Source organism: Roseovarius nitratireducens, from assembly GCF_002925845.1.
In the GTDB taxonomy this organism is placed as follows: Bacteria; Pseudomonadota; Alphaproteobacteria; order Rhodobacterales; family Rhodobacteraceae; genus Roseovarius; species Roseovarius nitratireducens.
The window spans coordinates 55,197-476,439 of record NZ_PDNI01000058.1 but is presented as its reverse complement, the minus strand read 5'-3'; the positions used below and the strand labels follow the sequence as shown (position 1 = coordinate 476,439).

Annotated in this window: 408 protein-coding genes, 7 tRNA genes, 5 pseudogenes and 2 riboswitches (1 of these 422 running past the window's edge); of the genes and pseudogenes, 209 read left to right on the top strand and 211 right to left on the bottom strand. The window is 66.6% G+C overall.

From position 1 onward, the window contains the following. From CRJ03_RS12405 to metZ, 3 genes and pseudogenes are all read right to left on the bottom strand, one after another. Window positions 1-335: pseudogene (locus tag CRJ03_RS12405) on the bottom strand (hypothetical protein); the annotation flags it as partial. 177 nt (window positions 336-512) lie between these two features. Beyond that, entirely contained in the window at window positions 513-1,613 is a 1,101-nt protein-coding gene (gene folE2, locus CRJ03_RS12400) for a GTP cyclohydrolase FolE2 (RefSeq protein WP_104019166.1), read from the bottom strand. Between the two features lie 99 nt (window positions 1,614-1,712). Continuing rightward, window positions 1,713-2,879 carry an O-succinylhomoserine sulfhydrylase gene (gene metZ, locus CRJ03_RS12395; protein WP_104019165.1) on the bottom strand — a complete coding sequence of 389 codons (1,167 nt, stop codon included), beginning with the start codon at window positions 2,877-2,879 and terminating at the stop codon, window positions 1,713-1,715. Window positions 2,880-2,935: 56 nt separating this feature from the next. Next, window positions 2,936-3,013, bottom strand: a riboswitch (SAM riboswitch). Window positions 3,014-3,129: 116 nt separating this feature from the next. Between metZ and CRJ03_RS12390 the strand changes: the two genes are divergently transcribed. From CRJ03_RS12390 to phnE (CRJ03_RS12365), 6 genes are all read left to right on the top strand, one after another. Continuing rightward, window positions 3,130-4,029, top strand: coding sequence for a DUF726 domain-containing protein (locus CRJ03_RS12390; protein ID WP_104019164.1), 900 nt, complete (start codon window positions 3,130-3,132; stop codon window positions 4,027-4,029). Between the two features lie 25 nt (window positions 4,030-4,054). Next, the gene (locus CRJ03_RS12385) at window positions 4,055-4,717 is read left to right on the top strand and encodes a glutathione S-transferase N-terminal domain-containing protein (protein WP_104019163.1); all 663 of its coding nucleotides are present in this window, start codon (window positions 4,055-4,057) and stop codon (window positions 4,715-4,717) included. Window positions 4,718-4,849: 132 nt separating this feature from the next. Further along, window positions 4,850-5,800, top strand: coding sequence for a phosphate/phosphite/phosphonate ABC transporter substrate-binding protein (phnD, locus tag CRJ03_RS12380; protein ID WP_104019162.1), 951 nt, complete (start codon window positions 4,850-4,852; stop codon window positions 5,798-5,800). Window positions 5,801-5,872: 72 nt separating this feature from the next. Then, the gene (gene phnC, locus CRJ03_RS12375) at window positions 5,873-6,691 is read left to right on the top strand and encodes a phosphonate ABC transporter ATP-binding protein (protein WP_104019161.1); all 819 of its coding nucleotides are present in this window, start codon (window positions 5,873-5,875) and stop codon (window positions 6,689-6,691) included. Beyond that, window positions 6,691-7,494 carry a phosphonate ABC transporter, permease protein PhnE gene (gene phnE / locus CRJ03_RS12370; RefSeq protein WP_104019160.1) on the top strand — a complete coding sequence of 268 codons (804 nt, stop codon included), beginning with the start codon at window positions 6,691-6,693 and terminating at the stop codon, window positions 7,492-7,494. Before phnC ends, phnE (CRJ03_RS12370) begins: the two co-directional genes overlap by 1 nt. Further along, on the top strand, window positions 7,491-8,303 hold the full coding sequence (phnE, locus tag CRJ03_RS12365; protein WP_104019159.1) for a phosphonate ABC transporter, permease protein PhnE: 813 nt from the start codon (window positions 7,491-7,493) through the stop codon (window positions 8,301-8,303). Before phnE (CRJ03_RS12370) ends, phnE (CRJ03_RS12365) begins: the two co-directional genes overlap by 4 nt. A gap of 24 nt (window positions 8,304-8,327) precedes the next feature. Here the strand turns inward: phnE (CRJ03_RS12365) and CRJ03_RS12360 are convergent, their stop codons facing one another. The 5 genes from CRJ03_RS12360 to betI all read right to left on the bottom strand — a co-directional run bounded on the left by CRJ03_RS12360 (window position 8,328) and on the right by betI (window position 13,242). Continuing rightward, window positions 8,328-8,564, bottom strand: a complete 237-nt coding sequence (locus tag CRJ03_RS12360; protein WP_104019158.1) for an HP1242/YdcH family protein — start codon at window positions 8,562-8,564, stop codon at window positions 8,328-8,330. Window positions 8,565-8,685: 121 nt separating this feature from the next. Continuing rightward, a complete protein-coding gene (locus CRJ03_RS12355) occupies window positions 8,686-9,354 on the bottom strand; it encodes a thermonuclease family protein (RefSeq protein WP_104019157.1) in 669 nt (222 codons plus the stop codon). Between the two features lie 66 nt (window positions 9,355-9,420). Beyond that, complete coding sequence (betA, locus tag CRJ03_RS12350; RefSeq protein WP_104019156.1) at window positions 9,421-11,076, bottom strand: choline dehydrogenase; 1,656 nt, start codon at window positions 11,074-11,076, stop codon at window positions 9,421-9,423. Window positions 11,077-11,146: 70 nt separating this feature from the next. Beyond that, window positions 11,147-12,655 carry a choline-sulfatase gene (gene betC / locus CRJ03_RS12345; RefSeq protein ID WP_104019155.1) on the bottom strand — a complete coding sequence of 503 codons (1,509 nt, stop codon included), beginning with the start codon at window positions 12,653-12,655 and terminating at the stop codon, window positions 11,147-11,149. Further along, a complete protein-coding gene (gene betI / locus CRJ03_RS12340; RefSeq protein WP_240611656.1) occupies window positions 12,655-13,242 on the bottom strand; it encodes a transcriptional regulator BetI in 588 nt (195 codons plus the stop codon). Before betI ends, betC begins: the two co-directional genes overlap by 1 nt. A 244-nt stretch (window positions 13,243-13,486) precedes the next feature. Between betI and CRJ03_RS12335 the strand changes: the two genes are divergently transcribed. The 5 genes from CRJ03_RS12335 (at window position 13,487) to CRJ03_RS12315 (ending at window position 19,089) form a co-directional block, all read left to right on the top strand. Next, a complete protein-coding gene (locus CRJ03_RS12335) occupies window positions 13,487-15,040 on the top strand; it encodes an ABC transporter substrate-binding protein (RefSeq protein ID WP_104019153.1) in 1,554 nt (517 codons plus the stop codon). A gap of 101 nt (window positions 15,041-15,141) precedes the next feature. Then, the gene (locus tag CRJ03_RS12330) at window positions 15,142-16,068 is read left to right on the top strand and encodes a choline ABC transporter substrate-binding protein (protein WP_104019152.1); all 927 of its coding nucleotides are present in this window, start codon (window positions 15,142-15,144) and stop codon (window positions 16,066-16,068) included. An 82-nt stretch (window positions 16,069-16,150) separates the two neighbouring features. After that, a complete protein-coding gene (gene choW, locus CRJ03_RS12325; protein ID WP_104019151.1) occupies window positions 16,151-16,987 on the top strand; it encodes a choline ABC transporter permease subunit in 837 nt (278 codons plus the stop codon). Continuing rightward, window positions 16,984-18,012, top strand: a complete 1,029-nt coding sequence (gene choV / locus CRJ03_RS12320; protein WP_104019150.1) for a choline ABC transporter ATP-binding protein — start codon at window positions 16,984-16,986, stop codon at window positions 18,010-18,012. The genes choW and choV overlap by 4 nt, the downstream gene beginning before the upstream one ends. Window positions 18,013-18,039: 27 nt before the next feature. Then, window positions 18,040-19,089 carry a zinc-dependent alcohol dehydrogenase family protein gene (locus CRJ03_RS12315; RefSeq protein ID WP_104019149.1) on the top strand — a complete coding sequence of 350 codons (1,050 nt, stop codon included), beginning with the start codon at window positions 18,040-18,042 and terminating at the stop codon, window positions 19,087-19,089. 459 nt (window positions 19,090-19,548) lie between these two features. On the opposite strand, the gene ndk is transcribed toward CRJ03_RS12315, so the two are convergent. Next, window positions 19,549-19,971: a nucleoside-diphosphate kinase gene (gene ndk, locus CRJ03_RS12310; RefSeq protein ID WP_104019148.1), complete on the bottom strand. Its 423-nt coding sequence runs from the start codon at window positions 19,969-19,971 to the stop codon at window positions 19,549-19,551. 133 nt (window positions 19,972-20,104) lie between these two features. On the opposite strand from ndk, the gene CRJ03_RS12305 reads away from it, so the two are divergent. Continuing rightward, the gene (locus tag CRJ03_RS12305) at window positions 20,105-21,952 is read left to right on the top strand and encodes an ABC-F family ATP-binding cassette domain-containing protein (RefSeq protein WP_104019200.1); all 1,848 of its coding nucleotides are present in this window, start codon (window positions 20,105-20,107) and stop codon (window positions 21,950-21,952) included. Between the two features lie 37 nt (window positions 21,953-21,989). Here CRJ03_RS12305 and CRJ03_RS12300 read toward each other — a convergent pair whose 3' ends face one another. Then, a complete protein-coding gene (locus CRJ03_RS12300) occupies window positions 21,990-22,385 on the bottom strand; it encodes a hypothetical protein (protein WP_104019147.1) in 396 nt (131 codons plus the stop codon). Between the two features lie 77 nt (window positions 22,386-22,462). Here CRJ03_RS12300 and CRJ03_RS12295 point away from each other — a divergent pair, with 77 nt between their 5' ends. The 3 genes from CRJ03_RS12295 (at window position 22,463) to CRJ03_RS12285 (ending at window position 24,457) form a co-directional block, all read left to right on the top strand. Then, on the top strand, window positions 22,463-22,897 hold the full coding sequence (locus CRJ03_RS12295; RefSeq protein ID WP_165375307.1) for a MarR family transcriptional regulator: 435 nt from the start codon (window positions 22,463-22,465) through the stop codon (window positions 22,895-22,897). A 337-nt stretch (window positions 22,898-23,234) separates the two neighbouring features. Continuing rightward, complete coding sequence (locus tag CRJ03_RS12290) at window positions 23,235-23,861, top strand: MarC family protein (RefSeq protein WP_104019145.1); 627 nt, start codon at window positions 23,235-23,237, stop codon at window positions 23,859-23,861. A gap of 17 nt (window positions 23,862-23,878) precedes the next feature. Continuing rightward, complete coding sequence (locus CRJ03_RS12285; protein WP_104019144.1) at window positions 23,879-24,457, top strand: retropepsin-like aspartic protease family protein; 579 nt, start codon at window positions 23,879-23,881, stop codon at window positions 24,455-24,457. 11 nt (window positions 24,458-24,468) lie between these two features. Here the strand turns inward: CRJ03_RS12285 and CRJ03_RS12280 are convergent, their stop codons facing one another. Next, on the bottom strand, window positions 24,469-24,657 hold the full coding sequence (locus CRJ03_RS12280; protein ID WP_104019143.1) for a hypothetical protein: 189 nt from the start codon (window positions 24,655-24,657) through the stop codon (window positions 24,469-24,471). 162 nt (window positions 24,658-24,819) lie between these two features. On the opposite strand from CRJ03_RS12280, the gene CRJ03_RS12275 reads away from it, so the two are divergent. Both CRJ03_RS12275 and CRJ03_RS12270 read left to right on the top strand, forming a co-directional pair. After that, window positions 24,820-25,848, top strand: a complete 1,029-nt coding sequence (locus tag CRJ03_RS12275; protein ID WP_104019142.1) for a fatty acid desaturase — start codon at window positions 24,820-24,822, stop codon at window positions 25,846-25,848. A gap of 207 nt (window positions 25,849-26,055) precedes the next feature. Further along, window positions 26,056-27,321 carry a tyrosine-type recombinase/integrase gene (locus tag CRJ03_RS12270; RefSeq protein WP_240611655.1) on the top strand — a complete coding sequence of 422 codons (1,266 nt, stop codon included), beginning with the start codon at window positions 26,056-26,058 and terminating at the stop codon, window positions 27,319-27,321. Window positions 27,322-27,346: 25 nt separating this feature from the next. Here the strand turns inward: CRJ03_RS12270 and CRJ03_RS20475 are convergent, their stop codons facing one another. The 32 genes from CRJ03_RS20475 to CRJ03_RS12115 form a co-directional block, all read right to left on the bottom strand. Beyond that, window positions 27,347-27,478, bottom strand: a complete 132-nt coding sequence (locus tag CRJ03_RS20475) for a hypothetical protein (protein WP_276308232.1) — start codon at window positions 27,476-27,478, stop codon at window positions 27,347-27,349. A gap of 22 nt (window positions 27,479-27,500) precedes the next feature. Continuing rightward, on the bottom strand, window positions 27,501-27,800 hold the full coding sequence (locus CRJ03_RS12265) for a hypothetical protein (RefSeq protein WP_104019141.1): 300 nt from the start codon (window positions 27,798-27,800) through the stop codon (window positions 27,501-27,503). Continuing rightward, on the bottom strand, window positions 27,797-28,855 hold the full coding sequence (locus CRJ03_RS12260; RefSeq protein WP_104019140.1) for a peptidoglycan-binding domain-containing protein: 1,059 nt from the start codon (window positions 28,853-28,855) through the stop codon (window positions 27,797-27,799). The genes CRJ03_RS12265 and CRJ03_RS12260 overlap by 4 nt, the downstream gene beginning before the upstream one ends. Window positions 28,856-28,964: 109 nt before the next feature. Continuing rightward, window positions 28,965-29,336, bottom strand: coding sequence for a hypothetical protein (locus CRJ03_RS12255; RefSeq protein ID WP_104019139.1), 372 nt, complete (start codon window positions 29,334-29,336; stop codon window positions 28,965-28,967). Between the two features lie 57 nt (window positions 29,337-29,393). Beyond that, window positions 29,394-29,933, bottom strand: coding sequence for a DUF4376 domain-containing protein (locus CRJ03_RS12250; RefSeq protein WP_129590279.1), 540 nt, complete (start codon window positions 29,931-29,933; stop codon window positions 29,394-29,396). Next, on the bottom strand, window positions 29,930-30,928 hold the full coding sequence (locus CRJ03_RS12245; protein WP_165375305.1) for a reverse transcriptase domain-containing protein: 999 nt from the start codon (window positions 30,926-30,928) through the stop codon (window positions 29,930-29,932). The genes CRJ03_RS12250 and CRJ03_RS12245 overlap by 4 nt, the downstream gene beginning before the upstream one ends. Before the next feature lie 239 nt (window positions 30,929-31,167). Beyond that, window positions 31,168-31,581 carry a four helix bundle protein gene (locus tag CRJ03_RS12240; RefSeq protein WP_104019137.1) on the bottom strand — a complete coding sequence of 138 codons (414 nt, stop codon included), beginning with the start codon at window positions 31,579-31,581 and terminating at the stop codon, window positions 31,168-31,170. A gap of 41 nt (window positions 31,582-31,622) precedes the next feature. Continuing rightward, window positions 31,623-35,417, bottom strand: coding sequence for a glycoside hydrolase family 78 protein (locus CRJ03_RS12235; protein WP_104019136.1), 3,795 nt, complete (start codon window positions 35,415-35,417; stop codon window positions 31,623-31,625). 98 nt (window positions 35,418-35,515) lie between these two features. After that, the gene (locus CRJ03_RS12230) at window positions 35,516-48,481 is read right to left on the bottom strand and encodes a PLxRFG domain-containing protein (RefSeq protein WP_104019135.1); all 12,966 of its coding nucleotides are present in this window, start codon (window positions 48,479-48,481) and stop codon (window positions 35,516-35,518) included. A 228-nt stretch (window positions 48,482-48,709) separates the two neighbouring features. Continuing rightward, entirely contained in the window at window positions 48,710-50,572 is a 1,863-nt protein-coding gene (locus tag CRJ03_RS12225) for a hypothetical protein (protein ID WP_104019134.1), read from the bottom strand. A gap of 11 nt (window positions 50,573-50,583) precedes the next feature. Next, a complete protein-coding gene (locus tag CRJ03_RS12220) occupies window positions 50,584-51,315 on the bottom strand; it encodes a cell wall hydrolase (RefSeq protein WP_104019133.1) in 732 nt (243 codons plus the stop codon). Continuing rightward, window positions 51,315-52,367: a tail fiber domain-containing protein gene (locus tag CRJ03_RS12215; protein WP_104019132.1), complete on the bottom strand. Its 1,053-nt coding sequence runs from the start codon at window positions 52,365-52,367 to the stop codon at window positions 51,315-51,317. The genes CRJ03_RS12220 and CRJ03_RS12215 overlap by 1 nt, the downstream gene beginning before the upstream one ends. Further along, complete coding sequence (locus CRJ03_RS12210) at window positions 52,367-52,828, bottom strand: hypothetical protein (RefSeq protein WP_104019131.1); 462 nt, start codon at window positions 52,826-52,828, stop codon at window positions 52,367-52,369. Before CRJ03_RS12210 ends, CRJ03_RS12215 begins: the two co-directional genes overlap by 1 nt. Before the next feature lie 105 nt (window positions 52,829-52,933). Beyond that, the gene (locus CRJ03_RS12205) at window positions 52,934-53,524 is read right to left on the bottom strand and encodes a hypothetical protein (protein ID WP_104019130.1); all 591 of its coding nucleotides are present in this window, start codon (window positions 53,522-53,524) and stop codon (window positions 52,934-52,936) included. A gap of 2 nt (window positions 53,525-53,526) precedes the next feature. After that, the gene (locus CRJ03_RS12200; protein WP_104019129.1) at window positions 53,527-54,735 is read right to left on the bottom strand and encodes a hypothetical protein; all 1,209 of its coding nucleotides are present in this window, start codon (window positions 54,733-54,735) and stop codon (window positions 53,527-53,529) included. A 3-nt stretch (window positions 54,736-54,738) separates the two neighbouring features. After that, window positions 54,739-56,532, bottom strand: a complete 1,794-nt coding sequence (locus CRJ03_RS12195; RefSeq protein WP_104019128.1) for a DUF4214 domain-containing protein — start codon at window positions 56,530-56,532, stop codon at window positions 54,739-54,741. 12 nt (window positions 56,533-56,544) lie between these two features. Further along, a complete protein-coding gene (locus CRJ03_RS12190; protein WP_104019127.1) occupies window positions 56,545-57,204 on the bottom strand; it encodes a hypothetical protein in 660 nt (219 codons plus the stop codon). A gap of 25 nt (window positions 57,205-57,229) precedes the next feature. After that, on the bottom strand, window positions 57,230-57,928 hold the full coding sequence (locus CRJ03_RS12185) for a phage adaptor protein (protein WP_104019126.1): 699 nt from the start codon (window positions 57,926-57,928) through the stop codon (window positions 57,230-57,232). Between the two features lie 8 nt (window positions 57,929-57,936). Next, entirely contained in the window at window positions 57,937-58,410 is a 474-nt protein-coding gene (locus CRJ03_RS12180) for a hypothetical protein (RefSeq protein WP_104019125.1), read from the bottom strand. Between the two features lie 35 nt (window positions 58,411-58,445). Continuing rightward, window positions 58,446-58,886 carry a hypothetical protein gene (locus tag CRJ03_RS12175; RefSeq protein ID WP_104019124.1) on the bottom strand — a complete coding sequence of 147 codons (441 nt, stop codon included), beginning with the start codon at window positions 58,884-58,886 and terminating at the stop codon, window positions 58,446-58,448. A 68-nt stretch (window positions 58,887-58,954) separates the two neighbouring features. After that, window positions 58,955-60,049 (bottom strand): N4-gp56 family major capsid protein, encoded by a 1,095-nt coding sequence (locus CRJ03_RS12170; protein WP_104019123.1) that lies wholly within the window; start codon window positions 60,047-60,049, stop codon window positions 58,955-58,957. Between the two features lie 144 nt (window positions 60,050-60,193). Then, on the bottom strand, window positions 60,194-60,397 hold the full coding sequence (locus tag CRJ03_RS12165; RefSeq protein WP_104019122.1) for a carbon storage regulator: 204 nt from the start codon (window positions 60,395-60,397) through the stop codon (window positions 60,194-60,196). Window positions 60,398-60,428: 31 nt separating this feature from the next. Continuing rightward, window positions 60,429-61,400, bottom strand: coding sequence for a hypothetical protein (locus CRJ03_RS12160; protein ID WP_104019121.1), 972 nt, complete (start codon window positions 61,398-61,400; stop codon window positions 60,429-60,431). A 34-nt stretch (window positions 61,401-61,434) separates the two neighbouring features. Beyond that, window positions 61,435-61,707 (bottom strand): hypothetical protein, encoded by a 273-nt coding sequence (locus tag CRJ03_RS12155; protein ID WP_104019120.1) that lies wholly within the window; start codon window positions 61,705-61,707, stop codon window positions 61,435-61,437. 10 nt (window positions 61,708-61,717) lie between these two features. Further along, entirely contained in the window at window positions 61,718-61,978 is a 261-nt protein-coding gene (locus tag CRJ03_RS12150; protein WP_104019119.1) for an Acb2/Tad1 domain-containing protein, read from the bottom strand. Between the two features lie 30 nt (window positions 61,979-62,008). Next, entirely contained in the window at window positions 62,009-62,386 is a 378-nt protein-coding gene (locus CRJ03_RS12145) for a RyR domain-containing protein (RefSeq protein ID WP_206018360.1), read from the bottom strand. A gap of 4 nt (window positions 62,387-62,390) precedes the next feature. Continuing rightward, window positions 62,391-62,636: a hypothetical protein gene (locus CRJ03_RS12140; protein ID WP_104019118.1), complete on the bottom strand. Its 246-nt coding sequence runs from the start codon at window positions 62,634-62,636 to the stop codon at window positions 62,391-62,393. Beyond that, on the bottom strand, window positions 62,633-63,106 hold the full coding sequence (locus tag CRJ03_RS12135) for a hypothetical protein (RefSeq protein WP_104019117.1): 474 nt from the start codon (window positions 63,104-63,106) through the stop codon (window positions 62,633-62,635). The genes CRJ03_RS12140 and CRJ03_RS12135 overlap by 4 nt, the downstream gene beginning before the upstream one ends. Window positions 63,107-63,153: 47 nt before the next feature. After that, window positions 63,154-65,505, bottom strand: a complete 2,352-nt coding sequence (locus tag CRJ03_RS12130; protein WP_104019116.1) for a portal protein — start codon at window positions 65,503-65,505, stop codon at window positions 63,154-63,156. Next, window positions 65,498-65,941, bottom strand: a complete 444-nt coding sequence (locus tag CRJ03_RS12125; RefSeq protein WP_104019115.1) for a hypothetical protein — start codon at window positions 65,939-65,941, stop codon at window positions 65,498-65,500. Before CRJ03_RS12125 ends, CRJ03_RS12130 begins: the two co-directional genes overlap by 8 nt. Further along, entirely contained in the window at window positions 65,938-67,596 is a 1,659-nt protein-coding gene (locus tag CRJ03_RS12120; protein ID WP_129590276.1) for a terminase large subunit, read from the bottom strand. The genes CRJ03_RS12125 and CRJ03_RS12120 overlap by 4 nt, the downstream gene beginning before the upstream one ends. After that, window positions 67,596-68,471, bottom strand: coding sequence for a terminase small subunit (locus tag CRJ03_RS12115; RefSeq protein ID WP_104019113.1), 876 nt, complete (start codon window positions 68,469-68,471; stop codon window positions 67,596-67,598). Before CRJ03_RS12115 ends, CRJ03_RS12120 begins: the two co-directional genes overlap by 1 nt. Window positions 68,472-68,926: 455 nt before the next feature. Between CRJ03_RS12115 and CRJ03_RS12110 the strand changes: the two genes are divergently transcribed. From CRJ03_RS12110 to CRJ03_RS12055, 12 genes are all read left to right on the top strand, one after another. Then, window positions 68,927-69,157, top strand: a complete 231-nt coding sequence (locus CRJ03_RS12110; protein WP_104019112.1) for a hypothetical protein — start codon at window positions 68,927-68,929, stop codon at window positions 69,155-69,157. Window positions 69,158-69,185: 28 nt separating this feature from the next. After that, window positions 69,186-69,764, top strand: coding sequence for a hypothetical protein (locus tag CRJ03_RS12105; protein ID WP_104019111.1), 579 nt, complete (start codon window positions 69,186-69,188; stop codon window positions 69,762-69,764). A 3-nt stretch (window positions 69,765-69,767) separates the two neighbouring features. Next, window positions 69,768-70,157, top strand: coding sequence for a hypothetical protein (locus CRJ03_RS12100; protein ID WP_104019110.1), 390 nt, complete (start codon window positions 69,768-69,770; stop codon window positions 70,155-70,157). Window positions 70,158-70,350: 193 nt separating this feature from the next. Next, on the top strand, window positions 70,351-72,006 hold the full coding sequence (locus CRJ03_RS12095) for a DNA cytosine methyltransferase (protein ID WP_104019109.1): 1,656 nt from the start codon (window positions 70,351-70,353) through the stop codon (window positions 72,004-72,006). Window positions 72,007-72,029: 23 nt separating this feature from the next. Then, entirely contained in the window at window positions 72,030-72,437 is a 408-nt protein-coding gene (locus tag CRJ03_RS12090; RefSeq protein WP_104019108.1) for a hypothetical protein, read from the top strand. A 76-nt stretch (window positions 72,438-72,513) separates the two neighbouring features. Then, window positions 72,514-73,230 carry a hypothetical protein gene (locus tag CRJ03_RS12085; protein WP_104019107.1) on the top strand — a complete coding sequence of 239 codons (717 nt, stop codon included), beginning with the start codon at window positions 72,514-72,516 and terminating at the stop codon, window positions 73,228-73,230. Between the two features lie 29 nt (window positions 73,231-73,259). Further along, window positions 73,260-73,811 (top strand): hypothetical protein, encoded by a 552-nt coding sequence (locus CRJ03_RS12080; protein WP_206018359.1) that lies wholly within the window; start codon window positions 73,260-73,262, stop codon window positions 73,809-73,811. Continuing rightward, window positions 73,808-74,440: a ribonuclease HI gene (locus CRJ03_RS12075; protein ID WP_165375304.1), complete on the top strand. Its 633-nt coding sequence runs from the start codon at window positions 73,808-73,810 to the stop codon at window positions 74,438-74,440. Before CRJ03_RS12080 ends, CRJ03_RS12075 begins: the two co-directional genes overlap by 4 nt. Continuing rightward, window positions 74,437-74,622, top strand: coding sequence for a hypothetical protein (locus tag CRJ03_RS12070; RefSeq protein WP_104019104.1), 186 nt, complete (start codon window positions 74,437-74,439; stop codon window positions 74,620-74,622). Before CRJ03_RS12075 ends, CRJ03_RS12070 begins: the two co-directional genes overlap by 4 nt. After that, window positions 74,619-74,816 carry a hypothetical protein gene (locus CRJ03_RS12065; protein ID WP_104019103.1) on the top strand — a complete coding sequence of 66 codons (198 nt, stop codon included), beginning with the start codon at window positions 74,619-74,621 and terminating at the stop codon, window positions 74,814-74,816. The genes CRJ03_RS12070 and CRJ03_RS12065 overlap by 4 nt, the downstream gene beginning before the upstream one ends. After that, window positions 74,800-75,132 (top strand): hypothetical protein, encoded by a 333-nt coding sequence (locus CRJ03_RS12060; RefSeq protein ID WP_104019102.1) that lies wholly within the window; start codon window positions 74,800-74,802, stop codon window positions 75,130-75,132. Before CRJ03_RS12065 ends, CRJ03_RS12060 begins: the two co-directional genes overlap by 17 nt. Continuing rightward, window positions 75,119-75,340 (top strand): hypothetical protein, encoded by a 222-nt coding sequence (locus CRJ03_RS12055; protein ID WP_104019101.1) that lies wholly within the window; start codon window positions 75,119-75,121, stop codon window positions 75,338-75,340. Before CRJ03_RS12060 ends, CRJ03_RS12055 begins: the two co-directional genes overlap by 14 nt. Here CRJ03_RS12055 and CRJ03_RS12050 read toward each other — a convergent pair. From CRJ03_RS12050 to CRJ03_RS12005, 10 genes are all read right to left on the bottom strand, one after another. Continuing rightward, window positions 75,337-75,993, bottom strand: coding sequence for a hypothetical protein (locus tag CRJ03_RS12050; RefSeq protein ID WP_129590275.1), 657 nt, complete (start codon window positions 75,991-75,993; stop codon window positions 75,337-75,339). The genes CRJ03_RS12055 and CRJ03_RS12050 overlap by 4 nt on opposite strands. A gap of 74 nt (window positions 75,994-76,067) precedes the next feature. Next, window positions 76,068-76,472: a hypothetical protein gene (locus CRJ03_RS12045; RefSeq protein ID WP_104019099.1), complete on the bottom strand. Its 405-nt coding sequence runs from the start codon at window positions 76,470-76,472 to the stop codon at window positions 76,068-76,070. A 13-nt stretch (window positions 76,473-76,485) separates the two neighbouring features. Further along, window positions 76,486-77,316, bottom strand: coding sequence for a YdaU family protein (locus CRJ03_RS12040; protein ID WP_104019098.1), 831 nt, complete (start codon window positions 77,314-77,316; stop codon window positions 76,486-76,488). Next, the gene (locus CRJ03_RS12035) at window positions 77,313-77,732 is read right to left on the bottom strand and encodes a DUF1064 domain-containing protein (RefSeq protein ID WP_104019097.1); all 420 of its coding nucleotides are present in this window, start codon (window positions 77,730-77,732) and stop codon (window positions 77,313-77,315) included. Before CRJ03_RS12035 ends, CRJ03_RS12040 begins: the two co-directional genes overlap by 4 nt. An 11-nt stretch (window positions 77,733-77,743) precedes the next feature. Further along, a complete protein-coding gene (locus CRJ03_RS12030) occupies window positions 77,744-78,208 on the bottom strand; it encodes a single-stranded DNA-binding protein (protein ID WP_104019096.1) in 465 nt (154 codons plus the stop codon). Further along, window positions 78,201-78,854 carry an HNH endonuclease signature motif containing protein gene (locus CRJ03_RS20140; RefSeq protein ID WP_206018358.1) on the bottom strand — a complete coding sequence of 218 codons (654 nt, stop codon included), beginning with the start codon at window positions 78,852-78,854 and terminating at the stop codon, window positions 78,201-78,203. The genes CRJ03_RS12030 and CRJ03_RS20140 overlap by 8 nt, the downstream gene beginning before the upstream one ends. Beyond that, window positions 78,854-79,054: a hypothetical protein gene (locus CRJ03_RS12020; protein ID WP_104019094.1), complete on the bottom strand. Its 201-nt coding sequence runs from the start codon at window positions 79,052-79,054 to the stop codon at window positions 78,854-78,856. Before CRJ03_RS12020 ends, CRJ03_RS20140 begins: the two co-directional genes overlap by 1 nt. Before the next feature lies 1 nt (window position 79,055). Then, window positions 79,056-79,397, bottom strand: coding sequence for a ubiquitination-like system serine protease family protein (locus CRJ03_RS12015; RefSeq protein ID WP_104019093.1), 342 nt, complete (start codon window positions 79,395-79,397; stop codon window positions 79,056-79,058). A gap of 4 nt (window positions 79,398-79,401) precedes the next feature. Further along, the gene (locus CRJ03_RS12010) at window positions 79,402-79,656 is read right to left on the bottom strand and encodes a DUF2312 domain-containing protein (protein ID WP_104019092.1); all 255 of its coding nucleotides are present in this window, start codon (window positions 79,654-79,656) and stop codon (window positions 79,402-79,404) included. 556 nt (window positions 79,657-80,212) lie between these two features. After that, the gene (locus CRJ03_RS12005; RefSeq protein WP_104019091.1) at window positions 80,213-80,455 is read right to left on the bottom strand and encodes a helix-turn-helix domain-containing protein; all 243 of its coding nucleotides are present in this window, start codon (window positions 80,453-80,455) and stop codon (window positions 80,213-80,215) included. A 143-nt stretch (window positions 80,456-80,598) separates the two neighbouring features. Between CRJ03_RS12005 and CRJ03_RS12000 the strand changes: the two genes are divergently transcribed. The 16 genes from CRJ03_RS12000 (at window position 80,599) to CRJ03_RS11935 (ending at window position 90,352) form a co-directional block, all read left to right on the top strand. After that, on the top strand, window positions 80,599-80,919 hold the full coding sequence (locus tag CRJ03_RS12000) for a helix-turn-helix domain-containing protein (RefSeq protein ID WP_104019090.1): 321 nt from the start codon (window positions 80,599-80,601) through the stop codon (window positions 80,917-80,919). Between the two features lie 266 nt (window positions 80,920-81,185). Beyond that, window positions 81,186-81,341, top strand: a complete 156-nt coding sequence (locus CRJ03_RS19910) for a hypothetical protein (protein WP_165375302.1) — start codon at window positions 81,186-81,188, stop codon at window positions 81,339-81,341. Continuing rightward, window positions 81,338-81,544: a hypothetical protein gene (locus CRJ03_RS11995; RefSeq protein WP_104019089.1), complete on the top strand. Its 207-nt coding sequence runs from the start codon at window positions 81,338-81,340 to the stop codon at window positions 81,542-81,544. Before CRJ03_RS19910 ends, CRJ03_RS11995 begins: the two co-directional genes overlap by 4 nt. Window positions 81,545-81,559: 15 nt before the next feature. After that, complete coding sequence (locus CRJ03_RS11990; protein WP_104019088.1) at window positions 81,560-82,546, top strand: YqaJ viral recombinase family nuclease; 987 nt, start codon at window positions 81,560-81,562, stop codon at window positions 82,544-82,546. Next, window positions 82,543-83,622, top strand: coding sequence for a recombinase family protein (locus tag CRJ03_RS11985; protein WP_104019087.1), 1,080 nt, complete (start codon window positions 82,543-82,545; stop codon window positions 83,620-83,622). The genes CRJ03_RS11990 and CRJ03_RS11985 overlap by 4 nt, the downstream gene beginning before the upstream one ends. 115 nt (window positions 83,623-83,737) lie before the next feature. Further along, window positions 83,738-83,971 (top strand): hypothetical protein, encoded by a 234-nt coding sequence (locus CRJ03_RS19695; RefSeq protein ID WP_129590274.1) that lies wholly within the window; start codon window positions 83,738-83,740, stop codon window positions 83,969-83,971. Between the two features lie 23 nt (window positions 83,972-83,994). Next, window positions 83,995-84,393, top strand: coding sequence for a helix-turn-helix domain-containing protein (locus CRJ03_RS11975; RefSeq protein WP_240611654.1), 399 nt, complete (start codon window positions 83,995-83,997; stop codon window positions 84,391-84,393). Then, complete coding sequence (locus CRJ03_RS11970; RefSeq protein WP_104019085.1) at window positions 84,390-84,599, top strand: hypothetical protein; 210 nt, start codon at window positions 84,390-84,392, stop codon at window positions 84,597-84,599. Before CRJ03_RS11975 ends, CRJ03_RS11970 begins: the two co-directional genes overlap by 4 nt. Next, window positions 84,599-85,663, top strand: coding sequence for a hypothetical protein (locus CRJ03_RS11965; RefSeq protein WP_104019084.1), 1,065 nt, complete (start codon window positions 84,599-84,601; stop codon window positions 85,661-85,663). Before CRJ03_RS11970 ends, CRJ03_RS11965 begins: the two co-directional genes overlap by 1 nt. Before the next feature lie 11 nt (window positions 85,664-85,674). Then, complete coding sequence (locus tag CRJ03_RS11960) at window positions 85,675-86,595, top strand: hypothetical protein (RefSeq protein ID WP_104019083.1); 921 nt, start codon at window positions 85,675-85,677, stop codon at window positions 86,593-86,595. Beyond that, the gene (locus CRJ03_RS19905; RefSeq protein ID WP_165375301.1) at window positions 86,595-86,975 is read left to right on the top strand and encodes a hypothetical protein; all 381 of its coding nucleotides are present in this window, start codon (window positions 86,595-86,597) and stop codon (window positions 86,973-86,975) included. Before CRJ03_RS11960 ends, CRJ03_RS19905 begins: the two co-directional genes overlap by 1 nt. A gap of 194 nt (window positions 86,976-87,169) precedes the next feature. Then, a complete protein-coding gene (locus CRJ03_RS11955; RefSeq protein WP_206018357.1) occupies window positions 87,170-88,663 on the top strand; it encodes an SNF2-related protein in 1,494 nt (497 codons plus the stop codon). Beyond that, complete coding sequence (locus CRJ03_RS11950; protein WP_104019081.1) at window positions 88,660-89,064, top strand: hypothetical protein; 405 nt, start codon at window positions 88,660-88,662, stop codon at window positions 89,062-89,064. Before CRJ03_RS11955 ends, CRJ03_RS11950 begins: the two co-directional genes overlap by 4 nt. Window positions 89,065-89,072: 8 nt before the next feature. Then, window positions 89,073-89,531, top strand: a complete 459-nt coding sequence (locus tag CRJ03_RS11945) for a hypothetical protein (protein ID WP_104019080.1) — start codon at window positions 89,073-89,075, stop codon at window positions 89,529-89,531. Continuing rightward, window positions 89,531-90,109: a sulfotransferase family protein gene (locus tag CRJ03_RS11940; RefSeq protein ID WP_104019079.1), complete on the top strand. Its 579-nt coding sequence runs from the start codon at window positions 89,531-89,533 to the stop codon at window positions 90,107-90,109. Before CRJ03_RS11945 ends, CRJ03_RS11940 begins: the two co-directional genes overlap by 1 nt. Window positions 90,110-90,112: 3 nt before the next feature. Beyond that, on the top strand, window positions 90,113-90,352 hold the full coding sequence (locus tag CRJ03_RS11935) for a helix-turn-helix transcriptional regulator (protein WP_104019078.1): 240 nt from the start codon (window positions 90,113-90,115) through the stop codon (window positions 90,350-90,352). A gap of 3 nt (window positions 90,353-90,355) precedes the next feature. Here CRJ03_RS11935 and CRJ03_RS11930 read toward each other — a convergent pair. Then, window positions 90,356-90,431 (bottom strand) — tRNA-Thr (locus CRJ03_RS11930). A 129-nt stretch (window positions 90,432-90,560) separates the two neighbouring features. Here CRJ03_RS11930 and CRJ03_RS11925 point away from each other — a divergent pair. Next, window positions 90,561-91,436 carry a hypothetical protein gene (locus CRJ03_RS11925; protein ID WP_104019077.1) on the top strand — a complete coding sequence of 292 codons (876 nt, stop codon included), beginning with the start codon at window positions 90,561-90,563 and terminating at the stop codon, window positions 91,434-91,436. 77 nt (window positions 91,437-91,513) lie between these two features. Here the strand turns inward: CRJ03_RS11925 and CRJ03_RS11920 are convergent, their stop codons facing one another. Then, on the bottom strand, window positions 91,514-91,966 hold the full coding sequence (locus CRJ03_RS11920) for a GNAT family N-acetyltransferase (RefSeq protein WP_240611653.1): 453 nt from the start codon (window positions 91,964-91,966) through the stop codon (window positions 91,514-91,516). Between the two features lie 349 nt (window positions 91,967-92,315). Between CRJ03_RS11920 and ihfB the strand changes: the two genes are divergently transcribed. The 5 genes from ihfB to ilvN all read left to right on the top strand — a co-directional run bounded on the left by ihfB (window position 92,316) and on the right by ilvN (window position 96,280). Then, window positions 92,316-92,597, top strand: a complete 282-nt coding sequence (ihfB, locus tag CRJ03_RS11910; RefSeq protein ID WP_104019075.1) for an integration host factor subunit beta — start codon at window positions 92,316-92,318, stop codon at window positions 92,595-92,597. 3 nt (window positions 92,598-92,600) lie between these two features. Then, a complete protein-coding gene (locus CRJ03_RS11905; RefSeq protein WP_104019074.1) occupies window positions 92,601-92,951 on the top strand; it encodes a lipopolysaccharide assembly protein LapA domain-containing protein in 351 nt (116 codons plus the stop codon). 6 nt (window positions 92,952-92,957) lie between these two features. Next, the gene (locus CRJ03_RS11900) at window positions 92,958-93,611 is read left to right on the top strand and encodes a phosphoribosylanthranilate isomerase (RefSeq protein WP_104019073.1); all 654 of its coding nucleotides are present in this window, start codon (window positions 92,958-92,960) and stop codon (window positions 93,609-93,611) included. 274 nt (window positions 93,612-93,885) lie between these two features. After that, window positions 93,886-95,640, top strand: a complete 1,755-nt coding sequence (locus CRJ03_RS11895) for an acetolactate synthase 3 large subunit (protein ID WP_104019072.1) — start codon at window positions 93,886-93,888, stop codon at window positions 95,638-95,640. Between the two features lie 79 nt (window positions 95,641-95,719). Continuing rightward, window positions 95,720-96,280 (top strand): acetolactate synthase small subunit, encoded by a 561-nt coding sequence (ilvN, locus tag CRJ03_RS11890; RefSeq protein ID WP_104019071.1) that lies wholly within the window; start codon window positions 95,720-95,722, stop codon window positions 96,278-96,280. A 10-nt stretch (window positions 96,281-96,290) separates the two neighbouring features. Here the strand turns inward: ilvN and CRJ03_RS11885 are convergent, their stop codons facing one another. Beyond that, window positions 96,291-96,542: a hypothetical protein gene (locus CRJ03_RS11885; RefSeq protein ID WP_104019070.1), complete on the bottom strand. Its 252-nt coding sequence runs from the start codon at window positions 96,540-96,542 to the stop codon at window positions 96,291-96,293. Between the two features lie 197 nt (window positions 96,543-96,739). Here CRJ03_RS11885 and CRJ03_RS11880 point away from each other — a divergent pair, with 197 nt between their 5' ends. Both CRJ03_RS11880 and CRJ03_RS11875 read left to right on the top strand, forming a co-directional pair. Continuing rightward, window positions 96,740-97,900, top strand: coding sequence for an aromatic ring-hydroxylating oxygenase subunit alpha (locus tag CRJ03_RS11880; protein ID WP_104019069.1), 1,161 nt, complete (start codon window positions 96,740-96,742; stop codon window positions 97,898-97,900). After that, complete coding sequence (locus CRJ03_RS11875) at window positions 97,897-98,109, top strand: hypothetical protein (protein ID WP_104019068.1); 213 nt, start codon at window positions 97,897-97,899, stop codon at window positions 98,107-98,109. The genes CRJ03_RS11880 and CRJ03_RS11875 overlap by 4 nt, the downstream gene beginning before the upstream one ends. 24 nt (window positions 98,110-98,133) lie before the next feature. Here CRJ03_RS11875 and miaA read toward each other — a convergent pair whose 3' ends face one another. Then, window positions 98,134-99,012 (bottom strand): tRNA (adenosine(37)-N6)-dimethylallyltransferase MiaA, encoded by an 879-nt coding sequence (gene miaA / locus CRJ03_RS11870; protein WP_104019067.1) that lies wholly within the window; start codon window positions 99,010-99,012, stop codon window positions 98,134-98,136. A gap of 314 nt (window positions 99,013-99,326) precedes the next feature. Here miaA and pyrH point away from each other — a divergent pair, with 314 nt between their 5' ends. The 8 genes from pyrH to CRJ03_RS11830 all read left to right on the top strand — a co-directional run bounded on the left by pyrH (window position 99,327) and on the right by CRJ03_RS11830 (window position 108,688). Further along, entirely contained in the window at window positions 99,327-100,058 is a 732-nt protein-coding gene (pyrH, locus tag CRJ03_RS11865) for a UMP kinase (protein ID WP_104019066.1), read from the top strand. A 48-nt stretch (window positions 100,059-100,106) separates the two neighbouring features. Beyond that, on the top strand, window positions 100,107-100,670 hold the full coding sequence (gene frr, locus CRJ03_RS11860) for a ribosome recycling factor (protein ID WP_104019065.1): 564 nt from the start codon (window positions 100,107-100,109) through the stop codon (window positions 100,668-100,670). A 17-nt stretch (window positions 100,671-100,687) separates the two neighbouring features. Beyond that, entirely contained in the window at window positions 100,688-101,419 is a 732-nt protein-coding gene (uppS, locus tag CRJ03_RS11855) for a polyprenyl diphosphate synthase (RefSeq protein ID WP_104019064.1), read from the top strand. After that, window positions 101,416-102,186, top strand: a complete 771-nt coding sequence (locus tag CRJ03_RS11850; RefSeq protein ID WP_104019063.1) for a phosphatidate cytidylyltransferase — start codon at window positions 101,416-101,418, stop codon at window positions 102,184-102,186. The genes uppS and CRJ03_RS11850 overlap by 4 nt, the downstream gene beginning before the upstream one ends. A gap of 6 nt (window positions 102,187-102,192) precedes the next feature. Continuing rightward, window positions 102,193-103,383, top strand: a complete 1,191-nt coding sequence (gene dxr / locus CRJ03_RS11845; protein ID WP_104019062.1) for a 1-deoxy-D-xylulose-5-phosphate reductoisomerase — start codon at window positions 102,193-102,195, stop codon at window positions 103,381-103,383. 3 nt (window positions 103,384-103,386) lie between these two features. Then, window positions 103,387-104,733: an RIP metalloprotease RseP gene (gene rseP, locus CRJ03_RS11840; protein ID WP_104019061.1), complete on the top strand. Its 1,347-nt coding sequence runs from the start codon at window positions 103,387-103,389 to the stop codon at window positions 104,731-104,733. Between the two features lie 117 nt (window positions 104,734-104,850). Next, window positions 104,851-106,083, top strand: a complete 1,233-nt coding sequence (locus CRJ03_RS11835; RefSeq protein ID WP_104019060.1) for an N-acetylmuramoyl-L-alanine amidase — start codon at window positions 104,851-104,853, stop codon at window positions 106,081-106,083. A 97-nt stretch (window positions 106,084-106,180) separates the two neighbouring features. Further along, window positions 106,181-108,688, top strand: coding sequence for a penicillin-binding protein 1A (locus CRJ03_RS11830; protein WP_104019194.1), 2,508 nt, complete (start codon window positions 106,181-106,183; stop codon window positions 108,686-108,688). 269 nt (window positions 108,689-108,957) lie between these two features. Here CRJ03_RS11830 and CRJ03_RS11825 read toward each other — a convergent pair whose 3' ends face one another. Both CRJ03_RS11825 and CRJ03_RS11820 read right to left on the bottom strand, forming a co-directional pair. Then, window positions 108,958-109,932, bottom strand: coding sequence for a KpsF/GutQ family sugar-phosphate isomerase (locus CRJ03_RS11825; RefSeq protein WP_104019193.1), 975 nt, complete (start codon window positions 109,930-109,932; stop codon window positions 108,958-108,960). A gap of 115 nt (window positions 109,933-110,047) precedes the next feature. Beyond that, window positions 110,048-110,617 (bottom strand): sugar transferase, encoded by a 570-nt coding sequence (locus CRJ03_RS11820; protein ID WP_104019059.1) that lies wholly within the window; start codon window positions 110,615-110,617, stop codon window positions 110,048-110,050. A gap of 379 nt (window positions 110,618-110,996) precedes the next feature. On the opposite strand from CRJ03_RS11820, the gene CRJ03_RS11815 reads away from it, so the two are divergent. From CRJ03_RS11815 to CRJ03_RS11790, 6 genes are all read left to right on the top strand, one after another. Further along, window positions 110,997-112,541, top strand: coding sequence for a class I adenylate-forming enzyme family protein (locus CRJ03_RS11815; protein ID WP_104019058.1), 1,545 nt, complete (start codon window positions 110,997-110,999; stop codon window positions 112,539-112,541). After that, the gene (locus CRJ03_RS11810) at window positions 112,528-113,175 is read left to right on the top strand and encodes a DsbA family oxidoreductase (protein ID WP_104019057.1); all 648 of its coding nucleotides are present in this window, start codon (window positions 112,528-112,530) and stop codon (window positions 113,173-113,175) included. The genes CRJ03_RS11815 and CRJ03_RS11810 overlap by 14 nt, the downstream gene beginning before the upstream one ends. Window positions 113,176-113,180: 5 nt before the next feature. Beyond that, window positions 113,181-113,498: a potassium channel family protein gene (locus tag CRJ03_RS11805; RefSeq protein ID WP_104019056.1), complete on the top strand. Its 318-nt coding sequence runs from the start codon at window positions 113,181-113,183 to the stop codon at window positions 113,496-113,498. After that, complete coding sequence (locus tag CRJ03_RS11800; protein WP_104019055.1) at window positions 113,495-114,721, top strand: MFS transporter; 1,227 nt, start codon at window positions 113,495-113,497, stop codon at window positions 114,719-114,721. The genes CRJ03_RS11805 and CRJ03_RS11800 overlap by 4 nt, the downstream gene beginning before the upstream one ends. 442 nt (window positions 114,722-115,163) lie before the next feature. Further along, window positions 115,164-117,368, top strand: coding sequence for an NADP-dependent isocitrate dehydrogenase (locus tag CRJ03_RS11795; RefSeq protein ID WP_104019054.1), 2,205 nt, complete (start codon window positions 115,164-115,166; stop codon window positions 117,366-117,368). Between the two features lie 345 nt (window positions 117,369-117,713). Next, the gene (locus CRJ03_RS11790) at window positions 117,714-118,928 is read left to right on the top strand and encodes an NADP-dependent isocitrate dehydrogenase (RefSeq protein ID WP_104019053.1); all 1,215 of its coding nucleotides are present in this window, start codon (window positions 117,714-117,716) and stop codon (window positions 118,926-118,928) included. Between the two features lie 6 nt (window positions 118,929-118,934). Here CRJ03_RS11790 and CRJ03_RS11785 read toward each other — a convergent pair whose 3' ends face one another. Next, window positions 118,935-119,141 carry a DUF6356 family protein gene (locus CRJ03_RS11785; RefSeq protein WP_104019052.1) on the bottom strand — a complete coding sequence of 69 codons (207 nt, stop codon included), beginning with the start codon at window positions 119,139-119,141 and terminating at the stop codon, window positions 118,935-118,937. A 120-nt stretch (window positions 119,142-119,261) separates the two neighbouring features. Between CRJ03_RS11785 and CRJ03_RS11780 the strand changes: the two genes are divergently transcribed. The 6 genes from CRJ03_RS11780 to CRJ03_RS11755 all read left to right on the top strand — a co-directional run bounded on the left by CRJ03_RS11780 (window position 119,262) and on the right by CRJ03_RS11755 (window position 125,611). Beyond that, complete coding sequence (locus CRJ03_RS11780; protein WP_104019192.1) at window positions 119,262-119,729, top strand: Lrp/AsnC family transcriptional regulator; 468 nt, start codon at window positions 119,262-119,264, stop codon at window positions 119,727-119,729. 71 nt (window positions 119,730-119,800) lie between these two features. Beyond that, on the top strand, window positions 119,801-121,255 hold the full coding sequence (zwf, locus tag CRJ03_RS11775; RefSeq protein ID WP_104019051.1) for a glucose-6-phosphate dehydrogenase: 1,455 nt from the start codon (window positions 119,801-119,803) through the stop codon (window positions 121,253-121,255). Then, window positions 121,252-121,932 carry a 6-phosphogluconolactonase gene (gene pgl / locus CRJ03_RS11770; RefSeq protein WP_104019050.1) on the top strand — a complete coding sequence of 227 codons (681 nt, stop codon included), beginning with the start codon at window positions 121,252-121,254 and terminating at the stop codon, window positions 121,930-121,932. The genes zwf and pgl overlap by 4 nt, the downstream gene beginning before the upstream one ends. A gap of 5 nt (window positions 121,933-121,937) precedes the next feature. Then, complete coding sequence (gene pgi, locus CRJ03_RS11765; RefSeq protein WP_104019049.1) at window positions 121,938-123,521, top strand: glucose-6-phosphate isomerase; 1,584 nt, start codon at window positions 121,938-121,940, stop codon at window positions 123,519-123,521. 209 nt (window positions 123,522-123,730) lie between these two features. Then, entirely contained in the window at window positions 123,731-124,051 is a 321-nt protein-coding gene (locus tag CRJ03_RS11760) for an H-NS histone family protein (protein WP_104019048.1), read from the top strand. A gap of 78 nt (window positions 124,052-124,129) precedes the next feature. Further along, on the top strand, window positions 124,130-125,611 hold the full coding sequence (locus tag CRJ03_RS11755; RefSeq protein ID WP_104019047.1) for an ABC transporter substrate-binding protein: 1,482 nt from the start codon (window positions 124,130-124,132) through the stop codon (window positions 125,609-125,611). 6 nt (window positions 125,612-125,617) lie between these two features. Here CRJ03_RS11755 and CRJ03_RS11750 read toward each other — a convergent pair whose 3' ends face one another. The 4 genes from CRJ03_RS11750 to CRJ03_RS11735 form a co-directional block, all read right to left on the bottom strand. Further along, window positions 125,618-127,378: an AAA family ATPase gene (locus CRJ03_RS11750; RefSeq protein ID WP_104019046.1), complete on the bottom strand. Its 1,761-nt coding sequence runs from the start codon at window positions 127,376-127,378 to the stop codon at window positions 125,618-125,620. Window positions 127,379-127,502: 124 nt separating this feature from the next. Beyond that, window positions 127,503-128,642, bottom strand: a complete 1,140-nt coding sequence (locus tag CRJ03_RS11745; RefSeq protein ID WP_104019045.1) for a trans-sulfuration enzyme family protein — start codon at window positions 128,640-128,642, stop codon at window positions 127,503-127,505. Between the two features lie 235 nt (window positions 128,643-128,877). After that, window positions 128,878-129,615, bottom strand: a complete 738-nt coding sequence (locus tag CRJ03_RS11740) for a maleate cis-trans isomerase family protein (RefSeq protein ID WP_104019044.1) — start codon at window positions 129,613-129,615, stop codon at window positions 128,878-128,880. Beyond that, window positions 129,599-130,717, bottom strand: coding sequence for an anhydro-N-acetylmuramic acid kinase (locus CRJ03_RS11735; RefSeq protein ID WP_104019043.1), 1,119 nt, complete (start codon window positions 130,715-130,717; stop codon window positions 129,599-129,601). Before CRJ03_RS11735 ends, CRJ03_RS11740 begins: the two co-directional genes overlap by 17 nt. Window positions 130,718-130,780: 63 nt before the next feature. Here CRJ03_RS11735 and tyrS point away from each other — a divergent pair, with 63 nt between their 5' ends. Next, window positions 130,781-132,100 carry a tyrosine--tRNA ligase gene (tyrS, locus tag CRJ03_RS11730; protein ID WP_104019042.1) on the top strand — a complete coding sequence of 440 codons (1,320 nt, stop codon included), beginning with the start codon at window positions 130,781-130,783 and terminating at the stop codon, window positions 132,098-132,100. A 129-nt stretch (window positions 132,101-132,229) separates the two neighbouring features. Continuing rightward, complete coding sequence (gene arsB / locus CRJ03_RS11725) at window positions 132,230-133,285, top strand: ACR3 family arsenite efflux transporter (RefSeq protein ID WP_104019041.1); 1,056 nt, start codon at window positions 132,230-132,232, stop codon at window positions 133,283-133,285. A gap of 47 nt (window positions 133,286-133,332) precedes the next feature. On the opposite strand, the gene aroB is transcribed toward arsB, so the two are convergent. Both aroB and CRJ03_RS11715 read right to left on the bottom strand, forming a co-directional pair. Further along, window positions 133,333-134,457, bottom strand: a complete 1,125-nt coding sequence (gene aroB / locus CRJ03_RS11720) for a 3-dehydroquinate synthase (protein WP_104019040.1) — start codon at window positions 134,455-134,457, stop codon at window positions 133,333-133,335. Further along, window positions 134,454-134,963, bottom strand: a complete 510-nt coding sequence (locus tag CRJ03_RS11715) for a shikimate kinase (RefSeq protein ID WP_104019191.1) — start codon at window positions 134,961-134,963, stop codon at window positions 134,454-134,456. The genes aroB and CRJ03_RS11715 overlap by 4 nt, the downstream gene beginning before the upstream one ends. 161 nt (window positions 134,964-135,124) lie before the next feature. On the opposite strand from CRJ03_RS11715, the gene CRJ03_RS19900 reads away from it, so the two are divergent. The 4 genes from CRJ03_RS19900 to CRJ03_RS11700 all read left to right on the top strand — a co-directional run bounded on the left by CRJ03_RS19900 (window position 135,125) and on the right by CRJ03_RS11700 (window position 139,108). After that, window positions 135,125-135,274 carry a hypothetical protein gene (locus tag CRJ03_RS19900; RefSeq protein WP_164989213.1) on the top strand — a complete coding sequence of 50 codons (150 nt, stop codon included), beginning with the start codon at window positions 135,125-135,127 and terminating at the stop codon, window positions 135,272-135,274. Continuing rightward, entirely contained in the window at window positions 135,261-136,790 is a 1,530-nt protein-coding gene (locus CRJ03_RS11710; RefSeq protein WP_104019039.1) for a hypothetical protein, read from the top strand. Before CRJ03_RS19900 ends, CRJ03_RS11710 begins: the two co-directional genes overlap by 14 nt. Further along, the gene (locus CRJ03_RS11705) at window positions 136,787-137,725 is read left to right on the top strand and encodes a site-specific tyrosine recombinase XerD (RefSeq protein WP_104019038.1); all 939 of its coding nucleotides are present in this window, start codon (window positions 136,787-136,789) and stop codon (window positions 137,723-137,725) included. The genes CRJ03_RS11710 and CRJ03_RS11705 overlap by 4 nt, the downstream gene beginning before the upstream one ends. A gap of 75 nt (window positions 137,726-137,800) precedes the next feature. Continuing rightward, a complete protein-coding gene (locus tag CRJ03_RS11700) occupies window positions 137,801-139,108 on the top strand; it encodes an HlyC/CorC family transporter (protein ID WP_104019037.1) in 1,308 nt (435 codons plus the stop codon). Between the two features lie 317 nt (window positions 139,109-139,425). Here CRJ03_RS11700 and CRJ03_RS11695 read toward each other — a convergent pair whose 3' ends face one another. Then, window positions 139,426-140,511, bottom strand: a complete 1,086-nt coding sequence (locus CRJ03_RS11695; RefSeq protein WP_240611652.1) for an ABC transporter ATP-binding protein — start codon at window positions 140,509-140,511, stop codon at window positions 139,426-139,428. A 160-nt stretch (window positions 140,512-140,671) separates the two neighbouring features. On the opposite strand from CRJ03_RS11695, the gene CRJ03_RS11690 reads away from it, so the two are divergent. After that, window positions 140,672-141,157, top strand: a complete 486-nt coding sequence (locus CRJ03_RS11690) for a DUF2059 domain-containing protein (protein WP_104019035.1) — start codon at window positions 140,672-140,674, stop codon at window positions 141,155-141,157. Here the strand turns inward: CRJ03_RS11690 and lpxB are convergent. The 8 genes from lpxB to CRJ03_RS11655 form a co-directional block, all read right to left on the bottom strand. Next, window positions 141,154-142,296, bottom strand: coding sequence for a lipid-A-disaccharide synthase (gene lpxB, locus CRJ03_RS11685; RefSeq protein ID WP_104019034.1), 1,143 nt, complete (start codon window positions 142,294-142,296; stop codon window positions 141,154-141,156). The two genes, CRJ03_RS11690 and lpxB, sit on opposite strands and share 4 nt — an antisense overlap. Further along, window positions 142,293-143,177, bottom strand: a complete 885-nt coding sequence (locus CRJ03_RS11680; RefSeq protein WP_104019033.1) for an LpxI family protein — start codon at window positions 143,175-143,177, stop codon at window positions 142,293-142,295. Before CRJ03_RS11680 ends, lpxB begins: the two co-directional genes overlap by 4 nt. A gap of 4 nt (window positions 143,178-143,181) precedes the next feature. Further along, entirely contained in the window at window positions 143,182-143,976 is a 795-nt protein-coding gene (lpxA, locus tag CRJ03_RS11675) for an acyl-ACP--UDP-N-acetylglucosamine O-acyltransferase (RefSeq protein WP_104019032.1), read from the bottom strand. A 4-nt stretch (window positions 143,977-143,980) separates the two neighbouring features. Next, on the bottom strand, window positions 143,981-144,445 hold the full coding sequence (gene fabZ, locus CRJ03_RS11670; protein ID WP_104019031.1) for a 3-hydroxyacyl-ACP dehydratase FabZ: 465 nt from the start codon (window positions 144,443-144,445) through the stop codon (window positions 143,981-143,983). A gap of 72 nt (window positions 144,446-144,517) precedes the next feature. Further along, on the bottom strand, window positions 144,518-145,084 hold the full coding sequence (locus CRJ03_RS11665; RefSeq protein ID WP_104019030.1) for an OmpH/Skp family outer membrane protein: 567 nt from the start codon (window positions 145,082-145,084) through the stop codon (window positions 144,518-144,520). A 2-nt stretch (window positions 145,085-145,086) separates the two neighbouring features. Further along, on the bottom strand, window positions 145,087-147,402 hold the full coding sequence (gene bamA / locus CRJ03_RS11660) for an outer membrane protein assembly factor BamA (protein ID WP_104019029.1): 2,316 nt from the start codon (window positions 147,400-147,402) through the stop codon (window positions 145,087-145,089). An 80-nt stretch (window positions 147,403-147,482) separates the two neighbouring features. Next, a complete protein-coding gene (locus tag CRJ03_RS20470; protein WP_276308229.1) occupies window positions 147,483-147,608 on the bottom strand; it encodes a hypothetical protein in 126 nt (41 codons plus the stop codon). A 102-nt stretch (window positions 147,609-147,710) separates the two neighbouring features. Then, a complete protein-coding gene (locus CRJ03_RS11655; protein WP_104019028.1) occupies window positions 147,711-148,853 on the bottom strand; it encodes a pyridoxal phosphate-dependent aminotransferase in 1,143 nt (380 codons plus the stop codon). 62 nt (window positions 148,854-148,915) lie between these two features. On the opposite strand from CRJ03_RS11655, the gene CRJ03_RS11650 reads away from it, so the two are divergent. From CRJ03_RS11650 to CRJ03_RS11640, 3 genes are read left to right on the top strand one after another with little or no spacing between them, the layout of a single operon-like run. Next, window positions 148,916-150,244 carry a M48 family metalloprotease gene (locus tag CRJ03_RS11650; RefSeq protein WP_104019027.1) on the top strand — a complete coding sequence of 443 codons (1,329 nt, stop codon included), beginning with the start codon at window positions 148,916-148,918 and terminating at the stop codon, window positions 150,242-150,244. A gap of 4 nt (window positions 150,245-150,248) precedes the next feature. After that, window positions 150,249-151,004 carry a DsbA family protein gene (locus tag CRJ03_RS11645; RefSeq protein WP_439126639.1) on the top strand — a complete coding sequence of 252 codons (756 nt, stop codon included), beginning with the start codon at window positions 150,249-150,251 and terminating at the stop codon, window positions 151,002-151,004. A gap of 3 nt (window positions 151,005-151,007) precedes the next feature. Further along, window positions 151,008-151,520 (top strand): hypothetical protein, encoded by a 513-nt coding sequence (locus tag CRJ03_RS11640; protein ID WP_104019026.1) that lies wholly within the window; start codon window positions 151,008-151,010, stop codon window positions 151,518-151,520. A gap of 7 nt (window positions 151,521-151,527) precedes the next feature. Here the strand turns inward: CRJ03_RS11640 and CRJ03_RS11635 are convergent, their stop codons facing one another. Continuing rightward, window positions 151,528-152,649, bottom strand: coding sequence for a M24 family metallopeptidase (locus CRJ03_RS11635; protein WP_104019025.1), 1,122 nt, complete (start codon window positions 152,647-152,649; stop codon window positions 151,528-151,530). Continuing rightward, window positions 152,646-153,677: a pyridoxal-phosphate dependent enzyme gene (locus tag CRJ03_RS11630; protein ID WP_104019189.1), complete on the bottom strand. Its 1,032-nt coding sequence runs from the start codon at window positions 153,675-153,677 to the stop codon at window positions 152,646-152,648. The genes CRJ03_RS11635 and CRJ03_RS11630 overlap by 4 nt, the downstream gene beginning before the upstream one ends. A 191-nt stretch (window positions 153,678-153,868) precedes the next feature. Here CRJ03_RS11630 and purL point away from each other — a divergent pair, with 191 nt between their 5' ends. Both purL and CRJ03_RS11620 read left to right on the top strand, forming a co-directional pair. After that, window positions 153,869-156,034, top strand: a complete 2,166-nt coding sequence (purL, locus tag CRJ03_RS11625) for a phosphoribosylformylglycinamidine synthase subunit PurL (protein ID WP_104019024.1) — start codon at window positions 153,869-153,871, stop codon at window positions 156,032-156,034. 96 nt (window positions 156,035-156,130) lie between these two features. Further along, window positions 156,131-156,207 (top strand) — tRNA-Asp (locus tag CRJ03_RS11620). 45 nt (window positions 156,208-156,252) lie between these two features. Here the strand turns inward: CRJ03_RS11620 and CRJ03_RS11615 are convergent. From CRJ03_RS11615 to CRJ03_RS11590, 6 genes are all read right to left on the bottom strand, one after another. Continuing rightward, a complete protein-coding gene (locus CRJ03_RS11615; RefSeq protein WP_104019023.1) occupies window positions 156,253-156,690 on the bottom strand; it encodes a universal stress protein in 438 nt (145 codons plus the stop codon). Between the two features lie 16 nt (window positions 156,691-156,706). Continuing rightward, window positions 156,707-157,993, bottom strand: a complete 1,287-nt coding sequence (locus tag CRJ03_RS11610) for a TRAP transporter large permease (protein WP_104019022.1) — start codon at window positions 157,991-157,993, stop codon at window positions 156,707-156,709. Between the two features lie 3 nt (window positions 157,994-157,996). Further along, window positions 157,997-158,536, bottom strand: coding sequence for a TRAP transporter small permease (locus CRJ03_RS11605; RefSeq protein ID WP_240611658.1), 540 nt, complete (start codon window positions 158,534-158,536; stop codon window positions 157,997-157,999). A gap of 171 nt (window positions 158,537-158,707) precedes the next feature. Continuing rightward, window positions 158,708-159,727: a TRAP transporter substrate-binding protein gene (locus tag CRJ03_RS11600; RefSeq protein WP_104019020.1), complete on the bottom strand. Its 1,020-nt coding sequence runs from the start codon at window positions 159,725-159,727 to the stop codon at window positions 158,708-158,710. Between the two features lie 140 nt (window positions 159,728-159,867). Then, window positions 159,868-160,731 (bottom strand): alpha/beta fold hydrolase, encoded by an 864-nt coding sequence (locus tag CRJ03_RS11595; RefSeq protein WP_104019019.1) that lies wholly within the window; start codon window positions 160,729-160,731, stop codon window positions 159,868-159,870. Beyond that, window positions 160,728-162,104, bottom strand: coding sequence for a M20/M25/M40 family metallo-hydrolase (locus CRJ03_RS11590; RefSeq protein WP_104019018.1), 1,377 nt, complete (start codon window positions 162,102-162,104; stop codon window positions 160,728-160,730). Before CRJ03_RS11590 ends, CRJ03_RS11595 begins: the two co-directional genes overlap by 4 nt. A 217-nt stretch (window positions 162,105-162,321) precedes the next feature. On the opposite strand from CRJ03_RS11590, the gene hemA reads away from it, so the two are divergent. The 3 genes from hemA to ispG all read left to right on the top strand — a co-directional run bounded on the left by hemA (window position 162,322) and on the right by ispG (window position 166,076). Continuing rightward, window positions 162,322-163,551: a 5-aminolevulinate synthase gene (gene hemA / locus CRJ03_RS11585; protein ID WP_104019017.1), complete on the top strand. Its 1,230-nt coding sequence runs from the start codon at window positions 162,322-162,324 to the stop codon at window positions 163,549-163,551. Window positions 163,552-163,666: 115 nt separating this feature from the next. Continuing rightward, entirely contained in the window at window positions 163,667-164,881 is a 1,215-nt protein-coding gene (locus CRJ03_RS11580) for a helix-turn-helix domain-containing protein (protein ID WP_104019016.1), read from the top strand. A 70-nt stretch (window positions 164,882-164,951) separates the two neighbouring features. Beyond that, window positions 164,952-166,076 carry a flavodoxin-dependent (E)-4-hydroxy-3-methylbut-2-enyl-diphosphate synthase gene (ispG, locus tag CRJ03_RS11575; RefSeq protein ID WP_104019015.1) on the top strand — a complete coding sequence of 375 codons (1,125 nt, stop codon included), beginning with the start codon at window positions 164,952-164,954 and terminating at the stop codon, window positions 166,074-166,076. Between the two features lie 120 nt (window positions 166,077-166,196). Here the strand turns inward: ispG and CRJ03_RS11570 are convergent, their stop codons facing one another. The 11 genes from CRJ03_RS11570 to CRJ03_RS11520 form a co-directional block, all read right to left on the bottom strand. Then, window positions 166,197-166,439 (bottom strand): hypothetical protein, encoded by a 243-nt coding sequence (locus CRJ03_RS11570; RefSeq protein WP_104019014.1) that lies wholly within the window; start codon window positions 166,437-166,439, stop codon window positions 166,197-166,199. Window positions 166,440-166,488: 49 nt separating this feature from the next. Next, the gene (grxD, locus tag CRJ03_RS11565; protein ID WP_104019013.1) at window positions 166,489-166,851 is read right to left on the bottom strand and encodes a Grx4 family monothiol glutaredoxin; all 363 of its coding nucleotides are present in this window, start codon (window positions 166,849-166,851) and stop codon (window positions 166,489-166,491) included. Further along, window positions 166,848-167,105 (bottom strand): hypothetical protein, encoded by a 258-nt coding sequence (locus CRJ03_RS11560; protein ID WP_104019012.1) that lies wholly within the window; start codon window positions 167,103-167,105, stop codon window positions 166,848-166,850. The genes grxD and CRJ03_RS11560 overlap by 4 nt, the downstream gene beginning before the upstream one ends. Continuing rightward, window positions 167,105-167,341 carry a BolA family protein gene (locus CRJ03_RS11555; protein WP_104019011.1) on the bottom strand — a complete coding sequence of 79 codons (237 nt, stop codon included), beginning with the start codon at window positions 167,339-167,341 and terminating at the stop codon, window positions 167,105-167,107. The genes CRJ03_RS11560 and CRJ03_RS11555 overlap by 1 nt, the downstream gene beginning before the upstream one ends. Before the next feature lie 66 nt (window positions 167,342-167,407). Then, complete coding sequence (locus CRJ03_RS11550; RefSeq protein WP_104019010.1) at window positions 167,408-167,977, bottom strand: type III secretion system chaperone; 570 nt, start codon at window positions 167,975-167,977, stop codon at window positions 167,408-167,410. 160 nt (window positions 167,978-168,137) lie between these two features. Continuing rightward, window positions 168,138-168,214 (bottom strand) — tRNA-Asp (locus CRJ03_RS11545). Between the two features lie 118 nt (window positions 168,215-168,332). Then, window positions 168,333-168,408, bottom strand: a tRNA-Val gene (locus CRJ03_RS11540). Between the two features lie 71 nt (window positions 168,409-168,479). Then, entirely contained in the window at window positions 168,480-170,354 is a 1,875-nt protein-coding gene (locus CRJ03_RS11535) for an SLC13 family permease (RefSeq protein WP_104019009.1), read from the bottom strand. A 30-nt stretch (window positions 170,355-170,384) separates the two neighbouring features. Next, window positions 170,385-170,699 carry a hypothetical protein gene (locus CRJ03_RS11530; protein WP_104019008.1) on the bottom strand — a complete coding sequence of 105 codons (315 nt, stop codon included), beginning with the start codon at window positions 170,697-170,699 and terminating at the stop codon, window positions 170,385-170,387. A 127-nt stretch (window positions 170,700-170,826) separates the two neighbouring features. Then, window positions 170,827-170,901, bottom strand: a tRNA-Val gene (locus tag CRJ03_RS11525). An 18-nt stretch (window positions 170,902-170,919) separates the two neighbouring features. After that, window positions 170,920-171,354, bottom strand: a complete 435-nt coding sequence (locus CRJ03_RS11520) for an HU family DNA-binding protein (protein WP_104019007.1) — start codon at window positions 171,352-171,354, stop codon at window positions 170,920-170,922. Between the two features lie 147 nt (window positions 171,355-171,501). Here CRJ03_RS11520 and CRJ03_RS11515 point away from each other — a divergent pair, with 147 nt between their 5' ends. Beyond that, a complete protein-coding gene (locus tag CRJ03_RS11515; protein WP_104019006.1) occupies window positions 171,502-171,699 on the top strand; it encodes a hypothetical protein in 198 nt (65 codons plus the stop codon). 217 nt (window positions 171,700-171,916) lie between these two features. Here the strand turns inward: CRJ03_RS11515 and lon are convergent, their stop codons facing one another. Both lon and tgt read right to left on the bottom strand, forming a co-directional pair. Then, window positions 171,917-174,331, bottom strand: coding sequence for an endopeptidase La (gene lon / locus CRJ03_RS11510; protein ID WP_104019005.1), 2,415 nt, complete (start codon window positions 174,329-174,331; stop codon window positions 171,917-171,919). Window positions 174,332-174,534: 203 nt separating this feature from the next. Then, window positions 174,535-175,665 (bottom strand): tRNA guanosine(34) transglycosylase Tgt, encoded by a 1,131-nt coding sequence (gene tgt, locus CRJ03_RS11505; RefSeq protein ID WP_104019004.1) that lies wholly within the window; start codon window positions 175,663-175,665, stop codon window positions 174,535-174,537. A 67-nt stretch (window positions 175,666-175,732) separates the two neighbouring features. Between tgt and rimK the strand changes: the two genes are divergently transcribed. From rimK to tpiA, 4 genes are all read left to right on the top strand, one after another. Further along, the gene (rimK, locus tag CRJ03_RS11500; protein WP_104019003.1) at window positions 175,733-177,142 is read left to right on the top strand and encodes a 30S ribosomal protein S6--L-glutamate ligase; all 1,410 of its coding nucleotides are present in this window, start codon (window positions 175,733-175,735) and stop codon (window positions 177,140-177,142) included. A 110-nt stretch (window positions 177,143-177,252) separates the two neighbouring features. Further along, window positions 177,253-177,612: an SUF system Fe-S cluster assembly protein gene (locus tag CRJ03_RS11495; RefSeq protein ID WP_104019002.1), complete on the top strand. Its 360-nt coding sequence runs from the start codon at window positions 177,253-177,255 to the stop codon at window positions 177,610-177,612. A 29-nt stretch (window positions 177,613-177,641) separates the two neighbouring features. After that, window positions 177,642-177,992, top strand: coding sequence for a HesB/IscA family protein (locus CRJ03_RS11490; RefSeq protein WP_104019001.1), 351 nt, complete (start codon window positions 177,642-177,644; stop codon window positions 177,990-177,992). Window positions 177,993-178,030: 38 nt separating this feature from the next. Then, entirely contained in the window at window positions 178,031-178,783 is a 753-nt protein-coding gene (tpiA, locus tag CRJ03_RS11485) for a triose-phosphate isomerase (RefSeq protein ID WP_104019000.1), read from the top strand. An 81-nt stretch (window positions 178,784-178,864) separates the two neighbouring features. Here the strand turns inward: tpiA and CRJ03_RS11480 are convergent, their stop codons facing one another. Continuing rightward, a complete protein-coding gene (locus CRJ03_RS11480; protein WP_104018999.1) occupies window positions 178,865-179,326 on the bottom strand; it encodes an Lrp/AsnC family transcriptional regulator in 462 nt (153 codons plus the stop codon). Between the two features lie 146 nt (window positions 179,327-179,472). Here CRJ03_RS11480 and cobA point away from each other — a divergent pair, with 146 nt between their 5' ends. From cobA to CRJ03_RS11450, 6 genes are all read left to right on the top strand, one after another. Next, entirely contained in the window at window positions 179,473-180,261 is a 789-nt protein-coding gene (cobA, locus tag CRJ03_RS11475; RefSeq protein ID WP_104018998.1) for a uroporphyrinogen-III C-methyltransferase, read from the top strand. A 1-nt stretch (window position 180,262) separates the two neighbouring features. After that, window positions 180,263-180,574 carry a DUF2849 domain-containing protein gene (locus CRJ03_RS11470; protein ID WP_104018997.1) on the top strand — a complete coding sequence of 104 codons (312 nt, stop codon included), beginning with the start codon at window positions 180,263-180,265 and terminating at the stop codon, window positions 180,572-180,574. 28 nt (window positions 180,575-180,602) lie between these two features. Then, on the top strand, window positions 180,603-182,273 hold the full coding sequence (locus CRJ03_RS11465) for a nitrite/sulfite reductase (protein ID WP_104018996.1): 1,671 nt from the start codon (window positions 180,603-180,605) through the stop codon (window positions 182,271-182,273). After that, a complete protein-coding gene (locus tag CRJ03_RS11460; RefSeq protein WP_104018995.1) occupies window positions 182,260-182,994 on the top strand; it encodes a phosphoadenylyl-sulfate reductase in 735 nt (244 codons plus the stop codon). The genes CRJ03_RS11465 and CRJ03_RS11460 overlap by 14 nt, the downstream gene beginning before the upstream one ends. After that, window positions 182,991-183,395 (top strand): DUF934 domain-containing protein, encoded by a 405-nt coding sequence (locus CRJ03_RS11455; RefSeq protein ID WP_104018994.1) that lies wholly within the window; start codon window positions 182,991-182,993, stop codon window positions 183,393-183,395. The genes CRJ03_RS11460 and CRJ03_RS11455 overlap by 4 nt, the downstream gene beginning before the upstream one ends. 72 nt (window positions 183,396-183,467) lie before the next feature. Continuing rightward, on the top strand, window positions 183,468-184,322 hold the full coding sequence (locus CRJ03_RS11450; RefSeq protein ID WP_104018993.1) for a ferredoxin--NADP reductase: 855 nt from the start codon (window positions 183,468-183,470) through the stop codon (window positions 184,320-184,322). Between the two features lie 74 nt (window positions 184,323-184,396). Here the strand turns inward: CRJ03_RS11450 and CRJ03_RS11445 are convergent, their stop codons facing one another. Continuing rightward, window positions 184,397-184,978, bottom strand: coding sequence for a translation initiation factor 3 (locus CRJ03_RS11445; RefSeq protein WP_165375299.1), 582 nt, complete (start codon window positions 184,976-184,978; stop codon window positions 184,397-184,399). A 106-nt stretch (window positions 184,979-185,084) separates the two neighbouring features. Here CRJ03_RS11445 and infC point away from each other — a divergent pair, with 106 nt between their 5' ends. From infC to CRJ03_RS11425, 4 genes are all read left to right on the top strand, one after another. After that, on the top strand, window positions 185,085-185,741 hold the full coding sequence (gene infC, locus CRJ03_RS11440) for a translation initiation factor IF-3 (protein ID WP_240611650.1): 657 nt from the start codon (window positions 185,085-185,087) through the stop codon (window positions 185,739-185,741). A 22-nt stretch (window positions 185,742-185,763) separates the two neighbouring features. After that, window positions 185,764-186,099 (top strand): DUF4177 domain-containing protein, encoded by a 336-nt coding sequence (locus CRJ03_RS11435; RefSeq protein WP_104018992.1) that lies wholly within the window; start codon window positions 185,764-185,766, stop codon window positions 186,097-186,099. A 161-nt stretch (window positions 186,100-186,260) separates the two neighbouring features. Next, window positions 186,261-186,884: a J domain-containing protein gene (locus CRJ03_RS11430; protein ID WP_104018991.1), complete on the top strand. Its 624-nt coding sequence runs from the start codon at window positions 186,261-186,263 to the stop codon at window positions 186,882-186,884. A gap of 117 nt (window positions 186,885-187,001) precedes the next feature. Continuing rightward, window positions 187,002-187,208 carry a YgaP family membrane protein gene (locus CRJ03_RS11425; protein WP_104018990.1) on the top strand — a complete coding sequence of 69 codons (207 nt, stop codon included), beginning with the start codon at window positions 187,002-187,004 and terminating at the stop codon, window positions 187,206-187,208. Between the two features lie 120 nt (window positions 187,209-187,328). Here the strand turns inward: CRJ03_RS11425 and cysE are convergent, their stop codons facing one another. Further along, on the bottom strand, window positions 187,329-188,162 hold the full coding sequence (gene cysE / locus CRJ03_RS11420; protein WP_104018989.1) for a serine O-acetyltransferase: 834 nt from the start codon (window positions 188,160-188,162) through the stop codon (window positions 187,329-187,331). Window positions 188,163-188,247: 85 nt separating this feature from the next. Here cysE and CRJ03_RS11415 point away from each other — a divergent pair, with 85 nt between their 5' ends. The 5 genes from CRJ03_RS11415 (at window position 188,248) to gap (CRJ03_RS11400) (ending at window position 191,782) form a co-directional block, all read left to right on the top strand. Then, a complete protein-coding gene (locus CRJ03_RS11415) occupies window positions 188,248-188,586 on the top strand; it encodes a TraR/DksA family transcriptional regulator (protein WP_104018988.1) in 339 nt (112 codons plus the stop codon). A 28-nt stretch (window positions 188,587-188,614) separates the two neighbouring features. Then, window positions 188,615-189,316, top strand: coding sequence for a sirohydrochlorin chelatase (locus CRJ03_RS11410; protein WP_104018987.1), 702 nt, complete (start codon window positions 188,615-188,617; stop codon window positions 189,314-189,316). 153 nt (window positions 189,317-189,469) lie between these two features. After that, window positions 189,470-190,471 (top strand): type I glyceraldehyde-3-phosphate dehydrogenase, encoded by a 1,002-nt coding sequence (gene gap / locus CRJ03_RS11405; protein WP_104018986.1) that lies wholly within the window; start codon window positions 189,470-189,472, stop codon window positions 190,469-190,471. A gap of 70 nt (window positions 190,472-190,541) precedes the next feature. Next, the gene (locus CRJ03_RS19895) at window positions 190,542-190,685 is read left to right on the top strand and encodes a hypothetical protein (RefSeq protein ID WP_165375298.1); all 144 of its coding nucleotides are present in this window, start codon (window positions 190,542-190,544) and stop codon (window positions 190,683-190,685) included. A gap of 92 nt (window positions 190,686-190,777) precedes the next feature. Further along, on the top strand, window positions 190,778-191,782 hold the full coding sequence (gap, locus tag CRJ03_RS11400) for a type I glyceraldehyde-3-phosphate dehydrogenase (protein WP_104018985.1): 1,005 nt from the start codon (window positions 190,778-190,780) through the stop codon (window positions 191,780-191,782). Window positions 191,783-191,798: 16 nt separating this feature from the next. Here gap (CRJ03_RS11400) and coaD read toward each other — a convergent pair whose 3' ends face one another. The 3 genes from coaD to CRJ03_RS11385 all read right to left on the bottom strand — a co-directional run bounded on the left by coaD (window position 191,799) and on the right by CRJ03_RS11385 (window position 193,746). Next, window positions 191,799-192,290: a pantetheine-phosphate adenylyltransferase gene (gene coaD, locus CRJ03_RS11395; protein ID WP_104018984.1), complete on the bottom strand. Its 492-nt coding sequence runs from the start codon at window positions 192,288-192,290 to the stop codon at window positions 191,799-191,801. Window positions 192,291-192,354: 64 nt separating this feature from the next. Continuing rightward, on the bottom strand, window positions 192,355-192,789 hold the full coding sequence (locus CRJ03_RS11390) for a CBS domain-containing protein (RefSeq protein WP_104018983.1): 435 nt from the start codon (window positions 192,787-192,789) through the stop codon (window positions 192,355-192,357). A 60-nt stretch (window positions 192,790-192,849) separates the two neighbouring features. Beyond that, entirely contained in the window at window positions 192,850-193,746 is an 897-nt protein-coding gene (locus CRJ03_RS11385; protein ID WP_104018982.1) for a LysR family transcriptional regulator, read from the bottom strand. Window positions 193,747-193,856: 110 nt separating this feature from the next. Here CRJ03_RS11385 and CRJ03_RS11380 point away from each other — a divergent pair, with 110 nt between their 5' ends. The 7 genes from CRJ03_RS11380 (at window position 193,857) to CRJ03_RS11350 (ending at window position 201,250) form a co-directional block, all read left to right on the top strand. Next, window positions 193,857-195,356 (top strand): CoA-acylating methylmalonate-semialdehyde dehydrogenase, encoded by a 1,500-nt coding sequence (locus tag CRJ03_RS11380; protein WP_104018981.1) that lies wholly within the window; start codon window positions 193,857-193,859, stop codon window positions 195,354-195,356. Between the two features lie 214 nt (window positions 195,357-195,570). Further along, a complete protein-coding gene (locus tag CRJ03_RS11375) occupies window positions 195,571-196,704 on the top strand; it encodes a carboxylate-amine ligase (protein ID WP_104018980.1) in 1,134 nt (377 codons plus the stop codon). Window positions 196,705-196,831: 127 nt separating this feature from the next. Continuing rightward, window positions 196,832-197,386, top strand: a complete 555-nt coding sequence (locus CRJ03_RS11370; RefSeq protein WP_104018979.1) for a L,D-transpeptidase — start codon at window positions 196,832-196,834, stop codon at window positions 197,384-197,386. Between the two features lie 150 nt (window positions 197,387-197,536). Next, window positions 197,537-198,679, top strand: a complete 1,143-nt coding sequence (locus CRJ03_RS11365; protein ID WP_104018978.1) for an acyl-CoA dehydrogenase family protein — start codon at window positions 197,537-197,539, stop codon at window positions 198,677-198,679. Continuing rightward, window positions 198,676-199,728, top strand: a complete 1,053-nt coding sequence (locus tag CRJ03_RS11360) for an enoyl-CoA hydratase/isomerase family protein (RefSeq protein ID WP_104018977.1) — start codon at window positions 198,676-198,678, stop codon at window positions 199,726-199,728. The genes CRJ03_RS11365 and CRJ03_RS11360 overlap by 4 nt, the downstream gene beginning before the upstream one ends. After that, a complete protein-coding gene (gene mmsB / locus CRJ03_RS11355; protein WP_104018976.1) occupies window positions 199,725-200,597 on the top strand; it encodes a 3-hydroxyisobutyrate dehydrogenase in 873 nt (290 codons plus the stop codon). The genes CRJ03_RS11360 and mmsB overlap by 4 nt, the downstream gene beginning before the upstream one ends. Next, a complete protein-coding gene (locus CRJ03_RS11350; RefSeq protein WP_104018975.1) occupies window positions 200,597-201,250 on the top strand; it encodes a Crp/Fnr family transcriptional regulator in 654 nt (217 codons plus the stop codon). The genes mmsB and CRJ03_RS11350 overlap by 1 nt, the downstream gene beginning before the upstream one ends. A 60-nt stretch (window positions 201,251-201,310) precedes the next feature. On the opposite strand, the gene CRJ03_RS11345 is transcribed toward CRJ03_RS11350, so the two are convergent. The 3 genes from CRJ03_RS11345 to CRJ03_RS11335 all read right to left on the bottom strand — a co-directional run bounded on the left by CRJ03_RS11345 (window position 201,311) and on the right by CRJ03_RS11335 (window position 204,671). Further along, a complete protein-coding gene (locus CRJ03_RS11345) occupies window positions 201,311-201,871 on the bottom strand; it encodes a fasciclin domain-containing protein (protein WP_104018974.1) in 561 nt (186 codons plus the stop codon). A 245-nt stretch (window positions 201,872-202,116) separates the two neighbouring features. Then, window positions 202,117-203,481 (bottom strand): cytochrome P450, encoded by a 1,365-nt coding sequence (locus tag CRJ03_RS11340; RefSeq protein ID WP_104018973.1) that lies wholly within the window; start codon window positions 203,479-203,481, stop codon window positions 202,117-202,119. Next, entirely contained in the window at window positions 203,478-204,671 is a 1,194-nt protein-coding gene (locus CRJ03_RS11335; protein WP_104018972.1) for a hypothetical protein, read from the bottom strand. Before CRJ03_RS11335 ends, CRJ03_RS11340 begins: the two co-directional genes overlap by 4 nt. Before the next feature lie 238 nt (window positions 204,672-204,909). On the opposite strand from CRJ03_RS11335, the gene argE reads away from it, so the two are divergent. Next, on the top strand, window positions 204,910-206,073 hold the full coding sequence (gene argE, locus CRJ03_RS11330; RefSeq protein ID WP_104019186.1) for an acetylornithine deacetylase: 1,164 nt from the start codon (window positions 204,910-204,912) through the stop codon (window positions 206,071-206,073). Window positions 206,074-206,138: 65 nt separating this feature from the next. On the opposite strand, the gene ileS is transcribed toward argE, so the two are convergent. Further along, entirely contained in the window at window positions 206,139-209,204 is a 3,066-nt protein-coding gene (gene ileS / locus CRJ03_RS11325; RefSeq protein WP_104018971.1) for an isoleucine--tRNA ligase, read from the bottom strand. Window positions 209,205-209,493: 289 nt separating this feature from the next. On the opposite strand from ileS, the gene CRJ03_RS11320 reads away from it, so the two are divergent. Both CRJ03_RS11320 and CRJ03_RS11315 read left to right on the top strand, forming a co-directional pair. Next, on the top strand, window positions 209,494-209,904 hold the full coding sequence (locus tag CRJ03_RS11320; protein ID WP_104018970.1) for a group III truncated hemoglobin: 411 nt from the start codon (window positions 209,494-209,496) through the stop codon (window positions 209,902-209,904). Between the two features lie 180 nt (window positions 209,905-210,084). Then, complete coding sequence (locus CRJ03_RS11315) at window positions 210,085-210,330, top strand: hypothetical protein (RefSeq protein ID WP_104018969.1); 246 nt, start codon at window positions 210,085-210,087, stop codon at window positions 210,328-210,330. Window positions 210,331-210,378: 48 nt separating this feature from the next. Here the strand turns inward: CRJ03_RS11315 and CRJ03_RS11310 are convergent, their stop codons facing one another. The 4 genes from CRJ03_RS11310 to CRJ03_RS11295 are packed head-to-tail and all read right to left on the bottom strand — an operon-like array spanning window position 210,379 to window position 215,866. Then, window positions 210,379-213,012 carry a DUF2339 domain-containing protein gene (locus tag CRJ03_RS11310; protein WP_104018968.1) on the bottom strand — a complete coding sequence of 878 codons (2,634 nt, stop codon included), beginning with the start codon at window positions 213,010-213,012 and terminating at the stop codon, window positions 210,379-210,381. A 3-nt stretch (window positions 213,013-213,015) separates the two neighbouring features. Then, the gene (locus CRJ03_RS11305) at window positions 213,016-214,011 is read right to left on the bottom strand and encodes a YcjF family protein (protein ID WP_104018967.1); all 996 of its coding nucleotides are present in this window, start codon (window positions 214,009-214,011) and stop codon (window positions 213,016-213,018) included. Continuing rightward, window positions 214,008-214,457: a GNAT family N-acetyltransferase gene (locus tag CRJ03_RS11300; protein ID WP_104018966.1), complete on the bottom strand. Its 450-nt coding sequence runs from the start codon at window positions 214,455-214,457 to the stop codon at window positions 214,008-214,010. Before CRJ03_RS11300 ends, CRJ03_RS11305 begins: the two co-directional genes overlap by 4 nt. Then, window positions 214,454-215,866 (bottom strand): YcjX family GTP-binding protein, encoded by a 1,413-nt coding sequence (locus CRJ03_RS11295; RefSeq protein WP_104018965.1) that lies wholly within the window; start codon window positions 215,864-215,866, stop codon window positions 214,454-214,456. The genes CRJ03_RS11300 and CRJ03_RS11295 overlap by 4 nt, the downstream gene beginning before the upstream one ends. Window positions 215,867-215,997: 131 nt before the next feature. On the opposite strand from CRJ03_RS11295, the gene CRJ03_RS11290 reads away from it, so the two are divergent. Then, on the top strand, window positions 215,998-216,618 hold the full coding sequence (locus CRJ03_RS11290) for a thiamine phosphate synthase (RefSeq protein WP_104018964.1): 621 nt from the start codon (window positions 215,998-216,000) through the stop codon (window positions 216,616-216,618). Window positions 216,619-216,708: 90 nt separating this feature from the next. Here the strand turns inward: CRJ03_RS11290 and CRJ03_RS11285 are convergent, their stop codons facing one another. The 5 genes from CRJ03_RS11285 to CRJ03_RS11265 all read right to left on the bottom strand — a co-directional run bounded on the left by CRJ03_RS11285 (window position 216,709) and on the right by CRJ03_RS11265 (window position 223,294). Beyond that, on the bottom strand, window positions 216,709-217,257 hold the full coding sequence (locus CRJ03_RS11285) for a sarcosine oxidase subunit gamma (protein ID WP_104018963.1): 549 nt from the start codon (window positions 217,255-217,257) through the stop codon (window positions 216,709-216,711). Continuing rightward, a complete protein-coding gene (locus CRJ03_RS11280; RefSeq protein ID WP_104018962.1) occupies window positions 217,250-220,180 on the bottom strand; it encodes a sarcosine oxidase subunit alpha family protein in 2,931 nt (976 codons plus the stop codon). Before CRJ03_RS11280 ends, CRJ03_RS11285 begins: the two co-directional genes overlap by 8 nt. Continuing rightward, a complete protein-coding gene (locus CRJ03_RS11275; RefSeq protein WP_104018961.1) occupies window positions 220,177-220,437 on the bottom strand; it encodes a sarcosine oxidase subunit delta in 261 nt (86 codons plus the stop codon). Before CRJ03_RS11275 ends, CRJ03_RS11280 begins: the two co-directional genes overlap by 4 nt. Window positions 220,438-220,495: 58 nt before the next feature. Continuing rightward, the gene (locus CRJ03_RS11270) at window positions 220,496-221,749 is read right to left on the bottom strand and encodes a sarcosine oxidase subunit beta family protein (RefSeq protein WP_104018960.1); all 1,254 of its coding nucleotides are present in this window, start codon (window positions 221,747-221,749) and stop codon (window positions 220,496-220,498) included. A gap of 114 nt (window positions 221,750-221,863) precedes the next feature. Further along, window positions 221,864-223,294, bottom strand: a complete 1,431-nt coding sequence (locus tag CRJ03_RS11265) for a Glu/Leu/Phe/Val family dehydrogenase (RefSeq protein ID WP_104018959.1) — start codon at window positions 223,292-223,294, stop codon at window positions 221,864-221,866. Window positions 223,295-223,608: 314 nt separating this feature from the next. On the opposite strand from CRJ03_RS11265, the gene CRJ03_RS11260 reads away from it, so the two are divergent. From CRJ03_RS11260 to CRJ03_RS11250, 3 genes are read left to right on the top strand one after another with little or no spacing between them, the layout of a single operon-like run. Beyond that, window positions 223,609-225,324, top strand: a complete 1,716-nt coding sequence (locus tag CRJ03_RS11260; protein WP_104018958.1) for a TadE/TadG family type IV pilus assembly protein — start codon at window positions 223,609-223,611, stop codon at window positions 225,322-225,324. After that, a complete protein-coding gene (locus tag CRJ03_RS11255; protein ID WP_104018957.1) occupies window positions 225,321-225,857 on the top strand; it encodes a TadE/TadG family type IV pilus assembly protein in 537 nt (178 codons plus the stop codon). The genes CRJ03_RS11260 and CRJ03_RS11255 overlap by 4 nt, the downstream gene beginning before the upstream one ends. Continuing rightward, on the top strand, window positions 225,857-226,441 hold the full coding sequence (locus tag CRJ03_RS11250) for a TadE/TadG family type IV pilus assembly protein (RefSeq protein WP_104018956.1): 585 nt from the start codon (window positions 225,857-225,859) through the stop codon (window positions 226,439-226,441). The genes CRJ03_RS11255 and CRJ03_RS11250 overlap by 1 nt, the downstream gene beginning before the upstream one ends. Window positions 226,442-226,444: 3 nt before the next feature. Here the strand turns inward: CRJ03_RS11250 and CRJ03_RS11245 are convergent, their stop codons facing one another. The 14 genes and pseudogenes from CRJ03_RS11245 to CRJ03_RS11185 all read right to left on the bottom strand — a co-directional run bounded on the left by CRJ03_RS11245 (window position 226,445) and on the right by CRJ03_RS11185 (window position 239,473). Beyond that, entirely contained in the window at window positions 226,445-226,933 is a 489-nt protein-coding gene (locus CRJ03_RS11245; RefSeq protein ID WP_104018955.1) for a hypothetical protein, read from the bottom strand. A 126-nt stretch (window positions 226,934-227,059) separates the two neighbouring features. Beyond that, window positions 227,060-227,908 carry an ABC transporter permease gene (locus CRJ03_RS11240; protein ID WP_104018954.1) on the bottom strand — a complete coding sequence of 283 codons (849 nt, stop codon included), beginning with the start codon at window positions 227,906-227,908 and terminating at the stop codon, window positions 227,060-227,062. Between the two features lie 3 nt (window positions 227,909-227,911). Further along, a complete protein-coding gene (locus CRJ03_RS11235; RefSeq protein WP_104018953.1) occupies window positions 227,912-228,769 on the bottom strand; it encodes an ABC transporter permease in 858 nt (285 codons plus the stop codon). Continuing rightward, window positions 228,769-229,860, bottom strand: coding sequence for an ABC transporter ATP-binding protein (locus tag CRJ03_RS11230; protein ID WP_104018952.1), 1,092 nt, complete (start codon window positions 229,858-229,860; stop codon window positions 228,769-228,771). Before CRJ03_RS11230 ends, CRJ03_RS11235 begins: the two co-directional genes overlap by 1 nt. A gap of 58 nt (window positions 229,861-229,918) precedes the next feature. After that, window positions 229,919-230,983 (bottom strand): extracellular solute-binding protein, encoded by a 1,065-nt coding sequence (locus CRJ03_RS11225; RefSeq protein WP_104018951.1) that lies wholly within the window; start codon window positions 230,981-230,983, stop codon window positions 229,919-229,921. 218 nt (window positions 230,984-231,201) lie between these two features. After that, window positions 231,202-231,504, bottom strand: a pseudogene (locus tag CRJ03_RS11220) (DDE-type integrase/transposase/recombinase); the annotation flags it as partial. Continuing rightward, a pseudogene (locus CRJ03_RS19690) lies at window positions 231,505-231,612 on the bottom strand (VIT1/CCC1 transporter family protein); the annotation flags it as partial. 18 nt (window positions 231,613-231,630) lie between these two features. Then, window positions 231,631-233,544 carry a heavy metal translocating P-type ATPase gene (locus CRJ03_RS11215; RefSeq protein ID WP_104018950.1) on the bottom strand — a complete coding sequence of 638 codons (1,914 nt, stop codon included), beginning with the start codon at window positions 233,542-233,544 and terminating at the stop codon, window positions 231,631-231,633. Further along, window positions 233,541-234,536 carry an FAD:protein FMN transferase gene (locus tag CRJ03_RS11210; protein WP_104018949.1) on the bottom strand — a complete coding sequence of 332 codons (996 nt, stop codon included), beginning with the start codon at window positions 234,534-234,536 and terminating at the stop codon, window positions 233,541-233,543. The genes CRJ03_RS11215 and CRJ03_RS11210 overlap by 4 nt, the downstream gene beginning before the upstream one ends. Then, on the bottom strand, window positions 234,517-236,724 hold the full coding sequence (locus CRJ03_RS11205; RefSeq protein WP_104018948.1) for a PepSY domain-containing protein: 2,208 nt from the start codon (window positions 236,722-236,724) through the stop codon (window positions 234,517-234,519). The genes CRJ03_RS11210 and CRJ03_RS11205 overlap by 20 nt, the downstream gene beginning before the upstream one ends. Window positions 236,725-236,735: 11 nt before the next feature. Next, complete coding sequence (locus CRJ03_RS11200; RefSeq protein WP_104018947.1) at window positions 236,736-237,206, bottom strand: DUF2271 domain-containing protein; 471 nt, start codon at window positions 237,204-237,206, stop codon at window positions 236,736-236,738. Window positions 237,207-237,243: 37 nt separating this feature from the next. Continuing rightward, window positions 237,244-237,621 carry a hypothetical protein gene (locus CRJ03_RS11195; protein WP_104018946.1) on the bottom strand — a complete coding sequence of 126 codons (378 nt, stop codon included), beginning with the start codon at window positions 237,619-237,621 and terminating at the stop codon, window positions 237,244-237,246. Between the two features lie 180 nt (window positions 237,622-237,801). Beyond that, window positions 237,802-239,157: a ferredoxin reductase family protein gene (locus CRJ03_RS11190; protein ID WP_240611649.1), complete on the bottom strand. Its 1,356-nt coding sequence runs from the start codon at window positions 239,155-239,157 to the stop codon at window positions 237,802-237,804. Continuing rightward, window positions 239,150-239,473, bottom strand: a complete 324-nt coding sequence (locus tag CRJ03_RS11185) for a PepSY domain-containing protein (RefSeq protein WP_104018944.1) — start codon at window positions 239,471-239,473, stop codon at window positions 239,150-239,152. The genes CRJ03_RS11190 and CRJ03_RS11185 overlap by 8 nt, the downstream gene beginning before the upstream one ends. Before the next feature lie 145 nt (window positions 239,474-239,618). Between CRJ03_RS11185 and CRJ03_RS11180 the strand changes: the two genes are divergently transcribed. Further along, on the top strand, window positions 239,619-240,278 hold the full coding sequence (locus CRJ03_RS11180; protein ID WP_104018943.1) for a response regulator transcription factor: 660 nt from the start codon (window positions 239,619-239,621) through the stop codon (window positions 240,276-240,278). After that, the gene (locus tag CRJ03_RS11175) at window positions 240,275-241,624 is read left to right on the top strand and encodes an ATP-binding protein (RefSeq protein ID WP_104018942.1); all 1,350 of its coding nucleotides are present in this window, start codon (window positions 240,275-240,277) and stop codon (window positions 241,622-241,624) included. The genes CRJ03_RS11180 and CRJ03_RS11175 overlap by 4 nt, the downstream gene beginning before the upstream one ends. A gap of 38 nt (window positions 241,625-241,662) precedes the next feature. Here CRJ03_RS11175 and CRJ03_RS11170 read toward each other — a convergent pair whose 3' ends face one another. Beyond that, window positions 241,663-242,346: an IS6 family transposase gene (locus tag CRJ03_RS11170; protein WP_104018941.1), complete on the bottom strand. Its 684-nt coding sequence runs from the start codon at window positions 242,344-242,346 to the stop codon at window positions 241,663-241,665. Window positions 242,347-242,534: 188 nt separating this feature from the next. Between CRJ03_RS11170 and CRJ03_RS11165 the strand changes: the two genes are divergently transcribed. The 8 genes from CRJ03_RS11165 to CRJ03_RS11130 all read left to right on the top strand — a co-directional run bounded on the left by CRJ03_RS11165 (window position 242,535) and on the right by CRJ03_RS11130 (window position 251,083). Next, window positions 242,535-243,680, top strand: coding sequence for an MHYT domain-containing protein (locus CRJ03_RS11165; RefSeq protein ID WP_240611648.1), 1,146 nt, complete (start codon window positions 242,535-242,537; stop codon window positions 243,678-243,680). A gap of 164 nt (window positions 243,681-243,844) precedes the next feature. Then, window positions 243,845-244,699, top strand: a complete 855-nt coding sequence (locus tag CRJ03_RS11160; RefSeq protein ID WP_104018940.1) for an FAD binding domain-containing protein — start codon at window positions 243,845-243,847, stop codon at window positions 244,697-244,699. 11 nt (window positions 244,700-244,710) lie between these two features. Next, complete coding sequence (locus CRJ03_RS11155; RefSeq protein WP_104018939.1) at window positions 244,711-245,205, top strand: (2Fe-2S)-binding protein; 495 nt, start codon at window positions 244,711-244,713, stop codon at window positions 245,203-245,205. Next, window positions 245,202-247,622, top strand: coding sequence for an aerobic carbon-monoxide dehydrogenase large subunit (locus tag CRJ03_RS11150; RefSeq protein WP_104018938.1), 2,421 nt, complete (start codon window positions 245,202-245,204; stop codon window positions 247,620-247,622). The genes CRJ03_RS11155 and CRJ03_RS11150 overlap by 4 nt, the downstream gene beginning before the upstream one ends. A gap of 46 nt (window positions 247,623-247,668) precedes the next feature. Then, the gene (locus CRJ03_RS11145; protein WP_104018937.1) at window positions 247,669-248,547 is read left to right on the top strand and encodes an AAA family ATPase; all 879 of its coding nucleotides are present in this window, start codon (window positions 247,669-247,671) and stop codon (window positions 248,545-248,547) included. Next, on the top strand, window positions 248,544-249,731 hold the full coding sequence (locus CRJ03_RS11140; RefSeq protein ID WP_104018936.1) for a vWA domain-containing protein: 1,188 nt from the start codon (window positions 248,544-248,546) through the stop codon (window positions 249,729-249,731). The genes CRJ03_RS11145 and CRJ03_RS11140 overlap by 4 nt, the downstream gene beginning before the upstream one ends. Further along, on the top strand, window positions 249,728-250,555 hold the full coding sequence (locus CRJ03_RS11135) for an XdhC family protein (RefSeq protein WP_104018935.1): 828 nt from the start codon (window positions 249,728-249,730) through the stop codon (window positions 250,553-250,555). The genes CRJ03_RS11140 and CRJ03_RS11135 overlap by 4 nt, the downstream gene beginning before the upstream one ends. A gap of 39 nt (window positions 250,556-250,594) precedes the next feature. Then, window positions 250,595-251,083: an SRPBCC family protein gene (locus tag CRJ03_RS11130; RefSeq protein ID WP_104018934.1), complete on the top strand. Its 489-nt coding sequence runs from the start codon at window positions 250,595-250,597 to the stop codon at window positions 251,081-251,083. 790 nt (window positions 251,084-251,873) lie between these two features. Here the strand turns inward: CRJ03_RS11130 and CRJ03_RS11125 are convergent. The 5 genes from CRJ03_RS11125 to CRJ03_RS11105 are packed head-to-tail and all read right to left on the bottom strand — an operon-like array spanning window position 251,874 to window position 256,668. After that, the gene (locus tag CRJ03_RS11125) at window positions 251,874-253,352 is read right to left on the bottom strand and encodes an aldehyde dehydrogenase (protein WP_104018933.1); all 1,479 of its coding nucleotides are present in this window, start codon (window positions 253,350-253,352) and stop codon (window positions 251,874-251,876) included. An 8-nt stretch (window positions 253,353-253,360) separates the two neighbouring features. Continuing rightward, window positions 253,361-254,395 carry an LLM class flavin-dependent oxidoreductase gene (locus CRJ03_RS11120; RefSeq protein ID WP_104018932.1) on the bottom strand — a complete coding sequence of 345 codons (1,035 nt, stop codon included), beginning with the start codon at window positions 254,393-254,395 and terminating at the stop codon, window positions 253,361-253,363. Between the two features lie 2 nt (window positions 254,396-254,397). Then, window positions 254,398-255,312 carry a flavin reductase family protein gene (locus tag CRJ03_RS11115; RefSeq protein ID WP_104018931.1) on the bottom strand — a complete coding sequence of 305 codons (915 nt, stop codon included), beginning with the start codon at window positions 255,310-255,312 and terminating at the stop codon, window positions 254,398-254,400. Continuing rightward, complete coding sequence (locus CRJ03_RS11110) at window positions 255,309-256,025, bottom strand: alpha/beta fold hydrolase (RefSeq protein ID WP_240611647.1); 717 nt, start codon at window positions 256,023-256,025, stop codon at window positions 255,309-255,311. The genes CRJ03_RS11115 and CRJ03_RS11110 overlap by 4 nt, the downstream gene beginning before the upstream one ends. Window positions 256,026-256,068: 43 nt before the next feature. Further along, the gene (locus tag CRJ03_RS11105; RefSeq protein WP_104018929.1) at window positions 256,069-256,668 is read right to left on the bottom strand and encodes an amino acid synthesis family protein; all 600 of its coding nucleotides are present in this window, start codon (window positions 256,666-256,668) and stop codon (window positions 256,069-256,071) included. 106 nt (window positions 256,669-256,774) lie between these two features. On the opposite strand from CRJ03_RS11105, the gene CRJ03_RS11100 reads away from it, so the two are divergent. Continuing rightward, window positions 256,775-257,611: a LysR family transcriptional regulator gene (locus tag CRJ03_RS11100; protein WP_104018928.1), complete on the top strand. Its 837-nt coding sequence runs from the start codon at window positions 256,775-256,777 to the stop codon at window positions 257,609-257,611. Between the two features lie 90 nt (window positions 257,612-257,701). On the opposite strand, the pseudogene CRJ03_RS20330 reads toward CRJ03_RS11100, so the two are convergent. From CRJ03_RS20330 to pdxH, 8 genes and pseudogenes are all read right to left on the bottom strand, one after another. After that, window positions 257,702-258,001: pseudogene (locus CRJ03_RS20330) on the bottom strand (helix-turn-helix domain-containing protein); the annotation flags it as partial. 211 nt (window positions 258,002-258,212) lie between these two features. Further along, window positions 258,213-258,302 (bottom strand) — tRNA-Ser (locus CRJ03_RS11085). 269 nt (window positions 258,303-258,571) lie between these two features. Further along, window positions 258,572-262,222 carry a vitamin B12-dependent ribonucleotide reductase gene (locus tag CRJ03_RS11080; RefSeq protein WP_104018925.1) on the bottom strand — a complete coding sequence of 1,217 codons (3,651 nt, stop codon included), beginning with the start codon at window positions 262,220-262,222 and terminating at the stop codon, window positions 258,572-258,574. Between the two features lie 455 nt (window positions 262,223-262,677). Continuing rightward, on the bottom strand, window positions 262,678-263,430 hold the full coding sequence (locus CRJ03_RS11075; RefSeq protein WP_104018924.1) for a hypothetical protein: 753 nt from the start codon (window positions 263,428-263,430) through the stop codon (window positions 262,678-262,680). A 17-nt stretch (window positions 263,431-263,447) separates the two neighbouring features. Further along, window positions 263,448-263,524, bottom strand: a tRNA-Pro gene (locus CRJ03_RS11070). A 64-nt stretch (window positions 263,525-263,588) separates the two neighbouring features. Next, complete coding sequence (locus tag CRJ03_RS11065; RefSeq protein WP_104018923.1) at window positions 263,589-264,083, bottom strand: DUF192 domain-containing protein; 495 nt, start codon at window positions 264,081-264,083, stop codon at window positions 263,589-263,591. Then, window positions 264,053-264,586, bottom strand: a complete 534-nt coding sequence (locus CRJ03_RS11060) for a cold-shock protein (protein ID WP_104018922.1) — start codon at window positions 264,584-264,586, stop codon at window positions 264,053-264,055. Before CRJ03_RS11060 ends, CRJ03_RS11065 begins: the two co-directional genes overlap by 31 nt. Before the next feature lie 122 nt (window positions 264,587-264,708). Beyond that, window positions 264,709-265,311, bottom strand: a complete 603-nt coding sequence (gene pdxH, locus CRJ03_RS11055; RefSeq protein WP_104018921.1) for a pyridoxamine 5'-phosphate oxidase — start codon at window positions 265,309-265,311, stop codon at window positions 264,709-264,711. Between the two features lie 160 nt (window positions 265,312-265,471). On the opposite strand from pdxH, the gene fabI reads away from it, so the two are divergent. From fabI to CRJ03_RS11020, 7 genes are all read left to right on the top strand, one after another. After that, complete coding sequence (fabI, locus tag CRJ03_RS11050; RefSeq protein ID WP_104019184.1) at window positions 265,472-266,278, top strand: enoyl-ACP reductase FabI; 807 nt, start codon at window positions 265,472-265,474, stop codon at window positions 266,276-266,278. Between the two features lie 11 nt (window positions 266,279-266,289). Then, complete coding sequence (locus tag CRJ03_RS11045; RefSeq protein WP_104018920.1) at window positions 266,290-266,895, top strand: LysE family translocator; 606 nt, start codon at window positions 266,290-266,292, stop codon at window positions 266,893-266,895. A gap of 5 nt (window positions 266,896-266,900) precedes the next feature. Next, entirely contained in the window at window positions 266,901-267,401 is a 501-nt protein-coding gene (gene gpt / locus CRJ03_RS11040; protein ID WP_104018919.1) for a xanthine phosphoribosyltransferase, read from the top strand. 81 nt (window positions 267,402-267,482) lie between these two features. Next, on the top strand, window positions 267,483-269,321 hold the full coding sequence (locus tag CRJ03_RS11035; RefSeq protein ID WP_104018918.1) for a peptidyl-prolyl cis-trans isomerase: 1,839 nt from the start codon (window positions 267,483-267,485) through the stop codon (window positions 269,319-269,321). A gap of 12 nt (window positions 269,322-269,333) precedes the next feature. Further along, window positions 269,334-270,845, top strand: a complete 1,512-nt coding sequence (gene trpE, locus CRJ03_RS11030) for an anthranilate synthase component I (RefSeq protein WP_104018917.1) — start codon at window positions 269,334-269,336, stop codon at window positions 270,843-270,845. Window positions 270,846-271,198: 353 nt separating this feature from the next. Then, a complete protein-coding gene (locus tag CRJ03_RS11025) occupies window positions 271,199-271,819 on the top strand; it encodes a rhodanese-like domain-containing protein (RefSeq protein ID WP_104018916.1) in 621 nt (206 codons plus the stop codon). A 39-nt stretch (window positions 271,820-271,858) separates the two neighbouring features. Next, window positions 271,859-272,410 (top strand): pseudouridine synthase, encoded by a 552-nt coding sequence (locus tag CRJ03_RS11020; protein WP_104018915.1) that lies wholly within the window; start codon window positions 271,859-271,861, stop codon window positions 272,408-272,410. Between the two features lie 3 nt (window positions 272,411-272,413). Here CRJ03_RS11020 and CRJ03_RS11015 read toward each other — a convergent pair whose 3' ends face one another. Continuing rightward, window positions 272,414-273,868: a divergent polysaccharide deacteylase family protein gene (locus CRJ03_RS11015; protein ID WP_240611646.1), complete on the bottom strand. Its 1,455-nt coding sequence runs from the start codon at window positions 273,866-273,868 to the stop codon at window positions 272,414-272,416. A gap of 164 nt (window positions 273,869-274,032) precedes the next feature. Between CRJ03_RS11015 and CRJ03_RS11010 the strand changes: the two genes are divergently transcribed. The 6 genes from CRJ03_RS11010 (at window position 274,033) to CRJ03_RS10985 (ending at window position 279,878) form a co-directional block, all read left to right on the top strand. Continuing rightward, entirely contained in the window at window positions 274,033-274,614 is a 582-nt protein-coding gene (locus CRJ03_RS11010; protein WP_104018914.1) for an anthranilate synthase component II, read from the top strand. Continuing rightward, window positions 274,611-275,630, top strand: a complete 1,020-nt coding sequence (gene trpD / locus CRJ03_RS11005) for an anthranilate phosphoribosyltransferase (protein WP_104018913.1) — start codon at window positions 274,611-274,613, stop codon at window positions 275,628-275,630. Before CRJ03_RS11010 ends, trpD begins: the two co-directional genes overlap by 4 nt. After that, window positions 275,627-276,442, top strand: coding sequence for an indole-3-glycerol phosphate synthase TrpC (gene trpC / locus CRJ03_RS11000; protein WP_104018912.1), 816 nt, complete (start codon window positions 275,627-275,629; stop codon window positions 276,440-276,442). The genes trpD and trpC overlap by 4 nt, the downstream gene beginning before the upstream one ends. Further along, window positions 276,442-276,918 carry a cyclic pyranopterin monophosphate synthase MoaC gene (moaC, locus tag CRJ03_RS10995; protein WP_104018911.1) on the top strand — a complete coding sequence of 159 codons (477 nt, stop codon included), beginning with the start codon at window positions 276,442-276,444 and terminating at the stop codon, window positions 276,916-276,918. The genes trpC and moaC overlap by 1 nt, the downstream gene beginning before the upstream one ends. Further along, window positions 276,915-278,084, top strand: a complete 1,170-nt coding sequence (locus CRJ03_RS10990; protein WP_104018910.1) for a molybdopterin molybdotransferase MoeA — start codon at window positions 276,915-276,917, stop codon at window positions 278,082-278,084. Before moaC ends, CRJ03_RS10990 begins: the two co-directional genes overlap by 4 nt. Window positions 278,085-278,453: 369 nt before the next feature. Further along, window positions 278,454-279,878 (top strand): protein adenylyltransferase SelO, encoded by a 1,425-nt coding sequence (locus CRJ03_RS10985; RefSeq protein ID WP_104018909.1) that lies wholly within the window; start codon window positions 278,454-278,456, stop codon window positions 279,876-279,878. 292 nt (window positions 279,879-280,170) lie between these two features. Here CRJ03_RS10985 and CRJ03_RS10980 read toward each other — a convergent pair whose 3' ends face one another. Continuing rightward, window positions 280,171-280,851 (bottom strand): FkbM family methyltransferase, encoded by a 681-nt coding sequence (locus CRJ03_RS10980; RefSeq protein ID WP_104018908.1) that lies wholly within the window; start codon window positions 280,849-280,851, stop codon window positions 280,171-280,173. A gap of 74 nt (window positions 280,852-280,925) precedes the next feature. On the opposite strand from CRJ03_RS10980, the gene pth reads away from it, so the two are divergent. Further along, complete coding sequence (gene pth / locus CRJ03_RS10975; RefSeq protein WP_104018907.1) at window positions 280,926-281,600, top strand: aminoacyl-tRNA hydrolase; 675 nt, start codon at window positions 280,926-280,928, stop codon at window positions 281,598-281,600. Window positions 281,601-281,653: 53 nt separating this feature from the next. Here the strand turns inward: pth and CRJ03_RS10970 are convergent, their stop codons facing one another. Then, the gene (locus CRJ03_RS10970; RefSeq protein ID WP_104018906.1) at window positions 281,654-282,070 is read right to left on the bottom strand and encodes an Hsp20/alpha crystallin family protein; all 417 of its coding nucleotides are present in this window, start codon (window positions 282,068-282,070) and stop codon (window positions 281,654-281,656) included. 88 nt (window positions 282,071-282,158) lie between these two features. Between CRJ03_RS10970 and dtd the strand changes: the two genes are divergently transcribed. Beyond that, window positions 282,159-282,596, top strand: a complete 438-nt coding sequence (gene dtd / locus CRJ03_RS10965; protein WP_104018905.1) for a D-aminoacyl-tRNA deacylase — start codon at window positions 282,159-282,161, stop codon at window positions 282,594-282,596. 6 nt (window positions 282,597-282,602) lie between these two features. Here the strand turns inward: dtd and CRJ03_RS10960 are convergent, their stop codons facing one another. After that, window positions 282,603-283,355 carry a cytochrome c biogenesis CcdA family protein gene (locus CRJ03_RS10960; RefSeq protein WP_104018904.1) on the bottom strand — a complete coding sequence of 251 codons (753 nt, stop codon included), beginning with the start codon at window positions 283,353-283,355 and terminating at the stop codon, window positions 282,603-282,605. Window positions 283,356-283,447: 92 nt separating this feature from the next. On the opposite strand from CRJ03_RS10960, the gene CRJ03_RS10955 reads away from it, so the two are divergent. Continuing rightward, the gene (locus CRJ03_RS10955) at window positions 283,448-283,678 is read left to right on the top strand and encodes a sulfurtransferase TusA family protein (RefSeq protein ID WP_104018903.1); all 231 of its coding nucleotides are present in this window, start codon (window positions 283,448-283,450) and stop codon (window positions 283,676-283,678) included. A gap of 44 nt (window positions 283,679-283,722) precedes the next feature. On the opposite strand, the gene CRJ03_RS10950 is transcribed toward CRJ03_RS10955, so the two are convergent. From CRJ03_RS10950 to CRJ03_RS10925, 6 genes are all read right to left on the bottom strand, one after another. Beyond that, a complete protein-coding gene (locus CRJ03_RS10950; RefSeq protein ID WP_104018902.1) occupies window positions 283,723-286,392 on the bottom strand; it encodes an Rne/Rng family ribonuclease in 2,670 nt (889 codons plus the stop codon). 399 nt (window positions 286,393-286,791) lie between these two features. Beyond that, window positions 286,792-288,129, bottom strand: a complete 1,338-nt coding sequence (locus CRJ03_RS10945) for a sigma-54-dependent transcriptional regulator (protein WP_104018901.1) — start codon at window positions 288,127-288,129, stop codon at window positions 286,792-286,794. A gap of 7 nt (window positions 288,130-288,136) precedes the next feature. After that, the gene (locus CRJ03_RS10940) at window positions 288,137-289,897 is read right to left on the bottom strand and encodes a sensor histidine kinase (RefSeq protein WP_104018900.1); all 1,761 of its coding nucleotides are present in this window, start codon (window positions 289,895-289,897) and stop codon (window positions 288,137-288,139) included. Between the two features lie 38 nt (window positions 289,898-289,935). Then, the gene (gene purQ / locus CRJ03_RS10935; protein ID WP_104018899.1) at window positions 289,936-290,604 is read right to left on the bottom strand and encodes a phosphoribosylformylglycinamidine synthase subunit PurQ; all 669 of its coding nucleotides are present in this window, start codon (window positions 290,602-290,604) and stop codon (window positions 289,936-289,938) included. Between the two features lie 82 nt (window positions 290,605-290,686). Next, window positions 290,687-292,012 carry a glutamate--tRNA ligase gene (gene gltX, locus CRJ03_RS10930; protein WP_104018898.1) on the bottom strand — a complete coding sequence of 442 codons (1,326 nt, stop codon included), beginning with the start codon at window positions 292,010-292,012 and terminating at the stop codon, window positions 290,687-290,689. A gap of 67 nt (window positions 292,013-292,079) precedes the next feature. Continuing rightward, a complete protein-coding gene (locus tag CRJ03_RS10925; RefSeq protein WP_104018897.1) occupies window positions 292,080-293,411 on the bottom strand; it encodes an MFS transporter in 1,332 nt (443 codons plus the stop codon). Between the two features lie 144 nt (window positions 293,412-293,555). Here CRJ03_RS10925 and CRJ03_RS10920 point away from each other — a divergent pair, with 144 nt between their 5' ends. Together CRJ03_RS10920 and CRJ03_RS10915 are read left to right on the top strand one after the other, a co-directional pair. Then, window positions 293,556-294,482, top strand: coding sequence for an MBL fold metallo-hydrolase (locus tag CRJ03_RS10920; RefSeq protein WP_104018896.1), 927 nt, complete (start codon window positions 293,556-293,558; stop codon window positions 294,480-294,482). A 66-nt stretch (window positions 294,483-294,548) separates the two neighbouring features. Then, the gene (locus CRJ03_RS10915) at window positions 294,549-294,944 is read left to right on the top strand and encodes a metallopeptidase family protein (RefSeq protein WP_104018895.1); all 396 of its coding nucleotides are present in this window, start codon (window positions 294,549-294,551) and stop codon (window positions 294,942-294,944) included. Window positions 294,945-294,966: 22 nt separating this feature from the next. Here the strand turns inward: CRJ03_RS10915 and CRJ03_RS10910 are convergent, their stop codons facing one another. Then, complete coding sequence (locus CRJ03_RS10910; protein ID WP_104018894.1) at window positions 294,967-295,773, bottom strand: CE1 family esterase; 807 nt, start codon at window positions 295,771-295,773, stop codon at window positions 294,967-294,969. Window positions 295,774-295,954: 181 nt separating this feature from the next. Between CRJ03_RS10910 and CRJ03_RS10905 the strand changes: the two genes are divergently transcribed. Together CRJ03_RS10905 and CRJ03_RS10900 are read left to right on the top strand one after the other, a co-directional pair. Beyond that, window positions 295,955-296,350, top strand: coding sequence for a hypothetical protein (locus tag CRJ03_RS10905; RefSeq protein ID WP_129590273.1), 396 nt, complete (start codon window positions 295,955-295,957; stop codon window positions 296,348-296,350). After that, entirely contained in the window at window positions 296,347-298,521 is a 2,175-nt protein-coding gene (locus tag CRJ03_RS10900) for an ATP-binding protein (RefSeq protein ID WP_104018892.1), read from the top strand. Before CRJ03_RS10905 ends, CRJ03_RS10900 begins: the two co-directional genes overlap by 4 nt. A gap of 6 nt (window positions 298,522-298,527) precedes the next feature. On the opposite strand, the gene CRJ03_RS10895 is transcribed toward CRJ03_RS10900, so the two are convergent. Continuing rightward, the gene (locus CRJ03_RS10895; RefSeq protein ID WP_104018891.1) at window positions 298,528-300,207 is read right to left on the bottom strand and encodes an NAD+ synthase; all 1,680 of its coding nucleotides are present in this window, start codon (window positions 300,205-300,207) and stop codon (window positions 298,528-298,530) included. 168 nt (window positions 300,208-300,375) lie between these two features. Here CRJ03_RS10895 and CRJ03_RS10890 point away from each other — a divergent pair, with 168 nt between their 5' ends. After that, a complete protein-coding gene (locus tag CRJ03_RS10890; RefSeq protein ID WP_240611645.1) occupies window positions 300,376-301,797 on the top strand; it encodes an MORN repeat-containing protein in 1,422 nt (473 codons plus the stop codon). Between the two features lie 141 nt (window positions 301,798-301,938). On the opposite strand, the pseudogene CRJ03_RS20325 reads toward CRJ03_RS10890, so the two are convergent. Both CRJ03_RS20325 and CRJ03_RS10880 read right to left on the bottom strand, forming a co-directional pair. After that, window positions 301,939-302,107 (bottom strand): annotated as a pseudogene (locus CRJ03_RS20325) (cryptochrome/photolyase family protein); the annotation flags it as partial. After that, complete coding sequence (locus tag CRJ03_RS10880; protein WP_104019182.1) at window positions 302,104-302,769, bottom strand: SDR family NAD(P)-dependent oxidoreductase; 666 nt, start codon at window positions 302,767-302,769, stop codon at window positions 302,104-302,106. The gene CRJ03_RS10880 and the pseudogene CRJ03_RS20325, both read right to left, overlap by 4 nt. Window positions 302,770-303,048: 279 nt before the next feature. On the opposite strand from CRJ03_RS10880, the gene CRJ03_RS10875 reads away from it, so the two are divergent. Continuing rightward, window positions 303,049-304,641: a 2-isopropylmalate synthase gene (locus CRJ03_RS10875; RefSeq protein ID WP_104018889.1), complete on the top strand. Its 1,593-nt coding sequence runs from the start codon at window positions 303,049-303,051 to the stop codon at window positions 304,639-304,641. Between the two features lie 51 nt (window positions 304,642-304,692). Beyond that, window positions 304,693-304,893, top strand: a complete 201-nt coding sequence (locus CRJ03_RS10870) for a hypothetical protein (RefSeq protein ID WP_104018888.1) — start codon at window positions 304,693-304,695, stop codon at window positions 304,891-304,893. A gap of 7 nt (window positions 304,894-304,900) precedes the next feature. Here the strand turns inward: CRJ03_RS10870 and CRJ03_RS10865 are convergent, their stop codons facing one another. Together CRJ03_RS10865 and CRJ03_RS10860 are read right to left on the bottom strand one after the other, a co-directional pair. Beyond that, a complete protein-coding gene (locus CRJ03_RS10865) occupies window positions 304,901-306,784 on the bottom strand; it encodes an acyl-CoA synthetase (RefSeq protein WP_104018887.1) in 1,884 nt (627 codons plus the stop codon). Between the two features lie 111 nt (window positions 306,785-306,895). Then, window positions 306,896-307,894, bottom strand: coding sequence for a zinc ABC transporter substrate-binding protein (locus tag CRJ03_RS10860; protein WP_240611644.1), 999 nt, complete (start codon window positions 307,892-307,894; stop codon window positions 306,896-306,898). A 95-nt stretch (window positions 307,895-307,989) separates the two neighbouring features. Between CRJ03_RS10860 and CRJ03_RS10855 the strand changes: the two genes are divergently transcribed. From CRJ03_RS10855 to CRJ03_RS10835, 5 genes are all read left to right on the top strand, one after another. Further along, on the top strand, window positions 307,990-308,478 hold the full coding sequence (locus tag CRJ03_RS10855) for a Fur family transcriptional regulator (protein ID WP_104018885.1): 489 nt from the start codon (window positions 307,990-307,992) through the stop codon (window positions 308,476-308,478). Then, a complete protein-coding gene (locus tag CRJ03_RS10850; protein WP_104018884.1) occupies window positions 308,469-309,236 on the top strand; it encodes a metal ABC transporter ATP-binding protein in 768 nt (255 codons plus the stop codon). The genes CRJ03_RS10855 and CRJ03_RS10850 overlap by 10 nt, the downstream gene beginning before the upstream one ends. Continuing rightward, window positions 309,233-310,042 carry a metal ABC transporter permease gene (locus tag CRJ03_RS10845; protein WP_104018883.1) on the top strand — a complete coding sequence of 270 codons (810 nt, stop codon included), beginning with the start codon at window positions 309,233-309,235 and terminating at the stop codon, window positions 310,040-310,042. The genes CRJ03_RS10850 and CRJ03_RS10845 overlap by 4 nt, the downstream gene beginning before the upstream one ends. Window positions 310,043-310,108: 66 nt before the next feature. Beyond that, the gene (locus CRJ03_RS10840) at window positions 310,109-311,125 is read left to right on the top strand and encodes an extracellular solute-binding protein (RefSeq protein ID WP_104018882.1); all 1,017 of its coding nucleotides are present in this window, start codon (window positions 310,109-310,111) and stop codon (window positions 311,123-311,125) included. A 126-nt stretch (window positions 311,126-311,251) separates the two neighbouring features. Next, a complete protein-coding gene (locus CRJ03_RS10835; protein ID WP_104018881.1) occupies window positions 311,252-313,213 on the top strand; it encodes a sensor histidine kinase in 1,962 nt (653 codons plus the stop codon). A 44-nt stretch (window positions 313,214-313,257) separates the two neighbouring features. Here CRJ03_RS10835 and CRJ03_RS10830 read toward each other — a convergent pair whose 3' ends face one another. The 6 genes from CRJ03_RS10830 to prfA all read right to left on the bottom strand — a co-directional run bounded on the left by CRJ03_RS10830 (window position 313,258) and on the right by prfA (window position 319,517). After that, the gene (locus tag CRJ03_RS10830) at window positions 313,258-314,724 is read right to left on the bottom strand and encodes a carboxypeptidase M32 (protein WP_104018880.1); all 1,467 of its coding nucleotides are present in this window, start codon (window positions 314,722-314,724) and stop codon (window positions 313,258-313,260) included. A 1-nt stretch (window position 314,725) separates the two neighbouring features. Then, window positions 314,726-315,865 (bottom strand): heme A synthase, encoded by a 1,140-nt coding sequence (gene ctaA, locus CRJ03_RS10825; RefSeq protein ID WP_104018879.1) that lies wholly within the window; start codon window positions 315,863-315,865, stop codon window positions 314,726-314,728. Window positions 315,866-315,920: 55 nt separating this feature from the next. Continuing rightward, window positions 315,921-316,682: an RNA methyltransferase gene (locus CRJ03_RS10820; protein ID WP_104018878.1), complete on the bottom strand. Its 762-nt coding sequence runs from the start codon at window positions 316,680-316,682 to the stop codon at window positions 315,921-315,923. 26 nt (window positions 316,683-316,708) lie between these two features. Then, window positions 316,709-317,413 (bottom strand): DUF4167 domain-containing protein, encoded by a 705-nt coding sequence (locus tag CRJ03_RS10815; RefSeq protein ID WP_104018877.1) that lies wholly within the window; start codon window positions 317,411-317,413, stop codon window positions 316,709-316,711. 215 nt (window positions 317,414-317,628) lie between these two features. After that, complete coding sequence (prmC, locus tag CRJ03_RS10810; protein WP_104018876.1) at window positions 317,629-318,474, bottom strand: peptide chain release factor N(5)-glutamine methyltransferase; 846 nt, start codon at window positions 318,472-318,474, stop codon at window positions 317,629-317,631. Beyond that, complete coding sequence (gene prfA / locus CRJ03_RS10805; RefSeq protein WP_104018875.1) at window positions 318,471-319,517, bottom strand: peptide chain release factor 1; 1,047 nt, start codon at window positions 319,515-319,517, stop codon at window positions 318,471-318,473. The genes prmC and prfA overlap by 4 nt, the downstream gene beginning before the upstream one ends. A gap of 189 nt (window positions 319,518-319,706) precedes the next feature. Between prfA and CRJ03_RS10800 the strand changes: the two genes are divergently transcribed. Continuing rightward, window positions 319,707-319,991 carry a hypothetical protein gene (locus CRJ03_RS10800; protein WP_104018874.1) on the top strand — a complete coding sequence of 95 codons (285 nt, stop codon included), beginning with the start codon at window positions 319,707-319,709 and terminating at the stop codon, window positions 319,989-319,991. Here the strand turns inward: CRJ03_RS10800 and CRJ03_RS10795 are convergent. The 3 genes from CRJ03_RS10795 to CRJ03_RS10785 are packed head-to-tail and all read right to left on the bottom strand — an operon-like array spanning window position 319,926 to window position 321,263. Continuing rightward, window positions 319,926-320,282 (bottom strand): DUF1499 domain-containing protein, encoded by a 357-nt coding sequence (locus CRJ03_RS10795; protein WP_165375309.1) that lies wholly within the window; start codon window positions 320,280-320,282, stop codon window positions 319,926-319,928. The two genes, CRJ03_RS10800 and CRJ03_RS10795, sit on opposite strands and share 66 nt — an antisense overlap. A gap of 52 nt (window positions 320,283-320,334) precedes the next feature. Continuing rightward, window positions 320,335-320,712, bottom strand: coding sequence for a cell division protein ZapA (locus CRJ03_RS10790; RefSeq protein WP_104018873.1), 378 nt, complete (start codon window positions 320,710-320,712; stop codon window positions 320,335-320,337). After that, on the bottom strand, window positions 320,712-321,263 hold the full coding sequence (locus tag CRJ03_RS10785; RefSeq protein ID WP_104018872.1) for a hypothetical protein: 552 nt from the start codon (window positions 321,261-321,263) through the stop codon (window positions 320,712-320,714). The genes CRJ03_RS10790 and CRJ03_RS10785 overlap by 1 nt, the downstream gene beginning before the upstream one ends. A gap of 202 nt (window positions 321,264-321,465) precedes the next feature. Between CRJ03_RS10785 and tkt the strand changes: the two genes are divergently transcribed. Both tkt and CRJ03_RS10775 read left to right on the top strand, forming a co-directional pair. Then, window positions 321,466-323,481 (top strand): transketolase, encoded by a 2,016-nt coding sequence (tkt, locus tag CRJ03_RS10780; RefSeq protein WP_104018871.1) that lies wholly within the window; start codon window positions 321,466-321,468, stop codon window positions 323,479-323,481. A 389-nt stretch (window positions 323,482-323,870) separates the two neighbouring features. Continuing rightward, a complete protein-coding gene (locus tag CRJ03_RS10775) occupies window positions 323,871-325,907 on the top strand; it encodes an NADH:flavin oxidoreductase (protein ID WP_104018870.1) in 2,037 nt (678 codons plus the stop codon). 150 nt (window positions 325,908-326,057) lie between these two features. Here CRJ03_RS10775 and CRJ03_RS10770 read toward each other — a convergent pair whose 3' ends face one another. The 5 genes from CRJ03_RS10770 to CRJ03_RS10750 form a co-directional block, all read right to left on the bottom strand. Continuing rightward, complete coding sequence (locus CRJ03_RS10770; protein WP_104018869.1) at window positions 326,058-326,564, bottom strand: hypothetical protein; 507 nt, start codon at window positions 326,562-326,564, stop codon at window positions 326,058-326,060. Window positions 326,565-326,635: 71 nt separating this feature from the next. Beyond that, window positions 326,636-327,505 (bottom strand): sulfotransferase domain-containing protein, encoded by an 870-nt coding sequence (locus CRJ03_RS10765; RefSeq protein WP_104018868.1) that lies wholly within the window; start codon window positions 327,503-327,505, stop codon window positions 326,636-326,638. After that, window positions 327,502-328,332: a sulfotransferase domain-containing protein gene (locus tag CRJ03_RS10760; RefSeq protein ID WP_104018867.1), complete on the bottom strand. Its 831-nt coding sequence runs from the start codon at window positions 328,330-328,332 to the stop codon at window positions 327,502-327,504. Before CRJ03_RS10760 ends, CRJ03_RS10765 begins: the two co-directional genes overlap by 4 nt. Before the next feature lie 104 nt (window positions 328,333-328,436). Continuing rightward, on the bottom strand, window positions 328,437-329,552 hold the full coding sequence (locus CRJ03_RS10755; RefSeq protein WP_240611643.1) for a porin: 1,116 nt from the start codon (window positions 329,550-329,552) through the stop codon (window positions 328,437-328,439). Window positions 329,553-329,766: 214 nt separating this feature from the next. Further along, window positions 329,767-330,849, bottom strand: coding sequence for a pyridoxal phosphate-dependent aminotransferase (locus tag CRJ03_RS10750; protein ID WP_338066349.1), 1,083 nt, complete (start codon window positions 330,847-330,849; stop codon window positions 329,767-329,769). Between the two features lie 311 nt (window positions 330,850-331,160). On the opposite strand from CRJ03_RS10750, the gene CRJ03_RS10745 reads away from it, so the two are divergent. Beyond that, window positions 331,161-332,024, top strand: coding sequence for a DUF2189 domain-containing protein (locus CRJ03_RS10745; RefSeq protein ID WP_104018866.1), 864 nt, complete (start codon window positions 331,161-331,163; stop codon window positions 332,022-332,024). 13 nt (window positions 332,025-332,037) lie between these two features. On the opposite strand, the gene CRJ03_RS10740 is transcribed toward CRJ03_RS10745, so the two are convergent. Next, a complete protein-coding gene (locus CRJ03_RS10740; protein ID WP_104018865.1) occupies window positions 332,038-332,625 on the bottom strand; it encodes a riboflavin synthase in 588 nt (195 codons plus the stop codon). A 146-nt stretch (window positions 332,626-332,771) separates the two neighbouring features. On the opposite strand from CRJ03_RS10740, the gene CRJ03_RS10735 reads away from it, so the two are divergent. From CRJ03_RS10735 to CRJ03_RS10725, 3 genes are all read left to right on the top strand, one after another. Beyond that, window positions 332,772-334,064 carry a capsule polysaccharide biogenesis protein gene (locus CRJ03_RS10735; protein WP_104018864.1) on the top strand — a complete coding sequence of 431 codons (1,293 nt, stop codon included), beginning with the start codon at window positions 332,772-332,774 and terminating at the stop codon, window positions 334,062-334,064. 98 nt (window positions 334,065-334,162) lie between these two features. Next, window positions 334,163-335,311 (top strand): polysaccharide biosynthesis/export family protein, encoded by a 1,149-nt coding sequence (locus tag CRJ03_RS10730; protein ID WP_240611642.1) that lies wholly within the window; start codon window positions 334,163-334,165, stop codon window positions 335,309-335,311. Then, on the top strand, window positions 335,308-337,323 hold the full coding sequence (locus CRJ03_RS10725) for a capsule polysaccharide biogenesis protein (RefSeq protein ID WP_104018863.1): 2,016 nt from the start codon (window positions 335,308-335,310) through the stop codon (window positions 337,321-337,323). Before CRJ03_RS10730 ends, CRJ03_RS10725 begins: the two co-directional genes overlap by 4 nt. A gap of 43 nt (window positions 337,324-337,366) precedes the next feature. Here the strand turns inward: CRJ03_RS10725 and CRJ03_RS10720 are convergent, their stop codons facing one another. Then, window positions 337,367-337,702: a cupin domain-containing protein gene (locus CRJ03_RS10720; protein WP_104018862.1), complete on the bottom strand. Its 336-nt coding sequence runs from the start codon at window positions 337,700-337,702 to the stop codon at window positions 337,367-337,369. Between the two features lie 76 nt (window positions 337,703-337,778). Beyond that, entirely contained in the window at window positions 337,779-339,059 is a 1,281-nt protein-coding gene (locus tag CRJ03_RS10715; protein ID WP_104018861.1) for a DUF3422 family protein, read from the bottom strand. A gap of 295 nt (window positions 339,060-339,354) precedes the next feature. On the opposite strand from CRJ03_RS10715, the gene CRJ03_RS10710 reads away from it, so the two are divergent. Next, entirely contained in the window at window positions 339,355-340,257 is a 903-nt protein-coding gene (locus CRJ03_RS10710) for a DMT family transporter (RefSeq protein WP_104018860.1), read from the top strand. A 71-nt stretch (window positions 340,258-340,328) separates the two neighbouring features. Here the strand turns inward: CRJ03_RS10710 and CRJ03_RS10705 are convergent, their stop codons facing one another. The 3 genes from CRJ03_RS10705 to CRJ03_RS10695 all read right to left on the bottom strand — a co-directional run bounded on the left by CRJ03_RS10705 (window position 340,329) and on the right by CRJ03_RS10695 (window position 343,982). Continuing rightward, on the bottom strand, window positions 340,329-341,813 hold the full coding sequence (locus CRJ03_RS10705; protein ID WP_104018859.1) for an NAD(P)(+) transhydrogenase (Re/Si-specific) subunit beta: 1,485 nt from the start codon (window positions 341,811-341,813) through the stop codon (window positions 340,329-340,331). A 13-nt stretch (window positions 341,814-341,826) separates the two neighbouring features. Then, window positions 341,827-343,401, bottom strand: coding sequence for a Re/Si-specific NAD(P)(+) transhydrogenase subunit alpha (locus tag CRJ03_RS10700; RefSeq protein ID WP_104018858.1), 1,575 nt, complete (start codon window positions 343,399-343,401; stop codon window positions 341,827-341,829). A 128-nt stretch (window positions 343,402-343,529) separates the two neighbouring features. Further along, window positions 343,530-343,982, bottom strand: coding sequence for a methyltransferase family protein (locus CRJ03_RS10695; protein ID WP_240611641.1), 453 nt, complete (start codon window positions 343,980-343,982; stop codon window positions 343,530-343,532). A 406-nt stretch (window positions 343,983-344,388) separates the two neighbouring features. Between CRJ03_RS10695 and CRJ03_RS10690 the strand changes: the two genes are divergently transcribed. The 4 genes from CRJ03_RS10690 (at window position 344,389) to CRJ03_RS10675 (ending at window position 351,304) form a co-directional block, all read left to right on the top strand. Then, window positions 344,389-345,141, top strand: coding sequence for an SDR family NAD(P)-dependent oxidoreductase (locus CRJ03_RS10690; protein WP_104018857.1), 753 nt, complete (start codon window positions 344,389-344,391; stop codon window positions 345,139-345,141). A 12-nt stretch (window positions 345,142-345,153) separates the two neighbouring features. Continuing rightward, window positions 345,154-346,347 (top strand): kynureninase, encoded by a 1,194-nt coding sequence (gene kynU, locus CRJ03_RS10685; protein WP_104018856.1) that lies wholly within the window; start codon window positions 345,154-345,156, stop codon window positions 346,345-346,347. 177 nt (window positions 346,348-346,524) lie between these two features. Next, window positions 346,525-348,966: a Hint domain-containing protein gene (locus tag CRJ03_RS10680; RefSeq protein ID WP_104018855.1), complete on the top strand. Its 2,442-nt coding sequence runs from the start codon at window positions 346,525-346,527 to the stop codon at window positions 348,964-348,966. A gap of 187 nt (window positions 348,967-349,153) precedes the next feature. Further along, entirely contained in the window at window positions 349,154-351,304 is a 2,151-nt protein-coding gene (locus tag CRJ03_RS10675) for a Hint domain-containing protein (RefSeq protein ID WP_104018854.1), read from the top strand. A 15-nt stretch (window positions 351,305-351,319) separates the two neighbouring features. Here the strand turns inward: CRJ03_RS10675 and CRJ03_RS10670 are convergent, their stop codons facing one another. After that, window positions 351,320-352,096, bottom strand: coding sequence for a gamma-glutamyl-gamma-aminobutyrate hydrolase family protein (locus tag CRJ03_RS10670; protein ID WP_104018853.1), 777 nt, complete (start codon window positions 352,094-352,096; stop codon window positions 351,320-351,322). A gap of 328 nt (window positions 352,097-352,424) precedes the next feature. Between CRJ03_RS10670 and pepN the strand changes: the two genes are divergently transcribed. The 3 genes from pepN to CRJ03_RS10655 all read left to right on the top strand — a co-directional run bounded on the left by pepN (window position 352,425) and on the right by CRJ03_RS10655 (window position 356,973). Beyond that, the gene (gene pepN / locus CRJ03_RS10665) at window positions 352,425-354,977 is read left to right on the top strand and encodes an aminopeptidase N (RefSeq protein ID WP_104018852.1); all 2,553 of its coding nucleotides are present in this window, start codon (window positions 352,425-352,427) and stop codon (window positions 354,975-354,977) included. A gap of 111 nt (window positions 354,978-355,088) precedes the next feature. After that, window positions 355,089-356,375 carry a hypothetical protein gene (locus CRJ03_RS10660; protein ID WP_104018851.1) on the top strand — a complete coding sequence of 429 codons (1,287 nt, stop codon included), beginning with the start codon at window positions 355,089-355,091 and terminating at the stop codon, window positions 356,373-356,375. Window positions 356,376-356,568: 193 nt separating this feature from the next. Beyond that, window positions 356,569-356,973: a c-type cytochrome gene (locus CRJ03_RS10655; RefSeq protein ID WP_240611640.1), complete on the top strand. Its 405-nt coding sequence runs from the start codon at window positions 356,569-356,571 to the stop codon at window positions 356,971-356,973. On the opposite strand, the gene CRJ03_RS10650 is transcribed toward CRJ03_RS10655, so the two are convergent. Together CRJ03_RS10650 and CRJ03_RS10645 are read right to left on the bottom strand one after the other, a co-directional pair. Beyond that, window positions 356,946-358,202, bottom strand: a complete 1,257-nt coding sequence (locus tag CRJ03_RS10650) for a GGDEF domain-containing protein (protein ID WP_206018356.1) — start codon at window positions 358,200-358,202, stop codon at window positions 356,946-356,948. The two genes, CRJ03_RS10655 and CRJ03_RS10650, sit on opposite strands and share 28 nt — an antisense overlap. Continuing rightward, on the bottom strand, window positions 358,199-358,801 hold the full coding sequence (locus CRJ03_RS10645) for a heme NO-binding domain-containing protein (protein WP_104018849.1): 603 nt from the start codon (window positions 358,799-358,801) through the stop codon (window positions 358,199-358,201). The genes CRJ03_RS10650 and CRJ03_RS10645 overlap by 4 nt, the downstream gene beginning before the upstream one ends. 98 nt (window positions 358,802-358,899) lie before the next feature. After that, a riboswitch (TPP riboswitch) is annotated at window positions 358,900-358,999 on the top strand. A 38-nt stretch (window positions 359,000-359,037) separates the two neighbouring features. On the opposite strand from CRJ03_RS10645, the gene CRJ03_RS10640 reads away from it, so the two are divergent. From CRJ03_RS10640 to CRJ03_RS10625, 4 genes are all read left to right on the top strand, one after another. Further along, window positions 359,038-359,778, top strand: coding sequence for an ABC transporter ATP-binding protein (locus CRJ03_RS10640; RefSeq protein WP_104018848.1), 741 nt, complete (start codon window positions 359,038-359,040; stop codon window positions 359,776-359,778). Further along, window positions 359,775-360,518, top strand: a complete 744-nt coding sequence (locus CRJ03_RS10635) for an ABC transporter permease (RefSeq protein WP_104018847.1) — start codon at window positions 359,775-359,777, stop codon at window positions 360,516-360,518. The genes CRJ03_RS10640 and CRJ03_RS10635 overlap by 4 nt, the downstream gene beginning before the upstream one ends. A 330-nt stretch (window positions 360,519-360,848) precedes the next feature. Then, window positions 360,849-361,415, top strand: coding sequence for a c-type cytochrome (locus tag CRJ03_RS10630; protein WP_240611639.1), 567 nt, complete (start codon window positions 360,849-360,851; stop codon window positions 361,413-361,415). 406 nt (window positions 361,416-361,821) lie between these two features. Further along, window positions 361,822-362,565, top strand: coding sequence for an NYN domain-containing protein (locus tag CRJ03_RS10625; RefSeq protein WP_240611638.1), 744 nt, complete (start codon window positions 361,822-361,824; stop codon window positions 362,563-362,565). Between the two features lie 126 nt (window positions 362,566-362,691). Here the strand turns inward: CRJ03_RS10625 and CRJ03_RS10620 are convergent, their stop codons facing one another. The 4 genes from CRJ03_RS10620 to CRJ03_RS10605 all read right to left on the bottom strand — a co-directional run bounded on the left by CRJ03_RS10620 (window position 362,692) and on the right by CRJ03_RS10605 (window position 366,201). Beyond that, the gene (locus CRJ03_RS10620; RefSeq protein ID WP_104019176.1) at window positions 362,692-364,254 is read right to left on the bottom strand and encodes a trimethylamine methyltransferase family protein; all 1,563 of its coding nucleotides are present in this window, start codon (window positions 364,252-364,254) and stop codon (window positions 362,692-362,694) included. A 95-nt stretch (window positions 364,255-364,349) separates the two neighbouring features. After that, a complete protein-coding gene (locus CRJ03_RS10615; protein WP_104018845.1) occupies window positions 364,350-365,231 on the bottom strand; it encodes a DMT family transporter in 882 nt (293 codons plus the stop codon). Beyond that, window positions 365,228-365,920: an HAD family hydrolase gene (locus CRJ03_RS10610; protein WP_104018844.1), complete on the bottom strand. Its 693-nt coding sequence runs from the start codon at window positions 365,918-365,920 to the stop codon at window positions 365,228-365,230. Before CRJ03_RS10610 ends, CRJ03_RS10615 begins: the two co-directional genes overlap by 4 nt. Next, complete coding sequence (locus CRJ03_RS10605) at window positions 365,917-366,201, bottom strand: DUF3572 domain-containing protein (RefSeq protein ID WP_104018843.1); 285 nt, start codon at window positions 366,199-366,201, stop codon at window positions 365,917-365,919. Before CRJ03_RS10605 ends, CRJ03_RS10610 begins: the two co-directional genes overlap by 4 nt. A gap of 86 nt (window positions 366,202-366,287) precedes the next feature. On the opposite strand from CRJ03_RS10605, the gene CRJ03_RS10600 reads away from it, so the two are divergent. Further along, on the top strand, window positions 366,288-367,661 hold the full coding sequence (locus CRJ03_RS10600) for a diguanylate cyclase (protein ID WP_104018842.1): 1,374 nt from the start codon (window positions 366,288-366,290) through the stop codon (window positions 367,659-367,661). Here the strand turns inward: CRJ03_RS10600 and CRJ03_RS10595 are convergent. Next, window positions 367,628-368,566, bottom strand: a complete 939-nt coding sequence (locus CRJ03_RS10595) for an AraC family transcriptional regulator (RefSeq protein WP_104018841.1) — start codon at window positions 368,564-368,566, stop codon at window positions 367,628-367,630. The genes CRJ03_RS10600 and CRJ03_RS10595 overlap by 34 nt on opposite strands. Before the next feature lie 125 nt (window positions 368,567-368,691). On the opposite strand from CRJ03_RS10595, the gene CRJ03_RS10590 reads away from it, so the two are divergent. The 4 genes from CRJ03_RS10590 to CRJ03_RS10575 all read left to right on the top strand — a co-directional run bounded on the left by CRJ03_RS10590 (window position 368,692) and on the right by CRJ03_RS10575 (window position 371,565). Next, window positions 368,692-369,507, top strand: a complete 816-nt coding sequence (locus tag CRJ03_RS10590; protein WP_104018840.1) for a cysteine hydrolase family protein — start codon at window positions 368,692-368,694, stop codon at window positions 369,505-369,507. A gap of 126 nt (window positions 369,508-369,633) precedes the next feature. After that, window positions 369,634-370,509, top strand: coding sequence for an S-methyl-5'-thioadenosine phosphorylase (locus CRJ03_RS10585; RefSeq protein WP_104018839.1), 876 nt, complete (start codon window positions 369,634-369,636; stop codon window positions 370,507-370,509). Between the two features lie 77 nt (window positions 370,510-370,586). Next, the gene (locus CRJ03_RS10580; RefSeq protein WP_104018838.1) at window positions 370,587-370,967 is read left to right on the top strand and encodes a hypothetical protein; all 381 of its coding nucleotides are present in this window, start codon (window positions 370,587-370,589) and stop codon (window positions 370,965-370,967) included. A 58-nt stretch (window positions 370,968-371,025) separates the two neighbouring features. Then, window positions 371,026-371,565, top strand: a complete 540-nt coding sequence (locus CRJ03_RS10575; protein ID WP_104018837.1) for an adenine phosphoribosyltransferase — start codon at window positions 371,026-371,028, stop codon at window positions 371,563-371,565. A gap of 11 nt (window positions 371,566-371,576) precedes the next feature. On the opposite strand, the gene CRJ03_RS10570 is transcribed toward CRJ03_RS10575, so the two are convergent. From CRJ03_RS10570 to ruvC, 4 genes are all read right to left on the bottom strand, one after another. Beyond that, window positions 371,577-372,218 (bottom strand): hypothetical protein, encoded by a 642-nt coding sequence (locus tag CRJ03_RS10570; RefSeq protein ID WP_439126638.1) that lies wholly within the window; start codon window positions 372,216-372,218, stop codon window positions 371,577-371,579. A 111-nt stretch (window positions 372,219-372,329) separates the two neighbouring features. After that, window positions 372,330-373,358 carry a Holliday junction branch migration DNA helicase RuvB gene (gene ruvB / locus CRJ03_RS10565; protein ID WP_104018836.1) on the bottom strand — a complete coding sequence of 343 codons (1,029 nt, stop codon included), beginning with the start codon at window positions 373,356-373,358 and terminating at the stop codon, window positions 372,330-372,332. A 3-nt stretch (window positions 373,359-373,361) separates the two neighbouring features. Next, entirely contained in the window at window positions 373,362-374,033 is a 672-nt protein-coding gene (gene ruvA, locus CRJ03_RS10560) for a Holliday junction branch migration protein RuvA (RefSeq protein ID WP_104018835.1), read from the bottom strand. Next, entirely contained in the window at window positions 374,030-374,515 is a 486-nt protein-coding gene (gene ruvC, locus CRJ03_RS10555) for a crossover junction endodeoxyribonuclease RuvC (protein WP_104018834.1), read from the bottom strand. The genes ruvA and ruvC overlap by 4 nt, the downstream gene beginning before the upstream one ends. A 211-nt stretch (window positions 374,516-374,726) precedes the next feature. Between ruvC and CRJ03_RS10550 the strand changes: the two genes are divergently transcribed. After that, window positions 374,727-374,924 (top strand): DUF1127 domain-containing protein, encoded by a 198-nt coding sequence (locus CRJ03_RS10550; protein WP_104018833.1) that lies wholly within the window; start codon window positions 374,727-374,729, stop codon window positions 374,922-374,924. An 80-nt stretch (window positions 374,925-375,004) separates the two neighbouring features. On the opposite strand, the gene CRJ03_RS10545 is transcribed toward CRJ03_RS10550, so the two are convergent. After that, window positions 375,005-375,349, bottom strand: coding sequence for a hypothetical protein (locus CRJ03_RS10545; protein ID WP_104018832.1), 345 nt, complete (start codon window positions 375,347-375,349; stop codon window positions 375,005-375,007). A gap of 107 nt (window positions 375,350-375,456) precedes the next feature. Further along, on the bottom strand, window positions 375,457-376,332 hold the full coding sequence (locus CRJ03_RS10540; RefSeq protein WP_104018831.1) for a 50S ribosomal protein L11 methyltransferase: 876 nt from the start codon (window positions 376,330-376,332) through the stop codon (window positions 375,457-375,459). 146 nt (window positions 376,333-376,478) lie between these two features. Between CRJ03_RS10540 and CRJ03_RS10535 the strand changes: the two genes are divergently transcribed. After that, window positions 376,479-377,798 carry a ferredoxin reductase family protein gene (locus CRJ03_RS10535; protein ID WP_104018830.1) on the top strand — a complete coding sequence of 440 codons (1,320 nt, stop codon included), beginning with the start codon at window positions 376,479-376,481 and terminating at the stop codon, window positions 377,796-377,798. Window positions 377,799-377,900: 102 nt separating this feature from the next. On the opposite strand, the gene CRJ03_RS10530 is transcribed toward CRJ03_RS10535, so the two are convergent. From CRJ03_RS10530 to CRJ03_RS10520, 3 genes are all read right to left on the bottom strand, one after another. Then, the gene (locus CRJ03_RS10530) at window positions 377,901-379,133 is read right to left on the bottom strand and encodes an MFS transporter (RefSeq protein WP_104018829.1); all 1,233 of its coding nucleotides are present in this window, start codon (window positions 379,131-379,133) and stop codon (window positions 377,901-377,903) included. A gap of 189 nt (window positions 379,134-379,322) precedes the next feature. Then, window positions 379,323-379,817, bottom strand: coding sequence for a bacterioferritin (locus tag CRJ03_RS10525; RefSeq protein WP_104018828.1), 495 nt, complete (start codon window positions 379,815-379,817; stop codon window positions 379,323-379,325). A gap of 125 nt (window positions 379,818-379,942) precedes the next feature. Then, window positions 379,943-382,138, bottom strand: a complete 2,196-nt coding sequence (locus CRJ03_RS10520) for a primosomal protein N' (protein WP_240611637.1) — start codon at window positions 382,136-382,138, stop codon at window positions 379,943-379,945. 103 nt (window positions 382,139-382,241) lie between these two features. Here CRJ03_RS10520 and fsa point away from each other — a divergent pair, with 103 nt between their 5' ends. From fsa to CRJ03_RS10495, 5 genes are all read left to right on the top strand, one after another. Continuing rightward, window positions 382,242-382,895, top strand: a complete 654-nt coding sequence (gene fsa, locus CRJ03_RS10515; RefSeq protein WP_104018826.1) for a fructose-6-phosphate aldolase — start codon at window positions 382,242-382,244, stop codon at window positions 382,893-382,895. A gap of 113 nt (window positions 382,896-383,008) precedes the next feature. Further along, complete coding sequence (locus tag CRJ03_RS10510) at window positions 383,009-383,716, top strand: DUF484 family protein (RefSeq protein WP_104018825.1); 708 nt, start codon at window positions 383,009-383,011, stop codon at window positions 383,714-383,716. Continuing rightward, a complete protein-coding gene (locus CRJ03_RS10505; RefSeq protein ID WP_104018824.1) occupies window positions 383,713-384,633 on the top strand; it encodes a tyrosine recombinase XerC in 921 nt (306 codons plus the stop codon). Before CRJ03_RS10510 ends, CRJ03_RS10505 begins: the two co-directional genes overlap by 4 nt. Before the next feature lie 106 nt (window positions 384,634-384,739). Further along, window positions 384,740-385,327 (top strand): cytochrome P460 family protein, encoded by a 588-nt coding sequence (locus CRJ03_RS10500; RefSeq protein WP_104018823.1) that lies wholly within the window; start codon window positions 384,740-384,742, stop codon window positions 385,325-385,327. 113 nt (window positions 385,328-385,440) lie between these two features. Further along, window positions 385,441-386,139, top strand: a complete 699-nt coding sequence (locus CRJ03_RS10495; RefSeq protein ID WP_104018822.1) for a CDP-alcohol phosphatidyltransferase family protein — start codon at window positions 385,441-385,443, stop codon at window positions 386,137-386,139. A 340-nt stretch (window positions 386,140-386,479) separates the two neighbouring features. On the opposite strand, the gene CRJ03_RS10490 is transcribed toward CRJ03_RS10495, so the two are convergent. Next, entirely contained in the window at window positions 386,480-388,312 is a 1,833-nt protein-coding gene (locus tag CRJ03_RS10490) for a PHA/PHB synthase family protein (protein ID WP_104018821.1), read from the bottom strand. Window positions 388,313-388,432: 120 nt separating this feature from the next. Here CRJ03_RS10490 and CRJ03_RS10485 point away from each other — a divergent pair, with 120 nt between their 5' ends. Then, window positions 388,433-391,165, top strand: coding sequence for a cation-transporting P-type ATPase (locus CRJ03_RS10485; RefSeq protein ID WP_439126637.1), 2,733 nt, complete (start codon window positions 388,433-388,435; stop codon window positions 391,163-391,165). A gap of 19 nt (window positions 391,166-391,184) precedes the next feature. On the opposite strand, the gene CRJ03_RS10480 is transcribed toward CRJ03_RS10485, so the two are convergent. Next, the gene (locus CRJ03_RS10480) at window positions 391,185-391,445 is read right to left on the bottom strand and encodes a DUF2312 domain-containing protein (protein WP_104018820.1); all 261 of its coding nucleotides are present in this window, start codon (window positions 391,443-391,445) and stop codon (window positions 391,185-391,187) included. Window positions 391,446-391,589: 144 nt separating this feature from the next. Between CRJ03_RS10480 and CRJ03_RS10475 the strand changes: the two genes are divergently transcribed. Next, window positions 391,590-391,805 carry a hypothetical protein gene (locus CRJ03_RS10475; RefSeq protein ID WP_104018819.1) on the top strand — a complete coding sequence of 72 codons (216 nt, stop codon included), beginning with the start codon at window positions 391,590-391,592 and terminating at the stop codon, window positions 391,803-391,805. On the opposite strand, the gene CRJ03_RS10470 is transcribed toward CRJ03_RS10475, so the two are convergent. From CRJ03_RS10470 to CRJ03_RS10435, 8 genes are all read right to left on the bottom strand, one after another. Continuing rightward, window positions 391,792-393,654, bottom strand: a complete 1,863-nt coding sequence (locus CRJ03_RS10470; RefSeq protein ID WP_104018818.1) for an enoyl-CoA hydratase/isomerase family protein — start codon at window positions 393,652-393,654, stop codon at window positions 391,792-391,794. The two genes, CRJ03_RS10475 and CRJ03_RS10470, sit on opposite strands and share 14 nt — an antisense overlap. Window positions 393,655-393,742: 88 nt before the next feature. Continuing rightward, window positions 393,743-393,952: a hypothetical protein gene (locus CRJ03_RS10465; protein WP_104018817.1), complete on the bottom strand. Its 210-nt coding sequence runs from the start codon at window positions 393,950-393,952 to the stop codon at window positions 393,743-393,745. A gap of 89 nt (window positions 393,953-394,041) precedes the next feature. After that, the gene (locus CRJ03_RS10460) at window positions 394,042-394,368 is read right to left on the bottom strand and encodes a TraR/DksA family transcriptional regulator (protein WP_104018816.1); all 327 of its coding nucleotides are present in this window, start codon (window positions 394,366-394,368) and stop codon (window positions 394,042-394,044) included. Window positions 394,369-394,444: 76 nt separating this feature from the next. Further along, the gene (locus CRJ03_RS10455) at window positions 394,445-395,572 is read right to left on the bottom strand and encodes a FliM/FliN family flagellar motor C-terminal domain-containing protein (protein ID WP_104018815.1); all 1,128 of its coding nucleotides are present in this window, start codon (window positions 395,570-395,572) and stop codon (window positions 394,445-394,447) included. Between the two features lie 80 nt (window positions 395,573-395,652). After that, window positions 395,653-398,346, bottom strand: coding sequence for an ATP-binding protein (locus CRJ03_RS10450; protein WP_104018814.1), 2,694 nt, complete (start codon window positions 398,344-398,346; stop codon window positions 395,653-395,655). After that, window positions 398,343-398,639: a hypothetical protein gene (locus CRJ03_RS10445; protein ID WP_104018813.1), complete on the bottom strand. Its 297-nt coding sequence runs from the start codon at window positions 398,637-398,639 to the stop codon at window positions 398,343-398,345. The genes CRJ03_RS10450 and CRJ03_RS10445 overlap by 4 nt, the downstream gene beginning before the upstream one ends. Next, entirely contained in the window at window positions 398,636-399,004 is a 369-nt protein-coding gene (locus CRJ03_RS10440; protein WP_104019173.1) for a response regulator transcription factor, read from the bottom strand. Before CRJ03_RS10440 ends, CRJ03_RS10445 begins: the two co-directional genes overlap by 4 nt. A 72-nt stretch (window positions 399,005-399,076) precedes the next feature. Then, window positions 399,077-400,372 (bottom strand): helix-turn-helix domain-containing protein, encoded by a 1,296-nt coding sequence (locus CRJ03_RS10435; protein ID WP_338066348.1) that lies wholly within the window; start codon window positions 400,370-400,372, stop codon window positions 399,077-399,079. 237 nt (window positions 400,373-400,609) lie between these two features. On the opposite strand from CRJ03_RS10435, the gene CRJ03_RS10430 reads away from it, so the two are divergent. The 9 genes from CRJ03_RS10430 (at window position 400,610) to CRJ03_RS10390 (ending at window position 409,849) form a co-directional block, all read left to right on the top strand. Next, a complete protein-coding gene (locus CRJ03_RS10430) occupies window positions 400,610-401,962 on the top strand; it encodes a substrate-binding protein (RefSeq protein WP_104018811.1) in 1,353 nt (450 codons plus the stop codon). Window positions 401,963-402,065: 103 nt separating this feature from the next. Then, window positions 402,066-403,097 carry a branched-chain amino acid ABC transporter permease gene (locus CRJ03_RS10425; protein WP_104018810.1) on the top strand — a complete coding sequence of 344 codons (1,032 nt, stop codon included), beginning with the start codon at window positions 402,066-402,068 and terminating at the stop codon, window positions 403,095-403,097. Between the two features lie 4 nt (window positions 403,098-403,101). Then, a complete protein-coding gene (locus CRJ03_RS10420; RefSeq protein ID WP_104018809.1) occupies window positions 403,102-404,304 on the top strand; it encodes a branched-chain amino acid ABC transporter permease in 1,203 nt (400 codons plus the stop codon). Window positions 404,305-404,316: 12 nt separating this feature from the next. Next, window positions 404,317-405,072 carry an ABC transporter ATP-binding protein gene (locus CRJ03_RS10415; RefSeq protein ID WP_104018808.1) on the top strand — a complete coding sequence of 252 codons (756 nt, stop codon included), beginning with the start codon at window positions 404,317-404,319 and terminating at the stop codon, window positions 405,070-405,072. A gap of 15 nt (window positions 405,073-405,087) precedes the next feature. Then, window positions 405,088-405,843, top strand: a complete 756-nt coding sequence (locus tag CRJ03_RS10410; protein WP_104018807.1) for an ABC transporter ATP-binding protein — start codon at window positions 405,088-405,090, stop codon at window positions 405,841-405,843. Window positions 405,844-405,934: 91 nt separating this feature from the next. Continuing rightward, entirely contained in the window at window positions 405,935-407,884 is a 1,950-nt protein-coding gene (gene acs / locus CRJ03_RS10405) for an acetate--CoA ligase (protein ID WP_104018806.1), read from the top strand. Window positions 407,885-408,052: 168 nt separating this feature from the next. Then, the gene (locus tag CRJ03_RS10400; RefSeq protein WP_104018805.1) at window positions 408,053-408,634 is read left to right on the top strand and encodes an ImuA family protein; all 582 of its coding nucleotides are present in this window, start codon (window positions 408,053-408,055) and stop codon (window positions 408,632-408,634) included. Window positions 408,635-408,668: 34 nt separating this feature from the next. After that, window positions 408,669-409,223: a YceI family protein gene (locus tag CRJ03_RS10395; RefSeq protein ID WP_104018804.1), complete on the top strand. Its 555-nt coding sequence runs from the start codon at window positions 408,669-408,671 to the stop codon at window positions 409,221-409,223. 269 nt (window positions 409,224-409,492) lie between these two features. Next, complete coding sequence (locus tag CRJ03_RS10390; protein WP_104018803.1) at window positions 409,493-409,849, top strand: BrnA antitoxin family protein; 357 nt, start codon at window positions 409,493-409,495, stop codon at window positions 409,847-409,849. Window positions 409,850-409,881: 32 nt separating this feature from the next. Here CRJ03_RS10390 and CRJ03_RS19685 read toward each other — a convergent pair whose 3' ends face one another. The 4 genes from CRJ03_RS19685 to CRJ03_RS10375 form a co-directional block, all read right to left on the bottom strand. Then, complete coding sequence (locus CRJ03_RS19685) at window positions 409,882-410,886, bottom strand: nucleotidyltransferase domain-containing protein (RefSeq protein ID WP_206018355.1); 1,005 nt, start codon at window positions 410,884-410,886, stop codon at window positions 409,882-409,884. After that, the gene (locus CRJ03_RS20135) at window positions 410,792-411,478 is read right to left on the bottom strand and encodes a 3'-5' exonuclease (protein WP_206018354.1); all 687 of its coding nucleotides are present in this window, start codon (window positions 411,476-411,478) and stop codon (window positions 410,792-410,794) included. Before CRJ03_RS20135 ends, CRJ03_RS19685 begins: the two co-directional genes overlap by 95 nt. Then, window positions 411,475-413,130: an energy-dependent translational throttle protein EttA gene (gene ettA / locus CRJ03_RS10380; RefSeq protein WP_104018802.1), complete on the bottom strand. Its 1,656-nt coding sequence runs from the start codon at window positions 413,128-413,130 to the stop codon at window positions 411,475-411,477. The genes CRJ03_RS20135 and ettA overlap by 4 nt, the downstream gene beginning before the upstream one ends. A gap of 70 nt (window positions 413,131-413,200) precedes the next feature. Then, window positions 413,201-415,030 (bottom strand): putative bifunctional diguanylate cyclase/phosphodiesterase, encoded by a 1,830-nt coding sequence (locus CRJ03_RS10375; protein WP_104018801.1) that lies wholly within the window; start codon window positions 415,028-415,030, stop codon window positions 413,201-413,203. Between the two features lie 234 nt (window positions 415,031-415,264). On the opposite strand from CRJ03_RS10375, the gene CRJ03_RS10370 reads away from it, so the two are divergent. The 5 genes from CRJ03_RS10370 to CRJ03_RS10350 all read left to right on the top strand — a co-directional run bounded on the left by CRJ03_RS10370 (window position 415,265) and on the right by CRJ03_RS10350 (window position 420,247). After that, the gene (locus CRJ03_RS10370; protein WP_104018800.1) at window positions 415,265-416,440 is read left to right on the top strand and encodes an alpha/beta hydrolase; all 1,176 of its coding nucleotides are present in this window, start codon (window positions 415,265-415,267) and stop codon (window positions 416,438-416,440) included. 49 nt (window positions 416,441-416,489) lie between these two features. Further along, a complete protein-coding gene (locus CRJ03_RS10365; protein WP_104018799.1) occupies window positions 416,490-417,089 on the top strand; it encodes a nicotinate-nucleotide adenylyltransferase in 600 nt (199 codons plus the stop codon). 58 nt (window positions 417,090-417,147) lie between these two features. Beyond that, window positions 417,148-418,644, top strand: a complete 1,497-nt coding sequence (gene dacB / locus CRJ03_RS10360) for a D-alanyl-D-alanine carboxypeptidase/D-alanyl-D-alanine endopeptidase (RefSeq protein ID WP_104018798.1) — start codon at window positions 417,148-417,150, stop codon at window positions 418,642-418,644. An 80-nt stretch (window positions 418,645-418,724) separates the two neighbouring features. Next, window positions 418,725-419,366: a DUF1007 family protein gene (locus CRJ03_RS10355; protein WP_104018797.1), complete on the top strand. Its 642-nt coding sequence runs from the start codon at window positions 418,725-418,727 to the stop codon at window positions 419,364-419,366. Then, the gene (locus CRJ03_RS10350; protein ID WP_104018796.1) at window positions 419,348-420,247 is read left to right on the top strand and encodes a nickel/cobalt transporter; all 900 of its coding nucleotides are present in this window, start codon (window positions 419,348-419,350) and stop codon (window positions 420,245-420,247) included. Before CRJ03_RS10355 ends, CRJ03_RS10350 begins: the two co-directional genes overlap by 19 nt. A gap of 323 nt (window positions 420,248-420,570) precedes the next feature. On the opposite strand, the gene CRJ03_RS10345 is transcribed toward CRJ03_RS10350, so the two are convergent. Further along, window positions 420,571-421,107: a hypothetical protein gene (locus CRJ03_RS10345; protein ID WP_104018795.1), complete on the bottom strand. Its 537-nt coding sequence runs from the start codon at window positions 421,105-421,107 to the stop codon at window positions 420,571-420,573. 125 nt (window positions 421,108-421,232) lie between these two features. On the opposite strand from CRJ03_RS10345, the gene CRJ03_RS10340 reads away from it, so the two are divergent. Further along, window positions 421,233-421,243, top strand: partial view of a SufE family protein gene (locus CRJ03_RS10340; RefSeq protein WP_104018794.1) — the beginning only. The gene runs 400 nt beyond the window's last position; only the first 11 of its 411 coding nucleotides appear in the window; it begins with the start codon at window positions 421,233-421,235; its stop codon lies off the right edge, out of view.

Genomic DNA, 421,243 nt, shown 5'->3' with positions numbered 1-421,243 from the left:
GCGGGCTTGGCCGACGCAGGCTCGACCGGCTTTGCATTGGGCTCGGTCGACTTGGGCGTGGGGGCCTGGGTTGCGGTCGGTTTTGCGGCTGGAGTCGCCTTGGCCTTGGGTTCGTTTTTCGTGGCCGTGGGGGCGGCTTTTGCCGCTGCCGGTTTCTTCGCGGGCGCGGGCTTTGCCGCGGGAGCCGCCTCTGCCACCGACCGCTTGGCGAAGGGCGTGGCGTTGAGCCCCGCCTCGGTCATGATCCGAGCGACGCGCAATTGGCTCTCGACCATGTATCCGGTCAGGCGGATGCCCGCCGCGGAGAGCTTGAGCGGGAGATCAGGTACAAACATTGTGATCGTTCCTTCTCGTCAGGTCGTGCCGCTGATACAGCGCACAGGTGACAGGCGCGTAACGCGCATATGTTTCTGCAATGCAGCATCAGCGGTGCAAGGTCAAATCACATCGTGCGGATGCGGCGAAATCTCGCTGCACCGCGCACAGATTGCCTAGAAAATGGACAGGTCCGCTCAGCCGCCGTGCACGAGGGTCTGGAACAGGCGCGGGTCGAGGCTTGTCGCGGCGAAGGTATCGCCTTCGGTCAGCACGCTGACCGCGTCATGGCTGTGCAGGCTTTCCTGATGGCTTGCCACCACGCGGAAATCGCCGACCCGGGGTTCGGCCAGCAATTGCTCGCAGAACAGCCGCGCGGCGTCCTCGACGAAAACCGGGTTGGCCGCGTTCAGCTCGGCAAAGGCCTGCTCGTCCTCGCGCTTGACCATCACCTGCGTCTCGGTGGGTACGGCGCGGCGGGCAAGCTCGATCAGGTCCTCGAACCACAGGCAGTCGCCTTCGACCACCTCGACCGAGATGCGCGCCACCGAGCGCTGTGAATGCGGTGTGGCGAGCTGCCCGCGCGTGCGCCGCGCGTGTTCGCTGAGCTCGAGCGAGCAGGGACAGGTCGAGGAATAGACATAATCCACGTGCATGAACTTGCGCCGCACGCCGTCCGTCTCCACCACTTCCAGCGCGATGTCGTAATACTGGTAGCCCACCAACCCCGAGCGCAGCGCCTCGACCTTCATCGGGTAGGAGAGCCGCATCTGGAGGCGCGCATCAATGCTGTCGAGATCGGCGAGGTAGTCGTCGAGCGCCGCTGTCATCACCTCAAAGCTGAAGGTCTTTTCCGCATGGCGGTAGAAGCTGCGCATGATGCGCGACATGTTGATCCCCTTCTTGCCCGCCTCGAGGCTCACCGTGCCAGTGACCGAGGTCTCGAGCGTGAGATCGCCGTTGTCACGGGTGTGGTAGCGGATCGGCAGGCGGAAATTGGAAATCCCCACATGCTGCAATTGTTGCCGCGTTCCCCGGATAAGCGAGGACGGCCCGTTCTGAAGATCGGGCAGCGAGGCGCGGTAAGCGGCATCGGCGGCGAAACCCTCTGGATAGTCGCGCGACAGCGTCGGGTAATTCATCACCGCGTCGCCGGGCAGAAGCCGGGCGATCGCCGGGTCGAGGTCGGCCACCTCTTCGGGGGTGGCCGACTGCGCCCATTGGCGCAGCCGCGCGAGAGCGGCCTTCGCTTCGTCCCGGTCCGGGGTCGGCGCCATGTCAGACGGATGCACGTTCATAGATAGGATTCCCTGTCCGCTGTGCCGGAATTGACCATATAAGGTTTCCCTCCGGATTTCCAATCGCGTAACTTCATACGCGAAAACCGGCAGGACGGATCAAACCGCGTCGAGCGCCGCGCGCAGATCGGCCACGAGGTCGCCCGCATCCTCCAGCCCCACGCTGAACCGCACCAGCCCCGGCGTGATACCCAGCACGGCGCGCCGCTCCTCGGAAAGGCGCTGGTGGGTTGTGGTCGCCGGGTGGGTGACGATGGATTTGGCGTCGCCGAGGTTGTTGGAAATGAGCACGATTTCGAGCGCGTTGAGAAAGCGGAAAGCCGCCTCCTGCCCGCCCGTGATATCGAGCGCCAGCACGGTGCCGCCCTGCCCCATCTGCCGCATGGCCAGCGCGTGCTGTGGATGCTCCGGCAGGCCCGGATAGATCACCCGTACCCGCGCGTCGCCTGCAAGCGCCTCGGCGATGACCTGCGCGCTCGCGGCCTGCGCGCGCACGCGCAGGTCAATGGTCTCCAGCCCCTTGAGCATGACCCAGGCGTTGAACGGCGACAGCGCGCCCCCGGTATGCTTGAGATAAGGCTCCAGAACCTTGCGGATGAAGTCGCGCCGCCCCAGCACGACGCCGCCAAGGCACCGGCCCTGCCCGTCGATATGCTTGGTCGCCGAATAGACCACCACGTCGGCACCCTGCGCGATGGCGTCGGAATAGACCGGCGTGGCAAAGACGTTGTCCACCACCACCGTCGCGCCCACGTCATGGGCGATCCCGGCCACCGCCGCGATATCGACCACCTCGAGCGTCGGGTTGGCCACGGTCTCGAAGAACACCGCCTTGGTGCCGGGGCGCACCGCCGCGCGCCATTGGTCGAGGTCCGTGCCATCGACGAAGGTGACCTCGACACCGAAGCGCGTCAGCACCTCCTCCAGCACGTAGAGACAGGAACCGAAAAGCGCTTGTGCCGCGACCACATGATCGCCCGCCCTCAGCAACGCGGTGAGTGCGCCCGACACCGCCGCCATTCCGCTCGCTGTGGCAAAGGCGTCCTCGGCCCCCTCGAGGGCGGCGATGCGTTCCTCGAACATGGCAACGGTCGGGTTGCCGTAGCGGGCATAGATGAACTCGTCCTCGCCCGCCTCGATGAACCGCGCCTGCGCCGCCTCGGCGGTCTCGTATACGAATCCCTGCGTGAGAAAGAGCGCCTCGCTCACCTCGCCATACTGGCTGCGCCGCGTGCCACCATGCACCAGTTTCGTGCGTGTCTTCATGTATCACCTCCGGGCGTGCCGCCCATGAAAAAAGCCCCGTTCGCGGTCAAGCGAAAGGGGCCTTTCTCCTGACCTCTTTAGCGGGATGTTTAACGTGGCCCGCAATCCGGTAACAAATCGCCACGTCGCACCGATTATCCGCAGTCCGCGCGCGCGTCAACACTGTCACGCAGGCTTAACCAAAACGTCACCGCTTCGAAATATCCCCGGCCTACACCGCAGCCACAAGATGTAGTGGGATGTGCACGCCATGCCGATCATTCACGTCAATGCCGGTGACAGGCTGCCTTGCACGCTCTCTCTCGACGAGTGTGGACCGGTGATCATCATGGTGCACGGGTTCAAATACGCCCCCGGCCACGTCACCGAATGCCCGCACCGCCATATCTTCGCGCTCGACCCCGCGCGCGACTGCTTCAAGGTGGTGAGTTGGCCGCGGGGCCTCGGCTTCGACGGGCGTGCCCCGGGAGAGGGGTTGGCAATCGGCTTTGGCTGGAACGCGCGCGGCTCGCCGTGGCGTGCCTACGGCGAGGCCGCGCGTGCAGGGCAAGCGCTGGCAGACCTCGTCTCGGCTGTCCGGCGGCGGACCCCGCACCGTCCCGTCCACGCCATCGCCCACTCCTTTGGTGCGCGGGTCGTGCTCGCGGCTCTGGCGCATCTCGCACCCGGTGCGCTGGGGCGAATCATCCTGCTGGCGGGGGCCGAGTTCGGCCATCTCGCGGGGGCCGCGCTCGACACGCCCGCAGGCCGCGCCGCCGAGATCGTCAACGTCACCACGCGCGAGAACGATCTCTACGATGCGCTGCTCGAATGGCTGATGCCGGCGCCCGCGCGCGGCGACCGCAGCCTCGGGCTGGCGCTGCGCCCGGGTGCCAACGTGCTAACGCTGCAACTCGACGATGGCGACACGCTTGCGGCTCTCGGGCGCGCGGGGTTTGATATCGCGCCGCCCACCGCGCGCGTCTGCCACTGGTCGCCCTATACCCGCGCGGGCGCCCTGCCCTTCTACGCGCGGCTCCTGCGCGAGCCCGAGCGCCTCACCCTCGCACAGCTTCGCGCCGCGCTACCCGCGCGCGCCACGCCGCGCTGGTCGCGGATCGTGCCCGATCTGCGCCTGCCCTTGCCAATCGGGCGCAAGCCGTCATTCTGACCGGGCCACAGCCCCGGAGGATGCCATGACCAACCCGATCGACCTGTATTACTGGCCCACACCCAACGGCTGGAAGATATCCATCGCGCTGGAGGAGATGGGCCTGCCCTATCGCTGCCACCTCGTCGATATCGGCGCGGGCGATCAGCACAAGCCCGAGTTCCTGGCCATCTCGCCCAACAACCGCATCCCGGCGATCACCGATCCGGATGGGCCGGGGGGCGCGCCGATCAACATCTTCGAATCGGGGGCGATCCTGCAATATCTGGCGCGAAAGACCGGGCGCTTTTACGGCGAGACGGAGCGCGAGCGTATCGCCGTGGAGGAATGGCTCATGTGGCAGATGGGCGGCGTCGGACCGATGGCGGGACAGGCACATCATTTCCTGAAATTTGCCAAGGAGGATATCCCCTACGCCAAGGACCGCTATCGCGGCGAGGTGGCCCGGCTCTACGGCGTGCTCGACTGCAGGTTGGCGGAAAACCGCTACGTCGCGGGCGATTTCTACTCCATCGCCGACATGGCGCTATGGGGGTGGTGCTCGCTGTGGGAGGGCCAGCAGCAGACGCTGGACGACAAGCCGCATTTTGCCCGCTGGCTGGAGGAGGTGAGCGCGCGGGAGGGCGTGCGCCGGGGCCGCGCGCTTCATGCCGACAAACGCCGCGACCCGACGGCAAAGCCCGCCTGATCCGCGCAGTCGCGAACCTGATACGAACCGTCACGAAAGGGTAGACAGCCCAAGAGCGGACGGCTTAGGGTCAACACACTGTTACACCCGTCCCTAAACAAGCCGGGCAAACATCACCACAGGGGGACTACGATGAAACTGACCGCACTTCTTTCCACCGTCGCGGCGCTGGCTTTGGCCGCACCCGCGCATGCCGAGTTCAAGCTGGGCGACCGCTATACCGACAATGACGGCGATCTCGTCGCCGACATCCCCGAGGACGAATCGAAATGGCTCGATCCGGACACGATCATCTTTGCCTATACCCCGGTCGAGGACCCGGCTGTCTATGCCGAGGTCTGGCAGGGTTTTCTCGATCACATGGCCGAGGTGACCGGCAAGAAGGTGCAATTCTTCCCGGTGCAATCGAACGCCGCGCAGATCGAGGCGATGCGCGCCGGACGCCTGCACGTCGCGGGCTTCAATACCGGGTCGAATCCCCTGGCCGTGGCCTGCGCGGGCTTTCGTCCGTTCACCATGATGGCCGCCGCTGACGGCTCCTTCGGCTACGAGATGGAGATCCTCACCTATCCCGGCTCCGGGATCGAGAGCGTCGAGGACCTCAAGGGCAAGGAGCTGGCCTTTACCTCCGAGACCTCGAATTCGGGCTTCAAGGCGCCATCGGCCATCCTCAAGGCCGAGTTCGGCCTGGAGGCGGGCCGCGATTTCGAGGCGGTCTTCTCGGGCAAGCATGACAACTCGATCCTCGGTGTCGCCAACCAGGATTACATGGCCGCCTCGATTGCCAACTCGGTCAAGGCGCGGATGATCGACCGCGAGGTGGTTACCGAGGATCAGCTCGAGGTGCTCTACAAGTCGCAGACCTTCCCCACCACCGGCTATGGCGTGGTCCACAACCTGCGCCCCGACCTTCAGGAGAACATCAAGGAGGCGTTTGCCACCTTCGAGTGGGAAGGCTCCAAGCTGGAGGAAGAGTTCAAGAAATCCGGAGAGGCGCAGTTCGTTCCGATCACGTTCAAGGAGCACTGGTCGGTCATCCGCACCATCGATGCGGCCAACGACGTCGAATATAACTGCAACTGAGCCTTCTTCCCCGTCAGGATCGGCGCGGGCGGTATCGTGCTGCCCGTGCCCGTTTTCGGAAAGTAACCGGACATGCTGCATCTCAAGGGTCTCGGCAAGACCTACAAGACCGGCGACACGGCGCTCAGCGACGTGACGCTTTCGGTGCCCAAGGGCCAGATCATGGGGCTGATCGGGCCGTCAGGCGCGGGCAAATCGACGCTCATCCGTTGCATTAACAGGCTGGTAGAACCCACCGCCGGCGCGGTTCTGCTGGGCGATATCGACCTGGCAAAGCTGGGCAAGCGCGAGCTGCGCCGCCAGCGGCGGCGGATCGGCATGATCTTTCAGGAATACGCGCTGGTCGAGCGGCTTACGGTGATGGAGAACGTGCTCTCGGGTCGCCTCGGCTATGTGCCGTTCTGGCGTAGTTTCCTGCGCCGCTACCCGCCTGCCGATATCCGCAACGCTTACCGCCTGCTCGACCGGGTCGGGTTGATGGACCACGCTGACAAGCGCGCCGACGCGCTGTCGGGCGGGCAGCGGCAACGGGTGGGCATCGCGCGCGCCCTGGCACAGGAACCCGAACTCCTGCTCGTGGACGAACCCACCGCCAGCCTCGACCCCAAGACCAGCCGCCAGATCATGCGCCTGCTTACGGAAATCTGTGCCGAGCGTGACCTGCCCGCCATCGTCAACATCCACGACGTGCCGCTGGCGCAGCAATTCATGCAACGCATCGTGGGGCTGCGTGCGGGCCGCGTGGTCTTTGACGGCGCGCCCGAGACGCTGACCGAGGCGGCGCTGACCGAAATCTACGGTGCCGAAGACTGGCACGCCATGCGCGCGGGCGATGCCGAGCAGGCCGAGGCCGAAGCCGAGGCGAAGGCACGGATGGAGGCGCTCGCCTGATGGCCGACGCCTACCCCACCACATGGAAGCGCCCGCCGCAGATCGTGACCGACCGCCGCTGGCGTCTTGCGCTGCAAATCGGCGTCGTGCTCTACCTCGTGCTGGCCATCGGCACGCTCGAAGTGGACTGGGCGCGCGTCGCCGCCGGGCTGGAACGCGGGCAACGCTTCGTCATGGGATTTCTCACGCCGGATTTCACCAGCCGCTGGATCGATATCCGCCAGGGACTGATCGAAAGCCTGACCATGACGCTCACCTCCACCGTGATCGGCGTCATCATCTCGGTGCCCATCGGCGTCGGCGCGGCGCGCAACCTCGCGCCGCGCGCGATCTACTATGTCTGCCGCGGCATCATCGCGGTCAGCCGCGCGCTGCAGGAAATCATCATCGCCATCTTCCTCGTGGCGATGTTCGGCTTCGGGCCATTCGCGGGCTTCCTCACGCTCAGCTTCGCGACCATCGGCTTCATCGCCAAACTGCTCGCCGACGATATAGAGGAGATCGACGAGGCGCAGGCCGAGGCGATCCGCGCCACCGGGGCCTCGTGGTGGCAACTCGTGAATTACGCGATCCAGCCGCAGGTGATGCCCCGCCTGATCGGGTTGTCGCTCTACCGGCTCGACATCAATTTCCGCGAGAGCGCGGTGATCGGCATCGTCGGCGCGGGTGGGATCGGCGCGACGCTCAACACCGCCATCGACCGCTATGAATATGACAGCGCGGGCGCGATCCTGCTAATCATCATCGGCATCGTGATGGTGGCGGAATACGGCTCCAGCTACCTGAGAAAGTTCCTGCAATGAGCGAGATCACGCATCATTCCGAGGTTTGGGCGCATCGCACGCCGCGCAAGCGGCTGGTGATGTGGCTCGGCTGGCTGGCGCTGGTGGCGCTGTTCGTGTGGTGCTGGCAGGTAATGACGGAAAACACCATCTGGGCGTTCGTCGCCGACGCACCGCGACAGGCGGCCGATATCGGAGGCCGGATGGTACCGCCGCGCCTCAGCTACCTGCCAGAGCTGATGGTGCCGCTCTGGGACACGATCAACATCGCCACGCTGGGCACGCTGGGCGGCGTCATCATGGCGGTACCGGTGGCGTTCATCGCGGCGCGCAACACCACGCCTTCGCAGCACATCCTGCGGCCCATCGCCCTTTTCATCATCGTCGCCTCGCGCTCGATCAACTCGCTGATCTGGGCACTGCTCTTGGTGGCGATCATCGGGCCGGGCATCCTCGCGGGGATCGTCGCCATTGCGCTGCGCTCCATCGGTTTTGTCGGCAAGCTGCTCTACGAGGCGATCGAGGAGACCGACGCGCGCCAGATCGAGGCGGTGCAGGCCACGGGTGCGAGCCCTGCGCAGGTGGTCAGCTACGGCATCGTGCCGCAGATCATGCCCGCCTTCTGGGGAATCTCGGTGTTTCGCTGGGACATCAATATCCGCGAGAGCACCATCCTGGGGCTGGTCGGCGCGGGCGGCATCGGGCTCAAGCTGCAGGCCTCGCTCAACGTGCTGGCCTGGCCGCAAGTGACGGTGATCCTGCTGTTGATCCTCGCCACCGTGGTGCTGAGCGAATGGGTCTCGGCGCGGGTGCGCCACGCGATCATCTGACCGCGCGGCGCGTCTGGGCCGCGCTCAGGCGCTCAGCAGGCGGTAGATCTCGTCCTTCAGCCGCGCGCGTTCCTTGCGCAGGTCCATCTCGGCCAGGTCGTCCATCGGCTCGACAAGTGTCTCGGCGCGGTGCACCTTGCGGTTCACCTCGTGATACTCCTCCGCCAACCGCGCGAAGTGCGGATCGGCCTGTTTCATCTCGCCGATTCTCTCGGCGAATTGCGGAAATTCCTCGTGAAGCTCGTGGGGGGTGTTGGACATCGCGCGCCTCCTGTTGTTTGCCTGCCAACCCACCCTAATGGGGGCGGGCGCGACGCACCTTGACCCGGATCAAACCGGGCGGGCGCGCAGGGGGCGACTTGCGGCGGCGCGGGGCCGCGCGTCAGCGCCGGGCACGTCGCCAGCCTGCGGCGCGCGCTTCGGCCTCCGAGCAGAACCAGCGTTCGCCCTGCCCAGGCCGGATCACCGTGCGCGCGTAATCCGCCTGCCCCGGCAGGTGGTGGATACGCTTGCCCGAGCGGCTGATATTGCCCTTGATCGCGCAATCCGGGTCGGGTGCGGCGGTCTGCGTCGCGCGATCCTCGCGCACGGCGCGGCGATGGTCCGCTGGCCGGTCGAAGCGGTGCGCGTGCAGCCCGATCCCGGCGATGACGGCGCGTTTCTCGTCGAGGTCATAAGCCATCGAGTACTTGCGATAGGCCAGCGCCAGCCCCTCGGTCACCAGCATCCGGCCCACGTCCTGCCCAGCCACCGCGCAGGTGGCGACGGTACGCCCGTAACGATCGGTATCGACCGTGTCACAGCGCGCCATGCGGCCCCCGATCCGCCTACGCACCTGATCGGCGGCCCATGTGCCGCAATCCCATGCCACGCCATCCGCGTTGGTGCAGCGCTGCCCCAGTTCGGGCGCGTCGATGCCGTGCAGGCGCACCCGCGTGGCCCCCACGTCGAGCGTATCGCCATCGACCACGCGCACCGGCCCGCCGAACCCCTGCGCAATGACCGCGGCGGGGAACATTGTAAGAACGATCAGTAAAGAAATCCTTAACATGCCCCCTTATTGCGGGAGGGGATGCCGCTTTTCAATACAGAACGTGAACAAAGAGTTAATGCGCGATCACCGCTGCGCGTGTTCCCAATCGGGGTGCAGCCACGGGGCCGCGTTGTCCGGCGGCAGGCGGCGGCCCAGCACCGCGTCGGCAATTTTCTCGCCCGCCATGATCGACGGGGCGTTGAGATTGCCGTTCGTGATGCGCGGGAAGATGCTCGAATCGGCCACGCGCAAGCCGTCGACCCCGATCACCCGCCCATCGGGATCGACCACGGCATCGCTGTCATCCGCACGGCCCATCCGGCAGGTGCCGCAGGGGTGATAGGCGCTCTCGGCGTGTTCGCGGATGAAATCGTCAAGTTCATCGTCGCTCTGAACCGCCGCCCCCGGTTGGATTTCATGGCGCACATAGGGCGCAAAGGCCTCCTGCGCGAAAATCTCCCGCGTCAGCCGGATGCAGCGCCGGAAATCTATCCAATCGCTCTCCGCGCTCATGTAGTTGAAGCGGATCACCGGGTCGTCGGCGGGATCGCTGCTGCGCAAGGTGATCGTGCCGCGAGATTCGCTGCGCATCGGGCCGACATGGGCCTGAAAGCCGTGCCCCTCGGCCGCCGCCTTGCCGTCATAGCGCACGGCAATGGGCAGGAAATGAAACTGGATATCGGGGTAATCGACACCCGCGCGGGAACGGATGAAACCGCAGCTCTCGAACTGGTTCGAGGCTCCCGGCCCCTGCCGACCCAAAAGCCATCGCAGCCCGACCCAGCCCTTGCCGAAAAGGTTCCAGTACTTGAAGAGGCTCACCGGCTGGCTGGCGGCCATCTGGACGTACAGCTCCATGTGATCCTGCAGGTTCGCACCAACGCCGGGCCGGTCGGCCACAACCGCGATGCCGTGCTCGGAGAGATGCGCCGCCGGACCGATTCCCGACAGCATCAGCAGCTTCGGCGAGTTGATCGAAGAGGCCGTGAGAATCACCTCGGCGCGCGCGCGCACCACCTCGCGCCGTCCGCCGCGCAGCACCTCTACGCCGGTTGCGCGGCCCTCATGGGTCACCACGCGCTGCACCAGCCCGCGCAGAAGGTCGCAATTCTCGCGCTTCAGGGCCGGTCTCAGGTAGGCATTCGCCGCTGACCAGCGCTGGCCCTTGTGGACCGTCATCTCGAAGGGGCCGAACCCCTCCTGCTTTTCGCCGTTATAGTCGTCGGTCCGCTGGTATCCCGCCTGCACCCCCGCCTCGACGAAGGCACGCACCAGCGGGTTGTCGCGCTTGCCGCGGCTTACATGCAGCGGACCATCGGTGCCGCGCCACGCCGGGTCGCCGCCATGCCCGCCGGCGTCCCAGGCCTCCATCCGCTTGAAATACGGCAGCACGTCCGCGTAGCCCCAGCCGTCGCAGCCCTGATCGCGCCAATGGTCGTAGTCGTGCGCGTGGCCGCGCACATAGACCATGCCGTTGATCGAGCTTGAGCCGCCGATCACCTTGCCGCGCGGACAGGCCAGCCGCCGCCCGCCGAGGTGCGGCTCGGGCTCGGTCTGGTAGCCCCAGTCGTAGCGGCGCATGTTCATCGGATAGCTGAGCGCCCCGGGCATCTGGATGAAGGGGCCGGCATCGGTGCCGCCATGCTCGATCACCAGCACGGACTTGCCGGCCTCGCTGAGCCGGTAAGCCATGGCGCAGCCCGCGCTGCCCGCGCCCACGATGACGTAGTCGGCCTCCATCAGCACCTCCTCCGGTTGCCCGCGTGGGAGCGTGGATATCCCTGGCAAGATGACGCCATCATACGCCCCCCTATTCGCCCCGCGGAAAACGCTGGTTTTCCTCGACCACGTTGAGGTCCATGTGGTTGCGCATGTAGCGCTCCGATGCCTTTTGCAGCGGTTGGTAATCCCACGGGTAATAGCCGCCCTGACGCAGTGCCTCGTAGACCACCCAGCGGCGCGCCTGGCTCTCACGCACCTGCGCATCGAAGGCGTCGAGATCCCAGCGCGCCGCGGCCTTGGCCTGCAACTGCGCCAGCGTGCCGGCATGGGCGGGGTCATCCGCGAGATTGGTCAGCTCGTGCGGGTCGGCCTCCAGGTCAAAAAGTTGATCGGGGTCGAGCGCGCAGCGATTGTATTTCCACTTGCCATACCGCAGCGAGACGAGCGGCGCGTAGCTTGCCTCGGCCGCGTATTCCATCGCCACCGGGGCGTCGCGTTTGCCGCCCTGTCCGAGATGGACCAGCGATTGCCCCTCGGTCCAGGGCATCACCTCGGACATGTCGGCACCACCCAGGTCACAGAGCGTCGGGCAGACGTCGATATTGCTCACCGGGTCGGTCACGAGGCCCGGCGCCATATCCGGGGCACAGATCATCAGCGGCACGCGGGACGAGCCCTCGTAGAACGACATCTTGAACCACAACCCACGCTCGCCCAGCATGTCGCCGTGATCCGACACGAAGAGGATCACAGCCTCTTGCCGCGTGGCCTCCAGCGCCGCCATCACCTCGCCGATCTTGTCATCGAGATAGGAGATATTGGCGAAATAGGCGCGGCGAGAGCGGCGGATGTCTTCCTCGGTGATGTCGAACGCCCGCCAGTCATTGGCATCGAAAATGCGCTGTGAATGCGCGTCGTGATCTTCGTAGGCCATGGCGGGCACCTCCGGCAGGAGATGCTCGCAATCCTCGTAAAGGTCCCAGTACTTGCGCCGCGCGACGTAGGGGTCATGCGGATGGGTAAAGCTCACCGTCAGGCACCACGGCCGCGCATCGTGGCCGCGGGCGAGATCATAGACCTTCTGCGCGCCGTGAAAGGCCACCTCGTCATCGTATTCCATCTGGTTGGAAATCTCGGCCACGCCGCTGCCGGTGACCGAGCCGAGGTTGTGGTACCACCAGTCGATCCGCTCGCCCGGCTTGCGGTAATCCGGCGTCCAGCCAAAATCTGCGGGGTAGATGTCGGTGGTGAGCCGCTGCTCGAAGCCGTGCAACTGATCCGGGCCGACGAAATGCATCTTGCCCGAGAGACAGGTCTGATAGCCCGCCCGGCGCAGGTGGTGGGCATAGGTGGGGATATCCGCCGAGAACTCGGCGGCGTTGTCGTAGACGCGGGAGCGCGAGGGCAGCAGCCCCGACATGAAACTCGCCCGCCCCGGCGCGCAGAGCGGGCTGGCCGTATAGGTATTGGCAAACCGCGTCGAGCGCGCCGCCAGCTTTGCGAGATTGGGCGCGTGCAGCCACTCTGCCGGGCCATCGGGAAACAGCGTGCCGTTGAGCTGGTCGACCATGAAAATCAGGATATTGGGGGCGGTCATCAAGGCTCCTTCGCATACATCAAAGAGGTGTCGAGGTAGCGCAGCAGCACGTCGATGGCGGGTCCGGGTGCAGTTTCACCCTCGCCCAGCGCCTGCCGGATATAGAGCCCGTCGATCATAGCCGCCAAGCCACGGGTCAGGGTTTGCGCCTCGGCCCGCGTGATCTGCCGGAAGGCGTGGTAGAGGTTCGAGCGCAACCGCCGCTGATAGACATGCAACAACCGCCGCGCCGCGTCAGAGCGTTGCGCCTGCACATAGAAATTGAGCCAGGCGGCAACCATCTCGGGTCGGAACTGCGCCGGGGTAAAGCTGGCGCGGATGATCGCCTCGACGCGTTGGCGCGGGGTTCGCGCCATGCTGAGCGCGCCGCGCACCTCGGCACCGTAGAGCGACAGCACGTGGCGCATGGCAGCGGCGAACAGCGCTTCCTTGGAACCGAAATAGTGATGCGCCAGCGCCGAGGACATGCCCGCGCGCCGCGCGATCTGTGCCACGGTGACATCAAGCGCGCCGCGCGCGCCGATCTCGTGAATCGTGGCCTCGACCAGCGCGCTGCGCCGTATCGGCTCCATTCCGACCTTGGGCATTCGGCCCTCCCACTGCGTGCTTGCCACATTGGCGTAATCATGTTTAATTGACTCGTCAATCAAGAAACGCGGAGGATCGCAGCTCAGCATCAACCGCCCTGCCGGGCATCAAGGACGTTGTAATTCACTGCACCGTCATATTAGCCTACTCTTATCGCAACTGACCGCCGCGGCACCTGGGGCACCCTGCCCGACAGCCCGCAGAGCAAGGTCAGGATCAATAACGCAAAGGGAGACCACCAACATGACCATACTGAATTCCGGCCGCATGAATCGTCGCGGCTTCATGGCCACGACCACCGGTGCGGCACTTGTCGCGGGCCTGCCGCTGAGCGCGCGCGCCCAGCCCAAGCGCGGCGGCAACCTGCGGGCCGGTATCGCCCATGGGGCCACCACCGACACGCTCAACCCTGCCACCTATGAAAACGTCTATTCCCAGTCCGTGGCCTTCGCTATCCACGGCCGGCTGACCGAGGTCGCCGCCGATGGCTCGCTCAAGCCGGAACTGGCCGAAAGCTGGGAAGCCTCGGACGACGCCTCGGTCTGGCGTCTCAAGATTCGCAAGGGCGTCACCTTCCATTCCGGCAAGGCGCTGGTGCTTCAGGACGTGATCAATTCGATCAACTTCCACCGGGGCGAGGATTCAACCTCGGCCGCCGGGCCTCTCGTGGCGTCGATTCAGGATATCGCGACAGAGGGTGACGACACGGTTATCTTTACACTCGACGGCGGCAATGCCGACTTCCCCTTCATCCTCAGCGACTATCACCTGGTGATCTGCCCCGCCGATGGCGACAGCATCGACTGGAAATCGGGAGATGGCTGCGGCAGCTACGTCCTGAAGGATTTCAAACCCGGCGTCTCCTACACCGTGGAACGCAACGAAAACCATTGGCGCGACGATGTCGGCTGGTTCGACAGTGTCGAGGTGTATACCCTGGCCGATCAGAACGCGCGCACCACGGCGCTGATCTCGGGCGATGTCGACGTGGTCGATCGGCTGGACCTGAAAACGGTGGGCATGGTCGCGCGCAACGACAATATCGAGATCAACTCTGTCGCGGGCACGCAGCACTATACCTTCGCGATGGACACCCGCGCGGAGCCCTACAGCAACAACCATGTGCGCCTTGCACTGAAATACGGCCTCGACCGTCAGGAACTGGTGGACAAGATCCTCTTTGGCTACGGATCGGTCGGCAACGACCACCCGATCGGTGAGGGTCAGCGCTTCTACAACACCGAGTTGGAGCAGAAAACCTACGATCCCGACAAGGCGAAATTCCATCTCAAGAAGGCCGGTCTCGACAGTGTGGACGTGCAACTCTCCGCTGCAGATGCGGCCTTTGCGGGCGCGGTGGATGCGGCCGTGCTTTATCAAAGCTCGGCCAAGGCGGCGGGCATCAATCTTACACCCGTGCGCGAGGCCAACGACGGCTACTGGTCGGATGTCTGGATGAAAAAGCCGTTCTGCGCCGTCTACTGGTCGGGTCGCCCGGTGGAGGACCAGATGTTCTCGACCGCCTATAAAAGCGGGGCCTCGTGGAACGACAGCTTCTGGAGCAATGACCGCTTTGACGAATTGCTGGTCAAGGCGCGCTCGGAACTCGACGAGGCCAAGCGCCGCGACATGTATTTCGAGATGCAGGCGCTTGTCAGCAACGAGGGCGGGGTCATCATCCCGATGTTCGCCAACTACGTCTACGCCAATTCCAAGAAAGTGGCCCATCCCGAGAAGCTTGGCTCCAACTGGGACATGGATGGCCTGCGCTTCATCGAGCGCTGGTGGATGGCCTGAACCTGACCGCTTGTACCGTCAGCCGGGGCCCGGGGGTATCATTCTCCGGGCCCTTGGCCAAGCGGGCCACACGCCCGAACAACCGATAACGGGAGAAACATATGACCCTCAAGACAACGCTTTCCGCCCTCGCGCTGGCCACCGCCGCAGGCCCCGCACTCGCCAATTGCGAGAGCGTCACCTTCTCCGATGTGGGCTGGACCGACATCACGGCCACCACCGCCGCGACCACGGTCGTGCTGGGGGCACTGGGCTATGAGACCGAGACCAAGGTGCTCTCGGTGCCGGTGACCTATACCTCGCTCGCCGCCGGTGACATCGACGTGTTCCTCGGCAACTGGATGCCCACGATGGAGGGCGACATCGCCCCCTACCGCGAGGCTGGCACCGTGGACACCGTGCGCGCCAACCTCGAAGGGGCGAAATACACGCTGGCCACCAATGCCGCCGGGGCAGAGCTCGGCATCACCTCTTTCGGCGCCATCGCCGAGCATGCCGACGCGCTCGACGAGACGATCTACGGCATCGAGCCGGGCAATGATGGCAACCGCCTGATCCTTGACATGATCGAGGCCGACGCCTTTGGCCTCAAGGGCTTCGAGGTCAAGGAAAGCTCGGAACAGGGCATGCTCGCGCAGGTCAGCCGCGCCGACCGCCGCGAAGAGCCGATCGTCTTCCTCGGCTGGGAGCCGCACCCGATGAACGCCAATCACGACATGACCTACCTGACCGGCGGGGATGACTGGTTCGGCCCCGATCTCGGTGGCGCCACGGTCTATACCAATATCCGCGCGGGCTATGTCGAGGAATGCCCGAACGTCGGCAAGCTGCTCACCAATCTCGAATTCACGCTGGCCATGGAAAACGAGATCATGGGCGCGATCCTCAATGACGGCACCGACCCCGAAGAGGCGGCGACCGCATGGCTCAAGGCCAATCCCGGCGTGCTGGGCGGCTGGCTCGACGGCGTGACCACGCAGGATGGTGGCGACGCGATGGCCGCGGTCAAGGCTGAACTGGGTCTCTGATGTCCTTCTCGTGCCGCCCCGGCCCTGACACGGGGCGGCACCTCTCTTCCTGCTTCCGAACATTCAAAGTCAAGGCATTCCCATGGACTGGCTGAGCGATTACAAGATTCCCGTCGGCAACTGGGCCGAGGATTTTTTTCTCTGGCTTCAGGACAACGCCGCCGGGTTCTTCGACGCGCTTGCCCTCCTCATGGAGGCGCTGATCGACGCCTTTCTCTGGGTGCTTCAGACGCCGCATCCACTGGTGATCATCGCCGTCTTCGTGGGCCTCACATGGGCGCTTCAGCGCAACTGGAAAACCTGCCTTTTCGTGGCCCTGGGCTTTCTCTTCATCCTCAACCAGGGCTATTGGGAGGAAACCACCGAGAGCCTCACGCTGGTGCTGTCGTCCTGCATCTTCTGCATGGCGATAGGCGTGCCCATCGGCATCGCCGCCGCGCACCGTCCGCGGCTCTATGACGGGATGCGGCCGGTGCTCGACCTGATGCAGACGCTGCCGCCCTTCGTCTACCTGATCCCGGCGATCGTGTTCTTCGGCATCGGCATGGTGCCCGGTCTCATCGCCACGGTGATCTTCGTGGTCCCTGCCCCCATCCGCCTGACGCATCTGGGCATTGCCAACACGCCGCAGCCGCTGCTGGAGGCGGCGCAGGCGTTCGGCGCCACCAATCACCAGACGCTGTGGAAGGTCGAGCTGCCCTACGCCCTGCCGCAGATCATGGCCGGCCTCAACCAGACCATCATGCTGTCGCTCTCGATGGTGGTGATCGGCGCGCTTGTCGGCGCGGACGGGCTCGGCGTGCCGGTGCTGCGGGCGATCAACACGGTCAACATCTCGCTCGGGTTTGAATCGGGGCTGATGATCGTCGTCGTCGCCATCGTGCTCGACCGGATGCTGCGCATGGAGGGCCAGAAATGAGCCAGACCGCCGTTCGCTTCGACCGCGTCTCTATCGTCTTTGGCGACGCGCCCGAGGCCGCGCTGCCGCTGATGGACGAGGGCCGCGAGCGCGGTGATATCCAGCAGGAAACCGGCCAGATCCTCGGTGTGCACGATTGCGACCTGTCGGTGGAAACGGGCGAAATCCTCGTGCTGATGGGGCTGTCTGGCTCGGGAAAATCCACGCTCCTTCGCGCGGTCAACGGGCTCAACCCGGTGGTGCGCGGCAAGGTCGAGGTGAACGACGGCGACACCATGGTGGACGTCACCAACGCCGATGCCGCCACCCTGCGCCGCCTGCGCCAGCACCATATCGCGATGGTGTTCCAGCAATTCGGCCTGTTGCCGTGGCGCAGCGTGGCGGAGAACGTGGGGCTGGGCCTCGAACTCGCGGGCATCCCGAAATCCGAGCGCGAGCGACGGGTGACCGATCAATTGGCACTGGTCAATCTCTCCGACTGGGCCGACCGACGCGTGGCCGAGTTGTCGGGCGGGATGCAGCAGCGCGTGGGCCTCGCCCGTGCCTTTGCCACCGATGCGCCGATCCTGTTGATGGACGAGCCCTTCTCGGCGCTCGATCCGCTCATTCGCACGCATCTTCAGGACGAACTCATCGACCTGCAAAAGACGCTGGGACGCACCATCATCTTTGTCAGCCACGATCTCGACGAGGCGTTCAAGCTGGGCGACCGCATCGCCATAATGGAGGGCGGGCGCATCGTGCAATGCGGCACGCCGCAGGACATCTTTACCAACCCCGCCACCGGCTACGTGGCCGATTTCGTGGCGCACATGAACCCACTGGGCGTGCTCTGCGCCCGCGACGTGATGGAGCCCGCGAAGGGCACGCCCGACGCCACCGTATCCGCCGACGCGACCATACAGGCGGTGATGGAGGCGGCCCAGGGCCATGACGCGCCGGTGGGCGTCGTCGAGGATGGCGCGTTGCTGGGCCAGATCACCCGCAACCGCATCCTCGCCAAGCTGCTCGACCCGCGCACCTGACGCGCCCCACCAGAAACAGGAACCCCGATGCGCGCCGCCCTGCTCTCCCGCTTCGCCGATCCGGTCGAGATCACCGACCTGCCAGACCCCGCCTGCCCACGCGATGGCGCGGTGATCGCGGTGCGCGCCTGCGGCGTGTGCCGCTCGGATCATCACGCCTGGAAAGGGGCTGACCCAGACGTGGTGCTGCCCCACGTCATGGGCCACGAATTCGCCGGAGAGGTGATCGAGACCGGGCCGGAATGCCGTGCTTTCCATGTGGGCGAGCGCGTCACCGCGCCGTTCATCCTCGGTTGCGGCACCTGCCCCGATTGCCGCGGTGGCGAGCCCACGATCTGCGACCATCAGCAGGTCGTCGGGTTCAGCCAATGGGGGGCGTTTGCCGAGCGCATCGCCATCCCGCGCGCTGATTTCAACCTCGTGCGCCTGCCCGACGCGATGGACTACGCCGCTGCCGCGGGCATGGGCTGCCGCGTCACCACCGCGTTCCGCGCGCTGGTGGACCGCGCAGGGCTCGCGCCCGGCGAATGGCTGGCAGTACATGGCTGCGGCGGGGTGGGCCTGTCGGCCATCCTGATCGCGGCGGCGCTCGGCGCGCGCATCCTCGCGGTGGACGTGAATCCAGCGGCGCTGGCGCTGGCGCGCGAACTTGGGGCCACGGCGGCGCTTGATGCGAGCACCACCGATGACGTGGGCGGGGCAGTGCGTGACCTGACGGGCGGCGGCGCGGATGTCTCGCTCGACGCTCTGGGAATCACCGCGACCTTTCACAACTCGTTGAACAGCCTGCGCAAGATGGGGCGGCACGTGCAGATCGGAATGCCGCTCGGCGACCACGCCACGCCCGACCTGCCGCTGCTGGACCTCGTCTATGCCCGCCAGATCACGCTGCACGGTACGCGCGGCATCGGCGCGCATCGCTACGCCGCGCTGATGGGGATGATCGCCGCCGGACGGCTCGACCCCGCCCGCCTCGTCACCCACCGGATCGGGCTCTCGGGGCTCCATGCCGCGCTCGCCGCGATGGACGGCTATAGCGGCGCCGGGGTGACGGTGGTCGATGACATGACCGCCTGAGCCGTCATCACAACGCCGCTTTTCCGGCATCGCCTTGCCGCGAAATCCTGCTCTCCTGTTGCCACTGCATACGGCACGGGCGGCTCCCGGTCGCCCTGCCCAACCACAAGGATGAGGCAGATGACCGAGCAAGAAACCACTCGCAGTGGCCCGCCGCGCCCCCCGCGCCCGCCCCGCGACGACAAGCGCACGCGTCCCACCCCCACTCCGATCTTTCGCGATTTCGCGAGTATCTGAGAGGCCGGGGCCCCTGATCCGGAGTTAATGGTCGAGAGCGGCCGCTCGCGTGGGTCGCGCAGCGTGCGGCCCTACCAGATATCCGCTCGATTGAGCCCCGCGGCACAGACCGGCCCTCCGCCGCGCGATCCCGTCGATGATCTCCATGACCAACCTTTCCAACGAAAAAGGGCCGCGCCCCTCGCCGGGGTGCGGCCCTCGCTCAACTCGCAGGCAGCGCGGTCAGCCGACCAGCTCAAGCCCCGAAAAGAAATAGGCAATCTCGACCGCCGCAGTCTCAGGCGCGTCCGATCCGTGGACCGAATTCTCGCCGACCGACTCGGCGAATTCCGCGCGGATCGTGCCCGGTGCGGCATCGGCGGGGTTCGTGGCTCCCATCACTTCGCGGTTCTTGGCGATGGCGCCCTCGCCTTCCAGCACCTGAACCACCACCGGCGCGCTCGCCATGAACTCGCACAGCTCACCATAAAACGGGCGCTCCTTGTGCACGGCATAGAAGGTGCCCGCCTGCGCCGGGGTCATCTGGATTCGCTTCTGCGCGATGATGCGCAGCCCGGCCTCCTCGAACTTGGCGTTGATCTTGCCGGTCAGGTTGCGCCGGGTGGCGTCGGGTTTGATGATGCTCAGGGTGCGTTCCACAGCCATGTCAGCCTCTTTTGTCAGGGTGATGCCGCCGGGAGACACCCCGCGCAGCTTGATCGCGGGTCCCGTAGCATGAGGCTTGCGCGTTGAAAAGCCGCGATTGACGCTGGCCGCGGCATGGGGCATCCCCCATCCCATGCTACGCATCGACGACATCACCTACGCCATTGCCGGACACCGCCTGTTCGAGAACGCCTCGGCCCTCATTCCCGAGGGGCACAAGGTCGGGCTCGTGGGGCGCAACGGCACCGGCAAGACCACGCTCTTTCACCTGATCCGGGGCGAGATGGCGCTGGAGGGCGGGGCGATCTCGCTGCCCCGGCGCGCCCGCATTGGCGGCGTGGCGCAGGAGGTGCCGGGCAGCGACGTGTCTCTCATCGACACGGTGTTAAGCTTCGACACGGAACGCTCTGATCTTCTTGAGAAATCCGAGAGCGAGACCGACGGCACCCGGATCGCCGAAATCCAGACAAGGCTCGCCGATATCGACGCCTGGTCCGCCGAGGCGCGGGCGAGCGCGATCCTCAAGGGGCTGGGCTTTACCGATGACGAACAACTCATGCCCTGCTCGGCCTTTTCGGGGGGCTGGCGGATGCGGGTGGCGCTGGCGGGGGTGCTGTTCGCCGCGCCCGACCTGCTGCTGCTCGACGAGCCGACGAACTACCTCGATCTCGAGGGCGCGCTGTGGCTCGAAAGCTACCTCGCGCGCTACCCGCATACCGTGCTCATCATCAGCCACGATCGCGGGCTCCTGAACCGCGCGGTCGGCTCGATCCTGCATCTGGAGGACCGAAAACTCACGCTTTATCAAGGGGGTTACGACAAGTTCGCCGAAACGCGCGCCGCCCGCATCGCCGCCGCGCAATCCGAGGCCAAGAAGCAGGAGGCGCGCCGCGCGCATCTGCAATCCTATGTCGACCGCTTCCGCTACAAGGCCGACAAGGCCAAGCAGGCGCAGGCGCGGATCAAGGCGCTGGCGCGGATGCAGCCCATCTCGGCCCCGCAGGAGGCGGCGTTGAGGCGGTTCACATTCCCGGAACCGGAGGGTCTGTCTCCGCCGATCCTGCGGTTGGAGGGGGCGGCCACGGGTTATGACGGCAGCGCGGTGCTGAGTCGGCTGGATTTGCGCATCGACCAGGATGACCGGATCGCGCTTCTGGGCCGCAACGGCGAAGGAAAATCCACGCTTTCCAAACTGTTGGCTGGCAAACTTGATCTGCTTGACGGGCGCGTTCACAAGGCCGCCCGCCTGCGCGCGGGGTACTTCGCACAGCACCAGGTGGACGAGCTGCATATCGACGAGACACCCCTCGATCATATCCGCCGCTTGCGCCCGGGCGAGACGCCCGCGCGGCTCCGCGCGCGGCTCGCGGGGTTTGGAATTGGCCCGCAACAGGCTGAAACTAAAGTGGAAAATCTATCCGGCGGGCAGAAGGCGCGGCTGTCGCTGATGCTCGCCACGGTGGATGCGCCGCATATGCTGATCCTCGACGAGCCGACCAACCACCTCGATATCGAGAGCCGCGAGGCGCTGGTCGAGGCGCTGACCGCCTATACCGGCGCGATCATCCTGGTGAGCCACGACATGCACCTGCTGAGCCTGGTGGCGGACCGGCTGTGGCTGGTCAAGGGCGGCACGGTGACACCCTACGAGGGCGATCTCGAAAGCTATCGCGCGATGCTGCTGGCTCCGCCAGATAACGTGAAGAAAGCCTCTCAAAGAACTGTAAAGAAGAAGGAAAAGCCATCGCGCGAGGCGATCCTGAAGCTGCGGCAGGAGGTGCGTTCCTGCGAATCGCGGGTCGAGAAGCTGATGGAGATGGAGGGCAAGGTCGCCAGCAAGCTGGCCGATCCCGACATCTACGAGGATCCCGGCACGCTCGCCACCTGGCAGCGCAAGTATGCCGAGATCGAGGACGGTATCGCCCGCGCCGAAACGCTGTGGGAGGCCGCCCTCGCCCGGCTGGAAAAGGCGGAAGGCTGAGGGCGAACCTCACGGTTCAAGGCGCGAACCGCACGGTTCAGAGCGCGGAGCGCGCGGTGCCGTCAGAATCCGGCAACCGCCGCCACTGGGCGAGCCCGAGGGCGCCGACCATGACCGCCACGGCGAGCGCCGCGATGCGGCCGCCGGGCGTGACGATCCAGACCCCGGCGAAGATCAGTGCGAGCGTCGCCACCACCCAGGCCGCGTCGCCCATGCAGAAGAACAGCACCTCGGCGCGGCGCGGCGCGCGGCCGCCCCGCACGCTCAGCCACAACAGCGCGGCATTTCCGATGAGTCCCGCCCCGAGCGCGGCGACGAGCCAGGCGGGCGGCGTGCCCAACCCGGTCGCCACCGGCCCCGGGGCAGCCAGGAACAGCACACCGAAGCCGAGACAGGACAGCGCGTTGAGGCGCAAGACGGTTGCAAGTGTCATGAGAGACCTCCATCATTGTCAACGTAATTGACAAGATATCGGAGCGATCCATTATGTCAACAACGTTGACAACCAACATGACGAACAGCCTGACCCTGACCCTCTACCACGCCGCGCGCGGTTTCCAGGACCGGGTGACGCGGCGGTTGTCGGAGGTGCTGGCGCAGGAACACGGTATCGCGCTCAGCCCGGCGCAGCTTGCCTTTCTCGCCGCGCTCATCTGTGGCGAGACCACCACCTCGGAGGTCGCCCGCCGCACCGGGGTGAGCCGGCAGGCGGCGCACCGGCAGGCGGCGGCGCTGGCCGATCTGGGGTACCTGGCGCTCGCCCCCGATCCGGCGCGGCGCAACCAGAGCCTCGTGCGGTTCACCGACGAGGGCACTCGGCTGATGGCGCTGTGCCGCGAGATCCTCGCGGGGTGGGATCGCGCGCTCGGGGAGGAGGCCGAAACGCTCGGCCGCGCCGCCGCGATCATGGAGGCGGCGCTAGCGGAGGGGGATGGCGCGGAGTAGCGGGAAGGGAGCGAAATGGCGTCTTACTGCCATTCAGCGCACCGGTTGAGGAGCCGCGCAGCGCCCGACCGCGGGGGGGCGCCCAACCGGTTGTGGTCGTCACTTTATGGTGCCAAATACTTCAACAATCGTGCGGAGCTAGACGTCGTAAAAGCGCCCGCCCGGGGGGCGGTCGGGCGCTGCGCGGCGGCGCGTGAACGCGCCTTGATTCCGCGCATGGGCACCAAGCTGTGAGGGTCCGTTCCAGACCAATGCCGTCGCCCTCTCGCCCAGAAACCCCTTGGCAAACTTGCCCCGGCGTGGTGCAAGACCCCACAGCCCCAAGGAACCCGCCAGTATGGACACCGCCTTTCTCGTCACCGCCTTTGTCGCGCTTTTCGTCATCATCGACCCGGTGGGCATGACGCCGCTCTTCGTGGCGCTGACGCAGGGCATGGACAGCGCGCGCCGCCGGGCAATCGCGATCCGCGCCTGCGTCGCGGGCGCGCTGCTGATCGCCACCTTCGCGGCGTTCGGGGAATCGGTGCTGGGCTTCATCGGCATTTCCATGCCCGCGTTTCGCATCGCGGGCGGCATCCTGCTGTTTCTCACCGCGCTCGACATGCTGTTCGAGCGGCGCTCGCGCCGCCGCAAGGGGCAGGCCGACGCCGCCGAAGAAGACGAGGGCGACGATCCGTCGATCTTTCCGCTGGCCATCCCGCTCATTGCCGGGCCCGGCTCTATCACCACGGTGATCCTGCTCGTGGGCGATAAGCCGGGCATCGAGGGATTGCTGCTGGTGATCGGGGTGATGCTGTCGGTGGTGGCACTGGCGCTGGTGTTGTTCCTGATGGGCGGCCTGCTGGAACGCGCGCTGGGCCATGTCGGCATCAACGTGGTGACGCGGCTGCTGGGCATGCTGCTGGCGGCGCTCGCGGTGCAATTTGTACTCGACGGGCTGCGCGGGTTTGGTTTGGCGGGCTGAGGACCCATATCCCACGCATGGAGAGCTTTGATTTCCCCCGCCTCGTCTATCTGTCGATCCTTGGATCGGTGCTGCTGCTGTGGTTCGTGGTGCAGGGCCGCGAGTCGCTCAGCAAGCTGATGCAGCACGCCGCCGCCTGGGGGCTGATCTTTCTCGGGGTGATCGCGGTGGTGGGGCTGTGGCAGGACATCCGCCAGACGGTGCGCCCCACCCAGAGCGTCATCAGCGACAACCGCATCGAGCTGCCGCGCGCGCCGGACGGGCATTACTATGTGACGGCAGAGCTCAACGGCGCGCCGATCCGCTTTGTCGTCGATACCGGGGCGAGCCAGATCGTTCTGAGCCGCGGCGACGCGCGCGAAGCGGGCATCGACACCGGCAGCCTGATCTACACGGGCCGCGCGCGCACTGCCAACGGCATGGTGCGCACCGCGCCGGTGCAACTCGACCGTCTCGCCATCGGCCCGATCACCGACAGCGACGTGCGCGCCGTGGTCAACGAGGGCGAGATGGCCGGCTCGCTCCTGGGCATGGACTACCTGCGCCGCTTCTCCAGCGTCGAGATCGCGGGCGACCGGCTGATCCTGACACGCTGAGCGAGGCGGGCTTAGCAGGGGCGGCGCGTCCAGCCATAGGCACCGTCCTCGGGCACCTTCCACGCGCAGGCATTCTCGGATGCGACATCACCGGAGCAACTGATCTGCTTCCAGTAGCCCCACGCATCCTGCTCGAAGGGGATAAAGGGTGCGTCGGCGAACTGTGCGGCGAGGGTGAGGTCGTGCAGAACGCAGACCACGCCTCCGCCCGGTGCCGTCGTGTCCTTCCGGCCAGGCCGAGATGCCCGCATTTCGCGAAAAACCGATCAGCGACAGGTACTTCGCACCTGCGTTGAAAAGGCACCTTTTCGAAGCCCCTCCGATCTTATAACAAGTCCGCGAAAAACATGAAAAAGTAGGCTATGCCCGATCAAACCGAAGCTGTTCGGCAGCGTGACGAGGCCCGTCCTGCGAAGGAATGGGCCAGAATCCTCGCAGAGTACCGAGAACCCGACCCGATACGCAGTTCATTCGAACTCGCGGTCACCCTGGGCCCATTTCTGATCCTGTGGTGCCTTGCGTGGTGGTCCATGTCGGTCAGCTATTGGCTGACCTTTACGCTCTCCGTGTGCAACGCGGCCTTCTTGCTGCGTCTTTTCGCCATCCAGCACGATTGCGGACATGGAGCATTCTTTCAAAGCCGCACCGTGAGCGACTGGCTCGGACGGGTGATCGGCGTGCTGACCTTGACACCCTACGACGTGTGGCGGCGCTCCCATTCCATTCACCACAGCTCGTCGGGCAATCTCGGACGACGTGGCATGGGGGACATCCAGACCATCACGGTCCTGGAATATCGTCAGTTGAATCCTCTTAACCGATTGATCTACAGGCTTTACCGCAACCCGGTTGTCTTGTTCTGCCTGGGACCCGGCTATCTGTTCTTCATTCAGAACAGGGTGCCATTGGGGCTCATGGGCAATGTCAGGTTCTGGGTCAGCGCAATGTGCACGAATGCGGCGATATTCGTGTGGGTGGCGCTTGTTCTGTACTTTGGCGGGCTGGTGCCCATCCTGCTGATTTTCCTGCCCTCGACACTGCTTGCGGCAACGGCGGGGGTGTGGCTGTTCTACGTGCAGCACCAGTTCGAGACCACGCATTGGGACGCTGAAGAGGACTGGCAGCTGCACGAATCCGCACTGAAGGGAAGCTCGCACTACGTGCTGCCACCGGTGCTGCAATGGCTGAGCGCCAACATCGGCGTACACCATGTGCACCACCTGTACAGCCGCATCCCGTTCTATCGGCTGCCCGAGGTTCTGCGGGATCATTCGGAGCTGGCCGAGAGCAATCGCATGACGATCCGGCAGAGCCTTCACAGTGTCCGACTGCATCTGTGGGACGAGGAGTCGAGGCGCCTGGTGTCCTTCGCTCAAGCGAAGGCGCTTTAGACGCCGGGCTGGGGCGCCGCCAATGGCGAGCTTGAAGCGGCGATGCGCACCACGGAAGGTGATGGTCCCGCGGGAACGGGCAATGCGGCAGGCTGCTTCGCTGTCTGAAAATGGTGCCGCGTGAGTGCCTGCGATGTGTGTCCGATACCGTCCAATGCTGTTGACCGCGCGCTTTAGGCGCGCCTACCTTTCGCCGGGGCCTGTCCGATGCCGTCCAGCAAGGACCGGCCCGGCGTGACGCAATCCGGCGTCACGGTGGCATACCAGATGGCGGACCAGATCATGGGGAACCTCACCGCGGTAGCGATCCGCAAGGCCGGGCCGGGCAGGCTCGGCGACGGCAAGGGATTGGAGCTGCACAAGGGCGACACCACCGGGAAGTGGGTGTGGCGCTATTCCTTTGCAGGCAAGCGGCGGCAGATGGGACTCGGCACCTGGCCGGACGTGAGCCTTGCCGACGCGCGCGCCCAGCGCGACAGATGGGCGTCTGTGCTCACCCAGGACCGCGACCCAATCACCGAGCGACGCGCGGCTATAGAAAGCGCCCGTGCAGAAATCGAGCGTGACGACCCCACCCTCGAGACACTGACGCGCGACGTCTTCGAGGCGCGTAAGGCAATACTCCGCGCCGAAGGCAAAGCGGGCCGCTGGCTCTCCCCCCTCGAGAACCATATCTTCCCGAAGATCGGTCGCAAGCCGATCAGCACGGTGCGGCAGCATGATATTAAGGCCGCGCTCGAACGGCTATGGCGGACCAAGCACCCAACGGCGACCAAGGCAATCCGGCGACTTCGCATCATATTCCAACAGGGGAAACTCATGGGCTACGACTGCGATCCCTTCACCGTCGATGCGGCGAAGCACATGCTTGGCGCAGTGATCCACACGCCGGAGCCCATCCCGGCTACACCGTGGCAGGACATCCCTGACCTCTTCGCTCGTCTCGAGGGACGCGGCACCACCGCCGCCTGTCTGCGCTTCATGATCCTGACGCTGGTGCGCGCGTCGGGATGTCGCGGTGCACGCTTCGACGAGATCGAGGGCGACTTATGGACCGTGCCCGCCGCGCGCATGAAGGGTCAGGTGGGCAAGGTGCGGGATTTCCGGGTTCCGCTATCAGACGCCGCGATGGAGATCGTCGAGGCGCGTAGGGCGCTCGGCGGGGAATATCTCTTCGCGATCTCTAACGGCAATCCCGTGAGCGATGCCGGCCTCTCGAAATTCATGCGCGACATGGGCGAACCTGGCCGACCGCACGGATTCCGCACCAGCTTCCGAACGTGGGTGCAGGACACCGATGCGACGGGCTGGGAAGTTTCAGAAACGGTGCTCGCCCACACCATCGGCGGACGGGTGGAGCGGTCCTACGCCCGCTCTGACATGCTCGAGCGCCGCCGCCCTGTCATGCAGGCTTGGGCGGATTACGTCACCGGCGCCGAGGCGGATTCGACGGTCGTCAGGCTGGGGAAGTAGGCAGGCCAGAGGGCCAGCGTCCACATCATGGCCCCGGCTCCTCGCACTCGCGATCCCACGACAGGTTGATCGCGTATTGCCACGCGAGGTTGCGGGTCCAGCCCGCAGCCGTGCGGTCGTCAATCTCTTCCTGCGTGAACCACGCGGGATCAGTCACCGTGTCACAGAACAACGCGTCCTCAATCGGCGGGGGTGTCGGCTCTACCTCCCGGAGACAGCCAGTGCTCGGGGACAACAAAGCTAGGATCAGCAGCGGTTTCAGCATCTTGCTGTGCCTCCTTGATATTACGCAAACGGTTGGTGCAGGTTTCGGCGCGGCCGAGCGCGCGGGACAGTTCTGCCTCGCGCTGCTTGATCGTCGTCTCGGCATTCTCCAGCCAGCGCGCTTGCAGCATTATCCAGCCACCCGATCCAACAAGAGCGGCGAGCAGCACCCCGAGGAGCGGCATGGCGACGGGGGCGAGAAGTCGGGCGATCATCGCGAAAGGTTCCTTCCTTCACGCGCGTCTTTGACGCGGTATTCCTTGATCTCGCGCAGGATGCGCTTGCCGTAGCGCGCCAGCACGAACGCGGCGACGCAGACCAGCAGGAGAAGCCAATACTCTTGCAGCAACCTCTGGCCGGTCTCGAGCAGCCCTTCGGCATCCTTCGCCACCCGCGCAGCCTCCATGACACCGCCGAGGGACGCGCCGCCGGCGACCGTCGATTCCACGATTGTCATGGCCTTCTCGCCCCGGTCGGCGCGCTTGATCGTCTGCGATCCACGCTCCCGCAGGTCCGCCTCCGTCACCTCGCGCTCGGGCCGGGCCGTGGCACGTTCCAGCGCCGTCCAGACGCGGGGCCCGGCCTCGCCATCGGTGGCAAGCCCCTGCTCGGCCTGAAACGACAGCACGGCGTCACGGGTGCGCGCGCCGTAGATGCCATCCACCTTGCCGAGCGGGTAGCCCAGGTCGCGAAGCTGGCCTTGCAGGTCGCGGACAAACTCACCGCGCGCGCCCGCCCGCAAGGTCGGGCGATTGGCCACGACATCGGGGATGCCGGTCATGTCCTCCATGTAGGCCCGCACGCGCCCGCGCATGTAATCGCCCACGGCAAAGGCACCTCGCAGCTCGGGCCGGTGCGGCACGCGCGTCAGATCCCACTTGCCGCGCTGCTTGACGCCCAGCCGCGGCTCGACCTCGGCGTGGGTCAGGCATGTCTCGGGCGTGACCGGCACCGCATATTCGATGTGCAGGGCCGCGAGCAGAGCGCAGTGGCGCTCGAACTGCTTTTCGGTGATGGGCGACGGCCCGGCATCGAACGGGCTTTCCTGCGCGCCCCTCATGCCGCACATGGCCAATCCCATGCTGCCGGTGTTGAGGTGCAACGTGTGGGCCGCGTAGTCGCCGTCCGAGGTCACGATGTTATCCTCGATCGCCTCGTTGCCCTTCACGTAGGTTCCGTCGAACTCGGTGAGCCTGTGGTAATGGCGCAGGTCCACTGCCGACGCGCGCCCACCCCCGGCGGTCCAGTGCGTGATGGTGCGCTTTATCATCACCTTCCCCCTACCCAAATGAGGGCCAGCGACCCCAGAATTGCGAGCCACGAGAGAACAGAGAAAACCTCCCTCGCGCGACGCCATAAATGCGATCTGACGATCCTCTTCATTTCCGCCCCCCCCGAAGCCAGCGAGACACGCGCGACGCGATGGCCATCTTCACGCCAGCAAGCGCATCGTGCGCGACATATGCGATGACCAGTGAAGCAAGGAGCAGGACGAACGGTGCCGTGACGCCCATTCTGTCGTGAACAGCAAACGCTACCGTCGCGCCCCCCATGACGCCGGTCAGGAAGTTGAAGACGAGCACCATGCAGCGCGTGAGCCAGTGCCGCGTTTCGGCTTCTACCGACGCAAGGAGAGCACCGAATGCGGCCAGCGCCACGGCGAACAGGCTTGAGCCGTATGTCTCTATAATCGCGACGGCCCAGGTGAAGAATGCCGTGCTTGACCAGGCAAATGCCTTTGTTGAGAGCATTTACGATCCCCCCGTGATCTCTTGAGACTTGGCTAGTGTCACTTGCCTGATCATGGGTTACGGCCATCCCGTTTCGATGTCGTAGGGCTCACCCGAAAACAGCGCGGATAACAGCTCGGCCTCGCGGTCAAAGCACGCCTGGACGTGGGCGCGAACCGCCTGCGCGATTCCGGTGATCTGTGCCGCATCCAGAACCGCGAACGTGCTGTCCGGCATCTTCCACTGAACCGTGGTCGTGCTGTCGATCTGTGCCGCGAGCGCAGCGCCCGTTATGCGCTGCTGGGACAGGTCGTCGGTGGCAATGGAAATGCCGTTGACGATCACTCCGCCAATCATTGCCTTGTCGCGGCGCTCCTTGATGCGTCGTGCCACAGGCGATGTCCGGGATAAGGTCGTGCGGTCTGCATCAGACAGCGTGACCTGCGCCCAGCCGATTTCGGCGGGCTGGGCGGGCATGGTGACGCCATCGGGCACATGCACAATGGTCGCGCCGCCGATCGCGCCCAGCACGGTCGCGTCCTGATCTTCGGTGTTGCGAAAGCGCAGTATCGCGCCGTTGGGGCCGGTGGTGATGTGCGTTGTGTAGCTGTAGATCATAGGGTCGCCTCTAGCTTGCGTGGCAATTTCAGGTCTGGCCGCTCAGCCGACAGGCGGCGCGCCATGTGGGCATAGCTCGATGTACGTTTCGCGTGGCCCATGATGCTTGTGAGGCTGTCCACCCGGCCCTCTCGAAGCGCCTTCGAGAAGTTGTAGAGCGCGCGCTTGCGCACAAAGCGGCGGGACCGCCACGTCCGAAAGCCAACGAAATTGGTGCCCTGGCGCGGGGTTGCGATGCGCCATTTGGATAGCTCAAGATTCAGCCGATCAGACAGGAATGCCTCGATTTGCCCCTTGATGCGCCGCGCAGTCTCTCGATCCTCGGCGATGATCACGAAGTCATCGACATAGCGGGCATAGCGCTTCACTTTCATGTCGCGCTTGATGAAGTGATCCATCGCATCGAGATAGATCAGCGCGTAAATCTGCGAGAGCAGGTTGCCGATCGGCAGGCCGATGGTGCCGGAGCCATCGCAGGCGAAGCGCATCATCAGGTCGACAAGGGCGCGGTCCTTGATCTTGCGCTCGATCAGGCTGCGCAGGATGGCGTGGTCGATGCGGTAGTAAAATTTGCGGATATCCATTTGCAGAAGCACAGCGTCCTCGGGCGCGGCGCGCATCGCCGATTGCAGGTAGTCACTGGCCCGGTGCGCGCCGCCGCCCGCCCTGCATCCATAGCTTTGGTCAATGAACGTCGCCTCGAAGATCGGGCTGATCATGGCGTAGATCGCGTGCTGCACGACAACGTCGCGGAACGTGGGTGCGGCGATCCGGCGGGGTTTCGGGCCGTAAACGGTAAAGTGACGATAGGGCTGCGGCCTGTAATCTCCGGACGTCAGATCATCATGTATTGCAGCAAGGTTGGCGCCAAGGTCGCGCTCAAAGCGCTTGACCGACAGCGTCTTTCGCTTGCCCCGCCGTGCGCGCAGATAGGCCGCGTGCAGCCGGTCCAGCGTGAAGGCGTGCTCATAGAGGTTTCCGTGGCGCTTAGGCATGGCTGACGGTCCCCGCAGGTACTGGAAAGCCATGCCTTGCAGATTTCGCCATCTGGCAGGACAGAGTGCTCCCTATGTCTCCAGTATTCCCATCTCGGGATTTCAGGGATGAAGTCATAGTCCGCGGCGCGGAACCCAACGTTGTTGTTGTCATTCGACCGGTTGTTGTTCCAGTTGCGCGCGCCAACGCCGGCGGCCGAGCCATTGGTCCAATTGCCGCCGACGATCGGGAAAACATTTTAAGCCCCCGCCCTATCCGCACCCCGAAGGCTGCGAATCCATCCGCCGATCATGGCCCCAACCTCGTTGATGAGGATGGAGGCCGCGGTATATCGGCGCAGCGCTTCGGACTCTGCCCGACCGCGCTTGTTGTCGTGAAATGCGTAATAGCCCATCTCGAACGCCAGATTGACCAGCATGCGCAGTTGCTCGTGCCGCACGTCCAAGCGCGTCAGGCTGGTCTTGTTGTGGTACCGCTTATGGCACTCCACAATCAGCGCATAGACGTCATACATCGCGCCGCGGATTTGCTGACACAGCCCGTAGCGCTCGTGGCGCGGGAAGTGATTGAGGTGCACGTTCAGCAGCTTGATCACCTCGCGGCACTTGTGCAGGATCGACGCTTCCGGGTGGTTGCATTTCTGTGTTTGCATTCTCTGTCCTTCAAGGGTGGCGCTCCCGCGCCACCCACCAGTTACGATCCATAGGCCGCGGCGCGGAACCCAACGACGGTGGAGTCATACGACCGGTAGGAGTACCAGAAGCGCGCGCCAACGCCGGCGGCCGAGCCATTGGCCCAAGTGCCGCCGACGAGCGGGAAAAGGTTCGACCGGTTGTAAGCGTATTGCCCATCAAGCCCCCACAGGTTTGTGCCCGTAGCGTCATAGCTGTTGGTGGCCATGGGCAGCCCGGTCGCGGTGCGCTGGTATCCCTGCCCGCTGGTCGCGCCATCCAGCACCTGGTTGGTGCCGCTGCCGAGATATTGCCACCCGGTGGTGGCACCCCACACCATCAGTCCGACCTCGGAGTCATAGAGCCCGCCGAGATGCGTGGCATCGCCCCAGGCGTCGTTGATGGTGTTGTATCCGCTGGTCAAATCGCCGAGGGCGGCGCTCTCCTTGAGCACATAGACGTCGCCGCTGGCGATTTGTGTGCTGTCGGTCGCATTGGCGCCCGGCGCAGTTATGCCCAGCATGACCTCCCACATCGCCCCGTTAAGGTCGGCAACGCCGCAAGCCTGACCGTTGTGCGCGGTTTTGGCGAGGTTGCTGGCCGAGCCGGTCAGGGGCTTGTCAGCACTGCCGCTGTCGCCCGCAGTCGTGAACGTCACCGTGCCGTCGTCCACGTCCGCGAGGGCGCTGTTGCAGCCCTTGGGGTAGTTCGTGGTGTCGGTGCCGTCATACCAGGCGCAGTTCGTCGCGGCCGTGGCCGCCTGCCCGTGCGCGACAGACAGCAGCCAGAGCGCCGAATAAATAAACGCCGAGGCCGCATTCATGCCCGCGGCGCGCGCGCGGGATAGAACCACCGCGTCGGCCAGAATGCCCGTGCAGCCCGTCATGCCGTCGGAGCGCGTGTAGCTGGTGGATGTGGTCAGCGAGATCGGCACGCCGTTCTGAACCGATTTGCCGGCGTCGTTACCTGCATTCTGCGAGCATAGATACTTGTCCACGAAGAACCCGTGCTTGACCGCGCCGCCATCCACGAACGCCCGGTGCATGGCGTAGCCTGCGGCGTTGGCCGACGCCTCGTCCGCAAAGGTATCCACCCCGGCAATGTCGATCGCGTTGGCGCCGTAGGTGCCGTAGTTGGGTGATCCCGCGTCGCCGATCCGGTAGTAGAAGCGCGGCACGAACACCATGATCGAGCCGTCGCTGTATTGGTAGTTGCCATAATTGGCATTGGCCGGATCGGTATTGCCAGCCATGTTGGAAAAGCCTGCTGGCAGCGTGTCCGGATACTCCCCGACGCCGAAACCCTGGTCGCCCGCGACACCGATCAGACCGCCGAAGCTGGCCGCTGTCGTGAAGCTGGTGGGGGTGGACCAGTCCGATGTGCCGTTGCTCGTGCCGGTGTGGCGGACGCGCCAGTAATAGGTCTGGCTCTCCGACAGCCCCGTGACCTCCCAGGTGGTGAGGTTCGTGGCATCCGCCGTGGTGCTGGTGACCAGGTTGGTGAACGCAGCATCCGTCGCTAGCTGCCAGTCCGAGGACGCGTGTGTGTCGGACAGGCCGATCCAGCTGAAAGCCGACGATTGAAGTGTCTGGGTGCCACCTATGTCAGTGGCGCCGTCCGCCGGAGATACATGTGTGGGTGCCTCGACCCCGGCAGGGGCGATGGTGACTGCGAAGTCAACCGCCACGCCGTCTTTCGTGACCGTCAGGGTTTCCGAGCCGTCCGTCGCGGGCGCGGTGTAGGTGATGGTGTCGCCGTTGATGGTCACTGTGCCGGACGCCGCGCCGACGGCATAGGTCGCGAAGGCCGAATAGTCCGTGATCGTATAGGTTTCCTGCTGGTCAACGTAGACCGTGGTCGCGCCGGTGATATTCACCGAGGACGCCGACCCGCCGATAGCGCCCCAGTCAGAGCCATCGTGGCCCTCGAACGCGCCGGCCTCTGAGTTAAAGCGTAGATACCCCGCCGCCGGGGTAGTGTCGCGCTGCGCTTGCGTGCCGACCGGCAGGGCCGCTGAGCCGGTTGCGGCTGTTTTCTCTACCGCTTCACCCGGCTGTAATGCGCTGTCGGCCTTCGCGCCCTGCGCTGCCGTTGCATAATCCGCATCGCTGAAATCCCCGATGTCGGCTTTGACCAGCGACACGGCTCCGGTCTTGCCTGCCACGGACAAGACAGCATCGGTATAATCGAGCTTGTGCCAATCGGCATAGAGCGTGGTGCTCGCGTTGTCCGAGGTCGCGACGATCCGATCATTCGCAACAAAGGTCTCGCCGCCAACTGTCCCGCCGACACTGACGATCCAGCTTTCGCCCCTCTGCGCAGCGCCGCCACCGGGAAATGTGCCTATGGAAGCGTCCCACGTTCCCGAGAGAACAACTGACGCATCAAGTTGGTTGACGCGGGTCTCCATCGCATCCAGATCAACCGCCTGGGTGACGGAGATATGATCCAACTTGGTCTTGTCGCCATCAACGAACGCACCCTCAATCGGGGGCTGTTGCGCGCTATCAGCCTTCGTGCCCTGGGTGGCGGTGGCGAATGCCGTGCTATCCTGCGAAGCCGCGGTGCCCGCATCGGTGATGTCGGATAGGTCGTGGGTGTGCGCAGTCGGGGCACGCGCATCGCTCAATCGCGTATCGTTGCCTTTGACAACCTGCGCAGCAGTGGCGTCGCCCGCCGCAGGGACATCTGCATCTGCCGCCGTGCCGAGGCTGAGGTTCGTTTTTGCCGTCGGCACGTCGCCCAGGTCGCCCAGGTTGTTGGACGCGGCCAGAAACCCGTTGGCGTCCAGAACGGCTTCAGTCCACGCGCCAGACGAGCGCAGGCGAAGGGAGTCGGTGGTGGAATTGTAATAGAACGCGCCGTCCGTCGCAGTTGGGTGCGCCGTATCCGCCGCCTGGTCGTCGACATAGGTGCCAAGGTGGCGGGAGAGGATCGACGTCAGGGAGGCGGCCGCATTGGTTTCGCTGGTTGCCGCGTTCGTCTCCGAAGAGGCGGCGGCGCTCGCGGAACCAGCCGCCGCGCTCGCGCTATTGGCCGCGTTGGTCTCCGATGTGACCGCCGCCGATGCACTGTTGGCCGCGTTGGTCTCCGAGGTAGACGCCGCCGATGCACTGTTGGCCGCGTTGGTCTCCGAGGTAGACGCCGCGCCCGCACTGGCGGTCGCCGCACTCTCGGATGCCCCCGCGTTGGTCTCGGACGTTGCAGCCGCCGCTGCACTGTTAGCCGCGTTCGTCTCCGAGATGGCTGCATTGCTCGCGCTGGTCGCCGACTGACCGGCATGATGCTTGGCCGAGCGGGTGCCGACGCCATCAACATCTTGGCCGTCGCCCTTTTCAGCCCAATCGGCGGCGAGTTGAGCAGATGCACCAGCATTCGTTTCAGAGGTCCCGGCATTCGCCTCGCTGGTCGCTGCATTGGTCTCGCTGGTCACAGCCGCCGTGGCGCTGGCGCTCGCGGCGTCCCGCGCCGCCTGTGCATCCACAACAGCCTGTTCGGCAGCGTTCAGCGACGCCGGGGGCGGCAGGTCCACGATCTGAGCCAAGATCGCCGTCTCGGCGTCAGGAACGGTGATGTTCAGGGGCGCGGAAGATCCGCCGCTCGGCGTGATGATCTCAACGATATAGCTGTTCGGGATCAGGCTCTCGGTGAAGTCGCCATTCGCGTCAGTGGTCGCCTCGACGAAATCCGGCACGACGAGCGAATTGGATTGGCGCACGGCCTTCGCGCCAAGAAGAGTGAAGCGAACGATCGCACCCTCTTCCGGCTGAAAACCGATATCCCTGATGGAGCCCGAAACGGCGCAAGAGTCTGGCATTGCAAAGCCTCGACCTGAGAAAGTCAGCTTGCAGCACACATCTTGCGCGTTGCTGGCCTATCCATACCACATGAAGTAGGCGCGCGAAACCCGCCACCTTACTCGTAGAGGCGAGGGGCCATGCCTTCCTCGATCTGCGAGCGCAGTCGGGGGTTGATATTGATACCACCCGCAACGCCTTCGCTCCACCGCTTGCGGGACTTCATGGAACGGCGCAGCGTGTCGCCCGTGATCGGGAAGGTGGGGTGCGCCTTGTTGAACGCCCTGATCTTCTTGAGGACGTGTCGCGGGAGCCCCTTCCCGTCCATGACGGCATCACCTGCCTCACGGTGCAGCGAGGACCGCTCCTGCTCGATCTGGCGCTCCATGTCACGCATCCGGCTCATGTCGTCATACCGCTCGGCCAGTTGAGCCGGGGTGAAACCCACGGCCTGCACGATGGCCTGGTATGGCGACACGTCCTCGAGGATCGGATCGCCATTGCTGTTCTGAACGCCATTGAGCCCGTAGCGGAAGCCCTGCGACAGGTCGTTCGCCATCTTCGGCACCATCGACTCGGCCCCGCGCCACACGTTGCCCTCCGAGACCTGCTGGATACCGCGCCCCATGCTGAACAAGATGCTGGCCGCGGGCCCCAGCGCCTCGTGGACATAGTGCTGCAACGTGTCGGCGGCCTCCATGTCGTAGAACGGCCCACGGAACCACAGGTTCGGCATACCGATGCGCTCGGACAGCGCCACGCCGGTCACATGGCCGGGAACGCCCTTGAGCGCCATGCCCATCGTGTAATTCCACGCCGCCGTGCCCATGCCGTTGCCCTCGAGCAGAAGCGCGTCGTGCAGCCATTCGTCGATATCGTCATCGTCACCGGGGAAGAACATGCTCAGGAGCATAGTGATGAGCCCGTAGCCCCATGTGCCGGTGATCCCGGCGTGCGCCATCATCGACAGGGTGATGCCGACAAGCTGCGCTTTCGCCTCGCGCCGGTCGGCCTCGGTCTTGCCCTCGAACGTCTGCTGCGTGTCGCGAAACAGGCGATACAGAAGGTTCACGCTGTGCTGTCGAAAGATCAGGAGCACCCTCGCAAAATCCGGTTGCATGAACCGGGCGCGGGAACTGCCCTGGTAGTCGAAATGGATTTTCCACGTCAGCGAGGCGGCGCGGTCGATGGCCTTCTCCTGCATGAGCCCCTTGTCGCGCGCGAGGCGATAGCTGGCGAGGAACGTGACCTCTCGGTTAAAGACCTCGGCCTTGTGGAACATATAGGAGAAGAACCGCATGATCTTCTCGCGCGTCCCGCTATACTCGATCCCGGTCTCGGCCACACTCGCGAGCTCGTGCGCCTGCGTCTTGTCGATCGTGCCCCGGCGGTAGGCTTCGTCGAGTGCGGCCTTTTCATCCTCGGTGAGGCGCGGCGAGTTGTCGGCGGACCCCCGGCCTTGCACAAAATCCATGCTGGCCTTGCCCAACTGCTTGCCGATCTCGCCAATGCTGGTGCCCTGGAAGGCGGCGCGCATCAGCGGCACGCCCATGACGGTCGTCTGCGTCATGTTGACCATCGCCGCTGCCGGGGTTGCCCCGAGATACCAAACGAACGCCAAAGACGTGATCCCGCTGGCCCACGGCGCGACGTTGGGTTGCATCGTGTACTGGTGGCGGCGGTTCATTTCGTCGACCACGAGCGTCGCGCGGTTCGCGTCGCGGCTCAGGGCGGCCTCGTCGTAGGCGTCGCTGACCGCGTCCTCCATCTGTAGCCCGTATTTCAGGCGGGCCAGTTGGTGTGCCCCGTGAAACATATGGTGGGTGAAGGCGCGCAGCGCATCCTTGCTGAAACCCGATTGGCCCTTGCGGTGAATGCGGCTGGTGCGGATCGACTGATCCGGCAGCGTTTCCAGCCATTTCTGCCAGACCGTGTCCATGACGGCCGGGTCCACATCCCACGTCCCCAGAAGGTTCTCGATATCGGCCACGAAGGACGGATCGACCATCTTCTTGAGATCTGCGTCGCTCTCGCCCAGCACGCCGCGCTCCACCTCGTAGCCCTCGGCTTCCATGCGCTTCGCCTCGTCGCGCTGCTGGCGCTGTTTCTCGAACCGCGAGAAGGAGACTACCCGGCCTTTCTCGTCGCGTGCGGCCACAAAATATTTGCCGAAACGCGCCAGCGGGAAATAAGGCCCCGAGAGACGGTTGGACTCGAACTGCGCGCGCAATTCCGCTACCCGCGCGTTCTGCGCCCAGCCCATGCGGGCTTTCGCCTGGCCGAGCATGTGCTTCGCCTCGTCGATGGCGTCCTGCTTCTCCTGCCCGGTCAGGCCCTCGTCGGTGATCCGACGCATTTCCTTGTCATGGGCCTTCTGGGCGCGCTTGAGGGCGACCTTCTGCGCGGTCTGGATGTTCTCTATCACGGCCTTCTCGAACTCGTCGGCCATGTTGCTGTATTCGTTGCGCACCTTGCGGAACATGCGCTGATAGTCTCGCGGCAGCGCCTCGAACTCGCGGCGCAGGTTCAGCCACGTCATGTAGCGCTGATCGGCGAAATCATCGTCATACTTGCCGCGATCAAAGTCCCTGGATGGGTCCACGCCAGCCAGCGTCGCGCGGTGCATGAGGTCCATGAGGCGACCATTGGCCTCGGTATTCTGGTTGCCCAGCTTGATCCACTCGCGCGCCACGGTGTCGGTCTTGGCGTGCCACTCCTGGCGCATTGCGTCCATCTTTTCCTTGAGACGCAGATAGGTCTGTGCGCCGGGCAGGTTGCGCCCGAGCTCTTCAAAGAGCGGTCGGCCCGGAACAAGCGCCAGGAGGTTGTATTTACCAAGCGGGCCGCCCCCCATCGCATCGGAGAGGAAATCGCGCCAGAGGTCACCACCCTTCTTGCGCCACTGGCGGGGCTTGGGGTGCGGCACACCGCGCGGCGATGACGGGTCGGAGCGACGGCGGCTGGCCTTGACGCCCCCAGCACCTGGCCCACCGGGGCCGTCCGGGCCGCGCCCGCCAACCTCGCCCGAACGGATACGCTCCATCACCTGAGCGGCCTCGTTCGCCCCGTTGCGGCGCAGAGCGTTCGCGATGGCCTCGATGATCCGGCGCAGCTTGTCGAGGGCCTTGCCCGCCTCGCTGCGCGTCTCGCGCTCCTGCATCCACTCGCGGAACATTTCGGCGATCATTTCCTCGGTCTGGCCCGCGGTGTTCAGATCGGCATACTCACGCTCGACACGCTCGCGGATATGCGGGATGCGCCGGGCAGCCTTGGCCAGCGTGCGCCATTCGTCCTTGGTGAACAGGCCGTAATCACGGCCCCAAAGCTCCTTGCTGCGGAGCGCGTGGATGATCTCGTGGCGCAGAATGCCCATCGGCCCCTCCGGGGCCTTGGCGCCAACACCGATCACGTTGTCGTAGAAGAACCCGTCGAGAGTGAAGCCGCCATATGTAAAGCCGCCGGCCAGGCGCAGCTTTATCCGACCGGACTTGACGAACCGCGAAAGCTCGGCCTCGAGGTCATTGCGCAACTGGCGCGCGCCTTCTTCCGTGAAGGTCGTGCTCCCCGCGCCTGCGCGCCGCCCGCGTGCGGCCTTTACCTCGCTGCCCGCCCCGGCCTCGAAATCAGGGGTTTCCTGCCCGGAAACCTCGCGCGCCGCATCCTTGAAATTGTCAGCGACATAGGACACCCCGAGATTATCGGCATAGATGTCGAGCACGGTTTTCAGATCACCGCGATTGATCCGGCCCACATAGCCCTTCCCGGTGTCACGGAAATCGCGGATGTAGGACTGCACCGCCTTGAGCAAGAAGAAGGCCCGGCCCCGCGCCTTGCCCACGCGGAGCTTGAAGTCGGCGCCGTCCTGCTGGAAACTCACGTTCTTGTCGGCGGTTTTCAGAACCGCATCATACTGTTGCAGGAACGCGGCCGCCGTCGCGGTGTCGGGGAAACGGACGTCCTCCTTGTCCAACTCCTGTGCTGGGTCGAATTTCTTGGGCATGAGAAGCCCGGTGCGCTGACGCCCATCAGCGGTCGTGTAGATCACGATCTGCCCGGTGCTGTTCTTGAAGCGGTCGACCCCGGCGATAAGGTTGCCTGTCGCCATCCACCGCTGCTCGCGCGACACGCTCTGCCCCGCCGTGAACGCCGGTTTCCAGTTGAGGTTGGGATCAGGCGTGATGTTCGCCTCGGCGCTCTGGTTCATGATCTGGTTGAGCGAGAAGGCGATCTCGCGCATGTTGTCGGCCACGGCAAAGCGCACGCGGATTGCGCCCGCCGCTGTCGGGTTTGCCCCCTGCTGGGACAGATCGGTCTCGATCACCACCGCCGGAGTGTCAAAGGACGGTGTCGTGATGCGGTATGTCGCCCCCGGGACAACGCCTTCCAGCGCCGTCTTGATGCTCGCGACCGCCTGCTCCTGCCGCTTCATGCGGTTTTCGACGTCCTCGATGAGCGCGGCCGCCTTCTCGACGTCCCGCTTGGTCTTGGTGACGTGACGCCGCGCCTGCGAGAGCGCCTTGTCGGCCTTCTTGACGGCATCCGCCGCCGCCTTTCTGGCGTCGTCGTCCGCCGCGTTCACCTCGTCGCGCGCAACCTTTGCCTTCTCGAGGGATTCTTCCAGCCGTGGGATCGCGGCCTCGGCCTGCCTCGCGGTGTCTTGCGCGGCGGCCAGCCTCTTCTCACGATCCGCCTTGTCCTCTTCGAGCTTGGTCTGGTAGGCGGGCATCTTCGCGTCGAGCGCGTCCTGTGCATCTTTCAACCACGCATCCGGGGTCTTGCCGTCGAGCCCTTCGTTGACGAGCTCATCGACACGCTGCGCGGTGTACGGCTTGCCCGGTTTCTTGGCGTCGATCTTCTCGAGCGTCAGATCGGCATCGAGAAGGCTATCAGTGCCATGACCCTCGGACAGCACAAAAGAACTGATGGTCTTCGCCTCGAGGTCGAGGGTTTTCGCCTCGAGGGGGTTGCTGCCCTCGACCTCGAGTTGCGCCATGTAGTCACGGAACGCCGAGCCGATGGCCTCGTAGTGCCGGTCCACCTCGTCGGGGTGCAGAAACGCGAACCGCCCGGTCAGCTTCTTGGCAATGCCCTCGATCTTGCCGTTCTGGTCACCGTCGGCATCGCCCTCGACAAGGCCCGTCCTGATGGCGAGATCATTGTTGTCGGCAAGGTAGCGGCGCACGACGTGATCGCCCACCTCGTTGATGAAATCCGCGCCATCGCCGAGCGACGTCGCCCCACGCTTCGCGGCTGTCGTGTTGGCGTTGAGCGACGCCATCTTCTTCGACAGGATCGCCGCCACGCGCCGCTCGAGCGACAGGTTGGAGACTGCGAGCGTGTATTCCGGCAACACGGTCTGGCCGGTGCGGTTGATGCGCCCGAGCATCTGCATGAACACGTTGATATCGGCATGGGGCTGGGCGATGATCATGTGCCGCTTTTTGCCGTCGTTGTTCGGTGCGTCGGTCGCGTGCATGGAAAAGCCCGTCGCCCCGGATGACGATATCACCAGCCCATCGAGCGCGCCGGAATTATACTCGTTCATTCGGCGCTTGTTCTCGCCCTGCCCCGGCGAGCGTGTGGCGCGGCGGCCGTCCTCGATCACGGTGCTGCGGCCCGTGATCTCATCGACCTTCATACCCGCCGCGCGCATCCGGTCGAGCATCGCATCGACAGGCGATCCAGGCATGTCCTCGATCGGCAGGCTGTAGATCAGATCGCGCACCCGCCGCATTTCCGCCGCGGCGGCGTCGCCCATGTCCGCGTCGGTCATGGTGTAGTAGAACTGCGTGTTGTCGGATTTCTCGATCTTGATGCGGCGCAGGCGCTCGAGGTAGCGGTCCACGATGGTCGTGAAATTCAGATCGACCTCCTGGCCGTCCTCATGAATGCCATTCACGGCCATGTACTCGTTTATCACCGACGAGTTGACGTTCATCACGCCGAGGATGGGCTTCTCGCCGGCCTTCCATTTGTTGATCGCCATGTCGGCGACCTCGTTCACCTTCACGCCGAGAAGGAACTGGCTGACGAGGTTGTGAAAGCTCGACGCAAACGGGTTGTCGCTGGTCTTGGAGATCGAATCCGGGCCGACGAATCCGTCATTGCCCGCCATCAGGCCCTCACCCTGGATTTGCGCGATGAAGCTCTCGCGCACGCCAGACATGACCTCGGAGTCGAACATCGCGATCTCGCCCATCACCTGCGAGACGTTGATGGCCATATCCCGATCCACCTTGATCGGGTTGTCGTCGCCGAGCTCGTGCGTGAAGTTGAAGTCGATCCCGGCAAAGGATTTCTCACGCCGCAGGTATTGGCCGTCGCCCGCGATGGCATTGGCAATCACCTGTTGCAGGGGCACGCCGCCGCGCTCGATGGCCGGGCCGAGATCGTCCATGCGGCTGCCCTCTGGCAGCGCAAGGCTCAGGTTGGTCGAGCGGTAGAGCGACATGACCGTGGGGTTCTTGGCGTAGGTCGCCGACGAGAACACCGATCCCGCGCTCATATCGACCAGGTCGCGGAAGAACTCGGCACGGTTCTCCGGCATCGCGCCGGGCTCTCGCACGTTGCGGGACGCGCCCGCGCTGCCGCCCGCGTTGTGGCTTTCATCCATGATGATGACGGCATTGGGGGCCGCAGCGCGGATCGCGTTGGCGCGCTCGGGCCACTTGCCCTGCGCGGTCTGCATCTGGTCGTAGGTGGTGAACACGAACCGCTTGCCTTCGGGCAGCTTTCCCGACATCAGCGCGTTGAAGAGAGCCTTTCGCTCCTTCGGTGCCGCCCTGGTAAAGGTGTCATCCGGCCCCGTGATCGGGATGGCGTCGAGCGTGTTGTTCGTCGCGATGATCCCGTCCTGCGCGTCGGCCATGCCTATATCGCGCAGATCGCGCACCATGTCGGCATAGAGACCGGGTTTCTCGGTCACGAAGATCGGGATCTTCCCCTGTTTCTCGGCATGACGCAGCATGGCCGCCACGAACCGGCCCTTGCCGATTCCGGTCTGATCGCCAATGATGAAGCCCTTGCCCTGACTGACGTTGTTGATCGCCAGAGCCAGCGCATCGACCTGCTCGGCGGCGAAATACCCCTTCTTTTCGGGCGTGCCCAGCATGTCGTCGAGATCATAGCCCAGCTCGCTCGCGACATACTTGTCAACGGGGCCGTGCTTGGCCTCGATCTTGTCCAGCGCCTCCTGGGCGGCCTGCTCCATCGCGCGCGGGACCAGGGAGCCGATCCGGAACTGTGCCGACGAGCGTGGCTGGTAGGCCACCTGAAAGTCTGTCTCGGCCTCGGTGTTCTCGCGCGCCGGGCCACGCTCGGACTTCGGCTTGCCCCATGCGGCTTTCGCGTCTTCCACGAATTTCGCGAGGTAGGGTTGCAGGTTGCGCAACTCGGCGGTGGTCAGGCCCATCTGCTCGCGCACGGCGCGCAGGAACAGCCCCACCGCCTCCTTGAAATCCTTGGCCGCGCCCGTGACGTTGTCCCAAGCGGATTTCAGGTGCGGCTCGATCTGCTCGTAGACGTCTTGCAGGAAGCCCGCACCCATCGCCCCGGTCTTGTTGGGGTCGATCTTTGCGTTGAGGATGGCCTTGATCGCGGCCCCGGCGTCCTTCACGGCATCGCCGGTCTTCTGGACGCCCTCCTGCGCCGCCTGACCGGCGGTGCGGGGCCCTACGCCCCCCGGCTCTCGATGGCGTTCAGAAACGCCGACAGGTTCGGACGCTCCATCCGTTCCAGTTTCAGGTCTTCCTTCTTCACCGGAAACGTCCGGGGCGGCGTCAGGCTCCACGGCAGGTTGGCCGTTTCCTCCAACTGGTTCACCATCCCCACCAGTGTCGCCGCGGGCTCCGCGCCCCGGTTCGACAGAAAGTCCGCCAGTGCCGCGCGATCCGCTGGGTCGGTCGCTTCGTCCCGCATCCGGTTGACCCGCTGCATCACCAGTTGGTGATACTGCTCCACCGTCAGGTCCATCGCCTTCGGCACCTCCACCGACTGCGTCACCGGGTCCGCGCCCGGTGGTGTCCACGTCAGGGGCATCGTTCAGCTTCCTTCCAATCTCGGCCCAGGTCGAAAGAACCTCGGGCGGCTCTGCCATCGGATAGGCGCGGGCAGAGGGCGCGCGCCCGTCGATCACGATCACATCGACCGGCCATGCCGCACCCTGCCGCTTGTAGAGGTCGCCATTGACCGTGAAGTGCTCGGTTACATTGTAATGGTCGAAAAGGGTCTTGTAAAAGGTGAGTTTCGACCGCTCCTGGTAATTCTTCTTGCGGTCCCCGGTTTTTTTCACGGAGCCCACGATCAGGACGGCGCGGCCATCGTCGGGCATCTGTTCGAGATAGCGATACGCCATCGCGTGATCAATTTCCTTGGTCTTGACGCCCGTGTCGCCGAAGGCCCACTCCTTCTTCTGGCGCGTGTCCTCGTTCATGACGCGCCCGAAAGGCGGGTTGGTGATCAGCACGTCGAACGGTGCGGCCGTCATGTCCATCGCATCGCCCTGGCTCACGGAACCGGGGAAGATGCGCTCCAACTGTGCAGCGCGGTGCGGCTGCAACTCGTTGGCCTGCACGTTCTCGGGCGCGGCCTCGATCAGGAGCATCCCGTTGCCCGCCGACGGCTCTACAACGCGCGTCCGGTCGCCGATCCCGACGAGCCGCGAGGCGACATAGGCCAGCGGGGCGGGCGTGGAATATGCCTGATTGCGCATCTTCTCGGGCGTGCGCTCCGACAGGATCGGCTGCGCGTCGTAGAGGTCGAGAAGGTCGGCATAGACGGTGACGGGATCGCTCTCGCCCGCGACGATCTCGCGCGCCCGCATGACGACGGCGGCCTCGATCGCTTCCTCGAGCATCGTGAAATCCGAGACCTCGATATCGCGTCCCAGCGCCTCGCCCGCGCGCTTGCGGGCCTGCGTGATGCGCGCGAACCGTTCCCCGGCGCGGAATGCCTCGAGGAAGCTGTCTGTGATGCGCTGCTCGTCGCTCGTGGACGCTTCGGATTCGGCGGCATCCTCGGCCTCCATCTGGTCAAGGTTCTCGCTGATGAGCGCATCGACGTCGATATCCTCGACGGTCTCTGCGGGGGCGTCGCCGGTCGAAGTGGAGCGATTTTCCGCGTCCTGTTCAATCGATACACTTGGACTTTCAGCCTCGACCTCGGCGGCCCACGCTTCCGGGGTCGCCAACTCTTCTAGGAATTGACGAATCTTCCTTCCATCCGACACATGCTTTTGGGTCGGGAACGGAGCGCGGGGCTCATCGGGGAATGTATTGCGGCCAACGCTCATTTTCAGCGCTGCCGCCGCCGCTTCGTGCTTGGTGGGATAGAACTGGCGGTAAGGCGTGGAAAGGGTGCCGCCAGCAAAGCCGGGAATATCGTATGACCCTGTTACGTCATAGCCCTCCGGCCACTTCCGCATGTTGATCTTCACAAGGTTGGTGTCCACCTTGCCGTGTTTGCCGGGAAGTGTCCGCACGTCAACGCTTTCCGCTTCGCGCGGCTGCGGCTCATCAGGCGGCGTGGCGTCCTCGGTCCACCCCGCCGCCTCGGCCTCGGCGGCTTCTGACCCGGTCTTCCGAACACCCAGGTAGCCGCCGTTGACCTCCTGAATATCGAAATCCTCGACCTTCTGCCCCCGCTTTCTGATCGCACGCTTTATCGCGGCTTCACTGGCAAGGGGTTTGTCTGCTGTGCGGCCACCGCCGATCACAGGGCTATCAGCAAAGGTGGCAGTGACCCCCGTCCCGTCTGTGTCGATATTATCGCGCGACAGGAGCGAGCCGTCGATTTCTTCGCCATTGGCATTGAAGCGGCGCAGCATGGGGCGATCCGAGTCGAGCGTGCGTTTACTGACCCGGTGAGTGTCGCCGTAGACGTCCGTGACCGTCACAAGGTCGAGCGGCGCTTTTCCTGCGGCGCGCTCGCTCTCTGTCAGCCCATCTGCCCCCACCTCGTTCACGACAACGCGCGGGCCCTTCGGGTTCGTGTCATCCCCTGCCTGCGCCGCGTCCTTGTCCTGCCGTTTCGCCATCGGTGTCACCGGCGCGGTCGTGTCGCCCTCGAGCCATTCATTGAACCCGGTCACGCTCATCTTGCGCATACCGCCCAGGCGATCCGGCCCCTTGCCGTCGCTGAACCCGTCCATGTAGGTCTCTGCCGCCGCATTGGCGTTGTCGAAGCCCAGCATCACCTTGTGCTCATCGTAGCGGCCCGTGTCCGCGTCCATCTGGTCGATCACCCAGACCGATTCCGAGGCGGGGTTGTCGCCCATGTAGAAATCGACGTGATCGCCATCCGCACCCTCGGTCTTGAGAATGCGGCCATAATGGGCGGGCATTTCGACCTCCCACGCGGTTTCGCCGTCGGGGCCGACCTTGCGGCGCATAGAGCCCTTGCGGTTCTCGATGGAGAGCGTGCGCCCCTGCCACTCGGCTTTTCCGGTCTTGTAATTCTCGGCCTCGGCCTGCGCGGGCGTGGGGTTTTCCTCGGTCTCCTGCGCGGCCTGTTCGATGTCGGCGGCAGGGTCGGCCTCGTCAGTTTGTGGTTCACCTTCCCCCTGTTCCTGTTCCACAACGCCGCTTGTGTTGCTTTCATCACCCACAAGCGCGGCATCCTCAGCGTCCATTTCATCAAGGTTCTGGCCGATCAGGGCGTCCACGTCGATGTCATCGACGTTCTCGGGCTCCTGTGCCGGATTTTGGGACAGGCCCGATTGCTGCGCGGTGTCGCCGAGGCGACCAAGCTCGGCGTCCACGGCGGCGGTGAGCGCGCCCTTGTCGGACCATTCGTCGGCCAGCGCCTCCTTGGTCATTCCGATATCTTTCGCCGCCTTGCGCAGACGGGGCAGGCTCTTCCACCACTCCGCTTGAAGCTCGGGGGATTGGGGGGTGTCGAGGTCAGGGTCGACACCCTCGACCGACGCGGGCGGCTGGGGCTCGACCGGGGCGACCTCCCCCTGTGCCTGCCCCTCATCGGGCGGCGTGACCTCGCCCTGTTCGGCCATGTCCTGCGCGCCGGGGATCGCCGCCTGCTCTTCGGCGGCGCGCTCTTCCTCCATGCGCTGCTGGATCGTCTGGATCGCCTGCGCCTCGGCGCTCGGGCGGTCCATGTCCTGTTCGTTGATCAGGTCCGACGCGATCTGCTCGACCTCGCCCGGGTCCACGCCCTCGGGGATTTCGATGGCTGCTCCCGCCTCGTCCGCGCCTTGATCCTGCGCCTCTGCCTCCTTCGGAGCGTCGGTTTCGTCGCGCTGCGCCGCGTCGCGGGCCTCGTCGAACTCCTGCGGCGACAGGGTAATCTCCTGCCCCGCGATCCGCACCGCAACGCCACCCTCATCCTCACGCAGGAACACGCCGGTATAGTCCCGCCCGTCCGCGTCGCGCAGCGCCACCTCGGCCCCGGGCTTCATGTCGGGGAACATGCCGGTGGGCGTGCGGCGCTCGGCCTGCCCGATCTGGACCGCGCCGCTCTCGATGTCCTGGCGCGGGATCAGGATGGGGCCGGTCTCGTCGCGCAGGCGCACGCCGTTGGGCGTTTCCTCCACGAACTCGGCCTCGAACGGGTTGCTCCCCTGTCCTTGCACCGTGATGCGCGTGCCTTCCTCGAAATCGCCGGTCAGCATACCCGGGGCCTTCTGCGCAGCCCGCCCGATGGGGCCGGTGGGCTCAGGTGACGGCAGGGGCGGTGTGTCAGGAGGTGGCAGTTGCGCGGGTGGCGGGGTCTCGTCGTCTTCGTCTCGCGTCGCGGGGCCCTCGGTGGCAATCCCGCCTACTGCGCCGACCGGGCCGCCGCCGAGTGCGCCCAGGATCGCGTCGCCGAAGGTGCCTTCGGTCACATCGACATCCATGCCGGCGGCCTGCCCTGCCCCGGCCTTGGCCGCCATGCCCTCGGCAACCTCTTGCGCCGATTCCTCGGCGGCCCCGAGCGCGGCACCACCGCCCACGCGCGTTGCGGCCGATCTCCCTGCCAGCCCGCGCATGCCGCCCGTGACAAGGGTCCCGGTGAATGCACCACCAAGCGCACCGATGGGCGCGGCGTAGAGCGCGGCGAGCCGTTCTGCCGCCTCGGTCGTCTTCTGAACCGCGACCTCGTGGCTCTCGCCCTGTTCGCGCAGATCTCGGTAATAGGAACTGTCGGCCTCGAGGCGCGAGATCATTTCGCCGTCCGGGCCTTCCACGCGCTCCTTCGCGGCGCTCTGGACGATCTCGCGCGCCATCTCCGCGCCCGCACCACCGGATTGCATCCCGCCGACCGCCGCACCCGCGCCCGGCGTGCCGATCACCGACGACACGACAACCGGGGCGAGCGAGCCCAGCACGTCCATCGTGAGCATCGCGTATCCGCGCAGCGACGGCTTCTCCCCAAGCGACCAGGTGGACGGCTTGAAGAGGTCGCCATCGGGCGTGCTCCCCTTGATGGCCTCAAGGCTTTGCGGGCTGACACCGGCCTGCGTTTCCTCGCCCCACTCCCGCATGGCATCGGCAACGGATCGGGTGGCTTCGCCGACGCGCTCCTTGCCCTCGTCGTTGATGAGGTTCAGCGGGTCGTAAAGGCGGCTGGTGCGCAGAAGGCCGAAGCCCTCGACCGACGCGCCAGAGCCCTTTGCGACGCCGCCTGCGAACTGCTTTCCGGCATCGCCGAGCGCCGATCCACTTTCCGTGGGATCGGCCTGCGCCGCCTCGTCCCCTTCGGTCCCGATCCGGTCGTATTCCGGCACGGCCTTGGCCGCCTTGATCAGGTCATCGACCGGCGCATCCTCGCCCAGAATGGACGCCAGCGCGGCGCGCGCATCCTTTCCCGCGGCCATTTCCTGCCCGATCCGGCTGGCGGCCTCGGTGGCGAATGCGCCTTTCTGTGCGCCATTCTTGAGACCGGCGGCGTCGGTGAGGGCAATGATGAGGTTGCGCGGGACCTGCGTGTCCGTGGCAATCCGCCCGTAATCCGGCGATCCGTCGGGCTTGAGCGCGGGCGCGGGCGCCTTCGGCTTCTTTTCCTCGAAAATGCCGCGGCCCTGGCGTTGGGCCTCCTGACGTTCAAGCTCATATTCGACGGGATCGAGCGCAAAGACGTTCTTGCGTGCCACAGCTTTCCCCTTACGGAGTTGGAGGGTGGCCACACATCATGCGCGGTATGTCTCGCGCACCTTAGCAAAGACGGGGCTGGCAGGGAAGCAGCGGCAAAAGAAAAGGTCCGGTGCGACGAGCGCACCGGACCCCATCTGGTCGGACAGGACACCCTCGCAAGGATGGATGAAAAGCAAGGTGATCCTGCGAGGATAGATAGCGCGGCGCGATTCGCCGGTCAAGCGAGATCACCTAAGTCTGGGGGGCTCCCCGGCCCCAACCGCTGCATCTTGTCCCGTGGACGCACCAGTGGTCGCGCCGAGGCGACGGTAGACATTCTGACGCGCGATCTCTTCGATCTGCTGCTCGGACATGCGCGTCTCGGCGGATGCGAACTCCTGCGAGCTGCGGATGCTGTCCGCCTCGCGCCGGATCTCCTTGGCAAGGTCAAGCGGCTCGATCCCGCCCTGTTTCTTGATCCGCAACTCTCGCGCCTGCTGGCTCAGGCCCCACAGGTACTCGAACGTCTGCTCGGGCGCGAGGGCGTAGACCGCCATCTCCACGATGTCCTGCTGGTTGTCGTACTCGGTGATCGAAGTTTCGCCCGTCTCGTCGTTGATGACGGCCAGTGTGCCGCCGATGATATTGCCGTCCTTGTCGTGCTTGAACTTGGTCTTTTTCGGGTCGATCGACAGGCCGTCGTCGATGGCGTTGTAGGTCGCGGAGAGGTGATCGACGAAGCGGTCCTCGTCGCCGTTTGTGATCGCCCAGATCGCCTTCGACCAGCTCGCCATCTGGCCTTTCACCTTCTGGCTGTCTGCCCATTCCTGGAAGGCGGTCGCCTTCTCGACGTCGCCTTGCGACAGGTAGTATTCCACGATCTTCGGGGCGGCATTCTCGGCATAATACTGCATGAAGGTCTGCGAGGCGCGCTCTTCGTCCTCCGGGTTCACCTTGCCAGTCCCCTGCCCCACAACGCCGCGCGAGGATTGCGCGGTCTCCTGCACCGCCGCCCCGGCGGCCTCGACCGATGGCGCCCCGCCCTGATCCGGCGGGTTTTGGGTGGCCTGCGCATCCAATTCCTCCGTGGACGCTTCGCGCACGTCGATATTGCCCACCTTCGGGGCAGCGCCGGGCGCACCGGGCCGCTCTGGCGGTCGCTGCGCGGCATCACGGGGCGCAGGTTGCTCGGGTCCGCTGATCGGGCCGGGGCCGTCCGTCTGGCGAGCAACGCCGCGCCCATCGGGGGCCGCTCGCTGCACAGCCCCGCCCTGCGGGAACTGCTGGGGGGCCTGCGGGCCGGGGCGTGCTTCGGGTGCCGCCGGTTGGCGTGCGCCCATCTGCGGACGACCGGACGGATCGCTCTGCGGGCGTGTCTGCGGCGGCGTGGGCGTGGGTTGTGGGCCCGCCGCCCCGCCGTCCATTTCGATGAAGGTGCGTTGCCCTTCGGGCCTCATGCGCGCCCAAAGGGCCTCGAGGCCGATCCCGGCTTGCTGTGCCGCCTGTTGCGCGCGCGGATGCTCTGCGAAGATGCGCGGCATGGGCGCTCCCTGCTCGCCAGCCACCCCGCGCACGGAGCGGCCCGGCTGCATGGTCTGCGTGGGCTGCTGCATCGCCGGAGCCGCGTCCTGTGGCGGTTGCGGCGCGACCGGTCCTTTCCCCTGCTGGCCGGGCACTGCGGGCTGTTGGGGGCCTTCGGAGCTTACGCTGGGCTGCGGCGCGATGGAGCGCGGGCGCATCTGCGGACGTGGCCTGTCGGACGGCGCATCCACGACACCGCGTGCCTGGGGGCGCGCATCAGTCGGGCCGCGCGAAGAGACCTCGCCGGGGCGTGGCTCGGGCGCAGCGGTCCCGGATTCGTAGCCTTCGCGCGTCTCGCGGTGGATGTCGGAGAGGGTGTCACGCTCATCGTCCGCGCGCTCCCATGCCTCGCGCTGGCGATCACGCTGGTCGGAGGCCCAATCGTTGTTCTCGCGCCGCCATTCCTGGTTCTCGCGCGCCCACTCGTGGCGCTCCTTGTCGCGCTTGCGCTGCGTCTTTCGGTCCTTGACCGACTCGCCATACTCGTAGCCCTGGAACGCGCCCTGAATGAATGATCCCAGCCCGGACATCTGCGTCCTCCTTACCTGTAATAGCGGGTGACGAGGCTTTCGCCCCGGCCCATCACGCCGCGCTCGGTCGGCTTCGGTGTGCTCGATGCGGCACCGCTGGACGGGCCAGCATACCTGTCGCGTCCCGCATCAGCGCGACCAAACACATGGTTGCCGATGCGGTGCCAGTTGCCGCCCGCGTCTTGCCCCCATTTCGGGCTGGCCGCCGCCGGGTTGTAATAGTGCGTCGCGCCACCTGTCGGGTCCCGGTAGTCGCCCGAGAGGATCGCGTCGGCCACCCTGTAGGCGTCCTGCGACGGCTTGCGGCTGGACATGTCGAGCCCGCCTTCGCCCCCGGCGTAGCCCGTGACGCTGTTCCACGCGCTGAACTGGCCCGGCTTCATGATGACCTGTTTCACGTCGCCGCCATAGCCGCCTTCCTTGGCCCGGTTGGCGATGACCGAGCCTGCGGCCAGCATCCCGTCATAGCCCTCGCCCCCGGCCTCTGCATCCAGCGTCAGGGCCAGAAGGTCGCGCTCGTTCTCGGGCACAGCGCCTCCACCAGCGCGCCCACCGGCGCCGCCATTATCCGGCACGAACGGGGGTGTCCCCTTGTAACCCTCTTCGCCCGGGCGCTTGTGATCGCCGTCACCGCCCTGCTTCGCCAGGCTCTCAAGGACACCGCGCTCCTTGCGCCGCTCCTTGAGGTTTTCGCCCGAAGAAATCCCGCCCGCGAGGCCGCTGAGGAACGATCCGAACGCCATCAGGCCGCCCCCGCGATGCTGCGCGGCTCGGGGCCGGAGCCCGACGCCTCACGCGGCGCGGTGTCCATCACGCCGCGCCCGCCGGGACGCTTGCGGCGCGTCTTGCCGCCCTCGAGCTTGTCCACCTTGTCGGCAAGCTCCTGCACCGCGCCCATCGTGACGCCCAGGGCATCCTGAAACGGGATGGATTTGCCGTCGCCCTTGCCGGTGGCGGAATGGAAGTCTTCGGCATACGGCCCGATATGGCGGCCCTCGTCCGCGATCCCCTTCTTGTAGGTCCATTCCTCCACGGGCATCCCCTTGAGGGTGTCGAGCACCCCGCGGGCCGGGCGCTTGTCCTCCTTGTAGTCCTTGGAGCTCATCATCGAGATGCCGAGCCCCGCGAGACTGCCGATGCCGCCCCACATCGAGTTGGACGATGCCTGGTCGGCCTGCCACGATTGAAGCTGCTGCTGATACTGTGTGTTGAGCAACTGCCCCTGCTGGCCGTAGCCCTGCATCGCACCGCGAAAGCCCGACGAATTGGCGCTGTTGGAAATGCCCAGCGACGTGGCCGGGTTCACGGCGAGACCTGAGCCCATGTTGATCGCGTTCGCGGTCTCGGCGTCGGCCCTGTCCTCGGCGCGAGCCCGTTCGGTGATCCGAGTGGTGTTGCGCGCCCCGGCGACGCCAAGAGCCTCGGTCAATTCCGAGCGGCGGGTGGCCTCGCGGGACCGGCCCGAGGCGGGATCGACACCCGAGGCGGCAAGGCGGCGCTCTTCCTGTCCCTGTGCAAGGCTGAACTGGCGGCGCGCATCAGCCCCGGCGCGGCGCACAGAACCCGCGACCTCGTCGTAGTCCGGCCCTTGCAGTGCTTCGTTGATGTATTGGTCCTGTAGTGGCTCGAACACGCTCTTGTAGCGAGAACGGTCATCCTCGGCCCACTTGTTCGAGATTTTTGCCTGCTCGCGCATGAAGCCGAGATAGTCTTCCCCGATCTCGGCCGATTTCATCGCGGCTTCGCCGATCTTGGGATCGGGGCTCGGTGCGCTGCCGCCGCCATAAATTCCCATTACTCTACCTCCCAATCCTCGAAGGTTTCGCCGCTCGCCTGATGGCTCAACTCGTGGATTTCCTGCGCTACCTCCTTCGCGTGCTGGTAGCCGCCCACGATGAAGGCAACGGTGTGCGCGACATGCTCGACCGTCTCTCGGGCCACGAAGGCAAACATGCGGGTCTTGCGGTTGTCGCTCTGCCGCCAGTCCTCGCTTTTCTCCCACATGAGAACCGCGTTCGCCATCGTAGCGCCAAGCGCGCCGCTGTGCCTCTGGAAGAAGGGGTTGCACGAATGCTCGAGCCAGGCCCGCACAAGCAGGTTGGCCATGTCCGGCACCGGCGCGGCGCTATCACCGTCGGCGATGTCGTCGGCCAGTCGCACCATGTGCATGAAATTGACCAGGAACCGCACCGCGTCCTCGTCGCCCAGAGCCCATTCCCGGGCGAGATCGTCAATCTGATCGTTGGGTAGCGGCATGGAATGGCTGGCCTTTCGCCTGATCGTAAGCGTTTTGGCCGCACATCCTGCGCGGGGATACCTGTTTCATACCATATGTAGGCCGGGCGGGAAAGGACGCGCTTTTCAAAGGTCGGGCGGCTGGACGGCGTCGAGCGCCACGCGCAGCGCCGTCATGGCCGCGTCCACTTCAGCGGTTGTGGTGGCGCCCGCAAGCGCAGCCTTCGCCTCCATGCGTGCGCGCTCCACGGTGCGATCCGCCGCATCCCATGCGTCGGCCATCGCCACCCAGAGCGTGGCCAAGTCCTGCGCGGTTGGGGCGGTAATGCCTATCTCGTCGGAGAGCCGGGGGTAATCGGCCAGATCGGGCGCGGGGTCGACGAGATAGGCACGAGCCTCGGCCTCCTTCTTTTTGTAGACCTCGACCTGCGCGGGCAAATCCGTGATGAACTCGAGGCGCTTCTGGCGAACCAGCAGGACAATCTCGCGCTTTGCGGATGGCAAAGCCTCTGCAAATTCGATGACCTCGATTTCAGCCGCTGTCTTGCGCACGATGACGCCCGCATTGACGCGGTCGCGCTTAGGGTCCGACTTGCCAAGCAGCCAGAACTCGCCTTCCTTGGCCTGTATCGACGCATCGCGCGGGTCGAACACCGCGACGCAGCGCAGGATTTCGCCTGCGGCATCATAGACTGTGACATGCGTTCCGAGTGTCATGGCTAAACCTTTGCCTGTAGGGCCATGAGGTTGCGTTTCTCCACGCTGCCGCCACTTATGAACAGGCTGACCGTATTTGAGCCACTTGTTACGGAGCCCGCTCCGGACGGATTGGAGAAAGCAAAGAACGAAACAACCGTGCTCGGCGGGACTGGAATTGTAACCAGTGTTGTGCCATTAAGCCGGATTTCAGCTTCCCCATTCGGGTCGCCGTTTATTTCTTGCGCCGCGGCCCAAATCATCGCTTTCGCTCCGGCGACGCCAGTGAAGTTGAAGTCCGATCCGTTCGCGGAAAACCCGCCGGTCGTCACCTCCTGGGGCTTGATGTTGAAGGTCTGGATGCCTTCGACCGCTACTTGCAGGTAGCCGGTCACGGGGTCCTTCGACAGCGATGTTCCGTCAAAGTCGATGAAATCAGTCCCCACCTTTCCGCTGGTGATCCGGTCGGCGGAAATGTCGATAGCCTGGATGTCCTGGATGAACGCGGTCTGCGCGGTCAGATCGCCGATGAACGCGGTGTTGGTCGTGAGCTCTCCGATAAAACCCACATCGGCAGCCAGAGACGCCACGTCGATGTGATGAGCAAGAACTGTGCCATCGAGAAGGATGTTGTCGGCCCTGATCCGCACGGCGCTGGCGGGACCGTTGATCGGATCGTCGGCGGCGACAAGCTCGAGGGAGCCTTCGGCATCTCCCGCGTCCACCCGTAGCGAATAGGTTGCCGCCTGAAATCCCTCGATGGTCGCGATCGCACTGGCGTTCTGCGTGACGTTCGCTTCGGCGGCGGCAAGGTTGGCCTCGACCGTCGTGATCTGCTGTCCGAGCGCGGTGTCCCCGTCGGTGCGCGCGGTGATCTCGTCCTGAACGGCAACCTCGGCGTCATCAAGCCGCACCTCGACCGCGGCAATGTTCGTGTCGATGATTGCCTGGTCGGACGCATCGAGCCGCGCCGCCTCGTTCGCGATGAACTCGTTGGTGCTGTCGATAAGCTGGTTGACCTCACGGATCGCGTTGGAGCGGTTGATCGCTGTTTCGCTGAGAGAGGTTCCGTCCAGTTGCTCCGCTATGACCTTGGCGGCCTTCTGCGTCCTGAGCATCCCCGAGAGCTTCTGTGCAAGGGTTTCGAGCTCGGACCACAGGATCGCCCGCTGTGCCGTGTCGCGGCGGCGGCCTGTCAGGCGCTCGACATCACGCTGCTGGCGGTTGTTCATGGCTCACCCCCAGATTTCCGTCATGTCTCCCGCGAGCGTGATCCGCGTGATCTCGACCTTCCCCTTCACGCGCACGGACCAGCGCCGCCCGAGGCCCGACGCAAGGCGGGCGGGCTCGCCCAGGGTCGTGATGGTGGTGTGCTCTACCCCATCGCGGTAGACAGTCGCCTCGAACCCTGATGGGTCGGCCAATTCCTCTCCCTCTACGAGGATCGCGGCAAAGCTGGTCAGTGTCGGCAGGTGCGCCTGCCTGGACTGCCAATCGACGGCCAGATACCCGGCCTGCGTGCTGGCGAACTCCTTGATGATGCTCGAGCCGTCGATGTAGTGCAGGTTGCCGGTGTAGACGTCGAACCTGAGCTTGTCCGCGCCGTTGGACGTGCGGACATAGCTGGGTTGCTGCGCATTGAGCGCGATCATGGCCGTCTGACGCCCGCCGCCGTCGCCGGGATCGAAGCTGAACACATAGGCCCCGTCCCGTGCGCCCGCGCTGAACGTTTCTGGTTTCAACTCCCGCCACTGGTCCCGCTCGAAGAGCCCGCGCGTGATGTTCTGTGCGCCGCTCGATTGCGATAGGGTGATGAGTCCGTCCGTGCTGGGATAGGCCGCAGCATAGCCGAGATCGACAATCCCGTCTGCCGACACGCACGGGGCGTTCTGCTCGATCCGCTCCATGATGAGGTTTTCCGGTGCTGTCCCCTGCACGATGTAGGGCTCACCGGTGGTCAGGACGGCCAACATGGACCCGAAAGCAACGAGACCCACGACATCGTTCTCGGTCAGAAGCTCGTACCTCTGGGGCCATGCGTGGGGCCGGTATGGCTCGCAAAAATACACCGACTTGCCCTTGAACGCCGCCATCATCCCCGACTGCATCCGCGTGACACCCTCGAGGCCCGTGACGGGAGGATCGTAGGATGCGCTCGGCAGAAGCTCTTGCAGCGGGTCCGTCTCGAAATCATGGACGTAGGCGGTCACACCGATGTCGAACTCCTTGATGAAGAAGAACTCCGTGGCCCCGAGCGCGGTGGTCTGGCTGACATAGACGCGCAGTCGGTTGATCCGGCTGCCACTGGGCGGCTGGTCGATGAAGGAGACGTTGACCGTGCTTCCCTCGATCACCGTGAGCGACGTGCTGGGCGGGCTTGGCAGGCTTTCTTCGTCGAAAGAGGACACCCAGGTATAGACGTAGATTCGGTCTTCCTGCGGCAGCGATGTTGAGGGCGGCACGCGACTCGCAAACTCGTCGATTATTTCCTCGCGCGTAAGCGATCCATCGTCCAGAAGCCCCACCCAGAAGGCCAGACCGGCGGCATCGGGGTCGCGGCCCAGCACGTCGTTGTAGAGCGCGGTGATGAACTCGGTATTGGTCAGACCCGGATCGTAAGGCGTTTGAGGGTCGCCATAGGTGGCGTCCTGCGACGCGGTCTCGATGCTCGTGATCGGCGCTGCGGACGGGGTCGGCAGAGCCAGCGGATACTCCGCGCCGCCGTCGCTCATGTCCTTCATGATCGGGGCAGAACCATCATCATAGGTGATGTAAAGACGATCATCGGCGACGGGCCCGGGCACGACATCGACGTTCTTGGAGAAGGTGAGCCAGGACGTGCCGTTGTGCAGGTAGAAATCCGCAGGCACGGACGGGCTCGCGTCGTGCAGAGCGAGATCGTCATGGAGCGATTTGAGTGTTCCGCGTTCGTGGTTGGTGTCGAGCGCCACCTGTGCCGCGCCATCGGGCAGGAGCGTCTTGTGCAGCCGGGGGAGCTCGCCCTGGAACGTGGTGAAGCGCAGTCTCATGGAGCGGCCACCTCAAAACCAGCTTGCGCGGACGCGCGGGCGGGCGCGGTGCTGTCCGCGTACGTTGGCCGCGTTGAACCGGCTCACGCCGTCCTCGAATTTCGCCTGATGCACGGCGGCCAGATCGAGGTTGGTGAACGGCTGCTGCGGGATGATGAGAAGGCGTGCGATCGCGCCCGATGCGATGGTCTCCCCGAAGCGCGAATACAAGACCTCGGGCACCAGATCGTAAAAATTCGACGGCAGGCCATCGGTGCCGGTGGTCATATTGTCCCCGTGCCGGGGCTTGAGGAACAGAGAAAGGGACAAAGAGCCCGTGGCAAACGGCACGATGGCGACCTGGTCATAGGTCATCTGGGTGATGAGGTGCGGCACGCCCGCCTCGGCCTGCGAAAGCTCCTGGAAGGTCAGATCATCGTATTCGACCGGGGTGAGGCGGTTGCCATCGAACTCGGCGCGCTCGATCTCGTGGATCTCCGCATAAGCGGGCGTCACCACGGGGTAATCCTGGCGCGTGACCTGCACGTTGACGCGGTAGCGCCAGCACCGGGTTTTCTCGCAGAACTCGATCGCTGCCTTGCGAAGCGCCTGCGTCATGTTGGGGATCGCCGCGCCGGGCGCGTGCGGCCGCACCAGCGGCAGGAACTCGATCAGGTTGATGGTGCTCGACATTGCGCCCCCTGCTTCGGTTTGCGCTTCATGCGGAATCCGGGGTGGCCACGGCCTCGACCTTGCGACGCACCCCGAGCTTCGACAGGAACGACTGGTAATGCGCCATCGCACGCTGCGATGCGCCGGCCATCTGCATGTCCTTGGCGTGAGACTGGTAGAGGATGTAGTCAATCAGCGCCGACTTGTAGATGGGCGAGATATCGACCTCGTCGGTGTAGTTGGTCAGCACGTCCGGCCCCACGCCGGGGATTGAGACAGACGTCGGCTCGACCGCCACCATCGCTTCGATCTGCCCATTGCCGTCGTTGGCCGGGTAGACGTAGAAATCGGTGGGGTTCATCGGGTCCGTCATGACATGCAGGACGGTCGCCGAGGCCGGGTGCCGTGTCGCGTCGTGCCAGTCGGGTATCTGGTTGTCGAGCGCGTCCCGCTCGATGGGCGTGATCGCCAGGTTGGAGGTGCGAACGGCGTCACCGGCCCCACTGGTGATGTTGCGCACGACGCGCAGGAGTTGGGTCTGCCCCGCATCGAGCGTCTGCCATGTGCCTTCCTGCAATGACAGGACGACCGTTTCGGCGCAGGCCGACGGCTTCGTGAGGCAGATTTCGAGAAGGGCGTCATTGAGCGCACTGGCCAACTCGGGGAGTGGCCAGTGCGTGCCGTTTGGGTCTTGCAGGAGCGTCTGCGCGCGCTCAAGGACGTCTTTGGCAATGAGCGCGGGCATGTGAAACCTCAGATTTCAGCGTCGGCGCGCGCCTTGCGGATGTGCCGGATAATGGTTTCGCGCTTCATGTTCTTGCGCGGCATGGCGTCGAACTCGTCCTTGTAGGCGTGCGACAGATCGAGGTCGGACATATCCTCGAGGCCGTCGTCCTGGTCGGGCTCGACGTTGTTCTCGAGGCTGTCTTCAGCGGTGTCGTCGTCGCCGTCATCGACGCCCTCATCGTTGCCATCGGGCTCGATCGCCGATTCAAGGCGTTCTTCGGGCGTTGGCTCCGGGTCCGGGTCCGGCATGATGTCCTTGGCCTCACCGGGGTCGTAGGGTTCGAACCCCTCGGGGACGGAAAGGAGGCGCTTGATGTGCGCCTCGTTTTCGACCTCGGCGACATGCTCTCCCTTCGGGCCGCGCGGCTCGAAATGGTAATCAGAGCCGCCCACTGTCACGCGGCTGCCACCGGTGCGCTGAATCTTGGAGACGATCAGCATCTTGCTTCTCCCTTTTGGTTTCGATCCGCGCGGGATCAGTAGATGTATTGGAGGACGACGGTGATCTTCTTGCCCGCCCCCGCAGCCACGTCGCCGCTCAGAGTGGCCCCGATCCCGCGATGGTCCGCGGCGCGCGCGATCCCGAGGCAGTTGAGCACGGTGGCGGCATTTTCGGCATCGTTCACGGAGACGGCATCGAAGAGCAGGTCGGTGGTGAGCGCGCGGGTGGCGTCGTTCTCGCCCGCCTTGCCGTCCATCGTGCCGATATCGGCGGTGATCACGCCGAGCCCTTCGCCGATGAGGGTCGCGCCGATGACCTGCGCACCGCCGGGCAGGAAGCCGAGCTCGAGGACGTCCGACGCGGCGGTGAAATCCTCGGTGAACTCGTGGGTGAGGATGGCGGCGCAGACGACGCCGAAGGCGTAGCCGACGGGCTGCTGGGCGCGGCCATATGCGAAATCGTTTTGCTGGAGCATGGGTCTGATCCTGTTTCAGTCCGGTTTACGTAGCGAAGCGGGCGCTCCACGCGCCCGCCTCAGTCACATCAGCCAGCCGGGGTGGCGTAGGTGTCGAGGGCCATGATCCCGAAGTCCTTGCCGTTGAAGCGGGTCTTCTTGCACCCAACGATGGTGCCCGCCACGACGGTCGGCTCGTTATCGTAGTCCTCCATTTCTTCCTTCCACATGAACCGCTGGCCCTTGGTGGTGCCGTAGGCGCAGACACCGGCCTGCCGGCCCATGAAGAGCGCCCGCGCGGCGGGGAGATCGGAGCCGGTTCCATAGTCGCTGAACCGGATGGCGCTCTCGTGGCTGTGCAGGATCACGTTGTTGATCATGCCCAGGCCGCCCTTGAAGATGCGGTTCTTCGATCCCTCGGCGGCAGCGGCGGCCTTCTGGACGTCGAGCCAGCCGTTGCCTTCATCCGTGCGAAGGTCCTGCTCCTGGTTGGGCGACATGACCGTGACGTAACGGTCCTCGCCCTCGATGGAGACCGGCATCATGTTCGCGGTGGTGGGGTCGAGGGCGCGCATCATGCGGGCCTTGGTGCAGGCACGCTCGATGACGTTGCGGGTCATCTTGTCCGCCGCCACGATGGTGGCCTTGGACACCGCATCGCCGCCGTAGAGGATGTGCTGGGTGTCGGGCGCCTGGATCGGGTTGCCCGCGTGCCCGGTGAAGTCCGTCGGCTCGATGTAATCCTCGTTGATCCCGCGCGAGCCGGAAAGGTAGATGAACATGAGCTCGTCGATGTACTTCGACCAGTAGTCGCCGAGGCGGTTCTTGGCGACGACGCGCATGTCGTGCGCGGTGCGCTTCCGAGTCATGCGGCCGCCAGCGGAGACCGATTTGCGCGTCTGGTCGATGATGACCTCGTCCGAGTAGAAGCGCAGGTTCTCTTCCTTGCCCTTCACGCGGGCATCGCCCTGCGTCGGGCCACCGCGAAGCTGGACGGACAGGTCGAAGCTGATCTTCTCGCCCTTGTCCGATTCAAGCTCGGTCTTCTGCTCGATGATGTTGTTGTCGCCCTTGCCGATGAACTTCTTGGAAAAGTAGCTCTTGTGGAGGACGTCGACGGCGAGGTTCGAGGACCACTTCTTCTGGGCCTTGACGTCGCCAAAGGGGATGATGGTCTGGGGCATAATGTTTCCTCATGCGGGTTTTGAACGACCTGCATAGGCACATCATGCGCTCTAGCTGTTAAACGCATACCATATGTTGTGTCACAAGAAAAGGGGGCGCAGATCACGCCCCCATCAGTCTCCGTCCATCGGGTGATACCTCGATCACTCGAGCGAATGCAGCGTGATGCCTCCTTCCGGCTCGTCGAGGTCGAACACGGGTGGGCCGCCGCTCGTATCGTTGTGGATCGGGATGGATTTTGGAGCGCCGAACGCGATACGGACACGCCCTGCCGCCGCTTCCTTGATCTCGAAGACCAGGTCGCCGACCTGCACGCGGTCCGACGCTTTCAGCCTGAGCACCAGCATTCGGCGCCTCCCTTTCTTTCGTTCGGCCCGATCAGACCATCATGGACGAGAAGATATCGCGCTCTTCGTCGGAAAGCTGGGCCATAGCCCTCTCGACCTCTTCTGGCTTGCCGGTGTCCACCACGCGCTGCAAGGCGGCGTATTTGCTGTCGCCCGTGTCGCTCATGTCGGAAGCGGGAACGCGGGCGAGCGTCTTGGGCGGCGTGCGCAGATCATCGCCGCGAGGGTCGGTGGCGCGCTGCTGCTGCGGCTGCGGCTGTGGCTGTGGCGCAGGCTCCTGCCCCTTGATCGGCGGGACGTCCTTGAGGCCGAGGTCGTCTGCGGTCGAGACAAGACGGCGGTGCGCGATGGCCAGTTGCTCCTTGAAGCTGCGGTTGGCGAGCGCGGGGTTGGACGTGACGGCGCGCACCTCGGCGTCGAACGCTGCGATCACGCCCTCGGATTTCAGGCCCTCGTAGTCGGTGAGGTATTTGGATACCGCGTCGTTCCACTGCTCGGTCTCGTCCGCCAGTTGCTTGCGGGCGATGGCGCGTCCCTCGACCGCGCTGTCGATCTTCTCTTGCAGCGCCGCCTGCTGCTCCCTGAGCTCATCGCGCGACAGGTCGCCATCGTCATACTTGTCCAGCAACGCCTGCTCCTGCTGGCGCAGACCGTCGATCTCGCTGTCATACTGCGAGGTATCCACGGGAGCCTGCTGGCGCGGCTTGTCCCCATCGCCCTGCTGCTGGGCCGAGGGCGCGGTATCGTCACCCTGCTGCGCCGCGACCGTGTCGTCGCCCTGGGCGGCCTGCGTGGTGTCGTCTCCCTGCGCAGACGGGGCGGTATCCTCCTCGGCGGGCGCGGGTTCGCCGCCCCATCCGGCATCACGCCAGCGCTGGGTGTCTTCGTCGGTCAGCGAGGCGCTGCCGTCGATCTCTTCGCCTTCTTCCGCGTCAAGCGCGGCGCGCTCTTCTTCGGTCAGAAGCTCGTTGTCGTCGGTGGTGGTCTTGTCGTCATCAGCCATTAGTCTGATCCTTTTCTGTGGTGTCGAGGGCTTGCTAAACGAGGTCGGAGCCGTCCTGGATGTTGGCGCAATGCGCGCCGAACACCTCTTTTCCCGTCAGTACGTTGATCGACGGGCGCACGACCACGTCGAGGCCGTCCGTGCCGAGAATTTCCGGCATGGCCTTGATGAGGTCGGTCGCGCTGGAATACGCACCGATGAGGTTCGACCTGACGCGAGGGTCGCCGGAGCCCTGCTCAACGACATACCCGCCGTTGCAGGCGGGGATGATGCGGGTTTCTGGTTGCTTGTCTCTGTCTTGCTTCATCGGACTGCCCTCACTCGCCCGGTTTGCGCTTGGTGGCGGCCTTGACCGCCCACATGGCCGCGCTTTCGATTTCCGTCTGCGCCAACGCCTTGAGGCGAGCGATTTCCGCGCTCTGGCGCGTTTCGTTGGGCGTTTCGTGCGGCGGCACGTCGATCTCATTTTCGATGAAGTCGATCAGATCGGCGGCGCGCGCCTTGATCTCGTCCACGACATCGTTGCCGCTAGGATTGAAGGTCGTGCCGACGCGGTATTTACCTTTGGTGGTGGTCATGGTGCTGTTTCCTCTCTCTCTGTCTGTCGGTCAGCCGTGATCCAGCGCCAGGTAGGTGCGGACCACGGCGAGAAAGAGCGCGTCCTTCACGCGCTCGGTGGGGCTGAGTTGGTCGTAGCGCACCATGCAGGGGTGTTCCTTGGCGCGCTCGTCCTTCACCAGCCCGAACCGCCACCCGTCGCGCGCCTTCTGCGCCATCCAGTTGTTGTGGCTGTCCTCGGGGCTGGCGTGCGGGTTTTCGAAGGCGTGGCGCACGCCCTGAATGGCGGATTCGCGCTGCCAGTCGGGCGCGTCATTCCAACGGGGCTGGCTGCCATCGCCCATGCTGGCACAGAAGGCGCGGTTGACCTCGTGCGCAAGCTGGGCGGCATCCTCGATCCGGGCCATGTTCATGTCTTGGGCGACCATCTGCTCATACCTCGTAATGCTTGTGGATGAAGTGCTGCGCCTGCCCCAGAAGCAGGGAGCAGGTCTCGGTGCTGTGGGTCGATCCGACGTAGAGCCTGCCGTCGGGCAGGCGTCCGATCACGATGGCCTGTTGCGCGTCGTTCTCGACCAGCCCGTCGACAACCTCTTTGAGGTCGAACAACTGCCCCGGCGTGCCGCAAAAGTGCAGCGGCGCACCGGTCAGGCTGACGATCTTGTCGTCGTCCGTCACCTCCGCGCCTCCCCGGCGTTGACCCTCTTCGCGTCTGCCGCGGCACGCTCGCGCTTCTTCGGGCTGGCCCAATCGGGCAGGAGCACGAGCGCGGTGATCTTGTCGCCCTCAATCTCGGCATCACCGAGCGGCTTCACGCTGCCCGCGGGGCGCTTGCCTTCCGGCAGAAGGTCCCAGCGCGCCATGCGGATCGACACCGACCCCTTCATGCTGTTGCGGATTTGGTGCGCGCCATTCGGGTTCAGCACGATCTTGGCATGGCCCTCATCGACGCCGCGCCCGATCAGCACGTCAACCTTGTCCGTCTCGGGGTTGAGCGCACGGTTGAACAGGCGCTTCTGGGCGTCCGCATTGAGCGTGATCCGCACGGTTGCACGCCGCCCCTTGGGCGACACGGACATGGACATGGAAATGCCGGTGCTGTTGCCTGCGGCGGTGGTTTCCAGTTTCGGTACTGCGGTAAATGCCATCGCTGTTTCCTTTCACATCTTGCGACAAGGCTGGTGATGCCGGGCGATCAAGCGCCGCTCGGCACCGGGAGTTGAGGCTGTTGTTGCGGCGGCGGCGCCATCTGTTGCGGTTGCGGCGCGCCCGGGGCGGGCATGTTAGGAGAGGTCTGGCCCTCACCCGCCGGGGCGGGCTGGTATCCGGCCTCGCTGAGAATGGAATCGGCAACCCCCGCGACGGACTGCGCCTTCATGATCGCGGCGGCGGCCTCGAGTGCCTTGACCTGCGTTTCCACGTTCGCGCCGGCCGTTTCGGCGAGGATGCGTCGGATCTCCGCAAGGACGCGGGCGCCCTCGGCGCCAACCTTCTCGGCCTTGGCGCGCTTCTCGGCGGCGCTGGCCTCCTTGTCGGCCAATTCCGCCTCTGCCGCACGTCTTTCCATCTGAGCCTGCTCTTCCTGAGCCTGCTGGCGTGCGATTGTCTCGGGGTCGGGATTGTTCGGATCGGCGTCCGGGTCGTCCTGACCGGTGTGCTTGCGGATGCGCTTCACGATCTCTTCGCGCTGGGGCAGGTCCATCGTCTCCACAAGGAGATCGAGCACCACCAGCACAAGCTCGGGGTTGGTCTGCCCGAGCTGCGTCATCATCTCGAACAACTCTTCGACCTGCGCCTGCCGCATGGTGGCTTTCCAGTCGTCCTCGCTGATGATGAAATCCGCCTTGGTGCTGACGATGTCGCTCTCCGGCAGGAGTTGGTCAGGCGCGTTGGGATCGGGCTCGTTGACCTTCAGGAACTCGGCGTTGCCGCGCATGTTGGTGATGCGGAACCGCTTTTCCTCGGTCATGAACTGCTCCATGAGCGAGAGCATCTTGGAGCCGTGTATCTGCCGGGCAAGGCGCAGGTTGTCGAAGATCGAGGCGGTGGCGAGCGCGCCCTGGTCCTGCCGGGCGATGATCGCCTTGCCCGACGTGGCGTTCGTGGTGCGGCCCAGGTTCTCGTCGGTGATCCCGCTCAACTGCTGGATCATTTCGATGGACCGGCTCATGAGATCGAGGTGCGCGGGAGCAAGCTCGCGATCGACGGCAATTTCGAGGTGGTGGTTGGGCTCCTTGACCAGAACGCCATCGGGGCGGGCAAGCTCTTCCTGGAAGGCGTCCATATCAGTCACGGCGCCGCGATCCATGATCACGCGGTTGGACGAGAGGATATGCAGGGCCTTGGAGGCGCGCTTGTTGATGTCCTCCTGCGGCCCGCGCATCGAGCGCACCACCCCGTAGGGCAGGTTATTTCGGCCTTTGCGGTAGCACCAGATCGGCGTGAACGGAAAGTGGTTGTGGCGATAGGGCGACTTGGACAGGTAGAGAAGCCCGTCCTCGGCCATGATCGCGACGTGCATCCGCATCCGCACCTTGTTCACGATGGTCGCGCGGCCCCGCTCCACGTCGGCCATGTGGCCGCGGCTGCGCGGGTCGAATATCTCGCCCGTGAACTGGCCGCCGCGCATGTAGCGATCTTCGACCGGCACGCGAAACCATGCCTCGATGAGGCGCACACGGGCACGCTCGGAAACAGCACCATCGGCGGCCCCGTAGATGCTGGTCTGGCTCCATTCTTCCTCGGCGGCGTCCATCTGCTCGTCGCCAGCCCCGTCGAGGCTGCGCATGAGATCGAAGCTGGTGGAGGCGGATTTCTCGATGACGTCTTCGCGCCCGCGAAACATGCTCTTGGCGGTATCGACGTCCGTCCATTTGGTGCGGAAGATGTAGCGCCCGTCGGACAGATCGGACTCGGTGGCCATGCTGTCGAAGAGGATGTTGCGCCAGGTCTCGAAGCGATCATAGATAGCCTCGCCCTCGTCATCCTCCTGCACGCCGCTTTCGATCCAGCCAAGACCGGAGACGACACAGTCCTTGAAGCTGCGGCTGACGTGGAAATCCGAGAGATTGACGTCCGAGAGGTACTTGAGAAGCTGGCTCTTGCGCTCGGCGGCCTTCCCGCCTTCCTCCTGACGTGGGAGTATCTTGTAGTCCGTGCGGCCCCGCTTCTCGGTGCCGAGCATCCAGTTTACCGTGGTCGAGATCACGTTGTAGACGAGCGGGGCCTGTCCGCGCGATTCCAGCACGGCCTTGTCTTCCTCCCGCCACTGGTCGCCGTCATAGAAGTCCTCGTCGAGCCCCATTTCGTTGCGGTTGTTGCCCTGGCGCTCGATCTCACGGCGATAGTGACCCATGAGGTTCTTGAAGAGCTCGTAGGGCCGTCCTTCGTCGAGGTTTCGGCTCTGTTGGAGCCGCTGCACCTGTTGCGCATCCGGCGCCTGGCCGAAATCGTAGCGATCCATCGGGTCGGTGGATTTGGGAGCGTGAAACGTGATCTGGTTGCGCTTGGCCGGATCGTCGTCGTTGTCGCGGTCGGTCTCAAACATTGTCCACGATCTCCGCTTCTGTGGTCTTGCCCGTGTTGGGATCGGTGATCAGCACATCGGCCACGGCCTGCTTCTCTCCCTCGGGGAATGGCGGCATGGCCAGGAGATCGCCGAGGCTGTCGCGCACGATGCTGGTGACCGCGATGACGTTGCGTGGCTCCATCGGGTTGAGCCCGAGAGCGGCGGCGAACTGGTAGCTCATCGCCGCGGTGTCGGCGGGATCGCCCGTGTGCTCGTCCCATGCGAAGGCCATGTCGAGCGGCACGAGGCATGGCGTGATCCGGTCGTGCGTGGGCAGCGCCCGGGATGGCACGAGCGCGAGGCAGGGGCGCCGGGTCGTGAGTATCCACGTCCCGATAACGGTGATTTCGCCTCGCGTGCGCTGCCAGAGGCGCAAGCTGAGGTCGATCACGGGTGTGTTGGGTTCATCGCTCATGCCGTCATCGCCCCCCTCGAGCGTCGTTTCGGTGCGGTTGGTGCGTTGAAGTGGGCCGGATCGTAGCCCTGCGCGTACTGGCGCAGCGAGTCGGCGGCTTCGGTGTGCCCGTCGAGCTTTTCGGGCTCGTCGGTGAAGACGCCCAGGCGGCTGTTCCATTTCTTCTTGTAGAGATCGAGGTGGCGAATACCGGCCTCGCAGTCCTCGCCCGAGCCGTCGATGTTGAACCAGCACTGGCCGAACGCCTCGCGGGTCATGTTGATGCCTTGTGTGAGATCGGGCACGCGCGGCACGATCCTGAAGCGCCAGTCAGGGGCAAGCTCTTGCAGCATGGAGAGCGGCGCAGCGACGGTGTTGGCCAACTGGCGCTCGTGCGTTGCATCATGCGGCAGGTAGTGGATGCCGAAGAGCCAGCCGGTGTCGCGCAGGAGCTTGACGTAGTGGCTGTAACCCTTGGCCCAATCCTCGAAATACCGGATGAAGCGATGGCGCGTGCCGACGTCCTGCATGGCCCAGATGCCGGTGCCGTCGCCCGACCCGATGTCCCAGAACGTGTGGACCGGCACGTTGCTTACATGCGGGATGGGGCACAGGCGGCCTTCGGCGCGGGCGCGGGCGAGCTGGGGCGCGAACCATATGCCCTCGGTGCCGCGCATCCAGCACTCGGCGGGTGTCGATGGGTATTCCCGCCACATGCCCTCGCTGTCGCCCGCCTGCTCGTTTTCGAGCGTCGTGACATACCATGCGCGCTGCGGCAGCTTGAGCCGCACGCCCATTTCCGCCTCGACCTTGTCGAAATACTCGTGCTGTTCGGGTCTGATGCGGACGTGGCGCGGATCGGTGGCGTATTCAGGGGTGATGAACCACGGGAAGAAGTGAAACTTGAACTCTTTGGGGCCAAGCGGTGTGGGATCGTGGCTGCGCTTCTCGGCCCGGTCGGCGATGTCGAAGAACTTGCCTTCCTGACCCTCAGCGGTGGATTCGATGATGGCGATGCCATCGACGGGAACGGCGGGCAGCGAGCCCTTGACGATTTCCTCGGCCTTCTGGGGGAACTTGGCCGCGATCTTGCCCATCTCGGAGATGTGAAGGCGCTGGATCGTGCCTGAGCGCATGGAGACGGCCACACGCATGGCGCTGTTGTTGTGGAACAGCATCTCGGATTCGTTGCTGTTCTTGAGCGGATAGAGATCCTTGACGATCTGCGGCAGGCGGTCGTAGGCGAATTTCGCCTTGTCGCGGAAGATCACGCCCGCGTCCTCGAGGCTGTGGGCGATGATCCCGCACCGCTGGTCGTCGTTGAAGATCGCGTGGTCGAGGAAATAGATGGCGATCAGGGTCGTGAAGCCCAATTGGCGGGCTTTCAAAATCACGTTTCGCGTATGAAGTTTGGCCAGGAACCTCCGTTGCGCCCTGTTTGGCCGGAACGGGACGACGGAGCCCTCCTGGTGCTCGTCGCTTTTGGTCATGATCTTGTAAAGCTGGCCCGAACAGATGCGCCAGAGCGGGTCTTTCAGGCAGGCCAGGAACTCGGTGGTGTCGCGGGGCTCGTAGTCGAGCGGCAGCGGGTTGGGAAGCTGCGCGATCTCGGCTGCGGCTTCGATTTCCGCCGGAAACGCGCCCTTGCGGGTGTGTTGTGCGTCCTGCACGGCCATCATGTACCGCCCTCGTCGTCCATCAGGCGGCTCGCGTTGTCGCGCATGTAGGCCGGATCGAGCGGCGGGGACGCGGCGTTGATCTTGCGCGCCGCTTCCAGGAGCTCGGCGGATGCGCCCAGCTTCACCTCATCCTTGAAGAACGACAGGTGCCGCGCGACCTGCTCGAGCGCCTTGGCCCGGTCGGCGATCTTGACCTCGATGCCGTCCTTGGTCTGCTTCACGCCCTCGTAGAGCGGGTGTGACATGGCCTCGCGGCTGTCCGATAGCTGGACGGTGGTAACGCCCTCGCCGAAGCACTCGGGGCAGTCGAGCGATGGCGCAGCGGTCGCGTCGTACCCATAACCACCCTCGTCGTCGGGCATACCCGGGACGGTGTTGCCCGCGTCGATCACCTCGCCCAGGGCGATGAGGGCCTTGTGATCATTGCCCGCGATACCATGCAGGAAGGCGTTGACCGCGTCGCGGTATTCGCGCTCGGTCTTCCATTGGTACTGGTGGTCGACACCGTGGCAGTAGCGGCATGAACGGCGCTCGACGCGGACGAGATCGTTGGGGTCTCCGGTGGCGGTGTCCCACATCCGTTTGAGGATGTCGGCGTGCTCGATCTTGAGCTCCTGGGCGATCTCTCGCTGCAATTCGGCGATGCGAGCCTTGATCTGAGGATTTCTGAGGAGATCATATCCCTGCTCGCTGGCGCTGTTCCGGGAGTATCCAGCGGCGATTGCGGATCGCGTGGCGTTGCCGTCCTTGACGTACTCGAGGCAGAAATGCTCGCGGCCCCACGGCAAGCCGGATGGCGCGACGTCAGCCTTCTTCGTGGCTTTCCCCGCTCCCTTCTTCGTCTTGGATGGAGCTTGCTTCCTGGTGGCCATGACCCCTGCCCGAGCCTGCGCGATGGTGCGATGTGCAATTTCATAGCACAGGGCCAGAGGGCCAGTCGAGAGGGTGTGTCGGGTGTTGGGTTATCGGGTCGAGAGTCGTCGCCAGACGACGAGAGACCGTAAGGTCTCGATATATACTATGGTTCTGGTTCTGGTATGGTTTTGATTGGGTTAGCCCAAAACGAACCGTTCGCTTTTGCTAAGTGTTTCATGTGAAACAATTATGGTGTGTAACTTTGAGACGAATTTGAACGTCACTAACGCAAAAATTCTTGCCGATTTTTTTCAGAATATTGCCTGTTTTGGCGCACGATGGCCCTCCGGCACCCCAAAAACGCAACCTGTTGGCGATTGTAAAAACTGCTTTTCGCGCTGGCCTCTTTACTTGACTGCGGTTGCATTATATTGCATCCTGCAATCGGATGAGAAGCAAGGAGGGCCTTCGGATGGAACAGACCACTGCTGATGCCTACGCAGCCGAACGCGCAGCCCAAGCGGCTCGCGATGCCGGTGATCTGCGGCAGGCAATCGCCGAGTATCGCCGCGCGGCGGTGATTTGGGGCGAGTTGTGCGACCGCCTCACGCGGTGCGGCGAGGTGCTTCTGTGCGGGCTCCTGCGCGCCAACCAGCACCGGGCAGAGCGCAAGGCCGACCTGCTCGTCTTTTACGCCGCCTGACCCACCCCCAACAGCAAGGATGGACCCTATGGATATCATTGGATTGAGCCGCGCGACGAACCTCGCGATGCAGTCGGCCACCAAGACCGAGCTTGGCTGGCGCCTCGCGTGCAGCGGAAGCTCGGCGCTGGGAAAGGTCGTCCAGGAGGACCTTGTTCGCACCTACGGCCCTAACGGCATTCAGCCTTCGCTCTACGGCGGCGCTGTCACCGTGACACACGAGAGCCCCGCCTATGCCGATATCGAGGAATTACAGGCGCAGCGGGCGGCACCAGAGATGGTCACCACCTGCGCACCAGCGCAGGCGATGGCCGGGGGCGTGATCTCGGTGAGCGCCATCGACAACGGCACCGTGACCATGACGAAGCACTACCTCGTCGCGGTATGCGAGCTTGATGCGCTCGGTGAGATCAAGGGCTCGCACCACCTGTCGAGCCACACGACAGGAACGCCCGAAGAAGCGAAGGACCTCGCCCTGAGCGAGACCGCCGCGGATTGGGGCTGGCACAGCTACGGCCCCGACGACCTGCACGTCCTGTTCGTGCTGGCCGTGCCATTCGGCACCGAGATCGAAGTGATCGAATACAACGAGAAATTGGAGGACTGAGCGATGGACGTGGTTCTGCACGAGCAATTCTGCGCGCCGCTGGCGATCTCTGCCGGTGACCTGCTGCGCGACAACAACTGGCTTCCTGACGATCTGGTTGGGCGTCTGCACGACGAGGACGCGATCAAATTCGACACCCCGCGCGGCTCGATGACAATCTGGCGAGCGGATGCGTGGGATCGCGCCGAGGCTGAGCGGTTTTTCTACGTCACCGCCACCGATGCGGGGCGCGAGCACATGATGGCAGGCCCCTACCAGACGCGCCGCGAGGCAGAGGATCGCGTCCGCGCGGTCTGCGCCTACGCCTGTGATCGCGACGGGCGCGCGCACTTCATGGGCTGGGGCACTGCGTCCAGCCTTGAGCCCATCACCACGCCGCTGGGGGAGTTTTGATAGTGCATAGCGCTGAATGCACAGCCTGCGGCAAGCCGAAATCTGATGACGGCTTGCGCGCCTGCCCCGAGTGCCGGGCGGAATGGCGGCGCTACAGCCGTAAGCCTGGTGGCCCAGCCGAGACGATTGAGGTGCTGCGCGCCGAGAACGCGCGGCTGCGGGAGAAAATCGAACGGTTGGAGAGGGAACGGACATGACTCTGCCACTGCGCAATCTCGACACCCCCCCTGCTGCGCCGCCGGTCGACCCTCGCCCGCCGATGATCATCGACAGCTTCGCGGGGGGCGGCGGGGCGAGCACCGGCATCGAGATGGCTCTTGGCCGCGGGCCGGACGTGGCGATCAACCACGACCCGGTCGCACTGGCTATGCACGAGGTAAACCACCCCGAAACCCGGCACCTGATCAACAGCATCTACGCCATCGACCCGCGCGACGTGGTGTCACCCGGGCGGCGCGTTGGCCTCGCCTGGTTCTCCCCCGACTGCAAACACCACTCCAAAGCCAAGGGCGGCAAGCCTGTAGAGAAGAACATCCGCGATCTGGCATGGATCGTGGTGCATTGGGCCGAGCTCGTGCGCCCCGATGTGATCATGCTGGAAAACGTCGAGGAATTTCAGGACTGGTGCCCGCTCACGCCCGACAACCGCCCCGACATCACGCGCCGGGGCGAGACGTTCCGCGAATGGGTGCGCCGCCTGCGCCGCCTCGGCTACAAGGTCGAGTGGCGCCAACTTCGCGCCTGCGACTACGGCGCCCCGACGATCCGCAAGCGCCTGTTCGTGATTGCCCGTCGCGACGGTCGACCGATCATCTGGCCGGAACCGACCCACGGCGCCCCCGACAGCGCCGAGGTGATCGCGGGTGCGCGACACCCGTGGCGCACGGCGGCAGAGATCATTGACTGGTCCCTGCCCTGCCCCTCGATTTTCGACACCAGCGCCGAGATCATGGCAAAGCACGGCCTGCGCGCGGTGCGGCCTTTGAAAGACGCAACCCTGCGCCGGATCGCGCGCGGCGTGATGCGTTATGTGGTCGAGGCCAAGCAGCCGTTTGTCGTGACCTGCAATCACTCAGGCGAGAACTTTCGTGGTCAGGGTCTGGATGAGCCGTTCAAGACGCTGACCGCTACGCGCGATGCTCACGGCTTGGTCGTGCCGACGCTTGTGCAAACTGGCTACGGCGAGCGTCCCGGCCAGCAACCGCGGGTGCCGGGCCTCGACAAGCCGCTCGGCACGCTCGTGGCAGGCGGGGGCAAGCACGCCCTCGTCGCGGCCTTCCTTGCCCAGCACAATGCCGGTGCAAGGATGGAGAAGAACGCCGGGCGCCCCGCCACGGAGCCGCTGAGCACACTCACCACGCGCGGGACGCAGCAGCAGGTGGTCGCGGCCAGCCTGATGAATATGCACGGAACGTCCCGTCGCAGCGCCTCGATCGACGCACCGCACCCGACACTGACCGCAGGCGGGCAGCATGGTGCGATCATCGCCGCGTTCTTGCAGAAATACTACGGTCAGGGCTTGGGCCAGGACGCGGACGGGCCGCTCCACACGCTCGGCACCCGTGACACCTTCGGCTTGGTCACGGTCGAGATCGACGGCCAGACTTACGCGATCACCGACATCGGCATGCGAATGCTCACCCCGCGCGAGCAGTTCCGCGCGCAGGGCTTTCCCGACAGCTACATCATCGACCGCGCCCCGGATGGTCGGCCAATGACCAAGACGGAACAGACCCGAATGTGCGGCAACTCCGTCTGCCCGCCCTTGGCGATGGCGCTGGTCAAGGCCAATTGCGAGCACCTGCGCGACCAAGCCGAAATCGAAGCCACGCTGGCTTCATCCACCTGACCACCACCAAGGAGATCAAGATCATGACCACACCTGCCGCCGCAAACTTGTACCTCGCGCAACACCTGCACGCATGGGAGGGAAAGGGTTACGCGGTCTACAATCCGCACAACAAGCCGGTCGAGGAGCTGCCGGTCATCTACGGCTTCAACAACGGTGGCGGGCCTTACTTCCTCGCCGCGGTCCTACTCGCCGAAGATGGCACCGGCCTTGGGAGCCACGGTTGCAGCGCCGAAGGCTACATGCCTCACGACCTTGGCATCCTCGAAGGCTCGCGCCCTGATCGGCACGAGACGTTCCGTGCTCATTACCCTGATGGCTACCGCATGGATTTCGTGCCCGGCTCGGATGTGAAGACGCACACCGGTCTCCAGGCCGCCTATCTGCGCAATCAGGAAAAGGCGGATCAGGCCCCACCTGACCTCGACTGACCGCAGCGCAGCGCGGCCCCGCGCGGGCCGCGTCACGATGCGATCAATCAAAACCCGATCAAGAAAGGATTGGCCCGTGAAAGATGAGGAAAAACAGACGCTTTACGATATCCGAATCGCCCGGATTGATGTGCCTGGATATTTCTGGATCAAAGGCTGCACCTCGATCCCCGATGCTATCAACGCCTACCTCGGAGAGTATAAGGCCAGCGGTCTTGCCGCCGCCGGGTTTGGCACGGGCTTGGTCTGCACCCGCCTGCCCCATGTCGTCGTCGGCTGGATTGATGCCAACGGCACCTTCTCGCCCGCGCGCAACGTGACGATGCGAGATCACAGCATCCACGCGACGCGCCTCCAACACTTCGACACCCCGCAGCAAGCCCTCGCATCCATGATCGACGACGTGATGGCCTGCATGGAGGCAACAGCCGAGCGGATGGTGGGGGAGCGCGAGCACTACACCGAGGAGGACTTTCTGAATTTCGCCGGCAAGCGGCGCGACTACGCTTTTATCAAGGATCACATCTCCATCGTCGGGGCTAATCTGTTTTCGCTCCCTGACCAGCACGTCGTGCAAAAGGCGGTCGCGGATCGCTTCTACCGACAGAAGACCACCGACATCACCGTGACGCTCACCAGGGACGAGGCCGAGCGCGAGGAAAGGCAGTCCACATTCGATGAAATGCTCGCGGCGCTGGAAAACCTCGAAAACGATGACGGCAATGCCATGCCGCCAAGCGCGTGGGACATGGTGCAGAAAGCCATCGCCCGGGCGAAGGGGGTGGCGGTATGACAGACAAGCCTATCATATTCAGCGGGCCGATGGTCCGGGCGCTGCTCGACGGGCGCAAGACACAGACGCGCAGGTGCGGTAAGCGGGATTTTTTGCGCAGCGGCATCATGGAATGGAATGGCCGCGAAATGCAGCCGCTTCCTAGCTACGCCCCCGGCGACCGGCTTTGGGTAAGGGAGGCTTGGGGCATGGGGGTGTCCGACCACGGCGACTGCCCGCGCTACAAGGCCACGCTCGATTACCAGTGCGGCGACAAGATCATTTCTCCGCACGAAGGACCGTTCAAGTGGAAATCCCCCATCCACATGCCGCGCAAGTTTTCCCGCCTGACCCTGACCGTGACCGATGTGCGGGTGCAGCGGTTGCAGGAGATCAGCGAGGCGGATGCGGTTGCGGAGGGCGTGGATGCTGTTTCGATGGCTGATGTGCCGCGCCAAGCCGCAATGTCTTCTCGCAGCGACTTTGCTGCCCTCTGGAACAGCCTGCACGGCCCCGACGCATGGGATCAGAACCCGTGGGTGGTCGCGCTGACTTTCGACGTCCACCGCTGCAACATCGACCGGGTGGGCGAAACGACATGAGCCTATCCCGTTCCGAAATTCGCGACACCGCCTCCTGCCCCAAGTGCCGGGCAGCGATCGGCAAGCCGTGCCGTCACAGCGGCAAAGGCGCCGCCGCAAAGATGGCGCGAGGGTCCAGTCACCATGCCCGGCAGGTGATCGCGCAGCGGCTCGTAAAGGAGCAGAAACTTCCGGGGATGAGAGCGACCGTCATAACCGACGCAAGCCACTGCCGCAAAACCGGGGCTGGTGGGTGGGCCGCGTGGATACGCATTGATGGCGATGACTCCCCGATCAAGATGAGCGGTCCGCTTCGCACTGTCACCACTCGCTCGGATGAAGCGGAAATTAGGGCTGCTTTGAACGGCATCCACATCGCTCGCGCGCACGGCGCGAGATCCGTGTTGGTGCAAACCGACTGCATGACGGTCGTCCACCTGATCTACGGCAAGATTCGCAGCCGGAGCCTTCTCAAGATATGGAACAGCGCCGTCGCCACGGCACGCGTCGATCTGGTCGGGGTGTCTGCACGGCACGTCAAGGGGCACACCGCGAAAGACGACGCCAGGTTCTTTGTTAACCGCTGGTGCGATCGGCAGGCACGCAAGGAAATGCGCGCAATGAGAGCGGAATTGGAGCGCGCAGAATGACCCCCGACAAACGCCCCCTCACCGTCGGCTGCGTCGCCTGCGGGCACGAATGGACCGGCCTCTACCTGCCCATGAACATCAGCTTGGCGGCGCGCGCCATGCAAACCATGCACTGCCCCATGTGCGGCGCGTCGAGCTCGGATATCCGCATCCGGGCCGAGAAGGGGGATGACGCAGCATGATGGGCCCCATAAAGGACTGGCGCGCATGGTTCACCGTCGCGATTCTGATCGGCTACGTCGCCGCCTTCGAGACCGCGCGCCAGAACCAGCACGCCCCCCTGACCGATGAGGAGATCGAACGAGTGCTCGACCGCCACGTCGCGCGCTGTGAACTCATGAAGAACGAAAGGACCGGATATGCCTGTGACACTTGATATCGAACCACTGGAAACCCGCGCCGACACCCCGGCCATGCGTCAGATGCTTGAAATCATCGGCAGCAACCAGATGGGGCTGCTCGAAATGCGCCTGCCGCGCCTGTCCCGCAAGATGGACCAAACCCACCAGGAGGTGTCAAAACTCGTCCAGACGGCCGAGAACTGCGGCTGGATCACGGTCTACGCCAACGCCGTAGGTTCGGTCCATGACCTCAAGCTGACACCCGCTGGCTGGGATTTGATCGGTGGCAAGCCGATCTGGATGAAGCGCGCAAGCTGGGTTGCAATCGAGGGTGGTAATGACCATCATTGAGCGCATGAACGAATGGATCATGCTCCTGGCCGTAGCCCCCGCCATCGCTGGCGTGCTCTTTGCGGGTGATAATGCGCGATCGTCCGATGATCCGCGCGAACCCGGCGGCCCGCTCGACCAGACGAAAGCATGGAAGCGCGCGGCAGCGATCTCGTTTACGCAGGCTATATGCGCCGCCCTGGCTCTCGCCCTCGTCGTCGGATTCTAGAGTAGCGCCACCTGCCGAGCTGTATCGCAGCGCGGCTTGTCCATGAAGCGGAACGACGGCTCTGGATATGGCCCGTTGCCCGGTGTCGAACGCGGATCATCCCGATCCCAGATAAACCACGCATTGCGCTGCGGCGGCGACCTTTCCCCGGTAAAATCGAGCTTCCAGCGTAGGACATAGGCGTAGGAAAACGGCTGTGCGTCAAGCAGGGCGGCGTGCCCATTCTTTTGGGCCGCGCACCAGTCCCACGACAGGAGAAGGGCCAGATAGCGCCACCCGGGCAGGGAGAGAGTGTGGCGCAACCAGCGTCCGTGCCCATCGCGCGCGCTGATCTCCGAGAAAGGTGGGTTCGTGATGATCACGGGCGCGGCCGCTTCGGTCGCCTCGTAGAACGAACCGAGACAGGTGATCCCCTCCCACTTCCGCTGTACCAGGTCACCGCCGCGCACTGTGAAGCCGTGGGCCTCGAACTCGCGCGCCAGGTGGCCGTCACCCACGGCGGGCTCCGAGATCACGCCGCCAAGCTCGGAGAGCCGCCATCCCTCCGCAAGGATCAGGCCGCGGGCCGCATCTGGCTGCGCGGTCGGGTAGAAATCATCCTCGCGCCGCACATCTGGCGGACGGGGCGCATGCTGGATCGGAAGATCTGGCATCAAGACCCCCTGCCCCGCGTCGATGCGCGGCTTGCGCTTGGTCGCGCGGAACAGGGATTTTGCCGATGGGGCTGTCACGACCGAGCGCCATCACCCGGCTTTGGCATCGACTTGATGCCCAAGCTGCGCAGCTTCTCCTGCACGTCCTCGGGCGGCACTCTCGGACCGTGCCGCTTCGGCGGTGCCTCGAAGGGCGACGGCGGGGGCGGCGGGCGACGCTTGACGATGATCCGGTAGAGCGCTCCCGCGTCGGGCTTGTAGAGCCGCCCCGCGCGGGTGCGTGGCCCGGTTTTCTGATACTCGGCCCATGCCTTGCGGATCTCGCTGTGCGAGCAGGTCTCAAGCACGTCGGCCCAGCCCTCGAGCTCGAGCGCGCGCTGCGCGTCAGACGTGTCGTCGTCCCGCCAGAACTGATCCAGGATCGCCTCGGCGCGCACCGCGATCTTCGAGCGGTGCCGCTCAAGCTGATCGGGCGTCATGGCCAGATAGGCTTCAACCCCAGTCTTGGCTGGTGGTTCCGCGGGCTGCGGCTGCAACGACCCTGCGGTGCCGTTCGGTTCGCTCCGGCTGCGTCCCTTTCGGGCTTCCGCCCTGGCTGGGTCTGTAGTCATAATTGCCCTCCATGAGTTTCGTGAAAGACGACTGCCGCACGAGAAAATCGAAATTCGCAGTCCAGCCCCGGTCATTCATGCCGCAACAATGCGGAGAGGCCCGGGCTTTCGCCAGCGCATGTCGCCAGCCCTCTATCCCCCCGCACTCCTTGAGCCGTTGGGAAAGCTCTGACCTCCGAGCCTTGCTTAGAACTCGCACCTCGGGCCACCCCGCTTCGCGGGCAATCTCGTTGTAGGCGGAAACGCACTCGGCGATCTCGTCGAACGGCTTTGTCGTGTCGTCGTCAGGCGACATTGCGCCTGGCGCTAGCTTGGTTTCTGTTGGGTTATCCGAAACAGAACCGTTCGCTTTTGCCTTGTTGTTGTTTTTATTGGATTTTGGCCTGCCGCCCTTGGCGCCATTTGTGCGGTTCTTTTCGATCTTTTCTTGAGTGTTTTCCCAAGTTTTTTGCAGCTTTTCTTGCGTGATCATGCCGTTTTCGACTTGAAAACCCGAAATGGTATCGCAGAACCGGGCCTTCACCTTGCGCCATTTCGAGGGCGTCAGGCCAAGGATTCGAGCGTTGTCTTTATCGTCGTCTGGGACGCGCCCGTTGCGCCGCCACATTGCCCCCAGCAGGAGAAGATACGCCCCGTGCTCCTCCGTGGTCAGGTGCGTTGTGTCCGCCAAATAGGCGTCCCAATACATCGGCATGGCGGGAGCTTTACTCATCGGACGCTCACCTCCGTGATCGGCTTGCCCATCTGGACCATGAGCGCCTTCTTGAGGCGGTAGGCTTGCGTTTTCATGCCCTTCACGTCCTCGATGACCTCTTGCCCATCGGTGACGTCGATGTAGACGAAATCCGCCTTGTAGATCAGCGGGCGGCCCGCCTCGGAGAACAGCGGGCCATCATGGCCTTGCAGATGGTATGCCTCTTGCAGCCTGAGATCGCGGATAAGGCCGGCACGCTCCATCTGGCGCAGGGTCGCGTAGCGCCGCGCCTCGGCCTTGCTGTCGAACTTGTGGCCGTCCAGCGTCGTGCGCTCGGCGCTATACTTGTTCGACCCGCGGGGCCGATCCTTGTTTCGGCCCTGCTTGCCCTGCTCGCGCGCGCGCACGATGGCCTGGAACTGTGATGCTTTCATTCGCTGCATGGCTAGAACGGGATCTCTCCGTCCAGATCGGGTTGACGGTCTCGATCATCTGGCGGGCCGCCGCGGGCCAGGCCATCATCATACGACCCGCCATAGCCGCCGCTCCCGTAGCTGCTGTTGCTGCTGTTGTTCGGACCGCCCAGCATAACCAGCTTGGCGTCAGGCCCCTGCAACACGACTTCTGTCGAATAGCGATCTTGGCCAGATTGGTCCCGCCATTTTCGGGTCCGCATTTTCCCAGAAACATAGGCTTTCGAACCTTTATGCAGATATTGATTGGCAACATCTGCCAGCGGGCCAAACACAGCGACCGATACCCATTCGGTGCGCTCCTGTTTGTTACCGTCGCGGTCTTTCCACTTCTCAGTTACAGCGATGCGAAGGTTGCACACCTTATCACCGCTCTGGAATGTCCGCGTTTCAGGGTCTCGCCCCAGATTTCCTATGAATTGGCATTGATTAAGCATAGCGTTTCTTACCTAATCCGTTTTCGATGGCATGATGCCGCGCGTGGTCAACCGCTTTCATCACTTCAAGATTTTCAGGAGAGTTGTTGAGCTTGTTGCCGTCACGATGATGAACGTGCTCATCCGGCTCAATGCTTCGACCGATAACCCATTCAGCGATTACTCGGTGCAAATACCGCCCAGCGTGTGCTCCGTTCGCCTCGCTTTTGGTAAATTCCAAATACCCGCCCGCTGATAGAGTAAGGCCGCCCCTCCAAAGCGCATGATCTGGCCCAATTACGGACCGTAATTTGCGCTTAGTTTCTTCGGTGTGCGTTCTGCCTTTTGCCGATCGGGACATTCTATTTTTTACTTCCTGGCGGCTGTGACTAAGCTGCATAGCCGACTTTAGATCACGAGCATCAAACCCAGCCGCACGAAGAACTCGACGCACTTGAACAGGGCAAATACCCACGATTTCGGCAATTTCAGGGGATGATTTTCCGCCCTCATAAAACGCGACAATTTCTGCGTCGGAGAAGGTTGTCTTTTTGGCCGCACATGACCGCGAGCAATATTGTCTCGCGCTCCATTGCGCTGACGACAGCCTTGATGGGCGGTCGAAAGTCTCGCCACAACTGCGGCAAACTTTTTTCACACTGCTCATCAGCCCGTAAATCCTCGTCGTTGCGCCAGAGACTCGAGGCGGCCCAGCGCCCCGGACAAGCTCTCGCGAATTTCCGTTGCTTCGTTCGATTTCGGCGCGCGGCACGGGCACTGCTCAAGAGAGACGCGCAGCCGATGGATGTCCGCCATCGGGATGCGGATTACGGCATACTCTCCGTCGCGCTTGACGCTGGCTTTCATGTCACGCGGTCCCTTTCACCTGGTCGCCGACCGCACCTGTCAGGTCCGGTAGATCGACGATCTGGCCCGCGAGAGCGTGCGTGCTGTCGTTCAGGAACCTGATGCGGCCGTCAGCCACATAGCTGTGGCAGGAGGGCACGGCGGGATTGTGCAGCCGCCCCGGTCGGTTGACGTAGATGCTCGGCGTGAATGTCGGCTCGTCCTCATTCCCGTCCCAGGTCCATAGCGGGCCTTGCCCTCGATCGCCGCCGATGCGGATGACGTGCATCATCCGGCAGGCCGGGCAGAAAAACCCGACATGGCTGTTTGCGATGCGACGGAGCTTCGGTCCGAGCGCGGCCATCTCCTCACCCCATCCCGAGTGCTTCTTTATACATCTCCAACACCGCCTCTTCCTCGGCGATGTCGTCCCGGTCGCGCTTGCGCAGTGCGATCACCTTGCGCATGACGGCGGTGTCGTAGCCGCGTGCCTTGGCCTCGGCCATCACCTCCTTCTGCTGGTCGGCGATGTCCTTCTTCTCGGCCTCGAGCCGCTCGAACCGTTCGATGAACTGGCGCAGCTCGTCGGCGGTGACGCGGTGGGCGGTGTCGGTATCGGTCATGATGTTCTCCTGCGTGGATGGGGCGCGGCGGCGGGTCTGCTACCCCCGCCGCCGCTGGTCCCGCTCGCAAATGCGTCCGGCTGAGTGTCACCTTCGGCATAGGTCGGGGACGTTCCGCTGCCTCTCGGCATTCGAGGGTCGAGCACGGGCCAGGTCAACGGAGCCGCGTGGGCGTGGCGCAGCCTTCCTGCACCCCTCATCCGTCTAGCCGCCTGATCCGACAGTCTGCATCGGCGGTTCTGCTTTACGGGCACTGCTAAGCCCGCCGCGCTCGGGACAGCGCCTGTGCGCTGACCGGAATGCGGCAGAAAGACCCCGGCGACCGAAGCCGCCGGGGAAGTTTCGCACCGAGGCAGGCAGGTGCGTTTACATGGATGCCCCGTCTGGTGGGGCTGACCCGCGTCCCAACCTTGGCGGATGAATGTAGGGCTCCTGAGACCCCCCCGAGCGCCGCCGCGCAGGTCGGAATTGGCTTGGCAAGGCCGAAGCCCCGAAAGGAGTAGGACAGTCTCGCGCTGGACCAGCCCCTTGTCCGCTCGGGCATTTCTTTCGCAGATCATGACGCTACCGCCTCCTGCGCCGTGTCTGCCGATCTCTCATCCAGACCTTGAAACCACACCGCCATCGGAACCGCCCCGCGCGTGCGCTCCTCGATACGGCGCATCACGCGCCAGTGCGGCGTGCGGGTACCGGAAAGGATTTGCGACAGGTACGGTTGGCTGACACCGAGAAACCGTGCCCACTCACGCTGGGTCGCGCGGATGGGGTGGTTCGATATGTATTGGCCAAGGGTCTGCATCAATATTGCTTTTTGCAATATATTCCAGACCTGTCAAGACGCTGCGATAAATTACTCTTTGTGGCGGAAACCGGCGGGCACTATGATAGCAGACCAAAGGTGCGCCGCTTGGGGTGGCGCGATGCAAACGCAAGGATGGAGCCATGCGTCTGAGAATCAAGGAGGCCCGGGTCGCAGCGGGCATGAAGCAGCGAGAGGTTGCGAAAATCCTCGGCATATCCCAGCCGTATTTCGCACAGATCGAGCGTGGGGAGCGCCGCCTGAACACAGAGTTGCAGCAGCAACTTGCCGACGTGCTGGGCGTCAAGCCACCCGAGCTTGTGGATTTCGACGCCCCCACGCCCGAGGATGAACAATTCCTGCTGGATGTGTTCAGGACTTTGTCGCCGGATCGTCGCGCTGGCTGGCTTGACATGGCTCGGGCGGCAACTCACCGGCCTCGCGGAGGCGGCGAGCGAAACTAGCACGCCCCTTCGGCCCCATCTCCCCCAAAAGCTCCACGAACTCTTCGAGCTGATCGGCCTCGGTGTGATCACCCGATTCGCTATCGCTCACCATATGTTCCCCCTTTCCGCTAGCTGGACCCAGATTTTGCACTCGTGACGGGCGACCTGGCCCGCCGCAGGAAACGCTATCGCTTTGCATTCTGATTGCAAAGAGGAATTTTATAGTTGCATCGGTTGTTCTATGTGCAATATATTCCAACTCGCAAGATGCGAGGATGGAACCCATGCAAGACCTTGTCGATACGTCCGATTTCTGCCGCGAATGCGGTGGAACCGGTCGCCTGACCGATTACGACGACCGCAACCGCGCGCGCCTTGTAGCTTGCGATATGTGCCGGGGCACCGGCCATCGCACGGTGCTCGTCGGGCCCAAGCCATGAGCGGGGGCACGCGGCAGCTTGCCGATGATCTACGCGCGATCCGGCGCAGGGAAGTCATGTTCGAGGCCCTGAACCGCCCCGCAATCCGCCGGGATCGCACCGCCGACGCCCTCAGCCTCGCGCACCGCGCCGTCGCCGTTCTGGCGTGCGTGGGCGCGCTCGCGGGTATCGCCCTGACCATCAGCGCCATCATCAACATTTGAACGAAGGAGATCACCATGACAGCACCGTCACGGCGTGAATTTCTCGAGGCCCGCCAGTCGGGCTTGGGCGGCAGCGATATTGCCGCGATCCTCGGTATGTCCCGCTGGGGTACGCCCTACAGCGTCTATCGCTCCAAGGTCGAGCCCATCCCGGACGAGGATACCGAAGAGAAGGAATATCAGTATTGGGGCCAAGTCCTCGAGGATGTGGTGGCCAGGGAATACGCCAAGCGCACCGGCAACAAGGTGCAGCGCGTCAACGTGCAGATGCAGCACCCGGATCACCCGTTCATGCAGGCGAATATCGACCGCGCTGTGATCAACCCCAAGATCGCGGGCAACGTACGCTGGAAGGACGGGCGCCTGACCACCGACCGGGTGTTGGAGTGCAAGACCGCCAACGCATTCGCCGCAGGCGATTGGGGGGACGCCGGCACCGATGATGTGCCGGATTACTACCTGATCCAGTGCCAGTGGTATCTCGGGATCACGCAGGCCGACGTCGCTGATCTTGCCGTCCTGATCGGCGGTTCGGACTTTCGCCAGTTCACCATCGCGCGCAACGACGAGCTCGTCGCAGACCTGCAAGAGGAAGCGGCGTTGTTTTGGAAGCGCGTCGAGGCCCGCGAGCCCCCTGATCCATCGACCGTTGACGACGCCCTGCACCGCTGGCCGCGCCACTTGAACGCGAAGACCGAGATTGTCGGGGTCGAGACCTATGACGCCGCCTGCAACCTGCACACCGTCAAGGAGCAGATGAAGGAGCTCAAGAAGCGCGAAGACGCGCTCAAGCTCGAGATCATGAAGGCTGCGGAAGACGCGGAGGTCCTGACGCACGGCGGGGAGAAGATCGCGACATGGAAGGCGCAGACCGCCGACCGCATCGACGCCAAGGCGCTGCGTGCCGACCACCCTGATCTTGCAGCGCTCTACACCAAAACCACCGAGAGCCGCGTCCTGCGGCTCACCAGCGCCGTCAGCAAGAAGGAGAGCGCACAATGACGCAAACGATGGAGAAGCCCGGCCCCCTCATGGCCATTCCGAAACAAGAGCAGGGTCAGGTGCCGACCGGCGGAATGGCCGACCTCACCCCCAAGACCCTCGACGAAGCGATGCGCTTTGCGGATATTCTCAGCGGGTCCAGCATCATCCCGAAGGACTACCAGGGCAAACCCGGCAACGTCCTCGTCGCGATCCAGTGGGGTTATGAGCTTGGCTTGCCGCCGATGCAGGCCATGCAGAACATCGCCGTGATCAATGGCCGACCCTCGATCTGGGGCGATGCCATGCTGGCACTCGTGCAGGCTTCGGGCAAGTTGGAATACATCAACGAGGACGTGGGCGACGACGGCGCGTCCTGCACGGTCAAGCGCAAGGGGCAGGCCAACAGCGTCACGCGAGAATTTACCCGCGACGACGCACAACAGGCCAGCCTGCTGAACAAGCAGGGGCCGTGGACGCAATATCCCAAACGCATGATGCAGATGCGCGCGCGCGGTTTCGCGCTGCGTGACACTTTCGCGGATGTGCTGCGTGGTGTGGCTATGGCCGAAGAGGCACGGGACATGCCTGACGACATGCGCGACGTCACCCCCGAGGAAGAGGCGCCCAAGGGTGGCAGCAAGGCGTCGTCGGTCGCCAGCAAGGTTGCGAAGAAGCGCGGGCGCGATTCCGGCGCGAAAGACGACGGTGCCCCCTCGCTCTCGATCATGATCAAAAACATGGATGCGGCCAAGACCGAGGCCGCGCTGACCGACGCGGCGAAGGACGCCGGGAAGCTCGCCGGCGGCGACATCGAGAAGGCGCGGAAGCACTACCGCAAGCGCCTCGATGAAATCCGGGCCGCCGCTGGGCACGAAAAGCCCGCTCCGGATATCGACCTGAACAAGGCCGCTGACCTCATCGAAAAGGATCTGGCCGCCACTATGGGCGATGGCGTGGACGAGGTGCTGGACGTCTACAAGGACCAGATGGCCGCGCTCGAGGGGGCCATGCCTGACGTCCACCAGCGGCTTCTCGATCTCGCCGAGAACATCCGCGGGATTGGCGGGGAGGACGATGGGGGCGGCGATGCCTGAACCGGGCACCGAAAAGGGGGCATGGGTTCCGCACGATGGGGGCCCATGCCCCACCCACCTGCTGCGTGAAGGGTTGGTGTATCAGGTCGAATTCGATGCCCGCTGCGGCATTCTGATGACTGACCCCCTCACCACTGATTGCCCCGGCTGGCTCTGGCGCTGGAAGAAGGTGCGTGTCGGCTGGTTCCGCAAGGAATGGAGGCGCGTCTGCGACACGCCCGGCTTCGCCGCCATCGTGCGCTTCCGCCCGATCTACCCCAAGAGCTTCCAGATGCTCGAGCGGATCGCAGAGGCCCCGGACACAGTCCGCATCCCGCGCGAAGTCCCTGCTGAAACCAGTCCCGCGTGATCGGGCGAGAAAGGATCGACACCATGAAGCCACAACTCAAGGCCATGCCTGATGCCGATATCGACACCCATGTCGGCGCGCGCATCCGTGACCGACGCAGGGCGGTCGGTATGACGCAGACCGAGCTTGGCGCGGCTATCGGCGTGAAATTCCAGCAGGTCCAGAAATACGAGACCGGCGCGAACCGCGTGAGCGCGTCGAAGCTCTTTCGGATCGCCGAGGTGCTGGCCTGCGACCTGCACTATTTCTGGAACGGCCTCCCGGCGAAGTATGCTCTCGACGGGGCGCGCGCCGATGATCTGGCCTCCCAAAGCAAGGTCGAGACCGCGATGCTCACCGCGTTCCGCGCCTGCCAGGATGACGTGAAGATCGGCCTCTTGGTGCTGGTGGAGGCGGCGGCAGACAAGGCGGGTGCTGCATGATGTGGCTCGCCATTATCCTCTACCTTCTCCCCATCGCCGCCGGGCTGCGCCATTTCGATCACGAGCGGGACATGGTGCGCGAGGTCATGATGGAGGATGGGCCGTGGCTGCCCGCACTCATTGAGGTTGTGGCCTTTGCCATGCTCCTGCTGTGGCCGATCATCTGCCTTGATGAAATTCTGTCGCGCTCGGAAGGGCACCGCTAATGGATGTGCTGTCACCAGATGAGCGCGCCGCCATTGACGAGGCGGTGAGCGCGGGCCGCGTAGAAGCGGTGCCAGAGAAGCCCACGAAGGAGCGGCGCGGGCGCGAGCCCTGCCCCAAGGTCGCACTCCGTCGCAAGATCGTCGCGCAGGACACGAAGCGCGGAAAGACGCCGCACCAGATCGCGGAGGCCATCGGCGTGAAGGTCCAGACGGTCTACAACGACATCTACGCGGTGGGCCTGAGCCGTGGCGGGCGGAAGCAATCCAAGGGGGACGTGGCCGCCCTTCGCAAAGCAGGAGCCGCCAAGGCCAAGAGCGCGCGCGCGCAGGACCGCCGTCGATTCAAGACCGTGCCGGTGCCGATGGGCGATCCCTCTACCACCGTGGCGGCCGATGCGCGGCGCACGCTGTTTCCGGGCCGCGTGTTCGAGCCCGACCCCGGCGAGCCGCTTCTGAAAGACGGCTGCAACGCTGCAAAGATCGGCGGCGACGTGCTTGTCGGCTGGCTCAAGGGGGCGCGCATCTACACGCTGACGCTCGAGGAACGCGCGACGTGCCCGAGGGCCTGTGCTCATTGGCAATCCTGCTATGGCAACTCCATGCCCCACGCTCGGCGCTGGCGGCACGGCCCCGCGCTGATCGCCCAGCTCGACCAGGAGATCGCGGCCCTCTGCAATCGGCATGAACGCATCCTGATCCGCCTGCATGTCCTGGGGGATTTCTGGTCGGTCGAATACGTCGAGTTCTGGTCCCGCGCGCTTGAGCGTCACCCCAACCTGTTCGTGTTCGGCTTCACCGCCCACAAGCAAGGCACCGAGATCGGGGATTACATCGCCGCGGTGCGCGGGCGGCACCCGGATCGCTTCTGGATGCGGCACAGCGACGTGACCGGCCCGTGGGGAACCTTCACCGTCGATTTCCCGACCGCGCAGAAGCGGATCGGCGATGCCGTGGTCTGCCCCGAGCAGCGCGACGGGATGGAAGGCAGCCCGCGCGGCACCCACTGCGGCAACTGCGGTGTGTGCTGGGCCTCGCCCGTGCCCATCGCATTCGTGACGCATTGAAGGAGGTTCCGATGACTGAGAACAGGAACACCGAAGAAATGAGCAATGATCTATACCTGATCGAGAAGCGCGGCCTCTACTATCGCCCCAATGCGGCGGGCTACACCGGCCTGAAATCACAGGCTGGCAGATACAGTTTCGAGGACGCCGCCGAGCGCGTGGGGCCGAACGGTCCAGACGGCCCGCAGGACGGCATGGGGATGTGGCGAGAGAGCGAAGCCCCAGAATATTCCAGTCGCTGCCCGTGGGACCTGCGCATGAAGGATCATGCCTATCGACAGGGCTACGCGGACGGGAAGGCACAGGGGGCTGGGAAAATCACCGTCACCGCTGAAATGCAGGAGCGTTTCGCGGATTGGTTCCGGCAGAACTATCCCGGCCCGGATACGATTATTCACAAGCCAGACTGGCACGCGCCCAAGATATTCCGCGCGGCCCTTCACTGCATCCCCCAATCCACTCTCGACCTCGCCCTGAGTGATACATGCAGAAACTGCGCCGGAGAGAAGTGGGTTTGCGAAAACCACAGAGACCGCCCGTGGAGCGTCGATGGCTGCGAGTGCGGCGCAGGAGCGCCATGTCCGATCTGTCAATGGGAATATGCGACAGCAGGAACAATAGGATCGGCTGTTTGGCCCGACGAGCTTAGGGCAGAGGCGAACAGAAGACAGGCACGTAACAATACCCGCGCGAGAGCGGATGCCCTCACCTCCGCCCCCGTGACGGTGGGAGAGGCGGCGCGGGTGCTGCTGGACCACACGCCCAATCCTGTTTTCGACAGGCTCAAACCCGTGATGATGGGAGAGCATTACGTCTCCCTCCCTTATTACGATGCTCAGGCAAGGGAGCGCTTTGAGAACATTGCCGTGCCTTGGACCGTGCAAAAGGACATCGTCCGCGCGGCCTTCCACGCGCTGGCAGGGGGTGAGTGATGGCGGGTGAATGCGCCATACACCCCAGCCTTCTCGCGCGCCGGATCGCCACCGAGATACAGGCGGCGCGGATCAACCTGACGTCTGAGGCGACGGCGCACCGGGATGTCCTTGCCGTGATCGAGGCAGCGGGGATCGAATGCCAGTCCGAGGCGCGCCTGAGCGCCAAGGATCGCATCGACATTCTCTGCGGACCGGTCGGGGTAGAGATCAAGGTCGGGCACCCCCGCCGCGCGATATGGAGGCAGTTGGTTCGCTACGCGGCCCTGCCGGAGATCGCGGCCCTCGTTTTGGCGACAGGAACGCCGTGGCCCACCAGCATCAAGGATGTCGAGGGCATACCGCTGTTCGTCGCGGATCTGTCGAGGGGGTGGCTGTGAACGGACGCCTGCACTACGCGAGCGAACGGATCGAGCCGGCATGGGTCGTATCGCGGCTCAAGCCTCATGTTTCCATGCGCTTCAAGGATGTATTCAAGGGGGTTCCCTTTGGCTCGGTTCCGCCATTCGTTCTACGCGATCGACCGTCCACCGCTGCCGATCTCGAGTGGTTCATGCAGCGATACCCGCTGAAAATGGATGGGACCACCAAAGGCCGCCTTTCGACGCAACTGAACGCCTACCGCGACAACCAAGCGCAGATCGAGGCCATCCATTCCGTTGAATACACCCCGCCGCTCCTGGGCGGGTTTCGCGACGGCGAGGCTCCAATGGGGTATCAGTGCCGCGCCGCCGACCTGTTCCGCAAGACCGGTCGCCTTCTGCTGCTCGATGATGTCGGTCTCGGCAAGACCGTCTCCGCGCTGGCGGCGATCTCGGACGGCTGGGGCCTGCCCGCCGCCGTGGTCGTGCAGCCTCACCTCTCCGCACAGTGGGTGGTGCAGTATATCGAGCGGTTCACGCACCTGCGAGCGGTTGAGATCAAGGATCGCAACCCGCGCCCGATGCAGGTCGCCGATATCTATGTCTTCCGCTACTCCAATATCGCCGCCTGGGTGGACATGATCGAGCCGATGGGCTTGCGCACCGTGATCTTCGACGAGATTCAGGAGCTACGCCACGGAGAGGCGACCGAGAAGGGGCGAGCGGCGGCGTCGATCTGCTCAATGGTGGAAAACCGCCTCGGGCTCAGTGCCACGCCGATCTATAATTACGGCTCCGAGATATTCAACGTGGTCGAGTATATCGCGCCCGGCGCTCTCGGCTCATGGCCGGAGTTCATCACCAACTGGTGCGTCTCGCACGGGACGCATTGGATCGTGAAAGACCCAGAGGCGCTTGGCGCATTCCTGCAAGAAGAAGGGATAACCCTTCGCCGCACCAACGATCACGCCGAGGTCGCCGCGACGCTCCCCGGTCTTTCCAAGACGGTAATCGAGGTCGATTGGGATGACGGTGCGGTGCAAACCGACCGTGAGTTGCAGGTGAAGCTGGCGCAGAGAGTCCTGGGCGGGTCGTTCCACGAGCGCGGCATTGCCGCGCGCGAGCTCAACATGCTGATGCGCCACGAGACGGGTGTCGCCAAGGCGCGGTCGGTCGCCGCTTATGTTCGGACCCTCGTCGAGAGCGGCGAGCCGGTTCTGGTCGGTGCGTGGCACCGCGAGGTCTACAACATCCTTCTTGAGCGGCTGGCCGATCTCAATCCGATGATGTTCACGGGTTCGGAGAGTACGGCGGCCAAGAAGAAGGCCAGTCAAGCGTTCATCGAAGGCGATACGAACGTCATGCTCATGTCGCTGCGCTCCGGCGCCGGGATCGACGGCCTGCAAACCCGTGCGGCGCATGTCGTCTACGCCGAACTGGACTGGTCGCCGCAGGTGCATGTGCAATTCACCGGTCGCCTGCACCGGCACGGGCAAACGCGCCCTGTTACGGCCCATTTCCTGCACGTCAACGGCGGCTCCGACCCGGCGATCATGGCGGCGCTCGGCCTCAAGGCGTCGCAAAGCCACGGAATCCTAAACCCCTTTGGTGGCGCCAGCGAAGCGACCCCTGTGAACGAAACCCGGATCAGGCAGTTGGCAAAGTCCATTTTGGGCGAGACCGCAGCAGAAGGAGAAAACTCATGACCAACGTCCCCGCAACCGAAGCAGACAACGACCCGATGCGCCAATTCCGTGACAGGATCACGGCCAAGATACGCGGTGATATCGGCAACCTCATGCCCGACGAAATGCTCCAGAAGCTCGTCTCGGACGCGATCAACGCGGAACTCTACCGTGACACCAACACCCGGCACTTCGGAGGCCCGAAACCGTGGCTGCAAGAGCATGTGCGGGAGGTCATGGGCGGCAAGGTCAAGGAGGCGATCCAGAAGGAACTGGACCGGCGCGAGAAAGAGATGAGGACCATGATCGCGGAGGAAATCCGCACGCGCATCCCCGAAATGATCTCGGAGGTGCTGGTGTCCATGCTTCGCGGCCACACTAGCGGTCTGGAAATAGCCATCCAGAACATGATCATGCGGTGACCACGTCCATGAAGCTCCCCTACGCCCAATCGACCGCCGGTCAGGCCCGCGAGAAGGAAATCCGCGACACCCTACGCGGTGTCGGTGCAACCGCCGTGGGTTTCATGGTGGATGACGATGACGACAAGATCATCGCGCAGTTTCGGCTGCATGGTCGCGAGATCACGATACCGGTGCGTGTCGGTGCCTATGCCGAGGCATGGCTGCGAGAGAACCCACATAGCAGCCGGATGCGCTCGACCGTGGCGCAGCACCGCGCCAAGGCCCGCCAGCAGGCCGAGCGGGCCGCGTGGGCGATATTGGCCGACTGGATCAAGGCGCAGGCCGCAATGATGATGGTCGGCTTCCTCGACACGGACAGCGCGTTCCTGCCGCATATCCATCTGCCAGACGGACGGCGCGTCGGGGACGCGATCACCACCACTGACGGGCCGCTGCGCCTGCCGCCGCCGAAGGGAGAGACGTGATGAGAACCCCCGTCCTTTTCGTGACCGGGCTTGGCCGCTGCGGCACGACGATGGTGATGCAGATGCTACAGGCTGCGGGTGTCCCGTGCGCCGGTACGCATCCGGCCTTCGAGGATATTCCGGTCACACCCTCGGGAGTGGATCACGAATGGCTCGCTCTACAGGCCGGGCGCGCGGTCAAGTGGATTGACCCGACCGTGACGCGCGTTCGCCATCCCAACGGTGCCGCGATCTTTCTGACCCGCGATCCGGTAGAACAGGCAAAGAGCCAGTTGAAGATGATCGGCACACGCAATGACCGCACCGCGCGCCGTGTCATGGCAAAGTCGATCCAGCGCGACACCCGACACGCCCGATCCATAGTTACAAACCTGTTCGGCGCGCATTTCGTGCTGCACCTGCACTACGACAAGATCCTGCGTGACCCGGCCTATGCCGCCGCTCAGACGGCGTATTTCTGCGACATGCTGGGCCTGCCGTTCGGACCATCGGGGGACGCAGCGGCGGTTGTCCATAAGCGAGGCGCAGACTGCGCGCCAGACCTGCGCGCCGAAATCGCCATGCTGCCGAAGGACTAACCCATGCCCGCCGCCCTGCTTGTCCGCGCCAATGATGCCGCCCGGATGCTGGGAATCAGCCGCAGCACGCTCTACGCTCGCGTGCAGGCGGGCCGGTGCCCTGAGCCGATCCGCTGGGAGGGATGCACCGTCTGGCGCGTTCGCGACCTGGAAAACTTTGTCGATCAGCTGGCGGACCAAGTGGCGGACCAGCCGGAAGGGGAAACTCAACAATCCAATAAAAACATGGTGGTTATGGGATAGAAATGGTGCCGCGTGAGGGAATCGAACCCCCGACCTTCGCTTTACAAGAGCGCTGCTCTACCAGCTGAGCTAACGCGGCCACGCACGGCCTCGTCCCTTAAACGCAATCGCCCCGGCGGGCAAGCGGCGCGGGGCCGACGATTGCGGTTTTCCTCGACCGCAAAGCGCCTATACTGCCACGAAATCCCGCGAGAGGCAGAGGAGAGCAATGCAGGTCGTCATCCACGCAGGCGCGCACATGACCGACGAGGACAGGCTGATCGCCTGCCTGCGCGACAATACCGCAACGCTGGCCCCGCGCCGCACCCATGTGCCCGACCCCGAGAGCTATCGCCGCCTGTTGCGCGACGTGATGCACACCGCGCAGAAAACCGCCCTGCCCGAGGATGCGCGCGACAGCGTGCTCGCGGCCACCGGCACGCCCGAGGGCACCGAGCGGCTGGTGCTGGACAATCAAGGCTTCTTTGGCACGCCCAAGATGTCGATCGGCGGCGCGCGGTTCTACCCGGCGGCGGATATGCGGCTCGGTCTTCTCGACCGCATCTTCGCGCCCGACGGGATCGAGCTGTTTTTCGGGTTGCGCAACCCGGCCACGCTCTTGCCCGCGTTGCTGCCCGACACGCCGTTCTCGACGGTGACAGAACTCTTGCGTGGTGACGATCCCACGCATCTGCGCTGGTCCGAGACCATCGCGCGCATCCGCGCCACGCTGCCCGATATTCCCGTCACGGTGTGGTGCAACGAGGACACGCCGCTGATCTGGGCACAGGTGCTGCGCGCGATGGCCGGAACGGACGAGAGCGTGCCGCTCGCGGGCGAGTTCGCGCTCTTGCCCGAGATCATGACAAGGGCCGGCCACCAGCGGTTCACCACCTATATCGACAGCCGCCCCGGTCTCACCGATGCGCAGAAATGCCGCGTGGTGACGGCCTTTCTCGACAAGTTCGCCGACGACGACGCCATCGAGGAAGAGCTCGACGTGCCGGAATGGGACTCGGGCATGATCGAGACGCTGAGCGCGCACTATGACGAGGACGTGGCCGAGATCGCGCGGATGGACGGCGTGCACATGATCATGCCGTGAGGTCGGGGGGGTGATGCCACGTCGCCCCCTCGCCGCCCCCGTCTGGCCCCCCCGGCACGGCGGGGTGCAGGGTGCAATCAGCGGTGCAGCGTCAGGCGCAGGGTGATCCGGTCCTCCAGCGGATGGAACCGCTGTCGGCCAAAGAGCGTCCGCGCCCGCGCATCCTCGCGCCCGGTTTCAACCTCGATCGCGCACAGCCCCGCCGCCGCGAGTGCGCGCGGCAGGCTGCCCAGCACCTCGGTGCCGATGCCGCGCCCGCGCACCGCGCGGCGGATGTGCATCTCGTCGATGCGGGCCGTGAGCCCGCCCGCCGCCAGCGACCAGCCGAACGACAGCGCGACGTAGCCGATGGGCGCGCGCGGCGGTCCGACGAGATAGACCGCGCCGTGGGGGCAGCCCTCGAGGAGCGGCAGGAGGGCGGCGCGCGTCGCCGCCTCGTCGCCCGTGCGGCCCGCCTCGTCATGGCGGGACGCAACCATCGGCAACAGCCGGTCGAGATCGCCGGGCCGGGCCAGCGTCAGCGCCGTCACGGCCGCCCCCGCCGCGCATCCGCGCCGGTGTGCCGGACGCGCGGACCGGTGCCCATGATGATGTCGCGCGCCATGCCTGCCACCCCCGAACCAATGCAGCGCGCACCATGCGGCGGGGGCCGGAAAATGTCCACCGCCCGCGCACCGAATCACGCGGCACGCCGCACCTGCCCGGCGGGTTCGCGCTGCCGCGCGCGGCCTCCGACCGGGCGCGGGCCGGGGTCGGGCAGGAATTTTTCCACCTTATCCGCCTGTTGACCGTGGCTTTCTGTTTGGGTTTCGCGGCAATCTGTCTATAGTCGGTCGAAACGCGAGGACCAACCACACACAAATCCCGGGGGGGACACCGATGATCCGATCGGAACTCATCCAGAAGATCGCCGACGACAACCCGCATCTCTATCACCGCGATGTCGAGAAGATCGTGAACACCATCTTCAACGAGATCACCGACGCGCTTGCCAACGGCAACCGGGTCGAGCTGCGCGGCTTCGGGGCCTTCTCGGTCAAGAAGCGCGACGCGCGAATCGGGCGCAACCCGCGCACCGGCGAGAGCGTCGAGGTCGAGGAGAAGCACGTTCCTTTCTTCAAGACCGGCAAGCTCTTGCGCGACCGGCTCAACGGCAAGTAACCCATGCGCTATATCCGCTACGCCTGCATCGCCCTATTCGCCCTTGCGCTGGTGCTGATCGCGCTGGCCAATCGCGGCATGGTCACGCTCCGGGTGCTGCCCGACGAGCTGTCGGGCTTTGCCGCGCTCAACCCGACCTATGATCTGCCGCTCTTCGTGGTGATCTTTGGCGGGATTCTCTCGGGGCTGATCCTCGGCTTCATCTGGGAATGGATCCGCGAGGCGGGCGAGCGGGCCGCCGCTGCCCGGCAGGCGCGCGAACTGGCCAGCCTGCGCGCCGAGGTGGCCCGGCTCAAGAAGAAGGACACGCGCGAGCACGACGAGGTTCTCGCCCTTCTCGACGAGGCAGGCTGAACGCCCATGTCCCGTGACGTCCGCGTGAAGATTTGCGGCCTCACCGAGGCGCGCGACGTGGCCGCCGCCGTCGAGGCGGGCGCGGCCTATGTGGGATTTGTCTTTTTCGAGAAATCGCCGCGCCATGTCAGCGTCGAGGCGGCGCGTGCGCTGGCCCTCGAAGTGCCGCCGGGCGTGGCCAAGGTGGCGCTGACGGTCGATGCCGACGACGCCGCGCTCGACGCGCTGTGCGCACGGGTGCCCCTGGACATGCTGCAACTGCACGGGGCCGAGAGCCCGGCGCGCGTGAGCGAGGTCAAGGCCCGCTACGGTCTGCCGGTGATGAAGGCCATCGGCATCGCCGAGGCCGCCGACCTCGACCAGATCGACCGATATGCCGGCGTGGCCGACCAGTTGCTGATCGACGCCAAGCCGCCGCCGGGCGCCAGCCGCCCGGGCGGCAACGCCCTGGCCTTTGACTGGGGGCTGATCGAGGGGCGCGACTGGCCCCTGCCGTGGCTGCTGGCGGGCGGGCTGACGCCCGAAACCGTCGCCGATGCCGTCGCGCGCACCGGCGCGCGGCAGATCGACGTGTCGTCGGGGGTCGAGGTCTCTCCGGGCCGCAAGGACCCGGCGCTCATCCGTGCCTTCATCGCGGCTGCACGGGGTTCGGACGCCTGAAAGCCGCAATTCACGCAACAAATGCAAAGAAACAGCCCCCTTTGGCGACATTTTATCCGCAGGATCGGGTTGACGCCCCCTGCCCCCGGACCTAATGTCGCCGCCACGCAGCAAAGGAGTCGCCGCAGCATGGCAGCGCTTGTGGACATCGTAGGCAAATGGCGCATGGGCCGGTAACGGAGACCATATCGGCACCCCATGCGCCCCCGCCATGCGACCGGGGGCTTTTTTATGCGAGAACGGAAATGACGTCAGATACGGAGCACGAGAGCAGATGACACGTCAGATGACCGGAGCGAAAATGGTGGTCCAGGCCCTCAGGGATCAGGGCGTGGATGTCGTATTCGGCTATCCCGGCGGGGCGGTGCTGCCGATCTATGACGAGATTTTCCAGCAGAACGACATCCGCCACATCCTCGTGCGGCACGAACAGGGCGCGGTGCACGCCGCCGAAGGGTACGCACGCTCTACCGGGCGGCCCGGTGTCGTGCTCGTCACCTCGGGCCCCGGCGCGACCAATGCCGTCACCGGCATCACCGACGCGCTGATGGATTCCATCCCGATCGTCGTGCTGACCGGACAGGTGCCCACCTTCATGATCGGCAACGACGCCTTCCAGGAGGCCGACACCGTGGGCATCACGCGCCCCTGCACCAAGCACAACTGGCTGGTGTCGGACACGGGGAAACTGTCGGACACCATCCACCAGGCGTTTCACGTCGCCACTTCGGGGCGGCCCGGGCCGGTGCTGGTCGACATACCCAAGGACGTGCAGTTCGCCTCTGCCGAGTATACCCCGCCGCAAAAGGCGCGCACGCATCACTACCAGCCGCAGGTCAAGGGTGACATCGAGGGCATCACCGACCTGGTCGCGGCCATCGAGAAGGCGAAGCGCCCGATCTTCTACACCGGTGGCGGCGTCATCAACTCTGGCCCCGCGGCCAGCCAGCTCTTGCGCGAGCTGGTCGAGGCCACCGGCATTCCCGTCACCTCCACGCTGATGGGGCTCGGGGCCTACCCGGCCAGCGGCAAGCACTGGCTGGGGATGCTGGGGATGCACGGGCTCTACGAGGCCAACATGGCGATGCATGGCTGCGACCTGATGATCAATATCGGTGCGCGGTTCGACGACCGGATCACCGGGCGGCTGGACGCGTTCAGCCCCGACAGCATCAAGGCGCATATCGACATCGACCCATCCTCGATCAACAAGGTGATCAAGACCGACATCCCCATCGTCGGCGACATCGCCCATGTGCTGGAGGACGTGCTCAAGGTCTGGAAGTCGCGCGGCCGCAAGGTCAACGCCGAGGCAATCGCCAAGTGGCGCGAGAAGATCGCCGAGTGGCGGCGCGTCGATTGCCTGAAATTTACCCAGAACGGCCCCACCATCAAGCCGCAATATGCGCTGGAACGGCTGGAGGCGCTGACCAAGGGGTATGACCGCTATATCTGCACCGAGGTGGGCCAGCACCAGATGTGGGCGGCGCAATACCTGGGCTTCGAGGATCCCAACCGCTGGATGACCTCCGGCGGGCTTGGCACGATGGGCTACGGTTTCCCGGCGTCCATCGGTGTGCAGATGGCGCATCCCGAGGCACTGGTGATCAACGTCGCGGGCGAGGCGTCGTGGCTGATGAACATGCAGGAGATGGGCACCGCGGTGCAATATCGCCTGCCGGTCAAGCAATTCATCCTCAACAACGAGCGGCTGGGCATGGTGCGGCAATGGCAGGAATTGCTGCATGGCGAGCGCTATTCGTCGTCGTGGTCCGAGGCGCTGCCGGATTTCGTGAAACTGGCCGAGGCGTTCGGGGCCAAGGGCATCATCTGCAAGGATCCCGCCGACCTGGACGACGCGATCATGGAGATGCTCGATTACGACGGGCCGGTGATCTTCGACTGCGTGGTCGAGAAGCACGAGAACTGCTTTCCGATGATCCCGAGCGGAGAGCCGCACAACAAGATGCTGCTGGGCGAGGCCAGCACGAAGGACGCAATCAAGGAAGGCGGCGCGGTGCTGGTGTGATCCCGTTTTCTTTAAAAGAAAACGGCCCGGAATTTTTTGAAAATTCCGGCACGGAACCGCCTCAACAAGGATTAGACCAATGTCAGCCCTGAAGATCAAGAAAGGCTCGTCCAAGCATTCCGCCTACAACCTGAGGCCGCAATTCTCGGACGTGCAGGAGACCCATACCCTCGCCGTGATCGTCGATAACGAGCCCGGCGTGCTGGCGCGCGTGATCGGCCTGTTCTCGGGGCGGGGCTACAACATCGACAGCCTGACCGTGGCCGAGGTGGACCATACCGGGCACACCAGCCGCATCACCATCGTCACCACCGGCACGCCGCAGGTGATCGAGCAGATCAAGGCGCAGCTTGGCCGCATCGTGCCGGTGCACGAGGTGCATGACCTCACCGTCGAGGGGCCGAGCGTCGAGCGCGAGCTGGCGCTGTTGAAGGTCGAGGGCGAGGGCGACAAGCGGGTCGAGGCGCTGCGGCTGGCGGATATCTTTCGCGCCAACGCGGTGGACAGCACGCTTACCAGCTTCGTCTTCGAGATCACCGGCGCGCCGGAGAAGATCGACGCTTTCGCCGATCTGATGCGGCCCCTCGGCCTTGTCGAGATGGCGCGGACCGGTGTGGCGGCGATGTCGCGGGGGCTCTGAGCGCGCGGGATCAGCCCGCCGCTTCGCGCGCAAGCTGTCGCGGCAGGTCCGCATGCGCCCCGCGCGCCACGATCCGCAACGCCCGCGCGCGGCGCAGACCCGGCTCCGCACTCACGCCCACGTGGACGAGATCGCCGGTGCAGACCGGGACCGGGGCCGCCTCTTCGCTGCCCGCCTCGTACCAGGCGAGATCGCCGTGATCCTCGCACCAGATCAACGCACGCCCCTCTGCCCCGTCACACCACAAGATCAGTCCCAGCATATCTTCCCTCTTCCGGCATAGCGCCACTATTCCCGGTATGGTTGCACAGGGCGCGGATCACGCGAAATGCAAGTCTTGGTGAACAGGCCTGGGTGCCCGCCATGTCGCCTTGAGGAAACTCAGGTCGCAAGCGGGTGCGCCGTGCGTGGCCTTTCCGGGCTATCGTGCCTCTCATGACGCATAACGGGAGAGACGACATGAGCCAGCCGCTGACCGATCTTGGCCAGGTGCGCGCGAGCGTGGAGGCCGCCCGCGGTCTGCCCAACGCCCATTACACCGACCCCGCAGTGTTTGCGGAAGAGCGGCAGGCGCTCTTGTTCTCGCAATGGGCGGGGCTTGCCGTGGCCGCGGACGTGCCCGAGCCGGGCGATGCGAAACCGCTGGAGTTTCTCGGGGTGCCGCTGCTGCTGATCCGCGACAAGGAGGGCACGGTGCGCGTGTTCGAGAACATCTGCCGCCATCGCGGCATGATCCTCGTCGAAGAACCGCGCCGCATCGAGGGCGCGATCCGCTGCCCCTACCATTCGTGGTGCTACTCGACCAAGGGCAACCTCGTCTCGACCCCGCATGTCGGCGGGCCGGGGCACAACACCCACGACGCCATCCGCCGCGACGAGCTTGGCCTCAACGAGGTGCGCAGCCATATCTGGCGCGACATCGTCTGGATCAACGTCTCGGGCGATGCCGCGCCGTTCGAAGAGGCGATGTCAGACCTCATTACCCGCTGGTCGGAGTTTGACCTGCCGCTCTACCACGGCGGCCATGACAGCCGCTTCACGCTGGAGGTGGCGACCAACTGGAAACTCGCGGTCGAGAATTACTGCGAGAGCTATCACCTGCCCTGGGTGCATCCCGGCCTCAACAGTTATTCGCGGCTGGAGGATCACTACCACATCGAGAAGCGCGGCGAGTATTCCGGGCAGGGCACGATGGTCTATCGCCAGATCACCAACGAAACGGGCGAGAAATTCCCCGATTTCGAGGATGTCGGCGCGAAGTGGAACGAGCAGGCCGAGTATATCGCGGCCTATCCCAACGTCCTGCTCGGTGTGCACCGCGACCATGCCTTCGCCATCATCCTCGAGCCCAAGGGGCCGGAGCGCACGGTCGAGCATATCCACCTCTACTACGCCACGCCCGCCGCCGAAGAGGGCCTAAAGATGCGCAACACCCAGCTTTGGAAGACGGTGTTCGAGGAGGACATCTTTGTCGTCGAGGGGATGCAGCGGGGCCGCCACGCGGCGCGGTTCGACGGCGGGCGGTTCTCGCCGGTGATGGACAGTCCCACCCATTGCTTTCACGACTGGGTGGCCGGCAAGATCGAGACCCACCGCGCGCTGTCGAGGGCGGCGGAGTGAAACGACTCGAAGCGGCGATCCTCGCGGCGCACGCGGCCGACGACCGGCGGGCGCTGGCGCGGCTATACGCGCGGGCCGCCGACCGGCTGAACGATCTCGACGCGGCGTGTTTCTTTCTCACCCACGCCTATGTCTTCGCGCTGGAGACCGGCGCGCCCGAGGCGGGAAAGCTGCACGCCCGGCTCAAGGCGCATGGCCGCGAGGCGTGACGGCGCGGCAACGCAGGCAGAACCTCAGAGCGTCTCGGCCTGCACGCGGTGCCAGCCGTGCATACGGGCGCGGAACCATGTGCGCTGGCGCTTGGCGTATTGGCGGGTGGCGGTGATCGCGGCCTCGCGGGCTGCATCGAGCGTCATCTCGCCGCGCAGGTGAGCGATGAGTTCCGGCGCCCCGATGGCCTGCGCGGCGGGGCGTGCGGCGTCCCACCCCGCCAGGTTGGCGCGCGCCTCGTCGAGCGCGCCCGCGTCGAGCATCGCGTCGAAGCGGCGGGTGATGCGCGGGCTGAGCCAGTCCTTCGGTGCCTCGACGAGGATCGGCGTGGCGCGCGCCAGCGGCAGGAGCGGCGGCGGCGTGGCGTCCTGCCAGGCCGCCAGCCCGCGCCCGGTGGCGGCCTGCACCTCCCATGCGCGCTGCACGCGGCGGGGATTGGCGGTGTCGATGCGCGCGCGGGTTTCCGGGTCGAGCGTGTCGACAAGCGCGGCCACGCCCGCCTCGCGCAGCAGCCGGTCACCCTCGGCGCGGATGTCCGGCGGGGTCGCGGAGATGTCCGCCAACCCCTCGGTCAGCGCCGAGAAATAGAGCCCGGTGCCGCCCGTGATGATCGGGCGCGCACCCGCCGTCAGCAGCGGGGCCACCTCGCGCAGCCAGTGGCCGGCGGAATAGTCCTGCTCCGGTGCGACATGGCCATAGAGCCGGTGGGGCGCCTGCGCCTCTTCCTCCGGCGAGGGACGCGCCGAGAGGATACGCCAGTTGGCATAGACCTGGAGCGCGTCGGCGTTGACGATCACGCCGCCCTGCGCGCGCGCGATCGCGAGCGCCAGCGCGGATTTTCCGCTGGCGGTGGGCCCGGCGATGAGCACCGGGCGCGATGGGTCTATCGTCTCGATCTGCATGACGTGACGGGCCTAGCGCGGATCGCCGGGTTTGGCGAGGGGTGGTGCGTCCGGGACAGGAGGGCAGCGCCTGCCTGGGCGGGCGCTTGGGGGTGACGGGGCCAGCGGCGATGCGGCCACGCAATGCGGACCGTTGCACCCGGTGGTAACGCTTGAAGCGCCTGCCGGGGGGCAGGCAGGCGCTGCCCGGCGGTGCCGCCGGGCGGTAGATACTGGCGAGGCCCCACATCGACCCCGCCGTTTCCGCGATTGCACCTTCCCGGTATTTGCGACATTTTGCGCGCAATTCAAAAGAGCAGCCGTGGAGAGCCCCGATGACCCCCCCTGACACGAGCAAAGCCAAGTTTAACCGCGTGATGCTCAAGATATCGGGCGAGGCGCTGATGGGGGACCAAGGCTACGGGCTGCACCCGCCGACGGTCGAGCGCATCGCGCAGGAGGTCAAGAGCGTCCACGACATGGGCGTGGAAATCTGCATGGTGATCGGCGGCGGCAATATCTTCCGCGGGCTGCAAGGGTCCGCGCAAGGGATGGAGCGGACCACCGCCGATTACATGGGGATGCTGGCCACGGTGATGAACGCGCTCGCCATGCAGAGCGCGCTGGAGAAACTGGGCGCGTATTGCCGGGTCATCAGCGCCATTCGCATGGACGAGGTGGCCGAGCCCTATATCCGCCGCCGCGCCGTGCGCCACCTGGAGAAAAAGCGCATCTGCATCTTTGCCGCCGGGACCGGAAATCCCTATTTCACCACCGACACCGCCGCCACCCTGCGCGCCAACGAGATGGCCTGCGAGGCGATTCTCAAGGGCACCAAGGTGGACGGCGTCTATGACAAGGATCCGGTCAAGCACGCCGATGCGCGCCGCTTCGAGCGGATCACCTATGACGAGGTGCTGGCACAGCACCTTGGCGTGATGGATGCCAGCGCGATTGCGCTCGCGCGCGACAACAACCTGCCGATCATCGTCTTCTCGCTCGACGAGCCCGGCGGATTTCGCGGCATCCTCTCGGGCGAGGGCACCTATACAACCGTGCACGCGTGAGGTTAAACAGGGGAGACGCGCATCCCCGACAAGGACATGGGAACGACTATGGCGGACGAAATCGAAATCGACCTGGATGATCTAGAGCGGCGGATGACCGGCGCGATGGCCTCTCTGCGGACCGAGTTTGCATCGCTCCGGACGGGGCGGGCCTCGGCCTCGATGCTGGAGCCTGTGCAGGTCGAGGCCTATGGCCAGATGACCCCGATCAACCAGGTGGGCACCGTGAACGTGCCCGAGCCGCGGATGGTCACGATCAATGTCTGGGACAAGAGCCTCGTGAACAAGGTGGAAAAGGCGATCCGCGAGAGCGGGCTGGGTATCAACCCGCAGACCAACGGCCCGATCATCATGCTGCCCATCCCCGAACTGAACGAGGAGCGCCGCAAGGAATTGACCAAGGTCGCCTCGCAATACGCCGAGCACGCCCGCGTCGCCGTGCGCAACGTGCGCCGCGACGGCATGGACCAGATCAAGAAGGCCAAGGCCGAAGGCATGTCCGAGGACGACCAGAAATTCTGGGAAAACGCGGTGCAGGAGCTGACGGACAGTTTCGTCAAGCAAGTGGACGACGCGCTCGAACACAAACAAGCCGAGATCATGCAGGTCTGATGCGGCAGGAGACGCGCATGGCAAAGAGCAAGCCCCGCGACACCGGGGCCGGGCCGCGCCATGTGGCGATCATCATGGACGGCAACGGCCGCTGGGCGCAGAGCCGTGGCCGCCCGCGGCTGTTCGGCCATCATGCGGGCGCGCGGCGGGTGCGCGAGATCGTCGCCGCCTGCCCCGATCTTGGCGTCGAGTACCTGACGATATTCGCCTTCTCCACCGAGAACTGGAAGCGCACGCAGACCGAGGTGGCCGGGCTGATGAGCCTGTTTCGCCGCTACATCATCAAGGAAATGCAGGAATTCGTGCGCGAGGATGTGCGCGTGCGCTTCATCGGCGACCGCTACCGGCTGGAGCCGGGGCTGCGCGCGCTGATGGAAGAGACCGAGGAGATGACCGCCCATTGCACGCGGCTCAACCTCACCATCGCGATCAATTACGGCGGCCGCGACGAGGTGGCGCGCGCCATGCGCCGGCTGGCGCGCGACGTGGCCGAGGGGCGGCTCGATCCCGATACGGTCGATGAACAGACGCTGCCGCGCTACCTCGACACCCGCGTGCTGCCCGATCCCGACCTCGTGATCCGCACCTCCGGCGAGGCGCGCATCTCGAATTTCCTGCTGTGGCAATCGGCCTATGCGGAGTACGAGTTCATCGACACGCTGTGGCCGGATTTCACCCGCGATATCTTTACCGGGGTGCTGGCGCAATACGGCGCGCGTTCTCGTCGCTTCGGCGCGGTGCGCGCATGAGCGCGGATGCGCGCTGGTCCGACCTGGCGCCGCGCGTGGCCTCTGGCGTGGCGATGGCCGCGGTGGGCCTCGGGGCGATCTGGGCGGGCGGCGTGGTGTTTGCCGCGCTGGCGGTCGCATTGGGCGGGTTGATGACATGGGAGGCGGCCCGGCTCTATGCCTCGACCGCGCCGACGCGCGCGGGCCTCACCGGCGCGGCGGCGCTGGCGCTGGCGCTGTGGCTGCCGGGGATATTCGTGCTGCCGCTCGTCGTGGCGGCGGTGCTGGTCAATGCCGAGACTGTGCCGCGCGCACGCGGCCCCTTTGCCGCGCTGGCGCTGGCGGCGTTGCTCGGGGCGTGGGTGCTGGGCGAGCTGCGCGCCGGGGAGGCAGGGCTCACCTGGGTGCTGTGGCTGGCGGTGGTGGTGATCGTGTCGGACGTGGCGGGCTATTTCGCGGGCAAGGCGCTGGGCGGGCCGAAATTCTGGCCGCGCATCAGCCCCAAGAAGACGTGGTCGGGCACGGCCGCCGGCTGGCTCGGGGCGGCAGCGGTTGGTGCCGTCTTTGCTGCCCCTACGGGCGCGGGCGTGGTGCTGATCCCGGTTTCGGTGCTGGTGGGCATGGCCGGGCAGCTGGGCGATGTCGCCGAAAGCGCGGTCAAGCGGATGCAGGGGGTCAAGGATTCCTCGAACCTCATCCCCGGGCATGGCGGGGTGCTCGACCGGTTCGACGCCATGCTGGGCGCGGCGCTGGCCCTCGGGCTCATGCGCGCCGCCGGGCTGGTGTGAGCGGCGATGCGACGGGTGAGCATCCTCGGGGCGACCGGCTCTGTCGGGCAGAGCACGCTCGACCTGATCCGGCGCGACCGCGACGCCTATCGGGTGGTGGCGCTGACCGCGGGTGCGAACGTGGCGCAACTGGCCGCCGACGCGCGCGAGCTGGGCGCGGAGGTGGCGGTCACGGCGGATGAGGGCCGGCTGGGTGAGTTGCGCGCGGCGCTGGCGGGATCGGGGGTCGAGGCGGCGGCGGGGCGCGCGGCGCTGATCGAGGCGGCGGCACGGCCCGCCGACTGGGTGATGTCGGCGATCGTTGGCGCGGCAGGGTTGGAGCCCGGGCTCAGGGCGCTGGAGACCGGCGCGACGCTGGCGCTGGCGAACAAGGAATCGCTGGTCACCGCAGGGCCGCTGGTTATGGCGGCGGCGCGGGCCTCGGGGGCGCGCATCCTGCCGGTGGACAGCGAGCATTCGGCGATTTTCCAGGCGCTTGTGGGCGAGGATATCGGCACGGTCAGCCGCGTCATCATCACCGCCTCGGGCGGCGCGTTGCGCGACTGGCCGGCGGAGCGGCTGGCGCGGGCGACGGTGGCCGAGGCCTCGACCCATCCCAACTGGGACATGGGGCAGCGCATCACCATCGATTCGGCGTCGATGTTCAACAAGGCGCTGGAGATGATCGAGGCGCGCGAATTCTTTGGCCTCGATCCGGCGCAGATCGAGGTGCTGATCCATCCGCAATCGCTGATGCACGCGCTGGTGGGGTTCAACGATGGCGCGCTGATGGCCCATGTCGGGCCGCCGGACATGCGCCACGCCATCGGCTACGCGCTCAACTGGCCCGAGCGGCGGGCGCTGCCGGTGGCCGCGCTGGACCTTGCCGCCGAGGGCGTGCTGGAATTTCGCGCCCCCGACGAGGCACGCGCCCCGGCGCTGCGACTGGCGCGGGCAGTGATGGCCGAAGGCGGCCTTGCCGGGGCCATCTTCAACGCCGCCAAGGAGCGCGCGCTCGACCATTTCATCGCCGGGCACATCGGATTCATGGCAATGGCGCCGCTGGTCGAGGAGGTGCTGGAACGGATGCTAGCCACCCCCGAGGCGCAGGGCGTGGCACGCGGCGACGATCTGACCCTTGATCGGGTGGCCGGGATGGACCATCTGGCAAGGCAGTGCGCCGACGCCGTGGCGACGGAAATCACAAGACGGGGATAGGCTTTGGACCTGAGTATACTTCTGCCGCAATTCGGCAGCCTTTTCATAACGATACTGGCCTTTGTCGTGGCGCTTTCGATCATCGTGGCGGTGCATGAATACGGCCATTACATCGTCGGACGCTGGTCGGGGATCAAGGCCGACGTGTTCTCGCTCGGCTTTGGCCCGGTACTTTTTTCACGGGTGGACCGGCACGGCACCCGCTGGCAGGTGGCGGCCCTGCCCTTTGGCGGCTACGTCAAATTCATGGGGGATTCGGATGCCGCGAGCGGCAAGGACGGCGCGGCGATAACGGACATGCCCCCCGAACGCCTGCGACAGACCATGCACGGTGCGCCACTCTGGGCGCGCACGGCGACCGTGGCGGCGGGGCCGGTGTTCAACTTCATCCTGTCGATCCTCGTCTTCACGGCGGTGATGATGGGCGGGGGCAAGACCGCCGATCCGCTGACCGTGGGCGAGATGAAGCCGCTGCCGGTGGCGGAGGTCGGGCTGCGCCCGGGTGACGAGATCCTGTCGGTCGCGGGGCAGGCCCTGCCCGACCCCGATGCCGACGCGGCCTATGACGATTTCCTTGACGCGCTGCCGCGCGAGGCACGGCTGGAATACGAGGTGCGGCGCGAGGGCGCGCGCCTGACCGTGACCGGCCCGCACCTGATGCCGCCGCTGGTGGGCGGCCTGTCGCCGCAATCGGCGGCGTTCGATGCAGGGCTCGAGGCGGGCGACGTGATCACCGCGGTGAATGGCGAACCGGTCGTGTCGTTTTCTGAACTCAAGGATATCGTCGAAGGCTCGGACGGGGCGGCGCTGGCGCTGGACGTCTGGCGCGGGGGCGAGACGCTACAGCTCACGCTGGTGCCGCGCCGCACGGACGAGCCACAGGCGGAGGGCGGTTTCCGCACCGAGTGGCGCATCGGCGTGGCGGGCTCGATGGCGTTTGAACCCGCGACAGAGGCGCTCGGACCCGTCGAGGCGCTGGGCGGGGCCGTCGGGCAGACCTGGATGATCGTGGAAAGCTCGGTCTCGGGGCTGTATCACATGATCACCGGCGCGATCAGTTCGTGCAACATGTCCGGCCCCATCGGTATTGCACAGGTTTCGGGCGCGATGGCGAGCCAGGGCGCGGAGAGCTTCATCTGGTTCGTCGCGGTGCTGTCGACGGCGGTGGGGCTGTTGAACCTGTTTCCCGTGCCGGTGCTCGATGGCGGGCACCTCGCGTTTTACGCCTACGAGGCCGTCGTCGGCCGCCCGCCGAGCGAGCGCGCATTGCGGATAATGATGAGCGTGGGGTTGACGCTGATCCTGTCGCTGATGCTGTTCGCGGTGTTCAACGATCTCTTCTGCCCTTGACCGGGCGCGCCGACGGGACCGGCGACGGCTGGAGTAATTTTGCCAGGAACAAGCGAGGGACTGTTGTCAGTGCCGCTTTGCCGGTATCCTTGTGACAACGAGACCGGGGACCGGCGGATGAGCAGTTTTTCAAGGTTTGGACTGGCCGTGCTGGTCGCGCTGTGCCTTGGCGGCACGGCGCAGGCTGAGGGCGCGGGATTCACCGGGCTTGCGCGGCTTGATGCGGCCGACAGCCGGATCGTGGCCGACGGCCCCGGCGTTTCGCTGCGGCTGGCGTTGTCGCAGGGGGTGCCGTGGCGGGTATTCACGCTCGACGGGCCGCCGCGCCTGGTGCTCGATTTCCGCGAGGTGGACTGGCGCGGCGCGGGCGCCACCGGGCTGGTGGCGACCGACCGGGTGCGCGGCCTGCGCATGGGGCAGATACGGCCGGGCTGGTCGCGGATGGTGGTTGACCTCGCTGGCCCCTACCCGCTCGACAAGGCGGGGCTCGATGTCGAGCCCGAGAGCGGGCGCGCGGAATTGCGCGTGCGGCTGGGGCGCGGCGCGCCCGAGCGTTTTGCCGCCGCGTCGGGCGTGCCCGACAGCCCCGGCTGGGATGTGGCCCCACCCGCCGACACCGCGCCGCCCCCGCCGCGTGATCCCAATGGGCCGCTGCGGGTGATGATCGACCCGGGACATGGCGGGATCGATCCGGGCGCCGAGGAGGGCGGGCTGACCGAGAAGGCGCTGATGCTGGTGCTGGCGCGCGAGTTGCGCGAGGCGCTGTTGCGCGCGGGCGGGTTCGAGGTGTTTCTCACCCGTGACACCGACATGTTCGTGAGCCTGGAGCGACGCGTGGCGCTGGCGCACGACGCGGCGGCGGACGTGTTCATCTCGTTGCATGCCGATGCGCTGACGGATGCGCGGGCGCGGGGCGCGTCGGTCTATACCCTGTCCGATTCCGCCTCGGACGAGGCGAGCGCGGCCTTGGCCGAGCGCCACGACCGGGCGGACCTGTTGGCGGGCGTCGACCTGAGCGACAGCGACGACGTGGTCGCGGGCGTGCTGCTGGATCTCGCGCGGCAGGAGACGCAGCCACGCGCCGAGGCGCTGGCCAACACGCTGCTGAAGGTGTTTCGCAGCGAGGGTATCCCGGTGCTGGGCCGACCGCTGCGCCATGCCGGGTTCTCGGTGCTCAAGGCCGCCGACATCCCCTCGGTGCTGGTCGAGACCGGGTTCCTGTCGGATGCGCGGGACCGGCGCAACCTGAGCGACCCGGACTGGCGCGCGGGGCTGGTGACGGCGTTGCGCACGGGGCTGGCGCGGTGGCATGCGCAAGACCGGGCGCGGGCCGGGCTGGTGCGGCAATGAGCGCGCGCGCGAAATCCCGCCCCCGCAGCCCGGCTTTGGTTTTGACCGGGGCGCCCATCATGCCTATATCGGGCGCAACCCTGAAAGGGAGCGATCCGTGCTGCGTCTTGTGATGAGCCTTCTGGGCACCGTTTTCAGCCTGATAACCCTCGTTGTGGTCGTCGGCGGCCTCACGCTCGGGGCGGTGCTGCACATCTATGGCAAGGATCTGCCAAGCCACGAGAGCCTGGCCAATTACACCCCCCCCACCATCAGCCGCATCTATTCCGCCGAGGGCCGGATCATCGACGAATTCGCCCGCGAGCGGCGGCTGTTCACCCCCGCCGAGGAGATACCCGACCAGGTGAAGCAGGCCTTCATCAGCGCCGAGGACAAGAATTTCTATACCCATGGCGGCTATGACGCGCTGGGAATTGCCTCGGCGCTTTACGACGCGATCAAGTCGCGCGGGCGCAACGTGCGCGGAGCCTCGACCATCACGCAGCAGGTGATGAAGAACTTCCTGCTCTCCGGCGACCGCCGGATCGAGCGCAAGATCAAGGAGATCATCCTTGCCACCCGCATCGAGGAGACGCTCAGCAAGGACGACATCCTCGAGCTTTATCTCAACGAGATTTTCCTCGGGCAGAACAGCTATGGCGTGACCGCCGCCGCGCAGACCTATTTCAACAAGAATCTTAGCGAGCTGGCGCCCCACGAGGCGGCGACACTGGCCGCGATGCCGAAGGCGCCGAGCGACTATCACCCCGTGCGCGAGATGGAGCGGTTGCGCGACCGGCGCAATTTCGTGCTCAAGGAGATGTGGGAGAATGGCTATCTGGACGAGGCGGCCTTCGACGCCGAGCGCGCCGAACCGGTACGTTCCGTGCAGAACGGCGATTTCGCGCCGTTCAGCGCCGAATTGCCGCCACGCGATTATTTCACCGACGAGATCCGGCGGCAATTGAGCGACGTCTTCGGCGAGGGCGAGTTCTTTTCCGGCGGGCTCACCGTGCGCGCCACCATCGACCCGCAGATGCAGAGCGCGGCCGCGCGCGCCCTGCGCCGTCAGCTCGAGGCGTATGACCGGCGTCGCGGGCGCTGGCGTGGCTCCGGGCAGAGCCTGCCCGAAGAGGCGCTGGACAGCGAGGCGGCGTGGCGCGCGGCGCTGTCGGATCTGCGCGTGGCGCGCGATGTAGAGCTGGACGGGACATGGTTTCCGGCGGTGGTGCTGGAGACCGGAGATGAGGCCATGCGCATCGGCATCGAGGGAATCGAGGGGGTGCAGGAGGTGCCGCGCAGCGACATCGCCTGGCTGCCCGATGATTTCCAGGAGACCTTTGAGCGCGGCGCGATCGTGCATGTCCGCCGGGTTCTCGACGACGAGGGCACCTTCGTCAACTGGAGCCTGCGGCAAGTGCCCGAGGTACAGGGCGCGTTCATGGCGATGGATGTCAACACCGGTCGCGTGATCGCCATGCAGGGGGGATTTTCCTACCAGGATTCGGTGTTCAACCGCGCGACGCAGGCGATGCGGCAGCCGGGCTCGTCGTTCAAGCCCTTCGTCTACGCCGCGGCGCTCGACAGCGGCTACAGCCCCGCGACCATCATCATCGACGCCCCCATCGAGATCGACACGCCGCAGGGCCTGTGGCGGCCGCGCAACTCGTCCAACAAGTTCTACGGCCCGACGCCCCTGCGCACCGGCATCGAGCGGTCGCGCAACCTGATGACCATCCGCCTCGCGCGGGAGGTGGGCATGGACATCGTCGCAAGCTATGCCGAGCGGTTCGGTGTCTACGAGAACATGGGCACGTATCTCGCCAATGCGCTGGGTTCGGACGAGACCACGCTCTACAACATGGTGGCGGCCTATTCGATGTTCGCCAATGGCGGCGAGCGGGTACGCCCCAGCCTCGTGGACCGGGTACAGGATCGTTATGGCCGCACGCTCTATGCCCAGGACACGCGGACCTGCGTGGATTGCGACGACGCATACCTGCCGCCGGGGCGGGGGCCGCGTATCGTGTCGGACCGCGAGCGGGTGATGGACCCGATCACCGCCTATCAGCTCACCTCGATGATGAAGGGCGTGGTGGATCGTGGCACCGCCTCTGGCGTGATCGACCTGCCGGTGCCGGTGGCGGGCAAGACCGGCACCACCAACGACGCGCGCGACGTGTGGTTCATCGGCTTCACCAGCAACATCGCGGCGGGCTGCTATATCGGCTATGACCAGCCGCGGGGTCTCGGACGGGGGGCCTATGGCGCGTCGATGTGCGGGCCGGTGTTCCAGGAGTTCATGACAGAGGCGGTGGAGAAATTCGGCGGCGGGCCGTTCGAGGTGCCGCCAGGCGGGCAGTTCATCAAGATCGACCGCTATACCGGCGCGCGCCTGTCCGATGACGCCACCGGGGCCACCGTTGTGGCCGAGTATTTCCGCGACGGCGAGGAGCCTGTCTTCGGCGTGAGCTTCGACGGCGGTTTCGCGATGGGCAACGATCTCGACCTCTACCAACCCGGCGAGCGCGAGGTGATTGAAGATATCACCACCTCAACCGGCGACAAGGCGCAGGTCGGCGGCAAGGCATCGTTCGGCTCGATGAGTTCCGGCGGGCTCTACTGACAGGGCGGCTTGTGGCCTTGGGCGGACGTTGATCATCCGACGATGAGCCGCGCAGCGCCCGACCGCCGGGTGGGCGCGGTTCGGTTTGTGCTATGCGATTTATGGCGCAAGATACTTCAATGATCACAGCTATTTGCTACGTCGAGGAGCGCCCGCCCGAGGGGGCGGTCGGGCGCTGCGCGGCGGTGCTTTCAGCACCTTGATTCCGCGCATTGGCACCAAGACCCCAGCGTCCGCACAAGGCCAATACCGCCTGCGGCAAACCCGCCTCAGGCCACCCCTGCCCGCAGGCAATCATGGATGTGCAAGAGACCGCGCAGCCGTCCCTCTTCTCCGACCACCAGAAGCGCGCCGATCTTGTGACGGTTCATCAGGCCGAGCGCCTCTGAGAGCAGCATCTCGGGTGTCGCGATGCGCGGATCGGGGGTCGCCACGGCGCCGGCTGTCCGCCCCATCAGCCCGTCGAGGTTGCGCCGCAGATCGCCATCGGTGATGACCCCGCGCAGGCGGCCCTCCTCGACCACCGCTGCCACGCCGAATCCCTTTGCGCTCATCTCCACCAGCGTCTCGCCCATGCCTGTGTCGGGGGCGACGACCGGCAGCGCATCGCCAACATGCATCACGTCCGACACCCGCAGGAACTGCGCCCCCAGCTTGCCGCCGGGGTGAAACACGTGGAACGCCTCCGCCGAGAAGCCGCGCGCCTCCATCAGCGCCACGGCGAGCGCGTCGCCCAGCGCCAGCGCGCAGGTGGTCGAGGTGGTGGGCGCCATGCCGATGGTGCAGGCCTCGGGCGCGTCGGGCAGGATCAGCGCCACCTCCGCCTGCCGCGCCAGCGTGCTGTCCGCCACCCGCGTGACCGCGATCACCGGGATGCCGAAGCGGCGGGTGTACTGCACGAGGTCCGACAATTCCCGTGTCTCGCCGGAATTCGACAAGAGGATGCAGACATCGCCGCCGGCCACCATGCCCAGGTCACCGTGGCTCGCCTCGGCGGGGTGCAGGAACAGCGCGGGCGTGCCGGTCGAGGCCAGCGTCGCCGCGATCTTGCGCGCCACGTGGCCGGATTTGCCCATGCCGGAAACCACCACCCGCCCCGGTGCATCCAGCACCAGCCGCACCGCGCGGGCAAAGCCCTCTGGCGGGTCTTCGGCCATCGCGGCAAGCGCTGCCGCCTCCATGCGCAATACCCGGGCGGCCACGGCACGCAGGCGATCGCGCTCCGTCGCCCGCTCTGGCGTCATGTCGGATCGGGGACCATCGGATGCGCCCATCTGCCTGCCCTCTTAGCCGGTGCACCTTTTGCCATAGCGGCAGGCCGCGCCGGGGACAAGCCCGCCTGCACCGGGCACCGGCGCCTCAGCAGCCCTTGCGGCAGACCACCGTGACCAGCGTGCGCCAGAAAAGATAGAGGTCGAGCCGCAGGCTCATCTCCGCGACATAGCGCAGATCGAGCGCCACCTTCTGCCGCGTTCCCTCGATGCAGTCGACATAGCCAAGGTCGGTCTGCGCCAGCCCGCTGATCCCGGGGCGCACGTCGTGGCGGCGGCGATAGCCCGGTATGCTGCGCACGTAGCGACGCGCGTGGTGGAAATAGTCGGGCCGTGGGCCGATCAGGCTCATCTCGCCGCGCAGCACGTTGACGACCTGCGGCAACTCGTCGATCCGGCTGCGCCTCAGGAACCGGCCCAGCGGCGTGATCCGCTCCTGCTCCAGCGGGTCGTCGGCGCGGCGCGTCACCCGCGCCACGGGCCGCATGGTGCGGAACTTGATGGCCCCGAACGCGCGGCAGGCGCGGCCCATGCGGGGCTGGATGTAAAAGACCGGACCACGGTTGAAGACCGGGTTGACCAGCACCAGCAGCACGGCCACGATCGCCACCACCGGCAAGAGCAGAAGACTGACCGCGACGTCCAGAACCGGCTTCATCCACCGTCGATATGCCCTGTCCCGAGGACGCGGTGACGGGACATGCTCTGCCAGATGCGAATCAAAAGCCTTGTACTTCAACCGAATACCCCCCGAAAGCCGCACCGGCACATCACTCTTAACGGGATTCTAGTTGACGTCAGACAACCTTTGATTGCTTCTAATTTTACAACTTTAACAAATCGTAAATTCTGCTGGTGTTCTTCTGCGTTGCATTCCGCAATACCTCGCCCATGCAGCCTCGCGCGCCCAATACATTCTGGTAGTGGATTGATCTCAGGCGTTTTTTCCGGTGCCGAATGCCTGCCCCACTGCCCGGCAAAAAAATGCCAGCCGCGCCCCCCTTGCATCCGCCGCGCGACCCGCCTAAGCCCCGCCCATGACCGCGATCTTCGACGAGGGGCCGCCGCCGCCCTGCCCCGCGCCCTTCAACCTTGCCGCGCTCGTGCTGGCCGCCGCCGCGCGGCGACCGGACAAGGTGGCGCTGGCCGTGATCGGGCTGTCGGGCGCCGAGAGGTGGAGCTATGCGCGGCTCGAAGGAGCGGTGCGCGGCACCGCGACGGGGCTTCTGGCGCAGGGGCTCGCCCCCGGCGACCGTGTGCTGATGCGGCTGGGCAATACCGTGGAATTCCCGCTCGCCTATCTCGGCGCGATCGCCGCCGGGCTGGTGCCGGTGCCCACCTCCAGCCAGCTCACCGAGTCAGAGGTTGCGGGCGTGATCGCCACGACCGAACCGCGCCTGATCCTGCGGGGCGGCGGCATCCCCTGCCCCGACGACACCGGCCTGCCGGTGCTGGACGAGGCGGCCCTGCATGCCATGCGCGAGCTGCCCCCCGCCGATTGGCACATGGGCGATCCCGACCGGCTCGCCTATGTCATCTACACCTCGGGCACCTCCGGCATCCCGCGCGCGGTGATGCACGCGCACCGCGCCATCGTCGCGCGCGAGATGATGCACGCGGGCTGGTATGGCCTGGCCGAGGGCGACCGGCTGTGCCACGCGGGTGCGTTCAACTGGACCTTTACCCTCGGTACCGGGCTGCTCGATCCGTGGCGCGCGGGCGCGACCGCGCTTATCCCCGCCGCCGGGGTGACACCCGCGCAATTGCCGCTGCTGCTCAAGCGCCACGACGCCACGCTTTTCGCCGCCGCACCCGGCGTCTATCGCAAGATGCTGGCCACCGACACGGGCCGGTCGTCGCTGCCGCCCCTGCCGCGCCTGCGCCACGGGCTCGCCGCGGGCGAGAAGCTGTCGGACGCGATCCGCACCCGTTGGCACGAGGCCACCGGCACCACGATCCACGAGGCCTACGGCATGTCGGAATGCTCCACCTTCATCTCTGCCAGCCCCGACCGCCCGGCGCCGCCCGGCACGCTGGGCCGCCCGCAGCGGGGCCGTCGCGTTGCCATCGTCGACGCGGACGGAACGCCGGTGGCGCATGGCGAGGAGGGCACCATCGCCATCCGCCGCGACGATCCCGGCCTGATGCTGGGCTACATGGGCGCGGCGCAGGCGACGGCAGAGAAATTCGCGGGCGAGTGGTTCCTCACCGGCGATCGCGGCACGATGGACGAGGACGGCGCCATCGCCTACATGGGCCGCGCCGACGACATGATGAACGCGGGCGGCTACCGCGTCTCGCCCATCGAGGTGGAGGCCGCACTCGGCCTCCATCCCGGCATCCATGAGGCCGCCGTCACCGATATCGAGGTGAAAGAGGATGCACGCCTCGTCATGGCCTTCTATACTGGCCCCGAACCGCTCGACCCTGCGGAGCTAGACGCCCATTGCCGCGCCCGGCTCGCGGCCTACAAATGCCCGCGCGGCTTCTTTCACGTCGAAAGCCTGCCCACGGGTGCCAACGGAAAACTCCTGCGCCGCGCATTGCGGCCGATATACGAGGCCCTCAATGGTCCGGCTTGACATCATCTCCGACCCGATCTGCCCCTGGTGCTACATCGGCAAGACCCTGCTCGACCAGGCGCTCGCGCAGCGCCCCGATCACCCGTTCGAGATCCACTGGCAACCGTTCCAGCTCAACCCCGACATGCCCCCCGAGGGCATGGACCGGCGCGAATACCTGGAGGCCAAGTTCGGCGGGCGCGAGGGCGCGGCGCGGGCCTACGCGCCGGTACTCGAACGCGCCGAGGCGGCGGGGCTCGACATCGATTTTGCGTCCATCCCGCGCACGCCCAACACGATCGACGCGCACCGCCTGCTGCACTGGTCCGAGGTCGAGAAATGCCAGACGCCGATGGCGATGGCGCTGTTCCGCGCCTATTTCCACGAGGGGCGCGACATTTCCGACCACGAGGTGCTGGCCGATCTGGCCGACGGGCTGGGGCTCGACGCGGCCCTTGTCGCGCGGCTTCTGGCCTCGGATGCCGACCGCGAGGAGGTCGCCACCCGCGATGCGCAGTTCCGCCAGATGGGTGTGACCGGCGTGCCCACCTTCATCGTGGCGGGCCAGCACGCGGTGCCCGGCTGCCAGCCGCCCGAGGTGTGGCTGCAGGTGATCGACGACATCGCCCGGCAGGCCGTGAACGGCGCGGGCTGAGAGCGATGCGCGCGCGCACGCTTCTCGCCCTGCTCGCCGCCGTGATCGTCGGCGGCACGGTGTTCTTCCGCCTCGTCGAGGGGTGGAGCTGGCTCGACAGCTATTTCTTCACCGTGGTCACGCTCTCGACCGTGGGCTATGGCAACCTCGTGCCGACCACGGTCGCGGGCAAGATCGGCACCACCGTGTTCATCATCGCCGGTCTCGGTATCTTCGCCGCGGCGATCCAGCGCTTCGGCTTTCACGCCATTGCCCGCCACCGCCGCGACAGCGAGGCCGAATCCCGCCACAGCCTCGCCGCCCAGCGCAGCAAGAAGAAATGACCGCGCCGCAGCCCCCCGCGCGCCCCATGCCGCCGCGCGCGGAATTCATCGCACTGATGGCGATGATGGCCGCCTCGGTGGCGTTCTCGATCGACGCGATGCTTCCCGGTCTGTCGGCCATCGCCACCGATCTCAGCCCCGCCGCACCAAACCGCGCGCAGCTTGTCGTCACCGCCTTTCTGGCCGGGCTGGGGCTGGGCACGCTGATCGCCGGGCCGCTCTCGGACAGCTATGGCCGCCGCCCGGTGATCCTCGGCGGGGCCGTGATCTACATCGGCGGCGCGGCGCTGGCGATCATGGCGCAATCGCTCGACACGTTGCTCGCGGCGCGGGCGGTTCAGGGCTTGGGCGCGGCGGCGTTCCGCATCGTGGCGCTGGCGATCATCCGCGATGTCGCCTCGGGGCGCGACATGGCGCGGCTCATGTCCTTCGTGATGATGGTGTTCGCGCTCACCCCGGCGATGGCCCCGCTCATCGGCGCGGGGCTGATCGCGCTGGCGGGGTGGCGGGCGGTGTTCGCGGCCTTCATCCTCTTCGCGCTCATCCTCTCGACATGGATGATGCTGCGCCTGCCAGAGCCGCTGCCCCCCGCACGCCGCAGCCCGTTCCGTCTGCGCCCGCTCGTGCGCGCCCTGCGCGCGGTGGTGGCCCACCCCGTCACCCGCCGCGCCATCGCGGTGCAGATGCTGGCGATGACCACGCTCTTCACCTCGCTCAGCGTGGTGCAGCCGACGTTTGATGCGACCTTCGGGCGCGGCGTGGAATTTCCCTTCTGGTTCTTCGGCATGGCGCTGGTGGCGGGCAGCAGCAGCCTGGTGAACGCGCGGCTGGTGGTCCGCTTCGGCATGGTGCGGATGGTGCGCGCGGCGCTCACGGTGCAGGTGGCGCTCACCTCTCTGGCGATCCTCGCATGGGTCACGGGGCTGCCGCCGGGACCGCAATTCGCCGTGTTCCTCGTCTGGCAGACGGGGGTTTTCATGCAGGCGGGCTTCACCCTGGGCAATCTCAATGCGCTGGCGATGGCACCGATGGGAAGTGTCGCGGGCATGGCGGCAAGCGTCACCGGCGCGGTCGCCACGCTGGGCAGCGTGGCGCTCGCCATCCCCATCGGCCAGCAATTCGACGGCACGCCGATGCCCGCGCATCTGGGCGTGCTGGCGGCGGTGCTGGCGGGGCTGGCGCTGCTGCACGGGCTGCGCGGCACGGCGGCGGAGACGGTTTGAGGGTGGGTTTGGCGGCCGGGCGGGCGTTGCGAATGGCCTATTCCTGCCATTTGGTTATTGGCCCCGGCGCGGAATCGAGGGCGAAGCCCGCCGCGCCATCTCCATGCCGCCCCCCGGACTGGCGATTTGTCTAAGCTCGCGCACCGATTACAGGTTTTTCGGATTCGGCAGGCATAAAGCGCCCTGAAAATCCGTCGGATCACCAGCCCGCGGCCTGTCGATGGCGCGGCTCACGGCAACGCCCACTCCAGGCCAAACCCCACCACCGCACCGCACCCGACAGCGCATATCGTGTGTCTCACGGCGGAGCCGGAACCCGTTTTGCTCATTTCTTTATGTATACCGTCGCATACTATCTTTCCCACGCCGCGCTTTTCCGCTATGAGGCGCCCAAGCGGACGAGTCGTCCGGACCGCACCGGATCGCAAGGAGGAGCCCAGAGATGGCCAACACCGACATTCCCGACATCATCTACACCAAGGTGGACGAAGCGCCCGAGCTCGCCTCGGCCTCGCTCCTGCCGATCATCCGCCACTTCGCGTCCGCCGCGGGCATCACGGTCGAGACCCGCGACATCTCGCTCGCCGGGCGCATCCTCGCCGCCTTTCCCGACCACCTGACCGAGGATCAGCGCCAGCCCGACCACCTCAAGGCCCTTGGCGAGATCGTCAAGACGCCGGGCGCCAACGTCATCAAGCTGCCCAACATCTCTGCCTCCGAGCCGCAGCTCGTGGCGGCGATCCGCGAATTGCAGGGCCAGGGCTACGCGCTGCCCGATTACCCCTACGACCCGGCCACCGAGGACGACAAAGCCGTCCGCGCGCGCTATGACGCGCTCAAGGGATCGGCGGTCAACCCGGTGCTGCGCGAGGGCAATTCCGACCGCCGCGCCGCCCCCGCGGTCAAGAAATACGCGCAGGCCAATCCCCACCGCATGGGCGAGTGGACACCCGACAGCAAGACCCGCGTCGCCACCATGTCGGCGGGCGATTTCTTCTCCAACGAGCGCTCTGCCACCCTGCCCAAGGCGACCGGCGCACGGATCGTGCTGGAGACGGCGACCGGCGAAACCGTGCTCAAGGACGCGCTGAGCTACCCCGAGGGCACCGTGGTCGATGCCACCTACATGAGTGCGCGCGCCCTCGACGCCTTCCTCGCCGAGGAGATCGACAAGACCAAATCCGAGGGCATCCTGTTTTCCCTGCACATGAAGGCCACGATGATGAAGGTCTCCGACCCGATCATCTTCGGCCACGCGGTGCGGCAGTTCCTCGCGCCCGTGTTCGAGCAGTATGGCGACGAGATGAAATCGCTCGGCGTCTCGCCCAACGCGGGCCTCGGCGACCTGTTGGAGCGGGTCAAGGACCGCAAGGATATCCTCCAGGCCATCGACGCCTGCATGGCCGACCGCCCGGCGATGTACATGGTCGATTCCGGCAAGGGCATCACCAACCTGCACGTCCCCTCGGATGTCATCATCGACGCCTCGATGCCCGCCCTCATCCGGGGCGGTGGCAAGGGCTGGGGCCCGGACAACAAGGAACATGACGCCGTCTGCGTCATCCCCGACAGCAGCTATGCCACCGTCTATGACGAGGCGATCAGCTTCTTCAAGGAGACCGGCAAGCTCAACCCCGCCACCGCCGGAACGGTGCAGAATATCGGCCTCATGGCGCAGAAGGCCGAGGAATACGGCTCGCATCCCACCACCTTCGAGATACCCGAGGGCGGCACCGTGAAAATGGTGCTCGACGATGGCACCGTGCTGCATCAGCACGAGGTCGAAGCGGGCGACATCTGGCGCTCGGCCTCGGCGCGCAAGGCCCCCATCGAGGATTGGGTGAACCTCGCCATCGCCCGGCAAAAGGAGACGGGCTATCGCGCGATCTTCTGGCTGGACGCGGCCCGCGCCCATGATGCCGAGTTGATCTCTTACGTGAAACCCATCCTCGAAGCCGCTGGCGTCGCTGACAAATTCGAGATCATGGCCCCGCGCGAAGCAACCCGCGCATCGCTGGACACGATCACCAAGGGCGAGAACACCATCGCCATCACCGGCAACGTGTTGCGCGACTACCTGACCGATCTCTTCCCGATCCTCGAGCTGGCCACCTCGGCCAAGATGCTGTCGATCGTCAAGCTGATGCAGGGCGGCGGGTTGTTCGAGACCGGCGCGGGCGGATCGGCCCCCAAGCATGTCCAGCAGCTTCAGGCCGAGAACCACCTGCGCTGGGATTCCTTGGGCGAATTCTGCGCGCTGGCCGAGAGCCTCAAGTTCCTCGCCCAGACCCATGACAACGCCCGCGCCCGCATCCTCGGAGAGGCGGTCGAGGCCGCGACGCAAGGCGTGCTCGACCACGACCGCTCGCCCTCGCGCAAGGTAGGCGAGCCCGACAACCGCGACAGCCACTACTGGTTCGCCCGCTACTGGGCCGAGGCGCTCGCCGCACAATCGGATGACGCAAGCCTCGCGCAGGAATTCGCCCCGGTGGCCCGCGCGCTGGCCGAGGCCGAGGCGCAGATCACCGGCGAGCTGGCGGCGGCACAGGGCGCACCGGCGGATATCGGCGGCTACTACCACCCCGACGCCGGGAAACTCGCCTCGGTGATGCGGCCCTCCGCCACGCTGAACGCGATCATCGGGTGAGGTGAGCGGTGGGGACAGGTGATCGGTTTTGGCCTTGTGCGGTCGTTGCGATCTTGCCCCCGCGCGGAATCAAGGCGTGCTTGCACGCCGCCGCGCGAGCGCCCGACCGCCCCCTCGGGCGGGCGCTTCTGCAATGGTTCAAGCAGCGGAAATATAAGAGGTATCTTTCACCATAAATTGCAGAGCGTAACCCGTTTTGCGCCCACCCGGCGATCGGGCGCTCGCGCAGCTCAGCGCTTGTTTCTCAACACCTGCTACAGGCCAATGCCGCCCCCCAACCCTTCCCGCACCACACCACCGCTGATATAGCCAGACCAACCCCACCCCAACCGCGGAGCGCGCCCAATGTCCAAGATCAAGGTCGAGAACCCCATCGTCGAGATGGACGGCGACGAGATGACCCGCATCATCTGGGATTTCATCAAGCAGAAACTCATCCTCCCCTATCTCGACGTGGACCTGCTCTACTACGATCTCGGCATCGAAGAGCGTGACCGCACCGAGGATCAGGTCACGATCGACGCGGCGGAAAAGACCAAGGAGGTCGGCGTCGCCGTCAAATGCGCCACCATCACCCCTGACGAGGGCCGGGTCGAAGAATTCGGCCTGAAAAAGATGTGGCGCAGCCCCAACGGCACCATCCGCAACATCTTGGGCGGCGTGGTGTTCCGCGCGCCGATCATCTGCCGCAACGTGCCCCGCCTCGTGCCCGGCTGGACGCGCCCCATCGTCATCGGGCGCCATGCCTTTGGCGATCAGTACAAGGCCACGGACATGAAATTCCCCGGCCCCGGCACGCTCAGCATGAAATTCGTGGGCGAGGACGGCACCGTGATCGAGGAAGAGGTGTTCCGCGCCCCCTCGTCGGGCGTCTACATGGGCATGTACAATCTCGACGCCTCGATCATCGACTTCGCCCGCGCCTCGATGAACTACGCGCTGGACTTGGGCTGGCCGCTCTATCTCAGCACCAAGAACACCATCCTAAAGCAGTATGACGGCCGCTTCATGGAGCTGTTCCAGAAGGTCTATGACGAGGAATTCGCCGAGAAATTCGAAGCCAAGGGCATCGAGTACCAGCACCGGCTGATCGACGACATGGTGGCCTGCGCGATGAAATGGAACGGCGGCTTCGTCTGGGCGTGCAAGAACTACGACGGCGACGTTCAGTCCGACACCGTCGCGCAAGGCTTCGGCTCGCTGGGGCTGATGACAAGCCAACTGCTCACCCCCGACGGCAAGATCATGGAGGCAGAGGCAGCGCACGGCACCGTCACCCGCCACTACCGCCAGCACCAGCGCGGCGAGCAGACCTCGACCAATTCCACCGCCTCGATCTTCGCGTGGTCCGGCGGGCTGCGCCACCGCGCCAAGCTCGACGACAACGCCGCGCTTGCCCATTTCGCCGAGACACTGGAACGGGTGGTGGTCGAGACCATCGAATCGGGCGACATGACCAAGGATCTCGCGCTCCTCGTCGGCCCCGACCAGGGTTGGCGCACCACGATGGGCTTTCTGGAGAAGATCGACGAGAACCTCGACGCAGCACTCGGGGGCTGAGCGCCCTCAGCGCCCCCGGTTTTGCGTTTTCGCGTGCATCTCCGCGATCATCCGGCTTGCCGTCCGCTCGAAAACGCAAGGGATGATCGCGTGGATCAACGCCGCGCCCCCGGCCGCGAACAGCCGCAGCGCGAACCACCCGGCAAAGGCGGCATGTTCGGTATAGCTCTCATCCACACTGCGCGGATGATCGAGAAAGAGCCTGCTCAGCATTACATCTGTCCTCCTGTTCGGGTTTTGCGGACAGGGTAACGCGACAGCAGGGTGACATTGTCCCATTTTTCCTTCCCTGATCACTTTCCTTGGGAATATTTCCACAGTATCATCCAGATCATGAGCATCATTGACGATATCGACCGACGGATACTCACCGAATTGCAGCGCGACGCGAGCCTCGCCCTCGACGCGCTGGGCGCAAGGGTCGGGCTGTCGCGCAATGCCTGCTGGCGGCGTGTCCGTGCGCTCGAATCCGCCGGCGTGATCCGCGCCCGCGTGGCGCTGCTCGATCCCGCACGCATCGGCCTGCCGCTCACCGTGTTCATGCAGTGCCGCGCCGGCGCCCATGACGCCGCCTGGCTCGACACCTTCGCCCGCACCATCGGCACGCTGCCGCAGGTGCAGGGCGTCTGGCGCATGAGCGGCGATCTCGATTACCTGATCCGCGCGCAGGTGGCCGACATGGCCGATTACGACCGGCTCTACCGCGCGCTCATCGCGCGGGTGCCGATGGGCGACGTCTCGGCCAGCTTCGTGATGGAGGAAATCCGCGCCACCACCGAGTTCCCGCTCAACCACGCCTGAACACCCGCCCGCCATTGTGACCGCGCAGAACCGTGCTAAGGTCACGCGCGGGCAATCAGGGGAATCGGAGCATGGCCTCTCGGGTGATCCCGGTCGATCCGTTCGACCTGGTGATTTTCGGCGGCACGGGCGATCTCGCGCGGCGCAAGATCCTGCCTGCGCTCTATCGCCGGTTCGTCGCCGGGCAGTTCGGGGCCGATACGCGGCTCACCGGCGCCGCCCGCAGCGAGATGGACAGCGACAGCTATCGCGCCCTGGTGCGCGACGCCCTCGACGAGTTTGCCCCCGAGGCCGCCGCCGACACGGCCTGCCGCGATGCCTTTCTCGACATGCTGGCCTACGTGAAACTCGACGCGCGCAGCACCGAGGGCTGGGAGACGCTCGCCGCGCGCCTGCGCGCGGGGCCCATCCGTGCCTTCTATTTCTCCGTGGCCCCCGGCCTGTTCGGCGATCTCGCCGAGCGGCTGCACCGCCACGGGCTCGCCGACGACAGCGCCCGCATCGTGGTGGAAAAACCCTTCGGCCACGATCTCGACAGCGCCCACACCCTCAACCGCACCCTCGCGCGGTATTTCGACGAGGGCCACATCTACCGGATCGACCATTATCTCGGCAAGGAGACGGTGCAGAACCTGATGGCGATCCGCTTCGGCAATGTCCTGTTCGAGCCGCTGTGGAACAGCCAGTATGTCGATCACATCCAGATCACCGTGGCCGAGAGCGTGGGCGTGGGCGGGCGCGGCGATTACTACGACCGCGTCGGCACCATGCGCGACATGGTCCAGAACCACCTGATGCAGCTCCTGTGCCTCATCGCGATGGAGCCGCCCGCCCGCTTTGCCCCCGATTCGGTGCGCGACGAAAAGCTCAAGGTCATCCGCGCCCTCGAGCCGGTGGCGCGCGCCGACGCGGTGCGCGGACAGTACGAGGGTGAGGGCGACCAGCCCGGCTACCGCGACCAGGTCGGCAATGCCGAGAGCACGACCGAAAGCTTCGTGGCGCTCAAGGTGCATGTCTCCAACTGGCGGTGGGCCGGCACCCCCTTCTACCTGCGCACCGGCAAGCGGCTGCGCGCGCGCACCAGCGAGATCGCGGTGGTGTTCAAGGACGCGCCGCACTCGATCTTCGGGGCCGAGGCCGGGCGCCACCGCAACATCCTGATAATCCGTCTCCAGCCCAACGAGGGGATCGAACTGGGCGTGACGATCAAGGAGCCGGGACCGGGCGGCATGCGCCTTGTCGACGTGCCCCTCGACATGACCTTCGCCGAGGCGCTGGGGCCGGAAGAGACCGATTTCCCCGACGCCTACGAGCGGCTAATCATGGACGTGATCCGCGGCAACCAGACGCTGTTCATGCGCGGCGACGAGGTCGAGGCGGCCTGGGCCTGGACCGACCCGATCATCGCCGGGTGGGACGCGGACGGCGAGGCCCCCCTGGCCTACGCCACCGGCTCGGCGGGACCCGAGGATGCCCTGATGCTCATGCACCGCGACGGGCGGCGCTGGCGGGAGATAAGACCATGAACCTGACCGAATACGCAGATGCCGAAATGATGGCGCTCGATCTCGCCAACCTGCTGGCCGGCGAATTGCGCACCGCGCTCGACCACAAGGACCGCGTGCTGTTCGTGGTGCCAGGCGGCACCACGCCAGGGCCCATATTCGACGCACTCTGCGATACCGACCTCGAATGGGATCGCGTGGACGTGCTCTTGTCGGACGAACGCTGGCGGCCCGAGCTTCATATCCGCTCCAACACGCGGCTCATTCGCGCGCGCCTGCTGACCGGGCGCGCGGCGGCGGCGCGCTACCTGCCGCTCTACGCCCGCGCCGACACGCCCGAGGCGGTGCTTGCGGAACTGGAATCCAACATCGCCCCGGCCCTGCCCATCGACATCTGCCTGCTGGGCATGGGCGCGGACATGCACACCGCCTCGCTCATCCCCGGCGCCGACGGGCTCGAGGCCGCGCTCGACCCGGATGACGCTCCGATCCTCGCCCCGATCCGCGTGCGCGGCGAGGAAGAGCCCCGCGTCACCCTCACCGCGCGGGTGCTGACGGGCGCGATCAACACCCATGTCGCCATTACCGGCGAGAAAAAGCACCGCGCGATCAAGCGCGCGCGCCACCTGCGCCCCATCGAGGCCCCCGTTGCCGCCGTGCTCGATGGCGCAACGGTCCATTGGGCGCCGGAGGACTGAGGCCCATGTGGGACGAGGTGAGAGCGGCGGCGCACGCCGCCCAATCCCGCCGGATCACCGATCTTTTCGCCACCGACCCGGATCGCGCCGCGACCTTCTCGGTGGCCGCCGACGGAATGCTTCTCGACTGTTCCAAGACCACGATGACATCGGCAGACCGCGACACGCTGCTCGGGCTCATCGACGCGCAGGGGCTGGCCGCGCGCCGCGCCGCGATGTTCGCGGGACAGCCCGTCAACGAGACCGAGCACCGCGCCGTGCTGCACACCGCGCTGCGCGATCTCACCTCCGAGGCACTTACCCTCGCGGGCACCGACATCCTGTCCGATATCCGCGCCACCCGCGCCCGCATGGCGGATTTTGCCGATCAGGTGCGCGCGGATGGCTGGCGGGACGTGGTCAATATCGGCATCGGCGGCTCGCATCTCGGCCCCGAGATGGCCACCCGCGCGCTCAGCCCCTACCATGACGGGCCGCGCTGCCATTTCGTTTCCAACGTCGACGGGGCCGACATCGCCGATACGCTTCACGCGCTCGACCCGGCGCGCACGCTGTTCATCGTCGCCTCCAAGACCTTCACCACCGTCGAGACGATGACCAACGCCGCCACCGCCCGCGACTGGCTCGTCTCCCGCGGGTGCGACGCGGGCGCGCAGATGGCCGCCGTCTCCTCGGCCACCGACAAGACCGCGAAATGGGGGATCGACCCGGCCCGCGTGTTCGGCTTCGGCGATTACGTGGGCGGGCGCTACTCGGTCTGGGGGCCGGTGGGCCTCGCGCTGATGATCGCCATCGGGCCGCACCGGTTCGAGGAATTCCTCGCCGGGGCGGCGGCGATGGACGCCCATTTCCGCACCGCGACGCCCGCGCGCAACATGCCGGTGATGCTGGCGCTCACCGGGCTCTGGCACCACCAGGGCTGCGGCCATGCCACCCGCGCGGTGCTGCCCTACGACCAGCGCCTCGCCCGGCTGCCCGCCTATCTCCAGCAACTCGAGATGGAATCCAACGGCAAGGGCGTCACCATGTCGGGCGCCCCGCCGCCCGCGCCCACCGGGCCGGTCGTCTGGGGCGAGCCGGGCACCGGCGGACAGCACGCCTTCTACCAGCTCATTCACCAGGGCACGCAGGTGGTCCCCTGCGAATTCATGGTGGCCGCCGAGGGGCACGAACCCGCCCTCGCCCATCACCACCGGCTTCTGGTGGCCAATTGCCTCGCGCAATCCGAGGCGCTGATGCGCGGGCGCAGTGAGGCCGAGGCGCGCGAAATGCTGCGCGCCGCCGGGCTCACCGGCGCGGAACTCGACCGGCAGGCCGCGCACCGCGCGTTTCCGGGCAACCGCCCCTCCACCACGCTGGTCTACGACCGGCTCACGCCGCACCGGCTGGGCCAGATCATCGCGCTCTACGAGCACCGGGTGTTCGTCGAGGGGGTGGCGCTCGGGATCAACTCTTTCGACCAATGGGGGGTGGAACTGGGCAAGGCGCTCGCCACCGAGATGGCCCCGCTCATCGACGGCGCGGATGCGTCGGCCAAGGACGGCTCGACGCGCGCGCTGCTTGCGTTCCTGCGCGCGAACCGGCGCTGATCTTCTTGCCACGACATGGGTGCGCCGCCCCGTCGCGCCATGCGCGACTCCCCCCGAGTATTTCAACCAGGAAGAAATGAAATGGCGTTTATTCTTGGGAAAAATGCTTAATTCCACCATTTCCTCCCCAAGGGGCTTGCGCTTTGGAATTGCCGTTCTGTAAAAGGCAATCTATCTTTGGGCACTTATTGGAAAAAAGAGGCACCTGAATGGGCAATCCCGATCTCAACACGCTTTCCCTCAAGGAACTGCGGCAATTGCAAAAAGACGTGGCGCGCGCCATCAACAGCTACGAGGAACGGCAAAAGGCCGAGGCCCGCGCCAAGCTCGAGGCGATGGCCCATGAATTGGGTTATTCGCTGGCCGAACTGGCGCCATCGTCCAAATCCGGCGCCAAGGTCCCGAAATACTGCCACCCCGAGGATCCGCGCCTCACCTGGTCGGGTCGCGGGCGCAAACCGCGCTGGTTCACCGAGGCGATCGCCGCGGGCCATAGCCCCGACGACATGCTGATCGCCAAGCGCGGGTGAGCCCGCGCGTCGAAACGTGATCGCGGGGCATGCGCGAAACATTTGCCTTGGCGGGCCCGGCTTGCCAAGACTTGTGACATGACGCGCCCCGCTTTCCTCGCCCTCGCCGCGCTCCTCTGCGCCACCGCTGCCCTCGCAGAGCCGCGCGGCACGTTCCGCCACGCCCACAACGTGGGCTTCGGCGCACAGTCGAGCCTCGACCCGGCCTCCAAGGGCCGCGTCCTCCAGATCATCGAGAAGATCCAGAGCCGCCTCGTCCGTCCCGGGCGCGACGGCACCCCGGCGCCCGATCTCGCCACCCGGTGGTATCCCAACGAGGACGGCACCGTCTGGACCTTTCATATCCGCGAGGGCGTGCGCTTTCACGACGGCAGCACGCTCGACGCGGATGACGTGGTCTACTCCCTCGCCCGCGTCATCGACCCCGATTACGGAAGCCCCGCCCGCGCCGCCGTCAAGATGATTCAAACGGTCGAGGCCACCGGCCCGCACACCGTGCGCATGGCGCTCAGCTCCACCTTCGCCGATTTCCCGCTGCAACTGATGGATCCCCGCCTGCGCATCATCCCGCAGGGATCGGGCGACACGGTCGACCAGACCGGCATCGGCACCGGGCCCTTCCGGGTGGAGAAATTCGACCCCGACGGCAACACCGTCCTCACCGCCTATGACGCGTATTGGGAAGGTCCCCCCGCGCTGGAGCGGATCGAGGTGATCGGCGTGCCGGATGCGCAGGCGCGGCTACAGGCGTTCCTCTCGGGCCAGCTCGACATGGAGCGTGGGATCGCCCCGGTGCTGCGCCGCGCGCTCGACAAATCCCTGCGCTACCAGCTTCTGGAAATTCCCACCGGCAACTGGATGGGCCTCGTCTTCCGCGCCGATTACCCGCCGTTCGATGACGCCCGCGTGCGCCGCGCCCTGCGCATGGTGGTGGACCGCGAGGAAATGCTCGCCCTCGCCCTCGACGGTGGCGGCGTGCCCTCCTGCGACACGCCCGTCGCCCCCAATGATCAGTACCGCCTGACCATGTCCTGCCCGCCCGACCCCGAGCGCGCCCGCGAATTGCTGGCCGAGGCCGGATACCCCGACGGCATTGACGTCAATATCCACGTCTCGTCGCTGGACCCGAGCTGGCCGGTGCTGGGCGTCGCGTTCCAGGAACAGGCCGCCGCCGCGGGCATCCGCGTCACGCTCGACAACGCCGCCGCCGATGGCTACTGGTCCAATGTCTGGATGAAGAAACCCGCCTTTGCCACCGCCTGGGGCGCCCGCCCCGCCGACCAGGTGCTCAACGAGGCGTTCCATTCCTCGGCCAAATGGAACGAGAGCCACTACAACGACCCCAAATTCGACCGTCTGTTGGAGGCCGCCCGCGCCGAGCTCGATTTCGACAAACGCCGCGCGCTTTATCACCGGGCGCAGCGCCGCCTGACAGAGAACTCCGGCACCCTCATCCCCTTCCACGTCACCCAACTGGTGGTGCTATCCAACCGCGTCACGCACTTTGACCCGGTGCAGAACGATGCGCTGAGGTGGCACCTGGTGTCGGTGGTGGATTGAGGGGGGCTATTGCTTTGATTCGAGACCATTAGCCTTGCGGATCATTGCGGTCAGATCCTCAACACGTTCGCGCAAGTCTAGGATATCTAAATCAGGCGGTTGCTCGCAAAGAAGCTTTGCCAAAGCCACTTTGTCTCCGTGTTTGTAAGTCTCCCGGCGCCCATTTTCTCTCTGTCTCATGAAATAGAATGCGTGGTCATAAGGACCAGTTTTGCAAGGCGAATCATATATGCGAGAATGTATAGCTTTCAAAGCTTCCTGCAACTTACGGCCATTTAAATAGTTTTCGATCTCGCGACCCGAAGTCACCCAGATTAAGCCACTCTTGTCCTGAAATTCATCAATGATCCTCTGAACGTGTGGCTTCAATTCTGAGTCATCGTTAGACTTATCACTATCCATTATAATCGCCATATGCCGATTTATGTCATGGAGCTTAATGAAGTCACTTACGGCCCCGTCTGACGTAGAAAGGTGTGCGAGCAACGCACCCCCATAGAACAGTATGGTGTAGTGGATACCCTCTACCAAATCGGCATCCACAAAGTTTATCCAATGATTGATATATATTCGATCGGAGGGCCCCTCGACCCAAACTACCGCGTTGGTCTGCAAAATATCTGATGCTTGATACCCAAGATCATCTAACATCTCACGTTGCGATTCTTTAGTTAACGCCGGCCGAACGTAGGTTTGAACTCCATCGTTATGAACATGGAATATGTTCGCATCGGGTGTATCAATAAATCCTGCAGAGTGCGTTGCTATAAAATACTGACTTCTTGTATTCGCTAGGAGATAGCGGACAAGCTTTCGTTGCAGTATAGGATGAAGGTGAATTTCAGGTTCCTCAATACACATTACACTTTCATCGTGTATAGTGCAGAATGCCGCAATAAGGACCACCTCGTGGATTCCTGTTCCCAATGCAGATAATGGAAGAACTTTGTTGTCCATGTGAACAAGTAAATGAGCGAGATTGCTTGGAACCTCCAATCGTGCATCTGGCTTATCAGTGACTGATTGTAAAAATTCGTTTATTCTCAAGAACTTTTGTTCATCATCACGTTTGTCAAAATCAGGATTTTGAAGTTGCTGAAGGTGGTTTAAAAGGCCTTTCCCGCTTAAATCGTCAAATTCTTCACCTGACTTCCCAAAAACACGTTTGGCGGGAATTAAATGAATATTTGGAATGCTTGGAAATATTTCATTGGCAATCACTTTTAGTGTGTCTGGAAACCAATGCTGCTTGAAGCTACCTCCGCTCGACCCTGGAAAAAATACGTTCCAAAATGCCTGCCAATCTGTCACCCAACGTTCCGCAGTTTCAGATTTTTCTGGCTGATTATATAAACTCGCGTGACTCCCATCCTTAACGACCCAAATCATATCATCAATTGAAAGTTCGCGACAAACAGCTCGCAACTCATCTTCAAAGGTTTGTCGTGATCTGCTTCTTGTTTGATAAACGTGAGTATTCGCCCTTTCAGTACATTTCCTTACAACGGCTTCGATTTCACGCCCAATTGCTAAGATAAATTTTCCGCTTTTTTCGCCTCGATAGTACTCTGTGCGTTCAAGTTTTCCCTTAGGTGTCTCGTGTTTCAAAGCAGCCACCCTGCTGGCGATCAGATTGAGTACGATAGACTTTCCTGCATTGTTCGCACCAATAAAGAAGTTCATACGTGAAAATGGCGCAATGTACTGCGTTTGATGTCCAATTCCACGATAAAACTGCGCCGCTATTCCTTCCAGGAAGATTGTCATTCGTACCTCTTCTGCGAACACCGCTTAAGAGAGGCTACTTATTTTCTGACAGGAAACCAAGGCTTTACTTCCCACCAATGCTTATCGAAAGATCAGGCTTTAGCATTTATAAGGCGCCCCCCCCTCACCCCAACGCCCCCTCCAAATCCCTGATCAAATCCCCCGCATCCTCGATCCCCACCGACAGCCGGATCAGCGTCTCCGGGATGCCCGAATGCGGCTCGATGCTGGCGCGGTGCTCGGCGAGGCTCTCGACGCCGCCCAGCGACGTCGCCCGGTGAAACAGCCGCAGCCGCCCCAGCACCTCCAGCGCGCGCGCGCGGTCGCCCTTCACCATGAATGACAGCAGGTACCCGTACCCCCCATTCATCTGCCGCGCGGCGACGTCGTGCCCCGTATGCTCCGCCAGCCCCGGATATAGCACCGCCGCCACCCCCTCATGCGCCGCCAGGTACTCTGCCACCGCCATCGCGTTGGCGCACATCCGCTCCACCCGCAGCGGCAATGTCCGCATCCCCCGCATCAACAGCCACGCCTCGAACGGCCCGATGATTGACCCTGCGTCATGCCGGTCGGTGGCGATCTCGGCCCACATCGCCAGCTTGGGGTCACGGCACGACAGCACGCCGCCCAAAACATCCGAATGCCCCCCCAGCGCCTTGGTCGCCGAATGCATCGACAGGTCGGCCCCGAGGTCCAGCGCGCGGGTCAGCACCGGCGTCGCCGCCGTGCCATCGACCACCAGCACCGCGCCCGCCTTGTGCGCCATCCCGGCGGCTGCGGCGATATCCACGGTCTTCAGCCACGGGTTCGACGGCGTCTCGATCCACACCATGTCCGCCGACGACCGGCACGCATTGGCCAGCGCGTGCGTGTCCGACGCGTCCACCTCGTCCAATATGATCGCCCGGCGCACGCAATACGCGCGCACCCATTTCAGCGTGCCCCAGTAGATGCCGTTCTGCATCACCACCCGCGCGCCCGAGGGCAGCGCCCGGAACACCGCCGCCACCGCCGCCATGCCGCTGGGAAACAGCAGGCTCGCCGCCGCCCCTTCCAGCGCGCGCACCACCTCCTCGGCCTGCCGCACGGTGTCGTTCTGGTCCCGGCCATAGGTGTTGTCGGGGCGCAACAGCGCGTTGTCGGCGCCGCGCAGGTAGGTGGTGGCAAGGCTGATCCCCGGCACCACGCCGCCGGTCTGCGCATCCACCGCGCCGCCTGCCTGCGCCGCGATGGTGGCGGGGCTCAATTTGCTATCCTTCATGGCCGTTTTCGTCCTTTTCTTGTTCGTTGTCTTTCAATGCGCACCAGCGCCGCTATCCCCCGCCCGGCGGCACCGCCGGGCAGCGCCTGCCTGCCCCCCGGCAGGCGCTCCAGACGTTACACCAGGTAGCAACGCCGCGCATTACTTGACCGCATCGCCGCTGGCACGGTTACGCCCACGCGCCCGCCCAGGCAGGCGCTGCCCTCGGCACAACAGCACATCATGCCGCACTCTTTCACACCGCAAACAGCCGCCCCGGCCCCCAGCCCCGCGCCCGCTCGCCCGCGCCCGCCAGCCGCAGCATATGCCAGAACATCGCCTGGTTCGAGGTCACCACCGGCTTGCCCAATGCCGCCTCCGCCTCGTCGATCACCGCCATGCTACGCAGGTTGGTGCACGAGGTGAACACCGCCTCTACCCCGGGTCGCGCGCCGACGTCCAGCATCCCGCGCAACGTGGCCGCCTCGGGGATACGCCCCACGATCCGGTCGTCGCTCTCGCCAAAGCTTTCCGAGGCCACCGCCTCGATCCCCGCCGCGCCCAGCGCCGCCTGCATGGGTGCCACCACCTCCGGCAGGTAGGGCGTGACCATGCCGATGCGGTCCACCCCCAGCACCCCCAGCGCCGCGATCACCGCGCTCAGCGGATCGGTCACCGGCGTTCCGGGATGCGCCTCGCCCACGCGCGCCGCCACCTCCGCAGGCCCGATCACCGTCGCGCCGGAGGTGCAGCCATACCCCACCGCCCCCAGCCCCGGCGGCAATAACGCCGCGCTGCGCGTCAGCTCCGGCGCCATATGCGCGAGGTCGTCGGGCGTGACATGGTCGCGCGCCGGGATACGGCTGTGCATCACATGCGCCGCGCGGCCCGCGAACACCGACCGCGCCTCCCATTCCAGCCCCGTATCCACGCTCAGCACGATCAGGCCCAGCCGCAGCCCGCCCCCCGGCCCCTCGTCAAGCGCGTAATCCATCTGCCCCTCCTTCCGCCCGGCTCAGCGTGCCGCCCGAAACGGCGGCGCGCACGCCCGTGGTCCCCGGGCAGGACGTGGGCAACCCCCGCGCCACCCGCACCGCCAGATGCGCGAATGCCTGCGCCTCCAGCATATCACCATCGAGCCCCGCCTCCTCGACCGGCACCACCGGGCAATCCAGCGAGGCGCGCAGCATCTCCATCATCACCGGGTTCTTGCGCCCGCCCCCGGTCACCAGAACACGCGCGGGTGGCACCGGGCAATGCTCCATCCCGCGCATCACCGCCGACACCGCCATCGCCGTCAGCGTCGCCGCCGCGTCGGCATCGGGCAATTCGCCCACCAGCGCCACCATCGCGGCAAACGCGTCGCGGTCAAGCGATTTGGGCGGCATCCGCAGGAACCAGGGCTCGTCGAGGAACATCTCCAGCGCCCCCTGCGCCACGCTGCCCCGCCGCGCCAGCGCGCCGTCGCGGTCGCACTCGGCCCCCAGCCGCGCCTGCACCAGGTCGTTGATCGGCGCGTTCGCCGGCCCGGTGTCAAAGGCCAGCAGCGCGCCCTCCTCCTCGGGCCGCGCACAGCGCGGATCGACCCAGGTCAGGTTGCCCACCCCCCCGAGGTTGAGAAACGCCAGCGGTGCCTCGGCCCCGATCCATTTCGCGCAGGCGAAATGGTAGAACGGTGCCAGCGGCGCGCCCTCGCCGCCGAACCGCACATCGGCACTGCGGAAATCCCACACCACCGGCAGGCCCAGAATCTCCGCCAGCCGCGCACCGTCCCCCGCCTGATGGGTGCCGCGCCCGCGCGGCTCGTGCGCCAGCGTCTGCCCGTGAAACCCCACCAGCGCGACCCCGTCAAAGCCGCGCAACAACTCCGCATGCGCGTCCTCCACCACGCGCGCGGCGGCCTCGACCTCCGGCCCCGCCCACTGCCCGAGTGCGCGGCGCAACACCGCGCGCTCAGTGTCCGAGTAGGGCCGGTAGCCCACCGGGCCAAAGCCGTGGATCAGCTCGCCATCGGTCTCGATCATGGCGGCGTCCACCCCGTCCAGAGAGGTGCCCGACATCGCCCCAAGCGCCCGGATGCGCCCCGCCTTCAACATGGCCTTTTCCTTCGCCCCACGACTGCCTATACATGCCGCGCAAATCAAAGCGGGACAAGCGCCATGACCTACCACCCGAAATCCGATTTCATGCGCGTGATGATCGAGCGCGGCTTTCTCGCGGATTGCACCGATTACCAGGGGCTGGACGAGGCGCTCAGCGCGGGCGTGGTGCCCGCCTATATCGGGTTTGATGCCACCGCGCGGTCGCTGCACGTGGGCTCGCTCATCCAGATCATGATGCTGCGCTGGCTGCAAAAGACCGGGCACAAGCCGCTCACGCTGATGGGCGGCGGCACCACCAAGGTGGGCGATCCCTCGTTCCGCGCGGATGAGCGCCCGCTCTTGGACGATGCCGCGATCCAGGCCAATATCGACGGCATCCAGCGGGTTTTCGCCGCCTACATCACCTATGGCGACGGCCCCACAGATGCGCTCATGCTCGACAATGCCGAATGGCTCGACGGGCTGAAATACATCGAGTTCCTGCGCGACATCGGGCGGCATTTCTCGGTCAACCGGATGCTGGCCTTTGAATCGGTGAAATCGCGCCTCGACCGAGAGCAATCGCTGTCCTTCCTCGAATTCAACTACATGATCCTGCAGGCGTATGACTTTCTCGAACTCAACCGCCGCTATGGCTGCGTGTTGCAGATGGGCGGCTCGGACCAGTGGGGCAACATCGTCAACGGGATCGACCTCACGCGCCGCGTCCTCGACCACGAGATCTACGGCCTCACCTCGCCGCTCTTGACCACCGCCGACGGGCGCAAGATGGGCAAATCCGCCGATGGCGCGATCTGGCTCGATTCCGAAATGTGCAGCCCGTACCAGTTCTGGCAATTCTGGCGCAACACGATGGACGCCGACGTGGGCCGCTTCCTGCGGCTCTACACCGAATTGTCCCTCGACGAGTGCAACCGCTTGGGCGCGCTCGCGGGGTCAGAGATCAACGAGGCCAAGATCATCCTGGCCAACGAGGTGACAACGCTGCTGCACGGGGCCGAGGCCGCGCAGGCCGCCGAGGCCACCGCCCGCGAGGTGTTCGAGAAGGGCGGCGTCGGCGATGACCTGCCCACGCTCGACCTGAGCCGCGCCGAGGTGGCGGATGGCATTTCGGTGGTGCAACTCATCGTGCGCGCCGGCCTCGCCAAATCCGGCAAGGAGGCCAAGCGCCTCATCGCCGAGAACGGCGCGCGGCTCGACGACGCGCTGCTCACCGACGCGGGTTCTCGATATGAAATATACCAGAAGAGCGATGGAGAACTGAGAGCGCGTCTCGTGGCAACAAATAATCTGGTAGTCTGGGATAGAACGCTCAATGAGGCGTTCAAGCTCTCGGCGGGCCGCAAGCGCCACGCCCTTGTGAAACTCACCGACTGATCCGCCCGCCCCACCCCGATTTCTTCAAAAGAAATCGGCCCGAAGTCTTTTCAAGACTTCGACCCCCGTCACGGTACCTTCACGAAACCCCGCTTGCACCCCCCGGGACAGCAGCCTATCCCTCCCGCCATGACCGATCACACCGCAGACGCCCCCGGCGGGATGGGCACGTTCGAGCGCTGGCTCTCGCTCTGGGTGGCGCTGGCCATGGGCGCGGGGCTGTTGCTGGGCAATCTCCTGCCGGGCGTCTTCCAGACCCTCGCCAGCGCCGAGATCGCCCGCGTCAACCTGCCCGTGGCGCTGCTCATCTGGGCGATGGTCTTTCCGATGATGGTGGGCGTCGATTTCGGCGCGCTGCGGCAGGTGGGCGAGCGGCCCAAGGGCCTCGTCATCACGCTGACGGTCAACTGGCTTATCAAGCCTTTCACCATGGCCGCGCTTGGCGTGCTGTTCTTCAACCACGTCTTCGCCGGGCTGATCCCGCCCGAGGACGCGCAGGGCTATCTCGCGGGGCTGATCCTGCTCGGGGCCGCACCCTGCACCGCGATGGTCTTCGTCTGGTCACAGCTCACCCGCGGCGACGCCACCTATACCCTCGTGCAGGTCAGCGTGAACGACGTCATCATGGTGTTCGCCTTCGCGCCCATCGTGGCGCTGCTGCTGGGCGTGACCGACATCGCCGTGCCGTGGGAGACGCTGCTGCTGTCGGTCCTGCTCTACATTCTCATCCCGCTCACCGCCGGAATCGCGACGCGCACCCGCCTGATGCGGCAGGGGGGCGCGGCCGCGGTCGACGCATTCCGCGCCCGCGTCAAGCCGATCACCATTCTCGGCTTGCTGGTCACGGTGGTGCTGCTCTTCGGCTTCCAGGGGCGGGTGATTATCGACACGCCGCTGGTGATCGCCCTCATCGCCGTGCCGCTGCTGTTGCAGAGCTACGGGATCTTCATCATAGCCTACGGCCTCGCCCGGGCGTGGCGCGTGCCCTTCAACGTCGCCGCGCCTTGCGCGCTCATCGGCACGTCGAATTTCTTCGAACTCGCGGTCGCCGTCGCGATCAGCCTGTTCGGCCTCGGCTCCGGCGCGGCGCTCGCCACCGTGGTGGGCGTTCTGGTCGAGGTGCCGGTGATGCTCTCGCTCGTGGCCTTCGCCAACCGCACGCGCCACTGGTTTCCAGCCGCCTGACGCACCGCGCGCCGCCCGCCGCGAACCTTGCGGTTCGCGTCCTGAACCTACAGGTTCGCGCGGCCCGCCAGCGCGTCGTCCAGCACCTTTCGCACCGCCTCGGGCGGCACGTCCCCCGTGATGAAGGCGTCGCCGATGCCGCGCGCGAGGATGAAACGCAGGGTGCCATCCACCACCTTCTTGTCCTGCGCCATCAGCGACAGCAGCCCCTCGGCATCCGGCAATTTTCCTGGAATATCAGACAGGTCCGCCTTCATCTTCATGTCGCGAAGATGGGCGCGCACGCGGCTCGGCTCCTCCTGCGCGCACAGCCCCAGCCGCGCAGACAACTCGAACGCCAGCGCGCAACCGATCGCCACGCCCTCACCATGCAGCAATCGTGCCCCATCATATTGTGTCGCTGCCTCCAATGCATGACAAAATGTATGGCCCAAGTTGAGCAAGGCCCGCTCACCCTGCTCGGTCTCGTCGCGGCTGACGATGCCTGCCTTCATCTCGACCGAGCGTTTCACAAGATGGATGCGCGCCGCCATATCGCCCTCGGCGGCGGATGAGCCGTGCCCTTCAAGCCATTGAAAGAATTCACTGTTTCCCAACAGACCGTATTTCACGACCTCGCCATATCCCGCCCGGTAATCGCGCGGCGTCAGCGTGCCCAGCACCTCCGTATCCGCCAGCACGAGGCTCGGCTGATGGAACGCCCCGATCAGGTTCTTGCCCCTCGGCGAGTTGATCCCTGTCTTCCCCCCAACCGAGCTATCCACCTGCGCCAGCAGGCTCGTCGGCACCTGCACGAACCGCACCCCCCGCCGCAGGATCGCGGCGGCAAAGCCGACAAGGTCGCCGATCACCCCGCCGCCGAACGCCACGACCACGTCGCCGCGTTCGATCCGCTGCTCCAGAAGCCACTCGACGACGCGCTCCAGGTGCGGCCAGGATTTCGTCGCCTCACCCGGTGGCAGGGTTAGATAGTCAGCGGTTATTTCGTTTTTTTCCAGTCCTTTACGGAGTGTTTCCCAATGCGCTCCCGCCACCGTCTCGTCGCTCACCACGGCCACGTGCGGGCGCTGCAACAGCGGCCCGATGCGTGCGCCCGCCGCGCCGAGCAGCCCCGGCCCGATTACCACGTCATAGGCCCGCTCACCCAGCGGCACATGCACGGTTTCGATCATTTCACCTCCTCCAGAATATCCGGTCGCGCGGCCAGCGCCGCCTCGACCTGCGCGGCCATGTCGTCGATCGCGTAGTCGCGATGTGCCTCTACTCGCACATCCGCCAGCGCGTAGAGCGGTACGCGCGCCTCGTAAAGCTCGCGCAGCGTCTCGCGTGGATGAGCTGTGCGCAGCAAGGGTCTGGTATTCTTGCCTTTTACCCGTGACCACAAGAGATCGAGCCCGGCATCCAGCCACACCGAAAGCCCCTTGCGCGCGATCGTTTCACGGTTGCGTTGCGCGAGAAATGCGCCGCCGCCGACCGACAGGATCGCCGGCGTCGCATCGAGCAACCGGTCGATCACCTCGCTCTCTCTCGCGCGGAAGAATTGCTCTCCATCTCTTTGAAATATCTCGGCAATTGTCATATTGGCTGCCTTCTCGATCTCGACATCGGAATCAAGAAACGGCACCCCCAACCGGGCCGCGAGCGCGCGCCCCACGGCGGTCTTGCCCGCGCCCATCATGCCGACGAGCACGATTGTTTTCTTCAGTTTCCAACGCTTGCCAGCCGCCACGCCCGGCGCTCCCTTGCCTCTTGGGGATATTTTGCACTCAATGGCGTGATCTTGCCGGAAATGCCAGCTATAAGTGGGAAAAATCACCCTCAGAGCACATGGACCGCCTCATGCTTCGCCTTATCAAATGGTTGTTCTACCTTGCAATTCTGGGGTTCATTGGGCTCGTGGCCTATGCCTATCTCGGCCCGTTCTTCGGTGCCGATTTCACCCCGACCCAAACCGAGACGCGGCAGGATATCATTCTTGAGATCGAGTAGCGCCTTTCTCGCCGCCCTTCTTTGGTCCGGCACCGCCGCGGCACAGGCCCCACTCTCGGCCATCGACTGGCTCGACGAGATGGGCACCGCCGCCGTCACGCCCCCCGGCCCCGACGCACCGGACACCGCCGACCGCATCGCGCGGCCCGACGTCACGGTGACGCCACTCGGCGCGCAACGCGCGGATTCGGTTGGGCTTTTGCCGAGCACCACGACCGGCCTGCCGCGCACGCTCTGGGAGGCAAGCAACACCGCCATCCTCACCCGCTATCTCGAGCGGCTGCCCGAGCGCCCGCTCCCCGCGATGCGGGCGCTCTACTACACGCTGCTGCTGGCCGAGGCCGACGCCCCCCCCGACAGTACCGGGGCCGCGTCGTTCCTGCGCGCGCGCCTTGCGGCGCTGCGCCGGTTTGGCGCTGTCGAGCCCGCGCTGGCACTGGTCGAGCGCGCAGGCGGGTCGCGGCCGGCACTGTTCGACACCTGGCTCGACCTCGCGCTGCTCGACGGTCGCGAGGACCGGGCCTGCGCAGCGCTCGCCGCCACGCCACACCTGAGCGATGATCCACGGTCGCGCATCTATTGCCTCGCCCGCGCGGGCGACTGGCAGACGGCAGCACTGATCCTGCACGGGGCCGAGGCAAGCGGCGCGATCACCGAGCCGGACGTGACGCTCCTCGCGCTCCATCTCGAGCCCGAACTCATCGACGAGATCGCCCCGCCCGAGCCCCCCACCGAGATGACACCACTTCGCTTTCGCCTCTACGAATCCATAGGCGCACCGCGCGGCACACATGGCCTGCCGCGCGCCTACGCGATGGCGGACCTGCGCGGTACGGCGGGCTGGAAGGCCGAGATCGTCGCCGCCGAGCGGCTTGCGCAGACCGGGGCGCTCGCTGCTACACGGCTCTTCGGGCTCTACACGGCGCGCAAGCCCGCCGCCTCGGGCGGTGTGTGGGACCGCGTCGCCGCGGTACAGGCGCTCGACAGTGCGCTCGCGCCCGGTGGCGGGGCTGAAGCGCTGGCCAAGGCGCTGCCCGCCGTGTGGGAGGGCGCGCGTGCGCTTGGGCTGGAAACGGTAATGTCCGAGATTTTCGCCGAGCGCCTGCTCGACGCCGCTCCCCTGCCCGACTCGCTCGCTGCGCGCGTTGCCGAGATGGTCCTTCTGTCGCCGCTCTACGAGCGCGCGCGAGAGATCGCGTCACCCTCCGTGCGCGACAGGTTCCTCGCCGGGATCGCCGCGGGCACCCCGGGAAACGCGGATGCCGCCACCCGGATGCAATCGGCGATCGCCGCAGGATTTGCCGCCACCACTGCCGCCCCCGAGCATCAGCAGATGATCGCCGAGGGTCGGCTGGGCGAGGCGATCCTCGCCGCCGCCGCGCTGCTCGACCACGGTGCCGAGAGGGTCGCGCCCTCGTCGGTGGAGGCCGCGCTCGCCACCCTGCGCGCCGCCGGGCTGGAGGACACCGCGCGGCGCGCGGCCTTGCAGATCGTGCTGCTCGGGCCGGACCAATGAATCTGGCCGAGAACCGCATCGACACCTTTCTCGAGGCGCAGGCCGCCGAACTGGGGGCCGCGCGCAATACGCTGATGGCTTATGGCCGCGACCTGCGCGCCTACGCAGGTTGGCTCATCACGCGGGGCGGGCGCGGATTGCTGACGGCCACGCAGGCGGATGTCGAGGCCTATCTCGTGGCCTGCGATGCAGAGGGGCTGGCGCAGGCCACCCGCGCGCGGCGCCTGTCGTCGATCCGGCAATTCTACCGGTTCGCCGTGGATGAGGGCTGGCGCAGCGACAATCCCGCGATCCGCCTTCAGGGTCCGGGGCGCAGCCGGGCATTGCCACGCACGCTTACCGAGGGGCAGGTCGAGCGCCTGCTCGACGCCGCGCCGCAGGTCGGGCGCGTCGAGGTCGAGCAGGTGCGCAACGGGGCTCTCCTGGCGCTGCTCTACGCCACGGGGATGCGGGTGAGCGAGCTCGTGGGCCTGCCGCTGGCCGCCGCGCAGGGCAACCCAGAGATGCTGCTGGTGCGCGGCAAGGGCGGCAAGGAGCGGCTGGTGCCGTTGTCGCCGCCGGCGCGCGCGGCGCTCGCCGCGTGGCTCGTGGTGCGCGCCCGCGACAAGCGGCGCGCGGCTTCGCCCTGGCTGTTTCCGTCGTCGGGTCGCGCCGGGCACCTGACGCGGCATCGGTTCTATGGCCTCATCAAGCAGATCGCCACCCACGCGGGCATCGACCCCGACGCGGTCACGCCGCACCGGCTGCGCCATGCCTTTGCCACGCATCTGCTGGCGAACGGGGCCGATCTGCGGGTAATCCAGACGCTTCTGGGCCATGCCGATCTCGCCACCACCGAGATTTACACCCACGTGCTCGACGCGCGGCTGCGCGCGCTGGTGGAGGCGCATCACCCGCTCGGCACCACCCGCCGCAAGACCGACCCCGAGGGCTGAGCGCGTGCCTGCCGCCTTGATTGAGCCGCCCCGAGACCGCATAACCCCGCCATATCATCTCAAGGACGCTGACCAATGGACTCGCTCGCCGCCTATCTCGACCCGACCTTCTGGATCACCGTCGTGGCGATTCTCGGGCTGCTGGTGCTCTCGGGTTTTTTCTCGGGCAGCGAGACCGCGCTCACGGCAGCCTCGCGCGGCAAGCTGCGCGCACAGGCGGAAAAGGGCTCGCGCGGGGCGGAGACCGCACTCGGGATCACCGAGGACAACGAGCGCCTGATCGGCTCGGTTCTTCTCGGCAACAACCTCGTCAACATTCTCGCAGCCTCGCTGGCCACCGCCCTATTCACACGGCTCTTCGGCGAGAGCGGCGTAGCGCTGGCGACGCTGGTGATGACGCTTCTTGTGCTGATCTTCGCCGAGGTGCTGCCCAAGACCTATGCCATCACCAATGCCGAGTTGGCGGCGGCGCGTACCGCGCCGGTGATCGTCTGGGTGATCCGCGTCTTCGACCCGGTCGTGTCCGCCGTGCGCTGGCTGGTGCGGCTGATCCTGCGCTGCGTCGGTGTGCAGACCGACCCCGACAGCCACATCCTCGCCGTGCGCGAGGAGATCGCCGGTGCGCTCTGGCTGGGGCAGTCCGAGGGCGTGGTCGAAAAGGAGGATCGCGACCGCATCCTGGGCGCACTCGATCTCAGCGATCGCGCGGTCGAGGAGGTGATGATCCACCGCTCGCGCATCCAGATGCTCGACGTAGAGGCACCCCCGCAGGATATCCTGTCGCAATGCCTTGCCAGCAACCACACGCGCCTGCCACTCTACGAGGGCGATCCCGACAATATCGTCGGCATCGTCCACGCAAAGGACCTGCTGCGCGCCATCCACAAACTCGCCGTGGAGGGCGATAACAGCACCGGCGAGCTCGACGAGTTCGACGTGCGTACCATTGCGCGCGAGCCCTATTTCATACCCGAGACGACCACGCTCGACGAGCAGATGCGCCAGTTCCTGCGGATGCGGAGCCATTTCGCGTTGGTGGTGGACGAGTACGGCGCGCTCCAGGGGCTGATCACGCTTGAAGACATTCTCGAGGAGATCGTCGGCGAGATCGTCGACGAATTCGACGCCGAGGCCGATCACCCGCTGCGCCGCGCCTCCGATGGCGACTATATCGTGGACGGGGCCATGACCATCCGCGACCTCAACCGCGCCACCGACTGGACCTTGCCCGACGACGCCGCCAACACCGTCGCGGGGCTGGTGATCCACGAGGCGCAGAGCATCCCCACGGTGGACCAGGTGTTCAGCTTCCACGGCTTCCGCTTCCAGGTCATGGCACGCAAGGACAACCGCATCACGCGGCTGAAGATCCGCAAGCTGTGAGGGGGGCTTTTGGCGTGGAGCGGTCGTTGGGCATTTGGCGATGAGCCGCGCGAGCGCCCGACCGCCGGGAGGGCGCAGTTCGGCCAATGCTGTGCGATTTATGGTGCAATATACTTATTATATTTCCGCTACTTGCAGCGTTGCAGTAGCGCCCGCCCGTCACGCCAGAGGCGTGCCGCCGATATCGGCGCACCTCCGGTGCGACGGGGCGGTCGGGCGCTCGCGCGGCGGCGTGCAAGCACGCCTTGTTCCGCGCGGGGGCAGGAGGGGAATGACGGCTCCAGGCCATCCAACGACTTTCTTCCCGTCCGCGCGCCTCACCCCGCCGCCGGGAACACGAAACACCGGTCGCGGCGGATCATCAGCCACAGCGGCTTGCCCGGCTTGGGCAGGAACACGTTGGGCACGCTCGCCTTGATGAGCGAGCCGTCGTGGTCCATGCGAAACTCCACCAGGCTTTCCGAGCCCATGAACCGCGCCCGTGTCACCACCCCGCGCGCAGGCGTGCCATCGAGCGGCGTGGGGTTGGGGCCGCGCCCGTTGCGGTCGAAATCGATCTTGATGTGCTGCGGACGGATCACGATCTCGACCACTTGCCCGTCGGGCACGCCAGGGGCGAGGAACTGGCCAAAGGGGGTCTCGGTCAGCGCGCCGCGCACGGTGCCCCGGATCACGTTGATTTCCGAGAAGAACGCCATCGCGCTGCGATCCAACGGCGCGTTGTAGACGTTGTAGGGCGCGCCCTGCTGCACGATCCGCCCGTCGCGCATCAGCGCGATCTGATCTGCCATGCGCATCGCCTCTTCCGGCTCGTGCGTGACCAGCAGGACGGCGGTATCCTCCTCGCGCAGGATGTCGAGCGTCTCGTCACGGATACCATCGCGCAAGCGGTTGTCGAGCCCCGAGAACGGCTCGTCCATCAGCATGATCCGCGGGCGCGGCGCCAGCGCACGCGCCAGCGCCACGCGCTGCTGCTCGCCCCCCGAAAGCTCGTGGGGGAAGGCGTCGATATGATGCGCCAGATGCACCCGCTCAAGCAGTTCGATCACCCGTGCGCGCCGCGCCCGTCTCGGCCCGTCGAGGCCAAATCCCACGTTATCGGCCACGCTCAGATGCGGAAACAGTGCGAAATCCTGGAACATGAGGCCGATCCGCCGCCGCTCGGGCGGCACGCGAAAGACCGTGTCGCACACCAGCTTGCCATCGACATGGATCTCGCCCGCGTCCTGCATCTCGACGCCCGCGATCATCCGCAGCGTCGTCGACTTGCCGCAGCCCGACGGTCCCAGCAGGCACATCACCTGCCCCGGCAAGACCTGCAGCGATACGTCGTCTACCACCAGCCGCCCGTCATAGCGGCGCGTGACGTTCCTGATTTCCAGCCGGGGGGTGGGGCTTTGCACCGGTGTCTCTCGCCATCTATCCGACCGATTTGATCGGCCTTTGACCGCAGCCAATAGCAACCCCACCCCGCCCATGCAAGCACCGCCGCCCCGGCGCCGTTGACAGCATGGAATCGAAGTGCTTGTGTGCCCTCGGATTTTTCATACCGGAGTTTGACTCATGCGATTTGTCACAGGTGCCGCTCTGGCGCTCTGCCTTGCGCTTCCCGCCCATGCCGAAACCGACCGCGAGGCACGGCTCGCCGTCGCGCGCGACTATGTCGAGGCCAGCATGGCCGACATGAACATCCAGGAGTTCATCCGCCAGATCTGGCAGCCGATGGTGCAGCAGATGGCCGCCACCCGACAGGCGCTCTCGCCCGCGCAGGTGGCCGATATCGAGGCGCTCTTTTCCGAGGAGTTGACCGCGCCCCTCACCGAAGTCATGCGCCGCCAGGACGAGATCCTCGCCGATTTACTGACGCTTGAAGAATTGACGGCACTGCGCGATTTCTACACCTCCGAGCACGGCGGCGCGGTAATGCGCAAGATGCCGCGGCTGGCACAGGCGCAACAGCCGATGATCTCCGCGGTGTTGCAGGACGCCATGCCGCGAATGATGCCCAGGATCGAGGAGATCACCACCCGCGCACCAGAGGCCGACTAGCACCCCGCCAACACGGCCCGCGCCGCGCGCAGTCCCGGGGCCTCGCCCCCCTCGCCGAGGCGCTGCATCGTGGCCTCCATCGCCGCTTCTTGCGCACCAGGCCGTGCCATCACTTCGAGGAGCGCCGGTGCGATCGCCTCGGGGCGGCAGGCCCGGCCGATGAATTCCGGCACCGCGCGGGTCTCGCTCACGAGGTTGACGAGGGTGAGCGTATCCACCCGGATGAGCCGTGACAGGATCGCGCGGCTCAGCGGCGCCATGTCGTAGGCGATCACCATCGGCGTGCGCGCATGCGCAAGCTCCAGCGACACGGTGCCCGAGGCCGCGAGCGCCAGGTCAGCGGCGTGAAAGGCGCGGGCCTTCTCGGCGGCATGGTCGGGGTCATCGGGCGACAGGATCAGGGGCTGCGCGGGCCAGCCGGCCACCGCCTCGCGCACCAGCGGCACCATCGCCGCGGTGGTGGGCAGCACCAGTCGCGCCTCTGGCCGCGCGTCCAGCACCCGCCTGATCGCCGCGCCGAAAATCGGGGCGAGCCGCGTCACCTCACCCCGCCGCGAGCCCGGCAGCACCAGCAGGAGCGGCGCGTCGCCGATCCCGTGGCGCGCGCGGAACGCTGCCACCTCCGCCGCGTCGGGATGCGGCTCGGCCACCACCGGGTGGCCCACGAAATCGCAGGCCATGCCCGCGGCCTCCATCAGCGGCGGCTCGAACGGCAGAAGCGCCAGCACCTGATCGACATACTGCGCCATCCTTGCCGCGCGCCCCGCCCGCCAGGCCCAGACCGAGGGTGCGACGTAGTGCACGGTACGGATGGCCGGATTCGCGGCGCGCACCTGCCGCGCCACGCGCAGACCGAAATCCGGGCTGTCGATGGTCACCAGGACGTCCGGCGCGGTCTCCAGAACGGCGGCGACGGTCTGCGCGAGACGGCGGCGCAGGTGCAGGTAGCGCGGCAGCACCTCCGCCAGCCCCATCACGCTCAGATCGTCCATCGCGAACAGGCTGTCGAGCCCCTGCGCCTGCATCATCGACCCGCCCACGCCGAAGAATCGCGGCGTGGCGAGCATCTTGAGACCGGACATCAGTGCGCCGCCCAGCCGATCGCCGGACGCCTCACCCGCGACGAGAAACACCTTCACCCCTGCCCCCCGGACGACCCGCCGTCGCGCACCCACAGGAACAGGCCCGCGCCCGCCAGCACCTCGATCACCCGCGCACGGTCGAGCACCATTACACCGCCCGCTGCAATCACGATACCGGCAAGCCCTGCCTGCGCCGCGCGCGCGGCGGTATCGGGGCCGATCACCGGCATATCCACGCGCATCTCCTGACGGGGCTTTGGCGCCTTGTATAGAAACGCGGGCGTGGCCTGCGCATCCGCCGCGCGCCGCCAGTCGACGGCTGCATCGAGCGCGAGGTCTAGCGGGTTAAACGCCCCCAGTGCGAGATCGGCCAGCATGGCGTCTGTGCCGCGCGCGTCCTCGCGTGCGACGACCGTGCCGCCGCGCACGACCACCGCCTGCCCGGTATCGCTGCGCCCCATCTCGGCCAGCGCGGCCTCGGCGGCGGGCAACGCAATCGCCACGCCCTCGGGCAACGTGCCGGTCAGCAGCCCCAACTCCGGCAACAGGTCCGGCGCGATATCCGCCGCGCCCACCACGGCGATCCCCGCCTCCTCGATGATCGCCACGATCTCGCGCAGGGTGCCGTCGTCGCCCTTGGCCATCGCTGCCGTGAGGCGTGGCACCAGCGGCGCGGTAGCCGCGTCGATGCGGCTCGGGTCCACCTCGGGCCGCCGCATGGCGCCCGCCATGCACAGCCGCGTCACCCCGCGCGCGCGCAGTTCCGCCAGCAAGCTGCCGAATGTCTCGAGCCGAAAGCCCAGCCGGGGCATATCGCCGGTGACCTGCGAGGGAAACTGCTCCACCTCGCACAGCACAGGCACCTCGCCCCGCGCCAGCAGCACCCGCACCAGGTGCGGCGGCACGCCGCCCTGCCCGGCGATGAGCGCAAGACCCACCGGCCTAGCCCTGCCCGGGAGTGAGGTAGGAGCGGTCGGAATGCGCGGTCACGAAATCGACGATCCGGCGCACGTAATCGCTCGTCGTTTCCTCGCCCAGCCTGCGCGCGCGATCCTGGAACGCGCCTTCGCCCTGTGCCAGCATCTGGAACGCGGCGCGCAGCGCGGTGATGTCGGCGCGCGGCACGCCGCGCCGCTTGAGCCCCACGAGGTTGAGCCCGTCGAGATAGCCGCGCGGCCCCTGCACCAGGCCATAGGGGATCACGTCGTTGGTCACCATCGTCACCGCCCCGATGATCGCACCACGGCCGATACGCACGAATTGATGGACCCCCGACAGCCCGCCGATGATGACATCGTCCTCCAGCACGCAATGCCCCGCGAGGGCCGCATTGTTGACCACGATCACCCGGTCTCCGATCTGCACGTCATGGGCCACGTGACAGCCCGCCATGAACAGGCCGTCGTCGCCCACGCGCGTGACGCCGCCGCCGCCCTCGGTGCCGGTGTTCATGGTGACGTGCTCGCGGATGCGGTTGCGCGCGCCGATCACCAGCCGCGTCTCCTCGCCACGGTATTTCAGATCCTGCGGAATCTCGCCGATGCAGGCGAAGGGAAAGATCAGCGTGCCCTCGCCGATCTCGGACGCGCCGGTCACCACCACGTGGGACTTGAGCGTGACACCGGGAGCGAGCCGCACCTGCGGGCCGACATGACAGAACGGCCCGATCTGGCAGCCCTCCCCGATCTCGGCCCCCGGCTCGACCACCGCCGCCGGGTGGATCATCGTCTCGCTCATCGCGTCAATCCTTCGGCATGTCCATCATGGCGGTGAATTCCGCCTCGGCGGCCACTTCGCCCGCGACCGAGGCCACGCCCGCGAATTTCCAGACCTTGCCGCCCGCCTTGCCCCGCCGCGTCTCGACCTTGAGCTCCAGCACGTCGCCCGGCACCACCATGCGGCGGAACTTGGCCGTCTCGATGGCCATGAAATAGACCAGCATGTTGCGGTCCTCCAGACCCAGCGCACAGCCCACCATCACGGCCGCGGTCTGCGCCATCGCCTCGATGATGGTCACCCCCGGCATGATCGGGTGACCCGGGAAATGGCCCTGGAAATGCGGCTCGTTCATCGAGACGTTCTTGAGACCGCGCGCCGAGTTGAAGCCGTCGATATCGACCACGCGATCCACCAGCAGGAACGGGTAGCGATGCGGGATAATCCGCTGGATCAGATGGATATCCGCGGATTTCAGCGGCTCGCTCATGGCACGTCCTCTCAAAGTTGCGACGCGCTGTCCCTAGCAAGTGCGCCCGCGCGGGGCAAGCGCGGCGCACGGCTACTCCTGCGGCGCGTCTGACGGCTCGGGGCCCTCGCCGATGCGGGCGTCGATGCGCGAAACGGCGATATCGGTCACGTCAGCCACCTCGGCGCGCAGGATCACGCTGCGCACATCCAGCAGCGCCACCGCATCCGCCTCGTTCAGGATCTCGCCCAGAACCGGCTGCACCACCCGCATGAACTGCACCGGCGCGAGATCACGCTGCCGCTCGAGCTCGCGCGAGAGCCGCTCGCTCTCGCGGCGCAGTTGCGTCACCTTGGTATCGAACGCGTCGGCCATCTCGCGGAACTCGTCCGGCGGGGTGGTGGCGCGCAACTCCGTGAGCTTCTGCTCTTCGGCCTCGAGCTCGGCGGCCACGCGATCGTTGCGCGCGATCAGCGCGTCACGCTCGGCCTCGATCCCGGCCTGGAGCTTCTGGCCATAGGCGGTCTCCTCCAGCAGCCGCTCGATGTCGATCACAAGCACGTCGCTCTGCACGACGCCCAGTTGCTGCGCCCGCGCGGGTGCGTCGGCGCCCCCCCAGAACAGGGCCAGGAACGTTGCGAGAAAGAGCCCCGCGCGCATGATCAAAAGTCGGTGCGAACCGTCAGGTTGAAGCTCTGCTCGAAATCGCCCGGCTCCTTCTTGAGTGCGTTGGAGAAGTTCATCCGCAGCGGCCCGAAGGGCGAGCTCCAGAACACCGACAGGCCGATGACGTGGCGCGGCTCGAACCCGGTGGCGCTGAGCGTGCCAACCGCCGCGCTCTTGTTGTCGACGCCCCAGATTGCGCCGACATCGTAGAACGCGCCACCAGTGATACCGTATTCCTCCGGCAGACCGAGGGGGAATTCAGCCTCAAGCTTCAGCGCCGCGTAGTAGTCGCCGCCAAGATGCTCGTTGCCCTCGACCGGTCCCATCCCGTTGGGCTCGAACCCACGGATCACCTGGTCGTTGAAGCGGTTGAGGAATCGGCTGCTCTGCCCGCTGTTGAACTGGATCGCACCACCCTCGACGATGGCACGCAGCGTCACTTCCTCGTTGAGCACCGCAGTCTGTCCGACCAGCCGCAGGGTGGTCTTGATATACTCATTGTCCCCGCCGAGCCCAGCCAGCTCCTGCCCAAAGGACAGCAGGATCCCCGAGTTGGGGTCGAGACCGGTGCGGCGTGTGTCAAAGCTGTAATCATAGCCCACGGCACTGGTCCAAAGGTCGCCCTGATTGATCTCGTTCTGGAGAATGCCGCTGGTGCCGTTGTAGTCCGACATCTCCTCGTAGCGACCGTTGTAGAACAGGCCCAGACGTCCATTCTCGCCGGTGGGAAAGGTCAGGCTGGGGCGGAACACGCCGATGGCGGTATCGAACAGGGCGTTGTCGCTGTCGGTTTCCTGGAACGCGAAATCGAGCCCGAACGCCACGTCCCGCCCGAGAAAGGCGGGCTCGACGAAACCGATGTTGTAGTTGAGCGTGTCGCCGGTGCCCAGGATGTTGAAGTTGAGTTCCTGCCCCCGCCCGAGGAAATTGCGCTCGGACAGGCCGAATTGCAAACCCAGACCCGAATTGGTCGAGAAGCTGGCCCCGACCGACACAGAGCCGGTCGTGGTTTCCTCGACATCGGTCTCGATCACGACCTGGTCGGGGCGCGATCCCTCGCGCGCGTTGACATCGACATTCTCGAAGAAACGCAGCGCACGGATGCGCTCGGCCGCCTGCCGGATCGCGCGCGGATTGAACGGATCGCCCTCGGCGGTGTCGAACTGGCGCCGGATCACCCGGTCAAGCGTGGTGGTGTTGCCCTCGATATCAATACGCTCGACGAACACGCGCGGTCCCCGCTGGAGCACGAATTCAACGTCGAGCGTCAGCTCGCGGTCGTTGCGCGTCACCCGTGGCTCGACGCGCAGGAAATCCACACCCTGCTTGACGCCCAGCCGTTCCATCCGGGCGATGGCATTTTCGACCACGTTAGGTGAATAGACCACGCCGGAGCGCAGCTTGAGCGTGTCGTGATAAGGCTCGGTCTCCACGCCGTCATACTCGCTCACCGTCGTCACCTCGCCAAAGCGGAACTGCTGCCCCTCTTCAACGTTAAAGGTAACGAAATAGCCGTCGCGTTCGCGCGCCAGCTCGGCATTGACGCCGGTCACGCGGAAATCGACATAGCCCCGCGAATTGTAGAAGTCCGTCAGCACCTGCCGGTCAAAGCTTATCCGATCCTCTACGAAGGTATCCTTGCTGATGATCGCACGCAAAAGCCCCGCCTGCTTGCTCTCGATCACGCGGCGCAGGCGACGGTCGGAATAGACCCGGTTGCCGGCAAAGCCGATACGCTTGATCTCGATGGCGCCGCCCTCGAAAATCTCGAAAACGACGTCCACCCGGTTGTCGCTACGGCGGATCACCTTGGGCGTGACCCGCGCCGAGATGCGCCCGTTCTGGGCATAGGCCTCGGCGATGGTGGCGGCGTCGCGCTCGGCCTGCGCGGGGCTGAACACCTGCCGCGACCGGCTCTGGATAAAGCCCGACAGTTCCTCGTTCTTGAGCTTCCTGTTGCCCTCGAAGGCGATGCGGTTGATGGTCGGGAACTCGGTCACGCGAATGACGAGGCGGTTGCCCTGCGGATCGAGCTCGACGGTCTCGAACAGGCCTGTATCGAGAATGCGCTGATAGGCAGCGTTGAGCTCGCCCGCGCTCACCGTCCCGCCCCGCGCGATCTCGGCATAGGACAGTATCGTATCGCCCTCGATCCGCTGATTGCCCTCGATCGCCACCTCGGTAAAGCGGTATTCCTGGGCCTGACCCTGCGAGGCAAGCCCGACCATGGCGAGCGACAGCACCGCAATTAGGTGGAAAAGACCCTGCTTCAAAAAGGCGGCAAGCGGCCGTGCCGCGTCACAATCGCTCATCGGTCAAACCCAGTCAGACATCCCATTAACCGAAGTCACTACCCGGTCTGTCAGGGCTTGTCAAAATGCGAATGGCCGGGTCACAGCGTGCCGAGATATCCCGCCGCCATCAGTGCTGCGGCCAGCGTCGCGGCAAACAGCAACAGATCGGCATTGACGGCGACCAGCACGCTTGCGCCGCGATATGCGTCCCTGAGACTTGGCATGATCCGCTCCTTCGCGCATGATTCCGGACATTGCCGAGCTTGCCTGCCCGCAATGACGAATTTTTGCTCGAATCGTGGCAAGAATCGGGCGCGCGCACCGTGTCAGCGCGCCGCCATGAAGGCCGCAAGCCGCGCCAGCCCCTCCTCGATATCCGCGGTGGCGCGTGCATAGGAAAAGCGCAGCGTTCCCGCCCCGCGGCCGGGGTCGAAATCAAGCCCCGGTGTCACCGCCACACCCGCGCGTTCCAGGATCTCGGCGGCCAGCGCGCGGCTGTCATCGGTCAGGTGGCGCACGTCGGCATAGACGTAGAATGCACCGTCGGGTGGCGCGATCCGGTCAAAGCCCGCCTTGGGCAGCCCCTCCAGCATCAGTGCACGGTTGCGGGCATAGATCGCTCGGTTGGCCTCCAGCTCCTCGTGGCAGTCCATCGCCGCCAGCGCCGCGATCTGGCTGGCATGTGGCGGGCAGATAAAGAGATTCTGCGCCAGCCGTTCGATAGTTCGCACGTGATCCTCGGGCACCACCATCCAGCCGATGCGCCAGCCGGTCATCGAGAAATACTTGGAGAAGGAATTGATGACGTAACAGTCATCGGTGATCTCCAGCGCGCTCACCGCGCGGGCCTCGTAATGCAGGCCATGATAGATTTCGTCGCTGATGAATTGCCCCCCGGCCTGTTGCGTGGCGCCAATCAGCGCCGCCAGCCGGTCGCGGTCCAGCATCGTGCCCGATGGATTGCCCGGGCTCGCCACCAGCAGCCCTGCCAGATCGCGGCCCGCGAGGTCTCCGGGCACTGGTTGCAGGCGGTTTTCCGCCGACGTTTCGATATCGACGGGCACGAGGTCCAGCGCGCGCAGGATCTGGCGATAGCTTGGATAACCCGGAGCGCCGATTCCCACCCTGTCGCCCGCGTCGAAGAGCGCGGTGAAGGCGAGGATGAACGCCCCCGACGATCCCGGCGTGATGACCACGCGTGCCGGGTCGAGATCAACGCCATACCATTCGCCGTAATGCCGCGCGATGCGGGCGCGCAGCTCCGGCAGCCCCAGCGCCACTGTATAGCCGAGCGCGCCCGCCTCCATCGCCGCGGCCAGCGCCGCGCGCGCGCCTGCGGGGGCCGGGGTGCCGGGTTGCCCCACCTCCATGTGGATGATCCGCCGCCCCGCCTCTTCGGCACGGCGCGCGGCCTCCATGACGTCCATCACGATGAACGCATCGACCTTGGATCGGCGGGCACGGCGCATTACATTCCTCCTCGAACGGGTGCGGCACGCCTCCGTTTCACTGACAAAGGCAGGCAAGGTCAATGCAGCCAATCCGATTTATCGCCGCACTGCTGGTGCTGGTCATGACGCTCGCAGCCCCGGCGCGCGCCGTCACGCTGTTGCGCGATCCCGATATCGAGCACGGGCTGAAGATGTTGGCCGAACCGGTGCTGCGTGCCGCCGGGCTCAGCCCCGAGCGGGTGGATATCCTCGTGCTCGACGCTCCCAGCCTCAATGCCTTCGTCGTCGATGCCAATTCCATCTTCCTGCATTCCGGGCTGATCCTGCGGATGGACAACCCGGCTATGCTGCAATCGGTGATCGCCCACGAGGCCGCGCATATCTCCAACGGCCACCTGATGCGCCGCCCCGTCAACCTGCGCAACGCCCGCAACGCCGCCGCACTCGGCACGATCCTCGCGGGCATCGCGGGCGCCGCCGCGGGCAGCGGGGAATTCGCCGCCGGTGCGGCGGCGGGGATACAGGGCGCGGCGATGCGCAGCTTCTTCTCGCATACCCGCGCCGAGGAAAACGCCGCCGATACCAGCGGGATGCGCTATCTGAACAGCGCCGGCGTGAACCTCTCGGGCGCGGTGCAGGTGATGGATCTTTTCCGCGGACAGGAATCGCTGTCGCTGACGCGGCAGGACGCCTATGCGCGCACCCACCCATTATCGCGCGACCGGTTCCGCCGGGTGCGCGCGCTGGCCGAGGCGCAATCGGGCGAGGCCAGGCCCGACCGCAAGGCCGAATACTGGTTTGCCCGCACCAAGGGCAAGCTCTCGGCCTTCCAGCGCTCGCCGAAATGGACGCTGACGCGCGCGGGCGAATCGGGCTTCGAGGATGTGCGCCTGATGCGGGAGGCGGTGGCGTATCACCGCCGCTCTGATCTCGGTCGTGCACTGCCGGCCATCGACGCAGCCGTCGCGCGGCGGCCCGATGATCCCTACCTGCACGAGTTGCGCGGCCAGATCCTGATGGAAAGCCGCCGGATCAAGCCCGCGGTCGCCGCCTATGCCCGCGCCGCGAACCTCGCGCCACGCGACGCGCTCATCCTCGGCGCCTACGGGCGCGCGCTGCTTGCCGACGGGCAGGTGCAGCAGGCCGCCCGCCGGCTCGAAGAGGCCCGCGCCCGCGACGGGCGCGACATCCGCGTGCTGCGCGACCTCGCTCAGGCCGAGGCGCAGATGGGCAATCGCGGCATGGCCTCTGTTCTCACCGCCGAGCGTTATGCGATGGCAGGCCGTCTCAAAGATGCTAGGATACACGCCGAACGCGCCAGCGGCCTGCTGCCTCGGGGCTCGCCAGGCTGGCGGCGCGCACAAGACATCCTTGCGGCCGCGGACGCCGCCGAGAAACGGAGAAAGTGACAAAGTGACCCTACCCTACCGACTCGTGACCGCCGCCCTGCTCTCGCTCGGCATGTCCCTGCCCGCCCAAGCGCTGGACCTCGACAATCTGAGCAACGCCGACCGCGCGCTCCTGCGCAAGGAAATCCGCGCCTACCTGCTCGAGAACCCCGAAGTCATCATGGAGGCGGTGGCCGTTCTCGAGGAACGTCAGGCCACCGGTCAGGCAGAGGCGGATGTTCAACTCGTGCGCGCCAATGCCGAAGCGCTCTTCGACGCGCCCCATGACTGGGTCGGTGGCAACCCGGACGGCGACATCACACTGGTCGAGTTCATGGATTACAAATGCGGCTATTGCCGCCGGGCTTTCGAGGACGTGAAAAACCTCGTGAAAGAGGATGGCAACATCCGCTTCATCCTCAAGGAATTCCCGATTCTCGGCGAGGAATCGGTTGCCGCGTCGCGCTTTGCCATCGCCACGAAACAGGTGGCTGGCGACGACGCCTACAAATCCGTGCACGACGCGCTGATGACCTATAACGGCGCGATGAATGAGGCCGGGTTCACCCGCCTCGCCGACGCGCTCGGGCTCGACGCAAACGCCATCATCGCCGAGATGCAGAGCGACGCCGTGACCGAGGTGATCGCCGCCAACCACGCGCTCGGACAGCGCCTGCGCGTCAGCGGTACGCCCTCCTTCGTGATGGATGACCGGATGCTGCGCGGCTACCTGCCGCAGGACGCGATGCAGCAGGTCGCCGACGAAATCCGCGCGCAATAGGCCATGCCACACGCCTGGACCGGGGCGGCGCTATTGACCGTCGCCGCCGCCACCACCGCGGGCGCGCAGGACGTGCCCGCGACCTCGCGCAGCCCGCTGGGCGAGGCGATTCGCGCAGCGCTCATCGCAACGCCGGACCTGCTCTCTGGGCTAACCGCCACGCCACGCCCGCCGCTCGATCTCTACGGGGCCGAGATAGCCCGCGATCTCGACCTGCTCGCCCGCGCGGCGCCTCGCCTCTTCGATCCCGACGGGCCCGGTCTCGGCCCGGCGGACGCGCCAACCCGCATCGCCTTCTTCACCCGCGCCGACTGCGCCGACTGCGCCACGGCACAAGCGGAGTTGCAGGCGCTCGCCGCGCGGATGGGCTTTCGCGCCACGCTGTTCGACATGGACCGCGAGGTGACGCTCGCCCACGATCTCGGACTCGACACCGCCCCCTCCTACGTTATGCCCGACAGGATGCTGCGCGGCGCGATGCCCGCCATCGTGCTCGAACGCTACCTCGCCGAGTAGGCGCGCCTCAGCCGCCGATCACCGGCAGGTCCGCCCCCGCTAGCGGCGACAGCGCGCGGGCGGGCCCGTCGGTGATCGCGATCACCTCCTCGTGGACCATGATCCGCCCCGGCGCGGTGGCGATGACCGGCTCCAGCGTGATGACCATGTCGGGCAACAGCACCGTCTCATCGCCAGCCCGCAGCGACAGCCCCTCGGTGAGCTGCATCCCCAGGCCGTGACCAAGCCGCCCGTCTTCGACGCCCACAACATCGGCCATCGCGCGCCATACATCGCTGGCCCGCGCCCCGGGCCGCGCCGCCGCCAGCCCCGCTTGCGTGGCCTCGATCAGCCGCGCATGGGCCGCACGCTGCACCGGGCGCGCATGAGCGATCGCGAAATTCCGGTCGAAATCGCAGAAATACCCGTCGCACACCGCGCCCGTATCGAGCATCAGCACGTCCCCCGCCGCAAGCGGCCGCGCATCGGCCGGCGAGATCACGTCCGCATAGCCCTCCGGTCCCGCACCCCCGGCGAGGTAGGGCACCCAGTCGGCCCCCTCCTCCAGCAACAGCCGCTGGAAATCGCAAAACACCCGGTCGAGCGGTACGCCCGGCCCGGCGATCTCGCCCACCCGGTCAAAGGCCCGCCCGGCAATGGCACAGATGCGCGCGATCCGGTCAATCTCCGCCGCCGACTTCACCGCCCGCAGCCCCGCCACGATCCCGTGATCATCGGTGAACTCCAGCTTGCTCACCGCCTTGAGCCGCGCGAAATCGCCCAAAGGCATCCGCAAATGGCTCTCCGGCCCCGAGGGCACCCCCACCGGCCCGCCGATCTCTCGCAAGGCATCGGCCAGAAGCGGCACGCCATCGCCCGCGGGCGATGGCCAGGTGCGGATATCGGCGATCCATGTGCGCGCCATCAGCGCCGCGCCGATTTCCGGGATCACCGCCACCGGATCGCCCGAGGCAGGGATCACGAGAAACCAGTCCCGGCTCGGGCTCTCCCAGAACCGGGTGAGAAACCCGCTGAAATAGCGGAATTCCGGCTCGGTTGTCAGCAGCAGCGCCCCCAGCCCCGCCTCTGCCATGTCCGCCTGCGCCCGTGCCAGCCGCGCGCGATACTCGGGCTCTCCAAAACCGCTCACGCCTCGGGCTCCTCGCTGATGATGGCCAGCGCCCGCGTCTCGGGCCCCAGCCCCATCGCCATCAGCGCGGCCACCCCCGCCGCCCCCGATTCCGTCGTCGCCATGCCCCTTTCGGCCAGCGCGGGCAGCACGCGCGCCGCCTCGTCCTCGGTCACGGTGACAAAGGCGTCGGCATCCCGCGCCAGCCCCTTCAGCGCGATGAACGACGGCGCCTTGCAATCGAGCCGCCCCATGGCCGAGACCGGGCCCTCCGTCTCCACCGGCCGCCCCGCGCGGATGCTCTCGATCAGCGCGGGCGCGACTTCCGGCTCCACCACCACGATCCGCGGGCCATCCCCCCAGACCGCCCGGACATGCGCAGCCACCGCCGCCGCCAGCCCGCCGACCCCGGCCTGCAACGCGATCACGTCGAAGGGCGCGGGCGATTGCGCGGTGATCTCGGCGGCCATCGCGAGGTATCCCTCCATCAGCCGGTGCGGCAGCGCCATGTATCCCGGCCACGAACTGTCGGACAAAAGCGTGCCGTCGCCCGCTGCGGCCGCCGCCTCCGCCGCCGCCATGCTGCCCGCATAATCCACCCCGGCGCGCACCACCTCCGCGCCCTTGCCCCGCAGCCGCGCGGCAAAGCTCTCGGGCACCGTCTCGGCCAGGTAGACCACCGCCCGCGCGCCAAAGACGCGCGCACCCGCGGCCACAGACAGCCCGTGATTGCCCGCGCTAGCGGTGACGTATGACCGCCCTTCCAGCGCGCGGCCCATATCCCCTGCCCCCGTGGCCGCGGCGTCGCAGGCGATCACGTAGGCCGCCCCCAGCGCCTTGAAGCTGCCCAGCCCCATGCGCCCGCGCTCGTCCTTGACCCACAGGTCCGGGCCCGATCCCGGCATCGCCACCAGCGGCGTCTCTGCCGCCGCCGGACAGCGCGCCAGCAACCCCTGCACCGCCGCCGCATCCGTGCTCGGCCACGGTGCGCCCGCCAGCACGTCCTCCGGCAGGCCCTGCCCCCGCCACGGATTTTCCAGCATCTCCATCCTGCCCTCCCGGCCCCGCATCCCGACAGGCAAGGCGATCCGCAGGGCAAGGTCAAGCGCCCTGTCTTCTTCTTGGGCCAAATACCCCATCCGCCGCGCACCGCTCGCACCCTCCGGCATGGCCCCTTTCCCCCGGCCCGCCGATCGCATAAACAGGCGCGCAAAGCGCCAGCCGAGGGGACACCACGCCGATGCAAGAGCCCGATATCACGCCCGAACTGATCGCCGCCCACGGCCTCAAGTCAGAGGAATACGACCGCATCCTCGAAATTCTCGGGCGCGACCCCTCCTTCACCGAAATGGGCATCTTCTCGGCCATGTGGAACGAACACTGTTCCTACAAATCCTCCAAGAAATGGCTGCGCACCCTGCCCACCTCCGGGCCACAGGTAATCTGCGGACCGGGCGAGAACGCGGGCGTGGTGGATATCGGCGACGGGCAGGCCGTGGTGTTCAAGATGGAGAGCCACAACCACCCCTCCTATATCGAACCCTACCAGGGTGCTGCGACCGGCGTGGGTGGCATCCTGCGCGACGTCTTCACCATGGGCGCGCGCCCCGTTGCGGCGATGAATTCATTGAGCTTCGGCTCCCCCGACCACCCGAAAACCCGCCAGCTCGTGCATGGCGTGGTCGAGGGGATCGGCGGCTACGGCAACTGCTTCGGCGTGCCCACGGTGGGCGGCGAAGTGCGCTTTGATCCCGCCTATGACGGCAACTGCCTCGTCAACGCCTTCGCCGCCGGATTGGCCGACGCGGACGCGATCTTCTACTCGGCGGCCTCCGGCGTTGGCATGCCGGTGGTCTATCTCGGGGCCAAGACCGGCCGCGACGGCGTCGGCGGCGCGACCATGGCCTCGGCAGAGTTCGACGAAAGCATCGAGGAAAAGCGCCCCACCGTGCAGGTGGGCGACCCCTTCACCGAAAAGCGCCTGATGGAGGCCTGCCTCGAGCTGATGGCCACCGGCGCGGTGATCTCGATCCAGGACATGGGGGCGGCAGGCCTCACCTGCTCGGCGGTGGAGATGGGCGACAAGGGGCGTCTCGGCATCCGCCTCGACCTCGACCGCGTGCCGCAGCGCGAGGACGCCATGACCGCCTACGAGATGATGCTGTCCGAGAGCCAGGAGCGCATGCTCATGGTGCTGCGACCCGAGAAAGAGACAGAGGCCCGCGCCGTGTTCGAGAAATGGGATCTCGATTTCGCGATCGTCGGCGAGACGATCGCCGAGGATCGCTTTCTCATCCTGCACGGCAACAGCATCAAGGCCGATCTGCCGCTCTCGACGCTCGCCTCCTCGGCGCCGGAATACGACCGCCCCTTCACCGAGGCAGAGCCCCCTGCCCCGCTCGACCCCGACAGCGTCCCGGCGCTCGATCCCATCGACGGGCTCAAGGCGCTGATCGGCTCGGTCAATTACTGCGCGCGGCAATGGGTCTACGAGCAATACGATACGATGGTGATGGCCGACACGGTGCGCACGCCCGGCCTCGGCGCGGGCGTGATCCGCGTCCACGGCACAGAAAAGCTGCTCGCCTTCACCTCCGACGTCACCCCCCGTTACGTCGCCGCCAACCCCGAAGAGGGCGGCAAACAGGCAGTGGCCGAGGCGTACCGCAACCTCACGGCCCTGGGCGCCGTGCCGCTCGCCAGCACCGACAACCTCAATTTCGGCAACCCCGAGAAACCCGCGATCATGGGTCAGTTCGTCGGCGCCATCCGCGGCATCGGTGCCGCCTGCGCAGCACTCGACATGCCCATCGTGTCGGGCAACGTCTCGCTCTACAACGAGACCGACGGCACCGCGATCCTGCCCACCCCCACCATCGGCGCGGTGGGCCTGATCCGCGATCCCGACACGGCCATCCTCGGCCAGGCGCGCGAGGGCCATGTGGCGCTCGTGCTGGGCGAGACGCATGGCCATCTCGGGCAATCGGCGATCCTCTCGGAAGTGTTCAACCGCACCGAGGGCGACGCGCCCCCCGTCGATCTTGAGGCCGAGCGCCGCCACGGCGATTTCATCCGCGACAACCACGCCCTCATCAAGGCCTGCACAGACCTCTCCGATGGCGGGCTCGCGCTCGCCGCCTTCGAGATGGCCGAGGCGGCAGGCGTGGGCGTCCTTCTCGACGCCGACGACATGGGCACGCTCTTCGGCGAGGACCAGGGCCGCTACCTGATCGCCTGCAATTTCGACCAGGCCGAGGGGCTGATGATCGCGGCCGGCAAGGCAAGCGTGCCACTCACGAGCGTGGGCCGGTTCACTGGCGACACCGTGCGCATGGGCCGGGTCGAGGCGCCGCTTACCGAGCTTTCAGCGCTCTACCGCGGCACCTTTGGCACGGTTTTCGGGTAGGGCCGGGACGCCCCTGAGCCCGGGTGACGGGAAATGCGCGCACCCCGAGATTTCGGGATTGACGGCGGCGCGCAGCTTGCCTATCCAGCCGCTCACGCGGTTGTAGCTCAGTTGGTTAGAGTGCCGGCCTGTCACGCCGGAGGTCGCGGGTTCGAGCCCCGTCAACCGCGCCACTCTTTATCCCGTTTGGATGATGTTCCGCACCCGTCCGATGCCTGTCAGACCACCAGAACGGGGATGTCAGACAGCCCTGTCACCTTGTGCGAAACACTGCCGAGCAGATAACCCTCGACCGAGCCCATGCCGCGGCTGCCGATCACGATCAGGTCGTTCTCGTGTTCCTTGGCGAATTTGACAATGGTGCGCGAGGTCGGGCCGGATGTGACGAAGGCACGAACCTCGCCAAAGCCAGCCTCGACGGCGTGTTTCTTGGCATACTCGGCGACCTCCGTGGCGTGGGCCGACATGATGTCGTCGAGATTGCCTGGATCACTGGGCCGCACCATCGACAGCGACGCCTCGAGCATCGAGTGGTGGCGGTAGACCGTCAGGATGGTCAAAGCCGCGTCGGTGAGGCGGGCCATTTCGATTGCCTTGTCGAGCGCTTTCTTCGCGTTGGGCGAGCCGTCGAAGGGCACGAGAATCGATTTGAACATGCTGTTCTCCTCGGGGTTATTTCGCGAAGGCCAGGTCGCGCAGGAAAAGCGCGATCTGCGGGAAGTAGATCAGCGCCACGGCGACCGAGAGCAGGATGAAGATGAAGGGCGGCGTGCCGCGGATCACCTCCCAATACGGCCGCTTGAATACCGCGATAGCGGTAAAGATGTCACAGCCAAAGGGCGGCGTGGCCGAGCCGATGGCGACCTGAAGCGTGATGATCGTGCCCACCAGCACCGGATCGAGGCCCACGGAGTCCACCACCGGCGCAAAAATCGGCACCATCACGAGGATCACCACGATCGGATCGACAAACATGCAGCCGATGAAAAAGGCGATGGAGATGACAAAGAGCACGCCGATCTGTCCCATCTGGTCGATGCCTATGGACCCGAGGATTTCCTGCGGAATCTGGGCAAAGGAAATCACCCATGAAAACGCCGCCCCGACACCCACGAGAATGAACACCACCGCCGTGATCAGCCCGGTGGATTTCGCCGTGTCGTAGACGCCCGAGAGGTCGAGCGAGCGAAACACCAGCACTTCGAGGATGAGCGCGTAGAGCACGCAGGCTGCCGCCGCCTCTGTCGGGCTGAAGATGCCGCCATAGATGCCGCCGATGATGATCAGCGGAAAGCCCAGCGGCCAGAGCGCGTGCTGAATGGCACGGGCGCGGTCCGGCCAGCTTGTCTTGTCCTCGGTGGGCACGTTGTGGCGCACCGCGTAGAGCCACGAATAGAACGAGAAGAGCACGAGGATCAGCAGCCCCGGCCCGATGCCCGCGATGAACAGCTCGGCAATCGAGGTGTTGGATACGACGCCGTAGATGATCATCCCGATGGAGGGCGGGATCAGGAACGCGATGTCCGACGAGTTGACGATCAGCGCGAGGATGAAACTGTCGTTATAGCCGGCCTTCTGCATCCGGGGCCGCAGCGGCGAGCCGATGGCGACCACCGTCGCCTGGGTCGAGCCCGAGACCGCGCCGAACATCGTGCAGGCCGCCGCCGTCGAGACCGCGAGCCCCCCCTTGAGGTGGCCCACGAAGGCCATCACGAGGTCGATCAGCCGCCCCGCCGATTGCCCGCGCGTCATGATGTCGGCGGCAAAGATGAACATCGGTACCGCGATCAGCGAGGCGGGGCGGATACCCGCCATGATCTGTTGAATCATCGTCTCAAGCTGACCAAAGCCGCCGAACAGCGTGTAGAAGCCCACGAAGGCCCCGACGATGAGCGGGATCATCATCGGAAAGCCGAGGAGAAGCAGGACGATCATGATCGAGAAAATCGTGACAGCCATGGCTCAGACCTCCATCTCGTTGTCGTCATATCCCTCAAGCACGGCGGTCGAGAGGTAGATATCCTTGGACAGGATGTTCTTGATGGCCGTGAGCAGGTATTGCAGCCCGGTCATGAAGAAGCCGACGGGCACCCAGACGAGGGTGATCCATACGGGGATTTGCAGCGAAGGCAGGACACGGCCGCGCCCCGCCTGCGTTAGGATGTAATTGAAGGAGTAATAACAAAGCCCCAGCATGAACACCGCCGTCACCAGCGCGATCACGATCATCATGAATTTGCGCGCCTTGGGCGGCAGCGCGTCGTAGATTGCCGACATGCGGATGTGCCGGCCCTGGCGTGCGGCATAACTGATACCCGCGAAGGTGATCAGGATGATCAGGATGCGGTTAAGTTCTTCGGAAAAGAAGATGCTGTTCTGAAAGACGAAACGCCCCACCACGTTGGCGACGGTATTGGCCGCCATGAGAAGAACGCCGACCGCAAGCATGATCGCCTCGACGCGCGCAATCAGGTTGTCGATGGTGCCGAGGAACCCGGGCAGCGTCGAGACATATGCCTCTGACGGCTGCGCACCTCGGCTATTGCGTTCCGGCGGTGACGCGCCGTCCGTTTCAGGCTTGTCGTTCACGGCTGACCCTCCCCGTGAATATCAATTGTAAAATATGGGTGCGGGGGCGGCGGGATGCGGGCCGCCCCCGATGTGGTGCCGGTGTTATTCGGTCACGGCCTCGAGGTCGGCCTTCATCTGGTCAAGGATCTTCTTGCCGCTCTCACCGGTCATTTCGATGAAGCGGTCTTCGACCTGTTTGCCAGCCTCGATGAACGGCTGACGCTGCTCTTTGCTGAGCACGTTGATTTCGATCTCGGGCTTGGCGTCCTTGATTTTCTTGATGCTCTCTTCGTGCAGCCCTTTCTGGTAGTCGATGATGTGATCGAACGCCACGTCGATCGCATCCTGCACGACCTGTTGCTCCCCGTCCGAGAGGCCGTCATAGAAGTTCTGATTGGCCATAACGGCGGTGGTAAAGTTGTTGTGGCCCAGACAGGTGATGACCTCGGACACCTCATACATGTTGGCGGACCAGTTCCAGAACATCGGGTTTTCCTGCCCCTGAATGATGCCGGTCTGGAGCGCGCCGTAAACCTCGCCCCACGGCAGCGGCGTGGGTGTCGCACCAAACGCCTGATAGCTTTCGACAAGCAGCGGGTTGGTCATCACGCGCACCTTGACCTCGTTTAGGTCTGCGGGTTCGGTCACCGGTTCCTGCGTGGTCACACAGACCTCGCCCTCTGGGAACATGGCCAGCAGCTCCAGCCCTTGCTCAGCATAAAGCTCGGGAAACATTTCGTTGACCGCCTTCGAGGTGCGGAAAAATTCACCGAGCGCCTGGGTGTCCTGCGGCAGCAGGTAGGGGACGAAAAAGACCTGCGCCTCGGGGATGAGCGAGCCGGTGAAACCCGGGCTCTGATCGACGAACTGCAGGATGCCGGCCTGCGCCTGTTCCATCGTATCGGCGGATTCACCGAGCGTGCCATAGGGGAAGAGTTGCACCTGGTGGTCGGAATTGGCCTCGACCTCTTCCTTGAATTTCTGGGCAAAGACGCCCTGCACGTCCTCAAGCGCCTCCTCAAAGGCGTATCGCCATGTATCGGCGGTCGCGGCGGTCGCGCCGAGGGCCAGAATACTGGTAGTGGCGAGCGCCGTGAATGTGCGTTTGACGAATGGTGTCATAATTTTCTCCCTGCAGTTAACCTACCCTTCGAGCCTGTCTCGAACTGATCCACATGTCAAATGAGTCCGGTAAGCCATTGTTAAAATTAACAATACACTGGTTATTGAGCGAGAGTCACGCACGCCGTTCTCGACCTGTTTCAACGCGCGCGCGCGTCGAGGAACGGCTGTAGGGCGGTGCAGGTGGCGGTGGGGTTGGTGTCGGGGAAAAAATGGCCGCCGGGGACCGCCTGTGCCTGCATATGGCGGCATTTCGGGGCCCACGCGGCGGGCACGTCGTAGTGCCGGGCCATCGCGCCCTGCGCACCGTAAAGGACCAGCGTGGGACAGGCGATGCAGGCGTCCGCATCGGCGCTGTCATCGGCCATGTCACGGGCGAGCGTGGCGCGATAATCGTTGCACATGCCCCGGATGGTGTCGGGGTCGCGCCACGCCGCGCGGTATTGCGCCAGTTGATCCGCATCGAAATCCGCGAGCTGCGCGCCGCCCCACCCCAGAAGACAGGCGTGAAAGAACGCGTCCGGGTCGGCCTCTATCATGCGGTCGGGGAACGGGTATGGCTGGGCAAGAAAGAACCAGTGGTAATAGGACTGCGCCACCGGCCAGCGCAGATCGGACAGCAGGGTGTGCGTTGGGATGATGTCCATCAGCACAAGGCTGAGCACGCGGTGGCCCGCATCGAGCGCGAGCCGGTGGGCTACCCGTGCACCCCGGTCATGGCCGATGAGGTCAAAGCGGTCATGACCGAGGCTGTCCATGAGACCCGCCATCTCGCGCGCCATCGCGCGGAAGCTGTAGGCGTCCAGACTGCCGGGCTTGGCCGAGGCGCCATATCCCGGCAGGTCAGGGCAGATCACGGTGTGGCTCCGCGCCAGTTCCGGTGCGATATGCGCCCACATGGCGCGAGTCTGCGGAAACCCGTGCAAAAGCAGCAGCGGCGGCCCCTCGCCGCCCATGCTGTAGCCAAGGTTATCGGTCTGGTGATCGGTGAAGCCCGGGATCATCTCGCCAGCGCGTCAAGCACACGTGCCCAGCTTCGGATACCCTTGTGAAAGCTCGTCACGTTGTACTTCTCGTTGGGCGAGTGGATCGCGTCATCCTCTTGCGCAAAGCCGATCAGCATGGCGTCGAGCCCGAGGATCTCCTTGAAGAACCCCGCGACCGGGATCGAGCCGCCCATGCCTGTGAGTACCGCCTCGCGATTCCATTCATCCGACAGCGCTTGCCGCGCGGCCTCGAATTCGGGGCGGTTGGTGTTCATCACCACCGCAGGAGAGCCTTCGAGGTCCTGGTCCCAGCTGATTTTCGCGTCCGGCGACAGCCGGTCCTCCACATGCTTGCGAATTTTCCGGCGCAGCGTGTCGGGGTCCATATCCCCCACGAGGCGACAGGTGAGCTTGCAGTGCGCCTTGCTTGGGATCACCGTCTTGGTGCCCGCGCCCTGGTAGCCGCCCCAGAGCCCGTTGATTTCCAGCGTCGGACGCGCCCATTGCTGCACCAGCGTGGAATAGCCCGCCTCGCCATGTGGCTGCGTCATGCCCACCGAGGAGAGGTATTCCTCCTCGTCGAAACCGCAGTCTTCCCATTGGCGCAGCAGCTCGCCCGGCACCTCGTGCACGCCCTCGTAAAAGCCCTCGACCGCGACGCGGCCCTGATCGTCGTGGAACGACGCGATGATGCGCGAGATTTCCCGCAACGGGTTGAGTGCGGGGCCGCCGTAATGGCCGGAATGCAGGTCGATGGTGGGGCCCTGGATGGTAAATTCGTCCTTCAACATACCCCGAAGCTGCGACGCGATCGACGGCACGCCGGGCGCCACCATAGAGGTATCGCAAATCAGCGCGAGATCGGCGGAAAGCTCGTCCGCGTTCTCGCGCAGGAAGGGGATGAGCGAGGGCGAGCCAGATTCTTCCTCGCCCTCGAAGAAAAAAGTGATCCGGCAGGGCAACGTGCCGTTGACCGCCTGCCAGGCACGGCACGCCTCGACAAAGGTCATGAGCTGCCCCTTGTCATCCGAGGCACCGCGCGCGCGGATCACGCGGCCCTGATCGGTGTCCTGGATTTCGGGGGCGAAGGGATCGCTGTGCCACAGATCGAGCGGGTCCACGGGCTGCACGTCGTAATGGCCGTAGAACAGCAGGTGCGGCCCGTCGCCCTCGACATGGCCTACCACCATCGGACGGCCCGGGGTGGCGCGCTTTTCCGCCTTTACGCCAAGGCTTTGCAGGTCGGCCACGAGCCAGTCGGCGGCGGCCTCGCAATCGCCCGCATGGGCCGGGTCGGTCGAGATCGAGGGGATGCGCAGAAGCCCCGTGAGCCGGTCGAGCGCCGCGTCGAGAGAGGTGTCGATATGCGCAAGCGTCGCGGGTAGGGTCATGGGCCGGGCCTTTCGGACTGTTTTATTCTGTGATCAGCGGCGAGGGTAACAGGCGCGGCGGCGCTGTCCAGACGCTTGACCCATGTCAATGTGAGGGGTCGCGGCGTTTTGTAGCCTGTTCTCATCCGGGTGATACGGTATACAAGCCCCCGGAAATTGACTAGATAATGGGCATAGGGGCGAAGCACCCACGGCTCTCGAAGGGAAGGACATGCCAGTGGATTACGTGGCCAAGCTGGATCAGGCAATCGCGCGTCTGCACGAGGAGGGGCGCTATCGCACCTTTATCGACATCGAACGCGAGAACGGCAATTTCCCGCATGCCACGTGGTGCAGGCCCGACGGGTCGGACCAACCGATCACCGTCTGGTGCGGCAATGACTATCTCGGCATGGGGCAGCATCCGGTGGTGCTCGAGGCGATGCACGAGGCGATCGACGCCACCGGTGCCGGGTCTGGCGGCACGCGCAATATCAGCGGCACCACCGTCTATCACAAGCGGCTGGAGGCGGAACTGGCCGATCTGCACGGCAAGGAGGCGGCGCTGCTGTTCACCTCGGCCTATATCGCCAATGACGCGACGCTGAGCACCCTGCCCAAGCTGTTTCCCGGCCTCATCATCTATTCCGACGCGCTCAACCATGCGAGCATGATCGAGGGCGTGCGCCGCAACGGGGGCGCCAAACGCATCTTCCGGCACAATGATGTGGCGCATCTGCGCGAGTTGATGTCCGCCGACGACCCCGCCGCGCCCAAGCTCATCGCCTTCGAATCGGTCTACTCGATGGATGGCGATTTCGGCCCCATCGAGGCGATCTGCGATCTGGCGGATGAATTCGGCGCGCTGACCTATATCGACGAGGTGCACGCGGTGGGCATGTATGGCCCGCGCGGCGCAGGGATTTGCGAGCGCGACCGCCTGATGCACCGGCTCGACATCATCAACGGCACGCTGGCCAAGGCCTATGGCGTGATGGGCGGCTATATCGCCGCGAGCGCCAAGATGTGCGACGCGGTGCGCTCCTACGCGCCGGGCTTTATCTTCTCGACCTCGCTCGCCCCGGCACTCGCGGCGGGGGCGCGGGCCTCGGTCGCCTTTCTCAAGACCGCCGAGGGGCAAAAGCTGCGCGAGCGTCACCAGACGCAGGCCAAGATCCTCAAGACCCGGCTCAAGGGGCTGGGCCTGCCGATCATCGACCACGGCAGCCATATCGTGCCGGTGATCGTGGGCGACCCGGTGCATACCAAGGCGCTCTCGGACATGCTGCTCGACGGCTACGGCATCTACGTGCAGCCGATCAATTTCCCCACCGTGCCGCGCGGCACCGAACGGCTGCGCTTTACACCATCGCCGGTGCATGGTCCCCGCGAGATGGATGCGCTGGTGCGCGGAATGGATGCACTATGGAGCCAATGTGCGCTGAATCGCGCCGAATGCGCCGGGTGAAGCACGCAGACGTGCAATGCCGCTTGCCTTGTGTTAACGTGTCCTAAACAAAAGGTTGTAAGCCGAATCGTAGATATCGGTTCCTAGGCAGGGACATGCAAGAGGCTCGTGGCACATGATAGGCCGCCGTCGGACGCTCGACACGAACACCGAAGAGGCCGATATCCGCGGTTTCGACGCCTATGACCTGCGTCTAGGCGACCTGATGCGCGGCGAACGCGCCACCCTTGGAAAATCGCTTCTGGATGTCGAGCGCGAGTTACGCATCCGCGCCAATTACGTGGCCGCCATCGAGAATGCCGACCCCTCCGTTTTCGACACACCCGGGTTCATCCCCGGTTACGTGCGCTCCTACGCGCGCTATCTCGGCATGAACCCTGACCGCGCCTTTGCCGCGTTCTGCACTGAATCGGGATTTTCCATCGCGCATGGCATGTCCGAACAGGCGTCGTCACGCTACCGGCCCGCCGCGCCCCGGAAGGAACCAAAGTCCAGACCTGCGGCGGGCGATTCCCTGTCGGGCATAGGCACACCCTTCGCCCCCGCGCGCGAAAGCGTGCTGTCGCGGATCGAGCCGGGCGCCATCGGCTCGGCCTTGGTCCTGGTGGCGCTCATCGGGGCCATCGGCTATGGCGGCTGGAGCGTGCTTCGGCAGGTGCAGCAGGTCCGGCTCTCGCCAGTAGAGAACACGCCGCTGGTGCTTGCCGAACTCGATCCACTGGACCAAGCGGTAGACACGGACGCGGCCCCGAGCGGATTCGAGGCCCCGCGCGAGGACCGGCTGACACGGCTCTATCGGCCCAGCCCGCTCGAGGTGCCGGTGATGGTCGCGCGCGACGCCCCGATCTCGATGCTCGACCCGAGCAAGGTGGGCACGCTGAGCCCCGCCCCGCCCGAGGCCGACCGCGACAGCGCCATCGAACGCGCCCTGCTCGCGGCACAGCAGACGACCGATGATGCCCCGGCGGTGGTGCCAAAGGTGGTGGAAGGCGCGCCCGACAAGGTTCAGGTCGTCGCCGTGCGCCCGGCCTGGGTGCGCGTGCGCGCCGCCGACGGCAGCGTGATCTACGAGGGAATCATGAACGCGGGCGACACCTACGAGGTGCCCGGCACCGAGGAGCCGCCGACCATCCGCGTGGGCGAATCCGGCGCAGTCTATTTCGCCGTGAACGGCGATCATTACGGCCCCGCAGGCCCGCGCGGTGCGGTAACCGCGAACTTGGCGCTGGCCCCCAATGCGCTGACCGAGCGCTACGCGCTCGCCGACCCGGACTCGGACAACGACCTGATGCGCGTCGTCGCAGAGCTGCCCCAAGAACCGCAGCAATAGCCCCGGTTGTCCCGACAGGCCCGGCAGGCTATCTGGACCGGGAGAGCATCCCAACCCAACGGGGCCAGCCATGACGCACAATCCCATCCGCCCGTGGCGCAACATCGAGCGTCGCCAATCCCGCCGGATCATGGTCGGTTCGGTCCCGGTGGGCGGCGGGGCACCGATCACCGTGCAGACCATGACCAACACGCCCACCACCGACGTGGCCGCCACCGTCGCGCAGGTGCAGGCCGCCGCCGAGGCGGGGGCCGACATCGTGCGCGTCTCGGTGCCTGACGCGCCATCGTCGCGGGCACTGCGCGAGATCGTGCGCGAAAGCCCGGTGCCAATCGTCGCGGACATCCATTTCCACTACAAGCGCGGCATCGAGGCGGCGGAGGCGGGCGCGGCCTGCCTGCGCATCAACCCCGGCAATATCGGCGACGAGCGGCGCGTGCGCGAGGTGATCGCTGCGGCACGCGATAACGGCTGTTCGATGCGGATCGGGGTCAACGCGGGATCGCTGGAAAAGCACCTTCTGGACAAGTATGGCGAGCCCTGCCCCGACGCGATGGTGGAATCCGGCCTCGACCATATCCGCATTCTCGAGGACAACGATTTCTTTGATTTCAAGATCAGCGTGAAGGCGTCCGACGTGTTCATGGCCGTCGCCGCCTACACGCAATTGGCCGACGCGACCGACGCGCCGCTGCATCTCGGCATCACCGAGGCGGGCGGGCTCATGTCCGGCACGATCAAGAGCGCGATCGGGTTGGGCAACCTGCTCTGGGCCGGAATCGGCGACACGATCCGCGTAAGCCTGTCGGCCGACCCGGTCGAAGAGGTGCGCGTCGGCTATGACATCCTCAAGTCGCTGGGACTGCGGCACCGGGGCGTCAATATCATCTCCTGCCCGTCCTGCGCGCGGCAGGGCTTCGACGTGATCGCCACGGTATCCGAACTGGAAGAGAGGCTGGCGCATGTCAAGACGCCGATGAGCCTCAGCATCATCGGCTGCGTGGTCAACGGCCCCGGCGAGGCGCTGATGACCGACGTTGGATTTACCGGCGGCGGCGCGGGGCACGGCATGGTCTATCTCGCGGGCAAGGCAAGCCACAAGATGTCGAACGACGCGATGATCGCGCATATCGTCGAAGAGGTCGAGAAACGCGCCGCCGAGATCGACGCGAGCGCAGCGCAGGCGGCGGAATAAGGCCGGAAAAACCGGGGCATCCTAGCCTGGCATGGATGGGACGCCCACGGTTTGACCGCGCGGGAGAATGCCTGCTCACACGCCCCCGCACCCCAACCCAACAGCCGGACCCGGCGGCGCTTACCGCGTCTCGTCCTGTCCGGTGTCGCCGTCGTCCCCCGCCGCGTTCTCGGTCTCCGGATCGTACCCGGCCTCACCGTCTTCGAGCAGGGTAACGTGGGTGCTGTCGGTCTCGGGATCGTAGGCGAGGCCGTAATTGCTGTGCCCATCCTCGCGCACACGATGCCATTCGTGCCACGCAGCATAGGCAAAGATCGCGATGAACGGCGCAAGCAGGACCAAGGCGAACGCGCTGGTGGGCATGGTTACCTCCCCGAGCGGCACGGGGCGAGCGGTATGGTGCGTGTTACCCTCACGCGTTGGCTTCGCGGATCTTCTCGGCGGCGGTCTTGTCGTAGGCCACGCCGCTCTTGTCGAGAAGCTGGTCGAGCTCCCCCGACAGCGTCATCTCGGTCACGATGTCGCAGCCGCCCACGAACTCTCCCTTGACGTAGAGTTGCGGGATCGTGGGCCACTCGGAGTAATCCTTGATCCCCTGGCGGATGCCCTCGTCGGCAAGCACGTTCACGTCGGCGAAATCGACGCCCATGAAATTGAGCACCCCCGCCACGCGGCTGGAAAAGCCGCATTGCGGCATGTCCTTGGTGCCCTTCATGAACAGCACCACGTCAGAGGTGCTCACGGTTTCCTGGATGCGGGTCTTGGCGTCGGTCATTTTTTGCGGTCCTTGGGTATGAAGAGTTTCGCGTAGGTCTGCGGATCGCGGGAGATGCGATAGGTCATGGATTGCCCGCCGCTCACCCCGGAGGAATAGTGCGATTCGATGATGCTGTCGCCGGATCCCGGCTCGGTGCCGCGCCCGGCTCTGCGCCCGCTCGCGCGCTCTTGGCGCAGGACCTGCGCGGCGCGCAGCACGGCAAGCAACAGGACGAGACCTGACAGCACCGTGATGATCGCCGCGCCCGACATCAGCCGGGGGCCTTGGTGGTCAGCGCGAGCGCATGGATCGCGCCATCGGGGCCATCCATCCTGCCCTTGAGAGCGGCATAAACGAGACGTTGCTGCTGCACGCGGTTCAACCCGCGAAAGCTCTCGTCGATGACCTCGGCGGCGAAATGCACGCCGTCATCGCCCTCGACGGTGATGCGGGCATCTGGCAGCGCCTCGCGGATAAGCGCCTCGAGATCGGAAGCGAGAAGGGCCATCGGCTTGTCTCCCTTGTGTCCTCTGCCGCAGATGTAGACCGCCGGGGGGCCGCGTGCAAGGGACCCTCAGATTTCCTCGCCCTTCTTCAGAAGCTCGTCGATCAACGCACGCTGCAACCCGCCACTGTCGCCACCGCCATATAGCAGCCCGCCCGAGGAATAGAGCGTGCCAAAGCTCTGCGCGAGGTTCACGACCTGCCCGATCCCCGAGATGAGCTGATCCTTCTTCAGGGCCGCCAGCGGGTGGATATAGGCCGACCACAGGATCTCCTTGGCGATGGCATAGCGGGCGTCGAGCGCGCTGTCGAAATTGGCCTGCATCATGCGCGTCATCTGCTCGGGCGTGACATCGGCGCTGCGCGCGACCGGGGTGATGGCGCGCATCCGGTCGGCGCTCTCATCCGTGACGACGAGCACCTGCACATCGTCGATGATCAATTGCCAGACCGCGCCGCCCCTCTGCGCCCCGGGGTCGAGCGCGCGGATGATCGCATCGAGCCGGTCGAGGGTCATGGCCGGCTCGGTTGCCGCGTCCGGCGGCGTGCCGGTCGCAGGCGGTTCCTCGGGCGCGGTCTCCTGCGCAAGGAGCGCGATCGGCAACATCAGCAGGGCGGCGAGCAGCGTCAGGCGGGGCATGGCGTGTCCTTCATCCGGGCTGGCCCCAGCCTGCCACAGGGGCCGGGACCGCGCCACGGCCCTCGCCGAAACGTGAAGGGGCCACCCGTCAACGTGACCGACCTGCCCGAACGCAAAAGCCCCCGCCGGGGCGAGGGCCTTTGAAAAATAATGGCAGCAGTGGCGCGGTTGACGGGGCTCGAACCCGCGACCTCCGGCGTGACAGGCCGGCACTCTAACCAACTGAGCTACAACCGCCCGCTGCCTGCCCGGTCGCCCGGGCGTGACGCGCTTCTAAGCGCCGCCCGGGCCCGCGTCAAGCAGCTTTGGCTCGCGAAATCGCAGTTTTCACGGCAGACGCCGACCGGGCATGGAATGGTGGGTGATGAGAGACTCGAACTCCCGACATCTTCGGTGTAAACGAAGCGCTCTACCAACTGAGCTAATCACCCTGCCCGCGCCTGATAGCCAAGCGCCCGCCCGCGCACAAGGGGCTTGTCGACACGAGGCCCACACCGGCGCCTTACAACGGCCAGAACACCAAAAGCAGCGGCATCGCGACGAGCACGACAAGCCCCTCGAGCGGCAGGCCCAGCCGCCAGTAATCCCCGAACCGAAACCCGCCCGGCCCCAGGATCATGGTGTTGTTCTGGTGCCCCACCGGCGTCAGGAATGCGCAGGAGGCCCCGATCGCCACCGCCATCAGAAAGCTGTCTGGATTGGCGCCCAGCGTCGCGGAAATGCCCAGCGCGACGGGGCACAGGACGGCGGCGGTGGCGGCGTTGTTCATCACGTCGGACAGGAACATCGTGGTCACCAGCACCACCGCCAGCGCGATCACCGGATTGCCCTGCGACACGGTCCCGACCAGGAACCGCGCCAGCAAATCGGCGGCGCCGGTGCTCTGCATCGCGCCCGCCACCGGGATCAGCGCAGCCAGCAGCACGATCACCGGCCAGTCGATCGCGGTATAAACCTGCCGAAGCGGCACCGTGCGCAGCACCATCGAGGCCAGCACCCCCAACGCAAATGCTGCCGCCGAAGGCAACAGCCCCAGCGTCACCAACGCGATCGCCGAAACCATGATCGCTCCGGCCATGATTGCCATGCGCTTGTCGGGAATGCGCAGGTCGCGCGCGCCCAGCGGCACGCAGCCGGTCTCCTTGACGAAGCCGGTCACGGCCTCCGCCGCGCCCTGCACGAGCAACAGATCGCCGGATTTGAGCTTCAGCGTCCGCAGCCGCGTGCGCGGCGGGTGGCCCTCGCGCGACACCGCCAGCAGGTTGAGCCCGTGGCGCGTGCGCAGCCGCAGATCGCGGGCAGATCGCCCGACGATGGTCGCACCCGGCAGCACCGCCAGTTCGCGCAGCACGATCTGACCATCACCGTCGCGCGCCCGATCCTCCTCCGCGTCCTCCTCCTCCTCGGTGTCCGCGCCCTCCGCGTCCTCCGCCGCCCCGTCAGGGCCTGCTTGTTCCTCTCCGTCCTCCACCACCTGCGCCGCCGCCGCCTCCGCATCTTCGAGCGAGATGCCAAACACCGACACCGCCTCGCCCAGAGCCTCGACATCGGCCTCCAGCACCAGCACATCGCCCGCGCGGATGCGCCGCCCGCCATGCGGCGCGGTCAGGCGCACGCCGTTGCGCACCAGCCCGACCACCTGCGCGTCGCTGTCCTCGATCTCGCGCTCAAAACCGCGCAGCGTGAGGCCCACGGCCTTGCTGTCGTCGGGCACCGTCAATTCGGTGAAATACGCCCCCGTATCGAACCCCTCCCCCGCCACGGATTGGCGCTCCGGCACCAGCCGCCAACCGAGCAAGGTGACAAAGACGACGCCCGCCCCCGCCACGGCCACCCCGACCGGTGCAAAATCGAACATGGCGAACTGTCCCAGCCCCGCCTCCTCGCGAAAGCCCGAGACGATCAGGTTGGGGGGCGTGCCGATCAGCGTGGTCATGCCCCCCAGGATCGTGCCAAAGGCCAGCGGCATCAGCACCTGCCCGGGCGTCAGGTCCAGTCGGTCCGACAATTGCATCGCCACCGGCATCAGGAGGGCCATCGCGCCCACATTGTTCATCACCCCCGACAGCGCCGCCCCCAGCCCGACCAGCGCGCCCATGCTGGCCAGCCGCCCGGCATCGCGCGGCAACAACCCGCGCGCCAGCCAGTCCACCGCGCCGGTGGTCTGCAACCCGTGGCTCAGGATCAGCACGCAGGCCACGGTGATCACCGCCGGATGCCCGAACCCGGCAAAGGCCGCGCCCGCGGGCACCAGCCCGGCGATCACACAGGCCATCAGCGCGGCCAGCGCCACCACGTCATGGCGCAGCCTGCCCCACATGAACAGCCCGAGCGTAGCCGCGAGGATCGACAGAATGAGCACCTGTTCGAGTGTCACGGCACCGGCCTTTCAGACGGGGGCGCGCGCTCAGCGCGCCGAACGCTTGCCGAACTCGCTCTCCAGAAGCGCCCGTATCTTACGGCCGCCGCCGCGCAGCGCGGCCTCCACATCCGCATCGGAATGCCTGATCGAGTGGGGCTGCATCCCCTCGGGGCGCGCCTCGATGGTGCACAGGATGTCATCGCCACCCCCCTTGGCCGCGTTCACGTCGGCCAGGTGGACCTCGACCCGCGTCAGGCGCTCTACCAGATGCCCCAGCGCCGCGGTGACGATGCCCTCGGCGATCTCCGCCAGCCTGTCATCGCCCTGAATATGCGAGTCGGTGTTGAGTTGGAATTGCATGCCGGACCTCCCTGGAGTGTGATGGATGTGCCGTGACCCGGGCCACGATACCTCTGGGTACCCGAAATCACCGCCCCGAACCACCGCAAACGCGCCAGCCGCCAGCCTGTCACCACTATAGGGAAAATGGTGGGTGATAAGAGATTCGAACTCCTGACATCTTCGATGTGAACGAAGCGCTCTACCACTGAGCTAATCACCCGTGCGCGGCTATTTAGCGTCACTTCCGGGGGTCTGCAACCACCTCTTTCGCATCTTTGTCATCCGCCGTTCCGGCCTCCGCGCTGCGGGCGGCATTCTGCCGGATGCGGGCGATGATGACACGACCATTGGCCATCTGCTTGGTGCGGTTGATCTTGACCTTGCCCATCGGCGCGAGGTTGAGCTCGCGCCCCTCGGCGAGCGCCTCGCCGATGAGCGCCAGCGCCGCCTCGAGCACCGGCTTGGCATATTTCTTCTTCACGTCCGAGCGCGCGACCACCTGCGCCAGCAATTCCTGCCGCTTGAGATCGGGCAGCACCGGCTCGGGCGCGGTCTCCGCCACCACCACCGGCTTCGGCGCGGCGGCCGCGGGCTTGGCCGGGGCCTCGCTGCTCTTGCGCGATGTGGTCGCTGCCTTTGGTGCGCCGCTTTGCGGGCCTGCCTTCGTTGCCATGAAACGCCTCGATCCTGTGCTCAAATTGGTGCTTTTGCAGCAACAGCCTAACGCCCCAACGACGACAATTCCACCCAACAGTTGACCTTGCGAGCGCTGAAACTCTATCGTTGACAGCGTCGCAAAATCATACTGGGGAACAAAGTCTTGAAGAATCTTGCTTGCGCCATCGCGTGTGCCACCACGTTCGCCGCCTCGCCCCTGCTTGCCGGGGCACTCAGCGACCCGGTGGTCGAACCCGAGGTCATCATCGCGGATACAACCGACAACTCGCAGGATGTCGGACAGCTCATCATCCCGCTGATGCTGCTGATGATCATCGTCGGGATGGGTTACGGCCACTGACACCGCGCGCATCGTCGAGACGGTGATCGGTTGGGGCGATGCCCTCCTTCACCGTTTCTCGACCAGCGCTCGGCAAGGTGTGCACACGCACCGCGCCTGAAGCGGCGGCGCGCGTTGCAACGTCCCACGTCGCCCGAACGCCTATTCCCTGATCGCAAATACAGAACGGCGCGGGGCTGCCCCCGCGCCGTTCCTGCTTTCGGCCAGGTGCACCGCGTCAGTGCGCCACCGAGCCCCGCGCCTCGTCATCGCCGGATTTGAGCGCGGCCTCGGCGACGGCGGCCTCGTGGGCATCCTGATCCCAGTCCACCGGCTCGGGCTGCCGTACCAGCGCCAGCTTGAGCACGTCGCGCACGTGATCGACGGGGATGATCTCCAGCCCCTCCTTCACGTTGTCGGGGATCTCGGTCAGGTCCTTCTCGTTGTCGCGCGGAATGAGCACCGTCTTGATCCCCCCCCGCAGCGCCGCGAGCAGTTTCTCCTTCAGCCCCCCGATGGGCAGCGCGTTGCCGCGCAGCGTGACCTCGCCGGTCATGGCGATGTCCTTGCGGATCGGGATGCCCGTGAGCACCGATACGATGGAGGTGACCATCGCAAGACCCGCCGAGGGCCCGTCCTTGGGCGTCGCCCCTTCGGGTACGTGGACGTGGATGTCCCATTTCTCGAACTTGGGCGGCTTGATGCCCAATTCCGGTGCCACGGAGCGCACATACGAAGAAGCCGCGTCGATCGATTCCTTCATCACGTCGCCCAGGGTGCCGGTGGTCTTCATCCGGCCCTTGCCCGGCAGGCGCAGCGCCTCGATGTTCAGAAGCTCACCGCCGACGGAGGTATAGGCGAGGCCCGTGACCACGCCGACCTGATCGCTCTCCTCTGCCAGACCGAACTTGAACTTCCGCACGCCCAGGAAATCGGCAAGGTTCTCGGACGTCACGCTGATCGTCTTGTACTCGCCCTTGATGATGCGCGTCACGGCCTTGCGAGCGATCTTGGCGATCTCGCGTTCGAGGTTCCGCACACCCGCCTCACGGGTGTAATAGCGGACAATATCGGTCAGCGCCGCGTCGGTCAGCTCGAACTCGCCCTTCTTCAGGCCGTTGTTCTTGATCTGCTTCTGCAACAGGTGCTGCTTGGCGATCTCGCGCTTTTCGTCCTCGGTATAGCCCGCCAGCGGAATGATCTCCATCCGGTCCAGAAGCGGCGACGGCATGTTGTAGCTGTTGGCCGTGGTCAGGAACATCACGTTCGAGAGGTCGTATTCCACCTCGAGATAGTGATCGACAAAGGTCGAGTTCTGCTCCGGGTCCAGAACCTCCAGCATCGCGCTCGCCGGGTCGCCCCGGAAATCCTGCCCCATCTTGTCAATCTCGTCGAGCAGGATGAGCGGGTTGGTGGTCTTGGCCTTCTTCAGCGACTGGATGATCTTGCCGGGCATCGAGCCGATATACGTCCGGCGGTGGCCGCGGATCTCGCTCTCGTCGCGCACCCCGCCCAGGCTGATGCGGATGAACTCGCGCCCCGTCGCGCGCGCCACCGACTTGCCCAGCGAGGTCTTGCCCACGCCCGGCGGGCCCACGAGGCACATGATCGGCCCCTTGAGCTTTTTCGAACGCTGCTGCACCGCGAGGTATTCGACGATCCGCTCCTTGACCTTGTCCAGCCCGTAGTGATCGGCGTCCAGCACCTCCTGCGCGCGGTTCAGGTCCTTCTTGACCCGGCTCTTGGTGCCCCACGGGATCGACAGCATCCAGTCGAGGTAATTGCGCACCACCGTCGCCTCGGCGCTCATCGGGCTCATGTTCTTGAGCTTCTTGAGCTCGGCCTCGGCCTTTTCGCGCGCTTCCTCGCTGAGCTTGGTCTCGTTGATGCGCGCTTCCAGCTCGGCGATCTCGCCCTCGCCGTCCTCACCGTCGCCCAGCTCCTTCTGAATGGCCTTCATCTGCTCATTCAGGTAATATTCGCGCTGCGTGCGCTCCATCTGGCTCTTGACGCGGGTCTTGATCTTCTTCTCGACCTGCAACACGCTCATCTCGCCCTGCATCAGGCCATAGACCTTCTCCAGCCGCTCGCTCACGCTCAGCGTCTCCAGAAGCTCCTGCTTGCGCTCGACATCAAGGCCCAGATGCCCCGACACCAGATCGGCGAGCCGCGCCGAATCCTCGGCCTCGCTCACCGCCGCCAGCGCCTCGTCGGGGATGTTCTTGCGGATCTTGGCGTAGCGCGCGAATTCCTCGGCCACCGTGTGCAACAATGCCTGCGTGGTCGTCGGATCGCCCGGCATCTCGTCGATAAGCTCGGCACGGGCGGCAAAGAATTCCTCCTGCCCGAGAAACTCGAGAATACGCACCCGCCGCACGCCCTCGACCAGCACCTTCACGGTGCCGTCGGGCAGCTTCAGCAGTTGCAGCACATTGGCCAGCACACCGACGCGAAAGATGCCGTCCTCGGCGGGGTCGTCGTCGGCGGGGTCGATCTGGCTCGACAGCAGGATCTGCTTGTCGTCAGACATTACCTCTTCCAGCGCGCGCACCGATTTCTCGCGCCCGACAAAGAGCGGCACGATCATGTGCGGGAACACCACGATATCTCGCAGCGGCAGCACCGGGTAAGAGGCGTTGAGTTGGTCTGTCATGCTCGGTTTCCTGTCTCTGGCAAGAGGGCCTGCCCCGACTCGGCGGCAGCGAGGGCCCTCTCCGTTGCGTTACCCCTCATTTGGGGCGTGCACCCGCGGGTTTCAACGAATTGGCGCGCAGAATGCCTCGACAGGCCCCGCCGCACAAGGCCGCATCGGTCGCGCCATGTCGAATTGCCGCGCCATCCGCCGGGCTGCCGCCGTCACAGCGGCGCAATATCGCCCTCCGCCCGCGCGGCGTGAAACTCCGTCTCCCACGCTGCAAATCGCCCCCCGGTGATCGCCGCGCGCATCCCTGCCATCAATTCCTGGTAATAATGCAGATTGTGCCAGGTCAGCAGCATCCCCGCGATCATCTCGCCCGAACGATAGACATGGTGCAGGTAGGCGCGCGAATAGCCGCGGCAGGCGGGGCAGGTGCAGTCCTCGTCCAGCGGGCGGGGATCGTCGGCGTGCCGCGCGTTCTTGAGGTTGACCTGCCCCCGGCGCGTCCACGCCTGCCCCGTCCGGCCCGAACGCGACGGCAGCACGCAATCCATCATGTCCACCCCGCGCTTTACCGCGCCGACGATATCGTCGGGCTTGCCCACCCCCATCAGGTAGCGCGGGCGGTCCTCCGGCAGCATGCCGGGCGCGTAATCGAGGCATTCGAACATCGCCTCCTGCCCCTCGCCCACCGCCAACCCGCCGATGGCATACCCGTCAAAGCCGATCGCACGCAGCGCCTCCGCGCTCTCCTCGCGCAGATCCCGCTCCAGCCCGCCCTGTTGAATCCCGAACAGCGCATGACCGGGCCGGTCGCCAAACGCCTCGCGCGACCGCGCCGCCCAGCGCATCGACAGCCGCATGCTCTCGGCCAGCCGCGCGCGGTCGGCGGGCAGTGCCGGGCACTCGTCGAACGCCATCACGATGTCCGAACCCAGGAGCGCCTGAATCTCCATCGACCGTTCCGGGCTCAATTCATGGCGCGACCCGTCCACATGGCTGCGAAATGTGACCCCCGCTTCGGTCAGCTTGCGCAGCCCCGACAGGCTCATCACCTGGAATCCACCCGAATCCGTCAGGATCGGCCCGTCCCAGTTCATGAACCGGTGAAGTCCCCCCAGCCGCGCCACCCGTTCCGCCCCGGGCCGCAGCATCAGGTGATACGTGTTGCCCAGCAGGATATCCGCACCGGTGGCGCGTACGCTTTCGGGCAGCATCCCCTTCACGGTGCCGGCGGTGCCCACCGGCATGAAGGCGGGCGTGGCAATGTCGCCACGCGTCGTGCGGATGACGCCCGCGCGCGCCAAACCGTCGGTTGCCATGAGTGAATAGTTGAATGATGCTGACATACCGCTTCCCGTAACAGAGCGGCACCATATCCGACGAATCCGCGACCATGACAAGGAGGCCGCGCCCATGAGCGACACGCCCACACCACCCCAGCCGCTGCAATTCGGCTGGGAGGAATGGATATCGCTGCCCGATCTTGGCGTGCCCGCACTGAAGGCCAAGGTCGATACCGGCGCGCGCACTTCGGCGCTCCATGCCTTCGATATCGAGACCTTCGGCCCCTCCTCGAAACCCAAGGTGCGCTTCACCGTCCACCCGATCCCGGGGCGCGACGATCTCGTGATCCCCTGCTCCGCACCGATCCTCGACCGGCGCGAGGTGGCCTCTTCCAACGGCGAGCGCGAATTGCGCTACGTGATCCAGAGCGTGCTCGCGGTGAACGGCGATAGCTGGCCCATAGAGATCACCCTCACCAACCGCTCCACCATGACCAGCCGGATGCTGCTCGGGCGGCAGGCGCTCAAGGATCACATCTCCATCGTCGCCACCGACCGCTTCCTGCAGCCCGAGCTCAGCTATGATGTTTACCACACGTCGAAAATGCGCGCCGTCCAGCCCAAGCGCGCCCTGCGCATCGCCGTGCTCAGCCGCGAGAACAATTATTCCACCCGCCGTCTGGTCGAGGAAGGCGAGGCGCGCGGCCACACCGTAGAGGTGATCGACACCACCCGCTGCTACATGGCGATCAACGCGCTCGCGCCCGAGGTGCATTACGACGGCAAGCGCCTGCCGCGCTACGACGCCGTGATCCCGCGTATCGGCGCCTCCGTCACCGCCTATGGCGCCGCCGTGATCCGACAGTTCGAGACGATCGGCACCTTCTGCGCCAACACCTCCGCGGGTATCATCGCCAGCCGCGACAAGCTCTACGCCCACCAGTTGATGGCGCGCGCGCAGGTCGGCATGCCCAACACCGCCTTCGCCGCCTCGCCCAAGGATACCGGCAACCTGATCGGCCTCGTCGGCACCGCGCCGCTGATCGTCAAGCTGCTGGAATCGACGCAAGGCAAGGGCGTGGTGTTGGCCGAGACGAAAAAGGCCGCCGAATCGGTGATCGACGCCTTCCGCGGCCTCAAGGCCAATTTCCTCGTGCAGGATTTCGTGCGCGAAGCGGCGGGCGAGGATATCCGCTGCCTCGTGATCGGCGGCAAGGTCGTGGCCTCGATGAAACGCACCGGGGCCGAGGGCGATTTCCGCTCCAACCTGCATCGCGGCGGATCGGCCAAATCGGTGCGAATCACCAAGGCCGAGCGCGAGACCGCGATCCGCGCCGCCCGCGTGTTCGATCTCAACATGGCGGGCGTGGACCTCCTGCGCTCAGAAACCGGGCCCAAGGTGCTCGAGGTCAACTCCTCTCCCGGCTTCGAGGGGATCGAGACCTCGACCGGCAAGAACATCACCGGCGCGCTCTATGAGATGATCGAGACGCGGGTGCGCCCCGCCCCGGTCCGGCGGCGCAAGACCACCGCACGGTGATCCCCCTCGAACCGTGCGGTTCGTGCGTCGAACCGTGCGGTTCGCCCTCTGGACGCGGGCGGGGTTAAACCTTATATGTTTTATCGGAAACACTGCAGGAGCCGTCCGTCATGACCGCAACAGAGCCCCTCGAAGGCGCGCCGCTGATCGCGCCCTCCAGCACCGATCACCCGCTCTACGACCAGGTGGTAGAGGCCTGTCGCTCCGTCTATGACCCTGAAATCCCTGTGAATATCTACGATCTCGGGCTGATCTACACGATCGACATCTCACCCGAAAACGCGGTCGGGGTTGTGATGACGCTGACCGCGCCGGGCTGCCCGGTCGCGGGCGAAATGCCCGGCTGGGTCGCCGACGCGATCGAGCCCCTGCCTGGAGTGAAACAGGTCGATGTCCAACTCACCTGGGAGCCACCCTGGGGGATGGACATGATGTCCGACGAGGCCCGGCTTGAGCTGGGCTTCATGTAACGAAATCAACGAACTGGAAGGATATCCTCATGTTCGGCATCCCGGGAAAGCAGGCTGTCTCGATGACACCGGCCGCCGCCACGCAGATCGCGAAACTGATGGACCGCGACGGCCATCAGGGCCTGCGCATCGGCGTCAAGAAGGGCGGCTGTGCAGGCATGGAATACACGATGGAGTATGTGACCGAGGCTGACCCCCACGATGAAGTGGTCGAACAGGACGGCGCGCGCGTGTTGATCGCCCCGATGGCACAGATGTTCCTGTTTGGCACCGAGCTCGACTACCAGACCTCGCTCTTGGAATCAGGCTTCGTCTTCAACAACCCCAACGTCACCGAATCTTGCGGCTGCGGAGAGTCGATCAAGTTCGCAGATATGTAAGCTTAGCCGCGTAACTCATTGCCAAAAGGCGATTTTTCATGAAACGCAAACTCGCCGCCGGCAATTGGAAGATGCACGGCACCAATGCCAGCCTGACCGAGATCGCCGCGCTCGTCACCGCCCATCCCGCGCCCGGCGCCGATATCCTTCTCTGCCCGCCCGCAACGCTCCTCGCGCGGGCCGCGGTCCTTGCCGCCGACAGCGCCGTGATGATCGGCGCGCAGGATTGCCACGCCGCCGCCTCGGGCGCACACACCGGCGATATCTCGGCCCCGATGCTGGCCGATGCGGGGGCAACGGCGGTCATCCTCGGCCATTCCGAACGTCGGGAAAATCATAGTGAAACCAATGAGTTGATCTCCGAAAAGGCACACTCGGCCCACGCTGCGGGGCTCACGACGGTGATCTGCCTCGGCGAGACGCTCGCCCAGCGCGAGGCCGCGCAAACCCTTGAAATCATCGCCACCGATCTGCACGCTTCCCTGCCCGACAGCGCCACCGCCGCCAACACCGTCCTCGCCTACGAGCCGGTCTGGGCCATCGGCACCGGCCTCACCCCGACCGAGGCGCAGATCGCCGAGATCCACGGCCTCATACGCAGCCTGCTCAGCGAGCGACTTGGCGAGACAGAGGCCGCCGCGCTGCGACTGCTCTACGGCGGGTCGGTCAAGCCCGGCAACGCCGCCGGGATATTTGGCATCGCCAATGTGGACGGCGCCCTGGTCGGCGGCGCGAGCCTCAAGGCCGCCGATTTCTCCCCCATTATCAACGCCCTGGAAGCCACCGCTTAACTCGCGCGGCTTCATCTTGCCAAAAATATTCCGAGGGAGTCGACCCGCAGGGTCGGCGGGGGCAGCGCCCCCATTCCCCGCTCACAGCGGCAGCATCGTGGTCGACTTGATCTCCTCCATCGACAGCAGCGCCGTGACCGTGTGTATCTTCACCTCCGCGATCAGCGCCTGGTAGAACACGTCATAGGCCCGGGCATTGGTGACACGGACCTTCAGGATGTAGTCGATATCGCCCGCAAGCCGGTGCGCCTCCATGACCTCGGGGCGTTTCTTCAACGTTTCCAAGAACTTCGCCTGCCACTCCGCGTCATGCTCCGACGTCCGTACCAGCACGAAGAAACACGCCTCCAGCCCCAACGCCTCGGGGTCGAGCAGCACCGTCTGCTGACGGATGACGCCCGCCTCGCGCATCTTGCGGACGCGGTTCCACACTGGTGTTTTCGAGGAGCCCACGGCGCGGGCAATATCGTCGAGCGACTGCGCCGCATCGCGCTGCAACTGCCCTAGGATTTTCCGGTCAAGCTCATCTATCCGGATCGTCATTCCACCTGCCCTCCAAAACTGGAACACCCCACCACGATCCCCGTCAAAATGGAACGTATGTCCTTATTGCTTGCGGCATCTGGCGTTCTAGAGGGAATATTTCCTATATTCATGGTGAAGTCAAACAGCCCCGGACCCATGTCGCCATGCCCAGCCAACTCGCCCACCGCCCTGTAACCCCCGTCGCCCTCGTCGGCGCGGGCCCCGGCGGCATCGACTTGCTCACCATCCGTGCGCTGCGGCTGATCGAGGCGGCGGACGTGGTGATCCATGACCGGCTGGTGAGCGGCGACATCCTCGCGCTCGCCCGCGCGGGCGCCCACGTGATCGCCGCAGGCAAGCAGGGGTTCGGCCCCACCACGCCGCAAGAGGCGATCAACGCGCTCATCACCGGCCACGCGCTCACCGGCGCGCGGGTCGTGCGGCTCAAGGGCGGCGACCCGGTGCTGTTTGGACGCCTCGACGAGGAGATTGCGGCGCTCGAGGCGGCCGGCCTGCCCTACGAGATCGTGCCCGGCGTCACCGCAGCCTCGGCCGCTGCCGCCGCCATCGGCCAGAGCCTGACGCAACGCGGGCGCAACTCCGGCCTGCGGCTGCTCACCGGCCATGACATGCAGGGCTTTGCCGATCACGACTGGCGCGCGCTGGCCCACCCGGGCGAGGTGGCGGCCCTCTACATGGCCAAGCGCGCCGCACGCTTCGTGCAGGGCCGGCTGATGATGCACGGCGCGGCCCCCGACACGCCTGTGACCCTGGTCGAGAACGCCGCCCGCGCCGACGAGCGCATCCTCGCCACCACGCTGGCCGACTGGCCCACCGACCTGGCCGATGCCGGGCTGGACGGCCCGGCGCTCACCTTCCTCGGGCTCGCCCCGCGCGAGGCCCGTGCCCGCATTCCGCAAACGACCCCGCTGACCAGACAGGAGCTTGCCTGACATGCCCCGCGCCTTCACCCCCAAGGTCGTCACCGCCAATGCCCTCGTCGAGGGCGATGTGGTCTATCTCACCACCGATGACCGCTGGACGCGTGACCTCGCCGAGGCCGAGCTGCTGACCGACGAGGCCGATGCCGATCTGCGCCTGTTGCAGGCGCAGGCCCGCACATCCGAGGTGGTCGGTGCCTATCTCGCCGACATGCGCCCCGGCGCGAGCGGCCCCGAGCCCGCCCATTTCCGAGAGGCGTTCCGCGCCACCGGCCCCTCCAACCGCTTTCACGGCAAGCAGTCCGAAGGGCTGCGCCGCGCCTGACCCACGCGACACGCGCAGGAGACCGAAGATGTATCGCTATACCGAGTTCGACACCGCCTTTCTCGCCGAGCGCAACCGCCAGTTCCGCGCGCAGGTCGAGCGGCGGATCGACGGCCACCTTACCGAGGACGAGTTCAGGCCGCTGCGCCTGATGAACGGGCTTTACCTGCAACTGCACGCCTACATGCTGCGGGTGGCGGTGCCCTACGGCTCGCTCGACGCCGCGAAGATGCGGCAACTGGCCTATCTCGCCGAACGGTGGGACAAGGGCTATGGCCATTTCACCACCCGAACCAACATCCAGTATAACTGGCCGAAACTGCGTGATGTTCCGGACATGCTCGACGCGCTGGCCGACGTCGGGATGCACGCCATCCAGACCAGCGGCAACACCATCCGCAACGTGACCTCGGACCATTTCGCGGGGGCCGCGCCGGACGAGATAACCGATCCCCGCCCGGTGGCGGAACTAATCCGGCAATGGTCCACCGACCATCCTGAGTTTCAATTTCTGCCGCGAAAGTTCAAGATCGCGGTCATCGCGTCCGAAACCGACCGCGCGGTGATGAAAAGCCACGATATCGGCGTGAAGATCGTCGAGCGGGACGGCGCGCGCGGCTACGAGATCTGGGTCGGCGGCGGCATGGGGCGCACGCCGATGGTGGCGCGGCTCCTGCGCGAGTTCCTGCCGGAGGCCGACCTGCTGCCCTATCTCGAGGCGACGGTCGCCACCTATAACCGCCTTGGTCGGCGCGACAACAAGTACAAGGCGCGGATCAAGATCACCGTGCACGAGAACGGGCTCGACGCTTTCCGCGACGAGGTCGAGGCAGAGTTTCCCGATCGCCGCGCGGCGTTCACGGGCGTCGATCAGGCGTGGCTCAGTGATATCCGCGCGCGCTTCGTCACGCCCACGCTCTCCGAGCGCGATGCCGCCCCCTATTACGCCGCGCGCGTCACAGACCCGGTGTTCCGCGCCTGGGCGGATACCAATGTGGTGCCGCACCGGCATCCCGATCACGGTATCGTCAGCATCAGCCTCAAGGCGCATGGCGCGACGCCCGGCGACGCCTCGGCCGATCAGATGCGGCTGGTGGCCGACCTGGCGGAGCAGTATGGGCACGACGACATCCGCGTGAGCCACGCGCAGAACCTCGTGCTGCCGCATGTGGCGTTGGCCGACATACCGGCGGTCCACGCCGCCCTGCGCGAGGCGGGGCTTGCCACCGGCAATATCGGCCTCGCCTCCGATATCATCGCCTGCCCCGGCATGGATTACTGCGCGCTCGCGACCGCGCGCTCGATCCCCGTGGCGCAAGGTATCGCGACACGGCTCGAAGAGCTGAAGATCGAGCACGATGTAGGCCATCTGCAAATCAAGATCTCGGGCTGCATCAATGCCTGCGGCCACCACCACGTGGGGCATATCGGCATTCTCGGCCTCGACCGCGCGGGGGTGGAGAACTACCAGATCACCCTCGGCGGCGACGCGTCGGAGAGCACGGCAGTCGGCACCCGCACCGGCCCCGGTTTCGCCTATGACGAGATCGTGCCGGCGGTGGAGCGGTTGATCCTCGCCTATCTCGACCTGCGCGAGGGGCCCGACGAGACATTCCTGCAGGCCTATACCCGGCTCGGGATGGCCCCGTTCAAATCCGCGCTCTACGATCACGAGGCCCGCGCCCATGCCGCAGAGTGAGCTGACAGACCGGGTGGCCGCGCTCAACGCGCGCTATCGCCACCATTCGGCAAGCTCGGTGCTCGCCCACGCGCTCGCCGATCCCGAGGCGGGGCGGCTGGCGCTGGTGTCGAGCTTTGGCGCCGAGTCGGTGGTGCTGCTGCACATGGTGGCGGTGACGCGCCCGGCGACGCCGGTGATCTTCATCGACACGGAGATGCTGTTCGCCGAGACGCTGGTCTACCAGCAAGAGCTGGCCGAGCGGCTGGCCTTGCGCGATCTGCGTATCATCAGCCCCGGGGCGGGCGACCTTGCGCAGACCGACCCCGACTCCACCCTGCACCGGCGCGATCCCGACGCCTGCTGCGCGCTGCGCAAGACACGGCCGCTCCTGCGTGCGCTCGACGGCTTCGACGGCTGGATCACCGGGCGCAAGCGCTACCAGGCGGGCACGCGCGCGGCGCTCGAGTTTTTCGAGATCGAAGAGGGTACCGGGCGCATCAAGGTCAACCCGCTGGCCCACTGGGCACGCGAGGACGTCCAGACCTACATGGAAGAAAACCGCCTGCCCCGGCACCCGCTGGTGGCGCGTGGCTACCCGTCCATCGGCTGCATGCCCTGCACCACCCCCGTCAGCGCGGGAGAAGACCCGCGCGCAGGCCGCTGGCGCGACCACGACAAGTCCGAGTGCGGCATCCACATCGTGGATGGCCGCGTCATTCGCAAAGGAGTCTCCGCATGAGCACCATCGTCACCGACCGGGGCTTTGGCCCCGATGACTGGACCGCGCCCATCGTGGCGCTCGAGGATGCCCGCCCCGGCGTGGGCATCAATCTGCCCGCGAGCGCCGACCCGATGGAACTCGCCGGACGGCTCCGCGACACGCCGCTCATCCGCGTGAACTTCTCCTCCTTCGCCGACGGGCGCGGCTTTAGCATCGCGCGGCGGCTGCGGCTCATGGGCTACAAGGGGCGGCTGCGCGCCGGTGGCCATGTGATCGCCGATCAATACGCGATGGCGCGGCGTTCGGGCTTTGACGAGGTCGAGATCAGCGACGAGATCGCCGCCCGTCAGCCGCAGGATCAGTGGCAGTTCCGCGCCAACTGGCAGGCGCATGACTATCAATCGCGGCTGCGGGGCTGAATATCGCCTTCACCTGACCTAGGTCAAAGATTAGAAGAGGATGTCGGTTTAGACGCACCGGCAGATTGAACCATGACCGAGATGAGCCCAGTGACCCAGACCACCGCCGCCAAGGCCCCCAAGGCCCCGACCCTGCCCGACGCGCAGACCGTGACCTCGGTTCGGCATTACACCGACCGGTTGTTCGCCTTTCGTGTGACACGGCCTGCCTCCCTGCGCTTTCGCTCCGGCGAGTTCGTGATGATCGGGCTGATGCAGAAGGACGAGAAGACGGGCCGCGAGAAGCCGCTCCTGCGCGCCTATTCCATCGCCTCGCCGTCCTGGGATGACGAGCTGGAATTCTACTCGATCAAGGTGCAGGACGGCCCGCTCACTTCGCGGCTGCAACATATCGAGCCGGGCGACGAGATCATCCTGCGGCCCAAGCCGGTGGGCACGCTGGTGCATGACGCGCTCCTGCCGGGCAAGCGGCTGTGGCTGTTTGCCACCGGCACCGGCATCGCGCCCTTCGCCTCGCTGCTGCGCGACCCGCAGACCTATACCGATTACGAGGAGGTGATTCTCACCCATACCTGCCGCGAGGTGGGCGAATTGACCTATGGGCGCGAACTGATCGAGAGCATCCGCAGCGACGAGATGCTGGAGGAACTGATCGGTGAAGGCTTTGCCGACAAGCTGCGCTATTACCCCACCACGACGCGCGAGGAGAGCCCCAAGGTGGGCCGCATCACCGACCTGATGCGCGCGGGCGAGGTGTTCGATGATCTCGGCGTGAAACCGCTCGAGCCCGGAACCGACCGCGCGATGGTCTGCGGCAACCTCGCCTTCAACCTCGAGATCAAGAAGATGCTCGAGGATTACGGGCTGCGCGAGGGCGCCAATTCAGAACCCAAGGAATACGTGGTGGAAAAGGCATTCCTCGACTGAGTCGACGCAACCTGAAACGCAAAAACCCGCGCAAGAACAACGCCTTGCGCGGGTTTATTCATGTCAGGGAAGGCTCAGTAGCCGAGCGCCTCGCGCGCTGCTTCAAGCGCGCTACGGAGCAGGTCGGGATTGTCCTGCGCCGCCTTGATCCCCTCGATCAGCAGGTTTTCCTGCATCGCTCCGAGATCGGCCCCCTCGATGAGGCTCAGGGCGCGCTCCAGGTCGAACCCCTCGGCGGTGAGCGCGTCGGGCGCCGTGCCCGCATCCTGCGCCTCCGGCAGGCTCTCGGTGGAGTCTTCCGGCACGGCGTCGGCGGCGGGATCGCCCGCCGCACCGGTTACCGCGTCTTCCGCGGCATCAACGGTGTCGGTCGCGGTCTCGGTTACCGCCTCGGCTGCGTCGCTCGCCGCTTCCTCAGCGGCCTCGACCGCCGCGCCCGCGGCGTCCCCGGCGGCCTCTGCTGCCTCCTGCGCAGCCTCGGTCACGGTGTCGGCCGCCTCACCGGCGGCCGTCTTGGCCTCTTCCAGCGCCTCGGGCGCGTCGATCTCGCCCTGCGAGACCTCCTCGACCACCTCGGTTACCGATTTGCCGGTTATCAGGAGGTATCCACCGCCGAGAACGACAACGGCCACCACGATCCATACAAGGTTCTTCATCGCCAACTCCCAGATATGACTGCGGCCCGCCGCCGGTGCCGCGGCCCCCAATTTGTCCTTGTATCACAGATGAGGGCATCGCCCCGGCACCTCAAGGGGAAAAACCGTGCCGCGCGCCCCCATTGGCCGGATTTTGCCGCTTGAAAGCTGCCGCTCCCCCGTTTACCTTCCACGGCCAAATCCATCATACGAACGCAACGACAAAAGGACCAAAGCCATAGCCCGCAGACCTCACAACGCGCCTCCGACGCGCGATACCGGCCCCCGCGTAAACGACCGCATCCGCGCCGAAGAAATCCGCCTCATTGGCGCTGACGGAGAGAATGTCGGCGTTGTCTCGCCCGCAAGGGCGATCGAGATGGCCGAAGAGGTCGGACTCGACCTCGTGGAAATCTCACCCAACGCGACGCCGCCGGTCTGCAAGATCATGGATTTCGGCAAATTCAAGTACGAGCAGCAGAAACGCGAAGCCGAGGCGCGCAAGAAGCAGAAGACCATCGAGGTCAAGGAGGTCAAGTTTCGTCCCGGGACCGACACCCACGATTACGAGGTCAAGATGCGCAACGTGCTGAAATTCCTCGAAGGCGGCGACAAGGTCAAGATCACGCTGCGCTTTCGCGGGCGAGAGATGGCGCACCAGAACCTCGGGCGCGACCTTCTCGAACGCATCGCGGGCGATGTCGAGGGCGTGGGCCGGATCGAGAATATGCCCAAGATGGAGGGCCGGCAGATGATCATGATTATCGGCCCGGGGGCCAAGTGATCCGGGCCGCCGCCACAGCCCCATGACCGGCGCCGTGACCGGGCATGAATACCGCGTCCTGCCCGCGCCGACGCGCGGGCGCAAGGCCCCGGGTGTCAAGACCCCCGAAGGCCGCTTTGCACTTGGCATCGAGGACATCCTCAACGAAATGGCGCGCGACGGCTGGCGCTACCTGCGCAGTGACATCCTGCCCAGCGAGGAGCGTCATGGCCTGGCATCGACGACGACGGTCTACCGCTCGGTGCTCGTGTTCGAACGCAGTCTCGCGCCCGCGGCCCCGCCCGAGCCAGAGACACCCGAAGAATTCGTAGCCGAGGACGTGGCGCGTTCTTTGGTCCCCGATCGTCCCGACGGCTGAGCGCAGAACGAAACCCTTTGCAATCAGCACCCTGCCCGGCATCTGCGCGGCGCGCAGCGATTTGGCCGTCGCAGTGACGCCACGCGTTTTTTTGCCGCTCCCCCCTTCTAATCCGCGCGTTTTGGCATACACTCTGCGCCCTGACTCGGAAAGGTTCGCGCATGTCCAAGACTGATCCCTTCGGCTTCGATCTGTCCGTTTCCTCGGCCAAGCGCAAGAAGCCGCGCGGGCGGCGAGCCATGTCCGGCGCCTCGGAGACCTCGACCCGCGTGTGCGAGCACGAGGGTTGCGACGAGGCGGGGCTCTACCGCGCGCCCAAGTCCCCGGACGTGCTCGACGACTACTACTGGTTCTGCCAGCAGCATGTGCGCGAGTACAATCTCAAGTGGAATTTCTTCGAAAGCACCACCGAGGCCGAGCTCAACGCACAGATGTCGCGCGACAAGGTCTGGGAGCGCGAGACCAAGCGCCTGTCGGACCCCGAGGCGCGCGCATGGGCCCGGCTCGGCATCGAGGACCCGCACCAGGTGCTGGGCGAGAACGCCACCCGCAACCCGGGCCGCAAGCAGACCGGCAAGCGCAAGCTGCCGCCGACCGAACGCCGCGCACTGGAAATCCTGGAGGCGGGCGACGACTGGTCCAAGGCGGACCTGCGCAAGGCCTACAAGTCGCTCATCAAGGTGCTGCACCCCGACATCAACGGCGGCGACCGAAGCCAGGAAGAGCAGTTGCAGCAGGTGGTCTGGGCCTGGGACCAGCTAAAGGACAGCCGCAACTTTAAGTGAGCCGGGGCAACCGCGTGTCTTATGTGACCAGATCACAGACCGCGCCCGGCGATCGGGGCGATAATCACTATCGTAAACAGGCGCTGATCGCGCGCCTCCAACCACGAAGGCGACACCATGCTCAAGAAAAATGTCGGAACGATCGACCGCGCGCTGCGCATCATCCTTGGCCTCGCGCTCCTGGCCGGGTTCTTTTTCAACAGCGGCGGGGCCTATAGCTGGCTCTACCTCATCGGAATCATTCCGCTGGCCACAGGGCTGATGTCGTCCTGCCCGCTCTACTCGATGTTCGGGATATCGACCTGCCCGATCGACCGAAAGTGACATGAACATGCCATCCTCGGGCCTGGCCTGAGGGTGACCCGATACCCTCACTTCCGTTGGGGGTATCGTGCCCAATTTCGCAGCGCGTCCAAACGGACCCGAGCAGGACGCTCCGGGTGACTAGGACGCGTCAGCGTCTTCCTCCGAGCCGCGCACGCCCAGAAGCTGATCCATGCTCACCGAGGGCTGATCGCAGCCCGCCTCGCCGACAATTCGCGCGGGCACGCCCGCCACGGTCTTGCACGGCGGCACCTCCTGCAAAACCACCGATCCGGCGGCCACGCGGCTGCAATCGCCGACGCGGATATTGCCCAGAACCTTGGCGCCCGCGCCGATCAGCACGCCGTTGCCGATCTTGGGGTGGCGGTCTTCTTCTTCCTTGCCGGTGCCGCCCAATGTCACCGAATGCAGCATCGACACATTGTCGCCCACCACCGCCGTCTCGCCGATGACGATCGAATGGGCGTGGTCGATCATGATGCCCTTGCCGATCCGTGCCGCGGGATGGATATCGACGCCGAACACCTCCGAGCAGCGCATCTGAAAGAACCGCGCAAGATCGCGCCGCCCCTGCCCCCAGAGCCAATGCGCGATGCGGTAAGCTTGGATCGCCTGGAACCCCTTGAAGAACAGCAAGGGCAGCAGGAACCGGTCACAGGCCGGGTCACGGTCGTTGACGGCCACGATATCGGCGCGTGCAGCGAGCCCGATGCTGTCATCCGCGCCCAGCGCCTTGTCGCAGATCTCGCGCAGTATCTGTTCGGGCATCTCGGCGGAGGCGAGCTTGAGCGAGATGCGATAGGCCAGCGCCGACTCAAAGCTGCCGTGATGCAGCACGCTGGAATGAATGAGGCCACCCATCAGCGGCTCGTCGGCGATGGCCGCCTCGGCCTCGCGGGCGATGCGCGCCCAGACGGGATCGAACTCGGCCAGTTTGGTTTTTGTATGCGCCACGGGACATGCTCCTCTGGATCGGTACGATCATAACAGATAGGCAGGGCAGGTAAAATGCAAAGGGCTGTTGCCGAGGATCACCGTTATGAATGACACCGAGCGCGCCCGCTTTCGCGCCCGCATCACCGCGCGGCTCGCCGAGATCGACGAGGAGGACGCGCGCGGACGCGAAGGGCAGGCCACGGTCACGCTCGACCAGCAGGCCATCGGGCGGCTGAGCCGTCAGGACGCATTGCAATCGCAGGCCATGGCGCGCGCCACCCATGCCCGCCGCGACGTCGAGCGGCGCCGCCTGCGCGCCGCGCTCGACCGGGTCGACGAGGGCGAATTCGGCTATTGCGAGGACTGTGGCGAGGAAATCGCGCCGGCGCGGCTCGAACTTGACCCCGGCACAACGCGCTGCATTTCCTGTGCGGCGGGCTGAGCCGCCCACGTCACGCCAGGAGCAACGGATGACCGAGACCAGAAGCGCCCTGATCGTCAGCCACGGCCAGCCCTCCGATCCGGATCCGGCGGAACGCGACCTCGCACGCTTTGGCACCCGCGTGGCGCGCGCCCTGCCCGGCTGGCACGTGGGCACGGCCACGCTGGCCAAGCCCGGCGCACTCGACGCGGCCTTGGCAGTGGCGGGCCCGGCGCCGGTCGTCTATCCGATGTTCATGACCGAGGGCTGGTTCACCGGCGAGAACCTGCGCAACCGGCTCGGCAATGCACCGGGGGCGCGCGTGCTGCGCCCCTTGGGCGTTTCGCCGGACCTGCCCGGCCTCGCCGCCGACCTGATCGGCGACCAGATCGCCCGCGCCGGGTGGAGCCCCGGCGAGACGCGGCTGTTTCTCGCCGCGCACGGTTCTGGCCGCAGCCCTAATTCGGCCCGCGACACCCGCGCCTTTGCCGCGGCGCTCGCCCACCACATCGCGCTGGCAGAGATCAGCGTGGGCTTTGTCGAGGAGCCGCCCTACCTCGTCGATGCCGCCACCGGCATGGGCGAGCGGAGCCTGTGCCTGCCGTTCTTTGCCGCCGCCGGGGGGCATGTCACGGATGACATTCCCGAAGCGCTCGACAAGGCGGATTTTTCCGGGCTTCGGCTCGCACCCCTGGGCCTTGCCCCCGCGGTGCCCGACCTGGTGGCCCGTGCCATCGCGTCGGACCGTTAGCGCCACCGCATTGCGTTTGCGCCAACAGGCAGAAATTTGCGCTAGCAGTTAACGCTAACATCCTGACTTGCCGCTGAAAATTTCCTTTTTCCGGGTTTTCGGGACCGACGCCTGCGTTTATACCGCAGCCAAGTCCCGGATCAGGAGAGCCCAATGACCATCACCGTCGGCATCAACGGCTTCGGCCGGATCGGCCGCGCCACCCTGGCGCATATTTCCGAAAGCCTGCGCAACGACATCAAGGTCGTGAAGGTAAACGCCACCGGTCCGCTGGAGACGGCTGCGCACCTGATGCGCTATGACAGCGTGCATGGCCGCTTTCCCCACCCGATCACCGTCGAGGGCAACACGATGGACCTCGGGCGCGGCCCGATCGAGATGTTTTCCACCTACGACATGACTGCGCTCGACTGGGAAGGCGTGGACGTGGTGATGGAATGCACCGGCAAGTTCAACGACGGGCTGACCGCCAAGACCCATCTGGAGCGCGGCGCGCGCAAGGTGCTCTTGTCGGCACCAGGCAAGAACGTGGACCGCACCGTTGTCTACGGCGTCAATGACGGGCTGTTGCAGCCGGGCGAGCGGATGATCTCGAACGGCTCTTGCACCACCAACTGCCTTGCGCCGCTGGCCAAGGTGCTGCACGAGGGCATCGGCATCGAGAGCGGCATCATGACCACGATCCACGCCTATACCGGCGATCAGCCCACCCATGACCGCCGCCACAAGGACCTCTACCGCGCCCGCGCCGCAGCAATGTCGATGATTCCCACCTCCACCGGCGCGGCCAAGGCGCTGGGCGAGGTGCTGCCCGATCTCGCCGGGCGGCTCGACGGCTCGGCCATCCGGGTGCCAACGCCCAATGTGTCGGCGGTGGACCTGACCTTCGTGGCACAGAAGGACGTGACCGCGGCGGACGTGAACGCCGTGGTTGCCGAGGCCGCCGCGGGGCCGATGGCGGGCGTGCTCGGCTACGACCCCGAGCCCAAGGTCTCGGTCGATTTCAACCACACCGAGGAGAGCTCGATCTTCGCCCCCGACCAGACCAGGGTGACGGGCAAGCGCCTGGTGCGGGTGCTGGCGTGGTACGACAACGAATGGGGATTCTCGTGCCGCATGGCCGACGTGGCCGTGGCGATGGGGCGGTTGCAATAAGCCCGCGACGCTTGCGCGATTGCGTCCCGTCGGGCATACCCGGCGGGATCATTTCGCCAGGGACATCCCGATGACCAACCGCATCGCCATCGCGCTGGTTCTGCTGATCGTCGCGGCGGTGGCTTATGACGTGCAGCGCAACGACCACGCCGGCCTGCTGTTCCTGGCGCGCAAGTTAATCGACCTGATCGAATACCTTGCATTCTGGCGCTGACAGAGTTCGAATGACGCGCGCTTGACAGGAGTACGTTTTCGTTTATCTTCGCAAATGATTGTTAGCGCTATCAAACACCCGGAGGAACGATCATGGCACTCAGACTGGCCATCAACGGCTTTGGCCGGATCGGGCGCAACGTGCTGCGCGCGTTGATGGAATCAGGGCACACGGATATCGAGATCGCGGCAATCAACGATCTCGGCCCGGTCGAGACCAATGCCCACCTGCTCGAATTCGATAGCATCCATGGCCGCTTTCCCGGCCCCGTCACCGTCGCGGGCAACACGATTGACGCAGGAGCCGGCCCGATCCGCGTCAGCGCCGAGCGCGATCCCGAGTCGCTCGATTGGTCCGATATCGATATCGTGCTGGAATGCACCGGCATCTTCACCGACCGAGACGCCGCCGCACGGCACCTGAAGAACGGCGCACGCCGCGTGCTCGTCTCCGCCCCCTCCAAGGGGGCGGACCGGACCGTGGTCTACGGCGTCAACCATGCCAGCCTGACGCCGGAGGATATCGTCGTCTCGAACGGTTCTTGCACCACCAACTGCCTCGCGCCGGTGGCAAAAGTGCTTCACGAGAGCCTCGGCATCAAACGCGGCTTCATGACAACGGTGCACAGCTATACCGGCGATCAGCCGACGCTCGACCGGATGCACAAGGATCTCTACCGCGCACGTGGCGCGGCGCTCAACATCATCCCGACGACCACGGGTGCTGCGCGCGCCGTGGGGCTGGTGCTGCCCGAACTCGACGGACGCCTCGATGGCACGGCGATCCGCGTGCCCACACCCAACGTGAGCGCGGTGGACCTGACGTTCGAGGCAGGGCGCGCAACGAGCGTGGAAGAGATCAACTCCACCATCGCCGAAGCAGCGCAAGGGGCGCTCAAGGGCGTGCTCGACGTGACGGGCCGCGAACTGGTGTCGTCGGATTTCAACCACAACCCGATGAGCGCCATATTTGCCACCGATCAGACGCGGGTAATGGATGGCAATTTCTGCCGGGTGCTGGCGTGGTATGACAACGAGTGGGGCTTTTCCAACCGGATGCTCGACGTGGCCGCCGAGATGGGGCGGCGCGCGGGGTAAGTAGCCGCCGCCGCTCTCAGGCGAATTTCGCGATCAGAGCATCGCGCACCGGGGCCGTGACGAATTTTGACACGTCGCCGTTTAGCCGCGCGATCTCCTTGACCAGCTTGGACGCGATCGCCTGGTGGCCCGCGTCGGCCATCAGAAACACCGTCTCTACCGTATTGTCGAGCGTCCGGTTCATACCCACCATCTGGAACTCGTATTCGAAATCCGCCACCGCCCGCAAGCCGCGCACGATGAGCTGCGCGCCCACGTCATGGGCGCAGTCGATCAGCAGGTTGTCGAACGGATGGGCGACGATCTCGGTGCCGGTCTGCTCGGTGAGCTTGACGCATTCCGCCTCGATCATCGTGACGCGCTCCTCCAGCGAGAAGAGCGGGCCCTTGTCCCGGTTTATCGCCACCCCGATCACCAGGCGATCTACCAGCATGGCGGCGCGGCGAATGATGTCGATATGCCCCAGCGTGATCGGATCGAAGGTGCCGGGATAGAGGGCGATGCGCATCTGGCCGCTCCGTTGTTGCGGTGTCGCGGCACGCAACGATATTGCGCCGCCGAATGCAACCCCCTCAATAGCCCATTATCATCCCTTCAAGCGCCGTCTTTTCCAGCGACAATTCGTCGAGCCGCGCCTTGACCACGTCGCCGATCGTGACGATCCCCACGAGCTTGCCCTCTTCGACCACCGGCATGTGGCGGAAGCGGCCATCGGTCATCCGCGCGAGCACCGCGTCCGAGGTGTCCTGCCTGGCGCAGCAGACCGGGTTGCGCGTCATCATCTCGCTCACCGTCTCGGTCAGGCAGCTCGCGCCGCGCACCGCCAGTGCGCGAACGATGTCGCGCTCCGACAGGATGCCGTCGGCAGCCTCGCCATCGGCGGACACGACCAGCCCGCCGATCCGGCGCTCGGCCAGGATACTGGCGGCCTCCGCGATCGGCGTGTCGGGCGTGACGGTGATGACCCCGTCATCGCCCTTGGACTTGAGAATCTGCTGGACCAGCATCGCGATGCCCTCCGAAATGAAAATTGCGTGAACGAAGCGTGAGCCACAACAATATTCCTGTCAAGCCTGCGCCTCGAGCCGCGCCACCTCGGCGCGCATCCCCTCGACAAGCGCCGCGGCAAAGCGGTTTTGTCGTTCCAGCCGCCGGTCGTCGGCGTGGCGCACGAGGTAGAAGCTGCGGGTGAGCGTGAAGAGATCGGGCAGCACGCGCCGCGCGCCGCGCAGCCAGGGCAGGGAGAAATCGTGCAGCACGCCGATCCCGCCGCCTCTCGCGACGAGGTTAAGCTGCACCGAGACCGAGTTGGAGGCGAGATCCACCCGGTCGATCCCCGCCTCGCTGAGGTAATCGAGTTCGCGATCGAAGATCATGTCGGGGATGTAGCCCACGATCCGATGCGCGCGCAGATCCTCGAGCCGCGCGATCGCCGAGTGTCGGCGCAGGTAGCGCGCGGTCGCCGCGAGGTGCAGGTGGTAATCGGTGACCTTCTGCACCGAAAGCCGTCCAGCCGTGGGCGGGCTCACCGCGATCACCATGTCGGCCTCGCGCCGGGTGAGGTTGAACACCCGCGGCAGCGCGACGATCTGGATTTCGAGGTCCGGGTTTTCGGCGGCGATCTCGGTACAAACCTGCGGCAGCACGAAATTGGCGCAGCCATCGGGCGCACCGATCCTAATCTGCCCGGCAAGCCCCCCCGCCTGCCCGGCCACGTCATGGGCGGCGGCCTCCATCGCCTGCTCGGCGCGGATCGCGTGCTCCATGAGCCGCGCCCCCGCCTCGCTCAGTGCGTAACCGGTGGGCGACTTGGCAAAGAGCGGGGCGCCGAGCGCCTCCTCGAGCCGCGCCACCCGCCGCCCCACGGTGGCCGGATCGATCCGCAGCACCCGCCCCGCCCCCGACAGGCTCTCGGCGCGCGCCACCGCCAGAAAAATGCGCATGTCGTCCCAATGCGGCGTCACGGGCGCGTCTCCTTTGCAATAATGCAAATCGGTATTGGAAACTTGCCCCTTTTGCGGTGAGTTTTGCAAGGCTACCTTGATGCCAACGCGCATTTCAGGAGGAGATGACGATGAAAGAGCTTACCCACTACATCAACGGCCAGCATGTGAAGGGCGCCTCGGGGCGCTTCTCGGACGTGTTCAACCCCGCCACCGGCGAAGTGCAGGCCCGTTGCCCACTCGCCAGTCCCGAAGAGATGGCGCAGGCCGTGGCCGCCGCGCAGGCCGCGCAGCCCAAATGGGCCGCCACCAACCCGCAGCGACGCGCGCGGGTGATGATGGAATTCGTGCGGCTGCTCAACCGCGACATGGACAAGCTCGCCGAAGCGCTGAGCGCCGAGCATGGCAAGACCTTCCCGGACGCCAAGGGCGACGTGCAACGCGGGCTCGAAGTGGTGGAATACTGCATCGGTGCGCCGCAGATGCTCAAGGGCGAGTTCACCGACAGCGCCGGGCCCGGCATCGACATGTATTCCATGCGCCAACCCCTTGGAGTTACAGCAGGAATAACGCCGTTCAACTTCCCGGCGATGATCCCGATGTGGATGTTCGCGCCGGCGCTCGCCTGCGGCAACGCCTTTATCCTGAAACCAAGCGAGCGCGACCCCTCGGTGCCCTTGATGCTGGCGGAACTGATGGAGGAAGCAGGGCTGCCCAAGGGGCTCTTGCAGGTGGTGAACGGCGACAAGGTGGCGGTGGACGCGATCATCGACGACCCGGTGATCCAGTCCATCGGCTTCGTCGGGTCGACCCCGATCGCCGAGTATATCTACGGCCGCGGCTGCTCGAATGGCAAGCGTGTTCAATGCTTTGGCGGGGCCAAGAACCACATGATCGTCATGCCAGATGCCGACATGGACCAAGCCGCCGACGCGCTCATTGGCGCGGGCTATGGCGCGGCGGGCGAGCGCTGCATGGCGATCTCGGTGGCCGTGCCGGTGGGTGACGAGACTGCCGACCGGCTGATCGAAAAGCTGGTACCGCGCATTGAAAAACTCAAGGTCGGACCCTGGACCGCGGGCAACGACGTGGATTACGGCCCCGTCGTGACGGCGGAGGCCAAGGCGCGCATCCTCGGGCTGGTCGAGAGCGGAATTTCTCAAGGAGCTCAATTGGTTGTCGATGGGCGGGGCTTCAAATTGCAGGGGTATGAGGACGGGTTCTTCGTGGGGCCGCACCTGTTTGACCGGGTGACGCCGGAGATGGACATCTACCGGCAGGAGATTTTCGGGCCCGTGCTGACCACTGTGCGCGCGGGCAGCTACGAGGAGGCCCTGAAGCTGGCGATGGACCACGAATACGGCAACGGCACCGCGATCTTTACCCGCGACGGCGATGCCGCCCGCGATTTTGCCAATAGAATCAACATCGGAATGGTGGGTATCAACGTGCCGATCCCGGTGCCGCTGGCCTACCACACATTCGGTGGATGGAAGAAATCGGGCTTTGGCGATCTCAACCAGCACGGGCCTGACGCGTTCAAGTTCTACACCCGCACCAAGACCGTCACGTCGCGCTGGCCGTCGGGGATCAAGGATGGCGGCGAGTTCAACTTCAAGGCGATGGACTGAGACAGGCCGCCCGAACCTGTAGGTTCAGGCGGTGAACCGGGAGGTTCGGCGGGGGGCACCGTGACGGTGCCCCCCGCGCCTTGAAAAAGGAGCCTGCCTTCCGCACCTCCCGGGGTGTTTTCACGACGAAGAAACCGCGGCGCCCAATGCTTTTCCCTTGGCAGCGCCCCTTCCCCCGGTGTTTTCTGGCGGGAAGGGACAGGGGAGGCAGGGCATGGCGATCACGCACCCGGATTTCACCATCGGCGTCGAGGAAGAATACCTGCTCGTCGATCTCGACAGTCTCGCGCTGGCCAACGCGCCCGAGGGGTTGATGGAGGCGTGCAAGAGCGAGCTGGAGGACCAGGTCAGCCCCGAATTCCTCAATTGCCAGATCGAGATCGGCAGCCGGGTGTGCAAGACCATCGCCGAGGCGCGCGAAGACCTGAAGCGCCTGCGCAGCACCGTGGCGCACCATGCCCGCGCCCACAACCTCGCCCCTATCGCCGCGTCGTGCCATCCGTTGGCCGACTGGCGCAGCCAGACCCATACCGACAAGCAGCGCTATAACGACTTGCAGCACGATCTGGCGGGGGTGGTGCGGCGGATGCTGATTTGCGGGATGCATGTGCATGTCGGCATCGAGCCGCCCGACCGGCGCATCGACCTGATGAACCAGATGAGCTATTTCCTGCCGCACCTCTTGGCGCTGAGCGCGTCCTCACCCTATTGGCAGGGGCAGGATACGGGGCTGGCGAGCTATCGCCTGACCGTGTTCGACAACCTGCCGCGCACCGGGCTGCCGCCGCGGATGGAGAGCTTTGGCAGTTTCGAGCGGTCGGTGCAGGTACTGGTGGACATGGGGGTGATCGAGGATGCGTCGAAAATCTGGTGGGATTTGCGCCCCTCGTCGCGCTTTCCCACCCTGGAATCGCGCATCTGCGACGTGCAGCCCCGGCTGGAGGATACGCTCACCCTTGCCGCGCTCACGCAGGCGATCGCGCGGATGCTGTGGCGGCTGGCCATTCGCAACCAGCGCTGGCGCATCTACGACGCCTTCCTGGTGAGCGAGAACCGCTGGCGCGCGCAGCGCTATGGCACCACCGAGGGGCTGATCGACCTCGGGCGCGGCGAGATCGTGCCGATGGAGGAACTGGCAGCAGAGATGATTGAGCTGGTGGCCGAGGATGCCGAGTTCTTCTCGTCGCTGCCGGAGGTGACGCGGCTGCGCGACATGGTGGCGGGCGGCACCAGCGCCGAGCGCCAGCGTGCCGTGGCCCGCGCGGCGCGCGAGGGGGGCGCGGACGAGAAGGAGGCGTTGCGCGCGGTGGTCCGCCACCTGATCGAGGAATACCACGCCGACCTGTGAGCCAGCGTCGATGACAATCCTGTGAGCGGGCCTGTGAGCGGGCGAGTTGCGCAGGCCCCGCCCCTACATATCTGCGGCCGTCGTCCCTATATTGGTTCGAATCGTCCAATCAAGGGGACCGAGTACAGTGACACTGAAATTCACCCGCCGCACCGCCATCACCACCGGCCTCGCCGCCCTGGCCACGCCGGGCCTGCTGCGTGCCGAAAACACCGTGAACCGCCGCAACGTCTCGGCCTTTGTCACCCGCGACTGGCGCGATCATTTCGACAGTCTCGGTCAGGGCTGCCTGCTCGCCGATATCGACAGCCGTGCGGTGCATTACTGGGGACCGGATGACGAGACCTATGCGCTCTACCCCTCCTCGGTGCCGATGACCGAGGATCTGACGCGGCGCGGCTATACACGGATCGTGCGCAAGCGCATCGGCCCCGACTGGACACCTACCCAATCCATGCGCGAGCGCGACCCCACGCTGCCCGCCTACATGCCGCCCGGCCCGGGCAACCCGCTGGGCACCCATGCGCTCTATCTCGGCTGGCCCGCCTATCTGGTGCACGGCACCCATGACACCCGCAAGATCGGGCGACAGTCCTCCTCGGGCTGCATCGGCCTCTACAACCGGCATATCGAAGAGCTTTTCGGCATGGCGCAGGTCGGCACACAGGTGCTCTTGCTGTGACCGCGCGGCCCTTGCAAACTATCAGCGCCCCGGGTTACCCCTCGGGGCGTTTTCTATTGTCACATCCGGTTCGGAGGCGTTGTGCCTTGCAACAGTTCTGCAATAGTTGTTAATTAAACAACCGTTCATTTCAGCGAACAGGAGCCGGTGATGGATTTCGCCCTCACAGAGGAACAGACCGCCATATTCGACATGGCCCACGCCTTCGGGCAGGACCGGATCGCGCCCCACGCCCGCGTCTGGGAGCGCGAGGGCACCATTCCCAAGGAGCTGTGGCCCGAGATCGCGGCGCTCGGCTTCGGCGGGCTCTACGTGAGCGAGGAATCGGGCGGATCGGGGTTGGGCCGGCTGGATGCGACGCTGGTGTTCGAAGCGCTGAGCATGGCCTGCCCCTCGGTCGCCGCGTTCCTGTCGATCCACAACATGTGCGCCAAGATGATCGACAAGTTCGGATCGGACGAGATCAAGGCGCGGGTTCTGCCCCGCGCCATGACGATGGAGACGGTGCTCTCGTACTGCCTGACCGAGCCGGGATCGGGCTCGGATGCCGCGGCATTGAAGACCCGCGCGGAGCGGACGAACGAGGGGTATGCACTCAACGGCACCAAGGCGTTCATCTCGGGGGGCGGATATTCGGACGCCTACGTGGTGATGGTACGCACCGGCGGCGACGGCCCCAAGGGTATCTCGACCGTCTATGTCGAGGACGGCACGCCGGGCCTCAGCTATGGCGGACTGGAAGACAAGATGGGCTGGCGCAGCCAGCCAACGCGGCAGGTGCAGTTTGACAACTGCAACATTTCCGCCGCGAACCTGGTGGGTGAAGAGGGCAAAGGTTTCAGTTACGCGATGAATGGGCTGGATGGCGGGCGGCTCAACATCGCCGCCTGTTCGCTGGGCGCGGCACAGCAGGCGATCGACATGACGCTGGGCTACATGGCCGAGCGCAAGGCGTTCGGCAAGCCGATCAGCGAGTTCCAGGCGCTTCAATTCCGGCTGGCCGACATGGAGATCGAATTGCAGGCCGCGCGCACATTCCTGCGGCAGGCGGCGTGGAAGCTCGACACCGGCGCGCCCGATGCGACGAAGTTCTGCGCGATGGCCAAGAAGTTCGTGACCGAGGCGGGCAGCCGCATCGTGAACCAGTGCCTGCAACTGCATGGCGGCTATGGCTACCTGGCCGATTACGGGATCGAGAAGCTGGTGCGTGACCTGCGCGTGCACGAGATCCTGGAGGGCACCAACGAGATCATGCGCCTGATCGTGGCGCGGCAGATGCTGGCGGACCAATGAGAGACGATATCCATATCCACAAGGAAGGGCGCGCGGGGCGGATCACGCTGACACGGCCCAAGGCGCTCAACGCGATGAGCTACGAGATGTGCACGGCCATCGAGGCGGCGCTCGACGCGTGGCGCGACGACCCGGAGGTGGCGCTGGTGCTGATCGACGCGGAGGGCGACAAGGCATTCTGCGCGGGCGGCGACATTCAACAGCTCTATGACACGGGCCGCGCCGGGGATTTCGCCTATGGGCGGCGATTCTGGGCCGATGAGTACCGGTTGAATGCCAAGATCGCGCGCTATCCGAAACCCTACGTGGCGCTGATGCAGGGATTTGTCATGGGCGGCGGCGTGGGGATTTCGTGCCACGGGTCGCACCGGGTGGTCTGCGACAGCACGCAGGTGGCCATGCCGGAATGCGGCATTGGGCTGGTGCCGGATGTGGGCGGCTCTCTGCTGCTGGCGCGGGCGCCGGGGCGCTCGGGCGAATACCTTGGGGTGACCGGCACGCGAATGGGGCCGGATGACGCGATATATTGCGGTTTTGCAGATAGTTACATCCCGAAGTTGAAGTGGGACGAGATGCGCGCGGCGCTCATCGAGAGCGGCGATCCAGGCGTGATCGACGGCTACGCCGAGACCCCGCCGGAGGGCGATTTGCGGGCGCAGCAGGCCGAGATCGACGCGCATTTCGGCGGCGAGGGGTTGCACGACATCCTAAACTCCCTGCGCGCAAGCGACGGCGATTTCGCGAGCGGCGCGCTGAAGGCGATAGGGCGCGGCTCGCCGCTGTCGATGGCCTGTGCGGTCGAGATGATCCACCGGCTGCGCGGGTCCGGCGCGGATATCGGGCGCGCGCTGGGCCTGGAATACCGGTTCACCTATCGGGCGATGGAAACGGGCGATTTCCTGGAAGGGATTCGCGCCGCGATCATCGACAGGGACCGGAACCCGCAATGGAAACACGGGCTTGACGCCCTGCCGGGCTATGCGGTGTCGCAGATGCTGATGCCGCTGGGGCCGGATGCGCTGATACTGGAGGAGGAGGCAGAGACATGAAGATCGGATTCATCGGGCTGGGCAACATGGGCGCGCCGATGGCCGCCAACCTGGCAAAGGCCGGGCATGCGGTGACGGGCTTTGACATGGCCGAGGTCAGCGTCGAGGGCGTAGACATGGCCGCAAGCGCGGCAGAGGCGGCGCGGGGGGCGGAGGTTGTGATCACCATGCTGCCCAATGGCGACATCCTGCGCCGCGTCGCGGACGAGGTGATCCCGGCGATGGACAAGGGCGCGGTGCTGCTCGACTGCTCGACCGTGGATGTCGCGAGCGCGCGCGACGTGGCCGAGAAGGCGCAGGCGGCGGGGCTGTCGGCGCTCGATGCGCCGGTGTCGGGTGGTGTCGGCGGCGCGGCGGGCGGCACGCTCACCTTCATGGTGGGCGGTGACGAGACGGGCTTTAACATCGCCAGAGAACTATTTGACATCATGGGGCAAAAGGCGGTTCATTGTGGCCCTTCTGGTAATGGGCAGGCGGCCAAGATATGCAACAACATGATCCTGGGTGCCACCATGATCGCCACCTGTGAGGCGTTTGCCCTGGCCGACAAGCTCGGCCTCGACCGGCAGGCGATGTTCGACGTGGTCTCGACCTCGTCGGGTTCCTCGTGGTCGATGAACACCTATTGCCCGGCGCCGGGTATCGGCCCCAAGTCGCCCGCCGACAATGACTATACCCCCGGCTTTGCCGCCGACCTGATGCTCAAGGACCTGCGGTTGTCGCAGCAGGCGGCCGAGGCGGTGGATGCCGACACGCCGATGGGCCGCGCGGCCTGTGATCTTTACGCACGGTTCGTCGAGGACGAGGACGGCAAGGGCCGCGATTTCTCGGCCATGCTGCCCCGGTTCGAGAAGCGCGGACGCGGTTGATGGGCTGGCGCGCGCGGGCGACGGGGCTGCCGCCGCTCGGCGCGGCGGCAGCGGCGGCGCTCGACGCGCTCTCCCCTATGGAGGTGCCCGAGGGCACGGTGCTGTTTCGCCCGGGCGAGACGGTCAAGGGTTTCGTCATCGTGCTCCGGGGGCGGGTCGAGGTCTATCTCACCGGGCTGTCGGGGCGCGAGATCCTGCTCTACGAGGTGACCCCGGGGCAAAGCTGCGTTCAGTCCACGCTGGGCCTGATGGGCGGCGAGGACTATTCCGGCGAGGCAGTGGCGCGCACGCCCGCCGAGATCGTGCTGGTGCCGCGCGAGACCTTTCTGCGGCTGATGGACGACGATCCGGGCTTTCGCGGATTCGTCTTTGCCGCCTTTGCCGAGCGGCTGCAATCCATGATGCACCTGCTGGACCGGGTGGCGTTTCAACGGATCGAGACGCGGCTGGCGCAATGCCTGCTGGCGCGCGCCGAGGAGGGGCGGCTGCGGGCCACGCATGCCGAGATCGCGGTGATGATCGGGTCGGCGCGCGAGGTGGTTTCGCGCCGCCTCGACGCGCTGGCGCGGCGGGGGATCGTGGCGCTGGAGCGCGGCACCGTGCGCATTCTCGACGCCGGGACGCTGGCCGATCTGGCCGAAGCGGAACAGTGAAGCGAGGCGGCGCGCTGCGCCGCCCCGCCGGGGTAACGACCCATACCCGAACCGCGCCTCTTACGGCTTGGGCGGCAGGATCACCCTGTCGACCACGTGGATCACGCCGTTCGATTGCTTCACGTCGGCGATGGTGACGTTGATGGTGCGCCCGCGCTCGTCCTCGAGCATGATCTTGTCGCCCGAGTAGGTCGCCTGAAGCTCGCAGCCGCCAAGGGTGGGCACGATGTGCATGCCGCCGTCATCGTCGATCATGCCCTTGATCGCATTGGCCATCGCGTCGGCACCGACCACGTGGCAGGTGAGGATCTGCGTGAGCTGCTTCTTGGCCTCCGGTTCCAGCAGCGCCTCGACCGCGCCGTCGCGCAGCATCCCGAAGGCGTCATCGGTGGGTGCGAAGACGGTGAAGGGCCCCTCGCCCGAGAGCGTCTCGACAAGACCGGCGGCCTTGACGGCGGCGACGAGGGTCTCGTGATCGGCGGAGTTCACCGCGTTCTCGATGATGTTCTTGTCGGCGTACATCGGCGCGCCGCCGACCATCGGGTTATCCATCCCGGCCAGCGCCACGGTTGCCGTGAATGCAAGCGCGCCGGTGGCGGCAAGAATCCTGGTGCGTGTCATGTCGTGTCTCCTCGGTTGGTTGCCATGCCCCCGACCTTCTTGGCCGGAGGTCACGGGGAGGCACGCAGCGGGCAGGCGAAGAGTTTCAGATTTTTTTTCGCAGGACGTTCAAGGCGGTGCTGCGCCGGGGGAAGCGGGGCTGAACAGGGGCCTTCAGGGCTTCGCTCCCATGCGTGGAATCGACGTGCTCGCGTCTCTTTCGACCCCTGCGCCCCGCGTTGGTTGCCGGATCACAGGCCCGGGAATCACCCGCGCGGCGTCATCCGCAGCCATATCCCGTCGCGCCCGCGCACCGTCAGATGCGCGACCGGCATGGCGGGGCGCCCCTCTACCGGCGCGAACCGGAAGGCACGCACCAGCATCGCCAGCAGAAGCGGCCCCTCGATCATGGCGAACCCGGCCCCGGTGCAGACCCGGCTGCCGGCGGAAAAGGGGATATAGGCCCGGCGCAAACACTCGCGCCCGTTCGCGGCGGCAAAACGCGCGGGGTCGAATTCGTCGGGCCGCTCCCACAGCCGCTCGTGGCGGTGGAGGTGCCACGGGCTCAGCACCACCTGCGCGCCGGGGGGCACATCGCGGCCGCGAAACCGCTCGGGGCGGGTCGCCTCGCGCACCATCATCGGCACCGGCGGGTAGAGGCGCAGCGTCTCGCGGAACACGTCGCGCGCCACCCGCAGCCGCCCCATGTCGGCAAACTCCGGGGCGCGGTCACCCATCACCTCTGCCGCCTCGGCGGCCACCTTGTCCTGCCACTCGGGATAGAGCGCCAGCAGGTAGAGCGCCCAGGCGAGCGCCGAGGCGCTGGTCTCGTGCCCGGCGAGGAAGAAGATCGCCACCTGATCGACCATTTCCGCGGTGGTAAACCGCTCTCCGGTCTCGGGGTCGGCGGTCGTCATGATCTTGGTGGCGAGGTCATCCGGCGCGGTCCCTGCCGTGATCTCGTCCATCCGCGCCGCCGTCAGCCGCTCGATCAGGCCCCTGATCCGCCGCGCCGTGGCCCGCGTCTCGCGCCGGTGAAAGCGCGGGAACCAGCGCGGCAGCGGGATGAAGGCCGCGAGGTTGAGCACCGGCTGCGTGCGCTGATGCGCCTTGAATTCCTCGAAGACCCGCGCCGCCGTCGCGTTCTCGATCGGGATCGAGAAGAGCGTGCGGAATATCACGTCCGCCGCCGCGTGGCTGGTCTGCGCCTCGACCTCCACCGGGCTGCCATCCGCCAGCCCTGCCAGCCGCGCCACCGCCCCCTGCCCCGCGGCCACCATCGCCGGGAACGTGTCGCGTAGCCGCCCACCCTCGAAGGCGGGGTCGATAATGCGCCGCTGCCGCTTCCATGTCTCGCCGTTGGTGACAAAGACCGACTGCCCCAGGAGCGGGCGCAGCCCCTCGCTCACCCGGCCGGATTTGGGGAAATCGCCGGGCCGCTCGCGCAGCACCAGATCGACGAGGGCGGGCTCGTTGCACAGGTACGAGCGAAAGAACGGCGTGCGGAACTCGGCCATCCACGCCCGGTAGAGCCGCGCGGGCTGCGCCGAGAGGATATCGGCGCGAAACAGCCGCAGGTAGCGCCAGAGCGATACGCGGTCCGACCGTGCGGGTGGCTTGGGCGGGATCATGGCGCCACGCTCCGATAGCCGGACGTGGCCCGTTCGATCCGCGCGGGCGACGGTGCGCGCCCGGCAAATCGCGCGGCCAGCGTCTGCGGCCCGGCGGTGATCGCGAAGTAATCGTAATCGCCGGGGCGGTCGAAGGCGCAGAGATACTGGAAATGCAGCCGGAAGAAGCGCCAGCGAAGGCTGCGCCAGCGCGCCGGGCTGAGCGTCTGCGTGAACGCCGCCGAGATGACCAGCGGCCAGCGCTTTCCCTCCGGTGCCACGCCGGTCACCGCCACCGGGTCGCAAAGCGCGAATGCACAGCCATCCCCCGGCGCCGTCACGTCGAGCCAGAACAGCTCGTCTCGCGTGCTCAGATAGGCGAGGTCGGCGCGCAGCCGCCATGCTCGCGGCAGGAAGGACACCATCGGCACCACCTGTCCGAGGCTCAGCAACGACAGCGCCGGGCCGGTCGCGGGCACGCGGCCTTCGCGGATCAGGTCGGCGAGCACCGACACCGCCAGATGCGCGCCCGAGGAATGGCCCACCACCAGCACCTCGTCGCACCCGCCCTTCAGGGCCTGTGCGATCGCATCGCCGAACTCCGCCATCCGGGTTTCCAGCTCTGGCGGGTTTGCCCCGAGCCACCGCGCCGACCAGGCGTAGTCATGCATCAGGTAATAGGCAAAGAACCGGCCATCCAGGCGCCGGAACGTCTCTAGCACCACCGGCACCGCCACCAGCCCGCCCCACGCGGCCCAGGGGTGCAGGACCGCCAGCACGCGCCCCAGCCCCCACGCGGCGAGGAGTGCCAGCCCAAGCTGCGCGAGCAGGAAACCCACGGGGTAGAGCGCCGCGATGACCGGCCCCTTGCGCAGCCGCATCAGCCGCCAGAGCGCCCCGGTGCCGATGTAGATGGCCGCCGTGCGGACGAGTTGCAGATAGGTGCCGGCCTTGCCCTGGTCCATGCTGTTCTTGACGATGTCGGACCAGACCAACACCTCGATCCCGGCATCGGTCCGGGCCCCCTCGATCCGGGCGTCGACGCCCCAGCCGAACCGGTCCTTGCCGATGGCGGGCCGCAGCGCGATCTCGTGGCCCGAAACCTGCGCCTGCGCCGCCGCCTGCTTGCGATAAAGCTCTCGGTAGCGGCGCGGCGGAATCGGGTCGTAGCCGGGGATGTAGAAGACATGGCGGCGGCGCACGGCGGTCATGGCTTGCCCCCGCGCGCCGTCCCTGCCCCCATTCTCGCACGTAACCGCATCCATTCGCGTCCCTGCCTCACCGCACCACCCTAGCGCCGAAATCCGGCAAGCTTAAGGCCCGCGCGCGGCATGCGCGCCACAGCCGCACCCGATCGTCGTTTTCTTCCCCCATCACAGGGGCTTGACGCCGGGCGAAGAGGCTCTCACTCTGGCACGGTTTGCATCACAGACCAGCACCGAGGCCCCCTTGAGCACCCAGCTTGCCGATACCGTCGCCCTCCTGCGCGAGCTTGTCGCCTTTCCGACCATCTCGGAGGTGAGCAATCTCGACATGATCGCCTATCTCGGCCACCGGCTGGAATCGTGCGGGGCGCGCGTCGATATCTTTCACGACGAGATCGGCCACAAGGCCAACCTCTTTGCCACGTTCGGCCCCGAAGCGGATGGCGGCATCGTGCTGTCGGGTCATTCCGACGTGGTGCCGGTGGCCGAACAGGACTGGGCCTCGGACCCGTTCGACCTGATCGAGCATGACGGGCGGCTCTACGGGCGCGGCACCTGCGACATGAAGGGCTTCATCGCCACCGCCGTCTCGATGGCCCCGTTGCTTGCGAAGCGGGCCCTCTCGCGGCCGCTCCACCTCGCGTTTACCTATGACGAGGAGGTGGGCTGTCTTGGCGGGCAGGCGCTGATCGAGAGCCTGAGCGCCCGCGGCATCCGCCCCGGTGTCGCCATCATCGGCGAACCCACCTCGATGCGGGTGATCGAGGGGCACAAGGGCTGCTACGAATACACCACCCGGTTCTACGGGCAGGCCGGGCACGGCTCGGCACCCGAACGGGGGGTGAACGCGGTGGAATACGCGGTGCGCTACGTCAACCGCCTGCTGGAACTGGCCGAGGCGCTGCGCGCCCGCGCCCCCGCGGGCAGCCGTTTCGATCCGCCCTGGAGCACGATCAACACCGGCTCGATCAAGGGCGGCGTGGCGCATAACGTGATTGCCTCGAACGCCGCGGTGGAATGGGAAATGCGCCCCGTGCAGCGCGCGGATGCCGACTTCGTCAAGGACGACCTGCGGCGCTATTGCGAGGAGATGCTGCTGCCGCGGATGCAGGCGATCTTTCCCGATGCCAACATCACCACCGAGACGATCGGCGAGGTGGACGGGCTCGAACCCGCCGAGATAAACGAGGCGCGCGACATCGTGATGGAGCTGACCGGTGCCGAGGCGCCCGAACTCGTCCCCTTCGGGACCGAGGCGGGGCTGTTCCAGAACTACGGCACCTCGGCGGTGGTGTGCGGGCCGGGATCAATCGAGCAGGCGCACAAGCCCGACGAGTTCATCTCGCTCGACCAGTTGCAGCACTGCATCGACATGCTCTGGCGCCTGGGCGACAAGCTCGACGCCTGACAGCCCGTGCGCCGCAGCCGCGCCGTGGCGCGACTGCGGGATTAACCGGCCTCGTTCCTCGCGCCCTAGCCCAGCGCCTCGGAACAGCGCTTGCAGGTGCCGGGATGGGTGTGGCGGCCCACGTCCGGCAGGATCTTCCAGCAGCGTTGGCATTTCTCGCCGCCCGCGCGCTCGAACACCACGCCGATATCGTCGACCTCGGGCATGCGGAACGCCTCTGCCGGGCGCGGATCGGCGGTCAGCACGATATCCGAGGTGATGCAGATATCGGCGAAATTCACCGACTTCAGCGCCTTGAGCGTCTCGGCATCGCGCACATGCACCACCGGCGCGGCCTCGAGGCTGGCGCCGATCACCTTGTCGGCGCGCTGCACCTCCAGCGCCGCCGTCACCACCCGCCGCGCGCGCCGCACATTGGCCCATTTCGCCGCCAACGCCTCGTCGAGCCAGTCGGCGGGCGTGTCGGGCATGTCGTGCAGGTGCACGCTGTCGCCCTCGCCGGGGAAGCGCGACAGCCACACGTCCTCCATCGTGAACACCATCACCGGCGCGAGCCAGGTGGTCAGCCGGTGAAACAGCAGGTCCATCACCGTCCGCGCCGCCCGGCGGCGCGCGGTGTCGCCGTCGCAATAGAGCACATCCTTGCGGATGTCGAAGTAGAAGGCGCTCAGATCGAGGGTGCAGAAGTTGAACACCTGCTGGAAAACCCCTTGGAAATCATAGGCATCATAGCCTTTCTTCACCTTTTTATCCAGCTCGGCCAGCCGGTGCAGCATCCAGCGCTCCAGCTCTGGCATTTCCGAGGGCTCCACCCGGTCTGCTTCGGTGAAATGGCTCAGGGCGCCGAGCATGAAGCGCATCGTGTTGCGCAACCGGCGATAGCTGTCGGCCACGCCCTTGAGGATTTCCGGCCCGATCCGCAGGTCGGCGGTATAATCCGCCTGCGCCACCCACAGCCGCAGGATATCCGCGCCGTACTGCTTCGTCACGTCCTCGGGCGCCACGGTATTGCCGAGCGATTTGGACATCTTGTTGCCCTTCTCGTCCAGCGTGAAGCCGTGGGTCAGCACACCGCGATAGGGCGCGTGGCCGATGGTGCCGCAGGCCTGCAACATCGAGGAATGGAACCAGCCGCGATGCTGATCGGTGCCTTCGAGGTAGAGATCGGCCATGCCGTCCTCTGACCCGTCCTCGCGGTCGCGCAGCACGAAGGCGTGGGTGGAGCCGCTGTCGAACCAGACGTCGAGGATGTCGTCGACCTTGTCCCAGTCTGCGGGATCGACGATTCCGTCGAGGAACCGCTCTTTCGCGCCATCCTTGTACCAGGCATCCGCGCCCTCCGACTCAAAGGCGTCGAGGATGCGGGCATTCACCTCGGCATTGCGCAAAAGGTATTCCGGATCCGTGGGTTGCGCACCTTTCTTCACGAAACACGTGAGCGGCACGCCCCATGCCCGCTGACGCGAGAGCACCCAGTCGGGCCGCCCCTCGATCATGGAATAGAGGCGGTTGCGGCCGGTTTTCGGCGTCCACGTCACCAGCTCGTCAATCGAGCGCAGCGCGCGCTCGCGGATGGTGGTGCCATACTCGTCCTGCCCGTCGCCCACGGGCCGGTCGATGGCGGCGAACCATTGCGGCGTGTTGCGGTAGATCACCGGCGCCTTGGAGCGCCAGCTATGCGGGTAGCTGTGCTTGATCTTGCCACGCGCGAGCAGGCCACCGACGGAGGCGAGCTTGTCGATCACGGCCTTGTTGGCATTGCCCTCTTTCCCTTTGCGATCAAGTATATGGGTGCCGCCGAAGAACGGCAGATCGGGGCGGAAGGAGCCGTCGTCGAGCACGTTATAGGTGATGACCTGATCGAGCATGCCGAGGCCGCGATAGAGCTCGTATTCCTCCATCCCGTGGGAGGGCGCGCAATGGACGAAGCCGGTGCCCTCCTCGTCGGTGACGAAGTCGGCGGCGCGGAAATCGCGGGGGTCGTCCCATACGCCGTTGGAGCCTTCGGCCCCCGCCAGCGGGTGTTGCAGCGAGAGGCCCGACAGCTCCTCGGCCGTGACGTCACGGAGGCGGGTATACATGTCCTCCTCCAGCCGCGCGCGGGCCATCACATCGCCGGCGAGCTTGTCGGCGAGGATGAAGCGGTCGCCCACATCGGCCCAGCATTCGCCGGGCGTGCCGGTCACTTCGTAGAGGCCGTAAGCGATGTCCTCACCATAGACGACAGCCTTGTTGGATGGGATCGTCCAGGGGGTGGTGGTCCAGATGACGACATGGGCACCAAGCAAGTCTCGTGGGTCGCGCCGCAATTCTTCTTCAAGTGCTTGAGTGGGTCCAGTGTTTACCCTGACGTCACCTGCCTCAAAGTCTTTTGTCGGAGTTGAGCGATGCACTTTTCCGCGCTCACTTTGCAGAACTTTCTCGATGTAATCATCCTTGTCCCAAACCCTTGCCACGGCAAATTTCACCCAGACCGTGAAACTCTCCTTGTCGTGGTACTCCACCTCCGCCTCGGCGAGCGCGGTCTTCTCGATGGGTGACCACATCACCGGCTTGGAGCCCTGGTAGAGCACGCCCGACATGAGAAACTTCTGGAATTCCTCCGCGATGATCCGCTCGGCGCGGAAATCCATGGTGAGGTAGGGCTTGTCCCATTTGCCGGTGATGCCGAGCCGCTTGAACTCATCCCGCTGCACGTCGATCCAGCCTTCGGCGAACTTGCGGCATTCCTGCCGGAAATCGACGGTATCGACCTTGTCCTTGTCCAAACCTCGCGCGCGGTACTGTTCCTCGATCTTCCACTCGATGGGCAGGCCGTGGCAGTCCCAGCCGGGGATGTAGCGCGCGTCGCGGCCCATCATCTGCTGCGAGCGCACCACCATGTCCTTGAGGATCTTGTTCAGCGCGTGGCCGATATGCAGGTGCCCGTTGGCGTAGGGGGGGCCGTCATGCAGGGTAAAGGGCTGCCTCCCCTGTGCGCGCTCGCGCAGGCGGTCATAGATGCCGATCTCTTCCCACCGGGCGAGCCATTCGGGCTCGCGCTTGGGCAGGCCCGCGCGCATCGGGAAATCGGTTTGCGGCAGGTTCAGGGTGGCTTTGTAATCGGGGTAATCGGGCGTGTCAGAACACATGGGTGACGTCCTTTGTCACTGGGTGTTGGAATTCTGCGGGTGGGGGGCGGCGCGATGGCTCGAACGCCTGTGATCCCGGCGGCTCGTCAGGGTCAGAGCGCCGGGCATGTAATTCGAATGACGATCGCTGCGCATGTCATCATGGCCCGCCTTATAGGCGCGCACCCGGCAAGCGTCCAGAGGCGCGGCCCTCGCTTTCTTGAAAAGAAAGCGTGACGAAATCCTTTCGGGATTTCGCCCGCCGCCATCCCCCCTTGCCTCGCGCGGCCCAGCGGCGCATTTACGAGGCATGACCACCGCCCTGCCCCCACGCTTTGACATCACCCGGCCCGAGATCGAGCGGGTGGTCACAACGTTTTATGCCGCGGTGCGCGCGCATCCGGGCCTCGGGCCGGTATTCGCGGCCCACGTCACCGACTGGCCCGCGCACGAGGCGAAAGTGGCCGATTTCTGGGCCAACACCATCCTGCACGAGCGCGGCTATGACGGCAGCCCCATCGCCGCCCATGTGGGCGCGGGCAACGTGCAGCCGGGGATGTTCTCGACATGGCTGGCGCTCTTCGACAGCGTGCTCGCCCGCGAGCTGCGCCCCGAGCAGGCCGCCGCGTGGTCGGCCCTCGCGCACCGCATCGGCCGCTCCATGCGCGCCGCCGTGGTCGACCGCGAGACCCATCCCGGCGGTGTGCCCAAGCTGCGCTGACAGGGGCAGAAAGCCGCCGGAACGCACGCCCGCACCCGGCTGAAAACAGCCGATGGCAAGAAAACGCCGGATCGTGACGGGCAGACCGGCACGCTCTTGCCGGGAATCGCGGCAGGCATGCCGGCCTCTTTTGCAACCCGCGCACCGGGACCTACCATCGGGGTCCGGAAAGGAGGCACCATGTATACGCCCAACCCCAACGACGACCTGCGACGCCATGTCTACAACACCGCAGACCCTTATAACGCGCCCCCGCGCGGCAATAGCGGACGCGGCGGGCTGATTGCCCTGCTGCTGATCGTGGTGGTCATCGGCGGGATCGTGGTCCTGAGCAGCATCTCAGCGCCGCCCGCCCAGGCACCTACCCCCGCACAGGCACCGGCCCCCGAGAGCATCACCGGCGGAACAACCGCCCCGGCCGAATGACCGGACAGGGACGCGGGGCCGGCTTGTCGGCCCCGCCGCGGTCGCGGCTCAGGGGTCGCATCCCATCCGCTTGATGATCCGCGCGTTGATCCAGGCAAGCGCGGCCAGTGACAGGCCGAGACCGAGAAACGCCGCCACCCGCCACAGGCCGGCGAGCCCGCTCATGTCGATGACGAACACCTTGGCCACGGTGAGCGCGACCCCCGCCATCGCGATCCGCCGCAAGCCCTCGGAGCGCTTCAGCACCGCCAGTGCCAGCAGCGCCAGCGCCACCGCCATCAGCGCCACGGTATAGGTGTAGAGTTCGCCCTCCAACACCCCCGGCACGCTCAGGTCGCGCCCCTGCCACAGCCTGCGGATTTCCAGCGCGCCGTACCAGGCCGCGTAGCCCGAGGCCGCGACGGCGAAGCCCCGGCACAGCAAGCGCGGCAGGTGATCCATCCGCCACGCCGCCACCGCGAGGACCAGCGCCACCGGCAGGTAGGCGGCGGCGAGGCTGTCGAGGATTGGCGGTCCCAGCACCTCTTCGCGCCGCCACATGAACGGGGTGAGCGGATTGGTCAGCACGGCCTGCGCGACCAGCAGCGCCACCGCAACCGTCCCGGTGACGACCGCCAGCGCGGTGCGTAGCGCCCTGAGCGCCGCGCCCGCCCCGCGCAGCCGCCAGAGCTGCGCCAGCGCCACCGACAGCCACACCGTGGCCATCAGGCCCAGCCCGGCATGGCCCATCGCCCCGACGGTGCCCAGCACCCGCATCAGCACCACGCTCAGCAGGATCGCCGCGACGGTCCAGATCGCGCTTTCGACCACACCGCGCGTCACCTCACGACCCCGCGCGCCCAACTGCCACCAGGCCGCGGCCAGCAGCACCAGCGGCCCCAGATGCGCCAGCGCCACGTCGCCGCGCCCGGCCTCGTCGACCGCCCAGTCGATGCCGGGATCGACCACCAGCCGGTAGCCGATCACCGCCACGCCCGTCTGCGCGAACAGCCCCAGCAAGGCGAGGTCGAACCGCCGGTCGATGAGCGCCGTGGCCAGCACCATCACCGCCAGCGCCAGCGTCAGCGCCGCCTTGCTCAGCACCACGAAGAGCGCCAGCGCGATGAGCGTGAGCGCCGCGCCCGCGAAGATCGCCGCCACCAGGCGTGGTTCGGGCGTGCGCGGCGCAGCCCGCGCCGCCAGCGCCACCATCAGCGCCGCCATGCCCATGATGTGCAGCGCCCAAGGATAGCCGCCCAGCATCGCCCCCGGCTGCCACGACAGTTCCAGTACCAGCGCCACGCCCGGCCCGGCCAGCGCCGCGCCAAGCGCCCACAGGATCGCCGGTGCGGCCCCCGCCGCGCCGCGCATCCGCGTGGCCAGCAGCAGCGACAGCACCGCGCCCGCCGCCATCAGGACCGTCGCGGCGATCGGCGCCGGGGCCTCGGGCAGGCGCGCGGCGTGGAACGCCGACACGAGCGGCCTGCCCCGTTCGCCATCGAGCGCCACCAGCGCCAGCGCCGCCGCCACCGGCAGGGCGGGCAGGTCGGCGATGCCGGGCGCGGCCCGCGTGCCAAGGGTCAGCGCCGCCGCCATCCCCGCCAGCAGCCCCAGCGCCAGCCATGTCAGCGCCTCCGTCTCGGCCTCTGCCGCCACCAGCAGCGCGGCACCGCTCGCCAGCGCCACCGCGACGGCGGCAATCAGCACCGTCAGGCCCGGCCACGCGCCGCCCCCTGCCACCAGCCGCTGTCCGAGCGACGGTGCGGGATGGCGCGGCACCGGGTATGCCCCGGGCACCAGCACCGCCGCCAGCACCACCAGCGCCCAGAAGCCGAGAAAATGCTCCGCCGCCACGCCGCCGAGATAAAGCAGCATTGCGCCCGCGACGGCGACCGCCAGCGCCAGCCAGGACAGCCAGCGCCAGTCCCGCGCGGCATCCACCGCCAGCCCGACCACGGCCAGCAGCGCGAAATACGGGTAGAAGAGCCACGCGGCGGCACTCTCGCCGCCGACGAGGAACGGCGCCGCGCCCGCGCCCAATAGGCCCAGCGCGCTCAGCACCGGGCCGTGGAACCAGCCCAGCACCACGGCGAGCGCCGCCACCGCCACCAGCCCGGCCAGCGCCGCGCCCGGGTCGATCAGCCCGTAAAGCGCCCGCGCCGCCAGCACGCCCGCGAACAGCACGATCAACCCGGCGCCCGCCAGCCCCGAGGGCACCGCCGCCGCATCGCCGTGCCGCCGCCGCAGCAGGTCGCCCGCGACCACCAGCGCCGCGCCGAGCCCCAGCGCCGCCAGCACCCGCATCGCAGGCGTCAGCAGCCCCCGTTCGACCCCGTATTGCACGAGAAACAGCCCCGCCAGCGCCAGCGACACCCCGGCCACGGCCACCGCCCAGTTGCCCCGCAGCCAGCGCCCGAGCCGCGCGGCAAGGCCGGGGCGTTTCGGGGCCGCCACCTCCGCCACCTCCGCCGCGTCCGGCGCGGGTGACGTGGGCGGGGCGTCGTCTTCGGTCTCCGTCCCGGCGGGGGGCGCCGCGTCGGGCATGGCAGCCGCTTCCGGCACGCCGCCGCCCGCCAGCGCCGCCTCCAGCGCCGCCACCCGGCGGCGCAACCGCGCCTGCCCGACCAGTAGCGCCGGGATACCGATGACCACCAGCCCCACCACCCCCAGCGCGGCCAGCGTAACGAACACCTCGAAATCCATGGCTCAGCCCTCCCCGCGCGCGAACAGGCCCGCCAGCGCGCGGCGCACCACGCCGCCCACCGTCGGGCGCGCCACCGCGATGCGCGGCAGCGGGCGGCACAGCTCTATCGCCGCCAGCCCGACCCGCGCCGTGAGCGCGCCGTTGACCACCCCCTCGCCAAAGCGGCGCGACAGCTTGGACAGCACGCCACCGCCCGCGACGCTGCCGATCATGTCGTCGCCCACCGCCACGGCGCCGGTGGCCACCAGGTGCGCCACCACCGCGCGCGCCAGACGCCAGCTTCCCAGCGTGCCGGTGCGCCCGCCATAGATGGTGGCTACGGCGCGGATCATGCGCAGGTTGGCCACCAGCGCCGCCACCACGTCGGCGAGTGCCAGCGGCACCAGCGCGGTGACCGTTGCCACCTGCCGCGCCGCCGCCTCTACCGCGGCCAGCGCGGCGGCGTCGAGCGGCGCCAGCACCTCGGCCTCGGCCAATGCCAGCAGCGCCTCGGCATCGAGCTGCTCGTGCGCGCGCTCGTCCAGCCGTGCCAGACCCCAGGCCGCCTCGGTCCGGGCCGCGTAGAGCCGCCGAAGCCGCGCGACCACCTCGCGCGCCGCGCCGAGATCGTTCCCCGCCTGCGCCGCCTCGGCCCCGGCGCGCAGCCGGTCGAGTCGCCCGAGCCGGGCAAAGCCCGCCGCCTCGCGGATCGCGATCAGCACCGCAACCAAGGCAAGCGCCCCGCCCAGCACGGCCACACCCCGGCCCAGCAGCGGCGACCGGTCCATCAGCGCGACCGCGAAATCCCACGCCGCCACCGACACCACCACACCCAGCAGCGCCAGCGCCAGCGCCCAGAAGGCGCGCATGAGCCACGAGGGCTGCCGCGCCAGCCCGGCCATCGCCGCGCGCATCGCCCGGCCCTCGGGCGGGGCGGCCTCGTCGGGCACCGGCGGCGCGCGGTCCGGCGCGGCCTCCTCCTCGCCCTCGAGGTCGATCAGCAGCGGCCCCTTGCTCATGCCTGCGCCTCCCCGCGTTGCCAGACCATGCGGATATCCGGCAGGCCCTCGTCATTGCCGCCGCCGCGCCGGTCCTGTGCCGCCTCGGCAAAGCCTGCCCGGACGTAGAACGCGCGTGCGCGCCGGTTCGCCTCCAACACCCACAGATCGAGTACGCCCGCCCGCGCCTGCGCGTCGGACAGGAGCGCGCGGCCCACCCCCTGCCCGCGCATGTCCGGGGCCACGTGCAGCGCGTGCACCCGCGTGGCCCGGCGCAGGATGAACCCCGCGATCCGGCCCCGCACCCGCGCCACCCGAACCCGGCCGCGCCACGTCTCGCGCCACAGCAGGTGCAGATCCTCGACCCGGCTGCGCGCGCAGGGCTGGCCGGGCGTGCCCCGCGTATAGGCCCACAGGATCGCCGCCAGCCGCGGCACCTGCCAGATATGCGCGCGCGCCAGCCTCACAGCCGGTCCCCGAAGAGGAACTGCGCGGCGCGGTCGAGCCGGATATGCGGCGGCCCCTCGCCCGCGCGCAGCGACAGCCGCGCAGGCGCAAAGCGCATGGTTCCGAAATCGCCGTCGGGCCAGGTCTCGGCCCCCGCCCGCGCGGGCGCCAGGATCGCCGCCGGATCGGCGGGCAGATCACCGGGATGGAACGCCGCCTGCCCGCCCTCGGGCACCCGGCCGCGCACGCACTCCACCTCCGCACCACCGTGGCGGCGGGTTTCCTCCACCGTGGCGCGCAAGGCAGCGATGGCCATACTGCGCACGTCGGCGCCCGCGAATTGCGCCCGGTCACGCGCCTCTCGCAGCATCGCCTCCATGATCGCGGCGAGACGCGAATGCTGCGCGTGGTGCAAGTGGTCGGCCTTGGTCGCGGCAAACAGCAGCCGCTCCACCCGCCGCCCCTGCAACAGCCGCGTGAGAAAGGCATTGCGCCCGGGCCGGAACGTGCCGAGGATCTCGGCCATCGCGCGGCGCGTCTCCTCGACCGCCACCGGGCCGCGATGGATCGCGTCGAGCAGGTCCACCAGCACGATCTGCCGGTCGATCCGGGCGAAATGCGCGCGAAAGAACGGGCGCACCACTTCGCGCTTGTAGGCCTCGAACCGGCGCGCCATCTGTGCCGCGAGGCTGCCGCGCCCTGCGCCCTCTGCCTCGGGCAGCGGCGCAAACGTGACCACCGGCGCGCCCTCCAGATCGCCCGGAAGCAGGAACCGCCCCGGCGTGCAATCGGCGTGCCCGGCGGCGCGCGCAGCACGCAGGTAGGCGGTGAACGCCGCCGCGAGGCCCTGCGCCTGCCCCTCGTCGAACGCCGCCGCCGGATCGACACCGGCCAGCGCCTTGCGCCAGGCCGCACCCTCCGCGCGCGCCTCGGCGCGCGCCAGCGCCTCGCGCGACCAGGCGGCATAGTCCTTGTCGAGGAGCGCGAGGTCCAGCAGCCACTCGCCGGGATAATCCACGATGTCGAGATGCACGGTGCGCGGCCCGGCCAAGCCTGCCAGCATGCCCGCGGGCCGCACCCTGAGCGACAGCCGCAATTCCGAGACGGCGCGCGTGCTTTGGGGCCAGTGCGGCTCGGGGCCGGCGAGCGCGGCGAGATGCGTCTCGTAATCGAATCGCGGCAGCGTGACGTCGGGCTGTGGCTGCAGGTAGGCCGCGAGGATGCGCCCCTCGCCCGACGCCGCAAGGCCGCCCATGCGCCCGCGATCCAGCAGGTTGGCCACCAGCGAGGTGATGAACACGGTCTTTCCGGCCCGCGCGAGACCGGTCACGCCCAGCCGGATCACCGGCTCGAACAGCGCGCCCGAGACGCGCTCGCCAAACCCTTCGATCCCCCGCGTCAGCCCTTCGGCCAGCCCTGCAATCGCCACGCACCACCCCTCTCGTCCTTTCACCCGAGAATAGGCACGCGCCCGCCCGCTTGCCAGCGCCGAATTCGAACCATGGCCAAGCCCGCAATTCCCCGCTAAGAGAGCCGTCAGACCACAGCGGAGCCCGCCCGATGACCGACGCAGAGCATCCCCAGATCTACCTCGTCACCCCCCCCGCCTTCGAGATCGCGCCGTTCACCGACCGGCTCAAGGCCGTGCTCGACGCGCATCCCGTGGCCTGTCTGCGCGTGGCGATGGCCAGCGGCGACGAATACACCGTGGCCTCCTCGGCGGACGCCTGCCGCGAAGCGGCGCACGCCCGCGACGTGGCGGTGGTGATCGAGCGGCACGTGGGCCTCGTCGGGCGGCTCGGCCTCGACGGGGTGCACCTCGCCGACGGCGCGCGCGGGGTGCGCGCGGCGCGAAAGGACCTCGGGCCCGACGCCATCGTCGGGGCGTTCTGCGGCACCTCGCGCCATGACGGGATGAGCGCGGGCGAGGCCGGGGCCGATTACGTCGCCTTCGGCCCGGTGGGCCAGACCGCGCTTGGCAGCGGCGCGCAGGCAGAGCGCGAAATCTTCGAATGGTGGTCGGAGATGATCGAGCTGCCGGTGGTGGCCGAGGGCGCGCTCGACGCGGCCGCCGTCGCCTCTCTCGCCCCGGTCAGCGATTTTCTCGCCTTCGGCGAGGAAATCTGGCGCGAGGAGGACGCCAGTGCCGCCCTCGCCCTGCTCACCGCCGCGATGCGCTAGAGGGTCCGGGAAGCCCGGAACCGGTTGCCGCTTTTGAGCGACACGCTGTAGGGCGGCGCGCGATCCCGCTCAATGCGGCCCGTGTCACGCCTATTGCGTGCGCGCCGCGACCCGGCGCATCGCCATCGCCACCTCGTGCACGAGGCTCGCCGCCATCGACCGGAACGCCATGATGTCATAGGCGTCCGTCCCGGCCCGCGTCACCGCGCCGGCCATGTGCGCCACGTCGGTGCGCGCCGTGCGCCCCACGCCGAAGACGCTCTCGCGCAGGTCGAGCGGCGTGAGCCGCGCCATCACCGCCGTGGCACCCGGCCCCTCGATCCGCAGCACCGCCCAGGCGTCGGACTGATCGGTGAGCGCGGCATGTTTGGCCAGCGCCGCGGCGGGCTCGGGCCCGACGAGCAGCGCGAGATCGCGCCCGAACCACTGCACCGCGCCGCTCTTGCCCGCGATCACCTCTCCAGGTTCGGGCCAGCCAAGGCCGTGCGCCTGCGCCAGCGCCCGGCCCAGCGCGCCCTGCTGTCCCTTGTAGGGGGCCAGCACGGTCACCCATCCCGGCGCCGCCTCCGTCAGCCGCAGCGCGCCCGCCGTCACCGGCACCAGCCCCGCGCAGGGGGTCATCTCCACCAGATCAACCACGCATCCGTCCTCCTTCGGGATCGACCCATCCGGGCGCGCAAACCTCGCAGATCGTCGCCGATCCGCGCAGGTGGTCCACTGCGCGCACCCGCTCTCCGATCCGGGCGCGCCCGCGTGCGAGGAATCCCAGCCCGATCACGTGGCCCAGCGTGGGCGAGTAGCAGGCGCTGGTGATATAGCCCTGATCGTTTGCCGCCACCGGCTCGGCCGCCTCGTTAAAGAGATGCGAGCCGGGCAGCAATTCCTTGACCGCGCCCACGGGTTTGAGGCCCACCAATTGCTCGCGTCCCTCGTCCATCAGGCCCTCGCGGCTCGCCGCCGGTTTGCCGATGAAATCCTTCTTGCGGCTCATCATCCCCTGCATGCCTACGTCAAAGGCCGTCACCCGCCCGTGGATCTCGGCATGGGTGATAAATCCCTTCTCGATGCGAAGCACGTTGAGCGCCTCCATCCCGTAGGCACCGCCGCCCAAGCTCTCTGCGCGCGTCACCAGAGCCTCGAAGAGCGACGCGCCGAACCGCGCGGGCACCGCGATCTCGTATCCCGTCTCGCCCGAGAACGAGATGCGGAAGAGCCGCGCCGCCACGCCGCCCACCGCGACCGGGCCGCAGCCCATGAAGGGCAGGTCGTCGAGCGCGCCCTGATCGTCGAGCACATCGGCTAGCACGTCGCGCGCGCGCGGCCCCGCCACGGCGAACTGCGCCCATTGCTCGGTCACCGACACCGCGCGCGCGTCCCACCCGGGCCGCAACACCTGGCCTGCGAAATCCGCGTGGCGCATCACCGCGCCTGCGGCGGCGGTGGTGGTGGTGACGAGGAAATGATCCTCGGCCAGCCGCGCGCAGGTTCCGTCATCCATGACGTGCCCGTCCTCGCGCAGCATCAGGCCATAGCGCACTCGGCCCGGCGCCAGTTTGGACATCGCGTTGGTATAGAGGAAATCGAGGAATTGCGCGGCGTCTGGCCCCTGCACGTCGATCTTGCCCAGGGTCGAGACATCGCACACGCCCACCGCCTCGCGCACCATCATGACCTCGCGGTCGCAGGATTGCCGCCAATGGGTCTCGCCCTTGCGGGGGAAATAGCTGGGCCGGTACCACAGCCCCGCCTCTATCATCGGCGCGCCGCGCCGGATCGTGCCCGCGTGGCTGGTAGTGAATCGCTCGGGCGCGAATGTCTTGCCCTTGCCGCCCGCGCCCATCGCCGCGATGGGCACCGGCACGAAAGGAGGGCGAAAGGTGGTGGTGCCGGTCGCGGGGATCGACCGCCCGGTCGCCTCGGCCAGCACGGCGAGCGCGCCGACGTTGGAATTCTTGCCCTGGTCGGGGGCCATCCCTTGCGTGGTGTAGCGCTTCATGTGCTCGACCGAGCGGAAATTTTCCCTTGCGGCCAGTTCGACATCCTTGACCGTCACATCGTTCTGGAAATCGAGCCACGCGCGCCCGCGCCCCTCCACCTGCCACAGCGGCAGGATGTCAAAGCTGCCGTCAGAGGCGGGGGGTAGGTCGGTCGCGGGGGCCTTGAGGCCGAGGTCTTTCGCCGCGTGCCGCCCCTCGGCCAACCCGCTCTTGAGGCAGGCGCGCGTCGAGAAATGCCCGGCGGCAGCCCCCGCCACGCGCATCCCAGGCACCGCCCCCTCGGGCGGCAGGAAGGCGGCAAGCCGGTCGTCCCAGACGGGCCGCGCGCCCGTGTGACAGGCCAGGTGCACCGTCGGGTTCCACCCGCCGGAGACCGCGACGGTATCGGCGGCGATGCGTTCCTCGCCGCGCGCGGTGGCGATGCACACCGCCTCGACCCCGCGCCGCCCGGCGGTGCCGGTGACCTGCGCGCCGGGATAGAAGGCCACGTCATGGCCGCAGGTGGCGTGCGCCCGCGCATCCACGAGGGCCGCAACGTGCACCCCCGCCTCCTGCAAATCGGCCACGGTGCGGTGGGCGCTGTCGTTGTTGCCAAAGACCAGCACGCTGCGCCCCGCCGCCACGCCCCAGCGATTGAGATAGGCGCGCACCGCGCCCGCCATCATCACGCCGGGGCGGTCGTTGTTGGGGAAGGCCACCGGCCGCTCAAGCGCGCCTGCCGCCAGCACCGCGCGCCGCGCCGCGATCCGCCAGAAGCAACCGGCGGGCGCGTGCGGGCGACCCTCGATATCGGGGGCGGTCCGCTCCAGCGCGCCGAAGGTGCCGCCGTCATAGGCCCCGGTCACCGCCGTGCGCGTCATGATCCGCACGTTGGGCATGGCACCGAGGCGCGCCGCCATCTCCGCCGCCCAGTCGCCGCCATCCTGCCCGTCGACCTCCTCGGTCTCGGCCAGCAGGCGACCGCCGAGGGCCACGTCCTCCTCGGCGAGGATCACGTCGGCGCCCGCCTCCGCCGCCGCAAGCGCCGCCATCAGCCCGGCGGGCCCGCCGCCGATCACCAAGAGGTCGCAATGGGCATAGGCGCGCTCGTATCGGTCCTCGGCCGGCTGTCCCGACAGCGCACCGAGACCGGCGGCGCGGCGGATCGCGGGCTCGTAGACCTTTTCCCAGAACGCGCGTGGCCACATGAACGTCTTGTAGTAGAACCCCGCGCCGAAGAATGGCGCCATCAGGTCGTTGACCGCCAGCACATCGAACCCGAGCGACGGCCAGCGGTTCTGGCTGCGCGCAACCAGCCCCTCGTGCAATTCGGTCGTGGTGGCGCGGCAATTGGGCACCTGCGCCGCGCCCAGGCCGAGCGTGACCAGCGCGTTGGGTTCCTCGCTGCCAGCGGTCATCGCGCCGCGCGGGCGGTGATACTTGAACGACCGGCCCATCACCCTGACGCCGTCGGCCAGCAGCGCCGAGGCCAGCGTGTCCCCGGAAAAGCCCGTGTGCCGGTGCCCGTCGAACGAGAATGACACCCGCCGCGTCCGGTCGATGCGCCCCTTGCCGTCGATCCTCATGCCCCGGCCTCCGCGCCCGCCAGCACCACATCGGCGATCTCGTGGGTCACGGTATCGCGCGTGACCACCAGCCACGCGCCGCAGCCCTGCCCGTGATACCAGAACTCGCGGCTCTCGCCCGCCGGGTTGTCGCGGTTGTGGAGGTAGTCGTCCCACGCCGCGCTCCACGCCGCGCCCTCCGGCTCGGGCAGCGCCGCGCCGCGCACCGAGAACTCGCGCAGATCGCGCATCCCGCAAAGCGGACAGGGTATCCTCACGAGCCTCGCTCCTTCATCTTGTCGAAAATACTCATGCCCACGTCCCGTCCCTCGCGCCTCAGTGCAGGTTGTGCTGGCTGCCGGTGGCTTCCTCGTCCATCAGCCCAGCACCCGTGGCGAACCGGTCGAGGCGCAGCCGCGTCGCCGCCGGGTGCGGATTGTCCGTGGCGATGAGATGGGCAAGCGCATCGCCCGATCCCGGCACCGCCTTGAACCCGCCATAGCACCAGCCACAATTGAGATAGAGCCCGTCCACCGGCGCACGGTCGATGACGGGGCTGCCATCGGGGCTCATGTCCATGATCCCGCCCCAGCTTCGCAGCACCCGCGCCTGCCCGATCATCGGCACCATCGCCATCCCAGCCTCCATCACGTGCTCGGCCATCGGCAGGTTGCCGCGCGCCGCATAGGACGGATAGAAATCGAGATCGCCACCGAAAACCAGCCCGCCCTTGTCGGACTGGCTGATATAGAAATGCCCCATGCCGAAGGTCACCACGTGATCGAGGCAGGGCTTGAGCCCCTCGGTGACGAAGGCCTGCAACACGTGGCTCTCGATCGGCAGGCGCAGCCCGGCCATCGCCGCCACCTGGGATGAGCGGCCCGCCACCACGATCGCCACCTTCTTGGCCTTGATCGCCCCGCGCGAGGTCTGCACGCCGCGCACGCGCCCCCCCTCGATGTCGATCCCCGTCACCGCGCAGTTCTGGATCAGGTCCACACCCCGGTCGCTGGCAGAGCGGGCAAAGCCCCAGGCCACCGCGTCGTGGCGCGCGGTGCCGCCGCGCGCGTGATAGAGCCCGCCATAAACCGGGAACCGCGCGTTGTCGAAATCGAGGAACGGCACCAGCTTGCGCACGCCCTCGCGGTCGAGCAGTTCGGCGTCGTCGCCCTGGTTGCGCATGGCGTTGCCGCGCCGGGCGAACGCGTCGCGCTGGCCGTCGGAATGGCACAGGTTGAGCACACCGCGCTGGCTCATCATCACGTTGTAGTTGAGGTCCTGTTCCAGCCCCTCCCACAGCTTCAGCGAATGGCTGTAGAATTCCGAATTGCCCGGCAGGCCGTAATTGGCGCGCACGATGGTGGTGTTGCGCCCGATATTGCCGCCACCGAGGTATCCCTTCTCCAGCACCGCGACATTGGTGATGCCGTGCCGCTTGGCCAGGTAATGGGCGGTCGCGAGCCCGTGCCCGCCGCCACCGATGATGATCACGTCATAGGCCGGTTTGGGCTCGGCGTCGCGCCAGTGGGCCTGCCAGCCCTTGTTGCCGGTGAGCCCTTCTTTCAGTATCCGCAGCGCCGAAAATCGCATGTCGCCTCTCCGATGGACCGCCAGGCACGGCCCCATGCCAACAGGGCTAGCAGGACGGGCGCGAACCGGCCACCCCGCTTCGCGCCATTTTCTGGTCCATGCGCGACGCGCGCCTCACAGCCCCATCGCGCGATAGCTCTCGGCCACCCGGGCGATCGACACGAGATAGGCGGCGGTGCGCAGGTCGGTCACGTCCTCGCGGCCCCGCCAGACCTCGCGCATCGACTGGTAGGCGGCGCGCATCGTGTCGTCGAGGCCCGAGCGCACCAGCTCCAGTTCGCCCGCGCCGCGCAGGTATTTCTGCTTGAAATCGGGCGACATTTCCCACGCGTCGCCGATCCCGCGGTTGAGCCGTTCCAGCTCCTTGACGATCAGTTCGTGGCGCGCCTCCTCCTGCCGCCGCCCGATCCGGCCGAAACGGATATGGCTGAGATTCTTGACCCATTCGAAATAGGACACCGTCACACCACCCGCGTTGGCATACATGTCGGGAATGATGACCGTCCCCTTATGGCGCAGGATGTCGTCGGCCCCGGCGGTCACCGGGCCGTTCGCGGCCTCGATGACGAGCGGGGCCTTGATCCGCTCGGCATTCACGAGGTTGATGACCCCTTCCATCGCCGCCGGCACGAGGATGTCGCATTCGTGTTCGAGCACCTTCGAGCCGTCGCGGACATACTTGCCCTCGGGGTAGCCGTCGACGCCGCCGTGCCGCGCGATCCAGGCATGCACCGCCTCGACGTCGAGCCCCTCCTCGGAAATCAGCGCGCCGTCGCGCTCGATGATCGCGGTGACCTTGCAGCCGTCCTCCTCGCTGAGGAACTTGGCCGCGTGATAGCCCACGTTGCCGAGGCCCTGCACCACCACGCGCTTGCCGTCGAGCGTGCCCGACAGCCCCGTCACGGCCACGTCCTCGGGGTGGCGGAAGAACTCGCGCAGCGCGTATTGCACGCCGCGCCCCGTCGCCTCGGTCCGGCCCTGGATGCCGCCGCCATTGACCGGCTTGCCGGTGACGCAGGCGCGGTAGTTGATATCGGTGGTGGCCATGCGCTTGTACTGGTCGGCGATCCACGCCATCTCGCGTTCGCCGGTGCCCATGTCGGGGGCGGGCACGTTCTGCGCCGGGTGGATCAGGTCGCGCTTGATCAGCTCATAGGCGAAGCGGCGGGTGATCATCTCCAGCTCGTGCTCTTCCCACTCGCGCGGGTCGATGCGCAGCCCGCCCTTGGAGCCCCCGAACGGCACCTCGACAAGCGCACATTTGTAGGTCATCAGCGCCGCGAGCGCCTCGACCTCGTCCTGGTTGACCCCCATGGCGAAACGGATACCGCCCTTGACCGGCTCCATATGCTCGGAATGCACGCTGCGATAGCCAGTAAAGGTGTGGATCTGCCCGCGCAAGCGAACCCCGAAGCGCACCGTGTAGGTGGCATTGCAAACCCGGATCTTTTCCTCGAGCCCGGGCGCAAGATCGGTGAGCGCCACCGCCCGGTTGAACATCAGGTCCACGCTTTCGCGGAATGTCGGTTCCCTCTTGGCTGTCATCGTTACACTCTCCCTGTTGGCCTACGGTCAGCCGCCGCATGTGGGGCGATGGTTACGGGATGCGATTGCGATGTCCAGCACGAATCAAGGCGCGGCGGGCGGCCCGGGTGCGCGGCGGAATGGGCGGGTCACACACCATTGTCACCTGTCGACAAACAATCCGACGCATTCTTTTCCATTGTCATTCCATATGGTTAACGCCACCTCCCCGTCGCGCTTGTGCCTTATTTCAACCATATTCCGGCGCGATGAACCCTTGTTGATGCTCCGCCTGCCTGCGGAGGATCATCGTAGGATACCGAAAGGTGATCGACATGGGTGAGTATATCGCACGACCCCCACGAGCGGGGGCGGCGGGCCGTTTTCTCCGCGATGAGGGTGGCTCGGTGACGGCCTTCGCCTTCTTCGTCTTTCTGATGATGCTCTTGGTGGGAGGGCTCGCGCTCGACACCATGCGCCACGAGATGGTCCGCGCCCGGATGCAGGTCACGCTCGACCGCGCGGTGCTCGCCGGGGCGAAATCCTCCGATGCAGCGGAGGCCCGCGCCACTGTCGAGGATTACTTCGACAAGGCCGAGCTCGCGCAGTACCTTGAGGCGGAGCGGGACGCCGATATCCAGATTTACCTCAACTCCGCCCGCGTCGCGGCGCGTGCCTCGGGCACGCTCGATACCTACCTGATGAAGCTCGCGGGGGTCGAGACGCTGGGGGTCGGCGGTGTGTCGGCCGCCGAGGTGCGCGTCCCCAAGCTGGAAATCTCGCTTGTGCTCGACGTCTCCGGCTCGATGGGCGGGACCAAGATTACGCGTCTGAGGGACGCCGCCAAGCAATTCGTTTCGACCATCCTCGAAAAATCCACACCGGGCAACGCGGTCATTTCTGTCATCCCGTTCAGCTGGTCGGTGACACCGCCGAAGACCGTCTTCGACACGCTGGCGGTGGACATCACGCACAATTACTCCACCTGCCTGAACTTCCGCGAGGCCGATTACGGGCACGCAACGCTGACCTCGGGCAAGTCGGCGCTGAGCAACGGCATACCGGTGGACCAGATGATTTATACCTCGCTCTATGGCGGGTTCGACAATCTCAATGAAAGCTGGCGATCCTGTTTTACCGATGAATACATGCAGTTCCTGCCCTATTCGATGGACGAGGCTACCCTGCACGCCAAGATCGACTCGCTACAGGCGGACGGCAACACCAGCGGCCATGACGGCATGAACTGGGGTGCTGCGCTCTTGGACCCAAGTTTCCGGCAGGTCTCGGCGCAACTGATCAACACTGGCGAAGTGGATGCGTCGCTGTCGCATGTGCCCTCGGATTACAACGAACCGGAAACGCTCAAGGTCGTGGTGATGATGGGCGACGGGGCCAACACCACCTCCTATTTCTTTGACAAGAGCGCACCGAAATACCGCGGTAAATTCTCCGACCTGTTCGAAGTGAAGTACCGGGACCGCGAGTTCAAATACGCCTATCACATCTACAAGCACTGGAAGAGCAACGACGAGAGCAAGTGCGGCAGGAACAGGTGGGAATGCGTCTACGAGGGCGACGGATCCGAGGAATCGGTCTATTACCTGCGCTACCCTTATGGCGGCTGGTATTACAGCATCGACGACAACGACTGGATGACCGATCAGGAATTCGATGATCTCGAACACACGCTCAACGGCTATATCTCGACCGAGCAACTGAGCTGGGAAATGGCCTGGGGCCGGATGTCGCCGAGCTGGTACGAAGACATTACCGGCGACTGGCGCCCCTGGAACGACTATGTCGGCTCTGAGGAGGTGGACGGCTATGCCAAGGACAGCCGGATGCGCGATGTCTGCGGGGCCACAAAGACGCATGGCGTGGTGGTCTATTCCATCGGCTTCGAGGTGCCTGTGGGCGAGCGCGCCGAACAGGTGCTGTCGGATTGCGCCTCTTCCAGCAGCCACTACTACCGCGCCAGCACCACCGATATCAGCGCGGTGTTCAACTCCATCGCCGCCAACGTGCAGAACCTGAGGCTGACCCAATGATCGCACGCCTTGCCAGCCGCCTGCGTCGTTTCGGCCGTGACCGGCGGGGCTCGGCGTCGGTGGAATTCGTGATCCTCGCGCCGTTCCTGATCGGCTTCATCGTGTTCGCGATAGAGCTGGGGATGCTGTCGCTGCGCGCGGCGATGCTGGAGCGCGGGCTCGATATCGCGGTGCGCGACGTGCGCCTCGGCACCGGCACCGCGCCGGGACACGACGAGATCAAGCAGATCGTCTGTGACAACGCCTCGGTGATCGCCGATTGCGACGCCAACCTGCGGCTGGAAATGATCCCGACGAACCTGCGCAATTTCTCGACGCTCAACGGCGCGCCCGACTGTACCGATGCCTCGGAGCCGTCCAAGCCGGTGCGCAACTTCATCCCCGGCGGCCAGAACCAGCTCATGCTGCTGCGTGTCTGCCTGAAATACAGCCCGCTCTTCCCCGAGGCGATGCTGGGCGATGCGCTGATCAAGGATTCCAGCGGCGACGTGGCGCTCACGACCGTCTCGGCCTTCGTTCAGGAGCCGATCTGATGCGCTGGCTCGCCCGTCTCGCACGCCGCCTGCGCCGCGACGAGCACGGAACGGTCGCCGTGGAAACGGTGCTGATCGCGCCGCTGCTGATCCTCGGGCTGTTCTTTTCCTACGAGGCCTACGGCCTGTTCCGCCAGCAAAGCCTGCGCGAGAAGGCCACCTATACCGTCGCCGACATCCTGTCGCGCGAAACCGCGATCATCAACGACACCTATATCGACAACGTCAAGCGCGTGTTCGACATGATGAGCGGCACCGCGGATTCGCAGTTGCGCATCTCGGTGGTGCGCTATCGCAACGACCCGAGCCAGGGGATCGACGAGTTCGACCTGCGCTGGTCGGAGGTGCGCGGCACGGGGACGATGACCGCCCTCACCGACAGCGTTGTGCGCAATGCGCATGACACCTTTCCGATCATGGATGACGGCGAGGAGATCATCTATGTCGAGAGCCGCGGCACGTTCACCTCGCCGGTGGCCACCGGGTATTTCAACGAGAACCTGCTCGCGACGCGGATGTTCGTGATCCCGCGTTTCGCACCGCAAATCTGTTTTACCGGGACTTGCGTGCCGGGCACGAGCTGACGCTCAGCCGTCCTCGCGCCGCGCGATCCGTTCCTGCATCAGTTCGGCAATGAGCCGCGCCGGCGTGCCGGGGGTGACGCCCCCCACGCCCACGCGCCGCCCGATGCGCCACCACAGGCCCGGCTCCCAGACAAAGGATCCGCCTTTGCGCAGCGTCAGGGTAAAGCCGTTGGAGGGCTTGAAGGCGAACGCCCCGCGTGCCACCGCCACCACGTCGTCCATCCGCGCAAGCACGCGGCCGTCGCTGCTCGTGAGCGCATCGCGTTCAAGCACCAGCCACGCCGCCGTCGCGCGCCACATCCGCCGCGCGAGCCACAGCGCGCCCAACCCCATCGCCACCAACGCCACCTGCCATTGCGGCGTGAGGGTCTGGCTCAGCGCGACCCACAGCAGCATCAGCCCCAGCGCGCCCACCGAGCCCACGCCAATCGCGCGCCGCCCCGGCGAGGCTGCGAGAACCAGGCTGCGCTCAGCGTCATCTTGATCGGTCATGCGTTGGCCCCTGCCCTCATTGTCCTGCCGCGTCCCTTACCGCATGTTGCGCGAAAGGGCACCCGCTTTCGCATGGGCTTTCCGAAGGCGTCACAGGCCGATGGCGGACCACAATGACCGGAAACTTTATCGGCGTTGGAACAAGATCACCAAAAGCGCCAATAATGACGATCCCAACATCAATAGAAGGGAAACCGCGTTGAGGAGTGGCGTGGAGCCTTCTTTCAGGCGGTCGAACATGGCGATGGTAAGCGGCGCATCCGATCCGACCAGCATGAGCGTGGTGTTGAAGTTCTCGAAGCTCATCAGGAAGGCCACCACCGCCGCACCGACCACGGCTGGCATCAGGAAGGGAATGGTGATCGTGCGCACCGCTGTCAGGCGCGTGGCGCCGAGATTCAGGGCGGCGTCTTCTAGCGTGCGGTCGAATTTCTGCAAGCGGGCGGTGATGACCAGCGTCGCGATCGTGGTGATGAATGAAAACTGTCCAAGAATGACCAAGAGCAAGCCGGGCCGCAGGGCCTGAATGTCCATCTGCGCGACGTTCCATATCCCGTTCGCAAGCGTCGAGGAAAACACGAGGATCGAAATACCCAGAACGATACCGGGGATGACCAGGGGCAGCAGCATGAGCACATAGAGCGCGCTCTTGCCGCGGAAATCATAGCGATTGAACAGAAACGCGTTCGAGGTTCCGACACTTACCGACAGGATCGCGACGCAGATCGCGACGAAGGCTGACGTGCCCACCGCGCGCAGGATGCCGCGTTCGTGGAAGACACCGATCTGGGGAAGCTCGTCACCGAAGAACCAGTTCCAGGTGAAGCCTTCCCACGGGAGCGACGGGAATTGGCTGTCGTTGAACGCAAAGACCGCGACGACGGTCAGGGGCAGCGCAAGGTAAAGGAAGAACAGCAGCACGTAGCCGCCGTAGATCACGCGAAAACTTCGGGATCGGGGAATGGTCGGGATCATGGGTTATCCCATCGTTTCTTGCAGGGTGCGACCAGTCAGGCGCAACACGCCCCAGACAATTACCGAAGACAGCACCAGCAACATGAAGCCGAACGCCGCGCCAAGCTCCCAGTTCGAGCGGACGATGAACTGGTTGTAGATCATCTCGGTGAACCAGAGGCTGTCCTTGCCGCCCAGCATGGTCGGCGTAAGGTAATTTCCCAATGACAGCATGAATACGACGATGCAGCCAGAGACGATCCCCGGCATGGCATGGGGGATGATGATCTCGCGCAGGACCGACAACCCGTTGCCTCCGAGATCGTAGCCTGCCTCGACCACGCTGTCGTCGAGGCTTTCGAGCGTCGTGACCAACGGCACCACCATGAACAGCATGGACGTATAGACGAGGCCCACCATCATCGCCGCATCGTTATACAACATCTCTACCGGTTGATCGGCCAGACCGACCCATTGCAGCAGGCTGGAGATCAGGCCGGTTTCCCGCAGAAGGATCATCCACCCGAAGGTGCGCACCAGTTCCGAGACGTAGAAGGGAATCAGGCACAGCATGAACAGCACCTGCTGCAACCGGCCCCGGGCCATCTTGGCGATGTAATAGGCCACCGGAAAGGCGATCAGCAGGGTAATGGCCGTGGCGAGGACAGACATCACCGCCGTCCGCCAGAAGGTTCTCAGGTAGAGTGGCTCCGTCAGTGCCTTGTCATATTGCGTCAGGCTGGTTTCGTAGACGCCAAAGCTGATGCGTTCGCGCAGCGAAATCAGCAGCATGTCGATATGTGGAATGACGATCAACAGCCCGAGCCACAGGACAAGCGGCGTCAGCAACAGGACGAATCCGATCCGGGCGTGAGAGCGCATCACACCGCCCCGGCAAAGCACGTCGCCTGTGCCGCGCCCCAGCCGACATGCACCGTGTCGCCGCGTTCCAGATTGGCGAATTCGCCGGTCTGGGGCAGCGTGACCTCGAGCGTTTCGCCGACGTCATTGTCGACCAGAACGCGGGACGCCGCGCCATTGAATAGGGTGCTTGTCACGGTGCCCTTCATGCGGTTGTCGAAATGGGCCAACGCCTCGGCGCTGGCCGCCAGGTGGATCGCCTCCGGCCGGACAAAGATTTCCGCGGTGTCGCCCCTAGACAGGGTCCCCGACCCGGTTGCGCGCACGGCAAGGCCGGTATCGGTCCGTATCTCCAGCACCTGACCCTCAACTCGATCTATGCGACCCTTCCAGCGGTTCGCTTCTCCGATGAAGCCGGCGACGAAAGGCGTGTCGGGACGGTAATAGAGATCCTGGCCCGTGCCGATCTGCTCGAACCGACCGGCATTCATCACGGCAATCTGGTCGGACATCACCAGCGCTTCGGACTGGTCGTGTGTGATGTAAACGAAGGTTGTGTCGAAGGTAGCCTGAAGCGCCTTCAATTCGATCTTCATATGTTCGCGCAGCTTCAGGTCCAGTGCGCCCAAAGGTTCGTCAAGCAGCAGCACATCAGGTTCCAGCACCATGCAGCGGGCGATGGCGACACGCTGTTTTTGTCCGCCGGACAATTCGTCCACCTTGCGCGCGCCGATGCCCGGCAGGCCGATGCGGTCCAGTGCTTCGTCAACCTTGCGGGCGATCCGGTCCCTGGCCATCCCCTGTCGCCGCAGCCCGTAGCCAATGTTTTCCGCGATGGTCATCATGGGAAAGAGTGCGAGGTGCTGGAACACCATGTTCACCGGCCGCTTGTTCGGTGGCGTGTCCAGAACCGTCTCGCCCTTGATCCGGATATCCCCCGAGGTGGGGTCGAGGAAGCCCGCGATCATTCGCATGATCGTCGTCTTGCCACAGCCGGATGGTCCGAGAATCGAGAAGAAACTGCCCGGTGGCACGGAAAAGGATACGTTGTCGACGGCGGTCGTCTCGCCAAAGCGTCTCACCAGGTCGACGCATTCAAGATCGGGGGTCATGCAGGAGCCCGTAGATATGGCGGCACCCTGTAACAGGGTGCCGCGTTTTGATGGGCGATCAGTTCGCGGCCTGAACGCGGTCCAGAACTCCACCTTCGATGGTTTCCAGACCTGCCGGAACCGGCGGATACCATTTGATGTTATCGACCGCTTCCTGTGGGAAGCTGGCCTGGTACTTGGCCTTCAGCGCATCCTCGGCGAATTCGTCGGCCCCTGCGGATGCGGTGAAGTTGCCCGCTACCGAAGTGATTTTCGCCGCGATTTCCGGCTGCATCACGAAGTTGATCCACGCATAGGCCGCCTCGTCGGACTGGCCCTTGGACGGCAGAACGAAGGTGTCGATCCAGCCCAGCGCCCCCGAGGCCGGTGCAACGAAGGTGATGTCGGCGTTGTCCTCGTTCAGCTTCCAGCCGCCCGTGTCCCACGCCATCGACGCCGTGACTTCGCCGGAACGCACGAGGTTCATGAGTTCGTCGCCACCACTCCAGTAGGTCTTCACGTTGGCCTTGCACTCGGTCAGCTTGGCTTCGACCTTTTCCATGATTTCCTTGTACCTGGCCTCGTCCCCATACGCGGCAAAGGGGTCTTCGCCCATTGCGAATGCAAAGCCGATCAGCGTCGGACGCTTCAGCCGGTAGGAGACCTTTCCCGCCAGTGCCGGATCGCACAGATCGGTGTAGTCCTTGACCACGCCACCCGCCTCGGCCGTGTTGATCACCAGACCGGAGGTGCCCCAGACATGCGGCACGCCGTAAACATCGCCGTTCACCGTGGTGTTCGCCATCGTGGCTTTCAGCATCGAGGGAATGAAAAGCGACTCGTCAATCTTCGACATGTCGATGGGCTTGTAGATACCGAATTCCATCTGCGGCCCCATGACACGGTCCTGCGAGGGCTGAGCCAGGTCAAAGCCGCCACCGCCGGTCGCGCGCAGCTTGGCGATCATCTCTTCGTTGTTGGACTTGGTCACCTCGACCGTGTGGCCGGTCTGTTCTTCAAACATCTCAACGACTTCGTCGGGTGCGTAGCCGCCCCAGGTCAGGAGTCGAAGCGTATCTGCCGAGGCCGCCTGCGTCAGGCCCAGAACGGCCAGGCAGGTTGTCGTGAGCAATGTCTTGTTCATGGTCTTCCTCTCTGATGGATGGATCGTTTTCGTGCAGGATGGTCAGCATTTACCGAATGGTCAAACTCTTTCGGGAGCTGGCGTGTTATCTCCGAGTTTCTTAACGTATTCTTGAACAACCTTTGCCTGTCCGCCGGTTTTCACGGCCAGCGGCACGCGGCAAGGTCATCAGGGTCGGAAGTTCGGTAACGGAAGGAACCGCACCGGGCTCGCCGGAGCAGGCCGTTGGATTGCGGGCTGGCCACTGGCGTCAGGTGCGGTTCGAGGCCGAGCCGACGGGGAAAGATGCGGGTTTGCGTCGCGGTGTAGGCGCTGCCATTGTCCGACATGACCTCGATGACCTATGGCGCGCGGTAGGTGTCAAAGCGCTTCTCGACGGTCTCCAGCTGCATGTCGCGCACGTCTGATCCGCTCATCCCGGCATTGGCGACAGCGCGCCAGGCGATGATCTCGCGGTCATGGGCATCGATCAGGAACGCGGGCCGAATGACATCCCCATTCCAGCAGGTGAATTCCAGCCCAACCAAGCTCGCAGTTGAAACGAGGCCGTCATTCGCCCCGAGAACAGCAGCGCGCAACCAGCCGATGCGTTGCACCATGTGGGTTTCGGAATGGGAGAGCCTGCTCATCCGAAGGAGCCTTTTGAACTATGCGGCGGTAGATTTGGGCCGCGGCGGGCGGCTCGCTGTTGCATCGGACGGGCTGCCCGCGGCCTGGCTTGTCTGTCCCGGCACGATCCTGAGCGCCCGCAGTGCATTCAGGATGACGGCAACGTCGATCACCTCCTGCAAGAGCGCGCCCTGCACGGGCGTCAGATATCCGAAGGCGGCAGCGATCATGCCAAGGACCGAGAGACCGATCCCGGCCGCGACGCTCTCAAGCGCGATGCGTCTCGAACGCTGAGCGACCTCGATCCCCGGCAACAGGCGATCGAGGTGATCCACCAGCAGCACGACATCCGCCGCCTCCGCCGAAGCCGCCGCTCCGCGCGCGCCCATGGCGACGCCGATGTCAGCGGCGGCCAGCGCGGGCGCATCGTTGACACCATCGCCGACCATCATCACCGGGCCGTTCTTGTGCTCCGTGAGAACCAGAAGCACTTTCTGATCGGGCGTCAGATCGGCCCGCACCGCGTCAAGCGCCAGCCCCTCCGTCACGGCCTCGGCGACGGCGCGGCGGTCGCCGGTCGCCAGCAGGATGCGAGCGATCCCCAGCCTGCGCAGTCCTGCAAGCAGCTCGGCCGTGCCAGCACGCAGCGCGTCGGCCATGACGAGATGACCCATCAGCTTGCCGTCCACGGCAAGTGACACGACCACCGATCCCGCCTCGATGACCGCGCCTTCAGGGTCGGCAACATCGGCCTGCGCAGCAACGAAGCCAGCGCCCCCCACGACAACGCTTCGTCCATCGACGGTTCCCGCGACGCCTTCGCCGGGCGCCTCGACGACGTTCCGGGGAACCGGCAACGCGGTGCCGCGCGCTTGCGCCGCCGCGACGATGGCCTGGGCGATCGGATGTTTCGACGCCTGGTCGAGAGCTGCCGCGAAATACAGCATCTCGTCGTCGGACATGTCGCCATACCGGTTGATCGACACGATCTGTGGTCGCCCGCCCGTCAGCGTGCCGGTCTTGTCCAGGATCAGCGTCTTGATCCGGGCCAGCGCCTCGAGCGGCTTCGCCCCCTTGATCAGCACCCCGAAATGCGCCGCCCGCGACAGCCCGGCCACCAGCGCTACCGGCACGGCGAGGATCAGCGGACAGGGTGTCGCGACCACGAGGACCGCAACTGCGCGGATCGGATCTCCGGTGAACCACCATGCCGCTGTCGCCAGCGCGAGCGTGACGGCCAGGAACAGCAGCGACCAGCGATCGGCCAGCCGTGCCATCGGCGCCTTGGACTTCTGCGCCGCCTCGACCAGCCTGACGATCCCGGCATAGGTGCTGTCGGTGGCCCGCAGGGTGACGCGAAGATCGAAAGCCTCGCCCGCATTGGTAGAGCCGCTCATCACGTCCTGCCCGTGCTCCAGCCGGACGGGCATCGACTCGCCCGTCAGCGCGGACTGGTCCAGCATCGCGCGCGCGCTCTCGACCGTTCCGTCCACGGGCGCCACGTCGCCGTGCCGGACCAAGAGCAGGTCGCCCGGCGCGATGTCATCCAGGGGCACTTCATCCAGTGCGCCGTTCCGGTGGCGGGTGGCGGTGCGGGGCACACGGGACAAGAGATCGCTCATCTCGCGCCGGGCGCGACCCTGCGCGAAGCTTTCCAGGAAGGTACCGCCCGAGTACATCAACGCGACCACCGCGGCCGCAAGCGTCTCGCCGAATAGAAGTGCTGCCGACATCGACAGCGCCGCCACGATGTCGAGCCCGACCTCGCCCTTCGAGAGGCTGCGCACGATCTCGACGCTGAGGGCCGCAAGGACTGGGACGACACCTGCCGTCCACGCGATCATGGCAAAGTCCGGCTGCGCCACCAGCCAAAATGCAAGGCCGGACACCAGACCGAGCAAGGCCAAACCCAACAGGGCGACGTTCAGGCGGTCATGAAACGAGGATGTCATCTGGTGCAATTCCCGGCGTCAGCCTCGCGCCCGGGGTCTGGACGGGTCTCGAACAGCCGCCCCACTCGAGTTTCGCGAAGCTGAGTGCCCTCACGCTCAATGAAGAGGGCACTCAAATTACTTCTACGCGCCAATTGCCCGCCCTCCAAGCTTCCTTTCACCATGAACGCCGTCGCCCAGGCGTCAGCCTCGGCACATGTCTTTGCCACCACCGTGACCGAGGCGGGCGACGCGAGCACGGGCGCGCCGCGGTTCGGGTCCATGGTGTGTGACAGGCGGCGGCCCTGAACCTCGATCCAGTGGCGATAGTCTCCCGAGGTCGCCACGGAGGCGTCCTGAAGTGCCAGGATGGAATGGGGCGCGCGACGGCCCTCGTCCGGGGCCTCGAGCGCGATGGTCCAGGCCGCGCCGTCTGGCCGAAGCCCGAGCGCGCGCATTTCGCCGTCGATGCCGACGAGGGCGTCGTCGATGCAATGCGCTGCGAGCGTCTCGGCCATTCGGTCGACGCCATACCCTTTCGCGATGCCGTTCACGTCCAGTGCAACCGGTGACGTCTTTCGGACAAGACCGTTGCCCGCGTCGATCTCCAGCGCATCATGCGTGGGCACCCGATCGGTCCTCATCGCGGCGCGGATATGGTCGGGGGTCGCCGCAAGCGGCCCAAAACCCCAGGCCGTCACGGCGTCGCCCATGCCGATATCGAACGCCCCGGCAGATGCACGCCCGATCTCGAGGCCGAGCCGCAGAACCTGCCCGAGCCGATCCGGCACCGCCACCCACGCGCCCACCGGCGCCGCGTTCAGCCGCATGAGGTCGCTGTCGGGCTTCCAGGTGGACATCTGCGCGTCCACCTCATCGACGGCGGCCTGTAGCGCTGCGCGAACCGGCTCCTGATCGAAACCCGCTTGCGCAAAGAAAAGCGCAGACCAGCGCGTGCCCATGGTCGGGCCGCTCAGGGCGTGGCGCATCGGTTCAATACACATCTTCGACATAGCGTCCCTCGGCTTTCAACACTGCGGGCGAGAGCCCGGTGGGAGCAAGGATCTCAGCCAGCGCTTCGGCGACGCCCGCAGCCATGTCGCGCCCGCCGCAAACCATCACCCGCGCGCCATCCCTGATCAGCCGGGCCACTTCGACAGCCTCGCCGCGCAGCGCGTCCTGAACGTAGTGTGGGCGCGCACCGCGCGAGACGGCGGTGACAAGCCGGGCCAGACGGCCGTCGTCTTGCCAGATGGGCATCTCTTCACCGTAGAGGAAGTCGCTGTCCGGGTGACGCATTCCGAAAAAGAGATGGATGGGCCGGTGCCGGGTGTTGCCGCGCACGAACCCGGCCAGGGGACCGATCCCGGTTCCAGCGCCGATCAGGATCAGCGGCGCACGGCCTTTTCCCGGCTGGAAGCCCGGATTGCGACGCAGGAAGGCGGTGACGGTCTGCCCGGGTTCCAGCGCGGTCAGTTGACCGGAACACAGTCCGCCTGGCTGTTTCTTCACCACGATCTCGACGAAGCCGTCGCGACGCGCGGAGGCGAGTGAGTAGAGGCGCGGCACGGGCGATCCCTCGGGCAGAATGCCGATCAGGTCGCCCGCGGTGAAGCGCGCGAAGCCCGCCCCTCGCAGCCGCTGCCAGAGGGTCGCGTTCGGGAGCGCAAAGCGCAGGATTGCGGTCGGGGCCTGCACTTCGGCGCCGTAGTCGCGGCGCGAGATCAACGTGAGCGTCTCGGTCGTGGGCAGACCCGGCTGATGGGCCAGCTCGAGGTCGATGCCCAGCGCCTGTCCGAGGGTGCGACCCCAGCGCGCGAAGTCCTGCGATGACTGGCGGTCGATGGTGTCCAGAGGCAGAAGCTCGGACCAGCCCTTTGCACGGGCAGCCTCGGACATGGCCTTGGCGAAGGCGCAATAGGTCGGAAAGCTGCGATCGCCGAAGCCGAGAACGGCAAGGGCGGCCTCGGGGGCGCGGTCGAGGTTCGCAAGGCGATCCAGGAAACCCTTGGCCGAAGTCGGTGCATCGCCGTTGCCATAGGTCGCGGCCAGCACAATGATCCGCCTGGCGCGGGTGTAGCGGTCCGGCGTGAGGGTCGACATCGGGGCTGCGTGCACGCTCTGCCCGGCGCGGCTCAGCGCGGCGTGAAGTGCCGCGGCGAAGCCCCAGGTGCTGCCACCCTCGCTGCCGACGAGCAGGATCGTTTCGGCCCGGCCGGCGGCCAGGTTGCCCCGAATGCGCGGACGGCCGCGCCGCCCGGCGAGCCATATGAGCACGCCCGTTCCGCCCATCACGGGCACGCCGAGCGCCATGATCCCCAGCACCAGCCCGAGAGTCGCGGCACCTTGACCCGTATGCAGCATATAGATGGTCTCAAAAACGTGCTCCCACCCTGTCAGGTCAGACCAGCCCAGGAGAGCCCCGGTGCCCTGATCAAGATAGCCGGAGCCCCGATCCGTCTTCAGCGTGAAGACGTCGGTCGCGTCACCGGGATAGGGAAAGCTGAGTTCGCGCAGGTCCGCGACGGGTGTGTCGCCGAGCGTTGGCATCATCATGAGCGCCACGCCCGTCTCGCCGCTGACCTCGACAGCAAGGGCCGGTGCGGTGCCGCCGCTGGGGAGCAGATCGAAGGTGGAGGCCGTCATCCACAATGCAGTGGTGGAGGACAGGACAAGGCCAACGACCGCGACCCGCGCGATTTCAACGTGCAACCGCCCGGCAAGCGGCCCGCGAAGTGCTGCGAACCAGTGGCGCCAACCGCCCGCGCGCCGCGCAACCAGCATCGCGCCGCTGAACGAAAGGACCAGCATCGCCACAGCGCCCACGGCCATGGCGATGCGGCCCCCGTCGCCGAGGAACAGCGACCGGTGCAGGTTGGTCAGCCAGCGTTGCGTCTGGTTCGGGTCGGCGGAGGCCACGCCCTGGCCAGTGGCAGGGTCGATCACGGCGGCACCCGGTGCACCCTGATCGAACCAGTAGGCGGTGATCCGTCCCGAGGGTGCGCGGCGGATCTGCTCGACGCCCGGATAGACGGCCTGAATGCGCGCCGCCAGCGCAGCGACAGTCAGGCCCGTCGCTGCTTGCGGCGCCGTCAGACGCTCGGCCGCCGGGAAGACCGACAGGGCCGCGCCGCTGAGCGTCAGCACCGTGATGAGAGCCAGGGCCAGAAGACCCGGCCAGCGATGAAGAGCACGAATCATGGCAAGTCACCTCACATATCGTAGGCAAAGCTGGCAACATAGCGACGCCCGGTGGTGGCCATGCCCGCGCCGGTCGTCGTCAGCGGCACCGCGACCTCGCCCGGGCTGTCGCGCATGTCCTCGACGGCGGCGTCGATGTGCAGGGTGTAGCCCGCGTCGAACAGCGCATCGGCAAGGTCGAGCGTGATCTCGAGGCTGCGACCCGCGCCCACGCTTGCGCCCGTGATGCCGTTGACCTGTGCGGTGTCGCCGCCGGTTGCGCGGTACCAGTCGGTCAGGTGCTCGTAGTATTTCGACTTGGTCCCGGCCATCCAGAGGCTGCCCATGTAGGCACCCGAGGCGTCGGTGACGTAGAGCGCGAGATAGGCGCCATCGCCACCGTAGGAGTTGAGAGTGGTGGTCAACGTCACCGGGCGCGCCATGGCGAGGCCGGGAAGTGTCAGCGCCGTGATCAGCGCAAGTGTCGCAAGAAGCGATTTCATCGGTTTGGTCCTTGTGTGCGAGATGCGTGGAAGAGGCTCAGTTCACCTTGACCTGCGGTGGGGCGCCGTTTCCGAAAAGCCCGTTCTGCGGTGGGGCAACGGTGCCGGCGGGCGCGGGATTGCGGGCGCTGCCGCGGCAGTCGTCGTCATCATCGTCGTCGCAGTCATCGTCGTCATCATCATCGTCGTCGTCGTCGTGATCACGCCGCGAGCCGCGGTATTCATCATCATCGTCATCATCGTCATCGTCACCACTGGCGAGGATGAGGGGCAATGACTGTGCCGCGTCCTGATAGAGCGCCGCGAAGGGCCGAGGGCTTTCATCGGCGACGGCGTTCATCGCACTCCAGGTGGTCGTGCCGATCACGGCGGTCAGCGCGGTGGAGGTGACAAGAAGGGTGAGGGTCTTTCGCATGGGAGGGTCTCCTTTTCGTTTGATGAGACCGATGTGCAGACCCGACCTGAGGTCTTCCTGACGGTGTGGCGATTCCCGCTTCAGCTTGCCGTCAGGAAGAAAAACGCCCCGCCGATCTGGCGGGGCGGAAAGCTGGGCACGGGGCCGCATGACGCGCGTGCCGAACCGGTGGGCTGCGCGTCAGGCGAACTCGAAATGCTCGAAGCGGACACGTCGCGGTGTCTGGCCCCGTGCCTTCAGCCCCTCCAGGATCCCGTCTTTCAGTCCCTTCGGGCCACAGAACCACAGATCGGCATCGCGGAGCGCGAACGGTGCCATCTCGGTCAGACGCTCGGCCGTCAGGCGCCCTTCGCGCGCGGTTGCGACCAGCTGATAGCTGAACCTCGGGTTGCGCGCCGCTGCCGCTTGCAAGGTTTCCACCCCGATCGCCTCTTCGGGTGTCCGGACACAATGAACAAGGTGAATGGTTCGCCGCTCTGTCTCGGTCAGGCTTTCCGCCCACGCCAGGAACGGCGTGATGCCGATGCCGCCCGCTAGCCAGATCTGGCGCGCGCCACCCTTGCGGAAGTCGAACCGGCCATAGGGGCCCTCGACCTGCACGCGCATCCCGGTCCGAAGGGCGTCAGGCAGGCGCCGGGTCCAGCCACCGAGCCCCTTGATCGACAGGGTCAGCGCGCCATCCGGGCGTGGGGCGCTGGCGATCGTGAACGGGTGCGGTTCGGAAAAACCCGCGTCCGGCGCGCGGAAGAAGGCGAACTGCCCCGGTCGCCAGCGCATGGTCCGCCCCTTGGGGCTGAGCGTCACCGCCGTGGTGTCACCGTGTCGGCTGATATCGCTGACCGTGAACTCCCTGCGCCGCAGGCGCGGTGCGACAAATTCGGTGTAGACCCAAGCGATCACTCCAGCGAGACCGAAGGTGTTCAGCATCACGGACAGCGACGGATCAACCCTGGTCGGCATGTCGACGAAGAACTGGTGAAAAACGATGATTGCGAACAGGACGCCCATGAACCGATGGCTGAACCGCCATAACTGATAGGGAATCTCCAGTGGGATGAATGGCAGTCGCCGGAACCAGCTGATCGCGATCAGCACGAGCAACGCGTTGAAGGCGACCTCGCCTGCCTCCTCGGCCAGCTCCCCCAGCCCGGTCTCGCGCACCGTCCGCTCGAAATCGGGCTCGATTTGTTGGTGCAGGATCATCAGGACCATCGCGGAGATGCCCAGCCACATGTGGACCCGGTACATGCGGTCAAGCCCGCCGAACAACGGCTCCAGCAGACGCGGGCGTGCGGCGAGGATCAGGGTCTGCGCCATCGCGACAACCGCCGCGGCCCCGACGGCAATCCCGAGGGCTGCATCTGAACCATAGGACGCATACGTGGTAAAGCCGAGTAGCCCCGCCAGAACACAGAGCGAGGCGACCAGCAAGGGGCCAGACAGATTGAGGAGGTTGCCAAGAGCTGTGGTCCAGGGAACGCCCGACCGGACTGGCCCCAGGCCGCCATTCCTGGCGGGCAGCGCCAGATCAGTCATCGTTTCGTTCCTGCCGGTCCCGGCGGGGGCGATCGTCCTTGTCCTCGTCATCCTCGTATTCGAACTCGATAACGTCCAGCGTGGCGGGATGAACCGTCACCTCGATCAGGCGCCCCTCGGCGTCGCGACCGTCGATCTCGTAACAGCCGTCGTCGATCTTGATGCGGCGCACCGTCCAGCCGTTGTCTTCGGCGAGGCGCTGAACGGCATCCCTCGGCTGCCAGTCCGCCATCGGCACGAAGCAGTCGTCATCCGCAAGCGCCACTCCAGCCGGAAAGACCGCGAGGAAGCCGAGAATTGTCAATGTCTTCTTCATGGGGCAAACTCCTGTTGGCACGCCTCTTGATGCAACACATGCGCGGCGAAGCTGACGGGAGCCTGAAGCTCGGAGCCCGGCGGTGTCAGCTTTGCGTCAGCCTGACAGATCATGACAGGGTCATCGGAAAAGGAACGGGACCAACATGCGCATCCTGCTGATCGAGGACGACACGGTTCTGGGCGCCGCCATACGCGACCAGATCGCAGGCGACGGGCAGTCGGTCGATTGGGTCACGCGGCTGGATGCGGCGGGAGATGCCATGGCCGGCGCCACCTACGATCTCGTGCTGCTCGACCTGATGTTGCCCGATGGTCGCGGCATCGGCTTCCTGAAGGCCCTGCGCGCGCGCGGCGACGTGACGCCCGTGATCATCCTGACCGCGCTCGACCAGGTGTCGGGCCGGATCGAAGGCTTGAATGTCGGGGCCGACGATTACCTCGTAAAGCCGTTCGACCTGTCGGAATTGTCGGCGCGCATCGGCTCGGTCGCCCGGCGCTACACCGGCAATCCGAACCCGATCGTCAGCCATGGCGCACTGAACATCGACCTCGCAGCCCGCAGCATTCACCGCGAGGGCAAGCCGGTCGCGCTGACCGCACGCGAATGGGCGCTGTTCGAGGCGTTCCTGACCCGCCCCGGGCAGCTTTTGTCAAAGACGCAGCTGGAAGAGAAACTCTACGCCTTCGACGCCGAGGTGGAGAGCAACACCATCGAGGTCCATGTCAGCCGCCTGCGCAAGAAGCTGGGGCCCCAGATCATCGAGACCGAGCGCGGCATGGGCTACCGCTTGGGCAAGCCATGAGGCTGCCGCGCAGCCTTCAGGCCCGGCTCGGACTGTTGCTCGGCATTCTGTTGACCGTGCTGTGGATCGCTGCCGCCTCCGTGACGGCTTTGATCCTGCGCGGCGAGATGGACGAGGTCTTCGACTCCGCGCTGCAGGAAACCGCGCAGCGCCTGTTGCCGCTGGCTGTCGTGGATATCGTCGGGCGCGAAGAGGATGGCATCACGCAGCGGCTTGGCACGATCCGCGAGCATGACGAGCTCTTCACCTACATCGTGCGGGACGCCGATGGTCGCATCCTGCTTCGGTCGCACGCTACCGACGTGGCGATTTTTCCGGACTATGACGGCCCGGGCTTCCGCCAGACCGCAACCCATCGGCTTTACAACGAAGACGCGCTGCAGGGGACCGTCAGGATCACGGTGGCCGAGCCGCTTGAGCACCGCGCGTCCGTCGCGCGCGAGATACAGATGGGTCTGGGTCTGCCCCTGCTGATCGTGGTGCCCCTGGCGCTGCTGTCCATAGTTTTCGCCGTAAAGGCGAGCCTCGCACCCCTGCGGCGCTTCGGCGAACGACTGGATGCGCGCAATGCCCGGGACCTGTCACCCGTTCCAGACGGTGACATCCCGTCCGAGATCACTCCTGTGGCTGCCACCCTGAACAGGCTGCTCGACCGGCTGAAGGCCGCCTTTGATGCCGAACGGAGCTTTGCCGCGAACGCCGCGCATGAACTTCGCACGCCTTTGGCCGGCGCCATCGCGCAGGCCCAGCGCCTGCAGTCGGAAACCCGCGACCATGCCGCCCGGGCGCGGGCGGCCGAAATCGAAGGCACTCTCAAGCGACTGACTCGGCTATCGGAACATCTCATGCAGCTCACACGCGCCGAAGGCGGACAGCTTCGCCTTGACCTGTGCTCGGATCTCAGGATCGTCGCGCAGCTGGTGGTCGAGGATGTTGCCCGAACGGGAGCGCCTGGCCGCATCGCGTTGAAACTGCCGGAGACGCCGGTCATGTCGGACCTAGACCCCGACGCCTTCGGCATTCTGTGTCGAAACCTCGTGGAGAACGCTCTGCGTCATGGCTCGGACGCCACCCCGGTCGACGTGACCTTGACGCCCGATGGCCAGTTGATCGTCGCAAACGACGGGCCCGTCCTGCCACCTGAAACTCTGGACCGGCTCACAGCCCGCTTCGAGCGCGCGGGCACAAGTGCAGATGGCAGCGGGCTGGGCCTCGCGATCGTCGCCGCCATAGCCGATCGCATCGAAAGCCCTCTTGTTCTCAGATCACCGCGTCCCGGCGCGTCCTCGGGGTTCGAGGCGTCCGTCAGGTTGCCTGTAGGCGATGCCAAGGTGCTGTCAGACTAATGCGACGCGGTCTCCGCAAGGGCAGGCAAGCTGACCCGTCAAGCCGCGAAAAGGCCGCGCCACTCGGCGAGGGCGGCGGCACGGTTCTGCTTGAAGATCGAGCGGGAGGAGAGGCTGCGTTCCTGGTTGAAGTGGTTGTGAACCGAGGCGTGGACGGAGGCGAATTTCTGCAGACATCGAATTTGCCGGAAGCGCTGCATCGCCCGCTCCCGCCCTCGGAATGGCAGGTGTGAATTCTCGGCGCGGTTGTTCGTCCACCGCCCCATCTCCTTCAGGGCGGCACCGTAGCTGCGGAGACGATCCGTCACCACTTCCACGGGTCGACCGTGCCGCTTCATCGATTTCCTGAGGAATTTCAATGCCGCAGCCTTGTCCCGCGTGACCGTGACAAAGCTCTCCAGAACCTCCCCCTCATGGTCGACGGCCCGCCACAGGTAGTGATGCTTGCCGTTGATTTTCACGAACATCTCGTCCAGATGCCAGCGCGACCGGCTCGACCGCATGCCCTGCACCCGGCGCTTCCGGATCTCGGCCGCGAACATCGGCCCGAACCTGTTCCACCAGTACCGGACCGTCTCGTGGCTCACCTCTACACCCCGCTCGTGCAACAGGTCCTCCACATTCCGGAGCGACAGAGGGAAGCGAATATACATCATCACCGTGAGGCGGATGATCTCGGGTGACGTCTTGAAATATCGAAACCGGCTGCGCTTCTGCGTCATCACCGCAGACTACGCGCCCGCCCTGCCCCGCTCAAGCCGGTTTCCTCTGACACCTCCTTCTCCGGGGCTTTCGAGCCAGCGTCAACGACCGTGCCGAAGCCGCGCCGTTCACAACGGAAGGGACGGATCACAAAAATGTCGACTGGAAATTCGGCCCGCGGTGGTATTCTATTGTTCGCGGAGCTTTCTTGGGAGGGAGGGCCCGAGACATCGTCGCCTATTCACACGATCCGCTGCTGGTAATCGCCTCGCTCGCCGTCGCGCTGATGGCGGGGTTCACCGGGCTGACGCTGACGCGCGGGGCCTCGGCCCTGCCCGCGGGGCGGCGGCAGATGGTCGTCGCAATGTCGGCCTTCGCGCTTGGCGGCGGCATCTGGTCTATGCATTTCGTGGCAATGCTCGGGCTCGAGCTGCCGATCCTGTTCTATTATGACGCGCTGACCACCATGTTCTCGGTGCTGATCGCGATCCTGATCGTGGGGCTGGCGTTGCTGCTAATGCATTTCGGGCGGCGTACGCGCCCGCGCATCGTCATGGCGGGCGTACTGGTGGGGCTGGGCATTCCGGCGATGCACTACACCGGCATGTCGGGGATGGAGCTGTGCCGCCCGGTCTATTCGGTGGGCGGCATCGCCGCGGCGGTGGGGCTGTCGGTGGCACTGGCGGTGGCCGCGTTCTGGATGGCCTATGTCAGGCGCGACATCCGCAGCATCATGTTCGGCACGCTGGGTTTCGGCGTGGCGGTATTCGCCGTGCATTTCACGGCGATGGCTGGCACGCAATTCACCATCGTCGAGCAGGCGGGTGCGGACGGGCCGCGCATCAGCAACGACACGCTCGCCTTCGGGGTCACGCTGGCGGTGTTCCTGATCTCGGGCGCGTTTCTCATGACCGGGGCGACCGTCGCCGCGCTCAAGGACGGGCAGACGGGTGCCGACATACCCGCCCCCGCCGCCACCGGGCCGGAGGCACCGGAGACCGCGCCCGCGCCTGCCTCTGGCGAGGCCCGCATCCCCTACGAGAAGGACGGGCGCATCCATTTCGTCGAGGCGCGGATGGTGGCGGCGATCCGGGCGGAGGGCCATTACACCGTGATCTATTTCGGCGCACAGCGCGCCCTTTCGCCGTGGTCGATGTCCGAGATCGAGCGGCGGTTGCCGGGCACGGGCATGATCCGCACCCATCGCAGCTATATCGTCAACCCGCTCCACGTCTCGGGTTTCGAGCGCAAGAAGGACACCGGCGTGGTGTTCTTCGAGGGCGGCGGGGCCATCGCCAAGGCACCGGTCAGCCGCTCGCGCCTGTCGGCGGTGCGTGCGATGTTCGGGGTCTGAGCGGGGCAGGTTGCGATTTTCTGCGGGTGCATACGCCGTTCGTGCGCCATCGTCGCATTTGGTGAAGACGAGCGCGACATCCGTGCGCCCCCGCTCGCCCCCGCGACCTGCCCTGATCCAGCCTGACCTGCATGGGCCGACACGGCCCCGTCAGGGAGGACAAAATGATACCGTCAGCATTCGAGTATCACCGACCGCCCAGTGTGGCGGAGGCGATTCGCATCGTATCCGAGCGTGGCGACGATGCGCGCGTCATCGCCGGTGGGCACAGCCTCATCCCGATGATGAAGCTGCGCATGGCCCATCTCGAGCACCTCGTCGATCTGCAGGACGTGGCCGAACTCAGGGAGCTCAGCATCGCGGACGGCATCGTCCGGATCGGCGCGATGGTCACGCAGCATGAACTTATCACGCACGAGGGGCTGGCGCAGGCTGTGCCGATCGTGCGCGAGGCCGCGCTGCTGATTGCCGATCCGCAAGTGCGCTACATGGGCACGATCGGCGGCAACCTCGCCAATGGCGACCCGGGCAACGACATGCCGGGGCTGATGCAATGCCTGGATGCGCGCTTTGGCCTCGAGGGGCCGGAGGGCAGCCGCGAGGTCGCCGCGCGCGACTTCTACGAGGCTGCCTACATGACCGACCGCGCGGACGAGGAGATCCTCACGCGCATCACCTTTGCCGCCTCGACCGGAGGCTATGCCTACGAGAAACAGAAGCGCAAGATCGGGGATTACGCCACAGCCGCGGCGGCGGTGCTGATCAACGCGCAGGACGGGCGGGTGAGCCGCGCCTCGGTGGCGATGACCAACCTCAGCGACGTGCCCGTCTGGTCCGAGGCCGCCGCCGACGCGCTGATCGGCACGGCCTGCGACGCGGCCGCCTGCGACGCGGCGGTGGCGGCGATGAGCGCCGAAATCGACCCGCAGGAGGATTCCCGCGGACCGATCGAATTCAAGCGCCACGTAGCCGGCACGATCCTGCGCCGCGCCATCGCGCGGGCATGGGCCCGCGCCTGAGGGAGGACAGCATGAGCGACAAGATGCACATAAAACTCACCGTGAACGGCGCGCCGCGCGAGGTGCTGGCCGAGCCGCGCGAACTCCTGATCCACGTGCTGCGCGAGCGGCTCGGGCTGACGGGGCCGCATATCGGCTGCGAGACAACCCATTGCGGCGTCTGCACCGTGGACATGAACGGCAAGTCGGTGAAATCCTGCACGGTTTTCGCCGCGCAGGCCGACGGGGCCGAGATCACCACCATCGAGGGGCTCGGCACGCCGGACGACCTGCACGTGCTGCAGCGGATGTTCCACGAGCATCACGGGCTGCAATGCGGCTTTTGCACGCCGGGGATGATCACCCGCGCGCACCGCCTGCTCCAGGAGAACCCGGACCCGACCGAGGAGGAGGTGCGCTTTGGCATGGCCGGAAACCTCTGCCGGTGCACGGGATACCAGAACATCGTCCGCGCCATTCTTGCGGCGGCGGCGGAACTGAACGCAGCCAGGGAGGCGGCACAATGAACGACATGACCCCGGAGGGCCGCGAGGAACGCCGCGGCAAGCTCAAGGGCCTCGGCCATGCGCGCCGACGCGTAGAGGATGCCCGATTCACCCAGGGCAAGGGCAATTACATCGACGACATCAACCTGTCGGGTATGCTGTTCGGCGATTTCGTCCGCTCGCCCCATGCCCATGCCAGGATCACGTCCATCGACGCCTCTGCCGCGTTGGAACTGCCCGGCGTGGTGGCTGTGCTGACGGCGGACGATCTGCGCCCGCTCGACCTGCACTGGATGCCCACCCTCGCGGGCGACAAGCAGATGGTGCTGGCCGACGGCAAGGTGCTGTTTCAGGGGCAGGAGGTGGCTTTTGTCGTGGCGCGCGACCGCTACGTCGCCGCCGACGCGGTCGATCTCGTCGAGATCGAGTACGAGGAACTGCCGGTCATCACCGACCCGTTCGAATCGCTCCAGAGCGACGTTGTGTTGCGCGAGGACCTTGACCCCGAGGCACCCGGTTCCCACGGCCCCCGCCGCCATCACAACCACATCTTCCTGTGGGAGGAGGGCGACAAGGCGGCCACCGAGCAGGCGATCGAAAGCTCGGAGGTGGTGGCCGAGGAGATGATCTATTACCACCGCACCCATCCCTGCCCGCTCGAGACCTGCGGCAGCGTCGCCTCGATGGACAAGGTCAACGGCAAGCTTACTCTCTGGGGCACGTTCCAGGCACCGCATGTGGTACGTACCGTGGCGTCGATCCTGTCGGGCATCGAGGAGCACAACATCCGCGTGATCTCGCCCGATATCGGCGGCGGCTTTGGCAACAAGGTCGGGGTCTACCCAGGCTATGTCTGCTCGATCGTCGCCTCCATCGTCACAGGCAGCCCGGTGAAATGGGTCGAGGACCGGATGGAGAACCTGATGTCCACGGCCTTTGCCCGCGACTACTGGATGAAAGGCCGGATCAGCGCCACGAAGGACGGTCGGATTACCGGCCTGCACTGTCACGTCACCGCCGATCACGGCGCGTTCGACGCCTGCGCCGACCCGACGAAGTTTCCCGCCGGGTTCTTCCATATCTGCACCGGCAGCTATGATATCCCGGTGGCCTATGTCGCCGTGGACGGGGCCTATACCAACAAGGCACCGGGGGGCGTGGCGTATCGCTGTTCCTTCCGCGTGACCGAGGCCGCCTACATGATCGAGCGCATGATCGAGGTGCTGGCCATCGAACTGGGCATGGACGCGGCCGAATTGCGGGCCAGGAACTTCATCCGCGAGGACCAGTTTCCCTACCAGTCGGCACTGGGCTGGGAATACGATTCGGGCGACTATCACACCGCCTGGAACAAGGCGCTCGAGGCGGTGAATTACGAAGGGCTGCGTCGCGAGCAGGCCGAGCGGGTCGAGGCGTTCAATCGCGGAGAGACGCGCAAGCTGCTGGGCATCGGCCTCACCCATTTCACCGAGATCGTGGGGGCGGGCCCAATGAAGAACTGCGACATCCTTGGGATGGGCATGTTCGACTCCTGCGAGATTCGCATCCACCCGACCGGATCGGCCATCGTGCGGCTGGGCACGATCAGCCAGGGCCAGGGCCACGCGACGACGTTTGCGCAAATCCTCGCGTCCGAGATCGGCATCTCCTCGGATTCGATCACCGTGGAGGAAGGCGACACCGACACCGCACCCTATGGGCTGGGCACCTATGGCTCGCGCTCCACGCCGGTGGCAGGGGCCGCCGCGGCGATGGCCGGGCGCAAGATCCGCGCCAAGGCGCAGATGATCGCCGCCTACCTGCTCGAGGTACACGAAGACGATCTGGAATGGGACGTGGACCGCTTTGCCGTCAAGGGCGCGCCGGAGCGCTTCAAGACCATGGCCGAGATCGCCTTTGCCTCCTACAATCAGGCGATCCCCGGCGTCGAGCCGGGGCTCGAGGCGGTCAGCTATTACGATCCGCCCAACATGACCTATCCATTCGGTGCCTATATCTGCGTGATGGAGATCGACGTGGATACCGGCGAGCACGAGATCCGGCAGTTCTACGCGCTCGACGATTGCGGCACGCGGATCAACCCGATGGTGATCGAGGGGCAAGTGCATGGCGGGCTGACCGAAGCGCTCGCCATCGCGATGGGGCAGGAGATCGCCTATGACGATCTCGGCAACATCAAGACGGCCACGCTGATGGACTTCTTCATGCCCACAAGCTGGGAGACGCCAACCTACACCACCGCCTTCACCGAGACGCCGAGCCCGCATCACCCGATCGGGGCCAAGGGTGTCGGCGAGAGCCCGAACGTGGGCGGGGTGCCGGCCTTCTCCAACGCGGTGCACGACGCCTTCCGCCCCTTCGGGCTGCGCCACAGCCACATGCCGCACGATCACTGGCGCATCTGGAAGGTGGCCCACGAGCTGGGCCTGCACGGATGATCGCAGTGGCTGACGGACCCGCGCTCAACGACCGGGGAGGTTTGACATGAACGACTGGCGCGCACTGCAAGACGGGCTTGCCGGGCAGGGATACATCGCCGCGCCCGACCTGGCGATGGCGCTGCACCTGTCCATCTCTCTCGGGCGACCGCTGCTGCTCGAAGGGGCGGCCGGGGTGGGCAAGACCGAGGTCGCCCGCGCGCTCGCGGCGGCCGAGGGGACGCGGCTGATCCGGCTCCAGTGTTACGAGGGGCTGGACGCGGCGCACGCGATCTACGAGTGGAACTACCAGAAGCAGCTCCTGGCGATCCGCGCCGCCGCCGAGGACGGCGAGACCGGAACGGCGGTGGAGCGGCGCATCTTTTCCGAGGAATTCCTGCTGGAGCGTCCGCTGCTGCAGGCCATACGTCAACCCGAGGCACCGGTGCTGCTCATTGACGAGATTGACCGCGCCGACGAGGAATTCGAGGCCTACCTGCTCGAGGTACTCTCGGATTTCCAGATCACGGTTCCCGAGCTCGGCACGATCGCGGCGCGCAGCATTCCCCGCGTGGTGTTGACCTCGAACGGCACGCGCGATCTCTCGGACGCGCTGCGCCGGCGCTGCATGTACGCGCATGTCGCCTATCCCGACCGCGAGACCGAGCTGACCATCCTGCACGCCCGCGCGCCCGAGGTCGAGGCGCGGCTCGCGGCGCAGATCGTCGGCTTCGTGCAGGCGATTCGCCGGGAACGGCTCGAGAAGGTGCCGGGCGTGGCCGAGATGCTGGATTTCGCCGCCGCCGTGGGCGGGCTCGGGGTGGCCGATCTCAGCACCGACCCGGCGGTGCTGCACGCCACGATGGCCACGCTTCTCAAGACCGAGGGCGACCGCGCGGCGATTCCGCCCGAGGTGGCCGCACGGCTGGTGGGCAGGGCGGCATGAGCCGCGTCGCCCGCTTTGCCGCGCGCGACCCGGGCGTGGCGGCGCGCATCACCGGGTTTCTTGCCCACCTGCGCGCGCATGGCTTCGGGTTAGGCGTCGCTGAGGCCGAGACGGCGCTGCGCGCGCTCGAGCATGTCTGCGCCGCCGATCCGGAAATGACGCGCCGCGCGCTCAAGGCGGTGTGCGCGGGCTCCGCCGACGAGGTGACGCGCTTCGACGAGTTCTACGATGCCTTCTGGCTCAATGACGGGCGGGTGCGCCTGCGGGTAACGGCGGACGCGACCTCCGCGCGCTCCGACCTTGTGCGCGCCCCGGGGGTGGACGAAGACCGCGCGACAGGCACTGCCACGGGCCGCATCGAAAGCCCCGATGACGGCGGCGGCGGCGAGACCGACGCCGAGGGCAGCGGGAGGCTGATCGCCTCGGGGCGGCGCAACCTGATGACAACGGACCTGCGCGAGGTCGTCAGCCCCGCGGACGTGGCCGAGGCCGAGGCGGTGGCCGAGCGGCTGGGACGGGCGCTGCGCGACCACCGCTCGCGGCGGCGCAAGGCGGCACGCCGGGGCCGCGCGGTCGATCTGCGGCGCACCATCCGCAAGAGCCTTGGCACCGGCGGCGAACCGCTGCGGCTGGAGCGGCGCACGCGCCCCGACCGCCCCGTGCGCGTCACCGCCCTGTGCGACGTGTCCGGGTCGATGGCGGTCTACGCGCGACCCTTCCTCGCCTTTCTCTCGGGGCTGATGCGCGCCGATCCCGATACCGACGCCTACCTGTTCCATACCCGGCTGGTGCGGATCGCCGACGCCCTGCGCGAGACCGACGCGCTGCGGGCGCTCAACCGGCTGAGCCTGCTGGCCGACGGGTTCGGCGGCGGCTCGTGCATCGGCGCATCGCTCGACCACTTCTCGCGCAGTTATGCGCGGCGGCTGGTCAATGGGCGCACGGTGGTGCTGATCCTGTCGGACGGCTATGACAGCGCCGACCCCGAGGAGGTCGGGGCCGCGCTCGCCCGGATCAGGCGGCGCGGCTGCCGGATCATCTGGCTCAACCCGCTGAAGGGCTGGAAGGGCTACGAGCCGGTGGCGCGCGGCATGGCCGCGGCGCTGCCGCATCTCGACCTGTTCGCACCGGCGACGACACTCGCGGACCTCGCCGCGTTGGAGCCGGAGCTCGTACGCCTATGACCCTGTCGCGCCCCGCCGATACCGAACTCGAGGCCGAGATGGCGCGGCTGCGCGCCGCCGAAGCGCCCTTCGCGGTGGCCACGGTGGTGCGCACGCTGGCCGCCACCTCGGCCAAGCCCGGCGCCAAGGCGCTGATCGACGAGGCTGGCACGCTGCGCGCAGGCTGGCTGGGCGGGGGATGTGCGCGCTCGGCCATCGGACGCGCCGCACGCGCGGCGATCGCCGAGGGGCAGCCCCGGTTCGTCTCGATCCGGCCCGAGGAATTGCTGGAGGCCGATGGCGTGACCGCCGGAGAGGAGCGCGAGGACGTGCATTTCGCGCGCAACGGGTGCCCGAGCAAGGGCTCGATGGACGTGTTCGTCGAGCCGGTCCTGCCGCCTCCGCGGCTGGTGATCTGCGGGAGCGGGCCGGTGGCAACCGCGCTTGCCCGCCTCGCGGACCGTTTCGGCTTTCACCGGATCGTCTGCGCGCCGGGGGCCCAAGCCTCCGCGCATCCGGACGCCGAGGAGGTGGTGGATGGTCACGCCCCCGACAGCGCAGTTCGCTTCTACGTCGTGGCCACGCAAGGCATGGGCGATGCCCCGGCGCTGCGAGCCGCGGTCGCGTCCGAGGCGGAATATGTGGCCTTCGTCGGCAGCCGGCGCAAGTTCGCCGCGCTGAGCGACCGTCTCGCCGCCGAGGGCGCGGACCGCGCCGCGCTGGCCCGGGTCCATGCGCCCGCCGGTCTCGACATCGCCGCGATCACCCCAGACGAGATCGCGCTCTCGATCCTGGCCGAGATCGTGGCCCATCGCCGGGCGGGCGAGCGCGCCTCGCCCGCCTGACCCATCCCCGGGACCCGCAACGCTTAAGAGGAGAGCCCAATGAAACTGACCGACGAGGTATTTATCGCCGCCCCGCGTGAGGACGTCTATGCTGCGCTCAACGACGTGGAGGTGCTGAAAGACTGCATTCCCGGCTGCGAGGAGCTTGTCCGCCACTCCGACACCGAGCTCGAGGCGAAGGTGTTGCTCAAGGTCGGCCCGGTCAAGGCGCGGTTCTCCGGCACCGTGACGCTGACCCCCGAAGAACCGCCCCGGCGGTTCACGCTGACCGGCAGCGGCAGCGGCGGGACGGCGGGCTTTGCCAAGGGCGGCGCGGATGTCGTGCTGCAGGAGCAGGACGGCGGCACCTGCCTGACATACGAGGCGCATGCCGATATCGGCGGCAAGCTCGCGCAACTGGGCAGTCGGCTCGTCCACGGTACCGCGAAGAAGCTGTCGGCCAGATTTTTCAAGGCCTTCGCCGAACGGGTGACCACTAGCGAAACGGCGCTTGTTCCAGGCCGGGCGACAAGCGCAAATGGCGGATAAGTCAGCAATGGGTATTATGAGTCCTCCCATCCGGCGCGGTCCACCACATCACCAACTCGACGTTGGCTATTGAAGGTAACCCTGCCGGGTGCAAGTGCGGCGAATGTCAGGATGGGATTTGGTGAAGCCAACCGACGTAGATGTCCGCTTTTGACGTAGTTATAATGATTGTGACCAATCGTGCCGCGAATGCATCAGGGCGGTTTGTTTAAGGTTTTTCGATGCGGGCCGCGTCGAGACATTTGCTGTCAGCGCGGTTTCGGCCCGCGTTGGAAAACCCTGACAAGGAGGAAGCTGCGGCGGGCCTGGTGCTGTCTATGGGGAAAGCGTGTCGGCGTGTTTGGCCGTTATCGGTATCGAACCCGTAGGTCGCGAGGACCTTGGGTGCCTGTCCAAGCGGGCGTGATCGTGATTTCCGGGTGCGGATAACCCAGGTGACAGCGTCTCAGCGGTTTGATGCGGTCACCTGGTAAGGCGGGGGCGATTCGGTTCGACAAGCCGCAGTGGTTCGTGGACGCGCTGGCTGCTGGCACAACTGCCGGTGATCTGGAAATCGGCCGAAAGATCACCAACCCTGCGGCTAAAGAGCCCGAGGCTGATCGTTGCCCGACCCGGTCATTCGGGCCTGGCGCCGCGTAGGACAGGAGCTGCCTCAACTGGGCAGTCAGTGGAACTGACCTGCCTCCTTCGAGCGACCGTCACAGAGGGCGGCAAGCGGTCTTTCGCTACACTACGCCTAAACGTCGGCTTAATTGGTTTAGGGGGCTTTCAAGAATGCTTCAGCTTCCATTCAACGCATCACGAACGGGTTGGCCATTGGTGTTTCGGACGTGCTAATCCATGTTGTTTTGGTGCGTGTGTAGTCATGTATGGCTTCCATCCCGGCTTCGCGCCCATAGCCTGACTGATCAAAGCCTCCGAAGGGCGCGATGGGTGAAACAGCGCGGTAGGTATTGACCCAACAGATGCCCGCCTTGAGCCGCGCAGAGACACGATGTGCGCGTGCGACATTCTCAGTAAAGACACCCGAGCCAAGTCCGAAGGGAGTGCTGTTGGCAATTGCGATAGCTTCTTCTTCAGTGTCGAATGGCAGGAGCGACATGACAGGTCCGAACATTTCGATCTTGAGCGTTTCGGCGTTTGCGTCAGCGCATTCAACAAGCGTAGGCGCCATGTAATTGCCGGGGCGTTCCAACGGCGCGCCTCCAAAGCGGATTGTTGCGCCGCTTGACACGGCCGCAGCAAGGGTTGCTTCGATCTTGCTGATTTGCCCGACCGTGCAAAGTGGGCCGATTTGGGTGGTCGCGTCTAGCGGATCGCCGATGACAACCCCCTTCATCTTCTCTTCGATCTTATCCGCCACGGCCTCCAGCACCGAGCGATGCACCAAGCCCCGCGTACCCGCCACACAGCTTTGGCCCGAGGCTCCGAAGTTGCCTGCGATAAGCCCGTTGGCCGCACCGTCCAGATCTGCGTCTTCAAAGACCAGAATGGGGGATTTCCCGCCTAGCTCCAGCGTGGTGACCGCAAAATTCTCGGCTGAGTTGCGCACTACATGCCGTGCGGTTTCCGGCCCGCCGGTAAAGGCTATGCGGTCGATATCAGGGTGGCGTGTGAGCGGGATGGCACAGTTCTCGGCATCTCCTGTGATGACCGAAACGACGCCGGCTGGAAATCCTGCCTGTTCGATCAGGCGGGCAAACTCAAGCATCGGCGCGGGGGCAATTTCCGAGGCTTTCAACACCACAGAGCAGCCCGCGGCCAGTGCGGGGCCCAGCTTTGTTGCTGTAAGGAACATCTGGGCATTCCACGGCACGATGGCGGCGACAACGCCGATAGGTTCGCGCCGTGTAAAGACATGCATGTCTGGTTTGTCGATCGGCAGGACCGCGCCTTCGATCTTGTCGGCAAGCCCCGCGTAATAGCGGTAATAGTCGCCCACATAGGCCGACTGGCTAGCAGTTTCCGCAAGGAGCTTGCCGCTGTCTGTTGTTTCAATGCGCCCGATTTCGGCGGCGTTTTCCTCGATCAGCTCGGCAAGCCGCCAAAGGAGTTTGCCACGTTGGGTCTGGGTCATATCGCGCCATGCCGGGTCGTTCAGCGCACGGCGCGCAGCTATAATGGCACGCGCGACATCGGCCTTCGAGGCGCAGGCGAACGTGGCCCAGTCCCGTCCGTTGGCGGGGTTTTGCGAGATCATAACCTGACCTTCGGAGCCTTCCGTCCAAGCGCCGTCGATAAAGAGCTGATAGTGTGGTTTGGGGTCCATTTTGTTCCTCACCTGAAGGCCGGCATAACAGTGTCGATGAAGCGAGCGAGCGAGGCGCGCTTGCGCTCGAAACTCATCCCGCTGTCGATCCAAAACGAGTACTCATCATACCCGAGCTCTTCGTATTCTCGTATTTTTTCGATAACGTCTTCTGCGGTTCCGATGGTCAGGTCACGGGCCATGTTCTCGGGGGCCATAAGTTTGTTGGCGGCGAGTTCCTCGTCTGAGAGAGGGGAAATCAGCCCCTGCGCAACGGGGCGCTCGTTCTTGAACCAAGCGCCAAAGTAGCAATAATAGCGCGAAAGCTCGCGGGCGGCCTGTGTCACATCATCGGCATCCGCGCCAACATAGGTGTGATGCAGCAGCATAATTTTGGGTCGTGGGCCGTCATAACTGGCGCAAGCGGCGTTGAAGCGCGCCATGAGGGTTTTGATCTCCTCGATCCCCTGCCAAAGCGGCGTCACCTGTATGTTAAAGCCGTTCTGCACACCAAACTCATGGCTGTTCGGGTCGCGCGCAGCGATCCAGATCGGCGGGCCGCCGTCCTGCACGGGCTTGGGCGCGGCTGTCGTGGCTGGGAAGTTGTAAAACTCGCCTTCATGGGTACAGTCACCCTCCCACAGCTTGGGGAGGAGTGGCGCCAGTTCGCGCATGCGCTGCCCCGCTTCCCACGCGTCCATGCCGGGCATAAGCCGCTCGTATTCGTAAGAGTAAGCCCCGCGTGCAATCCCAAGCTCGATGCGCCCGCCTGTCATCAGATCGGCGGAGGCGGCCTCGCCAGCCAGCTTAACGGGGTGCCAGAACGGCGCGATCACCGTGCCCGTTCCCAGCTTCACGTTCTTTGTGTGATGGGAAATATGCACGAGCGACATAAGAGGGTTCGGCGCGATGGTGAACTCCATCCCGTGATGTTCTCCAGTCCAGATAGCGCGCATCCCTGCATCGTCTGCCATTTTGCACAGCTCGATCAGTTCTTCATTAAGCTGCTGGTGCGATTGCTCGGGCGTCAGGCGCTCCATATGCACAAAGAGTGAGAACTCCATTTTCAAGTCCTTTCAGGCAGATGGTGGACATCGCCGCGCTGTGCATCACCGACGTAGAGGCCAAAGCTGCGGGTTTGCATCTCAAGCGCGAAGCGGTTCATCATGTGAGCGATGGGTTGGGACGCGAATTTTAGGTTGGGAATGTCACCGATCGGATGGGTTTCGAACCCGCCGTTGCTGGTGCACGGCGCCGCGGCGAGAAAGAAGGAGCAATGGGCTTTGCCATCATCGAACACCGAATAGGCGGGCCCAAGCTTCACCGGCAGGCCGCGCATCTCAAGGTCACGGGTGAGGGTATGGCGCAAGTTGTCCCGATCCTTTGCCAAACTCTGCGGCGGGCAGTAGCCGGCCTCAGTTCGCTCCAAGAGCACGGTATCGCCCCGAGTGATGATCACACCTCCAAGGGCCGTACTACCCGAATGCTCAAGCGCCGCGCGTTCAAGCCCGAGGCTGAAAAACTGCCCACCGACATAGCCAAGGCCACGTCCGGCACGTTGTTCAAAGCTCTGCACTGCGCCAATCAGGATCGCATGATCCCCGGCATCGATCACGCTGTGAGTTGTGCATGAGAACTGCGCTAACGCACCGTCAATCAGAAGGTTTCCCAAGGCGTCTTGGCAATGTGCCACGCGCGCGAAACGGTCGCCCTTGTAGCTTGCGAAGGTGTTTGCCACGTCTTCCTGCCCTTCGGCCAGGATATTGACCGCGAACTGCGTGCAGCCTGCAAACGCTTCATAGCTAGAGAGAAACTTGCCTGGGCAAACCAGCAATAGTGGCGGATCAAGAGAGACAGATGAGAACGAATTGGCCGTAAATCCGACGAAGGTTCCGTCAGCGGCTTTGCTCGTAACGACGGTGACGCCCGTCATGAAACTGCCAAATGCGCTGCGCAGGGCGCGCGGATCAATCGCGCTCATGGCCAGACCTCCTGCGTAAAATCCAATAGCGCCCCGTTCAATGCGCCCGCATGGGTCATCGGCATCATGTGGGCCGCGCCCTCGACGATCAGGGCGCGTCCTTTCGGGGTAAGATCGGCCATGGCCTTTGACATTTCAGGTGTCGAGTTCTGTTCGAGCGCACCTGTTGCAAAGAGGGCGGGGCACGCCAGCGACTGCAACGCTTGCCGGCGCGGACCATCTGCATGGGCAAACGCCGTATAGGCCAGCTTGTAGCCCTTTGGGTTTGCTGCAAGAAGCCAGCTTTCGCAGGCGCTGCGTTCAGGCGACGGAGCGTTTCCAAACCACCGTTCAAGCGTTGGGCCTGGGTCTGGCGCTGCGGTTTCATCAAGGCTTCCTGCGCGGGCTTGCACCGCCGCCGCCGCCTCTGGACTACGCTCAAATATCGCGTTGAACGCAGCGACAGCACTGACATCTGCGGGTGCGCGGCAGGCTAATTCAAGCGCGATCATTGCCCCCATGGAATGACCAACAACCAACACAGGCTCGGAAAGCTCTTTCAGAACAGGTAGAAAAGCCTGCGCATACTCGGCAAGCGTGATCGGGCCAGAGGGGCAAGAGCTGTGCCCGTGGCCCTGCATGTCAGGCGCGATCACTTGATAACTGCCGCGCAGCGCCTCGATCTGCGCGCCCCAGGCCTCGGCCCTGAGGCCCACGCCGTGCAAGAGCAGCACGGGCCGCCCAGCGCCTGCCACGATAGCAGAGAGGCCCGCAACTTCAGACCGCGGCAGGGTTGTCGAGATCATTGCCCAAATCCTTCAGGTCCTGATAACGATCCCCAATCCGGTGATGAGGCCGACCGGACATGGCTGCCCCAAGCACAACGACAACCTCATCATCGCGCGGCGCATCAGGGATCGAGAATTGGATAGTCAGATAGTGCGAACGCCGCCCTGCATCGTTCTTGTCCATCAGCGGAACCATAATCGGCGCATTGGCCGTGCCGCGTGTATTGGTGAAGGCAAGATAGGATTTGGCCTCAACAGCCTCACGGTAGAAATTGCCAAACCGCAGGGTATGGATCAGTCCCGACGCGTGCTCGATCTCACCATCGAGACCGACAACCGCCGCCTTGCCATAGGCCTCAATCGCCGCACCGTTCCCGGCAAGGTCGATCATCCGCTTGGTCATCATCTCGCCCAATACGGGGCCATAGGCCCTGATCTGCGGCGTCAGGTCTTCGACAAACCGACCAGCCCAAGGGTTGCGTAACACTGCAGCGACAGCGAACATTCGCCACGGCTTATCCGTCTCGCGAAACCCCTCGATGAAGATTTCCTCATCATAGGTGACGATTTTCCTGATTTCCGGTTTCATTGCATCCTCCTGTTCGCTGCAGGAGACGCTATGAAGCCGGAGTATTTTTGACAAACGATTGAATTATGCGCTTGTCTATTAGTGTTTGTAATGGCTGAATTGACTCATGGCAAAATCCCTTCCCCCGTTCGGTTGGCTTCGCTCGTTCGAAGCAGCAGCACGACACTTGAGTTTTACCGCCGCTGCGGAAGAAATAGGCCTCACGCAGTCAGCCGTCAGCCAGCAAGTGAAGTCTCTTGAAACGCGGCTGGGCGTTCCGCTCTTTATGCGCCAGGCGCGTGGATTGGCGTTGACGGACGCAGGGCGGAGGCTTCTTCCCGAAGTCGACGCACCGCTGCAAGCCTTAGCGGCCGCGATGGATATTGTGGACACAGGCCCCGCAAAAAACCTACTGACAATCGCTACATCGGTGAGCGTTGCACATTGGGTCATCGCGCCGCGACTGCGCGATTTCCAAGCGCGATTCCCTGCCCTCAGAGTGAGAATTTACAGCGCCATCTGGCCTGATGACTTCCACTCTACCCGTGCTGATGTTGAAATACGGTTTGGATCGGCCAGGCAGGCTGGGGTTGATGCCGATCCTCTCTTACCCAACCAGCTTATTGCGTTGAAATCCCCAAGTCTAAGTGGAGACCTGCATGAGTTGCCGCTCATCGAGGCGGTTGGAACATCAAGCGGCTGGCAAGCCTGGGCCAAGCTGGTCGGGAGCACGCCGCCCCCATCTCTCTACACCGATACATATGGCATGGCCTTGCACCTTGCGGCTCATGGAAACGGCGTGGCCCTCGTAAGCGAATTGCTCGCCGACCACGCCTTGAAAACAGGGCTCGTTGAGCGGGCGCACCCTGCTTCGATATCAAGCCACGAAGGCTACTTCCTGTCGATTGCCAAGGACAACCCTGAGGCTTTAGAATTTCGCGAATGGTTGTTGGGCAGGCTGTGAGCTACCCCCCATCCCTTGGACAGGATCTGGCGTAAATTAAGCTACTCTTTGCACCTGCTGATCGGGTTTGGTTTCGTTTTTTCCCAGCCAATAGACCATGGCTGGCGGTCTGCCGCCAAGGGCTGAGTGTGGGCGTTGGTGATTGTAGAAGGTCATCCATTTCCGGATTCCGGCCTTGGCTTCTGATCCGGTCTCTTAGGCATGCAGGTAGACGCATTCGTATTTCTGGTAGATCGGCATCAGTCCCATAATGCGCGTCAGCCGGCGTATCCGTTTCTCATTCACCAGATGACCCTCATTGCGCAGGTGCCAGGTCATTTGCCGGACGCCGAAGAACGGCGTTTCCAGGAACTGCCGATCGATCCGCCGCATCAGGTCGAGGTTCTGCTCGGTCTCGCCCTTCGCCTTGAACTCCGGCGCGTACTGCTTGCGTTTCGCCATCTCTGATCTCCTTCTTGTCGAAGACCAGCAGACTGAAATTCGTAGCTTATGTCAGTGTCCAAATTTCGGGGGGGTAGCTCAAAGTGTTTTTCTAATGTGGGGCTTTATGTGGGGTGAAATTCACTGAGAGGCATTTTATTGAGTGATTTCAATGGTGTGATGGCGGAGACGATGGGATTCGAACCCACGAGACCCTTCCGGGCCTACTCCCTTAGCAGGGGAGCGCCTTCGACCACTCGGCCACGTCTCCGCCGACGCGTATAGCGGGGGGTGGGGGCGGGTTACAAGGGAAAATATGGCGGTTTGGGGAGGGAGAATGCCGGGCGGTATCGCGTCGGTATTCTGTCGGTATTGCGCCGGTGCCCCGGCAGGGATGGGCCGAGCGAAAAAGAGGGGGCCCGTGGGCCCCCTTTCAGTTTCGCGGATCGGATGGTACGTTCACTGCCCGACCATGTCTCTGCCTGTGTGTCCGATCCGCGTCCGGGGCGAGCGCACCCGCCCCCGAACATGTTGACCTGCTCAGCTACACCCGCTCGTCGAGCCGCAGGTGTTGCACTTCATGCAGGTGCCGTTCCTGACCAGCGTGTAGTTGCCGCATTCGCCGCAGGCTTCGCCCTCGTAGCCCTGCATCCGGGCCTTGGTGCGGGCGTCCATGGATGTCGCGGTGGCGGAGGCGGCGATGGCGGTGCGGCTGATCTCCACCGTCTCGGTGCTGCCTTGCACGGCCATGGCCACGTCGCCGCCGCGCCCGACCCCCTGCCCGCCCTGCAACACGACAAGCTCTTGTGGCAGGCGCTTGCGCAGGTAGCCCGAGGAGCTGATCTGCTTGAGCACCTCCAGGGAACGGTTCGCCGCCTCGCCAGACATCTCGGTGATGTTGCTGACACCTTCCTCTTCGCCGCGGCCGAGATCGTCGAAGGACGCGCCCGAGGGTTTGACATGCGCGAGATCGGTGCGGTCGAGATAGCTCACCGCGAGTTCGCGGAAGATGTAGTCGAGGATCGAGGTGGCGTTCTTGATGCTGTCATTGCCCTGCACCATGCCCGAGGGCTCGAACTTGGTGAAGGTGAAGGCATCGACGAATTCCTCGAGCGGCACGCCGTATTGCAGGCCGACCGAGACGGCGATGGCGAAATTGTTCATCATCGCGCGGAAGCCCGCGCCTTCCTTGTGCATGTCGATGAATATCTCGCCCAGCTTGCCGTCGGCATATTCGCCGGTGCGCAGATAGACCTTGTGCCCGCCGACGATGGCCTTCTGGGTGTAGCCCTTGCGGCGCTCGGGCAGCTTGTCGCGGGCGGCGCGGATCACTTCCTTGATCACCACCTTCTCGACGATCTTCTCGGCGAGAACGGCGGCTTTCTCGTGCGTGCTGCCGGACTCCAGCACCTCGGCGGCCTCGTCGTCATCCTCGACCAGCGCGCTTGCCAGCGGCTGGCTGAGCTTGGAGCCGTCGCGGTAGAGCGCGTTGGCCTTGACGCCCAGCGACCACGACAGCTCGTACGCCTTTTGGCAATCCTCGATGGTGGCGTCGTTGGGCATGTTGATCGTCTTGGAGATCGCGCCCGAGATGAAGCTCTGTGCCGCGGCCATCATGTGGATATGGCTATCCACGCCGAGGAAGCGGCGACCCTTGCGGCCGCAGGGGTTGGCGCAGTCGAAGACATGGTAATGCGCCGGGTCGAGATGCGGCGCGCCCTCGAGCGTCATGGTGCCACAGACGTGATCGTTGGCCGCCTCGATCTCGGCCCTGGAATAGCCCAGCGACGCCAGCAGGTCGAAGGTGGGGTCGTTGAGCTTTTCCGCCGGGATGCCGAGCGCTTCGCGACAGAATTCCTCGCCCAGCGTCCACTGGTTGAACACGAAGCGGATGTCGAAGGCCGCGCCGAGCGACTTTTCCACGCGCGCCAGTTCCTTCTCGCCGAAGCCGTGGCCGATGAGCGAGGTGTGGTTGATCCCCGGCGCGTTGCCGAGGCTGCCGTGGCCAACCGCGTAGCTGACGATTTCCTCGATCTGCGCCGGGCGATAGCCCAGCTTGGCGAGCGCCGCCGGCACCGACTGGTTGATGATCTTGAAATAGCCGCCGCCGGCCAGCTTCTTGAACTTGACGAGCGCGAAATCGGGCTCGATGCCGGTGGTGTCGCAATCCATCACCAGCCCGATCGTTCCGGTGGGGGCGATCACCGTGGTCTGTGCGTTGCGATAGCCGTGCGCCTCGCCCAGCTTCAGCGCCTCGTCCCACGCGGCGACCGCCAGCTTGGCGAGCCGCGCATCGGGGCAGTTGGCGTGGTCGAGCGGCACGGGCTTGACGGCCAGCGCCTCGTAGCCCTCGGTCTCGCCACGCGCGGCGCGGCCGTGGTTGCGGATGACCCGCAGCATGTGCTGCGCGTTGCGCTCGTAGCCCGCGAAAGCACCCAGCTCGCCCGCCATCTCGGCCGAGGTGGCATAGGCGACGCCGGTCATGATCGCGGTGAGCGCGCCGCACATGGCGCGGCCCTCGTCGGAATCGTAGCCCAGCCCCATGTTCATCAGGAGCCCGCCGATATTGGCATAGCCAAGACCCAGCGTGCGGAAATCAAAGCTGAGCCGCGCGATCTCCTTCGACGGGAACTGTGCCATCAGCACGCTGATTTCCAGCGTCACGGTCCAGAGGCGCGTGGCGTGCATGTAGGATTCGGCGTCGAACGCGCCATCCTTGTAGAACTTCAGCAGGTTCATCGAGGCGAGGTTGCAGGCCGTGTCGTCGAGGAACATGTATTCCGAGCACGGGTTGGAGCCGCGGATCGCGCCATCCTCTGGGCAGGTGTGCCAGGCGTTGACCGTATCGTGATACTGAATGCCCGGATCGGCGCAGGCCCACGCGGCGTGGCCGACATCTTCCCACAGGTCGCGGGCCTTGATGGTCTTGGCCACCGAACCGTCCACGCGGTTGATCAGCGACCAGTCGCCATCATCCTTTACCGCCTTGAGGAAGGCATCGGTCACGCGGATCGAGTTGTTGGAATTCTGGCCCGAGACGCTGGCATAGGCCTCGCTGTCCCAATCGGTGTCGTAGGTCGGGAACTCGATGCTGCCATAGCCCTGCTTGGCATAGTCCAGCACGCGCTTGACATAGGTTTCGGGGATGTGCGCCCGTTTCGCGCCGCGAATGGCCGTCTTGAGGGCTGCGTTCTTGCCCGGGTCGACCGCGTCCTCGGTGCTGCCGTCCCATTCGCGGATCGCGGTGAATATCTCGTTGAGCCTGGCCTCGTGGGCCTTGGAGCCGGCGACGATCGAGGCGACCTTCTGCTCTTCCTTGACCTTCCAGTTGATGAATTCCTCGATATCGGGGTGATCGGCGTCGCAGATTACCATCTTGGCCGCGCGGCGCGTGGTGCCGCCCGACTTGATCGCGCCCGCCGCGCGGTCGCCGATCTTGAGAAAGCCCATGAGGCCCGAGGATTTGCCGCCGCCCGAGAGCTTTTCGCCTTCGGCACGAAGCGAGGAAAAGTTGGTGCCGGTGCCCGAGCCGTACTTGAACAGCCGCGCCTCGCGCACCCAAAGGTCCATGATGCCGCCGTCGCCCACGAGGTCGTCGCGCACCGACTGGATGAAGCAGGCATGCGGCTGCGGATGCTCGTAGGCGGATTTGGAGCGGGTGAGCTTGCCGGTCTGGTGATCGACGTAGTAGTGGCCCTGCCCCGGCCCGTCGATGCCATAGGCCCAGTGCAGGCCGGTGTTGAACCATTGCGGCGAGTTGGGCGCTGCCATCTGGCGCGCGAGCATCACGCGCATCTCGTCGAAATAGGCGCGGGCGTCGGCCTCGGTGGTGAAATAGCCACCCTTCCAGCCCCAGTAGGCCCAGGCACCGGCGAGCCGGTCGAACACCTGGCGCGCGCTGGTCTCGCCGCTAAAGCCGTCATTGTCCTTTGCCGCGCGCGAGCGCCACAGGAATTCGGGCACGCCCTTTTCCTTCACGCGCTCCAGCTTGTTGGGCACGCCTGCCTTGCGGAAATATTTCTGCGCGATCACGTCGCTGGCGACCTGGCTCCAGCCGGTGGGCACCTCGATCTCGTCGAGACGGAACACGGTGCTGCCGTCGGGGTTGCGGATTTCGGAGCTGGTGGTCACGAAGTCCAGCGCGGCATAGGCGTCCTGACCGGCGGTGGTGAATTTGCGTTCGATTTTCATTGTCTCTGCCCCATAATCGCGTTGCTTGCGGCCTTTTGGCCCTGATGCGGCTGGCTCGTCCGGTCGCGCCCGTTGCGCCCGGAACGGGCGCGGGCACCGTTCCGGCTGCTCCGCTTGGTTCATGTCTGGTTTACCGTCCCGCGGGCGTGACCACTATATATTGTGGCTCTTCAGTCCGCCCACACAAACTGACGTAGATTACGGTCTCAGGTCAACGAAAAAAATCGCTCCGGCGGTCGAAAAACCATTTGACTGTGAGGGTCGTGCCGAGCCGGCCACGGGGCCGTGATTCCTCCGCGCGTGGCGCGACACGGGAAAGCGCTGGGACCACCGGCGCTTAGCAGGGCAAGCTGAAGAATTGCATGAAAGATGTGCTCGCGCACGCGCCTTGGGCGGCGGGATGGTCGGGGCGGCGAGATTCGAACTCACGACCCCCTGTACCCGGAATATGGATATCACGCGTTGAAAATGGGAGGCCGCTTCACCTCTACACGCCCTGACACCCGTGCCCCCATATCGCTCCAGACTTCATTGCGAGAGCCGTGCGAAACCGGATGCGGCGCGATCATGTAGTGGACGCCACCACGTTCAGTCACGTGCCATTTGTCGGCATCCTCCCAGTCTGAGAGCTTGACCCCGGCAATCCACGGCCAATGGCATGAAAACTCTGCGCTCTTGCCGTAGAACACCACGACCTTGGGGCTGTGGTCCTCAATCAATTGGCGGAGAGCAGTTGCGCGTTTGACTGCGAAGTGAGCGAAATAGAGACTTCTTGACCAGAGTTCAGGAACGTCGGTCCAAGTGCCGTATGGCCACGAACCTGCGGTTTTCTTGGGCAGCGGCATGAGTTCGAGGAGGCATGTGGCAGAGGCTTCACGCCCCAGAATGAACTTCTGGAAGGCTCGCACACCCTCACGCGTCGGCGTGCCGGCCTCCGCTGCCATCTGAAAGTAAATGAGTTTTTCCCACGTGGGCTGGATTCGAACACGTTTCCTACGCGTCAGGTCTTCGGCGGTCATTGCCTCATGATAACCTGCGATATCCTCCAGCTGTTTCCGGCCGCGCGCGTCCCAGGTCTCTAGTCGCTTTCGAATATTTTCCTCACCCCCGCCGCCTTCCTCCATACCGATGAACCAGATCGGTGCGGTGAGGTCTCCGTACCCGTAAAACCTGTCGGCGAAGCAAAGAAGAAGTTCAGAATCCAGCATGCGCGGCCCCCTTAGGATGGTCGGGGCGGCGAGATTCGAACTCACGACCCCCTGTACCCAAAACAGGTGCGCTACCAGACTGCGCCACGCCCCGGACCATGGGTCTAGATAATCGCCATCGCGCGGATTGGAAAGCGGAAACCGGGGCGGCGCGGTGGTTATTGTGCCGCGTCGCAGGGCCAGGCGGCGGCCTCCTGATCGACGGCGGGGTGACGCATTTCCCAGCCCGGCGCGATGCCGATCCGCCGCGCCATTCCGCCGTTGATCTCGAGCACGGTCTGTATGCCGTTACCGCCCATGACCGGGCGGGTGTCGTGGGGCTGCGCCTCGTGGTGGACGCGGCGCACCGTGCCGCTGGCATCCATGAAGATCATGTCGAGGGGGATGAGCGTGTTTTTCATCCAGAAGCCCACCTGCTGCGGGCGCGGGTAGACGAACAGCATCCCGGCGGAGGCGGCGAGAGACTCGCGGTTCATCAATCCCTGCGCGCGTTCGGCCTCGGAATCGGCGATTTCGACGCGGAATACCGCCTCGCCACCCGGGCCGCGCAGTTGCGCCGTGCCCTCGCGGCAGGTCCCGGCCATCGCCGCACCGCCCGCAAGCACCAGGACGATTGCCCCGATCAGTCGTCTGAGCGAATCGCCGCTTCCCATCCACACACCTCGGTCGCCATCCGTCCCCTTTTACCATCGATCACGCGAATGGCCAGCGCCTCGCCGGGCTGGACATCGGCGAGCCCGGAGCGGCGCAGCACCTCGATATGCAGGAACACGTCCTCGGCGCAGCCGAAGGTGTTGGCAAAGCCGAAGCCCTTGCCCTTGTCGAACCACTTGACCCGCGCGGGTTCCAGCGGGACGGCGCGCAGCGCGGCCTCGTCCACCTCCTCCAGGTCGGCGAGCCCGGTGCTATCGGAATCCTCGGGAGGCTCGATGGCGTGAACCAGGACCGCCTGCCGTCCGCGCGCGGTATCCTGCACGTCAAGCTCCACCCCGGCGCGGTCGGCGACAGAGCTTTGCCCGAAATTACGCAGCACGTTGGCGTGCAGCAGGATGTCAGGTCCGCCCTCGTCGGCCAGCACGAAGCCAAAGCCCTTGACCGGATCGAACCATTTCACCCGGCCCCTGACCCGGCGAATTTCATTCTCGTCTGTTGTCACTCTGCCCTACCTAACAGCCTTCATCCCCAAGACCGTTTTCACAGATGCGTCATATTAGAACCCGTATGCAACCCAAAAATCCCTTTGCAACACAAACCCTTGCATTTCACGAAACGCGAAATTCAGGGGTTGAGCCGCAGAATTTCCCACGCCTCGCCAGCCGCCTTGCGACGCCACGCAAACCGGTCGTGAAGGCGAAACGCCCCGTCCGCCCAGAATTCAATCTCAATCGGCGTGATCTTGAAACCTCCCCAAAAGGGTGGTCGTGGCGGATGCGTACCCTTTTGTGCCGTCACGCGGGCGACCTCGGCCATCAGCGCGGTGCGCGAGGCGAGCGGTCGCGACTGCTCGGACGCCCACGCGCCAAGCCGGCTCTTGAGCGAGCGGGAGGCGAAATAGGCATCCGCCTTCTGCCCCTCCTCGCGCGTGACATGGCCGCGAAAGCGAAGCTGCCGACGCAGCGATTTCCAGTGCAACACCCCTGCCGCCATCGGGCGTGCGTCAAGCTCGCGGCCCTTGGCCGAGCCGTAATTGGTGTAGAAGACGAACCCGTCCGCCGCGATCTCCTTGAGCAGGACCATCCGCACATTGGGCATGCCCTGCGCATCCGCCGTGGCAAGCGACATCGCGTTGGGATCGTTGATCTCGGTCCCGCCGGCCTCGTCCAGCCAACGCCGCGCGATCACAAAAGGGTCATCGCCCGCGAATATTCCTTCTCGTTCCATTCTTCTGCTCCAGCCTTCGTTTCATGCGAGTTTGGGGTGACGCGACGCCAAGTCAACGTCAATCTCCGCCCACCGGCCGCCCCGGCAGCGTGCGGGCGGGCTTGATGCACCCTGCCCTATCGCCTAAAGGTCGGCAAAAGCGATGTGGCGGGGGCTGGGAATGTCGAACACACTGATGACGGGCAAGCGCGGGCTTATCATGGGGCTTGCCAATGACAAGTCCATTGCGTGGGGCATCGCCAAAGCATGCGCCGATGCCGGCGCCGATCTCGCCTTCAGCTACCAGGGCGAAGCGTTGAAAAAGCGGGTCGGGCCGCTCGCCGCCGAGCTGGGCTCGGATATCGTGCTGCCCTGCGACGTGGCCGACATGGCCTCTGTCGATGCGCTTTTCGCCGATCTCGGACAGCGCTGGGACGGGCTCGATTTCATCGTTCATGCCATCGGCTTTTCCGACAAGAACGAGCTGCGTGGCCGCTACGTCGATACCAGCCGCGACAATTTCCTGCGCACGATGGATATCTCGGTCTATTCTTTCACCGCCGTGATGCAGCGCGCGGAAAAGATGATGGGCGCGGGCGGATCGGCGCTGACGCTGACCTATTACGGTGCCGAGCAGGTCATGCCGCATTACAACGTCATGGGCGTGGCCAAGGCGGCGCTGGAGGCATCGGTCAAGTACATGGCCGAGGACCTCGGCCGCGACGGCATCCGCGTCAATGCCATCAGCGCCGGGCCGATCCGCACGCTGGCCGCCTCGGGCATCGGCGATTTCCGCTATATCCTGAAATGGAACGAGCTCAATTCACCGCTACGGCGTAACGTGACGATCGACGACGTGGGCCGCTCGGCGCTCTACATGCTCAGCGATCTTGGTTCGGGCGTGACCGGCGAGACGCTGCACGTGGACGCGGGCTATCACGTCGTCGGCATGAAGGCCGTCGACGCCCCAGATATCGACGCGACCTGAGGGCAGGTCCCGTGACCGCGCTCGATCTCCTCGCCTTCAACGCGGTGCTGGCCGCCGCGATCCTCAGCCCCGGCCCGGCGCTGCTGTTCGCGCTGCGCACGGCGCTGGCCTTCGGGCGTGGCGCGGGGATCGCTGCGGGCATGGGGCTTGGGCTCGTGGCTGCGGGCTGGACACTGGCGGCATTGCTGGGGCTGGAGGCCCTCTTCACGCTGTTTCCGTGGGCGTATACCGCGCTCAGGCTGGGCGGCGCGGCCTATCTGATCTACATCGCGTGGAGGACGTGGCGGGCGGCGCGCGCCCCCGTCGCAGAGGCCACGCACAAGCCGCGCGGGCGCGCATTTGTCGATGGCGCGCTGATCAACCTGGGCAATCCGAAATCGGTGCTGTTCGCGGCCTCGGTGCTGATCGTGGTGTTTCCCAAGGGCCTGTCGGCCACCGAAATCGCGCTCATCACCGCCAACCACATGGCCGTGGAATGGGTATTCTATTCGGGCTTTGCCATGCTGCTGAGCGGGGCGCCCGCGCGGCGCGTCTATCTCGGCGCCAAGCCGTGGATCGACCGCGCGGCGGCGGTGATGCTTGGCGCGCTGGGCCTCAAACTCTTGACTGACAGGTGATTGCCATGACCCCGAACCGTCTGCCGCATGAAAAGGGCTTTCACGTAAGCTGGGATCAGCTCCACCGCGATGCGCGCGCGCTGGCCTGGCGGTTGCAGGGCGAGGCGCCCGAGGGCGGCTGGCGCGCGGTGGTGGCGATCACCCGCGGCGGCATGGCCCCGGCGATGATCGTCGCGCGCGAGCTTGACATCCGCGTGGTCGACACGATCAGCGTCAAGTCCTACGACCACCAGACCCAATCCGAGCCGGTGGTCATCAAGTCGCCGGACGCGGACGTGGTGGGCGACGGCGCGGGCGTGCTGATCGTCGATGACCTGGTCGATACCGGCCGCACACTGGAGGTGGTCCGCGCGCACCTGCCGCGCGCACATGTCGCCACCGTCTATGCCAAGCCGCTGGGGCGCGCGCAGGTCCACACCTTTGTCACCGAGGTGAGCCAGGATACCTGGATCTTCTTTCCGTGGGACATGGCGCTGCAATATGTCGAGCCCTATCGCGGGGCCTGAGCAGCGCCCGGCGCGGCCCCTTGCCCCGCCCCGGCGCAGCGCATAGACAGGTCCGGACTGAGAAAACCGGCAGGGGTGACGATGGCGGGCAAGAGCATTTCCAAGGGTGCGATGTGGATCCTCATGGGGCTTCTCATCATCGGGCTCGGCGGTTTCGGTATCACCAATCTGGGCGGGCGGGTGCAGAGCATCGGCTCGGTCGGGACCGCCGAGATCGACGTGCAGACCTACGCCCGCGCGCTGCGTAACGAGATCGAGGCGCTTGCCGCCGAGCGGGGCGAGTCGATCAGCATGGCCGAGGCCGAGGCGGCGGGGCTCGATCGGCGGGTGCTGTCGCGCCTCGTCTCGCAAGCCGCGCTCGAACATGAGGCACATGTGCTCGGGATATCTGTGGGCGACGAGACGCTGCGCGACGAGATCGTGTCGATCCAGGCGTTCCAGGGCGCGGGTGGCGGGTTCGACCGCGAATCCTATCGTTTCGCGCTGGAGCAGGCGGGGCTGAACGAGGCTGAGTTCGAGGCCAGCATCCGCGCCGAGACGGCGGCATCACTGGTGCAGGACGCGGCGCTCTCCGGGGTGTCGGCGCCCCAGGCCCAGGTCGATACGGTGCTGAGCTATCTCGGCGAGCGGCGCAGCCTGGCCTTTGCGATACTCGACCGCGGCGATCTGCGGACCGGTCTGCCCGCGCCCACCGAGGAGGATCTGCGCGCCTACCACCAGTCCCACCTGCCCGAATTCACCACGCCCGAGACGCGGCAGATCACCTATGTGCGGGTCACGCCGGAAATGCTCGTCGATACGGTCGAGGTGGACGAGGCCGCGCTGCGCGCCGCCTACGAGGAGCGCGAGGCCGAGTTCAACACGCCCGAGCGGCGGCTGGTCGAGCGGCTGGTCTTTTCCGACGAGGCCGCCGCGCGCGATGCAATGGCCCGGATCGAGGCGGGCGAGGATTTCGAGACGCTGGTCACGGAGCGCGGGCTCGACATGGCCGATGTCGATCTGGGTGACGTGAGCGCCGCCGACCTGGGCCCCGCCGCCGATGCGGTGTTCGACACGCCGGCGGGCGAGGTGACCGGCCCGGTCGAGATCGACCTGGGCCCGGCGCTGTTTCGCGTCAACGCGGTGCTCGCGGCGCGCACCACCCCGTTCGAGGAGGCGGTGCCGCAATTGCGCGAGACGCTGGCCGCCGACCGCGCGCGCCGGGTGATCGACACCGTGTCGGAGACCGCGGACGACATGCTCGCGGCGGGCGCGACGCTGGAGGAAGTGGCGCAGCAGACCGAGATGGAGCTTGGCGAGGTCGCCTGGCATCCGGAGCTTGCCGAGGGAATCGCGGGTTACCCGGCGTTTCGCGCGGCAGCGACCGAGGTGCAGCAAGGTGACTACCCGCAGATCGAGGCGCTGGGCGATGGCGGGGCCTTTGCGCTGCGCCTCGACGGGACCCGCGAGCCGCGCATCCGCCCGCTCGAAGAGGTGCGCGACGCGGTAGAACGGGGCTGGCGCCGACAGGCGGTGGTCACGGCGCTCAAGGAACAGGCCGCGCCTGCCATCGAGGCCTTGCGCAGAGGCGAGAGCTTTGCCGCGCAGGGGCTATCGCCGACCGAGCTCGACGGCATCACGCGGCGCGATTACCGCGCCGACGCACCGCCGGATTTCATCGAGACGGTATTCTCCATGACCCAAGGCGAGGTGCGCGTGATCGAGGGGGCGGGCCGTATCCATATCCTGCGGCTCGACGGGATCGTCCCCCCCGCCGAAGACGACCCCGATCTTGCGCGCATCGCCGAGAGCCTGCGCACGCAGATCGAGAGCGCGCGGGCGCTGGATCTGTTCCAGCTTCTCGCCAACGATATTCGAGAGCGCGCGGGCGTCAATCTCGACCAGGCGGCGATCAACGCCGTCCATGCCAATTTCAACTGAGGGCGCGCGCACGTGAACCTGACACCGGATTTCGAGAGCTTTGCCCGCGCCCACGGGGCGGGCGAGAACCAGATCGTGTACACGCGCCTTGCTGCCGATCTCGACACGCCGGTGTCGCTGATGCTCAAGCTGACGGGGGCGGCGCGCGACGCCTTTCTGCTGGAATCGGTCACCGGCGGCGAGGTGCGCGGGCGCTATTCCATCATCGGCATGAAGCCCGACGTGATCTGGCAGTGCCACGGGAACACGAGCCGTATCAACCGCGCCGCCCGGTTCGACGCCGACGCCTTTGAAGAGCAGGAGGGCGATCCGCTCTCCAACCTTCGCACGCTCATCGCCGAGAGCCGCATCGCCCTGCCCGACGACCTGCCGGCGGCGAGCGCGGGGCTGTTTGGCTACCTCGGGTATGACATGATCCGGCTGGTCGAGCATCTGCCCGACACGCCGCCCGACACGCTGGGCCTGCCCGACGCGGTGATGCTGCGCCCCTCGGTGGTGGCGGTGCTCGACGGGGTCAAGGGCGAGGTGATCGTCGTGGCCCCTGCATGGGCAGAGGCCGGTCAATCGGCGCGCGCGGCCTATGCCCAGGCCGCCGAGCGGGTGATGGACGCGGTGCGCGACCTCGACCGCGACCTGCCGCAAGCCAGCCGCACGCTGGGCGAGGCGCAGGAGGATGCCGCGCCGGTGTCGAATTTCACCAAGCCGGGCTATATGGCGGCGGTCGAGAAGGCCAAGGAATACATCCGCGCGGGCGACATTTTCCAGGTGGTGCCGTCACAGCGCTGGACGCAGCCGTTCACCTTGCCGCCCTTTGCGCTCTATCGTTCGCTGAGGCGCACCAACCCGTCGCCGTTCATGTTCCATTTCGATTTCGGCGGTTTCCAGGTGATCGGTGCCAGCCCCGAGATCCTGGTGCGGGTGATGGAGGGCGAGGTGACGATCCGCCCGATCGCGGGCACCCGTCCGCGCGGCGCCACGCCGGAGGAGGATCGCGCGCTCGAGGCCGATCTGCTGGCCGACGGCAAGGAACTGGCCGAGCATCTGATGCTGCTCGACCTGGGCCGTAACGACGCGGGGCGTGTGTCGAAAATCGGCACGGTGCGGCCGACCGAGAAATTCGTCATCGAGCGGTATTCCCACGTCATGCATATCGTCTCGAACGTGGTGGGAGAACTGGCCGAGGGGGAGGACGCGCTCTCGGCGCTGCTCGCGGGGCTGCCCGCCGGCACCGTCTCGGGGGCGCCCAAGGTGCGCGCGATGGAAATCATCGACGAGCTGGAGCCGGAAAAGCGCGGTGTCTATGGCGGCGGCGTCGGCTATTTCAGCGCGGGCGGCGACATGGATGTGTGCATCGCGCTGCGCACGGCGGTGGTGAAGGACCGCGACCTCTATATACAGGCAGGCGGCGGCGTCGTGTTCGACAGCGACCCCGAGGCCGAGTACATGGAGACGGTCCACAAATCCAACGCCATCCGCCGCGCGGCGGCGGACGCGGCGCGGTTCTCGGGCGAGGGCAACGGCTGAGGCGCGTTGGGCCTGGGGGGACGTTTGGCATGACGCGATGAGCCGCGCGAGTGCCCGACCGCGGGTGGGCGCACTGACGATTGGGCTGCGCGGTTTATGGTGCAAGATACTTCTTAGCTAGCAGCGGCTTGCGCCGTTGCAAAAGCGCCCGCCCGTCCGGGCGGTCGGGCGCTCGCGCGGCGGCGTGCAAGCACGCCTTGTCCCGCGCGGGGGCAGGAGGCGAACGGCATCAGGAGGCCAACCGCAGCCGGATGCCATCGCGCGCACCCCTTGAACCGGGTTGATCCATGTCAAGGCAGCGGGCTGGCCGGATAAAATATATTCTAAATATCGAATATATAAGGAGACACGCCATGACCCCCCTTCCCCATCTCTGCCGCCGCGCCGCCGCGGCGCTCATGCTCGCCGGATTCTCGCTGGCCCCGCTCGGGCTCGCCGCGGCGCCGCTGGACCTGCAGGAGCCCGTCGCCGCCGACAGCCTCAAGGAGAGCAAGCACACCGCCCCCGGTCTCTACATCACCGCCGCCGAGGCGGGCCGGGTGCTGGAGGCGCAGGACAATGTCGCGCTGATCGACGTGCGCACGCCGTCGGAGATCATGCTGATCGGGTACGCGACGAAGGCGGCGGCCAATATCCCGTCGAAATTCGTCGATCCGAACCTCGCGGAAACCTCGCTCAAGGGCGAGTACGGAATGGTCGACAACCCCACCTTCGTGGACGAGATGAAAGCCTGGCTTGCCAGCGACGCCGCCCGCGGCATCGACACGCTGCTGGTGATGTGCCGCTCGGGCTCGCGCAGTGCGGCGGCCATCGGCAGGCTGGTGGAGGCGGGTGTCGACGTGACGCTCTACAATGTCGTCGACGGGTTCGAGGGCGACAAGAACAAGGCCGGCGTGCGCGCCGTCAACGGCTGGCGCAACGCGGGCCTGCCCTGGACCTACAAGATCCGCGAGGGGCTGCGCCCCGCCAACTGAGCGCTTGTGGCGCGCGCCTCTGTGGGGCAAGAGGCGGGGATGGCCCGCCTCGTCCTGTTCAACAAGCCCTGCGGGGTGCTGTCGCAATTCACCGACCGGGGCACCGAGGGCAGCCCCCGTGCGACGCTGTCGGATTTCATCGACCTGCCCGGCATCTATCCCGCCGGGCGGCTGGATCGCGACAGCGAGGGGCTGTTGTTGCTGACCGATGATGGAAAGCTTCAGGATCGCATCGCAAGCCCCCGTTACAAGGCGGAAAAAACGTATCTCGTGCAGGTAGAGGGGGTGCCGGATGCGGACGCTATTGACGCGCTGCGGCGGGGTGTGGTGCTCAAGGACGGACCGACGCGCCCGGCGCAGGTTCGCCAGATCGACCCGCCGGACCTGTGGCCGCGCACCCCGCCGGTGCGTTATCGCAAGTCGGTGCCCGATCGCTGGCTGGAAATCACCATCACCGAGGGACGCAACCGGCAGGTGCGGCGGATGACCGCCCATGTCGGCCACCCGACCTTGCGGCTGGTGCGCTGGCGGGTGGGGGAATGGACGCTTGACGGCCTCGCCCCGGGCGAATGGCGCGAGACGCGGGCCTAGCCGCTATTCCGCGCCCTGCCGCAGCACCGCCGAGACCGGCACGAGGCCCACGCTCGCCGCACGATCCTGAAGGCCCCAGAGCAGGAGCGCGCTGATCGTGTCGGCGCGCAGCCGGCCGACCATGATGACGCCTTCATCCTGCTGCGTGGCGCGCATCGCCGCGTTGTCGAGAAAGCGGCGCACGGCGGCCGCATCCTGTCCCTCTGCGTCGAAATCGCGGAACAGCGTCGCCGCCGGCACGCCCTCGCGCGCGATGAGCTTGCGCGCGGTGTCGAGCCCGTTGGGCCGCATCACGAGGCCGTGGCCGCTCTCCAGCAGGATCGGGGCAAGCTGCGCGCTGGCCGCGCGCGAGGTCTGAAGGCCGGTGCCGTCACCCTCGATCACCGCGACCGCCTGCGGCACGCGGTCAAGCCAGGCGGACATCGCGGTTTCGACATCGGCGGGGGTCGCGCCCTCGGAGAGGTCGGCGGCGAGCAGCACCTCGAACCCGGCCTCGCGATAGCGCGCAGCCGCCTGCGCCGCATCCGCGCGGCTGGCCGGGATGGCGATGCTCAGCGGGTAGGGAAACGCCTCGAGCGCTGCAAAACCAAGCGCGTCCTGCCCCTCGTCGATCAGCACGATGGCCATCAGCGGCTTGTCACGCGGCACGTCGGCCTCGACGGCATTGCGGGCAAGCGCGCCCTGCGCCTCAGGGACGGTCTCTGGCTCTGGCTCGGCTGCGGACGCTTCCTCTTCGGGTGGTGTCTCGCCGATGCGCGGCAGACGGTCGGTGGTGACGTCCCCCGCGCGGTCGCCGGTGAGGGCGCCGCCGCTCTCTGGCACGATCCGGCGCGGGGTGGGGGCGGTCTCGGGCGCGCCGTCGTCAGGGGGAATGGCGGCGACGCTGTCGTCGGCAGGCGCCGTGTCGTCCGCCTGCGCGTCAGGGGCCTGCGCCCCCGCATCGCCGGTCTCGTTAGCCGGGGCCCGCTGATTGTCGGGACTTGCCAGCCCGGCATCGCTCTCGCCGGGGTCGGGGCTTGGCGGCTGGGCCGGTTCGGTCGAGATCGACAGCCGCGTCTCCTCCTCGGGTTGCACGGGGGCCGGGGCCTGCGGGCTGGGCAGGACCGGGCTGTCGCTCTGGACCGCGACGCCGCCCGTATCCGGCGCATCGGCAGGCGGCGCGCCGAGCGATGTCGCGTCGCCCGTGGCCGGCGCCGGGGCGGTATCGGCCCCGCTCAGGCCGCGCGTGTCGTCGGGGGCAGGTTCGGGCACGCGCGGCGCGGCGGCGGGGTCGGGGCCGTCCCCGACCTCCGGCAGTGCCGTCTCGCGATCCTCGCGCACCGCGTCGAAGCCCGAGCCCGGCGGCACCTCGACCGAACCGGCATCGGGGGCCTGCTTGCGCAGCGCCGCCATGTCGGCGAGATCGACCACCACCGACGCGGTGCCAAGCACAAGGCCAGACACGACAAGGCCTGTCATCATTCCCGCCAGAACACCGCGCATTGCCGCCCTCGCCCCTTGTTTCTTCCGCCCGTTTGCCCTTGTTTCCGGCCTAGCGCCCCTTGACGGTCCGGCGCAAGCCTGAACAAGTATACCGCGACCGGCCCCAAGGCCAACAGCCCCGTTGCCAGAGGACAGGCGCCATGCTGCTCTTGATCGACAATTACGACAGTTTCACCTACAACCTCGTGCATTACGTGGGCGAACTGGGGGCCGAGACGCGCGTCGTGCGCAACGATGCGATGGACGTGGCCGAGGCGATGGCGCTCCGGCCCGCCGGCATCCTGCTCTCGCCCGGCCCCTGCGATCCGGATCAGGCGGGCATCTGCCTCGACCTGACGCGCGCGGCGGCAGAGGCGAACATCCCGCTTCTCGGCGTGTGCCTCGGGCATCAGGCCATCGGGCAGGCCTTTGGCGGGCGCGTCATCCGGCATTCCGATATCGTGCATGGCAAGATGGGTGAAATCCGGCACAACGGCACAAGCGTGTTCGCGGGGCTGCCCTCGCCTTTTGACGCGACGCGCTATCACTCGCTCGTGGTCGAGCGCGACAGCCTGCCCGATTGCCTCGAGGTCACCGCCGAGCTGGCCGACGGCACGATCATGGGCCTGCGTCACCGCGCGCACCCGATCCACGGCGTGCAGTTCCACCCCGAATCCATCGCCTCGCAGCACGGCCACGCGCTGTTGCGCAATTTTCTCAACATGATGCAGGTGCCGGCATGAGCGACATCCGCCCGCTCATCGCCGCCGCCGCCGACCGGGCGCTCACGCGCGGCGAGGCCGAGGCGGCCTTTACCATCCTGTTCGAGGGCGAGGCGACACCGGCGCAGACCGGCGGCATTCTCATGGCGCTGCGCACCCGCGGCGAGACGGTGGACGAATACGCCGCCGCCGCCGCCGTGATGCGCGCGAAATGTCACAAGGTGCGCGCGCCCGAGGGCGCGATGGACATCGTCGGCACGGGCGGCGACGGCAAGGGCACGCTCAACATCTCGACCGCGACGGCGCTCGTCGTGGCCGGGGCGGGCGTGGTTGTGGCCAAGCACGGCAACCGCAATCTCAGCTCGAAATCGGGCGCGGCGGATGCGCTGGGGATGCTGGGCGTGAAGGTGATGATCGGTGCCGAGGCGGTGGAAAAGGTGCTCGCGGAGGCGGGTATCGCCTTCATGATGGCGCCGATGCACCACCCGGCAATGGCCCATGTCGGCCCCGTGCGCGCCGAGCTTGGCACGCGCACGATCTTCAATATCCTCGGGCCGCTGACCAACCCGGCTGGGGTGAAGCGGCAGCTGACCGGCGCGTTCTCGCGCGATCTGATCCGCCCGATGGCCGAGACGCTGGGGCAGTTGGGGTCCGAGCGCGCGTGGCTGGTGCATGGCAGCGACGGCACCGACGAGATGACCATCACCGGCATCACCTGGCTCGCCGCGCTGGAAGAGGATGGCAGCATCCGCGAGGCGGAGCTGCATCCCGAGGATTTCGGCCTGCCCGTCCACCCGTTCGAGGCGATCCTCGGCGGCACACCCGAGGAAAACGGCCGCGCGCTCGGTGCGCTGCTCGACGGGGCAAAGGGGGCCTATCGCGACGCCGTGCTTCTGAACGCCGCCGCGGCGCTCACCGTCGCCGGGCGCACGGATGATCTGCGCGAGGGTGTGACGATGGCCGCCGAGAGCATCGATTCGGGCGCCGCGCGGATGCGGCTCGCCGCGCTCGCCAAAGCTACATCGGAGGCCCAATGACCACCCCCACGATTCTCGAAAAGATCAAGGCCTACAAGCTCGAGGAGATCGCCGCCGCCAAGGCCGAGCGCCCCCTCGACGAGATCGAGGTCGATGCCCGCGCCGCGCCGCCGGTGCGCCCGTTTGGCGAAGCCGTGTTGCAGGCGTCCAAGACCGGCTATGGCCTGATCGCCGAGATCAAGAAGGCGAGCCCCTCCAAGGGCCTCATACGCGCCGATTTCGATCCCGCCGCGCTGGCCGAAGCCTATGCCGAGGGCGGGGCGGCGTGCCTGTCGGTGCTGACCGATGGGCCGAGTTTCCAGGGCGCGCCGAAGTATCTGCGCGCAGCCCGCGAGGCGTGCGAGTTGCCGGTGCTGCGCAAGGATTTCATGTACGACCCCTACCAGGTGGCCGAGGCGCGGGCGTGGGGCGCCGATTGCATCCTCATCATCATGGCGAGCGTGTCAGACGCGCAGGCGATCGAGCTCGAGGCGGCCGCGACCGAATGGGGGATGGACGCCCTCATCGAGGTGCACGACCGCGAAGAGCTGGACCGCGCGGGCGCGCTCGCCTCGCGCATGATCGGCATCAACAACCGCAACCTGCACAGTTTCGAGACCAGTCTCGACACCACACGCAAGCTGTCGAAATTCGTACCGCCCGAGTGCATGATCGTCAGCGAGAGCGGGCTGGCCACGCCCGACGACCTCGCCGAGATGGCCCGCTACGGCGCGCGCGCCTTTCTCATCGGCGAGGTGCTGATGCGCTCGGATGACGTGGCCGCCGCCACCCGCACGCTGCTGGCCAATCCGCTCACCGCCGGGGGTTTCTGATGGCCGGGCTCACCCATTTCGACGAGCGCGGCGCGGCGCATATGGTGGACGTGTCGGACAAGGACGTGACCGCGCGGGTGGCCGTGGCCGAGGGGCACATCAGGATGGCCCCGCAAACCTTTGATCTCATTGCCGAAGGGCGGGCGAAAAAGGGCGACGTGCTGTCGGTGGCGCGGCTGGCGGGGATCATGGGCGCAAAGAAGACGCCCGACCTGATCCCGCTCTGCCACCCGCTGCCGGTGACCCGCGTGGCGGTGGACCTGACCCTCGACCCGGACCTGCCGGGCATACGGATCGAGGGCACGGTCAAGACCACCGGGCAGACCGGCGTCGAGATGGAGGCGCTGACCGCCGTTTCGGTGGCGGCGCTCACGGTCTATGACATGGCCAAGGCGGTGGATCGCGCGATGGAGATCGGCGGCATCCGGGTGGTTCTCAAGGATGGCGGCAAATCGGGGCGTTACGAGGCGACATGATCTCCGTATCAGAGGCCCTCGACCGGCTTTTCACGCTGATCTCACCTCTCGATGTCGAGGAGGTGCCGCTTGCGGAAGCGGCGGGGCGCATCCTCGCCCGCGACGTGGCGGCGAGCCGCGATCAGCCGCCCTTTTCCGCCTCGGCGATGGATGGCTATGCGATCGCCGAGACCCCTGCCCCCGGCGCGGTGCTGAGCGTGATCGGCGAGGCGGCGGCGGGGCACGGTTTTGGCGCCACGGTGGGGACGGGCGAGGCGGTGCGCATCTTCACCGGCGCGCCAGTGCCCGAGGGCGCGACGCGCGTGATCATGCAGGAGGACGTGACGCGCGAGGGTGCGGCCATCACGCTGGGCGAGGGCATCGGCGCGGGTGACAACATCCGCGCCGCCGGCTGCGATTTCCGTGCCGGGCAGGCAATGTGCGCCCCGCGCCGCCTGCGCCCCGCCGACCTCGCGCTGCTGGCGTCGATGAACGTGGCGTCCGTCCCGGTGCGCCGCAGCCCCGACGTGGCGCTCATCGCCACCGGGGACGAGCTGGTCATGCCCGGCGAGAACCCCGGCCCCGACCAGATCATCGCCTCCAACGCCTTTGGCCTCAAGGCCATGCTCGAGGCGCGCGGGGCAAGGGCGCGGCTCTTGCCGATCGCGCGCGACACGCGCGCCTCGCTGGAGACGGTGCTGGGGCTGGCAGAGGGCTGTGATCTGATGCTGACCATCGGCGGCGCGTCGGTGGGCGATCACGACCTCGTCGCGCGGCTCGGGCCGGAACTGGGGATCGAGCGCGCGTTCTACAAGGTCGCGATGCGTCCGGGCAAGCCGCTGATGGCGGGGCGCATGGGCGCGGCGGCGATGGTCGGGCTGCCGGGCAACCCGGTCTCGGCGATGGTCTGCGGGCATGTCTTCGTGGCACCGATGATCGACGCGATGCTGGGGTTGGGCACGGCCCCCGCCCCACGCCGCACGGCGCCACTCGCAGCCCCCCTGCCCGCCAACGGCCCGCGCGAGCACTACATGCGCGCGCGGCTGTCGGAGGACGGGATCGCGGCGGAGGACCGGCAGGACAGCTCACTTCTGAGTATCCTCGCCCATTCCGATGCGCTGCTGGTGCGCCCGCCGCATGACCCCGAGCGGCAGGTTGGCGAATTGGTGGCGTATCTGCCGCTCTGAGGTGGCGGATTCTGGCCTGGAGGGGACGTTGCCGTCTGGTCCCGGCGCGGAATCAAGGCCGAAGGCCGCCGCGCCATCGCNTGTCCGCCCCCCGGACAGGCGATTTGGCTAAGCTAGCGCGCCGATTGCATGTTTTTCGGGAAAGCAGAAATAAAGTGCCCTGAAGAACCGTTGGATCGCCTGCCCGCGGACATGCGACGGCGCGGCTCACTGCAACGGCAGCTCCAGGCCAGTCACCTCACCGGCGCACCGGTCCTGGACGGGGCGCCACCCGGGCACAGCATCACCGCCGCCAACGCAAGCCTTGCGCTCCCGGGCAGGGCGATTACCTATCGAAGAGACGCCCTCACCACCCGCGAAAGGCCGCGCATGACCCTCGTGCTTCCGTTTGACAACAGCTACGCGCAGCTTCCGCCCCGCTTTTACACGCGCCAGAACGCGGTGCCGGTGCGTGAGCCCCGCCTCATTGCGTGGAACGCGCCACTGGCCGCAGAGCTTGGCATCGAAGGCGGCAGCGACAGGGAGACCCTCGCGCGCATCTTCGCGGGCAACGAGGCGCCCGAGGGGGCCACGCCGCTGGCGCAGGTCTATGCCGGACACCAGTTTGGTGGCTTCTCGCCGCAGCTTGGTGACGGACGCGCGCTGTTGCTGGGCGAGGTGGTGGACAGTCACGGGCAACGCCGCGACATTCAGCTCAAAGGGTCCGGCCCCACGCCCTATTCGCGCATGGGCGACGGGCGCGCCTGGCTCGGCCCGGTGCTGCGCGAATACGTGGTGTCCGAGGCAATGCACGCACTGGGCATTCCAACCACCCGCGCGCTCGCCGCCGTTGAGACGGGCGAGCGGATCTATCGCGATCCCGGTGCCATGCCCGGCGCGGTGCTGACCCGCGTGGCGTCGAGCCACATCCGCGTGGGCACCTTCCAGTATTTCGCCGCGCGGCGCGATGCGGAGGGGCTGCGCGCGCTCTACGACTATACCGTGGCGCGGCACTGCCCGCAGGTCGAAAGCCCCGCGCATCTGCTGGCCGAGGTCATCCGGCGGCAGGCGCGGCTGGTGGCGCAGTGGCTGTCCATCGGCTTCATCCACGGGGTGATGAACACCGACAACACGTCGATTTCCGGCGAGACGATAGATTACGGCCCCTGCGCCTTCATGGATACCTACCACCCGCAGACGGTCTACAGCTCGATCGACGCGCATGGCCGCTATGCCTATGACAACCAGGCGCATGTGATCGTGTGGAACATGGCGCAGTTCGCCACCGCGCTGGTGCCGCTCATGCCCGATCAGGACGCGGCCATCGAGGAATTCACCGTGCTGGTACATGCCATGCCCGAGCGGATCGAGGCCGAGTGGCGGCGCGTGTTTGCCGCCAAGATCGGCATCGCCGAGGCAGGGGAGGAGGATGCCGCGCTCGCGGGCGACCTGCTCGCACGGATGGCCGAGGGGCGGGCCGATTTCACCAACACATTCCGCGCGCTGATCGAGGGTGGCGCGCGCGACCAGTTCCTCGACCCGGCGGCCTTCGATGCGTGGGAGGCGCGCTGGCGCGCGCGGCTGGCCCGCGAGGCCGACCCGGAGGCGGTGATGCGCGCCGCCAACCCCGCTTTCATCCCCCGCAACCACCGCGTGGAGCAGATGATCGAGGCGGCGGTCGGGGGCGATTTCAAACCATTTGAACGGCTTATGGGCGTGCTGTCACACCCCTATGACGACCAGCCCGACGCCGCCGATCTGCGGCGCCCACCGGCGGCGTCGGAGGTGGTGCACGCCACGTTCTGCGGGACGTGAGCGGCGTAGGTCTTCGAGGTGGTCATGGCCTGTTGCGGTCGTTCGCATTAGCCGCGCATCGACGGGCCGCGGCGCGGCGATCCAACGGTGGTTCTGCCGTGCTTTATGGCAGCCAAATCCGAGAAAGGCCCGAGCGGCGCGCAGGTTGATGCCATATCGCCGTGCCGTGGGTGCGGCCCGGCGATGCGCGGCGGCGTGCAAGCACGCCTCGATTCCGCGCATTGGCACCAAGCTGTGAGGGTCCGCTCCAGGCCATTCACGCCCAGTAAACCGGATGTCCGCGGATACGCCCCTACCGCCCCCGCACCCGGCGAAAGCACAGGATGCGCCCGCGCGAGGGCCCGGGATCATAGGTCAGGCCCGAGGCGGACATGCAATCAACGATGCGCTGGATCACCGTGTCGGGGTAGCGCCCGGGATGCAGCTCCATCATCACGCCGCGCACATGCGCGGGCCAGGGTGCGTCGAACAGATGCGCCTCGGCCCCCTCGATATCCATGATGACGAGACCGGGGCGCACGCGCGCCATCAGGTCACGCAGCCCCAGATGCGGCACCTCGACCAGGCGCTCGGCGGCGCTTGTCTCGTCAGCGATATGCCCCGCCCAGAAACTGCGCGCGGCATCGAACGCGAGAGGTGCCGCCCCCCCGTCCATACCGCCCACAGCACCGTGCAGCACCGTGACCGCGTCGACCCCGTTGCGCGCGAGATTGCCCGCGATCACCGGCAGCAGATCGGGGTTGGCCTCGACCGTGGTGACGTTCTGCGCCCCGGCCACCCGCGCGCAGAGGCAGGCGATGTAGCCGATCCCCGATCCCAGCTCCAGCACCCGCTGCCCGGCGCGCAGCCGCATCAGCGCCGCGCGCGCCTCGTGTCCCTCGTAGCCACCCGAGGCGAGCTTGGCCGCGATGCGATCGTTGAGATGGCTGTCGGGCACCTCAAGCCGCAGGCCCTCGATCTCGAATTCCGCCATGCCCTGCCCCTTGCCGTTGATTCCGCCGCGTGCTCACCCTACACCACCCTCACCTGAGAACGGGAGCAACGGCAATGCAGCTCTTTGTGGGCCTTGGCAATCCGGGCGCGAAATACGCGCGCAACCGCCACAATATCGGCTTCATGGCGGTGGACGCCATCGCCGCAGATCACGGCTTCGGGCCGTGGCGGGCGAAGTTCCGGGGCCGCGTGGCCGAGGGCGTGCTGGGCGGCGAGAAGGTTCTGCTGCTCAAGCCCGAGACGTTCATGAACCTCTCGGGCGAGTCGGTGGCCGAGGCCGCGCGGTTCTACAAGCTGGGCCCCGAGGATGTGGTGGTGTTCCACGACGAGCTGGACCTTGCGCCCGGCAAGCTGCGCGTCAAGCGCGGCGGCGGACATGCAGGTCATAACGGCCTACGCTCGATCCACGCGCATCTCGGGGCCGAGTATGCGCGCGTGCGGCTCGGCATCGGCCATCCCGGCCACAAGGACCGGGTGAGCGGCTACGTTTTGCAGGATTTCGCCAAGGCGGATGCCGGTTGGCTCGACGACCTGATGCGCGGCATCAGCGATGGCGCGCCGTGGCTCGCGCAGGGCAAGCCCGACCGGTTCCAGAACGCCGTGGCGCAGCGCATGGCACCGGCACGCCCCGCTGCCAAGGCCGCCGCCCCGCCGACCCAGAAAGAGCCGGAAGAGCCGCCCGAGGATGACCGCAGCCCGCTGCAGAAGCTGGTCGACAGGTTCCGCTAAGCCGCGGCCCCCCGGGTCGATGCGCGCTGCGGCGAACCCGGATTTCGCAAGGATCAGCCGCGCCGGATCTCGACCCTGCGGCCCTCTGCCGGGGCCTCATCGCGGCGCGGAATGGTGACGCTGAGCACGCCATCCTTGAGATCCGCCTCCACCTTGTCGCCATCGGCATCGGGCGGCAGCCGGAACGACCGGCTGAAGCGGCCATATTGCCGCTCCGAGAAGAACCACGTCTCGCCCTTCTCCTCGCGGGTGGCGGATTTCTCGCCGGTGACGGTCACCGCGCCGTCATGCACCGACAGCTCGATATCCTTTTCCTCGACGCCGGGCAGTTCCATCGTGATGCGATAGGCGTCCTCGTTCGAGGAGGCATCCGAGGCCGGGGCGAGCCAATCGGCCACGCGCGCCCCGAAATTTCGCAGCGGCTCATAAAGCTGGGGCCAAAAGCCAGCGACATGGGATTTCTCGACCATTGCAGCATCCTCCTTTGCGTTGCAGTGTCATGAAATTACACTGCGGAGATGGGAATTTCCTTGATCCGCCTCAAGTCGGGAGAGGGCAATGCGCGCGCTGTTGCAACGGGTGAGCGAGGCGGAAGTGACCGTCGAGAACGCGGTGATCGGGCGCTGTGACGGGGGGCTCCTGATCCTCGTCTGCGCCATGCAGGGCGATGACGAAGCCGCCGCCGAACGGCTGGCGGGCAAGGTCGTCAAGCTGCGCATCTTTCGCGACGGTGAGGGACGGATGAACCGCTCGGTTGCGGATGTGGGGGGCAGCGCACTGGTGGTCAGCCAGTTCACGCTGGCCGCCGATACCTCGCGCGGGAACCGGCCCGGCTTTTCCGCAGCCGCCCCGCCCGAGGAGGGCCGCCGCCTTTACGAACATTTCGCGGCGTCCCTCGCGGCGCTCGGCGTGCCGGTGGAGACCGGTCAATTCGCGGGCGACATGCGGGTGAGCCTCGTCAATGACGGTCCCGTCACGATCTGGATGGAGAGCTGAAGCCAGTCAGCCCAGAAGGGCGAGCGACGGGAATACCTCCAGCAGCCAGTAGGAGAAATCCGAGAACCCGCCGGTGAGCATCAGGAGGCCGATGGTCCACAGGAGCAGGCCCATGACGCGCTCGATCTGCGCCATGTGGCGCTTCATCCACCCCATCAGCCCGGTGAGCCGCGGCAGGAAGGCCGCGACCAGCAGGAACGGCACGCCGAGGCCCATGGCATAAACCGCGAGCAGCGTGGTGCCGCGGGCCACGTTGGCCTCGGAGGCGGCGAGCGACAGGATCGCGCCCAGTTGCGGGCCGATGCAGGGTGTCCAGCCAAAGGCGAAGGCCAGCCCCAGCACATAGGCCCCCAGCGACGAGCCGCCCCGGTCGCCTGCGTCGATCCGCGCCTCGCGGTCGAGAAAACCGATGCGGTAAACGCCCACGAAATGCGCGCCGAACCCCATCACCAGAACCCCGGCGATGATATTGAACCAGTCCTGGTATTGCAGGAACGCCCGCCCCAATGCAGAGGCGGTGAAACCCAGGAACAGGAAAACCGTCGAGAGCCCCAGCACGAAGAACAGCGCGGGCACCACGGCGCGCGCGCGCGCGTGGCCCTCTTGCGACAACTCGTTGAGGCTCACCCCGCTCATGTAGGCGAGATAGGGCGGCACGATGGGCAACACGCAGGGGCTGAGGAACGAGACGAGCCCCGCCAGAAGCGCCACGAACATTGCGGGCAGAAGCGCCGCGTCGATGATCTCGATTCCGAACATGACCCCCACATAGCCGGTCGCAACGCCCGCGTCATCAGGCAGTCTGTCACATCCTTGTGGACAGGCTGTAACAGCGCGGCTATCTGCGGGGCATGATGCCGGATCACACCCTCGACGCGCGCGGGCTGCTCTGCCCGCTCCCCGTGCTGAAGCTGCGCAAGCGGCTGAAATCGCTGACTGCGGGCGACGTGATCGCGGTGCAGGCCGACGATCCGGCAGCGATCGTGGACGTGCCGCATTTCTGCACCGAGAGCGGGCACGAACTGATCTCGACCGAAGAGGCGGGCGGCGTGCAGACCTATTTCATCAGAAAATCCGGCTGAACGGTCCACGCGCCCCGGCACCGGGCCGGGGCGCGTGAGGGATATCAGCCGAAGGACCACCAGCCGCGGCGTTTGGGCCGGGGCTGTTCCTCGGTCTCCGATTGCTCGGAGGCGGGTTCCGATTCGGGCGCAGGCTGTTCGGACACGGGTTCCGGTTCCGGCGCAGGTTGCTCGGCCACGGGCTCCGGCGCAGGTTGCTCCGCCACGGGCTCCGGCGCAGGTTGCTCCGCCACGGGCTCTGGTTCGGGCGCGGGTTTGGACCCGGTCCGCTCCGCGACCGGTGCGGGTTCCTCGGCGGCAGGCTCCGGCGCGGGTGCGTCGGCCTTCTTGCGGCGCGACACGGTCCGCCGCTTCGGCTTGGCCTCGGGCTCGGGCTGCGGTGCGTCCGCGTCGGCACTTTCCTCGGCGGCAGCGGGTTCCGGCGCGGGTTTCTTGCGGGGCGCCCGGCGTCTCTTGGGCTTTTCGGCCACCGGCGCGTCGGTTTCCTCGGCGGGCTGCGCCGGGGTTTCTGCCTGCGTGTCGGCCTGCGTTTCGGCCTGTGCGTCGGCCGTATCGGCCTCCGCCGCGTTCTGCGGGGCACCGTTGTCACCCTGCCCTTCGCCCTGCCCGTCGCCGGAACGCGGCTTGCGCTTGCGGCTGCGCGAGCGACGGCGCTTCTTCTTGGGCTTCTCGGTTTCCTCGGTGTCGGGCGGCGTGCTCTCGGCCTCGACCTCGGCCTCAGCCTCGGCAGGAGCCTCTACCTCGTCGTCGATGGCGTCCATCAGCGCCGCGCCCGCGGACACGAAGGCCGTGTCCGGCTCGCGCACGGTGCGGGTGGCGGTCTTGAGCTTCTCGAGCGTGAAATCGGGGCTGACCAGCGACGGGTCACCCTCGATACGCACCGACAGGCCATAGCGCGCCTCGATCCCGGCAACGTGCTCGCGCTTGTGGTTGATGAGGAAGTTGGCGATACCCACCGGTGCGCGCACGAGCACCTCGCGAGAGCGGCGGCGCACGCCCTCCTCCTCGATCTGGCGCAGGATCGACAGCGACATGCTGTCATCCGACCGGATCAGGCCGGTGCCGTGGCAATGCGGGCAGGGTTGCGTGCTGGCCTCGAGCATGCCGGGGCGCAGGCGCTGACGGCTCATCTCCAGCAGGCCGAAGCCCGAGATGCGCCCCACCTGGATGCGCGCGCGGTCGGTCTTGAGCTTGTCCTTGAAGCGCTTTTCCACCGCCGCGTTGTTCTTGCGCTCGTCCATGTCGATGAAGTCGATGACGATGAGCCCGGCGAGGTCGCGCAGGCGCAACTGGCGGGCAACCTCGTCGGCGGCCTCGAGATTGGTCTGGAGCGCGGTTTCCTCGATCGAGCCCTTCTTGGTGGCGCGCCCCGAGTTCACGTCGATGGCGACGAGCGCCTCGGTCACGCCGATCACGATATAGCCGCCCGAGGGCAGTTGCACCGCCGGGTTGAACATGCCGGCGAGATAGCTCTCGACCTGGTGGCGCGCGAAGAGCGGCATCGCATCGGTGTAGTGCTTCACGTTCTTGGCGTGGGACGGCATGATCATCTTCATGAAGTCCTTGGCGATGCGGTAGCCGCGCTCGCCCTCCACCAGAACCTCGTCGATCTCGCGGTTGTAGAGGTCGCGGATCGAGCGTTTGATGAGGTCGCCCTCCTCGTAGATCTTGGTCGGCGCGATGGAGCGCAGCGTCAGTTCGCGGATCTGCTCCCACAGGCGCTGGAGATACTCGTAATCGCGCTTGATCTCGGCCTTGGTGCGCTTGGCCCCTGCCGTGCGAATGATGAGGCCCGCGCCCTTGGGCACGTCGATCTCGGCGGCGATTTCCTTGAGCTTCTTGCGGTCGGCGGCGAGCGTGATCTTGCGGCTGATGCCGCCACCGCGCGCGGTGTTGGGCATCAGCACGCAGTAACGCCCGGCGAGGCTGAGGTAAGTGGTCAGCGCGGCGCCCTTGTTGCCGCGCTCTTCCTTGACCACCTGCACCAGCATGATCTGGCGGACCTTGATGACCTCCTGGATCTTGTAGCGGCGCGGGCGCGGCTTGCGCGCGGGGCGGATGTCTTCGCTGTCATCCTCGTCGGCGACCGATTCGATGCTGTCATCGTTGGTGGAGTGGTCGCGCGTGTCACGCGCGTCGGGCGCGTCCTCCTCCGTCTCGGGCGCGGTCTCGTTGTCCTCGCCTTTGGCGGTGTTCGCGGCCCGCTCCGCGTCCGGTTCCTCGACCGGGGTTTCGGCGACACGCTCCATCGGCGAACTGCCTTCGTCCTCGTCATCGCCGAGGTCGATGGTTTCCATACCGGAAATGTCGGCGCTGGTCACCGCGTCGTCCGACGCAGTCTTTTCCGTCTTGGCCCTGGGGCGCGACCGCGAGCGGGAGCGGGAGGCGCGCTTGGGCTTTTCCTCTTCATCCTGCTGGGCCTGGGCGAGCGCCTCTTCCTCGGCCATCAGCGCCTCTCGGTCGGCCACCGGGATCTGGTAATAATCCGGGTGGATTTCCGAAAAGGCGAGAAAGCCGTGCCGGTTGCCGCCATACTCGACAAAGGCCGCCTGGAGCGAAGGCTCCACGCGCGTGACCTTGGCGAGATAGATGTTTCCGGCTAGCTGACGTTTGTTTTCAGACTCAAAATCGAATTCCTCGACCTTGTTTCCGTCGACCACCACGACGCGGGTTTCCTCCGCGTGGGTGGCATCAATAAGCATTTTCTTGGCCATGTGTTCCGTATGCACGACCGCGTGGCGACCGGCCCGGGGGGCGCGGCGCCTTGCGGTCTGTGTCTGTCAGGGGCGAGGACGGGCGCAAAAGCGCCGCAGGCGCCGGGCGCTGCCGATATCGGTGTCTTGCCTGTTGCGCGCGTCATCGCGGTTCTTCACTCCGACCCCTCTGCGGGGGCCAATTCAGCGCCCTGTCGGGCCATTCGGCACGGCAACGGGCGAGCGTGCGGTCCCCACGCGGGGGGCCAATCGGTCTGTTCAGCCGCAGGGATTGCGATCCAACGGATACCTGAAACAGCGAATCTCGTGGCAAAACCCGGGGTATCGCACCGGGATCGCCTCATGTCACAGTAAAGCCACCGGCGGTGAAAACACAATGGCCAAAATGCGTGCGCGCCCTCAGCCGAGGTAATCGGCGCGGCTGAGCGCATATTTTGCCATCTTTTCGTTGAGGGTACGGCGCGGCAGGCACAGCTCGTCCATCACCGCCTGCACCGAGCCCTTGTGGCGGCGCATGGTGTTGTCGATGAGCATCCGCTCGAACGCCTCGACATATTCCTTGAGCGGCTTGCCCTCGGTCGTCATCACCGGCTGCATGTCCTCGTGATCGGACATCAGAAGCGACGTGAGCGTACCTGTGCCGCGCCGCGCCTGGAGCACGGCGCGCTCGGCGATATTGAAGAGCTGGCGCACGTTGCCGGGCCACGGCGCCTGCAGGAGTTGCGTGGCTTCCTGCGCGCTGACCTGCGGGGCGTCGCAGCCGTAATCCTCGGCGAACTGTTCGACGAAGCGGATGAACAGCGTCAGGATATCCTCGCCGCGCGCGCGCAGCGGCGGCACCGTCAACCGCAGGCTGGCCAGCCGGTAGAACAGATCGGGGCGCAGCGCATCCTCGCAGGTGCGCCCCTCGTCCTGCATGTTGGAGATGGCGACGATGCGGGTTTCGGGCGGGGTGCCCTCCTCGTTGAGAGCGGTCAGCATCCGCGCCTGTACCGTGTCGGACAGCGCCTCGACATCCTCGAGCACGAGGGTGCCGCCGCGCGCCTCCTCGACAGCGGGCAAGCGGTTGTCGCAGGACTCGACCGGGCCGAACAGGCGCCGCGCGAGCGCATCTTCCTCGAAGGCGGCGCAGGAGAGCGTGACGAAATTGCGCCCCGCGCGGTTTCCGGCGGCGTGGAGCGCGTGCGCCACCAGCGTCTTGCCGGTGCCGGTCTCGCCCTCGATCAGGACATGGCCGTCGGCCTGCCCGAGATCGAGGATATCCTCGCGCAGCCGCTCCATCGCCGGCGAGGTGCCGATGAGCTTCTTCATCAGCGTGCTGCCGTCCGACAGGTCACGCCGCAGCGACCGCGCGTCGAGAACGAGACGGCGTTTCTGCGAGGCTTTCTTGGCGAGTTCGGTCATGCGGTCGGGGTTGAACGGTTTTTCCAGGAAATCAAAGGCACCTAGGCGCATCGCCTCGACCGCCATCGGCACGTCGCCGTGGCCGGTGATCATGATCACCGGCAGGGTCGAGTCGCTGCCCATGAGGCGGCGCAGAAATTGCATCCCGTCCATGCCCGGCATCCGGATATCGGTCACCACGATGCCGGGATAGTCCGGGCCGAGTTGCTTGAGCGCGTCCTCGGCGCTGGCGAAGGTTTCCGTATCGAAGCCCGACAGCGCCAGCCACTGGCTGATGGACTGGCGCATGTCACGTTCGTCGTCGACGATGGCAATCTTCATGGCAGATGGCATGGCACTTTCACTCCGCGGCTCTGGTCTCTTCGGGCAATATGGGAAGCTGCATCTCGAATACAGCCCCCCCGCCCTCGGCATTGCGTGCCGTCAGGCGGCCTCCGAGGTCGTTGACGATCCCAGAGGAAATGGCAAGGCCCAGCCCGACCCCGTCGCCGGGCAGCTTGGTGGTGTAGAACGGCTCGAACAGCTTTTCGAGATCGTCGATGCCGCCGCCATTGTCGCGCACGGTCAGCACCGCAGTGTCGCCCGCCACGAGCAGGATGTCGATGGCCGCGTCCTCGGTGTTCTCGGTGGCGTCGAGCGCATTGCGCAGCAGGTTGACGATCACTTGCTCGATGCGCACCTGGTCGCCCATCACCATCACCGGCTCCGACGGCAACGTTCGGGTGATCTGCACCTTCCTCTTGCGCAGTTGCGGCTCCATCATCGCCAGCGCCGAGGCCAGCGCATCGCCAAGATTGACAGGGGCAAAGCTGTCGCCGGAATGGCGCGCGTAAGATTTGAGCTGACGTGTGATCGCCCCCATCCGCTCGATCAGGTCGTCGATGCGCTGGAACGACACGAGCGCCTCGTCCGGGCGGTTGCGGCGCGAGAGCAGTCGCGCACCCGCGAGGTAGGTTTTCATCGCTGCGAGCGGCTGGTTGAGTTCGTGGCTGACAGCCGCCGACATCTCTCCCAGCACCGCGAGCTTGGAGCTTTGCTGGAGCGTCTGTTCGGCCTGCGCGAGGGTCTCCTGCACGCGCCTGCGCTCGGCGATTTCCCGCTGAAGCCGGGCGTTCAATGCGCGAAGCTCTGCCGACTCGCGCTGGAAGAGCATCATCCGCGAGGTGGCGCGACGATTGAGATAATAGAAGGCCAGCGCCATGAGAATCGCGAATCCCATGATTTCGAGCGCGATGTAGCCGTTCACCTTGTCGCGCACCGTGGCATAGGTTGTGAAACTCGCGATGCGCCAGCCGCGGAAAGCCACCCGCCCCTCGACGCGCATCACCGCCTGCCCGCTCAGATAGGCGTCGGCGGGCAGTGCCGTCCAGTCGGCGGTGGCCTCGATGGCGCGTTCGATCGCGCTGTCAGCAGGTTCGTGCGCAAGCGCCTCCGCCTCGGTGAGCCCGCGCCAGCGCGGTTCGGTCGCGAGCACGATCACGCCCTCGCTGTCAGTGACCATCACCGCATCGGAAATGCCCGCCCAAGCGCTCTCGAACTTCTGCAGGTCCACCTCGACGAGGATCACGCCAAGCACGCCGGACGACCCCTCGATGCGCCGCGAATAGAAGAAACTGAACTGTCCCGCCTCCTGCCGCAGCACCTTGAACACGGTGTCGCGCGCGCGCATGGCGTCAACGAAATAAGGCGCCTGGCGCAGGTTTGTCCCGAGGCGGGTGCGCTCGGTTGCGGCCACCACGCGCCCGTCCTTGTCCAGAAGCGTCAGCGAGGCGGCGCCAATCTCGTCAAGAAAGGAGATGAGGCGCTGTGTGGATCGCGCGTAGTCCTGGCTACCCAGCGCGGAGATCAGCTCGGGATCGCGGGCCAGAAGCTGCGGCACGATGGCGTTCTGGCGCAACTCGCTCAGCAGGTTGCCGCTGTAGAGCAGCAGCCGCAGCTCGGCGCGGTTGCGCGTGTTCTCGGTGAAACGGTCGGTGAGCAACCGGTGCGTGGTCAGCACCACCACCACCGCCACCAGGAACAGCCCCGCAAGCACCAGCCGCGCACGCCACGGGATGGTGCGCGGGCGCGGGGTCGGATCGGGGCGGTCGGACGTTGTCATTGCCCAAGTCTAGAGCGCACGCGCCTAGCCCTCAAGCGTCACGCGGGTGCGAGCGCCCCCATCAGCCCCGCGAACATGGCCGCGCCGTCGCTGCCGCCGTGGGCGGGCTCGGCCATCCGCTCGGGGTGGGGCATCATGCCCAGCACGCGGCGGTTTTCCGACAGGATCCCGGCGATGTCGCGGGCCGATCCGTTGGGATTGTCGGCGTAGCGAAAGGCAACGCGGTCCTCGGCTTCGAGCCGGTCGAGCGTGGCCGTGTCGGCGAAGTAATTGCCGTCGTGATGGGCCACGGGCACGGTGATGATGCTGCCCGCGTCGTACCCGTGCGTGAATACGCTCTGGTTTGTGACGACCGTCAGGTCCACCGGCTTGCAGATGTATTTCAGCCCCGCGTTGCGCAGCAGCGCGCCGGGCAGCAGGCCCGTTTCGGTCAGGATCTGAAAGCCGTTGCAGATGCCGAGAACATGCCCGCCCCGGTCGGCATGGGCCACCACCGCGCGGCAGATCGGCGAATTGGCCGCGATCGCGCCGCAGCGCAGGTAATCGCCGTAGGAAAAGCCCCCCGGAACGCCGACGATATCGACGCCTGCGGGCAGCGCCGTGTCCTTGTGCCAGACCATCGAGACCCGCGCCCCCGCGCGCTCGAAAGCCACGGCAAGATCGCGGTCGCAGTTGGAGCCGGGAAAGACGATGACGGCGGCGTGCATGACAAGAGCCCTCTCATGGATGCTGTGCCGCCGCTCTAGCGCGCGGCGGCGGGCTTGTCCATCGCGCGGGTGACGGTGCCGGTCAACGCTTCGCGCGGATCACTTGCAGGAGCGGCAGGACGCGGGCCATGTCGGGCCCGTGCGCCTGCCCGGTCAGTGCCTTTCTCAGCGGCATGAAGAGGCCCTTGCCCTTGCGTCCCGTCGCCTCCTTGACCGCCGCGGTCCACTTGCCCCAGGTCTCGTTGTCATGCGGCCCCTCGGGCAGCAGCGCCATTGCCTCGGCGATGAACTCCCGGTCGTCTTCGTCGATCGCCGGCTCTGCCCCGTCGCGGAACATGATCCACCAAGCCTCCAGGTCACCCAGCGTGGAGATGTTCTCGCGCGTGACCTCCCAGAATTGCGGGCCGAGGGCCTCGGGCACGCCCAGCGCCGCGATGGTCCCCGCCACCTCGTCGTAGGGCTTCGCCGCGACGATCCGGGCGGTGAGCGGAAACAGGTCGTGCTCGTCGAACTTGGTCGGTGCCGCGCCGAACCGCTCGATGTCGAAACCCTCGATCAGCTCTGCCATGTCGCTGCGCAGCTCCACCGGATCGGCCGAGCCGAGCCGCGCCATCAGGCTCAGCAGCGCCATCGGCTCCACCCCCCGCGCGCGCAGGTCGCGCAGGGAAAGCGTGCCGAGACGTTTCGACAGCGCCTCGCCCTGCGGCCCGGTCAGCAGCGAGTGATGCGCGAATTGCGGCGGCGTGCCGCCCAGCGCCTTGATGATCTGGATCTGCGTCGCGGTGTTGGTCACGTGGTCCGACCCGCGCACCACGTGGGTCACGCCCATTTCCACGTCATCCACCACCGAGGCCAGCGTATAAAGCACCTGCCCGTCGCCGCGAATGAGCACCGGGTCCGAGACCGAGGCCGCGTCGATGGACACCTCGCCAAGGATACCGTCCTGCCAGACGATCCGCTCGTGATCGAGCTTGAACCGCCAGACGCCATCGCCGCGCTCGGCGCGCAGCGCGGCCTTTTCCGCGTCCGAGAGGCTCAGCGCGGCGCGGTCATAGACCGGCGGGCGGCCCATGTTGAGCTGTTTCTTGCGCTTCAGGTCCAGCTCGGTCGGCGTCTCGAACGCCTCGTAGAACCGGCCCATGTCGCGCAGCCGGTCGGCGGCTGCGGCATAGCGGTCGAGCCGCTCGGATTGCCGCTCCACCCGGTCCCAGTGCAGGCCCAGCCATTCGAGATCATACTTGATCGCGTCGACATATTCCTCGCGCGAGCGCTCCGGGTCGGTATCGTCGATGCGCAGGATGAATGTGCCCCCCGCCTTGGCGGCGATGAGGTAATTCATCAACGCGGTGCGCAGGTTGCCCACATGGATGTATCCGGTGGGCGACGGGGCAAAACGGGTGGTGGTCATCGGCGTCTCCTGACTGTGCCGCGGCTTTGTCACAGGGGCGCGCGATTGTCCAGATTGCGGCGGGCGCTCAGCCGTGGGTGGGCCAGGCGTGGTGATCGTCGTCGATCACGAAGGGATGCGCGTGCCTGCGCCCGCCGTGGGCGCGCAGGTGCGGGTGATCGTCGGGCAGATCGGGATGCGTGTGCTCGGGCGCGTCGGGCAGGTTCGCGGGCCACAGCCGCGCCGCCGCGACCAGCCCCAGCCCCGCGACCCCCGCCAGCAGCATCAACGCCGGGCCCATGCCCAGCGCCTCTCCCGCCCAACCGGCCAGCGGATAGGTCCCCAGCCAGCAGGCATGGCTGAGCGCGAATTGCGCGGCGAACACCGCCGGTCGGTCCTCGGCATGGGCCGAGCGCCGCAACAGCCGCCCCGAAGGCGTGAGGATGGCCGAATAGAGAAAGCCGAACACCGCCCAGACCGCGAGAAACACCACCCAGCCCGGCAGCCCGTCCAGCCACAACACCGACCCCGCGACCAGCGCCACCGCCGCGAGGCCCCGCGCGCCCGCCATCATCACCCGCCGGTCGGACAGGTGATCGAGCAGCCGCGGCAGCAACAGCGCCGCCGCCATCGACCCCGCGCCGAACGCCGCCATCGCGATGGCCAGGCCACTCTCGCCGCCGCCCAGCCCGGCGCGCACCAGCACCACCGTGTTGACCAGCACGAAGGCCCCGACCGCCGCCGCCGCGAGATTGAGCGACAAGAGGCCCCGGAGCCGCGGCGTCGCGAGGTAGATGCGCAGGCCCCGCGACAGCCGCTCGCGGAACGGGCGCGCAGCGGCGGCGCGGCCCAGCGCCGGGATCGCCGATAGTGCCACGAGAAGCGTGGAGACGACGAAGCCCGCGAAAGTGCCGACAAACAGCCAGTGATAGCTCAGCACCGCCAGCAACAACCCCGCCAGCGCCGGGCTCAGCAGGTTCTCGAGGTCATAGGCCATGCGCGACAGCGACAGCGCGCGGGTATACTCGCGCTCCTCGGGCAGAATGTCGGGCAGCACCGCCTGGTAGGCCGGGGTAAACGTGGCCGAGGCCGCCTGCAGCACGAAGATCAGGGCGTAGACCTGCCACAGCTCGGTGACGAAGGGCAGGCACAGCGCCACGCCCCCGCGCAGCGCGTCGGCCCCGATCAGCACCGCCTTGCGCGGCAGGCGCAGCGCCCATGCCTGCGCCAGCGGCGAGAGGCCCACATAGGCCACCATCTTGATGGTGTAGGCGGTGCCCAGCACCACGCCCGCGCGTGCCCCCGCGAGATCATAGGCCAGAAGACCCAGCCCCACGGTCAGAAGCCCGGTGCCCAGAAGTGCGACGACCTGCGCGCCGAACAGGCGGGCATAGTTCCGGTTGGCAAAAAGGCTCATCATGGCGGCGACGCTACACGCGTTTAACTGCGCGGAAAACGGCACATTTCGTAGCACGCCGCGGGCCTCTCAATTTTGCGTGAGAGCCACACACCCTACATGCTGACGCGTTACAGTCGATCCAAACCAAACCGACAGGAGGATTCCATGTCACGCGCACCCACCCTCACCCGCCGTTCCATCCTCGCCTCGGCCGCCGCGCTGCCGATGGCGGCCGTCACCGCCCCGGTCGCGCGCGCCGCGGCGCCGATGATGGGCGCCGGTACGACGCGGTTCAACCGCGTGGCGCTCGGCGAGTTCGAGGTCACGACGCTTCTGGCCGCGACCATGCCGCGCCCCGACCCGCATTCGATCTTCGGCCTTAATGTCAGCGAAGACGCGTTCAACGCCGCCTCCGAGGCCGCCAACATTCCGACCGATCAGGCGCAGTTCTTCTTTACCCCCACCGTGGTCAACACCGGCAGCGAGCTGGTGCTCTTTGACACCGGGCTCAACCCCGAGGGCATCACGAGCGCGCTGCAGGCGGCGGGCTACACGCCCGATCAGGTGGACGTCGTGGTCATCACCCATATGCACGGCGACCACATCGGCGGGCTGATGGGCGAGAGCGGCGCAACCTTCGCCAATGCGCGCTACGTCACGTCAGGTGTCGAATTCGACGCGTGGGCGGCGATGGACAACCAGACATTCGAGGCCAAGATGCGCCCGCTGGCCGAGCAGACCGAGATGATCGGCGACGGCGCAAGCGTCGCCTCCGGCATCACCGCGATGGCCGCGCATGGCCACACCCCCGGGCACACCGTCTACATGATCGAAAGCGGGGGCAGGCAACTGCTGCTCGCCGCCGATTTCGCCAATCACTATGTCTGGTCGCTCGGCTATCCCGACTGGGAGGTGAAATTCGACATGGACAAGGCCAGGGCGGTCGAAACCCGCCGCCGCCTGCTGGGTATGCTGGCCGCCGACAAGATCCCGTTCGTGGGATATCACATGCCCTGGCCCGGCACCGGCTATGTCGAGCAGGCGGGCGAAGGATACCGTTACCTGCCGACGAGCTATCAACTGATGCTCTGAGCTGCGGGGGGCCACGGGTGCGGGAGGGATATTTACAAACCCCGCGCCCTGCCCGATAGGACGGGCATGGATCAGGCGCCCCCCTCCCTCGCCGCGTTCGAGCGGCTCGCGCAAAACGCCATCGACGCGCTGCCGCCAGCGTTCCGCGCCGCGGCATCGGAGGTGGTGCTCCTGGTCGTGGACTGGCCGCCCGCGCATCTCCTCGACGAGATGGAAATCGAGGACGCGCGCGATCTCACCGGGCTCTACGAAGGCATCCCGCTGACCGAGAAATCCCACTTCGACCAGCCGCTCGGCCCCGACACCGTGTGGATTTTCCGCGAGCCGATCCTCGAGGAATGGCGCGACCGCGGCAACGTGGCGCTGCCCGATCTGGTGGCGCATGTCGTGGTGCATGAATTCGCCCACCATTTCGGCTGGTCCGACGACGACATCGCCGCCATCGACCGCTGGTGGGAGTGACCGGGCGCCGGGGTGTGGCGCGCTACATCTGCCCCGCCTCGCGCAGCCGGTCCAACCCCGCGCGGATATAGGCGGTGCGCAGCGAGTGCCCGCCCGGATGCAGGCAGAAATCAAGGATCTCACCGCGCGCATTGCGCCAGCCCTCGCAGGTCAGGCCCTCGATCCCCGCGGGCTGTGCCGCGTGGAACCCGCCGAGGCGGCGATACATCGACAGCGCCTCGCGCACGTCGCCCTGCCACGTCTCGCGGATGGCGCGGCCCGTCAGCGGCACCGTGGGGTCGCTCTGGCCGTGGATATGCACGAGGCTCTCCACCGGGGTAGCGCAACGCGCGGGCGGGCGCTGCCAGAAGGTGCCGGCCACGGCGACAAACCCCGCGAATCGCTCCGGCATGGCGCAGGCGAGGTTCCAGATGAGCATGGCCCCGGACGAAAAGCCCGCGCCCATCACCCGGCCCGTGTCCAACGGATACCGCCGCGCGACATCTGCCAGCACCGCCTCGACATAGGCGAATTCGCGGGCCCCGTCGGTGCCCGCGTGGCCGGGTGCGTGGGGAATCACCCAGTCGCGATCCAGCGATTTGAGCGCGATAAGCGCGAGCCCCTCCTCCGCCGCCATGCGGCGCAGGCCGCTATTGCGCATCACCGCCGCCGCCGAGCCGCGATAACCATGCGCGAAGACGATTGCGCCCACCGGCGCGCGCGCGTCCTCGGGCCATGCGATCCGGTAGTGCCGATCACCGATCCGGCAGTCGCTGTCGGCGCCGCAGGCAGCCGCGCCCTGCGCCGCAAGAAGCACCAGAATGAACTGAAAGAAAAAGACAAACCGCATATCGCACCCCGCATGATCCAGCCATGTTGCGACGCATGACATAGCGCCGACAAGTCACATCCGCGTGGCCCCCGGCAATACCTCGCGCAAAGGTGATCGCGAGGAAACGCCCGTGGAAACGATTTGATAACGCTGCGCGCGTTCAATGCACAGGCGATTCAGGATGAAGGACGATCCCGGCATGACACGTTCGCCACTCTCCGCGCTTCTGGTGCTCGGTCTGCTTTGCGCAACCGGGGCAGAGGCTCAATCGCTCAACGAGCTGCGCACGCAGCTTCAGGCGACGTTGCAGCGCAGCCTGGGTCGCTCGATGCTCGGCGGCGCACTTCCCCATGTCGATCTGGCGACCGGCGCGGTCACCCGATACTACCCGACCGAGAACCACGAGATCATCCTCAGGATGGACGACATTTATGTCATGTGCGCCACGCTCGTCTCCGAGAATGGGGACGAGGCGCCGGTGGATTACTACATCGCCGAAAGCGACGGGCGCTTTGGCGTCATCCGGATGGAGATCGACAACCGCGCTCCGCTGCACGCGCTGATGGACGCGGGCCGCGCGGCGCGGCTGGAATGAGCGGCACGCCCATGGCCGCCACCGCCGATCCGCGCACGCCGACGCTGAGCCTGTATCTCAAGCTCACCGCGGTAATGGTGCCTACCTTCCTCGCCTTTGCCGGGGCCGGGCTCCTGTGGCTGAGCGAGCAGAACCTCCTGCGCAGCGAGGAGGCGATGGCGATGCGCATCGGCAACGCCACCGCGCGGCTGGGCGGCGCGCTGGAACGGTTCAGCGACCAGTCGGAGGGCGCGACCGACTGGCGCGCGCCCTATGTCACCGACCTGATGCAGACGCTGCTCGGCGACCCGGCGATCCGCTGCGTCGAGCTGGTCGATCCCGGGACGCAACGCCAGCTTGCCGTGGTGCCCCGGGGATTGGGCTGCAAGGGGGCGGGCGGCGCGCTGACCCTGCCTTACGAGGTGTATTCCTGGCCGATCACCAAGCTGGTGACGCATTTCGACGAGCGCGAGATCGCGACCGTCAAGCGCTATCAGCGGGATTTCCTGCTGCTGCTGCTCGCGGGCGGCATCCTCGTCGCCGCGCTCGCCAACTGGGTGTCGTTCCGGGTGATCGTCGGGCGCCCGCTGCGCGGGCTCTTGTCGCGGCTGGAACGCGCCCGCGCCGAGGCGATCGCGGCGAACGCGGCAAAATCCGATTTCCTCGCCAGGATGAGCCACGAGATCCGCACGCCCATGAACGGCATCCTCGGCATGGCCGACCTGCTGTCGGAAACCCCGCTCTCGCCCGAACAGGAAACCTATGTCACCACCGTGGTGCGCTCGGGCGACGCCCTGCTGGCGATCATCAACGATATCCTCGACTTCTCCAAGATTGAAGCGGGCAAATTCACCCTCGCGCAAGAGCCCTACCGCCTGCGCGAGATCGTCGAGGATGTCGCGCAACTGCTCGCGCCGCTGGCTTCGCGCACGGGGATCGAGCTCTACGCCCATGTCGCCCCCGACCTGCCCGAGGTGATGATCGGCGATGCCGGGCGGCTGCGGCAGGTGCTCATCAACATTGCCGGAAACGCCGTCAAGTTCACGCAGGAGGGCCATGTCGGCCTGACCGTGGTGCGGGGCGGCAAGGACGAGATCGTGATCTCGGTCCACGATACCGGCGCGGGCATTCCCGAGGACCAGCAGGGCCGGATATTCGAGGCGTTCGAACAGGCGGGCGACGGCAGGACCACGCATCCCGGCGGCACCGGGCTTGGCCTCGCGGTGAGCTGGCAGCTCGTACAGCTCATGGGCGGCCGGATCACGCTTTCCTCGCGGCCCGGAGCCGGGTCGTGCTTTGCAATCACCCTGCCGCTGGTGCCCGCCAGCGATGCCGCCGACGCCGCGCGCAACGGGGCCCTCACCTTGCCGGGTGGCACCGCGCCGCTGGTTTGGCTGCTCGATCCGCTGCCCGGGCGGCGCGCCGGGATCGCCGCGCTGCTCGCGCATCACGGGGCGCGGGTGGCCGAGGGCGCGGGGCCGCAGGACATGGCCGCAGACCCGCCCCCCGATCTCTTGGTCATGGACGACCGCGCGTTGGCACCCGCCTGCGCGGCCCGGACACCCTGCCTCGTGCTCGGCGGCGCGGCGCAGGAGGCCCCCGCCGGTGGCGCGGTCCTGCGCAAGCCGCTGCGCGAGCGGCTGTTTCTCGACACGGCGGCGCGCCTGCTCGGGGTAGACGCATCCCCCCGGACCGCCCCGCGCACAGGGGCCGCACCGGGGGCCGAGGGGACCGCGCCGGCCGCAGCCTGGGCCAGCGGCCTGAACGTGCTCGCCGTCGACGACAACGCCACCAACCGGCTGCTGCTCGAACGGTATTTCGCGAATTCCGGTGCCGATCTGCGGCTCGCCGCGAGCGGGACCGAGGCGGTCGCGCTCTACACCGAACACCAGACCGACATCGTGCTGATGGATGTCTCGATGCCCGGCATGGACGGCTACCAGGCCACCGGCCTCATCCGCACCCAGGAGGCGGCGCAGGGTCTGGCCCCGGCGCATGTCGTCGCGGTCTCGGCCAACATCCTGGACCAGCACCGCGAAGCCGCGCGGCTGGCGGGGATGGACGCCTTTCTCGGCAAACCGCTGCGCAAGGCGGACCTCATCGCCCATGTCTCGCAACAGCGCGGGGCGCGCGCGGCCCGCGCCGCCGTGTCAGACCGCCCCGCCCCCGGGATCGGCCACGCCGCCGAATGAGCCGCCTCAGCCGGTGCCGCCCCCCTCGCCCGATGCGTCGCGCCAGCGGTTGACGATCGGGTAGCGCCGGTCGAGCCAGAAGGCCCGCGACGACAGCCTTGTCCCCGGCGCGGCCTGGAAGCGCTTGTATTCGCTGATGTAAAGCAAATGCTCCACCTTCCGGGCATCCGCCGCGTCATGGCCCGCCGCCACGCAGTCGGCGATCGAGCCGTCCTGATCCACGAGGATGTCGAGGATCGAATCGAGCACCGGGTAATCGGGCAGCGAGTCGCTGTCCTTCTGATCGGCGCGCAGCTCGGCGCTCGGCGGCTTGTCGATCACCCGCGGCGGGATCACCTCGCCCGCCTGCCCCCGCATCCACACCCGGTGATTGGCGTTGCGCCAGCGACAGATGTCGAAGACCCGCGTCTTGTAAAGATCCTTGATCGGATTGTAGCCACCCGCCATGTCGCCGTAGATCGTGGCATAGCCCACCGCCACCTCGGACTTGTTGCCCGTGGTCAGCAGCATCTCGCCGAACTTGTTGGAAAGCGCCATCAGCAAGAGGCCGCGAAGCCGGGACTGGATGTTCTCCTCGGTGATGTCCGGCGCGCAGCCCGCGAAGAGCGGCGCGAGCGTGTCGGTGATCGCCGCGCGCCCCGCCGAGATCGGCACGGTATCATAGCGGCAGCCGAGATTTTCGGCCACGGCCCGCGCATCATCGAGCGACGCCTCCGACGTGTATTCCGAGGGCAGCATCACGCAGCGCACATTCCCCGCCCCGAGCGCATCGACGGCAATCGTAGCGACAATCGCGCTGTCCACCCCGCCCGACAGGCCCAGCAGCACCCGCTCGAACCCGGCCTTGCGCAGGTAGTCGCGCAACGCGAGAACCATCGCGTGGTAATCCTGCTCCAGATCGCCGGGCAGATGCGCCAGCGCGCCGGGGCGCGCGCGCCAGCCCTCGGCGCCGCGCTCGAAATCGACCTGCGCCACCGCCTCCTCGAACATCGGCAACTGCATCGCCAGCCCACCGCCCGGGTTGAGCACGAAGGAGCCGCCGTCAAATACCTGGTCGTCCTGTCCGCCGACCATGTTGAGATAGGCGAGCGGCAGCCCGGTCTCGACCACCCGCGCCACCATGTGGTTCTGCCGCAGCGCCATCTTCTCGCGGTAATGCGGCGAGCCGTTGGGCACCAGCAGCATCTCGGCCCCCGTCTCGGCGAGCGTCTCGGCCACGTCCGGATACCAGCTATCCTCGCAGATGGGCGAGCCGATGCGCACCCCGCCCACCGCATAGGGCCCGTTGACCTGCCCGCTCTCGAACAGGCGCTTCTCGTCGAACACGGTCTCGTTGGGCAGGTGATGCTTGAGCACGCGCGCGGTGATCCGCCCGCCCTGCAGCACGTAATAGGCGTTGTAGAGCCCGACGCCGTCGAGCGCGGGGCCGCCGATCGCCAGCGCCGGCCCCTCGGCGCAGTCGCGCGCCAGCGCCTCGATGGCGGCAATCGCGGCCTGGTGAAAGGCCGGTTTCAGTACCAGGTCCTGCATGTTGTAGCCGGTGATGAACATCTCGGGCAGCGCCACCAGATCGGCCCCCGCCGCGCGCGCCTCGTCCCACGCCCCGCGTGCAAGCGCGGCGTTTCCCGCCAGGTCGCCCACCGTCGGGTTGAGCTGTGCCAGTGTCAGGCGAAACCTCTCGGCCATGCGCGTCCCCTCGCCGCTTTGCCCTGATGATCTAGCAGATCGCGGCGCGAGGAAAAGCCGAATTGCCCGAATCCCGTTGTCACATGCCGCGGGCTCATCTAGATTTGCAGCGCCTGCCGCCATTTCTGGCGGGCGAGAGGCATCGGGGCAGACATGACACGCATAGTGATGCATACGACGATCCTGACCGCCGCGCTCGTCGCGGGCCATGCAGGCTTTGCGCAGGACGACGAGGTGCGGACCAAGCAATACGACGACGGCGGCATATACGAGGGAACGTTCAAGGACGGTCTGCAACACGGCACCGGCACCTACACGCTGCCCAACGGGTATGAATATTCCGGCGAATGGGCCGAGGGCGAGATCCGCGGCGAGGGCGTCGCGCGCTTTCCCAACGGCTCGGTCTACGAGGGCGAATTCGCGCGCGGCAAGCCGCACGGCCTGGGCAAGATCGTGTTTGCCGATGGCGGCACATACGAGGGCGAATGGGCCGAGGGTGAGATCACCGGCCAGGGTGTCGCGGTCTATGCCAATGGCGTGCGCTACGAGGGTGGATTTCTCAATGCCATGCATCATGGCACCGGCCGCATGGAAAGCCCGAACGGCTATCGCTACGAGGGTGACTGGGTCCGCGGCGTCAAGGAGGGAAGCGCCACCATCACCTATCCCGACGGCGCGGTTTACGAAGGCGAGGTCAAACGCGGCGCACGCGAGGGCGAGGGCAAGCTCACCATGCCCGACGGGCTGATCTACGAAGGGACGTGGAAGGACGGCCAGATTGACGGCACCGGCAAGCTCATCCAGCCCAACGGCGATGTCTACGAGGGCGATCTGGTCGCTGGTCAGCGCGAGGGCAAGGGCCGCGTGACCTACGCCAACGGCGATGTCTACGAGGGTCAGTTCAAGGACGACATGCGCCACGGTCAGGGGGTATTCACCGGCACCGACGGCTATCGCTACGAGGGCGAGTGGCAGAACGGCAAGATATCCGGCACCGGTCGCGTAACCTATCCGGACGGCTCGGTCTACGAGGGTCAGTTTCGCGACGATCTCGCCAACGGGCAGGGCAAGATCACCTACCCTGACGGCTCGACCTACGAGGGCGAATGGGTCGGCGGCGTGATCGAGGGCACGGGCCGCGCCACCTATCCCAGCGGGCTGGTCTACGAGGGCGAGTTCGTGAACGCGCGCAACCACGGCCACGGCGTGATGACCTATCCCGACGGCTATCGCTACGAGGGCCAGTGGAACGACGGGCAGCGCCACGGGCAAGGCACGGCCACCTATCCCGACGGGACCATCTACGACGGGGAATTCGTCGATGGCCAGCGCCACGGGCAAGGCAAGATCACCATCCCCGACAACCCCGACACGCCCGAGAACGACCGCTTCGGCTACGAGGGCGAGTGGCGCGAGGGCGAGATATCGGGGCGCGGCGTGGCAACCTATGCCAATGGCGATGTCTACGAGGGCATGTTCCTCTCGGGCAAGCGGCAGGGCGAGGGCACGATGCGCTACGCCGGCGGGAAAGAGGCGAGCGGCACCTGGGAGGACGGCGTGCTTACCGACAATCTCACCCGCACGGAATAGTCAGACCTCGTCGCCCGCATCGAGCCGCGCCAGAACTGCCGCAGCGCGGTCGCGCGCGGCCTGGTGGCGCTCCGGGTCCATCCGGTCCCATCTCCGCTAAACCGGACCCATCCGCAGATTGCACCCGAACCGGTCGCGATGGCGCACGGCCGAGAGCACCAGCGCGATCTTCCTGGGGTGGTGGGGGACGTAGCTTCCCTCCTCCATCACCTCGGGCCATCACCACCGCGTCGGAAGCCTTGTCAGCCGCGCGCCACGCGGAGAGATCGTGGCTCAGCTGGTCTCCTAGCACCAGGACAAGACGGCTCACCACGGCACCGGCTTGCCCTGCCAGTCAAAGAATTGGCCGCTGTCCCCGGGCACGAGATCGCCGATCATCGCGAGCAGATTCTGCGCCGCCTCCTCCGGCGGCACCGACGGGTGACGCCCGAGATACTTCTCGGTGAACGGGGTGGCCACGGTGCCGGGATGCAGCGCCACGCAGACGGCCTCGCGGTGGCTGCGCGCGAGCTCGATCGCGCCGGTGTGGATCATCTGGTTGAGCGCCGCCTTGGCGGTGCGGTAGCTGTACCAGCCGCCAAAGCCGTTATCCCCGATCGAACCCACCCGCGCCGACAGCGCGGCAAAGACCGAGCGCCGGTCGCGCGGCAGCAGCGCCACGGCATGCTTGAGCACCAGCGACGGCCCCACGCAATTGAGCACGAACTGGTCCACCATCGCCTGTGCCGTTACTTGCTTCAAAGCCTTCTCGGGCCGCGCGCCGCCGATTTCCAGCGCGCCGGTCGCCACCAGGATCAGGTCGTAGGGACCGGAAAGCCGCGCCAATGCCGCCCGCACGCTGCCCTCGTCGGTCACGTCGAGCCCGTCACCCGACCGCGACAGCCCCGTGACCGCGACGCCCCGCGCGCCAAGCGCCTGCGCCACGGCAGCGCCGATCCCGCCCGAGGCGCCGATGATCAATGCGGTGTCCATCTCGCCAGAGCTAGCCGGGCGCACCCCCGCATCAAGCATCGCGCGCCGCCAAATTCACGCTTTTCAACCGCGCGCCCCGCTCTTATAGTGACCGCCATGATGATGCAGGCCCATATCCGGATGTCGCATCGCGCCCCGGCGCGTGCCGATGGCCTGCGCGCGCTCCCCGGCCTTCTCCTGCTTAGCCGCCTCTGAGCGTGCCCCGCGGCGCGAGCGCTCAGAGGATGTGCACCCCCGCGCCCCAAGGCCAACGGACATCATTGAACAAAGAGACCCGACATGACTGATACAGCCAAGGACCGCGTTTCGCCGGAGGCGAAAAAAGACAGGGTGGTCATTTTCGACACCACGCTGCGCGACGGCGAGCAAAGCCCCGGCGCGACCATGACCCACGAGGAAAAGCTCGAGATCGCCGGGCTGCTCGACGAGATGGGCGTCGATATCATCGAGGCGGGTTTTCCCATCGCCTCGGAGGGCGATTTCCGCGCCGTGAGCGAGATCGCCAAGCAGGCCAGGAACGCCACGATCTGCGGCCTCGCCCGCGCCAACCTCAAGGATATCGACCGCTGCTGGGACGCGGTGAAACACGCCAACTCTCCGCGCATCCATACCTTCATCGGCACCTCGCCGCTGCACCGCGCGATCCCCAATCTGGACATGGACCAGATGGCCGAACGCATCCACGAGACGGTGACCCATGCCCGCAACCTGTGCGACAACGTGCAATGGTCGCCGATGGATGCCACGCGCACCGAATGGGATTACCTGTGCCGCGTGGTGGAAATCGCGATCAAGGCGGGCGCGACCACCATCAACATCCCCGACACCGTGGGCTATACCGCGCCGGTCGAGAGCGCGGACCTCATCCGCCGCCTGATCGAAACGGTGCCGGGCGCCGACGAGGTGGTGTTCGCCACCCATTGCCACAACGACCTTGGCATGGCCACGGCCAACGCGCTCGCCGCGGTCGCAGGCGGCGCGCGGCAGATCGAGTGCACGATCAACGGGCTGGGCGAGCGCGCGGGCAACACCGCGCTGGAAGAGGTGGTGATGGCGCTGCGCGTGCGCGGCGACATCATGCCCTATGAGACCGGCATCGATACCCGCAAGATCATGCACATCTCGCGCCGGGTCGCCGCCGTCTCGGGCTTTTCCGTGCAGCCCAACAAGGCCATCGTCGGCAAGAACGCCTTTGCCCACGAATCGGGCATCCACCAGGACGGGATGCTCAAGAACGCCGAGACCTTCGAGATCATGCGCCCCGAGGATGTCGGCCTTGCCGCCACCAATATCGTGATGGGCAAGCATTCGGGCCGCGCCGCGCTGCGCGCCAAGCTGCATGACCTGGGCTATGACCTGGCCGACAACCAACTGGGCGACATCTTCGTGCGGTTCAAGGAACTCGCCGACCGCAAGAAGGAGGTCTATGACGAGGACCTGATCGCACTGGTCAATGCCGGGCTCGACGACGAGACCGACCGCCTGCAGATCAAGCGGCTTCAGGTGGTGTGCGGCACCGAAGGCCCGCAACAGGCAACCCTCACCATGCTGATCGACGGCGAGGAGAAATCCACCGAGGCCACCGGCGACGGGCCGGTGGACGCCACGTTCAACGCGGTCAGGGCGCTGTTTCCGCACGATGCGCGGCTGCAACTCTACCAGGTGGCCGCCGTGACCGAGGGCACCGACGCGCAGGCCACCGTGAGCGTGCGGATGGAGGAAGACGGCCGCATCGTCACCGGGCAGTCGGCGGATACCGACACGGTCGTGGCCTCGGCCAAGGCCTATGTCCACGCGCTCAACCGGCTTCTCGTGCGGCGCGAGAAGACCGGCGCGGACAAGCGCGAAGTGAGCTACAAGGACGTCTCATAAGGCCGCGCTGCGGCCCATCCCGCGCGCCCGCGCAATCCAGCGGGCGCGCGCTTGGCCTCATTGGCGGTCGTCGCGGCGCTCGCGCAGGATCGCGCGCTCGTCATGGACGAGGCCGAGGCAACCGACCTTTTGTGGACGCTGCTTTCCATCCCGACATGGGAACACCTCACGCGCCTCTGCGGCTGGTCGCAGGAGCGCTACCTGTCAGAAATCGCCCGCCTCGCCCACCTTGCACTGTCAGGCAAGCCGTGAGCCGCGCCTAGTCCGCCCACTCCCAGGGCCGCACGAACCGGCCGAGCACATGGCCCATCGCCTCTTCGTCCACCTCGCCGGTGCGGGTCAGTTGCGCCACCAGCCCGCGCTTCTTGTCATCGACGACCGAGGTCACCTGCGCCGCGATCCCCGCCTCCTCAAGCGCGGCGTTATAGATGCGGGTGATGGCGCGCTTGCGCAGGTCGGGCTTGAACACCTTGCCGACGGCGGTCTTTGGCAACTCGTCCAGCACCTCGACATGTTTGGGGATCGCCGCGCGCTCGTGGACATGCACCTTGCAGTATTCGCGCAGCTCCTCGCCCGTGGCGGTGCCGCCCTCGACCAGCTCGACATAGGCGCAGGGCATCTCGCCCGTGTGGGCATCGGGCTGACCGATGGCCCCGGCCATCGCCACGTCGTGGTGCGTCATCAGCGCCTCCTCGATCTCGGCGGGGTCGATATTGTGGCCGCCGCGGATGATCAGGTCCTTGGCGCGGCCCGTTATCCAAAGGTACTCATCGGCATCGAGCCGCCCCAGATCGCCGGTACGCAGGTATTTGCCGTGGTAGTAGAGGCTCGCGTTCTTCTCGGCCTCGGTATAGGTGTTGCCGGTGAAGACGCCGGGGTTGGAGACGCAGATCTCCCCCACCTCGTCGACCTCGCACTCGACCGGGCCATCCGGGGTTTCCTTGATGATGCGCACCTCCGTGTAGGGAAACGGCACGCCGACCGATCCCACCTTCTTTTCGCCCGCGGGCGGGTTGCACGACACAAGGCAGGTCGCCTCGGTGAGGCCATAGCCCTCGATCACGGTCATGCCGGTCGCCCTCTCGAACCGATTGAACAGCTCCAGCGGCATCGGCGCCGAGCCGGAAAAGGCGTTCTTGACGGTCGAGAGATTGGCATCCACCTTGCGCTGCATCAGCGCCGAGACGGCGGTGGGCACGGTGATGACAAAGCTGATTTTCCAGCGCTCGCACAGCTTCCAGAAATTGTCGAATACCCCCTCGCCGCGATAGCCCGCGGGCGTGGGAAAGACGACATGCGCCCCCGACTTGATGCAGGCCATCAGGATCACGTGGCAGGCAAAGACGTGAAACAGCGGCAACGGGCACATCACGTTGTCGTCTTCGGAAAAGAGCAGCGTGTGGCCGAGCCAGCCATTATAGACCAGCCCGGAATACTTGTGCTGCGCGACCTTGGGCATTCCGGTGGTGCCGCCGGTGTGGAAATAGGCCGCCACCCGGTCGCCCGCGCTGTCCGCAAAGGTCAGCGCCTTCGGCTGCCCGGCCAGGGCCTTGTGAAAATCCATCGCATCGGCATGATGGTGAACCGCGTTTTTCGGGCGCACCAGTGGCACGATCCAGCTCTTGGGCGGGCTGAGATAGCGGTTGAGGTCGATCTCGAGCACGGTGTGGACCTGCGGCGCATGGCGCACCGCCTCGGCGGTCTTCTGCGCGATGTCCGTCTTGGGAAACGACTTGAGCGTCACGACGACCTTGGCGCCGGTCTCGCGCAGGATGGCACCGATATGCTCGGGCTCCAGCAGCGGGTTGACCGGGTTGACGATCCCGGCGATCGCGCCGCCGATGGTGGCGGTCGCCGTTTCGACGCAGTTGGGCAGTACCAGCGCCACCACGTCCTGCTCGCCGATCCCGAGGCTGCGGAACAGGTTGGCCGCCTGGCAGCATTGTTCCTGGAACTGCCGCCATGTCAGCGTCACCGCGTTGTCGGCGGGCCCCGATGTGAGCTGGTAGCTCAGTGCCGGACGGTCAGGAAAGGCCTGCGCCGTGGCGCTCAGCATCTCGTGCAGCGTGGCGGGCGTTTCGCGCGCCTCCCACGGCATCTCCTTCTCGATCGCAAGCGCGTCCTGACGCGAGCTGAACGTCATGGCCTCTTCCTCCCTTTCCCGCGCCTCTGGCGGCACGGCTCTCTCCCGTGCACGCCAGAATGTGCGGGAACGGGGCGCGGCGCAAGTTTTACGCGGCGTTCCGACGTGCCGTCAGCCGTCGGCGCCGAGGCACTCCGCCAGCGCCCCGGCCATGTCCCCGATGAGAGCCGGATAGAGCGCGGGCCCCGGCGCGTGGCGGCCTCCCAGCGGGTCGAGCACGCCGTGGCGGGCAGTATCGCCAAACACCGACGAGACCCGCGAGCCGTCGAATTGCGGCTCGGTGAATACGCAGACGATCCCCGCCTCCCGTGCCATGTCACGCAGCGCGGCGATTCGCGCCGGCCCCGGATCGGCGGCGTCGCCCAGCGCCAGCGCCCCGGTGGGGGCCAGCCCGAATCGCGCTTCGAAATACTGGTAGGCGTCGTGGTAGACGAGGTAGGGCGTGTCCTGCACGGGCGCGAGGCGCGCGGCGATCCGGTCCTCCAATGCGACCAGCTCCTGCGCGGCCTGTGCCGCGTTGGCGGCGTAGCGCGCGGCGTTGTCGGGGTCGTGCTCGGCCAGTTCCGCCGCGATCACGTCAAGCCAGGCGCGCGCGTTCGCCGGGTCGAGCCAGGCATGCGGATCGGCGCCGTCATGGGCGTGGGCATGGTCATCGTGCCCGTCCTCCTCGTGCCCGTCCTCCTCGTGCCCGTCCTCCTCGTGCCCGTGCCCGTCATGCTCATCATCGCCATGCCCGTCCGCGTCCGCCGCCGCGAATGTCAGCCCCTCGCGAAAAGTCCGCACCGTCGAGTTGCCCGCTCCCAGCAACGTGACCACATGCGCATCGCCCGCAAGCGTCTCTACCGAATCCGCCAGCCACGGTGTCAGCCCCTCGCCCATCCAGAACACCACCTCGGCGCGATCAAGCGCCGCCGCCTCGGAGGGGCGCATGGAATGGCCGTGCGGCGACGCGCCCGGCGGCACGATCAGCGCGGGCTCGCCCACCCCGTCCATCACCCGCGCCACCAGCGAATGCACCGGTGCGATATCTGTGGCCACCTGCGGCGCGGCCATGCCTGGGGCGGCGCATCCCAGCGCCAGTCCGAAAGAAACGAGAAACCGGGTCGGCATGCAATCCTCCATATGTTACCTTATTACATATCTGCCGGGGTTGATAATCGTTATGATGTAACATATCAAGCCGCAATCGACCGCTGGAGACCGCCATGCACACACTCGGATTCGAGCATCACGACCATCACCGCTGCAAGCGCGAGGCGCTCGATGCAGCCGAGGCGCATTGCGCGCGCCACCGGCTCAATCTCACGCCCCAACGCCGCCGCGTGCTCGAAATCCTGCTAGAGGGGCACCGCGCGATGGGGGCCTACGAAATTCTCGACACGCTGCGCGACGAAGGGCTCGGGGCACAGCCGCCGGTGGCCTACCGGGCGCTCGATTTCCTCGTGACCAACGGCTTCGCCCACAAGATCGAGCGGCTCAACGCGTTCATCGCCTGCACCCACCCGGATGCCACGCACACCCCGGCCTTCCTCATCTGCCGAATTTGCGACGCGGTCGCCGAGACCCATGCCGAACCGGCGCGCGGAATGCTCGGCGCCGCCGCCGAGGCCGCCGGATTCGAGATCGAACAGGCGGTGGTCGAGGCCGTAGGCCGCTGCCCGCGCTGCCGCGACGGGGCCGCGCCATGCCGCTGATCGCCGCCACCGGCCTCTCCGTGCGCCTTGGCCGCGCCGAGGTGCTGCACGATGTCTCGCTCAGCCTCGAGCCGGGTGAGATCGTCACCATCGTCGGCCCCAACGGGTCGGGCAAGTCCACGCTCTTGCGCGCGCTGATCGGCGCGGTGCCGGTGAGTCGCGGCCATGTCCGCCGCGCACCGGGGCTGCGCATCGGCTACGTGCCACAGCGCCTGCACATCGACCCGACCCTGCCGATGACGGTGATGCGGTTTCTCGCCCTGCCCCGCCGCCGCGCCGCGAGCGACCTGCGCGCCGCGCTCGACCGCGCGGGCTTGCCCGACCTGCGCCACCGTCAGATGGCGGACCTCTCCGGCGGGCAGTTCCAGCGCGTGCTGCTGGCGCGCGCGCTGATGGACAGCCCCGACCTGCTGATCCTCGACGAGGCGACGCAGGGCCTCGATCAGCCGGGGTCGGCGGCGTTCTACCGCCGAATCGAGGAGGTGCGCCAGGAGATGGGCTGCGCGGTGCTGATGGTCAGCCACGAGTTGCACGTTGTGATGAGCGCGTCCGACCGGGTGATCTGCCTCAACGGCCACGTCTGCTGCGAGGGCCGCCCCGAGATCGTCGCGCAGGCCGAGGAGTACCGCGCCCTCTTCGGCACCGGCACCCATGGCGCGCTCGCGCTCTACCGCCACGAGCACGGCCACTCGCACGACCACGACCACGACCACGACCACGACCATAACCACGATCACAGCCACGAGGCCGCCGAATGATCCTCGATGATTTTCTCGTGCGCGCGGCTCTCGCGGGCCTCGGCGTGGCGCTGGCCGCGGCGCCGCTCGGCAGCTTCGTCGTCTGGCGGCGCATGGCCTATTTCGGCGATGCCACGGCCCATGCCGCGATCCTCGGCGTGGCTCTGGCGCTGGCCTTCGATGCTTCGGTCTTTGTCGGCGCGCTGGTAATGTCGCTGATGATGGCGAGCGCGGTCTCCACCCTCTCGGGGCGCGGCTTCGCGATGGACACGCTCCTGGGCGTGCTGGCCCATTCGGCGCTCGCCTTCGGGCTGGTGGGGGTGTCGTTCCTCTCGGGCGTGCGACTCGACCTGATGGCCTATCTCTTCGGCGATATCCTCGCCGTCAGCCGGGGCGACCTTGCGGTGATCTGGGGCGGCGCGGCGGGGGTCGTGGCGCTGCTGGTGTGGCGCTGGCAGGCGCTGCTGACCGCGACGCTCAGCCCCGATCTGGCGTGGTCCGAGGGGATCGACCCGCGGCGCGAGCAGATGGTGCTGACGCTGGCACTGGCGCTGGTGGTGGCGGTGGCGATCAAGGTGGTGGGCGTGCTGCTGATCGCCGCCATGCTGATCGTGCCCGCCGCCGCCGCCCGCCCGCTCTCGGCCACGCCCGAGCGCATGGCCCTGATCGCGACGGTGATCGCCGGGGCGGCGGCACTGGGCGGGCTCGCTGCCTCGTTCCGGCTCGACACGCCCACCGGCCCCACCATCGTTTGCGTGGCTGCGCTCATTTTCGCGCTGACCATGACCGGCCATAGCCTGAGTAGAATTATCGGAAATAACCGTTGACTCATTCTGTCAGACTTGCGAGATATTCCCGAGAAAAATACTCGGACCAAGCAAGAGGAGTTTCCGATGAACCCGATCAAGGCTGCGCTCTCGGCCACCGCGCTGATCGCCCTCACGGCCCCTGCCTTCGCGCAGGAGGTCAATCTCTATTCCAGCCGTCACTATGACAGCGACGACGCGCTCTATGCCGCCTTCACCGAGAAGACCGGCATCACCATCAACCGCATCGAGGCCAAGGCCGACGAGCTGATGGCGCGGATGGAGGCCGAGGGTGCCAACAGCCCAGCCGACGTGTTCATGACCGTCGATGTGGGCCGCATCTCGCGCGCCGAGGAAAGGGGGCTGCTTCAGCCGTTCGAATCGGCGGTGATCGAGGCCAACGTACCCGCCCACCTGCGCGACGACGAGAATCTCTGGACCGGCCTGTCGCAGCGCGCGCGCATCATCTTCTATTCCAGGGGACGGGTCGAGAACCCGCCGCAAACCTATGAAGAGCTTGCCGACCCCAAGTGGAAGGGCCAGGTCTGCATCCGCTCGTCCTCGAACATCTACAACCAGTCGCTCATGGCCTCGATCATCGAGACCCACGGCGAGGAACCGGCCCGCGATTGGGCCGCCGGCATCGTCGCCAACATGGCACGCGCGCCGCAGGGCGGCGATACCGATCAGCTTCGCGGCATCGTCTCGGGCGAATGCAACGTGGCGGTGGCCAACACCTATTACTACGTGCGCGGCCTCGCCAGCGACGTGGACGGGCTCACCTCGGGTATCGACGGTGTCGGCTTTGTCTGGCCGAACCAGAGCGGGCGCGGGGCACATGTCAACCTCGCCGCCGCCGGCATCGCCGCCAACGCCCCCAACAAGGACGAGGCGACCGCGCTGCTGGAATACCTTGCCAGCGCAGAGGCACAGGCGCAATTCGCCAACGCCAACAACGAGTACCCGGTGATGGCCGGTGTGCCGATCGGCGAACACGTGGCGCAACTCGGCATCTTCATCCCCGACAACGATACGCCCACCTCCTCCTTCAAGGAGCACGCGACCACCGCGCAGACCATCTTCAACGAGGTCGGCTGGGACTGATCCGCGAATTGCGCAATCCGCATCAATGATGCCGGGGAGTCGCAATTTCGAACCGAAAAAGGCTATCAACTTCTTCTGAAATTGCTTTAGGGTCGGGGTCTCCAAACGGGATCGCGGCCCTTTTGCATGAAATCCGTTCGGCTACGCCTGCTCATTCTCGCGCTGCTGCCCCTGGTGGTGCTGATGCCCGCGCTTCTGACGGTGGCGGTCGGGCGGTGGTCGGCCAATTACGACGCACTGCTCATCACCAATGTCGAAACCGACCTGCGGGTGGCCGACCAGTATGTGCAGCGCATCCTGACCACCACCGGCGGCGACGTCACCGCGCTCGCCCGGTCGCTGCGCTTCGACCGCGCGCTGCGCGAGGACGGGGCCGACCTCTCCGGCTTTCTCGCCCGGGAACGCGATACGCTGGGGCTCGATTTCCTCTACTACCTGCCCCGCGAGGGGGCGGGGGAAACCGGCTGGCCGGTGATCGCCCGCGCCGCCGCCGGGGTGCCCGCCACCGAGATCGACCTCTTCGCGCAGGATGACCTCGCCGCCCTCCCCGAAACCGGCCCGGCACTGGCCGACCGCGCCCTTGTGCCGCTCATCCCCACGCAGGCCGCCGTGCCCACCACGCGCACGGTCGAGGATCGCGGCATGGTCGTGCACAGCGCCACGCCGATCACCACCGAGGGGCGCGAGGGGGTGCTGGTGGGCGGCATCCTGCTCAACCGCAACCTCGGTTTCATCGACACGATCAACGCGCTCGTCTATCGCGACAGCGGCGCGCCGGGGGCGCGGCAAGGCACCGCCACCCTGTTCCTCGAGGATGTGCGCGTCTCCACCAACGTGCGGCTGTTCGAGGGCAGCCGCGCGCTCGGCACCCGCGTGTCGGCGGCGGTCCGGCACGCGGTGCTGAACGACGGGCGTACCTGGCTCGACAGCGCCTTCGTGGTCAATGACTGGTATATCTCGGCCTATCGCCCGATCATCGACAGCACCGGGGACCGCATCGGCATGCTCTACGTGGGCTTTCTCCAGGCGCCGTTCGACGCGGCCAAGCGCAACGCCTATATCCTTGTCTTTACCGCCTTTCTCGGCGTGGTCGCGCTCAGCGCGCCGCTTTTCCTGCGGCTTGCGCGCAATATCTTCGCGCCGCTCGAGCGGATGACAGGGACCATGGCCCGCGTCGAGGCGGGCGACCTCGAGGCGCGCATCGGCCCGGTGCCCGCGCGCGACGAGATCGGCACCGTGGCCGCCCATCTCGACAGCCTGCTCGACCAGGTGCAGGAACGCGACCGCGCGCTGCGCGCCTGGAACGACGAACTGAACCAGCGCGTCGATGAGCGCACCGCCGAGTTGCGCGAGGCGAATGCCAAGCTCGAAAGCACCTATCAGCAACTGGTCATGTCCGAGAAACTCGCCTCCATCGGCGAGATCACCGCCGGTGTCGCGCACGAGATCAACAACCCCACCGCCGTCATCCAGGGCAATCTCGACGTGATCCGCGAAACACTCGGGGACCGGGCAGAGCCGGTGCTCCACGAGCTTGGGCTCATCGACCGGCAGGTCGGCCGCATCAGCGCCATCGTCGGCAAGCTGCTGCAATTCGCGCGCCCGACCGAATTCGGCAGCTTCGAGGAAGACGTGGACCTGGGCCAGGTGCTGCGCGACTGCCTCGTGCTGGTCGATCACGTCCTGTCCAAGGCCGAGATAGAGGTCAGCATCTCCGAGGCGCCCGACACCCCCCTCGTCACCATCAACCCCGGCGAATTGCAGCAGGTCATCATCAACCTCGTGACCAACGCAGCGCAGGCGATGGGCACCGGCGGCCGGCTGATGATAGAGACCCGCCCGATGGCGCGCGAGGACCGCCCCGGCGCGGCGCTCGTCGTGTGCGATACCGGGCCGGGTATCCCGAAGGACAAGATCGCCGCGGTGTTCGATCCGTTCTTCACCACCCGGCATGGCGAGGGCACGGGCCTCGGCCTTTCAGTAAGCCAGACGCTGATCCGACAGGCGGGCGGCATCATCACCGCCCGCAACCGGCCCCGGAACGGTGCCGAATTCACCATCTGGCTGCCCGCGCAGGGGGCGCGCTGACCGGGCGCGGGGGGGAATCTGCAGGGATGCGCGCGAGGCGTCGCTCACATCCCGCCGAATTTCTCATCGAGATAGTCCAGCAGCGGCCCCGCTGTCGGCTCTTCCCCGCCGCAGGCGCGCGCGATCACCTGCGGCGGGGCATACCGCCCGCCATGCCGCTGCACCTGCGCCCGCAGCCACGCGGTCGCGCCGCCGGTCTCGCCGCGCGCAAGCTGCGCCTCCAGGTCCGGCACCGCCCCGCGCATCGCGCGGTAGAGGCACCCGGCATAGACATTGCCGAGGCTGTAGGTCGGAAAATAGCCGAACAGGCCCACCGACCAGTGCACATCCTGCAACACCCCGTTCGAGGCCCGATCCACCGCATAGCCGAAATCGGCGGCAAAGCGGTCGTTCCACGCGGCCTCCAGATCACCGGCGCCCAGATCGCCCGCGATCAGCGCCTTTTCGAGGTCAAAGCGCAGCATGATGTGCAGGTTGTACTGCACCTCGTCCGCCTCGGTGCGGATATAGCCGCGATGCACCCGGTTGACCGCGCGATAGAACGTCCCGGCATCCGCCACCCCGAAATCGCCGAACATCTCGCGCATCCGTCCGAACAGCCAGCCGGTATAGGCCCGGCTGCGCCCAAGCTGATTCTCATAAATCCGGCTCTGGCTTTCATGCACGCCCATCGACACGCCCTGCCCCAAGGGCGTCAGTCGATAGGCCGGGTCGATCCCCTGCTCGTAACAGGCGTGACCGGTCTCGTGGATCGTCGAATAGAGGCAGTTGAACGGGTCATGCTCGCTGACCCGCGTGGTGATGCGCACATCGTCGCCCGAGCCGGACGAGAACGGATGCACCGCCATATCGAGCCGCCCGCGCGCGAAATCATAACCGAAATTGCGCGCCAGTTCGCGCGACAGGCGCAGTTGCGCCTGCTCGTCGAAATGCGCGTCCAGGACGGGCCAGTCGCGGTCGAGCGCGCGCGCGCGCAGGTCGACCAGCCGGGGCCGCATCTCGGCAAACATCTCGTCAAGCCGCGCCGCATTCATCTCCGGCTCGAAATCGTCGATCAGCGCATCATAGAGGTCGCGCCCCCGCGCCACCGCAGCCGCCTCCTCGCGCTTCAATCGGATCACCTCGGCCAGCACCGGCGCAAACGCCGCGTAATCGTCGGCAGCGCGCGCCTCGGCCCATTGCCCCTGCGCCCGGCTCGTCAGCCGCGCCAGCGCCACCGCCAGGTCGCCCGGCACCAGCGTCGCGCGATCGTAATCGCGGCGGATATGGTGCAATTGCGCGCACGCCACCTCATCCGTGGCCACGCTCTCCGCCTCGGCCAGCAAATCGCCGCGCCGCGCATCGGTACGCCGCGCATGCAGCACCGCCTGCATCGCGCCACTCTCCTCGGCGCGCTGCTCGGCGGCGCCGCGCGGCATCATCGTCTCCTGATCCCAGCTCAGCCGCCCGGCGACCTGCGCCAGCGCCTGCGTTTCGCGCTCCAGCGCCATCAGATCGTCATATGCTGCCATCTCAGGCCCCCCTCAGCGACGTGGCACGCGGATACTGGCTCAGGAACCGTGCCCGCAGGATCAGCACCCACAGCACCACAGCCACGAATTGGTGCGCGATGGCCAGTTGCCACGGCGCGATATAGAGGACCGTCATGATCCCCAGAACCATCTGCAAGGCCAGCACGCCGATCGCCGCTGTGAATGCCCCCCGCGTCACCCCGTGCGCGCTGCGCCGTCCGCGCAGCCAGACCACCACGCCAAAGGCCAACAACAGATAGCCGCTCACCCGGTGAATGAACTGAACGGTGCCCGGGTTCTCAAAGAAATTCCGCCACCAGGGGCTCAGGTCCATCATGTCGGGCGGCAGGATACCCCCGGCCATCAGCGGCCAGTCGGTATAGGTACGGCCTGCGTCGATCCCCGCCACCAGCGCACCAAGGAGTATTTGCAGAAAGGCGAAATGCATGAGGCCGGTGGAGAGACCGAACAGCCTGCCCTCGCGCCCGCGCCGCGCCTGCATCAATTCCCGCTCCTCACGCCCGAGCGCCATCACGTACCACGCGATCAGCCCGAGGATGACGAAGGCAAGGCCGAGATGCACGGCGAGCCGGTAGGACGCCACCGCGATCATCCCGTCGCCCAGGCCAGAGGACACCATCCACCAGCCGATCGCGCCCTGCGCGCCGCCCAGCGCACCGAGGCCAAGAAGCCGCCCGGTCCAGCCCTTGGGGATCTGCCGCGCCAGCAGGAAGCCAAAGAACCCCAGCGCCCATACGAGGCCGATCACCCGGCCCAGTTGCCGGTGGCCCCATTCCCACCAGTAGATCGCCTTGAACTCGACCAGGCTCATCCCCTTGTTGAGCAATTCGTATTGCGGGATCGCGCGGTACTTGTCGAATTCCTGCTGCCAGACGGAGTCGGACATCGGCGGCAGCGCCCCGGTCACCGGCTTCCACTCGGTGATCGACAGCCCGCTATCGGTGAGCCGGGTAAGCCCGCCGACGGCGATCATCACCACCACCAGCGCAAACAGCAGCATCAGCCACAGGCGAATCCCGCGCCGCGCGCCGCGCCGCCCGGCGTCGATGCCGCCCGCCTTCGGCCCGGCCTTGGGCTGATCCGCGCCCACCTCCTCGAAAATGCTGCGTTTCCCGGTCATGCCCCGCCCCTTGAATTGCCGACGCGGCAGAGATTAGGCCGCGCGCCGCACGCCTTCAACCGCGCCCGCCCCAGCGGACCATCTGCCGCATGATCCCGTGCAGCATCCGCACATCGGCGCGCGTCAGCGGCATCCGGCTCCACATGTTTCGCAGGTTGCGCCGCATCCGCGCCGCCTTGTGCTCGGGAAAGAAGAACCCCGCCGTCTCCAGCCGTTCCTCGTAATGGTTGGCCAGACGCTCGATCTCTTGCCGCTCGGCCCAGTCGGCACCGGCCATGTCCACGCGCTCGGCCACCACCTCGGCCGTGGCACGCCGCCACTCGTAGGCGCAGAGCAACACGCATTGCGCAAGGTTCAGGCTGGGAAACTCGGGGTTGACCGGAACGTTCACCAGCGCGTTGGCGCGGGCCACGTCGTCATTCTCCAGCCCCGCCCGCTCGGGACCGAACAGCATCGCCACCCGCTCTCCGGCAGCGATGCGGCGCGCAGCCTCCTGCATCGCGCGCTCGGGGCTCAGCACCGGCTTGGTCATACCGCGCGCGCGCGCCGTCGTCGCCATCACGTACTGGCAATCGCCAATCGCACCCGCCACGTCGTCAAACAGCCCCGCCTCGTCCAGCAGCCGCCCCGCGCCGCTCGCCATCGCGCCTGCGGTGGGGTTGGGCCAGCCGTCGCGCGGCGCCACGAGGCGCATGCGGTCGAGGCCGAAATTCCACATCGCCCGCGCCGCGGCGCCGATATTCTCGCCCATCTGCGGGCGCACCAGCACGAAGGCAGGCTGAATTCTGTCGGTGTCGGGGATCGCCGGGCCGGTCATCGAGCGAGAGGATACGCCCCGCGCACCTATTCCGCGGCCTCTGACGGACCCGCGGACAGGTTCGGGTTGCCCTGGCCACCCTGACCGCCCTGCTCGCCAGAGCCGCCCTCGGTGCCGTTACCGTTGCCATTACCGTTTCCATTGCCATCATCACCGCCGGACTTGGCGGGCTTGCGGCTGCGCGGCTTGCGGGCGGGCTTGCGCGGTGCGTTGCCACCTTCGCCCTTGCTTTCACCCTTGTTTTCGCCCTTGTTTTCGCCCCGGTTTTCACCCCGGGCCTCGGGCGTCTCGACAAGGCCGCTGTCGTTCGACTCGGCGGGATCGATGATGTCGGGCTGCGGGTTGCGCGCCGGATCGCCGTTCTGACCCTCGCCCTGCCGGGCGTCGCGGTCGCGCGGGCCACCTTCGCGCGGGCCACGGTCGCGGTCACGGTCGGTCTGGCGGTCGCGGTTCTGGCGCTCGTGCTCTTCGCGCCGCGCCTCCTGCTCGCGCTGCGCCTCGTTGAGCATGCGCTGGTAATGCTCGGCATGCTGCTGGAAATTCTCGAACGCCACCCGGTCGTTGCCGAGCTGCGCGTCGCGGGCAAGCTGGGTGTACTTGTCGATGATCTGCTGCGGCGTGCCGCGCACCTTGCCCTCGGGGCCGGAGCTGTCAAAGACCCGGTTGACGACATTGCCGACGGACCGGTTGCGGTTCGACTTGTTCCGCGAACGTGACTTGGATGATCTCATATGCTTGCAGTCCAGCCTTGTGGTCTGAGTGCCGCTTGATCCGACCGGCGCGCCGCGCGCCTCACAATCCCGGATCGGACATGTCTTGGCTTGATATCGCCCGAGACACCCGAAGAGGGGTCCATCTGAGCGATACCCTGTCTAACCATGCCCGCCGGTGCCTTACAAGCGAAAACCACGGTATTTCGCATAGAATCCGCGTATTTTCCCGCAACTCACGCCGTTTCGGCGGGATGCCGCCCCGCCACCACCCGGTCGCGCCCGTCGAGATCGGGCAGGATTCGCACCTGCGCCAGCCCCGCGCGCGCAAACAGGTCGGCCACCTGCGCCCCCTGCGCCGCGCCGATCTCGACCAGCACACGCCCTCCGGGGGCGAGATGCGGCATCACGCCGCCCGCGATCGCACGATAGGCCCCCAGCCCGTCGCCGCCATCGCTCAGTGCGCCCTCGGGATCGTGGCGCACCACCTCCGGCGCCAGCCCCGCCATCTCGGCGGCGGCGATATAGGGCGGGTTCGACACCACGAGGTCGAACCGCCCGGCCACGCCTTCAAACCAATCGCTCTCCACCAGGTCGAGCCGCCCCGCCACCCCATACCGCGCCGCGTTCTCCGCCGCCACGGCCAGCGCGGCACCCGATATATCCGTCGCCACGCCCCGCGCGCCGGACCACTCCGCCAGAAGCGTCACCGCGATACAGCCGCTCCCGGTGCCCAGATCAAGGAGCCGCACCGGCACCGGCCCCGCCAGCGCCTCGGCGATCAGGCACTCGGTCTCGGGGCGCGGGTCGAGCACGTCCGCCGTCACCGCGAAATCCCGCCTCCAGAACACCCGCCGCCCGAGGATGCGCGCCACCGGCTCGCGTGCCACCCGCCGCGCCAGCATCGCGTCGAGCCGCGCCCGCGCGCCCGCGTCCAACTCATCCCCCAGATGCAGCGTCAGGCGGTCGCGCGCCACCCCCGCGGCCTCGGACACCAGCGCGCGCGCATCCCCCGCCGCGCCCTCGATCCCGGCCTCCGCCAGCGCCTTCTGCGCCATCGCCAGCGCCGCGCGCACGCTCATTCCACCTCGGCCAGCAGCCGCGCCTGCGCATCCGAGATGAGCGCGTCGGTCAGATCGTCCAGGTCCCCCTGCATCACCTGGTCGAGCTTGTAGAGCGTCAGCCCGATCCGGTGATCGGTGACACGCCCCTGAGGGAAATTGTAGGTGCGGATGCGCTCAGACCGGTCGCCAGAGCCGACCTGCGCCGCCCGCTCCGCCGCGCGGTCGCCCTGCGCCTTCTGCCGTTCCATGTCAAAAAGCCGCGCGCGCAACACGTCCATCGCGATGTCGCGATTGCGGTGCTGCGATTTCTGGCTGCTCGTGACCACCACGCCGGTGGGCAGGTGGGTGATCCGCACCGCCGAATCGGTTGTGTTGACGTGCTGCCCGCCGGCGCCCGAAGACCGCATCGTGTCGATGCGCAGATCATTCGGATCAATTGCCACGTCCACCGCCTCGGCCTCGGGCAGCACGGCGACCGTGGCTGCCGAGGTATGGATGCGCCCGCCCGATTCCGTCTCGGGGACGCGCTGCACCCGGTGCACCCCGGATTCGAACTTGAGCCGCGCGAACACCCCCTCGCCCTTCACCCGCGCCACAAGCTCTCGCAGACCGCCAAGCTCGCTCCACTGCTCCTCGATCACCTCGAAGGACCAGCCCCGCGCCTCGGCGTGACGGGCGTACATGCGCATCAGGTCGGCGGCGAACAGGGCGGCCTCCTCGCCCCCCGTTCCGGGCCGGATTTCCAGGATCGCGGGCCGGGCATCGGCGACGTCGCGCGGCAACAGCGCCAGCCGCAGCGCCTGCTCCATCTCCGGCAGCCTCGCCTCGATCCCGGCGATCTCGCCCTCGGCCAGCTCGCGCATCTCCGCGTCGTCGAGCATCCCGCGCGCCGCCTCGAGATCGTCCAGCGCCTGCCGGTACGTGCGGATTTCCTCCACCACGGGGCGCAACTCGGCATATTCGCGTCCCAGCCGCGCCAGATCGCCGCCGCCCTGCGCCATCTGCGCCTCGATATACTCGAAACGCTCCACGATCCGCTGCAATCTGTCCAAGGGCACCATGACCGCGATCCTCTGTCCCATCGTCCCGCCCCGGTCAAGGGCGCATCGCCGTCCCTCCCCCACCGCGCCACTCCCCGCCCCGCGCTTCTTCTTGGCTCAAATACCCACTCCCCGGCCTCCCGCTCGTGCGACGCTCGGTCCCGCATCCGTGCCTTGGTGACCGGCGCAGGCCCGTGCTATACTTTTCGAATGCGTTACCTCCTGCCCCTCATCCTCGCGGCCACACCGGCCCTTTCGGACGCCACCATCGGCGGCAAGACGGTGGAGTGCTACTGCACCGATGGCCAGGGCGAACGGGTGGAAATGGGCGAGATGACCTGCCTGCGCGTGGATGGCCGGATGTTCATGGCGCGCTGCGCCATGTCGCTCAACGTGCCGATCTGGCGCAAGGTCAGCGACGGCTGCCTGTCATCGAGCCTCGGCCAGACGCCCGAGCCAGCCGTCGATGCGCCCGGCGTTCACGCCCAGATCTGAGCGGCCAAAGCGCAGCCGCCCGTAAATCTCCAGCATGTTCCCGTCCTGACGCACCGTCGTGTAATCGGGAAAGCCGAACACGCGCGAGCGCGTGACATAGGTCACCATGCCCTGCTCCACCGACCCCGCCAGCACCCGCGTGCGCGGCGTGTCGCGGATGATCGCATCCAGCGCGGCCAGATCGCCCTCCGCGCGCCGCATCGCCCCGCCTTCGAGGTCGCGGTCGGTGATCGTCTCGGGCATCTGGTGCCAGCGCATCGGCTCGGACGGGGCCAGCCGGATAAAGGTCATCACGCCGATCACCGCGACCAGCAACGCCAGCGCGACGAGCTTCAGCAGGGCATCAGCCACCGGCGCCAGGGGGGTCGACGGTGTCGGCCAGCGCCTCGGCCCGGGCGGCGATCTCCGACAGCGTGTCCACCACCTCCTCGGGCACCACCGGCACCTCCACGCGCTCGGGTTCGGGCTTGGGGGTGGCGCGCAGGCTTTCCAGCTCGGCCTCCGCCGTAGCGAGCCGGTCCTGCAGCCCCGCGGTCTTGTCGGCCAGCATCAGCCCGGCCATCAACAACATCCGCGCCTCGGGCACGCGGCCCACCTGTGCGCTCAGCACCGCGGCCTCCTCGTCAAGCAATTTCGCCGCGAAACGGAGATAGCTCTCCTCACCCTCCTGGCAGGCCACCTCGAAGGTCCGCCCGTCGATCTCGATGGTCACCTCGGGCATCACGCGTCCTCCGTCTGATCCGCTGCGCCGGGCGCGGCCCCGGCCACCGCACTGTCGATCTCGGCCAGCACGGCCGCGATCTCGTCATGATCCGCGTCCCTTGCCACGCGCAGCGCGTCAAGCTCGGCCTGAAGCGAGGCGTTGATCGCGTCCGGGTCTGCCACACCCGCCGCGTGCGCCGTGCGCAGCGCCGCGTTGCTTTCACGCAGCTGCGCGTTGGCCGCGCGCAGCGATTGCAGGTCGGCATCGAGCCGCGTCATCGTCTCGGACTGCGCGCCCTGCCCGTCCTGCCCGCCCTGCCCGTCCTGCGCGGCGGCGAGCGCCGCCTCCTTTTCCTCGAGCCGCTCATGCAGCACCCGGATACGCTCTTCCAGTTGCGCGGTCACGAGCCGCTCATCCTCCAGCTCCTGCCGAAGGGTGGCCAGCTCCGCGCCATCGGTCGCGTCATCGTCCTTTCGCACAGCCTCCGCCTCGGCGCGGGCCTCCACGCCCCGCTGGATGCGCTCCAGCGCCGCGGTGATCCGGGTCTGCAACTCCTCGATCTGGTTCATCTCCCCGATCCCTCGTTTCTTTCTGTCCTTGACCTCAACGAATCGCACGACTGGTAGGTGTCGATCAAGTCTAGACGCATCAGGGCGAAAATGCGCCCCCCAACGGCCACGCGCACCGCCGCCACGGGCCGCGCCGCGCTTGAATTCCCGGTGCGGGCTGGTATTGAGCGGTCAACCGCCACACCGCTCAAAGGACGCCCCCTTGGATATCGCAGCCCTGCGCGCAGCGCACCCCGACCATTGGACCAAAGCCGCGGCCATCCGCGCGCTGACCCTCGACGCCGTCGCCGCCGCCAAATCCGGCCATTCCGGGATGCCGATGGGCATGGCCGACGTGGCCACCGTGCTTTATGAAAAGCACCTCAAGTTCGATCCGCGCAATCCCGACTGGCCCGACCGCGACCGCTTCATCCTGTCGGCGGGGCACGGCTCGATGCTGCTCTATTCGCTGCTGCACCTGACCGGCTATGCCGACATGACGATCGGGGAAATCCGCAATTTCCGGCAATGGGGCGCGCGCACGGCGGGCCACCCGGAATACGGCCACGCCAGCGGCATCGAGACCACCACCGGCCCGCTCGGGCAGGGCATTTCCAACGCCGTCGGCTTCGCCATCGCCGAGGAATCCCTGCGCGCCCGCTTCGGGCCCAAGCTGATGGATCACCGCACCTACGTGATCGCCGGTGACGGCTGCCTGATGGAGGGGGTGAGCCAGGAGGCGATCACCCTCGCGGGGCGCCAGCGCCTGTCGCGACTCACCGTGCTGTGGGACAACAACAACATCACCATCGACGGCAGCGTGGACCTCGCCGATCGCACCGATCAGGTGGCGCGCTTCCGCGCCAGCGGCTGGGAAGTGATCGAGATCGACGGCCATGACCCCGACGCCATCGACGCCGCCCTCACCGCGGCCAAGGCGTCCGATCTGCCCACGATGATCGCCTGCAAGACCCATATCGCGCTCGGCCACGCCGCGCAGGATACCTCCAAGGGCCACGGCGCACTCACCGACATGGACCAGCTCGCCGCGGCCAAGACCGCCTATGGCTGGCCCCACGGCCCGTTCGAGATCCCGTCGGACGTCAAATCCGCCTGGGAAGAGATCGGCCGCCGCGGCGCGCCCGAGTTCGACGCCTGGGCCGCCCGGCTCGAATCCGCCTCGCCCACTCGGCAGGCCGAGATCACGCGCATCTTCGCCCGCGAGGTGCCGGCCAAGCTCACCTCCCGCATCCGCGCGCTGAAAAAGCAGATCAGCGAGGAAGCCCCCAAGGTGGCCACCCGCAAGTCGAGCGAGATGGTCCTCGAGGTGATCAACCCGATCATGCCCGAGACCATCGGCGGCTCGGCCGACCTGTCGGGCTCGAACAACACCCGCTCGGGCGACATGACCGTGTTCGACATCGATAACCGCAAGGGCCGCTACATCCATTACGGCATCCGCGAGCACGGCATGGCCGCGGCGATGAACGGCATGGTGCTGCATGGCGGCATCCGCCCCTATGGCGGCACCTTCATGTGCTTTACCGACTACGCCCGCCCCGCCATGCGGCTGGCGGCGTTGATGAAGGTGCCGACCGTCTTCGTCATGACCCATGACAGCATCGGTCTGGGCGAGGACGGCCCCACCCACCAGCCGGTCGAGCACCTGGCGATTTCACGCGCCACGCCCAACACCCATGTCTTCCGCCCCTGCGACACGGTCGAGACCGCCGAGGCGTGGGAACTGGCCCTGCAATCCAAGGACGCGCCCTCGGTTCTGTCGCTCACCCGCCAGGGCCTGCCGACGCTGCGCACCACGCACAAGACCAAGAACCTCAGCGCGCAGGGTGCCTACGTGCTGGCCGAGGCCGAGGGCAAGCGCCGCGCGATCATCCTCGCCACCGGCTCGGAGGTCGAAATCGCGATGCAGGCACGCGATCTGTTGCAGGCCGAGGGCATCGGCACGCGGGTCGTCTCCATGCCCTGCTGGGAGCTGTTCGAGGATCAGACCGAGGCTTACCGCCGCCGCGTCCTGCCCGCCGGGCCGGTGCGCGTCGCGGTCGAGGCCGGGGTCCGCTTCGGCTGGGATCGCTGGCTCTACGGCGAGCGCGGCCGCCGCGACAAGGGCGGCTTCGTCGGCATGCACGATTTCGGCGCCTCCGCGCCCGCCGAGGTGCTCTACGAGAAGTTCGGCATCACCGCAGAGGCGGTGGCCGCCGAGGTGAAATCGCTGCTCTGAGGCGACACCGGGGGGGGGGGCGCCGACGCGCCCCCCACAGCTTGGCCCCCGGTTATGTGCCGCAAGGCAGGGCGCGGCGGCACTTGGCCTGGAACGGACGTTCGGTGCCTGGCCCCGGCGCGGAATCAAGGCCGAAGGCCGCCGCGCCATCGCCAGCCCGCCCCCGAGGGCTGGCGATAGGGTGACGTTGGCGCAAAGCTCTGATGTTACTCGGGAACCCCGGAATAAAGCGCGATAGACCAGCCGTTGCACCGCCATCCCGCGGGCTGGCGCTCGCGCGGCTCATCACCGGATGGTTCATGGTCCGCTCCAGGCCATAACCTCCCCCTTGCATCCCTGCCCCGGCCACGGCACGCTTCACCGCGACCCGCCAGCCCGGAGGCCCGCCCATGTCCCGCGATCCGCTCCTTCAGCCCTACACGCTGCGTCATCTCACGCTGAAGAACCGCATCATGACCACCAGCCACGAGCCCGCCTATGCCGAGGACGGGCTGCCCAAGGACCGCTACCGCGCCTACCATGTCGAACGCGCCAGGGGTGGCGTGGCGCTCACCATGACCGCCGGATCGGCGGTGGTCAGCCGCGACAGCCCGCCCGCCTTCAACAACATCCTCGCCTACCGCGACGAGGTGGTGCCGTGGCTGCGCAAGCTCGCCGATGAATGCCACGACCACGGCTGCGCGGTGATGATCCAACTGACCCACCTGGGCTGGCGCACCCGCTGGGACCGGGGCGACTGGCTGCCCTCGCTGGCCCCTTCCGCCCTGCGCGAACCCGCCCACCGCGCCTTTCCCAAGGTGATGGAGGATTGGGATATCGCCCGCATCATCGCCGATTACGCCGATGCCGCCGAGCGGATGCAGGACGCCGGGCTCGACGGGATCGAACTCGAGGCCTACGGCCACCTGATGGATGCCTTCTGGGCGCCGCGCCAGAACGCGCTCGACGCGCCCTGGAACGGCGATCTCGAGGCGCGGATGCGCTTCTCTCTCGACGTGCTGTCGGCCATCCGCGACCGTGTCGGCCCGGATTTCATCGTCGGCGTGCGCTACACCGCCGACGATCTCGCCCCGCACGGCATCACGGCCCGTGACGGGCTCGCCATCGGCCACCGGCTAAAGGCGAGCGGCATGGTCGATTTTCTCAACGTGATCCGGGGCCGCGTCGATACCGACGCCAAACTCACCGACGTGATCCCGGTGCAGGGCATGAAATCGGCGCCCCATCTCGATTTCGCGGGCCGCGTGCGGGCCGAGATCGGCCTGCCCACCTTCCACGCCGCGCGCATCCCCGACGTGGCCACCGCCCGCCACGCGGTGGCCACCGGACAGCTCGACATGGTCGGCATGACCCGCGCCCACATGGCAGAGCCGCGCATCGTGGCCAAGATTGCCGAGGGGCGCGAGGACGATATCCGCCCGTGCGTCGGCGCCACCTATTGCCTCGACCGTATCTACCAGGGCGGCGAGGCGCTGTGCATCCACAACGCCGCCACGGGCCGCGAACTCGACCTGCCTCATGAAATTTTGCAAAGCGAGAGCCCCCGCCGCGTGGTGATCGTCGGTGCCGGCCCCGGCGGGCTCGAGGCCGCGCGCGTCGCCGCCACACGCGGCCACCACGTCACCGTGTTCGAGGCCGCCGACCAGCCCGGCGGTCAGGTCCGGCTCGCCGCGCAATCGCGTCGCCGGTCCGAACTCATCGGCATCATCGACTGGCGCATGGCCCAATGCGCGGCGCGTGACGTGGACTTTCGCTTCAACGTGTGGGCCGAGACGGCGGACGTGACCGCGCTCGACCCCGATTTCGTGATCGTCGCCACCGGCGGGCTGGCGCAGCAGGACATCCTCGACGCGGGCAACGACCTCACGGTGACGGCATGGGACATCCTCACCGGCGATGTGAGGCCGGGGCGCGAGGTTCTGCTGTTCGACGACGCGGGCGACCACGCGGCCCTTCAGGCAGCAGAGGTGATCGCGCAGGCGGGATCGACGGTCGAGGTGATGACCCCCGACCGCAGCTTCGCCCCAGAGGTGATGGGGATGAACCTCGTGCCCTACATGCGCAGCCTTCAGGACAAGCCCGTGACCATGACCGTCGCGCGCCGCCTCAAATCGGTCGCGCGCGCGGGCAACCGGCTGCGCGCCACCATCGGCACGGATTACTCCGATCACAGCTTTGATGCGGAATTCGACCAGGTGGTGGTCAATCACGGCACCCTGCCGCTCGACGATCTCTACCACGATCTGCGGCCCCTCTCGCGCAACGGCGGCGCGGTGGATCACGACGCGCTGATCGCCGGGCGGCCCCAGACCCTCGCCGCCAATCCCGACGGCGCGTTTCAGCTCTTCCGCATCGGCGACGCGGTCAGCGCCCGCAACATCCACGCCGCCATCCACGACGCGCTGCGGCTGATGTGCGTGCAATAAGCGACGGGACGGGATTGGCCTGGAGCGAACGTTGAAAAACGGAATCTTGAAAAGATTCCGCTCAAGAAAGTTTTAAACTTTCTTGATCTTAACTTGCTGTGCAGGTCACCCGACACTGACGGCCTACAACGGCTCAAGGCCGATCGCGCCTTACGCGCCGCCCGCGCCGGGCCCGGTCTGGCGGAACCGCACGGCAAAGGTGCCGCCGAATTCGTCGTCCTCGACATGCACCACCTGCCGCGGGATGCGGATCTCCGCGCGACGCGCGGCGTCGCCCGCCTGCCAGGTCCGCGAGGTCACGGCGCAATGCGTCTCCTGCCCACCGTAATCGGCCATCGGCGGCACTTCCTTCATGAACCGCAGCCCCTGCAGGACGGTCTTGCCGCCCACGGCCACCGCGCCGGTATCGAGCACGCCCTTCGCCTTGTTATTGGTCAGGATGGATTGCTGCCGGCTCTCGGCCCAAACCCCGCAGACCATCGTGCGCCCGTCCCGCTCGCGCAGGTCGATGGCCACGGTGATCCCGCCCCCGCTGTCATAGCTGCCGCCCGACAGCACCGGGTCGGCCCCCAGCCGGGCCACGGTCTGCGGCGCGGTCGCAGCAGTGCAGCCAGCCAGCAGGCCAGCCGCGGCGAACGTCATCGCGGATCGGATCATCGCAACCTCCTTGGTCGTCCCATTGTCTGCCCCGACATGGGGATCGCGCGCCGGAATGCCAAATCCCGCCCTCACGCGGCTCCCGCGTATTCGGCGGTCTCCTCCAGCATCTCTGGATACCATTTCTCCAGCACCGGCATGAACGCCTCGCGGATGCGGCCCACCTGCGCGGGCGTCAGGTCGTCGCGCCAGACCCCGGCCTGCCCACGCGCAAAGAACGACTGCATGTGCGGCGGGCGCTCGCGAAAGCCCGCCTCGCTCTCCTGCTTCTTCAGCGCATCGAAACTGGTCTCGCGCAGCGCGTAGGCAAGCTGCGCCTTGTCCACCTTGACGCGCAGGAATTTCTCCAGCAGGCGGGTCATCTCGCGCTCACCCCGGCGCAGCATGTCCTCGTAGCGCACCACGTGGCGCGGCAGGCCCGGCGCGGTCGTCCACGTCTGCACGTGATCGTCCCACCGTCCCAGCGCCTCGAAGATGCCGGTGTCGGTGCCGCTGCTCATGTCCGGGTCCATCATCCGGTCGATCGCGGTATCGAGATCGCAATCCTGGTGCCGCGCGAACGAGGGCGCGAGGTCGAACGGGTTGCGCATCATGTAGATCGCCGCCGCCGTCACCTCGGCGGGGATGACATCCTTGCCCAGGATGCGGATCGGCTGGCAATGGGTCTTGACGAAATGGTGGCTGGGCTTCGACGCCGCGATCATCCGAAGCGCGGTCGGCCGCACCGCCATCCAGTCCTCGTAGGTCTTGCCCCGATAGACGCGCCCCGCCGCCCGGTCAAAGAAATCCTGCCGTATGTCGCCGGTGGTGAACTGGCTGAGATGATTGATGTCCGGCGCCTGCCCCTTGGGCATGAAGTAATGCGCCAGAAGCGACCGCATCCAGGTGTTGCCGGACTTGGGATAGCTCGCCAGCCAGATGATTCGCCGCAGATCGTTCATTCCAGGTACCCGAATTTAGTCATCACCTTGCGGTGCGCGTGCTTCATCTTCTTGACCAGCCGCGCGGGCAGGTCGGTCTTCCACTGGTCCTTCTGCCCCTTGGCAAAGAACCGCTCGCTCTGCTCGGATTTCTCGACGAAACCCTGCTTCTTCTCCTGCTCCGACAGCTCCTTGAAGCTGGAAAACAGGATCGCGCGGTCCAGCCGCTCGACATCGAGCGGCATCCCCAGATGCTGCACCAGCCGCGCGAAACAGGCACGCGGCTCCGCCAGCATGTCCTCGTAGCGCAGCACCAGCACCGGATAGGCGGATTTTCCGGTCCAGCTTCGCACATGCTCGGACCAAGAGCCCATGAACTGCGTCACCGTCTCCTCGTCGGGCGGGTTGGCGTTGTCGGGGTGGCTGACCGTGCTGACCGCCTCTTCCGGCGTCATTCCGTAATGGCGCGCATAGGAAAGCACCATGTCGAGCGGGTTGCGCAGGATATAGACCGCCGAGCGCGTGACGTTGTCGGGGATGAGCGGCACACCGCGCGCGGTGACGCGGGCGTTATGCGTCTTGACGAGGTTGATATCGGCATTGTTCGCCACGATCCCGCGCAGCACCCGCGGGCGAAGCTGCAGGGTCTGGTCGATATTGGTCACGTCGAGCGGGCCACCGGCCACCATCCGGTAGGTCTTGGTGATCGAGTCGCCCATCGCCACTATGTGCGCGTTGTTGATCGGCACCGGCTCACGCGCGTTAGCGATGTAATTGGCCAGGAAAATCCGCGCCCATGTATTGCCCGACTTGGGGTAGGACGCCATCCAGACGATGCTTTTTTTCATGGTGCGGACCGTCCGTTTTCCGGGATGCGAAAATAACACCCGGACAAATAAAAGCGGCGGGGGGTAATGTCACCCCCCGCCGCCTTTTTTTCAGATCAACCGTATCAGAAGCTCAGGTTGATCGCGGTCGCCAGCAGGTTGCCGTCGATGGACGGGTTTCCGGCCACGGCACCGTTGTTGGTTTCCATGTAGGCGTAGTAGACGTCCCAGCTCACGCCGGCACCAAGGCTACGCGACGCACCAAGCAGGTAGGCCTCATAGTCCGAGCTCGGGGCACCGCCACCGTTGCTCGTCTCACCCTGGTAGGTGCTCAGGCCAACGGTCCAGGGGCCTGCGATGTCGTAGGACGCACCCACGCTCCAGCCTTCCTGGTCGCCAGCACCGCCGGCAAAGCCGTTGTCGTTCTCGGCATAGGTCGCGCCGAACGAGAAGCCGGCCACGCCGACCGTACCGCCGACACCCCAGGTGGTCGGATCCGACCGGCCGACGGTGTTCGTGTCACCCGTGCCCCAGCGGGCTGCGAGGCCGATGTCGACACCGTTGAACGACTGGGCGTACTTGGCGCCGATGTCGAAGATGTCGAACACGGGGCCAACCGCGTTGCGGTTCACACCGAAGTTGTTGGTGGTGTTACCGGCGCTGGTCGCCGCGTAGGACGCACCGAGGGTCAGGCCGTTAAAGGACGGCGTGAAGTAGGTGATGCGCTGCACGTCGTTGTTGCCAGCGACCTCGGTCAGCGACGACAGGGCCGCCTGACGGAAGCCACCCGAACCGGTGACCGGGATAAAGGCCGACAGCGAACGCGAGTTGATCGCCATGGACGACACGCCGGGCGTGTAGACCGAACCCATCAGGGCGTAACCGGCCGAGTTCTCGGAGCCGAGAACGACCTTGCCGAGGGTGTCGCTCTCGATGGTGACGTAGGATTCGTCGATACCAACAGCGCCACCGCCGTTGTTCATGGCTTCCATCTGGACGCTGAAACCGAAGGTCATGCCGTTGTCGAGCGTGACGGACGGCGAGAAGATGATCTCCGAGTTGGTGAAGACATCGACACCGTCGAAGTCCGCACCGGTAACGCCGGTGCCGGAAACGTCAGTGATACCGACGTGGGTTTTGGCAAAACCGCCCCAATTCATGTTCCATTCCTGGGCCGAAGCCGGGGCAGCCATTGCGACGCCAAGTGCGATCGCGCTGGTGCTCAGAAGATGCTTTTTCAAGGGTGTCCCTCCTCATAAGCAGGTTTTCATTTCCGCCGCACCAGTCATTGACACGGCTTGGGCATTGGAATGCGCCAATCCCCCCCCGGGTGTCAACGAACCCCCCCGGCCCCGCGCGCATCCCGCGGCAATTGTGGCCCAGATACCACACACCTGTCGGACAGGGGCGCAAAGCAGCGGTGACTACGCGGGAAAAACGCCTTTATCTTTGACCTTACGCGGGAATCCGCGCATGGGCCGCCATCCGCGCGGCGGCCTCCATGAGTCGCGAGTCGTCCACGGTCAGCGCCACCCGCACCCACAATTCGAGCGTTTCGCCAAACGCCGCGCCGGGCATCACCGCGACGCCCCTCTCCGCCAGCAGATCGTCGGCCCAGGCCGCCCCGCTCATCCCCGTCGCCGACACATCGACCATCGCGAACATCCCCGCCTGCGGACGGTGCACACGCAGCCCGCTGCCGGATTCGAGCGTGTTGGCCAGCGCCGCGGCGCGTGCGGCATAGCGCTGCCGCATCCCCACCGCCACCTCCGATCCGCGCCGGATCGCCGCCTCTGTGGCATCGGCGATGAACGGCTGGTTGCCGAACAGCATCACCTCCGCCAGCGGCAACAGCGCCTCGATGAACGCCTGCGGACCGATGCACCAGCCGCTGCGCAGCCCCGGCGCGGCGTGGCTTTTCGAAATCGACGACACCGCGATCACCCGGTCGGCCAGCGCCGGATCGGCGAGCGGCGAGACGAAACGCACCCCGTCGAACACCAGGTCCTCGTACACTTCGTCCACCACGATCCACAGGTCATGCGCCCGCGCCACCGCACCGATGGCCGCGATGTCACTCTCGGTCAGCACCGCGCCGGTGGGGTTGTGCGGCGTGTTGAGCAGGATCGCCCGGCTGCGCGGGCCGACCCGCGCGGCCAGATCGTCCGCGTCCATGCAAAAGCCCCGCGCGGGGTCCAGCGGCACCGGCACCATCCCGGCCCCGGTGGCGCGAATGACGCCCTCGTAGGTGGCATACATCGGATCGCCCACCAGCACCTCGTCTCCCGCCTCCACCAGCGCCGCCATCACGGCGAATAGCGCGGTCTGCGTGCCGGGCAGGCAGATCACCTGTTCGGGGGTGAAATCGCGGCCCCGCCGCGCGCTGTAGAGCGCCGCCAGCGCCGCGCGCAGCCCCGCCTCGCCGCGCCCGTTGGAATAGGCCGTGCGCCCCCCGCCAGCGCCGCCCCCGCATCCGCGATCAGCGCGGGCGGCGCGGCGATGTCGGGCTCGCCAATGGTCAGGCGGATGACGTCGCACCCCGCGTGCGCCATTTCGGCGGCGCGCTCGTGCACCCGCCACTTCGCCCCGCCCAGCCCGGCGAGCCGGTCCGTCACCGTCGAGAAATTCATTACCGCCTCCGCAACTGCGTCCCGTGCGCCGATCCATGCCGCGCACCATGCCCCGCCGCAAGGCGAAAGCAAGGTGTGAACCGTGCGGTTCGCCGCCCGAACCTGCAGGTTCGCCGCCGCGCCCGTCGCCGGATCGTGAGTGTGACGAGGCGCCATTGCGTGCTATCATGGTGTGGCAGAACGCCGCATCCGGCGTCGCGAAACAAGCGGGAGGACACCATGACCCGAACCATCGGAAACCCTCTGAGCTGGGCCGCCGAGGCCGCGTTCGGCGCCGGGCGCACCGCCGCCGAGGCGACCGAAGCCCTGCGCGGCCACGCCGCCGCCCCGCCCAAAGTGCACCGCCTGACCAATGACGACCTGCGCACCGCCCTGCGCCGCGGCATCGAGGATTTCGGCGCCCTGCGCAGCGACGTGATCTTTCTCATCCTGATCTACCCGATCATCGGCATCGCGCTCGCGCTCACCGCGTTTCACATGGCGCGCCTGCCGATGCTTTTCCCTTTGGCAGCAGGGTTTACGCTGCTCGGGCCGGTGGTCGCCACCGGTCTCTACGAGATGAGCCGCCAGCGCGAGGCGACCGGGCACGCGGGCTGGGGCGCGGCATTCTCGGTGATCCGCGCGCCGGTAATCGTGCCCGTCATCGTGCTGGGCGCGGTGCTGATGGCGCTGTTCCTCGCGTGGATGTTCGCCGCGAGCGTGATCTACAACGCCACCCTCGGCCCCGAGCCGCCGACCTCGGTCACGGGCTTCCTCGGGGACGTGCTGACCACGGGGCCCGGCTGGGCAATGACCGTGCTGGGCGTGGGCGTGGGCGCGGTGTTCGCCGCGATGGTGCTGGCACTCAGCCTCACCGCCTTTCCCATGCTGATCGACCGGCGCGCGGGCGTGACGGTAGCGGTGCTCACCTCGCTCAAGGTGGTGCGCGAAAACCCCCGCGTTTCAGCCACTTGGGGGCTGATCGTGGCGGTGTCGATGCTTCTCGGAACGTTGCCGCTGTTCCTTGGCCTGGTGATCGTCCTGCCAGTGCTGGGCCACGCCACCTGGCACCTCTACCGCGCGGCAGTGCCGGCAGAGGTGTGAGCCGACGCCCGCCTCACCCCGCCTCGGCGAGCCGCGCCACGTAGCGCGCCAGCGTGTCGATCTCCAGATTGACCATGTCGCCCTCGGCCACGTCGCCCCATGTCGTTACCTGCCGCGTGTGGGGGATGAAGTTGATCCCGAAATCGCGGCCCTCGACCTCGTTGACGGTAAGCGAGGTGCCGTTGAGCGCGACCGACCCCTTGGGCGCGATGAACCGCGCCAGCCCCTCCGGCGCGCGCAGCGTGACGCGGGTGCTGTCGCCCTCCGCGGCCACCGACACCACCTCGGCCAGCCCGTCCACATGGCCCGAAACGATATGCCCGCCCAGCTCATCGCCCACCTTGAGCGACCTCTCGAGGTTGACGCGCCGCCCGGCCGTCCATGTCGAGAGGTTGGTGCGTGACTGCGTCTCGGCAGAGATATCGACATCGAACCAGTCGGGGCCGAGATCGACCACCGTCAGGCACACGCCGTCACAGGCGATGGAGGCGCCCATCTCGATGGTGCCGGTGTCATAGCCGGTCGCGATCCGCGCGCGCATGTCGCCGCGCTGCTCGACCGCGCGAACCTGGCCGATATCGGTGATGATGCCTGTGAACATGCGCGCCGTTCCCTTCGCTGGCCTGCCCCAACGGCCTAGCGCCCCGACCGGTCCAAGACAAGCCAACCTGCGACACGCAGGCTTACTTTTGCCAGAATTTTCCGCTACGAGAACCCCGGAACGAGAGTGAGCGGGGACATGCAGGAATGCCGGGGCTGACCGGAAAAGGGCGCTCTTTCCTGTTGCTGCAGGGGCCGCACGGGCCGTTCTTTTACCGGCTGGCTCAGATGCTGCGCCGGTCGGGGGCCGAGGTGTGGCGCGTGGGCTTCAACGCGGGCGATCGCGCCTTCTGGCCCGACGCCGGTCGCTACATCGCCTTTCACGAGATGCCTGACCGCTGGCCTGAAACCTTGCGCAGCCTGATCGAGGCGAATGGCGTGACCGATCTGGTGCTCTACGGCGACACGCGGCCCGTCCATGCCGAGGCGGTGGCCATCGCCCGCGCGGCGGGGATCACGGTGCATGTGTTCGAAGAGGGCTACATGCGCCCCTACTGGATCACCTACGAGCGCGGCGGCACGAACGGCCATTCGCGGCTGATGGATCTAGGTATCGACGAGATGCGCACGGCCCTCGCCGCCTCGGACATGGATACCGCCCTGCCGCCCGCAAGCTGGGGCGACATGCGCGAGCACATCTTCTACGGCGCGCTCTATCACGGCTGCGTGCTGGCGCTGAACCGGGGCTATCGCCGGTTTCGTCCACACCGCGCGATCGGGGTGGGGGCTGAATTCGCGCTCTACCTGCGGCGCCTGCTGTTCATGCCCGCCCTCGCGCTGGAGCGGCGCGTGGCGACACGGCGCATCCGCACCGGCGGCTTTCCCTATCACGTCGCGCTCTTGCAGCTCGAACACGACGCCTCGTTCCAGGCGCATTCGCCGTTCTCGTCGATGACCGAGTTTCTCGACGTTGTGATCAAGGGCTTTGCCGAGGGCGCACCGCCGCATCATCACCTCGTGGTCAAGGCGCACCCGCTCGAGGACGGCCGCGCCCCCATCCGCGCCACGCTGCGTCGGCTGGTGGACGAACACGGGCTCAGAGGCCGGGTGCATTTCCTGCGCGGCGGCAAGCTCGCGCCGCTTCTCGACGAGGCGCGCAGCGCCGTCACCGTCAACTCCACCGCCGGGCAGCAGGTGTTGTGGCGGGGTATCCCCCTGCGCACCTTCGGCGCGGCGGTCTATGCCAAGCCCGAATTCGTCTCGACCCTGCCACTGCCCGAGTTCTTTGCCCGGGCCGAGCGCCCCAACCGGCGCGCCTATGCCGATTACCGCCGCTACCTGCTGGAGACCAGCCAGCTTCCCGGCGGATTCTACTCGGCGCGCGGTCGGCGGCAGGTGCTGCGGCAAGTGGTGGACATGATGCTCGCACCCGACGATCCCTACGACGCGCTGAGCCTCGGCACCGCGGCACCAAGGCAACAGTTGCGCCTCGTTCCCTGAGGCAGTCCACAGGAAAAGCTGGATTTTTCAGGCCTCTTGCGATAGCGTTCCGGGAAAAATACCGAGGCAGAACAAGAACAGGTCGAGGAGACCGAGCAGTGACACCCCGACACTCCCGATGGGCGCGTCCCGTCGCCCTCTTGCTGGTGGCAAGCCTCGTAGCCGGGTGCGGCCTGCCACGACTGGGCCCCAACAAGCGCGAAATCTATGCCGGATCGGTGCAGCGTCAGGGCGACGCCTTCGTGGTGACGGTGAACGACCGCGTTACCCGCGCGACCGCCGTGCAGCCGGCGCTCGGCTTTACCGAGGATTTCCTCAATGCCGGGCTCCTCGGCTCGGACACGATCCGCGCTGGCGACAAACTGGGTCTCACCATCTGGGAAAACGTCGATGACGGGCTGATGACCGGGGCAACCGCAAACCAGACCGTCCTCGAAGAGGTGCAGGTCGATGGCCAGGGCTTCATCTTCGTGCCTTACGCCGGCCGCATCAGGGCGGCGGGCAACACGCCCGAGGGGGTGCGCCGCGCCATCACCGAGCGACTCGACCAGCAGACCCCCGATCCGCAGGTCGAGGTGCGCCGCGTGGCCGGCGACGGCTCGACCGTGTCGGTGAGCGGCGCGGTCGCCGGGCAGGGCGTCTACCCGATAGAGGCGCCGACACGGCGGCTCTCGGCAATGATCGCGGCGGCGGGCGGCATCGCCATCGAGCCCGAGGTCGCGCAGATCACCGTGATCCGCGGCGAGAAACGCGCCAAGGTCTGGTTCCAGGACCTGTTCAAGTATCCGCAATTCGACATCGCCCTGCGCGCCGGCGACCGCGTTCTCGTCGAGGCCGACACCCGCTCCTACACCGCGCTCGGGGCCACCGGCGCGCAGGCGCGCGTGACCTTCGAGACCCAGACGCTGAGCGCGCTCGAGGGGCTGGCGCAGGTCGGCGGGTTGAGCGTGGCGTCCTCCGATCCCACCGGCGTATTCGTGATGCGCAACGAACCGGCGGAGATCGCCAACCAGGTGCTGGGCCGCAACGATCTCGTGGGCGCGCAGCGCATGGTCTATGTGCTCGATCTCACGCAGCCCAACGGCATGTTCATGGCCCGCGATTTCGCGATCCGCGACGACGATACGATCTACGTGACCGAGGCCCCCTTCGCGCAATGGAGCAAGGTCATCTCGGCGCTCACCGGCACGCTGGGCGCGGTCGGCTCGGTCTCGACCGCATCGAGCACGCTGCAAGGCGACGTATGACGCCAGAACAGGGCGACGCACCCGCCGGGGCCGATATGCCCCGGCGGGTTTTCCATTTCAACGGCGGGTTCCTGTGGCAGCGGCAGGCAAGGCGCATCCTGCACCTTGCCGGGTACGACCTGCGCCTCGGCTGGCCGTCTGCCGGGGACCTCGTGGCGGTCTGGGGCAAGAGCCCGGTCGCCGCGCGCGGCGAGGCGGTGGCGGCGCGGACCGGTGCGGGGCTCCTGCGGGTCGAGGACGCATTCCTGCGCTCGGTCCTGCCGGGGCGCAGCGGCGCACCGCCGCTGGGGCTGCTGCTCGACCGGCAGGGCGTGCATTTCGATGCAAGCGTGCCCTCGGATATCGAGGAAACACTCGCGCGCCACCCGCTCGACGACACCCCGCTTCTGGATCGCGCACGCGACGCCATGGCGCGGCTGCGCGCGGGCCACCTGACCAAGTATTCCGGCGTCGATCCGGCCCTGCCCTGCCCCGATCCGGGCTACGTTCTGGTAATCGACCAGACATATGGCGATGCCTCGGTCCGGCATGGCGGGGCGGATGCCAGCACCTTCCACGAGATGCTGGCCCTCGCGCAGGAAGAGCACCCCAACGCACCCATCCTGATCAAGACCCACCCCGAGACCGCCCAAGGCCACCGACGGGGCTATTTCTCGAGGGCGGACGCTATCGGCCGCGTGCGCCTGATCACCGCGCCGCTCAGCCCCTGGCCACTGCTCGAAGGGGCGCAGGCGGTCTATACCGTGTCATCGCAGATGGGGTTCGAGGCGATCCTCGCAGGCCACCGCCCGCAGGTCTTCGGGCGGCCCTTCTACGCCGGGTGGGGGCTGACCGAGGACCGCCACGCCACACCCTTCGCGCGGCGCGCCCGCACCCTCACCCGCGCACAGCTGTTCGCCGGCGCGATGATCCTCGCCCCCACCTGGTACGATCCCTGCCGCGACCGGCTCTGCGATCTGGAAACCGCGCTCGACCAGTTCGAGGCCGAAACCCGCGCCTGGCGCGACGATCACCGGGGCTGGACCGCGCATGGCATTCGGCTGTGGAAACGGGCACCGATCCAGCGCTTTTTCGGCAGCCAGCGGCGGGTGATCTTTGGGCGCGCGCGTGCCGACCGCCCGGCGATGGTCTGGGCCTCGGCAAAGACGGACGCCCCCGAGGGCGCGCTGCACGTCGAGGACGGCTTCCTGCGCTCGCGCGGGCTCGGGGCCGATCTGGTGCCACCCCTGTCGCTGGTGCTCGACGATCTCGGCATCTACTACGACCCCACCCGCGAAAGCCGGCTTGAGCGGCTGATCGCTATGCGCGAGACGCTGCGCGCCGATCAGGCACAGCGCGCCCGCGCCCTCATCTCGACGCTGACGGATCACGGGCTGAGCAAGTACAACCTCGGCGCGCCCGCCCCCGCCCTGCCCGACGGCCACCGCATCCTCGTGCCGGGGCAGGTCGAGGATGACGCCTCGATCCGGCTCGGCGCGGGCGCGATTGCCACCAATCTCGAGCTGCTGCGCCGCGCGCGTGCGGACAACCCCGGCGCGGTGATCCTCTACAAGCCGCACCCCGACGTCGAGGCCGGGCTGCGCCCCGGCGCGGTGCCGCGCGGGGCGCTCGACGGTCTCGCCGATCTGGTGGTCGCCGGCACCGATCCCGCCGCGCTGCTGACGCAGGTGGCCGAGGTCTGGACGATGACCTCGCTTCTGGGGTTCGAGGCGCTGTTGCGCGGGGTGCGGGTGACCGCCACCGGCGTGCCCTTCTACGCCGGCTGGGGTCTCACCCGCGATCTCGGGCCGGTGCCCGCGCGGCGCCGCGCCCGGCCCGCGCTCGAGGGGCTGGTCCACGCCACACTGATCGACTACCCGCGCTACCGCGACCCGGTCACCGGCCTGCCCTGCCCGGTGGAGGTGGTGGCCGACCGGCTGACGCACGCAGAGGTGCCGCCCGCGGGGGCGGCCAACCGGCTGCTGGCCAAGGCGCAGGGCGCGCTGGCGGGCCACGCGTGGCTGTGGCGCTGAGCTGGCGCGCCGGGCGCGGCGCCGCCGACCCCAGGTTGCGCGGCTAGCCTTTGAGCGGGTAGCGGTCCGGCTCGGCGAACACGTCGATCACCCGCGTACCTGCCTTGATCTTCGCGCCATGCTCGACGCCCGCGCCGATGGCATAGCTGTCGCCGGGTCCATAGATGCGCGTCTCGCCGCCGATGGTGAACTCGATCTCGCCCTCCACCACCGTGCCCCATTGCGGGCCGTGGCTGTGCGGCGGCAGATCCATGTCCTGAAGAAAGGTGAAGAACACGCTTAGCCCGTGCTCCGAGCGGACGGCGTGGCTCTGCACCACGTCCTCGGGAAAGGGCAGATCGAGGGACGGGAAATCCATGATGAAATCGGCAAAGGGCATCGGCATCTCCTCCTGGGGTCTCGCCCTTGGATCATGCGCCCCCGGCCCTGGCATGGCAACGTCTCAGGACAACGCGTCAGTGCAGCTTGCGGCGGATGCGCTGCACCATCCACCACACCGCGGCCACTACCGGCAGGGTGACGGCGGCGATGATCATGCCCTTGCTCACCCCCAGAACGCCGGCCACCGGATAGAGCAGGTAGCCCGCCAGCGACACCGCGTAATAGCTGATCGCCACCACGCTGAGCCCCTCGACCGTGCGTTGCAACCGCAGTTGCAGGTCGGCGCGGCGGTCCATGCTCTCCAGCAGGCTCTGGTTCTGCGCGCTGCGCTCCACGTCCACCCCGGTGCGCAAGAGATCGCCCGCCCGCATCGCCCGGTCCGACATCGCCTTGAGCCGGTCCTTGGTCGCCGCCACAGTGCGCATCGCCGGATCGTATCGCCGCATCATGAACTCGTAGAAGGTCTGCCGCCCATTGAACCGCTCTTCGCGCAGCGCCCCGATGCGCTGATGCACGATCTGCTCGTAGGCCGCCGTCGCCCCGAAGCGGAAGGAGGATTTCGCAACGAGGGCTTCCAGCTCCGCCGACACCTCCAGCAGCCCGTCAAGCGTGTCCTCGGCGGGCTGACTGCCTGCGGTCATGTCGCCCACCAGGCGGCTCAGGCGGCTGTCGGTCTCGCCCATCTGGCGGCTCATCTCACGCACCCGGGCAAAGCCCAGCATCGACATTGTCTTGTAGGTCTCGATCTCGCACAGCCGCTGCACGATCCGCCCGACCCGCCGCTGCCCGGTTTGGGGGGCTACGTGCAGTGAGAACCGCAAATGCCCCGCCGGGTCGATCCGGAAATCGCCTGCGATCACGCCGGCATCGTCGAGCACCCGCGCCACCGCCACGCTCTCCGGGACGAACCAGCGGTCGATATCCGTCCGCGCGCCCTCGCGGCTCTCCCACGGCACCACCCGGATCATCGCCGAGGTGATCCGCTGTCCCGGCGCCTCGGCCAGCCACTCGTCGGGGAACACGTCGAAATCCGCCGGGTCGAAGGGCCGCTCGCTCACCCCCTCGCTGAATACCGTGTAGGTCACCATCTCGGTATGGCTCTCCCACTTGAGCCGGTGCCGCCCGATTTCGCCGAAATAATGCGTCGCACCGGGCCGGGGATGCTTGGCGCCGTAGCGGTCGAGCAGGGCGGTGAGATGCGCGAGATCGGCCGCGCGGTCGCGCTTGGCCGCGTCCTGTTCGCGCTTGACGGCGAGATAGATCGCCGTGCAGGGCGCGGCCAGGGTGGGAAAGGGCCGCGCGTGCAGCTCGTTGGTCAGCTCGTAGCGCAGCGGATGGTCGGCGATGGGGGGCATGGGCCGGTCTCCTGATCCTGTGCCGTTCCTTAGCGCGCCACGCACCCGCGCAAAAGAGGTTTTCCCTGAAAACCCAATGATTTAGCGGAACACAACCGTATACTGCACGGGCTTCGGGCTTCTTCTTGGTGAAAATACTCCAAAACCCGCGCCGCACCAAAGGCGAATGCGTCATGCGCCGCGCACGCCAAATCCGCAGGAAACGGGTCGTCAGCGCCGCTCCCCATGGGGCACATCTGGTGTCATGAGCATTTCAGACGCATCAACACCGACCGCACCACCGTCACAGCGCCCCATGAGCGCGCTCGAATGGGGTATGCTTCTGGCACTTGCCACGGTCTGGGGCGGCTCCTTCTTCTTTAACGAGGTGGCGGTGCGCGACCTGCCGGTGCTGAGCGTCGTCGTTGGCCGCGTGGCCCTTGCCGCCCTCATCCTGATGGCGATTCTGCGGCTGCGTGGCGAGCGCCTGCCGCGCGGGCGGCGCATCTGGGTCGCCTTCGCCTGCATGGGGCTGATGAACAACGCCCTGCCCTTTTCGCTGATCGTCTGGGGGCAACAGCATATCGCCTCGGGCGTGGCCTCGATCCTGAATGCCGCGACGCCGCTCTTCACCGTGCTGCTGGCCCATGTCCTGACCCGCGACGAACGCATGACCGGCGGCAAGATCACCGGTGTGCTGATCGGCTTTGCTGGGGTGGCGGTGATGATCGGGGTGGGGGCACTGCGCGATCTGGGCGTACACGTGGCCGCGCAACTCATGTGCCTGATGGCTGCCGTCTCCTATGCGCTGGCGGGGATATTCGGGCGGCGCTTTCGCGGCATGGGGGTCAGCCCCATGGCCACGGCGACCGGACAGGTCATCGCGTCGAGCCTGATCCTGCTGCCGCTCGCGCTGATTGTCGATCGCCCGTGGGGCCTTGCGCCCCCCGGCATCGCAGCCATCGGCGCACTGATCGGGGTGGCCACCCTGTCGACCGCGCTGGCCTACACGCTCTACTTCCGCATCCTCGCGACGGCGGGGGCGACAAACCTGCTCCTGGTCACCTTCCTTGTCCCGGCCAGTGCCATCCTGCTGGGCACGCTCATCCTGGGTGAGGTGCTGCTCGTGCGGCACATGATGGGAATGGCGCTGATCGGTGCCGGACTTGCCGCGATCGACGGGCGGCCCTGGCGCATGCTCACGCGGGCCTTGCGCTGAGAGACCGCGCGCCACGAAAAGAGGCGCGACCCGCAGGCCGCGCCTCCGCTACCGCGGACCTATAAAGATGCCTACTCGATCTTCGGCAGCAGGCTCGTCACGCTGGCCTTGGCATCGCCATAGAACATCCGCGTGTTCTCCTTGAAAAACAGCGGATTCTCGATGCCGGAATAGCCGGTGCCCTGCCCGCGCTTGGAGACGAACACCTGCTTGGCCTTCCACACCTCCAGCACCGGCATTCCGGCGATGGGGCTGTTGGGGTCGTCCTGCGCCGCCGGGTTGACGATGTCGTTGGAGCCGATGACGATCGCCACATCCGTGTCGGGGAAGTCCTCGTTGATCTCGTCCATCTCCATGACGATGTCGTAGGGCACCTTCGCCTCGGCCAGCAGCACGTTCATGTGCCCCGGCAGGCGGCCCGCCACCGGGTGGATGGCAAAGCGCACGGTCTTGCCCTTTGCCCGCAGCTTGGAGGTGAGGTCCGAAACCGCCCCCTGCGCCTGCGCCACCGCCATGCCATAGCCCGGCACGATGATCACGCTGTCGGCCTCGTTCAATGCCTGCGCCACGCCGTCGGCGTCGATGGCAACCTGTTCGCCCTCGATCTCCGCCGCAGGGCCCTGCGATCCGCCAAAGCCCCCGAGGATGACGCTGACAAACTGCCGGTTCATCGCCTTGCACATGATGTAGCTCAGGATCGCACCGGAAGAGCCGACCAGCGCGCCCACGACGATCAGCAGGTCATTGCCAAGGCTGAAGCCGATCGCCGCCGCCGCCCAGCCGGAATAGCTGTTGAGCATCGAGACGACCACCGGCATGTCGGCGCCGCCGATCCCCATGATCAGGTGATAGCCGATGAAGAACGCCAGGAGCGTCAGCAGAACCAGCGTCCAGACGCCTGCGCCGCCGAGATACATCGCCGCGAACAGCAGCGACAGCGCCGCCGCACCGGCGTTGAGCACATGCCCGCCCGGCAGCTTCCTGGCCGCGCCGTCCACCTTGCCCGCGAGCTTGCCATAGGCAATCACCGATCCGGTGAACGTGACCGCACCGATCCAGATGCCGAGCATCAGCTCGACCTTGAGGATATTCACCTCCACTGCCGTCTTCTTGGCGAGGATGGCGGCAAAGCCGGTGAACTGCTTGGCAAAAGCGGCGGCCTCCGCGCTGATCTCCTCGGGCCTGGGAAAGGCGAGCCCTTGGTCGGCAAACGCCTCCGCCACGCGCCCCAGCTCGAGATCGGCGTTGAATCCCACGAACACCGCCGCAAGGCCCACGAGGCTGTGCATGATCGCCACCAGCTCGGGCATCTGCGTCATCTGTACCCGCGTGGCGAGTTGATACCCCACCGCCGCGCCACCGGCGATCAGCACCACCGACAAGAGCCACAGCCCCTGCCCCGGACCGGCCATCGTCGCCAGAACGGCGATGGTCATGCCCGCGATCCCGTACCAGATGGCGCGCTTGGCGCTTTCCTGTCCGCTCAACCCCCCAAGGCTGAGGATGAAGAGAACCGCCGCGACCGCATAGGCCGCTATCGTGAATCCGAAATCCATGATCCCCTCCGCCTTATGATTTCTGGAACATGGCGAGCATCCGCCGTGTCACGAGAAAGCCGCCGAAGATGTTGATCGCGGCCATGAACACCGCGAGCGCGGCGAGGATTGTGATGAAGATCGAGCTCGACCCGATCTGGATCAGCGCGCCGAGGATGATGATCGACGAAATCGCGTTCGTGACCGCCATCAGCGGCGTGTGCAGGCTGTGGCTGACATTCCAGATCACCTGGAAACCGACGAACACCGCCAGCAGGAACACGATGAAATGCTGCATGAAGCTCGCCGGCGCCACGAGGCCGACGCCAAGCACCAGCGCCCCGCCGATGCCCAGAAGCGTCACCTGCCTCTTGGTCTGCGCCTTGAACGCGGCAATCTCCTGCGCACGTTTCTCTTCGGCGGTCAGTTCCTTCGGCTTTTCCTTCGCGGGCGCGGCGGCAATCGCGGCCACCTTGGGCGGTGGCGGCGGCCATGTGATCTCGCCCTTGTGCGTCACGGTGGAGCCGCGGATCACGTCATCCTCCATATCATGCACGGCCTGCCCGTCCTTCTCGGGGGTCAGGTCGGTCATCATGTGGCGGATGTTGGTGGCATAGAGCGTGCTGGCCTGCGTCGCCATCCGGCTCGGGAAATCGGTATAACCGATGATGGTCACGCCGTTTTCCGTCACGATCTTGTCGTCGGCGACGGTGAGCTTGCAGTTGCCGCCCTTCTCGGCGGCCAGATCGACGATCACCGAGCCGCGCTTCATGGATTTCACCATGTCCTCGGTCCACAGCTCCGGCGCCTCGCGGTTGGGAATGAGCGCGGTGGTGATCACGATATCCACCTCCGGCGCCAACTCGCGGAACTTGGCAAGCTGCGCCTCGCGGAATTCCGGGCTCGACACCGAGGCATAGCCGCCCGAGGCCGATCCGTCCTGCTGTTCTTCCTCGAAATCGAGATAGACGAACTCGGCGCCCATCGATTCCACCTGCTCGGCCACCTCGGGCCGCACGTCGAACGCGTAGGTGATCGCGCCGAGGCTGGTGGCCGTGCCGATGGCGGCCAGCCCGGCGACGCCCGCGCCCACCACGAGCACCTTGGCCGGGGGCACCTTGCCCGCCGCCGTGATCTGCCCGGTGAAGAAGCGGCCGAAATTGCCCCCGGCCTCGATCACCGCGCGGTAGCCCGCGATATTGGCCATCGAGCTCAGCGCGTCCATCTTCTGCGCGCGGCTGATGCGCGGCACCATCTCCATCGCGATGACGGTGGCACCCTTCTTGGCGGCGGTTTCCAGCCCGGCCTCGTTGCCGCCGGGGTTGAAGAACGAAATCAGCGTCAGCCCCTCGCGCAGCCTTTTCAGCTCGGTCTCGGTGGGCACGCGCACCTTGGCGACCACGTCGCTCGCCTTCCACAGCGCGGCGGCGGTCTTGATGATCTCGACCCCGGCCTCCTCGTAGGCGGCATCCGAGAAACCCGCGCGCTCGCCCGCGCCGGTCTCGATCGCGCAGTCATATCCCAGTTTCTGAAGCTGAAGCGCAGAGTCCGGCGTCATCGCGACGCGGTTCTCACCCTCCATCACCTCCTTTGGCGTTCCGATCTTCACGTTTCCTGTCCCCCTCTGGCAGATCCTGTCTGTCGATGGCCGCCGTTCATCCGGTGCCGGGTCGGTTTTCACGAAAGCGGTTATTTCACACTATTTTGCGACTTGCGATATCAAGTTTGCCGCAGGCGCTACAGCCAACGCCGGGTTTTTTCGCAATAGCGGGCAAAATCGGCCCGGAACGTGCGGCGCATCCGGTTCTCCTCGGGGATCACGAATCGTCGCTCGATCACCCAGACGAAAACCGGGATCAGCGGCAGCGCCAGCACCGCGTCCCAGCGCAGGATGAATCCCGCGAGGATGAGCGCGTCGCCCAGGTAGATCGGGTTGCGCGATCGTTTGAATATGCCCGACGGTATCAGCCGCTCGGGCGTCTCGTGCGGCACGATGGTGGTCTTGTGGCGGCGGAACTCCATCGCCGCCAGCGCGATCAGCAGCACGCCGCCGCCCACCAGCACGCCGCCCGCGAAATCCACCCATCCGCCGCCGAGGCTCAGGCCCATCGGTGCCCACGTCGCCTGCGCCCACGCCAGCACGAGAAAGCCCACGAGCCAGACGGGGGGCATGTCGATCCATTTCAGCATTCGCGCGGTTCTCCGGGACAGGTGTCAATGGCACCATGCACGGGATGGCGGGGATGTCAAAAACCGCGTGATGCTCCATGGCCGCACGGAGGGCGGGGGCGTCGGGTCTTGATCGGGCAATGGGCCATCCGGCGATGAGTCGCGCGAGCGCCAGCCCGCGGGATGGCGATCCGACGACTGGTCTATTGTGCTTTATGCCCGGGTTCCCGAGAGATATCAGGGCTTTGCGCCAGCGTTACCCAATCGCCGGCCCGGGGGGCGGGCTGGCGCTCGCGCGGCGGCGTGCAAGCACGCCTTGTTCCGCGCGGGGCAGGCAGGCGACCATCCGCTCCGGGCCAACCCGCACCTTCCCCTTCCCCCCTCCCCGTGTCACCGCTACGCTGCCCGCAACCAAACCGGAGGCCCCATGACACTCGACGGCAAACACGCTCTCGTCACCGGCGGCGGCACGGGCATCGGCCTCGCCATCACCCGCGCGCTCGCCGATGCGGGGGCCGAGGTCACGATCACGGGCCGCCGCGCGGAGGTGCTCGACGCGGTCGCTGGCCCGCGCCTCCATCCGCAGGTCATGGACGTGACGGACGAGGACAGCGTCACCCAGGGCGTGGCCGCAGCGGTCACCGCACACGGCCCGGTGCAGGTCTGCATTCCAAACGCCGGCATCGCCGAGGGCCGCGCGCTCCACAAGACCGATACCGATTTCTGGCGCCGCATCATGGCCACCAATCTCGACGGGGCGTTCTGGACGATCCGCGAATGTCTGCACGACATGCGCCGCGCCGAGTGGGGCCGCGTCGTCGCCGTCTCCTCCATCGCCGGGCTGCGGGGGCTCAAGGGCGCGTCGGCCTACACCGCGTCCAAGCACGGGTTGATCGGCCTCATCCGGAGCTTGAGCGAGGATTACCTCGGCACGGCCCTCACCTTCAACGCGGTCTGCCCCGGCTATGTCGATACCGAGATTGTCACGCGCAACGTGGCCTCGATCGCCGCGCGGGCGGGCGTGACCGAGGATGCCGCCCGCGCCACCATGATCGCCACCAATCGCCACAACCGCCTGATCGCCCCCGACGAGGTGGCGCAGGCCGTGCTATGGCTGTGCGGCCCGAGATCGGACAGCGTCAACGGCCAGTGCATCGAGATCGCGGGCGGACAGGTCTGAGAGGGGCACAGGATGACCGATTTCGAGGCAACCCGCGCCATGTTTCACCTCCCCGAGGGGGTGATCTATCTCGACGGCAACTCATTGGGCCCCCTGCCCCGCGCGGCCAGCGCCCGGATGGCACGGGCGATGCAGGACGAGTGGGGCGAGATGCTCATCACCGGCTGGAACCGCGCCGGGTGGATGGCGCAACCGCGCGCCTTGGGCGACCGGATCGGGCGGCTGATCGGGGCGGAGGCGGGGTATGTGGTCCTCGGCGATACGCTGTCGGTCAAGGTCTACCAGGCGCTCGCCGCCGCGCTCGACCTGCGCCCCGACCGTCGCGTGATCCTCAGCGACAGCGGCAATTTCCCATCCGATCTCTACATGGCCGAGGGGCTGATCCGGGCACTCGAACGCGGCCTTGAGTTGCGCGTCGTCGCCCCCGAAGAGGTGGCCGATGCCATCACCGACGAGGTCGCCGTGACGCTGCTCACCGAGGTGGATTACCGCACCGGGCGGATCCACGACATGGCCGACCTGACCGCGCGCGCCCACGCGGCAGGGGCGCTCACGGTCTGGGATCTGGCGCATAGCGCAGGCGCGCTGCCGGTGGACGTGGCAGGGACAGGCGCGGATTTCGCCGTGGGCTGCACCTACAAGTATCTCAACGGCGGCCCCGGCGCGCCCGCCTTCATCTACGTCGCCCCGCGCCATGCGGACACGGCCTTTCCGGCGCTTTCGGGCTGGCTGGGTCACGACGCGCCGTTTGACTTCGAGCCCGCCTACCGCCCCGGCGCGGGCATCGAGCGGATGCGCGTGGGCACGCCACCGGTGCTCGCCATGGCCGCGCTCGACGCCGCGCTCGATGTCTGGGACAGGGTGGACATGGCGGATTTGCGCGCGCGCTCCGTTGCGCTCAGCGAGATGTTCATCGCCGGCGTCGAAGCCGCCTGCCCGATGCTGACGCTGGCCAGCCCGCGCGATCCGTCGCGGCGCGGCAGCCAGGTCTCGTTCCGATTCAAAGACGGCTATGCCGCCATGCAGGCGCTGATCGCGCGCGGCGTGATCGGCGATTTCCGCGCGCCCGACATCATGCGCTTCGGTTTCACACCGCTATACCTCGGCGAAGCGGAGGTGCGGGCGGCCACCCGCATCCTGACCGAGGTGATGCAGGGCCGCCTCTGGGACGATCCGGCCCATCGCAGGCGCAATGCCGTGACCTGAGCACCCGGCCCTCCGACTGACCCGAGATTCGACACAATACGCCTAAATTTGAGCAGAATGTGCACCAATTGCCGCCGCACCGGCACTGTATCCGTTTTGGAAACAAGACGGGAAACCAATCCAAATCCCGTCCGGCCAGTTGGCGCAGACCAGCGGCGATGAGGAAGGAACAGGCCAGTGCCGACATACACGGTGAATATCTACAACAACGACCCGTTGTTCATCCTGTCCGGATCGGTCGGCAATACCGCGAGCTGGACCGGAGAGGCCAAACCGTCCGGCACCGCGACGATCACCGACAACGAGCCGGGCCTCGAAGGCCAGACCCTCGACAGCAGCGCGTCGGGCGGCGAGAGCGCCACTGCAGACGTCACGGTTGGCGGCAGCAGCTCGACCGGGGCGGGCATCCATGCCGAAGAAAGCTGGACCCTGCGCGATACGGTCACGGGCGATACGTTCAACGTCATAACGTTTCGCGTCACCAGCGGCAGCGCGACCGGCTATTATACCCTGTCAGAGACACCGCTTGTCACCGGGCGCAGCTATGAGACGCTCGACCATGACACCGATCCCGATGTGACCGCGGGCGATCCGGCTTTCAGTATCGACGACTATGTGGAGGCCGGCTTCGAGGTCGACGGGACCGCGGGCGACGACCGTATCGACGCGGACTACGTGGATGCCGACGGCGACTCGGTCGGCGGAGGAAACGACACTGTCCTGGCGGGGGCAGGCAATGACACCGTGTTCGCGGGCGCGGGCAATGACACGGTGTTCGGCGGTACCGGCAACGATTCAATCCTTGGCGGCGCTGGCGATGACAGCCTTGTTGGCGCGGACGGCGATGACACGCTGATTGGCGGCGCGGGCGCGGATACGCTTAGTGGCGGTGCCGGGCTTGATATTGTCGATTACTCCGCCTCGGACGCGGCAGTGAATGTCGATCTCAGCACCGGCACCTATAGCGGTGGCGATGCAACGGGCGATACCGGCTCTGGAATTGACGGAATCATCGGATCGGATTTCAACGACACGCTGACCGGCTTTGACGGTGTTTTTGACGGCGGTACCACCACGAATTACATCGACGGCGGCGCGGGGAATGATTTCATCGACGGGCTTGACGGCGGCGATACGCTGATCGGCGGGGCGGATAATGACACCGTGCTTGGCGATGGCGGCGACGACGTGCTCTACGGCGACGGCACCAGCGCCCGCTGGGCCTACGAGGTTTACACGCAGGATTTTTCCTCGGCCAACGGGCAGGCCTTCACCATCGAGAACGGCACGCTCGCGGGCTCTGGCACGCAGGACACGCTCGATATCGACGCGCTCGGTCAGGCGGCCACCGGGCAGGGCGATCCCAATGATTTCGGCGTCATCTTCACCTCGACGCTCTACGCGCCCGACGCGGGCACCTACCGCTTCACCACCACCTCCGACGACGGCTCGACCCTCCGCATCCTGGATTCGCAGGGCGGCCCGCTCGACTTCACCAACCAGACCGGCAATGACGGACCGTTCCTCGACAACGACTATCACCAGGCCCCGACCACGCGCTGGGGCGAGGTGACGCTGGAGGCGGGCCAGACCTACACGATCGAGCTGCGCGTCTGGGAGAACGCCGGGGGCGAGGTGCTGTCAGGCACGGTCACAGCACCGGGCGGCACCGAAACGAGCCTCGATGAAAGCCCGCTCATCCTCGGGGTCGAGACGACCGCGGGCGATGACAGCCTCGACGGTGGCGCGGGGGCCGACCTCCTGTTCGGCGGCGGCGGCGACGATACGCTCGTCGCGGGCGAAAACGACACGCTGGTGGGGGGCGACGGAGACGACCTCTTCGTGCTCGATATCCCCGCCGCGCCGGGCACGGGTACGATCACGATCACCGGCGGCGAGGGCGGCGAGACGGGTGGTGACACGCTGCAACTGACCGCCGATGTCAGCCGGGACGACATCACGTTCGCCAATGGCAACGATTCGGCGGGGGGCCTGTCGGGCAGTTTCACGGTCAATGGCAGGCAGGTCAGCTTCTCCGAGATCGAGAACATCATCTGCTTCACGCCGGGGGCCCGCATCCTCACCGAACAGGGCGAGCGCCCGGTCGAGAACCTGCGCCCCGGCGACATGGTCATCACCCGCGATCACGGGGCGCAGCCGCTGCGCTGGGTCGGGCGACGCACGGTGCCGGGCACTGGCCGCTTCGCACCGGTCCGCGTGGCCGCGCATGTGCTCGACGGGGCGTGCGCGCCGCTCACCGTGTCGCCACAGCACCGGTTCCTGTTCACCGGTTACAAGGCCGAGCTGCTCTTTGGCTGCGACGAGGTGCTGGTCGCCGCCAAGCACCTGGTGGACGGACAGGCGGTGACGCAGACCGATCAGGCGGCGGTCACCTATATCCACCTGATGTTCGACCGCCACGAGGTGGTCTATGCCGAGGGCGCCGCGACCGAGAGCTTTCACGTCGGCGATATCGGCCTCTCGGCGATCGAAGGTGGCGCGCGCGAAGAGCTCTTCGCGCTCTTTCCCGAATTACGCTCCCACCCCGAGAGCTACGGTCCCACCGCGCGCCCCTGCCTGCGCCGCCACGAGGCGCGGCTCTTGATGCCCGCCGCGTGACGGGGCGGCACGGATACCGACGCAATGCCGACAAGATACCGACACGATATCCCTGCGTCGCCTCCGAATTGCCTCGACCGCGCCAAATGCGGGCCAAACGGAGGCGTTAACCCTCTGGTGTGAACCGGCGGTCTAGACTGCGGCGCCTCCCGGCGCGGCCGCGTTATCCGAGTTGGAAAGTGATGTCATGCCCATAGCAAGCGAGCTGAACGTCAACACCTCCGCCACCGCGATGGACATGGCCAACACCATGTTCGGTGACGGCGTCACCGTCATTTCGGCAAGCTACAGCGGCGCCGGGGGGGCCTCGGGCACCTATTCGGGCGGCACCGGCACCCTGGGCGAGATCAGCCCCGGCGACGCGGGCGTGATCCTCTCGACCGGACGCGCCACGGATTTCACCAACGATTCCGGCACGCTGAACACCAACACCGCTCCCGACACCTCGACCGATTGGGGTGGCGACGGCGAAAGTGACGACGACGAGGAACAGTACAGCGGCGGCGATGACCAGCTCGAAGCGATTTCGGGACAGCAGATCTTCGATGCCGCCATTCTAGACGCCACCTTCGTGCCCGAGGGCGACACGCTGACCATGCAGCTCGTGTTCTCCTCCGAGGAATACCTGGAATACGTCAACTCGGGCTTCAACGACGCGGTGGGTGTCTGGGTCAACGGCGCCTATGTACCGTTGGAGCTCGCACAAGGCGGCAGCACCGACATCACCATCGACACGATCAACGACACGTCCAACGCCAACCTCTACCGCGACAACGCCAGCGATCAGTTCAACACCGAGATGGACGGCACCACCGTGGTGCTTTCGCTGACCGCCCCGGTCAACCCGGGCGAGGAAAACGACATCCGCATCGCCATCGGCGATGGCGGCGACGGCGTGTACGATTCCAACCTGCTCATCATGGCCGACTCGGTCCAGACGATGAACATCGCCGAGCTTGATACGCTGGCGCAGGGGCCCAATACCACGCAAATCCACAACATTCTCGCCAACGACCAGGGCGACGGGCACACCATCACCCATATCGACAACACCGCCGTCAGCCCCGGCGATACCGTCACCCTCGCCACCGGCGAGCAGGTCACGCTCAACGCCGACGGCACCATCGCCATCACCACGGACGGCGATATCGGAACCAACACATTTACCTATTCCACGGTGGACGAGAACGGCACCCCCGCCACCGGCTTCGTCACCATCGAGACCACGACCACGCCGCCCGATTTCATCGTCGAGGGCACCGGCGCGGGCGAGGTGATCGATGCCGACTACACGGGCGACCCCGAGGGCGACATGATCGACGCCTTGGACCACTCCGACGCCTCCAACGACGATTCCGTTCAGGGCGGCGGCGGCGATGACACCATCCTGTCGGGCGCGGGCAACGATACCGTTGATGGCGGCGCGGGCGATGACGTGATCGACGGCGGGGCCGGGGCCGACACCCTCATCGGCGGCACGGGCAACGACAGCTTACTCATCGCGCAGGGCGACAGCGCCGAGGGTGGCGACGGCGACGACACCTTCACCCTCGCCGAGGTCGAGGGCGAGAGCGGGGCCATCGACATCACCGGCGGCGAGGGCGACGAGACCGACGGCGATACGCTGATCCTCACACCGGACGTGGGACAGGGCGACATCACCTTCACCAACGAAGACGATGACGCTGGCGGGCTGTCGGGAAATTTCACCCTGCCCGACGGCACCCTGGTGACGTTCTCCGAGATCGAGAACATCATCTGCTTCACCCCCGGCACGCGCATTCTCACCCCCCGCGGCGAGCGCCCGGTCGAGACGCTGCGACCGGGCGACATGGTCATCACCCGCGATCACGGGCCGCGGCCGGTGCGCTGGACCGGGCGGCGTACCGTGCCAGGCCGAGGGGCCTTCGCACCCGTGCGCGTGGGCCCTGCGATCTTCGGCACCGGGACGGGCGGGTTACTGGTATCGCCGCAACACCGCCTGCTGGTCACCGGCTACCATGCCGAGCTGCTGTTCGGCTGCGACGAGGTGCTGGTCGCCGCCAAGCATCTGTTGGGCGGCACCGATGCCTGCATCGCGCCTTGCAAGGCAGTCACCTACATCCACCTGATGTTCGACCGCCACGAGGTGATCTATGCCGAGGGCTTTGCCACCGAGAGCTTCTTTGCCGGCGACGCGGCACTTTCGGCGGTGGACGCCGCCGCGCGCGAGGAACTGTTCGCGATCTTCCCGGAACTGCGCAGCACCGCGTCGCGCCACCGTGAAACCGCGCGCCCCTGCCTGCGCGCCCGCGAGGCGACCCTGCTGCGCGAACGCCTCGCCGGCTGCGCCGCCTGACCGCGCGTCTGACGCTCAGGCCATCTGCCGCAGCGGCGCGCGCCCCGTCGCCGCCCAATCCCGCACCGCATCGCCGAAGGCGGTAAACAGCGGGCGGCTGACCGGGTCGTTGGCCGCATTCCACTCCGGGTGCCACTGCACCGACAGGGTAAAGCCCGGCGCACCGCGCACATAGAGCGCCTCTGGCGTGTCGTCATGCGCCCAGCCGTCGATCACGATATCGCGCCCGGCGGCGATCACACCCTGCCCGTGCAGCGTGTTGGTCATCACTTCCTCGGCCCCCATCAGCCGGTGAAACACGCCGCCCGGCTGAAACCGCACCATGTGGCGCAGGGCGAACTGCTCTTCCATGGTGCCATCGGGCGGCATACGGTGGTTGTCACGCCCCGGCAGCTCGCGGATCTCGGGGTGCAGCGTGCCACCCATTGCGACGTTGACCTCCTGGAAACCACGGCAAATACCGAGGAACGGTAGCCCCCGCGCCACGCAGGCGCGCACCAGCGGCAGGCTGATCGCGTCGCGCGCGCGGTCGAACGCGCCATGCGCCTCGGTCGGTGTCTCGCCATATTCCTCGGGGTGGACGTTGGGCCGCCCGCCGGTCAGCAGGAACCCGTCGCACACCTCCATCAGCTCGGCCACCGAGACGAAGCGCGGATCGCTCGGGATGATGAGCGGCACGCAACCGGCCACTTCGGCCACGGCGGCGGAATTGATCGTACCCCCGGCATGGGCCGGGTAGCGGTTGTTGATCTCGTAGCTGTTGCCGATGATGCCGACGACGGGGCGCGCCATGGTAGTCCTTCTTGGTGGCTCTGCTGCACGATTCAAATCAAGGTATAGCGCGAAACGAAATAACGAAAGGGCACTCCGCGCACAGGTGCCCGTGCGATGACGCGGATTTGCGCAGGATGGTTGACGGTTTGCTCATTTTTTCCCGCCATGATGCGCGCGTGGGCGGCGTGGCCGGATCCCCCGCCATCCGCATCCCGGCGGGCTCCGGTCGCGTCGTCCGCACCGCGCCCCGTTGCGCCGTCACCGCCCGCCCGCGCCGGGGGAACGCCCCGTTGCAGCCCCTCTCCGATCCGCCTAGGGTCGCGCCGACGCTTGCAGGAGAGACCGGATGAAGGACGCCGCACCCCAGCCCATCTATCTGAGGGATTACACGCCACCCGCCTACCTCGTGGACGCGGTGCACCTGACCTTTCGCCTCGACCCGGAAAAGACCCGCGTTGTCAGCAAGATAGCGTTCCGCCCCAACCCTGACGCCGCATCGCGCACGTTCTTTCTGCACGGCGAGAACCTGCGCCTGATCGGCGCGCGCATCGACGGTACGGCCATCTCGCCCGAGGTGACAGAAACAGGTCTCACCGCCGATGTCCCCGACGCGCCCTTCACCTTCGAGGCCGAGGTCGAAATCGACCCGGCGGCCAACACCGCGCTGGAGGGGCTGTACCTCTCGAACGGGATGTTCTGCACGCAATGCGAGGCCGAGGGCTTTCGCAAGATCACCTACTACCCCGACCGCCCCGACGTGATGGGCGTCTTTACCGTGCGCATCGAGGGTGACATGCCGGTCATGCTGTCCAACGGCAACCCGGTGGCGCAGGGCGAGGGCTGGGCCGAATGGCACGACCCGTGGCCGAAACCGGCCTATCTCTTCGCGCTGGTGGCGGGCGATCTCGTGGCGCATCCCGACCGCTTCACCACCCGCTCTGGCCGCGAGGTCGATCTCAACATCTGGGTGCGCCCCGGCGACGAGGACAAATGCGCCTTCGGCATGGAGGCGCTCAAGAAATCCATGACATGGGACGAGCAGGTGTATGGCCGCGAATACGATCTCGACCTGTTCAACATCGTCGCGGTGGACGATTTCAACATGGGCGCGATGGAGAACAAGGGGCTCAACATCTTCAACTCCTCCTGCGTGCTCGCCAGCCCCGAGACCGCCACGGATGCCAATTTCGAGCGGATCGAGGCGATCATCGCGCATGAGTATTTCCACAACTGGACGGGCAACCGCATCACCTGCCGCGACTGGTTTCAGCTTTGCCTCAAGGAGGGGCTGACCGTCTATCGCGACAGCCAGTTCACCGCCGACATGCGCTCGGCCCCGGTCAAGCGCATCTCCGACGTGATCGCGCTCCGCGCACGCCAGTTCCGCGAGGATGCAGGCCCCCTCGCCCACCCCGTCCGACCCGAAAGCTTTATCGAGATCAACAACTTCTACACCGCCACCGTCTACGAGAAGGGGGCAGAGCTCATCGGCATGCTCAAGCGGCTTGTGGGCGACGAAGACTATTACAAGGCCCTCGATCTCTACTTCACCCGCCATGACGGTCAGGCCTGCACCATCGAGAATTGGCTTCAGGTGTTCGAGGATGCGACCGGCCGCGATCTCGCGCAGTTCAAGCGCTGGTATGCGCAGGCGGGCACGCCGCGCCTGCGCGTTACCGACAGCTTCGAGAACGGCACCTATACCCTGCACTTCGAGCAGCACACGCCGCCCACACCGGGCCAGCCCGACAAATCCCCCCGCGTCATTCCCATCGCCGTCGGCCTGCTTGGCCCCAATGGCAACGAGGTGGTGCCCACCCGCGTCCTCGAGATGACCGAGGCGCAGCAGAGCTTTTCCTTCGACGGGCTCGCCGCCCGGCCGGTGCCCTCGGTGCTGCGCGATTTCTCGGCCCCCGTGATCGTCGAGCGCGAGACCACCAATGCCGAACGCGCCTTCCTGCTCGCCCACGACACCGACCCCTTCAACAAGTGGGAGGCCGGGCGCGCACTGGCGCGCGAGACGCTTCTGGCCATGATCCGCGACGGTGCGGCCCCCGACCCGGCCTATCTCGACGCGGTGCACACCATGCTGCGCGACGAGGCGCTCGACCCGGCGTTCCGCGCCCTCGCCCTCGGCCTGCCGGGCGAGGACGAACTGGCGCAGGCTCTGTCCGAGGCGGGCGACACGCCCGACCCACAGGCCATCTGGGAGGCGCGCGAGGCGCTCGACATCACCCGCGCCGACGCCATGCAGGGCACGCTCGACGCGCTCTACACGGCGCACCAGGTCAGTGCCCCCTACCGCCCCGACCCCGATCAGGCCGGCGCACGGGCGCTGGCCAACGCCGTACTCGGCCTCATCACCCGGCGCGATGGGGGCGCACGGGCACTGGTGCAATACGACGCGGCGGACAACATGACCCAGCAACTCGCGGCGCTCGCCTGCCTGATGCGCGCGGGCAAGGGCACAGAGGTGTCGGACGCCTTCTACCGGCAATGGCGGCACGACCGGCTGGTGCTCGACAAGTGGTTCGGGATGCAGATCCTCACCGCCGGTCCTGCCGAGGCCGCCGAAACCGCGGCGCGGCTCACCGAACACCCCGATTTCACCATCCGCAACCCCAACCGCTTTCGCGCGGTGCTGGGCGCGCTGGCCGGATTTCCCGCCGGGTTCCACCATGTTTCGGGGCGCGGCTACCGGCTGATGGCGGACATGCTGATCGCGCTCGACCCGCTCAACCCCCAGACAACGGCGCGCATGTGCGCGGCCTTTGAGACATGGCGGCGCTACGACGCGGCGCGGCAGGGCATGATTCTCGCACAGATCGACCGCATCCTCGCCGCACCGGGGCTCAGCCGCGACACCGCCGAGATGCTGGGCCGCATTCGCGAGGCCTGATAGGGGCCGCCGCGCGGCGCGTCGGCAATTCCCCGCCTTCACCCAAGGCGTGCCCAGATTTGGCCGAAATGGCCCGGCAGGCTGTGTCCGATCCAGCTCGCCGGAGATGCCATGACATTCGACCCGATCGCCTCGCCTGAAAGCCCCCGGCGCACCGAGCGGCGCAAACCTGCACGGGCGCCCGCGCTCGCACGGCTGCTGCGGCGGCTCGGTCTCGCGCGACCGCGCGCCGATATCGACAGCCTCGCGCGGCGCATCCTGCTGCCCACGCTCCCTATCAGCGACGAGGAGCACGCCCGCATTCACTTTCACGACGCGGGCCAGCGCCTTGCCCGCCAGGAGGACTGGGCGCGGCTTGCCGAGCGAATCGCAGAAGCGGACGCCGCGCGGCTGCGCACGCCGGGCGGCGAGGCGGCGGCGGGGCTGCTGGCCGAGGGCGCGCGCGCCGACGCGGTGGCCGCCGCCGGGGACGCGGTTCAGGACGGGCGCGCGCCCGACCCCGCCGGGCTCGACGCGCTCGAGCAGGTCCGCGCCGAGCATCCCGACAGCTATCCCATCGCGCTCGTGATCGCGCTCACGCATATGGATATCGGCCGGGCGTGGCGCATGTGCGCCGCCAAAGGCACCGCCGCGCAGGACCGGGAGGCCCATTTCCTCGACCACTTCCGGCGCGCCGAGGACCTGCTCGCCCCCTTCGACGCCGAGACCCACGACGCCCCCTCGCTGGCGGCCGCGCAATGCGCCCTGCTCGCCGCGCGCCCGGCGCCCCGGCGGCGGGTGGCAGACGATTATGCCCGGCTCATCGCGCTCGACCCGGCCAGCGCGCGGCACCTGCGCGCGCTTGGCGAGGCGCTGCTACCCTCGCGCTTCGGCACCTTCGCAGAGCTTGAGCTGGAGGCAAGGCGCATGGCCGCGCAGACCGGCGCGCACCACGGGGCGGGGGCCTACACCTGGGTCTGGTTCGACGCGCTCGCGATTGAGCCCGATGGTCTCGGCACCGTCGATGCGGAGTTCTTCGTCGACGGGCTGCACGCCATCGCCGCGCAGGCTCCCGACCAGCACATCATCAACGAGATCGCCGCCTTCTGCGGCCTCACGATGGCCCCGCACACCGGCGCGGCGCGCCTGCCCGCCGCGCAGGAAAGGGCGCGCGCCACGATCCATGCCTGCCTCGACTGGCTGGTCGCGCAGCACCTGCACGAGCTGCACCCGCTGATCTGGTCGCAGGCGCTGATCGGGCCGGGCCCCGCCCCGTCGCTGCCGCCGCGCCGCGCACTGGTGACCAGGGGGCGACAGGCGGCACTGCGGGTGATCGCCGAGCGCTTTGCCGACGAGATCGCCGATGGCTGCGCGCTCGGCTTCTCGAGCGCGGGGATGTATCGGCTTCCCGCGCTCTGAACTGGCCGACCTTGCATCTTGTGGTTGATCGCGGCCTCGCAGTCCTGTCCGTGCACACGCCCCGATGACGGATGCTGACAAGCGCGTGAAGCCCGGGGTTGGCGCATTGTTTGCACCATCTGGCGTGCCAATCTTGGACACGTGGGGAAAAGAAACCGTTCGGAGGTCGCGCGCGATGCAATTTTCTCGAAAAATGATCCTTTTCGCCGCCCTGGGCTTCGCCCTGCCCGCCCATGCCGCCGATCCCGAACGCGGCGAGCGCATGTTCCGGGCGTGCACCGCCTGTCATTCTGTCATCGACGAGACCGGCTCGGCGCTCGTGCGCGGCGGGCGCACCGGGCCCAATCTCTACGGCGTGATCGGGCGCCATGCGGGCAGCGTGCCGGGCTTTCACTATTCTCCCTCCATGACCGAGGCCGGGCAGCGCGGGCTGCGCTGGAACGAAGCCGATTTCGTGGTCTATGTGCGCGACGCCACCGCCTTCCTGCGCGGCTATCTCGACGACCCTGAGGCGCGCGGAAAGATGGCCTACAGGCTGCGCGACGCGGACAAGGCGCGCGATGTCTGGGCCTATCTGGAACGCATCGCCGCCCCCTGAGCGCCCGCGACCTGCCAAGTGCTGGTCCCTTCCCCCGGGGCCACGCCGTCGCCACCGGACACCGCGTCCACGGCGCCCCCGGCCCGCGGTCCGGTATCGGCGTCCTGGCATATCCCGACCTTCTGATCTGCTCCGGCAGAGCAGGCAATCCCGGCGCACTGGCCACCACCCGCATCCCCGGCGTCTTGCAACCCTGGCGGCACCGGCCCGCCGCCCGGCGGCGCCGCGTCCCTCGCGACGTGGAGCCTGTGGCAGCCGCGCCCGGCAGCCTTTGCCGCGTATAGTGCGCGGTCGGCGGCATCCATGATTTCGCCGGGCGCGCGGCCCGGGTCATCACGGCTGAGCGTCGCGCCGATGCTGGCCGAGACACGACAGGTCAGCGTGCCGTCGCTCACCGGCTCCTCCAGCGCCGCGACGAGCCGCCGGGCGACGGTCTCGACCGTGCCGGTGGCGTCGATACCGGGCAGCAACAGCACGAACTCGTCGCCGCCCACGCGCGCGATCACGTCCCGGGCGCGCACCACCGACAGCATCCGCCGCGCCGCCACGCGCAGCACGAGATCGCCCGCCGCATGGCCATGGGTATCGTTGACCTGCTTGAAGAAATCGAGATCGAGATGCAGCAGCGCGAACGTCCCGCCCTCCTGAACCGCCTGTGCCAGCAGCGCGTCGAAGGCGCGTCGGTTGCGCAATCCCGTGAGCGTATCGGTCAGCGCCTGTTCCTGCGCGGCGAGCCGCGCCCCTTCGAGGCGGCGGTTGAGCCTGCGCGATTCCTCCATCGCCAGGGTCTTGGCCTCGAGCAGGTAAAGCATCTCGGTCGCCAGATCGGTCACCGCGAAATCCGCGCCGCTGAGGCCGTAATCGCGCACCGCGTCGACCACCGAGATGCCAAATGCGAGGTTGACCACCATCGCTCCCCCGGTTCCGCCCGCATTCTCGGGCGCCAGCAGGCAAAGCTGCCCCTTGAGCGCATAGCGCGGGCGCGACCGCAGCCGCAGGCGCAGCCGCGCCCCGTCAAGCGCGCGCAGCGCGGCGACGCCCTGCACGGCCCGCGGCCGGGTCAGTTCGAACAACTCGAGAAACCGCCTGCCGATCATCGGCTCGGGCGCCACGATCTTGGTCAGCGTCGGCCCGCCGCCGATGACGTGCCCGGTCGGGCCGATGACCACGTGCATGGGGCAGAACCGGTCCAGCATCGCCGCCATCGCCGGGGCAGCCGCGCCGCTCATGGCGCGGCCCGTCCGCTCGCGAGGTCGAAACCCCGCCCGTCGGCAAAGGCCGCGTCGAGCAGGCGCACCTCGATGATCTCGCGCGTGGCGTCGCAGCCGCGGTAATCGAGCACCACCAGCGCCCCGTAATCGTCGGCCATCGCGCGCAGCATGCCCAGCAGAACCGGCCCGAATCGCAGCCCCGCGCCATCTGCGCGCGCCATCTCCACGCGAAACACCCCCGCACCCTGCATGTAAAGGCTGATGGCGGGCAGGTCGAGTTCGGACATGGCGAGCCGCGCCCGGTCGGGCAGGTCCTCAAGCGATTCGAGGAACTCGGCGAAGTCCACCCCGCCGAAGCGCAACAGCCGCCGGATCGCCTCGGACCGGGGCTGCGCCACGAGATAGGTGCCGAGATCCTCCAGCAGGTCGGCGGACGACCGTGAAAACCGTGCCGCGACCGCCTCGACCAGGCGCGCCGTCACCCCCGGATCGCACGGCATCAGCGGCTCGAACGCGGACTCGTCGATCCCTAGGCGCGCCGTCACCTCCTCCCACAGGGGATCGCCGTAGCTGTCCCTGACGAAACACGCGATCGCGCGGTTGATCAGCCCGTTCATGGCCCTCTCCTTGCCGGTGCGCGCAGTCTGGCTACCAGAGTTTAACATTCCCTGAACGCCCGCCGCTTGTCAGCGCACCGGGGGCCTGCTACCACCGCCGCCATCCGTTGGGGTGCCCTGCAAGGGGCTGAGAGGCCGCGCCAACCCATCGAACCTGACCCGGCTCGCACCGGCGGAGGGAACGGAGACGCGCGCAAGCGACCTGCCCTGTCCCCCGCCCAACCAAAGGACCGGCCATGCAAGCCGCCACGCCGCCCGCACTCCTCATCGACGGCACCGCCACGATCGGCGGCGCGCCGCTCTTCGGCCCGCTCCGGCTCGAGGCGGCGGCGGGGCGGATCACCTGCCTTCTCGGCCCCTCCGGCATCGGCAAGACCACGCTCCTGCGGCTGGTGGCGGGGACCGACGAGGTGACGCGCTTCGACGGGACCATCACCGCCTCCGACGGCGCGCCGGTCACCGGGCGCGTGGCGCTCATGGCACAGGGGGCCGACCTGCTGCCCTGGCTCGACGTGACCGGCAATGTCACCCTCGGCGCGCGGCTGCGCGGCACGCGGGCCGATCCCGCCCGCACCCGCGACATCCTCGCCCGCACCGGGCTGTCAGAGCACGCGCACAAACGGCCCCACGCCCTCTCCGGCGGGCAGCGGCAGCGCGTGGCGCTCGCGCGCACGCTGATGGAGGACCGCCCCCTCGTGCTGCTCGACGAGCCGTTCTCGGCGCTCGACGCCGGCACCCGCGCGCAGATGCAGGAGCTGGGCGCGCAGCACCTTTCGGGGCGCACCGTGCTCATGGTCACCCACGATCCGGGCGAGGCCGCGCGCATGGGCCATGCCATCCACATCCTCGGGGCGGATGGGCTCGAGACCGTCGCGCCCCCCGCGGCCCCCGTGCCCCGGCCCGTGGACGATGCCGGGACGCTCGAAGTGCAGGGCCGCCTGCTCGCCCGGCTGCGCGCCACAGGGGCGGCGGCATGAGCCGGCTCATCCCCATCGCCGCCTCCACCGCGCTGGCGCTCGCGCTCTGGCAGGCGCTTGTCACGCTCGCGGGTCTGCCGCCCTTCATCCTGCCGGGGCCGGGCCGCGTGGCCGAGGCGCTGTGGCACAGCCGCGCGCTGATCGCCGGGCACGCAGGCGTCACCATCGCCGAGGTGCTGATCGGGCTGGCGCTGGGGGCGATATTGGGCGGGCTCTCGGCCATCGGCCTCGCCGCCTCGCCGCTGGCGCGCGGGCTGATCCGCCCGATGATGGTGTTCTCACAGGCGATCCCGGTCTTCGCCCTCGCCCCCATCCTGACGCTATGGCTGGGCTACGGGCTGTGGTCCAAGATCGCCATGGCGCTGCTGATCATCTACTTCCCGGTTACGTCGTCGTTCTTCGACGCCCTGATGCGCACCCCGCAGCCGTGGCTCGACCTCGGGCGCGTGATGGGGGGCTCGCCCGCGCGGTTGATGTGGCACATCCGCGTGCCCGCCGCCCTGCCCGGCTTTGCCTCGGGTCTGCGGCTGGCGGCGGTCTACGCCCCCATCGGCGCGATCATCGGCGAATGGGTGGGGGCCTCCAAGGGGCTTGGCTACCTCATGCTGCTGGCCAATGGCCGCGCGAAAATTGATCTGATGTTCGCCGCCCTCATCGTGCTGGCGGTGTTCACGCTTCTGCTGCACCGCGCCGTCGACATCGCTTGCCGCCGCTGGCTGGACGGGACGGCGGCGGGGTGAGGCGGAGCGCTTGGCGCGTGGTCGGGCGGCGTGGCGGTGAGGGCGTTCAGGACGGCTCAGGGTCCGTTTAGAGTACTCGCACGACGAGCCTCGTCTAAACCGCGGCAATTGGCAGGTGGCAAAGACAGCGGACTTTGCTGACTTCGTGGCGGATTACGGCAGGCAGCGCCTCGGGCCTATCCATCTCTTTCCGACGATTCCCGGATGGCAATCCAGTGCAGGGCAGGAATGATTCAGGTCAAAGATATTTGGGCCATGAGGGCGTATACAGAAAAGATCAGCTAGATGCGCTAACTGTAGCCATGCGTTCAACTCCCAAAGGAGGTCGATATGCCTGTAAGGAGAGTCTCGATATTTCCGTTGGCAAGCGCCGTCGTTTTTGCGCTTGCACCAACCGCACTGTATCCGGCCGGGGATCATGCTGGTGGCCACCAAGAGCCACTTGAGACCATGCGTGAAATGCACAGAAGTCACGAGCACGAGCATGATTTCGATGTGATGGATGAGATGACCGACGAACAACGACTGCGGCTGAATACCTTTTTGAAAAGTGTTGGTTTGGTTCTTCCATCGATGAGCTCGCACCGGGGCCGCGAAGTTTTTCTGGAGAAAGGCTGCGTGGTCTGCCATTCGGTCAATGGCATTGGTGGCGACGTTGGTCCAAGCTTCAATGCTGCTGATATGCCCAGCCCGATGAATGCCTTCGAATTCGCAGCCAGGATGTGGCGGGGCGCGCCAGCGATGGTGCTGATGCAGGAAGAGCAAATGGGGGATTTCATCAACCTCACCGGTGAGGAACTGGCTGATCTCGTCGCCTTCGTTCACGATGCCGAAGAACAAGAAGAATTGATCATCGATCAGGTTCCGAATCGATTTCGGGAAATGATCCACCCGTAATGCGAGGCCCCAGTTTAGACGTCAGCGACCGCTGCCAACAGTCGGATCAGTAGCGTAACGTCCCGCACCCAGCTCATCGCGGCGACCGTCATACCGCAGACCGGGTCCTTCTCCGTTTCGGCCCCTTACGGATTGCCACGTCGGCATCCGGCCGTTTTATCCTGGCGCAACGGCCATTCAGAGTCCCCTCCCCCCAAGGCCCCCGAAAAATCGTCAGGCACCTCTCGCCGTCAGACGCCCACATGCGCCGTAGCGGGTGCGTCTCCCCCACCGATCCGCCCCATGACGGGCAGACGCCGGGCCCTGCCCGACCCCGTTCTTCTTGGCCCAAATACTCGACGCCGACGACTGCCTTATCGCGACACGTCACGATTGCGCGCCACGAAAAAGATCGCCTCTCGCCCGAATGCCATCCAACTTCGCGTTCTACGCTGCACGGATGAGCACCTTGCCGCCGACCCGCCTTGCGACTTCTCTGCGCCTCTCGGTCTTCGTCGATGCCGACAACATCCCCGCCACGCAGGCCGGGGCCATCCTCGCGCTTGCCCGCCGCCACGGCGCGCCCGACCTCGTGCGCGCCAATGGCAACGCCTGCAAACTGCCCGCATGGGACGAAGCGCCGGGAGTTCACCTCGTCCATTCCGGCAGCGGCAAGAACGCCGCTGACATGCTGATCTGCCTCGACGCGATGGAGCGCGCGCTCTCGGGAGAGTGCGAGGCGGTTCTGCTCGTCAGTTCAGACCACAATTTCACCCACCTCGCCACCCGCCTGCGCGGTTACGGGTTAGCCGTGATCGGTGCAGGAGAGAGCAAGACGGCAGAACGGTTCCGCGCGGCCTGCTGCCGCTTCGAAGAATTGGAGCCGCCAAGACTGCCTTGCGCCGTCCCATCAAGACCGGTTGAGCCGTGCGATCTGGATAGGTGTATCCGCACAGTCATCGAGAAACACTCCAAAGACGCGACCGGCCTCAAGGTCCAGACGCTTGGCATTCTCATGTACAGGCAGTTCGGAATACAGATCAGCCGACGACCCGAAAAGACTTGGCGCGCATATCTCGAAGGGCGTTCTGTCTCGTTCGCGCTCGACCCCAAGGGCCCGAACGCCAAGGTCCGCAACAAGCCCGCGGCCTTCGGCACCCCCGCGACCTGATACGCGGATCGCTTAAATTGCCCCGTTCTTCTTGGCCCAAATACCCATCCCCCGACCGCCGCCCCACGCACCGCCGGAATACCGACGCAATACCGACGTGTTACCGACGCCGATTTCGGCCCCTTTTCAGAAATCCGTCGGCGCACCGCCCTCGGCCTTGCGCCGCTCCACGAAGGCCGCCAGTTCCTCGCGGATGCCCTCGTCCATCGGCGGGGCCTCGAAGTCCGCGATGATGTCCTGGAACACCTGGTGCGCGCGCGCGGTCGTCCACACGCCCCCCGCCGCCTCCCACGCCTCGTAATTGCGCCAGTCGCTCAGGAACGGCGCGTAGAAGGCCGTAGTATAGCGGTCCTGCGTGTGCTGGATGCCAAAGAAGTGGCCCTGCCCGCCGACTTCGCGGATCGCGTCGATGGCGATCTCGTCCGGCCCAGTGGCGGTTAGCATCGGGTCCATATACCGCTGAATATGCTGCAAAATCTCGCAATCCATGACGAATTTCTCAGGGGACGCGATCAGCCCCCCCTCCAGCCATCCAGCCGCGTGATAGACCATGTTGGCCCCCGCCTGCACCGCCGACCACAGGCTGTTGGAGGTCTCCCATATCGCCTGCCCGTCGGGCACGTTGGCCGCGCAAACACCCGAGGCCCGCATCGGCAGCTTGTAAAACCGCGCCAGTTGCCCGGTCATCTGCGTCGCGCGCATGTATTCGGGCGTGCCGAACGCGGGCGCGCCGGATTTCATGTCCACGTTGGAGGTAAACGTGCCAATCGCACAGGGCGCGCCGGGCCGGATCACCTGCGCCAGAACCACCGCGCACAGCGCCTCCGCCAGCGATTGCGCCACCGCCCCCGCCATCGTCACCGGCGCCATCGCCCCGGCCAGGGTAAAGGGCGTCACCACCAGCCCCTGCCCGCGCCGCGCCAGCCGCATCCAGCCGTCGAGCATCGGGTAGTCGTGCTTCAACGGCGAGGTGGAGTTGATATTGGTATACATGCGCGGCGTGGCCTCGAATTCCTCGTGGCTGAGACCGCCCGCGATGCGCACCATCTCCATCACATCCTCGACCCGCTCCTTCCCGAGGCAATAGGCATGCGCCACCTTGTCGGTCAGCGTCAGCTTGTCATAGAGCACGTCGAGGTGCCGGATGCTCGCGTGGATGTCCTGCGGCTCCACCGGGTAGCCGCCGACGAAATGGATGCAGTTGAAATATTGGCTCAATTTCAACAGGTTCTGGCACATCTCGCGGGTGCCCGTCACCTTGCGCCCGATCTTCATGTCCCAGTAACTCGGCGGCGAGGAGACGTTGCCGAAGTTCAGGTGATTGCCACCGATGGTCAACCGCCGGTCGGGGTTTCGCGGCGTGATGGTCCAGCTCTCGGGTGCTTTCCCGATCATCTCCATGACGAAATCGCGGCCCATGCGGACGTTCTCGCCATTGATCTTGCAGCCACCCGAGGCGCGCAGGATCTCCACCGCCTCGGGGTTGAGGAACTCGATGCCGATCTCCTCGAGAATGCGCATCGCACCGTCGTGGATCGCCTTCACGCCCTCGGGTCCGAGCGGCTCGGTCGGCCGGTCGATGTTCACCGGCGGGTTCCACGGCATCTGCTCGATCACCGCGCCGCCGCGCCGCGCGGCATTGCCCGCGCGGCCGCCACCGCGCTTCCTGCGTTTGAGATCCTCGGCCATCTTCGCGCCCTCCCGGTGCTCGTCTTCCATAACGAAACACCGCGCGCGCGCAGCCCACATGCCGCTTTGCGACGAAACCTGTCGTTTTCACTCTTTCAGGCGACGGCCATCCGTCGGCGGCCCGTGTGCCAGAGATAGACGGCGAGGCTCACCACCACCACCGCGCCCCCCGCCAGCATCATGGGCGTGGGCTCCTCCCCCACGCCCAGCCACACCCAGAGCGGGCCGAGCACCGTCTCCAGCAGCAGCAGAAGGCTCACGTTCGAGGCGTGGGTGTAGCGCGAGGCAAGCGAGAGCGAAAAGAACGACACCGGCAGGATCACCAGCCCGCAAACCGCGATCGCCCAGACCACACCGTCGATCATCGCCACAGGCCCGGTGATCGCGGTGCCCGTCACGCCCGCGAGCGCCGCGCCCAGCCCGATCAACAGCGGGATCGGCAGGTCGGGGCGCGCCCGCAGAATCACGAAATTCAGCGCCAGCACCATCGCCACCCCGAGCCCCGCAATCGCCCCCAACAGCGTGTCGGAGGTCAGCGTCACCGCCCCCTCGCCGCCGAACACCGCCAGCGCGATGCCTCCCAGCACCACCACGATCGTCACCCATGTCGCGCGGCGCGTCGGCTCGCCGATGATGATCCGGGCGAACAGCGCGGCAAAGACCGGCACCGTCGCCACCGCCAAGAGCATCACCGCCACCGGCGCGTGCGCGATGCCGAGGCTGAACAGCGTGGCGTTGACATACTGGCAGGCCACGATGGCAAGGCCGAAACCGGTCGCCAAAAGCGCCAGGTCGCGGCCCCGGCGGCGCGACGTCAGCGCCCAGAGGGCCACCATCACCGCCCCCATCAATAGGCCGCGCCAGCCCACCATCTGATAGCCGCCCATGCCCGACAGCCGCATGAACAGCGCGTCGGGCGTGAGCACCAGCGCGCCGAAGGTGGCGAGAAACAGGCCAAACAGCGGGTGTCGCGTCATGCCAGAAGCCACCCAGGCAGGTGGCCGATATCTGGCAGCACCGCGTCGGCGAACGGGGCGAGGTCGGCCGCCACGGCCGTGCCGGTCAACACGCCCACGCATACCATCCCCGCCGCGCGGCCCGCGATCAGGTCATGGGTGCTGTCGCCCACCATTACCACCCGGCCGGGCGCGACCGAGACTGCCCGCGCGAAGGCCAGGAGCGGCCCTGGCGCGGGCTTGGCCCCGTGACCGGAATCAAAGCCCGCGATGAAATCGAACCGCTCCAGCACCCCTGCCGTACCCAGATGCGCGCGCGCGCCGTACTCGGTGTCGTTGGTCATCACACCCAGCCGCAGCCCGCGGGCGCGCAACCCGTCGAGGTAAGGGGCCAGAGGCACGGCTGGGGCCAGGGGCGCCTCGGAGGCGCTCAGCATCAGGTGGATCTCGATCTCGTCCACGTCCCTGTCGTGCAACGCCCCGGCCAGGCATTCGGCGGCCTCGCGGTTGGTACCTGCGATAATCGGGCTTGTCGGCAAGAACCGCGCCGCCGCCAGGTCGTAATGCGCGACCTCGGCCAACCGCGCCATCGCCACTGCCTCGCCACCTGCAAGGTCGCGGATCACCTGCCCCGCCCACGTGCTCCACGTGGCGTGGAAATCGAAGAGCGTTCCGTCCTTGTCGAACAGGATTGCGTCGGCGCGGCTCATGTCCAGTTCATCTCCGCCCCGCCGGGCAGGGCGGCGCGCGCGCGCATCGGCACGTCATAGCCCAAACCTTGCGAGTCACAGAACGCCGCGACCCATGCGTCGTCCATCGCCAGGAAATCAAGCACCGCGCCCAAGAACTCGGGATCGGCGGCACGGGCGCGCAGATCGGCCTCCGAGGCCCCGGTGGCCCCGAGGAAAACCGGCAACAGATCGTCATGGCCCGCGAGCCAGCCCAAGGCCCCGAGCGCGACCGTCTCGGCGAAATCCTGCGTCATGTTCATTTGAGTTAATTCCCGGAAAGGTTTTCTTAACCACTCGGCGCGATAGTGGCCCAAAGGTAAACGCTTAGAGCGAAGGCGCAACCGCAATGTCGGGCACGGTTCTCATTGTAGACAATATGGCCACCAACAGGATCGTGTTGAAGGTCAAGCTCGCGCCAACCCCCAACCGGGTCGTGCAGGCGGCTACCCCGCGCGAGGCGCTGCGCCTCGCAGCAAACGACGCGCCGGACCTGATCCTCGCCAATACCAACCTCGACGGGCAGAGTGCCGAGCCGTTCCTGCGCGCGCTGCGCCGGGTCGAAAGGCTGGCGCACGTGCCGGTGCTGATGGTTCAGGACACCGAATGCATCGCCGAGCGGCAGGCCATGCTTCGCGCGGGCGCCGACGACATCCTCGCCAAGCCGGTCCCCGAGGCGCTGCTGCTCGCAAGGCTGCGTAACCTGTTGCGCAGCCACCACGCCGAAACCGAGATCGCCGCGCAGGCGGGCGATGCCACCGGGTTCGCCGAAGCGCGGGCCGAAATCGTCCTGCCCGGGCGCGTCGCCATCTGCGGCGCGGATCGCGCCGCGACCCGCGCGCTGCGCAGCCTGCTGGCCGATTGCACGCCGCATCGCCTGGCCTGCATAGCCGCCGAGAGCACCACCCCACCAGGACCGCAGGACGTGCATCTCCTACGCATCGCCAACGGTCAGGCCGAGGCCGGACTGCGCCTGCTGGCGGATCTCAAGGCCGCGCGCGACACCTGCCGGTGCCCCGTCCTCGTCCTGCTCGACCGCGCGGCAGCCCCGCTCGCCGTAACGCTGCTGGACATGGGGGCCGACGACGTCCTGCTTGCCCCCGCCGACGGCGGGGAACTGGCCCTGCGCATCGCCCGCCAGATCGACCGAAAGCGCCGGATCGAGGTGCTGCGCGGCAAGCTGCGCTCCGGCATGGCCGCAGCGATCCGCGATCCGCTTACCGGTGCCTACAATCGCCGCCATGCCTTGCCCTGGCTCGAACGCCAGCTCGCGCAGACCACGATCGGGCGCAAGAGCCTCGCGGTGATGCTGGCCGACCTCGATTTCTTCAAGCGGGTCAACGACCGCCACGGCCATGCCGCGGGCGACGCGGTGCTCTGCGCCGTGACCGAGCGGCTTGGCGCGCATCTGCGCGAGGGTGACCTGCTGGCGCGCATCGGCGGCGAGGAATTCCTGGTCGCGCTGCCGGACGCCACGCCCGGACGCGCCCGCCGCGTAGCCGAGCGCCTGTGTGACGCGGTCCGTGCCACGCCCATTGCCGTACCGGGCCAGCCCGCGCCGATCCCGGTCACGCTCAGCATCGGCGTCACCCTCGTGCAAAGTGGTCCCGGCAATCCTGCTCCCGACATGCAGACCGTCCTGGAAGAGGCCGACCGCGCGCTCTACGCCGCCAAGGCGCAGGGCCGCAATCAGGCCAGCTTCTGCGCCCGCTCGGCGGCCTGACCGGGGCGCCCGCGAAAAGCACGCGGCGTCTCGCCCCACATTGCCACGAACGCGCGAGTAAAGGCGCTGCGGCTCTGAAACCCCACCGCGCGCGCCACCTGTTCCACCGGTGCCTGTCGCTCGGTCAGCATCTGCGCCGCCCGCGCCAGCCGCAGGTCGCGCAACAGCGTCATCGCCCCCTGCCCATAGGCCGCCCGAAACCGCGCGGCAAAGCGCGACCGGCTCATCCCCGCCGCCGCGGCGAGACTGTCGAGCGTGTGGGGCGCGCCGGGCTCGTCGAGCATCGCACGCAAGCCGCGCCACAGCCCCGGGTCAGCCAGCGCTGCCAGCCAGGTGACTGCCGGATCGCCCGCCTCCAGCCGCACGCGCAGCATCTCGATCAGGCATTGCAGCAACAGCGCGCGCACCATCGCCCGCTGCCCGGGCCGGATGCTCCCCATCTCGGCCACCAGCGCCGCCATTGCCTGCGCCGCCACCGGGCTCGCCGTCACGTCGAGATCGAGCGGCGCGCGCAACAGATCGATCAACCCGTGTGTACCCCGCAGCCCCACCGAGATCGTGGAGCAGAGCACCACCATCACCCCCGCCCCCTCGCCGCGCGCGACATGCGCCTCGAGGTCGAGCCCCGCCGGGTGGCAGGCGGGCAGCCCCACCTGACCGCCGCCGCGATGGGCGAGCGAATGGGTGCGGCTCGCCGGCACCAGCACCAGCCGCCCGGGCGCCAGGTCGAGCGGCGCGCCGCCCTGCACCGACAGCACGCCCCGCCCGCCCAGCACGTAGTGCAGCGTGGCGCGCGGGGTGCGTCCCAGCCCCATGCTGCACGCACCCTCCAGCGCGCAGATGGCAAAGGGCTCGGCGCTGATCTCCAGCGCGTCGAGAATCCGGTCGTGGGGGTGCTCCGTCATGGGGCCGATCCTGCCGCAGCGGGACGTGAAAGGCACGAAAAATCGTCCATATGCCACCGATTCAGGACGCAAAGGCACATCACCTCCGGCAGACTACATCATGTCAAAACCAAGGGAGAGACCCGATGTGCACCTGTCACGATCACGACCATGAGCCGAAATTCACCCGCCGCGCCGCGCTCACCGGCACGGCCGCGCTGGCCGCTGCCGCCACCGGGCTCGCCGCCTCTGGCGCGCAGGCGCAGGAGGCCAACCCCTACGCGCCGCCCGCCGAGCCGTTCCTGCCGCCCAGCGACATGGTGCTCGACCTTTCCCGCGCGGCCCTCGTCGTCACCGATCCGCAGATCGACTTTCTCTCGCCCGACGGCGTCGCCTGGGGCGCGGTGGGCAAGTCGGTCGAGATGAACAACACCGTCGACAACATCGAACGGCTGTTCAAGGCGGCCAAGGGCGCGGATATCACCGTCGCCGTCTCGCCGCACTACTACTACCCCACCGATCACGGCTGGAAATTCGAGGGCGCGCTGGAAAAACTCATGCACAAGATCAGCATGTTCGACCGCAAGAGCCCGCTCAGCCTCGACGGGTTCGAAGGCTCGGGCGCCGACTACATGCCCCAATACAAACCCTATATCGAGGACGGCAAGACCATCCAGTGCTCGCCGCACAAGGTCTACGGACCGGAAACCAACGATCTCGCGCTGCAACTGCGCAAGATGGGCGTGGACCAGGTGATCCTAGCGGGCATGTCGGCCAACCTGTGCACCGAGAGCCACATGCGCGAACTGCTCGAACAGGGCTTCGAGGTGGCCGTGGTCTCCGACGGCACGGCGGCGGCGATGCTGCCCGAGGGCGACGGCTATCTCGCCGCGCTGACCAACTTCCGCTTCATGGCCAACGCACTGTGGACCACCGACGAGGTCGTGGCGATGCTCGGCTGAGCGCGCCACCGGCCCGCGCCCCCGGGGATGAGGCGGGGCCGCCCGCGCGGGATCACACCCCGCGCGGGCATTTCCTTTTTCAGCGAACCGGCCTATCCCTGCCTCTGACCAGATGGAGGCAAGGCGATGGCACAAACCATGATCGGGGTGATCGGCGGCTCGGGGCTCTACGGGATCGACGGGCTGAATGCCGCCCGCTGGCAAGAGGTCGAAACCCCGTGGGGCACCCCTTCGGACGCGATCCTCACCGGCACGCTCGACGGGGTAGCGATGGCCTTCCTGCCCCGCCACGGACGGGGTCATGTCCACAGCCCCTCGACGGTGCCCTACCGCGCCAATATCGACGCGTTGAAGCGGCTCGGCGTCACCGACGTGATCTCGGTCTCGGCCTGCGGCTCGTTCCGCGAGGAGATGGCCCCGGGCGATTTCGTCCTCCTCGACCAGTATATCGACCGCACCGTCGCGCGCGACGCCTCGTTCTTCGGCACGGGATGCGTCGGCCATGTGAGCCTTGCGCACCCCACCTGCCCACGCCTGTCAGAGGCTTGCGAGACCGCCGCGCGCGACGCAGGCATCACCGTGCACGCGGGCGGCACATACCTGGCAATGGAAGGCCCGCAATTCTCGACCCTGGCGGAATCGAAGATGTATCGCGAGGCCTGGCGCGCGGACGTGATCGGCATGACCGGCATGCCCGAGGCGCGGCTCGCCCGCGAGGCGGAGCTCTGCTACGCCGCCGTCGCCATGATCACCGATTACGACAGCTGGCACCCCGATCACGGCACCGTCGACATCTCCGACATCATCGCCACGCTCGGGGCCAATGCCGACAAGGGCCGCGACCTTGTCCGCCGCTTGCCCGCACTCTTGGGCGCAGACCGCGCGCCCTGCCCCCACGGCTGCGACCGCGCGCTCGAATACGCCATCCTCACCGCGCCCGACAAACGCGATCCGGCCCTCGTCGCGCGGCTCGACGCGGTGGCGGGGCGGGTGCTCGGCTGATCGCGGGCTGCTCAACTCTTCGCGCGCAGCGTGTCACATCACTGGACGCCTGCGCGCCCCGCCCCCATTACAGTCCCATGTCCCGGCTCATCGACAAGCTCACCGACCAGACTTGGCGCCACGACATGGGCCGCAGGTTCGAGGCACTCGCGGACGAGATTTTCCAAGTGATCCGCTGGGTGCTCATCGTTGGGTTCGCCGATTATCTCGCGCGCGCCCATGACGCCGCGATCCTGACGCTCACCTACTGGGCGCTGTCGGCGCTGCTCTTCGGCTACATCGCCTCGCGCTTCCTGTTGCGGCCCGAGATTCCCTTTCTCGGCAACCCGTCGGGACGCGCCGCACGCCTCGCGCAATCGGCGCTCAACTTCCTGCTCTGCGTGGGGGTGTTCCTGCTCACCCTCTACGCCATCAGCGATCTGACCGGCGCCATCGCCGCCTATCGCGGCGCTCTCTGAGCCCTTGCGCGGCGGCTCGCGCTACGGCACAAGCGCGGCGACCGACCGGAGAGCCGCCATGCCCAAGCAAAAGACCGTCAGGGACTACATCCGCACCATCGTCGATTTCCCCCACGAGGGGATCCTGTTTCGCGACGTGACCACGCTCTTCGCCGATCCGCGCGGGTTTCGCATCGCCATCGACCAGATGCTGCATCCCTATGCCGGGCAGCCCATCGACAAGGTGGCCGGGCTCGAGGCGCGCGGCTTCATCCTCGGCGGCGCCATCGCGCACCAGCTCTCGGTGGGTTTTGTCCCGATCCGCAAGAAGGGCAAGCTGCCCGGCGCGGTAATCTCGGAGGAGTACCAGCTCGAATACGGCGAGGCCGTGATCGAGGTCCACGACGACGCCATCGCACCCGGTGAACGGGTGCTCCTGGTGGATGACCTGCTGGCCACGGGCGGCACCGCAGCGGCAGGCATCCGGCTGATCGAGCGCCTTGGGGGAGAGATCACCGGCTGCGCCTTCATCGTCGATCTGCCCGATCTCGGCGGGCACGCCCGGCTCGAGGCGATGGGAATGGACGTGCACACGCTCTGCGCCTTCGAGGGAGCGTAAGGCGCGCCCGCTCAACCCGCGCTGCGCACCACCCGCGCCGCCAGCCGCAGGGCATGGGCAGGCTCGCGGCTCATCGCGGGCAGCACCGGGTCGTATGCCGCCCGGATAAGCGCTCCGATATCGGGCCGCAGCACCACCCGCCCGTCCGCCAACTGCCCCAGCGCCGAGCGGTCGGTGAACGCGCGGTCCGACCACAGCAGGACCGTCTGCACCACCTGGCTCAGCGCCAGCGTCTCGGCGGGCACGGCGGAGAGGTCTTCGTCCATGCACAAAAAGACGAACGCCGCCCGGATCGCGCCGTCCTTGTCAAAACGGAAGATGCGGTACTGGTTGGCCCCCTCCGCCCCAAGCCGCGCCACCAGCGGCGCGAGGTCCGGCACCAGCCTGTCGAGGTCGGGCACGGCCAGCAATTCCTGCCAGTCGCGAAAGAAGAACATCATCAGGTTCGCGCCCAGTTCCGGGTCGGTCTCGGCCATCCGGTGATCCGCCAGCGCCACCACCGCCTCGACCGCGCCCTTGACCACGCTCAGCGTCGCATCCTCCACGCCAAACACGACCGGCACGATGGGCCGCCCCCAGCGGGCAAACAGGAACTCCCCGTCCGCACGGGTAAACAGCGCCGCGATCTCGTCGGGTGTCAGGGTGTCGCTCATCGGCCGCCTCCGCAATGCCGCGCCCCTCTAGCAGGACCGATCCACCCCCGCAAACCCCTGCGGTTTCTTCTTGGCCCAAATACCCAAACCCCGCCACCGGCCACCCGCGTCTCACTTGCCGAAAAGATCGCTCGTGCCCTTCGGCCCCGGCGCCTCAAGCCCCAGATGCCGCCACGCCGCGGCCGCCAGCATCCGCCCCCGTGGCGTGCGCTGGATAAGGCCCTGTTGCAGCAGGAACGGCTCGATCACCTCTTCGAGCGCGTCGCGGCTCTCGCTGAGCGCCGCCGACAGCGTCTCGATCCCCACCGGGCCGCCGCCATACGCCTCGGCAATCAGCCGCAGATAGCGCCGGTCGGCCCCGTCGAGGCCCAGGTGATCCACCCCCAGCCGGGTGAGCGAGGCATCGGCCAGCTCCCGGCTGATCTTGCCGCCGCCCTCGACCACCGCGAAATCCACCACGCGGCGCAGCAGACGCCCGGCGATGCGCGGCGTGCCGCGCGCGCGGCGCGCGATCTCGCGTGCGCCCTCGGTCTCTGTGGGGATGTTCAACAGCCGCGCGTTGCGGGTGACGATCTCGTGCAACTCGTCGATCTCGTAGAATTGCAGCCGCGTGGGGATGCCGAACCGATCGCGCAGCGGCGTGGTCAAGAGGCCCAGCCGCGTCGTCGCCCCGACCAGCGTGAAGGGCTGCAACTCGATCCGCACGGTGCGCGCCGCCGGCCCCTCGCCGATCACGAGGTCGAGCTCGAAATCCTCCAGCGCGGGGTAGAGCACCTCCTCCACCGCCGGGTTGAGCCGATGAATCTCGTCGATGAAGAGCACGTCGTTGCGCTCGAGATTGGTGAGGATCGCCGCGAGGTCCCCCGCCTTGGCCAGCACCGGGCCCGAGGTCATGCGAAACCCCACGCCAAGCTCGCGCGCCATGATCTGCGCCAACGTCGTCTTGCCCAGGCCGGGGGGACCGTGAAACAGCGTGTGATCCATCGCCTCGCCCCGTTGCCGCGCCGATTGGATGAACACCGCCAGGTTGGCCCGCGCCTCGCGCTGCCCGATGAATTCCTTGAGCGCGCGGGGCCGCAGGCTGCGGTCGCTGTCCTCGGGCAGTTCCTCGGGCCGCAGGGTGGGGTCGGGGTCGGTCATGGATCAGCCCTTCGGTGCCAGCAGCCGCAGCGCGGCGCGGATCAGCGCGGCGGTGTCGGCCTGCGCGTCTTCGCCCGCCGCCTGCGCCACCGCACCCGCCGCCTCGCCGGGGCCGTACCCGAGGTTGGTCAGCGCCGAGAGCGCCTCGGCCTGCGCGCCCTTGCCCGCCGGTGCGTGGCCGACAGGGTCCGCGGCCGCGACGGCGGGGGCAGCCGCCTCGATCACCTCGCCCGCGTCCGGCATGGGTGGCGGGGCAGTCCCCATCGCCATCACCGTGGGCGCCTTGTCCTTCAACTCGTTGACCAACCGTTGCGCCGTCTTGGCCCCTACCCCCTTGGCCGCGGTAATCGCGTTCCAGTCGCCGATGGCGATGGCCCGACCCACACCCTCGGGCCCCAGCGCGCCGAGGATTGCCAGCGCCGCCTTGGCGCCCACGCCCTGCACGCTCATCAACAGGCGGTGCCATTCCTTCTCCGCCAGCGTCGGAAAGCCGAATAGCTGCAACAGGTCCTCGCGCACCAGGAGGTCGGTATAGAGCGCGGCCATGCCGCCCACGCCCGGCAGCGCGGCGAGCGTGCGTTCGGAGCAATGCACGATATAGCCCACCCCGCGCACGTCTATCAGGACGTGATCGGCCCCGCGCCAGTCGATCCGCCCCGCGATGCGCCCGATCATGCCAGCCCCCCGGCCAGTGCGCGCCCGTAATGCGCGTGGCAGATCGCCACCGCCAGCGCGTCCGCCGCGTCGGGCCCCGCCAGCACCACGCCGGGAAGCTGCACCCGCACCATGTGCGCGACCTGCTCCTTGGCGGCATGGCCCACGCCCACCACCGTCTTCTTCACCCGGTTGGGCGAGTATTCCCCCACCGTCAGCCCGTATTGCGCGGGCACCAGCAGCGCCACGCCCCGCGCCTGCCCCAGCTTGAGCGTGCCCGCCCCGTCCTTGTTGACAAAGGTCTGCTCCACCGCCGCCGCCTGCGGATCATAGCGGTGAACGATATCGCCCAGTTGCTCGTAGAGCGACAACAGCCGCGCGCCCAGATCGTCGCCCACCGAATGGCATACGCCGTTGGCGATGTGGCTCAGGCGGCTGCCCTGCACCTCGATCACGCCCCATCCGAGGTTCCGCAATCCCGGGTCGATGCCCAATACCCGCATGTCTGCCCTGCCCGCTTCGGTTTTCGCCTCAATAGCACGAAACGTGAACGACAACCAAGCACAATGCGCGGGCCGGGACCGCGTCGAGCGTTGCAGGAATTGCATAAGGACTATGCAGAAACCCCAGCTTGCGCGGACCGGTTGCCCCGATTAGCTGCACTATACAAACGGGTTGCCCCGATAGCCCCCCCCGTATCAAGGAACGACGCACATGGCACTCATCGACACCCCCCGCGCCCACGCGCACCCCCGCCCCGCCTTCGGCCTGCTCTCTCGCATCGTCGAGGCCGTGATCTCGTGGAACGACCGCCGCGCCACGCGCACGGCGCTCGCCCAGCTTTCGGATCGCGAGCTTGACGATATCGGCCTGAGCCGCGGCGATATCGACCGGGTCGCCCGCAGCTTCTGAGCGCGCAGGCCACCACAGGATCGCACGCGCCCCGTGCGGACATGGTCCGCGCGGGGCTTTTTCGTGCCTGTCCGCCCGGCTCAGCGCAGGACCGGTGCCAGGTATCCGGCCACCCACCGTGTCAGCGCGTCGGGGTGCATGATCATTGCACCCGCCTGTTCGAGCACATGACCCTCGGCCAACCGCGCAATCCGCGCCTCGTAGGTGTCTCCACCCAGATGCGCGAGCACGACCGCCTTGAAGAAGACAAAGCCAACCAAGAGGTAGAGAACGCCGCGTAGCGGGATCATCCGTCGGCGGCGGCGCGGCGCGAAAACGATCAGACCGTCCGGCCGTACCTTGCCGACATAGCCTCGTCCCAGCCGGGCGTGCGACTCGTCGATCCGGCGCAGGCGGGCGTTGAAATTCCGAGTGGCATCAGACATCGCCTCAGTCCCGCAGAAACGGCCCCCACCGCGATGCGATAATTCTGCGGTCGAAATGTGGCAATAACTGGGCAGACCTCTCGCTTCGGCCAGATTTCGACATATTTTCAGTGACTTTTAGACATTGTCAGGGTTGACCAGTCACCAATCTCTTCGTGATGTTCGAGACTGTTTCCAAGCTCTGAATAAACCGCGATCACCTCCGCGGCCTGCTCGTTGAGCAGCCCCGACAGAATCACCCTGCCCCTGGGCGCGAGGGCTTCGGTGATCCCCGGCGCAAGCGCCAGCAGAGGCCCCTTGAGGATATTGGCAAAGATCAGGTCAAAGGGCGCCGCGCCGCGCAGCACCGGGTGGTCGAGCCCCTCGGCCTCGACACACGTCACGCGGCCTGTCAGCGCGTTGGCCGCCAGGTTTGCCTCGGCCACCTCCACCGCCACCGCGTCGATATCCGAGGCCAGAATCACGGCGGGCCAGATGCGCGCCGCCGCCATCGCCAGAACGGCGGTGCCACAGCCGAGGTCCAGCACCGACTTGCCCTCGAAGCCGTCCGCCGCCAACCGGTCGAGCGCCCGAAGACAGCCAAGCGTGGTGCCGTGATGCCCGGTGCCGAACGCCATCGACGCCTCGATCAGCAGCGGCTCGCATCCCTCCGGCACGCGATCCGCGTCATGGCTGCCATAAACGAAAAACCGCCCCGCCTCGACTGGGCTCAACTCGCGCCGCACCTTGGCGACCCAGTCGATCTCGGGCAGTTCCGACACGGTAAAGGGACGCGCGCCATGCGCCGCCGCCAGCAGGTCGAGGGCGACGGCATCAGGGGCCTCCTCAAAATAGGCGCCGATCTCCCACAGGCCCGATCCGTCCTCCATCTCGAAGGCACCGACGCCGGTCGGTTCGGGTGTCAGCCTCTCCAGCGCCTCGGCGAGCGCCTCGGCCTGTGATTTGTCGCCGAGCGTGGTGAGCGCGGTATAGGTCTTTGTCATAAGAGGTCCGTATAAAAGCTGTTGATCGAATGAATTTCGTGACACGATACCGCAGTAGCCGCAAGCGGCAGCGGCGCGTATGGTATCGAAGACAGGTCGATGGAACACGCCTGCTTCCGGACAACTAGAACTCAGATGGAATTCCGATGCCCGCAGCCGTTCTTTTCCTTTTCTATATCCTGGTGGTCTGCACGCCGCTGGCGCTGGCCACGGTGCAGGGCCAGCCGCCGCGGGGCGTGTGGGATGAACTGGCCGCTGGCGCCGGCATGGCGGGGCTTGCCATCCTCTTGGTTGAATTTGTGCTGTCGGGGCGTTTCCGGTCGATCTCGGGCAACATCGGGATGGATGTCACGATGCGGCTGCACCAGTTGCTGGCACGGTCGGCGGCAGTTCTGATCGTCCTGCATCCGTTTCTCTATCGGGGACAGCAAAGCCTTGATCCCCGCCAGTTGCCGCCGGGCTCGGGCGCGCTGGATTTCGGGTTTGATGGTCTCTGGCCTGGAATCGTCGCCTGGCTTCTGCTGGGGGCCCTGATGGTGATGGCGATCGGTCGCGATGCATTGTACCGCCATGAGCATTGGCGTCTGACGCATGGGGTGATGGCGCTGATCGTGGCGGCCCTGGGCATACTGCACGCCACGCGGGCCGGGCAATATAGCCGTGAGCCGGTGTTGACCTGGGTCTGGGGCAGTCTGCTCGGCATCGCGGTTCTCTCGTTGCTCTGGGTCTACGTGATCAAGCCGATCTGGAAGCGCGCGCATCTTTGGCGGGTCAGCCGGGTGCGCAAGCTGGCCGACCGGACATGGGAATTGCGGCTTGTGCCAGAGGGGCATGACGGCCTGCGCTATGCCCCCGGGCATTTTGCCTGGATCAGCATCGGGCGGAACGCTTTTTCGTTGAATGAAAACCCGTTCTCGATCGCCTCGGCACCCAGCGACGGATCCGAGTTGCGCTTCGTGATCAAGGAACTGGGAGATTTCACCAATCACATTGGTGACGTCGAGGCCGGCACCCACGCCTATGTAGACGCGCCGTTCGGTGCCCTGACGCTAAAAGGGCATGAGAGCGCCGCAGGCCTGTGCCTGATCGCGGGCGGGGTTGGCATTGCTCCGACGCTGTCACATCTGCGTGCCTTGAACGCAGCAGAGGACCCGCGCCCGCGCCTGCTGATATACGGCAACAGGCATACCGGGCAGATCGTCCATGGCGAAGAGTTGAGCCAGATGGCGAGAGACACACCGCTCACGCTTGTGCATGTGCTATCCGACCCCCCGGATGGCTGGACCGGAGAAACCGGTTTTGTCCGCCGGGACCTGCTTGAGCGCTACATTGACGAGAACGCGCGGCAGGCGTGGGTTTTTATCCTGTGCGGTCCGCCGCCGATGCTGCATATGGTCGAAACCGCGCTTTTGGAGATGGGCGTGCCCGCCCGCCATATCCTTTCAGAGCAGTTCAGCTATGACTGACCGAACCAGCCGCCAACGCATCATCCGCGCCTTTTGGACCCTGAATCTCGCTATCGCTGCAGCCGTGATTGCCTTTGCCCTGCGCGGGTACTGGCTCTGACATCATTCTGCGGGTTTCGGCACAAAGCCTGCCAGAATGGTTTCATACCCCGGTTCGGGGTGGCGCGGGATCATCAGCGCCAGCATCAGCGACACCACGGCCATCCCGGCGGCCATCACGAACACCCAGGCCGGTGACACCAGCCACAGATAGCCCAGCGCGGCGGGCAGGAACACAGCGGCGATATGGTTGATGGTAAAGGCCACGGCGGCGGTGGGGGCGATGTCGCCGGGATCGGCGATCTTCTGGAAATAGGTCTTGAGCGCCAGCGCCAGCGAGAACAACACGTGATCCACCACGTAAAGCCCGGCGGCCAGTACCACCCCCCAGCCGAACATGTAGATGCCGCCATAGGCGAGGAATACCAGTGCCAGCCCCACATATTCGAATATCAGCGTATTGCGCTCCCCATAGCGGAATACCGCCCGGCCCATCAGGGGGGCTGCCACCATGTTGATCACGAGGTTTATCATGAACAGCGCGGTCACCTCGTGCACCTCGAAACCGAACCGCTCGACCATCATGAAGCCTGCGAAGACCACGAATATCTGGCGCCGCGCGCCGGCCATGAATTGCAGCGCGTAATAGAGCCAGTAGCGGCGGCGCAGCACCATCTTCTTGACCTGCGGGTTCGGCGCCTCGAAGCGCGGATAGGCGAGCAGGCAGAACACCGCGACGCAGGCGGTGAACCCGCCCGCCACCATGTAGACGAGGTTGTAATTCAGATCGAACGCCCGCCACGTCAGCACGATCAGCACATAGGCCACCAGCGTGGCGCCGGACCCCGCAGCCAGCAGCCATCCCAGCATCTGCGGTGCGCGCAGCTTGTCGAGCCATTGCAGTTGCAACGACTGGTTCACCGTCTCGAAATAGTGAAACCCGATCGAGCTGAGCATGGTGATGGTGAGAATCCCGCCCAAGGAGGGAAACTGCGCGGTGAACGCCGTGGCCACCCCCAACAGCAGCAGCGACACCAGGCCCAGCACCTGCTCGTGCATGAACATGATGAGCGCGATCACCCCGATGGCGAAAAAGCCGGGGATTTCCCGCACCGTGTGCAGCCAGCCGATGTCCGAGCCGTCGAACCCGGCCATTTCTATGACGAAATTGTTGAGCAGCGCCGACCATGTGGCAAAGGCCACCGGCATCGCAGCGGCCATGAGGAAGAGCAGCGTCACGGGGCGTCGCCAGACGGGCAGATCCCGCGCCCGGCCAAGGGGGAATTGCGCATTCATGCGCATTCCTTACGCCCAAGTCGCGGCCTTGGCGAGAGGCCGCGACCTCGTCCGCCCGAAATCTTCAAAAGATTTCGGACCGCTTTCTTTTCAAGAAAGCGACCAGGCGTCATCCCCGGGCTTGACCCGAGGCTCTCCTCTTACCACGAGATCCCCCGGCCAAGCCGGAGGATGACAGCCGCGCCGCCGTCAGCCCGCGCCCTGATCTGCGCTCGTGCCGCTCATGTAATTGGCCATGAAGGCCGGCTCGCCCATCTTGCGCAACAGGTCGAGTTGCAGGTCGAGCCATTCCCAGTGGCCCTCCTCGTCCTGCACGATCCGCTCGAACAGTGCCCGCGTGCCGATATCGTCACTCTCGAACGCCTGCCGCGCGGCCTTGGTATAGAACTCGATGGCCCCGGCTTCCTCTGTCTTGTCGGCCTCGAACAGCGCCTTGAGGCTCTCGGCCTTGTTCGGGGTCTTGGCGGCCTCCAGTTTGGGCACGCCGCCGAGGAACATGATCCGGTCGATGAACGCCCCGGCATGGCCCAGCTCTTCGTGCATCTCCTCGCGCATCTTCACGGCCAGCTTGTCGATGCCCCAATTTTCCAGCGTGTGGGCATGCAGCAGGTATTGATGCACCGCCGTCAATTCCATCGACAGCGCGGTCTGCAGGTTCTCGATGCTTGTCGTCCGGTCGGTCATGGGGCCCTCCTTCGGTCCGATTTCAAGTCAGTCACCTATTCACGAAACCGCGTTTTGCAACACCGCGCACCGGCGCGATACCGACAGGATACCGACGCGATACCGATACCGGTTTTCTGGTCCCCTCAATAGAAACTCTGCGGATCGATATCCACCGCCAGCCGCATCTGCGCGGGCAGCTTCACCGGCGCGATCCAGCGCGCGATGGCTTCTTGAAGCGGCGCACCCTTGGGCGCCTTGACCAATAGCCGCACCCGGTGCCGCCCCCGGATGCGGGCAATGGGCGCAGGCGCGGGGCCGAACACCTCGGCCCCTGCCGCCCTGAGCGGCGCGGCATTGCGCGCGAGTGTCTGGCCCAGATCGAACGCCGCACGCGCATCCGGCGAGGACAGGATGATCCCCGCCATGCGCCCATAAGGCGGCACGCCCGCCTGCCGCCGCGCCCCCGCCTCGGCGCGCCAGAATCCCTCCTCGTCACCGCCGAGGATCGCGCGGATCACCGGATGCTCCGGCTGGTGCGTCTGCAACAGCGCCACCCCTTCCCGCTCGGCGCGCCCCGCCCGCCCCGCCACCTGCCGCATGAGCTGAAAGGTGCGCTCGGCGGCGCGCAGGTCGCTGCCCTGAAGACCGAGATCGGCGTCGATCACCCCCACCAGCGTCAGCAAAGGAAAGTTGTGCCCTTTTGCCACGAGTTGCGTGCCGATAACGATATCCGCCGCCCCCGCCGCGATCTCGGCGATTTGCTCCTTCAAGGCCCGGGCCGAGCCGAAGAGGTCCGACGACAGCACCGCGATCCGCGCCTCGGGGAAAAGCGCGCCCGCCTCCTCGGCCAGCCGCTCCACCCCCGGCCCCACGGCGGCGAGCCGCCCCTCGGCGCCGCAGGACGGGCAGGCCGCGGGCAGGGCTGCGCTCTCGCCGCACTGGTGACAGACCAGCCGGTTCTGGAACCGGTGCTCGACCATGCGCGCGTCGCAGTGCTCGCAGCCGATCTGGTGCCCGCAGGCCCGGCACACGGTGACCGGCGCATAGCCGCGCCTGTTGAGAAACAGCATCGCCTGCTCCCCCGCCGCCAACCTTGCAGTCACCGCCGCGCGCAAGGTGGGTGACACCCATCGGCTCGCGGGCAGCGCCTCGGCGCGCATGTCGATGGCGCCCATCCGTGGCAGCGTTGCAACTCCGAACCGCGCCGCGAGGTCCAGCCGGTTGTATTTCCCGGCCTCGGCATTGGCCCAGCTTTCCAGGGACGGCGTGGCCGAGGCCAGCACCACCCGCGCGCCCCCCAGAGAGGCCCGCAGCACGGCCATGTCGCGCGCGTGGTAGAGCACGCCATCCTCCTGCTTGTAGGAGGGGTCGTGCTCCTCATCCACCACGATCAGCCCCAGATCGCGGAACGGCAGAAACAGCGCCGAGCGCGCCCCCACCACAAGCTGCACGCCGCCTTCGCCGGCCATCTTCCAGATACGCCGCCGTTCGGCCTGCCCCGCGCCCGAATGCCACTCGGCGGGCTTTGCCCCGAACCGCGCCTCCACCCGGTCGATGAATTCCGTGGTCAGCGCGATCTCCGGCAGCAGCACCAGCGCCTGTCGCCCCTGCCGCAGGGTTTCGGCCACCGCGTCCAGGTAAACCTCGGTCTTGCCCGACCCGGTGACGCCGCGCAGCAGCGTGGTGCCATAGCCGCCCGCACGCACGCCCTCGCACAGCGCCGCTGCGGCCGCCGCCTGATCCTCGTTCAAGGCATGGCCGGGGCGGTCGGGATCGAGCCTTGGATAGGGCGCGTCGCGCGGGGCCTCCGCCTCGATCAGCGCGCCTTGCGCCACCAGCCCCTTTACCACGCTGCCCGAGACCCCCGCCAGATCGCACAGATCGCTCAGGCCGAACCCCATGCCACCATGCTCGCGCAGCACCGCCAGCACGCGGGCGCGCGCGTCGGTCATCCGGGCGGGCGTGGCATCGCCGGGGCGATAGACCTTTTGCGCGCCGGGCGGGTCCATCAGCCGCGGCGCGCGCGTGGCCAGCCGCAGCATCGCCGGCAGCGGTGTCAGCGTGTAGGCCGCCGCGCGCTCCAGGAACCCGCGCATCGCCGCATCCATCGACGCGAGGTCGAGCACCCGGCTCACCGCCTTGGCCTTGGCCAGGTCAAAACCGCCCGCGCCCGGCCCCCAGACCACGCCCAGCACGCGCCGCGGCCCCAGCGGCACCTCGACGAAATCGCCCGCATCGCAGCCGCCCTCGGGCGCGAGATAGTCGAGCGTGCCGCCCAATGGCTGCGCGGTCAGCACCGCCACCAACGCCCCTCTCTCGAAATCGCAGCTCTGGCTCACGCGCGACAGGCTCCTCCGGGCCGGGTTTGCGGGGTTTCGGCCTCCCCGTCTATGCGGTAAAGCCGGGGGTGAAACAACCCAACCCGCCAGAGAGGGCCGCCCCATGAAATTCTTCGTCGATACCGCAGACACCGCCCAGATCGCCGAGCTCAACGATCTCGGCATGGTCGATGGCGTCACCACCAACCCCTCGCTGATCCTCAAATCGGGGCGCGACATCCTCGAAGTGACCAAGGAGATCGCCGACATGGTCGATGGCCCGGTCAGCGCCGAGGTCGTGGCGCTAAAGGCCGACGAGATGATCGCCGAGGGCCGCAAGCTGGCCGAGATCGCCCCCAACATCGCCGTCAAGGTGCCGCTCACCTGGGACGGGCTCCGCGCGTGCAAGGTGCTCTCGGGCGAGGGCAACATGGTCAACGTGACGCTGTGCTTTTCCGCCAATCAGGCGCTGTTGGCGGCCAAGGCAGGGGCGACCTTCATCTCGCCCTTCATCGGGCGGCTCGATGACATCAACCTCGACGGGATGCAGATCATCTCTGACATCCGCCAGATCTACGACAATTACGGGTTCGAGACGCAGATCCTCGCGGCCTCGATCCGCACGGTAAACCATGCCTTTCAATCGGCGATGATCGGCGCCGACGTGATGACCGCGCCCCCCGCCGTCATCAAGGCGATGGCCGCCCACCCCCTCACCGACAAGGGCCTCGCCGCCTTCATGGCCGACTGGGAAAAGACCGGGCAGAAGATCCTCTGAACCGCCCCCGTCGTCCTAGGGCCCAAGGCTGACACACCCCGACACCGCATTTTCTTGCGGCATTCCGCGGCGGCTTCTGCTAGTGTGCTGCAAAACAAGCGAATGAGGCAGCGATGAGCAGCAAGCCCCGCATCGACGATACCCTGCGCGAGCGGATTATCTCCGAGCCGGACGTGATCCTCGACGACACCGACCTGATGCGCGCCCTCATCGCCGCCAACGAGCGCGAGATGGGCACCAACATCGTCGATATGCGCGGCATCGCCATGGATCGGCTCGAGGCGCGGCTCGACCGGCTCGAGGAAACCCACCGCGCGGTGATTGCCGCCGCCTACGAAAACCTCGCCGGCACCAACCAGGTGCACCGTGCCATCCTGCGGATGCTCGATCCGGTCGAGTTCGAGAGCTTCCTGCGCGACCTTGACGGCGAGGTGGCCCATATCCTGCGCGTGGACGCCATGCGGCTGGTGCTCGAATCGGTGCAGAACGACGACGACCCGGCGGTGCGCCGCCTCGGCAACGTGCTGTCGGTGGCCGAGCCGGGCTTCATCCGCGGCTACCTCACCGGCGGGCGCGATGCGCCCACGCGGCAGGTCACGCTGCGCCAGCTCGACGAGGGCGACGGCCGCGTCTATGGCCGCACCGCGCAGCATATCCGCTCCGAGGCGTGCCTGCTTCTGGATTTCGGGGCCGACCGGCTGCCGGGGATGCTGGTGATGGGCGCCGAGGACCCGCACCAGTTCAGCCCGCAGCAGGGCAGCGATCTTCTGGCCTTCTTCGCCGGCGTGTTCGAGAGGGTGATGCGCCGCTGGCTGTCGTGATCTCCGTCGCCGCCCGGGCGGCGCTGGCCGATTGGCTGGCCGCCATCAAGGCGCTCGATGGCGCCGCCGAGCACACGATCGACGCCTACGCGCGCGACCTGCGCGCGTTCCTGACCTTCATGACCGGCCATCACGGGCAGACGCAGGGCCTCGGGGCGCTCGCGCGCATCACCACCGCCGACATGCGCGCCTTCATGGCGCATGAGCGCGCCGCCGGGCTTGGCCCCCGCTCGCTCGCCCGCCGCATCTCGGCGATCAAGAGCTTTTACCGCTGGCTGTCCGAGCGCGAGGGATTCGAGCCCACCGCGGTGCTCTCGGCGCGCGCGCCCAAATACCTGCGCAAACTGCCCCGCCCGCTGTCGGTGGACGCCGCGCGGGATGTGCTCGACACGCTGGAGACGGACGCGCCAGAGCCTTGGATCGCGGCACGCGACACGGCCGTGGTGACGCTGCTCTACGGCTGCGGATTGCGCATTTCCGAGGCGCTGGGGCTCGATGGAGCCGCGCAGCCCCTCGGCGACACGCTGCGCATCACCGGCAAGGGCGGCAAGGAACGGCTGGTGCCGGTGATCGCGCCCGCGCGCGACGCGGTGGCCGCCTACGCGCGGCTCTGCCCGTTCCCGATCACCGATCGCGGCCCGCTCTTCCTTGGGGTGCGCGGGCGGCGTCTGGGCGCGCGCGCCGTGCAAAGGGCGATGGCGCAGACCCGTGCGCAACTCGGCCTGCCGGCCTCGGCCACACCCCACGCGATGCGCCACAGCTTTGCCACTCACCTGCTCAACGCCGGGGGCGATTTGCGCGCGATCCAGGAATTGCTGGGCCACGCGTCGCTGTCGACCACAGAAGCCTATACCGGCGTCGACACCGCGCGCCTGATGGAGGTCTACGCCCGCGCCCACCCGCAGGGAGGCGGCTGAGGTGCGCCCACCCTCACGCAAGTGTTAGGTTCAATTACAGCCGAGATATGCCACCCTCCGTCCCGGACGCATTGCAAGTCACGTCAGGAAACGGAGTACCACCCTAATGAAACGCCAGCTTTTTGCCGCAGCCACCCTCGCCATCAGCGTCATGCTGGGGCATTCGGCCGCCGCCAGCACCTGCAAGGCCGATGTCGAGGATCCGTTCGATCTCGACGCGGCGGCGATCAACGAGATCTACACCTGCCTCTCGGACAAGATGGCCGAGGGCTATGCCAAGGACGGCAACGAGGTTGCCACCGCCTACCGCGACTGGACGGTGACCGGCACCCGTCCGGCGGTGCAGGGCGCACACGGCAGCCGCCTGCTGCTGACCTTTGCCAATGACGTAGCCGCCGAGCAATACCTCAAGTTCGCCACCGAGGGCGTGGACATGCCCGCCGGCTCGGTGCTCGCCAAGGAAAGCATCACCATCTCGACCAAGAAGAAAACGGCCCGCCCCGGCCCGCTCTTCATCATGACCAAGGGCGAGGAGGGCGCGGCCCCCGACGCCGGGGACTGGATCTACTCGGCGCTGATGCCCAACGGCAAGCCGATGAAGATCAAGCAGAGCTTCTGCCACGATTGCCACGTCTCGTGGGAGGCGCAAGACATGCTGGCCTACCCGGTCGAAGAGGTCCGCGTCTCGAACTGAGCGGTCGCGTATCTGCGCATCCGCGCGCCAGCGCACACTATTTCCGGCCCGGCCCCTGAAATGGGGCCGGGTTTCGCTTTGCAAAACCCCGGTGCTTGGGGCATGAAAAAGCCATGACACCTCATCACCGCGGCCTGCTCGTCCACTTGTTCACCGCCACCGGCGCGGTTTTCGCGATGCTCGCGATGCTCGCCGCGATCGACCGCGAATGGGAATTGATGTTCCTATGGCTCGTGGTGGCCTTTGCCGTCGATGGCATCGACGGGCCGCTGGCGCGCAAGTACCACGTGCAGACCACCGCACCGGAATTCGATGGCGTACTGCTCGATCTCATCATCGACTACCTTACCTACGTGTTCATTCCGGCCTTCGCGCTGTTCAAATCCGATCTGCTGCCGGGCTGGACGGGATGGGTGGCGATCATCGTCATCACCTATGCCAGCGCCATGTATTTCGCCGATAGCCGGATGAAGACGCTGGACAATTCCTTTTCCGGCTTCCCTGGCTGCTGGAACATGCTGGTGCTCGTGCTGTTCGCGGTCGAGCCCGCAACCTGGATAATCCTTGCGCTCGTGACGGTGCTGGCGGTGGCGATGTTCCTGCCGCTGAAATTCATCCACCCGGTTCGCACCGAACGCTGGCGCTGGCTGTCGCTGCCGATGGCGCTGGCGTGGACATTTTTCGCGGGCTGGGCGGCCTGGGTGCATTTCGACCCTGAAAGCTGGGCACATTGGGGGCTGGTGGTCACCAGCGTCTACCTGGTTCTCGTGGGAATCGTGCAACAGATCATTCCGCTGCGCGACGAAATCTGAGGCATAGCGCAGCATCTGCTCGATATTGTAGATCCCCTCTGGCGTCTCCTTCCCCGCCTTGGTGCAGAGCGCGCAACACCGCACTGGCCGATCTCGACCGGCTTCTGCCCACGCTTGACCCCGAGGCTGACATCCCCGCCTATTGCCGGGGGCGCTATTGAATCTACGCCCATCAGACCGTGGCCCTGTTGTGAAACCGCGGTTTTAACGCGCGGCGCATGGACGGCGGCCTGCCGCAATGGCGCGAGGACGGGCGCGCGACCTTGACGGGCGGTCAGTCGCAGACAAAACGCTCCGACAGGATGCGCGGGGGATCATGCCAACCCGATCAGCAGATGCCTCAGGTCTGATGGATATACGTCCCCGGTGCGTCCGCGAGGGCGGGATAGCCCTGATGACTGCCGGGCGCGGGTACCGCGCCACTGCTGTGGCGCATCAGCCAACGCCCCCATTCCGGCCACCACGAGCCCGCCACCGGATCATGCGTCGCCAGCCACGTGTCGGGGTCGCGGTAATGCGCCCCGGCGGGCCTGTGGCCGATCCGGTAATGCCGCCCCCTGTGGCCGGGTTCGGACAGGACGCCACCGTTATGGCCGCCCTTGGTGAGCAGGAAATGCAGGTCGCAATCGGTGAACAGCGCGGTCTTGTAGACTGACCGCCACGGCGCGATGTGGTCGGTCTCAGTGCCCACGACAAAGATCGGCACGGAAATGTCCTTGAGCGCGATCACCCGGCCCTCGACAGCAAAGCGCCCCGCCGAAATGCGGTTCTCGAGAAAGATGCCGCGCAGGTATTCCGAATGCATCCTTGCGGGCATCCGCGTCGTGTCGTTGACCCAGACGGAGACATCGGTGGGCAGGTCTGGCTCGCCCAGGAAATAGCGGCGCACGGCGCGCGACCAGATCAGGTCCTCCGACCGGATGGCGGCGAAGGCACCCGACATCTGCGGCCGGTCCAGATAGCCCTGCGACCACATCAGGTCCTCCAGAAAGGCCACTTGGCTCTCGTCGAGAAACAGCAGCAACTCGCCCGCCTCGACGAAGTCCACCTGCGCGGCCATCAGCGTGACAGAGGCGAGGCGGTCGTCACAATCGCGCGCCATCGCCGCCGCCGCGATGGCCAGTAGCGTGCCACCGAGGCAATAGCCGTTGGCGTGCACCTTTTGGCCTGGCACGATGTCGTTGATCACGTCGAGCGCCTGCATGATCCCCTGCGTGCGGTAATCCTCCAGCGACAGCTCGGCGTGCTCGGCCCCCGGGTTGCGCCAAGAGATGCAGAACACTGTGTGCCCCTGCCCCACCAGCCAGCGAATAAAGGAATTCTCGGGCGAAAGATCGAGGATGTAGTATTTCATGATCCACGCCGGCACGATCAGCACCGGCTCGGCCTGCACCTCCTCGGTGGTAGGCGAATACTGGATCAGCTCCATCAGCTCGTTGCGCCACACCACCTTGCCCGGTGTCGCGGCCAGCACCTTGCCAAGGGCGAATTCCTTTGGCACGGTGCGATGCTCCTGCGCGAGAATGTGGCTGGCGTCATCGGCATAATGCGCGGCCCCCTCGAGCAGATTGCGCCCGGCGGTAGCGCGAGTCTTCTCGATGATTTCCGGGTTGCCGAGAGGGAAATTCGACGGCGACACGCTGTCGAGAAGCTGCCGCATGATGAAGCCGGTCCGGTCCGCGTTCTGCTTGCGCAATCCACGCAGGTTCGAGGTGGCCGCCTCCCACCAGTCCTGCGTGGCGAGAAACCCCTGCTGCCAGAGCGCGAAGGGCGCCCTGTCCCAGCCCTCATGCGTCCAGCGCGTATCATAGCGCCCGGGCGCAAAGGGCTTGTCCGGTGCCTTCCCGGTCATCTGCGCGGCGGCGTATTGCGCCAGCTTCATCCCGTTCTCCTGCGCCCGCTCCGCCAGTTCCAGTTGCCGCCCCGGCGCACGGGCAAGGTGCATGGCCCAATCGCTCCAGGCGTCAATCATCGCGTGGGGCGACAGCCCGGCGGTAAACCGCGCGAGGCTGGCCATCGTGGCGCGGTCGAGCGCGGCGTGCAGGTGCGGCTCCGCCCGGTCGGGGCGCGCGCCTTCGGCTGGCGCGGGCACCTGCGGAACCTCGGCAGGCGGGGTCAGAGCGTCCTGCGGCGCGTCCTCGCGGGTCTTGCGGCGGGCGGGCGTGCGGGTCATGCGGAACTCTCCTTTACGGTCAGCGGGGAGGCAACGACAGGCCACACCCGCGCGTCCGAGTATCGCTGTCATGGGCGGGGATGACACTGACTTGTGTCAATTCCCTGCAAGGGCCAGGTCATGTATCGTCGCCGCGCGGACCGGCCCACCGGTCCGCCACCGAATCTGGGGATCACCATGCACGACAGGACAACCGAAAGCGCGCTTGACGCACTCGGCGGAACGCCCGCGGGGCTGAGCAGAGACGAGGCTGCCCGCCGTCTCGCCCGCCACGGCCCGAATCGCCTGCCCGATCCGCCCGGACGCGGTCCGCTGCTGCGCCTGCTCGCGCAGTTCCACAACGTGCTGATCTACGTGCTGATCGGCGCAGCGGCGGTCACGGCGGCGCTGGGGCACTGGGTGGATACCGGGGTGATTCTCGCGGTCGTGGTCGTCAACGCGGTGATCGGCTTCGTGCAGGAGGGCCGCGCCGAACAGGCGATGGCTGCGATCCGCGAAATGCTCGCCCCGCGCGCGGCGGTGCTGCGCGACGGCCACCGCATCACCGTCGAGGCAAGCGATCTGGTGCCCGGCGACATCGTGCTCGTGGAGGCAGGCGATCTCGTTCCCGCCGACTTGCGCCTGATCCGCGCCAACGGGCTCAAGGCGGGCGAGGCGATCCTTACCGGCGAATCGGTGCCGGTGGACAAGGGCTGCGCGCCGGTCGACACCGACGCCCCGCTCGGCGACCGCACCCCGATGCTCTTTTCCGGCACGCTCGTTGCAGCGGGCACCGGGCACGGCGTGGTCAGCGAGACAGGCGGCGACACGCAGATCGGGCGCATCAGCGGCATGCTGGGCAAGGTCGAGGTGCTGACCACCCCGCTCGTGGAGCAGATAGACCGCTTCGCGCGCTGGCTCACGGTGTTCATCCTGATCGTCGCGGGCACGCTGCTGGCCTATGGCTATTTCGTCGGCCACATGGGCTTTGCCGATCTGTTCATGGCGGTGGTGGGCTTGTCTGTCGCGGCCATCCCCGAGGGCCTGCCGGCGGTGCTCACCATCACGCTCGCCGTGGGCGTGCAGGCCATGGCAAGGCGCAACGCCATCGTCCGCCGCCTGCCCGCGATCGAGACGCTGGGCTCGGTCTCGGTCATCTGCACCGACAAGACCGGCACGCTCACCCGCAACGAGATGATGGCCGCGACGCTCGCCACCACCGGGCGCGTTCACAAGGTGACCGGCGAGGGCTATGCCCCCGTGGGCACTCTCGACATCGACGGCGAGACGCGTGCCACCCTTGAGGAGGCCGCGCGCGTGGCGGGGCTGTGCAACGACGCGGTGCTGCACGGTCCAGAGGGGGGCTGGCGCGTTGAGGGCGATCCGATGGAGGGGGCCTTGCGCGCGCTCGCGGGCAAGATCACCGGCGAGGGAACCACGCCCTTCGGCGGCTGGGCGCGGCGCGACGCCATCCCCTTCGACGCCGCGCACCGCTACATGGCAACGCTCGACCATGACGGGGCGGGGCGCGCTTGCATCCACGTCAAGGGCGCGCCCGAGGCGGTGCTCGCGCTCTGCGGTACACAGCGCACGGAGGATGGTGGCACGGCCCCGCTCGACACCGCGAATTGGCACGAAACGGTCGAGACGCTCGCCGCCGACGGGCAGCGGGTGATCGCGGTGGCCACGCGCGCAGCCAAGGCGGGGCAGGACGCGCTCCGCCCTGGCGATCTCGACGGGCATCTCACCCTCGTCGCGCTCGTCGGCCTGATCGACCCGCCCCGCCCCGAGGCCATCGCGGCGGTGGCCGAATGCCGCGCCGCGGGCATCCGCGTGAAGATGATCACCGGCGACCACGCCGCCACCGCCCGCGCCATCGCCGCACAGGTGGGGCTGCAGAATCACGACCGCGTGCTCACCGGTGCCGATCTCGAGGCGATGGACGATGCCGCCCTCGCCGACGCGGCGACGCAGACCGACATCTTCGCGCGCACCTCTCCGGCGGACAAGCTGCGGCTGGTGACCGCGCTGCAATCGCGCGGTCTCACCGTGGCGATGACCGGCGACGGCGTCAACGATGCCCCCGCGCTCAAGCGCGCGGACGCGGGCATCGCCATGGGGCTCAAGGGCAGCGCGGCGGCCAAGGAGGCCGCCGAACTGGTGCTGGCCGATGACAATTTCGCCTCGATCGCGGCGGCGGTGCGCGAGGGGCGCACCGTCTACGACAACATCAAGAAGGTCATAAGCTGGACCCTGCCCACCAACGCGGGCGAGGCGATGACCATCATCACCGCCCTCTTCGCGGGCATGGCGCTGCCGATCACGGCGGTGCAGATCCTGTGGATCAACCTCATCACCGCCGTTACGCTGGGCCTCGCACTGGCCTTCGAGCCGCCCGAGCCCGGCACGATGCGCCGCCAGCCCCGCCCGAGGGGCGAGCCGCTGCTCGCGCGTGGGCTGATCTGGCAGATCGTCTTCGTCTCGGTGCTGTTTCTCGCCGCCGTCTTCGGCATCTTCGCCTATGCCACAGATGCCGGCCATCCGCTGGCACTGGCACAGACCATGGCAATGAACATGCTGGTGGTGCTGGAAATCCTCTATCTGTTCTACATCCGAAGCCTGCACGGACCGTCGCTGACATGGGCGGCGGCGCGTGGGACACCGATCGTCTGGGCCTGCGTGATCTTCGTCACCGGCGCGCAATTCGCCATCACCTACCTGCCGCCCCTGCAACGGATTTTCGGTACCGCGCCGGTGCCGCTCGCAGAGGGCGCGGTGATCCTGGGGGTCGGGGTCGTGTTCTTCGTGCTGATCGAGACGGAAAAGCAGATGCGCCTCGCCTTCCGCCCGCCCCGCCAAGAGCGGCCCGGTTGAGCGCCGCGCACGGCCCCGCTCAGCTCATGCCGAGCGCTTCCTTGTACATCTCCAGCACCGCCTCTTCCTCGGCGATATCGTCCCGGTCGCGCTTGCGCAGCGCGATCACCTTGCGCATCACCTTGGTGTCGTAGCCGCGCGCCTTGGCTTCGGCCATCACCTCTTTCTGCTGGTCGGCGATGTCCTTCTTCTCGGCCTCCAGCCGCTCGAAACGCTCGATGAACTGGCGCAACTCGTCTGCGGTGACGCGATGGGCGGCGTCGGACGTCATGTCGTTCATGAAAGGCCTCCGGTCTGGGTCAGGCCGCCTGACTATCGCCGTCGCGCGCGCCGCGCAAGCGCGATCGCGCCCGCGCCCCTTGCGCAGAGTGCCGCTTTGGCCTAACCGCAGGCGGCAACACGCGAAACCGACGGAGGGCGCACGATGGAAATGCTGGTCTGGGGCGGCGCGGCGGTCTCTCTCGCCGGGCTCGCGGGGCTCGTCTGGTGCATTCTCAAGGTCTGGCGGCTGCGCCGCGCGGGGCTATCGGACGCCGAGATGCGCACCGCGGTGCAGGCGGTGCTGCCGGTCAATCTCGCGGCGCTGTTCCTGTCGGTCATGGGGCTGATGCTGGTGGTGGTGGGCATCATGCTCGGCTGATCGCGGCCGCGCCGGAACGCCGGAAATACCCCTGCCCCTCGCGCACCCGCGCCGCGATACCCGGCTGCGGCGCCCACAGCGCCTCCGACAGCGGCGCCAGCGCCTTCATGTCGCGCAGCACCGCCAGCAACCCGCGATCATCGGCGGCAAAGAGCGGCCCGCCCCGGTCGCGCGCCATGCCCGGCGCGGCGGTAGCCAGCAGGTCGACATCGCCAGGGCGCCCCAGCACGCCGTCTGCGAGCATCCGCTCGGCGGTGTTGACCAGCGCGGCGTGCAGCGCCTCCGCCGCGCCCACGCCCTGCGGCACCCCCGCGCCCCCGTCGGCACGCCCCGGGCGCGGACCTTCGGGCGGATATTCGTAGAATCCGCGCCCGACAGCGCGCCCGCGCGCGCCCCGCGCGATCCGCGCGGCGAGCGGCCCCTCCGGCTCCGGCGGCGGCATGTCCAACCTCGGTGCCAGCGCCGCCAGCCGCGCCTGCGCCGCGTCGAGCCCCTCGCGATCCATGGCGAGGCACGGCCCCTCTGCAAGGCCCAGCGCGACCGCGCCATGATCCACCTCGTCCGGCCCGAGACCCGCGCGCAAAAGCGCCAGCGCCGCGAAATCCAGCGCGCCCGACAGCAACCGCCCGGCCCCCGGCCCCGCCGCTGGCAGCCGCGCGCGCACCACGCCCAGCCGCGCCCGCGCCAGCAGCCATGCCAGCGCCGCTACCGCCTCCGCCGCGGCACCCGGCCCGACACCGATCTCGGCAAGCGCCGCGTCAGGCGAGAAGCGCAGCCACAACCCGTCGTCCCCGAAACCGGCGCCCGTGTCGAACGTTACCCGCATCGGGCCCGCAGGGGCCGCGCCCGGCTCCGATTCGATCCACAGGTCGGCGCGCTCCGCCGGGTCTTCCCCCACGAGCGCGACGCCCGCCGCCTCCAGCCGCTCGGTCAGCACCGCGGGAATCGCGCCCGCGAGCCCCACCCGCGCGACCGCACGCGGCGGGGCGGCGCGCATTTCGGGCAGCGCACGCGCCCGTCCCTCGGCCAGCCGCAGGTGGCGCAGCGCACGGGCCTCGCGGCTTTGCGCGCGCTCAGTGGCGATCACCTCCTCGAAATCGAGCCCTTGCGCCAGCGGCAGAAGCTGCGCTGCCTCGACCGCGCGCAGGATGTCCGCTGCCGCGCCCTCCCCCTCGCCGAGCCGGGCGCGCACGGTGGCAACGGCGCGCTGATAGCCGCGCGGGTCCGACAGGCCGCGCTGCGGGTCGCGCCGCGTGGGATCGGGGTCTGCTTCGGCCAACCGCAGGGCCAGCGCCCGCGCCGCGGGCTCGACCTGCGCCGTGTCAGCCTCGACGCGATCGAAAAGCGGGCGCAGGCGCGTCTCGTCCGCACGCACCGGACGGCCCGAGAGAATCATCTCCAGCGCCGCCTGCGCGCCCACGAGGCGCGGCAGGCGCTGCGTGGCCCCCGCACAGGGCATCCCGGCCAGCGCGATCTCGGGCAGCGAAAGGCGCGTGCCCTCGTGGGCCACGCGCGCGTCAGCCGCCAGGGCCAGCGACAATCCCGCCCCCGCGACCTCGCCATGCAGCGCCGCGACCACGGGCTTCGGGCACGACGCCATGGCGTGGCACAGGTCACCGGGTGTGGGCGCGCGCGGTGCGGTCATGTCCTCCGACAGGTCGAGCCCCGAGGAAAACCCCGTCCCCGCGCCCGCGATCACCACGGCGCGGCAGGCCGCGTCCTGCGCGGCTTCGTCCAGCGCCGCGACGAGCGCCGCGCGCATCTCGGGGACAAGCGCGTTGGCTACGGGCCGGTCGAGCCGCAGCACCAGCACCCCACCGTCGCGCACGCGTTGAACGGTCTCGGTCACGTCTGCCCCGCCTGTTGCCGCCTGTTCGCGGCGATTACAGCGGGAAAGCGCCGCGCGTGCAAGCGCGCTGGCACCGCGGCGTGGCCGCTCAGATCGGCATGTTGTCGAATTCGGCCTCGATCGCCTCGCTCAGCAGCGTGGTATGCAGTGCCTTGACGCTGTCCGGCACGGCGCGGCCCTCCTCGCGCAGCTGCGCGATGACGCGACGCACTTGCGGCTCGTGACGATAGCGCGTCTCGGGCGCAGCCACGCCGATCAGGGTCTGGAGACGATCGAGTTCGGCATCAAGGTAAGTCATGGCATTCCTCCCAAAGGCACGACAACCTTAGCGTGTTTTCGTCACGCGATGAATAGGTACCCTGCGCGCGCGACAGAATTGTGAACGGATCACCCCACCTGTGCCGCACATTGGCGGCACAGCGGCGTTTCCGGCAGGACATCCAGCCGCTCGGCGGAAATCTGCTCGCCGCAGTTCGTGCAGATGCCGTATTGCCCTTCGCGGATGCGCGCGAGCGCCGCGCGGATGCGAGCGATCTCGGCCTCGCCGCTCTGGCCCAGCCGTTCGAGCACCTCGTCGCCCTCGCGTTCCGTGGCAGCCTCCTCCCAGTCGTCGGCGCGCGGCGCATCCAACTCGGCCTCGATGGCGTGCAACCGGGTATCGAGCTGGCGCAGCCGCCGCATCAGCGCGGCGCGGTATATCGCGGTATCAAGCATCGTGGTCCTCCCGTCGTCGCCATATGTATGCGCTGAGGAGCATAGCGGCGGGCGCGCACCGATGCCTTGATGCATGTCAACCAGAGACCGGGGCGAGCGCCGTGCCGCCCTGGGCCGCGGTCGCCGCGCCGCCCATGTCATCCCCGGCATCGGCACCACTTGTTCCGTGCCCTGGCATCTCCTGCCCCACCGACTCCTGCCCCATCGTATCATAGGCCTCCGGTGCCGTCGCCATCGCGGTTTCCGGGGCCCCGATCTCCGCGCGGCTGGCCCCGGTTGTGCCCGGCATGGCGGTCGCACGGGGCGTTTCGTCGCCCTCATCCGCGCCTGTTCCCGCCAGCCGCAGGGCGCGCCAGCCATCGCGCCGGCCCAGCCGCCCCTCTGCAGCGACATAGCCTCCTGCGCCCACAAGCCGCACCTTGCCCAGGGTGTCTCTCGCGACCTCGAGCCGCTGGCCCACCTCGAACGCCATCGCCGCACGAAGCGGCACGCGTATTCGCGCCAGCACCGCGTCGAGCGCCACCGGCGCCGTCAGCGCCACCGCTGCCACGTTCTCGGGGTCGCGCGCCGGTGCCCCGCGCCCCGCCGGGGCCACGTCGCGCGCGGGCACGGGCGGCGCGGGCGGCAAGAGCAGATCCAGCCACCCGGTGCGCAGCCCCGGCCCAAGATCGACCGTGAGCCGGAAAAAATCGAACTCCGGCGCCACGAGCAGCAACGCCAGCGCGCGCGCGTCCTCTACCCGGTCGCCGAAATGAAAGCCGCGCGGCGCTTGGTCCGCCCCGCTCTCGCCCATACCGTCGTCGAACCCCGAAAGCAGCGCATCGACGAGCGGCGCGACCATTGCCGCATCTGTTCGTGTGGGCGCGCGCGCGCGCACCTCACCGGGCCGCACGCGCCCAGTGGTCTGCACTTCGACCAGAGCGGCCACCAGCCCCGGGCAAAGCCGCATCGCCGCGCGCGCGCCCGCCGCCCCGTCGAGCAGAAGGTAAAGCCCCTCTGTGCCGAGCGTAGCCTCGACCTCGCCCGCCTCGACCCTGCACTGTTCCACCGTCGCAACGACAAGCGGCAGGTCGAGCAGCGTATCCGCAGCGCGTGCCAGCGCCAACCGCAGTGCGCGCACGGGCGACATCACCCGCGGGTCCGCGCCCTCGCGCGCCGCGCGCGTCTTGCGCCTTATGACCGAAGCCTGTCGCTGCTCTGCCATCCGCCCGGGCCGTCCACCTTCTGTGTCCTTGCCAGAGCCTAGGGGCGGCGGGTTACGATTCTCCTAATCTTGGCGCGGCGCTACTGCGCCGCCATCCGCCCCGACAATGGCAAGCTCACACGGAACGCCGGCCCCGTCTGTCCCGGCAGGTAGGAAACGTACCCGCCGAGCCGCGCCATGATTTCGCGGCAGATCGCGAGGCCGAGCCCTGCCCCACCGGCCTTGGTCTCGCCGATGCGCGAGAATTTCTCGAAGATCATCGCCTGCATCTCGGTCGGAATACCACCACCATTGTCGACGAAATCCACCACGAGCTGGTCCTCGGCGACCGCCGTGCGGATCGAGAGCACCGCCGGATCGGCATCGCAGTATTTGCGCGCGTTGCTGACAAGATTGATGAAAACCTGCGCCAGCCGGTCGAGATCGGTGCTGAGATCCACACGCTCCGCCTCGCGATCGCGGTGGATGATGAAATGCTCGGTCTCGCCACCCGCGGCGCGCACCGCCCGGTCGATCAGCGCCTCGAGCGTGCCGGATTGCACGTTGAGATCCACCTGCCCGTTTTCCAGCACGCTGAGATCGAGCAGGTCATCCAGAAGCCGGGTGAGCCGCACCGTCTCGTCATGGATGATCGCGGCGTATTTGTGCTTGTCCTCCGCGCTCAGGTCGTCGGTGTCGCGCAGGATTTCCGAGAATGCCCGGATCGAGGTCATCGGCGTGCGCAGCTCGTGGCTGATCTGCGACAGGAAGCCGTCTTTCTGCACCGAAATCTGGGTAAGCTTCTCGTTGGCCTGCCGCAATTGCCGGGCGGTGCGCGCCAGTTCCTGGCTCTTGGCCTCCAACTGGCTGGAATATTCCATGATCTGCGCGGTCTCGTCGGCCACGGCCATCAGGTCGCGCACCGAGACCGCGGCGCCGCCGACGATCTGCGCAATCATCGCGTGCGCGGTCGCCGCGCCCACCGACCCGGCGAGCGCACGCTCCAGCTCCTGCAGGAAATCGGGGCTCGGCTCGGGCAAGTAGCCCGCCACCCCCTGCCGCCCGGCGGCGGCGGAAAACAGCGCCTGCGCCTCGCGCGCGCCCATGATGCGCTGCGCCATGATGAGCAGGTCCTCGCTCTGCGCCATGCCGCCCGACCAGCCCCCCGGCGTGTCGGAATGGTCAAAGACGTTGACGAACTGCGCGCCCTGCAACCGCTCCAGTGGCTGCGGAAAGCTCAACAGCGATCCCAGCAGGAAGGAGCCGACATTGAGCAGAAGCGACCACATCAGCGCGTGCAGCACCGGGTCCATCCCCTCGGCCCCAAAGAGCGCGTAGGGCCGCAGCCAGCCGATGCCCCACGGCCCCGCCTCGTGGAGCGTCTCGGACATAAAGACCGCGGGGCCGAAGCTCGGCAGGAACAGGCAGTAGAGCCAGACCGCCGCCCCCGTGCACAGCCCGGCGAGCGCACCCGTGCGCGTGGCCCCGCGCCAGAACAGCCCCCCCATCAGCGCCGGCAGGAACTGCGCCACGCCGACGAAGGCGATCAGCCCCATCGCCGCTAGCGCCGTGCCGCCGCCGGAGATGCGGAAATAGACATAGCCCAGGAACAGCACCCCCACGATGCTGATCCGCCGCGCCGTCAGCGCGACGTTGCGCACGTCGCCCGACACCATCGCCGCCCCGCCCGAGTAATGCAGCCAGATCGGCATGACGACATGGTTAGACACCATCGTCGATAGCGCGATTGCGGCCACGATCACCATCGAGGTGGCGCTGGAGAACCCGCCGAGGAACGACAGGATCGCCAGACCGTCCCGCCCATCCATCAGCGGCAGGGTCAGCACGAAGAGGTCCGGATTGGTCCCCGCCGGCATCACGTCGAGTCCCACCGCCGCGATCGGCAGCACGAACAGGCTCATCAGCATCAGGTAGCCGGGAAACGCCCAGGCGGCGGTGCGCAGATGATCCTCGTCCTCGTTCTCTACCACCATCACCTGGAACATGCGCGGCAGGCACAGGAACGCCATCGCCGACAGCATGGTGAGCCCCACCCAGCGCCCGGCCGAGACATCGAACCGCGCGATCTCGGACGTCTCGATCCGGTCGAGCGTGGCGCCGACGCCTCCCGCAAGCCCCCAGACCACGAACACGCCCACCGCCAAGAGCGCGCAGAGCTTCACCACCGCTTCCATCGCGATGGCCATGACCACACCGTGATGGCGCTCGTTGGCGTCGAGGTTGCGGGTGCCGAACAGGATGGTAAAGACCGCCAGCCCCGCCGCCACCCACAGCGCGGTGGACTGCATGTCAGACAGCGGCGCGGTTGGCACGCCCGGCTCGGCAAAGGCCGCGAATGCCGCGAACGAGAGCGTCACCGATTGTAGTTGCAGCGCGATATAGGGCGTCGTGCCCACCACCGCGAGCACGGTCACCAGCACCGCCAGCAGGTTGGACTTGCCGTAGCGCGACGAGATCAGGTCGGCGATCGAGGTAATGCGCTGGCTGCGCCCCACCCGCACAAGCCGGCGCACCGTCCACCACCAGCCGATCATCACCAGCGTCGGACCGAGATAGATGGTGACAAACTCCAGCCCGGAACGCGCGGCAAAGCCCACCGCGCCATAGAATGTCCAGGCGGTGCAGTAGATCGACAGCGACAGCGTGTAGACGACGGGCGAGCGCAGCCACCGCACCCGCCCCTGCCGCGCGGCGCGATCGGCACCGAATGCCACCCCGAAAAGCAGCACCACGTAGAGCAGGCAGACCAGCACGAGGATGTTGAGAACGGTCATTCCATCCCCCCGCCGTCTCCCTTCGCGCCGCCGCCATCCGCGCCGCCAGCCTCGTCCTCGCCGCCCCGCAGGTGCCGCGATACCAGCCCCGAGACCACGACCAGCACCGCCCAGAGAACGAAGACGTAGATCATCGCCGCCACCGTGCGGGCGCCGCCTCCGGCCCCCTGCCACAACAGCGGCACGCAGAACAGGACTCCCCCAGCCAGCGGCAGCAGGCGCGCGGCATCGGCCAGTCGGCGGCGTCGATAGCTGCGCCGCGCGAGAAAGACCGACACGCGCTCGGGACTCATGTCCCCGCCAGCGCGCGCACCGCGTCGAGCACGTCGGCGTTCGAGAACGGCTTGGTCATGTAACGGCTCGCGCCTGCGCGCTCGGCCATTTCGCGGTCGCGGGTCTGGCCGCGGGCCGTCAGCATCAGCACCGGCACGGTGGCAAAATCGGCATCGGCGCGGATTTCCCCCAGGATGTCATAGCCGCTCTTGCCCGGCAGCATCACGTCGAGAATGATGAGATCGGGCACGCGCCGTCGCACCGCGTCCATCGCGTCATGACCGTTGGCATGGGTTTTCACATCCCAGCCGTCACGCGACAGGATGAAACTCACCGCCTCGATGATGTTCGGTTCGTCCTCGATCAGCAGGACCGTCTTTCCCATGCCATCGGCCTCCCCTCCGATGAAGCGGTGAAAACCGCCACCGCGCAACTATTCCCAAATTGCCCCGCGCTGTCAAAAGCCCTCTGCCAGGATCGACGGCTCACGCCGCGCGGCGCAGGTGGCCAGCGGGCAAATCCGACAGCTCACTCCGATCTCGTCCACGGCGCCGCGCACCTCGCCCGGGTCGGGCAGCAACAGCATGTGCGCACGCACCGGCGCCGGCCGGTCGAACCCGGTCGGGCCCTCGGGCCCGGCCACCGCCAGCGCCTCGACCACCTCGCCGCCGCGCCCGGCCTGCCGCACGCGCCTGCGCAGCGGCGCGAGCGGCTGCGCAGGCGCGAGGTAGAGCGGCCAAAGCGCGCAGGCCCCCGCCAGCCGCGGCATCGAGAACCCCTCGATCGGCTTGCGAAAGATCAGCGTGCCGGAAGCGTCGCAAATCACCAGCCCGACCCGCCCGACCTCGGCCTCGGGCATTGCCGCCATCCGCCGGAACACCTGCGCCAGACCCGCGCCGGTCGCCTCGGCCAGCCGCGCGGGGTTTGGTCCCAGCGTGCGCAACCGCGTGAGGAACGTCGCCATCGGCAGGGCGCGCGCGTCCTCAAGATAGCGCCCCAGCACCGCCCCCAGCAGGGTCTGCGCCGGCCCCGACAGCCCGCGCTCGGCCTCTGCGCGCACCAGCCGGACCACTGCCCGCGGCCCCGCCACCTCGCGCTCCAGCTCGGCGAAATGAAAGCCGCGCGCCGCCAGCACCGCGTGCATCTCGTCCTGCGGCGACTGCACCTCCGCGTCACGGTTGGGCGCGCCCTCGAGGTATTTCACCAGCGCCTGCGCACCCTCGGTGAGACGCGCGCTGTCCTCGTTGATGTTGCGGTGAAACCGCGCGGTCCATTCCGGCTCCAGTTCCTCGGTCTCCACCAGGATCGACGAGGTCGAGCGGATCGCAGTCACCGCAGAAATCACCTCGTGCAGCGAGTCCGCGAGGAACGGATCATGCGCAAGCCGGTCGGTCAGCGTCTCGATGGTGCGCTCCATTTCCTCGTTGCGTCGGTAGAGCTCGGTCACGAGACCCGCCCAGCCGGGAAAACGCTCGGCGAATTCCTCGGCCCGGTCGCGTTCGGGGCCGGCATCGTCGGCGGCCCCCGCCGCCTCGCGCAGTCCCGCGACCAGCGTCGCCGCCGCCCCCTCGCTCAGCAGCGACGGCTCGACATCGAGCGCGCCGGCGAGCCGCAGGAGCGTCTTGCCGCCGATTCTGCGGCGGTTATGCTCGATCAGGTTGAGGTACGAGGGTGAAATGCCGACCCGTTTGGCGAGGTCGGTCTGCCGTATACCGGCAAGCACCCGTCTCTCGCGGATGCGTGTTCCGATCATGAACTTTTCGGGCATGGATTTTTTCCCCGCCTTGGGCTGAACTTGCTGCACCTGCGTGACAATTTATTTACAACATAACGAATGCGTGTGTCTATTTTTTTACAAAATAAATGTTTCCACAAAGGCGCTTGTTGCGAAATTTTCTGACGAGCCCCCATAATCGACCTGTGCAGGTTTGTCCTGCACCCGGGTTGTGCGGAGGAGCATGCCCCGACCGAATCATAATGGGAGGATTCCATGTCCAAATCGAACTTTACCCGCCGTGGCGTGCTCAAGACGAGCGCGATCGCAGGTGCTGGTGTTGCGCTGCCGACGATATTTACCGCGTCGAGCGCCGCGGCCTACACCAACGAACCCACGGGCAGCACGGTCACGCTCGGCTTCAACGTGCCGCAGACCGGACCCTACGCCGACGAGGGCAATGACGAGCTTCTCGCACAGCAGCTCGCGGTCGAGCACCTCAACGGCGAGGGCGACGGCGGCTGCCTCAACACGTTCACGTCCAAAGCCCTCAAAGGCAATGGCATCCTCGGCAAGAAGGTCGAGTACGTCACCGGCGACACGCAGACCAAGTCGGACGCCGCGCGTGCAAGCGCCAAGTCGATGATCGAAAAGGATGGCGCCATCATGATCAACGGCGGCTCGTCCTCGGGCGTCGCCGTGGCCGTGCAGGGCCTGTGCCAGGAGGCGGGCATCATCTTCATGGCCGGCCTGACGCACTCGAACGACACCACCGGCAAGGACCGCAAGGCAAACGGCTTCCGCCACTTCTTCAACGCCTACATGTCGGCTGCCGCTCTTGCGCCGGTGCTGGCCAAGGAATTCGGCGAGGACCGTCGCGCCTATCACCTGACCGCCGACTACACCTGGGGCTGGACCCAGGAGGAATCGATCAAGGCGGCGACCGAGGCGATGGGCTGGGAGACCGTGAACGCGGTCAAGACGCCGCTCGCGGCGACCGATTTCTCGTCCTACATCGCGCCGGTCCTGAACTCGGGCGCCGACGTGCTGGTGCTCAACCACTACGGCGGCAACATGGTCAACTCGCTGACCAACGCGGTGCAGTTCGGACTGCTCGACAAGATGGCCAACGGCAAGGACTTCAAGATCGTCGTGCCGCTCTATTCCGAACTGATGGCCGCCGGTGCCGGCGAGAACATCAAGGGCGTGCTGGGCTCGATGAACTATAACTGGCAGCTCGACAACGAGGGCTCCAAGGCGTTCGTCAAGTCCTTCGGCGAGAAGTACGGCAAGCCGCCGTCGAACTCGGCACAGACCTGCTACGCGCAGGTGCTGCTCTATGCCGATGCCTGCGAGCGTGCCGGCACGTTCAACCCCTGCGGCGTCGGCGAGGCGCTCGAAGGCTTCGAATTCGACGGGCTGGGCAACGGCCCGACGCTCTACCGCGCTGCCGACCACCAGTGCTTCAAGGACGTGCTCGTCGTGCGTGGTGCACAGAACCCGACCAACCAGTACGACACGCTGGAAATCGTCGAGGTCACGCCGACCGATCAGGTCATGTATGCGCCGGATCACCCGATGTTCGGCGGCAAGGAAGCGTCCCTGGGCAAGTGCAACCCGGGCGCCTGAGCCTTCTCGAAAAAGACATCCGGTCGCGCCACCGCGCGCGACCGGACCCGCGCCGCGACCGGACAGCGATCTGCGGCGCGCTTTCAACCCATAGGTGGGACCGATGGACGTCATTCTTCTGCAAATCCTCAACGGGCTCGACAAGGGGTCTGCCTACGCGCTGATCGCGCTGGGCCTGACCCTGATCTTCGGCACGCTCGGCGTGGTCAACTTCGCGCATGGTGCGCTCTTCATGATCGGCGCGTTCTGCGCGGTCACGTTGCAAAAGTTCCTGTCGCTCAGCCACACGGTCATAGACGAGAGCCAGACCGATTTCCTTGGCAACCCGCTGAAGGTCGAGATGCGCTATATCGAGGACTGGTTCGGCCCCGAGATCGGCGGCGGGATCGTCGAATGGTCGGTGCCGCTTTCGGTCCTGTTCGCAATCCCCGTCATGGTCGCCGTCGGCGTCGCGATGGAACGCGGTCTTATCAAGCACTTCTACCACCGCCCCCATGCCGACCAGATTCTCGTGACCTTCGGCCTGGCGATCGTGCTTCAGGAAATCATCAAGTATTTCTTTGGTGCCAATCCGATCCCCACCCCGGCTCCCGCGGCGCTGGCGGGCAGTATCGACCTGGGCGTGATGATCGGCTTCGAGGTCAACGAAATCGTCTACCCGCTCTGGCGCATGGTCTATTTCGCCTTCGCGGCGGTGATCATCGGCGCGGTGTTTGCCTTCCTGCAATTCACCACCTTCGGCATGGTGGTGCGCGCCGGCATGGCCGACCGCGAGACGGTGGGCCTCCTTGGTATCAACATCGACCGCCGGTTCACGATCATGTTCGGCATCGCCGCGGCGGTCGCGGGGCTGGCGGGGGTGATGTACACCCCGATCAACCCGCCCAACTATCACATGGGCATGGATTTCCTCGTGCTCAGCTTCGTGGTCGTGGTCGTGGGCGGCATGGGCAGCCTGCCCGGCGCCGTGCTCGCGGGGTTCCTGCTGGGCATCCTCGAAAGCTTTGCCTCGACCACCTGGGCCACCACCACCATCCCGGGCATCAACCAGGTTATCATATACCTTGTCGCCATCGTCGTCCTGCTGACCCGCCCGCGCGGTCTGATGGGACGCAAAGGCGTGATGGAGGACTGACCCCATGTTTGGACTGAACAAGAAAGACGGGCTTCTGTTCCTCGTCGTCATCGCGATCACGCTGCTGGCACCGTTCCTGCTCAACCCCTTCCCCGAAGGCAGCGGCATGGCACAGTTCAACGCGGGCTACCCGGACCTGCTCCAGCGGTTCGCGATCTACGGCATCTTCGCCATCGGCTTCAACATCCTCTTCGGCCTCACCGGCTATCTCAGCTTCGGGCACGCGGCCTTTCTCGGCGTGGGCTCCTACGCGGCGGTCTGGATGTTCAAGCTCTTCACCTACAACGTCGTACCCGCCATCGCCTTTGCGGTGATCATCGCGGCGATCTTCTCGGTGCTGATCGGCTACATCTCGCTGCGCCGCTCGGGAATCTACTTCGCGATCCTGACGCTGGCCTTCGCGCAGATGTCTTTTGCCCTGGCCTATTCGGTGCTGTCGAACCCCAAGTTCAACCTCACCAACGGCGAAACCGGGCTGCAGGTCTACAGCAATGACCTGCAGATGTTCCATCGCACGGGGCTGCCCGACATGCCGCATATCTTCGGCCTGTCGGTACGCGCCAGTTACGAGCTGGAGCTGGGCGGGTGGTCCTTCACCTTCAACGTCGGGTATTACCTCTGCGCCCTCATCATGCTGATCGCCTTCTACTTCGCGATCCGGCTGTTCCGCTCGCCCTTCGGGATGATGCTGCGCGCGATCAAGTCCAACAACACCCGCATGACCTATACCGGCCTCAACGCCAAACCCTACGCGCTCGCGGCCTTCGTGATCTCGGGCATGTATGCCGGGCTCGCAGGCGGCCTGCTGGCGGCCATGGACCCGCTCGCGGGGGCAGAGCGCATGTTCTGGACGGCCTCCGGCGAGGTGGTGCTGATGACGATTCTCGGCGGTGCGGGCACGCTGATCGGCCCGGTTCTGGGCGCGGGCCTGATCAAGTACATGGAAAACATCGTCTCCAAGATCAACGACAACGTCCTGCACCAGTGGTTCGCCTTCCTGCCCGACGGGATGGAGGATGCGGTTGTCGCCCTCATCCACCCGTTCGTGGGCAAGGGCTGGCACCTCACGCTGGGCATGATCTTCGTGCTGGTGGTGATCTTCCTGCCGGGCGGCCTGGTCGAGGGCGGGCAACGCATCGCACGTCTCTTCCGCGGCAAGAAGGCCCGCGAGGCCGAGAAATCCTCTCAATCCAACCCCGCGGAATAAGGAGCGCACGACATGGGCATTCTCGAAGTCAAGAACGTCAACAAGCGCTTCGGCGGGTTGCAGGCGCTCGGCGACGTCAACCTCAGCGTCGCCGAGAACAGCGTCCACGCCATCATCGGTCCCAACGGCGCGGGCAAGTCCACCCTGCTCAACGTCCTGATCGGCAAGCTCATCCCCGATACCGGCTCGGTCATGTTCCAGGGCCAGTCGGTGCTCGGGCGCAAGCCCTACGAGATCAACCAGATGGGCATCTCCCGGGTCTTCCAGACGCCAGAGATCTTCGGTGATCTCTCGGTGCTGGAGAACATGATGATCCCGATCTTCGCGCGTCGCGACGGCGTGTTTCGCATGCACGCCTACGAGAACTCCTCGAACGAGCGCGAGATCGTAGACCAGGCCGAGACCATGCTCGAAAACCTCGGCCTCGCCGAGCAGCGCCACGATCACTCGGCCTCGATGTCGCGCGGCAACAAGCGGCGGCTCGAGATCGGCATGTGCCTCGCGCAGGAGCCCAAGCTGCTGCTCCTCGACGAGCCGACGGCAGGCATGGCGCGCGCAGACACCAACAACACCATCGACTTGCTCAAGCAGATCAGTGACGAGCGCGACATCACCATCGCGATCATCGAGCACGACATGCACGTGGTGTTCTCGCTCGCCGAGCGTATCACCGTGCTGGCGCAGGGCTCGCCACTGGTCGAGGACACCCCCGAAAACATCAAGGGCCATCCCAAGGTGCGCGAAGCGTATCTTGGCGAGAGCGCCTGACGAGGAGCGCGCGCAATGAACGTCAAACCCGACTTTTCCAAGGGCGTGAGCCACGCCGAGACCGCCCCCGCCTTTCTCTCCGTATGGAACATGGAGAGCTATTATGGCGAGAGCTATATCGTGCAGAACATTAGCTTCAATGTCCACGAGGGCGAAATCCTCGCGCTTCTGGGCCGCAACGGCGCGGGCAAGACCACCACGCTGCGCTCGATCGCGCGGATGGACAGCCCGCAGTTGGCGCATGGCGAGATCTGGCTCGATCACCAGCCGCTTCACAAGATGAGAAGCCACGAGGCGGCGGCCGCGGGCATCGGCCTCGTACCCGAGGACCGGCGCATCATCCCCGGCCTCACCGTCGAGGAAAACCTGCAACTCGCGCAGATCGCTCCGCCCGTGGGCTGGTCGATCGACCGGCTTTACGAGCTGTTCCCGCGCCTGCGCGAACGCCGCGACCAGGAAGGCACGACACTTTCGGGCGGCGAACAGCAGATGCTCGCCGTGGCCCGGGCGCTGGCTCGCGACATCAAGGTGCTGTTGCTCGACGAGCCCTACGAGGGCCTCGCCCCGGTGATCGTCGATGAAATCGAAAAGACCCTGCGCGTCATCAAGGAACAGGGCATCACCACGATCATCGTCGAACAGAACGCCGTGCGCGCGCTGGAACTCGCGGATCGCGCGGTGATCCTCGATACCGGCGGCATCGTGTTTGACGGCACCGCCGCCGAAGTGCTTGAAGACGAAGAGCTTCGCAGCGAGTATCTGGCCATCTGACGCCAGCGCTTCCGCCCCGCCGTCTTTCTCCCTGTTGACAGCGGGGCGGCTGTCGTCTTCGATCCAACCGCATCAGCGAAGAGGAGCCATCATGTCCGATCAAACCTATGCCCCAAGCGCGGATTTCGCCGCCAATGCCCATATCGACGCCGCGAAATACAAGGAAATGTACGCCGCCTCGGTGGGCGACCCGGAGGCGTTCTGGCGCGAGCACGGGCAGCGGATCGACTGGATCAGGCCCTACAGCCGCGTCAAGGACGTGAATTTCGACTTCGGCAACGTCTCGATCAAGTGGTTCGAGGATGGCACGCTCAACGTGGCGGCCAACTGCATCGACCGGCATCTGGCGACGCGCGCCGACCAGACCGCCATCATCTGGGAGCCCGACGAGCCCACCGACGAGGCGCGGCACATCACCTATCGCGAGCTTTACGACAACACCTGCCGCATGGCCAATGTCCTCAAGGGCATGGGCGTGGGTCGCGGCGACCGCGTCGTGCTCTACCTGCCGATGATCCCCGAGGCCGCCTATGCCATGCTCGCCTGTGCGCGCATCGGCGCCATCCACTCGGTGGTCTTCGCCGGCTTCTCGCCCGATGCCCTCTCGGCGCGGATCAACGGCTGTCAGGCCAAGGTCGTCATCACCGCCGACGAGGCCCCGCGCGGCGGGCGCAAGACGGCGCTCAAATCCAACACCGACGCGGCGCTCCTGCATTGCTCGGACAAGGTGAAATGCCTCGTCGTCAAGCATACCGGCGGTCAGACCACCTGGATTGACGGGCGTGACCACGACTACAACGCGCTGGCCGCCGAGGCCGCCGCCGACTGCCCGCCCGAGGAAATGAATGCCGAGGATCCGCTCTTCATCCTCTACACCTCCGGCTCGACGGGGCAGCCCAAGGGCGTGGTGCACACCTCCGGCGGCTATCTCGTCTATGCCGCGATGACGCACGAGCTGGTGTTCGACTACCACGAGGGCGACGTGTTCTGGTGCACCGCCGATGTCGGCTGGGTCACCGGCCATAGCTATATCGTCTACGGGCCGCTCGCCAACGGCGCGATCACCCTGATGTTCGAGGGCGTGCCCACCTACCCGGACGCCTCGCGCTTCTGGCAGGTCTGCGACAAGCACAAGGTCAACCAGTTCTACACCGCCCCCACCGCGATCCGCGCATTGATGGGGCAAGGCACCGAATATGTCGGCAAATGCGATTTGTCATCGCTCAAGGTGCTGGGCACCGTGGGCGAACCGATCAACCCCGAAGCGTGGAACTGGTATAACGACAACGTCGGAAAAGGCCGCTGCCCCATCGTCGATACCTGGTGGCAGACCGAAACCGGCGGTCACCTGCTGACCCCCCTGCCCGGCGCCATCGCCACCAAGCCCGGCAGCGCCACGCTGCCGTTCTTCGGGATCGAGCCGGTCGTGCTGGAGCCCGAGTCGGGCAAGGAAATCACCGATACCGAAGCCTCCGGCGTGCTCGCGCTCAAGGATAGCTGGCCCGGGCAGATGCGCACCGTCTGGGGCGATCACGAACGCTTCGAGGCGACGTATTTCCAGCAATACAAGGGCTATTACTTCTCCGGCGACGGCTGCCGCCGCGATGCCGACGGCTATTACTGGATCACCGGCCGCGTCGATGACGTGATCAACGTCTCGGGCCACCGCATGGGCACCGCCGAGGTGGAATCCGCCCTCGTCGCCCACCCGCAGGTCGCCGAGGCGGCGGTCGTGGGCTATCCGCACAATATCAAGGGTCAGGGCATCTACGCCTACGTCACCCTGATGAACGGGGTCGAGCCCACCGAGGACCTGCGCAAGGCACTCGAAAAATGGGTCCGCACCGAGATCGGCCCCATCGCCAAGCCCGACCTGATCCAGTGGGCCCCCGGCCTGCCCAAGACTCGTTCGGGCAAGATCATGCGCCGCATCCTGCGCAAGATCGCTGAGAACGATTACGGCTCGCTCGGCGATACCTCGACACTGGCCGATCCGTCCGTGGTGGACGACCTGATCGAAAACCGCATGAACCGCGGCTGAAACCACACACCCCCGGGCCCGGCCCGGGGGGCACCCCTTCTCACGCGCCGTCATCTTCGGGCTCGACCCGGGGACCTCTCCCGCCAAGAGCGCGCCCGCCCGAACCGGACGATGACCCCGCGTATCCGCCAGCTTGAGAACATAAAGCGAACGCTTTATCCTCGCCCCATGACCGCCCTCGCCCGCATCCCGCGTCCCGCCCCCGCCATAACCGGCCCGCTCGCCCTCGCCCCCGGTCGGCTGCACGAGGGTTGCGGCCCCGCGCGGCACACATGGGCGATGCTGGTGGCGGGCGCGCTTGCAGGCCCGGTGCTGTGGATCGCCCCCGCCTGGGCCACCGACCGCCCCGAGCCCTGCGGCTTCGCCCGCTTCGCCGAGCCCGGCCGGTTTCTCTTCGTCACCCCCGACCACCGCCCCGACCTGCTGTGGTGCATGGAAGAAGCGCTGCGCAGCGGCGCGGTGCCGCTCGTGGTGGCGGACCTGCCGGGCCTCCCCGGCCTCACCCCCGTCCGCCGTCTGCACCTCGCCGCCGAGGAGGGCGGCAGTCGCGCGGCCCAGCCGCCCCTCGGGCTGATCCTGACACCGGGCGAGGGCGGCGCGCCGGGGGTCCAGAGCCGCTGGCACATGGCCCCCGCCCATCTGCCCCATGCCGACCGCTGGCACCTCGCCCGCCGCCGCGACCGCAGCGCCCCACCCGCCGACTGGCACCTCTCGGGCCACCCCGGCGCCTGGGCGTTCAACAAGATGTGATGGCCCCGCAGCCCCGCCCGCCCTATCAAGGGGCATGATCCGCCTCGCCCTCGCCCTCGCGCTCATCGCCACGCAGGCCCTCGCCGCGCCCGAGGCCTACCGCCTCGACACCGCGCGCTCGGTGGTGAGCTTCACCTACGATCTCGGCGGGAACGCGGGGCGCGGCACCATGCCCGTCGCCTCCGCCGACATGGCGCTCGACCTCGCGAACCCCTCGCAAAGCCGCGTCACCGTCACCCTCGACGCAGGGCGCGCGCGGGCCGGGTTCTTCCTCGCCACGCAGGCAATGAAGGGGCCGCAGGGCCTCGACACCGCGCGCCACCCCTTGATTACCTTCCGCTCCACCCGCATCAGCGGCACGCTGAGCGAGGCACGGGTCGAGGGCCTGCTCACCGTCCGCGACACCACCCGCCCGGTGACGCTTCAGGCCGGTCTCTACCGTCAGCGCGGCACCGATCCAGCGGACCTCACCCGCCTCACCGTCCGGCTCACCGGCCAGATCGACCGCCACGCCTTCGGCGTCACCGGCTTTTCGGACCTCGTCGGCCCGACGATCAGCCTGCGCATCTTGGCGCGGATCGAGCGGTAGGGGTGCGGCACATAAAGTGTTTGATTCCATGGTTTTATGAGGCAATCCGGCGCGAGCCGGGGCTCTTGTTCGCGGGTGTGGACCGGCCGGGGACGCAGGTGGAGAACCTCGACCGGCATTTTACCGAGGCGGCGGGGGACGGGTGAAAACCGCTGGCTGTGGCGCGTCGGTATCCTGTCGGTATTGCGTCGGTGGCGGCGCACGGGGGGCGAGGGCCGCGTTAACGGGTCCCGCGCGAGGGTGATCCCCCGCAACCCCGGAGTGCCCGCATGGCCCGCATCACCAAGACCCAACGCCTCGCCCGCGACACGCTGTTGCGCGACCTCATCCACCTCAACCGCGACGACTGGATCCACGCCACGCTGCCGGACGTGGTGCCCGACGCCTGGCACACGCTGGAGGTCGATCTGGATGTCGAGGAGCCGCGCGAGAAGGTGACGCTCTACCTCGACCGGTCGGTGGCGCGGTTCTATCGCGGGATGGGGCGGGGCTATCACGCGCGGATCAACCGGCTGCTGCGGACATGGGCGCAGATGAAGATCGCGGGGGAGGTGCAGTTGGATGCCTATCTCGCGAAGCGGGTGGGGGGAGATGAGGGAGAGGATTCGGGGGAGGAGGCGGGTTGAAAGCCTACCCTACGCTTGCTTTGTCCTATTCGTTATACAGTTATATATCGCAGGAAGCGCCAGCTTGGTGAGCCTTGAACGTCGTGTTTTGACAGAGTGCGAATAAGTTGGAAAATTTCGTCGCCAAACTGGCGTGCAGATTCCAGTGTTTTTCCATAATACTCTTCATCGCTCATTTTATCGTAGAGTGCTGATTTAGAGCAATTTGTCTCAACAAGAAAAAATTCATACATTTCCCTAATAGCGTTTACATTGCTGCTCGCGCCGTGCGCTTTTGCGATATCAATTCGCTCTAGTGGGCGCATCGATACTAGCTTCTTCGCTTGCTCTTTGCTGACTGATCCTTCTTCACAAAGTCTCACCTGCAAGCCGATTATAACGGAGTAGCAGGTCAGTAGGCGGCTAAATTTAAGTTTGAAGTTTTTTGCACGTCTTTTGGCTGGGCTGTGATGAGTTCCAGCCTCATAATTTATACATAAGGTCCGCCAGAATCGTAGTATGTCATTCATCAAGAACGCCGGAATAAACGTACTGGAGTGATCGGCATAATCAATCCAGTAGCGCTCAATGCACTCTTCAATAATGTTTTCGTAAACGCCTTTTCCAAAAAGGCATTTACTTTCAAGCAAAAGGAGTAAGCGGCCTGTAAATGTGTTATTTGCGTCGTCTGAAGGTTTTCCCAAGCCAATTAGATACTCCGAGGCAGAATGCGCCTTAAGAAAGCCGCCGTCCGCGTCAATGTCCGGCAAATCTATGTCACGGTTCATACCGATAATGGACGCGCACAGCTCAATCTCTTCGAGGCCTGTCAGAAGCCTTTCGCCCGAGAAAGACGCAACACGCGACGTCACAAAGACATCTAAGTCGCTATGTTCGCATGCGTCTTCACGACCGAATGAACCGGTGGTGTAAACGCATACCTTTTCCTTTAAGGTCTTCGCGTCAGTCCAATCGTCTACTCTTGATTCTAATGCCTTCGAGGCTTTCTCTCTTAGCTGAACTGAGAAATCTCTTCTGGAAGATATTTGGTCGACCATCGTCCCACACCATAAGTTTAAAAAAGATGTTTGCTTGCTCAAGCGCGTCATCTAACGCATTATGCGTGTGCGGTAGGTCTGACTGAAACGCTGAAGGTAGCTGTGATTTTGACGCTCGAGAAACTGGAATGCCACCTTTAACAGCAATGGCTGTTTTGAGGTCGAAGCATCCAGAGTGGCCGAAGGGCGAGCCGTGTCGCGTGAAGCGCAGAAAGTACCAGTGCATCCATAGCCAATCAAAGGACGCAGGGTATGCAACAAATATCGGACGGTTATCACCTGAGACTTTGTTGATCCAATCCGCCGCCCGTGACATAGCATGCTCCGGATGTACTCCTTCTCGAAGTAGCCTGTTTCGATCCAAGCCATTTACATGCAACGCTTCGTTTTCATATGTATCACTTATCGGCGATAGCTCGATGTAAAATGTCTCTTTTGGCTGGGGTGTGATTTCTAACGACCTCCCATCGAAATGACCGCAGTAGGCCATACCAAGAGACAGCATAGAATATGGGCCAGGTATAGGCCCATCTGTTTCTACATCCACAGAGATGTAGGCGTCGCCATTTCTCGCTGCTGTCACTATTTTCACCTCGCAAACTTCTTGTACTTCACCCGCTTCGGCTCCAGTGCGTCCGGCCCGAGGCGCCGTTTCTTGTCTTCCTCGTAGGCCGAGAAGTCGCCCTCGAACCATTCGACATGGGCCTCGCCTTCGAAGGCGAGCATGTGGGTGCAGATGCGGTCAAGGAAAAAGCGGTCGTGGGAGATGACCACGGCGCAGCCGGCGAAATCCGTCAGGGCATCCTCTAGCGCGCGGAGCGTTTCCACGTCGAGGTCGTTGGTGGGCTCGTCGAGGAGGAGCACGTTGCCGCCCTCTTTCAGCAGCCGCGCCATGTGCACGCGGTTGCGCTCGCCCCCCGAGAGCAGCGAGACCTTTTTCTGCTGGTCGCCGCCCTTGAAGTTGAACGCGCCGCAATAGGCGCGGGAGTTGATCTGGGCGTCGCCCAGCACGATCACCTCGGCGCCGCCGGAGATCGATTCCCATACCGTTTCGTTGGGCTTGAGGTCATCGCGGGACTGGTCGACATAGGCGAGCTTGACGGTGTCGCCATACTCGATGGTGCCCGCGTCGGGCGTCTCTTGCCCGGTGAGCATGCGAAAGAGCGTGGATTTGCCCGCGCCGTTGGGGCCGATCACGCCGACGATGCCGCCGGGGGGCAGCGAGAAGCTGAGGTCCTCGATCAGGAGCTTGTCGCCCATCGCCTTTTTCAGGCCATCGACCTCGATCACCTTGTCGCCGAGGCGCGGGCCGTTGGGGATGACGATCTGCGCGCGGCCCACGCGCTCGCGCTCGGACTGGCCGGCCAGTTCGTTATAGGCGTTGATCCGGGCCTTTTGCTTGGCCTGCCGCGCCTTTTGCCCCTGCCGCATCCATTCAAGCTCTCGCTCCAGCGTCTTTTGCTTGGACTTGTCCTCGCGCGCCTCTTGCGCGAGGCGCTTGGCCTTCTGCTCCAGCCAGGCGGAATAGTTGCCCTCGTAGGGGATGCCGCGGCCGCGGTCCAGTTCGAGGATCCAGCCGGTGATGTCGTCGAGGAAATAGCGGTCGTGGGTGACGATCAGGATCGTTCCCTTGTAGTCGATCAGGTGCTGTTGCAGCCAGGCGATGGTCTCGGCATCGAGGTGGTTGGTGGGCTCGTCCAGCAGCAGCATGTCGGGCGCCTCCAACAGCAGCCGGCACAGCGCCACGCGGCGCCGCTCGCCGCCCGAAAGGCTGGCGACATCGGCCTCGTCGGGGGGGCAGCGCAGCGCCTCCATCGCGACGTCGATGCGGGAATCCAGGTCCCACAGGTTCTCGCCGTCGATCTCGTCCTGCAATTGCGCCATCTCGTCGGCGGTCTCGTCGGAGTAGTTCATCGCCAGTTCGTTGAAGCGGTCGAGCTTGGCCTGCTTTTGGGCCACGCCGAGCATGACGTTGCCGCGCACGGTGAGGCTGTCGTCGAGCTGTGGCTCCTGCGGGAGATAGCCGACGCGCGCGCCGGAGGCGGCCCACGCCTCGCCCGAGAAATCGGTGTCGAGCCCGGCCATGATGCGCAGGAGCGTGGACTTGCCCGAGCCGTTGACGCCGACGACGCCGATCTTGACGCCGGGAAGGAAGTTGAGGTGGATGTTCTCGAAGCATTTCTTGCCGCCCGGATAGGTCTTGGAGACCCCCTGCATGTGGTAGACGTATTGATAGGCTGCCATGATCCGCGCTCCGCTGAGAAATCCGTGATGCACCGGCGGTGATAGCTGGCGCGGGCTGCAGGGGCAATGGTCAGCGTGCGCGGCCCGGCGCGGGGACGGGGCGGGCCGCTGCGGTGGCGGTGTCGGCGGGGACGGGGGCGGCGGCGCGCGTGCGCAGCCAGCCGATCAGCGCGTCGAGCGGCATCGGGCGGGCGAGGCCGTAGCCCTGGATCACCGGGCAGTTGGCGCGGCGCAGCATGGCGCGCTGCGCCTCGGTCTCGACCCCCTCAGCCACCACCGACATGCGCAACAGGCCGCAGAGGCGGATGATGGCGCGCACGATGACGCGGTTGCGCGGGTCCTGTTCGAGCCGGGCGATCATCGAGCGGTCGAGCTTGATCGCGTCCACCTCGAAGCTGGCCATGTGCGACAGCCCGGCATAGCCGGTGCCGAAATCGTCGAGCGCCACGCGCACGCCGAGCCGCTTGAGCCGGGCGACCGCGCTCATCACGTCGGCGCCCGAGCCGTCGAGGATCGTGGTTTCCAGCACCTCGATGCAGATGCGCCCCGGGTTCAGCCCGCGCGATTGCAGCGCCCAGTCGAGCAGGCCGGGATAGTTGACGTCGGCGAGGATCGCGGCGGAGACGTTGATCGACATGGTGAGGTCGGGATGCCCCGCCTCGTCCAGCGCCCGGAGCGCGTCGAGCGCCATCGTCATCGAGCGGTAGTCGATATCCGCGAGCAGCCCGAGCCCGTCGGCGGCGTCGAGGAACGCCGCCGGGGCGAGCAGGCCGCGCTGCGGGTGGTTCCAGCGGATGAGCGCCTCGCAACCGCAGATGCGACCGTCGGCGAGGGACAGTTGCGGTTGCAGGTGGATCGCGAACTGGTCGCGGCTCACCGCCTCGCGCAGGTCGCGGGCGAGGGTCTGGCGCGCGCGCTGCGCGCGGCCGAGATTGGCGGTGTAGTGGATCATGCGCCCGCGACCGCGCGCCTTGGCGTCGTAGAGCGCCGCGTCGGCGCACTGGATCATTTCCTCGCCGGTGGTGGCCCCGTCGCCGGCGGCACAAGCGCCGATCGAGGCACCGATGCGAATGGTCTGATCGTGCCACATGAGCGGCTGGCCGAGCGCGCGCAGCACGTCGCCCGCGCGGGCGTCGAGCGCCACCGCCCCATCGGGCAGGGCGCAGACGAGCAGGAACTCGTCACCGCCGGTGCGGCAGGCGAGGTCGCGCGGCCCCGCCACCCGTGCCAGCGCGTGGGCGACATGCGCGAGCGTGCGGTCGCCCGCACCGTGGCCGAGCGTGTCGTTGATGTCCTTGAACTTGTCGATGTCGATCACCAGAACGCCGAGCCGTCCGCGCGCGATCTCGGCACGGATGTCCGGGGCGTCGAGATGCTCGGCCAGCCGCTTGCGGTTGGCGAGCCCGGTCAGATCGTCGTGGTGGGCGGCGTGGCGCAGATCGACCTGCACCTGCCGCAGCGCCATTTCGGTGCTGACCTGATCGGTCACGTCGCGGCAGGTGATGACGACCTTGCGATCGCGCGGATCGGGCCCCGACGCGATCAGCGCGAAACCCTGCTGGTTCCAGAAGGTGGTGCCGTCGCGTCGGATATGGCGACCAAGCTGGTAGCGGCGGAAGAGCGCGCTGTCGGGGTCGTAGCGGAAGCGCGCGATGTCCTCTGCCGGGGGGCGCGCCTCGGGGGGCAGGACGAATTCCTGCGGCTTGCGCCCGTGCATTTCCGCCAGCGTCCAGCCGTAAAGCCGTTCGCAGGCCGGATTGACCCATTCGATGCGTGCGTCCATGTCCTGCACGACGATGCCGTCATGCGCGCCCGCGACGATGCGGTGAAAGAGCGCCGCGCCGACATCCGCGCAAGCCAGCGCCGGTGCGGTGCCGTGATCCGTGTCCCGATGCGTCATTCAGGCACCCTATGCCCCCTTAATCATTTGCGGACCCTAGACGCCCGCGGTTAACACCCCGTGGCCATCCGCCGCCGCCGCGCCGGAAAATTCCGAAAATTCGATCCGTCACCAGCGCGCGGGTCACGGGCGCGCGGGTCACGGGCGCGCGGATCACCGGCGCGCGATCAGGGCTTTTCCGGCGGGGCGGCGGCGGGCATAAGGTAGGCTGTCCCGAAGGGGGAAGGAGCACCCGTGCGCCGTTTTCTTGCGATCCTTGCGCTGGCCGTGCTGAGCGCCTGTAGCGGCGCGCGCAACGTGCCCTTGCTGGAGCCGGGCGCAGGCATGGATGCGACCGCGTTCCATTATGTCAGCGACCGCGAGGTCGAGACCGCGGACACCGCGACGCTGCGCTTTACCGCGCGGCGCGATCCGGCAATGCGCTATGGCGTGGCATCGGTCGAAACCGGCGCGCACCGCCCGCGCCTGCGAGCCGTGCGAGAGAGCGTGCACTTTCCGTCCACGCCGCTGCCGTTCTCGGTGCAGGCGGGACGGACCGTCACCGAGCCTGCCGCCGCGCGCGCGCAGGCCGAGAGCGAGGCGGCGATGCGCGCGGCACTGGCCTGCGCCCTGCGCGAGAGCGGGCGACGCGACATCCTGCTCTATGTTCACGGCTTCAACAGCCGGTTCGACGACACGATGGAGACGCTGGCACAGGTCTGGCAAGCGGCGGAAGAGACGACCGTTCCGGTGGCGTTCAGCTGGCCTGCGGGCAATACCGGGGCCCTTGCCTATTTCAAGGACCGCGAGAGCGGCGAATTCGCGATCTTTCACCTCAAGCAGACATTGCGCATCCTGGCAGGTGTGCCGGGGTTGCGGCGCATCCACGTGGTCGCGCACAGCCATGGCAGCGAGGTGGTGACGACGGCGTTGCGCGAAATGGTGATCGCCGAGCGCGCCGCCGGGCGCGATCCGCGCCGGGCGCTGAAGATCGAGAACCTGATCCTGGCCGCGCCGGATCTCGATTTCTCGATCGCGCGCCAGCGGCTGATCGCCGAACGGTTCGGCCCCGCCTTCGGACGTATCACCGTCTATATCAACCCCGGCGACGGGGCGCTTGGGCTGGCGCAGATGCTGCTTGCGGGTGTGCGGTTCGGGCGGATTTCGTTTGACGAGCTCGGCGCCGCGGAGCGCGAGATATTCACCTCTGTTCGCAACGTGCATTTCATCAACGTGAGCTCCGTCACCGGGCAATCGAGCCACAACTATTTCCGCTCCAACCCGGACGTGCTGCATGACATGGCGGAGGTGATCGTCTCGGGCGCGGCCCCGGACGACCCGGCGCGCAACCTCGCACCCGACGAGGGTAATTTCTGGCGGCTGGTACAAGAGCGCCCGGACCGCGAGCTTGGCCCGGAGGCCGGGCGGTGAGCGTGCTTTCGTACTTTACGCCGGCGCCGTATCTGGCGATGAGGGGGACATGATCCAGCCGCTGCCGCCTTCGCGCCCCGGACAGGTGATCGGGCTGTTGGGAGGGTCGTTCGACCCGCCCCATGCGGGGCATGTGCATATCAGCCGCGAGGCGCTGCGTCGTTTCGGACTGGACCGGGTGTGGTGGCTGGTCAGCCCCGGCAATCCGCTCAAGCGTCACGGCCCCTCCCCCCTGCCCGAGCGGATGGCGGCGGCGCGGGCGCTGGTCGATCACCCGCGCATCGAGGTGACCGATGTCGAGGCGCGCCTGGGCACGCGCCACACCTCTGCCACGCTGGCGGCGCTGGCGGCGATCTGCCCGGGGCGGCGGTTTGTCTGGCTGATGGGGGCCGACAACCTGGCGCAGTTCCACCGCTGGCAGGACTGGCGCACGATCATGGAGCGGGTGCCGGTGGGGGTGCTGGCACGCCCCGGGCAGCGCATCTCGGCGCGGCTGTCGCCGGCGGCGCGGATCTACGCGCAGGCGCACATCAAGGGACGGGCGAGCCATCTGCTCGGGCGGGCCGAGGCGCCGGCGTGGTGCTTTGTCAACGTGCCGATGATCGATATCTCTTCGAGCGCGCTGCGCGCGGGGAAAGTGGAAAAGTGAGCGGATGCGACGGCAAAGGCGATTGCGCGAACGGGGTTGTTCTGCTTACCGTCACGCCATGAGTCACAAGATATCCAGACGCCTGTTCGTCGCCTCGGGGCTGGCCGCGCTGGCCGCGCCCGCCATGGCCGAGCCCCCGGCCATGTCGCTGCGCCCGTTGCTGCGACCGCCGGGCCTCGGCGCGGGCCGGGCGGCGGCGGCGGTCGAGGCGCTCATCGCCGAGGCGCGACTGCAGGGCGATGTGGGATACGCGGTGACGGACACCGAGACCGGCGCAGTGCTCGAGGCGCGCGCCGCGAACACCGCCCTTCCGCCCGCGAGCGTGACCAAGGCAGTGACCGCGCTCTACGCGCTCGACACGCTGGGGGCCGGGCATCGTTTCAAGACCCGGCTGGTCGCCACCGGGCCGGTGGAGGGCGGCGTGCTCCGGGGCGATCTGGTGCTGGCGGGTGGGGGTGATCCGACACTGGACACCGATGCGCTGGCCGACATGGCCGCAGCACTCAAGCGCGCGGGCGTGCGAGAGGTCACCGGCGCGTTCCGCGCCTGGGGCGGGGCGGTGCCCTACCGGCGCGCCATCGAGCCGCGACAGCCCCCCCATGCGGGCTATAACCCGGCGCTGTCGGGGCTGAACCTCAACTATAACCGGGTGCATTTCGAGTGGACACGCGCGGGCGGCAATTACACCATCACGATGGATGCGCGTTCGGGGCGGTACCGGCCCGACGTGACGGTGGCGCGGATGCGCATCGCCGATCGCCGGTCGCCGGTCTACACCTACCACGACGCGGGCGCGCGCGACGACTGGACCGTGGCGCGCGGCGCGTTGGGCGGCGGCGGGGCGCGGTGGCTGCCGGTGCGCAAGCCCGAGCTTTATGCGGGCGAGGTGTTCGCCACCTTCGCGCGGTCACAGGGGATCGTGCTGAAGGCCCCGCAGGTGATCGAAGGCGCGCCGCCGCAGGGCGCCACGCTCGTCACCCACGAGAGCGACCCGCTGGCCGATATCCTGCGCGGGATGCTGCGCTATTCCACCAACATCACCGCCGAAATGGTGGGCATGGCGGCGAGCGCGCGACGGCAGGGGCGAGCGCTCGACCTCGCGGCCTCGGCGCGGGAGATGACGGGCTGGGCGCAGGCCACGCTGGGGATGAAGACGACGGATTTGCGCGACCATTCGGGGCTCAATGACCGCTCGCGGCTGTCGGCGCTGGACATGGCGCGGGCACTGGCGGCGGCGGGGCGCGCCGACGCGTTGCGCCCGCTGTTGCGCGAGTTCACGATGCGCGACGCGCGCGGGCGCCCCCTGCGCAACCACCCGGTGGAGGTGCAGGCCAAGACCGGCACGCTTTACTTCGTCAGCGCGCTGGCGGGATATTTCACCCCGCCGGGCGGGCGCGAGATGACCTTTGCGGTGCTGACGGCGAGCGACAGCCTGCGCGGGCGCATCGACCCGTTCCGCGACACGCGCCCGCCGGGCGCGCGCGGCTGGAACCAGCGCGCCAAGCGGTTGCAACAGGCGCTGATCGAACGGTGGAGCGAGGTTTACGGAGGCTGAACGATGCAGGCGGGGACCAGCCGATGGCGCGGGAGCGTGGCGCTTGCGGGCAGGCCGGCCAATGCCGTAGAACCCTGCGCATGATCCCCCGCGCCCTTGCCCCCGCCGCCGCCCTGATCCTCGCCGCCACGAGCGCGGGCGGGCATCCGCATGTTTTCGTCGATGTGGCGCTGCGCTTCGAAAGCGACGCGCAGGGCCGCCTCACCGGTGTCGAAGTGACGTGGAGTTACGACGATTTCTTCTCGCTCCTGATCCTCTCGGACATGGGGCTCGATCCCGATGGCGACGGGCAGTTGACCGACGCCGAACTGGCGCGGCTCAAGGGGTTCGACCTGGAGGAATGGCCCGAGGGGTTCGAGGGCGATCTCTATATCCACGCGGGCGACGAGAAGATCGCGCTCGACCACCCGGTGCCCACCGGTGTGCGCATGGAGGCGGGCCGTATCGTCGCCACCCACAGGCGCGGCTTCGGCCCGATCGAGGCCGACGGGCTGCGTGTGGAACCCTATGACCCAACCTATTTCGTGGATTACACCCTCGCCGGTCCGGTGATGCTGCCCGACGCTTGCGCCTATGCCATCACCGAGCCCGATCTCGACGAGAGCCAGCAGGCGTTTCGCAACATGGTGGCCGAACTGAGCGCCGAAGAGCAGTATGACGGCGTCGAAGTGGGCAACCTGTTCTCGGACATCATGGTGATCTCGTGCCGCGCGCCCTCCTGAGCCTCGCCGCGCTGGCGGTGGGCGCGGGGGCGGTCTGGCTCTGGGGGTTTGGCGGGTCGGCGGCGCTGGGCGAGTGGGCGCGCGCCGGTCAGGCCGAGACGCAGCAGGCGATGGCGCGACTGCTGCGGGCCTTGCGCGCGGGCGAGCCGGGGGCGATGGCGGGGCTGATGGGGCTGTGTTTTGCCTACGGGTTCTTTCACGCGGCGGGGCCGGGGCATGGCAAGGTGCTGCTGGGCGGCTACGGCATGGCCGCGCGGGTCGGCGCATGGCGGCTGTCGGTGCTGGCGCTGGCATCGAGCCTCGCGCAGGCGGCGAGCGCGGTGGTGATGGTCTATGCCGGGGTGCTGGTTTTCGACCTGACGCGCCAGCGGATGACGGGCTTGGCCGAAGAATGGATGGCCCCGGCAAGCTATGGCGCCATCGCGCTGGTCGGGGCATGGCTGGCGCTGCGCGGGGTGCGGCGCTGGTGGCGGGGACGGCGGGACCACGCTCATGCCCACGATCTTGCCTGCGCCGAGTGTGGGCACCGGCACGGCCCGACGGTGGATGAGGTCGCGCAGGTGCGCGGCTGGCGCGACGCGGTACTGCTGGTCGGAGCGGTGGCGATCCGGCCCTGTACCGGCGCGCTGTTCCTGCTGATCCTCACCTGGCGGATGGGGATCGGGACGGCAGGCGTCCTCGGCACCCTGGTGATGGGGCTGGGGACCGCGAGCGTGACGGTGGCGGTGGCGCTCGCCTCGGTCACTCTGCGCGAGGGCGCGCTGGCGCGGCTCGCCTCGACGGAGGGGCGCGGGCTTAGCCGCGCGCTGACGGCGCTGGAGATCGGGGCCGGGATGGTCATCGCGGCGCTGTCGCTGCACCTGATGCGCGCCACGCTCTGAGGGGTGGGGAACGGCCTGGAGCGGACATTGCCGTGAGCCGCGCCATCGCCAGGCCGCGGGCTGGCGATCCGACGGTTTTTCAGGGCGCTTTATGCCTGCCGAATCCGAAAAACCTGTAATCGGTGCGCGAGCTTAGACAAATCGCCAGTCCGGGGGGCGGCCTGGCGATGGCGCGGCGGGCTTCGCCCTTGAATCCGCGCCGGGTCCAAGAACCGAACGGCAGGAACAGGCCAGCAGCAGACCTCTTTTCCGGCTTTTCCGAACGGCGCCCGGGCCTGCCCGCGCCTTGGAACCAGTTACCCCGCGTCAGGCGAGACAGCCGTTCAGCGGCGGCTCAGGCGCTCGTTGCGCAACCCCCGCACGCGGATTTCGCGCACGCTTTCCAGCGTCTTGTCGGAAACGAAGACCGCCGCCTGCACCTCGCGCGGGCGAAGCTCCGTGGCGGTGGACAGGGGGGGGTGCACCGCGCGCAGCTCGTAGCCGAGAATGCCGTCCACCGGCTCTGCGTCGGGGGTGCCGGGGATGAGGCGGACATCGTGGATATCCTGCTGTGCGGCGAGCCCGCGTACCCGAACGATCGCCCCGCCGGTGGCGCGCTCGACCTCGAGCGCGCTGATCTCGGCCACGGGCGTGCCGGCGTAGGGGACGTCCTTTCCACGCTTGCGGAGGCTATCGAAGAGGCCGCTCTCTTCCTGTTCCGGGATGAGCGGGTTGGTGCCGGGTTCGGCCGTGGCGGCCTCGCGGCGACGCGACCGGCTGCGCCCGAACCAGTTGCGCGGGTTGATCCGCGACTCCCGAAAGCCGCCACAGCCCGCCAGCAAGCCAGCCGCCGCCAAACCAAGGAAAACCCGCCGTTCCATGCCCGATACCCCTGTCAAAATCCGCCCCACGCCTACCCTATCGCGCCGGACTTGAAAAGGTGCAAGCGGGGGCTGGACCTCTGCCACGCGCGCGCCTACCTCTAGGTTGAGAACAGGAGACACACATGGCCACCGA

Coding starts and splice junctions, on each gene's coding strand:
- CRJ03_RS11210 (WP_104018949.1), bottom strand. CDS start 234,536: ATGTCGAAGATGTGTATTGAACCGATGCGCCACGCCCTGAGCGGCCCG.
- CRJ03_RS10670 (WP_104018853.1), bottom strand. CDS start 352,096: ATGGCGCGCCCCGTCGTCGGCATCATCGGCAACAGCTACGAGATCAAC.
- CRJ03_RS11790 (WP_104019053.1), top strand. CDS start 117,714: ATGTCCAAGATCAAGGTCGAGAACCCCATCGTCGAGATGGACGGCGAC.
- CRJ03_RS11335 (WP_104018972.1), bottom strand. CDS start 204,671: ATGACCGCCGTGCGCCGCCGCCATGTCTTCTACATCCCCGGCTACGAC.
- CRJ03_RS10410 (WP_104018807.1), top strand. CDS start 405,088: ATGAACGTCAAACCCGACTTTTCCAAGGGCGTGAGCCACGCCGAGACC.
- CRJ03_RS10355 (WP_104018797.1), top strand. CDS start 418,725: ATGATCCCCCGCGCCCTTGCCCCCGCCGCCGCCCTGATCCTCGCCGCC.
- CRJ03_RS10900 (WP_104018892.1), top strand. CDS start 296,347: ATGAGCGGCACGCCCATGGCCGCCACCGCCGATCCGCGCACGCCGACG.
- CRJ03_RS10590 (WP_104018840.1), top strand. CDS start 368,692: ATGTGCACCTGTCACGATCACGACCATGAGCCGAAATTCACCCGCCGC.
- choW (WP_104019151.1), top strand. CDS start 16,151: ATGGACTGGCTGAGCGATTACAAGATTCCCGTCGGCAACTGGGCCGAG.
- ilvN (WP_104019071.1), top strand. CDS start 95,720: ATGTCAGCCCTGAAGATCAAGAAAGGCTCGTCCAAGCATTCCGCCTAC.
- CRJ03_RS12105 (WP_104019111.1), top strand. CDS start 69,186: ATGGATATCATTGGATTGAGCCGCGCGACGAACCTCGCGATGCAGTCG.
- acs (WP_104018806.1), top strand. CDS start 405,935: ATGTCCGATCAAACCTATGCCCCAAGCGCGGATTTCGCCGCCAATGCC.
- CRJ03_RS11075 (WP_104018924.1), bottom strand. CDS start 263,430: ATGCTGGATTCTGAACTTCTTCTTTGCTTCGCCGACAGGTTTTACGGG.
- CRJ03_RS19895 (WP_165375298.1), top strand. CDS start 190,542: ATGACCAACCGCATCGCCATCGCGCTGGTTCTGCTGATCGTCGCGGCG.
- CRJ03_RS10445 (WP_104018813.1), bottom strand. CDS start 398,639: ATGAGTCCCGAGCGCGTGTCGGTCTTTCTCGCGCGGCGCAGCTATCGA.
- CRJ03_RS12235 (WP_104019136.1), bottom strand. CDS start 35,417: ATGCCAGACTCTTGCGCCGTTTCGGGCTCCATCAGGGATATCGGTTTT.
- choV (WP_104019150.1), top strand. CDS start 16,984: ATGAGCCAGACCGCCGTTCGCTTCGACCGCGTCTCTATCGTCTTTGGC.
- CRJ03_RS12030 (WP_104019096.1), bottom strand. CDS start 78,208: ATGCTTAATCAATGCCAATTCATAGGAAATCTGGGGCGAGACCCTGAA.
- CRJ03_RS11560 (WP_104019012.1), bottom strand. CDS start 167,105: ATGTCGGGCGCGGCGATCATCACGGTGCTGTCAGGTCTCGTCCTGTTG.
- CRJ03_RS11190 (WP_240611649.1), bottom strand. CDS start 239,157: ATGACTGATCTGGCGCTGCCCGCCAGGAATGGCGGCCTGGGGCCAGTC.
- CRJ03_RS10430 (WP_104018811.1), top strand. CDS start 400,610: ATGTCCAAATCGAACTTTACCCGCCGTGGCGTGCTCAAGACGAGCGCG.
- CRJ03_RS12090 (WP_104019108.1), top strand. CDS start 72,030: ATGACCACACCTGCCGCCGCAAACTTGTACCTCGCGCAACACCTGCAC.
- CRJ03_RS11160 (WP_104018940.1), top strand. CDS start 243,845: ATGATACCGTCAGCATTCGAGTATCACCGACCGCCCAGTGTGGCGGAG.
- CRJ03_RS11750 (WP_104019046.1), bottom strand. CDS start 127,378: ATGACAATCTTCCTGGAAGGAATAGCGGCGCAGTTTTATCGTGGAATT.
- CRJ03_RS12005 (WP_104019091.1), bottom strand. CDS start 80,455: ATGCAGACCCTTGGCCAATACATATCGAACCACCCCATCCGCGCGACC.
- CRJ03_RS10740 (WP_104018865.1), bottom strand. CDS start 332,625: ATGTTCACAGGCATCATCACCGATATCGGCCAGGTTCGCGCGGTCGAG.
- CRJ03_RS10865 (WP_104018887.1), bottom strand. CDS start 306,784: ATGACGTTCAGCTCGCGTCAGGACGCGCTTGCGATCGAGAAGGAGATG.
- CRJ03_RS11310 (WP_104018968.1), bottom strand. CDS start 213,012: ATGGATTTCGAGGTGTTCGTTACGCTGGCCGCGCTGGGGGTGGTGGGG.
- CRJ03_RS10760 (WP_104018867.1), bottom strand. CDS start 328,332: ATGAAAAAAAGCATCGTCTGGATGGCGTCCTACCCCAAGTCGGGCAAT.
- CRJ03_RS10485 (WP_439126637.1), top strand. CDS start 388,433: ATGTATCGTCGCCGCGCGGACCGGCCCACCGGTCCGCCACCGAATCTG.
- ruvB (WP_104018836.1), bottom strand. CDS start 373,358: ATGACCGACCCCGACCCCACCCTGCGGCCCGAGGAACTGCCCGAGGAC.
- CRJ03_RS19695 (WP_129590274.1), top strand. CDS start 83,738: ATGACTGACCCCCTCACCACTGATTGCCCCGGCTGGCTCTGGCGCTGG.
- CRJ03_RS11120 (WP_104018932.1), bottom strand. CDS start 254,395: ATGGAGTTCTCACTCTTTGTGCATATGGAGCGCCTGACGCCCGAGCAA.
- CRJ03_RS10890 (WP_240611645.1), top strand. CDS start 300,376: ATGCATACGACGATCCTGACCGCCGCGCTCGTCGCGGGCCATGCAGGC.
- CRJ03_RS10925 (WP_104018897.1), bottom strand. CDS start 293,411: ATGATGAGCCTTTTTGCCAACCGGAACTATGCCCGCCTGTTCGGCGCG.
- CRJ03_RS11955 (WP_206018357.1), top strand. CDS start 87,170: ATGGATGGGACCACCAAAGGCCGCCTTTCGACGCAACTGAACGCCTAC.
- CRJ03_RS11490 (WP_104019001.1), top strand. CDS start 177,642: ATGTTCGGCATCCCGGGAAAGCAGGCTGTCTCGATGACACCGGCCGCC.
- CRJ03_RS11460 (WP_104018995.1), top strand. CDS start 182,260: ATGCCGCAGAGTGAGCTGACAGACCGGGTGGCCGCGCTCAACGCGCGC.
- CRJ03_RS11650 (WP_104019027.1), top strand. CDS start 148,916: ATGCAGCCAATCCGATTTATCGCCGCACTGCTGGTGCTGGTCATGACG.
- CRJ03_RS12250 (WP_129590279.1), bottom strand. CDS start 29,933: ATGATCTACAGCTACACAACGCACATCACCACCGGCCCCAACGGCGCG.
- CRJ03_RS12040 (WP_104019098.1), bottom strand. CDS start 77,316: ATGAGTAAAGCTCCCGCCATGCCGATGTATTGGGACGCCTATTTGGCG.
- CRJ03_RS10600 (WP_104018842.1), top strand. CDS start 366,288: ATGTCGGGCACGGTTCTCATTGTAGACAATATGGCCACCAACAGGATC.
- CRJ03_RS11245 (WP_104018955.1), bottom strand. CDS start 226,933: ATGACCGATCAAGATGACGCTGAGCGCAGCCTGGTTCTCGCAGCCTCG.
- CRJ03_RS10675 (WP_104018854.1), top strand. CDS start 349,154: ATGCCCATAGCAAGCGAGCTGAACGTCAACACCTCCGCCACCGCGATG.
- bamA (WP_104019029.1), bottom strand. CDS start 147,402: ATGAGCGATTGTGACGCGGCACGGCCGCTTGCCGCCTTTTTGAAGCAG.
- CRJ03_RS11880 (WP_104019069.1), top strand. CDS start 96,740: ATGAGCCAGCCGCTGACCGATCTTGGCCAGGTGCGCGCGAGCGTGGAG.
- CRJ03_RS12270 (WP_240611655.1), top strand. CDS start 26,056: ATGCCGTCCAGCAAGGACCGGCCCGGCGTGACGCAATCCGGCGTCACG.
- CRJ03_RS10495 (WP_104018822.1), top strand. CDS start 385,441: ATGACACCTCATCACCGCGGCCTGCTCGTCCACTTGTTCACCGCCACC.
- CRJ03_RS12170 (WP_104019123.1), bottom strand. CDS start 60,049: ATGCCCCAGACCATCATCCCCTTTGGCGACGTCAAGGCCCAGAAGAAG.
- CRJ03_RS12050 (WP_129590275.1), bottom strand. CDS start 75,993: ATGCCAGATCTTCCGATCCAGCATGCGCCCCGTCCGCCAGATGTGCGG.
- pgl (WP_104019050.1), top strand. CDS start 121,252: ATGAACCTGACCGAATACGCAGATGCCGAAATGATGGCGCTCGATCTC.
- CRJ03_RS10790 (WP_104018873.1), bottom strand. CDS start 320,712: ATGCCCGAGGTGACCATCGAGATCGACGGGCGGACCTTCGAGGTGGCC.
- CRJ03_RS11380 (WP_104018981.1), top strand. CDS start 193,857: ATGAAAGAGCTTACCCACTACATCAACGGCCAGCATGTGAAGGGCGCC.
- CRJ03_RS11975 (WP_240611654.1), top strand. CDS start 83,995: ATGAAGCCACAACTCAAGGCCATGCCTGATGCCGATATCGACACCCAT.
- CRJ03_RS11630 (WP_104019189.1), bottom strand. CDS start 153,677: ATGGAGATGCTGGAAAATCCGTGGCGGGGGCAGGGCCTGCCGGAGGAC.
- CRJ03_RS12070 (WP_104019104.1), top strand. CDS start 74,437: ATGACCCCCGACAAACGCCCCCTCACCGTCGGCTGCGTCGCCTGCGGG.
- CRJ03_RS12060 (WP_104019102.1), top strand. CDS start 74,800: ATGCCTGTGACACTTGATATCGAACCACTGGAAACCCGCGCCGACACC.
- CRJ03_RS10640 (WP_104018848.1), top strand. CDS start 359,038: ATGCAAGCCGCCACGCCGCCCGCACTCCTCATCGACGGCACCGCCACG.
- CRJ03_RS11935 (WP_104019078.1), top strand. CDS start 90,113: ATGCCCGCCGCCCTGCTTGTCCGCGCCAATGATGCCGCCCGGATGCTG.
- CRJ03_RS10715 (WP_104018861.1), bottom strand. CDS start 339,059: ATGCCCCCCATCGCCGACCATCCGCTGCGCTACGAGCTGACCAACGAG.
- CRJ03_RS11900 (WP_104019073.1), top strand. CDS start 92,958: ATGTCCCGTGACGTCCGCGTGAAGATTTGCGGCCTCACCGAGGCGCGC.
- CRJ03_RS11175 (WP_104018942.1), top strand. CDS start 240,275: ATGAGGCTGCCGCGCAGCCTTCAGGCCCGGCTCGGACTGTTGCTCGGC.
- gap (WP_104018985.1), top strand. CDS start 190,778: ATGGCACTCAGACTGGCCATCAACGGCTTTGGCCGGATCGGGCGCAAC.
- CRJ03_RS10990 (WP_104018910.1), top strand. CDS start 276,915: ATGATCTCCGTATCAGAGGCCCTCGACCGGCTTTTCACGCTGATCTCA.
- CRJ03_RS12205 (WP_104019130.1), bottom strand. CDS start 53,524: ATGACACTCGGAACGCATGTCACAGTCTATGATGCCGCAGGCGAAATC.
- CRJ03_RS10820 (WP_104018878.1), bottom strand. CDS start 316,682: ATGACCGGCCCGGCGATCCCCGACACCGACAGAATTCAGCCTGCCTTC.
- CRJ03_RS10875 (WP_104018889.1), top strand. CDS start 303,049: ATGACTGATACAGCCAAGGACCGCGTTTCGCCGGAGGCGAAAAAAGAC.
- CRJ03_RS11690 (WP_104019035.1), top strand. CDS start 140,672: ATGCGATTTGTCACAGGTGCCGCTCTGGCGCTCTGCCTTGCGCTTCCC.
- CRJ03_RS12035 (WP_104019097.1), bottom strand. CDS start 77,732: ATGAAAGCATCACAGTTCCAGGCCATCGTGCGCGCGCGCGAGCAGGGC.
- CRJ03_RS10570 (WP_439126638.1), bottom strand. CDS start 372,218: ATGAGCGACACCCTGACACCCGACGAGATCGCGGCGCTGTTTACCCGT.
- CRJ03_RS11820 (WP_104019059.1), bottom strand. CDS start 110,617: ATGAAGCCGGTTCTGGACGTCGCGGTCAGTCTTCTGCTCTTGCCGGTG.
- CRJ03_RS10690 (WP_104018857.1), top strand. CDS start 344,389: ATGACACTCGACGGCAAACACGCTCTCGTCACCGGCGGCGGCACGGGC.
- CRJ03_RS12155 (WP_104019120.1), bottom strand. CDS start 61,707: ATGAAGCAAGACAGAGACAAGCAACCAGAAACCCGCATCATCCCCGCC.
- CRJ03_RS10725 (WP_104018863.1), top strand. CDS start 335,308: ATGACGCCAGAACAGGGCGACGCACCCGCCGGGGCCGATATGCCCCGG.
- CRJ03_RS11480 (WP_104018999.1), bottom strand. CDS start 179,326: ATGACGATCCGGATAGATGAGCTTGACCGGAAAATCCTAGGGCAGTTG.
- CRJ03_RS11260 (WP_104018958.1), top strand. CDS start 223,609: ATGGGTGAGTATATCGCACGACCCCCACGAGCGGGGGCGGCGGGCCGT.
- dtd (WP_104018905.1), top strand. CDS start 282,159: ATGCGCGCGCTGTTGCAACGGGTGAGCGAGGCGGAAGTGACCGTCGAG.
- CRJ03_RS12390 (WP_104019164.1), top strand. CDS start 3,130: ATGCCGATCATTCACGTCAATGCCGGTGACAGGCTGCCTTGCACGCTC.
- CRJ03_RS12265 (WP_104019141.1), bottom strand. CDS start 27,800: ATGATCGCCCGACTTCTCGCCCCCGTCGCCATGCCGCTCCTCGGGGTG.
- CRJ03_RS12360 (WP_104019158.1), bottom strand. CDS start 8,564: ATGTCCAACACCCCCCACGAGCTTCACGAGGAATTTCCGCAATTCGCC.
- CRJ03_RS12130 (WP_104019116.1), bottom strand. CDS start 65,505: ATGTTTGAGACCGACCGCGACAACGACGACGATCCGGCCAAGCGCAAC.
- CRJ03_RS19685 (WP_206018355.1), bottom strand. CDS start 410,886: ATGGTCGACCAAATATCTTCCAGAAGAGATTTCTCAGTTCAGCTAAGA.
- CRJ03_RS10655 (WP_240611640.1), top strand. CDS start 356,569: ATGATCCTTTTCGCCGCCCTGGGCTTCGCCCTGCCCGCCCATGCCGCC.
- CRJ03_RS11135 (WP_104018935.1), top strand. CDS start 249,728: ATGACCCTGTCGCGCCCCGCCGATACCGAACTCGAGGCCGAGATGGCG.
- CRJ03_RS11785 (WP_104019052.1), bottom strand. CDS start 119,141: ATGCTGAGCAGGCTCTTTCTCGATCATCCGCGCAGTGTGGATGAGAGC.
- CRJ03_RS12015 (WP_104019093.1), bottom strand. CDS start 79,397: ATGGCCGCGCTCGGACCGAAGCTCCGTCGCATCGCAAACAGCCATGTC.
- CRJ03_RS11600 (WP_104019020.1), bottom strand. CDS start 159,727: ATGACACCATTCGTCAAACGCACATTCACGGCGCTCGCCACTACCAGT.
- CRJ03_RS11615 (WP_104019023.1), bottom strand. CDS start 156,690: ATGTTCAAATCGATTCTCGTGCCCTTCGACGGCTCGCCCAACGCGAAG.
- CRJ03_RS11950 (WP_104019081.1), top strand. CDS start 88,660: ATGACCAACGTCCCCGCAACCGAAGCAGACAACGACCCGATGCGCCAA.
- CRJ03_RS11025 (WP_104018916.1), top strand. CDS start 271,199: ATGACCCCCCTTCCCCATCTCTGCCGCCGCGCCGCCGCGGCGCTCATG.
- fabI (WP_104019184.1), top strand. CDS start 265,472: ATGTCGAACACACTGATGACGGGCAAGCGCGGGCTTATCATGGGGCTT.
- CRJ03_RS11570 (WP_104019014.1), bottom strand. CDS start 166,439: ATGCCCACCAGCGCGTTCGCCTTGGTCCTGCTTGCGCCGTTCATCGCG.
- CRJ03_RS11425 (WP_104018990.1), top strand. CDS start 187,002: ATGCTCAAGAAAAATGTCGGAACGATCGACCGCGCGCTGCGCATCATC.
- uppS (WP_104019064.1), top strand. CDS start 100,688: ATGGCAAAGAGCAAGCCCCGCGACACCGGGGCCGGGCCGCGCCATGTG.
- CRJ03_RS19900 (WP_164989213.1), top strand. CDS start 135,125: ATGCTTCGCCTTATCAAATGGTTGTTCTACCTTGCAATTCTGGGGTTC.
- CRJ03_RS12175 (WP_104019124.1), bottom strand. CDS start 58,886: ATGCTCCAGCAAAACGATTTCGCATATGGCCGCGCCCAGCAGCCCGTC.
- CRJ03_RS12165 (WP_104019122.1), bottom strand. CDS start 60,397: ATGCTGGTGCTCAGGCTGAAAGCGTCGGACCGCGTGCAGGTCGGCGAC.
- CRJ03_RS10895 (WP_104018891.1), bottom strand. CDS start 300,207: ATGGCCGAGAGGTTTCGCCTGACACTGGCACAGCTCAACCCGACGGTG.
- CRJ03_RS11360 (WP_104018977.1), top strand. CDS start 198,676: ATGAGAGACGATATCCATATCCACAAGGAAGGGCGCGCGGGGCGGATC.
- CRJ03_RS10375 (WP_104018801.1), bottom strand. CDS start 415,030: ATGACGCATCGGGACACGGATCACGGCACCGCACCGGCGCTGGCTTGC.
- CRJ03_RS10545 (WP_104018832.1), bottom strand. CDS start 375,349: ATGTCTGATGCCACTCGGAATTTCAACGCCCGCCTGCGCCGGATCGAC.
- CRJ03_RS11530 (WP_104019008.1), bottom strand. CDS start 170,699: ATGCAATTCCAACTCAACACCGACTCGCATATTCAGGGCGATGACAGG.
- arsB (WP_104019041.1), top strand. CDS start 132,230: ATGACCGATCACACCGCAGACGCCCCCGGCGGGATGGGCACGTTCGAG.
- CRJ03_RS10815 (WP_104018877.1), bottom strand. CDS start 317,413: ATGAGATCATCCAAGTCACGTTCGCGGAACAAGTCGAACCGCAACCGG.
- CRJ03_RS10455 (WP_104018815.1), bottom strand. CDS start 395,572: ATGGCAGAGCAGCGACAGGCTTCGGTCATAAGGCGCAAGACGCGCGCG.
- CRJ03_RS11010 (WP_104018914.1), top strand. CDS start 274,033: ATGCTGCTCTTGATCGACAATTACGACAGTTTCACCTACAACCTCGTG.
- CRJ03_RS12190 (WP_104019127.1), bottom strand. CDS start 57,204: ATGTCGAGCACCATCAACCTGATCGAGTTCCTGCCGCTGGTGCGGCCG.
- CRJ03_RS11265 (WP_104018959.1), bottom strand. CDS start 223,294: ATGACAGCCAAGAGGGAACCGACATTCCGCGAAAGCGTGGACCTGATG.
- prmC (WP_104018876.1), bottom strand. CDS start 318,474: ATGAGCGTGCGCGCGGCGCTGGCGATGGCGCAGAAGGCGCTGGCGGAG.
- fabZ (WP_104019031.1), bottom strand. CDS start 144,445: ATGAGCGAGCCGCTGAAATCCGCGGATATCCATCTGATCCAGCGGATT.
- CRJ03_RS11180 (WP_104018943.1), top strand. CDS start 239,619: ATGCGCATCCTGCTGATCGAGGACGACACGGTTCTGGGCGCCGCCATA.
- CRJ03_RS11205 (WP_104018948.1), bottom strand. CDS start 236,724: ATGATTCGTGCTCTTCATCGCTGGCCGGGTCTTCTGGCCCTGGCTCTC.
- CRJ03_RS11350 (WP_104018975.1), top strand. CDS start 200,597: ATGGGCTGGCGCGCGCGGGCGACGGGGCTGCCGCCGCTCGGCGCGGCG.
- phnE (WP_104019160.1), top strand. CDS start 6,691: ATGGCCGACGCCTACCCCACCACATGGAAGCGCCCGCCGCAGATCGTG.
- CRJ03_RS10585 (WP_104018839.1), top strand. CDS start 369,634: ATGGCACAAACCATGATCGGGGTGATCGGCGGCTCGGGGCTCTACGGG.
- CRJ03_RS12215 (WP_104019132.1), bottom strand. CDS start 52,367: ATGGGAATTTATGGCGGCGGCAGCGCACCGAGCCCCGATCCCAAGATC.
- CRJ03_RS11800 (WP_104019055.1), top strand. CDS start 113,495: ATGACCGCGCCGCAGCCCCCCGCGCGCCCCATGCCGCCGCGCGCGGAA.
- pyrH (WP_104019066.1), top strand. CDS start 99,327: ATGACCCCCCCTGACACGAGCAAAGCCAAGTTTAACCGCGTGATGCTC.
- CRJ03_RS11195 (WP_104018946.1), bottom strand. CDS start 237,621: ATGCGAAAGACCCTCACCCTTCTTGTCACCTCCACCGCGCTGACCGCC.
- CRJ03_RS12225 (WP_104019134.1), bottom strand. CDS start 50,572: ATGTCCGGGCTGGGATCATTCATTCAGGGCGCGTTCCAGGGCTACGAG.
- CRJ03_RS11985 (WP_104019087.1), top strand. CDS start 82,543: ATGACGCAAACGATGGAGAAGCCCGGCCCCCTCATGGCCATTCCGAAA.
- CRJ03_RS12110 (WP_104019112.1), top strand. CDS start 68,927: ATGGAACAGACCACTGCTGATGCCTACGCAGCCGAACGCGCAGCCCAA.
- CRJ03_RS10915 (WP_104018895.1), top strand. CDS start 294,549: ATGGATCAGGCGCCCCCCTCCCTCGCCGCGTTCGAGCGGCTCGCGCAA.
- cobA (WP_104018998.1), top strand. CDS start 179,473: ATGCCCAGCCAACTCGCCCACCGCCCTGTAACCCCCGTCGCCCTCGTC.
- CRJ03_RS11235 (WP_104018953.1), bottom strand. CDS start 228,769: ATGCGCTCTCACGCCCGGATCGGATTCGTCCTGTTGCTGACGCCGCTT.
- CRJ03_RS11215 (WP_104018950.1), bottom strand. CDS start 233,544: ATGACATCCTCGTTTCATGACCGCCTGAACGTCGCCCTGTTGGGTTTG.
- CRJ03_RS10910 (WP_104018894.1), bottom strand. CDS start 295,773: ATGCGGTTTGTCTTTTTCTTTCAGTTCATTCTGGTGCTTCTTGCGGCG.
- pth (WP_104018907.1), top strand. CDS start 280,926: ATGCAGCTCTTTGTGGGCCTTGGCAATCCGGGCGCGAAATACGCGCGC.
- CRJ03_RS11905 (WP_104019074.1), top strand. CDS start 92,601: ATGCGCTATATCCGCTACGCCTGCATCGCCCTATTCGCCCTTGCGCTG.
- CRJ03_RS12180 (WP_104019125.1), bottom strand. CDS start 58,410: ATGCTGATCGTCTCCAAGATTCAGCGCACCGGTGGCAGCCGCGTGACA.
- lon (WP_104019005.1), bottom strand. CDS start 174,331: ATGACAGACCAACTCAACGCCTCTTACCCGGTGCTGCCGCTGCGAGAT.
- dxr (WP_104019062.1), top strand. CDS start 102,193: ATGCGACGGGTGAGCATCCTCGGGGCGACCGGCTCTGTCGGGCAGAGC.
- CRJ03_RS11080 (WP_104018925.1), bottom strand. CDS start 262,222: ATGAAAATCGAACGCAAATTCACCACCGCCGGTCAGGACGCCTATGCC.
- CRJ03_RS12330 (WP_104019152.1), top strand. CDS start 15,142: ATGACCCTCAAGACAACGCTTTCCGCCCTCGCGCTGGCCACCGCCGCA.
- metZ (WP_104019165.1), bottom strand. CDS start 2,879: ATGAAGACACGCACGAAACTGGTGCATGGTGGCACGCGGCGCAGCCAG.
- CRJ03_RS10480 (WP_104018820.1), bottom strand. CDS start 391,445: ATGAACGACATGACGTCCGACGCCGCCCATCGCGTCACCGCAGACGAG.
- CRJ03_RS11455 (WP_104018994.1), top strand. CDS start 182,991: ATGAGCACCATCGTCACCGACCGGGGCTTTGGCCCCGATGACTGGACC.
- ihfB (WP_104019075.1), top strand. CDS start 92,316: ATGATCCGATCGGAACTCATCCAGAAGATCGCCGACGACAACCCGCAT.
- CRJ03_RS11320 (WP_104018970.1), top strand. CDS start 209,494: ATGACCACCGCCCTGCCCCCACGCTTTGACATCACCCGGCCCGAGATC.
- CRJ03_RS10575 (WP_104018837.1), top strand. CDS start 371,026: ATGCCCAAGCAAAAGACCGTCAGGGACTACATCCGCACCATCGTCGAT.
- CRJ03_RS11185 (WP_104018944.1), bottom strand. CDS start 239,473: ATGAAGAAGACATTGACAATTCTCGGCTTCCTCGCGGTCTTTCCGGCT.
- CRJ03_RS12245 (WP_165375305.1), bottom strand. CDS start 30,928: ATGCCTAAGCGCCACGGAAACCTCTATGAGCACGCCTTCACGCTGGAC.
- CRJ03_RS11715 (WP_104019191.1), bottom strand. CDS start 134,963: ATGATGGGCGCGGGCAAGACCGCCGTGGGGCGCGCGCTCGCGGCCCGG.
- CRJ03_RS10490 (WP_104018821.1), bottom strand. CDS start 388,312: ATGACCCGCACGCCCGCCCGCCGCAAGACCCGCGAGGACGCGCCGCAG.
- CRJ03_RS12020 (WP_104019094.1), bottom strand. CDS start 79,054: ATGAAAGCCAGCGTCAAGCGCGACGGAGAGTATGCCGTAATCCGCATC.
- CRJ03_RS12095 (WP_104019109.1), top strand. CDS start 70,351: ATGACTCTGCCACTGCGCAATCTCGACACCCCCCCTGCTGCGCCGCCG.
- CRJ03_RS10625 (WP_240611638.1), top strand. CDS start 361,822: ATGCCATCCAACTTCGCGTTCTACGCTGCACGGATGAGCACCTTGCCG.
- pepN (WP_104018852.1), top strand. CDS start 352,425: ATGAAGGACGCCGCACCCCAGCCCATCTATCTGAGGGATTACACGCCA.
- CRJ03_RS11665 (WP_104019030.1), bottom strand. CDS start 145,084: ATGCGCGCGGGGCTCTTTCTCGCAACGTTCCTGGCCCTGTTCTGGGGG.
- CRJ03_RS10395 (WP_104018804.1), top strand. CDS start 408,669: ATGATCCGCCTCGCCCTCGCCCTCGCGCTCATCGCCACGCAGGCCCTC.
- CRJ03_RS11970 (WP_104019085.1), top strand. CDS start 84,390: ATGATGTGGCTCGCCATTATCCTCTACCTTCTCCCCATCGCCGCCGGG.
- CRJ03_RS19905 (WP_165375301.1), top strand. CDS start 86,595: ATGGCGGGTGAATGCGCCATACACCCCAGCCTTCTCGCGCGCCGGATC.
- CRJ03_RS10775 (WP_104018870.1), top strand. CDS start 323,871: ATGTCCCGCGATCCGCTCCTTCAGCCCTACACGCTGCGTCATCTCACG.
- CRJ03_RS11365 (WP_104018978.1), top strand. CDS start 197,537: ATGGATTTCGCCCTCACAGAGGAACAGACCGCCATATTCGACATGGCC.
- CRJ03_RS12290 (WP_104019145.1), top strand. CDS start 23,235: ATGGACACCGCCTTTCTCGTCACCGCCTTTGTCGCGCTTTTCGTCATC.
- CRJ03_RS10650 (WP_206018356.1), bottom strand. CDS start 358,202: ATGAGCGGCGCGGCTGCCCCGGCGATGGCGGCGATGCTGGACCGGTTC.
- CRJ03_RS11995 (WP_104019089.1), top strand. CDS start 81,338: ATGAGCGGGGGCACGCGGCAGCTTGCCGATGATCTACGCGCGATCCGG.
- CRJ03_RS12115 (WP_104019113.1), bottom strand. CDS start 68,471: ATGGCCACCAGGAAGCAAGCTCCATCCAAGACGAAGAAGGGAGCGGGG.
- CRJ03_RS10720 (WP_104018862.1), bottom strand. CDS start 337,702: ATGCCCTTTGCCGATTTCATCATGGATTTCCCGTCCCTCGATCTGCCC.
- CRJ03_RS11705 (WP_104019038.1), top strand. CDS start 136,787: ATGAATCTGGCCGAGAACCGCATCGACACCTTTCTCGAGGCGCAGGCC.
- CRJ03_RS11225 (WP_104018951.1), bottom strand. CDS start 230,983: ATGAACAAGACATTGCTCACGACAACCTGCCTGGCCGTTCTGGGCCTG.
- CRJ03_RS10415 (WP_104018808.1), top strand. CDS start 404,317: ATGGGCATTCTCGAAGTCAAGAACGTCAACAAGCGCTTCGGCGGGTTG.
- CRJ03_RS11230 (WP_104018952.1), bottom strand. CDS start 229,860: ATGACCCCCGATCTTGAATGCGTCGACCTGGTGAGACGCTTTGGCGAG.
- CRJ03_RS10365 (WP_104018799.1), top strand. CDS start 416,490: ATGATCCAGCCGCTGCCGCCTTCGCGCCCCGGACAGGTGATCGGGCTG.
- CRJ03_RS10770 (WP_104018869.1), bottom strand. CDS start 326,564: ATGATCCGATCCGCGATGACGTTCGCCGCGGCTGGCCTGCTGGCTGGC.
- CRJ03_RS10345 (WP_104018795.1), bottom strand. CDS start 421,107: ATGGAACGGCGGGTTTTCCTTGGTTTGGCGGCGGCTGGCTTGCTGGCG.
- CRJ03_RS12220 (WP_104019133.1), bottom strand. CDS start 51,315: ATGGCGTTCGGATCGTTCCTCAGCGGCCTCGCGGGCGGGATTTCTTCG.
- CRJ03_RS10905 (WP_129590273.1), top strand. CDS start 295,955: ATGACACGTTCGCCACTCTCCGCGCTTCTGGTGCTCGGTCTGCTTTGC.
- CRJ03_RS11415 (WP_104018988.1), top strand. CDS start 188,248: ATGAATGACACCGAGCGCGCCCGCTTTCGCGCCCGCATCACCGCGCGG.
- CRJ03_RS10610 (WP_104018844.1), bottom strand. CDS start 365,920: ATGAGCCGCGCCGACGCAATCCTGTTCGACAAGGACGGAACGCTCTTC.
- CRJ03_RS11610 (WP_104019022.1), bottom strand. CDS start 157,993: ATGGCTGTCACGATTTTCTCGATCATGATCGTCCTGCTTCTCCTCGGC.
- CRJ03_RS11280 (WP_104018962.1), bottom strand. CDS start 220,180: ATGAGGATCGACGGCAAGGGGCGCATCGACCGGACGCGGCGGGTGTCA.
- CRJ03_RS11115 (WP_104018931.1), bottom strand. CDS start 255,312: ATGAGCGCGATTGATCCGCGCGCCCTGCGCAGCGCATTTGGCAGTTTC.
- CRJ03_RS10535 (WP_104018830.1), top strand. CDS start 376,479: ATGCCCGCAGCCGTTCTTTTCCTTTTCTATATCCTGGTGGTCTGCACG.
- CRJ03_RS10500 (WP_104018823.1), top strand. CDS start 384,740: ATGAAACGCCAGCTTTTTGCCGCAGCCACCCTCGCCATCAGCGTCATG.
- CRJ03_RS11250 (WP_104018956.1), top strand. CDS start 225,857: ATGCGCTGGCTCGCCCGTCTCGCACGCCGCCTGCGCCGCGACGAGCAC.
- CRJ03_RS12255 (WP_104019139.1), bottom strand. CDS start 29,336: ATGCTCTCAACAAAGGCATTTGCCTGGTCAAGCACGGCATTCTTCACC.
- pdxH (WP_104018921.1), bottom strand. CDS start 265,311: ATGGAACGAGAAGGAATATTCGCGGGCGATGACCCTTTTGTGATCGCG.
- CRJ03_RS12010 (WP_104019092.1), bottom strand. CDS start 79,656: ATGACCGATACCGACACCGCCCACCGCGTCACCGCCGACGAGCTGCGC.
- CRJ03_RS11200 (WP_104018947.1), bottom strand. CDS start 237,206: ATGAAATCGCTTCTTGCGACACTTGCGCTGATCACGGCGCTGACACTT.
- CRJ03_RS10635 (WP_104018847.1), top strand. CDS start 359,775: ATGAGCCGGCTCATCCCCATCGCCGCCTCCACCGCGCTGGCGCTCGCG.
- CRJ03_RS10580 (WP_104018838.1), top strand. CDS start 370,587: ATGTCCCGGCTCATCGACAAGCTCACCGACCAGACTTGGCGCCACGAC.
- gltX (WP_104018898.1), bottom strand. CDS start 292,012: ATGACCACCACCCGTTTTGCCCCGTCGCCCACCGGATACATCCATGTG.
- CRJ03_RS11170 (WP_104018941.1), bottom strand. CDS start 242,346: ATGACGCAGAAGCGCAGCCGGTTTCGATATTTCAAGACGTCACCCGAG.
- CRJ03_RS10465 (WP_104018817.1), bottom strand. CDS start 393,952: ATGACTTACCTTGATGCCGAACTCGATCGTCTCCAGACCCTGATCGGC.
- CRJ03_RS11375 (WP_104018980.1), top strand. CDS start 195,571: ATGGCGATCACGCACCCGGATTTCACCATCGGCGTCGAGGAAGAATAC.
- tyrS (WP_104019042.1), top strand. CDS start 130,781: ATGACCTACCACCCGAAATCCGATTTCATGCGCGTGATGATCGAGCGC.
- CRJ03_RS10835 (WP_104018881.1), top strand. CDS start 311,252: ATGAAATCCGTTCGGCTACGCCTGCTCATTCTCGCGCTGCTGCCCCTG.
- CRJ03_RS10695 (WP_240611641.1), bottom strand. CDS start 343,982: ATGCTGAAATGGATCGACATGCCCCCCGTCTGGCTCGTGGGCTTTCTC.
- CRJ03_RS10785 (WP_104018872.1), bottom strand. CDS start 321,263: ATGAACCAGATCGAGGAGTTGCAGACCCGGATCACCGCGGCGCTGGAG.
- CRJ03_RS10735 (WP_104018864.1), top strand. CDS start 332,772: ATGCCGGGGCTGACCGGAAAAGGGCGCTCTTTCCTGTTGCTGCAGGGG.
- CRJ03_RS10830 (WP_104018880.1), bottom strand. CDS start 314,724: ATGGCAGCATATGACGATCTGATGGCGCTGGAGCGCGAAACGCAGGCG.
- CRJ03_RS11450 (WP_104018993.1), top strand. CDS start 183,468: ATGACCGAGATGAGCCCAGTGACCCAGACCACCGCCGCCAAGGCCCCC.
- CRJ03_RS10705 (WP_104018859.1), bottom strand. CDS start 341,813: ATGGATTTCGGATTCACGATAGCGGCCTATGCGGTCGCGGCGGTTCTC.
- aroB (WP_104019040.1), bottom strand. CDS start 134,457: ATGATCGAAACCGTGCATGTGCCGCTGGGTGAGCGGGCCTATGACGTG.
- phnD (WP_104019162.1), top strand. CDS start 4,850: ATGAAACTGACCGCACTTCTTTCCACCGTCGCGGCGCTGGCTTTGGCC.
- CRJ03_RS10710 (WP_104018860.1), top strand. CDS start 339,355: ATGAGCGCGCTCGAATGGGGTATGCTTCTGGCACTTGCCACGGTCTGG.
- CRJ03_RS10595 (WP_104018841.1), bottom strand. CDS start 368,566: ATGACGGAGCACCCCCACGACCGGATTCTCGACGCGCTGGAGATCAGC.
- CRJ03_RS12355 (WP_104019157.1), bottom strand. CDS start 9,354: ATGTTAAGGATTTCTTTACTGATCGTTCTTACAATGTTCCCCGCCGCG.
- CRJ03_RS11640 (WP_104019026.1), top strand. CDS start 151,008: ATGCCACACGCCTGGACCGGGGCGGCGCTATTGACCGTCGCCGCCGCC.
- CRJ03_RS20470 (WP_276308229.1), bottom strand. CDS start 147,608: ATGCCAAGTCTCAGGGACGCATATCGCGGCGCAAGCGTGCTGGTCGCC.
- CRJ03_RS12150 (WP_104019119.1), bottom strand. CDS start 61,978: ATGACCACCACCAAAGGTAAATACCGCGTCGGCACGACCTTCAATCCT.
- CRJ03_RS10765 (WP_104018868.1), bottom strand. CDS start 327,505: ATGAACGATCTGCGGCGAATCATCTGGCTGGCGAGCTATCCCAAGTCC.
- CRJ03_RS11150 (WP_104018938.1), top strand. CDS start 245,202: ATGAACGACATGACCCCGGAGGGCCGCGAGGAACGCCGCGGCAAGCTC.
- CRJ03_RS11945 (WP_104019080.1), top strand. CDS start 89,073: ATGAAGCTCCCCTACGCCCAATCGACCGCCGGTCAGGCCCGCGAGAAG.
- CRJ03_RS12385 (WP_104019163.1), top strand. CDS start 4,055: ATGACCAACCCGATCGACCTGTATTACTGGCCCACACCCAACGGCTGG.
- CRJ03_RS11155 (WP_104018939.1), top strand. CDS start 244,711: ATGAGCGACAAGATGCACATAAAACTCACCGTGAACGGCGCGCCGCGC.
- CRJ03_RS11315 (WP_104018969.1), top strand. CDS start 210,085: ATGTATACGCCCAACCCCAACGACGACCTGCGACGCCATGTCTACAAC.
- CRJ03_RS11815 (WP_104019058.1), top strand. CDS start 110,997: ATGACCGCGATCTTCGACGAGGGGCCGCCGCCGCCCTGCCCCGCGCCC.
- CRJ03_RS19910 (WP_165375302.1), top strand. CDS start 81,186: ATGCAAGACCTTGTCGATACGTCCGATTTCTGCCGCGAATGCGGTGGA.
- CRJ03_RS11835 (WP_104019060.1), top strand. CDS start 104,851: ATGAGCAGTTTTTCAAGGTTTGGACTGGCCGTGCTGGTCGCGCTGTGC.
- CRJ03_RS12195 (WP_104019128.1), bottom strand. CDS start 56,532: ATGAGACTGCGCTTCACCACGTTCCAGGGCGAGCTCCCCCGGCTGCAC.
- mmsB (WP_104018976.1), top strand. CDS start 199,725: ATGAAGATCGGATTCATCGGGCTGGGCAACATGGGCGCGCCGATGGCC.
- purQ (WP_104018899.1), bottom strand. CDS start 290,604: ATGCACGCCGCCGTCATCGTCTTTCCCGGCTCCAACTGCGACCGCGAT.
- moaC (WP_104018911.1), top strand. CDS start 276,442: ATGGCCGGGCTCACCCATTTCGACGAGCGCGGCGCGGCGCATATGGTG.
- CRJ03_RS12185 (WP_104019126.1), bottom strand. CDS start 57,928: ATGCCCGCGCTCATTGCCAAAGACGTCCTTGAGCGCGCGCAGACGCTC.
- CRJ03_RS11130 (WP_104018934.1), top strand. CDS start 250,595: ATGAAACTGACCGACGAGGTATTTATCGCCGCCCCGCGTGAGGACGTC.
- CRJ03_RS11020 (WP_104018915.1), top strand. CDS start 271,859: ATGGCCCGCCTCGTCCTGTTCAACAAGCCCTGCGGGGTGCTGTCGCAA.
- CRJ03_RS10530 (WP_104018829.1), bottom strand. CDS start 379,133: ATGAATGCGCAATTCCCCCTTGGCCGGGCGCGGGATCTGCCCGTCTGG.
- CRJ03_RS11240 (WP_104018954.1), bottom strand. CDS start 227,908: ATGATCCCGACCATTCCCCGATCCCGAAGTTTTCGCGTGATCTACGGC.
- CRJ03_RS12160 (WP_104019121.1), bottom strand. CDS start 61,400: ATGGCTGATGACGACAAGACCACCACCGACGACAACGAGCTTCTGACC.
- grxD (WP_104019013.1), bottom strand. CDS start 166,851: ATGACCGACGCCAAGACCCGCATCCAGGAAACCGTGAGCACCTCTGAC.
- pgi (WP_104019049.1), top strand. CDS start 121,938: ATGTGGGACGAGGTGAGAGCGGCGGCGCACGCCGCCCAATCCCGCCGG.
- CRJ03_RS12275 (WP_104019142.1), top strand. CDS start 24,820: ATGCCCGATCAAACCGAAGCTGTTCGGCAGCGTGACGAGGCCCGTCCT.
- CRJ03_RS10745 (WP_104018866.1), top strand. CDS start 331,161: ATGACCCGAACCATCGGAAACCCTCTGAGCTGGGCCGCCGAGGCCGCG.
- CRJ03_RS12080 (WP_206018359.1), top strand. CDS start 73,260: ATGGTCCGGGCGCTGCTCGACGGGCGCAAGACACAGACGCGCAGGTGC.
- CRJ03_RS11700 (WP_104019037.1), top strand. CDS start 137,801: ATGGACTCGCTCGCCGCCTATCTCGACCCGACCTTCTGGATCACCGTC.
- CRJ03_RS12210 (WP_104019131.1), bottom strand. CDS start 52,828: ATGCCGCTACCCAACGATCAGATTGACGATCTCGCCCGGGAATGGGCT.
- CRJ03_RS11940 (WP_104019079.1), top strand. CDS start 89,531: ATGAGAACCCCCGTCCTTTTCGTGACCGGGCTTGGCCGCTGCGGCACG.
- ctaA (WP_104018879.1), bottom strand. CDS start 315,865: ATGACCGGGAAACGCAGCATTTTCGAGGAGGTGGGCGCGGATCAGCCC.
- CRJ03_RS11965 (WP_104019084.1), top strand. CDS start 84,599: ATGGATGTGCTGTCACCAGATGAGCGCGCCGCCATTGACGAGGCGGTG.
- CRJ03_RS12295 (WP_165375307.1), top strand. CDS start 22,463: ATGACGAACAGCCTGACCCTGACCCTCTACCACGCCGCGCGCGGTTTC.
- gpt (WP_104018919.1), top strand. CDS start 266,901: ATGACCCCGAACCGTCTGCCGCATGAAAAGGGCTTTCACGTAAGCTGG.
- CRJ03_RS10510 (WP_104018825.1), top strand. CDS start 383,009: ATGAGCAGCAAGCCCCGCATCGACGATACCCTGCGCGAGCGGATTATC.
- CRJ03_RS10950 (WP_104018902.1), bottom strand. CDS start 286,392: ATGGCCAAGAAAATGCTTATTGATGCCACCCACGCGGAGGAAACCCGC.
- CRJ03_RS10475 (WP_104018819.1), top strand. CDS start 391,590: ATGGAAATGCTGGTCTGGGGCGGCGCGGCGGTCTCTCTCGCCGGGCTC.
- CRJ03_RS12100 (WP_104019110.1), top strand. CDS start 69,768: ATGGACGTGGTTCTGCACGAGCAATTCTGCGCGCCGCTGGCGATCTCT.
- CRJ03_RS12120 (WP_129590276.1), bottom strand. CDS start 67,596: ATGGCCGTGCAGGACGCACAACACACCCGCAAGGGCGCGTTTCCGGCG.
- CRJ03_RS11520 (WP_104019007.1), bottom strand. CDS start 171,354: ATGGCAACGAAGGCAGGCCCGCAAAGCGGCGCACCAAAGGCAGCGACC.
- CRJ03_RS11145 (WP_104018937.1), top strand. CDS start 247,669: ATGAACGACTGGCGCGCACTGCAAGACGGGCTTGCCGGGCAGGGATAC.
- ndk (WP_104019148.1), bottom strand. CDS start 19,971: ATGGCTGTGGAACGCACCCTGAGCATCATCAAACCCGACGCCACCCGG.
- CRJ03_RS12315 (WP_104019149.1), top strand. CDS start 18,040: ATGCGCGCCGCCCTGCTCTCCCGCTTCGCCGATCCGGTCGAGATCACC.
- rimK (WP_104019003.1), top strand. CDS start 175,733: ATGAGCGACACGCCCACACCACCCCAGCCGCTGCAATTCGGCTGGGAG.
- CRJ03_RS10440 (WP_104019173.1), bottom strand. CDS start 399,004: ATGGGAAAGACGGTCCTGCTGATCGAGGACGAACCGAACATCATCGAG.
- CRJ03_RS11740 (WP_104019044.1), bottom strand. CDS start 129,615: ATGGATTACGCGCTTGACGAGGGGCCGGGGGGCGGGCTGCGGCTGGGC.
- kynU (WP_104018856.1), top strand. CDS start 345,154: ATGACCGATTTCGAGGCAACCCGCGCCATGTTTCACCTCCCCGAGGGG.
- CRJ03_RS11035 (WP_104018918.1), top strand. CDS start 267,483: ATGGCGGGCAAGAGCATTTCCAAGGGTGCGATGTGGATCCTCATGGGG.
- CRJ03_RS10945 (WP_104018901.1), bottom strand. CDS start 288,129: ATGCCATCTGCCATGAAGATTGCCATCGTCGACGACGAACGTGACATG.
- CRJ03_RS11850 (WP_104019063.1), top strand. CDS start 101,416: ATGAGCGCGGATGCGCGCTGGTCCGACCTGGCGCCGCGCGTGGCCTCT.
- CRJ03_RS11735 (WP_104019043.1), bottom strand. CDS start 130,717: ATGTTGAAGGCGGGGCGCATCCGGGCGCTTGGGGCGATGTCGGGCACC.
- CRJ03_RS10860 (WP_240611644.1), bottom strand. CDS start 307,894: ATGCCGACCCGGTTTCTCGTTTCTTTCGGACTGGCGCTGGGATGCGCC.
- CRJ03_RS10550 (WP_104018833.1), top strand. CDS start 374,727: ATGGCACTCATCGACACCCCCCGCGCCCACGCGCACCCCCGCCCCGCC.
- coaD (WP_104018984.1), bottom strand. CDS start 192,290: ATGCGCATCGCCCTCTATCCCGGCACCTTCGATCCGATCACGCTGGGG.
- CRJ03_RS10605 (WP_104018843.1), bottom strand. CDS start 366,201: ATGAACATGACGCAGGATTTCGCCGAGACGGTCGCGCTCGGGGCCTTG.
- CRJ03_RS10960 (WP_104018904.1), bottom strand. CDS start 283,355: ATGTTCGGAATCGAGATCATCGACGCGGCGCTTCTGCCCGCAATGTTC.
- CRJ03_RS11590 (WP_104019018.1), bottom strand. CDS start 162,104: ATGACCCTACCCGCGACGCTTGCGCATATCGACACCTCTCTCGACGCG.
- CRJ03_RS12240 (WP_104019137.1), bottom strand. CDS start 31,581: ATGCAAACACAGAAATGCAACCACCCGGAAGCGTCGATCCTGCACAAG.
- ruvC (WP_104018834.1), bottom strand. CDS start 374,515: ATGCGGGTATTGGGCATCGACCCGGGATTGCGGAACCTCGGATGGGGC.
- CRJ03_RS10855 (WP_104018885.1), top strand. CDS start 307,990: ATGCACACACTCGGATTCGAGCATCACGACCATCACCGCTGCAAGCGC.
- fsa (WP_104018826.1), top strand. CDS start 382,242: ATGAAATTCTTCGTCGATACCGCAGACACCGCCCAGATCGCCGAGCTC.
- CRJ03_RS11580 (WP_104019016.1), top strand. CDS start 163,667: ATGATAGGCCGCCGTCGGACGCTCGACACGAACACCGAAGAGGCCGAT.
- CRJ03_RS10540 (WP_104018831.1), bottom strand. CDS start 376,332: ATGACAAAGACCTATACCGCGCTCACCACGCTCGGCGACAAATCACAG.
- CRJ03_RS12300 (WP_104019147.1), bottom strand. CDS start 22,385: ATGACACTTGCAACCGTCTTGCGCCTCAACGCGCTGTCCTGTCTCGGC.
- CRJ03_RS11100 (WP_104018928.1), top strand. CDS start 256,775: ATGGCAAAATCCCTTCCCCCGTTCGGTTGGCTTCGCTCGTTCGAAGCA.
- CRJ03_RS12135 (WP_104019117.1), bottom strand. CDS start 63,106: ATGGCATTTACCGCAGTACCGAAACTGGAAACCACCGCCGCAGGCAAC.
- CRJ03_RS12055 (WP_104019101.1), top strand. CDS start 75,119: ATGACCATCATTGAGCGCATGAACGAATGGATCATGCTCCTGGCCGTA.
- CRJ03_RS10620 (WP_104019176.1), bottom strand. CDS start 364,254: ATGGCCGAGGATCTCAAACGCAGGAAGCGCGGTGGCGGCCGCGCGGGC.
- phnC (WP_104019161.1), top strand. CDS start 5,873: ATGCTGCATCTCAAGGGTCTCGGCAAGACCTACAAGACCGGCGACACG.
- CRJ03_RS12285 (WP_104019144.1), top strand. CDS start 23,879: ATGGAGAGCTTTGATTTCCCCCGCCTCGTCTATCTGTCGATCCTTGGA.
- ileS (WP_104018971.1), bottom strand. CDS start 209,204: ATGTGTTCTGACACGCCCGATTACCCCGATTACAAAGCCACCCTGAAC.
- CRJ03_RS12335 (WP_104019153.1), top strand. CDS start 13,487: ATGACCATACTGAATTCCGGCCGCATGAATCGTCGCGGCTTCATGGCC.
- zwf (WP_104019051.1), top strand. CDS start 119,801: ATGGCCTCTCGGGTGATCCCGGTCGATCCGTTCGACCTGGTGATTTTC.
- CRJ03_RS11140 (WP_104018936.1), top strand. CDS start 248,544: ATGAGCCGCGTCGCCCGCTTTGCCGCGCGCGACCCGGGCGTGGCGGCG.
- tgt (WP_104019004.1), bottom strand. CDS start 175,665: ATGTCAGCATCATTCAACTATTCACTCATGGCAACCGACGGTTTGGCG.
- phnE (WP_104019159.1), top strand. CDS start 7,491: ATGAGCGAGATCACGCATCATTCCGAGGTTTGGGCGCATCGCACGCCG.
- CRJ03_RS11465 (WP_104018996.1), top strand. CDS start 180,603: ATGTATCGCTATACCGAGTTCGACACCGCCTTTCTCGCCGAGCGCAAC.
- CRJ03_RS10955 (WP_104018903.1), top strand. CDS start 283,448: ATGATGCCGGATCACACCCTCGACGCGCGCGGGCTGCTCTGCCCGCTC.
- CRJ03_RS11555 (WP_104019011.1), bottom strand. CDS start 167,341: ATGGCCCTTCTCGCTTCCGATCTCGAGGCGCTTATCCGCGAGGCGCTG.
- CRJ03_RS10420 (WP_104018809.1), top strand. CDS start 403,102: ATGTTTGGACTGAACAAGAAAGACGGGCTTCTGTTCCTCGTCGTCATC.
- CRJ03_RS10400 (WP_104018805.1), top strand. CDS start 408,053: ATGACCGCCCTCGCCCGCATCCCGCGTCCCGCCCCCGCCATAACCGGC.
- CRJ03_RS11990 (WP_104019088.1), top strand. CDS start 81,560: ATGACAGCACCGTCACGGCGTGAATTTCTCGAGGCCCGCCAGTCGGGC.
- CRJ03_RS11810 (WP_104019057.1), top strand. CDS start 112,528: ATGGTCCGGCTTGACATCATCTCCGACCCGATCTGCCCCTGGTGCTAC.
- CRJ03_RS11290 (WP_104018964.1), top strand. CDS start 215,998: ATGACCGACGCAGAGCATCCCCAGATCTACCTCGTCACCCCCCCCGCC.
- CRJ03_RS11780 (WP_104019192.1), top strand. CDS start 119,262: ATGAGCATCATTGACGATATCGACCGACGGATACTCACCGAATTGCAG.
- CRJ03_RS11895 (WP_104019072.1), top strand. CDS start 93,886: ATGACACGTCAGATGACCGGAGCGAAAATGGTGGTCCAGGCCCTCAGG.
- CRJ03_RS10630 (WP_240611639.1), top strand. CDS start 360,849: ATGCCTGTAAGGAGAGTCTCGATATTTCCGTTGGCAAGCGCCGTCGTT.
- CRJ03_RS12260 (WP_104019140.1), bottom strand. CDS start 28,855: ATGATAAAGCGCACCATCACGCACTGGACCGCCGGGGGTGGGCGCGCG.
- CRJ03_RS11550 (WP_104019010.1), bottom strand. CDS start 167,977: ATGCCCCGCCTGACGCTGCTCGCCGCCCTGCTGATGTTGCCGATCGCG.
- tpiA (WP_104019000.1), top strand. CDS start 178,031: ATGAAACGCAAACTCGCCGCCGGCAATTGGAAGATGCACGGCACCAAT.
- CRJ03_RS11960 (WP_104019083.1), top strand. CDS start 85,675: ATGACTGAGAACAGGAACACCGAAGAAATGAGCAATGATCTATACCTG.
- CRJ03_RS12125 (WP_104019115.1), bottom strand. CDS start 65,941: ATGAGCGATGAACCCAACACACCCGTGATCGACCTCAGCTTGCGCCTC.
- prfA (WP_104018875.1), bottom strand. CDS start 319,517: ATGGTGCCCTTGGACAGATTGCAGCGGATCGTGGAGCGTTTCGAGTAT.
- CRJ03_RS11745 (WP_104019045.1), bottom strand. CDS start 128,642: ATGAAGGATAGCAAATTGAGCCCCGCCACCATCGCGGCGCAGGCAGGC.
- CRJ03_RS11760 (WP_104019048.1), top strand. CDS start 123,731: ATGGGCAATCCCGATCTCAACACGCTTTCCCTCAAGGAACTGCGGCAA.
- ispG (WP_104019015.1), top strand. CDS start 164,952: ATGACGCACAATCCCATCCGCCCGTGGCGCAACATCGAGCGTCGCCAA.
- CRJ03_RS11755 (WP_104019047.1), top strand. CDS start 124,130: ATGACGCGCCCCGCTTTCCTCGCCCTCGCCGCGCTCCTCTGCGCCACC.
- trpD (WP_104018913.1), top strand. CDS start 274,611: ATGAGCGACATCCGCCCGCTCATCGCCGCCGCCGCCGACCGGGCGCTC.
- dacB (WP_104018798.1), top strand. CDS start 417,148: ATGAGTCACAAGATATCCAGACGCCTGTTCGTCGCCTCGGGGCTGGCC.
- CRJ03_RS10980 (WP_104018908.1), bottom strand. CDS start 280,851: ATGGCGGAATTCGAGATCGAGGGCCTGCGGCTTGAGGTGCCCGACAGC.
- CRJ03_RS11470 (WP_104018997.1), top strand. CDS start 180,263: ATGCCCCGCGCCTTCACCCCCAAGGTCGTCACCGCCAATGCCCTCGTC.
- betA (WP_104019156.1), bottom strand. CDS start 11,076: ATGGAGGCCGACTACGTCATCGTGGGCGCGGGCAGCGCGGGCTGCGCC.
- CRJ03_RS11805 (WP_104019056.1), top strand. CDS start 113,181: ATGCGCGCGCGCACGCTTCTCGCCCTGCTCGCCGCCGTGATCGTCGGC.
- CRJ03_RS10850 (WP_104018884.1), top strand. CDS start 308,469: ATGCCGCTGATCGCCGCCACCGGCCTCTCCGTGCGCCTTGGCCGCGCC.
- CRJ03_RS11925 (WP_104019077.1), top strand. CDS start 90,561: ATGCAGGTCGTCATCCACGCAGGCGCGCACATGACCGACGAGGACAGG.
- CRJ03_RS10940 (WP_104018900.1), bottom strand. CDS start 289,897: ATGACAACGTCCGACCGCCCCGATCCGACCCCGCGCCCGCGCACCATC.
- CRJ03_RS10970 (WP_104018906.1), bottom strand. CDS start 282,070: ATGGTCGAGAAATCCCATGTCGCTGGCTTTTGGCCCCAGCTTTATGAG.
- CRJ03_RS11445 (WP_165375299.1), bottom strand. CDS start 184,978: ATGAAGAACCTTGTATGGATCGTGGTGGCCGTTGTCGTTCTCGGCGGT.
- CRJ03_RS11655 (WP_104019028.1), bottom strand. CDS start 148,853: ATGCGCCGTGCCCGCCGATCCAAGGTCGATGCGTTCATCGTGATGGAC.
- CRJ03_RS10840 (WP_104018882.1), top strand. CDS start 310,109: ATGAACCCGATCAAGGCTGCGCTCTCGGCCACCGCGCTGATCGCCCTC.
- CRJ03_RS11495 (WP_104019002.1), top strand. CDS start 177,253: ATGACCGCAACAGAGCCCCTCGAAGGCGCGCCGCTGATCGCGCCCTCC.
- CRJ03_RS12065 (WP_104019103.1), top strand. CDS start 74,619: ATGATGGGCCCCATAAAGGACTGGCGCGCATGGTTCACCGTCGCGATT.
- CRJ03_RS11795 (WP_104019054.1), top strand. CDS start 115,164: ATGGCCAACACCGACATTCCCGACATCATCTACACCAAGGTGGACGAA.
- CRJ03_RS12045 (WP_104019099.1), bottom strand. CDS start 76,472: ATGACGCCCGATCAGCTTGAGCGGCACCGCTCGAAGATCGCGGTGCGC.
- CRJ03_RS10920 (WP_104018896.1), top strand. CDS start 293,556: ATGTCACGCGCACCCACCCTCACCCGCCGTTCCATCCTCGCCTCGGCC.
- CRJ03_RS12075 (WP_165375304.1), top strand. CDS start 73,808: ATGAGCCTATCCCGTTCCGAAATTCGCGACACCGCCTCCTGCCCCAAG.
- betC (WP_104019155.1), bottom strand. CDS start 12,655: ATGACCGCCCCCAATATCCTGATTTTCATGGTCGACCAGCTCAACGGC.
- CRJ03_RS10450 (WP_104018814.1), bottom strand. CDS start 398,346: ATGACCGTTCTCAACATCCTCGTGCTGGTCTGCCTGCTCTACGTGGTG.
- CRJ03_RS10845 (WP_104018883.1), top strand. CDS start 309,233: ATGATCCTCGATGATTTTCTCGTGCGCGCGGCTCTCGCGGGCCTCGGC.
- CRJ03_RS11435 (WP_104018992.1), top strand. CDS start 185,764: ATGACCGGCGCCGTGACCGGGCATGAATACCGCGTCCTGCCCGCGCCG.
- CRJ03_RS11065 (WP_104018923.1), bottom strand. CDS start 264,083: ATGGGAAGCGGCGATTCGCTCAGACGACTGATCGGGGCAATCGTCCTG.
- CRJ03_RS20140 (WP_206018358.1), bottom strand. CDS start 78,854: ATGAGCAGTGTGAAAAAAGTTTGCCGCAGTTGTGGCGAGACTTTCGAC.
- CRJ03_RS10645 (WP_104018849.1), bottom strand. CDS start 358,801: ATGAACGGGCTGATCAACCGCGCGATCGCGTGTTTCGTCAGGGACAGC.
- folE2 (WP_104019166.1), bottom strand. CDS start 1,613: ATGAACGTGCATCCGTCTGACATGGCGCCGACCCCGGACCGGGACGAA.
- CRJ03_RS10880 (WP_104019182.1), bottom strand. CDS start 302,769: ATGGACACCGCATTGATCATCGGCGCCTCGGGCGGGATCGGCGCTGCC.
- ruvA (WP_104018835.1), bottom strand. CDS start 374,033: ATGATCGGGCGCATCGCGGGGCGGATCGACTGGCGCGGGGCCGATCAC.
- purL (WP_104019024.1), top strand. CDS start 153,869: ATGCAAGAGCCCGATATCACGCCCGAACTGATCGCCGCCCACGGCCTC.
- CRJ03_RS10390 (WP_104018803.1), top strand. CDS start 409,493: ATGGCCCGCATCACCAAGACCCAACGCCTCGCCCGCGACACGCTGTTG.
- CRJ03_RS11430 (WP_104018991.1), top strand. CDS start 186,261: ATGTCCAAGACTGATCCCTTCGGCTTCGATCTGTCCGTTTCCTCGGCC.
- CRJ03_RS10800 (WP_104018874.1), top strand. CDS start 319,707: ATGCGTTACCTCCTGCCCCTCATCCTCGCGGCCACACCGGCCCTTTCG.
- CRJ03_RS11410 (WP_104018987.1), top strand. CDS start 188,615: ATGACCGAGACCAGAAGCGCCCTGATCGTCAGCCACGGCCAGCCCTCC.
- CRJ03_RS12200 (WP_104019129.1), bottom strand. CDS start 54,735: ATGAACAACCGCCAGCAGCGTGATGTCGAGCGCCTGACAGGCCGCCGC.
- CRJ03_RS11305 (WP_104018967.1), bottom strand. CDS start 214,011: ATGAGCAAGGGGCCGCTGCTGATCGACCTCGAGGGCGAGGAGGAGGCC.
- CRJ03_RS10985 (WP_104018909.1), top strand. CDS start 278,454: ATGACCCTCGTGCTTCCGTTTGACAACAGCTACGCGCAGCTTCCGCCC.
- CRJ03_RS11885 (WP_104019070.1), bottom strand. CDS start 96,542: ATGCTGGGACTGATCTTGTGGTGTGACGGGGCAGAGGGGCGTGCGTTG.
- lpxA (WP_104019032.1), bottom strand. CDS start 143,976: ATGAGCGAGACGATGATCCACCCGGCGGCGGTGGTCGAGCCGGGGGCC.
- miaA (WP_104019067.1), bottom strand. CDS start 99,012: ATGCAGATCGAGACGATAGACCCATCGCGCCCGGTGCTCATCGCCGGG.
- CRJ03_RS11125 (WP_104018933.1), bottom strand. CDS start 253,352: ATGGACCCCAAACCACACTATCAGCTCTTTATCGACGGCGCTTGGACG.
- CRJ03_RS11390 (WP_104018983.1), bottom strand. CDS start 192,789: ATGCTGGTCCAGCAGATTCTCAAGTCCAAGGGCGATGACGGGGTCATC.
- CRJ03_RS10525 (WP_104018828.1), bottom strand. CDS start 379,817: ATGACCGACCGGACGACAAGCATCGAGAACCTGCAGACCGCGCTGTCG.
- CRJ03_RS11340 (WP_104018973.1), bottom strand. CDS start 203,481: ATGATCCCGCCCAAGCCACCCGCACGGTCGGACCGCGTATCGCTCTGG.
- CRJ03_RS10615 (WP_104018845.1), bottom strand. CDS start 365,231: ATGACGCGACACCCGCTGTTTGGCCTGTTTCTCGCCACCTTCGGCGCG.
- CRJ03_RS10435 (WP_338066348.1), bottom strand. CDS start 400,372: ATGATCGGAACACGCATCCGCGAGAGACGGGTGCTTGCCGGTATACGG.
- CRJ03_RS11825 (WP_104019193.1), bottom strand. CDS start 109,932: ATGACGCCAGAGCGGGCGACGGAGCGCGATCGCCTGCGTGCCGTGGCC.
- gap (WP_104018986.1), top strand. CDS start 189,470: ATGACCATCACCGTCGGCATCAACGGCTTCGGCCGGATCGGCCGCGCC.
- CRJ03_RS10425 (WP_104018810.1), top strand. CDS start 402,066: ATGGACGTCATTCTTCTGCAAATCCTCAACGGGCTCGACAAGGGGTCT.
- CRJ03_RS11345 (WP_104018974.1), bottom strand. CDS start 201,871: ATGACACGCACCAGGATTCTTGCCGCCACCGGCGCGCTTGCATTCACG.
- CRJ03_RS12000 (WP_104019090.1), top strand. CDS start 80,599: ATGCGTCTGAGAATCAAGGAGGCCCGGGTCGCAGCGGGCATGAAGCAG.
- CRJ03_RS11255 (WP_104018957.1), top strand. CDS start 225,321: ATGATCGCACGCCTTGCCAGCCGCCTGCGTCGTTTCGGCCGTGACCGG.
- CRJ03_RS12305 (WP_104019200.1), top strand. CDS start 20,105: ATGCTACGCATCGACGACATCACCTACGCCATTGCCGGACACCGCCTG.
- CRJ03_RS11015 (WP_240611646.1), bottom strand. CDS start 273,868: ATGACAGGCCTTGTCGTGTCTGGCCTTGTGCTTGGCACCGCGTCGGTG.
- CRJ03_RS11270 (WP_104018960.1), bottom strand. CDS start 221,749: ATGCGATTTTCGGCGCTGCGGATACTGAAAGAAGGGCTCACCGGCAAC.
- CRJ03_RS12145 (WP_206018360.1), bottom strand. CDS start 62,386: ATGGTCGCCCAAGACATGAACATGGCCCGGATCGAGGATGCCGCCCAG.
- betI (WP_240611656.1), bottom strand. CDS start 13,242: ATGCCCAAGGTCGGAATGGAGCCGATACGGCGCAGCGCGCTGGTCGAG.
- CRJ03_RS11595 (WP_104019019.1), bottom strand. CDS start 160,731: ATGATCCCGGGCTTCACCGATCACCAGACCGATAACCTTGGCTACAGC.
- CRJ03_RS10660 (WP_104018851.1), top strand. CDS start 355,089: ATGACATTCGACCCGATCGCCTCGCCTGAAAGCCCCCGGCGCACCGAG.
- trpC (WP_104018912.1), top strand. CDS start 275,627: ATGACCACCCCCACGATTCTCGAAAAGATCAAGGCCTACAAGCTCGAG.
- ettA (WP_104018802.1), bottom strand. CDS start 413,130: ATGGCAGCCTATCAATACGTCTACCACATGCAGGGGGTCTCCAAGACC.
- CRJ03_RS11105 (WP_104018929.1), bottom strand. CDS start 256,668: ATGAAACCGGAAATCAGGAAAATCGTCACCTATGATGAGGAAATCTTC.
- CRJ03_RS10795 (WP_165375309.1), bottom strand. CDS start 320,282: ATGACCTTTATCCGGCTGGCCCCGTCCGAGCCGATGCGCTGGCACCAG.
- CRJ03_RS10460 (WP_104018816.1), bottom strand. CDS start 394,368: ATGCTTGATACCGCGATATACCGCGCCGCGCTGATGCGGCGGCTGCGC.
- frr (WP_104019065.1), top strand. CDS start 100,107: ATGGCGGACGAAATCGAAATCGACCTGGATGATCTAGAGCGGCGGATG.